This window comes from Terribacillus halophilus, from assembly GCF_900162685.1.
Lineage (GTDB): Bacteria > Bacillota > Bacilli > Bacillales > Amphibacillaceae > Terribacillus > Terribacillus halophilus_A.
On the sequence record NZ_LT727827.1, the window covers coordinates 404695 to 750199 of the forward strand.

A 345505-nucleotide genomic window follows, 5' to 3' on the forward strand; every position below is an offset into this window, starting at 1 on the left:
TATGCCGGAAAGGTTCTTGTGATTGTGAACACGGCAAGTAAATGCGGCTTTGCACCACAGCTTGAACAGCTGCAGGAGTTATATAAGGACTATCAAGACAAAGGACTTGTTATTCTCGGGTTTCCGAGTAATCAATTCATGAATCAAGAACCAGGAAGCAGTGAAGAAATCGCAGAGGTATGTCAGCGCAATTACGGTGTTAGTTTTCCAATGTTTGAAAAGGTAAAAGTGAATGGACCAGACGCCCATCCGCTTTATAAACACCTGACAAATGAGGCTGGCGGTCTATTCTCTAAGAAAGTTAAATGGAATTTCACAAAATTCCTAGTTGATACAGAAGGAAATGTGGTCGAGCGATTCGCGCCGAAAACAAGCCCAATAGATATGAAACATTCTATTGAAAAGCTGCTCCAACAATAATCACAGCAAACGAGATCACAAAAAAGAGAGCGGAACAAAACAAGATTAATTCATCCTAAAAACGAACGATAACTAGATCCGTACTTTTAATGCAGCTCTCTGACGACTGCTGTTTTCCAACTTTAGCTGTTATCACGGATAAGAATGGCTTTTGAAGTAGACACCGACAAGAAAATCGCTATCTTTTTCGAGGAGTCTACGTACTCTGCCTACACGAGTGAAGATTTCCTATAACACAAATCAGCGTAGGAAATACACGGAGACTCCCGCGGGAGGAAGGCTAGGTTAGACCCCGCAGTTCGCTTTTTGCACGAGGAGACTCACCAGCCGCCCGCAGGAAAGCGGAGTGTATTTCCGAAGCGATGCTCTCATCTTCGTTTCCCACGCAAAAATCCAAACAATGCTGCAGTTGATTGCAGCATTGTTTGGATTTTTATATAGCTTAAACAGTTATGTCCCAGCCTCTTCATTCTTCAGGATCCGAGTTAGACGCTTGCTTTGTGCGGTGTTTATGCCGATCATCCTCTAAATCTCTCTCCACTTCATCCACCGGCACATCATCTGTCAGCATATCCTGTTTATTTTCCAGTTGTTTCTCTCGGTTCTCACTCTCAGCTTTGGAATAGCTGTGCTTGTTCTTGTCGCCTTTTGCTCCATTCTTTTCTACCATATTCACCCTCCTCGTATCTTTCCTTCATGTAAGCCCTTTCCCTTTTAAAACGATGTAAAAACCTTCCTTAGCAATGGTAACCGGGTAACGCAACGGGTATACTAAAAGCAGATAGCGTTTTTTACGCCTGGCAACAGGGTAATGCTTTACAAGATTGTCAAATGAGGTGAATCACACAATGAAACCAACTGCTCTAATTACAGGAGCGTCCAGCGGAATTGGCTACCATTTAGCCAAATGGTTCGCCAAGGCAGGCTATGATTTAATTATCGTAGCGAGATCCAAGGATAAACTCCTATCCCTGCAAACAGAATTGCATGATTCGAATGTAACTGTCATTCCTCATGATTTGTCCGTACCAAACAGTGCTTACAAGCTCTATGAAAAAATTCGTGATGAAGGAAAAACAGTCGAAGTGCTTGTTAATAATGCCGGCTTTGGACTTAGCGGCAAGTTCGAGGAAACAAGCTTTGAGACACAGCAAAAACTGCTGCATTTGAACATGGTCTCGTTATCGAATCTCTCACGATTGTTTATCAATGATATTATCCACTCTCCATTCAAGAGTGTGCCGAATGGCATCTTAAACATTTCTAGTATGGCTGCTTTCCTGCCAGGTCCGCACATGGCGGCCTACCATGCGTCAAAGGCATACGTTCAGTGGTATTCAGAAGCATTGGCTGAAGAATTGGCTCCGAGCGGCGTGACAGTTACCGCACTTTGTCCAGGTCCTACGCAGACTGAGTTTTTCAAACGTGCCGGTAATGACAAGATTATGTCTTCTTTCCGCGATGCCCCAGAGGATGTGGCACGCGAAGGATTCCTCGGATTTATTAAGGGTAAACGCGTTGTATTTCCGTCTATGAACATTCAAGCAGCTGTTTTCTTCATGAAGCTGCTTCCTAGCAAAACGCTCGCCAGAATAGCGAAAAATATGTATACGAAATAAGCAAAACAGACACCTGATGAGGGTGTCTGTTTTGCTTATCTGACATAACGACGCCGGTAGCTGTAAAAGTAAGCTGCCAATGGCCACCATGCTGCTGCAAAGATTGGATATACTGCCCAGATTACTGATGGCGAATATGCAATATTTACAAATAGGAAAAACAAACTAAGGGCACCAAATCCAAGTACGGAAAAGAATAAATTAGAGTTCAGTCGCTTTCCGATAAGAGATAGCGGCCACCAGCTCATGACAAAGATGATGAACCCATACCAAGGCGTTTCATGACCGAAATATTCGTGCAGAGCAGCATAATATAAGCAAACAGCAAGACTAATGAACAGAGCTGTTTTCAGACTACCAAGCGATTTACGGAACATTACCAACGTCGGCCATAATGTCAACGCACCAAATGTGTACAAACACCAAAGTACCTCAGGTGTGTCAGTCAAATTCTCATGTACAAGTACAGTTCCAACAAATATTGCCGACAGCCAGGAAACGACTGCTTGCTGCTTTGGCAGCAGAATCTGCAGCGCAAAAAGCACACAGACACCTAAACTATACGTGTACCAAATTTCCTGCGGGGTCGTCTTCAAGTTTATATATACCGTATATCCCCCTAGGCTAACGAGCATAAAGGCAACAAATAACCGCCACGGTTTCATCTGTGCATCACCTTTCTTCTTCTAGCTTTCATCCAAACAAAAGCCATGCTCACAGGCCACCAAAGAATAGCAAATGTCGGGAAGACAAACCATATCTCATGAGGTGTATAATACATATTCACAAAAATAAGCAATCCAATAATCAAAACACTGCCGCATATGGAAAAACCAAGATTAAGCGTACTCATATCCTCTTTCTGCTTTTTCAATTTACCGCCTTTTTGCTTCGGTTCCTGCTGCAGCTGGAATTCCTTTTTGATCTCGGCCAAATTTCCGAAGTCAACAATCGCTTTATTTATTGCGTCTTCTTCCGCTTTCCCATCCAGCATAAAATCAGCTGCTTTTTCTTCCATGGAATCTATTATTTCTTCTTTCAGTGTTGCGACTTGTTCCGTTTCTGGTAAGTCTGCAAATTGCTCTTCTACATACGCTCTGATTTTCTGCATCAGACACCCTCCATAAAAATATCGATTAATTGCTTTGCTTCCTGCCATTCTTTCGCCGCTTCCTGCCAATAAGCCTTTCCAAGCGTAGTAATCGTGTAATACTTCCGCTTGCCGCCGTGTGATTTCTCACCTTGATAAGATTCAATCAATTCCCGGCGCTCCAGCCGCTGAAATACGGCATATAGTGTTGCTTCTTTAATTTGGAATGCATCGTCTGTCCAAGCTGCTATGTCTTTCGATATCTGGTATCCATACTTATCGCCGTCCATCAGCAGACGAAGAATAATGGAGTCCAGATGACCTCGAATTGTATCACTCCGAATATGGCATCCCTACTTTCAAATTACTCTACCTGATAAAGTAATCATAAAACAAATTACTCTGTGTGTCAAAGTAATTTATTGTACTTTTTTTCCAAAATAAAAAAACAGATGATTAACCTGTTTTTTGAAGGATTTTATAAAGTTTATTTCTCGATGTCTTAAGTAAAAAGAAGCAAACAAGTTTCGTTATCAAGTTTCTGTAAATGAAAAAGCTTGGATAGCGGTGTTAAAGCTGCTTTGCATTACTATTTATCTTGTTTCTTTTTATAAAGCCAAATCATTATAAAAAATGCGGCTGATACCTTGAATACAAAGTTAAGCACTATAGTTACGTTATACATTGCATTTATACGATCCAGTCCAATCACTATATGAACCAGTGAATATACGCCGGTAAGTAAAACTGCTATTCTAAGTATGTTGTACCCAAATGTTATCAAATGTTATCACTTTGCTTTATTCACTCTCCTGATTGCTATTAAAATGACCACTACCAGCACAAAAGTAACGATAGTTATCGTGTCTTTTAGTGTCTCATTCTCTGAAAAAAGATTTATCATCGTAGATATAGCTAACAACAACAGGACGAGACGATAACTATTTTCAGCTATTAACTTCACAAAATCCCTTCAAAACTTGTTCTGTTGCAAAGTAATACTTTATCTTTTATTACTGCAATTATACAAAAAAAAGAGCAGAGAATCTCCTCTGCTCTCACTGACTTAAATTTGTTTTAACAAATTAGCCATTTCAATCGCTGAAACTGCTGCTTCTGCACCTTTATTACCCGCTTTTGTGCCAGCACGCTCTATTGCTTGCTCAATCGTGTTGGTCGTTAGGACACCGAAGATAATTGGAATGCCCGCTTTATTTGCTGCGCCTGCTACGCCTTTTGCAACTTCATTGCTGACATAATCAAAGTGAGGCGTCGAGCCTTTAATAACAGTTCCCAACGTGATAACTGCGTCATATTTTCCAGTGCCAGCAAGTTTATCTGCTACTAGCGGAATCTCAAATGCCCCTGGCACCCAGGCTACATCTACTTTTGCTTCGTCTACACCGTGACGTTTCAATGTATCAATAGCACCGCTTAGCAGTTTGCTTGTGATGAATTCATTGAATCTGCCTACAACAATACCAATCTTTAAATCTGATCCTACTACATTTCCTTCGATAACGTTTACCATGTGAATGCTCCTTTATTGTTAGGATAGTGACTATCCTCTATTTATTTTCTGTTATAAAGCCTTTGTCTTATTTCCCTGGCGATATGCAATTAAGTCTTCGATTGTAATTAGCGGCAACCCATGCACAGCTGCAAGGTTTTCTAAATCAGGCATGCGAGCCATGGAGCCATCTTCCTTCATAATCTCGCAAATATAACCCACTTCAGCTGCTCCTGCTAGTTTTGCTAAATCAACTGCAGCCTCTGTATGTCCTGGTCGCTCCAGTACGCCGTTTGATTTCGCAATAAGCGGAAAGATATGTCCTGGTCGCTGGAAATCCGCTGGTTTACTTGCACTATCAGCAAGCTTTGTAATCGTATGGGCGCGTTCATAGGCACTAATACCAGTTGTGGAATCGATATGATCGACACTTACCGTGAATGCCGTCCCGTGTGGATCTGTATTTGTATTTACCATCGGGGGCAAATCCAATTTTTCAGCAATTTCCCGGGAAATAGGCGCACAGATCAGACCTTTTCCGACAGAAGCCATAAAATTAACCGTCTCAGGAGTTGCAAATGCTGCTAAGGCTAGCAAATCTCCCTCATTCTCTCGATCCTCATCATCGGTAACAATGATCAGCTTTCCGCTTTTTAAGTATTCCATTGCATGCTCGATAGTCGTTTTCACGTTGCAACTCTCCTCAATCTAAGAATCCATTCTGTTCCAAAGTCTCTTTCGAAATTCCTGCAGGATCCGCTTTTTTCTGGTGCTCCAGCAGACGCTCCATATATTTGGCAAGCTGATCAAACTCGAGATTCACATAATCGCCAACCTGCTTATCTCCTAAAATCGTCGCTTGCCTTGTCTCGGGAATTAGAGAAATCGTAAATTTGTCTTCTCCTACCTCAAAAACTGTTAATGACACCCCATCTACAGAGATAGACCCTTTTGTCATTAAATATTGGAGACCTTCGCTTACTGAAATGTCGATATAACGTGCATTTGCTTCTTCTCGAATGGATGTAATTGTTCCGTTTGTATCAACGTGACCACTTACGAAATGACCGCCTAGTCTGCCTGCAGGCTGCAGCGCGGGCTCCAAATTCACTGCATCGGAGCTGCGCAAAGCGGACAGCGTGCTGGACCGGAATGTTTCGGGCATCACATCCACTTGAAAGCTATGCGGAGTAAACGTTGTAACGGTGAGGCACACACCGCTAACAGAAATACTGTCTCCTATATGCATATCTTTGGTGAGCTTCTCACTGGCAATCGTAAGCTGCATCGCCTCTTCTTGTTTTTCTACAGCAATTATGCTGCCTACTTCTTGAATAATTCCAGTAAACACGATTCTCCTCCTCGTTCCTGCTCATCCGACTAGGGACAAACCAATCTATTAGACATTACGAATGGGAATATGACCGTCTCGGGGCAATGTGACGGTTTAGTGGGGGTGGTACTGTAAACTATCTCCATAAGTCGGCAGTGAAACACACATCTTTCTTACACCGCTTTACCAAAATAGTTAACATAAAAAGCCCCAGAATAACTGCTTCTGGGGCTTTGGCTTTAAAAGTTATAGCGAAAATAAGCTAGTGTCATATGACAAAGCTCATGTTGGCATGTGGATAGCACGCCGTTTCCTCTTTCCCATCCAGACTATACTGTCGGCTTTGGAATCTCACCAAATCCACCGTTATGATAACGGGTCACGGACTGAAGACAGCTAAGCTGCCTATCACCGCCGGTCGGGAATTTCACCCTGCCCCAAGAGAAAACCTATTCGATTGCTTACAACATTAACATATTTTTTATCGTGTTGTACAGAGAGAAAATTATCTAAAAATTATATTGACTCCAATTGGAATAATAAGTAAACTAAGACAGTAAAATAATGTTGACCGGTAAAATTTTGTTTACAGAGGAGGAGTACCGATGAAACAAGTAATGGCGTTGACCACCTATGAGCAGTTAAAAGCAATCAGTGACCCGCTGCGCGCAGAGATTATTATGAAACTAGTAGAAACATCCTATACTGGCCAGCAGCTTGCTGTCATGCTCGAAATCAGCAGGCCGAAAGTCCACTACCATTTAAAAGAATTAGAGAAAAATAGCTTAATTGAGGTGATACGCACCGAGGAGAAAAATGGCATTATACAGAAATTCTATCGAGCTACAGCCAGAGGCTTTTATCCATCGGAGGATTTGCTTCCTTACGCAGAAGCATTGAGTGAATCTACACGGCAGCTATTTGTACAGATGGCGAATAAAACAAAAACGGCAATTCTAAGTGCCCCGGAATCGACCTTTGCTAAAGCAGCTGGATCTACTGACCCGAAAGATTGGGAAGCAATCGGGAGCATTTGGGAAATCAGCGCTACAGAAGCGGATTTTAAAGCGTTCACACAAGGCTTATTTGATTTAATGCAAGAGCTTCGTCAAAAAAGTGAGGCAGCCGAAAAAGACCCAAATGGGAAGCTCTATTACTTTTCTGCCTTTGGTTTTGAGATGGAGGAACCATCATTTGATCAGATTGATTTAAATGAGGAGGACTAAGAGGTATGCTTGGTATCTTGAAACAGCGAAACTATGGTTTGCTTTTCTCTGGTCGAATTGTCACGAACATCGGTGACAGTATTTATTTTATTGCCGCCATGTGGCTTGTTTATGAACTGAGCGGAAGCGCTTTTTACACCGGGCTGGCCGGATTTCTGACACAAATCCCGAATGTGTTGCAATTTTTAATTGGTCCGCTCGTCGATCGCTGGCCGATACGTGCAACCCTGCTGTGGACCCAGGCGCTCCAAGCTGTCCTTGTACTGCTGATTCCGCTTGCTGCTTGGCTTGATTTTCTATCTGTCACCCTCGTCCTCATCATCATGCCGATTTTAACTTGCATCGATGCCTTTGCTTACCCGACAGAGGTAAAAGCTTTGCCGATGATCTTGAAAAAAGAAGAGCTTCCATCAGGAAATGCGTTATTCTCTTTTGCTTATCAAGGCGTAGATTTAATCTTTAATGCTATTGCCGGCTTAATGACTGCCGTTTTTGGCGCTGCTTTATTATTCATCATTGATTCTTTCACCTTTTGTATCGCTTACCTTCTGTTCAGCTTCCTTAAGATCCCACACCAAAAAGCGCAATCCGAAACCACCGAAAAAGCGCGTACTGTTTTACACACCTACTTTGCAGAATTAAAAGAAGGCATATCTATTTTATTTAGTACAATCATGGCTGCAACGCTGCTGGGGGCTATTCTTTGTAACTTAGCAATAGGTGCAGCATTGGCGGTCATGCCAGCTTTTGCAGACGAGCGGGAAGGAGCGGCTGTTTATGGTTTTTATCTTGCAGCTATGTCCTGTGGCGCATTAATTGGGGCATTACTCGCTTCTTCCTTTAGTAAGCTCCCAATCGGAAAAGCAACAATCGTAACCGTCTTATTAGCCTCTGCAAGCTGGGCTGCTGCCTCTTTCGCTCCATGGACGTGGCTGAGTATTACCCTTTACGGTCTGGCTTGGGTGCCAATCGGCTGTATTAACGTGACTTTTGCAACGATCATACAGACCTTGCTCCCTGTATCGCTAATCGGACGGGTTACGAGTGCCAGCGCAAGCTTCAGCACCATCGCCATGCCAATCGGTTCCTTGGCCGGCGGCTATGCTGCTACCTTCATTCCGGTTGTCTGGGTATTTTGCAGTGCGGGTATAGGCGTAGCGCTGCTTTCGGTGACATGGCTATTACACCCGAAATTACGCAGACTGGGGCCATTAGCATCTCTTTCACCGGAATTACTCGGTTTCAAAGACTATACGGAGAAGGAAACAAGCTGATTAGGGCTTGTTTCTCCGAAGTACCGGACGGAGCGCCACCCAATAAAATGCATATCCTAACATCGCGCCTAATACATTCAGAATCACATCATCGATATCTACCGACCGATAATTATAGCCGACAAAGTAGTTTAATAAACCTTGAGTGGATTCGATGGCTATACTAAAAAGCAAGCCGCAGAAAACTACTACAAAAAAAGACCTCGTTTTCCGAATAAGCAGCGGCAAATAAAAGCCGAGCGGAGCAAACAAAAGAATATTTCCTCCGAGATTTTTAAGAGCTAGTCCATAACCGAAGCCGTCGATTTGCGTTGTATGCCAGATTTGCATGATAGAAGTAAGCGGTGATGTATTCCATCGATAACTCGTTTCAAGCTGCTGGTTCTCTTGGATAAGATTTTGATCGACCGGCAGCGGGAAAAAGGTAAGACAAATGACAGCAATCACATAAATTGCGAACGATGCCATTAATAAATGCTGTTTCTTGGTAATACCAAATGTCTGGTGAAACGGAATGATAGACAATAAATAGACAAACGCCAGAAATATAGCCGGCGCTACGTAATTTAACATAGTAATTATTCTCTCCTGTATCCTAAAAGTCCCTTACGTGGAGTAAGTGGACATATACTCTTTAGTCTACATGATTTTGTGTATATTGTGAATGAATAGATACAGAAAAGAAACCGCCTTTTTCGGGCGGTTTCTCATGTTTCAGCTTATTTCTTCATCACAGAAAGCATTAACGCTTTCTGAGCATGAAGTCTGTTCTCGGCTTCTTGGAAGACTGCTGATTGCGGGCCATCAATAACTTCTGCTGTCACTTCTTCACCTCGGTGCGCCGGAAGGCAATGCAAGAAGATAGCAGAAGAATCAGCAGCTTGCATAAGTGCTTCATTTACTTGGTAACCTCGGAAGGCATTTAATCTAGCCTGTGTCTCCTGTTCCTGCCCCATACTAGTCCATACATCTGTGTAAATAACATCCGCACCAGCAGCTGCTTCTACCGGATTTTCTGTAATGAGCAGGGACTCGGGGTCCGCACTGATTGCTTTGGCTTTCTCTGCAATTTCTGGTATCGGCTGATAACCGGCAGGGGACGCAATACGAATTTGCATGCCTGTCTTTGCCGCAGCAATCATCAGACTGTTGGCCACATTATTGGCATCTCCAATATAAGCAAGCTTGACACCTTCCAGCGTTCCCTTATGTTCCGAAATCGTCTGCAAATCTGCTAGTGCCTGACACGGATGATACAAATCTGTCAGACCATTAATGACTGGAATGGTCGCGTGAGCTGCGAGCTCTTCCACCATTTTATGCGAATTAGCGCGAATCATAATCGCATCCAAATAACCGGAAAGAACCTTTGCAGTATCTGCTACTGGTTCCCCGCGCCCCAATTGAAGATCGTTTGCATTCAAATAAAGCCCCGTTCCGCCAAGCTGGTAGATACCCGTTTCAAAGGAAACGCGGGTACGTGTGGATGACTTTTCGAAGATCATCCCGAGTGTCTTCCCCGCCAGCGGCTGGCTCAGCTCACCTTTTTGATGCTGACTCTTCAGCTCTGCTGCCAGCTCTAGAATAGATAGAATTTCTTCCTTCGTTAAATCTTGAAGAGAGAGAAGACTCTTCCCTGCCAATGTGTTTTTATCCGCTAACTGTTTCATCAAACACGCTCCTTCTTCGCTTGCTCCAAATAGTCCGACATCGACCGACATGCAGCCAAATCATCTTGACTTGCCAGCCAATAGCTTTCCATCGTAGCCAGGCTTGTGATACATGGGGTTTCTGTCTTCCAAGCTGCCTCACGAATACCTTGGAAGCCTTTCCGAGTGCTGCATACTGCTGTTATTTTTTGATCTTCAATCAACGTGATTGCTTCCTCATACGAGACAGCTTCATAAGCCGTACTAACTGGCAGAAATGCTGCTGTCTCCAGTGTTAGTACAACATTTGGCAGCTGCTCTAAAAGACTTTCCAGCTGCGGTATATCCGATGAGTCTAAGTCTAGGAGCACTTGCGTCTCTGCTGTAAGCTTGCGGAGTGTCTTCTCTTTCCAACCGAACGCTTTGTGAAGTGCTTCCGGCACGGTCTCCCCGATTCCAATTGCCTCTCCTGTTGATTGCATATCCGGACCGAGAAGCGGATCGACACCTGCTAATTTTGTCGTAGAGAAAACTGGCAGTTTTACCGCATAGAATGGCTTTTCCTTTTGTAATCCCAGCGGGTAGCCTAGATTTTGCAGGCTCCCTCCCATTTGGATTTTTGTCGCTAAGTCTACTAACGGAATACCTGTCACCTTGCTGGAAATCGGAACTGTACGCGAGGCACGCGGATTCACTTCCAGTACATACAGCAGCTCTCGGTTTTCACTAAATACAAATTGAATGTTCATGATGCCTTTCATATTTAGAGCAGCTGAAATTTTTCTTGCATAGGATACAATCTGTTCCTTTTCTGTTTCATTCAAGCTTGGTGCTGGGAAGACAGCTGTACTATCTCCGCTATGAATGCCTGCCGGCTCAATATGTTCATAGATTCCTGGAATTAGAATGTCCGCACCATCACACACAACATCCACTTCAACTTCCATACCTGGCACGTATTTATCCAAAAGCAGCGGGAATAAGCGTGATGGATGAATTTGCTGCTTTAAATCTTCTAAGTAAGTATTAAGCATATCTTCAGAATACAGAATAACCATCCCTTGCCCGCCGATTACATAGGATGGGCGAATTAAAATCGGATAGCCGATCAAGCGAGCTTCTTTGTGCAAAGAAGTGGTATCCATCACGGTTGTACCAGGGATATGCGGAATGTCCAGGTTATGAAGCAATGCATAAAAAGCTTCCCTGTTTTCTACCCGATCAATAGATGTTGTACTTGTTCCGGCAATCGTAACGCCAGCTTCCTCCAGCTCCGCAGCCAAATTGATGGCAGTCTGCCCGCCAAACTGCACAAGCACTTCATCTGCTTGTTCTTTTTCGATAATATGGAGCACATCTTCTTTCGTAAGCGGCTCAAAATACAAATGATCCGCTGTGTTGAAATCGGTACTGACGGTTTCAGGGTTATTATTAATTACAACTGATCGAATACCTTGTTCGCGTAAAGATAAAGCTGACTGTACGGAACAAAAATCAAATTCCACTCCCTGCCCAATTCGAATTGGACCTGATCCGAGCACAACAACCTTCTTATCCGCTGCTGGCAATGGATCCACCTCATCTTCTTCTGTCCAGCTCGAATAAAAGTATGGTGTTTGGGCAGAAAATTCTGCTGCACACGTATCCACCATCATATAAGATGGCTTGAGCTCTTGTTCCTTGATTAAACCTTCCACAGCTGCTAACGGCTGCTCAAATATCCGCGCTAGCGCAACATTACTGAAACCGAGTATTTTCGCATGTCGGAGAAGTTCTGGATCCGGCTGCCAGCCTCCGCTGCCTAAAGCTTGCTCTACATCGATGATACGTTTCATCTCATGGAGGAAGAATGTGGTGATTTCTGTCCATTCATGTATCGTTTCAATACTTATTTCGCGGCGAAGCGCTTCAGCGAGCAGAAACAATCTGCGATCATCTGCCGCTTTCAGCCCTTGCTCCAACGCTGCATCCGATAAAGCTTCCGCAGACGGCAGACGGAATTCCTCCAAGCCAACTTCTAAAGAACGAATAGCTTTGTGCAAGCCTGCCGGAAGATTACGCGACAATGCCATCACTTCACCGGTCGCTTTCATTTGCGTGCCAAGCAGCCGGTCAGCTTGGGTGAACTTATCAAATGGCCAGCGCGGGATTTTTACTGCAATGTAGTCGATTGCTGGTTCAAAGCTAGCGAATGTATCACCAGTAATGGGGTTGGGCACCTCATGTAAATGATAGCCAAGTGCAAGCTTGGCAGCGATACGGGCAATTGGATATCCTGTTGCTTTAGAAGCCAGTGCACTCGAACGGCTTACACGTGGATTCACTTCGATAATCACATATTCATCACTATCCGGGTTCAGTGCAAACTGAATATTACAGCCGCCAACAACACCTAATTCACGAATTACTTTACAAGATACTGTCCGCAGCATTTGGTACTGCCTATCTGTCAAGGTCTGGGAAGGAGCGACAACAATGCTGTCTCCTGTATGTATCCCAACAGGGTCGATATTTTCCATATTGCAAACAATAATGCACGTATCATTGCTATCCCGCATCACTTCGTACTCAATTTCCTTCCAGCCTTTCACACTCTGCTCGATGAGTACTTGGTTGATCGGGCTTGCTTGAATACCGCTTTTCACATAGCGCAAAAGCTCTGACAAATCATTCGCAATACCGCCGCCTGCTCCGCCTAGCGTATAAGCAGGACGAATAATAATCGGAAAACCTGTCTGTTCAGCGAAAGCCTTTGCTTCGGCTATGGAGGTAATTGGAAGACTTTCAGGTACAGGCTCTTTAATATCCTGCATCATCTGTTTGAACAGCTCCCGGTCTTCACCGCGCTGAATCGCATCTAACGGTGTACCTAATAACGTAACATTGTAGCCTTCCAAAACACCTGCTTGGTCCAGACTGACAGCAAGATTAAGCCCAGTCTGCCCCCCCAATGTAGGCAGCAACCCATCTGGCCGCTCCTTCTCAATGATATTCGTCAGTGACTCACAAGTGAGCGGCTCCAAGTATACTTGATCGGCAAAAGCTTGATCGGTCATAATTGTTGCTGGATTGTTATTAACAAGAATGACCTCGACGCCTTCTTCCTTTAAAGCGAGGCAGGCTTGTGTTCCTGCGTAATCAAATTCTGCCGCTTGCCCAATGACTATTGGACCAGAACCGATTACAAGGACCTTCTTAATTTGTGAATCTTTAGGCATATGTTGTCACTCCTCTGTTCCGAACCGAATTCAGGAATTGCTCAAATACATCGTACGTATCACTTGGTCCGGGATGTGCTTCCGGATGAAATTGGACACTCATAATCGGCTTTGAACAATGCTGCAATCCTTCTACGGATCCGTCATTCACATTGTTATAAAGAATATTCCATAAGGACTCAGAAATAGAAGCTTCATCGACCACATATCCATGATTTTGAGAAGTGATGGATACTTTGCCGCTCGGCAAATGCTGTACGGGATGGTTGCTTCCGCGATGTCCATAAGGAAGGCGCATCGTATTGCCCCCGAATGCGAGTGCCAGCAGCTGATGTCCGAGACAAATACCTAATGTCGGATAATGCTCTGCTATCCGTTTAATTTCATCTGCAAGGTAACCTAAAGATTTCGGATCTCCAGGACCGTTCGAAAGCAAAACACCATCTACGCCTGCATCCTGCAAAGTCTCCAGTTTTACGTCAAAAGGAAACACGGTAACACTGCAATTGTTTTGCAGCAGCATCTCGCGGATGGAACGCTTATACCCATAATCAATAATTGCTACATGCGCTGTCTGTAAACCCTTTGCCGGATAGAACTGCGCCTGTTTCACAGACACACTTTCTACAATTTTGTCTGATACTTTCGCTTGTGCTGGGATATTTCCCGGTGTTTTGGTCATCTTTCCGTACACATCCCCATGCTTGCGGATAATCTTCGTTAGCTTGCGCGTATCCACTTGCGCCAGAATTGGAAAGTTATGCGCATTGGCAATATCCTGCAATGTCTGCGTTGCTTGATAGTGAGATGGTGTCTCACACGGTGTAGAAATAATAAGTCCATGAATAGATGGGTTATGGCTTTCCTTATCTTGGGTATTAAATCCGTAATTTCCGATTAACGGGTATGTCATCGTTACAATCTGACCGGCGTAAGAAGGATCTGTCATTACTTCTTGATAGCCTGTCATCGCTGTGTTAAATACCAATTCTCCATCTGATTCTGTTGGCTTTCCAAGCCAGACACCTTCCAGAACATCTCCAGTGCTTAGCATTAAGTAGCCTTTTGTCTCTTCCATTTATGCTGCTCCTTTCGGAAACGGAGTTATGTTTATTCTTATTAATTAATAATTATGCATCAATAGTCAAAGAAAGAGTGAGCAGGTGCTCACCCTTCGAGTTTGGCAGCCTGCTCTTCTGTCCATCTTTTATTTGTTGCAAGCAAGGCTTCTATATTCTCCACCTGCTGCTGAACCCGTTCCTTTGCAGTTCCTCCAGGTATATTCCTGGCTGCTACAACCGTTTCCGGGGCAAGTGCCTGATAAATATCTTCTTCAATTAAAGCAGAAAATTGCTGCAGCTCTTCTAGTTTCAAATCCAATAAGTATTTTCCTTGTTCAATGCTGTACAGAACCGCCTGCCCGACAACAGCATGTGATTCACGGAACGCCATCCCTTTTTCTACTAGATAATCAGCAAGATCGGTCGCATTGGAAAAATCATTGCGGACAGCTTGGTACATATTATCTTGCTTCACATGCATCGTTTCAATCATAGGAGCGAAAAGTCCAAGCGCACCTTTCAATGTCTCTACTGTATCAAACATGCCTTCTTTGTCTTCCTGCATATCTTTGTTATACGCCAGCGGCAATCCCTTCAACGTTGTGAGCATTCCCATTAAATGACCGAAAACGCGACCTGATTTCCCTCGGACCAGCTCTGCTACATCAGGATTTTTCTTTTGCGGCATCATACTGCTTCCAGTTGAGAAGGCATCATCCAACTCTATGAAATTAAATTCCGCACTGGACCATTGCACCAATTCCTCTGAAAGCCGGGAAAGATGCATACTGATTAGACTGGCAGCGGATAAGAATTCCACTACAAAATCACGATCACTTACACTGTCCAGACTGTTCTCGGTAATGTCGTCAAAGTGCAGCTGCTTTGCTACAAAATGCCGATCAATTGGAAAAGTTGTGCCCGCTAAAGCACCAGCCCCCAATGGCATTTTATTCACACGCTTCCAGCTATCCTGCAATCGTTCCACATCACGCTGCAGCATATATGCGTATGCCATAAGATGGTGACCAAACAGTACCGGCTGCGCACGCTGCAGATGTGTGTATCCAGGCAGGATTGTACCCAAATGCTGTTTCGCTTGTTCTGTCAGCGCTGTTTGCACAGCTCCCAGCAAGCCGATTATATCGACGATTGCTTCTCGCAAATACAAGCGCATATCCAATGCCACTTGATCATTCCGGCTTCGGCCAGTATGCAATTTCCCCCCTACAGGACCGATTTGTTCAATCAGCAGTCGCTCCACATTCATATGAATATCTTCATCTGCTTCGGAAAGTGTCGCTTCTCCTGCTTGGATTTTGTTCAGCACTTGCTTCAAACCATCAGCAATAACACCGGCATCATCTTGTGAGATGATGCCGCATTTGCCAAGCATTGCTACATGCGCCAGACTGCCTTGAATATCATATTTTGCTAGTTTTTGATCAAAGCCGATGGAGGAAGTGTAGGCGTCTACTAATTCATTGGTCGGCTTCGTAAATCTTCCTCCCCATAGCTTCATTGTTTCACAGCTTCTTTTTTATCAATTTTCAACAATGCAGATGCTTCTGGTGCAGCTGTCTGTTGACGAGCTACTTCTGCTTGCACTTTTGTCGGAAGCCCCCATAGCTGAATGAATCCAAGTGCTGCATCATGATCGAACTTATCTTCTGGTTTGTATGTTGCCAAGTCAAAGCTGTATAGAGATTCAGCAGACTCACGGCCGATAACCAACGCATGTCCTTTGTACAGCTTCACTTTCACATTACCGGAAACTGTCTGCTGTGTCTCTTCAATGAACGCCTGCAATGCTTTAGTAAGTGGAGAATACCACAGACCGTCATAAATCGTCTGTGCCAGCTTTTGTTCGACAATTGGTTTGAACTGAGAAATTTCACGTGTCATTGTCAAAGCTTCAAGCTCCTGGTGAGCAGCGATTAATGTTACAGCAGCTGGACATTCGTAGATTTCGCGAGATTTGATACCTACTAATCTATTTTCCACATGATCTATACGGCCGACACCATGTTTTCCGGCGATATTATTTAGTTTTAGAATAAGTTCATCCAATGGATATACTTCTCCATCAATCGCAACCGGTTTTCCTTTTTCAAAGCTAATTGTTACGATTTGAGCTTCATCTGGAGCTTCCTCTGGATCTGCAGTCAATCCGAAAGCATCACTTGGCGGCTGCTCCCATGGATCTTCGAGAATACCGCACTCATTGGAACGACCCCAAAGATTTTGGTCAACACTGTATGGACTTTCTTTTCCTACAGGAACTGGAATATTATGCTGCTGTGCATATTCAATCTCCTCATCACGGCTCATCGCCCATTCACGAACAGGAGCAACAATTTTCAAGTCCGGGTCTAGTGCTGTAAAGCTGACGTCAAAACGCACTTGGTCGTTTCCTTTTCCTGTACAGCCATGTGCTACAGCAACAGCACCTTCTTCTTTCGCAATATCGACAAGTACTTTTGCGATTAATGGACGGCTAAGCGCGGAAACAAGCGGATATTTGCCTTCATAAAGCAAGTTCGCTTTCAATGCTGGAAGTACGTATTCTTCTGCATAAGCAGCTTTCGCATCTACTGTATAAGATTTGACGGCACCAACTTGCAATGCTTTTTCTTGAACGAAATCCAGATCTTTTCCTTCACCGACGTCTAAACCAACTGCGATAACGTCATAATTATATTTATCCTGCAGCCATTTAATTGCTACAGAAGTATCTAAACCACCAGAATATGCGAGTACGATTTTATCTTTTGCCATTTTTATATCTCCCTCTCCGTGCTGTATGCTCGATTTATCTATGTGAATTATTATGCAATAACACTAATATAAATTCAAGCATTATTTTGTTAATTTTCCGACTTCGTATCCTATTACCTTAATCGATAGCAAGTGCCTGCCCACTTTTGTCCATAAAAAAAAGACGAGTCAAAGGACTCGTCTTCGGTTTATACACCGCGTTTATTCCCCCATACAAGTGTATGAAGCTGCGGCAATACACGGACATGATTCAGTTCATTAGATGCTGATACTTGATCGATCAGCCATTCATACTTCGCCAGCAGTGCATCCTTCAATGCAGCATCGTCATAAGTTGTCGTATCATCATTTCCGACTTGTACATAAAAACCCACATCTGGATAACGTTTATGCACATCCGTCGCATAACGTAAATCTGCTTCATCGAAAATGACAACCTTTAAGCTTACATGATAAAGACGCCCTGCTTCTCTTAGATTTTCAATTATTTCATCAAGACGATGAAAGTCTGTTTTCATCAAGGAACTTGGCGGTTTTGGAGAGATAGTAAGATCATCAATCTCCAAGAACCAAGGCTGGTATCTGCTGCCTTGTGTTTCTAAGGCAATGCGAATATCCTTTTGTTTTAAAAACTGGGTGAACTCGCCTAGATTTTTTAACAGCGCTGGGTTTCCGCCAGAAATCGTCACATGACGGAAACGGTCACCGCCGGTTTCCTGCAGCTCATCCCAAATTTGCTCGGCTGTTAACTGCCGAATGTCTTCTTTCGCTGAACCATCCCATGTAAAGGAAGAATCACACCAGCTGCAGCTGTAATCACAGCCAGCTGTGCGGACAAACATGGTCTTTTGTCCGACGACCATTCCTTCTCCTTGTACAGTAGGACCGAATACTTCTAAAACCGGAAACTTACTTGCCATCTTCTATTCCTCGCTTTGGTCGATATATGCAGTAGCTAGTAGGTGTCTCGCGCAAGAAAACTTGCAAGCACTGCGGCTGATGAGGCAGCTGATCCAGCTCGTTTTGAATCAATTCATAGATTTTCCGAGCCATTACTTCTGTTGTCGGAAAATCGTTTTCTTTCAATACATCTGTATGGTCGTTCAAATACGTGTGATCGAATTTTTTATGAATCAGTGCTTTGATGGTAGAGAAATTGAATAAAAAGCCGCTGTCATCCAATTCATCTCCAGCAATTGTGATATTGGCAAAATACGTATGCCCGTGAACCTGCTGGCACTTGCCAGCATCAGGATGCTGAATGCTATGCGCAGCAGCAAAATGCAAATCTTTATTCAATTCATAACGAAAGTCATGCGGTACTTGCGGGTAGATTTGCTGAATCATACTTGTGCCGCCTTTTTCGCTTCGTACTGATCTAATCCGTTTTGACGCAGCTTACATGCAGGGCACTCGCCGCAGCCTGCCGCAATAACACCGTTATAGCAAGTGAGTGTTTTTTCCTTCACATATTCTAATTGACCGAGCTGGTCTGCTAATTCCCACGTTTCGGCTTTATCCAGCCACATAAGCGGTGTATGAATAACGAAATCTTTATCCATTGATAGATTCAGAGATACATTCAACGATTTCACGAAAATATCGCGGCAGTCCGGATAGCCGCTGAAGTCTGTTTCACATACACCTGTTACAAGATGCTTGGCACCAACTTGATGCGCTAGAATTGCAGCGAAAGACAAGAACACGAGATTACGTCCAGGTACGAACGTAGAAGGAAGCTCTCCTTCCTGTTCCTCAATTTCAATATCATCTCTCGTTAATGCATTTGGTGCCAGCTGGTTAAGCAAGGACATGTCCAGTACATGATGTTTGATTCCTTGTTCCTTGGCTATTTGTTCAGCCACTTCGATCTCCAAGCTGTGGCGCTGGTTGTAATTGAACGTAACTGCTTCCACTTCTTCGTATTGCTGCATCGCCCAAAACAGGCATGTTGTGCTGTCTTGACCGCCGCTGAATACGACGATCGCTTTCTCTTTCTTCATTTGTATGCTCCTTTTTCCAGACTTCCCCATTAAAAAAGCCTCTTTCGATTGGAAAGAGGCTGACAATTATCCATAAAAAATAAAAAAGACTATACCCAAGGATATAGTTCCTTAGTTTTTTATAGAGGGTTGTGCTAGAACCTCTCCCAGGATGGCCTGGATTTTTTATTTTATTCTGCTGATTATTGTATCATAGCTGCATTATTTTGCATACACAAATCACACTCGACGGGTACAACGGCAAAAAAAATCCAATCCTATGCTCCAAGGCATAAGATTGGATCTAATTTGATCAAAGCTGCTCAAACGCTGCGTTACTTAACTCGCTGTCGCGTTTATGACGCTCAATAGCAAGCTGGATAAGGCGATCAATTAGGTCTGGGTAAGAGATTCCTGTGATATCCCAGAGTTTTGGATACATACTGATTTTTGTAAAGCCCGGCAGTGTGTTTACTTCGTTTACAACGAATTCGCCTTCTTCTGTCAGGAAGAAGTCAACACGTGCAAGTCCTTCGACATCCAGTGTTTGGAACACTTCGACAGCAAGTTTTCTTGCTTGTTCGGTAACATTCTCGGAAAGCGGAGCTGGTATTGCCAGTTCGGCGCCGGATTCATCGATGTATTTGGATTCATACGAATAGAATTCTGTTTGCGGAAGGATTTCACCTGGCAGAGAAGCCATTGGTTCTTCATTGCCTAATACTGCGACTTCAATCTCACGGCCAACAATCGCTTCCTCCACGAGTACTTTCGTGTCATAGCGGAAAGCTTCTTCCAAACCTTTATAAAACTCCGCTTCGTTTTTCGCTTTGCTCACGCCAACAGAAGAACCTTGATTGGCAGGTTTAATGAAGACTGTGCTGCCTAGTGTTTCGGCTACTTCTTCGTAGCGGATAGATGCTAGCTGACGCTTCTTGAAGGTAAAGCCATTTGCAACGCGTATTCCTGCTTCTTTCAATAGACGCTTCGCAATATCTTTATCCATACAAACGGCCGAACTTAGGACATTTGGACCTACATATGGAAGGTTCGCTATCCGCAGCATCCCTTGCATGCTGCCGTCTTCACCGAGTGTGCCGTGCAGGATACTGAAAATAACATCTACTTGATCTAGCACTGCACCTTGGCTCGGACTGACAAGCTGCTTCTCTTTTAACCCTGGGATAACAGCGATACCTTGATCGGAAGGCTTTAATTCGATGTGCTTTGGATCTTGCGCGTTCAGCAAATAGTCTGCCTTATCATTCAGCTGCCATTTACCTTCTTTATCAATTCCAATTAAAACAACGTCATATTTATCTTTATCGATTGCATCAGCAATATTTTTTGCGGATTGTAAGGATACTTCGTGTTCTGCGGATTTACCGCCAAAGACGATACCTACTTTTGTTTTCCCCATCTGTATCATTCCTTTCTAACGTGAGACCATTGTTTTTATTTTATCACAAACGTGTAAAACTGCCTCTATGTCCAGTATAAAAATCGGTTTCATTGGCATCACTTTCGGTAACTATATACATTAACAACAGAGACAGGTGGAAGGAAATGGGCTATTACGATCATTTTGATGAATCCATTAATTATCGCCAGCACCCTGAGAAATATCGCGTAGGACGCGGCGAGCAAGGTGTTCTGATGGTGGAACCTTACAAGAGTGAGCTCCTTCCCCATTGGCGCTTCAAGACACCGGAAATTGCAGAGGAATCGTGCCACAAGCTTTCCGAGATGTTTGAAGAATACCGAAAGCAAGATGATTTTGTCGGAATGGATATGGCACGTAAATATATCCAAATGGGCTATACGAGAGCCAGACGGTATGCCAATTATAAGAGCGGCATAAAATATAAGGATAAAGAAAAGAAAGAAATAAACGAGCGCCAAATTGATGAAGAGAAAGCTGCTTCCGCACAGATATTCAAACGTAAATGGGATGAAATTAGAGAAGATGAAGATTATCTTTCCCGAAAAAAGGCGCATCAGAAACAATACGGATAGCTATCATCTAAAGATTCTAGTATGCTTTTAAAGACTAACTTTTGGAGGCACAGCTAGAATGAAAGGAATTACACATTTATTAATAGGTGCTGGCGCCGGTTTCGCCAGTGCTACTGCTTTGGATGCCGATGGCGCTGTCACCGTCACGATGACTTGTACGGCAGCAGTTGCCGCCCTGGTACCTGATTTAGACACAGGCGGACTTCTCTCAAACCGCATCACATTCTCACATAAAGCGATTCGCAATATTACTATCTTTATTGGATTATTGCTCATTTTATATAGTATGTGGAATCTTTACGGCCAGGATCGCTATATCGGTTTAGCGATTGGGGCAGGAATTATGGTTCTTTCCCGCGTAATAAATAAGAAGTTCATGCTTCTGATTACCGGCATTGCCGTATGCTTAACCGGGCTGTACGCAGGGCATACTTGGATAGTGATGAGCGGCTGTTATATTGGCGTTGCATCCTTTCTTTCCCACCGGTCTTATACACATTCCTTAATCGGTCTGCTCTACTTCTACATAATGATGACATTTTTCGAACAAGAGACAGCCCTTTTCGGAACACAGCTTGCTGGCACAGCTGGTTATGCAAGCCATTTGCTGGCTGACAGCCGTATATTCCCGGTCAATAAGCGAGGAGTAAAATTACTCCTTCCTATAATAAAAAAAGAATTTTAAAGGAGACGATTGCATGAACCCATTGCACACAGCAGAATTGGCAGAAAAAGTGAAAGCGAAGGAAACCGTCCATCTGCTGGATATTAGACAGGAAGCGGATGTCCAGGATTGGGCAGTCGATGCTGAGAATGTTATCCGCTACGATATTCCTTTCGCTGAGATTAAGGCAAATCCGACGAAAGCGCGGGACCAATTGCCCGAAAATGATCCTGTTTATGTCATGTGCTATAAAGGCAAGTCAGCGCAAACAGCCGTCTCCCTTTTAGAGGCAGAAGGAATGGAGAAGGTGGTGCATGTCGTTGGCGGTATGCAAGCCTGGGGAGAAACAATTAGTCCGCGAAAAATTGGCGACCTTACTTATGGGGGAGCTATATATCAGTTTATGCGCATCGGTAAAGGCTGTCTGTCCTACATGATTATCTCAAACGGCGAAGCAGCTGTTGTTGACCCAGCAAGGTTCACAGATGTTTATACTTCTCTTGCGAACGAACATGGCTGGCAAATCAAACATGTATTAGATACCCACCTGCATGCGGATCACCTGTCTGGCGGCAGGAAATTAGCAGAGGAAACAGGCGCAGCTTATTGGTTCCCTGCTGATGATGGCAAAGACGCAACGTTTTCGTTCTCCCCGCTTAAAGACGGTATAAGAATTCCGTTTGGTCAGCAAGAGGAAGGCATGCGTTGTGTTGCCTCACCTGGTCACACGGAAGGAAGCGTTAGTTTTGTTGTGGATGATACGTACTTGCTGTCTGGTGATATTCTGTTTACGGAATCTATCGGTCGCCCCGACTTAGCAGGCCAAGCAGAACAGTGGGTGCAAGATCTTCACGCTACTCTATACGAAAAGTATCCATTGTTATCGCTGGATTTAATTGTCCTGCCTTCGCATTTTTCCGAGCTGGCGGAAATTGGCCCTGATGCTACTGTCCAAGCAAGAATGGAAGACCTTTACCGGAAAAATCCACGGCTTCAACTGCAGGATGCGAGTGAATTCACCGCTTCTGTTCTCGGCAGTATTCCTGCTCAGCAGCCGAATAGCTATCAGTTGATCAGAGAATCCAATCAAGGAAAAGAAACGATTACGGCCTCTGAAGAAGCAGATGTGGAATCTGGACCGAATCGTTGTGCAGTTAACAGCTAATATATGACAGAAGAGGCCGGGACATAACTTGTTTAAGCTTTATAAAAATCCAAACAATTCTGTAATTAACTGCAGAATTGTTTGGATTTTTTGCATGGGAAACGGAGATGAGAGCATCGCTTCGGAAATACACTCCGCTGATTTTTGCTATGGGAAACCTTCACTAATGTAGGCAGAATATGTAGACTCCTCGAAAAAGATAGCGATTTTCTTGTTGGTGTCTACTTCAAAAGCCATTCTTGTCCGACGATAACAGCTAATGTTGGAGAGGCAGCAGCCGTCAGAGACTGCATTAAAAAGTATGGATCTAGTCATCGTTCGCTTTTAGGATGAATTAATCTTTATACTTTTGTAAAAATGCCAAGCTTTTCAATCCGCTTCGCAGCTTCCAATAACCGCTCTTCTGAATCAAGCAGACCCGCACGTACATAGCCTTCCCCGTACGCACCAAATCCGTTTCCAGGTGCAACGGCCACATGCGCTTCTTCCAGCAAAAGATCAGCAAATGCTTCCGAAGTATACCCCTTTGGAACCGGCAACCACACAAAGAATGTTCCTTTTGGTTCTGGCACCTCCCAGCCAATCGCACGAAGATGGCCAAGGAAAGCATCCTTTCTCGATTCATATGTATGAAGAAGCTCCTCTACACAAGTCTGATCCGATGTCAGTGCATAAGCAGCCGCCTCCTGCATGGCACCAAACAGACTCACATAGACGTGATCTTGAATCAGATTAATACTTTCGATGACAGATGCATTGCCTACCGCAAAGGCGATACGCCAGCCTGCCATGTTATATGTTTTAGACAACGTGTACATTTCAATGCCGACTTCCTTGCTGCCTTCAGATTGCAAAAAGCTTTGCGGCTTCTTCCCATCAAATCCAAGCGCGCCGTATGCAAAGTCATGCAGCACACATATTTGATGTTTCTTTGCCAGCTCTACTGTTTTATCAAAGAATGCCTGATCTGCAGTTGCTGCAGTTGGGTTGTTCGGATAGTTAAGAAACAAAAGCTTTGCCTCCTCCAAATCCTCATCAGCAATTGCAGTATAATCTGGCAGGAAATCATGCGCAGCGGTTAAAGGCATTAGCGATGTGCGCGCTTGTGCCAACTCAATGCCAGACATATAATCCGGATATCCCGGATCTGGAAGCAGCGCCAAATCTCCTGGATTCAGCAAGCATTGGCTAATTTCCACTAAACCCGTCTTCGACCCGAACATAATTGCTACCTCAGTCTCTGGATCCAATTCCACATTATACTCTCGCGCATAAAAATCACAGACAGCTTGTTTAAGAAAATCAAAGCCTCGGAATGGCGAATATTTATGATAAGCCGGATTATCAGAAGCTTCTTTTAGCTTGTCCACAATATGCTGTGGTGTCGGCAAATCAGGATTCCCCTGTCCCAGTTTAATGATATCGTGCCCTTCCTGCTCCAGCAGACTTACTTTATGCACCAAGCCGGCAAAAAATTGTTCTGGCAGTCGTTTTAATGCATCCGAAATTGGAAAATCCATGTTACTCACGCTCCTGTTGTTACGCCTCTATTTCTGACTATTACCAATCTTGACAGTGTTGTGAATAGAGTGCGATAATGAACAAATCATACAGCAATCACACACTCTTATCAAGAGAAGGCGGAGGGACTGGCCCGATGAAGCCCGGCAACCGGTGCAGCAATGCACACGGTGCTAATTCCAACAGCAGCAAGCTGAGGGATAAGGGGAAGAAATGACACGACCTTTCCCTCTTCCATGTCCGCTTGGAAGAGTTTTTTTTGTGTTAAAAATGACCGAGGTGATAACATGACAATTCAAATTAAAGGCGCGCCGAACTATTACGCCTGTGAAGAAAATATATTAGAAAGTCTGCCCGCAAAACTAGCTGAAATGGCTTGGACAAAAGGACTGCTTATCCATGGAGATGCATCGTGGAAATCCGCAGCTCCGTTTCTTGATCCAATCGATTTGCCAGTTGCACGGATTGCCTATAGTGGGCAGTGTACACATGCAGAAGCTGCGCGGCTAGCAGGCGCAGCACATGAGCAAGAAGCTCAATTCATTATTGGTGTTGGCGGCGGAAAAGTTTTGGATACTGCAAAAGCTGCGGCTAATGATGCTAACCTGCCAGTTATCTTAATTCCAACAATCGTCTCCAACTGTTCGCCATGGGCTTCTCTTAGTGTTTTCTATGATGAAGCAGGAAACTTTGTTGAATATACAATCTTCCCCCGCAGTACATTTATGCTGCTTGTTGAACCAAAGCTGCTGCTTACAACGCCTGCTCCCTATCTGATTGCGGGAATTGGCGACACATTAGCGAAGTGGTATGAAGCAGACGCACTTACCGAAAAAATGACTAATCAGCCGCTTGCTGTCCAAATTTCCCGCAGTGCGGCTAAATTATGCCGCGATATTTTAATTGCAGAAGGGGATGCTGCGATTTGCTCGCTGCAAAATCATCGTGCAGACAGCGCCTTTTTACGTGTTGCAGAAACCGTTATTATGGCCGGCGGTATGGTAGGTGGTTTTGGTGATGAATACGGACGTATTGCCGGTGCTCATTCTATTCATAACGGCTTGACACGAGTAGCCGAAACACACGAACAGCTGCACGGCAATAAAGTCGCTTACGGTATTCTTGTCCAGCTGGCTTTGGAAGAGAAATTTGATGAGATTTTAGTGCTGCTTCCTACGTACCGCAGACTCGGATTACCTACTGTCTTAAAAGAGCTCGGTATTAAAGATAATGTAGAAACTGCTATGAAAACTGCTGCTGACGGCGCAGTTGCTCAAGGGGAATCCATTCACTTTATGCACGTCTCCACCTCTGAACAAGTTGTAGAAGCAATGCAGCGCTTGGAGTCTTTCATAGCAGCAAATCAAGGAGTGACACAATGAAGCTAGCGCTTATTCAGCACAATGTGATTTTTGGCGATCCCGATACAAATTATGAGCAAGTAGAAGCGTTGATTAAAGAGGCACAGGAAAATGCTGACGTGATTGTGCTCCCTGAGCTTTGGACAACGGGATATGATCTGACAAGACTTGATGAAATTAGTGATACGCAAGGCGAAACAACGAAGCACTTTATCCGTAATTTGGCGAAGAAATATCAAGTAAACATCGTTGCTGGCAGCATTGCGAAACGAACAGAATCCGGCGTGTTTAATACCATGCTTGTTTACGGGGCAACAGGCGAACTGCTGCATGAATATGATAAGGCACATCTATTTCGTTTAATGGATGAGGAAAAGTTCTTGAATCAAGGGGACAAAACGGCATCGTTCTCTTTAGGAGCGGTACAAGCTGCCGGCGTCATTTGTTATGATATTCGCTTCCCTGAATTCATCCGCACACATATGATTAACGGACAGCAAGTTCTGTTTGTCGTCGCAGAATGGCCAAAGCCGCGGCTGGATCATTGGCGCGCCCTTCTGTTAAGCCGCGCTATTGAAAACCAATGTTATGTTGTTGCTTGCAATCGTGCCGGCAGTGACCCTGCTAATCTGTTTGCCGGTCATAGTATCATCATTGGTCCTTGGGGAGAAATAATCGCAGAAGCTGGCGAGGAAGCGACAATCCTATTTGGGGAAGCCAACTTAGACCAAGTAGATGAAGTACGCAGTCAAATTCCCGTATTCCAAGATAGACGGCCAACGATTTACGACGTGCAAAAATAATATGACAAACTTATGACATGTTCTCCCTAAGAGTGGTAAAGATGGGCAAGCTTGCTTATACTATTAACAAATAGTTTCTGGGAGGGCTTTCATGGAAGCGACTTTAAAATGGTTCCGTACAATTGGATTTTTAGAAGGAACGTCTTTGCTTCTGCTGCTAATCGTAGCAATGCCGTTGAAATACATGATGGACATACCAATCTTCGTAACGTATATCGGCGCCATCCACGGCGGATTATTTGTCTTGTACGTGGCCTGGACTGGCTACACAACATTGAAAGTCGGCTGGGGATTGAAATGGGCCTTCTTCGCCCTTGTTGCATCGGTTATTCCATTTGGTTATTATATTTTCGATATGCGACTGCAGAAAACAGAGTTTGCATAAAAAAAGCGAGCAGGAATGCTCGCTTTTTTCATTAGACAAATGCTGCGATAAAGAACCATACAATCATAATAAGCTGAATGACAATCTTGGCTATTGATCCACCGAGGAAGCCTAGCAACGATCCGATTGACGAATATAGTGCTTCCTTGGGCGTTCTTCTTTGGACTAACTCTGTCACCAAGACAGCAATAAATGGTACGGCAATGATACCAATAGGCGGGAAGATAAAGGAACCGACAATAACACCTATAGCTGCGATTCGTTCTCCCCATTTACTGCCGCCGAATTTCTTCACAAAGTAACTATTCGCAATAATATCCGATATAATCAATATGACCGTCAAGATTACCATTGCAACCCAGAATAAGACAGACAAATCGCCATCACTTAGCATGAATTGGAACACAAGGAAACCAATCCAGAGCATAAGCGGAGATGGGATAACAGGGTAAATAATTCCTGCAAAACTAGCAATGAATGCCAGCCCAATAATAATCCACGCAATTATATCTAATGCCACAAATAGTCCTCCACATCTTACCTTGTTAGTTCGTATTATGACACACCGAATAGGAAAAGAAAATCAAAGCCTCAGCTTTTCAAAGAATGCCGCATTGTGCTGGACACTCGGATGATCTGGATGATAAGAAACAGCTTGGAGATGCGCAGACTTTGCTTGTTCCATCAGTCCCAGCCGAGAGTAGCAGAGTGTCAGCTGTACATAAGGATACCATGTTGTATACGCAGGTACACTAAAGCCTGGCAGTTCTTTTCCTTCATAATCCAAAGCTTGCCGGTACCAATAGGCACCTGCATCATAGTTTTGTTCTTCTGTAAAAAAGTCCCCAATAAAACAGCAAAATTCCGGTCGCGGGCGGTCATATTGAAAGGAACGAAACAGATGCATACGATATGCTTCTTTATCTCCTGTCGCTTTACAGCAATCCGCCAAATACTGACAGGCGCGGATATTATCTTCTACCCAGCCCTGTTTGGAACGAAGAAAATCCATATAATAGGACTTTGCTTGTTCAAGCTTTCCATGGTCCTTCAGCTCATTAGCATAATAAAACATATCTCTTGGTGTCAGTTCTCTGCCAGAGGCAACGTAAGATTCGTAAATACGCAGATTACGGTCTGAGAGTATATGAGACTTTTCACTTTTTCGATGTGTGACGGCTATTTCTGATGCTACAATGTTCCCTCCAAATTCCAAGTACTCATGCACTGCCCCGCGCCAGCGAAAGTTTTTGCTGCGCTTCACGATTCGGTTACGTCTGTATAAAAATAACGGACGCCCTGCTTCATCTAGGGCTGTGTGATAATACATTGATACCACATCCACCTCATCATTTATCCCGCTCCATAAGTCACGAAGTGCTGCTTGATCCTCTGGCAAAAGTACATCATCTGCATCCAGCCACATAATATAATCACTTGATGCTTTGCTGAAGCTGTAGTTCCTCGCTGCGGAGAAATCATTGATCCATTCAAAATCAAAAATTTGGCTTGTAAAGCGGGAAGCGATTTCCTTTGTCTTATCTGTTGAACCTGTATCTACAATAATAATTTCATCTACTAAATCCTGTACACTTTCCAAACATCCGGCAAGAACTTCTTCTTCGTTCTTAACAATCATACAAAGACTGATAGAATGCATACGTCACCTCGACATTTTGTTGATACTCTAACGTATGCACAAGGGACACAGAGTATTGCCTGAAAGAGTTATCGTCGTGTTACTTTCCATACCCACCAAATTAACAGCGGCTGGAAAAGCAAGCGGATATAAAGAATTGCCTGGTTCGTCTCCTCCATACCAGGAGCCGGTATATCATAAACCGCACTATAGATATTTGCCGGGAAGATGGCAATAAAATAAATGATTGTTACAATAGCTGTGAATCGTCTAACCGAAGGTACTAGCAGACCAATAGCTAATACGATTTCTGCAATTCCAGTCAAATAAATTAAGAGATAGCGCAGCGGCACATACGCAGGAAGCATAGCGACAAACCCGTCATCTAATACAAAGTGTGCAATAGCGGCCGCGATAAACATAGCACTAAATAGATACAAACCAATCTTTTTCATTGCCAGCGACACCTTCTTTTTCCTTATGTAATACCCTGATCCACTTCTTAAAAACTCCCCTCTTTCACTTCCCAATCTGAATAGACGATTGTTTCCAGTGGCAGTTCACCGGAGCTTAGCCACTCTACAGCTTGTGTGACTAAAGGAGAACTGTTTGTGGCGGATAACTGTGCGACTGGCAGCCAGACAGCCTCTTTGGCATCTTGCCCGGCAAACTGCTCAGGCACTCGCAAGTCACCCTCCGCCTCTGCGACATACAAAACAGCAGTATGATGCACATGAGTAAAGCTCCTCCACTTCCACGGAAGCATGAAATCAGCTGCTCCAATTTGCTTTGAAATAGCTGCTGACAAGCCCGTTTCTTCTTTTACTTCACGAATAACAGCCTCCAGCAAGCCCTCTCCTTCTTCCAGACTGCCTCCAGGTAAATCATATCGGTTACGATAAGGACCTCCCCCTTTATGAATGACGAGCAATTTGCCTTCTTTATAGATGACAGCATAAACACCAAATGCACGATGATACAACATTTTTAAAACACTCCATTCGATTTTTATTGAATATAACATGCTGATAATATAAAATATTATCGAGGTGATAATATGCAGATAATTCAGACTGGCTTTAAAGCAAATAATGATTATACCATTCATTTCGAATCATCGTTACTCTGGGAAGCGGCTTTAGGTATTGCAGCTATTACGAACACATCACTCTCTGGCACGCTGGAGCATATTGAAAAAATGTGGGATAACCCAGAAAATAGCTTGTCAGATCAGCTTCAACATTCTTTAAAGATTGTACATGAGCGGAATACATGGAAAGCACTGCTCCAATTACTTCACCATTCTAAGGCGCACAGTTTAGCAGATTGGTCAAAAGAAATGAAACAGATGCCCACTATCATATTGCGGGAGCAATGCCTGCCGTATATCGGCAGTTCGTTCGAAGAAATTCGAAAAGAAGCTGCTTCTGGAGATAAGCAAGCCATTGCAAAGCTTCAAGAAGTAACTGCGGATAATCCTTTCTTTCCAGACTATATCGCTTTTATTGCACAAACAGACAGTCAGTTCCTAAAAAAGCATTTGCTCGCTGTCATGACGGGTTGGTTCCAGGAAGTGATCAAACCGCACAATGAAGAATTACAGGATATGCTGACCCGGGATCTGGCAGATAAAAAGCGCAAACTGGAGACAATGGAACAACTAGATTTCATGCGCTGGATAACGAACAGTCCAAGCTTTAAGCCAGATGACTCCTTCCATACCGTTCTATTCATCCCGCATTACTACTACAGGCCGTGGACAATAACCGCTGATTTGCCAGGTACAAAGGTGTTTTATTATCCCATCCACGCAAATAGCATCGATCCAGAAAACAGATATAATCCGGATACGATGCTCGTACGTAAATATAAAGCACTCGGTGATGCCATGCGCCTTCATCTGCTAAAACGATTAGCCGAGGGTGAACAAACACTGCAGCAGCTGGCGGAACAAATACCTGTTGCTAAATCAACACTGCATCATCACTTGAAAATGTTGAAATCTGCAGGACTGATTGATTCCAATAAACAAGTTTACTATGTAAACAAACAACGAATTGCTCCCTTGGATAGTGAACTGCACTACTTTCTGAAGGAGTAGTCCTATGACAGAACAGCGAATTACGTTAACCCATCCATTATCCCGCCTAATGATGAGTACGACCACAGCAAATATGGCCGGGCAAGTGTACAGCATTCTCCTTCCCCTGCTCGTACTAGAAGTGACATCTTCCGCCTTTGCTGTTACGGCCACAATTGCTGCTGAACGAGCATCGATGGTACTCCAGCCCTTAGTAGGACCTATATTAGATAGGTCAAATTGGAAACGCATACTGCTGCTAGCTGATGTTGCTCGTTTTGTTTGTTTTCTAATTCTCAGTGCGTTGGCTGCCTCAGGTCACTTGTCGATCCCGTTGCTATTGGTGCTTTCTTTTATCATTGGATTTGCTGCTATCTTTTATCAAGGAGCCCAATTTACCGCCATTCCATTTATCGTATCTACAAGACAGCTGCATTTTGCTAATAGTCTAGAGAGCGCTCTTTATCAGCTGAGTATTGTTATCGGTCCAAGTATCGGCGGCGTTGTTCTTTTATTCTTCCACATGCAGTTTAGTTTAATTATTATGAGCACCCTTGCTTTCTTTGCTCTTTGGCTGATTTTACTTCTTCCTTACCAGAAAAATTCAGTTCGTGCTAAACCGTTTTCGCTCGCTGTCTACACACAAGAATTAAAGGAAGGCTTCGCTTTCATTTACTACAAAAAAGAAATCTGGTTCACTAATCTCATTCTGTTAATCTCCAATTTCGGTATTCAATTTCTTATTGTCTTGCTCGTCATTTTTATGGACAAGCTCACACATGATCCGCTGCTTATCGGTATCGTCTTATCTTCCGGTGGTATTGGTGCTGTACTTGGCACAGTACTTGGATTTTATGCTGATCGAGTAGGTACATACAGACAAATACTGTTTGCAGCTAAAGTAATTGGCGGCTTATCCATCATCTTCATCAGTCTCACAGACAGCATCTGGCTGGTAGCTCTCCTCAATTTAATTGGGACAGCGTCTGCCGGAGCAATTAACCCAATCATTAAAACAATACGCCAGCAATACACACCACAGCATCTATTAGGCCGTGTCCAAGCATCATCTCGGTTCATCACATTTACGTTATTGCCAGCCGCCTCAATTTGCGGCGGTTTGCTGTCAGAGTGGATAGGTACTGAATCAACTATTATGCTCGGTGGGTGTATTGCCACTACCTCCGTTATATTTGTTTGGAAATTACCTCGTAAACTATAAAAAGAAGGCCCGCATTAAGGCCTTCTTAATCAAGACAGTTTATTGAACAAGCGGGAAACCAAAGCCTGATGCATAATCATCGCCTCTTGCTGCTCCATAACCGCCGAGTATGTCGTTGGATTGTGCACGTGCTTGCAATGTCTGTCGCACTTGCGAGCTGCTTAAGCTTGTGTTTTTAGACCAAATTTTTGCAGCCAATCCGGAAATATGCGGAGTTGCCATTGACGTACCTGTTAGAGACGCATACGTATTTCCAGGGAAGGTTGAAAGAATTGCCGATCCTGGTGCTGATACTTCTACATCCCCTTGCTGGATTCGATAATCGCCATCTGTACGGCTGTATCCTCTGGAGGACGAATCAGCGACGCGGTATGTACCGTTTTGCTGGCGATTTTCCAGGTTGGCTACCCCAACAGCTTCCGGCAATCCGCCTGGATAATTAATTGATCCTTCATAAGGACCGGAGTTACCTGTTGCAGCAACTACTAGTGCTCCTCTGCTGTTCGCATAACGCACAGCGCTTGCTATAAGTGAATCCTGCCCGCCGCCAAGTGACATGGAGATAATGACTCGCTCACCGCGGTTTGCTCCTTCATCAGCAGCTTTTTGAATCGCGTTAGCTATATCATCGGAATAGCCGCGACCATCATCGCCAAGTACTTTGTATGCCCAAAGGTCAGCTTCTGGTGCTACACCGTAAACACCGGAACCATTACCACCGTTAGCCAGTGCACTCCCAGAAACATGTGTGCCATGACCATCACGGTCGACACAACTGCCGTTCACTTGTCCGCTGTAATATTGCGTAAAGTCAATGCATTGCTCCACATTGGCTGCAAGGTCAGGGTGATTAACGGAAGTGCCTGTATCCAAAACGGCTATATTGATATTATTACCGCCAGAAGTGCGGGTGATGGATGGATTGTTATAAATTGCTTGAATACCCCAAGGTGTACGATCGGATACCGCCTGCGCTGAGACGTCTCGTTTCTTCGTCACCTCCTGTTTGGTATACACACTCACTTCGGTGACTTCCAAAGCTTTATCAGCTTTTAGTTCTTTGAGCTCCTTTTCGGATACTTCCGTTGTAAATCCCTGATTGCCAAAGCTGTTTCGGACACCGTGCTCCTGCTTCACTTTATCTGTAGCTTGTGTTGTGAATACACCGTCCTTCTGCTTTACTAGTACTCGTACTTCATTTTGCTTTGCCGTTTGGTCTGGTGCAGCGGAAGCTTGTAACGGCTGAAAAGCGGCTAATCCTAACATGGCCACTGCAGCGACACTTACCAGTTTTCTTTTCATTTGATCACCTCGCTAGTTTTTATAGTCACTGAAAAGTTCGTCCCTCTCTGTCTGTGACTCTCAGAAACTATTACAGTTAATCTAGCATAGGCTTCCATGGAAATGTATTGGGAAATTAGGCAACATAAGCATACAGAAAAAGACATTATTCCCGTGTTTATTTCCTTCTCTCAGCAGAATATTTGCCCGGAAGCGATTTTCTGTGAGTTAAGGTGGAATAATGTCTTTTTATTGATAATTTAGAATCGCAAACTAGTCATAATTGCAGCGTACAAAAGTCCCGAAGCAGCACATGCAGCTGCCAAAGCAAAGCTTACTCTAGCTCTCTTTTTGAAAAAATAAAGAATGCTTACTAAAAATAGTCCTGCTCCAACAAAGCAGACAATTCCCGTTATGCTCATATACCAGGTTGCGACACTTCCAGCTGTCACACGTTGAAAAATGCTGCCGAATATAGGCGCTGCTCCAGCATTGCTTAAAGCTTCTGCTATATCTGCTGGTGCTGGAGATGATCCTAGCAGCGCTGAACAAGCAAACACAATAGCCAAAAGAAACGCCTCTGCCCGGATCCAATTTAGAGGCTGTAAGTGAGGATGCTGCCGCACATGTTTCATTAAAAACATGTTGATAACGGTAAATACCAGCACAGGAATAAATACAATATGCTTAATGAGTAACATCTGTCCATACGTTAGCATTAACACATTGCCGTAATCTTGTATATCCATGGCAAACAACATGACGACGATACCGCTGCCTATCACTGCCGTAACAAGCACTGTAGCAAATGGGGTGAACCATTTTAGGAAACTTTCCCAACTAAAGTGTTCGGATGTATAAAAACACACGTGTGCCAGCACACCTACCCAAAAAACAGCGGCACTTAAGTGTACAAAGTGAGCAAAAGTATCTATTAAACCTGCGTCTGGATGGCTCCCATAAGCACGAAGAAATAGCATGCCAAGAAAGAGAACAAGCGTAACAAATGGCAGTTTATCTACATACAGCAGCAGCCAGACACAAAGAGCCAGTAAAAAGATCCCAAGCCATACATGGCCAGCAGCTGTTTGGAATAATACTGTTAACAATGCTTTTCCATACCCGTCGTGCGCTCCGATTATCGACACCAAGTTAATAACTGGACCGCTAGTAACAAGTGCAGCAGACGCTGCACCAGCTAAGACATCACTTCGCGGTGTCTGAACTGCCGCTTCTTTTCTGCGAACAAGACGAAACACGATATGACCAGCAACAAATGAGAACGCAATGTAAGATAACAATTCCATTAACGGAACAAGAATCATGCTAAAGTAGTCCTTTTATAAAAAAATAATGCCTGCAGCTTCATTATTCACAACTCCAATTTTCTACATATCTCTTCCATCGTATAAAAGAAACGAGCAAGCGTATAGAAGGAATTGTGACTAAAATTGCACACTTCTTTTGTATCGTAAAAAAGACACGTCCCAATCCAACATGTCTTCATCATTCTGTTTATTTACCGCAGCACTGCTTATGTTTTTTCCCGCTTCCACACGGACAAGGTTGATTACGTCCAGTTTTAGTGTATGTTTTCATATCCACCACATTGGAAGGATTTTTGCGCAGCTGTATAGGCACGTAACCTTTCAACGTCCACTTTGGCGAGTTGTTGTTTATAGCAACAAATAAGGCGACAACTTCTTGAATTATTTGTTCTGAGTTAACCTCAAATTCCGTGATAAACATCCGCACCATATTTTGAAGAGGAATATCTTGTTTTGTCATACTCAAATACTCATCCAGCAGGTCGTGAATTTCTTCCTCATTGATGGTGTAATTTTTCTGCATATACGATTTAAATGCACGGAGTGGCTTATTTATTGCTAAATAGTTCTCTTCTCCAGCTTGTACAATCTGTTCCTTTGTATATGGGTAAAAGGCTAAATCAGACCTGCTTTGTATTGTGCGGAGCAACGCTTCTGGATCCTCTACACGCCAATCAGCCAATCCACTTGCAGCAAATTGGATATCGTTATAGTACAGGGCAGCATTGTGAATCACATCTATATAATAAGTGAAATCAAAAGAACCGCCAGTCAGCCTCTCCACATGCGAAATTAAATCTCGTACAGAAAGTGCGCCATAATGATACAGCAGCCCTCGTGTAAGTGTTATATACGAAGAATTCTGCTTTACCTGTTTCACATAGGTCGGCGAATCAATTGTTCTGAATACTTGCATACACTCTTCAGGGATTACAAGGAAAGGTTTGTTATCAATATCTATCGGAAACCAAATTAGCTTGTAAAATAATGCGTCTGCCCTGCCAGCTCCGAATCCCAATGCTGAGAGATAGCCTTGATTATTCATTGCCTGCTTGAACAGCTTGTATTGTCCTTCATCCATTGTTGCAAAGTTTGGTGCTAACTTTTTGGGAAGCAGTTCCGCCAATTTCGGCACCAAGTCACGTTTGTTCAGCTGACTAATTCCTTTTATTTTATAATCTCTTCTAATTTGATCCAGCTCACTCTTCGTATATGAAGCCAGTGCATCTGCTAAAGAGATTGGTTTAAGACTTTTATTCATTTGTTCACTCCATTTATAAGGCATACCCCTATCATAATGCAATTCCTATCATTAAAAAAGAGAGCAGAACAAAACAAGATTAATTCATCCTAAAAGCGAACGATAACTAGATCGGAGGAAGGCTAGGTTAGACCCCGCAATGTGTTTTTTGCACGAGGAGGATCACCAGCCGCCCGCAGGAAAGCGGAGTGTATTCCGAAGCGATGCTCTCATCTTCGTTTCCCACGCAAAAATCCAAACAACGCTGCTGTTGATTGCAGTATTGTTTGGATTTTTATATAGCTTAAACAGTTATGTCCCAGCCTCTTCCAAATCTTCATAGCTTCAGCATATTTACTGTTTCTTGGATATTTGCTGCTTTCGTTAATACGGAGATAAAGGAAATACCATCTGCTCCGGCTTCCCGCACAGCCTCCGCATTTTTGTGATTAATGCCGCCGATGGCTACAATTGGGAAATCGCCAAGCTGTTCTCGTATCCCTCGAAGTCCCGATAAGCCAATTGGACATTTGGCATCGATCTTCGTACGAGTTGCTGCAATCGGTCCAACACCGACATAATCAGCACCATCTTGGATTGCCTTATTGGCTTCTGCTGCATTTGCTGCACTCACTCCAATGATGAAATGTGCTGGACAGCGTTTCTTCACCTGCTGCATCGCTTCATCATCTTGTCCGATATGTACACCGTCTGCTCCGATAGCGATGGCCAGATCCACGTCATCATTCACAATGAAAGGGACACTGTATTCCCAGCATCTCTCCTGAAGTCGTTCGGCCAGCTGCCTTTTCTCCTGGCCGCTCAGTGCCTCTTTACCTTTTTCTCGAAACTGAAACATGGTGATACCCGCTTTCAGCGCCTGTTCCAATATCTCTTGTGGATTTTTATGCGGGCAGTTTTGAATACCCATAATAAAATATAGTGCTAATTTCTCTTTCATTGTCTGCTCCTTTCTCCTCTCCCGCTATTCTTCTACGGCTCCTTGCATCGGACCTCCCAAATTAGGAAAAAGTGTGAAATACGGATACTACAACCCAAACTGCACAAAGTAAATGCAAGCTTTTTATTTTATAAGGAGATGATAAAGTTGAAATGGATAAAAGCTGGGGCAGTTGTTATCGCACTATGCTGCGGCTTGATTGTATGCAATCCCGCTGCATCTTTTGCTGCTGACAAAGCTGTGGCGGATGTGCTGACAGCTGAGCAGAAACAGGAAATAGCTTCATTACAGAAGGAAGCTTTAGAACAGGAAAAAGAGATCATCCAAAAGTACGTGGAATTTGGCGTTTTCTCCGAAAAGAAAGCCGACCAAATCATAAAGCATCTGGATGACCGCTTTGCACAGCTTGAAAAGGATGGCTTCGTTCCAAAGCCTCATCCGCATGGGCGTCCTCTCCAACCGAACAAGTAATGCACTCTAATCAGCAGGAAATTCCTGCTGATTATTTTTATGCCAGCTGTTTCACCTGTTCTAGAATACCCGCTTCATCCTGCAGCAAATACAGCTGATCTAAAAAGGCAACTTGGAAACTTCCGGGAGCTGTTGCTTGTTCGGCTGCTCTTTCAGACGCAATCCCATAGAAAGCAAGCGCCCCGATGCATGCTTCTACTACATTTTCCGCCGCGCCTGCACATGCTGCCACCACTGCGCCCAGCAAACAGCCAGAACCCGTGATTTTCGTTAACATGTGATGACCATTTGCTATGCTGAACGTCCGCTCTCCGTCAGAAAGAATATCTACTTCGCCTGTTGCAATTACAACTGCTTGCAACTCGTCAGCAATTCGCCGCACTAGATCATAGGAGATACCTTCCCTGTTTCCATCTACCCCTTTCACTTGGGCAGATGTTCCGCCCAGGACAGCGATTTCGCCTGCATTCCCTCGAATAACTGTGACATCTACTTCTGCCAAGATACGGCGGGCTGTTTCGGTCCTGTAAGCTGTTGCTCCAACGCCGACAGGATCAAATATAACGGGGATGTTAAGTCTGTTCGCCTCTTTGCCAGCAAGAATCATTGCTTCTGCATCTGCTGCGGCAAGTGTGCCGATATTTAGTAAAAGCGCCTGTGCATGCTGTACCATTTGGGCAGCTTCTTCCTTGGCTGATGCCATCACCGGCGATGCACCGAGTGCTATCAAACCATTCGCCGTAAAGTTGATTACAACATTATTTGTAATACAGTGAATTAATGGATTTATTTCACGGACTTGTTTTATTACATCAGTATATGCCATTATGCAGTTTCTCCTGTACTGGTACGCTTTGCAGCCGGTAACCCCAATGGTTCGTCGGGCCGTTTCCGTTTCCAAGCTGCAGCGAATATTTGATAGCTGCTGTCACATAGTCTTTTCCGACTTGCACGGCTTCCTGCAAAGATTTTCCTTTTGCTAGCTCCGCCGTAATTGCTGCTGAATATGTACAGCCTGTTCCGTGCGTATGCTTTGTTGGAATGCGCTCCGCTTTATAAGAAGTGAAGCTTTCGCCATCATACAGCCAATCCGCTGCTTCATGCCCTTCCATATGGCCGCCTTTTAGAAGAACAGCTTTTGCTCCAAACGCTTGAACAATCCTTTTGGCTGCTTGCTTCATGCCAGCTTCATCCTCTATCGTCATACCAGTTAATTCTTCCGCTTCCGGCACGTTCGGGGTAATGAGAGATGCCAGAGGAACAAGATATGTCTTCAATGCATCTCTTGATTGCTCTCCCATTAGTGCATGCCCGCTTTTGGCATACATAACTGGATCCATCACATAAGCTGTTGCTGATCTTTCCAGCACGCTAGCTATGACACGCATCATTTCTTCAGAGGTAATCATCCCGGTCTTTACTGCATTTGGTTCAATGTCGGAAAAAACCGATTCTAGCTGTTGTTCAATAAATGGTACAGGAATATGGTGAACTGCCTGCACACCTGTCGTATTTTGCGCAACGAGGGAGGTAACGACACTCATGCCGTATACCTCTCGCTCTTGAAATGTTTTTAAATCTGCCTGTATCCCCGCACCGCCTGATGGATCCGTTCCAGCTATCGTTAATGCACTTTTCACTTTAGACATGAATGGCTCCTTTCTTGAGCGGTACCATCCAGTCTTGTTCCGTAGTGGCCATTTCCCAAAAACTATGCTCCAACATACAGCTCTTCAAGAATGCTTTCCGCGCGCGTTCCTTGGCAGCCGAACCGGCCATTTCAGCCCATTTATCCAATCGTTTGCAAAGTTCGGCTGTCACATCTGGCATTCCATCTTCTTTATTTGCATAAAACATGATCCACTCTAAAAATGGATTAGATTGATCTGGCGCCTTTGTTTCAATAATATGAGCTGCCAGTGCCTGATACGTCCATGGACAAGGTAAAAGCGCAGCCATCAATTCTCCCATATCTCCTTGTACAGCGCTGTTCATCATATGCGAAATATAGTGATCGGCTGCAGGAGGCGGTGTCATCTTCTGCAAGTCCTCATATTGCACGCCTGCCACTTTACAAAAGACATTGTGCGGATGAATCTCACTGTGCAAGACAAAGTGAATTTGAGATTGAAAGAACGCCATTTCTTCTCTTGTCTCACATTTGCTGACTGCCAAGCCATAGATTCTTGCAAATGCAGTCAAGTACTCATAATCCGCTTTCACGTAATGAATTAACGCCTCACGCGGCACCTGTCCATTCGCCACCCCTTTAACAAAAGGATGCTGATAAATCGCTTCGAAAATCGGGTTTGCTTCTTCTCTCAACTGTGCAGTAAACATATATTTCTCCTCCTTAATTGGAGAAAGTCCTGTTTCGGGTGATTGGCGCCGGAACTATACAAAAAAGCCGCTCCAGAAGTATGGAGCGACTCGTTTACATTGTAATAGTATGTAAGATACACGAATCCGGCTCCACTTCCCTACGCTGGTTTTAACCAGATCAGGTTCAAAGGGATTAAGATTACTCTTATCTCAGCCTAACGGCACCCCTAGTGGACTTCCTCGAAATTCAGTTGTCTCCTTTACTATCACACGCATGGATGAGATTGTCAACGGATCTATCAGGTAAAATACTCAATTCGTGACTGCGGAAACATTTTATAAATATTACTGCCTATCACGTCTTTGATTTCTTCTTGCTCTTCATTTTGATACACATACTTTCCAATACCATAACGGCCCCACTTGTACTTCCGCTTATTTTCATCCAGCTCAAGCTTCGACATCGGATAGTTCTTCTGAATAACACGTTTCGCCGGCTTCGTAAAACGATGCTGAATCAATTCAAAGGTCAGGTTCTTTTTGGCATGAGCAGGAAGAGCTGCTTCGAGATGCTCCAGCATCTCCGGATATCCTTGCTGCCAGCCTTCATGCAGATAAATTGGCGCTACAATAAAACCTAACGGATATCCAGCTTCGGCTACCTTTACAGCTGCCTCTATTCGATCCTTCAAGCGGGAAGTACCTGGTTCAAAGTACTTGATAACATAATCGTCATTAATACTGAAACGGAATCTTGTTCGGCCTTTGTGATCTGCATCAAGCAAGTGATCGACGTGCGCAAATTTTGTTACAAAGCGCAGCTGGCCATGCTCCGAGCGGCCAAAGTATTCGATTGCATGCTTGAGTGTATGCGTCAGATGATCAATACCAACGATATCTGAGGTACAAGAAGCTTCAAAACGTGTTTCCTCCGGCGCTCTTTCCTTCATATACTGCTCAGCGGCATCAAATATCTCATCTGTGTTTACATACGTGCGAATATACGGTTTAGATCCCATCGTAGTCTGCAGATAACAATAATGACAATGTCCCATACAGCCTGTCGCAAATGGAATTGCATACTCTGCCGATGGTTTGGATGTATCGAATTTCAATGTTTTCCGCACACCAACGACTAATGTTGATTTTGCTGTACGATATTTTTGGAAGTCATTATCCCCGGGCAGGTTACGAACCTGATTATGGGAAGTCGTTTCACGAATTTCCACTCCCATATCTTTGAACTTGTCTCGCAGCTGCACACCTAGCGGATATTCCAACGCTCTCGGTTCAATATAAACAAGCTGCGGTACAAATGGCTTAACCATAATAACCACCTTCGGACAAACCGAAAGCAGACACGTACGCTTCTTCCGCTTCACCAAGATCTTGATAGACCGCCACTTCATCAGTTAGCGGATAGTACGTTTCATAAACAAACAAAGCCAGTTCACCAGGTTTCTCTGGGTTATGAACAACCGCTGCTTCCTGTATATTGGCAACTCCCTGTGCATGGGGATTGCGAATGATCACATATACAACCTCACCTGCTTGAAAAGTATCCATTCCAATTGCCTCCTTTGTACATACTGCAACTAGTTTGTACACATTGGCTGCAAAACATGTAAAAAAATGAACCCTTTTCCAAGAAGTATTCGTCTACTTCATAGAGGAGGGTTCGAAGGTGAAAAGTTTGATAGCTGTTTTTTTATTGCTAATCCTATCTTTTATTAGTTACTACTTGCTAACCAATTAATTTATATACGAAAACGAGCGATAGAAGTTTGCAATTCTTCCGCCAAGAATGCAAGCGAGCTGGAGGAAGCGGCAATCTCCTGCATGGCTGCCAGCTGCTCTTCTGTTGCTGCTGACACACTTTCTGTCGATGCTGCACCTTCTTGTGCTACCCCATTCACTTCAGCAAGTGAACGATCGACAGTTTCAGAACCACCTATTAACCCTTTCAATGCTGCGCCCACTTCTTGGAAATCTTCCACTAGACTAGCTACTGCTGTCTCAATTTGCGTAAAGGAACGACCAGCTTGATCAACAACGCGTGTACCCGCTGTCACTTCATCGGCAGCATGCTGCATGAGGCCAATTGTTTTTGTCGTATCCTGCTGGATATAGCTTACAAGCGAAGCAATCTGAGCCGCTGCTCCGTTCGTCTCTTCTGCAAGTTTCCGCACTTCATCGGCGACTACCGCAAATCCTTTTCCGTGCTCTCCAGCACGAGCCGCCTCAATCGTAGCATTCAGTGCCAGCAGATTAGTTTGTGCGGAAATGTCTGTAATCACTCCTGTAATATCGCTAATCTCCTTAGAGCGCTTATTCAAGCTCTCAATCGATTCTGATAGATTTTGTACATGAGATGTAATCGTATGCATTTGCTGATTTACATCTTTTATTGCACGGCCGCCCTCGACTGACAGCTCGGATGTTTTTTCTACTGCAGTTTCCACATTTTGCGAATTCATGACTATTTTATTCGTATGCTGTTTCATATCACTCATCGTTGCACCAGTTACCGTTAGCAGTTCCAGCTGCTGGCCTGAACCTTCTGCTAGCTCCTGCATCGTCTTGGCAACATGCTCGGACGACGTACTGCTTTGCTCTGCACTCGCGCTTAATTCTTCCGAAGAGGCAGCTACTTGCTGCGATGTGTCATGAACCACGCGAATAATGGAACGCATCCCATCTGCCATCGTATTATATGACGCTGTTAGCTCTCCTATTTCATCCTTGGATTCATACGTACCATTAGAAGTGAAATTACCTTCAGCAGCTTTCCCTAATAAATTCCGCAATTCATTTACAGGTGAAACGATGAGCCGTGCAATGAAAATCCCTGCTGCTATTAATAGCAGCAAAGCAACTGCAATTGTTGCGCCTAGAATAATGGTAGCTAGTTGTACATCTTGCTTAGCCTGCTCATATGTTTGCTTGGCATTTTTTATATTTTGTTCTTGCAGCTGTTGTAATGCCTCATTCACACTTCTCCGATGAGGAATCTGTTCAGAAACGTACAGTTCATAGGCTTCTTCGTTTTTATTCTCTAACGCCAGCCGCAGCACCCGGTTTCTGACACTATTCAAATCACTGCGCTGCTGTTTGTACGTTTCAAACAGTTCTCTGCCTTTTGTTGATAAATCACTATTCTCCAACTTGTCCATTTCTTCGTCTGCGTTGAGGATGGATGTTGTAAGCTTATTATTCAGTTCATCACTTCTAGTTTTATCTGATGCAAGCATGAGTTCTAACATATAAGCATCATTCGCCCTGTTGTACTCACTTATCTTGCCTACTGACAAATTCGGCAGCATCTTGTCTTTATACATTTCTTCTGTTTCTTGTGCCATATCCCGTGTGGAAAGCAAGCCAACTGCACCTACAATCCCTAAAGCCACTGCACCGATTAGAATCAAGATAAGCAGTTTCATCTTGATTTTTACATTTCTAAGAACTTTCATTTTCCGTATCCCCTTTGAGAATAGCTACTATACAGCCGCTACGGACCATATAATGACTATCCATATATCGGCCTGGTTGGTGAAAAATAAAGCTTTTTTAAGAAAATGCAAAGATTTCCATGCATGAAAATAACCTATCACCAAGATAATCGTAATCCTTGGTAATAGGCTGGATTTGAATTATGTATTATCGACTAGGAAACAAGCCGCTTTCAGCTACTGTTTTTGGTCCTGGTTTCCCAATATAATAGCCTTGCGCTAAATCAATACCAATCTGCTTACAAAAAAGAAATTCCTCTACCCTTTCAATCCCTTCTGCCAGCACCTTTGTCCCTAACGCTTTGGCAACGGTAATGACCTGATGCAGAAATGCTTGCTTGTCTGCATTTTGATCACAATAAGAAATATACGCTCGATCTATCTTTACTACATCGGGCTCCAATTCTTTGAACAATTCCAGTGTCGAATAGCCGGCTCCGACATCATCAAGTGCGACTTTCATTCCTTCTTGCTTGTATCGTTTAAAAATACGTTTTAAGCGTGCGACGTCATCAAGTTTCTCTGTCTCAACTACTTCAAAAACAAGATCACGCGGATCTATATGATATCTTTCAACGGTTTGGAAAGTTTGTCTCAAACAGAAGTCGGGGTTATAAATGGTGGACGGAAGAAAGTTGATAAAGCTCTTTATCCCTTTTGCTATTCCTTCTTCTGCTCTTTTCTTTACTGCTGTCTGTCTCGCACGCTGATCCAGCATAGAAGTGAGCCCTGCTTCTGAAGCAAAAGTAAACAGCGCGGCAGGGGATACTTCCCGTTTATTCATTCGCAAAAGATGTTCATAACCGTATATTCTTTCATCCTCTATCGAAATAATGGGCTGTACATAAGAATGGAACGCCTCTTGATGGATAATCTCTGTAAATTGCGGATAAAGAACACGATGAAACAGCTCCTCAACAGATATCATGGGATATTGATGGGTCACTTTCTCAGCAACTGTACATACGGCACCGTTCATGTTATGGTGCCGCAGCGTAAGGAGCATTTGTTCCAGCTGCTGTAACGTAAAGTATTGAAAAATAGAATATGTATCTGTTTGTTTGTGCGGATTTCCAATTGATAAGTTTTTATTTGTATCAGGCAGCTTCAGTAGCAATTCCCCAGCATGGGGGATATGCAGGACCGTCCCGCACATTGCGCACACATAGGATTGCTCCATTATGCTTCACTCTTTTCTGCTGCTATAACCTGTACAGCATATTTACGCATTCTAGGTCCATCAAATTCACAGAAATAAATGCCTTGCCACGTACCGAGGACAAGCTTTCCTTCTGATATGGATACGGTTTGGGCATGCCCCACAGTACTTGTTTTTAGATGTGCTGCTGTATTCCCCTCCATATGCCGATCCTTAGGATGTTCCCAAGGGTACACCTCATCAAGCCGGCACAGAAAATCACGCTTCACATCTGGATCTGCATTCTCATTGACAGTAATACCTGCTGTGGTATGCATAGAAGAGATATGCACGATCCCCTCCTTGATGCCAATAGATTGAATATAACGCTGAATAGAGTCCGTAATGTCGATTATCTCATCGTGATGCTTCGTTTCTAAAGGGAAAATGTTCATAGCTCTACCTCCTAATCTATCTATATACCCAAATTTATTCGACATTCTTCTACAAAATCCTTCTTTAACTAAAAAAAGTGTTTTTTGCTTTTACAGTGGTGTAACCATAAGAAAAAGCAGTCCGCATTTGCAGACTGCTCTTATAAACTGCGCTGTTTATCAAGTATGGAAGCGAACGATGCGGCGAACTCCTGGCAGTTGCGTATATCCTCGTCTTCCGGTGAAAGATCCACCTTGAGACTTTCAGACACAATCTCCGCTCCGCGCTCCTTAAACTTTTCTTTAAATGTGTCAATAGCGGCACCAAAGCTTGTATAAATGGAATCACAAGACCCGAAAAGGGCAACTGGCTTGCCTTCTAGATCGATGTCATCTAATTCATCATAGAAGTCCTCGATTTCATATGGGATATCTCCGTCGCCCCAAGTGTAAGTGCCCATTAAGATGCCATCATAATCTGTCAATTTAAATACATCAACCTCATCTATATCAATCTGGAGCTTCGTTACGTCCGCTCCTTGCTCTTCTAACGTTTGTTCCATAATGTCAGCCATTTCTTCCGTATTGCCTGACATACTGGTGAATGCAATCAGAACACTTGCCACCTTCATTCACTCCCCTTCATCTGCCCTCATTTTAATTGATAACCATTCTCAATGTCAAATGGAGCGCTTAGGAAGCATCAGTTTCCTTTGATAGCTTGGTAAGCAAGTTTGAAGTTCTTCTTCGTATCTTCCCCAAAGACATTAAGATCTCCTTCAAAGATTTGATCAACTGTTAGCTGATAAGCTTCCTCGACTGTACAGCCGCGGGTGTTCAGCAGCAGGCGAAAGTAGGATAAGAAATATTCCTCACTCAGAATCGCTGCGTTTTTCATCATATTCATACTACCTTTCCTTATGAATCCATGCTACTAGCGTAACATAGATTCTGGGGTATAATACAGGATACAGCAGTATATGCGGAAAGAGAAGGTTTGTTCATGAAGATCTATATTGCAATCGGGTGTGGCGGCAGCATTGGGGCACTGCTGCGCTACCTTGCCGGAATAGTTATTCCGCAAACAGCAAATTTCCCCATGAGTACACTAATCATTAATATCCTCGGCTGCTTTCTTATGGGATATGTAACGAACTTAGTTAAGCAGCGTTACTTTGCTCAAAAACAAGCGTTGGCAAAGGGGCTCACCACTGGTATGATCGGTGCTTTCACGACATTCTCGACGGTCAGTCTGGAAGCGGCTCTGCTCATACGAGATAGTATGATAAGTGTCGCACTAATTTACTTGGTAATCAGCTCCGCGGCCGGGTTAGCAGCACTTATGCTTGGCTTGCGGCTAGCACCAGATCCATCACGAGGGAGGCAGTCAGCATGAATATGCTCTTTGTGCTCCTTGGAGGCTGGCTGGGAGCCATATCGCGCTACGAAATCAGCAAGCAAGGACAGCGCATATGGAAGAAAGAATTTCCTCTGCCGACCCTGCTGACAAATGCAGCTGGTTCCTTTTTGCTGGGGCTTGTGTATCAATTAAATTGGGGTGTAGAATGGCAAAACTTCCTCGCTGTCGGATTCCTGGGCTCCTTTACAACTTTCTCCACTTTCCATCTGGAGCTAGTCCAGTTAGGGAGTAAAAGAAAGCTTGCTGCAGCTATCAGTTATGTGCTCGGCAGCTATGTGCTCGGTATAATGCTAGCAATAATCGGCTTCTCCATTTAAAAAGGGACACTGCGCTTGGCAGTGTCCCTTTTCGTGTTTAGTAACTGTCTATTGTGTTGCTGTCTTGCGTGTTGTGCTGATCTATCGGTTTGCGGACGATTGCCAAGATACCTGCAACCAGGTAAAGAATGGACGTTACAAACGATCCAAACAAAGTTAAGATTGCTGACAGTACCGCTGTCACAATAAAAACTACGCCAGCAGCTGTTGATCTGCTGTTACGACGTAATAAAACAATACCAACGATACCTAGAATAGCTGAAATTGTACTAACAACAACGAAATACCACCCTAAACCACCAAAGAAGCTGCTCATAATATCCGCGTCTTCCGTTGTGATTGTAGGGTCATTGTATAATTCCTGCGATATGTCATCTCCAGCTACGCCAATCAATATCCCAGTTAAAATAGCACCTAATGCATTAAGAACAACACCGATGATTCCCAGAACCTTTTCTGCAGTACGTTTAATCATGCTGTTTCTCCTCTCTCTTTTTGTCTATTCGATATGCTGTGCTGGTCTTCTGGCCAATACCATCACACCAGCAATAAGATACAACATTCCGCCGATAAATCCCGCTAATAATGTCGCAATTGATCCTACTAATGATACGATAATCAGCATAATCCCTAATCCTGTTTGCTTGCGATCAGCTTTTAACTTAACCGCTGCAACAATACCGAGAATCGCACAAATTAAGGCTACGGCAATTACAACAATACCAAAAACATTTGCTATATCTGCAATCGCTCCAGAATCAACTGGTTGATTTACGCCACTATCCAGAATTTCCTGGCGTGCAGTTTCCGGGTCATATGCTGCTAAACGAATCCAAGTCGAGATTGCAGTATAAAGGAAGACGACCGCACCAATGATGGCAAGTACTTTCTCCGCTGTACGTCTTAGCATGTTCCTCCTCCTTTCTGCAATTACTTCTTAATATGTTTCTCCTCTATCATTATATTGCTCAACTGGCTTACGCACAATCGCCATGATGCCAGCAATCAAATAAAGTATGCCGCTGATGAAGCCAAAAAAGACAGAAAGAATAGTCCCAAGGACCGCCGTAATGATAAGCAGAATACCTGCACCCTTCGCAGGTTTATTATTTTTCAGCATTGCCAGAGAAACAAAACCAAGGATTGCACAAATAACGAGTACAATGATCAACCATATAGATACTCCGTTCATAAGACCTGACAATGCTTCCGCTTGATCTTGTGATATATCACTCTGGTTTGTAAGCTGATTTGTCGTGGTTTCTTCTGAAGCACCTAATCCCAATGCAGTCCAACCACCAACGATTAAGAATAAAACCGCTCCAATAATAACCAACACTTTTTCCGCTGTTCTTTTTACCATAATAATTCCCCTCTCCTATTGATTAATTACCTGCTACATCACGTTTCGTGAACAATACCCAGCCTATTACAAGGAAGATCAGATAATACACAATAATTGTTACAACCGCGAATGTAAGCGTTAGATCTTCAACTAACTTCATACCCGTTGTGAACTGTGTCAAATCCAGATTTGAGAAAAGTACATATTTAGCAAATGGCTTGTCATAGATAAACAAGACAATGGAACTGCCCGCAAACATAAGGAAAATAGCTGTACCAATTGCTAATGCACCATTTCGCAATGCTGCTGAAATCATAAAGGCAAATGTTGCCCATACAACTAGTTTAACTAGCTGTAACCCATAGTCCTGTGCAATACGTGTCCACACAGACACTTCTACTACTTTTCCGTCCTTCACCTGTAGTACAGAGCCGTCTCCCCCGAGACCGAACAAAAGCATTCCAAATAGCCAGGAGAAGATAAATAATACGATTAATGCGGTTAACGCAAAAAGTAAGACACTTGTGTATTTCGCAAAGAAAATTTTCGTCCTTGTAGCTGGCCGAATTAACAGGAGCTTAATCGTTCCCCATCGGTATTCATTCGCTATGATACCACCAGCTACAATAATCGTAAGTAAGCTCAGCACACTAGTCAGCATGTTGCTGTCATATAGAAAATCCCACGCCGTCATTCCATCTGGCATCAAATCATTTTCTATGCGGTAATTATTTATTAAAATCTGCGTGTCAGCTTGGTCAATCTCAGCAAGAGATTCGTTCTGGTCTTGAAGTTCTTGCTTCCATGTTGCTTCATCGTAATCTGTTGTAAAGTTATCTGCTGTCCGTGTTATTAAGGCAAATCCTAGTACAACAACAACGAGGATACCCAGCATAATCCATGTCGCCAGCTGGCTGTACAGTTTTGTCTGTTCATTCCGCACCAGTTGGAAAAAGTTACTACTCAATGACATTCTCTCCAATCACGTGTAAGAATTTATCTTCTAATGTCTTCCGTTCAACTGCTACAGCATACATCTCGATATCCGCTACAGCTAAAGCCTTAATAATTGGCGGCATCTGATCACGAGAGATTGGGAATAACAGCTGATTGTTATTGTCAACTGCCGCAATGCCAAACTTTTCTTGAAGCAGCTGTTTGGCATTTTCAAGCTGCGCTGCTGAACAATCTATCTTTACCATTTCTTCTGGCACGTCCTTGTCCGTACTATGGACTTCTTGGATAGAAATAAGTTCGCCGTTCTTTAAAATACCGATACGATCACACATTAATTCCATTTCCGAGAGTAAGTGGCTGGAAACGATTACTGCCACATTCTCTTCTTCTGCTAATTTGCGAATATAATGGCGAATTTCACGGATACCGGATGGATCCAATCCATTTGTCGGCTCATCTAGTATTAATATCGATGGTCTATGTAATAATGCCTGTGCAATACCGAGACGCTGTCGCATTCCTAACGAATACCGCTTCACTTTCTGACTGATGCTTTTTTCCAATCCAACAAGCTTCACAACTTCATCAATTCGATCTCTTGTTATGCCTGGAATCATGCGAGAAAAGACAAGCAAATTCTTGTAACCAGACATAAATCCGTATAATTCTGGATTCTCTACAATTGCCCCTACATGCCGGATAGCACCTTTGAAATCTGATTTAATACTTTTTCCCTGGATTCGTACGTCTCCTTCCGAGATACGAATCAGACCTACCATCATGCGGATTGTTGTAGTCTTACCCGCTCCGTTCGGCCCTAGAAATCCAAATACTTCACCCGGCTGAATATCAAAGTCCAGACCTTTTACAATTAATTTCGAACCGATTTGCTTTTTCAAGCCAATCAGCTGCATGGCCGGTTCTGCCATTTTTTCACCCTTCCTGTAACAATTTTGTCACCTTTCCATAATATGTACGGAGCACCTTGGCCGATTGTTTCACTTTTCTATAAAAAAACCATGAATCATATGATTCATGGCGCTGTACGTATTAATTACTATATTTTTTACGTCGATTCCATACATAAAGAGCTGCTCCTGCTGCCAGCAATACAGTACCTACAGCCAAAACATTACCAATTGGAGAAGCGGTATCTGGCAGACGTTTCCCTTCTTGTTTTACCGTTTCTGCAGCAACCTTAACTGGTGTTACCACCGCTTTTTCTTTGACAGGAGCTTCATGTTTGTACGCTGTCTCTACCTGTACTTCGGGCTTTGGTACTTCTATCTCCGGCACATGTTTCACCAAGTCAGAACCGAATAGTTCACCCGTGATAGTAAAGTTAAGCAAATGGTTCCCTTGTATATCGACTAAATATACTAATAGTACTCGATTCTCTAAATTGGTCACTCGCAGTAACTCTTCCATTGTTACGGGTGTTTTTGTATCGCCGTCAACCAAATAAAAAGCTGCTTTCATTTGGAAGATATCCATTAGGTCATCCCATATAGCAATCAGTTCCTGTCCTTGCGCTTCTGTCAATTCCGTGGATGTTTCAAAGTCTCCCAGCGCTTCTGCACGTGTTGCAATATCCTCTAAACCTAAGATAAAAGCTTCCGGATTATTCACCACTACGCCTTCCATATACGTGTATGCTCGGAAAAATTCTTCTTTACTTATGCCGATCAAATCAAGAAACGGACCAGCCATTTCCCAATAATCATCCACGGAGAATTCGCCGTAACCTGTTGCTTCGTATACAAATTCAGCGAGTTCTTCATAGCTTTGAAAGTCATTCAGTGTTCTATTGTTTTCAGCTAATAGCTGATTGAATTCTTCCTGTGACAGTTCGGTTTCCTGCAGAAGGAAATGCAGAGACACGCCATTGACTTCGTTGTAAATCAATTCGTATATGTTATCCATGCTCAAATAGCTGTACAAGTCGAGCCCGTTTACGGCAAACAAATCCGCAAGTTCCTTCTCCGTTAATCCGAATTCTTCCGCTAACAATTGAAGATTTTCGGAGGTTGCGGGATCTCCCAATAACCAGTATAAATCAGAGTATAGTAGAATATCAGCCGCAGTGTATCCCTTATCGGCCAAACCCATTTCTGTCAGCGCTTTCGTTATATCTTCCATTCTATAACCCGACTCATCCAAGAAAGTCTGAAGGTTCTCTTCTGTGACAGGCTCTCCTAACCATTCCCGTAATTCTTGCAATGAACTAGCTTCATATTCTTCGATGGTCCCCCACTCAAAATCTTTTAAGTACCGGTTCAAACCTTTTACATCAGTTCCAAGCTCAACCGCATAGGCTTCCAACTCTTGTTTGTTAATGGCAGCAAACGCTGTCTGCGGTGCCACTGCTTGCAAGCAAAGCAAAACCATGATTATTCCAACCAATAGCTTCTTTGTCACGCACGTTTCCTCCTGGAAATATATTTATTTAATTCCAGATTATTATAATCTCGTAATGACAGCTTGGCTACATTTATTTTCACAGAATCCGAAGTGTTCCTCTAAAAACTGAAAAACCCCTTCGCAAAGGGGTTTTTTCGACAATTATTTCAAGGATATACCCATGCGTTTTGATCGGACTTGCATCCCCATCTTCACATAGAAATCTTCCGCTCGATTATTGAAATTCCATACGTTCAACTCAATTTCGGTAGCGCCTATCTTTTTACCGTGACGTTTGATTTTCTCAAATAAGTGACCGCCAATTCCTTTTCCGCGCATATCGGAACGGACACAAAATTCTTCAATAAAAATATGGGCCTTATGCGAAACTGTTTCGCTCGTAATCCGTATAGTAGCAAAAGCCATTACTTCCTTCGCTTTTTCTACGAGAAAAACTTTCTTGTTATCTAAGTATATATTACTCTCGAACACATGCTGATCCAGCGGTTCCGCCTTCTTGACGAAATACTCCGGCTGATGCTCATAATGTGTGTTATATAATTCCTTGTAAAGAATAGCGATTTGCTCATAATCTGATAACTTGGCTTCGCGTATCTTAAACATAGGCTTCACCTCTGCAGCTTGTAGTCTCGTTAACCAGTTTATCATGTTCGTCCCCCTCCGTCATAAAACTAATTGAAATAAACTGCCTCCAGCAGTGAAAACGCTTCTTATAAGCCATTTCTCCACAAGATAGAGGAATCCCTGCGCCACTTTGACAAGTTCCGGCGTGTATAGGAAAATAGAAGGAATGAAAGGAGGTGTATACAGATGCTGTACGCTTTTTGGAATTTATTCGCTGAAGATTTTACCTCATTGGTTTTCTATATCGGTCTAACGATGACTGTTATCCTGGCACACAAGACTACAACTAGTGTTGCCAGCCATTTTCGCTCCTCAGAAGCGATGCATTGGCAATATGTTTGTCCAATAGATAATCGGTCCTATCATATGCCGGAGCATATTGTGCACTGCAGGCCAATTATTCATTGGCTGATCCGCATAACCATGCGAAAAGATGGTCCAGATGACGATAGTGAAGCGGAGTCCTTGTTGTATGTAAAGAAAAACCATTCGATACAACAAGGAGGAAATCAATTTTGCAACGCACATCTGTATCCACTTTCTTTAAAAAGTACGGTATTATCTTAAGCTCCCTTACCCTAATAATCTTGCTGGCAGGATGCCAAGGAGAAAACGGGGCGCCATCTGATGGCGGCTGGTTCAATCACTATTTTGTAGATCCCTTTTCTTACTTGATTAAATTAATTGCCAGCTATATCAATGATGACTATGGAATCAGCATCATCCTAATCACATTAGCTGTTCGTCTTATCTTGATGCCCTTCATGCTAATGCAGCAGAAAAAAGGATATGAAACGCAGGAAAAGATGAAACTTTTCAAACCTGAATTAGATGAATTACAGGCGAAATATAAAAACAAGACAGACACCGAGTCACGTCAGAAACAACAGCAGGAAATGATGCAATTGTATCGCAAACACGGCATGAGTCCATTCTCTGCCATGGGGTGTCTGCCTCTGCTGATTCAAATGCCGTTTTTATTCGGTTTTTATTCTGCGATTCGCAGCACACCAGAGATTGCAACACATGATTTCCTATGGTTCAATCTCGGTACAGCCGATATTAGTCTTACCGTCATTGCAATGGCAATCTATTGGCTTCAGTACCGCGTTTCCCAGATTGGCGTCGATCCAGCCAGACGACAGCAAACGCGTTTGATTGGTATCATTTCACCACTGATGATTGGGTTTATTTCGTTCAGCTCTCCAGCTGTACTGCCTTTGTACTGGGCAGTTGGCGGTGTATTCGTCATCTGTCAGACATTGCTGGCAAAAAAACTATTCCAAAAGAAAAATTGAGCATAGAAAAAACCACCTCTCCAATCTGGAGAAGTGGTTTTTTTGCTTTTACTTATTGTACAACGTTTACTTTCAAATCTACATCGATGTTGCCGCGAGTTGCTTTGGAATAAGGGCAGAACTGATGTGTTTTTTCTAAAAGATCTTCCGCTTCTTCCTGGGAAACACCTTTCACGTCAACTGTGATAGCAGCAGCAATTTTAAAACCGTCACCATCTTTTAATAGGCTTACATCAACAGAAGTTTCTGTCTCAACGCGTTTACGCTCAGCTCTTGCTACGTGGTTGAAAGCACCGTCGAAACAAGCAGAATATCCTGCTGCGAATAGTTGTTCTGGATTAGAACCTTGCTGATCTTTCCCGCTTCCCGGCTGTACAAGATCAAGATCGATCAAACCGTCATTAGATTTTACATGGCCTTCACGTCCGCCAGTTGCTTTTGCGTGTGATGTGAACAATACGTCACTCATGTTAATTCACTCCTATTTTGTTTATTAGTTTTAAAAAAACTGCATACATTGTTATTACTTCCTTTTTACAGCTATTTTAAACATATTGCAACTGATGTGCTCACGCAGTTACATCTCTTTTGATGAAGCTGAACCAAGTTATAGCTGTAATAATAATGAAGTAGACTAGCATGACCACTATCGAAAAAGTCAATGTCATATCCGCAACTGGCGGTGTATTTCCGGGAGTGTAGGCAATTAAATCCACATTGTTGAAAAGAATATATTTTGACCAGTCATATCTAGAAAGAACCATGCTGATTGTTGGGAAAAACATTGATATAAAGATAGAGAATCCAATTGCAAGTGCTGTGTTGCGGAACACTGTGGATAAAGCAAATGCAATGGTTGCATATATCAGTACTTGGATAAAGTTCAACCCATAATCTCTTATCGTGGATACGAGCATATTACTATTCAACACTTCTCCATTTTCAATGATAATTTCTTTAGCGTCGAAGTTTGTAAAGCCAAAGAATATACCTCCGACTATAAAAGAAAATCCAATAAAGAATAAGAAGAAGATAACCATCGTTACTAGCATGCTCACATACTTAGAAGTCAACACACGGAAGCGTGATGGTGTTTTTGTGAGCAGCAGTTTGATCGTTCCTGTACCAAACTCAGTGGATACCATCCCTCCTGCAATAATGGCAACAAACATAATAAGAAAAGCTGAGCCATAGAACATAACGGTATCCATATAGGCAGGCAATGTATTATCTTGAACTGGCTGAATATCTTGATCAAGCTGATACTGAAGCAATGCTATATCACCTTCTACGTCCGATTGCTCAAGTGTGCCTTCCTCTACATATTGCTGATAATCCTTAATTTGTTGTTCGTTCTCTGCACGCCAGTCACTATTATCATCTGGCGCATAATAAGCTGTAAATGCCGCAATCGTAATAAATAAAACGGCTGCAATGCCTAACATAATCCACGTCGACAAACGACGGAATGTTTTCATATGTTCATTTCGTACCAATCCAATAAACTTAGACAATTTCCTTCCCTCCAGTCAATTCCAAGAATGTATCTTCTAATGTTTTTGTTTCTGCTTGGATACCATAAATATTAATAGCTTCCTTTGTCAGCTTGGCTGCAGCTACTGGTATTTCGTCACGTGTTAGTTCTATCATGACTTTGTCATCTTTGATTTGCGGTTTCTTGCTGCCCATATCACGAAGCACGATAGCTGCTTGTTCCACTGGCTCTACTTGGAAACTGACCATCTGTGTTTGTTCACTAGACAATTCATGAACCTGCTGCACTCCGAGCATCTTACCATGCTGAAGAACACCGATTCGGTCACACATCAATTCCATTTCACTTAACAAGTGGCTCGATACAATGACTGCTAGCCCTTCTTTTTCTGCTAGGTTCCGGATATAATGACGCATCTCGCGGATACCCGCTGGGTCAAGGCCATTTGTCGGTTCATCGAGAATAAGAACATCCGGACTGTGCAGCAAGGCTTGTGCAATACCAAGACGCTGCCGCATGCCTAGTGAATAGGTCTTCACTTTGTCGTGAATTCTATTTTTCAAACCAACTAGCTCAATCACTTCATCAATCCGTTTTTTATCGACATTGTCACTCATTCTTGCAAAATGCACAAGATTCAGATATCCAGATAAATACTTATACATCTCCGGATTCTCAACGATTGCTCCAATATGTTTCATCGCTGCACCATGAGACGTTTTAATGCTATTCCCCTTTATAAGAATCTCCCCATCTGTAATGCCCATTAGCCCGACAATCATTCGGATTGTTGTTGTCTTACCAGCTCCGTTCGGTCCTAAGAAGCCGAACACCTCACCGGGATAAATGGAGAAATTGATATTATCAATAATCTTGCGACCGCGAATGACCTTTGTAACCTGCTTAATTTCAACTGCTGGCTGTTTTTGCATACTTTTTCGCTCCTTTGCTTGTTTTAATAGCTCGAAGGCTTCTTTACTCATAAATCGCACTCATCCATTCCAAAATGCCCTGCTGCTCATCGTAGCGAAGATCTTCGACATTACGATGATCTACAATCTCTCCATCCTTTATAGCGAGAACTTCATCAAGGATCATCTCAACTTCCATAATTTGATGCGTGGAAAGCAAGACAGTTTGCTTCTCTGTATCCACGAATGTAATTAACCCTTTTACGATGGAATCACGCACAAGCGGATCCAGACCTGAAAGCGGTTCATCCATCAGCAGGACAGGCACCTCTCTTGATAAAGTTAAGATGATTTTTAAACGCCCGCGGTTTCCTTTGGAAAGGTGCTTTACCTTTGTGTTTGCATCCAAATTCATATAAGCACGAATCTCTTCTGCTTTGTCTTTGTTGAAATCAGCGAACTGCGAAGCGAAGAAATCAATTGTCTGCTGCACCGTATAAAAAGAGTAATACTCATCCAGCTCTGATAGATAACTGACCTTCGACGCAATGCGGCGCGTCACTTTGCTTCCGTCGATTTCAATCGATCCTTTTGTCGGGGTAACCAGTCCAGCGATAAGCTTCATCGTCGTAGATTTTCCTGCTCCGTTCAATCCGACAAGTCCAATGATTTTACCTTTATCAAGCTTCAAGCAGACATCTCGTAATGCTGTCTTAGTCATGTATCGCTTTGTCACATTTTTAAACTCAATCATTACTTCTGCCTCCTTCAAGATATATCCGCAATCCTGCTTGGATCTCCTCATTCTCGTAACCCATGTCATGCATAACTTGAATGAAATGCTCAATTTGATCATTTTTCAACTTTTCACGAGTAGAAAATAGAATCTCTTCATTCTCCGTTACGAATGTTCCTTGTCCTCTGCGTGATTCCACGATTCCCGATGCCTCCAGTTCGCGGTACGTGCGCTGTACCGTATTCGGATTAACTTTTGATGAAACCGCCATTTCCCGAACGGAAGGCAGCTTGTCACCAGGCTTCAATTCACCGCTGACAATCTGCCTGTTCAGCCGATCTGCCAGCTGCAGATAAATTGGCTGGGATGATTGAAATGTATCGGTCATTCTCTACACCTCTACTTTTTTGTCTAATAACCATGATGTAATGAAAAAGATGACTGTAACGACGACTGCTTCAAATAGATACATACCAGCGTATATCTTGAAATCTTGTTGAAAATTGATCATTGCATTTACGATATTGTTTTCGAAATTCATGCTGGATGCAAAGTTACCCAAGTCAATCATTCCCCACGACGTTATAACTTCGTAAAACTTTGTCAGAGGGAACCATCCAAAATAAATACCATTAAAAACCCAGAATCCAAAGAATACGACTACTCCACTAAGAAAGGCAGGCATATAACGTTCTAGGAGTAAAAAAAGAATATAAGCCAAGGTAATATACACTGCTAGGTCAAGGGAAAATAAGATAGCATGGATGGATAAAATAACGCCAATTTTCAACCACGAAGCAGCAGATAACTCTATAAATACTTCTAATCCTCCGAAATAAGCCGCTAGACTTGTAATTAGCAAGGAAAGGATTAAATATACTGTGCCGGTAAGCAATTTGGCTAGTAGCAGTCCAGATGCATGCATCGGATTATGAAGCCATAAATGCATTCTTTTCTTTTCACTTCCTAAACTGTAGAGCATATAAATCGCTAGAAAGAAAAAGTGACCAGCTCCCCAAACCAATCCGAAGATTCCAATCGGTTGCAAGATATGATCGAACTTATACCCAATCCCTCCTACAACCGCAACGCCGATAATAAAAATGATAAGAGACAGAAGAAAAATTGGTAAACCTAAACGAAATTCCTTCTTTACCAATGGCAACCATGTCTTCATAAATGAAACCCTCCTGATGTACCTCTGTATTAATTAGATAGTACACTAGTACAGAAGTACACGTCAATAGGCAAAGAAAAAAAGCTGGAACAATTTTACTTGTGCCAGCTTTTCCTTTATTTTAGCCTTCAAATCCGATTGTTTCTTTATAAGCCTTGGAATAAGCATCAGCAGCTTTAATGGCATCAACTACTTGATCAGCTGTGATTGCGCCAGGCATGTTATGAATGGATTCGCCTTCTTGCACTGCTTGTTCGGCTACTTTCTGCAGGTCTTCGTCGGAAACATCTTTTAGCTTGATGTCTTCTAGTGTAACTGGAAGTCCCAGTGCTAGATAAAAATCAATGTACGTGTTGATTTCATCTAGTGTACGGTCTTCTAGTGCAAGCTGCACGAGAGTACCAAATGCTACCTTCTCCCCATGTGTCAGGCTGTGAATGTCACCATGCAGGGCTGTGAATCCGTTATGAATCGCATGCGCTCCTGCAAGTCCGCCACTTTCAAAGCCAAGACCGCTGAGCAGTGTGTTTGCTTCAATTACTGCATCTAGAGCAGGTGTTACAATTTTTCGTTTGTTAGATTCGTATGCAAGCAGACCGTACTCAAATAGTACTTCTTCTGCTTTTTCTGCAATTGCTTGACCAGCTAGTGTTGCTTTTCCGCCTGCCATAGTAGTTCCTCTGCCTTCGATAGAAGCACGTGCTTCCACCCAAGTTGCCATTGCATCAGCAATACCGGAAGCTAGGAAGCGAGGCGGGGCTTGTGCAATGATTTTCGTATCTACTAATACCAGGTCTGGATTTTTATCGTAGAATTTGTAGCTTTCAAATGTACCTTCTTCAGAGTAGATAACACTCAAACCGCTTGTCGGCGCATCTGTGGATGCTGTCGTCGGCATGATAACAACACCAACCTGCAGTTCATCGGCAACTGCTTTAGCTGTATCAAGCGTCTTACCGCCGCCAATACCGATCACAACATTGCTTGCCTTCCCTTCGCCTGCGATGCGCTGAATCTCCTCTGTAGATGCTTCACCGCCGAATACGACTTTTGTAGATTTCACGCCTTCATTCTCTAAATTATCGAGAACTGCATTACCTGCTAAATCCCAAACAAAGTCATCCGCTAGCACAAGCGCGTTATCACCGATCTTCTTCACGTACTCGCCTGCTTTTAGCAATACATCTTTACCTTGTACATATCGACTCGGACTGGTAAATACTTTTTCCATCGTTGACCCCTCCATCACTTAAATTTGCTTACCTAATCTTCTACCCTGTTTGCCAACTTAACTAACATTAAAATCGAGGCAAAAGTGCAGCCTTTCTTGCATATATTTCAAATGGAGTAGTAATGAAGAGGAGGCCAACCATTGACACAGCAGCCGAACGAAAAATACCGGCCGGTTCAGCCCGGTACGAATTTTTATTTTCCGCCTCAGCATCAGGACCAGCAGCCTGGTATTGAAGGACTCATGCAGCCCAGACCAATCATTGAGTCAGATAGCTATAAAGGTTCAGGAAAGTTAGAAGGGAGAACAGCGATTATTACCGGAGGAGACAGCGGCATTGGCGCTGCTGCTGCAATAGCTTTCGCTAAAGAAGGCGCCGATGTTGTGATTCCTTATTACTACGAATATGAAAATGAAGATGCCAAACGAACAAAAAAACGAATTGAGCAGCTTGGTCGTCGCTGCACATTGATTGTAGGCGACTTGCGCAGTGAAGAACATTGCCGCGCCGTCGTTGCCCATACGATTAAAACGTACGGAAAGCTAGATATTTTAGTGAACAATCATGGTGTTCAATTTCCGCAACATGCATTGACCGATATCGCCACTGCTCAATGGGACGCCACATTCCATACAAACATCTTTGCTTTCTTCTATCTAACGAAGGCTGCGCTGCCGCATTTGAAGGATGGCAGCACGATTGTCAATACCACATCCGTGACTGCGTATGAAGGTAGACCAGACTTAATTGACTATGTAAGCACCAAAGGAGCAATTGTCGGTTTTACTCGTGCACTATCCCAAAATCTAGCCACAAAAGGAATTCGAGTGAACGGCGTTGCCCCAGGACCTATTTGGACACCACTTATTCCATCCAGTTTTTCAGCAGATCAAGTAGCTACATTCGGGCAAGATGTTCCGATGAAGCGTGCCGGTCAGCCGTATGAGCTCGCTCCTGCCTATGTTTATCTTGCTTCCGAAGACTCTTCTTATGTAACCGGCCAGATTATCCACGTAAATGGCGGAACAATGGTAAGTTCCTAAAAAAAGAACCTGCGCTAAGCTAGCGCAGGTTCTTTCCTGTTCTTAATAAGATGCTTTGTAAATCTCAAGTGAATCTTCTTTATTCAAAGTACGGTAGCCGCCGAACTCTCCATTCGCATAAGCTTTTTCAGCCATAAGCTCTAAGCTGTCATCAGAGATATCGTAATCGCGAAGGGTAGCTGGTGCATCAATGCTATTCCAGAACGCCCGCAATGCATCAATTCCTTCCAGCGCCGCTTCTTTATCAGACTTACCAGCTGAATCGACCCCGAAGACGCGCTCCGCAAGCTGCTTAAAGCGAGGAGCAGATTTTTCATCCAGTACATGCTTCATCCAGTTCGGGAACAAAATTGCCAAACCGCCGCCATGCGGAATATCATGCACAGCAGAAACTGCATGCTCGAGGTTATGTGTTGCCCAGTCGCCACGGTAGCCCATGTTTAATACACCGTTCAATGCCATCGTACCGCTGTAAAGGATTGTCGCACGGTACTCGTAATTTTCCAAGTCCTCAAGCAGCTTCGGACCTGTTTCCATTACTGTCCGCAACAAGGATTCACAGAAACGATCCTGCAGTTCTGTATTGGTTGTTGTATGGAAATAATGCTCCAAAACGTGTGACATCATGTCAACGATACCGTAAATTGTTTGGTCACGCGGCACCGTAAATGTGTTTTGCGGATCCAGTATCGAAAATTTCGGGAATGTATGCGCACTTCCCCAGCCGTATTTCTCGTTTGTTTCCCAGTTTGTAATGACGGAACCAGAATTCATCTCGGAGCCTGTTGCTGCAAGTGTCAGCACAGTACCAAATGGAAGGGCGTCGTCAGCGGACGCTTTCTTCGTTACAATATCCCATACATCTCCGTCATATTTAGCACCCGCCGCAATGGCTTTTGTACAGTCAATCACACTTCCGCCTCCGACTGCCAATAACACATCGATGTTTTCGTTCTTACAGATTTCAACACCTTTTCGTGCTGTTGTAACACGCGGGTTTGGCTCTACGCCAGCTAGTTCAAATACTTCTGCATCAATTTCTGCTAATTCTTTTAACACATTGTCGTACAGACCGCTGCGTTTAATGCTGCCGCCGCCATAAACAAGCAATACTTTCTTGCCATATGCAGGAATTTCTTCTTTTAGTTTATCTAATTGGTCTTTACCAAAAATCAATTTCGTTGGGTTATAAAACGTAAAATTATCCAATCTAATCGCCTCCATGGTTTATTATGCTAAAGGGTCGGTATAGAGTAAAGCAATTCGCTCACACATAAAACTAGGATCCAGTTATGCTCGTTCCAGCGGCAGCGAGCAGCAGCGGAATGACCCGCCGGATTTTATGATTTCCGAGAAGTTCACTTCTACAACTGTGATACCTTCGTTTCGCAGCGCTTCATTTACTCGCTTGTTGGAAGGCAGACTTAACAATTTACCAGGTGCAAAAGAAAGAACATTCGTCCCCATGTAAAACTGGTCTTCCTCCGATATCTCGATGGTTTTGTACAGCTGACGGAAACGTTCCAAATCTTTCTGTTCAAAAGCATCCGGATAAAGTATCGCCAAGTCCTCCCGTACCAGATTAAATACGCAATCTAAGTGCAGAATATCTTCACGAATTTTTACAGGTATAATCTCATATTCCGGAAGCAGTTTTTGCACCTGCTGAACAGCTTTCTGTTCTGTTCGTTTGCTGAGCCCAATCCATACACGCTTTCCGTCTACTACCACATCGCCGCCTTCAATCGTTCCATGGGTAATGTCTTTGTATGTAAGCTCCTGATTCTCAAGCCACTCACGCAATATTTTTGTTTCTCCCTTACGAATCTCATCTTCCATATTCGACGTAAATAACGTATCTCCTATACAAAAACCAATATCACGTGTGTAAACTTGTTCATTAAACGGTTCATGAGCCGGTACAGACATAACATCCACCCCATGATTCCGAAGTGCAGTGACAAAATCTGTATGCTGCGCCATTGCTAGTTCCCGGTCAATGTTATGGTTCAAATAATGCTTTTGCGTTTCGTTAATAACCTTTCTAATTTCCATATATGCTGGCGGACAGACAACAACATGCTTCAGCTGTCCGAATTCTGACTGACACTTTGTTTGCGGTTTTTTCTCTTCCTGCATCTTGGTCATATAATTCCCTCCAGTGGTTGGCTTTTAGATACATATCTCATCTGCACTCTTTACCATTCCCTTTTTTCGGGTTTAATAAGCTGCCAAAAAAGGGATACTACCTGTAGAAAGTGAAGGAGGAGAGCGAAGTGGAACAAGCAGAAGTCAAAAAACATGTGGAACAAATTCTGGATAAACAGAAGATCGGAACACTTGCCACCGTCCAAGATGGCAAACCTTATAGCCGATACATGGCCTTTTTTAATGAAGGATTCACATTATATTGCGCGACAAGCGGAAGCTCCCATAAAGTAGATGATATTGAGAGCAACCATAACGTCCATATCTTATTGGGCTACAATGGCGACGGTGTTGGTGATGAGTTTGTCGAAATCGAAGCCGACGCCAAAGTAAGCGAATCCCCGGAATTGAAACAGCAGCTGTGGAAAGACAGCTTTAAGGCATGGCTAGATGGTCCGGACGATCCTGATTATGTTGTCTTGGAAATCAAACCAGATAAAATCTATCTAAAAAACATTAATAAAAGCGACGTTTATACAGTCGATCTTTAAACAAAAAAGCAGAACTGCTTATGGTTCTGCTTTTTTTACATAAATGGAGATTGCCTGTTGCAAACTGGCCATTGCGTCAGCTTGCAACGTACCTTTTGATCCAAGTCCTTGAACCTGCGATGGTGACAGCCCAACAATCACTGTTTTCGTTCCCATCAGCTGAATCGCTTCAAACAGCTGTCCGAGCTTCTCTTTTCCATTCATCGTTATCTTGCCGACACCATGAAAATCGAAAAATACTTGCTCATATTCCTCTTCATCTATTCTCGATAGAATATTCGCTTCAATTACCTGCAGCTTATCTGCTTGTAAATCACCGAACAAAGGAACCAGACCCGCTTCCTCATAAAGTGGAATGAACGGACCGCTAAGTTTATGGATACGATTGATCGCATCCTCCAGCTCTTCTTTCTTTTCCAGTAATTCAAAGTCTGTCTCTGACAGCCTGGACCGAAGTTTCATTAAATCGCTAGCAAGCTGGTCAATCTCTTTCGTTTTCTCTACACAAATTATATGTGCTTCGTCCGCTTCCCATCGCACAGAGATCTCGAACACAGCCAAAGGATCATGCTTTGTTTTCATATTTAGTTCGAATTGCATCTCAGACAAATGCGGCTGTATATACTGGCTGACTTTCTGCCGGTTCTCTTCATCAACCAAACTGCTAAAATCATCTCCAATTAAGAAGATACTGCTGGCGGCATGTGAATAATCAAGTATCTTCCAATCTGAGCTGATGAAGAAATAAGGCAAAGGTAAGAATTTACCGGACGCCATCTGCCTGTTCCTCCGCCAATTCATTTAGCCACCCTGCCACTTGGTCTAAATCGTAAATTACTTGCGTCTGTCTGCCGCAATAGGGCCTGATATCATGCATTGAAACCACTCGGCCTCCAACCATAATCTTTGGCTTCCAAGGTAATTGCTCAAAAGCAGCAATGTATTCCTTCAGAGCAGGAATACGATATGGAATTGCAGCAGATAAACCGATTACTTTTGGCCGCCACTCCTCTGCACTGCTTAAAGCATGCGCTAAGGGCAGGTTAGGGCCAAGATGCCGAACTTGCCAATGCTGTTCTTCAAACAGAGCTGCTACCATCTTGGAACCAATAACATGCTGCTCCTCTTCCAAACAAAGGAACATCGCTTTATCTTCGGATTGTTTGTTTATCCGTTTAAATGGAAATATATACTGCGCCAGCGCAAAGTCACATACACTTGTTGCTAAGTGCTCGTCCGCTACTGTGATTTCATTACGCAGCCATTTCTCTCCAATATCATACATCGCCGGTGTTATGATTTCCTTGTACACACGGATACTTGGTCTTGGATCATCTGCTAAAAGGCTGTACGCCTGCCGCTCATCACCAGCAAGCAACGCTGCCGCAAAATGCTGCCAAGCTTCTGTCATCACGTATCACCCTCAGTTGTCTTCGTCCTTGTTTTTTTCTGCATGCAATACTTGAATTCCTTCCTCCAAACATGCTTTGAAAAAGGAATACTTCTTCTTTTCCATAGATGCTTCCAAAAGTGGTATCAGCCGCTCATAATTGTCTATAATAATCTTTTCATTCATACCGCGGGCAGAAAGCAGTTCAGAAAGCCACATCGTATAATCTTTAAATAGCTGCGAATCATCCGCCTCATAAGCAGTCTGCAAATAATTTAAGTGATGCTGATTATCCTCGCGCGTTCTTATTTTTCCGTTTTCCCCGTAACGTTCATATAAAGATGGATACGCGTCAAAGATGTCTTCCACGATTTTATCAAGCAATTCTTCTGCTCGGATTGTTGTGTTCATTGCGTCACCACCTCAAACATTTTTACCGTAGGCCGGATAGCCGCCAGTTCTTGATCCGGGTATTTTTTCTCCCGATCGTGAATGCGCTTGAAATCATCCCCGCTAATCCAATCTATATAACTCTGCTTGTCTTCCCAAGTAATCTCCACGGTCAATTCTCCCGGCTTCTTCTGATTGTGAAGCAGCCGGAACTGCTGGAAACCCGGAGCCTGATCCACTAGTTTCGATCTGTTTCGATAAATAGCAATCACTTCCTCTGCTTTTTCAGCAGGAACATCGAAAATCGAATGTACGATATACATGGAACCCCCCTATATTGCTGTATTCCGCGATTAATAATAGGTTATCATAATCGGATTTGCGATTATAGCATTTAAGGTTTGCACCATCAAAAAAAGCCATGATCGGCTGATCATGGCTTTTCTATTAACTTAAGCGATCCATCGCACTTCTTCTTGTAATGAATAACACTAATCCAACAAGTACAGCTGCTGCTGCCACAAAATATGGCGCTCCAATTGAAATATGCTCAGATATTTTCCCAGCAAGCCATGGAGAGATAGAACCACCTGTGAAACGCAGGAAGCTGTATGCCGCTGAAGCAGTAGAACGTTCTACTGGAGATACTTCCATCACAGCTGTTGTCATGACCGTATTGTTAATACCAAGGAGCAGCCCCATCAACGCTATCATTACAATGAGGAACCAAGGTGTATGAGAGCCGATACCCATTAAGGCCAGCGTAACAATAATACCGACCATCACCCAACCGAGTGACTTTTTCGTACCTAGTTTTGATTCAAACGAAGGAGCGATGAAAATTGAACCAATTGCAAGCATTACACCCCAGACAAAGAAGACAAAACCGATTCCAAATTCTCCAAGATTTAAGACAAATGGTGAATAAGTCAACAAAGTGAAGAATCCGAAGTTATAAAATAGAGCTGTCAATCCAATCGTCAAGAGCCCTGGGTGCCGCAGCGCCTGAAATGGCGCCGAAAGCGGGCTTTTTCTTGCTGGTTTCGGTATATCCGTCAATAGAATCCACACTGCCAGCAATCCGATCAGCATTAGTACAGCCACTCCGAAGAAAGGTCCCCGCCAGTGAATCGATCCAAGCAAACCGCCCAACAGCGGACCGACTGACATTCCTAAACCTAAAGCCGCTTCATACAGCATAATGGCAACTGCCGAACCACCGCTTGAAACACTGACTATGACAGCTAGTGCTGTAGATATAAACAAGGCATTTCCCAGCCCCCAACCAGCCCGCAGACCAACAAGCGCATCAATATTGCTCGCCAGCCCGCCTAAAGTGGAGAATAGGATAATAATGACTAAACCAATCAGCAGCGTCATTTTCGGACCAATTCTACTGGACAGCCAGCCTGTAATCAGCATCATGATTCCCGTAACAAGCAAATAACTAGTAAATAATAGCTCTACTTGGCTAGGCGTTGCATCCATTTGTGCTGCAATGGATGGAAGAATCGGGTCAACAAGGCCAATTCCCATAAATGCAACGACGCAAGCAAAAGCAACCGCCCACGCTGCCTTCGGTTGCTGAAAGATTCGTTTTATACTATGTGCATCTTCTTTTAATTCTTGTTCTGCTTTTTCAATTTCGTGCCCATCGGGTATCGTTTCTTTACGAATGTCCGACATACACTCATCTCCTTTCATTTAGTCAGCAAGCATTTTTCTACTCAGCCGGATGAACTCATTTTTCTCTTCTTCCGTCAATTTATCCAGGAAGGAGCCGAATGCTTTATCACGCGCCTCCGAGAAACTCTCATAAAAATCGGAGCCTTTTTGTGTGATAGCCAGCATGACTACTCTGCGGTCTTTCTCGGAATGAATTCGCTCCAAATAACCGTCCTTCATCATGCGATTTCCTAAATTTGTCGCACCGCTAAAGCTGATGCCAACTTCTTCAGCCAAATCTGACATGCGCATCGGACCATTATTTTTTAATAGCCTTAGCAAGACAAGCTGCGGCCCGGAAATCTGAAAATCCCATTCTTTCCGCAACGCTTTATTCACATTGCGTACTAATTCAATAAAATCAACCATATCTCTGCTTTCCATTAACAAACCCCCAAAAATGCTTTGTACTCTAGTATTAGTATACCTCAATATTTCATACATGTGAAATAAATCAATTAAAAAAAGTTCCGGCTGCTTCTAACAGCCGAAACTTCTGCTTACCCTTTTCTTTTCAGTGTTTTATCTGTCTGTTCATTTACAGCTTGGCGAATGTGATATAATTCAGCATACATTGCTGCGGCAAAAGCAGCAATAATGCTAAGCAAGACACTGACAATCATAGCCAGGAAGTCCAAATCAAATCCCAGCATAGCTACCATTCCAATGATAAAACCTATGACCAATCCAATCCCGGTGAATTGGAGTAAATTACCGAATGTTACAGAGTACATCCATTCCACATCCTTCCGTCTGCCTGTTCTCCTAGTAACTCTGTACCCCAAATCCAATCGGACTATTCATCCTGCTGATGCTTTAGTATAATAAGCCAAAAAACACTTGGGGGAATCGACATGCAATATCGTATCGCTACTATTGAAGACCTGCCTGACATCGTCTCCATTTATAATTCCACCATTGCAAGCCGCATGGTTACAGCAGACTTGGAAGAAATAACTGCAGAAAGCAAAGTGGAGTGGTTTCATCATCACAATGAAAAGCGACCGCTTTGGGTGGTAGAAGAGGACAGTCATATACTTGGCTGGATCAGCTTAGAGCCTTTCTATGGCCGAGCTGCTTACGATAAAACAGTAGAAGTCAGCATTTATCTGCATGCAGACACAAGAGGAAAAGGGCTTGGAAAGAATATGCTGCAATTCGTCTTAGATCAAGCAGAAGTTCTTGATTTCAAGACCGTCTTAGGGTTTGTTTTTGGTCATAATCAACCGAGCATTAAGCTTTTCGAAAAATTTGGTTTTACACCATGGGCGAATATGCCAAACATAGCAGAACTAGATGGTGTGGAGCGGGATTTAATCATTTTAGGCAAGCGAATTCGCGCTTAAAAAACTATCCACATGTGGATAAATAACTTATTGCACCATTCGTCAAATTATTCTGTGCATAAGTTGCCTTATGCACAAATTATGTGAACAAACAGAATCTTTCTGTGTACAAGCCTGCCTTTACCCACAAAAAAATGTGCATAGCCTTGTTTCTATGCACATTTTTCATTCTATTCATTTCGTTCTTCGAGCAAATTCGACAAACCGGAATTTATCTGGACGGTGTTTCGACTCTGTAAATTGAAATAATGTTGTGTCTTCTAGATAAACAGCACTGCGTACGACTACGAGCTGTTGATAACCTCCCATGTCCATTACCTCTGTGTCTGTAGCTTCTGCCTCCTCTACGACAACCTCTTTTCTTGCATAGCTGATTGATAAACCGACCTCTTGCTCTAAATAATCATAGATAGAATCACGAGCAATCGCTTCCGTAAGTGCCGGTGCGCACGCAGCCAACAGCAAATCTTTGTCATAGATTACCGCTTCTCCATCTAACTTTCGCAAACGGTGCAGCTCCCAGACGGGTGTGTCTTTTTCGCATTGCAGCACTTCTTGCATATATTCATCCGCTAACTTGTGCTTGAGTGCCAGTACTTGTGTTTCCACTGTCTGAGACATCGAACGGGCTAATTCCTTAAAGCTTGTCAATCCGCTCACCGGCAGCGGCAGCTTATTCTGTTCTAGGACCACAGAGCCCTTTCCTTGCAGTTTTTGAATATAACCGTTCTGCGATAGCAGCTGCAAGGCTTTTCGCACGGTTTCCCTTGATGTTTCAAATCGTTCGGACAGTTCATTTTCAGAAGGCAGCAGCTGCCCCGCCTCCATTTTAGCCGCTTGTATTTCTCTTGCTATTACATCGTAGATTGCTTGAAATTTTCTTTGCATTCGATCAGGCCTTTACGATTTACTATGGTAAATGACCGCCTCATACGGGCGAAGCTGTATCTTACTGTAGTCTGGTGTACTATCTTGATAGTTGGAAAGAAGAATCTCAGCCTCTCCTATTTCTTTTTTTGGATAAGTGAATTCTGCACTTTCACCAAAGAAGTTCGCTACAACAAGAAGTTTTTCACCATTCCATTTCCGTTCATAACTGAAGATACGTTCATCATCCATGCTTAACGGTTCATAGTCTCCATGCGTTATAATAGCATATTCTTTCCGCAAACGAATCAGCTTTTGATAATGGTAGAAAATAGAATTGTCATCTTTCACTTCTTTCTCGGCGTTAATTTCTTTATAGTTCGACGCCACAGACAGCCATGGCTCTCCTTTTGAAAAGCCAGCATTTTGCGCTGCACTCCATTGCATGGGCGTTCTGGCATTATCTCTGGAACGTCTCTGGATAATCTGCATAACCGCACTTTCATCCAAGCCTGAGTCCTTCAATTCTGTGTAGGCATTCTGCGTTTCCACATCATTATAATCTTCTATTGAAGAGAACTTAGGATCTGTCATCCCTATCTCTTCCCCTTGGTAAATATAAGGCGTTCCTTGCATCATATGCATAACGGTTGCAAGCATCTTTGCTGACTCACGGTGATACAGCTCATCATCGCCAAACCGGCTTACGATACGCGGTTGGTCATGGTTGCACCAAAACAACGCATTCCATCCGCCAGCTTGATACATGCCTATTTGCCAATCTGATAGAATCTGTTTCAGTTTGATAAAATCGAGTTTTCCGTCTGTCCATTTCTTTCCCTTTTCATAGTCCACTTTCAAATGCTGAAAGTTGAACGTCATATCCAGTTCATTTGCATCTGGACTCGTATACTGCTGGCAAGCAGCCAGACTCGTCGAAGACATTTCGCCTACTGTGACAAGATTATGAGGAGCAAAGACGGCTTGATTCATCTCTTTCATAAATTCATGGACTCTTGGACCATCCGTATAGTACTCTTTGCCGAACTGACCATCAGGAGCACTTTCATCATGCGGAAAGCTTTGGACTTTTGATACAAGATTGATAACATCCAGGCGGAATCCATCCAGTCCTTTTTCTGCCCAGAAGTTCATCATCTTATATAATTGGTTGCGAACTTCGTTATTTTCCCAGTTCAGATCTGCTTGCGTTTTGTCAAACAGATGTAAATAATACTGATTGGTATGCTCCTCGAGAGCCCAGGCAGTACCGCCGAACTTGGACACCCAATTGTTCGGTGCGTTTCCATCACTGGAGTCTCGCCAAATATAATAATTGCGGTACGGATTATCTTTTGACGTTTTGGCTTGCTGGAACCACTCGTGATTGGTTGATGTGTGATTTATTACAATATCCATCATCAGCTTCATATCCCGATCGTGCAACTCCTGCACCAGACATTCTACATCTTTCATCGTGCCATACGCAGGTTCAATGTCGTAATAATCGCTTATATCGTAACCATTATCACGCTGCGGCGACCGGTAAATTGGTGTCAGCCAAACTATATCAACACCGAGTTCTTTTATATAGTCCAGCTTCTCGATAACACCTTGTAAGTCTCCCATTCCAGAAGCTGTTGTATCATGGAAACTCTTCGGATAAATTTCATAGACTGTACTTCTTTTCCACCATGGTTCTTGCATGATAATCAACTTCCTTTCTTATACATTCTTTTTCTTTTTAGCAAACAAATAGGTTGTAACAAATGGGACGACAATTACAATTATCATTCCGATAGCAAAAGCTCCCCAGCTGCCTGGCAGAATGGAGAAGATTCCCGGCACACCACCGATGCCGACTGAACTCGCTTCTACTCCTCTCCAAGCGATAAAAGTTCCTGCTACGGCAGATGCACCTAAAGCTAGAAAGAATGGATAACGGAAGCGCAGATTCACACCAAATACAGCCGGCTCTGTTACACCTAGCCATGCACTAATCCAAGAAGTAAGTGATAAGCCGCGCAGTTTTTCATCTTTGGTTGCCAGCATAACACCTAATGTAGCTGATCCTTGTGATATATTAGACAACGCTAGAATTGGCCATAAGAATGTTGCACCTGTATTCGCAATCAGCTGCAAATCCAGCGCCAAGAATGTATGATGCAAGCCAGTGACAACAAGCGCTCCATACAACGCACCGTACAGCAATCCACCTACTGGAGCAGCTGTGTCAAACACTGCTACAAAAGCATCTGTAATCGCATTTCCAACGATAAACATAACTGGTCCAATTACGACAAAGCTTACTATACCCGAAAGCAGAAGTGAGACAGGTGCCACCACTAGTAATTGAAAGCTGTCTGCTACTTTACGTCTTAGGAACACTTCAATTTTTGCCAAGACCCATGATGCAAACAGCACGGGCAGCACTTGGCCTTGGTAACCGATACGCTGGATCTCCAACCCGAATAAGTTCCATACTGGCGCATTACCTTCTAACGCTGCACTAGCGTAATCCGTCGGACTTAATAACGATGGGTGAATTAATGCTAAACCGAGCACCATTCCCAGCAGCGGACTGCCTCCAAATTTCTTTACCGCAGACCAGCCAATTAATGCGGGCAGAAAGGCAAAAGCAGTATTCGCAATAACGTAAATCATATCTGCTATGCCAGCCCACTGCGGATACACTTGAATGATTGACCCGTCGAAGAAGATACCCTCGTTATTGAGGATGTTATGAATACCGAGCAAAAGACCTGCTGTCACAATCGCTGGCAATATCGGGATAAATATATCGCCAAGTGTTTTTAATGCTCGCTGCAGCGGATTTCCTTTCCCACTGACACTTTCTTTGACTTCCTCTTTAGTAGATTCCCCTATCCCAGTTACTTGAATGAACTCCTTATACACTTTATCAACTGTACCTTGTCCGATTACGACTTGATATTGGTTATTTGCTGAAAATGAACCCTTTACCACATCAATATTCTGAAGCGTCTCTTTATCGACTTTCTCCTCATCATGCAATGCCAATCGCAAACGTGTGACACAATGGGTTGCCGCTTGTATATTATCTCGTCCACCCAATGCTGCGACGATTTCTTCCGCCTGTTGTCTTATGTCCACCTTTTCCACCTCGCCTTTTCCTTGATGATGTAAGCGAATACAGCTAAAGCATAACTTGTATATACAAGTTATGCAAGCGTTTTCTATTACTATATACCCCAAGAATCTACTCTGGATTATTAATTTTTAAAGTAGTAAAATGGTAAAGTATTTGTAAACGTTTGTAAGTTGAACTATTTCTCAAAATAGCAGATAAAAGTTGAGGGTAATCATGCATACATATAAACCTTACTATCATTTTTCAAGGGAAAACTGGGCAGCTCTTTCCAAAACAGAACGCCTACCCCTGACACAAACAGAACTTGAAGAAATACGCGGTATTAATACGAGGATATCTTTGCCTGAGGTAGAGACTGCTTATATGCCGCTGACCAATCTTATTTCCTATTATTTAGAAGCAGCCGAAACGCTGCATGCTAAAGCGGGTGCTTTTCTAGGTACAAAGGAAAAGAAAGTACCGTTTATCATTGGTATTGCCGGCAGTGTCGCTGTTGGTAAGAGTACAATAGCAAGGCTTCTGCAATTGATGCTCTCCCGTGCTTTACCGCATAAGAAAACGGAACTTGTCACAACCGATGGCTTCCTCTACCCCAATGCTGTATTACAGGAAAAACAGCTGATGCAGCGAAAAGGGTTTCCAGAAAGCTATGATATAAAAGCATTGATAGAATTCATGGGGCAAGTGAAGGCGGGTACGACCAATATTAAAGGTCCGCAGTATTCCCACCTCACGTACGATGTCTTGTCAGAACAAACTGAGCTGGTAACGGACCCGGATATTTTAATAGTAGAAGGGGTAAACGTACTGCAGGTAAAGAAAGAATACCAATTCTTTGTCAGTGATTTCTTCGATTTCTCCATTTATATCGATGCCGACGAAGAGAACATCGAAAAATGGTACAAAGAGCGATTCCTTATGCTTCGAGCAACTGCATTCCAGGATCCAAAATCCTATTTCCGCCACTATGCGGAAGTGCCGGTGGAAGAAGCACTGCAAACAGCGGAAACGATTTGGGAGACAATTAATGCTAAAAACCTGCATGAAAACATCCTGCCAACAAAAGGCCGTTCTGACCTTATTTTAAGAAAAGGAAACAATCACGAAGTCGAAGACGTATATTTACGTAAACTCTGATAGTGAAAGGGGTCTTTCCATCATGCCGGACATTTACCATCAAATATCTAGTCAACGGGAGCATATGTCGAAGTCCCAAAAGAAAATTGCCAATTACATCATTGAACACCCGAATCAATCACCGTTTCTTAATGTAGAAGGATTAGCAAAATCAGCCGGGGTAAGTGATGCCACAATCGTCCGCTTTGCTTCATTTATGGGGTACCGAGGCTTTCCAGAAATGCAGCTGGCGCTTCAAAATGCGATGCAGGAACAACTAAATGCAACCGAACGGTTCAAGAAACCTTCTGACGATACCGAATCAGAAGATCAAGATTTATATGCCATCTTCCTGCGAGATCAAGCGAACATTCAAGAGACAATGGAAGGAATTGATATGCCAGCCTTCCATGCTGCAGCTGACACAGTTATTTATTCGAAACGAATCTTTATTTTGGCAAATCGCAGCGCCGTCAGTGTAGCGGATTTATTGCATTACCATTTATCATTTATTTTTGAAAATGTAGAGATTGTGGAGCCATCTGACCGTGCAATTGACCAAATCTCAACAATAAGGGAAGACGATGTGCTAATTGCTTTAAGCTTTGTCCGCTATTCCAATCACACGCTGCGGCTGTTTCAAATGGCAAAGGATCGCGGAGCGAAAGCAATTGCCTTCACTGATGGCTTGTCGTCTCCTTTGCTTTCCGCAGCTGATTATTCGTTCATGGCTTCCAGCAAATCGCCTTCACTGACGCATTCGCTGACTGCTCCAATCAGTTTGATTCATGCGTTCATCGCTTTAATTGGAAAAGAGAAGGCTGCTGATGTCAAAAAACGCCTCCGTACAATTGAGGAGGCGTGGCGTGACTTTAATGTATTTTCTAACTTTAACAATTCCGGGACATAATGCGCGTATTCCCTTCTAAGCAGAGCAGGCGGTTAAAAAAGCAGCCTAGCTATTTAATTTATTGTACAAAAAAATCCAAACGATGCTGTTAAGTGGAAATCCCAGCATTGTTTGGATTTTTGTATACCTTGAAACACACTTCATTTATTCTCTTCATAAGCTGCTTCGGCAGCGGGCAGATAGCTGTAAACAGCTTCTACATACTGAATGTCTCCATAGCAGGCATCTAGTTCTTCTGATTCTGGACGTATACATCGATATATTTCTGGATTGTCCACCTGATCAAATTGTTCTTGAGAGAATTGAATGGCTAAATCCTCGCTAAACGCACCGCCATTTGCCTCGACAAAATCAATAAAACCAGGCCCAAAATTATAAGCTTGAACTGCAACCTCTGTCTTTCCATCTGCCGCTTCTAAAACATCAACAAAATGGGAGACGCCATAAGCAATAGACTCGCTAGCATCCTCAATACAGCCAATCTCGCCGCATTTGCTTTCGGAAGCTTGCATTGGATCATCTCCTCTGCCTCCCGACTCTTGCATCATAACGGAAAGGACAAGCGGAGCAAGTGATTCCTGCCCTGACTTGGCTAATTCCTCATAAATAATATCCCGATAATTTAGAGCACTCGCTGAAAGGGCTCTTCCTGTCTGTTGCTCCTCCCCATCGTTTTCTATCATGACAGATATGATAAACAACAGGAAGAATAATCCCAAACCAACTATTACTACTGTACGAAACGCCGACAATAGTGTTTGCGGTTTTCTTTTATGCTTCTTTTTCACCTTTTTCACCCGCCATATGACGTTTTCGCAAAAAGACTGCCCAGCCGACTGAGAAAAGCAAACTTCCAATACAAATAACTAGTATTATATTCCAATACGGCGGCCGATAGGTAAACACAATATGATTATCCCCAGTCTGCAGCTTAACACCAAGAAATGCATAATCCGCTTTCTGCAACTCTTGTTCTTCTCCATTCACTGACACTTTCCAGCCTTTTTCATATGGAACCGGTATTTTCAAATAGCTGCCTTCCTGCTCATTTGTATAATCTAATGTGACTTGACTAGAACCAATGGTAAACGGAATATCCTTTGCTTCTATGGCGGAACGTTCAAGCTTATGATAATCTTCATGCTGCAGACGAAAATCTTCCAGATTGTAGCTGCCTTTTGGCAATCGTATACGGATTGTATCTGCTGCTTTTACTCGTATGGTCAATTCATTCACTTTCGTTCGGTAAATAGATTGTCTGGATTTTCTATCTGTTTGAAACTCATTCACAGTTAAATCAAATAATGGTGCAGCTGCATCATTATTCTTTAAATAAAAGCTAAGATAATAATCACCTGTTTGCGGTAAATCTTCGTCAAGACGCAAATCCAAGCCGCCTTCCTCTTCCTCTACTTGAAGCTGACCATTCTGATAATATCCTCCCACTGCTTGGATGGATACCTTGTCCATTAGATTTGGAAGCGACTCGGCTTGCGAGGTAGAGTCCCCATCAGCCAAGATGATACCATCTAGCATGGCTTGTTCTCTTTCAAGCGGGGTATGGTTCGCTAACGTCTCTTCTGTCAACACATCATCCGTCACTTTCGCAAATGGAAGCAAATTATCATTCCGATAGACAACATAACGATTGCTCTCTAAATATGGTGTGAAGCCATATGGTGCGTCTATCGGTTCTTGTTTATCGTACATGATATATTTTCCATTAAGCAAGCTGTACAAGTTGGCTCTGTTACCAAACCCAGAGATGCGACTAACGCTTTCCCGTTTCATATCAATATTCATATCGTAATAATAGAAAAACAGCAGATTCTTATTCAGGATGCTTGAATAGATGCTCACGCCAGGAAAACCTTGCACGAGATTTGTATTGTTTCGATTATCTGTCTTCCACTCCAGCCTAGTAAAACGATCATCTGAGCTCAATACCTCGCGTATCAATCGCTGTTGTTCTTTACTAGCGTATTTATCACTTGTCAAAAATTTCAAAGTAGAAGTCTCTACATTACCAGCGTTCGTAAGCTGCTCCTCTTGATGCGCATTGATTAGCGGTACATAAGTTGCAAACACTACCAGCATACATAGCCCTAATATTACTCGCTTCCGTTTAAATGCATACAATAGAAAAGCCAGCAGGACTAGTATCACACCAGTCCAAACCTGTTTTGCCCAATCATCTCCCCAGTCTAACCTCAAGTCATGACGCAGGTAGACGCTATAGAGCAAAATAACAAGACCAATCGCAAGCAATACATGCCATTTCTTCACTTTGGTTAATAAGGTTATTCCGACGGCAATCGTTCCCGCAATGACAAACATAGATATATACTCAAAACGGTATTGTGGTGCAGAAAAACCATTAAAAATACTTGCAATCCGCGGACTGCCTTGGAAGAAAATGAACAATATGCTTAACAAGGCAAATAAACGAAACAACTTGTTCTTATAAAATTCGACAGTACAAACTAACAAAACAAACAAGACAGGAACAAACAGCGTCCGGCTTGTGAACAAAATATTGTCTTCATTTTCATAGAAAGGAATAACGTCTTCAAAGGCCGGCCGATAATTGTTTAAGAAAGCATATACTGCCGGCACGAATGAAATAGCACCAATCCCAAACCCAAGCATGACTGCAGGCACAAAGAAGAGTAATTGCGTTCTGATTGGCACTTCATTATCGGAAAGTTTAATTAGCCATCTGGCAATCACATAGATTCCGATAAACAAAAAGTTTATGTAAGAAAAATAAAAATTATCAAAAACAGACAATGCCACTGCAGCGATCATCCAATACGGGTTCCGCTCCCGGATGATTTTCTCTGCTCCTAATACAAGCAGCGGCAGCCAAAGAAACGCATTTGCGAAAAATTCCCAGTACACAACATGCCGAAAGTAAATCGCACTCCCCGCATAAAAACAAGCCCCAATGAACGCAGGCACAATTGGAATACGCAAGTAGCGAAACACACCGACTGCAAGCAGTAACGCTGCAGCAAGCCGGATAATGCTTACCGGCAAGATCGCCTTTGCCCATGTAATAACATCCGGGGTGCCAATGACACCGACTAATTCCAATCCTTTAATTGATAACAATGTAAGCAGGTATACGATACTCGTTGAGAAATAATAAGCGAGCTGACTATAAATACCGCCGCCAAGTCCGAATGAAAAGGAGTAAAAGAAATTCCCCTGCGAGTATTGCTCGTACAAGTGCTGCTTGAATGGCAGCATCTGCGCCATTCCATCATTAGGTCCGAGCATAAACCGCCCGTTTATATATTCACTAATAAAGTGCATATGTACAACAATCGAAAAAACAAGTGCTGCCAAGATAAGCAGCACGACTTTGACTCTACGCTTCATGTGTCACATCCTCACGTCTATTCTTCATAATTTTACTTGTGATAACAAACGTGATTGGCACCGTAATAAAGACAGCTGCAATTGGCGCCACCGTTCCGCTCCAGCCTAGAACCTCAATAAATAAAGACACAAGAACAGAAGAGACTGCTATATTGACTGCCTGTGTCAAAGGAAACTGGAAAAACTTGCGCCAAGTCGGGCGTACCCCATAAGTGAAATAACTATTTAAGAAAAACGAGAAAATCATACTCAAGATTACGCCAATCCAATGAGATAGAAGATAAAACACATCTGCGACTTGATAAAACAGCAGATAAATAAGGTAATAACAAATCGTATTAAGCACCCCAACAATTACAAATCGGGTGAATTCAAGCTTCCATATTTTTTTCATAATGTTTCTTTTCCTCAATATTTGTATCTTTTATTAGATAGTGCGGTCTGCGTTTTGTTTCATTGTAGATACGGCCGATGTATTCTCCAATAACGCCTAAGCTCACAAGCTGAACACCTCCGAGGAAGAGAATAGCCGTAATCAGTGTAAAGTACCCAGGTGTGATAACTCCTCGTACCAGCACTTCAACAAACGTGTACAAGATGTAAGCGATAGAAAGGAACAATACAATGAATCCTGCATACAAGCATATACGCAGCGGCTTTGTATTAAACGACACAACACCGTCGATACCATAATTAATTAATTTTCCAAAAGACCACTTTGACTCTCCATTTTGGCGGGATACGTTATCGTAATATACCGTTTTCTGTTCGAATCCGATCCAAGAGAACAGACCTTTCGAGAAACGGTTGCCTTCACTTAAAATCAGCAGTGCATCAATCGCCCTCCTGCTAAGCAAACGAAAGTCACCAACACCATTTTGTATCCGAACATCAATGAACTTGTTCATAACATGATAATACATAGTCGAAAGCACTTTGCGCGGAAAGCTTTCTCCTTTTCTGTTCCGTCGGGCAATTACTTGATCATACCCTTCTTCAAATCCTGCAAGTAATTCGTGCAGAAGTGCTACGGGGTGCTGTAAGTCAGCATCGATAACAACTGCACAATCTCCCTTTGCATGCTGGAAGCCTGCTAATATAGCCGCCTCTTTCCCAAAATTTCTCGTAAATGATAGATAGTGCACATTATAATGCTGTTCCGCCAATTCCTTCAGCTCCAGCAACGTCGTGTCTGAGCTTCCATCATCTACATAAATTACCTCGTAGTCATAAGAAGAATATTGTAATTCTTTCGTAAGTTCTTCATAAAAAAGATCTACATTATCAGCTTCATTATACGAAGGCACAATTACGGATAGTAATTTTGCAGCCATTCTTTTCCCTCCATTAGGTAAAACTTTCTATATATGTATTGTTAAAATTGTGGGCGGCTTGCCATCTTATTATACTTCACTACCCCAATTTCGTCAGTTTACATCCTGCCAGATAGAGGGAATAGCTAATAAAAAGGAAAAAAGGAGCAGACCACATGCAAAAATTAGTAGCAATAGACCTAGATGGAACATTTCTGAATCAAAACTATACAATCTCGTCGCTTCATGCAGATGCTGTCAAAAAGGCCCAGGAAAAAGGTGCACAAATTGTAATTGCAACAGGAAGAGCACAATTCGATGTACAGCGTCTTTTCCAGGATCAGGACTTGTCATCTTGGATTATCGGTGCCAATGGTGCAACTACGTATGATCCAGACGGCAACCTAACACTTCCCCTGCCACTTAAGGCGGTTTATGCAAAAGAGATTGTCCGTTGGCTTTCTGCAGAGAATTACTATTTTGAAATTGTCACAGATCAGGAGATATTCATAACTTCTAATGCGAAACAGCTGCTCGAAGATGAAATGGATATCGTCCAACAGGCAGACAAAAAAGAAATGAAAAGAGCAAAAGAACGGCAGCTAGGTCAAGCCAATATAAAGGAAATTGATGACTATATGCATGTCTTCCAAAAAGAGAAAGACATTTACAAAGTAACAATTGTCAGTTTTGATGAAGAAAGAAGACGTGTGGCAGCAGATACATTAGGTAAAAAAGAATTAAATCTTTACTCTTCTGCGGACTTTAACTTGGAGATTGTGGATGGCAAAGCCTCCAAAGGGAAAGCTCTGAAGAAACTCGCGAAGCAATTAGATATTAAAAAAGATGATATTATTGCAGTTGGAGACAGTATGAATGACTTGCCAATGCTAGAAGTGGCAGGCACAAAGGTTGCAATGGGCAACGCTACAGATGAAGTGAAAGAAGCATGTGACTATACGACGGATACAAATGAAGAAAATGGCGTTGCAACTATGCTTAATCGTGAAATTCTGCAAAAATAGAGGTTAAAAGATACAAAAAAAGTAGAAGGCACCTAAGTATAGAAGGTGGCCTTCTACTTTTTATCTTAACTATCTCTTTTACGGCATCGATTACCTGCCTCTATTTTTTTGATATTCAATTGTACTATATACTTGGGCGCTTGCCGATGGGTCCAAGAATAGTTTTGCACTGTTAACTGCTGTGATTGTTTCGGCAAACCCTGTAGCAATAAGCATATTTTTTTTCGGATAATGTACAGCATCTCCGGCTGCATAAATTCCCGGTATATTTGTCGCCATTTCATGGTCAACAATAACTTTGTGCTTGTCCGTCTCAATTCCCCAGTTAGCAAACGGGGTTTGTTTAAGATTTACATTTTCATAATATAATAAGGCATCCGTTTCCAGCATTGTTTCCATTCCATCTTTCTCAACTAGCAGCGTGTGCAGCTCTTGCTTATTCCCCATGAGCTTCGTTACTTTATGGTTGTATTTGACCGTAATCGACGTCTCCGCTAATGCTTCGATTACTTGCGGCGGCGTATAGAGGAAATAATCGCGCTGGTTGAGCAACGTTACTTCTTTTGCTGTCTTCTCCAGCGCCATCGCCCAGTCAATCCCTGTACGGTTTGCTGCATATACGACAACACGCTGATCCCGGAAGTTTTCAGGAGACTTTAAATAATAATGAAGGTTTTTTTCTTCATATAGTGCTGCTTCTTCAAGCGGAAGTGACTTCATTTGGTACGTTCCCATTCCGCAAGTCAGGATGACTGTCCTTGTCATGTACAACATACCTTCCGTTGTCTCCAATTCAAATATGCCGTCACTTCTCTTTCTAATATGTTCAACAAAATCACCTGTTACGATCTCCGGTTCTGCTCTTCTGCTTTGTTCCAACAGTTGGGCAACCATTTCCTCCCCGGTGGCAGCAGGATAACCACCGACATCAAAAATGTGCTTTTCTGGATAAAATTGAGCTACTTTTCCGCCAAAACCAGCTGTCGCTTCAATTAGTAAGGTTGTCATCTTGCGCATTTTTGTATAAAAAGATGCATATAATCCTGTCGTTCCGCCACCAACAATGATGACATCGTATATAAAATCATTCCGCACTTCTATTTCCTCCTCTTTTACAAAGACGTTAATTTACTATAATTACCCCATATATTGGTTTGCTTTTTCTCCCCTTGGGTATACAATACTCCTAAGACTATAGAACTATCTAACAACTTGGAGGAACTACATGCAAGAAATCACTGGGACTTATAACGTCACCTTTGTCATCGTATCAATTATTATTGCTATTCTTTCATCCTATATCGCTTTGGATATGTGTTCCAGAATAAACCGGACCACCGGATGGCAAAAGTTTTATTGGTTTATATCCAGCTCGATCTTGATGGCACTCGGCATCTGGTCGATGCACTTTCTTTCCATGCTGGCTTATAAATTGCCGACACAAGTTACATACGAGCCGGGAATGGTCACCTTATCCGTAATTTGTGCATTTATAGGCACCTCAATTGCCTTTTACCTCTCCTCTATCAGACTTACCGTTTTACGACTTATGGCGGGGGGTATTTGTATGGGAGCTGCAATAGCAAGTATGCATTATGTTGGCATGATGGCCATGCGTCTGGATGGCTGATGCATCATAGCGGCTTATATTTCTACTTATCTATATTGATTGCTATTATAGCATCTTGTGTCGCCTTGCTGCTTTTCCACTACTTCCAGCACAATAACAGCCAGGCACAGCATCTATATAAATTGGCAAGTGCCATTACAATGGGTATTGCTATTTGTGGTATGCACTACACTGGAATGAAGGCCGCTGTTGTCCATGTGAACAGCCGCTCGATCTTGGCTGAACCCATTTCCACGCCAAATAATGTGAATCTAGCCATCAGTGTAATGATCGTTATTCTGCTCACCCAAGTTTTAGCTTTCGTTTCCACTTCCACAGATCAGAAACTTGCTGAACAAGCAGATCAATTACACTATATCGCAAATCATGACGAATTGACGAAAATACCGAACCGGCGTTATTTCGAACAACAGCTTCGTGACTATTTAGAGAATAGAGCAGACGAGACAGCCGCGCTGTTTTTTATGGATTTAGACCGGTTTAAAGCAGTCAATGACACACTTGGTCATAAGTTCGGTGATAAACTGCTGCAGCTTGTGACATTACGGCTGTCCCGTATGCTGCCGAAACAAAGCGTGATTGCACGGCTTGGCGGAGATGAATTTACCTTGCTATATCCGGGAGCCACAAAGGAAAATGCAACCCAGCTCGCACAAGAAATTATTCAAAGTGTGGACGAAGTCTTTTTTATTGAAGGAAGAAAAGTGAGTGTAAGTACTAGCGTTGGCGTAGCGTTAATTCCTGACAATGGGACGACCAGCAAAGAAGTAATGCGATTTGCTGATATCGCCATGTACTTAGCAAAAGAAAGCGGTCGATCCAATTATAAATTTTTTGCTAATGAAACGTTACAAAACAAACAACCGCTCCTCCTAGAATCAGAGTTGTGCAGTGCTATTGCCAACGGAGAAATTCAAGTGTTTTTCCAGCCTAAAATGGCAAGCACGGGCGATTGTCTCTATGGCATGGAGGCATTATGCCGCTGGATTCATCCTGTTCATGGGATAATTCAACCTTCACAATTTATCCCATTAGCAGAGAAAAACGGCGATATTGTCGCTCTCGACAGAAAAATGATTGAGCTAGTATTCAGCGAAATGAACAAGGAAGCCTTCCGTGACTTGCATGTAGCAGTAAACATTAGTACACAGCAATTTTATAATAATCGTTTCGTCAGTTTTCTCCGTAAACAAATGCAAGACAATCCAAAAGTTGATGTATCCAAGCTAGAGATAGAAATAACAGAAGAAACAGCGATACAAGACGTGGAAGGTGCCGCCCAAACAATCACAGAACTAAAGGAGCTTGGCATTCGCATTGCATTGGATGATTTCGGGAAAGGGTTTAATAGCCTGAATTACTTGAAGCAGCTTCCTGTTGACACACTGAAAATTGATCGTGCATTCATTGCTAACCTGCCGGAAGATTTTCAAGACCAAGCTATCGTCTCTTCTATTGTAACTTTAGCGAAGAAACTAGAACTTGCTATTGTGGCAGAAGGCGTGGAAAGTCAGGAACAATTGAATTGGGTACAAGATTTGAAATGTGATTATGCACAAGGTTATATGTTTAGCAAGCCTTTGCAAGTAAGTGATTTTCTTACATATCTGCAAGCTTTTAATAAGGAACATAAAAAGAAGGTGAGCCCTGTATAACAGGGCTCACCTCCTTTTTTTAATATTCGGCTTTATCTTCCTTTTCCATCCACGCTCTCATCGGATTCGCTGTGTCGCTTTCCTTTAGCTGGGTTGTATTTATTTTCCTCTCTTCGTATGGTTTATCTATTTCTTGATAAATAAAGTCATCATCAAATCCAATTTCTGCAGCGTCTTTTTTTGTGTAAGCAAAGTACAATGCTTTCGGACGTGCCCAATAAATTGCTCCTAAGCACATCGGACAAGGTTCGCAGCTCGAGTAGATCACACAATCCTCTAATTCGAAATGGCCGATATAGCTCGTGGCATTACGTATTGCCTGCATTTCGGCATGCGCTGTCGGGTCATGCAAATTGGTAACCAAGTTGGTCCCTTCTCCAATTATTTCATCACCTCGGACAATAACAGCACCGAATGGGCCACCCTTACCGCTTTGTACATTTTCTGCAGCAATTTTACATGTATAATCTATATAATATTGATGATTCATTCTGTTTCCCCCAATACATACTTTGTTTCATTATAGGATTATTCTCAATATTTCGCCAGTTTGTAAGTATAGAATTAAGAGGGAATAGGAACAATATACTTGTTACTTTTCGTAACCTCGTTTATAATTAGGAAATAACAGATAAAGTAAACAGTGCTTTTACAGAGGTGATGATAGATGAAATCTGCAGATTTATGTCCACGTTTTGAAACAGGAATGGAGCTCCTGAGTAAACGTTGGAATGGCTTTATCATTTTCCGCCTCTTAGAAGGATCACAGCGTTTCTCTGAATTGGAATCTTCCTTGCCAATCAGCGGCCGGCTGCTTTCAGAAAGACTGAAAGAGCTGGAAGCAGCAGGTATTACTACAAGAACAGTATATCCGGACACACCTGTCCGTATTGAATATGAACTGACCGAAAAAGGTCGCGCATTGCGCCCTGTGATCACTTCCATAAGAGAATGGGCGGAGAAATGGGTTAACCCGGAAGAATTAGACTCGATGAATCAATAAATAGCTCGAAAACCTGACCTCTCTGATAGGACAGGTTTTTTTGTTGCTTATTTATTCTGAATAATAAAAATATTAATAACATAGGCTTTACAACCTTCTGTAACGGGTATATAGTTGAAGGATATTAAAGGATAGGAGGTGGTGAGGAAATGCAACGCAAAGCTGCTCTTTTGTTTATCGGTCTATTGCTGTCGGTAATGCTTCAATTAATGCTCGTACATCCATCACATTATTGGAAGACAAACGACATTGAGCCCCAGCATGTTGTTAGTCATAAGGCCGATCTGCCGGATGATGAAAAGCACTGGTTTCCGATGCTAGCACAAACAGCAGTCCTGCTTCTTCTCCCGTTACTGCTTACTGGGAATATAATGCAAGCACGTTCGATGCAGACGAAACAGACGCTCCGGCATTTCCTGCTAGCCGTCTTCTATCAATCGAGTTACCGCTGAATAGGCTCCCTTTGTTGCTTAAAGGTTCTTAGCATTCCAAAGGAGGGGACGAAAATGTTTGTGGCAAGAGCGATCATCGTCGTAGCATTTTCCATTAGTGCACTATCTATCTTTGCTTTTCAAGGTGTCGAATTAGTGCATGCCATTTCTGACCTATTCAGCAATAAAAAAGGTTAATCAAAAAGAGCGTATTCTGAGGGGAGTACGCTCTTTTTCTGTTTAATCGACTAGTTTACCTGGGTTCATGATGCCGTGCGGATCAACAGCTCGTTTAATGGTACGCATTAATTCATATGCTGTGCCGTGTTCCAACTCTTGATACTTCTTCTTACCAACTCCTACACCATGCTCCCCTGTGCACGTTCCTTCATTCGCCAGCGCATAATCTACTACGGATGCATGCAGCTGTTTTGCAGCCGATACTTCCGTCGCGTTATGAAAGTCCACCATAGCAATAATGTGGAAATTCCCATCTCCGACATGTCCGACGATACCAGCCTCTAGACCACTTTCTTCTATAGATTGTCTGGCATGTAAAATTGCGTCGGAAAGTTTGGATATTGGAAGGCAAACATCTGTCACAAGCATCTGCTTCGTTGGTGCAGCTTGTATGTAGTAGTAAGCCAGGTTATGTCGAGCGTCCCATAACCGCTCCTGTGCCGCAGGATCTGTCTCTGCGAGAAAATCTGCTACCTCAAAGGATTTCAGCAGCTGCTCCATCCGGTCCATTTGCTGCCGAAGATGCACTGCCTCTCCATTTAGTTCAAAAAAAATAGTTGGCTGTTCCTTGTACGTTGTATTTGCGAATTGATTTACATGGGCTACGGATGCGGCATCTACGAATTCAATCCTTGCCAAGTCTAACCCTGCTGTACGAAGTCTTACGACAGCTGTTACAGCTTCTTCAAAATCATGAAAGACAGCTCGTGCAGCCACTGTAGCTTCCGGGATTGGGTACACACGAAGAGTCAATTCCGTTACGACCCCCAGTACACCTTCCGATCCAGCAAACAAGCCAGAAAGATGCAATCCAGAAGAAGACTTCAATGCCTTTGATCCAGTATGAATTATCTCTCCACTCGGCAGCACAACTTCCATATCTAAAATATTATCCCGCATTGTACCGTATTTTACTGTGTAAGAGCCGCTGGCATTCGTCCCTGCCATACCTCCAAGCGCAGCTTCAGCTCCTGGATCTACACTGAAGAATAAACCATGCTTCTTCAGTGCATCATTCAATTGAAACTGTGTCAGGCCAGCACCAGCCACTACATACCCATCTGTCTCTTCTATGGTTTTTAATTGATTCATTAATCCTAAATCTAATGAAATACCGCCGTTATAGGGAATAGCATGTCCTTCCAGGCTGGATCCTTTACCAAAAGGCGTGACAGGTATTCCATGTTCATTTGCAAACGAAAGAATAGCACTTACTTCTTTTGTACTTTCCGGAAAGACAACGACGTCGGGATCAGCTGCAGGATGATAAGATGCATCCTGATTATGCTGACTTATGACAGACGCAGCAGTAGATACCCTTCCCGAGTGAATTAATTTGCCTAGTTCTTTCACGATATCCATGAGTAACTCCACCTTCCCTCTTTACTTTATAAGCTTAACATGAGGGTAAAAGTTTAAAAAGCCAAACAGTCAGAATAATTAAACATAAAATAAAAAGTTAGTTAATGTATACTTTACTAAGTAAAAAAAATAATAACAAAGTAAAAATACATTTTACTTCACATCTGTAAAATACCTTCACACCGCGGTTTACAATACTGTTTAAAAGTATGTGAAATAACACACAAACTCAACAAATGCAATAGTCGTTTTAAATACTTTGTTAAAATTGATTAACAATTGTAAAGTGATAGAATTGATTGTGGCAGTTACAAAAGGTAAGTAATCATTCGAAAAGGTGGAATTTTAGATATGAATATATATCGTAATAATGAAGATGGATCGATATCCACTTCTCTAAGAGGCAAGAACTTAATCTCAAATCCTTTTCTAAATAAAGGTGTCGCTTTTACAAAAGAAGAGCGTGCAGAACTTGGTCTTGATGGCGTTCTACCAGCGACTGTTTTAACATTAGACGAGCAGGTTAAGCGTGCTTACGAACAGTACAATGCACAGCCGAATAATCTATTAAAAAACAACACATTAAATCAGCTTTACAACCGTAACGTTGTACTTTACTATCGCCTTCTTACAGATCATTTGAGCGAAATGCTTCCGGTTGTTTATACTCCTACTGTTGGACAAGCTATCCAGGAATACAGCCATGAGTACCAACGTCCAGGCGGTGTTTATCTTGATATCAACAATCCAGACAACATCGAACAAGCATACGACAACACATTGCTTAACACAGATGAAATTGACTTGATTGTTGTAACAGACTCCGAAAGTATCCTTGGAATTGGTGACTGGGGTGTTGGCGGTCTGAATATCGCTATCGGTAAGCTAGCTGTTTATACAGCTGCTGCAGGAATTGACCCTAACCGTGTACTTCCAGTTGTAATTGATGCAGGTACAGATAACGATGAATTACTTAACGACCCACTTTATGTCGGTAATCGTCATAAACGTGTACGCGGTGAACAGTACGATCAGTTTATCGATGCATTCATTAGTAAAACTGTAGAGAAATTCCCTAACGTTCTATTGCACTGGGAAGACTTCGGTAACCGTAATGCACGTAACATCATTGATAAATACGGCGATAAAATCCTTACTTTCAATGACGATATACAAGGTACTGGTGCCATCACACTAGCAGCTGTTATGAGTGCTTCCAAAGTAACTGGAACACCAATCAGCGAACAGCGTGTTGTTGTCTTTGGACCTGGTTCTGCTGGTATCGGTAATGCGGACCAAATCGCAGCAGCTATGGTTCTTGATGGTATCTCTAAAGAAGATGCAGCGAATAACTTCTGGGCAATTGACCAGCGCGGTCTATTGACTGACGATATGGATGGTATTGCTGACTTCCAGAAACCATACCTGCGTTCAGCTGATGAAGTAAAAGATTGGAATAAAGAAGATGGCATCATTGGTCTTGCGGAAGTTATCCGCCAAGTTAAACCAACAATTCTAATTGGTACATCCGGACAAGCTGGTGCGTTCAGTGCGGAAATCATTAAAGAAATGGCAAAACATGTAGAACACCCAGTGATTATGCCAATGTCCAATCCAACACCACTAGCCGAAGCAATTCCAAAAGACTTGCTTGAGTGGACAGACGGTAAAGCATTGATTGCAACAGGAAGTCCATTCGACCCTGTAGATTACAAAGGCACAACTTACTATATCGGACAAGCAAACAATGCATTTGCGTTCCCTGGTCTTGGACTTGGTTCCATTGCTGTAAAAGCAAGCCGTATTACAGATGCTATGTTCGCAGCTGCAGCTAATGCAATTGCAGACATGGTCGTAAGCAACACCCATGGCGGTTCCTTGCTTCCAGCAATCAATGAGCTTCAACCTGTTTCAAGTGCTGTTGCAGAAGCAGTTGCTAAAGCAGCAATTGAAGACGGCGTATCTGATGCAAAACCTGAAGAGATTAAAGACCTTCTAGCTCAATCTGCGTGGAAACCAGAATATACATCCATCAAAGGTTAAGCTTTTATCGTAATTTCCTATGGTGCAGGTGACTCCTTCTAAAAGGAGGCACCTGTATTAATTTTGACAACTTAAGCAATATAACTACTGAGGGAGTGGAAAAATCATGAGTTTTGGTGAAATTTTCATCATTCTAATCCCGATTTTCTTCGTGATCCTACTTGGATTCATTGCCGGAAATCGTGGCATATTTAATAAAGAAACATCTAAAGGTATCAACACACTTGTAACAAAAATTGCATTGCCGGCACACTTATTCGTTGGTATTACAACAACATCCCGTCAAACAATCTTCGATAAAGCTCCGTTTCTTGGAGCATTACTGATAGGTGTTATTGGATTCTTCATCGTTGTACTTCTTGTCACAAAATGGACTTCTAAATATGATTTCGTACAGTCAACGATGTTCTCATTGAACTCAACACAGCCGACATTCGCCTTCATGGGTATCCCGGTTATGGGGAGTATCTTTGGTGCTGATGCCATTGCGATTCCAATCGCGTTAATGGGTATCATCGTAAACGCTGTACTAGATCCAATGTCTACTATCTTTGGTACAGTCGGTACACGTAACAAGAGTTCTGAGTCAAGTGAAAATAAAGAAAGCTTGCTAAAAGTAACAGGAAAGTCCATTCTTCATGGTCTTACTGAGCCACTAGCATGTGTTCCGATTATTGGTTTGATTCTAGTACTTGTCTTTAACTTCCACCTTCCGGAATTAGGAGATAAAGCACTTAGCCAGATCGGTGACGTTGTGTCTGGTGTAGCACTATTCGCAGTTGGTGTTACAATCGGTATTAACAAAATCAAACTTAGTTTCTCTGCATTCTCTATTGCTATACTAAAAGCAGTCGTTCAGCCGCTTGCAATGGTTGGTATTGCATATGCACTTGGTTTGACACACAATGATTTCGTACAAGCAGTATTGCTTGTATCATTCCCAGGTTCTGCAGTTGCTACGATGATTGCAATTCGCTTCAAGAGCTTGGAAACAGAGGTTGCTTCTGCTTTCGTAATCAGCGCAATCCTGTCTATTGTCACCTTGCCATTCTTAATCACAGCAATCATGTAAAAACAAAAGGAGTATCCCTTATCAAGGGATACTCCTTTTTTGTCTATTTGGCAGCAGGAAGGTCATTGGGTTTTGACATTTCGTCTCGCAAGTAATCCATGTATCGTTCCAACGTTGACAGAATCTCCGTACGCTCATCGTCCGACAAATCACCCGCATGCTGCAAGTTCTTCGTAAATGGATTTGCACTCACTTTGTTTCCTTCCTTTCTTTTAGTTAATATCTGTGGGTAACTACTGTATACCCGCTCATGCGGAAAAGAAACTTATGTAATGTTTTTGTAACAGAATATTCTAATAATTATATATATATAATTAGCCGTTGTCTACACAAAAACAACGGCTATTTTTTATTATTTGATTACTTTAACACGCTCTTCCAGCGGTTTGAATTCTTTATCTCCAGCTGGCATTGTCGGTTTACCGAAAGGCATTTGGCCTCGAAGCTTCCAGTTGGATGGGATGTCCCATTCCTTTTGGATTGCTTCATCAACCAATGGGTTATAATGCTGCAAGCTTGCGCCAAGGCCTTCCATTTCCAAAGCAGTCCACACCACAAGCTGGTGCATGCCTGAAGTTTGTTCAGACCAGATTGGGAAGTTATCCGCATAAAGGGCAAATTGTTCCTGCAATCCCTTCACCACTGTCTCATCCTCGAAGAATAGTACTGTTCCATAACCGTTGCGGAAAGAAGCAATTTTTTCTTCCGTCGGTGCGAAGTTGTCTGCCGGAACAATCGCTCGAAGCTGATCCTCTGTAATATCCCAGAAACGATCATGCTTGTCTCCTAGAAGGACAATTACACGTGTGCTTTGCGAATTAAAAGCAGATGGTGTGTACTTCACAGCAAACTCTACAATTTCTTGAATTCGCTCATCAGAAACTGGAGATTCTTTTGCCAAATTATAAATAGATCTTCTATTTTCTAGTGCTTTGAAAAAATCTTGTGTCATGTTTAATCCTCCAAATATAAGTATTAACCTTATGTAGGTTGCCCGAATAATTCAAAGTGATTAGTTACCTTTCATAATCGAGTTACTTTATGTAAATAATGTACCGTATGCAAATGATTTCGTCAAACAAAACGGGCGCTGCAATCGCAGACGCCCATTTTCTTGATCCAACTTGCAAACGAAGCAGACCACTAAACACCCATTTCCTTTTCACAAACGAATGTCTTTAAGTTTAGTGCGCAAACTGTGCATCATACAAACGACGATATGCACCGTCACGATCAAGTAATTCACTATGCTTTCCTTCTTCAGAGATTCCCTGTTTTGTCACCATAATGATTTTATCTGCGTGCTTAATTGTCGCTAGTCGATGGGCGATGACCAATGTCGTTCGTCCTTCAGATAACTCTTCAAGCGCTTCTTGTATTTTAATTTCTGTCTCCGTATCAAGAGCAGATGTTGCTTCATCGAGTATGAGAATTGGCGGATTTTTAAGGAACACACGAGCTATAGAAATACGCTGTTTCTGACCACCAGAAATCATCACGCCGCGCTCCCCAATCACAGTATCCAATCCATCTGGAAGTTCAGTGAGAAAATCCGTCAGCTGCGCTCTTCTTACAGCATCCTCAATTTCTTCATCCGATGCATCTAGCTTCCCATAAGCGATATTTTCTCGAATTGTTCCCCCGAATAAATACACATCTTGCTGCACAATTCCAATTTGACTTCGCAAGGACGATAATGTCATATCTCTAATTGATACGTTATCTATTGTTATATTTCCATCATTGAGCTCATAAAAGCGCGGCAGCAAACTGCATATTGTTGATTTCCCCGCACCGGATGGACCGACGAAAGCAACTGTCTCACCAGCGTTAATAGAGAAGCTGATGTCCTTCAGTATCATACTGTCCTGCTTATAGCCGAAAGAAACATTGTCGTAACGAATATGACCAGCCAGTGAGCCAACTTCCTTCGCGTTCGGACTATCTTTAACATCAGGATCAAGCCGCATGATATCCATATAACGCTGAAATCCAGCTATCCCTTTCGGATAAAGCTCTATGATGGCACCTATTTTCTGAATCGGCTGGAAGAATACATTTGTCAGCAAAATAAAGGCAACCAAATCACCATAAGACATTCTATCTTGAATGATGAACCAAGCACCAGCAACTAGCTGAAACACAGCGATAAATCGCATCAGCATGTAAGTAACAGATAAATTAAGTGCCATAATTTTATAAGACAGTAATTTCGTCAGTCGATAACGTTCGTTGTTGACCTTAAATCTGTCTTCTTCATGCGCCTCATTCGTAAACGCCTGTACAACTCGGATACCGCCGACTGTATTTTCAATTCGAGCACTAAAGTCCGCCGTATCTTCGTTCATCCTTCTTGATGCTTCTGTCATTTTCTTATTGCAATAAAGAACAATCCAGAACAGGATTGGAACGACGAGCATGGTCATGAGCGCCAGCGGCCAATTAATGAAGAACATAATAATCAAGGCGCCGGCAATGGTCATCAGCGCAATGAATATGTCCTCTGGTCCGTGATGGGCCATCTCTCCAATCATGAACAAATCGTTCGTCAGTCGAGAAATCAGGTTGCCCACTTTCGTATTATCGAAGAAACGAAAACTGAGCTTTTGAATATGCTCAAATAATTGCTTTCGCATGTCACGTTCAATATTAATTCCGAGTTTATGTCCCCAATAGGTAACAATATACTGCGTAACTGTACTTAATCCATAGACGATGAACAACAGAATACAAGCTGTTACAATCCAATTCCAATTTTCAGTTGGAAGCAATCGGTCCACCATCATATTGACTCCGATTGGAAAAGCTAATTCTAACAGCGCAACAAATATCGCACTGCCAAAATCAAGCAGAAACAGCCGTTTATACGGTTTATAAAAAGCGAAAAACTCTCTTAACAAGTCAGCAACACTTCTTTCTGAGAATGATTATCACTCTCTATTCTACATATAATAGACAAGTTGCGCACCTTTTATTTCAAAAATATAGACAAAAAGAAAGACCCGGTGCCCACGCACCGGGTCCTGCTCATACGCCTTCTTTTACACGTCGCAGCTCGTCTTGTTCACCAGCAATGAGCTTGTCCAAGAAGTACGCAACACCAAGATCGTCATTTGACTTTGTTACATGTGTAGAAATCTCCATCAGTTCTGTCATCGCGTTTTCCATAGCCACACCATTACCAGCTACTTCAAACATGCTGATATCGTTCGGGCTGTCACCTACAGCATACACATTTTCCTTGCTGATGTTGTATTTATCAGCCAGCATGGACACTGCATATCCTTTACCCGATTTTTTAGGAAGAATCTCAATAATATGTTCACCAGAGGACGTAACCGCAATTCTATTATCCTGAGTGACGGTTTTATAGGCCTTGGCCAGGTTCTCCAAGTCAAAGCTGAAGCAAAGAATTTTAAAGAAAGTACTTTCATCCGTAAAGATATGTTCAATATCCGGTACAAAACGAATTCCCGATTGCTTGAACTGAGACATGGCACCAATCCAAAGCTGCTCCATGCTTTCGTCCGGGTTAGCGGAACTCACTTTATCCAATTCTGCTTTAAGCTTTTCTTCTCCATTATAAGGAGAAAGCAGCTCTGTTTCGGTATAGACTTCGAAATACACATCCTGCTCAATAAGAGAAGCAGCAATCTCTTTTGCCAGCTCCTTTTCAAAGGTAACCTTATTAAGCAATTCATATCCATAGTCATGAACTGTACCACCGTTAGAAGCAATAATCGGTATATCCAGATCGTCACCTACAAGTGATTTCACATCGAAGGTAGCACGACCAGTGCTAATAGCTACCAGCATATCTGCATCAAGTGCACGTTTAATTGCCGCTTTATTTTCTTTGGGGATTTGACTTTCGGTATTTAGTAATGTTCCATCCAGGTCAATTGCAATCATCTTTTTAGACAAGCAAAATCCTCCTAATAATAATAATTTTTTTATGTAGCCAACACTGTCACCATTAAATTATAATGGTTTATTGTAGGACTTTTCAATCACAAGCTGATTGGAATGTTTCAAATTTTACAGTACGAGGAAAAGGCTTACATAACGTAGTACGAAATTTAAATATTTTTAGGAGGTAGGCAACATGCAGAAAAAACAATCCAATAGCTTGTTGTATTTCTTTGGCGCCCTCGGCGGCTTGCTGTATGGATATGATACTGGGGTCATCTCTGGAGCTTTACTGTACATTGATGAAGACCTTGGATTAAACTCCTTCACCGAAGGTCTCATCGTAAGCTCTCTATTAGTTGGCGCAATCATTAGCGCTGCCATTACTGGCCGAGTGACTGATAAAATCGGGCGTAAGAAAACAATTATTGCAGCCGGTATCTTGTTCTTCATCGGTGCATTAGGTGCAGCCGTAGCAGTGAATGTCACTACAATGGTAATTGCTCGAGTTATTCTTGGTCTAGCTGTCGGTGCTTCGACGACAATTGTACCTTTATACTTATCCGAGCTCGCTCCAAAAGAAAAACGCGGCTCACTCGCTTCCTTGAATCAGTTACTAATTACAATCGGTATCTTATCATCTTACTTAGTGAATTATGCATTTTCCGATGCAGGTGCATGGCGCTGGATGCTTGGACTAGCTGTCGTTCCTGCAGTAATCTTGATAATCGGCATGTTCTTCATGCCTGAAAGCCCGCGCTGGCTTCTTACAGCAGGAAAAGAAGACAAGGCTCGGAGCATTTTAAAAAGAGTCCGCGGAGAGAATGCTTCCATAGAAGATGAAATATCCGAAATTCAAAAAGCTGAAAAAGAAGATGAAGGCGGTATCAAGGAATTATTCTCCAGCTGGGTCAGACCAGCATTGATTGCAGGTTTAGGTCTTGCCTTCCTTCAGCAGTTTATAGGAATCAACACGATCATCTATTATGCTCCAAGTACTTTCACAAGTGCTGGATTTGGTAACTCAGCTGCAATACTCGGTACTGTCGGAATTGGTACAGTAAACGTATTAATGACACTTATCGCAATTAAAATAGTCGATAAAGTAAACCGCAAGACACTATTGATGGCAGGTAATATTGGAATGGTAGCAAGTCTAATTGCCCTCTCCACCATCAATTTGCTGGCTCCCGACTCTATCGTTGCAACGTGGGCCATCATTATCTGTTTAGGTTTATTTATCGTTGCCTTCTCGACAACATGGGGTCCTGTCGTTTGGATCATGCTTCCTGAACTATTCCCAACCAAAGTACGCGGAATCGGAACAGGAGCTGCAACCTTTGCTTTGCACGGTGCCAACTTGATCGTATCATTATTATTCCCGATCTTGCTAGAAGCAATTGGTATCAGCTACTTATTCTATATCTTCGCCGTTATCGGTATCCTTGCCTTCCTATTCGTGAAATTCTTTACAACAGAAACACGCGGAAAGAGCTTGGAACAAATCGAAGACGATCTTCGCAAACGCAGCATAGGTTAAATCAAACAGGCTGGGGCATAACTTGTTTAAGCTATATAAAAATCCAAACAATACTGGGGACTGACCCCCGTTTCTGAGACAGGGATCAAAAAACCTTCAAACAGCCGATTGCCGATATTGTATCGGTGATTGGTTGTTTAGTTTCGTTTGGATACGAATATTGTTATAATAATAAATATATTCTTCAACAGTACGTTCTACGATGGCAGTCGAAGTTCGATTTATGCTGTTAAGATAGAATGTTTCAGACTTTAGTATGGAATGAAACGATTCGATAGAGGCATTATCAGCGGGCGTTCCTTTTCGGGACATACTCATGGTAATGCCTTTTGCTTTTACAGCTTCTTGGTACTTATAAGATGTGTACACCGACCCCTGATCACTGTGTAATATGCAGTTCTCAGGCAATGGTGGCAGCTGATCGAGTGTCTCCAACACGAAAGCTGTATCTTGTTTATCTCCAATAGAGGACGCCACTACTTCGCCATTGCACAAATCTATTATACTGGAAAGATACATTAGTTTCTGACCATAAGGCAGGTATGTAATGTCGGTTACGAGCTTCTCAAGAGGACGATCAGACTGAAAGTTCCGATCCAATAAATTTTCTGCGACGGCATATGGCTGTCCAGTTTTCTTACGTTTCTTCACTTTAACCCGGCACTGCCATTGATTCTCCTGCATTACTCGCTGCACGACTTTGTGGTTAATGCATTGCTCCTGTCTCAGTAAGGCAGTAATCTTTCTGTAACCGTACCGATACTTGTGTTCTCGGCACAATATGCCAATTTGCTTTTTAAGTAGTTCTTTCGAATCGTCTTTCTCTTTGTTCTTCCAGCGATAATAAGATGCTCTCGAGATACCTAAATGTACACAAATATCCTGTATTGTCATTGTGTTATGCAGTGATTCTACAAGTTCGACTGCCGTTTCTCTATCAACTTCCTTTCCAATTCCTTGTACTTTTTTAAAACTTCATTTTGTTGCCTTAAAAATCGGTTCTCAGCTTGTAATTCCTCTACTTCTGAAGAATAGGCTGGCCCTTTCCCGTAGGTGTACTGCTTGCCAACTGGCTGTTCAAAACGATGCGTCTCTTCAGATTTATACCATCTGACCCATGTCTTCACTTGCGATCTACTCTTAATATTTAGTTCGTTCAAAATCTCTTTTACAGGTACGCCTGCCAAGCGCATTTCAACTGCCTTCATTTTTATCTCCACTGGATAACTGACTCTAGTTCCCATAGAAAAAACACCTCCAAGTATTATTTCGGATAACAATCGTCCGTTTTCAACCTTGAAGGTGTTTTTTATTTGTCTCAGCGTATGGGGTCAGTCCCCTGCAATTAACAGCAGCATTGTTTGGATTTTTTGGCATTGGAAACGAAGGTGAGAGCATCGCTTCGGAAATACACTCCGCTTTCCTGCGGGCGGCTGGTGAGCCTCCTCGTGCAAAAAGCGCACTGCGGGGTCTAACCTAGCCTTCCTCCCGCGGGAGTCTCCGTGTATTTCCTACGCTGATTTTTTTTATGAGAAACCTTAACTTGTGTAGAAAAAATATGTAGACTCCTCGAAAAAGATAGCTATTTTCTTGTCGGTGTCTACTTCAAAAGCCATTCTTGTCCGACGATAACAGCTAAGGTTGGAGAGGCAGCAGCCGTCAGAGAGCTGCATTAAAAAGTATGGATCTAGTCATCGTTCGCTTTTAGGATGAAGTAATCTTGTTCTGTCCCAGGTTCTTATTAGTTGGAGAGATTTTTCTTTTTAAGAAGTACGTATGCTGCAAGTACGCCGACGATAGTCCAACCCGTTAACCATAACAAGTCTGTTTGGTAGGAAGAGAAGTCCTGTCCTTCAAGCGCGCTAACAGCTGTATCCATCATATAGACACTTGGTGAATAACTGATAATATCACCAACAATCCCGTCTTCAAAATACATTTGAATCATTGGAGCAAAACCGAACAAAAACATAAATGGCACAATGTATACACCAGTTTGAATCAAGTTTTTACTGACTAGGCCAACTACTGTTCCAATACACAAGAATAATACGGTTGATAAAATTAGAACTATTAGCAGTATACCAATATTAGAAATTCTAATATCCATAATTAACCACGAGATAAACAAGGACACAATTGTTATTACTGTTGTAATAACGCTTTTCCCTATTAGTATTTCTGTTGTATTTGCCGGTGACATAAGCAGAGACTGTAGCGTATTTTTCTCTTTCTCCTCCGAAATGAGCATTGACTGAACATACATGGTAACGAAGACCAGAGAGAATAAGGAGACAAAAACAAAACTAAACAATTTCTCGTCACCACTGCTCATTCTGCTGTATAACACAGCCATGAATGCAGGGAGTATCACCATCATTAAAACTTGGACATTTGCTTTTAAATCATGATATTCTTTTACAATTATTGCGGATAAACGTGCTGCATTCATGCTAATTCCCTCCCTGTCACTTCAATAAATATATCTCCTAAAGTTGGCTGATCTGAATGTACAGCAAGAATTTCCTCTGCCTGCATGTACTGATAAAGCTGTTCTGCACCACCGGCATTATTTTTGATGGTTTTATTGCTCCCATCTTTCAGTTCCAGATGAATGGTGTTCTTGGCATATTTACGCTGTAACAGCTTCGGTGCGTCCATCTCGCGTATTTGTCCTTCATGAAGGAAGGCAACCCGATCGCAAAGCTGTGTGGCTTCTTCCATATTATGTGTAGTTAAGAAAATCGTTGTGCCTTCACGGTTTAAGTCTCGCAGCAAGTCGTGCATTTTTAGGACGTTGCCTGGATCCAACGCAGAAGTTGGTTCATCTAAGAACAGCACGTCTGGTTTATGCAGCACGGCGCGGGCGAGCAGAACACGCTGCTTCATGCCTTTAGATAGCTTCTTTACCGGCTTCTTCTTCTCTGCTTCTAGGCCGACTAGCTGCAACACTTCTTCTACTCTGCCAGCAGGTGCATTATACAGCTTTGCATAAAACTCCAGATTATCTTTAATACTCATCCTTTCATACAGTCCGCTGTTGTCTGTCAATATACCTATCCGCCCTAAATCTGATCCATTCATTTTCGATGCGTTTTTTCCAAGTATAGTAACATCACCAGCAGTCGGCAGAAGCTGCCCGGTCAAGATCTTAACAGTTGTAGTCTTTCCGGATCCACTCGGCCCCAGAAAACCGAAAATCTCTCCCTTACCCACATTGAATGTGACTTGCTGAAGTGCTTGCTGCTGTCCAAATACCTTGGATAAGTCCTTCACTTGTAATGCGTAATCCATAGATACTGCTCCTTTCCGTTCGTAACGGTTGATAATCACAGCTTACCGGCTTTTTCTGAAAAACGCTGTAAAATCAGGCTTAACAGCATCTAAAAAAGCTGAATGGAGCAAATAGAGGGCTGAATGCTGCAGATTTCCTGCCCAATGAAGCACGTCACAAGCCGAGCATTCCCTTTAATTCTTCAAAGCGGTTCTTCGATAACGGCACGGTGCTGCGCGTATGGTCATCAAGAATCAAACTGTAGCTGTTTCTTGTCCAGGTGACCACTTCCTTCACCTGCTGCAGGTTTACCAAATACGAACGATGGCAGCGGAAAAATCCAAAAGCCCGCAAACGTTCTTCTAATTCCTGAAGGGTATATGTACATGGGTAGACACCGTCTTGAAGATGAAGCTGCGCAACACCTTCACTGCTTTCAATAAAGTTAATATCAAATGGATTAAAAAGAATGATTTTATCATCAATCTTTGCTGGAATTTTCTCCAGCTTAACTGGCTGAGCCTCTACTTCACTTTCGGGGAGCTCTTCTGTCTCCTCTTCTACAACAATTTGTTTACAAGCTTTATCTGTCAAAGAATAGACGTTTTTCGTAAGTACCAAAGCATTCTCCAAATCTATTGTAGTAAGGAGAATCGTTTTCCCTTTCTTTTTCAGCTCCTCCATTATCCGATGAATGATTAAGCTGGTTTCAAGGTCCACATTTTGTTCTGGTTCTTCCATAATCAATATCGGCTGATCTTGAAGAATTAACCTGCCGATTTGCAGTCGGCGTTCTTGCGAAAAATTCAACTTGCTAATTCTTACATTTTGCACATCACGCAAACCGACTTGTTGAATAACATCTTGGAGATCGACTTTGCTACCGTAAAGATTACGAAAGAAAACCAAATAATCCTTTACACGCATGCGTGTGTAAGATGCATCATCCAGATACAAAAAGCCGATTCGATCATGAACAGATTTTAGTTTTTCGATATTTTCACCGAATAGTAGTACACTACCCGTAGATGGATTTTCTTGCTTGGCGATTATTTGAAGCAGCTGGCTTCCAATCACTTTATTACAGCGGATGACATAGCATTCACCGGCTTCGAGCTCCATATCGATTGGAGGCAGTAAGGTTGTATTGTGGGAAGTTTTGCTGAGATTGTCGAATTTCAATGTAGTTGTCATGGGCGTTGTCGTCCTCCTGTCTTACTTTTATTGTAAAGCTAACTCCATGAATTGGAAATACCGAAAACGGAGATGAAAAACCTTGAAAAAAGATATTGATGATTATTTAAATGAAGGAATATATGGTGTGAAAGAAACGAAAGCAGGAGAAAGAAAAGAGTTCCTTGGCACGTTGCGCGAACGCACGATTTTTGCACTTACAGAAGGAGAAGTTGTGCAGCAGCAAGGCGTGAGGCAGTTAACAGATGCGATGAAGCAATATCCAGATGCATCCCTGCGATTGTCCGGAGAAGTACGTACACGTTTTTTTAAACCGTATAAGAAAGCAGCAGCTGACTATAGCATCCCTTATACATCGGTGACGAACCAAGATGTTGATGCAGATTTAGCACTCGTACTGCATGTTAATCATGCAATTAATAAAGAAGACATCTATCTGCAAGAGGAGAAGACGAACACAGCAGAAGATGCAGAAGAAAAGGAGGAGTCCTTCACTTCTATGCTTAAGAATATATTTAAACGGTAATAAACCTGTTAAGGGCTTGTAAGATTCCTATGCTAACCTGACAGAAAGGAGCAGCAAAACTTGTATACCTTAGACGCAAACAGTCTTCCAACAAAGACGCATTATAAAATACTTTCAGGCAGTATCATTCCAAGACCAGTCGCTTTCGTCACTACCATGTCGGATAATGTCATTAACGCGGCACCGTTCAGCTATTTTTCCATTGTTAGTGCCGAACCGCCATTAGTCAGCATATCCGTCCAGAGAGCTGGAACAAAACAAAAAGACACCGCTCGTCATGCTATTGCTTCCGGTGAGTTAGTTGTTCATATCAGCACCGAGTCCATTGTCGAGGAACTAAACAAAACAGCAGCCACTTTACCAGAAGAGGAAAGCGAACTAGATCTCACTTCTTTAACCTTAGCGCCAAGCACGTATATCTCGGTTCCTGGTATTGCGGAAGCATCAATTCGAATGGAATGCACGTTATATGACCATATCGAAATTAAGAAAGAAGATGGCAATACAACAGCTGACCTCTTACTCGCTAAAGTAATTGGCTACCATCTCTCCCCCGACGTTTATGACAAAGAAACAGGCTATCTCGATGCTCAATCTATTCAGCCAATCAGCCGGTTAGCAGGCAATGATTATAGCAAGCTTGGTGAATTATTTACATTGAAGCGTCCTAAATAAGCAGGAAAGTGGTGTAACCATGCAGAAAACCGTCGTGATTACAGGAGCAAATGCAGGGATGGGCTTTGCTGCAACAGTATCATTAGCCAGAAAAGGCCACACCGTTTGTATGCTCTGCCGCCCCGAAGAACGCGGACGAAAGGCACTCGAACAAGCAAAACAGCAAAGCGGCTCAGCTGACATACACCTTTACGCATGCGACTTGGCTTCGTTTGCGAGTATTCATACATGTGCAGAGACACTTAAATCTGATCATCCTGTTATCGACGTTCTTCTTAACAATGCCGGCATTGTCACAACGAAAAAGCAATATACAGCGGATGGCTTGGAAATGATGATGGGCGTCAATCATCTTGGACATTTTCTGTTAACTAATTTGCTGTTAGAACAAATCAAGTCAGCTCCCCAAGGGCGAATTATTGTTCTTTCATCCGGTGCTTATAAAATCGGTAAAATTAGCTTGGATGAAGTGGGTGAATCAAGATCATTTACACCATGGCAAAACTATGGGCATAGTAAGCTTGCCAATTTATTATTTATCAAAGAACTGTCTCAGCGTCTCCATCATTCAAATGCAACAGTAAATGCTGTTCATCCCGGTGCAGTAAGCACAAGTCTTGGAGTAGATAGACAAACCGGGTTTGGTAAAAGGGTTCATCAGCTGCTTCGGCCTTTCTTCCAATCACCAGCAGAAGGTGCGGATACAGCATTATACTTAGCAGAAAGTCCAGAAGTGAAATATGTGTCAGGCGGTTACTTTTATAAACGAAGAATTCAAGAAGTAAAAGGACAAGCAGATGATGCGGAATTGGCCAAGCAGTTTTGGGCCATCAGTGAACAAAAAGTGGGATTGACCGTTTGACGGTCAATCCCACTCTTTCAATAGGAAGCCATGATATGTTAGTACCTCGACTGCTTCCTCGAGAACATCCTCTTCCTCAGCCGCTAACGTATGAAGGTGAATACCCTCTGTTAGCTCTGACAAATAACCCGCCTTACCTTGAGAAATTCTGCCGATAAACTGTTTCACTTCTCTGCGGTTTGAGACCATAATAGAAGCTGTCATCAATCCATAAACCGGATGCTCCACTCGTACATCCTTCACGGTAACACCTAAGTCGACGAGCAGCTGTAATTCTTCTTCTGTTCTTTCCGGCAGATGCTGACAGACAACAATCTTTTCAACTAACTGGTCTGACTGATGATGCAGCAAATATCCTTCACTAGTCGCAATAATTGGATGCTGCTCCGCTTTTAGCAATGTTACATCCCCAACAATCACCTGTCGGCTGACGTTTGCTTCTTTCGCCAATACACTGCCTTTTAGCGGACCCTCTGCAGCTTGCAGCTTCTCAAGCAGCCAATTCCGCCTTGCTTTTCCTAATAGCTTTTTCTTTTCCTCACCCATTGAAAACCGTCCTTTTAGCCGTTTCTTGTATTATAGCAAATTTAAAAAAGATACAGCCACATTGGCTGTATCTTCAGTCAGCATATACTTCCTGTGCTTTCTTTCCAGGTAGGGTTTTCCAAGCTGTTTGCTGCAGAAATTTAAAATACAGCGGAGCGTACGGATGTCCGACATCAGAGTTCCACGGTTTATTAGCACCGGTGAAATGGACAATAGCAGGTGATTGCCGCGCTTCTTTGTGGCGCTTACGCTCTGCAAGTTCTTTTGGTGTTTTGGTTTTCAGAATAATGAACGATTGTGCATTCCATCGTGGGTGGATTGGCTTCCATTTATCCCAAAGGATGGCATTTAGTGCATCCTGATCATGCAAGTACAGATAATCAGGATCATTGTTTTCATCAATAAACTGCAGCACCTTATCCGGAATAGAATGTTTACGCCAATTCTCCATATCGATAACCATCATACCAGAATTGAAATACTTGCCTTCGTTCGTAATATTCATCTTCTCCAAACGCTGCAGCTGCCCAGCATCCTCTACAGCCGCAAGCATTTTCCCACCCAAGTCCATATCCTGCAGATACGAAACATCGGTCAAAACTAATGTATCACAATCAATGTAGATAATACGTTCGACACTTGGATCTGTTATCACCTCAGGAATAGAAATGCGGTAATAAGCTGTTTTATTGATATATCTGCTTTCCGTGGCGTTTTTATAAGATTCTGTATCTATAGAGAGGAAGCGAATCGGTGTTCCGAATTGCATCGTTGTCTTCATCAGCATTCGTTTATTTGTTTTTGTAATGCCGCCATCGATTACGTATAACATGACGCGTCTATTTTTCTTAACATTCGTAAGCAATGATGTCAGCATCACACCTAAGTGATGCGCGTAATTATCATCCGCACTAGAAACAACATGAATCGTATCTTTGTGATGCAAGACGTTCATCCTCCTTTATAATCGTACGTTCCTTTACCCCGCCTTTCCATACAGAAAACCAATGAAGCAGAAAATGAGAATCATGAACCAATTTCTCTTATTAATTTTCCGACTATTGAGACAATTAATCTAGTTAAAAAGAGCTATCACACAAAATTTGTTGCAATAGCTCTTGCATCTGCTGGTACTTTAAGAAAGCGGCTGATGAAGTTCCCAGCCCAATTTTAATAATTCTACGATATAGTCTGCTACTTCTTCCGGATTGAGGTTATCTGTTGTGACACGTGCATTATGTTCCGCATAGATAGCTTGTCGTTCATCAAATATTTGCTGCACTTCATCAACCGATTTATTGTGCAGCACCGGTCTATTCTCGATCAATAAATCCATGCGTTCCTTCCAACGGTCCCAGCTGAGATCGAGGAACAATACCAGACAGCTCTCGAGACAAACTTCTCGGATGGCTTCCTGTTTGAAAGCTCCGCCGCCAAGAGAAACGATATTGCATTGTTTATTATCACAAATATCAATGACCGTATTCCGTTCGATCTCACGGAAATAGTCTTCCCCATGCTGCGCGAATATTTCTGGAATTGCCATCCCATATCGCTGTTCAATCTCTGCATCAACATCGATAAAGTCTCTGTAAAGTTTCTCGGCGACTAGCTGGCCGATTGTCGTTTTTCCGACACCCATGAATCCGATCAGGACGATATTTTTCGCCCGCACAGGTATATGCTGTCTGCTCATTGTTCGCACGATGTAACTCCTCTCCCCACAAGTCGTATACCTTGTAATATATTCTATTGTATACGATAAATACAAAAATCGTAAGAGAGAAATACCTTTATTGTACCTTAGCATCCTCCAATTCGAGGTTCAGCCATTTCACTTCATCTTCGGTAAGTTCAATTTCTACAGCTGGAAGTGCTTCATGCAGGCGCTTCACATTTTTACAACCTACGATAGCACATGTGGGAAACTGCTGATGCAGTACATAAGCAACAGCTATTTGATTGGCTGTTACACCTTTTTTATTTGCTAGCTCGACAGCTCGATCATAGCGCTCCCAATTGGCATCGTTATAATAAACACGAGCAATTTCCTCATCTGATATATGATTTCTGTTGTAAGTACCCGTAAAAAATCCGCCAGCTTGCGATGCCCAAGAGATGACTGGCATTTGTGTACGCTGATGCCACGCTGAATACGCGCCATCTAATGCAACTGTTTCTGCCCAGCGCACCTCATTTAGCTGTGCCAAGCTTAGGTTCGGACTATTCACAAGCAGCCGGTCGTACCCTTTCGCATCTGCATATGCATTCGCTTCTTCAATACGGTCGGACTGCCAGTTAGAGACACCATACACCCCTATCTTCCCTGCCTTCTGGTGTTCATGCAGCATATCCATTAGCAATTGGACTGGTACATTCCGATCATCTCGATGAAGAAGGTAGATATCAATGAAATCTGTCTGCAAATTCGCAAGGCTGTCATGCAAGTCCTTCGTAATTTCCTCCGGATTCACACGCTTCATTTCTGGATGATGCACACCATCCAGATCAATATGGTAATGACCACCTTTTGAGATTAAAATTACTTGATCGCGCGTCCTACGCTCTGCCAGCCATTGCCCGATCAATTTCTCTGCTTGGTATTGCGCATATTTCGGTCCGGTATCAATTGTATTGCCGCCAGCTTGTAAGAAGCTATCCAGAACAGCGAATACATCATTGCTTTTGTCTTCGAAAAATTTAGTTGTGCCGAGGATCAATTTAGAAAGCGGGTGTTTAACCCCTGGTATTGTTGTATAGTTCATCCTGAAAGCCTCCTTTTATTCTGTGCGTTAGTCAACAGTTTGTATGGCTATTCCCTTAATCCATGAAAAAGCATCCTGTGCTGCTGCAGAAAAGACAGAGTTCTTGAATGAAAGAAGATATTACGAGGTTGTTCTAGTGTGGATTTATATTTACTTTATCATTATGGCCATGCTGACAGCAAATAAAATGAGGCAGACATGACGCCTGCCTCATAGATTATTACCCATTCATAACTTCAGTAAGTACAGGCACAATCTGTTTCTTACGTGAAACAACGCCTTCAAGCGTGGCTGTATTGTTGGATAAAGTTACGTGGAATGCCTTTTCCACTGCTTCTGTTTCTGCGCCAATTGCAATCGCTGTAGAGTCATTTGTTAAAATGTTAGTGATTGCAAAAAGATAAAGTTTTAAGCCTTTATCTGTAATTTTCTGCTTCATTGCAGCTTCAACTTCCGCTTGGCGAACAAGTACATCCTGTTCATCAACAACGTTAACTTGCGCAATTTCAACAGTTGCATTGCCCATTTGGAATTCTTTCGCATCAAGTGTGATTAATTCTTCCGCCGTTTTCTTGCTCACATCAGCGCCTGCTTTAAGCATGTCCAAGCCATATGTATTCACATCGACATCAGCAATTTCAGCAAGCTCTTTTGCTGCTTTTACATCTTCTTCTGTACATGTAGGGGATTTGAAAAGCAAAGAATCAGAAACAATTGCACTTAGCATTGCGCCTGCGATTTCTTTTGGAATAACCACATCATGCTCTTTATAGATTTTCTTAAGAATTGTAGCTGTGCAACCAACTGGTTCCGCACGGTAATAAAGCGGATCAGCTGTTTCAAAGTTCGCAATGCGGTGGTGGTCTACCACTTCAATAACGGATACAGTATCAATATCTGAAACGCTTTGCTGCTTTTCATTATGGTCGACTAAGATTACCTGCTCTGCTTCTCCATTAATTGCATCAATCATACGAGGAGCTTCAAGACCGAATGTTTTTAGTGCGAATGCTGTTTCTTCATTCAATTCGCCAAGGCGGATAGCTTCTGCTTCCATTCCTAGTTTGTTCTTCAAATGTGCGTATGCGATTGCGGATGTTACCGCATCTGTATCTGGGTTTTTATGTCCGAAGACGAGTACTTTTCCCACAGCTATCTCTCCTTTTACATTGTCGGCATGATGCCGGACATGATGTATTCATTTTACATGATTCTAGCTATTTTAAAAAGGGACTCACTTGGAAACATAGCGATTGCCATGCACCCAATAGCGCCACGGAAAGTCCTTTGCCTCCTGCGCATTCGGGATACCAATTCTCGGTCCTGTTTCCACTTGCTCCGGCGTGTAGCCTGATGCAATATATAAAGGAGTGCTCGTAAAATGCCCTCCGTAATGAGCGACTTGTTCAATACCCATCGCCTGACAAAGCTTCCCAGGTCCATTGGTCAATTCCCTCGGCTTCCTGCCAGGTCTGCGCGTCTCCATTAAAGGTATGCCATCCTTTGGTTCCAACGCTCGAATAAGAACAGCTTCAGGAGTTCCAGCAGCCGCACTCACCACATTCAGCAGCACTTGCCTGTGCATGGTGTACGTATAAATATGTCCAGGATCATGAAACATAATCTCTGTCCGTTTCGTTCTTCGGTTATTAAAGCTGTGTGCAGCACGATCAAGCGCACCCCGATAAGCTTCTGTTTCCACAATATAGCCCGACGAGATTCCTTGCGGTGTTTCATGAACCAACAAACAGCCCAACAAACTAGGAGCAAGCTCCAAAGTAGGCTGTTCATAAAATGATTGTTCCAGCGGCTCATAGCTAGTCATTATATATGCTCCTTCTTTAACACAGGTTTTGGTTCTTGTTTTCTCCCTTTTAGCATTACCCAAACCTGAAATAAGAATGGCGCACCAAGTATAACGAGGAAGGAAATAATCGTAAATATCGGAATCGGCTGCATCGCTCCGAAATAATCAAGCAGCATACCGCCAACCAACGGACCTGCTACACCTCCAAAGCCTGTAAAGCCCATAGCACCAAAATACGTTCCTTTCATTGCAGGGTTGGCAATGTCATCAATAAACATATCCGACATCGAGAACAGCAGCACTTCGCCGATTGTAAACAGTATAACGGCACACGCAATCCAGATAATATCATGCAAAAATGCCATACTTAGCATACTGACAGTAATCAGTATGTTTCCGAGCATCAATGATAACACCAGCGAATAACGCTTCGCTACAGCGACAATCGGATATTGCACTATTAGCACCGTCAATGCATTTAACGTAAGCATCATACTGAAAAGCTTTGCTCCATCTTCTATACTTGGTGTAGCAGCAAAAAACTGCGGCAGTGTAGCACTGAAGTGGGAATAGCCGAATACACTTACCGTCACTCCGATTAATAGGAGCATAAACAGCTTATCCTTGCGTGTGACATGAAACGCTTCCCGAACACCAATATGTTGTCCAGCTGCTGTCTCTGCCACTTTGATTCGCAGAAATTGAAAAACAAGTACAAGACCGTATACGAAATAAACGAGTGCAGCGATGAAAAACGGTGCTGTCGAAGCTGCCGAACCAAAGTACAGCCCTAATAGCGGCCCAAACACAACTCCAATATTAATTGCTGTATACCTCATATTGAAAACGAGCAGCCGATGCTTTGGATCTGTCACATCAGAGAGCAACGCTTTCGATGTTGGTTCGAACAAAGAACGGCATAACCCATTCAACGCGTTCATCACAAAAAATACCCATATCGCATCAGCCAGTGCAAATCCTACAAAAACGATACACCAGCCAAAAATGCTAATGCCCATAATTTTCTTTCTGCCAAACCGATCAGAAAAATACCCACCATAAAAACTGGCTAGAATACCGACCAAAGAACTGACTGCAATAATCAAACCGGTAAATCCGGCTGATGCACCTTTCTCCTGGGTCAGATAAATTGCTAAAAAAGGAATACTCATACTAGTAGCCATCCTGCCGAACACGGTACCGATGATAATTGCCCAGCTGTATGGATGGAGTGATCGTAACGCTTGCATGCTGCCTCATCTCCTCATAATCCAGATTATAGCAGATTAGAAGAATGCTGTTAGGCTCATCCCTCTCCAGCAAAGTGAAACATTTTCACAATTAATCCGTATACCTTACTATAGAAGCAACCACACAACTTTTGGAGTTTTAGGTTAAGTGGAAGAGGACTTATTAGCCAGGTTGCAAACGGAGTAATTCGTGTACGTAAAACCAAGCAAAACAAGGGGGACGCTATGTACTACGGTATCGAACCTGATTTTTGGATAAGATTCTTTTTACTGTTAGCCGCTATTCTTTTATTGCTGATCTCTTTTCATGCACTTATGCGAAAATGGTTACGAGTTGAGCGCAGTAAATTATTCTCGTATAACCACGTTAATGCGAAACATAAAAAGATTGATTGGATCCTTCGAATTACTACAATAATTATGATTCTTTTATTTACACCTGTAGTAATGATGACTGGTATCAATAATCTTAATTTTTTTATAAATCCTAGCTCTATTCTAATTATCTTTATTATTGTCTCTGAAATAGTCCGGACAGTCATGGAACGAAAATACGCTAAAAATCCGAACGCTTATAAAGTAACGCTAAGTCAGCTTATCTTTCTCTGTCTATTGTTACTAACACTCTATACAACTAATTTCTGGGGACTGATATAATTAGCCACAGACAAAGCGCTAGGATATGACATATCCTAGCGCTTTGTGCTGATACTAATTATTTGCGAGATTAAATCAAGACTGATCCTTCACCTTTTCTTCTTTCTTCAATAAATCCCGAATTTCGGTCAATAATTCCTGCTCCATTGTCAGTTTCTGAACCACTTCTTCTGACTGCGGTTGTTTGCGTTTCAATCGGTTCATGAATTTGACGACCATAAATAACACAGCAGCGATTAATACAAAGTTAATAACTGTTTGAATAAATACACCATACATCACTACAGCATTACCGACAGTAAACTGCAATCCGCTAAAATCATGCCCGCCAGTGATGATGCCGATAAGTGGCATGATAATATCATTAACTAACGAAGTTGTGATAGCACTGAATGCCGAACCAATTACAACGGCTACAGCCAGATCCACAACATTTCCGCGCAAAGCAAACTCTTTGAATTCTTTAAGCACTGTATACACCTCTCTTTCAGCAAGTATAATTCTTACGCATCTGTTTCCCTTTTTCAAGTATAGACATTTCCACAAAAAAAGAGACCCTATTAGGAGTCTCTTTTGCATTACAGTTCTTTCCACCAATCGTCATGCATAGAAGCTGGCATCTGACGTTTGTGGGTTGTTTTGAAATAACGTTCTTCCAGAAGCTTAGCTGGTTCTTCATCGATGATCTTTCCTTCTAGATAATCATCGATATCGTTATATTTTAACCCTAGCTCAGCTTCATCTGTTTGCCCAGGTTTGTCATCGAGTAAATCTGCAGTCGGTAATTTTTCGTATAGACGCTCTGGTGCACCCAGCTCAATCAGCAGCTGTTTACCTTGACGCTTATTCAAACCGCTGAGCGGCAGGACATCAGCAGCACCATCGCCATATTTCGTATAGAAGCCAGTAATTGCTTCTGCTGCATGATCTGTCCCTATTACCAGCAGGCCTTTTTGACCGCCAATTGCATATTGTGCAATCATGCGCATCCGCGCTTTTACATTTCCTTTATGAAAATCCGCAAGTTCCTCATTCGTTACATCTTTAAAAGCATGAGCAGCTTCTGCCACAGGTGCTTTGATATTATATACATAAGATTCTGCCGGCTTAATAAATTTCAGTGCTACCTGTGCATCTTCCTCATCTGCCTGCTCGCCATGCGGAAGCCGTACAGCTGCGAATGTTACATCCTTGCCTTCTTCTTTTAGCTCTTCGATTGCTAACTGCGCAAGACGCCCAGCCAACGTAGAATCCTGCCCTCCGCTTATACCTAATACGTAACCTTTTGCACCTGTCTTTTGCAAGTAATCCTTTAAAAAGTCGATACGGCTGCGAATCTCCTGCTTTGCATCAATCGTTGGTTTTACTTGCAGTTCTGAAATGATTCTGGTTTGATTCGTCATCATGGGACCTCCTCGAATTTGTAGCAGTAATAATCTTTTTTCCCTCTCAAATTGGAACCTAATCTCTTTATGTATCATGCTCTCACTTTCTAGTATAAACCAATCATGTAGTAAAAGCCGAAAATTAAAACCCGCAGGTCAATACTCCGCGGGTTTCCTGTTCATATATGCTGCCATATCCTCCACCGTCTTCTCCATACGCTGGATATCTATATCAAAATCAAGGTCAGTTGAACGAAAGAACGGATCGTCAAAAGTGAAAAGCTCTGCAATGTAATCTTCATAAGCACGCATCGCGACCATCTCCTTTCCAATTCTTCTTTCGTTTATTCTAGCCCAAATCCCTGCCGAAAAAAACCCATTCAAAGGAACTTATTCATCCATCTCCTGTTTTAGAACACCAATACTTTGGAGATAACTTCCCTTAGGGGAACAAAAGGAGGCAAAACAATGGACTTGTATAATTTCATGAAAAACGGTAATCCTGGCAAAAACCAATCTCGGCAGCCCGGTATCCAGCATAAGATGGACCCGCTGCCGATTGAGGAATTCGATCATTGGAAAGGAAGTGGCAAGCTTCAAGGAAAAGTCGCACTCATTACCGGTGGAGACAGCGGCATCGGACGCGCCGTCGCAATTGCTTATGCCAAAGAAGGTGCCAATGTTGCCATTTCCTATCTCGATGAACATGACGATGCTGCATATGCGAAGCAGCGAATTGAAGAAGTAGGCGGCAAATGCGTCCTTTATCCTGGTGATATTAGTGATGCAGCGTTTTGCGAAAACCTGATCCAGCAAGTTGTAAAAGATTTTAACACCTTGGATATACTCGTAAATAACGCAGCGCGTCAAGAAGTTCAAGATGATCTGACCGCAATCACGCCCGAGCAATTTGAACGGACGTTCCGGACAAACTTCTTCAGCTTCTTTTATTTATCACGTGCTGCACTGCCGCATCTTGGCAAAGGAAACAGCATCATCAATACAGCTTCCATTAATCCTTATATTGGCAACCCGACATTAATAGATTATACGTCAACCAAAGGTGCAATCGTTGCTTTCACACGTTCACTAGCAAAGGGCTTAGCTTCTAAAGGTATACGCGTAAACGGAGTTGCTCCCGGACCAATTTGGACACCACTCATTCCAGCCACAATGCAGGATGAAATGCTGACAAACTTCGGTACACAGACTCCGCTCGGAAGACCAGGTCAGCCTGTTGATCTTGTCGGCAGCTATGTACTGCTTGCTTCTGATGAAGCTGCCTATATGACCGGACAATTCATCCATGTCAACGGCGGAGACTATATGTCTTCTTAAAACACAAGAAACACATAGGGCTAAAAAACAAAAACACGTAAAATTGGGATTCCCCATGATTTTACGTGTTTTTATTACTACTCTTTTTACTTTTTATTCTTCCACATCTGGGTATTGTCGTCTTCATCAAACTCGATAATGACATCCGTTACTCCCTTCTGCTTCATAATTTGTTCTTCGAGCCGGTCTTTAATATCATCTGCAGCAGCCACAGTTAATGACGGGTCAATTTCCAATTTGGCTTCCACATGGAAAGACTCTCCTTCTTTGACAACTGTCATCTCTTGAATATCTCGCACATCGTTGTCTGCAAACAGGATATCTCCTATTTTGTCAGCCATCTCCTCATCTGCTTCTCCGATTACACCCGCTGCATTATCAAGGAAAACGCGCCCGACAACAAGAAACATCATAGCTCCAATTACAATCGAAGCAATTCCTTCTGCTTGATAGAATGGGGTGTACGATGCAATCAAAATAGCGATAATCGCGATTAGCGCTCCGCTTGTAGCAACAAGATCCTCCATAAATACAAGCTTTGTCGCTGGCTTCGCACGTCCAACATTAGCAAAACTTTTTGGAATTACAGCAAAACCCGTTGCACCTGAATCACTCTCATGCGCAATTTCCCGCATAGCCTTCAGCAACACATAACCCTCTAAAATACAACTTACAGCAAGCACAGAAATACTTAGCCATAAACCTTCCGATTCTGACGGATGCCCTAAATGTGTGATTCCCTCTCGTATTGTTTCGTAAGCGAGAATTCCAACAATCAGCACTGCACCAAGCAGTACAAGATTGACCGCTCGGCCAAACCCGCCGGGGAAACGCTCCGTCGGGGCTTTTTTACTTAATGCTGAACCTACATAAACAAAGAACTGGTTCGCTGAATCACCAAAACTATGCATTGTCTCCGCGAACATTGCAACATTACCTGTCAGCAAAAATGCTCCCCCTTTGACGAGCGCTATAATAAAGTTCACTATTGCTGCTAAACCAGCAGACTTGCTGCCTTGACGTAATAAACCCAAATATTCTTTCATGCTGTCTCTTCCTTTTCAGTAAATTTATATGTATTTTTGGTAACAATATTTTTAGGATAGCATACATTACATGCAATACCATTCCCTTCGCTTACACTGTTGGAGGGAAGAAGCCATGTTTTAGTTTCGGTGAAAATGGTTACCATATACATGAATTAAGTAATTTTTTCACTTGCAGCCCAGCCAGCTGACGTGTTAATATCTTGAACAATATACTTTTACAGCGAAAGGAGCCGATCAGCTTGAGAAAAGTAACATTAGAGCAGATATTCACACATCCTATAGCGCAAAAGTACCTCGGCCGATCCGGACAGGCACATGCTATTGCTGTAGCAGAATATGCACTTGCAATAAGTGCGAAAAAGCAAGTTGACCCTGACTTGGCAGTAAAAGCCGCCCTGCTGCACGATATTGGCCATTATGAGTGGTACCGCGATGGCAAGTGGGACTATGATTTGTACAGACTAAATGATATTCATGCTATAAAAGGTGCAGCACGTGCACATAAACTTTTGATACGCCTAGGGGAAGATCCACAGGCAGCCAAAGCAATCTCGCTTGCAGTTTTGCTGCACACAGATTCTTACCTCCCAGAGCAGAACTTAAAACGCGATCCGCTGCAGCAAGTCGTAGCAGAAGCAGATACAGCAGATGAAGAGTCTGGCGGAGCGCACCATTACAAAACTATCTCTGAGCAGGAAGCATTAAAACGCATCCGATCATTGGACAACAGCATTGAGAAGCGCATGATAAGGAAGGTTCAAACAAACTGATCATGACCGCTTCCCCCTTCCTTAATTCTCCTGTCTTTCCTATCAAAAGTATGCCTCAACACGTGCAATCTGCCGTCTCTTCCATTATGCTAGACTAATAGAATATAAGATTATAAAAGGAGATTAGCGAATTTGCACTGGAAAAGGATTATCTTAACAACTTTGTTGATGACAGTAGCAGCGTTGATCCTATTCGGTTTTTTGCATATAGAGCAGCTTCCGCCTAAAAATTCCACTCCTGTCGCCACCAAGGATGCAGATGACATCAACAGCCTTCACCCTACAGTAGAAAAAAATATGCATAAATTAGTAGATAAATCTGCTGATACCGGCATACCCATTATTATTACAGATGACTATCGCTCCAAAAAAGAACAAGACAAGCTGTATGCTCAAGGACGAACAACAGAGGGGCAGATTGTTACCAATGTCCAAGGGGGAGAATCGATGCACAACTATGGATTAGCCATCGACTTTGCTTTGGAACCAGAGCCAGGTAAAGTTATATGGGATATGGAATATGACGGAAATAAAAACGGTGAGTCCGACTGGCTGGAAGTAGTAGCAATCGCAAAAGATCTCGGCTTCCACTGGGGCGGAGACTGGACAGAATTTAAGGATTATCCACATTTGGAAATGCATATATATTAGTACGGATAGCGCCTCGTTGGCGCTTTTTTTATTAGATCTCAAAAAAACGGGCGATTGCGCATTCATACATGCACAATCGCCCGGCTTATTTAAATCCTGCATATAAGTAATTACGATGCAGCAGGATAGTCAGAAAGATCCGCAGCATCTTTCGCTTCTGCAGGTATTTCAATTGGCTCTGTTTCGTTGAAATCTTCAAAAGTATTATCAGAAACCATTTTAAGCTGTCCTGTTTCACCATCAACAGTAATGTTCATGTTCATTTCCAACGTCATACTTTCAGGGAAATAGGTTTCTTTATTAATATTAACAGCATAAGTAAACTTGTCATACTCAATATCACCCATTGCGGACATATCCATTCCGGAAGATCCCATTTGAGATTCCAAGAATTCATTCATTTTATCAGCCGCAATCTTTATATCCATCGTATAAGAATCACCGTTATCCGTAACTTTGATACTCTCTGCTAAGTCCTTTACCTGTTGAATTTGCTCATCTATTGGCTTAGACAATTGCTCATTCAAGTACTGTGAACCCATTTCTGTTCCAATATCCAACTTAATCCAAGATCCGCTTACCGGTTCTTTCATATACATGATGTTATCTTTCACATACATCTCAACAGCTTGATCGGCAGTTGTCATATCAATATGCATCGCCATCGGATCAGTCTCAGCAATTGTTTTACCGTTTGTTTCTGTAAACTGAGAAGCACCATCCGGTCCTGTTAACTCCATCTCTTGTGAAGTCGTCATACTGTAGCTTTTCAAGTCTTTGCTAGCTTTATTAGTTTTCTCTAGGATTTCTTCCGGAGAAGCTGTTTTTTTCTTCTCGCTGCCTGTCTCTTCACTGGATGCACTGTCAGTACCACAGCCGGTTAAAAATAACGCTAAAACTAGCACTAGCCAGCTTAGATGTTTTACTTTTTTCATATTATCCCTCCAAGTAAATTATTTTTTTTACGGACCCAATTACATTATTATTGATTATGTATGTCTCATTACAAATTTTCCAGAAAATAGTCCGCACTCACAATCTGTATTTTACATGAAATAATTACCTTGTTAACCTTTTAAACAAGAATCAGGATATAGTTACTAGGTTTATTTGCAGAAATATGCAGAAAAGAAGCAGAATACCTACAACTGCATACGACATATTAACTAGACTGCAAGCATGTTTTTTAAAAGGAAGAGCAGCCGCTAGCCGTGCAAAAGAAGCGCCAGAAGAGGCGCTTCCCCCTTAAACACAACAACACCTGTAATCTCTTTTGCTTTATAACTCCAGCTGAGAAGGATAAAGCGTCATACCTCCATCTACAAAAAGTGTCGTGCCAGTGACATAGCTTGCTTCCTTTGATGCAAGCCAAGCAGCGGCAGCAGCGATTTCTTCTGGTTTTCCAAAGGTCTGCATCGGTATCTTCTTCATCTGTTTCGTTTCATTTTCTGGTTTCGTATCTTCATTACGATCGGTAGCGATTGTTCCCGGCGCTATTGCATTTACTCTAATTCCTTTAGCTGCATATTCAAGCGCCATCGTTTCAGTCAGTAATTTTATGCCGCCTTTTGAGGCTGCATAATGGCTATCCGAGGGCTTTGGTATTTGCTGATGCACACTAGACATGTTAATGATACTTCCCTGTATATCATTCTCCAACATATATCGCAGCGCAGCTTGACCGCCAAGGAAAGTACCTGTCAGATTTACATCGATGACGCTTCTCCAGGTCTCCTCATCCATTTCATGCACAGGTGCAGGTTTGCTGAATCCAGAGTTATTGACCAAGACATCCATACCGCCGTATTCGTCAACAGCTGCCTTCAGCAGTTTCTGTACATCTTCTTTCTTGGATACATCAGCTTGTATGACAACAGCTTTTCCGCCAGCTTGGCGAATATTTTCAGCTGCTTGTGTTGCTCCGTCTTCATCGCCGTGATAATTAACAACTACATTCATTCCTTCTTGACCGAACCGTTCGGCAACCGCTCGACCAATTCCTTTCGAAGCACCCGTAACAATTGCTGTCTTACCATTCAAATCATCGTACATAAGGACGACTCCTCCCGTCTGTTTTCTTCCCTTTTCCCTCGATATTCCGACGACAAACTTTTCTACAAATTGTGACAAAATAAGACTTTTTTACTTATTCCCCTTTACTTTTTAGTCCTTCTTGCCGATATAAAGGAAAATAATGCACAGAGGAGCTCGTCTATGAATTCAACTATACAAGCAGTAGTCAATATCGCTCCCATTATCAAAGATACACTGGGACCGACGGCAGCGATGGGTGTACTGGATACAGAAAAATTTGTCTTTTATGCCCCTTCCACGATCTTAAATCTACCAATTAAAGTCGGGGAATCCCGTTTAGATGAACATGACATATATCGTCGCGCAATTAAAGGAGAGTCAGTTCTAGACTATATAACTGACAACTATGAATATCTCGGTGCACCAGTAGTTACTTCTATTACACCAATCCGCGATATGGAATCAGGCGAAATAGTAGGCTTACTTTCTTTAACTCGTACCTTGGAACATCAAGAGAAACTCGACAAAGAACTAAGCAAATTAAATGCAGTAATTGATGCTTTGCAAGGAAAAGTTCAGCATGTCGCAGCACAGGCAGAGGAATTGTCGGCCACGAGCAGTGACATCAATGAACAAGCAAACAGCGCAAATCAGAACTCCCATCAAATTGGGGAAGTCGTCCAATTAATCGAACAGATCTCTACACAGACAAACCTGCTTGGTTTAAATGCTGCCATTGAAGCAGCTCGCTCCGGCGAGGCCGGCAAAGGATTCGGTGTCGTAGCAGACGAAATTCGCAAGCTGTCTGATAACACGAAAGAAGCTGTTCAGACAATCGGTAAATCTTTATCCGAAATTCGCTCTAGTATTGAAAATTTATCTCTGAGCATCAACGAAGTATCCTCTTCTTCTGAAGAGCAGTCCGTCATCATGGTTGAATTTATGGACGATATCCAAGCATTGGATGAAAAAAGCAAACAAATAATCGATACAATGAAGCAAGTTACAAATCAGAACTAAGGAGGCAACAAAGATGCATCCCACAATACAAGCAATGGTTCTATTAGCACCTGAAATCAAGAAAAACATCGGGGATAACGCCGTCGTTGCCGTTACGGATAGAGAACATTTCGTTTTCTTCTCCCCATCTAAAGATTTGGATGTCGGAATAAAAGTTGGTGATTCTGCTTTTACAGAGGACAATGACTTATTACGTCAAGCACTTCAAGGTGAAAAAGTGCAAGTACATATCCCTAAAGAACGTTATGGTATTGGTATGCAAAACACTGCTAATCCACTTCGCGATGAAAACGGTGAAATAGTGGGTGTTTTACAGATCACAAAAACATTGAAAGACGAAGAGATGCTCGATCAGCAGCTGGATGAATTGCGTGAGATTGTAAGCAGTTTGCAAGCAAAGGTTCAGCATGTCGCCGCCCAGGCAGAAGAACTATCCGCAACGAGCACAGATATTGATAGCCAAGCTTCCCATGCGAATGAAAATTCCAAAGAAATCAGCAAAGTTGTCCAGCTAATTGAAGATATATCCACGCAGACAAACTTGCTTGGATTGAATGCAGCGATTGAGGCTGCTCGCTCCGGCGATGCCGGCAGAGGCTTCGGTGTTGTAGCAGATGAAATTCGTAAGCTTTCCATCGGAACCAAAGAAGCTGTTGGGACGATTGGTCAGTCGCTTCAGCAGATACAAGCAAACATGGAAAACCTAACATTGAGCATCGGCGAAGTGTCCACTTCCTCTGAAGAACAATCACGTGTGATGGTAGAGTTTATGGAAGATATAAAGAATCTGGATGGCCAAAGCAATGACATCGGAGATTACATCAAGGACATTACTAAATAAAAAATCGCCTCTCTTAGGAGGCGATTTTTTAGATAGATGTTTTTTTATTAGAAGTAGGCGGTGTCGTTTTAGGAGTTGCAGTTGCTGCAGCCGTGGTTTTATTACCTGCTGCCTTTGGCTGATTAGCTTTATCTTCATTCTTAGGTTTCGTCATCGGATTATCTGGTGCACTGTCAGGCTTTGCTTCCATCAATGTGTCTGTAGCTTCTTTTGCTTTATTGCCAGCGCCTTTCAGATCCTCTTTTACTTCCTTTACTGTGCCAAGGGCTGACTTGGAATCTTCTTGCACATCGTTTACGGAAGACATGATTTCATTTTGTGCTTTGTCATATACGTTCTTCACATCGTTTGCAGCGTCTTTTGCAAGTTCTGAAGCATCTTGCACTTTACTCATCACTTGTTCTTTTGCACCTTGTGGATCTTGTTTTGCTTCTTTTACAAAGCTTGAAACTGTATCCTTCGCTACACCGACATTTTGAAATACTTTCTGACGTGTCTGCTTGTTGAGCAACACGATTGCCGCACCTGTTACCGCTCCAGCAACTGCGCCAGTTAATAGTTTAGAACCTGCTTTTGCTTGCTCTTTCGTTTCTTGCTTGTCTACTGTTTGCGCTTGTGCCATTAAAAACACTCCTTAGACTTTTTTGTTTGCTCTGTTGATGTATGTATACCCCTTCATCATCAGGCTAAACAAAAAAATGTCATCATAATGGCAAAGATCTTTTTTGTTTCTGGACGAAATAAACCATTTCTTTGAAACCTATTTCTTTTAGTCGCTGTTTCACTTTATCAAAATCTTCACCTATTCTAGAAGGAATATGCGCATCAGAACCAAAGGAGATATCTACACCATAATGAAGCGCTCGCTCCAGAATACGATCAGAAGGATACCAGCCACCGACAGCTTTTGTCCCGCCAGAAGTATTCACTTCAATTGCAACACCTGCTTCACCAATTACCTTTAAAGCCTGGTCAATTGCATGGTCAGCAGGAATATCGGAGAAAGCTGGGTAGAACCCTTTCATTGCATCAATATGACCCAGCACTTGGAATATGCCGCTTTTAGCTGACTGTTGGATCAGATCGTAATATCTCTCCTTCACAGCAATGTGCTCCTCTTCAGAAAGTGCATCCCAACGACCTTGCTTAAAAATATTCACTTCATCTACGTAATGAACGGACCCAATTACATAATCGAATGGATATTTACGGTAATAGTCTGCATATAGATTGGCATGCTGCGGAAAGAAGTCACTCTCTACTCCAAGTAATACATGAATCTGATTTTTATACTTTTCTTTCAGCTGCAGCACTTCCTGTACATATGCTTCAAAGCCGCTGATTGGCATGGCAATACCAGGATAAAGCTGATCTTCATCACTATAAAAATAGGGGGAGTGATCTGCTATGCCGATATATTGCAGCCCTTTGTCTATTGCCGCCTTAATATAATCCTCAATCTCTCCTTCAGCATGACCACAGCGATAATGGTGTGTATGCAAATCAAACGTCATACTCCGACTCCTTCTGCCACTTGGCTGTTTTCTTCCAGGAAATCTTTAATCAATCGATTGACGATTTCCGGCTGTTCATGATGCACCCAATGTGTTGCATCATCAATGTAGACCAATTCATAATCGGAACAGAACTTGACCGACTCTTGGGCTAATCTTTTTAGAAGAAATTGATCCTTGATGCCCCAAATAATTTTCGTTGGCACATGGACCATAACAGCTTCCTTCTGGCCGTATATGCCGATGTTATTTTTCTCCGTAAGGGCGCGATACCAATTCAGCATACCTGTTAGCGCACCAGGCTTTGCCCATGCCTCTTTATAATCATCTATATCCAGCTGCGAAAACGTGCCCGGCTGACTGAATTTTGTCAGCGCCATGCTGAGACCGTAGTAATCATTCACTGCCAGAGATTTTTCCGGCACATCATTCATTTGGAAAAAGGCCATATAAGAACTCTTGAACCATTGAAGTGGATTTGTTGCCATTACTTTAGGCAAGGCTGCTGGGTGCGGCATATTGATAGCAATAAACGTTTCCACATTTTCCGGACGCGTGACAGCCAAATGCCAGCCTACAGCTCCGCCCCAGTCGTGACCAATAATAATTGCTTTATCCCGCTGAAACACTTTCATAACTGCCAACACATCGTCACGAAGCTCATCCAGCACATAGCTGTCAGTTCCTTCCGGCTTTTCACTCAGATTATAGCCGCGCTGATCTAATGCCAGAACACGGAACCCCTGCTGTGCTAGCGGAACAAGCTGCTCTTTCCACCCGTACCAAAACTCTGGAAATCCATGCAGCAATATCACTAGTTTCCCGTCGTTAGGACCTGCTGCAGCCATGTGCAGATTTATTCCATTTGCTTTCACTGTTATATGCTCGACTCTCATCTGGATCCTCCTCAGCTTTTAATTTCGGGTCAAACCGTTTTGCGCCAAAGCCTGCTGCAGTGAATTATAAAAAATAACGTCTGATATAACACGCTCGCCATCCGACGCCATCGCCATATCAGGACGAACACCAGAAACGGCACAATCTATCCCTAGCATACGCAGGACTTGAACCATTTGTATCAGCTTTTCCCTTGCAGAAGTTGCTGTAAAACTCGCTCCTGACATATCGATAAATAGCGTTTCGACACCGTTCTCTTTGCATGTTTGCGGTATGTCGGCCGTAATAAGCTCTGCCCGCCTCCCACTTATTTCACCAACTAAAGGAAAGACACCGATACCATCCATAATCGGTATAACCGGAGAGCTTGTCTTATTAATTACTTCTCGTTGGCTTTTGATTTTCCTGTCAATCAGCTCATAATAAAATCTTGTAAATTTATTGATAACCTCATCTAACGCACGATGCAGATTCTTAGACCAGTGAATGACCGTTAAAGGTGAGATTTCCTGCTTCTGTTCCTCCGTGAATTTCTCAATAAATTCCCAGATGACTGTGCCAGATTTCCCTACTGCTTGCAGCACTTCATGAATAGGCGTATTTGTTTCGACACGGCTGTTTGCCACTTTCTCGACCCATATTTTGACGTTATGATTATACCGCTCTTCATCCTCTAAGATGGCACTGGCCACTAGATCGATCGTCATTCGGTGCTGTTTTCTAAGTTTCGCACGCATTTCCTCTCCTGCATCTTCGGCATAGATGGAATCTTTGTAGTCACCGAGCAAGTTGACCCACTGATCCGTAATGTTGGGAGCGTTATCCATGATGTATTCGTATAATGCTTCGTTTAGTCCTGGCATGCGATACCCCTTCGTATTCTTAATTTGCTTTCATTATATCGGAAGACGCTGCACTCTTCTAATGAGAGCATATGAAAAAGAGCCTGCTATCGCAGACTCCTTCTTTCTAACTATGTAGTAATACCCGCGCATGAAAGGATACCCCCATGTAACATTTCACGAACGGTTCAGCACATCTACCAACAAAGAGAGGAAACGCTCTGCTTCCACCTCCATGCATACTTGGACATTCGCAGGTAATCCCCATTTTCCTTGGCGATCCCAAACAGTCATGCCATCGCAAAATCTACTGCTGGTCTCTACTGCAACGCTGCACGCTGTTTTCTTCACTAATGTCGAATCAATGAAGACACCAATTGCAAGCGGATCATGCATTGCACATGCCCAAATTCCATTTTGTTCATAAAATGCTTTTCTGTAAGTTGCTGTACTTTGCTTCAAAAAATCATGTAAAGCTGGCTCTGTAATAGTTTCAATATGCTTCTCTGTAAGTAAAGCATGTTTCGTAACGTCCAAACCTACTTGCGTAAGATTAGGTATACCTGCCTCTAAAACGACGCTTGCTGCTTCCGGATCAGCAAACGTATTAAATTCAGCAACAGGCGTGACGTTTCCTATCCCATTGATAGCACCACCCATGTATATGACCTCTTTTACGTGGTCAACAATAGCCGGCTGCTGCTGAATACTCTTCGCAAGATTGGTCAGCGGCCCCGTGCAAACAACGGAGACCTCTCCCGGGCTTTCCATGATTTTTTCAATTATGAAACTAGCTGCATCACCAGGAGTTATTTCCCTTTCTGAAATAACATCCAGCAAAGCCCCGCCGATTCCGTCTGTTCCATGCACTTTATGTTCAAAGTGCGGCTGTCGTTTGAGTGGTGCTGCACTCCCTTTTACCACAGGAATAGAAGAAGGTGCGTTAATTAAATCGAGCACCTTACAAGTGTTCGTTGTAGCAGCTTCCAAGGAAACATTTCCACATCCTGTTGTGATACCGATAAGATCCAGTTCCTCACTTTTGACAGCTAATAAAATGCCTATAGCATCATCAATACCTGTGTCTACGTCTAAGATCAGTTTCTTCTTCATCGAACACCTCAAATCCGAACATTATTTTATAAATAACGGCATTTTCAACTTAATTATAAACAAAAAACCTGCATAAATAAACGTAAAGTTCGTAAAAAAGGCACAAACCCAATTCGATTTGTGCCTTCTTAAGTATATTGAATTTGTTCACGATTTAATTTCGCCTGCTTTACGGCAGCCTTTGCGCGATATAGTCTAGTCTTCACTGTGGCTTTGGAAAGGGACAAAGTAGCAGCAATTTCTCTTTCCCTCATATCCTCCATGTATCGGAGCGCCAGTACTTCCTTGAGCTTTGGTTTCAATTTCTGGATATCCTGCTCAAGTTCTTGTTTCGTTTCTCGGAGCTCCACTTCCTCTATAACAATATGCTCCAGATAATGCTGCTCCAGCTCCCAGCTGGCCAAATCAATACTAACAAATGTACGTTTTCCCTCTTTTCGCAGCATATCAATCGCCGTCCGGGAAGCGATCGTTGCAAGCCACGCCCCAGCTTTCGATTCCTCCTCCAACTTGTCCAGATAACGATAAGCCTTTATAAATGTTTCCTGCGCCGCATCCTCCGCCAGTTGCGAATCACGCAGCACCTTCTGCGCTGCGTGATACACCCGCTGATGGTAGAGCGAATAGATATGCTGAAACATCGATTCTTTTGCATAACATTCGCTAATCACGTTTTATTCCTCCAGTTGATTCTTAATTGATTGCGGCAAATCATCGTATTCTATGGAAAGCTCTTCCTTCATACTGCTTCCTCTATTGAGGTTAACTGTTACAAAATAAGAGTCTTCGTCTTCGCTATAGTAAACCGCATGATCGAGTATATGATTTAAATCTGATTCTTCCTTCACCGTAATTGTTTTATTCCGGTCAAAATTATTTAATTCGATACTGCTAATATCCTCGGGATAAACTTTTATATCATCATAAATTCCAGCTTCCTGCAACACCTGGACTGTATTCTTATAGCTATCATCAAATGACGTATAATAGAAGCCCTCATCTTTATTTGTAAGAAAATCTAACGAATAAGTTTGTAACTCTTCTGGTGCTTCAGAACTGGAAAGTTCTATATCTTTTTTAATGGCTTCATGGAGCTTATTAATAAGCTGTGGATCGGTAACGGCAATGCTGTTTTGCTTGATATTATTAGATTGTACATCGACAGCATAAACGTCCTCTTTTGGCAGATTAAAGACAGCATTATTGGCGTGCTTATATAGGAGTGAATTCTCCACCTCACTTTGCAGTCTCTTTAACTCGGTATTATCTTCTATTGAATAGAAATATGATCTAGCAATTTTTTCTCCATTCTCTAACTCATATACGATAAATGTTGAGCGAGATTCTTCTGACTCCCAGGCATTGTCTTGGGGTGCACTTATAATCTGCTTTTGCAATCTTTGTACAAGCTCTATATCATCTTCGTTAGTGAAATAGAGCGGTTCCATGCCGGGCTCCACCCCTTGACCTTCATAATTGTAAAATTCACCAAAATAAACCTTCTCTACTTCTTCCACAGACGGAATTGAATTCTCGTAGTTATTCTTTACAAGGTAAGTTGCTAAGAAAGCCAAAACGATAAATCCGGCAACCACCAGAAAAGATTTATAGTTTGTATAAACTCTCCATGTCTTATATAAGATTGATTCCACAAGGACAAAACCTGCTAAGGATCCTGCAATATATCCGAATATCGCCCAGCCTAGTGAGGCGGAACCAGTGTGAAAGAATATACCTCCCGTCATCATGAAACAGATTATAACGCCAAAACGAAAAACAGGTCTCATAAAAGGATACACAACTGATTGAGAGGTCTCTTCTAATCTGCGATGAACGTATAACCAATGCGCTGCTATGTATAATAAAACTGCTATAGCCGCATAGATAGTCAAAGTAAGCCAAGAGACTTGAGAATAGACCGTGTTACCAGTTTGACTTGTTAAGAATCTGTCATAAAAATAAGTTATAGGTGAATAGGCTCTAACCATTGACTTAGAATAATAATCTGCCGGAAATCCAACCAGTAATATGCTGAGATTATAAGTTCCTAGAAACATAACCGCAGCGGGCAATAGACTAAATATATAAGTGAACACAAGGTGCAAGCTGAACATCCCTGTGATCATGCTAGTAAATACGGTAATAACAAACATGAACACGTTTAAGAACAGAACAAGGCCTAGCCACGATAATACATCGCTAGCGTTAAAATAATCACCAATTCCTGATACCGCTTGTATAGTAATTAATATAATGGCATTCAAGCCAATCGGTACAAATAACAGCAAAAGTCCTACTATTGTATGGTGGCCTAGCAATGTCTTTCTTTTCACTGGCATACTATGTAGAAAATCAGATGCCTGTTTTTTATGCATATAACGAAATAGAATGACACCAAGAAGTACCGGCACTGTAATGGACAGGATCCATTGAAACTCAGGTACGTAAAGGAACACTTCCCCTTTCTCCATGACGATCTCTCTTGTTTTCTGGTTTGAATATTTAATAATAATATTCAATGGCACTATCAAGAACAACGCCAGAAAATACAGCACACTCAACCAGCCAACCTGCCTCAAATCGTATAAAATAACCTGCTTCTTAATCGAGGATGTTTTCGATGGCATAGCCAGCACCTCCCATTTCGTAGATAAAGATTTCTTCTAAAGATAATGGCAGCATGTCCAGTACGACTGGATTTTGGGCTGCAAACAAAGCTTCTACTTCGTGACGGTCAGCTTTGATAATTACCAGATGGATGCTGCCTCGTTTTTCCTGGTGAAGGATATTGAGCTCGTTCAGGAACTGTGTATCTTGTCCTTTGCGAAGGGCAAATTGCACTTTTTGCACTTCACTCTTCATATCATCCAGATTACGTTCAAGAATCATCTTGCCCTTATGTACAATCCCGATGTCATCACAAAGGTTCTCCATTTCTCGGAGGTTATGCGAAGAAATAAGCACCGACATGTCTCTTTCGGCAACATCATTAATTATTAGGCCTTTAATTCGCTGCCTTACAACGGCATCTAATCCGTCCAGCGGTTCATCCATAATTAAGTAATCTGGTTTGGCTGCCAACGCTAAGCAGAATGCCACTTGCCGCTGCATCCCTTTAGAGAAAGAAGATACTTTTTTATTTTCAAGCTGAAATTGACTAATCAGTTGGTCATACCGCCGCTGATCCCAATTTGTATACATATCGGCATAATACTTCCCCATCTGTTTGACGGTGTATTGCGGTAAGAAATAAAGGATATCGGGCATGAAGATGATGCGCTGTTTAATCTCTACATTCTCAAACACGGCTTTCCCATCGATAAGAACACAGCCTTTGTCTTGTTTAAGTATGCCAGCGAGTATGCGCATAATGGTTGTCTTTCCCGCCCCGTTGGATCCAAGCAGCCCATAAATTGTTCCTGGCCTTACTTGAAAGCCGACCTGATCAAGCACTTGCTTTCGCTCAAATTTCTTACTGATTTCAACTGCTTTTATCATAGGTCGCTTCCTCCCCCGTTTTGCAGTAAGTTCTCAACAACGCTTCGGATTTCATCGGCTGTCATTCCGATAAACAGCGCCTCTGTCAGAAGCTTTTTCAGTTCTTCTTGCATATGCATCACCTTTTGCGGATCCACTTGTACACGAATCGCGTTCACGAAACTCCCCCGTCCTTTTACCGAATAAATCAATTCCTGATTTTCTAATTCACGGTATGCTTTCTGAATTGTATTTGGATTAATGGTCAGCTGCTGGGCAAGCTCCCGCACGGAAGGGAGTTTTTCATCTGTTTCCAGCACTTGATTGATGATCAATTCCTTGAACTTATCAACGATTTGTTCATAAATCGGCTTGCCGCTTCGCAAGTCCAGTTCAAACATGTATTCACCTCATTCGGGCTTCTGTATTAACTGTATTAGTTGTTGTAGTACACTTAATACATCAGAGTATACACTACCCTTTTCCAGTTGAAAAGCACTTTTACAAAAAAATAAAAAGCCAGATCATAAGATCTGACTTTTTCCAAGTAATTAATATGGATCCGAGGAATGGCTTTCTTCTTTTACCTGTTCAACGCCTTCATCCGACGTTGTACTTCCACTAGCAGTATGTCCAGAATGGCTTAATTTCTAAATCAGTCAAAACAGAATAACGCGCCACCTGTTCCATGAGGTAAGACGCCTTTTAATCCATAGAAAAAAGAGAGCGGGACAAAACAAGGTTAATTCATCCTAAAAGCGAACGATAACTAGATCCGTACTTTTTAATGCAGCTCTCTGACGGCTGCTACTTTCCAACTTTAGCTGTTATCGTCGGACAAGAATGGCTTTTGAAGTAGATACCGACAAGAAAATTGCTATCTTTTCGAGGAGTCTACGTACTCTGCCTACACGTTTTTCCTATAACAAAAATCAGCGTAGAAAATACACGGAGACTCCCGCGGGAGGAAAGCGGAATGTATTTCCGAAGCGATGCTCTCATCTTCGTTTCCAACGCAAAAAATCCAAACAATACTGCTTTTAATTGCAGTATTGTTTGGATTTTTATATAGCTTAAACAGTCATGTCCCAGCCTCTTGACACACAGATTAGCCGATGCCGATAATATTAAAACCTGCATCCACATAGATGACTTCACCAGTTACGCCTCGGGAAAGTGCTCCCATCAAACCAGTCGTCATGTCACCAACTTCTTCTGCAGATACATTACGGCGAAGTGGTGCTTTTTCTTCTACTTTGGAAAGAATCTCATTGAAAGATGGCACGCCTTTTGCAGCCAGCGTACGAATTGGTCCTGCAGAAATAGCATTGATACGGATATTATCCGGGCCAAGATCATTTGCTAAATAGCGGACACTTGCTTCCAATGCAGCTTTTGCTACACCCATTACGTTGTAGCCGTCCAGCACGCGATCAGCACCAAGATAGCTCATTGTGACGATTGAACCACCCTCTGCCATAAGTGGGCGCACGGCTTTCGCAACTGCCACAAGCGAATACGCGCTTGTATCTTGCGCAAATGCATAACCATCACGAGATGTATCAATGAAGTCGCCATTTAAATCTTCTTTATGAGCATGCGCTACAGAATGAACAAGTCCGTGAACTGTTGTAAACTTCTCTTTAATTTCGGCAAATGCAGATGTGATTGATTCATCATCATTCACATCACACTGGATAACTGCTGCATTCATTTCATTCTTTTCTAACAGCTTGTTCAGTTTTTTAGCAGAACGTTCTTGGCGGTATGTAAAGATTAGCTTAGCTCCTGCTGCATGCAGTGACTGTGCAACACTCCATGCGATACTGCGGTCATTCGCAACACCCATGATGACGATATGTTTATCTTGTAATTGTAGAAAGTCCTTCATTTTTTATTCTCCTTCTAATATGAACTGACTTGTTCACGTTTTCTATCGCTTATCATAACAGAAAACCGAAATGAAAGGAATGACACTCCTTTTCAGACAAGTCTCTCTTCTATATAATGAGACATGGTAATAAAAACCAGAAAATTGAGGTGACAGCATGTATCCGATACCCCCTAATCAATCCGGGGATCTTTTTGAAGAAAGATTGCAGGAGTTATATCAGCGAGGCTATATCTCTTACGAAACGTACACATTCACCTTAGAAGGATACCGGAAAAAAGTTGCATTTGATGCTTCCAAATCACGGACAACAACGCAGCCTGTACCTCATACTACCACTTCCATTGAACGGAAGTTAGCTGCTACAACACCAGCCTCTTCTGTACATAGACCTCCTATTCAAAAGCAAAAGAAACAAAAGACACCTGAACAAATTCGAGAACGCAATCTGACCATTATACTCGTACTCGGAATTATTATGCTGTTCTTCGGCGGCTTGTACCTTGGCACTTCAAACTGGGGCACCTTCTCTTCCTTAGGAAAAGTGCTGCTGATTAGCTTAATTCCTTTTCTGTTTGCTGGACTGAGTTTTATCAGCTACAAAGTTAAGATTCCGCAGACTGCCTTTGCTTTCTTAATACTTGCCGCATTATTTGTTCCGATTGTTATCTTCTCTGCTTCTTATTATCAGCTGTTTGGCAGCTATTTGTCGTTTGGCGGTGATGGAGCCGCTCTAGTCGGAACCGTCGCAGCATTAGGCTGTACTGCGTTGTACTACGCGGTCGCCGTACGCACGAGTTCCAAAGCATTCATTTGGGTAACTTATGCAGGCTTATCAACCACCTTTATTTCAGCAATGCTTTACGTTACAACAACGTACAGTGCCTTTCTATTCTGTCTGCAGCTAGCGAATTTGCTGTTACTAGTATTTGAACGGCCTATTCGTAAATCTTTTCCTCTTCCATTACTGCAGCAGTATTGGCCTTATTACCTGCAGATGAAGCTTGGTACCGAGGCATTTATTACAATCGTTCTGATGAGTACCGCTGTTATCTATGATTTGACCTTACTAGTAATCGGTATTAGCGCACTCATCCTGGCAGCTAAAAACTACAGCAAGCTATATCATTTTGGGTTTATGGTATTCACTTTGATAAGCGGTGTACTGCTTTTATTGGAGATTGATTCATACTTCAATATGTTCCTCGGACAGTTTCTGGCACTCGGCTTTACCCTTGTGCTCCTATCCTGGCATTTACCAAGATGGCTGAAGATTAGCTACGAAAGCTTGATTCATAGCATTAACGGTTTTCTTTTTATTATTTTCACGTCTTTAACTGGTGTATATTCTTTTGATTGGGCGTATTTACTCGGGGTTGTATTCCTATTTATTCAATATACAGTCTGGACAATATCCCAGCGTCATACCCATTACAGTTATCCGAGCACTGGTTTGTTCATCGTTATCACATACTGGATGCTTCATATGCTGGATGCGCCAATTTGGCTGCGAACAAGTATTTTTGCAACGCTTGCGTTTCTTGGTCTTGTATACTGCTATATCTGGCCACGAAGGTTCAATTATATAAAGCTTTATCAGCGTACTGTCAGTTGGGCAGCCGTCGGGTCCGTTATTCCGCTGCTGCTCGTAAATCACAACTATGGTTATTATGAAGCAAACAGCTACCTGCTTCTATTAACAGCAGCTGCCGGCTTCTTCTGTTATCAAAAAGGGCATAAAGACGTTGTGTTATGCAGCAAGATTATTACACCTGTAAGCTTTATTGCAGCCCTGATTCTAGCTGGTTACCGACTGTACGTAGAAAGCGACTATTACCAGCAGCACTTTGGCATTCCTGGCCATATGACATGCATTGCGCTGGTAACTGTGATAGCAGCTCTTCTATTCCGACGTTATCACCATCAGCCGCTATCTCTATCATTCTTCCTGACCGGCCAGATCTTTCAGAGCTTGGCAACGATACTAGCATTTCTATCATGGGATTTGCCGGCACCGACAATATCCATTGTTTCATTTATTAGTGTTATCGTGCAGTTCGCTTCTTTATATGTATTCCGCAAAAACGCATTGTGGGCATCCGTACTAGTCGCCCTGCTCTTGGCATATGGATCTCTGCAAAACCTGTTCAACATCTCAGAATCAAATACTTTAACAGCTTATGTACTATTCTGGGGTGCAGCACTGCTGACAGTCAGTATCTTAATTGATAAGAAAGCTAAAGTTGGTGCTTTGTATTTCTTTTGGTGCAGTCACATTATCAATCTATTCTCTATCATGTGGGTATTGGGCTTAGAGAGCTTCGACTCCATCCCGCCAGCATGGCTGTTCGTCCCATTCCTGCATCTCGCTGTGTCCGCTTATCATGCAAAGCGCACAATAGAGAAAAACACTTTTGCAGGTGTTAGTATCACTATCTTATTCCTCATCGCTGTCATACACTTAAGCGACTATACAGATTTGTCTCACCTCCTGACATTAGCAGCTGCCATTACGGCGATTTGCATAGCCGCTATTTATAGGTTTCTGCCTGGATGGCAGGCATTCTTGAGGTTAAGTCTTTTAATTGTATACAATGTTATCCTATTGTTTGCAGTGGCTGAGCTTACCGTTTTGTTTTCGTGGGAAATCGTCCTGCTCTCTATCGTTGTCGGCGTCATTGCAATTTATCAACAGCATCATTGGCAGCGAATGTTCATGTCTTATGTCACATTGCTCTTGCTTTTAGCCATCTTGCTCCTTTACGGAACAATTGGAGAGGAAATCCGCACAGCATACTTACTACTTGCTGGCGCTATCGCATTAATTGCAACGAGCTTTACGCAATATCAATCGGTCGTCATTGCAAGTGATGCTAAGTTTGTTTTGGAAAAAGCAGATACGTACCGTATTGGTGCCATCGTTTATACAATAATCGGCAGTCTGACAGGCGTCATGGCTTATCAATCAGGCCTTGCAGAGGTACTGTTCAGTTTAACAGTCCCGGCGATGTTATTTGCTATTAGTGTAAATACAAACCCTGCAGCTGAGCGGCGTTATGTCAGACTTGGATCATTGTTCGCTTGTCTATATCCATATTTGCTGCTATTGCAAAACCTTGCTATCAGTCCGTACCTACTAACGGAGCTTTATATCGTACCAATTGCTTTGCTGGTGCTCATCATCTTACGCGTTTTCTTCTACGACCCAGACGTAACACCGCATATTGAGCTGATTTTACTGGCTATCGGATTTGGTATTCTCGTTCTGGATGGATTAGCAAGTATGACGATTTATGATGCTTTGTCATTAGGAAGCATTTCCTTACTTGCTGCAATCGTCGGTTTTATACGAAAGTATCGAGCATATTTCCTTACAGGAACGATTACAGTTGTCTTCAATTTATTTTTCCAAACACGCCCGTTATGGGGCAGTGCACCGTGGTGGCTATACTTGATTGGTGCAGGCTTCTTGTTAATCGCATCTGCAAGTTATATTGAATATCAAAAACATAAACACGCCCGTACAGCTGAATCCTTGCTTCAAGCAGGTAAGGCAAGATGGAAGCAGTGGCTGGAGAACTATAAGTAAGAAGATTATTATGGAGATCCAGTGCTGCATTTTACTAATTTCACAAGTAAGCATCTAAACACAAAGAAACGTATGTAGAAACAGCTATAGCACCAAGGCTATAGCTGTTTTCAATTTAATAAGATGCAATCGTTATTTTATTCGCTTGCTCTATCTTCACCTGTTCACCTTCTCGGAAATCAATTCTTTCTCCCGCTCCCAGATTCGTGAAGACAACTGGTGTAATTAAAGACGGTACATGTGGTTTGATTTTTAATAAATCAGCTTCAGCCAGCTTTTGTCCGACAGTTATTTGCTCTCCTTCTTTTACGAAAACCTCAAAGCCCGTCCCTCTCAAATTGACTGTTTCCAAACCGATATGGATCAGAATTTCACGGCCATTATTCGCTTGCAGCCCAATTGCATGTTTTGTCGGAAAAACATTGATCACCTTTCCGTTAATCGGAGAAACGACAATTCCATCCATCGGTTCAATAGCAAACCCGTCTCCCATCATTTTTTCAGAGAAAACAATATCTGGTACGTCCTCTAAAGTACGAAGTGTTCCGGACATCGGGATAACAAAGACATGCGCATCTGGGTCATTTTCAAAGGGTCTTTTTATCATTTCCTCTAATGAGTTTCCCACTCCCTGTGTTGGCACAGCTTCTACCAGTGGTCTTGGCATCTTCCCGAGAATAATATCCTGCATCTGCTCTTTTAAGCCTTCTGATTTTGGTCCAAAGATAACTTGTATGTTGTTGCCAACTTCCATTACACCAGCAGCACCGAGTTTTCTCAGCGCTCCTTTGTCGACATTCGTCTTATCGTTTACTGTGACACGAAGGCGTGTAATACACGAATCCATGTGGTTGATATTTTCTTTATCACCCATCGCTTCCAAAACATAATAAGCAAACGTACCGGAATGGGAGCCACTTCTAGTTTTTTCGTTCTCTTCTGCTTTTTCACGGCCTGGTGTCATGAGATTAAATTTGCGGATTGCGAAACGGAATCCGCAATAATAGATTATTGCAAAGACGATACCAACCGGAAGGACAAGCCACCACTCCGTCCGATTTGGTAAAATGCCGTACAGAAAGAAATCAATAAATCCGCCAGAGAAAGTCATTCCAATCTTGACGTTCAGAATGTGCATCGTCATGAAGGAAAGACCTGCAAATACACAATGTACTGCGAACAGCAACGGTGCCACGAACAAGAAGGAGAACTCAAGTGGTTCTGTTATACCTGTCAAGAAACTAGTCAATGCTGCGGAACCCATCAGACCAGCGACTATCTTTTTTCTTGCAGGACTTGCTTCGTGATAGATAGCCAAAGCTGCTGCTGGCAAACCAAACATCATGAAAGGATATTTTCCTGTCATGAATGTACCTGCTGTCAGCTCTGCTCCATCTCTGATTTGTTCCATAAAGATTCGTTGATCGCCGCGAATCACTTCCCCAGCTGTATTTGTATAGCTGAAGAACTCATACCAGAACGGCGAATAGAAAATATGATGCAAGCCGAATGGAATCAATGCGCGCTCTATGACACCGAATATGAAGGCTGTCAGCGTCAAGTTCGAAGATAACAACCCATTCGAAAAGTTATTTAACACATGCTGGATTGGCGGCCAAATAACTAGCATTCCTACACCGAGCAGCAAGGCAGCAAGTGATGTGACAATTGGTACGAATCGCTTTCCAGCAAAGAAACCTAGGTATTGTGGTAATTCAATTTTGTAAAATTTATTAAACATAACGGCTGCCAGTACACCGACAATAATACCTCCGAATACGCCCGTTGCGAGCGTTGGTATGCCCAGCATCATCGTGTACGCTGGGTGATTTCCGCTAAAGAATACTGCACGCTCTACTGCATCAGAAGGGATACTTCCATTGGCAATTAGTACAGCACTCATTGTGGCGTTCATAATCAGATAACCGATAATTGCAGCAATACCCGCTACACCATCTCCATTGGTGAGAGCAATTGCTACACCTACTGCAAACAGTAAGGGCAAATTAGCAAAGACGATATCTCCGGCACTTTGCATAACTGTGGCAATCAGCTGCACCCAGGAACTGTTCAAGAATTCAACAGCCTGTAACAGATCCGGATTCTGCAGCGCATCTCCTAACGCAAGTAAAATACCAGCCGCTGGCAAGATTGCAACAGGAATCATAAGCGCCCGACCTATCTTTTGCAGAATACCAAATGCATTTTTCATCATTAAACCTCCAAGATAACAACAATTTGATGGCGTTTACATAGAAACATTAAAAAAGACATGAGAGATAAAGTAAGTAACACAAAAAGAATCAGATTCTTCTTGTGCATTCTTTTATCCTCATGCCTAATCGAATAAGTTACACGTATAAATACCATGCACATTATATTTTATTGGTCAAACGGTACAAATGCAAAGTGAGATAGACCGCCTCTGCTTCTTGTACTGGACGTCTTAACGTTTGCTGTAATATTTTGACTAGCTTCCAGGCAGTATTATAGCACAATGGATATTCTGTTTTCAATAGATTCAAGATTTTTTCCGGCTCCCGAACTTGCTCTCCCTGCTTTATCCGATCGATTGTAAATCGAATATGCCGAACAAGCCGAATATAATGGATGCTCTCCCGATCTACTGTAATAGCTAGACTGTCTTCAATCACCTTAAACATCATCGCAATCAATCTCGTATATTGGCTTAATTCCCCAACCGGTTGGTTAATACAAGCACTGTGAATATGCAGGGCGATAAAGCCAATTTCCCCTTCCGGCAGTTGGATACCAAGCCGATCATTTAAAAGCGCTACCGCCTCACTCGCTACTTTGTATTCATTCGGGTAAATGAACTTCGTTTCTACGGCGAATGGATTTTTTATATCGAGGCCTTGCTCCAGACGCTTCATCGCAAAAGCCAAATGATCGGTCAAGCCAATGTGGATATGTTCGTTAAGCGGCTGCCCCATTTGTTCAGCAATCATATAAATGACATCGTTCATCACTGCTACCAGCTCTTCATCGATGTGATCCAACATTTGCATGTAGCTCGTTTGCTCTTTCTCATCCTGCAGCACAAACAGCTTCTCGAATTCGCCATCTTCTAATTCGCTCCCGGCCTTTTTGCCAAAGCCGACACCTTTGCCAATCAGCACAACTTCCTTTTCTTCCTGGTTATTGGCAATCAGTACATTATTGTTTAACACCTTTTGCACCGAAAAGGTTCTCCCCATAAGCTATCCCCTTTATTATTTCTATTGCTATTGTAATAGATATTTAGACCTTTGTATAATCTTCTGTATCCGCTTTCTTCCTAGTTCAGAAGAAGTGTATAGCTCTTTTCGCTATACACTTCTTTATACTGGTTCCGGAATAGATCTATGCAATAATAAATCAGCGAAATTCCGTGTGATTGGCAGTGCATCATCCAAGCTGCGGGAAGTTCCATATGCATAAAGGAATGGACTATGCTTCTTTTTCTTTATCGCTACACGGCAGCTGGCTTCTTTGTACTTATCCCTGACATCCATACACGCCAGCAGCTGATCAAAAGTCAAAATTGCAATTTCTCCGCCTAAGAGGTCCTTTTTGCTGCAAATTAACACAAATAACTGCTTTCGCTCTTCCGCCGACCATTGCAGCAGCCGATCGCGTTCTTCCTCAGAAAAGCGGAAGTTCCATGTACTTGTGGCACTCGTCGCATATTTGGAGTATACCTTCATTCGGTTTGCGCCAGTTTCCAATTGATAAACGCGCCTTTCCTTACTTTCTTCGATTAAAGCAGGCACAATCTGCATGGATACGAGTTTTGAAAGGAAGGCACCATAATAATGATCGTATTTGTTTAACATGCTGTTCTTACTCCTGTCTGTGTTATGACAACAGTATAGCATGACTGCAGAACCTTTGGCAGTTGTCTTGTTACAATTGGTAACTCGCTTACGAATGAGCATTTTGTTTGCTACCTTTTTCACAACTGGCTAGAATAAAATCCATACACGAGGAGGAATCGTAACTTATGAATGAAAAATATGCATCACTTTTCGAAGACTTAACACTGCCAAACGGCGTTACATTAAAAAATCGGTTCGTGCTTGCTCCGATGACACATTATGCATCCAACCCTGACGGTACGATTTCCGATCAGGAGCTTTCTTATATTGCACAGCGCTCTAAGGATATTGGAATGGTTATCACTGCTGCATCCAACGTATCCGACAGCGGTAAGGCATTTCCCGGCCAACCATCTGTCGCGCACGATACAGATATTCCTGGATTAAAGAAACAGGCAGACGCAATCAAAGCAGAAGGCGCCAAAGCAATTATCCAGTTGCATCACGGTGGACGTGAAGCCGTAGCTGAACTTGTACCAAATGGTGACATTGTTGCTCCAAGTTCCGTTGAGAAAGAAGGCACAGTAACTCCGCGCGCATTGGAAACAGCCGAAATAGAGCAAATCATCGCAGACTTCGGCGAAGCTACTCGCCGGGCGATTGAGGCTGGCTTTGACGGAGTAGAGATTCATGGAGCAAACGGTTATATCATCCAACAGTTCTTTTCTCCATTTTCCAACCGTCGTGAAGATGAATGGGGCGAACGCCTGCGCTTCCCGTTAGCAGTTATTGACACTGTTAAAAAAGCAGTAGAGAAACACGGATCAAAAGACTTTATTATTGGCTATCGCTTCTCTCCAGAAGAACCAGAAACTCCTGGATTGACAATGAAAGAAACATTTGAGCTAGTGGATGCGCTTGTGGAACAGCCACTGGATTACCTGCATGTATCGCTAATGGACTTTCATTCCAAAGCTCGTCGCGGTGCAGACACAAATGCCAAGCGTATCGACTTGCTGCAAGAGCGCATCAATGGACGTATTCCATTGATTGGTGTTGGCTCTCTATATTCTGCTGAGGATGTTTCAGCAGCGAAGGCAACAGGTGTACCACTTATCGCGTTAGGCCGTGAAATGCTAATTGATCCAGAATTTGCCACGAAGCTTAAAGAAGGCCGTGAAGATGAAATTATTCGCTTAATCGATCCTGCCCGTGAAGATCATCACGGTATTCCTGAACAACTGTGGAAAATCATTCTCCAAATGAAGGGCTGGGTACCGACAAAAGCAGAGTAATAGCTACCTGTATTACTTTATGCTTTAATGGAAGAAAAGCATCGAAGGAGAGAGTTACAATGGCAAAAATATCAGCACTTGTCCTTAAACCAGAAAGAGACTTCCAAGCCAAGTCCGTACCAGCAGATCCGCAAGGCATCCAAAAGTTTATCGGCGGTTCACCAATCATGACAAGATTGACAGACGGCATTGTCGTTGTAAGCAATGAAAATGCGACAGAAGAAGATCCATTGAATTTTACAATTTTCCAACGTCATAATGATCATGTTCATGAATTGGGCAAGCTATATAGTGATGCTGTATTTGCAGCAGAATCCGAAAAAGGTCTTACCAGCCTGGATAAAGATCAAAAACAGCTTGTGAAAAACTGGTTCCAATTTGGCCGTGACAAGTTATTGCTTGATGAATAAAACGAAAAGAGGCTGGGACATAACTGTTTAAGCCATATAAAAATCCAAACAATACTGCAATTAAAAGCAGTATTGTTTGGATTTTTTGCATTGGAAACGAAGATGAGAGCATCGCTTCGGAAATACACTCCGCTTTCCTGCGGGCGGCTGGTGAGCCTCCTCGTGCAAAAAGCGCACTGCGGGGTCTAACCTAGCCTTCCTCCCGCGGGAGTCTCCGTGTATTTCCTACGCTGATTTGTGTTATAGGAAATCTTCACTCGTGTAGGCAGAGTACGTAGACTCCTCGAAAAAGATAGCGATTTTCTTGTCGGTGTCTACTTCAAAAGCCATTCTTGTCCGACGATAATAGCTAAAGTTGGAAAGTAGCAGTCGTCAGAGAGCTGCATTAAAAAGTACGGATCTAGTTATCGTTCGCTTTTAGGATGAATTAATCTTGTTTTGTCCCGCTCTCTTTTCTTATGTCAGCCGACTCTCAACAAAACGTTTGATCCGTTTCATTGCTTCTGTCAGCTGTTTCATCGAGGTTGCATACGAACAGCGAATATAGCCTTCTCCGCTCTCCCCAAATACACTTCCTGGCACGACAGCTACCTTCTCTTCTATCAGTAAAGCCTCGGCAAACTCTTCGGAGGACAAACCAGTTTCCTTGATTGATGGGAAGATATAAAATGCTCCGCCTGGTCTGTTCGTCTTCAAGCCCATTTTTTCAAAGGCAGTCATGACAAAGTTCCGGCGCTGGCGGTAGCTTTTTTTCATCTGTTCTACACTTGCTGAGCCGCTGCGAAGTGCTTCAACTGCACCATATTGCGCCATCGTCGGTGCACACATAATCGTGTACTGATGTATCTTTGTCATTGCTTGTATCAATGCGGCAGGTCCAGCAGCATAGCCCAGACGCCAGCCAGTCATAGCAAATGACTTGGAAAAGCCAGAGATAAGAATGGTACGTTCATGCATTTCTGGTAAACTCGCAAAACTGACGTAGCCATCGTCATAGCTGAGTTCAGCATATATTTCATCTGATAAGACGAGCAAGTCATGTTCTTGAATCAAATCTGCAATCGGCAAAAGCTCTTCCCGGCTCAGCATGGTGCCAGTCGGGTTATTCGGATTACATAAAATGATTGCCTTCGTTTTTTTCGTAATGCTATTCGCCAATTCTTCCGGCTGCAGTTTGAATTCATTAGCTGCTTGCGTGCCGACAGAAACCGGCACCCCACCCGCGAGCGTAACCGCAGACGCATAAGCTACAAAGCAAGGTTCCACAATGATTACTTCATCGCCCGAATTCAAAATTGTCCGCAACGCAATATCAATTGCCTGACTTGCACCGACTGTTACAATCACTTGATCCTCTGCCCGATAAGGAACAGCGTAAGCAGACTGCAGGTATTCTGCAATCAACTCCCGCAATTCAAGCAGTCCAGCATTAGCAGTGTAAGCTGTATAGCCTTGTTCCAATGAATGGTAACTTGCTTCAATCACATTCCATGGTGTAACGAAATCCGGTTCTCCCACACCTAAGGAAATAACATTTTCCATTGTCGAAGCCAAATCGAAGAAGCGGCGGATTCCGGAAGGCTTTAGAGAATCCACATGCTCCGCGATGAAGCGACTTGTATCCGAACTCATGGGCTCACCGGCATTCTGCGGTCGTTATCGTCATCCTCACCGAAAATAATGCCATCATGTTTATACTTTTTCAGAATAAAGTGCGTTGTCGTCGAAATAACCGTGTCCAAAGTGGAAAGCTTCTCCGAAACAAAACGCGCAACTTGTGACATCGTTTTCCCTTCTACTGATACAGACAAATCATAAGCACCTGACATCAAGTAAACAGCTTTTACTTCTGGGAAACGATAAATGCGTTCCGCAACATCATTAAACCCTTTCCCTCTTACAGGGGTTACCTTGACATCAATCATGGCCGTTACGCCTTCATATCCGAGTACGTCCGTCCAATCAATTAGTGTAGAGTAACCGTGTATGATTTGCTGGTCCTCAAATTTCTGAATTGCTCGCTCCACTTCCTTCGGAGAAAGCTCCACCATACGGGCGATTGTATGTACATCCATTCTCCCGTTCTTTTCTAACAACTCTAATATCTCTATTTCTTTCTTTTCCACTTTAGTCACTCCTAACTCTTTCATAATGTGTAAATCCTATTCTATCTGAAATATAGAATAAGAGAAACCGAAAACGGATACACGCGCATGCATTTAGCCGATAATGATTCGCTCCTCCGGATTTCGTACAGCTGTATTCTTGGTTCGAAAAGCCAACGCAAAGGCAATCGTAATCGGACCAACTCTTCCCATGAACATAAGGATGGAAAGCAGCAGCTTACCTGGTTCTGTGAGTTCCGTTGTCAGTCCAAGCGACATGCCTACTGTGCCAAAGGCAGAAAGCACTTCAAAGGCAATGATGTTGAGTTCGTTACCAGTTTCCGTTATGGAAAGCAGGAATACGAACACAGAAACAAGCAAGACTGCGTATGTGGTGATAGAAAAGGCTCGGAATACTAGGTCCAAAGGCAGCCTTCGATTGCTCATATTTACTTCCTGTCTGCCTTTAATCAATGCCCATACCGCTAACAGCAAGATAGCAAAGGTCGTAACCTTAATACCGCCTGCAGTTCCCCCTGTTCCGCCGCCAATAAACATGAGTGCCATGGTCACGAGCTGTGAACCGAGTGTCAAATCTCCTGTATTTAAAGAGTTAAAGCCAGCAGTCCGAGGGACAACACCATGAAAATAAGAAGCAAGCAGCTTATCCTTGAAGGAAAGATTTCCAATCGTAGCTGCATTGCTGTATTCCAAAACAAAGATAGCTGCTGTTCCTGCAATAATCAGAATGGCTGTCATCCATAGGACAACTTTTGTATGCAGTGTAATCCGCTTCTTTGTTTTTAGTTTCTGGAAGAGATCGGCTATTACAATGAATCCAACTCCCCCTAAAATCAGCAGCATCGTGAGCGTTAGATTAACAACGATATCTCCTGTAAATGAAGTCATGCTGCTAAAATCACCCATAATGTCAAAGCCAGCATTATTGAATGCAGATATGGAGTGAAACAGGCCGTAATAGAAAGACTTCGGATAACCAAATTGATCTCCCCAATGCAATCCGAGAATAACTGTTCCTATCAGCTCACAAATCATCGCAAACACAATCACAAAGCGTACCATCCGGACAATGCCTTGATAGGAATCCTGATTCAGCGATTCCTTGACCAGGTAACGTTCTTCAAAGCTTATATTACGTCGGAGCAATAAGGCGATGAAAACAGTCAGTGTCATGAATCCTAGTCCGCCAACCTGAATGAGGCACAACAGAATGATTTGGCCAAATAGTGTAAAGGTCGCCTTGGTGTCCACCACTACCAGCCCTGTCACACTGACAGCAGACGTTGCCTCAAATAATGCATCCACAAAAGACAGATGGTGCCTGTCAGCTGTCGCAAACGGCAGCATCAATAAAAACGTACCTAATCCAATTAGTACGAGGAACCCCAAAGCAAAGAATTGCGGCGGATTCATTCTAATGCGCTGAAACAGCTTCCGGCTTCTTGTTACCATGTTTATACAGATCCCTTTTATCAAGTTTTTTCATCTACTTCTAACTTATACTACAACTTCTTTCAATTTGGTACTGAAAAAAAGATGATTCTTTTTATGGTATACTCGTAGCGAAATGAAGGAAAAGGATGTTCGATATGCACATAGCAGTAATTGGAGCAGGAATAGCAGGATCGGCGACTGCTTACCAGCTTGCGAAAGCAGGCATGCAAGTAACCATCATCGATCGTTTTGATACAGGACAAGCCACAGATGCCGCCGCAGGAATTGTCTGCCCATGGCTGTCACAGCGCCGAAATAAGGATTGGTACCGGTTAGCGAAAGGCGGTGCCAGTTACTATCCGCAACTTATTGAGGAACTGCGTCAGGACGGCGAAGAAGAAACAGGCTACGCCCGCATAGGCGCATTAAGTTTGCATCATGACCCAAAAAAGCTAGATGGAATGCGGGAACGTGCAGAAAAGCGGAAAACAGATGCACCGGAAATCGGCACCATTACACAGCTTGAAGAGACAGCAGCACGCAAGCTGTTCCCGATGCTCGCACCTGGCTACGGTGCTGTACACGTCAGCGGAGCCGCACGGGTTGACGGCAGAGCATTACGGAATAGCTTACACCGAGCAGCTAAAAAACACGGAGCGCGCTTTATTCAAGCTGAAGCAGCATTGTCGTTAAACGATGGAAATATAGCTGTGACAGCAGACAAAGAAGTACTTTTGCCTGATCATGTCATTGTTACAGCAGGCGCTTGGGCAAAGCACCTGTTAGAGCCATTAGGCTATAACCTGCAAGTCAGCTTTCAGAAAGCGCAAATTTGCCACTTACAGCTGACAAATACGCAGACAGCTGAATGGCCAGTCATTATGCCTCCTAATGATCAATACTTGCTCGCGTTTCCAGATGGCAGAATTATTGCTGGTGCGACACATGAAAATGACACTGAGATGGATACACGCATCACAGCAGGCGGTGTTCAAGAAGTATTAAATAAGGCGTTCCAAGTAGCTCCGGGACTGGAACAAGCAGGTTTAGCCGAAACACGTGTCGGCTTCCGCCCATTCACCCCAGGATTTCTGCCGGTATTTGGCCAAATGCCAGGTCACAGCAACCTGCACGTTATTAATGGATTAGGGGCATCCGGTCTTACAATGGGGCCTTATATCGCTTCCCAGCTTGCAAAGCTCGTGCTGGGCGAGGAACCAACTATCGACGTTTCTGCTTATAGCCCAGAAATAGCACTAACATAAACAAGAGCCCATGCATTAACATGGGCTCTTTGTCATAACAAGGAATAACAATTGATCGGAGTCACGTGTAAAATGCCCTACTTCACGAAATCCGGCATTCGCATATAGATGAATAGCTCGTTCATTGAAAGCTGCAACGGTAAGTCTGAGTCGCGTTTGCTGCTTATTCAAGTTAATCCAATTTTGTATGTAGCGGAAGAAGACCTTCCCTCTCCCCTGTCCAGTCAATTCAGGCGCCATCCCAATCCCGATATCTAGGTAGGCTTTGTCACTGTAGTCACCACCAGGAACTTGCGCATCCTCTCCGACACAGAAATAGCCAAGCAGTAATCCATTTTCGTACACTCCGTAATAGTCACCTACCATGAGCATCATAACCGCACCTTCTGTATAGGTAAGGTTGTACAGATCGTAAGGCGGGGAATAACGCCAGTGTAAGACTGTATATGCATCATCAGCAGTCAATGAACTTATCTCGTAACCCATCTGCAAGACTCCTTCCATTTGTTAGTCCTTGTATTATAGCATTTCTCTCCTTTGCAGAAATGGGTATACTAGAACAAAAGAAAGGACGGGAATAATATGGAATTGCGCCAGCTACGCTATCTAGTTGAAATTGTAAAACAAAAGAGACTTACCAAAGCAGCAGAAAACTTGCATATATCCCAGCCAGCACTCAGCAAGACCATCAAAAGTCTGGAAGAAGAATTAGGTATTACATTGTTCAAACGTTCGAACAAATCCAGTACCTTAACTGATGCAGGCAAAGTTGTTTATACGTACAGCCAGCAAGTACTTGCTCAATTAGATGAAATGCAGACGACTCTCCAAGATCTTACCGACCTACAGCAGGGAGCTGTCACGATTGGTATTCCGCCTATTATCGGAAGTCTCTTCTTTCCAAAGGTAATGGCCCGATTCCATCAGACTTACCCAAATGTCACAATCAATATTACCGAATATGGTGCAGCTCGTGTCGTGAAGGCTGTTGATGAAGGAGAATTCGAGCTAGGCGTTGCCGTAATGCCAATAGATGCCAAAGAGTTCAATTATTATCCAATCGTCGAGGAAGACATGAAGCTGATGGTCCATCGAGAACACCCACTGGCGGACCGGAATCTCGTTGAATTAAATGAACTAAAGAATGAGGACTTTATTTTCTATAACGAGGAGTTTGCGCTGCACGACATTATGCGAAAACGTTGTATTGAAGAAGGTTTTGAACCTCATATTCTCTTTAAAAGTGCACAATGGGATTTTATCAGTGAGATGGTAGCGGCTAATTTAGGTGTCAGCGTACTTCCAGAGTCTATTTGCAATCGCACGTATAATGCCGATATACGTATTATTGATTTAACACCTTCTATTCCTTGGAACCTGGCCATTATTACCAAAAAGGAGAAATACATTTCCTATGCAGGCAGAAGATTCATTGAATTCTTTCTGTGATTCGATATAACCAAAAGTTATACATACTATAAGATATATGTATTTTACGAATACGCGAAGCAGCAGTATGATGGAATTATCAATAGAAAAGATAATTTCCGTTAGGAGGAAGATCAATGGTCCGAAAAACAATTACCATCCTTTCTCAGCTAGCGCTCATTCACGTATTTTATTTTGCCGGTGTCGGCTTAGCACATATATTATCACTTCCGGTACCAGGCTCTATTGTAGGTCTGGTCCTGTTATTACTAAGCTTGTTTGCAGGTATCGTCAAGTTGGAGTGGATTGAAAAAGCAGGGGGCTGGCTGTTAGCTGAACTTCTGCTTTTCTTTGTCCCTTCAGCTGTTGGTATTCTGAATTACAAAGAGATTTTGAACTGGCAAGGACTGGAGACACTGCTGCTAATTCTAATCAGCACCTTCATCGTGATGGCCGCTACTGGGTTTACTGCTGAAAGACTGTATCGACGCAAAAGGAAAGGAGAGCATCATTCATGACAACTGCGCTAATCATTTTAATCGGCACGATTGTAACCTACGTTATTTACCGCGCATCGAAGGTTGTTTATAAAAAATGGCCGCTGCCATTTTTTCATCCGCTGCTGCTGTGTCCGTTGATTTTGATTGCTATCATTCAGTTGTCTTCCTTGCAGCCGAGTGATTATGCATTATCATCCAGCCTTTGGACACATATGCTCGGACCTGCTACGGTTGCATTCGCTATACCTATTTACAAGCATGCACCGTTATTACGGAAAAATATTATGATTATCTTGACGAGTATTGCAGCTGGAACACTCGTAGCCATCGTGTCTTCTTTACTGCTCAGTCTTGTCTTACATTTCAACGGCGACTTACTCATCAGTATTTTACCTCGCTCCATTACAACACCTATCGCTATTGAAGTATCAAAAACGATTGGCGGCTTACCGACGCTGACAACAGTATTTGTGATCGTCACTGGTGTAACAGGCGGCATCATTGGTCCTTACGTCATTCGCCTCATGGCACTCAAATCTCCCGTCGCCCGCGGGCTGGCACTCGGCATGGGTGCACATGGTGTAGGTACGAACAAAGCAATGGAATACGGCGAACAGGAAGGAACTTTCTCTACCATCGGTATGATTATGGCTGCTGGTATGACATTGGTGTGGGCTGGACTGCTCATCCCTTCCTTACTGCAAATCACCATATTATAAGAAAAAGCATTTGCCAGATTGGCAAATGCTTTTATTTATGCACGCTTACTGCGCAAGATAAACAAACAGATTGTGATAATCGTAAATGCAGTAAAAGCCAGCAATGGAATCGTGATGAAACCAAGCCAATTGATATAATAACCGGAGCAAGGCACACCACTCGAACAAATACCAGCGTCCTGCAAAGCAGGTACTTTCTGATGCAGATAATGATACCCAGACACAAGGAATCCTAAGATACTAAGCGGCAGTGTATATTGATAGATTCGCAAATCACTTTTATAAAATGCAATACCTAGAATAATAGCCATTGGGTACATCAAAATCCGCTGATACCAGCATAATGTACATGGAACGAATTTCATGACTTCGCTAAAGTAGAGACTGCCCAATGCAGCTACCAGTGCAGCTACCCAAGCAACGAGGAGGCTTTTGTTCATTAATCTGCCCCCTGCGTTTCCTTATTCACCATTTCAATCAAATCATTCATGTCTTCGCCTTCAAATAGTTTTCCGTTAACAAAGATCGTAGGAGTGCCTTCTACTCCGAGATCTGCTGCCGTCTCTTTATCTGAATCAATCGCATCCTCGGTTCCATCCTCCTGATACACATGCAGCACTTCTTCGGCTTCTTCTGTGCTGACGATATTACGGAGCTTGTCCATAAACAGTTCTTCAGAGAACGCAGTGTTTAAGTCTTCTTCGTATAGTGCATCATGAAAGTCCCAGAATACATCATCTCCAAGTACTTGATAAACAGCTTCGGCAAAATGCGCGGCTTCATTTGATTGCTGATTAATAATCGGCATATTCATAAAGTAAAAGCTCGCTTTGCCCGTTTGAATCAATTCTTGATCAATAACCGGGAAGTTATTATCGTGGAAGTTCTGACAGTGAATACATTTATAATCACCGAATTCCACTATTTTGACCGGCGCATTTTCATCGCCGAGGACTGGCTGATTTTCGTAATTAATTTCCTTTGCTTCGTCACTAGATGATCCCGTATAAGAGTTGATCAGAACCAATGCAACAACTAACAAGACAATTGCCAGGACAATCCACACAATAACCTTGGATGTTTTGGATGCGGCCTTCGATGTATTGCCTTCTGGCTTTTTCTTTTTCGACATCTAACTATCGCTCCTTTATTAGCGCAATAATAAATTTCTTGTATAACTATTATCATAACATTAAAAAGTAAAAGTGAACGTGTTGCAATCAATTTGATTACAGGATTTCATTATAGTCAGTACCTATATACTTCACTCGATTGAATTAGTTTGTGAATTGCATTACAATATAATAGTTCTGATCAAGCCCCTTTTTTATGGGGATTATGGATAGAAATGAAGGGATTTAATATGAAAGAATATCAATTGCCACAAGCACCAACACGACTTGCACTTCGTGATGCACTGCGCGTCCGTTCAGCAGCATTTCCTTGGAACAGAGCGATTGGATCTGGCCTTGCTACTTGTTTGCCGATATTAATTGGCTTGCTGCTCGGCGATATTATCCATGGGTTCTCCGCTGCACTTGGCGCTTTCACTTTCCTATATATAGGTGCAGAAACGTATAAACAACGTGCCAAGAAACTGGCTGCGGTTGCTATTTGCCTTACAGTTGCCATGGTTCTTGGAACATTACTTGCACCGTATATGTTCACCTTATCTATTGTTGCCGGGATTATCGGCATCATCGCCTTTTACGTCTTGAACACCTTCCAGCTCGTTATACCAGGGCCTATGTTCTTCGTCCTAATCTTCTGCTTGGCCACAGGATTGCCAGTTGATCCGCAAAGTGCCTGGGAAAGAGGATTTTATGTTTTACTTGGCGGAGCACTTTCCTGGCTGCTTGCAATGGCCAGCTGGCTTTGGGCAAAAAAGAATCATGAAAAACAAGTTATTATAAAATCTTATCGTCAGCTGATGACGATGTTGCAAGCTATTGGAACACCCTCTTTCTATCAGATGCAGCATGTAACTGTTTTGACATTAAAGCAAGCTGACCATATCATCTATGGAAGTAAACGGAAGCCCAGCACACTACGCCTGCATGAGCTTGCGACCGATATCTTTCATACGATGACGCAACTCAAAAACGCTAATTTCACTTCAGAACAGCTGAAACCGATTGAAGCACAGCTCCACGCTGTGATAGACGCAATCGAGGATGCAAAAGGAAATTGGCCAGCACATAACACATCCTGCGAATCATTAAAAACGCTCCAGCTGGAATTAGAGCAGGCCTATACATTTGCTTCGCAACAGGAAGAAGAATCGATGATTTCAGTTAAAAGAGAATCCGCTTGGAGAGTGCTTGTCAGCGGCATCTCGTTTACCAATCTCACTGTCCGGCATGCTTTGTTTTACGGACTGTTTATTATGATTGCATCACTGTTGGCACACAGTCTGGGATTCAATCGGCCGTATTGGGTACCTGTAGCTTGTGCAGCCGTACTTATTGGTGCTAACACAACACTTACGATCCACCGGGCAATTCAGCGGTCGCTTGGTACGATTGTCGGTACCCTAATTGGGGGACTGATTTTGTCATTAGAACCGACAGGCTATTACTTAATTCTTGCTGTTGGTATTTTGCAGCTTTGCGTGGAATTAGCTATCGTACGAAACTATGTGTTCGCCAATATGTTTATCGCACCACTCGTGCTTGTCATCGTCGAAACAATGAACCCCGGCAATGCCATTAGTTATTTTGTTACAGCAAGAGTCGTCGATACCATTTTCGGCAGTGTCATTGCGATTGCAGCTGTCTTACTTTTATGGAGAGGTATTCACTCTCGCTTCTTGCCATTTTTACTGAAAGACACCATACAGCATATGCAAGAACTGCTTCGTGCTATTCATACAGATGGACAAGAACGAAAGCAGATGAAAAAGCTAACAAACAGCTTGATAGGATTGCGTGCTGCTTATGAACGAAGCCTAGGAGATTTCTCTGCTTCTCAGCAGCAAGCAGAGATACTATGGCCAGCTATTATGCATGCTCAGCACGCCGGGTATTTGCTCATGGCTTTCCAGAAACGGAAAGACGAACTATCGGATGGGCAATATGATGCGCTGCAGAACCAGCTTGGAAATTTATTAACTATCCTTAATACCAAACAGCCCGCAGCTCTGCAAGCGTATCATGAACTTGATCTGCAAAAAGAATTGAACCAGCTTCAGACTGTCCTGACACAGCTTTATCCAGCAATGAATAAACCTACACTCGCACCAAGCTGACCTCCTCTTTTCAGAGGAGGTCTTTTTGTGTTACAACCATCCAAAAGAAGGGTATCTTTAAGGCAAGAACCAAGAAGACAGGAGCGTAATATACGATGCAAACACAAAAAAAACGGCCAGTTGTTGCCTTGTCAGGAGCAAGCGGCTATATCGGCAGTCACCTTTTGGAAAAGCTGAAAAGCCGCTTTGATATCATTGCGCTGTCACGCAGCGGCGATAAGCGAGAAGATACAGAGCAAGTCACATGGCGGTCATGCGATCTATTCTCCCAAGTGGATACAGAAAAAGGACTGAAAGGAGCAGACATTGCCGTTTATCTCGTTCATTCTATGAAACCATCTGCAAAGCTAACACAAGCTAGTTTTGAAGATATGGATGTTATTCTTGCAGATAACTTTGCTCAAGCAGCTAAACAGAATGGCATTAAACAAATCGTATACTTAAGTGGGATTATTCCGCCGGAGGAAAAGCTTTCTCGCCACCTGCGCAGCAGACTGGAAGTGGAAAAGATTCTCGGATCTTATGGGGTTCCTGTCACTACAATAAGAGCAGGTCTGATTGTCGGTCCGAAAGGTTCTTCTTTCCCAATTGCTGAAAAGTTAGTGAATCGGCTGCCGGTCATGCTGCTGCCAAGCTGGACAAGAACGAAGACACACCCTATTGCTCTAGCTGATGTACTAACCGCCTTACAGAAAAGTGTCGGGAACCGCGACGTGGCCAATATCGCAATTGACGTTGGCGGGCCGGAAGTGATGACATACAAAGAATTGCTTGAAAATCTCGCACATTTCATCGGCAGAAAATTTCGCAGTGTCAACGTTCCCTTCCCTACTGTAAAACTTTCCCGACTATGGGTTTCACTCGTTAGCGGCATGCCAAAGGAAACGGTTTATCCTTTAATTGAGAGTCTGTCCCACCCAATGGTTGCGAACAAGTCTCACTACGTAGAAGGGATCAGTAATGGCAAAATAACGTTCGAGGAAGCGGCCAAGCAAGCGTTAGAAGGAGAGGAACAAAGCAAAAAATCTTCTAACAAAAAACCTAAACTCCCTTCTCTTCCGCCGCGACAGGATGTCCGATCTGTTCAGCGCATGCCCCTTCCTTCCGGTAAGGATGCTGGCTGGGCTGCAAGACACTATATGCAGTGGGTATCTGAATCACTGCGGCCTTTTGTACGTACAGAGGTGGATGACCAATGGAATTGTAAAATCTACCTTTCATTCATGGATAAACCACTGTTAATCTTGTCTTATGCAAAAGAGAGAAGTACTTCGCATCGTGCGCTGTACTATATAACTGGCGGACTGTTTGCCAACGCTGCAGAAAGCCAGCAAGGACGAATTGAATTTCGTCAAATACCAGGCAAGCAAGAGATCATTGTGGCAATACATGAATACCTTCCGGCTTTGCCTTGGATTGTTTATAAATACACACAAGCACCAATTCATATGATTGTCATGTTCTTATACCGGAGACATCTAGAAAAGATGGTTAACCAAAAGGAACCCGCCCCCTCTGCTCGGACACTAGCTGGACAGCACTAAAAAAACTGGGACAAAACAAGATTAATTCATCCTTAAAGCGAACGATGACTAGATCCATACTTTTTAATGCAGTCCTCTGACGGCTGCTGCCTCTCCAACATTAGCTGTTATCTTCGGACAAGAATGGCTTTTGAAGTAGGCACCGACAAGAAAATCGCTATCTTTTTCGAGGAGTCTACATATTATTTCTAAATTAGTAAATGTTTACAATAACAAAAATCAGCGTAGGAAATCCAAGGAGACTCACCAGCCGCCCGCAGGAAAGCGGAGTATATTTCCGAAGCGATGCTCTCATCTCCGTTTCCCATGCAAAAAATCCAAACAATGCTGCTATTGATTGCAGAATTGTTTGGATTTTATATAGCTTAAACAAGTTATGTCCCAGCCTCTTTGTCATTCTCCGCCGCCATCAAACGAGAAACCATTATTATCGTTATGGAGGACCATATCCAGTACAATCATGATTGCTATATACGTAAGCAGATGCGTTTCGTCTTCCATCTGCAGCTCGTAAGTATCTCCCCAAGAGAGCCACTTTTTGTTCACATGCATCAGCGGACCATTCTCATCAGCTAATGTATACTGACGGGACCAAACATCTCCATCCAGCGTCCAGTTCTGCGGCTGCAAGGAAAAGTTAGCTTTAAAGAAAGTGAAATTCTTCGTTACTTCGGCCACTTGCTCCCCGTTTTCTTCAATAACATATTTAGGCTTCCAAAAGGCGAATTGCTGCTTTATTTCGACCAGCGGTTTATCCTTTAAATCTGTTATTGTCAAGCGATCCTGCATCGAGAAAAGCTTGGATTTCACCCGATAAATCTCCTGCTGTTCTGCATCAAAGACAGAAAAACTATCTTTAAAGCTGAAGACTTTTTGTTTGATATAGTATGTGCCCATGCTGCACCTCCGTTATCATGCTATTCACTTTCTTACGAAGATACAGCAGGTTTTGTTCCATTTTTAAATAAGTTTACACCTACCAAAACAGTTCAACCCGAGAAGAGCGCAGTAAAATTGCCGATACCATTGAACGCTACATACATGCTGAGAGACTTATTATCTTTCAAAACCACCCTATCAAGGAAAGAACCCACACTGCTTTCCTTCAGGATTTAGAGTTAACGGGGTTCGGACACCCGAATTTCCGGAAGCTGTGGATTGATAAATTGGTATAATAAAAGCACCCGACCGGGTGCTTTTATGGCTTTAAAATAACTTTAATACAGCCATCCGTTTTCGTATCAAATTTTTCATAGCCTTCCTTTGCTTGATCCAGCGGAAGGATATGTGTCACAATATCACTCAAATCAATTTTTCGATCCTGCATCAAACCGTGTAGATATGACATTGTATGAATAACTGGTGCTTGTCCGGTTTTAATTGTTACGTTGCGCTGGAATATATCACCGAACGGAAAAGCATTATACCGGCCGCCGTACGCTCCTGTCACTTGGATGGTACCGCCTTTACGAACACATTGGGATGCCATAACAAAGGCGCTGAGTGCTCCGCCTTGGAGCTTTAGCCCAGTGCCGATAAATTCCATTGGCGTCATTTTACCGTCCATGCCGACAGCATCAATCACAACATCTGCGCCGCCTTTGGTAATTTCCTTCAAATATTCGCCCGTATTCTCATGCTGCTCGAAGTTGACAATCTCCACATTATTGGTACGTTTCGCATGCTCCAGCCGATAATCGATATAATCGACTGCAATGACACGTTTGGCACCTTTCATCCAAGCAAACTTCTGCGCCAGCAACCCGACTGGTCCGCAGCCTAATATAATGACAGTGTCTCCCGGCTTCACTCCACCATTATCAACTGACCAGAAAGCAGTAGATCCCGCATCTGCTAATAAAATAAGCTGCTCATCCGCTACCTCTGAGCTTTCTGGTATTTTGAAGGGAACAAAATTCCCATAAGGTACGCGCATGTATTCTGCCTGCCCCCCAGGATATCCGCCTGCATTATCTGAATACCCGAAGTAAGCACCCATTTGGCCATTCGGATTGCTGTTATCACATTGACTTTCTAGATGATGCGCACAGAAGAAGCATTCGCCACAGCTGACGTTGAATGGAATAACAACACGATCCCCTTTTTTCACCTTGGTTACTTCTGGCCCTATTTCCTCCACAATTCCCATTGGTTCATGCCCAATAATATAGTTTTCCGGCAGATTCGGCATCATGCCGTGCAACAAATGCAAATCCGATCCGCAAATAGCAGATGCAGTCAGCTTGATAATGATATCGTCCGGCTTTTTAATGGATGGCGCCTTCACTTCTTTTACACGAATATCCTTTATGCCTTGATACGTGACTGCCTTCATTTATGATTCTCCTTCGATTCGGTATTGGTCGGTGTTGCGAACATACCTAAGCGGTCTGTATCATACGGAAACAAATCCATGCTGACAACATCAATTGCTGTATTAGCAGCTTTGCGGTCAAATGGATACTGCGCTTTCGGGTCAGCAGGAAATAGCCAATTGTGCTGGGCCATCAAGGCAGAAATTGCACCCTGCATTTCGATTGCTTCATCAAGATGGCGCACCAATGTCTGTCTCAATCCAGGATGCACAGCTTCTGTAACCGCAATAGCGTAGTTGTTTACAGCCGACTTTGCGGTGATAAGCATCTCCGTACAGATGGCAGAATCCATTAAATCCGGCATACCTTTGGCGTTTTCCGGATCCAGGTAATCACGCATCAGACTCCCCCCCCTTTACAAGCATTGACTTTGCATACAATTCCTCCAGATCACGGATTTGACGTACAGAAGCTTCCACATCTTTCTCCATTAACTGCTTAATTTTTTGATCAAAGACGACACCTTGCAGGAATTTTGATTTCATAACAGAAGTTGTTTTGAAGTTAAGCAACTCATGTACTTCCATCGTTTCATGCGGTGCTAAATGCTGATTATCCGTCATTTTTCTGCCTCCTTATCTTATTTCAGCTTCTCCTTGAAGGACAAATTTATGTATGTATAAAGCTGCCTATTTCTCACAAAATATCGGAAAAGGAGGCGTTTCTATGCATCAATCCGGTATCCATGAAACAATGGAGGCGATGGAATTATTGAATACAGCTTGTTTATCGCTGACAAAGTCTTCAGGCATGCGATTTATGGCAAAAGACGAGGGTTTAAAGCACTTGTTACAAGTGCAGGCAGATGCTGACAAGCGTCATATTCATATGTTGCAGCGCTTTCTGAATCAGGAGAAACAGCATGGATAAGCTTACAGAAATACTCGGTTCAGCTCGCGAAATTACAGATCAAGTGATTGTGACAGATTTATTAGTCACAGTGAAGACAGCTATTATCAACACTGCGAAGGCAATTAATGAAACAGCTAATGAACAGCTGCGCAGCGATTTAAAGCTGAAGCTACATGCGCATATTGAGCAGCATGAACATGTTTTCAGCTATATGATGGAACATGGCTATTATTACCCGCAAACACCTGAACAGCAGATACATGTATTGAATGAAACTGCCGAGACAGTACTGACATTAAACAAAGATTGATACAAAAAGCACGAGCCTAACTGCTCGTGCTTTCTGCTTATAAGCTGTTCTTTTGCTTTCCTTTCTTTCACCTACGTATAATAATCTGTAGCGCATGTATTTTGCATGAGAATAGGAGGCTATTATGAACGATTTAATCAATCAATTACATCAGCACCGTTCTGTACGAACATTTACAAATAAAAAATTAACGCAAGAACAGCTTGAGGCCATCATGAAAGCAACAATTCAAGCTCCCAACTGGATAAATGGTCAGCAAGTTTCTGTAGTCGTTGTGACAGATGAGGAAAGAAAACGCAAGCTCGCGGAACTTTCCGGCAATCAAAAGCACATTGATGATGCCGCTGCATTTTTAATATTCTGCATGGACTACAGCCGGAACAAACTCGCAGCTGATATGCACGATAAGAAGCTTGAGGTCATGGAGAATATCGAAGCTGTGATGGTTGGCGCTACCGATGTTGGCATCGCACTTGGAACAGCTGTTGCTGCTGCCGAATCGATGGAACTTGGAACCGTGCCAATTGGCGGTGTTCGCAGAAGCCCTGCTGAAATTTCTGAACTGCTTGAGCTGCCGGAACTTGCCTTCCCAGTATCCGGCTTAGCAATCGGTCATCCAGCAGACCCGCTGCCGCCGCAAAACCCGCGCATTCCGCTCGAAGCTTTTTATCATAAAGAAACATACGCAAACAACCAGCACCAAGCTGTTGAAGAAATGGACAAAAAACAGCAAGAAGCCATTAAAGCCCGAACTGGTGAAATGAAAAATCATCCTTGGTCGGAACGCGTTGCTGCCTTCTATGCTGATCGTTACAAAGATTATGGAAAAGTAACCGAAGTTCTGAAACAGAACGGATTCAACTATAAATAAGAAGTTCCAGAGAGGAAGAATACATGATGACCAGAACACCTTTATCGGTTTTGGACTTATCACCCGTACCAGATAGTCAAACACCAAAAGAAGCCTTCGAAAACAGTAAACAACTAATTCAGCATACAGAGAAACTGGGCTACAAACGTTATTGGGTTGCCGAGCACCACAACATGCCGACAATTGCAAGCTCCGCTACTGCCGTATTGATTGGCTTCCTTGCCAGCCATAGCTCCACAATCCGCGTTGGTTCCGGCGGTGTCATGCTGCCAAACCATGCGCCGCTCGTTGTAGCTGAGCAGTTCGGAACGTTGGCAACGATGTATTCAGATCGTATTGACCTTGGACTAGGACGCGCACCTGGCACAGACTTTATGACAAGCCGTGCCTTACGTCGTGATGCACATACTAGTGCAGAAAAATTTCCGGAAGATGTGCAAGAGTTGCTGCAATATCTTGGTGACGAGAACCTGCCAATTAAAGCACACCCTGGTCACGGAACACATGTACCAGTCTATCTATTAGGCTCCAGCACATTTAGCGCGCAGCTTGCTGCCATGCTCGGATTGCCTTTCGCATTCGCAAGTCACTTCGCACCAGGCGAGCTGCATAATGCACTTCGGCTGTATCGTGAACGATTCCAGCCATCGGCATACTTGGACAAACCGTATGCAATGGTAACAGTAAATGCCATTGTCGCAGATACGACTGAAGAAGCAGAATTTCTATCAACAACATTAAAGCAGAAATTCCTCAGCATCATTCGCGGCCGCTCCGGAGCATCTACAGCACCAGTTGAAAGCATGGATCATATATGGAACGAGCAGGAAAAACTTCATGTCACCAACACACTGACTTACTCCTTCGTCGGAGATAAAGAGAAAGTTGCGAATGAACTGGAAGCTTTCCATGCTAAAACACAGTTTGATGAACTTATTGTTACATCAGATATCCATGATCAAGAGAAACGCAGAAAGAGCTATACATTGCTATCTGAGCTTTGGTAAAGCCCGCACAAACGTTACACAAAAACAAGAACCTCACTTAAACGAGGTTCTTGTTTTTTTATATTTAATCGATTGATATCTCATTTAACTTTCAATCACACTAAAAAAAATACAATCTTATCCAAATCAAAAAGGACCGCTAAGTTAGCGATCCTTTCATTTATAGTGTTTAGTAAATTTCTTCAACTGGTGTATCTCCAGCCAACAAGGAAACAATCTTAGCTTCTGCCTTCTCATTGCCGATAGCAGCCTCAATCGCGCGTGCTACGTCTTCACGCGGAATCATTGTTGTCTTGAAACCGGATGAATCAGTTGTTACTTTGCCCGTACCTGCTTCATCTGATAAACCGCCCGGACGAAGAATGGTATAGTTAAGCTTGCTAGCTTGAATGATTTTGTCCGCATAATGTTTCGCAATATAATAAGGCTTCATGTCCTCAGTCCAGTATTCAGGTGCATCAGCATGGATTGCACTAACCATAATAAACTGTTTTGCTCCTATTTTCTCAGCAGCTTCTACGGATTTCGCTGCACCATCCAAGTCAATTGTTAATGTTTTATCCGGACCTGTGCTGCCGCCAGAACCTGCGGTAAATACAACTACATCGGAACCGTTAATCGCGTCTGTGATCGCGTCTAGGTTATCTTCTAAGTTTAGAAGTACCGGTTTTACGCCTTTTTCCTCAAAGTATCCAAATTGCTCTTTCTTGCGTAAGCCTACGGAAACTTCATGTTCATTCTTTTCATTCAATACATTAACTAGATTTTTACCTACCTTACCATTTGCTCCAATAATAAATACCTTACTCATGCAAATCCCTCATTTCCTATTATTTTAAAAAGCTGTCATAATCCGTGCGTTCATTTTGTACACCAATCCATTTGGTTTCTGTGAATTCCTCTAGTGCCCACTTCCCGTTAAAACGACCAAGACCAGATTGCTTCACACCACCAAATGGCGCTTGCGGTTCATCATTAATGCTTTGATCATTCACGTGGATCATACCTGTTTCAATTCGGCGCGCAATCTGTTCACCATGTCCGACTGTGGAGTGGACCGCACCAGAGAGACCGTACGGATGCGCATTTGCCATCTCTACTGCGTCATCTTCTGTTTCGAACGTAATAATTGGGGCAATTGGTCCGAATATTTCTTCTGCTGCGAGCGGAGATTCATTGTCCACTTTATTGACGACTGTAGGCTCTAAGACATTGCCATTCCAATTACCGCCGGTCAAGACGTTTGCTCCGGCATCAATTGCACGCTGCAGCTGCTCTTTTATGCTGTCCACTTGCTGATTGTTTATGATTGGACCTACTTGGGTGTTTTCATCTGCAGGATCACCGTATCGTAGTTCCTTCACTTTATCAACGAACTTGCTCGTGAACTCTTCTGCTACAGAAGATTGGACGAGGATACGGTTCAGAGCGATGCAGACCTGCCCTTGATGATAAAATTTTCCATAAACAGCGGATTCAACTGCTGCGTCAATATTGCTGTCTTCCATTACGATGAGTACATTATTTCCGCCCAGCTCCAGTGCTGTACTCTTCAATTCGCCAGCAGCAAGCGCTGCGATATGCTTCCCTACTCCTGTTGAACCAGTAAAGGAAATCATTCTTGGAATTGGATGTTTTACGAAGGCATCGCCAATTTCGGAACTCTTACCACTCACTAAATTGATTAATCCCCTCGGCGCCCCTGCTTCTTCAAATACAGCTGCGACTAATGATCCTGCTGTTACAGTTGTATCTTTAGATGGTTTAATAACAACACTATTCCCCGTTGCTAGTGCTGCCGCCACAGAGCGCATCGTTAAATGCAGGGGGAAGTTCCAAGGACTAATGACACCGACTACACCCAGCGGCTCTTGATACACTTTGTTGACTTTACCAGGAACGTGGGATAAGAATACCTCCCCTTTCATCCGGTTTGGATAAGAAGCAGCTTCTTTCATAAAATTGGTGGCAGTCGTTAATTCCCCGACAGCCTTCCGGTAAGTACTGCCCGCTTCCTTGATGAGCCATTCAATATACAGCTCTTTCTCTTCTTCCATGATTTTAATTGCCTTCTCAATTAAACCTCGCTTCACTTGCGGCGGCTGCTCTGCCCATTCCTTCTGCGCTCGCGCAGCTGCCTGGTAAGCTTCATCTACATCTTCTTCATTTGCACCTTGAATGGTAAGCAGTGTCTCTCCACTGTAAGGATTCACATTATCGAAAGTCTCTTCACTATTTCCTTTTCGCCATTCACCGTTTATATAAAGTAAATCAAACTCCTGTTTCAGGTTAACGCCTCCTTAGGATTTGTCTCGACTTAGAGACTTTTCCCGTTATGCGCAAGATGAAACAACCAGTCTGTGAAAGGTCTTCTTCTTTTCTCAGCGTTTTCTAATTTTCGCTTCATACTGCTCTCAGAAGCTTTGGATATAGTAGAACCATCACAACAAACAAGGAGATGGATAAAATGAAAAAGAAAAATTTAGCAGCAAGCGGTTTAGCGGTGGTATTAGCAGCAGGATTAGGGCTTGGATTTCATCACGTAAGTGCCGATGACAACGTACCAACCGATACAAAAGTAGATCTGAATCAAGCAATCGATAACGCTAGTAAGAAGCAAGCTGGAACCGTAACAAGCATTGAGCTCGATTCTCATAATGGGAAGGCTTATTATGAGATAGACGTAAATGATGACAATAACGAATACGATCTTCATGTAAATGCCGATGATGGCACTGTAGATTCCAGGAAGGATAACGATGATGACGATGACAATAATCAAGCGCCACAGCCTAAAGTCGACATTAAAACTGCGGCAGAAACAGCTCTAGCTCAAGAGAAAGGTGCTGCACTGACTGAGATCAACCTTGATGAAGATGATGGAAAATTAGAATACGATGTTGAGCTTCGTAACGGCAAAGAAGAAATCGAAGTAACCGTTGATGCCGAAACAGGCGAAGTAACGTATACAGAAAGAGAAACGGATGATGACCAAGATGATGATGGTGATGACGACTAATATTTAAGAGTCTCCTTTTAGGAGGCTCTTTTTATGTTTCAGGATTGGTAAATAGGTTATAGATAAGAAGAACGGTAACCTGAGAGGAGCAATTATTTATGAGTGAGAATATCCAAGGTAAAGTTGTTATTATTACCGGTGCATCCAGCGGAATTGGCGAAGCTACAGCAAAGGAATTGGCAGAGCATGGCGCCAAAGTTGTACTTGCCGCTCGCCGGGAAGAGCGCTTGCAAGAGCTGGCAGATGTTATTAAGAATAGCGGCGGAGAGGCCGTCTACCAAGTAACAGATGTTACCAATCAAGAAGAAGTTGAAAAGTTGGCACAGCTGGCGCTTGATACATATGGTCATATTGATGCTATATTCAACAACGCTGGCTTAATGCCGCTCTCTTTCATGCATAAGAAGAAAATCTCCGAATGGGATACAATGGTGGATGTAAATATCAAAGGTGTATTATATGGTATTGCTGCTGTATTGCCGCATATGCGCGAGCGAAAACAAGGTCATATTATCAATACATCCTCTGTAGCAGGACACAAATCAAGTCCCGGATCAGCTGTCTATTCCGGAACGAAATTTGCAGTCCGAGCAATTACAGAGGGCTTGCGCCAAGAAGAAGCAGCGAATAATATCCGCACAACCATCATCTCACCAGGTGCTATTAAAACAGAACTCCCCGATAGCATTACAGACGATGAAATACGGGAAGGCATGGGCGAGGTGCTTAACGCCGCAGTTACACCAGATAGTATCGCACGAGCTGTCCGTTATGCGTTGAGTGAGCCTGGCGATGTAGCAGTCAATGAACTGCTCATTCGCCCGACACAGCAAAAAGGCTAATTCCAATAAAAACAGCACCTCTCCAGATTATCTGGGTAGGTGCTGTTTTTATTAATTACTTAAATCTTCACCATTAGATGCAATAACTTTCTTGTACCAGTAAAAACTGCTTTTGCGGATTCTAGTGAGAGAACCATTTCCATCATTATCTTTATCCACATAAATATAACCATATCTTTTCTTCATTTCTCCTGTGCTCGCACTGACAAGATCAATTGGTCCCCAGCTCGTATATCCGAGAATATCCACGCCGTCCTCAATTGCTTCGCGCATCTGTTCCAAGTGTTTTTGAAGGTAATTAATCCGATAGCTATCCTCTACCTTTCCTTCTTCATTCACCGTATCTACCGCACCAAGCCCATTCTCAACGACGAATAACGGTTTTTGATAACGGTCATAAAGCTGGTTCGCTGTTATGCGGAAGCCTGTCGGGTCGATTGTCCAGCCCCATTCGGACTTCGGCAAGTACGGATTTTCTACTGATCCGAATACATTTCCAGCTGTTGTATTTCCCAGTACTTCTGGATCAGTGCTTGCTGTGCGGCTGGCATAATAGCTGAAACCTATATAATCTACTGTATGACGAAGAATCTCTTCATCTTCTGGTTCCATTTTTATTTCTATATTATTATCCTTGAAAAAACGTTTCGCATAGCTAGGATAAGTTCCGCGAGATTGCACATCAATAAAGAAGAACGAATCTCTATCACGGTCCATTGCTTCCATATAATCTGCAGGATTGGATGTATACGGATACGTGGCACCGGCTGCCAGCATACAGCCAATCTTGGCTTCCGGAATAATAGCATGACACGCCTTTACAGCTAACGCGCTGGCGACTAACTGGTGGTGAGCTGCTTGGTATTGGATCTGCTTCTTATCATCGCCTTCCCGGAAGACCAGACCAGCCCCAACATATGGAAGATGCAGCAGCATGTTTATTTCATTAAATGTCATCCAGTATTTCACTTTATCTCTATAGCGACTGAAAATTGTTTTGGCGTATGTTTCAAAGAAGGACACAAGCTCTCTATTCCGCCAGCTTCCATATTTCTCGACTAGATAAACTGGCACATCGAAGTGCGCCATCGTCACAACCGGTTCAATATCATGCTTCAGCAATTCATCAAACAGGTCATCGTAAAACTGCAACCCTTCTTCATTCGGCTCCTTTTCATCTCCCTGAGGGAAGATCCGAGCCCAAGCGATGGAAACCCGCAATGCCTTGAATCCCATCTCCGCAAGCAAAGCGATATCCTCTTTGTAGCGATGATAAAAATCAATGGCCTCATGTGAAGGGTACTTCTCCCCTGGTATTGGCTCAAACTGGTCAATACTTCCTCGCATGATGGGAAATCTTCTCTCTCCTATTGGCAGTAAATCCACCGTTGTTAAACCTTTTCCACCTTCAAGGTAAGCGCCCTCCACCTGATTAGCCGCAAAGGCTCCACCCCATAAAAATCCATCTGGAAAAACACTCATAATCGAAATTATCCCCTCTCTTAACTTTGAATTATGCCATATCAAGTGTGAGCAGCGGCTCTCCTAATTTTATCTGTTTTTCTTCTGTTGCCGCGATCATTTTGTAAGCCCTTGCATCTGTAACCAGTACAGGAGTAGCGACATCGTATCCTGCCTGTTGAATCTGTTCTAGATCAAACTCTATTAACAATTGTCCTTTTTCCACTCTGCTTCCTTGCTTCACCAATGCTTCAAAGAACTCGCCATCCAGCTGGACTGTATCCATGCCTATATGAATTAGAATTTCAGCACCATTATCTGTTGTAATCCCAATTGCGTGTTTTGTCGGGAACAGCGCAGATACCTCACCAGATGCCGGCGCATACAGCTTTCCTTCTGTTGGAATAATCGCCACTCCTTTTCCGAGTGCACCAGAAGCAAAAGCTTCATCCTTAATCTCATCTAAAGGGATCACCATACCTTGGAATGGGCTGGCAATTATTTCATTGCCTACAGCAAGTTTTTCTTCTTTTTGTATTGGCGTAGTACTAGGTTCTTGTACTGTATCTGGTTTGTTATTTTCTTTCGTGAAACCAAACAGCATGGTTAGTACAAATGTAACTGTAAATGCCGCAGCTAGTGCAATAAATGAACCCCAGAATCCGAAAGTAAAGCCATCAGGACTTATAAAAGTAGGAATAGCGAAAACTCCTAGTCCTCCTGTCATATACCCTTGTGTATTAGATAATCCGAGCACAGCTCCACCAACCGCCCCACCGATACAACTCATGATAAACGGTCTTTTCAAAGGTAGTGTAATACCATAAATTGCTGGTTCCGTAACACCGAAGATACCAGAAATAAACGCCGGGACACTTAAGGTTTTCAGCTTTTTCTGTTTGATTCGAATCCATACTGCTAAAACAGCACCAATTTGTGCGAAGGAAGCAGCAAATGACAATGCCAGAATCGGATCAGATTTATATACTGCTAGATTGTTTATTGCAATTGGCACCAATCCCCAATGCAGTCCGAAGATAACAAATATCTGCCAAAAACCACCGATAAACAACCCTGCAACAATTGGACTTAACTCATAAATACTAATAGTTGCTTGCCCGATAAGCTGTCCCGCCCAAGTTGCAATTGGACCGATCAAGATAAATGTAAGCGGTACCACGATTAATAATGTTAAAAACGGTACAACAAACGTTTTAATAACATCAGGAATAATCTTGCGGAAACCTTTTTCTGCTTTAGACGCAAAATAGGTTGCCAGGATAATCGGAATAACGGAAGAAGAATAGGTCATCAGAATGACCGGAATTCCTAAGAAAGTAATGTGCACAGGCGATTCGAATAACGTTCCGCTAAATAATGTATAAAGCGGATCACCTGTTGTAAGACCAGACAAGTTCGGATAAACAAGCGCTGCTCCTATTGCCATTCCGATAAACGGACTGCCTCCGAACTTTTTCATAGCTGTATAGCCTAAGAAAATAGGGAAGAAGTAGAACAGAGCATCGCCCACAGCATTAAGAATTTGATAGGTTCCAGATTCTTCTGAAATCCATCCTACAGCTAGAAAAAGCGCATTGAAACCTTTAATCATACCAGTTGCAGCCAATACACCCAGAACCGGAGTGAAAATGCTAGAAATCATATCAATAAATTTATTAAACGCATTCGTATCTGTGTCTTTACTATCAGAGGGTTGCTCATTACCAGAGAATCCGCCAACATGTACTACTGCTTTATATACATCTGGCACATGGTTGCCGATAACAACTTGGTATTGTCCGCCGCTTTTCAACACAGTAACAACATCATCCATGTTTTTGAGTGCTTCGGTATTTGCTTTATCTTCATCTTTTAGCTTAAATCGCAAACGTGTAATGCAATGTACAACACTATTGACATTCTCTCGTCCACCGACATGTTCGATAATCTGTTTTGCCAATTGCTCATACTTCATTTTAATCCCACCTTTATTGGAATTAGGCAAATAAAAAACCTGATCAGTCAGGCGCACAAATGTTGTGCAGCCTAGCTAATCAGGTTATGCCCTATTAAGGTAACATTCCTTCGAAGGATATTCAGCTGATAACTAAAATATAGCACCGCCTCACCTTAATGTCAACGCTTACATTTTCATTTTTTACTTATTGCAGTTGCTTAACAAGACGGTGGATATGAACAGTTAAGTACAATTGTTCCTCTTGTGTTAATCCTGAATCAAATTGATTTTTCAAATAGATGTTCATTTTCTCTGTGCACTCAAATGCATTTTTATACTTTAACCGGACTTGATCATATAAGAAGGATTCTCCCAAATCAGACAACCTTTCATTGCGCAGAAACCGGACAGCAAAAAAGCGCAAATGCGTCAGAAAACGTTCATAGTTCACTGTGTTCTCATCCAAATTTCCTTTTAAATGATATGTAGCAATGTTAAGCAGATTACTGACAATCTCTGTTACTTGTACTGCTTTCAGCATATGTTCACCATTTAGCTGGCTGTTCACCAAGTGTAATGCAATTGAGGCAGCTTCATCTTCGCCAAGCCGGTAACCTGTATCCTCTTCTATAACATCGAGCGCTTTCCAGGCGATTTGATATTCCTGTTTATAATATTTACGGATCTCCCAAGCTAGCGGATTGTTTAGTTTGATTCCTTGCTTTTCTCTGCTAATGGCAAAGCTTAGATGATCGGTTAAAGCAACGTACAGATATTCGTCCAATTCATAAGGAAGGTGACCGCGCGCATACTCAACTATCTTCGCTGCTATATTTAGGTAAATGGGAGAGATATCACGCAGCAGTGTTTCAAGTTTTTCACTGGTGCCTGATTTTTCTAAGACAAATTTCTTCTGAATTTGTGATACTTCTATTGTATCTCCTATCTTTTTCTTAAAAGCTAATCCCTTTCCCATCACGACCAGTTCTTGATTCATTTCGTTCTGCGTCACCACGACACTATTATTCAGGATTTTCTCGATTTTCATCTCTATTCCCCCTTTACCGTTACAAAGATAAAAAACCCAAACTCACACACAGAAACTAACTCCATGTGCAAATTCAGGTTTTGCCCGCCTTGCGGTAACAATCCACATACAATTATTGTAAACGCTTTATCTCAAAAATAACATAGCGCAGATTCTCCGTCAATCCTATATAATGCACCTTAATTCCACTTACTTTAATTTAACTATTGATTAGTTTAATTATATAAATGGAATTACAAGCCAATTAATCGCTTTCTTCCTTCACAGACAGGTATAATCGAAGCTGGTATAGAAATCTAACTAAAGGTATTTACATATAAAGAAGGGATGAAAAACATGAGCAATCTAAGAGAAGACGCACTGAAAATACATCGCGAAAACAAAGGGAAACTGACAATGAAGTCGAAAATCCCTGTCCGTAACGCGACAGATTTGAGTCTTGCATACTCTCCAGGTGTAGCGGAACCATGTAAAGAAATTCATCAGAATAAAGATGATGTTTATGAATATACAATGAAAGGCAATATGGTTGCTGTTGTCAGCGATGGCTCTGCTGTACTTGGCCTCGGAAACATCGGTCCGGAAGCTTCCCTGCCAGTTATGGAAGGGAAATCGGTTCTATTCCAGAGCTTCGCAGGTGTAGACAGCTTCCCAATTGTGCTGGACACAAATGATGTGGACGAAATCGTTCGCACTGTGAAATTAATGGCACCAACATTCGGCGGTGTAAACTTGGAAGATATCTCTGCACCGCGCTGCTTCGAAATTGAAGAACGCTTGAAAGCAGAAACAGACATCCCAGTATTCCATGATGATCAGCACGGAACTGCCATCGTAACAGTTGCTGGTCTATTGAACGCACTGAAATTGGTTGGCAAAAGCTTCGACAATATCAAAGTTGTCGCAAACGGTGCAGGCGCTGCTGGTATTGCCATTATCGAATTGCTGCACAGCCTTGGTGTAAACAACGTCATCATGTGTGATTCCAAAGGGATGATTTACGAAGGTCGCCCAGAAGGCATGAACAAGATGAAAGACCGCGTTGCGAAAATCACAAACCGTGATCGCCAAGAAGGAAGTCTTTCTGATGCAATCAAGGATGCAGATGTGTTCATCGGTGTATCCCTTGCAAACCTGCTTTCTCAAGAAGATGTGCGCACAATGGCGAAAGATCCAATTATCTTTGCAATGGCTAACCCAGATCCAGAAATTTTGCCAAATGATGCGAAAGAAGCCGGTGCCCGGGTTATCGGTACAGGACGTTCTGACTTCCCGAACCAGGTAAACAACGTATTGGCCTTCCCTGGTATTTTCCGTGGTGCACTAGATGTTCGTGCAACTGGCATTAATGAGGAAATGAAAATCGCCGCTGCTAAAGCAATTGCCGAGCTAATCGACGAGAGCGATTTGAACGAAGACTACGTAATCCCAGCTCCATTCGATCCGCGCGTTGCCCCAGCTGTTGCCAAAGCAGTAGCGAAAGCAGCAATGGACACTGGTGTAAACCGTATCACAGTCGATCCAGAAGAAGTGGCGGAGAAAACACGTCAGCTGACACTAATCGACGAAAACTAAACATAAAAAAAGACAGAGCATGTAAGCTCTGCCTGAGGAGGAATCCCTTATGGGGTTCCTCTTTTTTAGTTATCTAAATTCAATACAGTCAATTTCTCTCGAGTCATGGAAAGAATACTGTTAGCAATCCCTTGTGTTCCCATACCTGAACCTTTTACCCCAAGGAATGGGAAGTGATCAGGGCCACGTTCTGTGCGTCCGTTGATTTGAACAGCGCCGACCTCTAATTCATTTGCGATATAAAAAGCTTTATCCACATCACGTGTGAAAATGCTCGCTTGCAAACCATATTGTGATTTGTTGGCAATTTCAATTGCTTCTTCATCAGATCCAACACGAATAACAGGTAATACTGGACCGAATGGCTCAACCCAAGCTACATCCATATCTTCTGTTACATGATCAAGCAATGTCGGGTGAATCAAGTTGCCTTCTCGTTTGTTACCAGCCACTAAAGTTGCACCTTTTGCCAATGCATCGTCGATGAGCGCTTGCACACCATCAGCGGATTTACTATCAATCAATGGTACAACCGTATTGCTTTCTTCCGGTGATCCGACCGCAAGTTCTGCCACTTGCTCTTTCAATTTAGCTACTAGCTCATCTGCTGCATTATCATGCACAAGTACACGCTTAATAGCTGTGCAGCGCTGACCAGAATAAGAATAAGCACCGCTTATAATATTTTTTACGGCTTTATCCAAGTCCGCATCTTCACGGACAATCCCAGGATCCTTACCGCCTAGCTCGAGTACAACTGGTTTCATTCCTGCGATTTTTGCAAGATTCTCTCCCGTTTTCGTGCCGCCCGTAAAGGAAACCATGCTTATATCTTTATGTTCCACAAGGAAGTCACCTATAACGGAACCACGGCCAGTAACGATATTAACAACCCCTGCCGGGAGTCCTGCGCGATCAAGTGCTTCCATCATTTTAATTCCGCTCAAAGCGCCTTGAGTCGCTGGCTTAAAGATAACTGTATTACCGGAAATAAGTGCTGGAGCAAGTTTAGATGCTGATAAGTTCACTGGGTAATTAAACGGTGAAATCGCTAGCACTACACCTAAAGGTACACGATCCACAATACCAACCTTCGAACTGGATCCCCCTGGGAAGCGGTCGCCTTTCATACTTTCCCCATTGGTATGCAGCGCTTCTTGCGCAGTATAACGGATATAATCATATGTCCGCTGCACTTCACTTTTCGCGTCTTTCAGGCTCTTTCCAACTTCTTGCATCATTGTCTGTGCAATTTCATCCTGCATCACAAGCAGCTCATCTGCCCATTTATAAAGCAGATCTGCTCTTTCTTGCAAGCTAACCTTAGCCCAGGATTTTTGCGCTTGCTTAGCAGATTGAATCGCTGCTTCCGCTTCTTCCTGAGATAATGCCTGAACAGTACCGACAACACCATCTTTGTACGGGGACTGTATTTCTACCACGTTTCCTGTGCTGCTTTCTTTCCATTCACCGTTCACATAATAACGTTGTGCTGTTAATGTTGACTCCATTACTTTCTCCTCCTTGTGTTACAGTTAGTTTATTTAATTAAAAAACTTAAAAAAGTTACTGACACCCATTCTACTACTAATATTTTTATAATGAAATCATTTTGCTCAAATTTACTTTTTTATATTTCTCCTTTAAATCAAGGTTTCTGAGTATACAACATATAATATTAGTATGTCATTTTCATTATCCAATTAATTTTTACGGCAACTGTTCTTCGCTAGAATCAGCATAAGAACAATCATTTTTTTAATTTAAAAAAGAGGAGCATCAATTGCTCCTCTTCTCATTTCTTACACAGGTCATCTATATATTCGGTTAGTATTTCAGCTGTATATTCTCCAGAAAATAATTCAGGATTAAGAAACCGATGAATAGCCAGCCCGTCAATTAAAGCATATAACTTTTCGGTTTCCTTCGCTAAATCTTTTTCCTTTTTCAGTTGTCCGCTATCTGACAAAAAAACAAGTGCACGCTGGACTGCCTCCCGTATACCATCTGTCTGTCGGAAAGCTTTGCCGTGCTTGTATTTTAAATGCAGCGTAAAGGCAAACCATACCTGCATTTCCGCCATTGATTCTCGGTCAATAGGCAGCAGTTCCAGCAGCACCTTTGTGACAAGCTGTTTTGGCGGATAATTCTGTTGGACAACCTGCATAATCCGTGCTTCACAACGGGATTTAACAAGCTCCATCGCATAGTCTAGCAGTTCCTCTTGCGTAGAAAAGTAATGACGCAATGCACCGAGTGACAAATTTGCCTCATTCGCAATATTGCGAACCGATGCCGCTTCTATCCCGCCATCCAGAATGACCTGCCAAGTTGCTTTGGCTATATCTTGTTTTCTCGCTTCATGATCAATTTTTTTTGGCATGATCTCACTGTATCAAAAGTCGCATATGAAAGCAATTTATTTAATACACTTGTATCACAAAAGTAATCGTGCTAGCATAATAATACAACTGTACTAAAAAAGGAGAGGAATCGATGAATGCCATTATCGCATTAATCATATTGTGTGAAGTTGGGTTCTGGATCTTTATTGCTGCTGGTTTGCTGTCTCGCTATGTGTTTAAACTGCCTAAACTCGGTATAATTCTGCTTAGCACAACCCCTCTGATTGATTTAATTCTGCTTGTTGCTACAGCGTACGACCTAGCCCGCGGCGCAACCGCAACTACCGCTCACGCAATAGCCGCTATTTACATTGGCATCAGTCTAGCATATGGAAAATCGATGATACGCTGGGCAGATCAGCGTTTTGCTTACTACATTGCAAAACAAGGTGAAAAACCAAAGAAACTCTATGGGAAAGCACACGCCCGCAAAGAAGTGAAGGGTTGGCTGCAGCATCTGCTGGCATACATCATCGGAGTTGTTCTGCTGCTTGCAGTTGTATATTGGATTAATGATCCAAATCGGACAGAAGCACTTACAAATGTACTGCGCATTTGGTCGATTGTACTAGGCATTGATTTTCTCATCAGTTTCTGCTATACCTTGTTCCCCAAAAAAGAGAAGCATACCAGCTCTTAGAGCTGGTATGCTTCTTATTCAAAAGTCTTCTTTCTTTGATCTTCCGTTAGCCAAATTCATAACAAAATAACAAAGGACGAGTATGAGAATGGCTCCGCAATAATATAATGTGTACAGTGCACTCTCATGGTACACAACAATCAGACGAATGAGAGCTGTGATGCCGATGTAAAGAAAATATCGAATCGGAAAATGATAATCTTCTTGAAAATACTTTACAATCATGGCGATGAACTCAAAATAAAGGAAGAATACCAAGATATTGTTCAAGAATGTCAGTCTGGAAGTATTTCCGTCATTGAACAGTGAATTGGTAATAATATCAATCAGTTCTTTTACTAATAGAATAGAAATCGCGATAGCCAGGAGAAGCAAAGCTATATTTAAGATATACTGCAGAACTGTCGCAATCGTTACTTTTGTCCTTTTGTTCTTCACATGGGTCTGTGTCCGCATATCATCACCTCTAAAAGTCCTATACCCTACCTTTTCACCAGGTATGCCGCATGAATATCCTTTGTTCGCGTTACGCCTGCTAGTGCATAAGTCAGCTGCAATTCCGTTCGGAAATCTTCGATCACACGGCTCACACCTGCTTGTCCGCCGACAGTTAGTCCATATACATAAGGCCGGCCAATCAGAACACTATCTGCTCCCAGTGCAATTGCCTTAAACACATCAGCTCCACATCGAATTCCGCCATCTATCAGTACCGGTACCGCGCCATCCACCTGCTCTACAACAGCTGGCAAGGCACGAAGAGATGCAACAGCGCCATCAAGCTGCCTCCCGCCATGGTTGGAGACAACTATCGCATCAAAACCTAAATCAACAGCCTGCTTCGCATCAGCAGGATGCAGAATCCCTTTAACCACAATTGGCAGGCTTGTCTGCTCCCTAAGAAACAGCAGGTCATCCCAAGTCAAATTTGGATGGTGAATGTTTTCCAAAATGGCTTCTCTTATATGTGCTTCTGAAAGGTCAGGGACCATTTCGCGGAAGACCGGATCTTGCACATAGTTTGCGGCACCTTCTAATAATTTCAGTGGTGAGTAACCATTCCGATAATCTCGTTTTCGCCAGCCAAGGAGTCCGGTATCTACAGTTACTACAATGGCCTGATAACCAGCTCTTTCCGCTCGTTTCACCATACTGGCTGTCAAGCTACGGTTATTTGACCAATAAAGCTGAAACCATTTTATACCCTCCGGTGCAGCTGTCGCTATTTCTTCTAAGGAAGCTGTCGTAACTGTACTTGCAGCAAATGGAAGGTGAGCGTCCGCTGCGGCCTTCATACTGCCAATCTCCATCTCTGGATGAAAAATACCTTGATAACCAACGGGCGCCAGCAGAACTGGCATAGATAACGTTTGTCCAAGTAACTCAACAGTTAGATCAACGTCTGATACATCTCGCAAAACACGCGGCAAAATATCATACGCACGGAAAGCTTCGCGATTCTGTCCAAGCGTCATCTCATCACCGGCACCGCTTTGCAGAAATCCAAAAGGACCTGCTGGTAATATTTCTTTCGCTTTCTCTTCCCATTCCTCTGCAAACAATGGGTAGCCATCCGACTGTTCCCCAATTCTAGTAAACACATTTCCCATACTTAGCACCCCCAAGCCTAGCTTAGAATATTAATAGAATAATTCGAACTCGTTAGGAATTCCACTTTTTTCGTGATAAGATAATCTGTGAAAAATAATCAGGCGGAGGCGGCAATCATGGCTAATTATCATAATCTTTCAAATGACGCATTACAAGAAAAATATAATACACTGCAAGATGCCTACGAGAAAATCGCAAGTCAGCAGCTGCAGCTGGACATGACACGCGGCAAACCTTGCACAGAACAACTTGATTTATCTCAACCAATGCTGGATGTCCTGACTTCCTCAAGTACAGTCAAGACAGAAAATGGCTTAGATACCCGAAATTACGGTGTGTTAGACGGCATTCCAGAAGCAAAAGCTTTCTTCGCTTCCATACTCGATGTATCACCAGAACAAGTGATCGTTGGCGGAAACAGCAGCCTAACAATGATGCACGACTCGATCATCCAGTTCCTGCTTCACGGAGTATCAGAGGACGCAACATCATGGGTGAAGCAAGGTAATGTAAAATTCCTCTGCCCAAGTCCTGGCTATGATCGCCATTTCGCCATTTGCGAAGCATTGGGTATTGAGATGATTCCCGTTGCGATGACACCAGAAGGTCCCGATATGGATGAAGTTGAAAAGTTAGCAGCCGCCGATTCACAAATCAAAGGCATCTGGTGCGTACCAAAATACAGTAACCCAGATGGCATCACGTACACAGATCGTGTAGTTGATCGACTTGCAAATATGAAAACCGCTGCGGAGGATTTTCGTATCTTTTGGGATAATGCCTATACGGTTCATCACCTTACCGACGAACCGGATGAACTGAAGGACATCATGACAGCAGCTTCTAAAGCCGGAAATTCTGACCGCGTGCTGCAGTTTGCTTCTACTTCTAAAGTGACTTTCCCTGGTTCTGGTGTTGCTGTTCTAGCTTCCAGTGAAAGAAACATCGCATTTTACAAAAAAAATCTTTCCATCCAATCCATTGGACCGGATAAACTGAATCAGCTGCGTCATGTCGCATTCTTAAAAGATAAAGCTACACTGGCTGATCATATGAAAAAGCATGCGGCTATCATCGCACCAAAATTTCAGACAGTCCTGACTATCCTGGATGAAAAATTGAGCGGTAAAGGCATAGCCGATTGGACGAACCCGAATGGCGGCTATTTCATCAGCTTAAATACGATGGAAGGCTGCGCCAAAGAAGTCGTAGAGCTCGCCAAGAAAGCAGGTGTTACACTGACAAGCGCCGGTGCAACGTACCCATATGGCAAAGACCCTTATGACGCAAACATTCGGATTGCACCAACACTGCCACCGATTGAAGATTTGAAGAAAGCGATTGACGTGCTGTGCCTATGTGTAGAAATGGTAAGCATCAATCATCTATTACAGAAATAAGGCAAAGGCCGCTCACCCGAGCGGCCTTTATAGTTGATATCGATAATAATCCTGCTGACTTTCTTTATGAAAGCCGCTTGCAGTATACAAAGATAAAGCATGCTTGTTTTCGATTTGTACATCCAAGTAAACTGACTGGCCCTGACCAGCTTCCATCCCTACAGCTTGCTGCAAGGCTTTTCTTCCGTATCCTTTTCCTTGAAATTCCGGCAATACTGCAAACCCATAAATTTCGCTTCTTTGCTGGTCACGATGAATACGAATCTTTCCGACTGTTTTACCTTCTGCCTCTATCATGTAAAATTCCTGTTGATAGCCATCACGTTCCAGACGGTCATTATATTCCTTTGCTTCATCTGGTTCAAAATTAAAACAAACGATATCCAGTTGCTTCTTCAATTCGGCATCATCCGGAAGTGATTGTCTCAAACTAACTTCCTCTGCTGATTCAGGAACTGATTCTCCACTCCATCGCATCAAGTATTCCGATTCTTCATATGTACAGGAAACGCTCCTCAGCCACGCCCGGCCTGATTCACTGCTGCCTGGTGTATTTAACAATACAGAGCGAGCTCCGTTGGGCGAAGGCAAACTAGCTTTGAAAAGTTTTGTGAATATACCCTTCCTGCGGTAAGCTGGGTGAATCATGCCGCATACTTCAACCTTGCTGCCGAAGCGATACAGTCCCAGAAAACCGACGAGTTGGTCTGCATCATAGTATAGAAAATCTTCCTGAAACTTGTCATCGCGTGAACTAAGCATATCCCAATTCAATTTCAAATCAATACCCTCATACTGCTCCACTGCTTGCTGTAACTGCTTGATGTCTGTCAGTTGCTGCTCTCTCAACATCCTAACCCCCATTCTGCCTTCCTTTCATTATACAGCAAAGACAAAAAATCCTGCCGCATAGACGGCAGGATGCTTCATTAATTTTCTTGATGTTCTACTTTTACCCTTCTAATAAAGAAGCTGATTACCACTCCGATAATAGCAATGATAATACCAAAGATAAAGGAACTTTGAACACCTTCTGTAAATGCTTGAATCACTGTTTGTGGGTCCTTTGGATTTGCTGCATCTTCCAAGTAGCCATTCTGCCCAGCAGTCATGATGGAAATCGCAACAGCAGTACCGATTGCACCAGCAACCTGCTGTAATGTGTTCATGATTGCTGTTCCATCTGGATACAAGCTAGGAGGCAGCTGATTCAAACCATTTGTCTGTGCTGGCATCATAATCATGGAGATACCAATCATCAATACGATTAGCAATCCGATGATGAAACCAGTAGACGTTTCTAAAGAAATAGTAGAAAATCCGAACATAGCAACTGTAACAAGAATCAAGCCAGGTGTTACTAGGAATCTTGGTCCGAATTTATCAAACAGCCCTCCCATAACAGGTGAGAGCAAACCGTTGATAACACCACCAGGAAGCAAAACAAGGCCCGCAGCTAGCGGCGTCATGGAGAGCGCAGTTTGCAAGTACAATGGCAGTAAAATCATTGAAGAAAGCATAACCATCATACTAACTAGTATTAACACTAAACCTATTACGAACATCGGATAACGGAACGCATTCAAGTTCATCATTGGCTGTTCCATCCGAACCTGACGTACAGAGAAAAGAATCAAGCTCAAGGCACCTACTGAAAGCGCTATGATTACGATTGGGTCTCCCCATCCGCCGCCTTCACCTGCATGACTGAAGCCATATACGACGCCGCCGAAACCGATAGTGGATAGAATGATAGATAAAATATCAATTTTAGGTTTCGTTAATGTTGTCACGTTTTGCATGAAGAAAGCACCGAAAACAAGTGCCACTACAAGCAAAGGCAAGGAGAACCAGAAAATCCAGTGCCATGACATCTTATCGATAATCAGACCAGAAACAGTCGGACCAACTGCAGGTGCAAACATGATAACCAATCCGATTAGTCCCATCGCTTTACCACGACGGTGCGGCGGTATAATGTTTAGAATTGTATTAAACATTAGCGGAAGTAAAAGTGCAGTTCCAATTGCCTGTACAATTCGTGCCACGAGCAGCACGGCAAACGATGGCGCAAGCGCCGCAATAAGTGTTCCAATAATCGAGAAAACTAAAGATGTTAAGAATAACTGTCGAGTTGTAAACCACTGCATAATTAAACCGGAAACCGGTACAAGTACACCTAGCGTTAACAAATAACCTGTCGTCAGCCATTGTGCTGTAGACGGCGTAATGCCGAAGTTTTGTATGATATTCTGAAGCGCGATATTTAGCGCTGTTTCACTGAACAAACCGATGAAACCAGCGATCAAGAATGAAATAATGATTGGCATAGCTCTAATCTCGCTGCTGGCTGTGGCTGTTGCAGTTTTGTTATTATCCATTTGCAATATTCTCTCCTCCAAATTAAGAATTTTGATTTAGTAATGACGGAAGCTGTTTCGCTACACTGTACAGCGGATTTCCAGATGCGTTTGTCACCGCAAGAATCACCGCTCCTTCTATTAAGGCATTTATTGTAACGGCTAAGTCTTTCGCCATTTCTTTTTCATAACCAAAGGCTATTAAACGGTCGGTATATAAAGCCTGCCAATCGGCGTATGCATGCTGACAGCTGTTGCGCAGCACTTCGTTTGTTGCTGCTGTCTCTGATGCAATAAGTCCAATCTGCACACCTTCCATTTGTTGTTTTTTTTCGAAGTCTGCGGCTATATTATGAATATGATACTGAAAAGCTTCCACAGCGGTATCTTTGGCAGCCAAGTCCTTAGCAGCGCCTTCTAAGACCAGTGTTTTCATCAGCTTAATTGCTTCCAAAGCGATTTCTTCCTTGCCATTTGGAAAATGATAATACAACGACCCTTTTGGCGCTCCGCTTTCTTCAATAATCTGATTCAAACCCGTACCATGAAATCCTTGCCGCTGAAACAGCTCTGAAGCGGTTCGTAAGATAAGTTCTTTTGTGGTTTCCTTCTTTTTCACGGATTCATACAACCCTGCACTCCTTAAATTATAACAATCGGTCTAGATAATAATATTTTCTTTTGGTCTGTCTGTCAAGAATGTGCTCCAGATTTTTTATTTATTAACTTTTTGTAAATTATTAAGCAAATAAGTTACGTTGATGTTATAGTACATGTGACTTTTCAAGCGTGTTTACGTTATACCAAAGATTAATATATGGAAAGGAGTATGAAATATGACGAACAATCAAAAAAAATTATCGGCTCTAATGGAAATTTTTCTTGTATCCTTTCGCCTGGGATGCACATCTTTCGGTGGGCCGATAGCGCATCTGGGCTACTTCCAAGAAACGTATGTAAGAAACAAACGCTGGCTGGATGAACGAGCTTATGCTAATTTAGTAGCTCTGAGTCAGTTTCTTCCCGGACCTGCCAGCAGTCAAGTCGGGATTGGCATCGGAATTGTCAGAGGCGGCTTGATTGGCGGGATTATTTCGTTCCTTGGATTCACCTTGCCTTCCGTTCTAGCACTTATTTTATTCGCTATCTTTATCGGTCAAACAAATATAACTGACGCTGGCTGGATTCAAGGGCTCAAGCTTGCAGCAGTAGCGGTAGTTGCTCATGCCGTACTTAGTATGAGTAAAAAATTAACAACCAATTTACAAGCTAAGGCAATAGCTCTCGGTGCCCTGGTGCTCACACTTCTATGGTCACATCAATTGTCACAGCTGCTCACTATCCTACTTGCAGCAGCCGTCGGGTACTTTTTTCTGCACCCGAGTGCGATATCCAAAGAATCTGCTGCCGTAGACATCTCATTAAAGAGAAGAACTGGTATCATCTGTATAAGTTTATTCTTTCTGCTGCTAGCAGGACTTCCACTTCTGCGTGTCTTCCTAGATAATCCGGTACTTGCCATGGCGGATAGCTTTTATCGTGCTGGATCACTCGTCTTCGGCGGCGGACATGTTGTCCTTCCTCTCTTGGAGCGTGAATTCGTTCCAACTGGTTTGATTAGTCAGCAGGATTTCCTTACGGGATACGGTGCCGCTCAGGCAGTTCCTGGTCCGCTCTTTACTTTTGCCGCATATTTGGGGACTGTACTTTACGGGTGGCAAGGCGGTTTATTAGCTACCGCTGCCATTTTTCTGCCTGCCTTTTTGCTGTTGATAGGCGCATTGCCTTTTTGGACAGTTCTTCAGAAAAACCACAGCTTCCGAAAAGCCTTTGCTGGGATTAACGCAGCGGTAGTCGGCATCTTAATCAGTGCATTTTTTATTCCAATTTGGTCATCAACCATTCATTCTCCCATGGACATTGCCCTTGCGGCTGTCTTTTACAGCATGCTCGCGTTTTGGAAGCTGCCCGCGTGGTCTATTGTTATACTAGGTGCCTTAAGCGGATTTATGTTATAAGAAAAAGGACATGCTGCACGAGCATGTCCTTTTAACTTGATAAGCTGCTTCTTTTGCCGAAATAAAATAACAGCAGCGCTAGCAGCAGCATGATGAAGCACCCAATCTGTACAGCTATAGCTACATCTGTCATCGCATTAATGCCCGCGAGGACCGCTGTCATCCCGATGATGAGTACCGACTCAATCGTTTGGTACATACTCATCATTCTGCCCAGCTGCTTCTCCGGAATATGCTCTTGCATATACGTTAGATAACCAGCATTCGCAAATGCTAACGCAGCCGAAAGCAGAAATACGCCAACACTGGCGGACAAAAAGCTGTACGAAAATGAAAACACAATATAACCGACTGCCCCTGCGACTGCTCCATAGCAAAGCAGCTGTATAGCTTGAAAATAGCGTGTTATCATACTTAATAAAATGGAGCCGATGATGAAACCTGCCCCCGCAACACTCACTAGCACCCCATAGGTAGCTTCCGTTAAGCCGACTGCCTCTGAAGCAAAAGCTACTTCCATCGAATCGACAGCCGCCGTCATAATTGTAATGCAGGAAAATAAGAGCAGCAGCAATGTCAGCACAGCAAACTTTTTGCTAAATGCAGTAACCAGTTTCCAGTCCTCTCTCCAAATCGTCAGCCAGTGCTGTCCGCTTTCTTGTTCCACTGGTAGCTTTATCGAAGGCAGTACCAGACAAATTCCAGCAGCCAGCAGCAATAAGAGGATATTGACAAGCAGTGCCATGTCCACCGAGCCGATACCTACCAATATACCAGCCACTGCAGGACCTAACACAAATCCACTTCCATCTGCTATTGCCCGAAATGAATTAAACCACTGCCAGTGCCGTTTTTGTATCAGTCCAGTAATATACGGCAGACTTGCTGGTTCGAATATGGAAGCTGCAGCTGCAACAAGGAAGACAAGCAGATAAATTTGCCCCAGAGAATCAGTCAGCATCATGCTCGCTATTCCCATAACCCTTACAAGATATAATCCTATCATCAGCTTTCGATTGTCCATTCGATCAATGAAGCTTCCTGCCCAACTGTTCATTAAAAGACCAGCAGCAGGCTTGATCATATACAGCATCGCAACCGCTATAGCTGCTTGCTCTGCTTGCTGATACACCTTTAAATTCAATGCAATCAGGTAGATCCATTCCCCGCAAGATGCAAAAGTAATCGCAATCAGCATGCCAATAGCACGTAAACGGTATTTGTTCATCTTCTTCCTCCATTTCGTTCGTTTGAAGTTGAAGCCAATAAAAAATCCCACCCCCAAGATTGAAATCTTAGGGGCGAGATACCGTCGCGGTGCCACCCTAGTTTCCTGACAAGTCACCTAGTCAGGCTCAAAAAGTACACGCATATACTGCGTAGACCTTGTGCTGTAACGGGCACTCCCGTCTTACCATCATTTTAATCCGGTAAACAGCTCCACGGTTTGTTCTGGCTGGTCTCCTTCACCCCTCTCAGCTTTACAGGGCTCTCTGTAGAAGGAGCTTACATACCATACTGCTCCGCTTCATCACTTGTAAATTTTTACTATAATACCACTATTCAAATCATTACACAATATGATGTTTAAACTTTTCATACACGTCATCATTGGCTATAACAAACAAACGATCGATCGGCTCTAAAGAGGCTTCTTTATCAAGCAGGAAATTCATGTTCTCATTGATGCAGAAAAGATTCATTCCTTCTTTTGCTAGGGCGTGCTGTGCGTCTTCGTATGTCTTCCACTCAGCCTTAGGTTTCACTTCATGAATGTTGCTTCCATGCTGTTTACTTAAAAGCTGACGGAACATATTAGAAGTTCCAGGTGTAAGAACAGCTTTCGCCATCAATAATGAGACAGAGTCGTTCGACAAGATAAAATCATCAATCGAAATATGCTCGAATTTAGGAATATGTGACTCATTATTGATTTCAACAACTGTATGTATATTTACATTCTCAGCTTTGGAAATCCCCTCGACTGCAGATGCAATTAATAGTGTCTTGGCATCTGCCAAAAGTGTAGAATCCAATGTCGGGTCAGAAAACACAGCAACACGTGCTGCTTCTAAAAGATTCGCCTGCTTGAGTGTTGCTTCATCCGTGGGGTCCCCTTGGACGAAGGCAATGTGCTCATGCTCAAATGGGTGCTCTCCTCTGTCGTCAATTATTACTATATAGGCGTCGGCTTCATTTGCCATTACTTCTTCTATTGATTTTTTCACCTTTCTAGACCAGCCTATGTATATATAATGACCACTTCTTTTAATCAATAACTTTCCCTCCTTTTGCATTTGCTTAAATGCCGAAGCACCGTCCGCAATCTTGCCAATTAGTACACCAATCACACCAATCCCAAATAAAAACAGAAATATCCCAATTAATCTTCCTGGTACTGTCTCCGGGTAAAAGTCCCCATATCCGACTGTTGTGACAGTTGTCATTGTCCACCAGAACCCATCAAACCAAGACGGAAAATTCTCTCTTTCGATAAAGTGAATACCCACTGTCCCTGTCATGACGACAATAACTGAAGCTATAGCTATCGAGAGAAAATTTATAGATGTAACACGCTTCCACAAGCGAATGAAAATAAGCATCTTAACTCCTCCTTGCCACTATTATAACTGGGTATCCAATGCAGAATAAATACAGAAATAATAATTTTACAGTATTTTTCCACTAGAAAGGAGAAGGTACATGTAAAAAAAAAACACTTCCAGGCGGAAGTGTTTTTTCTTACTCTTATTAGTAAGCTAAGCTGAATAGGCCTTTTACGTGAGTCAAGTAGCGGATATTACTTGCTTCTTTCATCATTGTCGCTGGAAGACCTTTCAATGGTGTTTGGTTAGCACCGATGAATGCTACAGCATCCTTGCGGCCAAGGCTTGCAAGTGTACCGGAGTTGATCGGGCTGAACTCTTCCATTGTTTTTCCTTCAAGAAAAGCGAATAGGTTGTATCCTACTAGCTCACCCATTTGCCAAGCAATCTGAGCTGTTGGCGGCCAAGGACGACCGTCTTCACCGAAGTATACTGCGCTGTCACCGACAACGAATACATCTTGATGGCTCTTAGACTGCAAATGCGTGTTTACAGTTGCACGGCCGCGGTCTGTTTCTAAGCCAGACTCTGCTACCATTGGGAAGGCTTGTACGCCGCCAGTCCAAACAAATGTATTTGTTTCGATCTTCTGACCATCTTTTAATTCTACAACGTTGCCTTCTACGTTCGTTACAGGCAAACCAAGCAAGAATTCAACGCCGCGTTTTTCCAAGCTGGATTGTGCGCGATCAATAAGATGCTGTGGAAGCATTGGAAGAACCTTAGGACCAGCCTCAACAAGCTGCAACTTGATTTCTTTTGGATCTACACCGTGAGGCAAGCAGTAAGAAGGAAGCTTGTCTGCGATTTCGCCAACTAGCTCAACACCAGTCAGACCGCCGCCACCGATTAGAATTGTTGCGTCTGCAGGATTTTTCGATGCTGCATACGCTTTGATTTTATCTTGGATTTGGTTGAATACTTTGTTAGCATCTGCAACGGATTTCAATACAAGACTGTTTTCTTCCAATCCAGGGATACCGAAGTAAGCAGTTCTGCTTCCAAGTCCAACTACCAATGCATCATAAGAAAGTGTATTGCCGCCTTCTAGGACAACTTCTTTCGTGTCAACGTTGAAGCTTTCTACTGTTGCTACTTTAAAATCAACATCCAAACCTTTTAGAAGCTTCGTTACAGGCATTGCTACTGCTTGCTCGGAAATACTGCCCGCTGCAAGACGGTGAAGCTCAGTGATAATTTGGTGTGTCGATGTTTTATTGATAAGTGTCACATTTGCTTCTGCTTTGCTGTAGTACTTACGTACAGTTTGAGCGGCTAAGACTCCGCCATAACCGGCGCCTAAAATAACGATATTCTTTGCCATACTTAATCCTCCGTCCTTACCTTTAAGCTCTTATTTTTGTTTTTCTTTTTCGTTTGCTACTTCCAAATAGCTTTGAACAAAACGGAACATTTTTTGCGCTTGCGGATCCTTCATAAGACGAAGCAAACCGAATACTCCGATTGTTTCATTGCTTGTTTCAGCACGGTCTTTCGCTTCAATTGCAGTTTGGGCAACTGTTTTCACAGAATCTGTTACTGGGTGAAGCACCTCTGTAATAGCACCAACCGTATCAGATTTCAAAACATCATCCGTTGCAACAGCTTGTGCAAAATCGTAAGATGCTGTTAACGCATTCACAAGCTCATTGATTTTTGGCAGCTGATCAATCAAAGAAGTCAATGATTCTTGTACTTCAGGCTTTAGCAATTGGCCAATAAGGTCCTGTTGGCTCTGGCTAACACTTTCGTTTGTTTCAGACATAACGTATTCTCCTTTGCTATGGCAATCCAATATATTTATACGTAAACATTATACTTTGTTGTGAATTTGTTCACAACTGTACGTTCACAAATTGCTCAAAATATCCACTTCCAACTTTACTCCTACTTTTAGAACTTGTCAAAAGATATTTCACTTAGGTTAACGTTTTTTTAATTTCCTATTATATGTTCAAAAAATAAGACAAATTAAAGCCCTTCCACTTCTTTAAAATTTGCAGCTTCCCCTATCTTTAGAAGATAGCAATCAGATTATACACGTTTCCCAAAACTCATTTGCTGATAGCGGCCGCGAATGACACTGTACAACCCGAACAGAATAAAACCGAGAGCAACAATGCCGAGCAGCCACCGGCCGTATGGCTGCTGTGCCAGTTCAGCCAGTGCCCCATCAAGTCCTTTCGCTTTATCAGGATTAGACTGGATGGAAGTAAGGATGAAAAAGAATCCAATCAGTCCAAAAACGACTCCTCTGCTAATCAGTCCGATACGCCCGGATTGACGACCGATACGTTGTTCATGTTTGTTCATTTCATGAACGTTGAATTTGTTCATAAACCTGCCTGTTATTCCGCTGAATAACTCATATATACCATATCCAATAATAATTACTCCAATCCCTGCAATGAGCCACTTTCCTAATGGATAAGAAAGAAGCTGAGCGGAAATGGACTGTTGGCTGTCTCCACTGCTTCCCTGATTGGTAGCTGCATAGCGAAGTGCATTGACGGCAATGCTCGCATATATAATAGCGCTGATACCATAACCTATCCGAACGATTATTCCTTTTGCTCCGTTTTCTTCTTTGTTTGGATCTTTGATTGCTAAAATAACAACCCAGCATACATAGCCAATAAGACCAACCCCAATCAACCATAAGACGATATTTCCGAAAGGCAAAGTCGCTAGTCTTTGCAGCATACCTCCTGTACCTGTTGTCTTACCCCCGATATGCAGTGCTGCCAAAAATGCCAGGATACCGATAAGGGCATAAACAATTCCTTGAGACATATAACCGAATCGCCCGAACCTGCGGACCCACGGCTTTGCTTCTTCCTTTGCTTCACTTGCTTTTTGTTTCGCTTCTTGTTTTTCAGCCATATGCACGCCTTCCTTTCCCGTTTTCAAAGCCTATTCCCATCGTGCTCTGCAAAGAAACACATGTAAATTTACTAGGCAAGCTACCCAAATCCAATTCGTTACATACGATAGAGAAGAAGTAAGAAGGGAGAATAGTGATGTACAACAAAAACGATAAGCAAATTCAGCATCGACAAATTCAATTTCCTGGACTGCCAGGTTTCGGCGGACCTGGCTCTGGCGGGCAAGGCGGCTTTCCATTTGGGCCTCCTTCTGGCTCTGGCGGGCAAGGCGGACAGGGCGGCTTCCCATTCGGACCTCCTTCTGGCTCTGGCGGGCAAGGCGGACAGCAGCAAGGGCAGTCTTCTTTCGGACCACCAGGACCGCCGCCGTCACAGATTCCGCAGCTGCAGTCAGTTAGCAGTAGTGGCGGACCTTCTACATTTGCAGTAGATCCTGGCGGAATTAGATTCTGTCTATATCGATACACTTACATGCAACTCGAAAACGGCCAGCGCTTCTGGTACTACCCAGTATTTGTCGGCCGCACTTCTATCGCTGGTTTCCGCTGGCGATCACAGCAGTTCCGCTGGCAGTATTTTGGCATTGATTTAAATCGCGTCGAAGCATTTAGCTGTTATTGATATCATACAAAAAAGGCCTTCTTTTAGGAGAGAAGGCCTTTTTTGTTTATTCCAATACTCCCATTAGCTCTGGAAGCCACAAACTTATAGCCGGAATATAAGCCACAGCCAGGAAGGCTATTATGACTGGAATATAGAAGAGCAGCAGTGGTTTGGTTACCTGTTCAATCGATACATCCCCAACTTTCGATCCAATGAAGAGTACCGTTCCCACCGGCGGCGTAATGGTACCAATGGCCAGTCCCATGGACATAATCATCCCAAAGTGTACCGGATGCACACCTAGTTCCAAAGCAATTGGCAAGAGTATCGGTGTAAAGATGAGCAATGCTGGCGCAATATCCATAAATGTTCCGACCAGCAGCAGCAAAAGAACCATGATCAAGATTAGGATCATCTTATTATCACTGAGCTGGAGAATCCCTTCGCTGACGAACTGCGGCAGCTTGGAGTAAGATAAGATCCAGGACATAGCAGATGAGGCACCGATAAGCAGTAAGATAACTCCAGAGAAGATGACTGTATCCCGCAGAATTACAGGAATATCTTTCCATGTCAGGCTCCGGTAAATCAGACACAATACTACTGCATAAAGGATAGCGACAGCAGCCCCTTCTGTAGCAGTAAACACACCCAGTGATATCCCGCCAATAACAACTACGATCAGCAGAAGACTAGGGATAGCTTGTAATGTTACTCTCATCGCTTGAGAGAACCGAATGGGATCAGAGACTGCATATCCTCTACGTTTGGCAACTATAAAGGCCATTATCATAATTAAGACTGCCATAAGAATTCCTGGCAGATACCCCGCAATAAACAAAGCTCCGATAGAAGTTCCGCCGCTTAACACAGAATAGATAATTGGCGTCCCACTTGGCGGAATAATTAATCCTGCCGGCGCAGATGCAATATTAACAGCAGCTGAATATGTAGGATCATAGCCTTCTTTTTTCTGTAAGGGAGACATAATTTTCCCCATCGTTGCCGCCGAGGCAATTGCCGAGCCAGATAGGGCGCCGAACAATGTATTCCCGATTACATTTGTGTGAGCTAAAGATCCCGGCATCCGTCCTGCCAGCAGCTTTGCAAAGTTGATTAGCCGCTGTGCAATCCCGCCTGTATTCATGATGCTGCCTGCCAACGTAAAGAAGATCAATGATAGAAGTACAAAGCTGTCTATTCCGGTAACAAACTGCTGTGCTACGACAACCAGTACCTCATCGAAAGGCAGCAGCGTAAGACCGGCTACTAAAGTCGACAACCCAATACTGACAGCAATCGGAACACCAAAGAAGATAAGGAGAAAGAAAAGCCCAAACAACACGATACCTGCAAGCGCAACACTCGTCATGCGGCATGCCTCCTTCTAGCTGCTTCTTTACGTGCCATGAGTCGATTCGTAACAATGTAATACACCGTCAACAGCCCCGATAGCGGCAGCGCTGCATACACATATCCCATTGGCAAACCAAGAACTGGCGAAGTCTGTGTCATCGTCTCCAGCATAAGCTGTGAACCGCCAATGATAAAAACGATTATCATAAACAGCAAAACTGTCACTTCGATTATAATTTCAGCAGCTTTTTTATCTTTTTTATGCTTCCACTTAGACATTAAAAACGTCAGGGCTATATGCTCCTTCATACCAAAAGCATAACTGGCTCCCAGCAATCCGACCCAGATGAAGGAGAAACGTAATACTTCTTCTGTGAACACACTTGGATTTTGCAAGACAAAGCGAGTGAAAACCTGCCAAATAGCACCGGCGACCAAGAAGACAGTCAATGTACAGGTTACAAGCAAGATACTTTTATCTACCCAGTATCGTATTTTTTCCACCTCATTCAGCTCCTATCCATTTTCTGTAAGGCTGTTTACTACTCCAACGCTGCAATGTCATCAAGCACCTTGGCAATCTCCGGATCTTTTCGTCGTTCTTCTATCAGCGGCTGTACAAGTTCTTTAAAGGGGGCTTGGTCCAGTTCATTAAACGTGACACCCATCTCATCCTCCGCCTTTTTGATGCTTTCCTCGATTAACTGATCCCAGCGGGCATTATGGTTTTCGGAGGAAATTGCTGCTGACTCCTCCACAGCCTGCTGCTGATCGGGTGTTAAGCTGTCCCACGTTTTCTCACTCATAATTAGGAAATCTGGAATACGCGTATGTTCATCGTAAGAAAAGAATTTAGCAACCTCACCATGGTTCGCATCCGTAAGGGCAATTGGACTACTCTCGGCACCGTCAATCACACCCTGTTGCAGTCCTGTATATACTTCTGGCGCAGGCAGCGGAGTCGGAGAGGCACCAAGCAGTTCCATCGTGCGAATGGATGTTGTATTTGTCATCGTACGGATCTTTAGTCCATGCAAATCGTCGGGAGTCTGAATTGGTTTGTCAGCTGTATAGAAACTACGTGCTCCAGCATCGTAATAAGCAACACCATGCAAGCCTACCTCTTCCAGCTCTTTATAAAGGTTCTTTACAATCTCTGACTGCATGACCTTTTTGAAGTGTTCTTCATCCTCGAACACGTATGGCAGACTAAAAATAGAAAAATCGGGATAAAAGCTCTCCAGCACACCGCCGTTTACTTTCGCCATATCCACTACACCATTTTGGACAAGTTCCAGCATAACTCTTTCTCCACCAAGACTGCCTTCTGTGTAAATATCAGTCGAAATTACTCCGTCCGTGCGCTCCTCTAGTTCACCTGTGAATTCCTCTAAGCTGGCATAAACCGGACTATTTGGGTTGTGAATATGTCCCATCGTCAGTTTTTTTGTCTCCTGTTCAGCTGCATCTGTTGATGGACCAACAATCATCAGCACAACAATCCCAAGCAGTAAAACAGCAAGAATCAACCACGTCGTTTTTGCTCGCTTCATGCTTCACCCTCCACACTATAGTATAAAGCGCTTACAAAATATCGTATTTGACAGACCCGAATTAGGGGCTGCCTTTTTGCAGTGTTATAACAACTTCAGCCTGTTTGGCAGGTCTGCTCCACGGAATCTGCAATTCATTTGGAAGCTTTCCTTTCACAAAACATGCGTGCAATATTTCCTCTAATTCAGTAACCGTTCTCATATCGCCAATCATCTGCTGTACTTCTGTCGGAAACGGGTGACTCTCCGGCACTGCTCGATGCACAGCTTCAATAACTGCTGCATGACCAATTGCCGTTTCAAAAGTACACGGAATGTCTCTACCATCTCTCAACGCAGCAATACAATAGTCTAATTTATCGAGATGATTTGCTTGCGGATTTCCATAAACTTTCTCTTGCCCATCTTCCGCATAAGCTGTAATAACGCCTTGGTCAAGATTGCAATCATACACAATGTGCCCTTTTTCAAACGTATATAGAAATTGCGGACCTTGTTCTTTTGCTGTTGCATGTGATCCAAGAAAAAGCAATTCGCAATCACCCTCTGTTTCCAAACGGATCGCGCAAGTATCAAATGTTTCAATATCATTTGCTCGGTAAAGCTCAGCTTCCAGACAATTAACTTGCACGGTTCGCTGCAGTTCTTCTCCTAACACAAACAACATATTATGAATAAAATGCGCAGCAGCATTATTCGCTACACTGTCACGAATCAGCTTTCCATTAGCAGTTGCCAGCCTCCCTGACCATGCCGAACGAGCAAAGTAATTTTCATCCCGCGGCCATAATACTAACGTTTTCAGCTGTTTTGGTTTTCCATAGATACCTCGGCGGATGTCTTCCTTCAACTCTAGAATAGGTGCCGTGAACGACCAGTTAAAACCAATAGCTGCCCACTTGCCAGATGCTGCTATTGCCTGCTCCCATCGATCGCGATCCTGCATATCAGCAAATATTGGCTTCTCACAAAGTACATTCGATTCATGCTGGAGTGCACATATCGCCTGCTCTGTGTGCAAATGAATAGGTGTGGCGATGATTGCCAAGTCCGCCTTATTCTGCTGATAGAAAGCTTCGATTGTTTTAAATATCGGAATCTCCTGCTGCTTCACTTGTTCTAAAAGTGTGCTTTTCTCCGGATGAATTTCCACAATACCAGCGAAGACGATATCTTCTCGATTTAATAGTGCTTCTAGATAATGCTCGCCATATCCATTCATCCCAACTAAAACGACTTTTTGCTTCATCGATTCTCCCCTGCCTTCGTCAGACTGATGGCTTTTTCCTGTGCTTGAATCGCCAAAGCCGCCGCCCGAAATGTATGTTCCTGGCTCATCGCCACTTCCGTCCCATACACACAATCACCAATCAACTGGCTGAAATAAGGAATTCCAACCTTCCCCTTTACCGGAAAGTATATTTCATCGTGATCTGTCACGAGATACAGATGCTCTCCCTCAGCAGAACGCGCGACATCTGTATATTTGCGCAGCTCAACAAACCCGTTCGTTCCATGCAGTACCGTACGGCCGTCTCCCCAGACCCGAAGTCCAGCAGGTGTGAACCAGTCAACACGGAAATACTGGCTGATGCCTGAGTCCGTCACTAGGGTCGCATCGCCAAAATCCTGCCACGCTCCGTATTGAGGATGCGCATAGTTCGCTACCTTGCTGTGCAGTACGATTGCTTCTAAAGTTCTGCTGTAATGCAGCAGCTGCTCAATCTGATGACTGCCGATATCACAGAGTATCCCTCCGTTTTTCGATGGATCGAAAAACCATTCAGGCCGCGTGCCTGCCTGCAGTCGATGCGGCCCCGACCCAGTTAACTGGAATAGATCACCAATCAAGTCGTGCTGCACAATCTCATCCGCGAGCAGTGCAGCTTCAACCGCTAAACGCTCACTATAGAATACAGCCCACTTCTTCCCTGTACGGCGTACAGCTTCTTTTGCTGCAAGCAGCTGATCCATTGTCGTAAAAGGAGCTTTCGCCGACAGAAAATGCTTATCATGCTCCAGCACTTGAATACCTAAATCGCATCGTTCAGATGGCACAATACTTGTCGCTACTAAAGCCACTTCACTATGGAGGATATGGGACAACTCCGAAACAACTTCTCCAGTACGAAATTTCTCCACAAATGCCTTCGACTGGTCTATGTTCTTGTCATAAACGTGTACAAGCTGTGCGCCTGCATCCAGCAACCCTTGTGTCATGCTGTAAATATGCGGGTGATCCAGCCCTGCCACCGAAAAAGTGAAAGGTACCGGATCTTTTTTGCCAGAAGCAGCAATGTTTTGGGCTAATTCTTCTAGCTGATGCAGAAGTGCCATTTCACAACTCTCCTTTACACATGCGCCTGGTAACATTGCTTCATTTGATGAAGTACGTCATCACCTGGCTGATCCCAGATTTCCTGATTGATAATTTCCACTTCAATCGGACCATGATAGCCTGCTTCCTCTACCATGCTGCGCATCCCGCGCAAATCAATCACACCGTCCCCCATCATCGCCCGACCTTTAAACATATCCCGCATTGGCACCTTCCAGTCAGAAACATGGAAGCCCAATAACTTTCCTTTTGCACGAGCTATCTGGTGTTCCAGCTCGGGATCCCACCAGATGTGGAAGGCATCCGCTACAACACCAAGATGATCGGATTGCAGACGCTCTGTCAGTGTATTTGCCTGCCCCAATGTATTAATAACAGAGCGATCGGCAGCGTACATCGGATGCAGCGGTTCAATACCAAGCTTCACACCTAGTTCTTCAGCATACGGAAGAATCGCTTCGATTCCTGCCTCGACCCAATGACGAGCCTGTTTGATATTCTTGTCGGGCGCCGGTCCGCATACGAGCACAAGCACATCTGTCCCCAACGCCTTTGCATCCTCAATTGCTCGCTTATTGTCATCAATGCGCTGCTGTCTTTCCCGCTCCGTCGCTGCTGGGAACATACCGCCGCGGCAAAGGCTGGATACTTGCACACCATATTCCGTCAGCAGTTTTCTTGCTTCCTTTACACCGAGCTCCTCTAACTTATGCCGCCAAATAGATATCCAGTGAATATCGTGTCGTGCACATCCTTGAATCGCTTCCGAAAGCGACCAATTTTCTGTCGTAATCTGATTGAGACTGAGCAGCTGCAGATTTGCTTTCGTCATATCCTCACCTGCTGTTCAATCCCAGCAAGCTTTAATACGAGCTGCATGCGCTGGACAGCGAGAGCTGGATCTACAAGTACACCTGCTTGATCCGCCAGCCGGAAGAGTTCGCTCAAGTGGAGAACAGATCGTGCCCCTTCTGCTCCGCCAATCATTCTAAAGTGTGATTGATGGCCATTGAGATAGGCCAAGAATACAACACCTGTTTTGTAAGCATAAGTTGGCGTCTCGAAAATATGTCGGGCAAGAGGTACTGTTTTATCAAAAATCTCTCGATATCCTTCAATATCATCAGCATCAAGCGCACGCAGCGCTTCGGATGCTGCCGGTGCAATTGCATCAAAGATTCCGAGAAGTGCATGGCTATATTGCTCGCCGTCTCCTTGTATCAGCTCCGGATAATTAAAATCATCTCCTGTATACATACGAACAGATGCTGGCAGCTTCGCTCTCATCTCTATTTCCTTGTCTTTATCCAGCAGTGAGATCTTAATACCATCGATTTTTGCTTCATTTTGATGTATCAGTTCCAAACAAGCATCCATCGCATGGCTGATTGTTTCTGTTCCCCAATAGCCCGTAAGCTTTGGATCAAACATCGGTCCAAGCCAGTGGAGGATAACCGGTTGATTTACGCCTTTCAGTACATGTCCGTAAACGTCTTTATAATCGGCTGCAGAACGAGCGCTTGCAGCTAATGCACGGCTTGCCATTAAGATGATTCGGCTGCCGGTCCCTTCAACGAAGACCGTCTGTTCCTCGTACGCTTGCTTAATTTCAGCTAATGTATATTTCTTGTCTGACTCAAGATGATCTGTGCCTGCACCGGAAGCGAGCAGTGCATTCTCCTTTTTCGCTTCTTGTGCACTAGTCGAAATCAGTTCCTTTGCCATTTCCCATGTAAGGCCCATCCCTCGCTGCGCTGTATCCATTGCTTCTGCTACACCGAAGCCAAGCTTCCACAGTGATTTTCGATAGGCAAGCGTAGCATCCCAATCTATCGCTCCGCCAAGTATCGGATGTGCCGACGACTTTGTGTCCGCCACAACATGCGCAGCGGAGTAAGCCGTCCGTGTTCGGAAAGTCCCTTCTGTCGGGTAAGTAGAAGCTGAGTGAATCATTGTATACGGCTCCAAGGAACCTCCTTGCTTTGGTAAAAGAATTGTTGTCATGCCGCTTCCTCCTTTAGATTTCCAGGCTCGGTACAGTGACCCACTTCTTCTCATGCCATGCTTTTAACCCTAAGTCAGACAGCTGGGTACCTTTTGCACCTTCAAGCAAGTCCCAAGGGAATGCGGCATCTTCTTCCACATGTCGCAAGAACTGTTCCCACTGAATTTTGAATCCATTGTCGTATGTGCGGTTTTCCGGCAGTGATTCCCACTGGGAACGGAAATCGATTGTATTCGGAATATCCGGATTCCAAACTGGCTTTGGTGTTGTTACACGATGCTGAACCTTACAATCACGCAAACCAGCGACCGCGCTTCCCAATGTGCCATCCACTTGGAATGTAACAAGATCATCTCGATCAACTCTAGTCGTCCAAGAAGAATTGGCTTGCACGACAACACCGTTCTTCAAAGCGAAAATAGCATATGCAGCATCATCCGCTGTTGCTTTGTAGCGATTACCCGCTTCGTCAACTCGATAAGGAATATGTGTTGCTCCAATGCACGTCATGCTGTCAATCTCACCGAATAGGTGGTCAATCACATAGCGCCAATGCGCAAACATATCGACGATAATACCGCCGCCATCTTCGGCCCGGTAATTCCAGCTTGGACGCTGTGCTTCCTGCCAGTCACCTTCGAACACCCAATAACCAAAGTCCAGCTTCACAGACAATATGTCACCAAAGTAATCACTATCGATTAAATGCTTCAGCTTTAGCAATCCCGGAAGGAAAAGCTTATCTTGCACCACACCGTTCTTTACTCCGGCCTCGCGCGCCAATCTCGCTAATTCTAAAGAACCCTCAAGACTTGTAGCTGTAGGCTTCTCACAATAAATATGTTTACCTGCTTTGATTGCTTGTTGAATACTCTCTTCTCTGCGATTTGTTGTTTGGGAATCAAAGTAGATAACGTTATAGTCATCTGCCAATGCGGCTTCCAGGTCCGTACTATAACGCTCCACATTATTTTCTCTGGCAAGCTTAGAAAGCTTCTCTTCATTTCTACCAACCAAGATTGGATCCGGCATAAGGCGTTCTCCATTTGAAAGCAGCACGCCTCCTTCTGCACGAATAGCTGCGATGGATCGAATTAAATGCTGGTTCGTCCCCATTCTTCCTGTTACACCGTTCATAATAATCCCAATTTTCTTTGCTGCCATTCTAACGCCCTCCCACTATTCTTTTAAGAACAGTATAAATAAAGCGTTTTCATTTATCTTATCAATCTTTTCAGAAATTCTCAATTTCGGAAGTCATCTGTCGTTCGCCTGTAAACATTTGGCGTAACGCCGACATATTTTTTAAACACCCGATAAAAGGTCGATACTGCTTCAAATCCAACTTCAAAGCAGATAGAGACAATCTCTCGATCTGATTCTTGCAGCATTTTCTTTGCCTTTACCAGCCTCACTTCTGTTAGAAATTGATATGGCGTTGTATCATACATTTCTTTGAAAACCTGATTCATATAGCGACTGCTCACTCCTGCTTTCGCTGCCAGCTCTTCCATACTTGTAATCTCAAAATATCGAGTTTCTAAATAGTTCTTCAGCCATTTTGCTCTTCTGGCATTCATATCCTGCGTCATATCCTCCTGCTGCATGATCGTCAGTTGATACAGAACTTGTGCCAACAATAGCTTTAGTCCTATTGCATGAATAGGATGAACTTGCGATTGCTCGAACAGCATCTTCCGCAGCAGCTGCCGAATCTCACTGCTTTCAAACAGGGAGAGATTTAACACGCGCGATACCAAGAAAACTGGTTTCACTAAATAAGCGTTAACATCCTCTGCCAGATGATGGCTATTAAATTCCAGTACAAGCACTGTCATTTTCGAAAGAGCGTGAATAGCATGCTCCGTATGCGGAGAAATGAGCACAATACTGTCCGGCCGCAGCTCTTGGCTGGTATTATGCAGTTCACATCTCCCTTCTCCATCCAAAACATAAAGCAGCTGATGAGAGATATCGTGCTGATGCCGGGCAACCTCATTTTTTTCTTGGTGCTTATTTTCATAAAGTTTAATGGTATGCTTCTCACTCAATGTTTTTATACCTCCATATAAAAAAAGGCCGGGATGCACAGCAGGCATCCCGGCCTTTTTCTTCACTCTTGTTTTCACGCTTCCATGACAGGAAGCTGTTTTTGTTCCAGGATGCGCAGTTCAATCATTAGGATCTGATGGTTATCCATTTCGATAACCTCCCACTCATTTCCTGCTTCATCCACGACAGTTGTCTTATCCTCAACTTCATCACTCTTGACGAAAATCCAGCCGCCGATTGTATCCACATCATTCCGATCGTCAAATTCAAAGTCAAATTGATCTTCAAGATCATCCAGCAGTACACGACCATTGATATGATAAGTAAGACCATCGACTTCCTGGATATCCGGTACTTCATCATCATCAAACTCGTCGTGAATTTCACCAACAATTTCTTCTAAGATGTCTTCCATCGTAAGAATACCTGCTGTACCGCCATACTCATCCACCACAAGCGCTATGTGTACACGTTCTGTCTGCATCTTCAGAAGGGCATTCTGCAGTGAAGTTCCTTCATGAATAGTAGGCAGTTCATGGATGAAGTTAGGCAGGTTCTGCCTTCTGCCGGCAGCAAAATCTGTCAGCATTTCTTTCACATTAACGAATCCGATAATATGGTCTTTATCTCCATCATCTGTCACTAGGTAACGGGTAAATTGATGTTCATCAATCACTTCAATTACTTCTGCAGCAGTCATGGATTTTTCCAATGTAACCACTTGTGTCCGCGGAACCATGATATCTTTCGCTACACGTTCATCAAATGTGAAGATATTTTCCATATAACTAAGTTCTGTTTTGTTAATCTCACCACTTTGATAGCTCTGCGTCATGATAATACGCAGTTCTTCCTCCGAGTGTGCTGTCTCATGAGCTGCCGGCTTCACACCAAACATTCTCAAAAATACACGCGCAGATCCGTTCAGCAAATAAATGAATGGCGCCATCAATTTACCAAACCAATACAACGGCGGTCCTAGGATTAATGTCAGCTGCTCTGTATATTGAATCGCCAGTGTCTTTGGTGCCAGCTCTCCAATTACAACGTGTAAAAATGTAACCGACGCAAAAGCAATTGCGTACGAGAGAATGGTAGACAAAGATTCGGAGAAGCCAAACTCATCGAAAAGCGGATGCAGTATTTTCTCAACTGTTGGTTCACCTAACGCACCTAATACAAGGGCTGTGACCGTAATTCCAAGCTGACAAGCTGATAAATAATAATCCAGGTTATCCACTAGTTTACGAACAATAATCGCCCGTTTGTTACCCTCAGCGACTAGCTGATCGATGCGCGACATACGCACTTTCACGACAGAAAATTCTGCACCTACGAAAAAGGCTGTAAAAATGATGAATAACACAACTAAACTTAAATTTATGACTATTGATGGGTCCAATTAGTTCCCTTCTTAAACGAAGGGATTCACCTCACTTATTTGTTTGATAGTTTACAAGCAGATTAATAAAATAGCTGCGACACCTTGACGAGGAACAGCGCCAGCAAAACTTCTATCCTGTAATGATGTTATCTTCAGCAAAGCCTTCCCAATGCAATCTCCCCCTTCATCTTATGTCTACGCTAAAATCCGAACTTGTCTATCATCGGTTGCGCATTTTTCATTTGCAAAAACAAGCTTGGTCTTCAATTCATATATAGTGGTAGTGGAGCTTGGTTCCAATTCATCCGGTAATCGGAAGGTGAACGGCTTATTCACCTGCTCATTGGATTTCAGCTGCTTTGTCATAAAGATGCTAAGTACATTCTTTATATTCACTATTTTATCGTTTGCGCTGTTTTTTATAACCAAATCGCAATCTAATCTGTTTAAACTCTGGTCTTTCCAGCCGCCATGGAGCTGAAAATGCCCTTCAATCTTTTCACCTGCTTGATAGCTTGCCTGGTCCAGTACGAGCGTAATGGATGGCGCCCGCATCTGCATCATCTCTAAACACTTCTTCAACACGGCTTTGTTCCTCCATTTATTTATACTAAATGAAAAGGACCTCCACATCATGAAGGTCCAGTCCGTAATCAGCCTTCACCAAATTGGCAAAGGTCTGGCAAACAACTTGACGTTGTCAGTTAAACCGGCGACAGCAAGCTATCACGTATTGTCGACTTAACTGGAAGCTACTCCCCTTTGGAGCAATCACAATCGTATTCTACTAATCTGAAATAAAGTCTACACCAGTTCTGTATCTCTGTCAATATACCCCAGATTACATTCGATTTATCGGGTAAGTTGCGGAAGCAAAGTACCGCTCATGCAGAATATTATGGTGATGGCGTTCATGTCCAAGCAGGATATATACAAGCGCCCGAACAGAAGTGACGTAATTATTGGCCATTCCCTGTCTCGTCCAATCTTGATCATTCAGTGATTCTACTAACGCAATAGTGGAAGCACGTACAGCTTTATACTGTGCCAGCAGGCTAGCTACGGTCATACCTGTGAAATTCGCCTGCTGGACATAAGCATCTTCTTGGAAACCTGGCAGCGGCGTTACATCTCCGCGGGCAATTGTCAGCAGCCGATAAGCAAGGATGCGCTCGGTATCGGTCAAATGTCCAACTACTTCCTTAATTGTCCATTTATCTGTTTCGTATGCAAAGGATGCTTGTTGATCCGTTAATCCTTGCAGTAAATTTGTTGTCATGCGCTCTTGTTCTTTAAATAAAGCAACAATATTTCCTTCTGGTACTAGTTTCATGTAATCTTGATAATAAGCAGGGTATTCCGTTTTACTAGGTTTTTCTTGCATAGGATCACCTTTTTCTTCATATAGTTTCTGCTCGTTCTCTTTAGATGACAATAATGCTATTTTCCCTGAAGGTAAAGGATTCATTCCTGATTTATGTGAAAATAGCTAGAAAGCAGGACGTCCAAGGTTTTTTAACGGCGGATGGACTAGCTTTTCACTAATTTTATGCACTGACTTCGTTGTTTGTGCGTATAAATAAATATACTTCCTCCGTACAAGCCCTTGTTTCCCAGCAAAGGAGCGCTGAAAATGACAGATTTCAAACAGGTTGCAGAACAGATTCAAATGACAGGACCTGATTCCATGCCAAATCTGAAAGCATATCCATCCGCCCTTGAACTAATCGGGACCGGACGGAGCGCATTTGCATTTCGAATCTTGGAATCTTCACTTGTAATAAAAGTATTTTTTCCAGCCTTCCAGCATATCGCAGCCGAGGAAGCAGCAATCTACCAAACGTTAGCAGCAAGTCGCTTCTTCCCAGATTTGTACGACGCTGGCCAGAACTATTTAGTCATGGACTATATTCCTGGTCACACATTGTACGATTGCCTGCGTAAAGGTATTCCGATTCGGGATCATCATATAGTTGAAATTGAACATGCCTTGCGCTTTGCTGCCGCACAAGGATTGAATCCTTCGGACATACATCTGCGCAATATTTTAATAACGCCAACCGGCGACGTACGACTGATTGATCCCGCACGATTCCGACAGCAGAAACAATGTACACAGTGGAAGGATTTGCACGTTGCGTATGAAAAATTATATAAGAAAAAAGTGTTTCCAAAGAAAATACCTAGCTTTCTCTTAGAACTGATTGCCTATCTTTACAAGAAACGAAAATCCTTCACATTTCAAGCACCGCCTAACAAAGCCATTCGATAAAGGAGACTGACGATGACCATTACTATCTCACAAGCAGAAGCATACCAAATTGAACGTATTGTCCACAGCGGATTAGATCGTACGCATACAGCAGCGCTAATTGAAGCAAATGACATCACTGCAATTAAAGCGAGCTATCCAGATGCCAATCCAGAATTACTTGAGACAAAAAAGGATAAATTAGCAGCTGCGCTAACAGAAGGCTACAGCATTTCTTTCCCTACATTCAATGGCGTCCGCAACCTGCTCCAATTGCGTTTCGGCAAGGAAGAAGGGAAGGATTACGCCGTAGATGACAAGACCGTTCAGGGTCTGGAAACAGACGATACAACAGCAGCTATCTTACGCACCATGTTTGAGCCCTTATGGAAAGTGGAGACAGTTCTCGGTCAGCTATCTATTACACATGTTAGTAAATTATAAAAAAACTGCCGACGCAGCATTGCGTCGGCAGTTTTTTTTAGAGCTATTCTTATTTTACAGCTTCTTTGAAATCTTTACCTGCTTTGAATGCTGGCGCTTTAGATGCAGGGATTGTGATTTCTTCACCTGTCTGCGGGTTACGTCCAGTACGCGCAGCACGCTCTCTCACTTCGAAAGTTCCGAAGCCGACTAGCTGTACTTTTTCATCGTTAGCAAGTGTTTCAGAGATTGTTTCCAGTAGTGCGTCTACTGCTTTGCTTGCTTCTTTTTTAGATAATTCTGCTTGTTGTGCTACTGCTTCTACTAATTCTGCTTTGTTCATGAAAAACACCTCATTTTATTAATTTATACAAAACCTTCACGATGATGTAAAAGCTGTATGTTCAGTTGTTATCTGGGGAAACAAACTGTTCCCGTATTTCCTTATTATAGCATGTATGCTTGTCAGAGGAACTATTAAACTACATTCTTAACATTGCTGCAACAGCATTTTAACAGGTTTTCCATGTAAAAAACAAGCAACCGATGCTACAGTTATTCCCATTAATTTGAATTGTAACCATATCAAGTGGTTTGATTTAACGATTTTACATGTTCTTTTACTTTTTGGATGTTCTCCATCTTGTTATCCCAGCATTTCTGGCTGAGATCCACTGGATATTCCTCTGGCGATTTTGGACGCTTGTATTCATCCCACAGAAGCGACAAATTAGCTTTCGCATATGTCTGGATATCCTCAATCTTCGGCAGCTCATATATAAGCTTGCCATCCCGGAAAATCGTTTGCTGCAAGTTAACTGCATCATAATCTGTTACGAACTTGCTCACGTACGTATGGACAGGGTGGAACATCTTAAGATGATCCTCCTCCTGCGGATTTTCATCCTCCATGGCAATATAATCTCCCTCGGATTTCTTATTGATCCGATTGATAATTCGGTAGACCTTTTTCAAGCCAGGAGTTGATACTTTTTCCGGATTGCCGCTGATTTTGATTGTATCCTGCATCGCACCATTATCCTCGATGCTCACCATCTTGTACACCGCACCTAATGCTGGCTGATCGTACGCTGTAATCAGCTTTGTGCCAATGCCCCAAATGTCGATTTTTGCACCTTGCGCTTTCAAACTTAGGATTGTTTCCTCATCTAAATCATTGGATGCGGAAATCTTTGTATCGGTAAATCCAGCTTCATCCAACGCTTTTCTTGCTTTCTTGGACAAGTAAGCAAGGTCACCGCTATCAAGTCTGATGGCAGTAAAGTTAATTTTATCGCCCTGTTCTTTTGCAACGCGAATTGCATTCGGAATACCAGAACGAAGGGTATCGTATGTGTCGACAAGGAATGTGCAATTCTTATGTCGCTCCGCATATTTTGTAAAAGCAATATACTCATCACGATATGCTTGTATTAATGAATGTGCAAGTGTACCCGCTACTGGTATACCAAACTTTTTACCAGCACGTACATTTGAGGTTGCCTCAAATCCGCCAATATAGGCAGCTCTTGTTCCCCACACTGCTGCATCCAGTTCATGCGCCCGGCGACTTCCCATTTCAAGGGCAGTCTCATCCCCAAGCAGCTGCTTGATTCGAGATGCTTTTGTTGCAATCAGCGTCTGGTAATTAACGATATTCAAAATTGCCGTTTCAACAAGCTGCGCTTCAGCTAATGGTGCTTCGATGCGCAGGAGCGGTTCATTGCTGAACACCAGCTCACCTTCTACAACTGAATATACTGTCCCAGTGAAGCGTAAATCTTTCAGATAAGCTAGGAAATCGCCCCCGTATCCTAACTCATCTTTGAGATAAAGTAAGTCGCTTTCCGTAAACCGGAATTGCTGCAAGTACTCTATCACACGCTCAAGCCCTGCAAACACTGCAAAGCCATTGCCAAACGGCAGTTTCCGGAACGACACCTCAAAAACCGCCTTTTTTTCGTGCATCCCATCATTCCAATAAGTCTCCGCCATATTAATTTGATACAGATCTGTATGTAAACTCAGTCCATCATCTGGATATTGCGAACTCATGCTTGAAACCTCCACTAATCAGCCCGTGCTTTTGACAGCTGTATTCCCGCATCCGTTTCCAAAGAACAGATAGCTTATTTGTTCCATCTATTGTACCGCAAAAATATAAAAAAACATAAAAAATTGCCGAAAAACACCGTAAGATGCTTTCGGCAGCTTCTATTAATGTATTTGCTGGATACCTGCGATATGAATTGTCATTTGTTTCTTCTCCTTATTTACCAGACAAAGCGTTTGGTCAAAGAGATTCAGATCATGATATCTTCCAGTAAACGTTTGGAGCATGTCGTTCTCATAGTAGGAGATCGTCATATCTCCGTTTTCTTTTAACGCTTTTAAGATCAATCAGCTCATCTCCTTTCTGTATACCTCACACTTGCTACTGTTAGTATACAACATAAAGTAACCGCTTACACTAGACAGTGTGACCAATTTGTGAAGTTTTATACAAAAGGAAATGTATCTTTCACATAGCTATTTTACAGGTAAGAAATCTTTTAAAATACGCACTGTAAATATGTATATTCATTAGCATCCTGTTCGGGAGAAGCAAGAGCTAAACGACATTCATCGCTCAGCTCTTGCTTTCTCTTGCAGCACTAACACGTATTCACCAACTTGGTCCGCTTCATATAAATTCGTAATACTTGTACTGTACTGCTTAATTATCGCATCGAAGCGTATACCATCTTCTGGTACTTCGACGTGAAAATCATTTTTGTACAAAAGCACAGCAACGTCATGATACGCTTCACTTGTCACATGGAACTTAAACCGAATTTTCTGCAGGACGTCCCCATCCTTTGAAGAAACTTCATGGGCATAATCAAACGTATCCAGTTCCATATCGTTTACAACCACTTTTCGGTTCATAAAATCTCTCCTTTTCAGTAAGTGTAGCATCACTTTATGTATGAATACAAAAAGCTAAGCACATCGCTCAGCTTTTTGTGTAGTAATGAATGCTGTCCCGCAGAAATTGGGCAGCGCCTTTTTGAATATGGTTCTCGTAGTAAGCAGTGAAGCGTTCATCCTGCACGTACGTTTCGGCTAGACCAGCATGTGCTTCTTTCGAGTAAGACGGCCAAGTAAAGGCAAGCCATTTCTGATGCAGCTTTGCTGCTTGCAGCGCCTCCGTTCCTGCTGAATCTCCAATCTGCATTGCTTCTTTTATTTTTAGAAACAACTGCTGCTCAATTTTCTGCATCTCCTCGTATTGCACAGCCGTCATATCGCGGTATTTTTGATTAGCTGCGTCTATAACTCCTTCGCCATATGCTTCTCTAATTTCCTCACCATACATCGCTTCATTTTCCGCAAGCTTTTCTTCCTTAAAGCCTGAGAATTTCTCTTGATCTGACATATGTTCATTCCTTTCAATCATTTGGATACTTTTCTCCACGTTACCGAGGAGTAAAATAATTTGCTGCTGTTTTGCTAACAACTGTTTTCGATGTTCTTCCAAAGCTTGTTTCCTGTCAAACTCCGGAGAATAGATAATAGATTGAATTGTGCTAAGATCCACTTTCAACTCACGATAAAAGAGAATTTGCTGCAGCAGATCCACCTCTTTCTCCGTATAAATCCGATACCCGCTTGCATTGATTTCTGCCGGCTTGAGCAATCCAATTTGGTCATAATAACGGAGTGTACGCTTACTTACACCAGCAAGCGAAGCCAGCTTTTGAACGGTGTATGTCATCCTATAACCTCCCTTCGATTTCTACGATAAACGTTGACGCAACGTCAGGCGCAAGACTTTTTTCAAAGAAAAAGACAAACCGATAACAATCAGTTTGTCTTCAATGTACTCCGCCATACCGATACAGAGGGCTGTATGGGACGCAATACTTCTATTAAAGGATAAGGCTGCAAATCGAGCTGTTCAAATTCCTCTTGTTTTGCCCAAAAGAATTGTAAATGCGGCTCTTGGCTCTTGATTTCCTTGTCTTCAAGTGCAACTTCAAACACATGCGTCAATTCAAAATGATCGGTGTCTGCGTGCTGCCAGCTATGCTCAAAATCACCGAGAAAGCTAGTGATGTTTCCCTTCATACCAAGCTCTTCCTGTAATTCTCGCAGTAAAGCCGCCTCTGCTCCCTCTCCTATTTCCACGTGGCCGCCTGGCAGAAAGCTATTCTGCCAGCCTTCTGCCTTGGCAAGTAAGATGCTGTCTCCGTGACGGATAACTGCCCGGGATAGACGATGGAATTCTCTCTTTTTCATAAACTGTTTATCTCCTTAGAAGAAATCGTAGATGTAAGGCACACGTTTCGGGATGCTGTCCTCCAAGTGTCGGATCATCTTTTCAGGTCCCTTCAATAAGCCCGCCTGCCAAAGTACAAGCGGTCGTTTATATCCGAACACAATGGCAGATAGCATATTAATAGACAGCTCAATTCCACTATCCGCAGCTGAAACAACAGCTTTTCCGTCTTGGAACGTATACGTTTCATTATTTTCTCGGATTATTGGATCTTGTACATGCAAAGTAATAGTATTGGGATCCTTTAGCCAATCAAATGCTGCAAAGAAAGCTGGTATATCTACAATTCGTGCCATGAAGTATGGATAATGCTTTACATCGATCTGTGGGTCGGGCAGCATAAAGATTAGCGGATCATGCGGTGAAAGGTCCAGTTTCACTTCCTCAAACATAGAATCATGCTGCGCAATGAAATTCCACAAACCCGCTCTTGCGTCAGCAGTCAGAGCTACGAATTCCGAGATATCCAGTTTATCAGGTGTAGCAATCTCGTAAATGATATATCCCTGTGCTTTTCCTTTTGCATCACGATAAAGAGCAATAAAATCATGTTCCCGATAAACGCGCTGTTTCCACCAGTAATCCTGTCTTTCAAGCATACCGCTGTAAAGAGACGCATAAGCAGCATAAACCTCTTCAACTTCCTGTCCATGCGCTTCCTTTTTCATACGCTCGATGGTCCCCTCAACTGGCGCCAGCCTTACGAGATCCTTTCTCTTCAGTGTATAGATGGTACGATCTGTGAATAATTCATATCCAAAGCGGCGGTAGAAATCTACATAGAACGGATGCAGCATGGAAACAGGCATCCCTTGCGCGCGAATCTGGTAGAGCGTATCCGTTAAAATCTGCTTAATATACCCATTTCGGCGGTATTCCGGATAAGTTGTAACCCCCGCAATTCCGCCCATCGGAACTGTCTGCTCTCCGAGTCTGATCGCAAGCGGCAGCAGCTGCAGCTTAGCAGCAAGTTTTCCGTCTTCCTTAATTCCATAAAGCTGCTGGTGCTGTTCCAGCTGTTCAAGTCGAGCCTTTCTTTTCTCATCGGGGATACGGTACCGAAAAGCATATTCCGACATTTCTACCGCTTCCTCCAGGTCCTGTTTTCCCAAGCGCTCTGTTTTCAAATCAATCCCTCCTCTTTTCCTAAATCCACTTTAGCATACGCTTATGTACGACTGAATTAGCAATAAAATAACTTCAGAATGAACATAGAAGTATCATACACCTATAAAGAAACACCCACATAATCATTCTATATACTGCTCTTTAACTCCTTCAAAATAATACAAAATCAATCACCAAAAAAGACCACCTTTTGTGATCTTCTCTCTGCACTATCCTGTCTTTCTGTTTACACTGCCCTGCTTCTTTCGCTTGGTTAGCAGCAAAATCGAAAACAGCATAATAACGGCACCAATAATTTTCTGCCACGTTATCTCAACCGGAAAGAAAGGAAAAGAAATAGCAGCAAGCAGAATCGGGCTAAAAGCACGAACTGTATTGGCAATCGAGAACCGCAAATATTTTAGTGCTTCATATAAAAACAGCGTTCCCACAAATCCTGTCAATAAGGACGACAAAGCAATCAATCCAATACCTGAGACAGGGTACCCTCCTTCGAACAGCTGGCCTGTACTAATCGCATAAATCGTAACAAATAACAGCGCAATGCAGTTATTTGTAAAAAGAATCGAATTCGAATTTTTATCTGCAACTGTCGCTTTCTTTATGTACACATTTGAAAGAGCAAAACAGAATGTCTGAAACAAAGCGCACATGCTTCCTATTAAACTAGCACCGTATACATTGGCCGTATCAATAAAAAGAAAAATTCCTATCATCGCAAATAGGATAAAGATCGTCTCATTCTTCGATAACCGCTCTTTCAGAAGCAGTAAAGACAGCAGAATAGCAAACACCGTATAAAAACGGCCAATAAAGCCAATCTCTACCGGTGATAACAAACTAGTACTAACATACATAAGAATGACACCGAGTGAGTTGAGCACGCCTAAAACAATCATCGCTTTATCTCTGTAAAACGTCACTTTTTTCCTCTGCATTACCCCAAACAGATAGCTCGCCGCAATGATCACCAATACATTAATGATAGCAGCTTTAGCCGGACTGATTTCAAGCACACCAAACTTAGCCAGTAAAGGCCCAATAGCCATCATGAGAATCGAAATAAAATTAAGGACATGACCTTTTTTCTCCATAGAAGCCTCCCTTGAACCATTAATGACGAAGATTTGAATTATGTAAATAATATTCTTTTTAAGTCCGCTATTAAATAGTTAGTTGATCTTTTTCTAAAGTTAAAAAAGAAGACTGCTCTGTTTGCGTTCGCCCCTCCTCCCTCAACTTTCATGCTGCTTTTTTAACTTAGGAAATCATTTTCAGCTATAGCTGTCAACACAAAAAAAGAGCACCGAATCGGCGCTCTTCTCCTCACATTTTATCTTACATTCATTTCATTTGGATTTGGGCCCTTGCGGCGTCCTGCATCCAATTTGTTGATTGCATCCATATCTTCAGCAGAAAGCTCAAAGTCGAATACTTCGAAGTTTTCTTTGATACGAGATGGTGTAACAGATTTCGGAATAACAATTGTGTCATTCTGAAGATGCCAGCGCAAGACAACTTGTGCAGCTGTTTTGCCAACCTTTTCTGCAATGTTTGTTACAACTTCATCTTTTAGTACGTCGCCGCCTTGATCAAGCGGGCTCCAAGCTTCAACAAAGATATCATGCTTCTTACAGAAATCTTTTAGATCGTTTTGCGCTAAGTATGGGTGGCATTCTACTTGATTCAGCACTGGTTTGATTTCTGTTTCTTTCATAAGTCGTTCAAGATGCTCAATTTCGAAGTTACATACGCCAATTGCTTTCACGCGGCCGTCTTTATACAGTTTCTCCATCGCTTTGAACGTATCCACATATTCATCATATTCTGGTGTTGGCCAGTGGATAAGATAAAGGTCTACATAATCCAAACCAAGGCGCTCAAGGCTTGCTTCAAAAGCAGCAATCGTGTTGTCATACCCTTGATCGGTGTTCCATACTTTTGTTGTGATAAAGAGGTCTTCTCTGTTCACGTTTGCTTCTTTAATTGCTTTGCCGACGCCTTCTTCATTTTTATAGATCATTGCGGTATCGATGCTTGTATAACCGACTTCAAGTGCTTTTGCTACTGCGGCAGTTGCTTCTTCATTTCCTACTTGCCATACACCAAAACCAAGCTGTGGCATTTTCAAGTCATTATTTAAAGTTACGTGGTTCATCTAAAGCACTCCTTTAGTCGTTTTCTTCTTTTAGTATATCGCTCTCAAAATAGGCTGTCATGTGAAATGCCTCTGCACTCACACTACCTCCAACGGTACTTTCGACGTTGGCGGCGGGAATTCCTTGTTTAATTTTTGCATATCTTCCTTCGTTAAGGATATATCTGCTGCTTTAGCATTTTCCATCACATGAGCTGCCTGTCCGGCTTTCGGAATGCTCAGTACTTGCCCCGACTGAATTGTCCAAGCGAGTGCAATCTGAGAAACTGACACATCATATATCCCCGCTAGTTCACGAACCGCATCATTCTGCAGAATTTCTTCCCTGTCACCTTGAGCTAACGGGCAATACGCCATAACAGGAACATCTTCACCTTGCAGCCACGGTATCAAATCATACTCAATGCCGCGTGCGGTAAGATTGTAAAGTACTTGATTCACCGCACAGTTACGCCCGTTCTCTACCTCCCATAATTCTTTCATATCATCTGTATCAAAATTTGAAACACCCCATCGTTTTATCTTCCCTTGTTGCTTCAATTCTTCGAAAGCAGCTACTGTTTCTTGAAGTGGTATACTCCCGCGCCAATGCAGCAAATATAAGTCCAAATAATCCGTGCCTAGTCTATCTAAAGAACGATTGCAAGCCGCCAGCACATCATCAAAACCCGCATTCGTTGGCAATACTTTCGAGATGAGAAATACCTTCTCTCTCCGGTTGGCTATCGCCTCTTGCACAAGTCGTTCTGATCTGCCGTCTCCGTACATTTCGGCTGTATCTATTACCTTGAGGTCCTGGTCAATGCCAGTACGCAATGCTTGAATTTCATCATGCCGCTTGGTATCCGCATCACCCATATACCAGGTACCCTGTCCGATTGCTGGTAATTCTGTGCCGTCGGGTAGTTTAATCATTTTCATCACCGTCTCCTCCTTTATTGATATTTTTCCCTTCCCTCTATCTTAATCAAACGTTTGTTTTATGAGGCTAAACGGCAGCTTACCTGCTTCTATTGGCAGGATAACGCATCTGGTCTTGTTTTTCTGGATCTGAAGGCTACACTGGAAATTACAAGAAGTACGAGAGAATTGAGGTGAGCTATGAAAATCACAATTCAGGAGGACAACAATTGCCAGGAAACAGAAGTTCAGATAACCTGCCGCAGGGCTGATACTGATGTATTAAGGCTCGTTAAACTTTTGTCCGTTACGAATCAAGAAAGGTTAACAGGAGAACAGAATGGCGAACTGCATCTCCTTCAGCCCGAGGATGTTTATTACATCGAATCAGTTGATAATACCGTATTTCTTTATGATGTAAAAGCTGTCTACCGCAGCACCCTCAAGCTTTATCAAGTCGAAGAAGCTAATTTTAGTCCTGACTTTATCCGTGTATCAAAATCCGTCATTGTTAACTTGTCCAAAGTAGAAAAACTCAAACCCGCTCTTGGTCGAAAGTTGATTGCTACGCTCGACAATTCGGAAAAAGTGATAATTTCCCGGCAGTATGTACCTAATCTCAAGCAAAAACTGGGCATAGGAAAGGAGTAAAGATATGAAAACGTTTGTAAATTTCATTCAAGCATGGGGCATCATGTTTATGTTCTCACTTTTTGCAACCAGTATATATATATATTGTTTCATCGGAATGACAGAAATGGATATTGTGCTTGTCCCACAAAACGCACTTATTACATTCATCTTAACGTGGCTGATGGACTTTGTATTTAACCGCAGTAGCATATCCAGCATTTTCGTTCGCTCCTTCTTATTCCTTGTCATCGTACTAGGTGCCTTTACTGCCGCAGCTGTTTTGTTCGGCTGGTTTGATACTGGCAATTGGAAGCTGCTCGGATTATTATTTGCGCTCGTTGCCTTTATTTATATCATTCTATGGTCCATCTACAACCTTATCTATACTTTTGAAGCAAAGCACCTGAATGAAGAATTGAAAAACTATAAAAGGAAGAAGCGTGATCCGAGTGAAAATCATTGAAATAAAACATCTGTCAAAAACCTACGGAAAATCCAAAGCTGTGGATGATTTATCATTTGATGTGGAAAAAGGACACCTCTTCGCTTTTCTCGGTGTGAACGGTGCCGGCAAGTCAACGACCATCCATATGATTGCCACACGCCTGCAGCAAACGGCAGGCACTATCTGCGTTGACGGTTATACAGCAGGAAAAGATGATGCCGACATACGCCGGCGTATTGGACTGGTATTTCAGGATAATGTGTTAGATGATGCGCTGACAGTTGAGGAAAATCTAGACATGTGGGGCCGCTTTTATACGTTATCCAAAACAGAAACAAAAGCAAGTATCACTTGGGTGACCGAAACCTTACAGCTAGAACCTATCTTGAAAAAGCAATTCCGTCACCTGTCTGGCGGCCAAAAACGGCGCGCTGAAATAGCTCGTGCACTTCTTCACCGGCCAGCTATTCTTTTCCTGGATGAACCAACGACTGGACTAGACCCTCAAACAAGAGTAGATGTTTGGAAAACAATCTCATATCTGCAGCAGCAGCTGCAAATGACTGTCTTTCTAACAACACATTATATGGAAGAAGCAGCTCAAGCTGATCAAATCGTCATTATTGATAAAGGCAGAATAATAGCACAAGGAACACCGGCTACACTTAAAAATCAGTATGCTGCCGATATGCTGCGCCTGCTCGTAGACAAACCAGAAACCACTGCTTCCTATTTAACAGAGCAATCTTACAGCTATAATAAAAAACACGATTATTTCCACATCTCCGTTTCGAATAGCCAGCAAGCGTACAACATTCTTAAAAACTTAGAAGAGCATGTACGAGACTTTGAACTTATAAAAGGCAGTCTCGACGATGTGTTTATTCATTTAGTGAAGGAGGATACCCATGCACACAATCTGGCAGCTCACAAAGCGCTCTAATCGACTTTTTTTCCGTGACAAAACTGCTGTTTTCATGTCTTTGCTTTCTATCGGTATCATCATTGTGCTTTACCTGCTGTTCTTAGCGGATGTGACAACAGAGGCGGCACAGGAAGCAGCAACAGGTGCTAGCGGCATGAAAGCATTGATACAAAGCTGGCTTTTGGCTGGAATCATTGTCGTCATTTCCCTAACGGTCACCTTATCAGTACTAGGAACGATGATTGAAGACGCTGCCAGCAATCAGCTGCACGCCTTGCTTATTACCCCTATTACACGAACACAGCTTGTGGTCGGCTATCTGTTATCCGCTTGGTTTATTGCTGTACTCTTTTCGGTCGGTTCCCTGTTCCTTGCTCAAGGATACTTTTGGCTGACGGATAAACCTACCGTAGCTTGGGATGGCTTGCTGACAGCTATTGGTCTGATCATGCTAATTACCTTTAGTTCCGCTGCGTTTCTGTTTGTCCTGCTTGCACCAATTAGATCAAGAAAGTCTTTTTCATCCTTGGGAACCATCGTTGGAACGCTATCCGGATTTCTGCTTGGAATCTACATCCCTATCGGACAGCTGCCTAGTTTTGTACAGGAAATCACGAAATTCTTCCCGCCAACGTATGGCGTTGCTGCACTTCGCGATGTCTTAATGACGCCGTCTATGACTGACACTTTTACCGGTGCACCCGCTGCCGCATTAGACAACTTTAAAGAAACATTCGGCGTGCATATCACCTTATTTGATTCGACTGCTCAACTGCCAGTCATACTGTGTATTCTGTTTCTGACAGGAAGCTTATTTTTAAGCTTAGGCGTTTGGATGCGATCCGCAAGAATGTGACTGCAACACAAAAAGGAATCGATCTTTCTGCGTCCAGCAGACCAATCCGATTCCTTTCTCATTCAAACAAACGCTTGATCACAAGCCATTATCCGACACAATCTAATCCTGTAGATAGCGATACAACGTTGTCTTGCTAATGCCTGTTTCAATTGTTATATCTGCAATTGTATATTTTTTACTGCGGTACATATCAATTGCTTTCTGCACATTTCGGTCTGGTTTACGCGGTCTGCCGCCGCCTTTGTTGCGCGCTTTAGCTTCTGAGAGTCCAGCCTTTGTTCGCTCCCCTACTACATCCCTTCGAAAGACAGCAATCTGCTCCAAGTGCTGAAAGAAATTATCTTCCTGCGTGTTGATTCCATCTTCTAACGACAGAAGGCCCGCTTGTCTTTCCTGGAGGTTTCGACAAATATTTATTAGTTCCTTTGTCGAATTTGCTAAGCTGTATAACTTGCGTACAACGAGCAAATCTCCAGGTCTTATTTGTTCCAAGAGTTCCTCCAGCAAAGGCTGGCCTTGCGCATCTTCTTTCTCTTCAATGATACGAGTACAGCTCGTTATTCTATCTGGCTGCTGCGCCCATTTGTCGTTTACAAATTCACGGATATAACCGATTTCCATCATGCATTCACTCCAAACAAAAGTACCAAAAAGGGTGTTTTGGTTCACAAATTTCCTAAATCATGTTAGAGTAAGCTTATCAAAAATCGGACACGACTTCTATGAGACTTAGAAGTCAGCATATTTAAAACAAAGAGGTGTATACAGATTGACTGAAACAAAATTAAATAAACAATGGTTTGGCAACATTCGCGGAGACTTGCTCTCAGGTATTGTCGTGGCTCTTGCGCTAATCCCTGAAGCCATCGCTTTCTCGATTATCGCAGGAGTCGATCCAATGGTTGGTTTATACGCATCCTTCTCGATGGCTGTCGTCATTGCTATCGTCGGAGGTCGACCTGCCATGATTTCCGCCGCCACTGGAGCAATGGCATTGCTGATGGTGACACTGGTGAAGGACCACGGTCTTGAGTACTTATTTGCCACTACCATCCTGACGGGAATACTACAGCTTTTATTTGGTGTTTTAGGTATTGCCCGATTTATGAAATTCATTCCGCGTTCGGTAATGGTTGGTTTCGTAAACTCGCTCGCAATCTTAATTTTCATGGCACAAGTTCCGCATTTCATCGGAATCAACACGACAACGTATATCGTAGTGGGAGTGACACTCGCTATCATTTATTTATTCCCACTCATCACAAAAGCGGTACCTGCCCCACTAGTGGCCATTCTTGCAGTAACAATCTTGTCTGTGTTCCTGCATCTTGATATCCGCTCTGTTGGAGACTTAGGGCAAATCAAACAAGCACTTCCTAGCTTTTTAGTTCCTAACATTCCATTAAACTGGGAAACATTCCAGATTATCTTCCCTACTGCATTGGCACTATCTATTGTAGGATTGCTGGAATCCTTACTGACAGCAACTATTGTTGATGATATGACCGATACAGACAGCAGCAAAAATAAAGAAGCGCGCGGACAGGGTATTGCTAATATCGTTACAGGCTTTTTCGGCGGTATGGCAGGCTGCGCAATGATTGGTCAGTCCGTTATTAATGTGAAATCTGGAGGGCGCGGACGGCTGTCTACGCTTGTTGCCGGTATCTTCCTCATGTTTTTAATTCTCGTTCTGGGAGACTGGGTAGTGATGATTCCAATGCCAGCGCTAGTTGGGGTAATGGTTATGGTTTCTATCGGCACCTTTGATTGGCACTCCCTTCGTACACTGAAGCGCGTTCCCGTATCCGATTCAGTCGTCATGATTGTTACGGTTATTGCTGTAGTAACGACACACAATCTATCTATTGGCGTATTTATCGGTATCTTGTTAAGTGCTATTTTCTTCGTTGCGAAGATCTCCAAAGTTAAAGTGGAGACACATACTGACACAGAAACAGAGAACATGCGTTATGTTATTACCGGTCAGCTATTCTTCGCTTCCGTTACCGACTTTACCAATAGTTTCACTTATGAAGCTGCCCAAGAGCATGTAATACTTGATTTCACAAACACACATATTTGGGATGACTCCGCAGTAGCAGCGATTGACAAAGTCGTGCTAAAATTTAAGGAGAAGGGCGCTTCCATTACCTTAGCAGGCTTAAACAAAGACAGTGAAGCTCTTATGAACAGATTGACAGCGAGCGATTCAGCCTATGTGAACGTATCAAACCATTAAAAGGCGGTGCATCTATGTATAAGAAAATCGTAGTGGCAATTGATGGTTCCAATCATAGCTTCCTTGCCGCAGAGCATGCGATCGAGTTAGCAAAGCTGCAAACAGGAACACTTGTGGAAGGCATTCATGTCCTTGATTATGAGAAAACGAAATCAGATGTCCTTCACAGCAGTGATCCGATTCAGCTGCAAATGCAGCGAGAAGAGAAGTTCAAGCGTTTTCGTGATGCTTTTGAGAAAGCTGCTGTCTCTTACAAACTAATCATGAAGCACGGTGAGCCTGCTCCAATGATTCTAGAGCACGCACGCGATACGAGTGCAGACCTTATTATCATCGGCAGCCGCGGGTTAAACCCACTTCAGGAAATCGTTATGGGCAGTGTCAGCGGCCGTGTGGCTAAACGCGCAAAATGCCCTATTATGATCGTGAAATAATTAGCAGCAGTAAAGGCTGTCGGCAACTACCGGCAGCCTTTTTATCTACTCAAAAAGGAGAGATACGTTGAATATAAGAAAACTTCTTCCTTCTGAAACGCCTCCCATGGAGCTCCTGTTGGAAGCAGATCCATCCGAAACGAAGGTTAAGGGTTATCTGAGTGAAGGAAGCTGCTTCATTGCGGAAGAAAAACAGGCTATTCTTGGCGTCTATGTTATCCAGCCGATTAAACCTGGTATCGCGGAGATAACGAACATTTCTGTTAAAACTACGAGCCAAGGAAAAGGAATCGGCAAGCAACTTATTCAGCACGCTATTGGTCAAGCCCGCACAGACGGCTATGCCTCACTGGAGGTTGGAACAGGTAATTCCAGTATTGATCAAATTGCTTTCTATCAGAAATGCGGCTTCCGATTAGTAGCCATCGAGCCCAATTTTTTCCTTCGTCATTACGATATGCCTATTTTTGAAAATGGGATACAATGCCGAGATATGGTCCGTTTTCACTATGCACTATGATATCATCTGTCATCAAAGCTCATATATAGACTCATTATTGGTATATATATAAATTAAATTCCATTTTTTCAATATTATTCTCATAACCACCTAGATATTTAGTAGGATAATATTATAATAAGGATGCTGTCTTTATTTATCCTTATATTATTATTCTGATGAGACAGGGAAGGAGAATTTATGAAATATTGTAAAGAATGCGGAAAACAAATGAAGCCTGGTGCACAGTTCTGCACGAGTTGCGGTACAAGCGTGAGCGGAAGTGCTGCTCCACAACGCCAGCAGCAGAACACCTCACCAAAGAAGAAAATGAGCAAAAAGAACAAGATTATACTAGCGAGTGTCGTCGCACTTGTCGTTATTCTGTTTGCTGGTTACAAAACTGGTGAAGCAATGACTTCAAAAGATAAAGTGATTGATAAGTTCGAAACAACATTAGCAGACAAGAATTCGCAAGAACTTGCCAAGATCCTTTCGACAGATGATAAAGAACTTAAAATTAACGAGGATTCTGTTAAAGGTTTGATTACCTATTATGAAAAGAATCCTGAGGAGTTAGATTACCTTATTACCGACATGAGAAATCAAACGGAGGAATCCGTGGACTACTCCACCGGTCCTGTACACCTTTCCAAGGATGGAAAAAAGTTTCTTCTTTATGATAATTATGAGATTAATGTCCAGCCCTATTACATAACTTTATCCACTGATTATAAAGATACGGTATTGAAAGTCGATGAGACTGAAGTAGGCGAAGCTGACTCAGATGATTTCGAAAAAACATTCGGTCCGTTTGTGCCTGGCTCGCATGTGATAACTGCTGATTTAAAGCATGGTATGGTAGAATTAGCAGCCAAAGAGAATCTCGACCTTTATAGTGAAGTTACAAACCAACAAACTCACTTACAGGTAGAGAGTTCTATTAGCAAGGACGCAAGAAAACAGATTATGGAACAGATTCATACAGTTGGCGATCAGATTGCCCATGCAAAAGCAGCTAATAATACGAGTCATTTGAAAGATGCAGGTAAGCCATTTCAAGAAATGGTTCAAGACGATATAGATAACTTAAAAGATTGGGATTATAGTTATGAAGGTGCTTACCTTTCATCAGAGTTTGATTTGGATTCCTTCAATGCCACTAAATTAGATGCCGGGTGGGCTGTGACAGTTGATGTAAACCAAACATTTAATGAAGCAGAAGTTTATGACAACGAGTCAGCTGACTTAGAGGAAATGGATCATCAGTTGAATTATGTAATGCTATATGATGAAAAAGCCAAGAAGTGGAAAACACACGATGCAAGTGAAAGCTATTTCAGCACGATTGGCGACAACACGGAAGTAATCGAGAATAAGAAAGCCACCATTTATAAAACAGGCGGAGCTAAATCGGAAAACCAGGGTTCCGACATGAAGATCCCTGATAATGTAACTACATTGATGGATAGCTACATGCAGGGCTTAATTGAAGCAATCAATAATGATAGCTTCAGTAGTGTTTCACCTTACATGGCAGAGGGCTCTGTCTTATACAAATCCCAGCAAGAAATCGTATCAAATCTTTCATCAAAGAGCATCACCGAGCATCTTGATGATTACGAAATAACTGGCTATGAAGAAAATGGTGATACAGCAACTATCACCACGAATGAAACTATCACTATCTCATATAGTGATGGTTCATCTGAAACCAAGGAATACAATTGGACATATACAGCTGAGAAATCCGGAAGTGACTGGAAGCTTACAAACATCGAATAAATGGAAAAGCACATCAGCGACTAGCCGATGTGCTTTCTTTTACTAGAATGAGAATGGTGAATAAAAGTTCATATAATCTAGGGAATCCACTAACATAGAGAACATAATGCTAAGAACAATACCTGTAACAACATAGACAATTAATACTAAATAAACATTATCAATTCCACGTTGTCTATTTTGTTTGAATCCTGGAATTAGAATTAACGGAGCAATTACCAGTGCAAAGGAGAAACCTCCGAATACCAAGACAACCCCCCACAGTTCCATGCCTAAGAATGTAAACAATGCTCCTATAAACATAATTGCTGTGAAAGGAACCAATAGACTTCCGTATCGTACAAGCACAGCTTTATAAGTCACAGCCGATTGGTCTAATTTCAAGACGCCGAAAGTGATTGCCGCAAAAACAAACAAAAATACCGCAAAGACAATAACCGGTTTTACAACCACTCCACCAAACGGCACTTCCCAATAGTCCTGCTGGTTAGCATGGATATAAATAGTTAACGGAATAATCAATGAGAATAAAACAAATGTAATAATAGCATTCACAAAATTATCTGTTCCGTATTTCATTCCATTGCCATCAGGACGTTTTAATACATCTAAGAAATAAGCAAAATATTGCTTTGAAACCTTTTTAGTCGTTTCTAAGTATTCATTTGCTTTGCCACTAGCATCTTGCTGCCCAGCCGATTCATGTGTTGCTGCTTGCAGATTTCCTGTACCAGTTTGCCCCTGCATTGCTGAACCGCAATTCTCGCAGAATTTACTCCCTTCCGTGTTTTTATGTCCACAAGATGGACAAGTCACCATAAAAATCTACTCCCTTACCTTAAAATCGCACAATTATCTATGTACTTCCTCATTATACAAAAAATAGGTCAAAAGTGTCAGCATTTTGTAAAATAAGTATAAAAAAGACATACATAGTTGATGTATGCCCTGCTTTTTGCACTGAAATTATACTAGTAAACTTCATATATATATCCTCATTTGAATTGATAAGCACATAATATCTAGAGGCATTAGTTCTCCAAAAATATTCCTGAATCTTACTGCACAATATAGTAAAACCTAACCTGAATATTGACATTACAGTTAAAAGTCGTCTGCCAGAACCATCGTGTTAAGCCAAAATATGAAAAAATTCTTCTTTAATCTGCCATCGTAATGGTTCGTGATTAATATATCTTTTAAACTCTTCTAACATGTAGCTCCCCATCCTTCCACATTCTTTTCCCACACTGCCTGCCAAGTGCGGCGTTAATATGACGTTTTCTAAATAATACAATGGAGAATCTGCGTGTGGCGGTTCGGGGGAAGTAACATCTAATACAACAGTTATATCGGTCCTTTCTCGCAATACTTCTACCATCTCTGCTTCTTTTATAATAGCCCCCCTAGAAGTATTGATCATACTCGCAGATGGCCGCATTTGTGAAATAAGTTCTTTTCCAATCATCGCTTTTGTTTCTTCGAGCAGAGGAGGATGCAGAGACACTACATCTGACCGGCTGAAAATTTCCTCCAACGAACATAGCTTGACTCCTAACTTGGCAGCTTCACCTGCCTTTATATATGGATCGTATGCGATGACATGAACGTCAAAGGACTTGAGCAATTCACAAACCATTCTCCCTACCGTACTTAATGAAACGATTCCGACGGTGCTGCCGAAAGCACCTGAAACATCATTCGTTTTCGTGGGATACTGCTTATTTCTTCTAATACTTCTAGTAAAGGTCCAGCCTTTCTTCAGACAAAATAAGATTTGTGATAACGTATATTCCGCTACTGGAACAGCATTTGCTTTCACAGCATTCGTCAGCAGGATGTCACGTTCCCAAGCCGCTTTCGTAACAGTATGCTTTAATGATCCAGCCGCATAAAAGAATGCTTTTAAATTCGGAGCTGCATTAAGCAATGTTTGATCAAGCTTTGGTCCTCCCCAGCCTGAAAAAATCACCTCTGCCTCATGTAAAACGGATAGATCTTGCTGGAGCTGTTGGTTGGTCAGCGGCTGCTTATAAATGTCCGACAGCGTTTCTATTTCTTTCCTCACCGCTTTTGGATAAACAAGTTCAAACGAAGCTTGATTCATAACATATAACCCTTTTACCATCGCTACCACTCTCTCTTTTTAGACTCTCAGAAGGGAGATAAAAACACAATATTTCCTAGCAGAAATCATTTGGGGTTTCATTCTCCGCTAGAAATCGTTTGACTGTCTCGATATTGTATTTAATAGATTCCTTTGCAGGCATAGAAGCACTAAAGTCTTCCATACCAATAAACCCGTCATAACCAACAGCCTTCAGATCTAAGAGAACTTGCTTCCAATTCACAATCCCTTTTTCAATTGACGTCCACTGCACTGACCAATCTGCCGTCCCATCTGTATGCTGCTGTTCCTTTTGCCAGTGTGCATTTTTCACATGCACATGAGCAAGATAGTCTCCTAACAATTCCAGTCCCATTCGATGATGCTCGTATCCTTCATGTACCATGTTGCCAGGATCATACAAGACACCAATGTTCTCTGGATCGAATGAGCATACTAGCCGATGAGCTAAGCTCGCACTAGGAGCAATGGTGCCATGATGTGTTTCGATTAAGCCTTTCACCTTATATTGCTTGCACATTTGTTCTACCTCGTTTAAATAAGCAGTGGCTGTACGAAATAGATCATTATAATGTTGGGACCGATCGTATAAAGGTACACCAATGCGTACTGTGGCAGCACCAAGCTTTTGTGCAACCTGCAAAGCATGTTCGGTAGCTTCTAAATCTCCGGCAGTTAAGTACGGAAGAACGCTTAATATGTTAATACCATTTTGGTTCGCTGCATGCTTTAATTTCTCTATTTTTTGATCTGTTATTGCTGGAGATATGGTACACAAATTATTTCTCCAAAAGCTAGGTGCTTCCTGTCTTAACTCTGCTGGTGTGTCTTTAAATCGCCATTCTACAGCGGAGTAGCCGGTTTCCTTTAAGTAGCCAATAATAGCTTCTGGTGTCATATCTGGTGCCATTACTGAATACAAAGAGAATTTCATGTTTTACACTCCTTCTACTTTAATGCAGATTAGACTGTGTTCTTTCCATCTGTTTGCTTTCGATCTTAATAAACGTACAATGGGCGAACCACATGATAGCAAAACTCAGCATGCTTCCGGTATATAGCGGCAGAATCCCCGGAAATATCGTAACGATATAAAAGTAACTCATAAAACTTAGCAATATAAGCAACGTCATCAAAGGGGAAGAAACACCGATAACAAATGCATGCTTGATGTAATCTGCGTATTTCACATCATAATGAACATAAACAGGAAAAATGTAGATAACAACAACCGTGCAGAGAAGCATGAGTCCTAATAACAGCCAGCTCAACAAATTTCCTATAGCGTTATTAAAAGAGGTGGATATAAAATAATTGATTACTAGTAACGTTCCAACAAATGTTATCGCATAACCTAGCAAATTAATTTTCACGAATTCTTGTTTATAGGTAGACCAAAAATGCTGGAATATATTAAAATCGCTGTTTCCTTGAATCCACTTTCTTTCGACGGCAAACATCGCAATAGTAGCTGGAAAAAAACCTATTATAACGGCACCTAATATTGTGAAAAGCAGCCAAAGAATGTTTAGATATGCGAGCCGAAAAATCCACACACATATGTTGTAAAATCCACTTATCAATGGCTCCAACAATCTTCCCCTCCCTTTGTTGCAGCATCTAATTGTGATGCTGTACTGGTTATGTTAATAACTTGTGGATAAATATAATTGTATGAGAAGGAGGTTATCCCCCTTCTCCGTGCTAACACTTTATCTGCTCTCCAACCATTCTGTACTTTCCTTTTGTGCCTTATCCAAAGCCTCTTGTACATCTCGTTTACCTGTTAAAGCTGCCTCAATCTCGGATGTTAAAATAAACCTTGGCTGTCCAGCTGCCCAATGATAGCGAGGTGTGTACGGTGTGCTCATCGCTTCAAAGACAGGTCCCAGTAAGTCTTCATATTGCTTTACTTCTTCCCACTCTAGTGCTGACTTTACCGAGGGTAATACACCTGTCTCGTAAAAATATTTCTGAGCAAAATCACTTGTAGCAAATTTCAGCCATTCCCACGCCAGTTCCTTATTTTCACTAGATTTCCCAATTGCGATCGGACTCCCCGCAAACATGCCGCCGATACCATCTTCATTCTTAAACTCTTGCGCTATCGCAATCCGATCTTCTAATCCTTGCGTATGTGTTTGCTGCACCAAATTACCAGGTCCAGAGTTCAGCATAATGGCAATATTATTATCCTTGGTCATCCACTTCTCATTACCTTGATTACTTACAATACCTTCGGGTGCGTATTGTTGAATATCGAGCATCCAGTTTAAAGCTTCAACCATTTCAGGTGAGTTAAATTCAAACTTCACATCTTCCCAAGCAAAGCCTTCTCCCCATCTCCCGCCGATACCTTCGGCTGCGTTAAGCAGTGTAAATGCGGAGGACCAATCTCCACGGAACCAGACACCATAGTTCTGCTCACCAGTCACCGGGTTCTTGCCGGTCATTTTCGCTGATTTTTCTTTGATTTCTTCCATTGTTGGATGCTCGGAGAGGTATTCTACTCCCCAATCATCAAATAACTTTTTATCATACGTAATGAAACGAGCATCACCTAAAAAAGGTAAGCCATACATCTCTAGCTCCTTGCTGTCAGGCCCTAATGCTTTCCAGCTGTCTACTTGCTGATCAATAAAAATATCTGTACTAAATTCACTATCTTTATCTACATAAGGCTGCAGCGGTTCTATTACGCCTTGTGCAGCAAAGTCAGCAATACCCGGCAGCTGATAGACATCGGCTTCACCAGAGGTTATCATCGCCTGCGTTTTTTCTGTATAACCGTCCCATGGCATAATAATGAATTTAACAGTCGCGCCGGGGTGCTGTTTTTCAAATTCATCTTTTAACACATCTAATCCTTGAATCTTTTCGCCTGTGATTGGATTAGTAGAATCCTCCATGGAAAAGTCTCCAATCAATTGCACATTAACCGTTTGTCCTGCCCACTCGCCGTCTTTCTTACTGCCGCCAGGGCTGCAGCCAGTTAGAACAGTAACGAGCAGCAACACAAAAGAAGCAGTTAAAAATATGCCTTTTTTAGATATTCTTTTCAACATGTTCCTTCCCCCTATTTCATTCTAAAGTAGCAGTACTTAGATAACTTACTCACCCTTCACCCCGCTGAGCGCGATACTTTGGATAATATATCTTTGCAAAAACAAGTACAGGACAATAATCGGAAGCACACTCACTGTTGCCAGTGCCATTGTTAAGCCTCCCAGACTGGTACCATTCTCCAAGGAGAAGCTAGCTAGATACAACGGTACTGTGTGTAACTCTTGATTACTCAAAACGACTAATGGCCATAAGAAGTCATTCCAACTTCCGATAAAAGATAAAATAACCATCGTCGCAGCAATAGGACCAGCTAACGGAGCATAAACTTGAAAGAATATCTTAAATTCACCGGCTCCATCAATTTGTGCCGCTTCTCTTATCGTGTCAGGCAACTGATCGAAAAACTGTTTACAAAGGAAAATCAGCATCCCATTAATAATGGACGGCAAAATTAACGGCCAGAAAGTATTCAGCAAATCTACGCTATTAAATAGTTTGTATAGTGGAATTAATCGAGGCTCCATTGGAATCATTAATGTACAGAGAACAATCACAAACAATAATCTTTTCCCTTTAAATTTTCCCTTTGAAAATGCGTAACCTGCCAAAAGAGCAGACGATACAGCCAAGATCACCGAGGTAACCGTGACAAAAGCCGAATTAAGATAGGATTGTATGAGTCTTCCATTCTCAAAAACAATACTAAAGTTAAATCCTGATGCATCGTCAGGGAACAGACGCGGCGGAAATGGCATGGCTATATTCGCGCTTCGGTCAAACCCTACACTAATCATCCACACGAATGGCGCCATGAGCAGTATTCCAAAGACGAGCAGAATGAAGAATTTAAGGTAACCCCCTATTTTTTCTGCCTTTTTATAGGACATGGTTTCTCCTCCCTTCTATTAAAGCTTCATTTTTGATACTTTTAAGTTTATTAAGGTAAAGACGAGGATGATAATGAACATAATATACGTAGCTGCTGAAGCAATACCGAATTCAAATCCGGTAAAGCCACGTTCGTAAATAAAAGCTCCCATTGTTTGAATGGATCTCGCAGGACTTCCGCTTGGCCCGCCTAACACATACACTTCATTAAATCGCTGCAATGCGCCAATCCAACCTGTGATTAACAAGAACGCAAATGTTCCTCCCATGTTAGGAATGGTAATAAACAGCCATTGCTGAAAACTGCTGGCACCATCAATTTTGGCTGCTTCATACATCTCTGGTGATATCGCCTGCAAGTTTGCGAGACAAATGATAATGATAAAACCTATCCAATGCCAGACAGCTAACAAAATCACAGCCCACTTGGAACTAGATGGATCAGATAACCACTGTGATGTTGGCAGTCCCACGGCTTCTAGGGCATAGTTGACGATTCCCATTTCAGGATGCAGTACAAATGCGAAGATCATTGCGGCAGCGACGATAGACGTTACATTCGGCAAAAAGTAGATGACTTTGAAAAAGTTTTTTCCTTTTGGAGTGGTATTGATTAACGAAGCAAAGATAAAACCTAGCGGGATAGCAATCGCGATTTGAAAGATTCCTATATAGAACGTGTTCCAAACTGAATTCCAAAATGGCTGCGACGTTAATACCGTTTGAAAGTTTTGCAGACCAATAAACTTCTCAATCGTTCCATTTGATTGATAAAAACTTAACCGAAAGGATTCAAAAATTGGGTACACCAAGAATAATAATATTCCTAGAAAACTTGGTATCAGAAAAAGATACCAAGTGACTTGCACTTTTCTTTTTCTCTGCTTATGTGACCCAACCGGAACTTGCTTATCCGGTTGGGCGATGACCTTCAAGTGGTCCTTTGCCATGTTGCTCTCCTTTCCAAAAGCAGTTATCACAACTATGATAACGCTTTCATAAAAGTGTTCACGCAAGCACTCTAATAGATACTCTCATGTGTTTTGCAGCACTAGAGCTCTGCCGCCAAGCTTCTCAGCGAGGTTGCGCAAAAGCTTCGGATTATTTATAAAGCTTTATCAATCGATATAAACTGTCCAGACCAAGCTTTTTTCGATGTCCATTCTTCTTCTCCTTGCCAGAAGTGGTCAGTTGGCGACAATCCTAGCGGAAGAAAAACCGCAGCACACATATATAGACTTCCAGTTGATATATATCCTTCGCCCAAGTTTGGCTGATGACCGCATAAGCCAATCTTTAGCCAGCCCGCATCATCAAATGTCCCTGGCATCTCAACTATTTTTCGGATAACAGCTGTTAATGCACACCGCACTTGTGCAGGCTGAAGACTAGCATCCAATTTATGCTGCAAAGCCATTTGTGCTAAGCTGTGAAATACGCCAAATCGATAGACAATAGACCGCCCGACTACAGGATACGTACCTTCTGGTGATATACTTCTTTCTAAAATGACGGCATATCTCATCGATCTTTTGTTTATGTCTTCTTTCAGCTTTAACCAATCTGCAGATAGAGGCGCCATATGGTCTGTAATATCTACGAGCATTGGATGAATAACAAAACTATTGTAATAATCAGTATGAAGCTCTATCCCGTCTTTATAGATACCGTCCCCTGCATACCATTGCTCATGCTGCTTTAATGCAAAGTCAATTCGCATTGGATCCCAGTCTTCTACACCCAGTAAATATAAAGCCGTTTCAGTCATCGCTGCGAACAATAGCCAATTGTTGAAAACTGGTTTCCTAGTACGTGTTTGCTTGAATGCTTTTATCACATTTTGTTTTGTATTTAAATCTAATTTTCCTATCAATTCATTCGGGGCACGCATTAATGCTTGTGCAAAATAGGCTGTATCCACAATCGGCTGCAGGCCGTCAGAAAAATTCATATAATCTGGTGAGGAAGGATCTGTTGCTTCTTTAATTCCCGTTCTGATTAATTCTGCGTAATGCTTTCTTAATAATCCTTCTTTTCCATCACGTGGCCCATTCTCAATCCAAGGTGCCATCCCGCTTATCAATCTCGCAAACGCTTCCAAATGACTGTAATTCTTTCTGTCATCTAATCCTTCTACTGGCATGAGCTGCTTTAATTGTTGATTTGCTAAAGAAGTAAGAACAGGATTTGCGATTTTATCCATCGTTTTCAACCAATATTCTCGATCATTTTGTCTTAACATTGATTCACCCCATTAGTTTCATTCAGTTGTCACCACGTAGCTCTGTATCAGATCTTCTTGCGCCTTGCCCAGCTTCGTAAACAAATTATAACGTGGAGTAGAAATGAAAAGTTGCGCTGCAATACTCAAAAATATCGTTGTATGGTTCAGCTGCCTGCTGAAAAGGATAAGTTTTTCAACCTCAAACGTACACACTAAGCCTCTGCATTTCTGAATATTAAATTAATAGTTTAGAAAGATGTATATATAAGAAGCAAAGTCATAATTTTAATAACTAAAACAAAAAAGCACGAAGCTTCCTTACTATACAAGTAAGCAAGTAATAGAAGAGACATGGTGATTATTTATGGAGGGGTAGGCATTGAATAAGTTATTCGAACAAATCGACCTCAAGCCATTTGATTGGGTTTATCGGAGAGTTTCTGTGCGTGATTTTCAAGGCTTTTACCATTGGCATCAAGGGTGTGAGCTATTGTTTGTTTATCGAGGAAAAGGGCGGGTGATTGTAAACCAGCAGACATACGAAATTAAGAAAGGAATGCTTTTCTTTTTTCAACCCTTTCAATTACATCGGGTGTATGTGGAAGTATCACCGGATACGCCTTATGAACGCAGCATTATGCACTTTGATCCACTAACTCTAGGTAAAAATCTGCACTTATTCCCAGGTATTCAAGTCCTGTTTAATCAACTGCAAAATAATGTGAATGACCTTCAAGCATTTAATTTAGATAACTATTTTCAATATATAAGCGAGGTATGTGAGGTATTTAATAATTCGTTACAAACCAGCAGCTGGGAGGAACATAGCCAGCTGCTTCTTCTGCAGCTACTCACATGTATCCGGTTAAACTATAGCGAAGTGCAACAAGATTCTTTTAATAAAAACTTTCGTGCACCTTACTATTCCGAACGAATTATGAAGTGGATGGAGGATCATTATACGGAGCCGTTCGATTTAGGAAGGTTAGCAGATGAACTTCATTTATCAAAAGGTTATGTCTCCAAGATCTTCAAACGCGAAACAGGCAGTAACTTAACAGGATACATTACGATACGGAGAATCAAACAAGCTTGTCAGTTGCTCCAGCTGACCCACAAACCAATCGAATTAATTGGCGAAAGTGTTGGGTTTGGGAGCACCTCCCATTTCATCCAGATGTTTAAAAAGATAATTGGTACTACACCGCTCCAATTTAGACTGTCACAACAAATGCAGCATAAGAAGAAATAAATACTAACTGACACAAAAAGGAACTAACATAATCAGTTCCTTTTTTGTCTTCTTTAGCGCTCCCGTACCCCTCACTTACAGGATATGACCGAAGCACTTGTCACATTGTCAGGCCTCCGCTACTAAACGTTCGGTTTTACCAGCCACCCGATAATAATTTTCCCCCGCGGGCTTCTCTTGAACAACAACTTGTCCCGAAGGCAGGTGCATGTACGGCGCAGCTTCCCTTTTCTCCGTGAATTGGAACTGTCGTTTTACACTGAGTTCCTTGCGTTGATGCACGAGATTGGCTAAATCTTCTACGATGGCACTGGCAGTTGGCAGCGCACCAGCACCTGGCCCTTGCAGTTTCAGTTTTCCGACAAGATTACCCTCGATACAAACAGCATTATCTACTCCATCTACACTGTAAAGCGGGTGCGCAGCTGATAATACAACCGGCTCCACGTATACTGTCACTTCTCCCCCCGTATTTTCGAGCGTCGCGACGTGTTTGATTTTCCACCCTTGTTCTGCAGCTTTGTGAATATCCTGGAAGGAAACGGAACGGATACCCTTGCGCGTCACTTTTTCCCAATCTGGCTGTGCTTCAAATAATAGATCACTTAGGACCATCAATTTATAAAATGCATCCCATCCATCTACATCATTCGCAGGATCAGCTTCTGCAAAGCCTGCTTCTTGCGCTAGCTGTAATGCCTCTTCAAATGGGATATTTTTATCAGACATTTCGCTCAAGATAAAATTTGACGTCCCATTCAAAATGGCCTCCACTTTAACAACATGGTTAATATGCAGCAGTTGTTTTAATGTGCCAATAACTGGTACACCGCCCGCTACCGCAGCTTCATATTCAAGACGCACACCTTTTTCTTTCGCTAACTCCTTTAGATCTGCGCCTTTGGAAGCGATCATTTCCTTATTGGCAGTGATGATATGACAGCCGGAGGATATTGCCTTCTTTAAATAGCTGTACGCAGGCTCGATGCCGACACTGGCTTCGATAATAATATCCAGATCTGTTATTGCAAAGAACTCCTCTACATTATCTGTAAGCAGGGTATCTTTCACTTGCTGTTCATACTTTTGTTTATCCCGTACTAATACGCCTGCCACTTGCACTTCCTTACCGAATACTGTCTGCAGATTCTCCTGATGAGAGCGAATTGTTCTGCCCACCGCACTTCCAACTGTGCCGTATCCTATTAATCCAACCTTTACTGCTGTCATTATTTTGCCTCCTCAGTTGATTTTCTATATAAAAAAAAGCCTCCCTGAGAGGACAGGGAGACGAAGGATCCGTACTGTGTCTTCTCATCTACAGGAATTAGCACCTTTACAAGTCATATAAACTTGCAGGTTGCCGGGCATCGTCGGGCCAGTCCCTCCGCCGCTCTTGATAAGAAATTTGTATTTGTTTGTTATGGAGAATATTAACATTGCATATATGACAAGTCAACAGAAAATTCCAATATATTACCCGACAAGACTGTCATAAAGAGAGCGTGCTCGATTGATATCGTCTACGCCGTGAATAATTGCCCGTCCGTCAGCAAACAGCACAATTCGATGCCCTCTGTGATGAAATGCGAGTAAATATTCATTTGCTGTTACGTGTTCCACTGCAGAAACCCATTGTTCAGATAAAGCTGTCAAATCAAGTGATTTCTTCGATCCCGGTCGGATGTGAACAGCTTCTCTGCCACAGAGCACATCAAGTTTCGTATGCGAGCCGCCATTTAAGTACGGACGCTCAGCATCGGTACTGCAGCTTAGGCAGTTTGGATCTTGAAGACGTTGCACGTTCACTGTTGTATAATCTCCCGTCCATATATCAAATGCGCGCAGCTCAGGTGCTACTTCCTGACGGCATAAAATCCTTAATGCCTGGGTCACTTGCATTGCTGCCACCCATTGCACAATTGGGCTGATAATACCGGCTGTATCACATGTTTCACTTTGCTGCGGAAGCTGTTCGAGAAGGCAATGCAAACATGGTGCATCTTTTGAAAAAACCGGATAAGTTACCCCATAGCCGCCAACGCAAGCGCCATAAATATATGGTATACCATGCTTAGTAGCAGCATCGTTAACGATTAAACGTGTTTCAAAATTATCTGTCGCATCTAAGATCACATGAGCTCCCTCTACCAGCCCTTCAATATTATGATGATCGATATTTTCAATCACTGCATGCAGCTTTACGTGCTGATTGATTGCTTGCAATCGCTCCGCTGCTGCTAGCGCTTTTGGCAAATAAGCAGCAGCATCTTCTTCGGTGTACAGCTGCTGACGCTGCAGATTGTGCAGCTCCACATAATCCCGATCGATAAGTACGAGCTCCCCGATTCCCGCGCGCACAAGCATCTCTGCAGAGGCAGATCCTAAAGCACCCATTCCGATTAAGACAATTTTACTATCTTCTACCTGCATCTGGCCTTCTTTACCGATAAACAGCTCCTGTTTACGATAACGATCCTGCATTAAGTAAACAACCCTTCACCCGGACTGCTGGCTTCCGCGTAATTTTTCTCTGGAATTCTTCCTGCTTCAAATCCTAATCTGCCAGCTTCAATCGCTAGTTTCATAGCATGCGCCATCCGTACAGGATCGGCAGCTCCAGAGACCGCTGTATTTAACAGCACACCGTCAGCTCCAAGCTCCATCGCATATGCTGCATCCTTCGGTGAACCAATGCCAGCATCAACAATGACGGGTACATTGCTTTGTTCAATAATGACGCGTAAGTTGAAAGGATTTATGATTCCTTTTCCTGAACCGATAGGTGATGCTCCCGGCATGATAGCGTGCACGCCCAAGTCTACGAGACGCTTGGCTAATACAACATCATCTGACGTGTAAGGCAAGACAATGAATCCTTCTTCTAACAGCATTTCTGTTGCACGTAATGTTTCAACTGGGTCTGGAAGCAATGTCTTATTACAGCCAATCACTTCTACTTTCACCATGTCGCATAAACCAGAAGCTTTAGCTAGCTTGGCAATACGGACAGCCTCTTCTGCTGTCTTTGCACCCGCTGTATTTGGCAGCAATGTATACCGATTCAAATCCAGCTGTTCAAGGAGATTCGGCTGCGATGCCTCAAAAATATCCATCCTTCGTACTGCGAATGTAAGTATTTCTGCATCCGATATATTTACTGCTTCCTTTTGCTCTTCAAAAGACGGGTACTTGCCTGTTCCCAATAGCAAGCGGGATGTAAATGACTTATCTGCAATTTGTAACATGTTTCAACCTCCTCCTACGAAATGGATTAATTCTACTTGATCGCCATCTTTTATCGGCTGGTCTGTATAAGCGGCTTTATGGATAACCTCTTTGTTCAACTCCACAATCACAATTCTGTTTTCTAAGGAAAGTGATGCTAACAGCTGTGCAATCGTCTTAACCTCGCCAGATAATTCCTGCTGCCTGCCATTTAATTGAATTGTCACATCAATACCTCCTCATTGGAATAAGGTCGGTCCACTCGAAATGCTTCCTTCCATCCTTCCGAAACATCATTGCCGCATAGCAAGTCAGCAATCATTTTTCCAGTTGCAGGTGCAAGCAGGATACCATTGCGCTGATGTCCAGCAGCAATAAACAACCCTTTCATTTCCGGGTGTTCCCCAATCAGCGGCTTCCCATCGAATGTCTGTGGTCGCAGCCCGGCCCAGCTTCTTTGAAATGGCATCGCATCAATTCCCGGCAGCATCTGTCTCGCTTTTTCCATAACTGTCTGGATACCGCCAAGTGTCGGCTCCGTGGTCCAATCGTTCTCAACTTTTGTCGCTCCGATGATTAATTCATTGTTGTTCCGAGGAACAATGTAATGTTGATTATGGAATAAGCTGCATGTGAGCGGCGCCTGTGTATTGGTAACAGCAATGCACTCTCCCTTTACGGGAAAGATTGGTGACCCCAAGCCTGTTTGCTGCAAGATAGCATTACTCCAAACTCCACTGGCAATAACCACGTGCTCTGCCTGCCATTTCCCTTTGGAGGTCCGTAACTGATAGTGCCCGGCTTCCTTTACTATTTGCTCAACGCGGGTATATGTATGAATTCCGGCGCCAAGTACTTGTGCTGCAGAACGAAATCCACTGCAGGCGATTGCAGGCGTAACGTGCACATCTTCTTCCATATGAACGGCACCTAGAACGGATGCTGCTAATCCAGGCGTTTTATCTGCCAAAGATGCGCGCTCCAGCCACGTTACCCCTTCTAATGCACACATTTCTATCAGACTCGCTCTTTCTTCTTCCGTATAAACAAGCTTTAACAATCCGCCTGTACGGCGCTCTATATTTATCCCTGTTAAGGAGTGAATCGCTGCTTCTGCTTCTTCGTATAACTTTTGACTTATGCGAGCAAATGGATAAAGAGCAGTACCGAATTCCTTGTACTCTGAATGGGCGCCAAGCATACCAGCAGCTGCCTGGGTGGAACCTGACCCAACTTCGCCTGCTTCAAGCACATCAACCTGATAACCTGCTTTCGCCAAATAATAAGCGACTGCACTGCCGATGATGCCTCCTCCAACGACTGCTACTTCAGATTGCTTCAAGACGCAAACACTCCTCTTTTAGTTTCTTTACAGCTTCTACTGGTTCTTTTGCAGAAAAAATACCACTCATAACTGCAGCTCCATCTATTTCAAGCGCTTTCAATTCTGCTAGCCGTTCCACCGTAATTCCTCCAATCCCAAACAACGGAATGTCGATGTGCCGCCGAATCTCCGCTAGCTTGGATAAGGGCTGCGGGGCCTTGCCTTTTTTACTAGCTGTTGGAAAACAATGTCCGTATAAGCTATATGCTGCTCCTGCCGTCTCCGCCTGAACAGCTTCTTCGAGTGAATGAACTGGGGTGCCAAACTGGAAATTAGGGTACTGTTTTTTTAACTCTTTTAGTGGAAGCCCATGTCCTGGTACATGGGCCTGTTGCAAACCAAGCAGCAACGTCACATCTACCCGATCATTGATCCATAACTTGTAGCTCGGCAGTCCTTCTTTTACTAACTCCTTGCAAAGCTGATAAAGCATGCCTGCAGGTTTGTTTTTCTCCCGAATCTGCACATAATCGACATACGGGTGTACCTTTACCAAAATACGAAGCAAGTCAGCTGTATCGTGTGCCCCATCCGTTACTGCCATCAGTTTGATTATGATCACTCCTTGTTTTGGAACAGGCCGGAAGCACAAAAAACCACTTTCCCGAAGGAAAGTGGTGTATAATCTGCGAATAAATACATACAAAAAAAGCATGTAAACTCGAGCGTCTACACTTTCCTACGCAGGTCCGAACCTGTTCAGGTTTTGAGGGTTTAAAGAGTCACCACTCTTATTCTCAGCCCTTATGAAGGGATCCCCTAGTGTGAATTTTATGAATTTACCCACATTGTATCATAAATAGCATACGATGCAAGATGTTTAGCCAAAGAGAAGAGACCAGCTAGTCTTGCTAATGGTCGTCTTTCACTTAATATTTATAAGACTGTCCGCCATCGATTGGAATAACAGTCGCATTAATGAAATCTGCCTGATCAGAAAGAAGGAAGGCAACTAGATAACCTACTTCTTCCGGCTTTCCGAAGCGTTTCATCGGGTTAACACTGACGAATTCTTTGCCTGCTTCTTCCCAGTTATCTCCGCCAAGCTGACGCAAGGAACCTTCAACCATTGGTGTCATAATCGCCCCTGGCGCAATTGCTTTGATGCTGACACCGAACTGACCGTATTCAATACCGGAGTTACGCGTCAAACCAACAACACCATGCTTGCTCGCCGCGTAACCAGACTGATTGCCGACACCGCGAATTCCGCCAACAGAAGCAGTGTTAACAACAGAGCCATAGCCTTGTTCCTTCATTACTTTTAGGACATGTTGCATACCATAGAAGACACCATTCAAATTGATGTTTACTACACGATCGAACTCTTCTGCACCGTATTCTTCTGTTAAATTCTGTTTTCCTTCTACACCTGCATTATTAAAGAAGCTATCGATCTTGCCAAATTGCTCTACTGTTTGTTTCACGTAAGCCTCAACTTCTGACTCATTCGCACAGTTCGCCTCAATCGTGATGACTTCTGCCTCAGGCGCTGCTGCCAAAATAGCTTGCTTCGTCTCTTCCATACCTTCTTTACTCAAATCAACAAGTGCAAGCTTAGCTCCTTCTTTCGCAACCTGCACTGCTGCCGCACGGCCTAATCCAGAGCCGCCACCTGTTATTAAAACAATCTTCTCTTCAAAGCGCTTCATAAAAAATCTCTCCTTTTACGTTTTTTATATTGCAGTAAATCCGCCATCAATCGGCACAACCACACCATTGATATAAGGTGCATTACCTGTCAGTAAGAATGTCACAAGCTCAGCCACTTCCTCTGGCTGGCCAAGACGCTTCTGCGGAATGGGTTCTGTTGCATTTACAAATGCATCAGGATTTTTCTCCTTATATGCACGTACCATTGGCGTCTCAGTCGTACCTGGTGCAATTGCGTTCACTACAATACCTTGTGCCGCATACTCCGCAGCCAATGTCTTTGTAATGCCTACCATCGCATGCTTCGTCGCCGAATATGTACCAACAGTTGCCTGGCCAACTACACCTGCTGTGGAAGATGTATTAACAATGCGTCCTCCGCCATTGGCAAGCATCACTTCCAACACATATTTGAGACCGTAAAGCGCACCATTAAGGTTGATACCAAGCACCATATCAATCTGTTCAATCGTATTTTCTACAAATTTGACGCCAGGACCAGAAATTCCCGCATTATTGTAAAACATATCGATAGTTCCAAATTCCTCGATCGTTTTATCTACATAAGATTTCACTTCTTCAGCTTTGCTGACGTCTGCCTTTACGAAAATCGCATTTGCACCTATTTCTTCAACAAGATGGGCCGTCTTCTGCCCAGCTTTCTCAGATATATCAACTACAACGATGGAAACGCCTTCTTTAGCAAGTCGTAATGCCACAGCTTGTCCAAGTCCGCTGCCGCCACCCGTAATGACAGCTACTTTTCTTTCACCCACTGGCAAGCCCCTCCTACGCAATAAGTATTAGGTTAATTTACCCATCTCCCTCTTAAAGATTACACCTATTCTGAAAAAGAGGTCAAGTTATATGGTCTTATTATTCAGTACTATTTGATTGTAATATTTTATACATAGATTAAAATGATGTTGTTCATGAACAGCTATTAAGTGAATGCTTTGAATTAGGTCGGGGTAGCGGATGTGGCCGGCAGTCTCATCGTCGATACTGTCAATCATCCTTTCAAAACGCAGCGTTTCATGATTGATGAAGGTTTTGTTTTAGCTGATGGAACTGCAGCTTATTGTGTATATCTTTAGGTGACTGTGAAGTGGGGTGAGCTCTCATCGGTTTACCGTGTTTGTTCCGATAAGCTTAATAAATATCAACTATCTCTGTTTTATAAGGCGTGCCTTTCCGTGTTCTGCTGAAAGTTTCGTGACAGGGATATACGCCAGATTAAGCTGTCGAAACCGCTTAAGCAGTAGATACAGATGGTAATACGTCTCACCAATCCACCATTTATCAGGTAAAGGCCGTACCCAAGCTTGATTTTGTTCGGCAAGGATATGACCTTCGAATGCTTCTCCCTGCCAGTAAATGCTTGCGAAGTTTTTTTCATATAACTGCTTAACATAAGCTTGCCTCCTGCGTTTAGCATTCCTTATAAATCAGGTGCTCTAGTACTGTTGGCAGATGCAACAGTTTTTCTTGCAAAAAAGCTGGTTTCACAGTTAATTCCTTCACTTTTTCAAAAGGAATCCATTCATATTGGAAGTCTGCCTCTTCTGACGAAATGACTTCGGAAGTGCCCGTAAGCTTATCTTCTACATCTTGAATCAAATATATAAAGCTGAATTCATGAAAATGACGAAACCGGTAAGTGAAGAAATTTTCTACCATCCAAAGCAGCCGTTCTGCCTTAACTGTAATGCCCAATTCTTCTTTAAATTCTCGCTCAACTGCCTGTGCGGAATCCTCACCCAGCTGGATGCGTCCGCCAATCAGCGTCCAGAATGGGTCCTTCTTATTTTTATGCAGCAGTATATGGTTAGCTTTCACAATAATGCCTGCTGTCCGGCAGTTTAACGTTTGTTCTCCTAACGCTATCGTTAGATCCTGCATGTATGTTTACCCCCAATTCGCTTCAATTGCCTGCACGATGTAATATGGTCCTGCGTCATGGTTGGATGCCACAACTACTTTTTGCCCCGTCTCTGGATTATAAGCGCTGTGAAAACTCACTCCTGGGTCAAATCCAACTACATAATATTTCTTGATTTTAGCAGCATCTCTTTTCATCCAAACACCATATCCATAAGAACTCTCTTTATCTACTTCAATATGAGGGTACAGCAATTGCTCTGTAACCTCGGCAGACAGCAGCTTATGCTGGAATAATGCGTCCCAGAAACGCGCCATATCAGACACACTCACGTACACGCCGCCATCTGCTCCGCCTCTTACAGGCAACGCATAAATGTTAGAACGATAACCATCGTCCTCTTTTATATAACCAGTCGCTGTGTTTCCTGGCAATTTATTAAAAGAAAAATAACCGGCCTCTGTCATACCAGCTGGGTTAAAGATGTGTTTTTGGACAAACGCTGTAAAAGACTCGCCTGACAGCTCTTCCACTACTAAACCCAAAACAATAAAAGCCCCATTGTTGTAATAGAATTGTTTACCAGGCAGGAATTTCATTGGCTTCTCTTGAAATAAAGGCAAAAAATCCGAACCTGACCTTACACGGTACATAGGTAGCTGCTGCCACAATGCCTCAAAATCGTCCATCTCTTCCTCATCAAAATAATCCGGCATGCCAGAGGTGTGTGTTAGCAGGTGATGGATTGTAATATCCGGATGAAAATTAGGAAACTCGACTGCTGCCAAACACTCTTTTATTTTCTTGTTAAATGTCAGTTTTCTTTGCTCCACTAACTTGGCAATCGCTACGGCCGTGAAGATCTTTGCTCCTGAAGCAATACCAAAGCGTGTATGCTTATCAAACAACAGCTTTTCTTGCTTATTTCGATATCCTCTTTGGAAGAATCCCTGCTCTTGTCCGCCTTCTACATAAGCAGTACCAGAGAAATCTACTTTCTCTGCCATCTCTTGCAGCCAGTGCATCTCTTTCATCTGTCTCATCCTCTCCTACTCGAGTACATGTTACCATAATTGGTAATATGTACTGGGTATAAAAATAATGAATGGGGATGAGTTTAGGCGTATTGCTGTCATAACCGATACACGCGGTCTTCCAGCTCTACAAGCTGTACTAGCAGCTATTAAGAAGACAGATGCCAAGACCCGGCAGTTCATCGCTGATTGGATAGAACTTGTATAAAAATCAATGAAAAAAGGCATACGCTCGTATGCCCTTCCTGCTCCTTTAACCAAATCTGCGCTTTTCTGTTATATCCAATTGCTTGATTTCATTGTCATGTACAGTGATCAAAACGGTTCCATACTCTAACTCTTTTACCTTCTCTATAATCTCTTTCCATTTATCCTCATTATCTTGTTTACTCAAATTTATCATCCTTCCAGATTGATTATTTTAAGATAGGACGTTTGTAAGCAGGTTCTGGCAGATTAAGATGCGATCGTAACGTGCTGCCTGTATAATCCTTCCGATAAATTCCTCGATCTTGAAGCACTGGAATCACGGATTCAACGAAATCATTCAAGCTATTCGGAAAGGCGGGCAGCATTAGGTTAAAGCCGTCCGCTCCCTCTTCTTGAAACCACATCTCCAAATCATCAGCAATCTCTTCAGGTGTTCCAAATACGAGACGATGGCCTCTGGATCCTGCCACATATTGATAGAGTTCCCGGATGGTCAGCTGTTTCTCCTCTGCCAACTTTATTAATAATGCTCGCCTGCTCTTATTTCCATTTGTTTCTGGAATATTCTCGGGAAGCGGGCCATCCACGTCATAAGGACCTATATCAAAGCCGCCGAGATATTCGGACAATAAATTCTTACCGATCTCTGGTGTAATCAACTGCTGCAGCTGCTCATACTTTTCTACTGCCTCTGCATGCGTCTTACCAACATAGACGGATACACCCGGCATAATTTTAATATGTTCCGGATTCCTCCCGTGAACTTTAGCCCGGTTTTTCACTCTCTGATAAAAAGCTTTTGCATCAGATAAGTTATCTTGAGCGGTAAAGATAACATCAGCTGATTGAGCTGCCAGATCCACTCCTGCATCTGAAGAGCCTGCCTGGATAATGACTGGTTTTCCTTGCGGTGACCTTGAGATATTTAAAGGACCTTCCACAGAAAAATAATCCCCCTCATGCTGAATACGGTGAAGTTTCTCTTTCTCGAAATAAACACCCGACTCTTTGTTACGTATTAGCGCATCAGGTTCCCAGCTGTCCCATAATCCTTCCACAACTTCCAGGAATTCTTTCGCTCGTATGTAACGATCTTGGTGGGCAAGATGTTCATTTTTATTAAAGTTTTTAGCTTCACTTTCATAATACGAGGTAACAACATTCCAGCCGGCTCTCCCCCCGCTCAAATGATCTAAAGATAAAAATTTTCTTGCCACGTGAAATGGCTCATTATACGTAGTGGTGACTGTAGATGCGAGGCCAATTTTATGTGTAACCACAGCCAGCGCACTCAATAAAGATATCGGTTCAAATCGGCTCAGTTCTGCTGGATGAGACAGCTCGTGAAAGGAAAGTCCATCACTAAGAAACAACATATCCAGCTTCCCCATCTCCGCATGTTTAGCGATCTCTGCGAAATATTCAAACGACGTCACTTGTTCCGAAATCACATCTGGATGCCGCCATGATGCAATATGGTGCCCGCTTCCCATCAGGAAAAGGCCTAGATGTAGCTGCTTTTCTTCCATCGTTATTCCTCCTTACGGGATTGGGGCGGAGCTGGATGGCTAGGTGCGACATTCTTACCAGCAATGTCTCTTTCTCCTGCAACAAGCTCTTGTTCAAGAAGGTCAAGAAACGTATCAAATGACAGCGGCGACTCTAAATTGTAGAACAAAAACTTCTCTTGCTGCGCTTTCTCATAAGAAAGCTCACAGAAGGTTTGAGGAGGAGCTGCAAATGCTTCTGCACCATGCTCTCTTGCTAGAGCCAGCGCCGCTCCTCTCCGTCCCTCTTTCAGTTTTGGTGCAGGGTTCTCTAAGTTTGAGATTTCCTTCGTCTCTGAATTAAATATGCGGAGCGTCTCTCCTTCCACGATTGGAACTATATAATCCGCTTGATTAATGGCTGCTGCTACCTTCATGATTATCTCCTCCTCTTTTTGCCTTACATAGTGACTGATCAAGATCAGCGAGAATGTCATCGATATCCTCCAGCCCAATGGATAAACGAATCTGGTCAGGATAAACACCTGCTTGCAGCTGTTGTTCAGCTGTCATACGAGCATGTGTCGTGCTTGCTGGGTGAATGGCCAACGTCTTGGAATCTCCTACATTAGCTAAATGAGAAATGAGTGATAGCGAATCAATAAAACGTTCGGCTGATTCTCTGCCACCTTTTATGCCAAACGTGAAAATAGAACTAACACCTCTCGGCAAGTAGGTCTTCGCTAGCTCATACTGCGGATCACCTGGTGTACCTGGATAGTTCACCCATTCCACATCAGGATGCAGGCGCAAATAAACTGCTGTCTTTTTTGCATTCTCCACATGCTGTTTCATACGAAATGATAATGTCTCTAAGCCTTGAATGAACAGCCAGCTGTTGAAAGGAGAAAGACTTGTTCCTAGGTCATGCCCTAGTTCGAACCGTGCTTTGGTGATAAAAGCACGCTTTCCCGCCAGTTTGTTGAAGGAGGTGTTACCGATACTTGGCTTATCTCGATTAAAATCCGGAAAGCGCTCATTCTCCCAATTGAATGTCCCAGCATCTACAATAGCTCCGCCAATTGAGGTACCGTGCCCTCCGATGAACTTTGTAGTAGAAAACACAACAATATCTGCTCCGAAGTCAATTGGTTTTTGTAAATATGGCGTGGTGAATGTATTGTCTACAACCAATGGAACCCGATGTCTTTTTGCAATTGCAGACAAGCTATGAAGATCTGCAATCTCAGCATTCGGATTACCGATTGATTCCGTGAAAATTGCCTTTGTTTTCTCATTAATTGCTTGCTCTACTTCATCTGAATCATGGCCATTAACGAATCTTACCGTCACGCCAAATCCTTTGAAAGTTTCTGCAAACAGATTGTATGTTCCGCCATAAAGTGCATTTGTCGTAATAATCTCATCACCTGATTTTGCTAATGTCAGCAGGGCAACCGAGATTGCTGCCTGCCCAGAAGAAACAGCAAAACCGCCAATGCCACCTTCCAATTCTGTTAAACGCTCCTCCAGTACTGCATTCGTCGGGTTTCCATTACGAGAGTAGATGTAACCTGGCTCTTGCATTTGGAATAATGCAGCTGCTTTCTCTGTCGATTCAAACACATAGGAACTTGTTTGATAGAGAGGTACAGCTCTTGCCCCATTTAACGGGTCCGGCTGCTGGCCAGCATGGAGGGCAACTGTATCAAAGCTCTTCTTTTTACTGGTGATATATTTCTCTGTCATGTTCCCACCCTTTCGAATATGCGGCGAACTGCTCAAGATTGCTAGTAAGCCCGCCCTTGCCAAATTTAATTCCTTCTCTTTTACCAGCTTGCTTTAAAAATTGAAGTATCGCTCTTCTTCTTTCTGTCAAATTAAGAATGCCATATTCATAAAACCAGGCATCAATTGTGTTATAGATGCCGCGATTTATCCCATAGTAATAGGAGCACCAATCGATAAATTGAAGATCAGGCCAGTGCAGGTATGACTTCTCTATAGCCGCCATTATGTTACGCCTCTCTTTCTTCATCACTTCCCCCTAAAATTCATTTAACCTATAAAAATAGTCGGATTTAAACCATAAGCCAGCCGCTATTTGTACAAAAACAAAACGACTCCCCACAGAAGATAAGTAGGGAGTCGCTTTCCTGCTTATCTTCCGGGTTTACCCCGATGGATTTGGCACAGTATTCTTCACAGAACCCGCTGCCGAAGTTTCACAGGGCCATATCCCTCCACTTCTCTTGATAAGTCACTATTCAATTGGATAAAAAAACGCCTTTATTCCCTATCTGTATGCAGGAATAAAAGCCTCTGGTGGTCCAGTCAGCATATATACAACTTATGGTAATTAGGATAAACGCAATTCTTACTTACGTCAATATAAATTTCGCAAGATTTTAAATATTTAACAATCACGCTTCGCTCTTCTTACAAGAGCAGTCCTAATACTTGCCCTTCAGAAAACCACCTGCAAACATAGAGAAAAGCGGACAAATCGCTTGCCCGCTTTTTTATCATCTATTAATTTTGTACAGCTTTTCGAACCGTGCTTCGCAAGGACCATACGCCGAAAGCAAGGGAGATAATAACCAACAGGCTGCCGACATGAGCTGTTGTCTGCATGGAATGCGTAGCTCCATTCACAATGCCGCCTACTAATGATCCAAGTGAAATACCAATTTGCAATGCCGAGTTGTTGAAACTCTGATGAATACCTGCTGATTCGGAATCTGTTTCAACAATATAGTTCTGTAGTGGCGGTGCTAAACTCCAGCTTAGTGCAGCCCAGATTACCATTACTACAATAAATAATGGGAAAGATACCGTAGAAAACGGAAGCGCGAATAAAATCACGGCAAATGATGCGACAACTAAAATGATGCTGACTTTGGAACCAAAGCGGTCTGCCAAACTGCCGCCAAAAGCTCCTCCGCCAACTGCTGCGATACCAAAGATAAAGTAGCAAATACTAATCCATTGCGTATGCAGTCCTAGCTCAGATTCAAGGAAAGGTGTGAAATACGCATAGATCGTATAATGACCTGCCAGCATAAATAGCATCGTCAAATGTGCTGTTAGCATCTTTTTATTACGCAGAGCTTTCAGCTGCGACTTCAAGGATTGTACTTGTTCCACTTCAATACGCTCAAGCGTGAAAGCAATCAGAACCATAGACAATAAGGCCATTAAGCCAATAAATAGGAACAGCATACGCCAGCCAAAAGCATCACTGACAATAATTCCAATTGGCACGCCAAGCACGAGCGATGAACTGATACCCATATAAATAAGTCCAATTGCTTTCGCACGATGCTTGGGCTGAACAATCTTCGCTGCAATCGTTAAAGAAAGCACAATAATCAATGCTGTACTCATCGCTGTAAGGACACGCGCAATCATGACAAACAAGAACGACGGGCTCATGTAGGTAATGACATTGCCAAAAACAAATATACCTAGTGTCAGCAGCAGAAGCTTCTTTCGCTCAATATTTGCTGTCAGTGTATAAAGAATTGGACCTGAAAGTGCATACACCAAAGCAAATACAGTAATCAACTGACCAGCTTGTCCAATTGATACGTGTAAATCATTTGCGATGGTTGGCAAAATCCCTCCAACAATTAGTTCAACTAACCCTACAGATATAACGGAAATAGCTAATATAAAGACTCTGAAATTCAATAGATCAATACCTTTCTATTCAGAATATGAAGACGAACATGTTATTCGTTCTGCAATAGATTGCATTTTTCCGCACAAAAAACTCCCTAATTACAGATAAAAAATCTGTAATCAGGGAGTTATGGCTCCTGGTAGAAACCCTCAAACCAAATTATTGAGGTTATACAGTGCAAAACGAACATATTCCATTTTCTTAAGAAATTATAGCAAGATACAGACATAACTGCAAGATGAAGCAAGCAGATAAGAATACATCACCCGCCTTTTCCATAAAGTGCATAAGTTTTATGTTTGCTTTATCGGAAAACCTCGATATACAATAGACTTATGGATACTATCGGTCTATTCAAAGCTTTGTCTAATGAGAAACGGCTGCAAATACTGCATTGGCTGAAAGAACCGGAGAAGCATTTTCCGAAACAGCAGGCGCACCTGCCGAAGGAGGTTCATTACAAGGGCGGTGTCTGTGTCGGAGACATTCAAGAAAAGGTCCAAGCTTCTCAATCTACGGTCTCCCAATACCTTGCTATGATGCAGCGTGCTGGATTATTGGAATCTATTCGTTATAACCAATGGACGTATTACCGCAGAAATGAAGAAACAATTCAGAAGCTAGCTGCTTATTTAAATAAAGAATTGTAGTATCTTCCAAGAGATCCTTTAGGGATTTCTTTTCTTTCAACTTTGAATATTGCTTTATTCCGATATACAAATATACAACAAATTGGAGTGACACGATGGCTTTAACTAAAAAACAGACATTCTTAGCATTCACTTTAACTTTACTGACGTTCGTTATGGGTACAAGCGAATTCGTCATCGTTGGCTTACTGACAGAAGTAGCGGCCGACTTAAACGTAACTGTGGCATCTGCAGGAACACTTGTATCGGGATTTGCTATTGCCTATGCAATTGGCACGCCTCTTTTAACTAGCTGGGTTAGTCGATTTCCGAAATACCCATTGATGCTGACACTTATTGTCGTCTTTATATTAGGTAATGTCACTAGTGCATTAACATCTTCCTTCGGCGTATTACTAGCAGCACGTATTGTCACAGCAGCAGCGAGTGGTGTCCTCACCGCATTAGCAATGACAGTAGCGAGTGATACAATGCCCGCAGCGAAGCGTTCTTCTGTCATTGCGCTTATCTTTGCCGGATTCACAATTTCCAATGTCTTAGGTGTGCCGCTCGGAACATTCATCGGGCAATTAGGTTCTTGGCATCTGACATTCTGGACGACTGCATTGCTCGGAGTAATTGCCTTCCTTATCAGTTTGTTCATCTTACCAAAGACCGCAGCGAGCGAGAAAAGTTCCATATGGAAGCAGCTTGTACTATTCAAGAATCCAAAAATTCTAGTCGGTTTCTTCATCCCGACGTTCAGTATTGCGGGAACATATACAATCTACACGTATATTACGCCCATCATCGAGGATGAATTAGGCATTGCCTCCAGCTCTGTCGGTCTCGTCTTGCTGGCATACGGCCTCTTTTCCATCGGCAGTAACTTTTTAGCTGGTAAAATTGCCGGCAGAAACGGTATCGGAGATCTGCGTTATGCGTTCATCATCCAAGCAATCATCATTGGATCCCTATATGTGTCAATGAACATGACAATCGCTGGGTTGATCAGCATCATGCTCATGGCCATCATGATTTACGTTATGAATGCCACCATTCAAATCTATCTTATGGACAAAGCGGCAGCCTATTCTTCTGCAGCCAGAGATTTTGCTTCCTCGCTGACTCCTGTTTCAGTCAATATCGGTATTACACTTGGTTCCGCGTTAGGCGGGTTGGTCGTTGCCTACGGGACCCTTCCAAACCTTGCAATCGTAGGTGGGATATGTGCCCTTGTCGCCTCTTTACTATCATTTATCAGTTATCGAATAGAGAACGAATAACGAAAAAAGACAGGTCGAATCAATATCAACCTGTCTTTTTCGTATGCAAGAAATCAGATTTCGTTATAGCGTACATTTTCACATCTCGCTGTTTTCCTTTTAAAGAAAGCAGTTTGCGTAATGTCCCTTCAAATAGCATACTGGACTTCTGCATAACTTTTTCCGAGCCTTCATTTTCCACTATGCATTTCGCCTGGATTCGTTCTAGCTCCATCCTTTCTAAACCAAAGCGAATGACTTCCTTCACCGCTTCCGTCATATATCCACTGCCCCAATATGGGCGAGCCATCACATAACCTATTTCTCCGACATGATCTTTCTGGTTCCAAGACACATAATTAATAGTACCAATTAGACGCTTGTGCTCCTTATGTTCAATTCCCCAAAAGACAGCCTGTTGATTTTCATATAAACTCAGGATAATATGCAGAAACTGCTGCGTATCGTCAATCGATTGATGCGTATTCCAAGACACAAACTCTGAAACAGCAGGATCAGATCCATAAGCAAATATCGCATCCACATCAGCAAGTGTTACTTTACGCAGGTGCAGACGCTCGGTTTCTAGAGCTGGCAGGTCCTCTAATATATGTTCCGTTGGCATGGTAATTTGTTCCCCCCTAATCCGAAATAAAATAAGTCTTTTATTTCACCATGCCACGATATGGATAAACTTTCAATAATTCTCCCCAATACAAACAAAAAACTTCCTGCGCACAGATGCTTACTGTACACAGGAAGTTACCTTCAGAATATGCTCAATTTTAAATCGCCCGATACCTATTCTTTCCATCCTTTTTCGCTTGGTACAAGGCTTCATCTGCTCGCAGCAGCAATTCGCGTTCTTTTGTACCATTGGCTGGATAGATTGCTAAACCGATACTAGAGGTTGCCTTAAAGCTGTCTCTCCCTATACACCATTCATCTTGGATAGAGGCAAGGATACATTTTGCCATGCGTATGGCATCTTGCTCCTGCTTGATTTCCGGCAGTAAGATAGTAAATTTATCTCCGCCTTGTCTGGAAAACACATCACAAGACCGCACACACCCTTTCACTCGGCGTGTAAATTCCACCAACAGCTTATCACCGATTTCGTGGCCAAATGTATCGTTAATAGATTTGAAGTTATCCAAATCCAGATACATCAGCGCCATTTTATTGCCGTTCCGCTTCGCTTCTTCCAGCGCTTGCTCCAGTTTCTCTTTAAACAGACGACGATTCGGCAGCCCTGTCAATGTATCATGATAAGCCATATGCGTTAGCTTCTCCTCATAAACCAAACGCTCCGTTATGTCTCTGGAGACAACAAGAAAGTGTTCAAAAATCCCATTTTCGTCAAAGATCGGATTAGCCATTGCCTCCAGCCAAATCCAATCGTCACTTATATTCCTAAATCGAAACTGAAACACCCCTCCTTGTTTTGTTTGCACCATCTTTTCCAGCTGCTGTCGTACTTTCTTCCGATCATCTTCATGCATGAATACACTTGCATGCTGCCCTTCATATGCTTCAGAGGGAAAACCCAGTACTGTCACATGGGATGGCGAGGCATATTTGAAATTGCCGTCCCAGTCTATCAGGCAAACCAAGTCTGTCATATTCTCCGCAATTAAACGATACCTAGCTTCACTCTGCCGCAGTGCCTCTTCAGCCTTGTTACTCCGAGAAAGCTCTTTCTGTACTTCATCTGTATCCGTTATATCAACAGAGCATCCGATTACCTCAACAACCTTTCCATTCTTTGAAATCGGCCGTAAAGAAGTAATATATTGAATTCCGTCTACATCCGATTCATACGAAACATTTCTTTCCCCATTCCATGCGCGCTGATAGTAAGACAGCTTCCTGGCTGCTTCTTCAGCCGGGAGAAAGTCCTGCAACTCTCTTCCAACGAGCTGCTCCGGCGTAAACTTCATCCGGTAAAGCAGTTCACCTTCACTAAACGTATGAACAAATCGTCCATGGTCATTTACGTACTTAAAAATCATCCCATGCTGCTTTCGCATAGCTTCCTGTAACTCCAGATTAGTTCTCTCCATTCCCCACTGAAACCACATCTGCCTGCATGACTCTTCTGAAAGACCCTCGGTTGAGATAATCCGTTCAAAAGCTGACATGTTTTCAGTAAATCTTGCTGTTGAAACAGGTTTGCTGAAGAGATATCCTTGTCCTTCATCACACAAGTTTTGCTGCAGAAAGATCAGATGATCCTTGGATTCCACTCCTTCTGCAATCACTTCCAGTTTCAGTTGATGCGCCATTGCAATAATTGTTTTTACAATCGTAGCGTCTTTGGCATCAATGGTACAATTCCTCACAAACGACCGGTCTATTTTAATAGTATCTATCGGAAACTCTTTCAAATGATAAAGTGAACTATAGCCAGTACCAAAGTCATCAAGACTGATGCTGACACCAATCTGTTTCAACTTACGCAGCATAGGCAGGACAAACTCCACATCCATCGTCATAGACTCCGTAATTTCGAGTTCTAAATATTCCGGTGCGAGCTCTGTTTCTTTTAAAATATTCTCTACTTTTTCTGCTATATCACCTTGATACAGCTGACTAGCGGATAAGTTGACCGCCATAATCAACGGTTCAAGCCCCATTTCCTGCCACAGCTTATTCTGTTTGCATGCTGAACGAAGCACCCATTCCCCGATCGGCCGAATCAATCCTGTTTCTTCAGCAAACGGGATGAATTCCAACGGCGAAATTGTTCCTATAATAGGATGCTCCCAACGCAGCAACGCCTCTGCACCGATGACTTTTCCCGACCGCAGCTGAAGCTTTGGCTGATACAGAAGATAAAACTCATCATTCTCAAGGGCTTGAAGCAGCGCCGCTTCTCTATCTGAATCGTTCATATTCGTTAAATCCACTATCGCGACACCTCATTCTGCTAAGTCTTTTTCTAATGATGCTGGTTTGCATTGCGATATGTTTTTGCTAAGTGATACGGCCGATAGTGCGGCTATATTTCTAATGATTATACAATCTAATCCGACAATATACGATACTTTCTGCAATAACAAATAAAGGAATGAATAGAAATCCTACTGTATTTATACCCGATATTATGATGTGAAATTCTATATATGGAAAAACCGCCAGCATCCTATGCTGACGGTTTCTGCTTAGGTGTTTTTCACAATTGCCGAATCAGCTTCTGACAATAATCCAGGTACACATTACTTACTAATGTATGCTTTGGCGCAAATATGGCACTCAAGTAAATAAGGATTTGCGAGTTATCCAGAGAAGGATTCAACATCGAATGTTCGACATTAGGGATCGTTCTTACTGTTACTTGAGATTCCGGTAACATTTCTCTATATGTCCTCGCTGTTTCACTGGAATCTACATTCTGATCTTCTTCCGCTAATACTACATGAACAGGGGATTTGATTTTCTTAATATCGTTTGTCGCATCTGCCATGATATTCTTTTGCACAAATGTGTATCTCTCTTCAGAAAGACTTCTGTCTTCTGTTTCCTGCACATATTCCTGATAGGAAACCCCTGTGCGAATCAGTTCGGATTTCCTTCTATCATTATTTAGCACACTTGTGATTTCTTCGGACGATTTCCCTTCGCTCTTTAATTTTTCAGCAGTATAATACTCCCCTTGCCGAATCCAATTGATTGCAGGAGCAATTAATATAGAAGCAGTTATGTCTTGATGATTTTGCTGTACTTTCGGAATTACCCACCCAGCTTGACTTGATCCCCAAAGGATGATTTTTTCACTATTAATGGTTTCTTGATTTTTAACCCATTCCAAAACGTTTTCTACCTCTTCGGCCCGATCGTCCATCGATTGATTTAACCAATTTCCGTGCGAACCATCAACACCTGGCTTCGCCCATGAAACAGACGCAAAGCCTTCTTTTGCAAAGCGTTCCATTAATGGTTTGTACCCTCCATCTTGCGTCGCATTTTGTGGGCCATCTCCATGTACAAAGATTACGACACCCTCACCCTTCTCTTTTGGAAGAGCCACAAAACCATTTAAATCTTCGTTTTCTGTTTGGATAGTAACTTCTCTCTCTTGCATCATATAATCATTCTCAAACAGCATTATCCTCAGGAGCAGCAATACAAAAAATGTTATACCGATAAGTAACTTATATCCCTTTTTCACGGCCCACTTCACCTCTCCACTCCATAAAATACCACTCTTTTATTCCATGAAAGCGCCCTCCAGTTTTACTTTTACCTTTTCTGCTAACAAGAAAGTCTTGTTTCTCATAAAGTCTTCTAGCAGCATTATTATGCGCTGAAACAAATAATGTAAGGTGTTGAGACGAATCCATCTGACTTTTAACAGTTTGAATAAGTTGGGCGCCAATCCCCTTGCCCCGACTAGATGCGGCTACTACTAGAAAATCGATATGCAGCTCGTTGTTTTTACATCGATGATCAAGAAAGAAAAGGAATGCGATCGTTTTAAGAAATGCCGTTAAACGTAACTGTTTCAATAATTGCTTCGTTAATTCAGTTCCTATCCACCTTCTTGGTTTGATAAATAGTAAGCCTTGAATAATTTCATCGCGTTTGATAACCAAGTTACTGGAATGAAAGTTCACAATATGCTCTGCCAAGCACAGAAATGCGGTTTCTTGTTCGTGTATCGGCAATTTTAAGTGATGAAACTTGCCACTAAACCCCTCCATTAATAAGCATGCTATTTCGTCTATATGATTACTTCCAGCAGTCATCATTTTGCCTTCACCTCTAGACTGTACACCAAGGATTGCTTATAGAAAGTTGATAGATATGCTTCTTCATGGATAAATAATCTTTCTTCGAATAAAATATCCATCTGAACAAGTTCATTGTAAAAAAGCTGTATTTCTCTTTCTAACTCCTCTTCTTGTGCCACATAAATCTTCTTACTATAGTAAACTCCCTCATTCAATATCTGATCAGCTTCTGATGAATTAGTTTCATACATTACTTTAATGTTACTGCCGTTCTCCATTACTGCATAAGAAATTTCATCAAATATATGTGAAATATATTCCTTGCACTGAGCTAATTTCTTTAGATTCAAATTGTAGTATTCATCAAGATATTCAGCAGAAATGTATGTATAATAGCGAGTTTCTTTGGTCTCTGCTAGCAGTCTATGCGATTCACTTTGTCGAAGCTCCATAATGTTCTGAACCTTCCTTTTCAGTGCACTCAGTCGCATTATTTCATCTTCAACTCTTGCAAGTACCGCAGGAAATGTTTCTGTATGATCTAATCCGTTCTCTAGACTATTCTTTATTTCTTTTAAGGAAAAACCCAAATCTTTTAGCAGCAGAATATGTGCCATAGAATATACTTCAGCTTCTCCATACATGTGATATCCGTTTCCGTCGATATATGCCGGCTTGATCAATTGCTGTACTTCATAATGTCTTATTGTGTATTTCTTTAGATGGAATAACTTTGCTAATTCGCCGCTTGTTAAAGATTGCATTGATTTCCCCTCCCCTTATAGCTATAGCATAAACCGTGTGGTCACCACACAGTCAATACGTTTTAAAATATAATGATGGAACCTCCTTTCAATCTCGCAAAATGTTTTTATATTTCTTTTCTTTCGTGCAGGACATAAAGAAACCGCCAGCATCTCATGCTGACGGTTTCTCTTTATGATTCATAATTATGCTGCTCTTCAATCTGTCCATTATCATCATGGATAATCGCCATCGTGCCGGCATCTTGTGCCCGTTTCTTCGCTTCTTCTACCACATCAGATTTTGAGCTGGCTGTATACTCGTGATCCTCACTGCCTTCACGCTTAATTCCCCAGCCCTCATCAGCATTTGGCACAACATGGTATCTCGCTTCATCTGAATTAGCTCTGTCCTCGAAGTATTGATCACTTTTTTCTGTCATGTGAAACGCCTCCTTTTGGTTACTTTGGGTTATACAGTTCTTTACCCGCAGAACTTATATAGAAACATTAGAGAAGCTTCTTGCACTCATGCTAGTCATCATTTCCCTTCTATCCTTTTGTTATTGCAGAACTTGCGATTATTCTATAACCTTATAGCTAGACTTCCGCCCTTATATCAGTGAAAAATGAAGAAGGGAATGAACATAGCCGTTGAAAAAGCTGACACCCGAACAAAGCAAAGAATTACTGCGTATTCTGAAAGATCGTTTTGAAAAGAACATGCACCGCCATGAAGAAATTGACTGGTCAAACGTGCAAGCAAAGCTGGAGGCGGCCCCAGAAAAGCTTTGGTCGCTGCATCAAATGGAAACAACAGATGGCGAACCCGATGTTGTCGCTTATAATCAGGAGCAGAACGAATACATGTTTTGTGACTGTTCAACCGAGAGCCCTAAAGGACGAAGAAGTGTTTGCTATGACCAAGAAGCATTGGAATCTCGGAAGAAACACAAACCTGAAAACAGCGCTATCAACATGGCAGCTTCTATGGGCATCGAGTTGTTAACAGAAGCACAATACCGAGCGCTTCAGAAACTAGAAAACTTTGATAAAAAGACATCCAGCTGGATTCAGACACCCGCTGACATCAGAGAACTCGGCGGAGCGTTATTCTGTGACTATCGCTTTGGTCATGTGTTTGTCTATCATAATGGTGCAGATTCATATTATGGTGCGCGAGGATTTCGAGGTGCACTGTTTGTCTAAGATATGTAAAAAGGGTTAGAGGCTATATCCCTCTAACCCTTTATGATTTTCCGTACTGTTTCGGCACCCTACCACCAGCCACCGCTTTTCACCCTAATACTTTCTCTTAATAAGAAAAACGAGTGCTCTACACCTTCTAGCATCAGGATGTTCTTGTCTAACCTTAGCATTAATGCCTTACTCGCCTCTCCATCCGTACAATCCTTTAAGGCATCTCTAAGGTACATATGTTCTTCTGATAGCGATTCTATATGATTAGAGTGCTTCAAGTATTCTTTATATTGCTTTGCATCTTCTTCTAAGCTGTCCTTTATACTCCTCTCTAATTCTTTCTTTTGTCTTTGTCTTTCTAGGTATTCATCAAAATCATCCAACATATCTTGGATTATACTCACTGTTTTACCAGCCCCTCCTCCAAATTAAAACTGCAGCCACCCTGCCAGCAATTGATCCACTCTCTCAAAATCCTCACTCATCTTGTTCATGTTGTGCGCAATCTCACCTGTGTCTGAATGCACATCTTTTAACAAGTGCATTAGTTCATCATAATATTCCATACCAAAAAGCATCGGTATTCCATCTACCGTCTCAACAGCAAGCTCACGAAATATCTCATCCACATCAGCACTCGTCAGCTTATCAAAACGCCCGACCCCTACCTGGCTTCTAAACTTTGCTCTTGATGCCTCTGCTGTTGCCATACAATCTTCTAAGAATTGCATAATATCTTTCTTAGTTTTTGCGATACGCTCTTCGTTTACTTCTACTTTTCTAGCATAGGCTTTCATCAATCCTGTTTGAATAACAATGGGAAAATTGGAGACACCGCTATTTTTTAAAAAGAGCGGCGAATCAGGTATAGCAGCTCGGAGTTTCTCATCATACAGTAAATCCGCTTTATAATACCCGTCCTCATTATAAAGACTTGCATCCGTGTAGTTCTTAATCCCATGAGACCCTAGCATGTCGGCCAATTGATCACCTGTACTATCCTTCCCCTCGGGATCTTCCATATAATAAAGCGATCCAATTGTCCGATCATGAAACATGGACACTGCATCAGTCGGGTACGCATATGTAATAATATTATCTTTGTACGCACCATTCTTTACATCCTGCTGCTGTTCTTCATTCAACAATCCATAAGCATCTGCCGCAGCGAATGTCACCGCATTCGAATCATACGTAACCGCACAATATTGAGCAAGTCCACCGCCAAGAGAATGACCAGTAAATGTGATGTTCCTAGCTCCGTACTTGTCTACGTATTTCTTCACAGCAGCTTTTGCTTCTGTAAATTGATTCTTATTCGTAAATGTAATCTCACCGTTATCATTCAGCTTTGCATTCCCCGTCTGTAGTGCCGCATCCTGAGAAGGTGTTGCCAAATAGTCTGTCGTGCCATATTCACTCTTACTATAGTTTGCATCACCACCAACCACACCAAAAGCATCCTCATAGACATCCTTCAGAAAACCAGAATAATCAGCTTCTCTATCTTTATATATGAGTGTATCTCCTTTTTCCGTCACTCTGTCCCCGAGTTCTGCTTCAATCGCATTTTTCGTAGACTCACTCAGTCCTTTTAGTTCCGTTTCATTTGTGGTAAATTTAGGGGGTTCCGTACCGTTGAAGCTGATGACGACTTCTTTGGTTTTGGGGTTTTCTAGGACATAACCGTATAAGCCTGTTTCTTTATCTTCTAATATATCAAGGGACTTCCAAGTGATATATTCATCTAATATTTGTACCTCAAATTCCGTTTCACCATCTACATAAGCTCCTCTTGAAAGGATGCTTGCTTCAATGTCTTTTAAATTGTGTTCCATGGAGGTTAACTCCTTTTACTGTTATACTTATACAAAGAGGTGCTATTATGAAAAAAGTACACTTATTTATATTTTTATCAATTATTTCCATTATACTATTAGGAGGCTGTAATGTGAATAAATATGGTGAAAGTTACGATGAAGAAACAGTTGTTCAGGCAAAAGAAACTGCAGAGAGCTATATAAAAAGTAATTTTAAAGATGTTCAATCTGTTGAATTAAAAGAACCATATCAATCACCAATGGGAAGCTTATCAATTGAAGGTACAGTAAACGGAAAAGCGGACTTTACTATAGATTTTAATAACGATTTTACGGTCGCTATGGTAGGAAAGAAAGAAGGCTTTCCAGAAAGAAAAGATGAGTGCATTGAGAGGGTTTGCGACTACTGATAGTTAGTATATACAGGCCGCGATTGCTAAGCAAAATTGCATTGAAGTTAAATACAATAATAATGCTACTGCCGTTAGAATACTTGCTTCACCAAGGGCAGCTTATCAATTGATGGGACAGTAAATAATAAGTACGGTTTCACAATAGATTTAAATAAAGATTTTACAGTGAGCATGATTGGTACAAAAAAGGTTTCCCGGCAATGAAAGATGAATGCAAAGAAATGGACTACAAATACTAATTAGTCTGTTACAGAGTTCGTTAGCAGCCTTTTTTGCTTCTTATGATCCTACTTTAGAAAAACACTTATCTAACAACTCTCCAATAAGCAAGGTGAGCTCATGAATAGATTAAAATCACTAAATATTAGTATCTTTATCACCACTACTTTATTTCTAGGAGGTTGTGGTGTGAAGGATAACCTTGATAATAAGACTGCTAGCCAGATAAAAGAGAATGCTACAAGCTATATAGAAAATAATTATAAATCAATTGAAGCAATTGATTTAAATGAACCCTACCGGGGGCAAATGGGAAGTCTGAAAGTAGATGGATCAGTGAATGAAGTTGGTTTTTCAATTAGTCTTAATGACGATCTATCATTTAAAGGTATAAGTACTGAAGAAGGGTTTCCAGAGCGGAAAGATGAATGTAAAGATACAAGTTGTGATTACTAGGAAGAAAATATTCTTTTTTAGGTGGAGTAATACTACAGACAACTATTTAAGCGAGGTATAATGTTGCATAAAATCTTAATTACTATATTTCTCATCCTGTTGATTCTGATTAGTGCTGGATGTTCAGAGCAGTATGATGAAGAGACCATTATGAAAGCTGAAGATGTAACAAAGAGTTATATTGAGAGTAATTATGCAGAAGTAGAATCTATAGAACTAGAAGAAACTTACCAATCTCCTATGGGAAGCTTAACAGTTGATGGAACTGTTAATGGTGCTGGATTTTCAGCTAGTTTGAATAAAGATTTTTCGATAGCAGCTATAAGCTCTGAAGAAGGTTTCCCAGAATCAAAAGAAGGTTGTAAGGAAAGAACTTGTGATTATTAAAAAGAGGTGTTTATGTGAGAAAACATATATCCGTTTTTATTGTTACTTTTTTCCTTTATCCTATTAGTAGGTTGTGGAGTGAAAAATAATTACGATCAAGAAACTGTCACTGAAGTCAGAGAAACTGCAAGAAGTTACATCGAAAACAACTTTAAAGATGTAGAAACTATAGAGTTACAGGAACCTCGAAAATCTCAAATGGGTAGTTTAAAGATAGATGGAACTGTTAATGGGAGCGCCGACTTTACTGTTAGCTTTAATAGTGACTTTACAGTTGCTTCAATTAGCCTTGGAGAAGGTTTTCCTGACAGATTTGAAGAGTGTAAAGAGAAGAGTTGTGATTATTAGAAACAGGACGTTTCCCTCCTTATAGAACCTTTCACTTATAAGCTTAGCAATGAAATGTTCCACCTTATTTATAAAAGGATGATGACCTCATCTCATCGAGACACCTTTACCAAATAATTCTTACTCTTTCACGATAAAATACATATAAAAGGCTAACATTCGTTCATAGTGTTAGCCTTTTTGAGTCTATTCTTTTATGCTCTCCTGCTGCTGGTTGATGTATCCGTTTTTCCCTGCTCCCATACCGACAAGCCACAGCGAGACTGCTACAGTTAGTAATAATAGTAAAGGTACTTTCCAACCAGAAGTAACGTCATGTAATAGCCCGACTAAAGTAGGTCCAACCGCAGCTAACAAATAACCAACAAATTGTGCCATGCCTGATAGTTCTGCTGCTTCTTGCGCTGACTGGGTGCGTAATACAAAGAACATTGTGGCTAAACTGAACACGCCTCCTCCAGCTATTCCGAATAGCAAGACACTGATTACACTGACCCATGTAATACCCGTTAACAATCCTGAGAAGCTAATCACAAAGCATACAGCTATTAAACTTACAATTCCCCTTTGGCCTGTTAAACGACCCGCTAAAATTGGAAGCAAGAACGAAGTTGGTAAACTGCAAACCTGCATAAGTGCAAGCAGCCAGCCAGAAGTTGCGTCGCTAAATCCTTGATCCCGTAATATAGTCGGCAGCCAGGTAAGCATGATATAAAACAGAAGTGATTGTAACCCCATAAAGCACGTTACCATCCAAGCAAGCCGTGATGACCATAGCGCCTTCCCTCTCTTAGGAATGGTAATGGCTGATTTGTCACGCAAACGCAGTCGTGGTATCCAAGCAACTAAAGCTGCCAGTGTCAACACTACCCACACAGCGAGTGCGCCATGCCAACCAAGGCCCAGACCTTCAGACAATGGAATACTAACTCCAGAAGCAACAGCAGCCATTCCATTCATAGTCATCGCGTAAGCTCCTGTCATCATACCAACATTTCTAGGGAACTCTCGTTTAATGAGACCCGGCAGCAGGACATTACCCATAGCAATTCCAATTCCCGCTAATGCTGTTCCAACGAAAAGCAGCCATAACGGAGAGAAAGAACGTAAAATAAGTCCAGCAGCAATAATAAATAAACCCGCAAATAGTGTTCTCTCCATACCAATACGCTTAGCAATTCTTGGCGCAACCAATGCAAAAACGGCAAACGCGAGTAAAGGCAAGGTAGTCAGCATACCTGTAGAAGCATTGCCAATGCCAGTATCTAAACGAATGCTATCAATTAACGGACTTAAACCCGTTATCGGTGCACGCAAATTAGCACTCACAAGCAGTACACCTAAAACTAGCATAGCAATTCCAACACGTGCTGATTCACGTTTTATTTGTTTGGATTGTTCCATATTACCTCTCCTTACTACTCATTTAGCTTTATAAGCAGAACCAATTATCCTACCCAAAAAAGAAACACCTTAACGGAAAGGCATTTTGGCAATGTAATATATATACTAAGTTAATCAGCCTGTCTATTTTCTCAACAATAAATAGAATATCTGAATAGGACCCAGCTAATGCAACCTCAATCCTAGGATCTATAAGAAAACTAACCTAATAATAACACACAAAGATATGGTAAAATTATACCAACACACCTCCCCTAATAAAGGAAAGTGGCTTAATGGACTTTTCACTAAAAAACCTAGCTGACATCATACTGCTTTATATGGAGAATTTGATTCCCACCAAGAAAAGCAAGTTGTATAAAAAGAACCTAAAGATTCTTAAACAACAGGATTGGTTTAATGAATTAAGGAATGGATATAACCCTGTATTCTTAATGAATATTTCTATTCGCGAGAAAATTATTGAGTATGACGAAAAACTAAATCAACAAGAGTACAAGTCTGAATTAAAAGAAGTACTAAGGAAGGAGCTTGGTTGATAGAAAAGTTTGCAAATCGAGCTACACTCTATTTAATTATAAAATTGGTCAATCCTTCTATCAATTGACCCATCATATGCTAATGCTTACAATCCTAATAAGGGCAGCTATTCCTGCCCTTAATACCCCGGTATTCATTCAGAACCACATTGCAGCAGATGCTTTCCCTGAACTTAATAAATCAAATGGAGGAACCCAAATGAAGAGGGACTACGGTCTTAGCTTATGGACTTTCGGAGACAACATATCCTTTGAAGCGAAGTGTAAGATAGCAGCGGATATCGGCGTCGATGGTGTAGAAATACAAGGCGACATGACCCAGGATCCGATTCGTCTTAGAAAGATACTGCAAGATCATAAACTGAAGGCATTATCCGTCACACCAATTGATGCTGATATCTCCAGCAATGATACGGCAAAGCGTTCCGAAGCTGTTCAATACTTTTTGGACATGTTGGATTGGGCTAAGGCGCTTGGTTCTGAACGCATTTGTCTGCATGGGAAAGTAGGAAAAACACAAGTGAGCGACGATTACCAACTAGACTGGGATCGGTTAGTCGATAGCGCTAAAAAAATCATGGAGAAAGCAGAGCAGCTAGATATCGAGGTGGTTTTTGAAGTCCTTAACCGTTATGAAAGCTACCAAGTCACTACAGCAAAGGAAGCTGTGAAACTAGTTGAAACTGTTTCTAGTCCGAATCTCTTCCTTTTACTAGATGCCTATCATATGAATATTGAAGAACAAAATCCAGTACAAGCACTAAGATCAACGGCTGATAAATTGCGCGTGTACCATATAGCGGATTCTAACAGACAAGCTATCGGGGACGGGCACGCAAACTTGCAGGAGCAAGTAAACACCCTCTGCGAAATTGGCTACCAAGGACCCATTGTTATGGAAATGACTGCGTCAGATTCTAATCATGAAGAACAAGATTACTTAGACAGCGTAACCTCCTATTATAAACGCTCCCTCCGAACGTTAAAGACATGGGAAAGTGATTTTTAAGGATACATAAGAGAACCCGACACAAGACGGTCGGGTTCTTTTTCACTTTATTATTTAACTAGAGATTCAATTTCCGCATTGTCTAGTGCCTCTCGATAAAATACTACCTCATCCATCTGTCCGCCAAAGAATGGATCCGCACTATAACGGCTTTTGCCTAAATAATTTGTATCCCCCAAGATATCGGATGGATTCGCTGTGATATTCTCATTCGTTCCAGCTAGCTCTCCATTCACATACAATTTCCCTGTATTACCTTCAAGCGTCACCGCAAGATGCACCCATTCGTTCACTGGCAGGGTTGTATCAGCGGCTACATTCTGATCAGCTCCGTCATTAATCGTGAATCGCAACTTACCACTTCCGTCAGATGGGGTGAGAAACATATTTTGCCCATTGCTGGCACCGATATCAAAGATCCGCTGCCAAGCTGCCCCGCCTTGCCAATTCACCAAAGCAGCGAAAGTGAAATCTTCTGCATCCGCTGCAAGCGGCGACAATTCTACATAGCTGTCTTTGCCATCCAATGCCAGCTTACCATCCGCTGTTTGAACTGCATTGCCTTTTAACAGAGCAGCAAGATTATTTCCGGAAGCATCTGTCGCTTCTCTACTGCCTGGATGGTCAAAATTATACTGCGAAATTTCCGGTTCAGATGCTTGCTGCTTCACTGTCACTTGGAAGGATTTCATCGCTTTCTTTTTACCTGCTTGAATTTTCGCTGTTAGTGTTGCTTTGCCATCGCCGCTTCCTGCTTCTGGTCGGTGTATCGTGCCGTCTTCCTCGATTACATCCGAATTGGAAGAAGTCCAAGTAATTCTCGACTCATGCGTGCCTTCCGTTGGCAACTCCACGCTTTGATACAGATTGGTGCTGTTTGGTATCTCCAGGTCTTCTTTCACTGCTGCCACGATTTCCTTATCTTTCATGTCTTCCATTCGATTGCCCCATACTGCGACCCCTTTATCCGATAAAGCGGTGAATGTTGTGTCATATTGCTGTGCGGCTTCGTCCCATTGTTTCAGGAAAAATCCGCTATACTTCTCTCCTTCAATCGTTAGCGTAATCTCGTTATTCTTGCCGCGCTTCCACTTTCCTTCTATAGCACCTTCAACTTTTCCGTTCTTCTTTAATGTAATCTGCTCCGATGTTTTCACATCAGCAGAAATATCTTTACCATGATTCACATACTGATAATCCCCAGCCATATCCTTCAGCTTGATTTTTGCTTCCGTCTCGTTCGTATTACGGGATGGAGCCACAACAGGCCAGCCATCTTTATTCATATGCATCTGGTGCACCCGCACTTCATGCTCTTCCCCGCGGTCAGGGAAGCGAGAATGGAAAATCAGATAATGATTTTTTGTATCTTCATCATAGAAAGCTGTATTGTGACCCGGCGAAACATAACCAATCCCCGGCTCCTCACCTGGATCACCAACTTTTTTCTCAAACAGATTATTCCCAAGCAACTTCACGCCATAGGGTTCAATCGACTTATCATCAAACAGCGGCAAGGTCGGGTCCGCCTTTACATCAGTCATGTCATTTCCTTCTGCATCATAAAACGGCCCATCCGGAGACTCAGATCGCACTGCACGGATATTATAGCCACCAAACGAATCCAATCCGCCGAAAGAAAGGAACATATAATAATAGTCTGTTTCCGGACTGTACATCATTGCTGGTCCTTCAATACGACTATGATTACCACCCATCAGCTTCTTTCCATATCCCTGTCCCGGAAGCGGCTTCCCGGTTTTCTCATCCATTTCCATAATAAAAATACCACCAGAATAAGAACCATATACCATCCATAACTTGCCGTCTTTATCATAAAACACATCTGGGTCGACCACATTCGGGTGCTTCGTACCATCATAGATTGTACCATCCTCACTCGGCTCATCCCACATACCCGATTTCAAGATAATACCTGTATCCTCATAAGGCCCCTCAATGTTATCCGCCACCGCAACACCCATCGCTGACCGCGGTGAATCGCCCTTACATGCATTGTAGTACATATAAAACTTTCCATCTGCCAGCTGAATCACATCTGCCGCCCAAAGCGTATCCGTCTGCGCCCAATCAAGCGTTTCCTTCAATTCTTCCGTCACATTAGGAATTAATTTATTGCCATCACGCACACCTGAGTCAACCATCTTCCATTTCATAAGATCATTTGTTTTTGCTGCAGCTAAATGAGAGCCGAAAACATAGTATTGGTCGTCTACTTCAATGACAGATGGATCATGAACAGAAGCATTCTCAAAGACTGGTGTCTCTACATGTCCACCTTTTCCTTTCGCAAAAGTATCAGCACCTGGCAAAGTTGGGATGAGCATAACTGCAGATAGCATCGAAACAACAAGCAAACGATTTTTAGTTTTCATATCTTTCCTCCCCATCTATGATAACGCTTACACATTACTGATATAAGATTAGGAAGAATAGATAAAGTTGTCAATAAGTATAAAATCCTTATTTATTAATTAAATTATTTATAAGTTTATTGTTCTGTAGAGCTCCACATTCACAAATATAGCAATATGTACGTACAAGTTTTAATTAGCTTTTACTTATCAAATAAGCACCTACAGTTTCTTTTCATCTGCATATTCTCCCCTAATAAGGGTCCTGTTACTATATCCACAATTCCGGTAGGCGAGCTAACACCTTCTTTCTTATGGATGTACGTTCTATCTAATAGTTTTTTCTTTTAACTTGGTACAGTCTTACTACATATCTAATTAGCAAAAACAACATACCAGGGGGAGCCAAAAACATACTCAAGGCAAATATAAAAAAACCGTACATTGCAAACTGAAATTGTTCTATCCCCCTTTGCAGCACCCAATTTTGTGTTTTCTTTATTCTACGAGCGAGTCTGAAACCCAAAAGCACATCATAAAAGAACTTCGCAAAAGGAAATAACACATACGAGATTATAATAACAGGAAACAGTTCAAAATCATCCGTAAAATAAAATATTAGCGAAGTGGCGACGCACCCTAACAGCCCAATCAAATAAGCTTTCCTTACATATTTTCTATCAAACGGCATGTTAATCGATTTGGGTTCCCTTCGTTCTGAACGCCGTAATCTTGTTCCATGTACTTTCATAAAACTTTCCCCTTTATTATACAGATTCCTATCAGGCAGTATATATATCTTCTGATTAACATTCTAGCTATCATCTTACATTCAAGATTAATATATAAATTATCTAATCATTAAGGGAAATAGTATAGCAAAAAGAGGCTGAATCACTTATCCAGCCCCATCGTAACTAATTACTCCTTCGCTCTACCAGATTAATACCCACTCCCATAGCTACTATGCCGATGAGCAGCATATACAACAGCGACATCAGTACATCTTGCAGACCAGTACCATAGAACACAACTGACATGATCGCTTCCATCGCATGTGCCAGCGGGAATAGATCCGCAATAAACAGCAGCACAGGATTGGTAATCGTTCCTGGCATCATATAAACACCGCTGACGAGAGGAATCACCGGAATGACGGACGGATAGATAGCATAAAACTGCTCCGGCGTCCTGACAAATCCGGTAATCAGCATGGCAATACTGATCATGCCGAATGTAAAGCAGGCAGCGATGAGGATAATCAGCCACAAATTATCTCCCACATCGTATTGTAAGACATACTTAAATACGATTAGTACGACTACAATTTGAAACATCGTAATCAGAAAGCTATATAACAAATAACCACTATACATATTTGTTTTCTTCAAGGGGGATAAAATCATTCGATCCCAAATACCTGCGACTTTATCTTGCGTCACGTTGTTAACCTTGAATCCAAGAAGGAACATCGAGATCAAGAACGTGAAGGCAAACAGCAATTGCGTACGGATGTTGTACGCCGTAATCTGTTCACTATCCAATCCTTGCGCTACCAGCTGAAACGGCGGATCATCAAGATAACTCTCTATTTCCTCTCGCACATCTCCTCCCTCTTGTGACTCCACTGCACGGATTTGTGCTTCTTGTAGAAACACCTTCTTCACATGCTGTTCGACAGAGGAAACGCTCGGCATATTTTTGGAAACCAGCAGTCGATAATCATCTTCCATGAGCTTTACTGCCACATCGCTATTGCCTTTCTTTATGTCTTCACGTGCTTTGTCTGGTTCTACAACTTCAAATGTAAAGGTGTCATTTGTATTTAATAAACCTCCCCACTTCTTTTCAATTTCGGCGGCATTGGCTTCTTCACTGAAAATAACAACGGTTGTTACAGATTGAAGGCCGCCGCCAAATAAAAGCGTTGCAGCAATACTTCCTACAATCAATAATAATACCAACAGCGGTTTTCGTTTGTCCTTTGCGAATTGCGCCCATAATACATCCTTCATTGCGCTTTCCCCCTTTTCGGAAACAAAGCTAAGCCAATGAACGTGAACAGGAAGAAGAAACCAATCATGTATAAGCTGGTCTGGACAATAGTGGATGGATCTTCAAATTGAATCCACTCTGTCAGGATGGCAAGGAACAGTCCGTTCGGTGTCCATGTTCCAATTTGCTGCAGCCAATCAGGCAGCATATAGATAGGAAAAAACCCTCCTCCTAATGTACCAAACAGCAAAGTAGCCAACATAAAAATCCCATTTGCCGCATCCACACTAGTCATCCGCAACAAAACCGCCGTATAAATAGCTGCTAAGCCCGACAGCACGAACGCGAGCAAAACAACCATCAACAAAATACCAACCCAAAAGACGAACGAGCGATCCGGGAATACGCCCATCAGAAAATGAGATACAAGCAATACAAATAGAATCTGCAATACAATCAGACAGACAGCCGCAGCCATCTTGCCAATCAAAAATCGTATTGGATGGCTATTTGCTAATAAGATGCGGTTGAATATGTGGTCCCTGATTTCCACTCCTGTTTTCATAGCTACTGTCGCTACGACAAACAAGGCAAATAGCGCTCCCAATGCTATCGTAAAATACTGGGTCATATTGAAATCGTATGCAGTACCTATATCCTCCAAACCGCCTTTAGGAAGAGCTGCCTCTATTCCTGTACCATCCGTTACTTCCTGTATGGCAAATTGATAATTTAATTGTTCAATAAATCCTTGTATGAACTGTTGCAGTGCACTGCTAGTTGTTGTTTCTTCTTCTATCTTATAAATTAAAGATGAAGTTGGAGGTTCGCCTGTAATGTTCGCGTATAAACTATCTGCGGTGTACCCTTGCGGAATAATCAGCATACTATCAAGGTCGCCCTCATTTACTTTCTCGGCCGCCGCTTTTTCCTCCAGATGGTGAACCGTCACCCATTCCTTTACATCATCACTCTCCAAATAATCCAAAAGCAATTGAACAGGCTTTATCTCCTCTGCAGCCTCCGCAACCATCTTTGCCTCCTGCTCCTCAAAGGCTGCATCACGAACCAATCTTTCCTTCAGCTGCCCCAATACTTCTGACTCGTTATCTTGATTCACGACGGCTAACTGTAAATCCATCGTTACTTCGTCATCACTATCAAACAACCCAGCAAAAGCGAAATTTAGCACGACAACCAAAACAATCGGAAGCAACAGCACCGTAAGCAGCTCTTTCCAGTCTCGTAAAAAAATCAGCAAATCCTTTTTGATAAAGCTTCGCATCCTGACACCCCCCTTAATCTCGCAGTGTGCGACCCGTTAAGTGAAGAAAGACATCTTCCAAACTAGGCGTTTCTGTCTGGAAATTAAGCAATTGGATGTGATGCTTTTCGGTAAGATGAACTAATTTACTGATCAAGCTGCTGCCCTTCGCAGCGATAATCTTCAGCTGTAATTCCGTAACTTCAATCTTATGAACTCCTTCAATTGTTTTCACCTGCTCGACAAAGGCTTCATCCAGCTTATTTACCTCCACCTTTATCTTATCCTCGGTCGACAAGATGCGCAGTAATTCCTCTTTTGTACCTGCCGCAATAACCTTGCCGTGGTCCATAATATATAATCGATCGCAAAGCTGCTCCACTTCTTCCATGTAATGACTCGTATAAAGAATTGTCGTTCCATCTTGCTGATTCAGCGTGCGCACAGCTTCCAGAATATGATTTCTCGATTGTGGATCAATGCCAACTGTCGGTTCATCCAATATTAAAATCTGCGGGCGATGCAAGAGTGCGGCTGCAATGTTCAGTCTGCGTTTCATCCCGCCGGAATAGGTCCTCACCAAATCCTTTTTGCGATCATCCAGCCCGACAAACTCTAAAGCCTGCTGAATAGCTTTCGCCAGTTCTTTGCCTCTCAACTTATAAATCGATCCAAAAAATTTCAAGTTCTCATAGGCGGACAGCTCCTGATACAATGCCAATTCCTGCGGCACAACTCCTGAAACACTTCTGATTTCACCCGGTTTATCAATCGCGTTCACACCATTCATCGTAATTCTGCCGCTCGTCGGCTTAATCAACGTGGAAATCATGGAGATTGTTGTAGATTTTCCGGCTCCGTTTGGGCCAAGTAATCCGACTGATTCTCCATCTGCCAAATACAAGTTAAGATCCTGCACGACTTTTTTGCCTTTAAAGGACTTGCTTAAGTTGATTGTTTCAAGCATGTCTTTGCCCCCTATAATGTTGTTACTTGCATCATAAATAAAAAAGACCACAGCCACTACTGACTATGGTCATTCTGCAATTGGTCACTTGTTACTTTCGTCACTTTTTATACAAGGCGGTGGCGAATTGCATAAATGGCTAGCTGTGTCCGATCCCTTAACTCCAATTTATCCAGCACGTGACTCGTCTGATTTTTAACAGTACCAACAGATAAACCTAAGCGCTCGGCCACTTCCTTATTATTCAGTCCTTCACCGATGCACTTCAATATTGCTCTTTCTCTAGGGGTCAACGTCGCGTCAATTTGCCGCTCTTCCTGGTTTTGCAGTAAAATCGGCATCACCTTCGAAGCAACTTGATCTTCTAAAGATAAACCGCCGCTTAATGCGCTTTTAATGGAGCGAATAAGAGATGCAGTATCTCCATTTTTCAGCATATAACCGCTGACTCCCAGCTTTAAGGCATTCAACACATACTCGTTATCGTCAAACGTTGTCAGCATAAGGATCTTTATAGGAGGAAAGCGTGCGCGGAGAATTTTCGCTGCTTCAATGCCATCCATTACAGGCATCCGAATGTCCAAAATGGCCACATCGAAAAGCTGCTTCTCGCATAAACTGACCGCTTCTTTCCCATTATCCGCTTCCCCTGTTACGCTAATTTCTTCGTCCGTTTCGATCATCATCTTTAAGCCCTGACGAACCATCACTTGATCTTCAGCCAGCAAAACTCTAATCATCATAACCGCTCCAGTCTGCTAATCTTATCGTGCCACGCACCAAAAAACGCTGTGCCCCAAAATCAATCTCCAGTGAACCGCCCACTTTCTCTAAGCGCTCTCGCATCGATTTCAACCCATAACCTTCTTGAAAATAGCGATTATGCGGCGCTGAATTGATTACCTCAAACCGAAAGATACTCCCACCAGGTGACTCAAAAATCACTTGCGCCTCTCTTGTAGAACTATGCTTCATAATATTCGTCAATGCCTCCTGCACAGCACGATAAATCGCAAAAGACTGCTCACCAGTCAAAGGAGCCGCAAACGCCCCATGCTTCACCGAAAACTGGATCTTCATAAAACTCTCCATCTCTAATTTTCGAATCAACCGAATCACACCCTGCAGTCCGCTCCCTTCCCTTTGCTTAAAGGACCGCACCGCCTGCCGTGTCTCCTCCAAGCTTTGTTCCGCCAGCTCCTTCAGCTTCTCGACTGTCTCCTTATCCTTCTCAGCCGCCGTTAATCGAAACGCCTCAAACTGAAACAGCAAAGCCGTCAGCTTATGCCCAACCGAATCATGAATCTCATGCCCAATCAGCATCCGCTCATCTTGTCTCGCCTGCTGCTCCTCGACAAGAAGCTGTCTTTTCATACGCCTGTATTCTTCGAGTAAGGCTTCGTTGCTTAATCGAGCCTCTTTTCCTCGGTTATGTATGACTTGGTGGTAAAGTAAGGCAGCTATTAGTAAGAGATAATATACAGCACACCAGACTATTTGTGAGGCGGTGAGAGAGGATGTAATTAGGATTACTGCAGCACTTATAAGCTGCACAGCAATAACTATTAAACTTTTAGTTCGAGAAAGGTAAAAGACTGCTTCTGCCATTATTAAGGATTGGATGAGGATTGCATATGGAATGGGCTCATATATAGGGTAGAAAATAAGAATTGTCAACAAGGCTTGTACACTAAATAGTAGAATTTGTATTCGTGGTTTTTCTCTAAGAAGCGGTGCTAAGAATAATAAGATAAGGAAAACACTAGTAACTATTAGGTGCCTTGGCTCGAAGTCTTGGACATTTACTCCAAGAGCAAATGTCCAAATAGTACAATGAATTGTAAGCCAGATAAAGTATACCTTCTTCATGTATTTGGACTCCCCTCGAAATTAACAGCACATGCGTAAATACGTACTATCTAGATAGGATTAGAGTTGGTCTTTTATAAGTTAATTACAGTTATATCCCTGCCAAAAAGTCGGTACCCAACCCCGAATCTCATCAATCCCTTGTATCCCAAGGCTTACAGCCACTTATATCGCCTTTTCCCTTTCCCCATTATGTTATTAAGTTCTTCCCTAAAACCTCTGATTCTCCTCCCTATTTTCCGTTATGGGTTGTATCGAGTTTTCGGATTATGTTACTAAGTTGGTATCGATAATGGAATGAAGAGATAGGAGAAAAGATTGAAATATAACGTATTTGGGATCGCATAGAAACAAGAAAATAAAAGAGGAAATAAGGCTGGAATACATCGGATTAAACCACGAGAAGCCCACCATTGAACTATTTTGAGTTTATAAGGGGCTAACTCATAGAAGTTCTGCAGCTACAGAATTAAGCGAAATATAGCAGATTTGGGATGGTGTTATATTTCATGCTTTTACTCAATTTCTTATTGATTTCACCAAAACAAAAAAGCGTACAAACTGTATGGTTGAGCCACTTTTTATTCCTTTGAATTTCTCTGAAGGAATGGTTCCTGGTACAAATTCGAGTTAAATATAACACTTTTGGGACATGATGGAGAGAAAAAATAAGGAAAAGAAGAGATAATCCTACAGATTCCTAAGGACAAAAGAAACCGAAATACTACTGGAATCGCATAAGAAAGGGCTTTAAAGCTTACAATAAAAAAAGACCGGATCGATTACTGATCCAGCCTTCGAAATGATATTGGATTTGAGAAAAGCACCTTACGTACTTACTCCCACTCTTCCCTCAACTATCGGTACCGACTATATAACAGCAGATACCGACTTTTTAGCGTGGGGAAGAAGAATTTAGCAGGGAGATATTAGGTATATCCCTTTTAAATAAAGTCGGCAAGGAAAAACAGAAAGAAACCTTTATTCTAGCGCTTTGTTAAAAGAAGAAAATTTAAACAAAGTCAGCAAGTGATTTTTCTGAGCATTTAAACAAAGTTGGCAAGTGATTTCATTTGATATGAATAAGATTCTTATTGCCCTATCCATTTAAAGCACTCAGTTATCTATCTATTCTGTTTTAAATTTTATATTCCTTGTTGAGAATAAAAATAAATAAAAGCGCAACGAGAATATACATTTCACGTAGCGCTTTAGGACAATCACACCAGAGAAACCCCCATATGCTTAGTGTATGGAGGGTTTCTGTAGGGGGAACAGGACTTCTAATTATAGGAAGTCCTGTAATGAACTAATGTCTTATTAAACTAATGCTCTCTTCAAGTGAAAAGTGAGACAATATCAAAGCGGTAAATGAATTTCCCTTGTTGGGTTATATACATTTAGCCACTTTTCTGTTTCCGCCTCTATCCACTTTCCAAAATGACTCAAGAATTTTAATGTTTCTTCTGAACTTGATAAGGGGTTAATTGAGTACCAAAGGGCTACTCTCATCTCTTGCTCTTTTTCAGGATAATGCTTGGAAAATAGTTCGAAAGCTGGGAATAGGTCCCTTGTGTACGACTGCTCTTTATCAATAACAAGTACGCCACCAGCCCTTACAATAATTCTCATTACCCACGAGCACCATTCTTTAATGTCTTCTATGTCGTTATTACCCGACAAACCTTGCTTAGCTGTATCCATAAGAGATGTTAAGTGAATGAGGTGTTCGTTCGCCAAGGATATGTCAGGTTTATAATCAGGGAGTTTATTTATTAGGTTTTCACCAAAGACACAAATTCCGTATGTTTTTAGAAGAAAGGGAATCATCGAGCAATATTTGGACTCCTCAAACTCACTTAAAGGAGAGAATACTAATTCCACACCCTTGATAAAATGAAATTTTCGGTCAATAAATTGTTGAGTCTCCTCAACCCAATCAAGGTCAATATCTTGAGGATTAGAATAGGTTACTACGATTACGTCAACGTCTGATATACCCTCAATATCTAATCCTCTTGGCACAGACCCTCTTATATAAATGCTGTGAATTTCCTTTGATAAAGCGGAAAGACAACTTTCATTTATTAGTTGGATTACCTCTCGAAATTTATTATTTATCTTTTCGGGATCAGACTGGTTTACTATATATCCTTTATCGTCTAAAGCACACAAAGAACCTACTTCTCTAATTTTAGTCATACTTAAAAGTCCCCATTTCAATGAATTTATTCAATATAATAGGCTCATAAATAAAGATAACTTAATTTGCTAGTCATCCTTATTCTCCTATTTTTTTAGGGACTACGTAGTTTGTAGGGGGCTTATACGCTTCCCTTAAATTAATTGAACCCCAATTACAGTTATCTTCATTTTCATAAACAACGTCTCCTTTAAGAATCTATATAGTCTAAAAAAGCAGTATTATTTACACCTTGAACTTAAGATAGCTTAAGTGTATCATAAGTTTCCACACTTGGAATTAAATTTCCTTTTATTATATATTTCATTGCCACTTCGTTTTTCTGATGATGAATTGCTCTCCAATATTTGAAAATACGCAGCATAATTGTCCAAATACTTGGTCGCCACATCGTTAAAACGCTGTATTCACCCCTTCAATCTTGGTAGTTGTTGACGTTCTGGATGTGATACAAACCTTTGGTACGTATTTTGCCGTCAGATTTGAATTGATAAGTATCTATACCGTTTTCAGCAGCATAGGTATTAAAGGCACGCCAAGCATCGGTACATAACACATTCTCACTCGAAATCTTATGTCCAATGGAAAAGGTCACCTTGTCACGGTCTCTTGCAACCAGCACACATATCCGTTCGTTGCTTATGCCGCGTGTATTGGCGAACCCGCCACGTTTGCGAGGCTTTCTATCCTTAATCTTTCTTTGTCCTTTCTGAGAGTAGAGAAAATAGGCCTCGTCCATTTCAACGATACCTTGGAAGATTGAGATTTCTACTATTGTATATAAGATAGTAGTAACAGTAGCGGCGTTTCTAAAAAATGAAAGCATTGTGCTATTAAGTCCAGCACAATGCTAAATATGTTCATATATTATACATTTTCACTTGCTATAAATTTCTTTATATTGTCTAAAATAAATTCCTTGGTTTGTTCAATCTCTAATTCATCTTTTAAATACATTGAGTTTTCTCCAATGTTAAACTGAACCTTTCTCAATTCATAATTGATAAAAACATCTAGTTTTATAATTTCAGCATTAAAATAGAATTCAATTTCAATAGAACCAGAAGTATTTAAGGTCCTATAACCGATGACCTTCTGATCTTTCTTAACGAACATTTCTTCTAAATCTTCATCTACTTCATATTCGAATCCTTCTTTATCAACAAATTCCTCTTTAAGGTACTTGTATAGCGACCTGTACGTCTTTACTTCAAATAATGGTTTCATAATGTGAGTGAAGTATAATACCATCTGGTCATCTACCGAATCTAAATAGGAGATAATCGCACCTATCTGTTCTATTTCGAATTTATTTTTTGTGCTTGATGGATAATGATCTACTATTTCTTTAACTATCTCATAATCCAAATTCGCTTTATCCAATTCTTCCTCTACTTCATTTAAGCTATTATACGAATATCCTAGGCTTTTAGAGCGAGTCATATACCTATAGTTACTATAGAAAGCTTTAGTAAAATCATTTCTATATTCTCCTAATTCACCTTCAAACAACCTATAATATGTTAGAAGTCCAATGGAATAGATCTTATAATAATAAAAATCATTTACAGTAATGGCTCTGGACAACAAGCTTCTTAAAAGCGACGATGAATAGAGCGGATTAACTAAGAACAGTTCTTTGATCTCAGCATCTTTTTCTATAAGTTCTAAAATACCCAATAAATGATTATCTTCCGTACCCAGAATATCAGTAACCATTACGTTTATTTGTTGTTGCTCCCGTTGAGACGGATCCATTGCAGATAATATCTTAAAGAATGCTGTGTCAGCTTGCACTCTTGCACCGGAATCCACGTTAAACTGACTATATATGTGCTTTAGTACTTGCTCTGTCATTCCTGACTGCACGACTTCGTCTACTAGATGCTTAAATACTGGTGCGGTTAGCTTAGTATCTTTTAATAACCTATCTCCAACTTCGGTCCAGCGTTCTATCAGTGTCTCACCTTCAATCACTTTATACTCAGATAATACATTTAATGTAGTAAGGAATTGATCTAGTTCTATCTCGTCGATTATTTGTACGGAATAATTTGTCCTGTAAAAAGTTTTATCTATTTCGTTTACTTTATCTCTATTTATCCAGTAAACTTTCTTTTTCTCATCTAATTTAGCTTTTTTAGTTTCATCTATAATCTCTTTTAAAAGACTTCTAATGTTAGGATCAGATAGACTGTATCCAATAAAAACAATATTGTTTTCCATAAAAGTAGAATATAACTTGTTAAATAGATACGTATTACTCATATTGAATTCTTGATAATCTTTTTCAGTTATAACTATCTGGGTATTCTCATCAGTTATGCAGCCGTGGATTTTATATAACTTGACGTTTTCTCTAGGATTATATCTAGTACTATTATTAATACTCTTAAGATTTCTATGTATTACAGAAACTGAATCCAAACAATGTTCTAAATTAGTATCATAGTTTGTGGTAATTATTTCACTTATATAAGGTTTTAACTGTTGAAATAACTTCTTGTAAGATTGGTACTTTTCACCTGATATTTGGCGCTTATGTTCATACGTCCTTATCTTATTCACTATTTCTGCTCGAATATTTGTATTTGCATATTCTTCGAGCAATATGTCCACATAACCAGCTAATCTCAGGAAATCTACACCTATAAGATTATTTAGCATCATATCATTGATCTTGGCATAATCCTCGTGTTCTGCTTCAGTAAGCATATAGAATAGATTTGATTCTTTAATTTTATCCATAAGTTGGTGATCTGAGATAATCTGTTTTAGTAACTCTCCCCACCCCGGATACCCTAAATCTCTTGAAAATCCTGCTCCTACAAAAAATACAGTCTTATTTGCTACTAAGTCTGAGGCTATATTACCTATGATACCTACTTGATTTTCTGTCGCCATATACGATTCTCCAATTCCAATCATTTTTAAAATAGTAAATATAAGTTATGTTTATTACATATAATAGTAATATACTATACTTTTGTACTAATCATATAGGGAATTTAAACATAAGGGCTTTCCATCTGGACTTTTGTTAAAGAATAACTACTAAAAACAAGTAACTCATTGGAAAAGTGCTTATACAATGATGTATATAAGTTAATAGATAAGTCAGATGTATTACTGAACAGCATTCTCACTTGATACTCTGCTTTAGCACTAATCTCATCGTAGAATGTGTTTGGCTTATTTGAGACACAGCTTGTATAATCCTTATGAGAAATAAATGATACAAGTAGATTACTCTTAGTAATTAGTCCCCATTCCATCAACTCAAGCTGGTTATCAAAATCGCAAAGATATTTTTTACTCTTAAAGAACTTAATAGAAGAGATAGCCTTATTAGGTGTATTATTCAATTCACCATTTAGCTGAAACTCCGAGGAATAGAGATCCGTAAAATATCTATATTTAGAGTACCAATTACAATTAAGTGCCAGTCCTCCAAATGGTGTATTTGATGTTATTTCTCTCAGGTTTTCGAACCAATCCACAAAATATACACTCGTTCTTTTGAGTAATTTATCGTTGCTAATCTCACTTACCTTTATCCAAGGGATAAAAGAGGAGCTCGGAAAGTCTCCTCTATATTCCCGCACAATTGCATCCCTTTTATTTCTATCCATTTACCAGACCTCGATTCAGTGTTTATTAGCATTGTTAACTGAATTCAAGAGGTCTATACCAGCCCTACGCAAATCAATCTATTAAAGTATTTTCAAGTAAATTATATACAAATTCCCTTATCCTCCAGCTGGCTTTCTCCTTAGAAACCGCAGCTTTACTATATATTAAGTGTTCAGTAATCTTGATTCTTTCAGCAATAATATCTTGATATGCCTTTTCTATCTTTCTTAATTTATAGTTCTCTACAGGTTCTTCTACTTCAGCAATATACGCCATTGTTTTGGGTATTTTATGAGGTAGCTTATCTATAAGATGAGGCTTTGATGTCCTTGAAGCTATCCTCGTCTTATTCATCCACACTAGTTCTTGAGCAGTTTTCCAAGAATCTATAATCTCTCTGACTTCACGTAAAAGTTTTAAATCTACCGGCGACCAATCATATGACCTATTGTTTCCTTTCCTCGAAGATTTAGGTTTGTGTACTTCTAGCCAGTCTTTATCATATTTAAATAGCCAAGTATACAAGGCAGAATGTTCAATACGTATCTGGTTGGTTGTAAAAGAAGGATTCAATTCTAGAATACTCAGCCATTGATCACGTTTTGTCTCTCTTTTTTCTTCGAAATGAGCTTTATCATTTTCAGCAAAAGAGTACCGTTCGTTCATCTTTGCCGTTTCTATATCTTCTCCCCTCCATCCAAATGTCACATTGTTTTTTATGGCGTACTTTTTGACAGTAAGGGGATCTACACCCAACTCATCAGCAATTGACGTAAGGGTTCTATTTTCCTTGGCTTTCTTTATTAACTCTCTCTCCCAGACTGCTCCAAAACTTATCACCTTTCCTTTAAATATATCGCCTGAATGTAAGTGAGTTGGTGCAGTTCTAGTGTAGATAAAGCCGCACTCACACTCAAATCGTCCGAGAGTTCTCTTGGCAGTAGAATTATAAGAAATACTAACTTGATCTATAACCATCTCTTTATATTTATGGACAGGGTTCAAACAAGGCCAGGGACCATTTCCAAATGGTTCGTACTTATTTGTACTTTTTAAGAATTCCTGTATATTTTCACTTAAAAAGTTTATTACAAGTAAGTGCCTCATAGGGTGAAAGCTCTTTCTGTTCTTTTGGAATATCATTCTGAACCAGTTAGTTTCTTTATCTTCAACAACAGATTGATTAAGCTCTAACAGTTTTTCTGAATAAACTTTCTTAAATGCTCTTAGCAGTAAATCAGAGTTTACTCTGCCATTAACATTTGCCAACTCTTTATATTTTAAAAAAACTAAATATCTATCTCTGTAAAAGTTAAGATTAGGAATGCTTATTGGATTACATAGTATCCAATAGGCCTGTTCCGCTAAGCCTATCTGTTGTTCAATGATTTCTGGATCTATCTTTTGGGTGGTAGCTCTCTCAAGGAATGCATTGTCAGGCATTACGTACTGGTGCTGGTTATATTCATATAGCAGTTTATCATCAACTATTAATTCGCAATGATGATCGGGACAGATATGAATACTAGGTAATTGGTGTTTCCTATGCCAATAGTATTCTCCGAATTTTGAATAATCTTCATACATACACCTTTCACAATGGCGGAGTCTTTGCTCATTTGATATTGAACTAGCCGAAATTCCTAATGCATTATGAATTGCACCTCCTCTGCTTTTTATCATCTTACTTCTAACGCTGTTTATAGTATCCTCTGAGTTAAAAGATTGATAAAACGGCAATAGCGTGTGATTGTCTATAAGTTCATCCAATGATAGATGGTGTTCTCCAACCCTTGTTGCTAAGTAACCAAGATTAGCAGGCAAGTCTAATACTGATCGTTGTGTTGTTTTCCCGAAAAGGTCTTTAATCGTATGCTTAAATCTTAGGTTTCCTGTATGCCTATGGTACCTTCCAATAAGACTATACAAAAGTTCATCGGGATACGGAGTAGGAAAATATCTCATTGATTTGCCCCGATGAAAGTAGAATATGGATCTTGTATGTTCCCATTCTTTTTTAACAGGCTGTACATTGATTTCTTTTCCTTGTCCTTTGAAAAGTAGACTTTTCTTAAATCACCTTCTGAGTAGACTATTTTCATACGTCTATTTTTTGGTTCTTTCCTAACCTTTTCAAACCCTTACAAGTCCGAGGTAGCCTCTCTTACCAACACAGCAAACTCGACATCTTGCCCTTTGTACTTCTCTAAGACCTTTTCGGCACTTCTTAAAACTTTGGTTTCTTTCTCTCCGTATTCATTTAGCAGCTTAATTAATTTAATCAATAATTCATTTGAATTAGATTTTTCGATCTTTTCCTTCTGGCGACTTTTCTTCTCCAACAATCCAACAATTTCTTCACTTTCTCTGAATGTTTTGAACCTTTCGTCTATGTCGATTGGCTTAATGTCGTCATACAACTCCAATTGTGACAAGTCATTAGTTTTTAACGCATCAAGCATTGGCTGAACCAACTGAAGATTTTCTTTTGCAACTCTCCTAATTAATTTAACTGAGAGTTTTTCCTCCCTATTACCAATAGCCTTTAACTGTGCCAACATATACAATTTCAAAGCAATATCTAAGATCCCCTGACTCTCTTCATACAGTACATCACTAAACTCAGTATCTAAATCAATTGAAACCCGAGTCCATTGATATTTCTCAATACCTCTAATAAAGATATCCCACATCTTATCTTTCTCCATCTTTCCCCAAATGAGATCACCTTGGCCAGATGCTCTTCTAGCTTGTCTAAAATCTCTCTTTAGAATTTTCGCGGCTTTGTTGGTGCCTATAAGAATCACTGGAACACCAATTGTGTTTACTAGCGTAACAAAGAAATTAAGCATACTATCCGGTCCATTTTTCCCCGATAACATAAGATGCTGTATCTCATCCACCACTAGGACTCCAATGTTATGCAGTCTCGCAAGATGACTCATCAGTTGTATCTTAGTAGCAATGTTATGCCGCGTTCCATATCTTATAAAATATTCAGTATCCCCGAGTAGTTCATCCAACTTTTTGAAAAATGAATCACATAATGAACCGAGAGAACCACTATAAGGGCAATCTAGTTTCAGATACGGGATCTGAACAAAATTTACATTCATACCATCATAGAATGTATGTTTTATTATTTTTGGATACAACGACAATACCCTCTCAATTCCGGTTGTTTTTCCTATTCCAGATAAGCCTACAATAGCAAACCCAGAAGTTGTCTTAGAGAAATTAAATTCATTTGGATTTAGTGTTTCTCTATCACGAATCGCTTCATAGCTTTTATTTAAGAACTGTTTAGATTCTCTATTTAATGGATTCCTAGTCACGTAACCCTGTCTCATTACAATTGAAATTAGGCTCTCTAATTCAAAATGCGTTTTAAATGGCTGAAAAAAATGAAAGAGTCTTTGTAACAAATGCACTCTCAACTCGCTGCTTAATTCCCTTTCAGAGGAATGATACGGTGGATAGACTGCTAAAAGATCTAAAACTTCCTCCATAGAATATATTGGAGGAAGAGCCTCAATAAGTGGGTTCCCCTCAAACTCCTTAATATCTTGTTTCAAATAAGTTGCACCACTTCTCTCAATGACACTTTTCGCTATTTCCATTATTTCAAACCTTCTTTCTGTTTTCCCATTAATAGATTATAAATATGATCTTGCCCTTGATCTTGCTCTTTCTCCTCAATTAAATAATCCGGTTCGAGCACTGTTTCATCATCATTAAGTGAAGGGGCATCTACAGTAAATGCTTCTGCGTTACGATTCAATCTCTTTTCTTCCGCCCTATTACTTCTAATCCCATCTTTTCTTCTCTTCTTAGAGCCTTTGGCTTTCCTATTTTTTTCTTCCTCCATTAACTCCTGGATAAAAGCATCCGTACTAGCTTCTGATTCCAGCTCTGCCTTTTTATTCTCTTCTCTTAACCTACTATTCTTATTTCGCAAGAATTCATATTCGTCCCAAGAATAATCCTCATATTGAGCATTTTTGCTAAGTAAAGTGCACACTTCATAGGTTCCGTCTTCATTAATTATATAGATGTACTTCACCGTTCTAGGATCAAAGGCTACCTCCACAGCCCAGCTTCCTTTGATTGACGCATCGGAGAGCCAACTCTCTTTTTGTGCACGTTCACACGTATAAAATAACTTTCTCTTAAAATGAATACCTTCAGAAGTAACTCTCGCAGTGAGCCTTGGCATTAAGAACACTTTTACAAGGTTTTCATTTTGACTTCTTAAAGCACCCCCTGTTCTCGAAACTCCATACCTCCATAAGTCATTCGGGATTAGTGGAATATCCTTTTGAATTATATCGATCTCAGGTTCATAGTTATTCAGCCAATGTCGCTTGTTATAGTGAAGAATAGTTTTGATAATAACTTTTCTAAACTCTGCCAAGTTTAAACTCGCTTCCAATGCATAATCTTTTTCACCTCGCACTCCATAATCTTTGTCTATGGTTCCTGAGATGAACGGTTTTACATAACCCTGAATCGTTCCAAACTGACGTTCAATTATGCCTTTCCAATCAGGTCTGAATGGTGGAGTATTTTGGATTTTAACATCAAATCTATCAATAATACCTTTGACTTTCTCACTTATCATCTCACCCCTATCAGCTGTTATATAATGCGGGAGATGCTTAGCTGGCCACTCTTCTGGTCTTATAGTTATCCCGTGTTTTTCACAATAGTTCACTTTATCTTCAGTAGCATTTTGAATAGCCATCATAGCCCCTATCCAAGAAGGCCCCTCAAGACCAACATAAACACCCGCAATCATCCTTGTGTAGACATCAATAACGGCATAGATAACTGGTCTACCAATAATTACCTCCGCATCATACTCAGATAACAAATAAACATCGGCTATCGTCGCATCAATTTGATAACTCTGAACAGGCCCCAATTTATCTTCATCAGAACGATTAGGGGTTGGACGATCTTCCCTATCGTATTTTCTTTGAGTCTTTTTGTTTATAGTTCTTTCCGTCGGCGTATAAGTTTTGTTATACCAGTAATAAAATTGCTTAAATGAAGGTGTCTGATCCTCAAATATATACTGTAAATTTCCGTCGTCATCATAATAGGTATCTTTTGTGAAATAAGTCCGGAGAACCAAGTTATAAGCCTTGGAAAGCGATACATCTTTTTTATACAAATAGTGCCGCTTTATAATTGTCCTGAATTTTTCCTTTAGCTCTTCAGTTACAATGATACAATTCTTTGCTGACACAACATTTGGTCTACCTGTTCTTGTGGTATAAGATCTCTCCTTCCCTCTTGCACCGGAGTTCATATAATCGGGTAACAGAGCATTCTTGACTGTACCTCCTTGCCAAAAAAGACGCAGATACTTGTAATAATATTTATCGTCCTCGTTTGATTCTACATCTTTATTTTTGTGCTCTTTGATTAATGAATAGCGTAAATCACTTTCATATATGTTCGGTTCTTTAATTACTAAGTCTTTTATCTTCTCCCATCGTTTATCTCTTAACTTCTGAGATCTTTCTGTAGGATTTTTTATAAGTACTTTGCGAAGAAATGGGTCTTCATCTATAAAACTCAGCTGATTGGATACTAGTAGCTGTTCTAACCTTTCAGTGTCCCTTAATATAGGCAATGCATTTTTATGATTGATATCAATCGAGTATAATTTTTTAACCTTATGATCAACGAACAATATACGTTCGTAGACAGTCTTATCCCCGATACTTATTTCAAATATTTGGTTCACTTCAAAAATCAACATATTATCTCCACCTAATTAGATTATTCTTTCAAACATATCCACGCGGCATATACCTTTGGCTAAAGAATGTCTGAGCAATGTAATAGCGGTACCTTCTGGTAGGTTATAACCTTTATCAAATTCAGTTAATATTTCAGGGTTACTTCTCCCCATTGAATTCTGTTTAAGAATTTCTTTATTTAGTGCTTGAGCGAGAATATTTGCTTTTTTATCATCCAGGATTGTCTGCTGCCTAAAATGGCTATGAATCCAGGCCATATTCTGAGAAAAAGTCTTACTAATATCAAGTTCTGTTAGGATAAGCCAATCAACACCTTTACTATCCCAATAGGATCTTTCTATTTCGAGTTTTTCAATATTTCTCTTCTTCTCCAGTTCTACAGATGGCTTTACTGTAATCGCCTTATACTTATACTGATCTTCCTCTTCCACAGTTATTAAGAAGTCTGTTGTCATAACAGTATATATATCGGTTCTGGGGTATTTTGGATGAGAAATCCCTAATTCTTCAGCAATGTTGATAGTTTCTGGTCGTGGTAAAGGATACTGCTCTCTTATATCTATCACTTCATTGGACCACTCAAGAATGTAAAAAACATCAGTCTCAATATTTGATAACAAGTGATGCACCCTTTTAGTCTTCCAACCTTTTATTCGCGTAGAAAGACCTTTGGAGGGCACCTCAGAAACTTTAAGCCAGGGTTTATACTCGGCTTGTGTTCCAGATCCTCTGCCTTCCTTCAGTAATTTCTCGATTCTTTCTTCCATCCAATTAATTCGCGGCATATTAATCTCTCCTTTTTTCGACATATTACATCAATATTGAGCACTTATGAACAACCTGCAAAAGCGATATATTTTTTAGCCTTTTTATGAATATCACAAAAAAAATATCTATTTTTAAAAACTTTGTCGTTAAAGCATAATTAGTTACATTTAATTACGATAACGGACGTAATCTAGTAAAAATATGTCCATTAAATTACGTTAATAAACGTAATGGTAAAAATAAAAAAACAAAGCTCCTAAACGAAGCTTTGTTATTCTAAAATTCATCGACTTACTAACTATTACTCAATATTCTACTATACATATTATTTATATTTATACCGGAATGGTATAATATGGACATAAAATCAAAACGAAGGTGTGGTCTTTATTATTAATGGTTGGAAGAGATTTGATGGCTGTTTTAGAGAAGAGAATTGACTTAGTAGAACTACTTTCACTGAAAAAAGGCTGCATCCCCAAAAGGCAATATCTATCTCAGGTAGAGGATATCCTCATTGTTTAAGGATGTTTACATCAGTAGCTGACAATCACCTTTCAACCAATTTGCATTTCTTTACCACAAACACAAATAAAGTTCAAAACCCCGGTACCACGGGTTTTGAGCTTATTATTCTATCAGTTTTTAATAGGCGCTTGGGGTGAAGTTGAGAACAAATCACTCACTTCAATATATGCAATTAGTTAACAACAGACTAGTCTACCTAAAATATTAAAATAGTATTAATAAACGATGCCTAAATATATAAAGAAAAACGAGGGGTTAACTGAAATGGAATGGAGTACACTTCTAACATTCGCCGCGGGAGCTATAACACCGTTAGTAGCAAATTGGGTAAATGCAAAATTAAAGTTTCACTATGAATATAAAGGTAAGATAGTTGATCAATACAAGAAAGAAATTCGAACTTACTATCTTGTAAGGCCTAGTTTAGCCGCTGCGGAAGATTCCTTGGAATATATAACCGAAAATAATTTTTATATTGAGATTAATGAAATCGAAAATAAATTCTTAGAAGAGGCAGTGAATAAATTAAAAGAAATATCTAATAATGATATTCCGCTTTCTGTTTTTGATTCTTATTATGATTGTTTAGGTAGTCTTCAATACCTAGTTACTAATGGAAACGATGTACACAACGAGATATATAGTCAGCACCTCAGAGATGCTATGAAAGAAGTACACAACGAAACCCAGCGTAAGTTGGCTTTTTTAATAGAAAGTTATGACAGTTATATCAACAAAGCAAAAAAAGAGTTGATATAAAACATTTTGAGATTGGCCCTCAAATAATACACTTATATTATAGTTGAACAATCGTATACGAAAAGTATATTCAGTTAGGCAAGTGAGAGGTAGTTCGATTAAATGCTTTTCTAATATTGTTATTTATTAATCATTCTACCTTTTTAGTATAAACCTGTTATGTATAGTATTTTACCCTCCTGAAGAAAGATGAAAATACGAAGAAACACTCCGCAGCGTCGCAAAAAGAAAAGGTGATTCACGTTAAAAACTATAAAAGTAACTTTATATTACTCCGACTCACTGTGTATGCTCTCCCAACTACCTGCCGTATGGTAAAATATTCTTATAAAGTCTTGTTTTATTGGTAGACTTGCATACGGAATTCAAATGATAATCCATTATAAGGAAATGTATCAGAACAAAGGGATAATCTCCTTTTTTAACTTATTATTAAGATGGTGATTAAGATTAATATAGAATCTTGTAACTTAGAGTATTTTTATATGTTAACTCCAATAAAGGAACGGAATGAAGAATTAGGGTTTAAAGATTTCAGAAGATTTCTAGATGTACTCGCTAAAGATAAGGTTAGAATATCCTCTGAAAATGATAATAGTGAATTATATTTTACTGAATGGTTTAATGAAGAAATAGAGGAGCGGCTTAAAGTCTTTCGAAAACTTAATTCAGAAGAGAAAGAAATACCTGAGTTTCTAGCGAGGTCTCTTGAATTAGGAAGCCTCAGAGTTGTTCCCGAGGATAATAAGATTAGTATTTACGATGAAAGTATCGACTATCTAGAAGAGTCACAAAGAAATGGCTTAGGAAAATTGGCAGGATTGCTTAATCAAGAAGAACTATATACAGGGCACTACAGTAAGGATAATAAGAACAGATATCTACTTTCTCCTCCACAATTAATAATCTATGATGAATTAGTTATTCCAATAATCATACTAACTTTGTTTAAAAGCGGACATATCCTAGTTCACTTTTCATTTGAGTTAAAAAAAGTATCAGCAAATAAAATAAGCAGTAACGCCTGGAATTTGAGTATTGATAATTATGAACTACCTACTGAAATTAGAGAGAACGTAAGGGTAGGTGAAGTTAAATCAATGCAAGCAATTGCAAACATATATATTGAATATTTTGAGGCTATCTTTAAGACTGAATGGTCTGTTAGTTATATGCAACATTTATGTTTATCAGAGTATAGTTATCAACCAGATGTTTTTAAAAATAAAGAGTCCAAGAACTTTAATGAAGCAATTTATAGAATACTATTTGCTCCCATATTTAAACATCAGTTAAAAAGTGAGGAGAAGTATGAAGATCTTTTAAGGAATCAACTCTATGACTTTTCAAAATACTATAATCTCTATGCAGGTTATAATCGAATTGTCTCTTGTTTTAGTAAACACTATAAAGATGCAACAAAAGAACAGTTACAGTTTAATGGATACTCAGAGGAAGAATTAAAGGAATTGCAATTATCCAATGAAAATATTTATAATACTGCTACTCAAGCCACAATAACAGCGATTGAAAATATTCTCATAAAGAAATCAAATATAGAACAAGTAAGTTCCTCAAATGCAAATAAGTTAAATATAAATATGCCATTTAACCAATTAATTGATATTGAAGTTTTAGATACTAAGCTATATCTAGGAGAGTTCTATAAGAACTTCTATACTTACGAATCAGTTATTCGATTTAGTGAATTCTTAGAAGAAAAATGCGGAAACTATTTGAGGTTTAATGAAGCTAAAATATACAAAGAAAAAATCGAATCAATCATAAAAATCAAAAAAGAAAAGCTGGTATATAACGCTACTTTATTAGGTTCCTTATTAACAATCTTTTTAACCTTATTGTTTTCCTATTCAGCCCTCGAAAGTATAACTAAAGGTTTCGGTGTAAAGAAATTGTAAACGCTAGAATAAAGTTGACACTTTTTGCTCGATAGGAATTTACACTTTTGCTCAATCAACCTACTACTTTAGTAAAATAGATTTGACGTTATTTTACTGGAGGTTAGTATTTTGGAGGAGAAGTTAGTGTTATATATTAAGATTAAGGAATTACATAAGAGAAAGTTTAAAGTAGCACAAATCTCTAAGGAGCTTAAGATCTCAAGACCGACTGTCTATAAGTATTTAGAAATGACATTCGATGAGGCAAAGGCCTATACTGAACAGCCCTCGAGAAAGATGAAAAAATTAGATCACTATAAGGACTGGATACTGGCCTGGCTAGAAGAGTATCCCCACCTAAGCAGTGCTCAGATCCATGATTGGCTTTTAGAAAGATACCCCGACCTAGTGGTCGGCGGAAGTACTGTAAGAACATATGTAAGGGATATTCGAGAAGTCTATCAGATTGAGAAAAAGATGATTGTTCGTCAATACGAAGCAGTTCCTGAGCAGCCAATGGGTAAACAACTCCAGGTAGATTGGGGAGAAACAAAACAGAAAAACGTGAACAATAAGGAAATCAAACTATACTTTATTGCCTTTGTACTCGCTAACTCACGACACAAATATATGGAATGGCAAGCACGTCCATTCACTACAAGAGATGCGATTCGTTGTCACGAAAACGCATTCCAGTTCTATGGGGGACGAACAGAAGAAATTGTCTATGATCAGGATCACTTAATCTCAGTAAGTGAAAATGCAGGTCAACTACTTTTAACAGCTGAGTTTCAAAGCTATGTAAACGAGCGTAAATTCAAAGTTCACCTGTGCCGAAGAGCGGATCCAGAATCTAAAGGTATGATTGAAAATGTAGTGAAATACATAAAAGGCAACTTCGCTGATAGTCGTGTGTTTAGAGATATAGAAGATTGGAATAAACGGGCAAGGCAGTGGCTCGAGCGTACTGGAAACCACCAGGTTCACCAGACAATGAAAAAAAGACCAGCAGAAGTGTTTCTCCTCGAAAAGCAACACTTACAGCCAGTCTCTTCGTTACTTTCATATGAAAGTACCAATAACCAAAGTATAACAAGAAGTGTCAGCAAGGACAACACGATCCGGTACAAGTCAAACCGTTACTCTGTCCCACTGGGGACTTATCAAAATATGAGTGAGAATCTTGTGTGGATTGAAATCAGGGAAGATGATCAGGCCCTGATCATCCGTAAAGAAGCAAATGGTGAAGTGATTGGCGAGCATATGATCAGTTCTGAAAAGGGAAAGCTGATTCAAAACCGTCACCATACTCGTGATCGCTCCAAAGGTGTGGAAGAGCTTAAACAACGCCTCATTTCCCACTTTGGAGATCAGGTTCGCGCAGCTGCATATTTAGATGAGATTAGCCAAAGATACCCTAGGTATCGGAGAGATCAATTTACAATTATTCATAAGGTGATCCAACAATACCCAGCTTTAATTGATACTGTTTTAACCAAGTGCACGACAGAAAAGCTCTACAATGCGAATGACTTTCGCGATATCGCTCATCACCTTGATGCTTTACGAGATGAGCCGATTGAAGAAGTACAATCTTATTACACGAGTCCGCCAAAACATTCTCATATCAAAGCCTCTACCCGTTCTCTAAATGCCTATACTAGCATTTTAGGAGGTAGAGCATGATGAATAAGACAGTACATGAACTACAAAATCAATTCCGGCAGCTACGCTTAGCAGAAACGGCGGAGGAGCTACCACAGCTTCTTCGCGAAGCTGAAAAAGCATCGTGGACTTACTTGGAATTTTTAGAGTCTATCACTCGCTTTGAATTAGCCAAGCGTGAAGCGAAAAGTCTGGAGAAAAGAATGAAATGGGCACGCTTCCCTTTCGTGAAGTCATTAGACGAGTTTGAGCTGAAAGGCCAAAACATTCTGACGGCTCGCCAGCTCTCTCAACTGCGAGAATTAAGCTGGCTGGAGCAACAGTACAATCTCATTCTTTTAGGTCCTCCCGGCATCGGAAAAACGTATATCGCAATTGGTCTTGGATTGGAGGCTGTTTACAGAGGGTTCAATGTTAATTTCGCTACAATGGGAGAACTTGTGCAGCTTCTAAAATCAGAAGAATACCTGAACAAATCTAAAGTTCAGCTTAAGAGAATTAGAAATGCCGACCTAGTGATCATTGATGATTTAATGTATATGGCCATGGATCAAAGAGAAGCAAACCTATTCTTTCATTTGATTAATCATCTGTACGAACGAAGTTCGATTATCCTGACGTCAAATAAAAGTCCAGATGAATGGGGCAATTTAATCGGAGACCAAGGTATCACCACAGCGATTTTAGACCGTTTACTTCATCGAGTGGAAGTGATTCATGGAGGCGAGGAAGAGGAAAGCTATCGGATGAAAAATCGGAAGAGCATCTTTTCAGCAGAAGTGTAAAAAGGAAACGAGCAAAAAGTGTAAAATTCAACTTGACGTCTACAGAAATATTTAAATGATATTTACGTATATTTTAATATCATATTTTATATAATATTATTTCTAATATTTAAAGGTCAATTTAGAGACCTTTTTTATGCGATAAATAAACTTTTAAATAGACTATCTATTCTCTTAAAAAGTCTTGGACCTCCTATGCGAAAGATATTCTTAAAGTTTAAATCCTTTGTTTCAAAGATACCCATTAAGTGGTGAGTTATTATAAAACTAAAAAACAGATTCTGAAAAATGATATGAAAATGAATTATTGGTTTCTATAATAGATAATAGCAAAAAATTATTAAGGCGGAAATAGATTCCGCCTTTTGTTATATCAACTATTACACTGTTAACCATTTAATTTAGTTACTTTATTAATTTTTCGATGGTATATCATTAACTTTCCTTTTTCCTATTAATCCAACTTAGAAACTCCAATAGAGTTTCTAACTCTTTTTTAGTTTTGTCCTTTTCATTAGATAAACTAATAGAAAGTACTTGAGTAATTATCTTATTTAATATTAACAAGTGATCCCGATTCAATTCATTGTGGTTGATACCCTCGCTGTAAATTAACTGAGCAAGATTTGCCACATTAGTATTTTTGAACCTAGGTTCTCCATATAAAAGAGAATTAATAGCACCATTTGCATAAAGTTCATCTAGTGCATATAAATAAGAATTTAGATAATCATAAGAAAAATCGTGTCCTTCACCGTTAATTATTTTCCAAACTCTATTCTCAAACTCTCCTCTTCTTGGAGAAGGATTCTTTAGTTCATTCGACATATATTTAAGAGCTTTGTCTATAAAATTATATCCCTGCCAAAAAGTCGGTACCCAACCCCAAATCTCCCCAATCCCTTGTCTCCCAAGGCTTCCGCCCTCTTATCTCCCACTTTCTCTTCCATCCATTATGTTATTAAGTACTTCCCCAAAACACCTGATTTTCCTCCCTTTTTTCCGTTCTGGGTTGTATCGAATTTTCGGACAATGTTATTAAGTTGGTATCGATAATGGAATGAGGAGATAGGAGAAAAGATTGAAATATAACGTTTTTGGGATCGCATAGAAACAAGAAAAACAAAAGAGGAAATAAGGCTCGAATATAGGATTAAACCACAGAGAAGCCCACCATTGAGCTATTTCGAGCTTATAAGGGGCTAACTCATAGAAATTCTGCAGCTACACAATTAAGCGAAATATAACAGATTTGGGATGATGTTATATTCCATGCTTTCACTCAATTTCTTATTGGTTTCACCAAAACAAAAAGGGGTATAAACCGCTTGGTTGAGCCATTTCTTATTTCTATGATCTTCTCTGAAAGGAATGATCCCTGGTACAAATTTGAGTTAAATGTAACAATTTTGGGACATGATGGAGAGAAAAAATAAGGAAAAGAAGAGATAATCCTACGGATTCCTAAGGACAACAAAAGCAAAAAGAAACCCGGAAAGCTACTGAAATCGTATAAGAAAGGCATAATACACAGAAATATAACGGATTTGGGATGAGACAGACGGAAGGAAGAAAAAAAGACTGGACCCATATTGGATCCAGCCTGGATTTTGATTGTTTTTATTGAATATGGATTGAGTACATAACGTCTGCCTGCTCTTTTTTCTTCTCTCTTCCTTCCGCTTCGGATACCAACTATTTAACAGCAGATACCGACTTTTTAGCGTGGGGAAGAAGAATTTAGCAGGGAGATATATTAGAAAAAGGAATACGGAGATAAGATGACTAATTGTACCCTAAGGCTTATTGAATTCACAAGTTTCTTACATTCATTGTAATTCTAGACCATCTTTTAACAATTTCCCTAGGTTTATTGATATTATTTCCTCCTCAGCTGATTCTTTAAACATAAGCAAGATTTCAAACTTACATATGACTTGTTCTTTTAGAGGTTCTATTAAGCGAGAATCTTTTAAAAGCTCCTTGAGTCTATCTCTGGTAATATTTATCGCCAAGAAAACACCTTTTTGATATTCATATTTGTTTATAAACTGATCAATCTTCAATATATCCTTTTTCATATCTTTAATGGTAAGACGGGGGTTAGCTTTGACTTCGATAATTAAACCATTATTCATCTGATTAGGTTCATGTACTAAGAAGTCCGGATAATAAACTTTATCAATGCTTTTCACTTCGCAATATGCTTCAATTTCACTACCTATCGGTCCTTTGCGGGGTTCACCCTGTAAGATCCACTCTTCCGTTAGCTCATTTTGTTTTTGTTCCAAGATTTTGCGGAATTGATGATAAAGCTCATAACAGAAGACTCGCTCTTGATGCCTACTCAAATATGGTATTAACTCATTCCTGTTATCCTGAGATTTTATTTTATTGTCATGATAATTAAGCATAGATTCAATCCACGCCTTATTTCCATAATACACGCATTCAACATTTTTAATTGCTTTCCGAAGAAAATCTATATATTTACGAATATCCAAGTATCATCACTCCTTTATCATATAATTTCAAAGTTATTAATAATACAGATTAAGAAATCTTTTTTTAAAGTAAACCGCCCATCAAAACAGTAAGCAGAGCTTCAAAAATAATGCAGAAAATTATCATTTACACAGTTTCACTTTGAGTAATAATTTCATTAGTAACTGCACTGCAAAACACCTCATTCCAGTAATTAATAGTAAGAAGGACTTTATGACCTTTTCATTCAACTTGATTTACTCTGTAAACCTTTAAAGGTTATAAATTTCTTTCTAAAAGGCTTGTCAGTGTCTACCAAGAAAAACTCAAGGTTTTTCCATCCCATGCACTAATAGAAATATATATTACCTCTTCTCTGAAATCCTCTTGAGCGACGATTTACTTTCAATCCTCTTAAACCTTCCACTTAATATATATCGGATAATCCATACCATACTTATTTATTTGTACTGCTCATATAAGTGATGGATATAACTCATATCCTCATTGAAAGCCTCTTTAGTTGCCCGATTATGTTGAGTTTCCGTAGGCTGACTGTGACCCGCCATCCAACGGCACGCTTTGTCAAATAGTTCATTAACTGGGGTTAATTCCTCTACAAACTCACTTTTAATTGAATTGACCTTTGTAAACATAATATTTGGTTCATATCGGCGTATAACCGATTTAAAGAAGCCTTCTTCCACGATTAATTCACACCAAGTTCTAATATCTGCATAAGCCTTCTTTAGTGCTTCCTCTAAGGTATCGCCAAAACATACTTTAGAATTAATGGTTTGTTCCTGTACCTTTAATTTGCTCATTATTTCCTTCAAGTTTTCTAACCTTCCATTAAAAGTCTCTGAAACATATCCTTTATTCAGCTTGTCAATTTCATCTACCTTAAAGAACTTATTGTTTTCATCATTTTTCTTCTTTGGACTGGCATTGTACAGATAATAATAAAACATAATATTGTGTGTAAAAACTACAACCTGTCTATCTGATGATAGCTCACAAATTAAGTTTGCAATAATTTCTGATCGTTTATAATCCAATGATGTTACAGGATCATCAAATAGAACTGTATTAAAATCTTTGCGCATAGTTAAATCAGTTGCGAATTCTGCCATCGCTACAGCTTTCTGTTCACCTTCACTCATAATTTGAGATACCTTGTACTCCTCTGAGCTAACAAACTTTTTTCTTAAAGTATTCCCTTTTTTAGGAACAATCCTTAGATTAACATCTGTCACTTTGAGTTCATTAGCAAAACGTTCAAATGTTTCAAAATACTCATCTTGAACAATTTCTTGAAAGGCAGCAGACTGTTTTTGGGTTAAAGCATGAGTGGAAAACTTGCCTTTCGCTTTACTGTATTCATTAATATCCTTATCAATATCAAACCATCTTACAAAAGACTCCAGTGATGAATGAAGTTTTTCATTCTTTTTCAGTGTTTCTCTTGCAGCCTTACGCAAAGCTATAATTTCACCTGCTTCTGCACTTGATTTTTTTAAGTTTCCTATCCTTACGTCCAATACATCTATTTCCTGATCAATTTCTTCAATAACATCCGTTAAATCCAGTATTATCTCTTTAGGAATACTATGTTTAGAGTTGAGAAGGGAGTTAAATAATTCTCTATTGCGGTTTACAAGTTGAATAGCCGATTTAATTTTCCCTAAAAACTTTTCACTTTCAAACAAGGCGACCTCTTCTTCAGATAAATTAATCCTTATATTATCTGTATCTTGTTTATTAATTTCCTTTTCAAGTGAACCCAATAACCCATCGTTGCTTTTAGTAATATGTTTAAAATTATTTTCAATTATATTCACACTTGTAGAATGAAGGGACTGGCTACAGAAAATACATGCCTCGCCTTCATGAACATGATCCTGACTAATGGATTCATAATACTTCTTGCCCTTCTTCACGAACTCAAACCATTCATTGTTTACAACTTCAAGAAAAGACACGTTTTGCCGGAAAGTTTCATTGTACTCTTGCTCTTCTTGTATCTTTTTCTCGTAATCTTTAATTAACTCATTAACCTTTTCTATATTATCTCTACTTAGTACAGTTGCAAACTTCTTCAGGGAAGTTTTAATTGATTTAAGTTTTTTCTGTTGAGCAGTTAGTATAGTAATTTTATCTTCGGGATTAACAGAATCTAACTCTTTAATTTGAGTCTCAATCTCTTCCAAAACCTCATCATATGAATCACTACGTGGATAGTTGATATTAAGATACTCTTGTAAACCATCTGAATCTTTAACTTCTTCTTTAATTCTAACGATCTCTTCTCGTATGTAGTCAAAAGAAGAATCACAGAATATCCTTTCTTGCTTCTCTTTTTCTGCCCCGATAGTAGCTGAAATTTCTTTGCGTAGAGAATCTAGCAACTCAGAAACCATCTGGAACTTCTCAAATCCCTTTGGTAGTATGCTAAATGTAAGATCACTATTAATTAATGGAGAAACAGACTCACTATCAAAAACATTTATCTTACATAATTCAGCATGTGCTTTGTTTAAATCTACAAGATCATCTTTTGATTTTTCATCCAATAGATACTTAATTTCAACTGTTTGAGGTATATTGTCTTCTGCCGAATCTTCTTGGTAAACATTTGGTAGTATGGCAAGGTCTTTGTCTGAAGTAAAATAGTGATCAGCTAACTTACGAAACATACGAACATATGATGACTTCCCTGAACCATTTTCGCCATAAAATACATTGAGATTTTTTCCTAAAGAAAATTTAGCATCACCCGATATAGCATTAACATTTTTGGGAGACTTTATTTCACTTATAATTAGTTTCTTTCTTTCCAAAATCTCACTACTCGTACTAGCTTCGCCATCATGATCAACTGCTTCTTTTGTTTTCATTAGGTGCAACACTTCGACCAACAGTTGCGAGGGATTAATTTCACTATTCCTTTTTACTTCATTAACAACGTGAACCTTCCAGGCTTCTTTACCTGCCCATTCAGTTAAAAAATCAACTGCTATCTTCACTGTTCTCCTCCTCATTTGTCTAATTTCTTTAACCACTTATGTAAAAATTTGTTGTATAAAGATCATCTTATCACACAAAACACTTAACAATAATCTATAAAAGAAAAAGCTCCTTAATATTCTAATCAAGGGGCTTTTTCTATGTTATAAGATAATTAAAATATATGAACCTTCTTTATCTGATCTAACTCTTTAAGAAATTTCTTTTTTATACTTGCCCTTCTCAATACCTTCCACGACTTTACTACTTCACCCGCTTTACTCATGTCTTGGATAACATGCTCTACCCTACGTAGACGAAATTCTTGTTCAGATTCCCAAACCTCATTAATAAATGCTTTAGTTTTAGGCATCTTATCCAAATGTTGCTCTAATAACGCTCTTTTACCTATTGCATCCGCAATGCCTTTAACTGATATCCTCTTTGGTTTTTCATTCCGGTTTCTAGGTTCCCATGTTGCCTTCTTAACCCTATCTAATATTTCCTGATCTCGTTTATCCCAATCTACTCGATTATTTATGCTATTTGCTCTTCGTAATTTAGGTGAATTATTATCCAACCATTCTTTATCATTCCTATATAAATAAGCATATGTTGATGGTTTTTTGTATCTCAATTCTGTCTTTGATAAATTTGGATATTCTTGTTGCAATTGCAACCATTTATGGCGATTATGCTGCACTGAATCAGCATTATTCATTTTATTAGGTGATTTCTCAATTTTAGTTCTACCTACTTCAATATTTGCATATTTAATAACCGTATTAGCATCAACGTGTAATCTACGAGCTATTTCCCGATAACTTAATTTCTCTTCAAGCAATACACTAAGCTCCTTTTTCCAAAGGAAACCAAAATTCATTATCTTTGTATATCTAAAACGATCTACTTCATTCTGCTGCTGACCTTTTCTGGTATAAATAAAACCACAGTGTTTACAAGAAAACTTACCAATAGGCTGTTTCGTTCTATCACAGCTTCTAATCGAGACTTCCTGTATAACATCTTTCTTGTAACTCGGACATACTACGTTTAAGCAGGGCCACTTGGGTTTTCCAAATGGCTCAACCACTAATAAAGTTTCTTGGAAAACATCATTAACAGATAAACCAAGAAAGTTAAGCATTAAAAAATGGTAATAGGGATGAAATGATTTCCGGTGTTTTCTTGTTATTGATGTTAACCATAATTCTGTTGATTTCACTCCAACATTGATGTTTTGAAGAAATTCATCTAAATATTTTTCCAGAAAAGCACTGAGTAATCTCCTTTGATAAACACGACCATTTAACGTAGCATACCCTGCTTCAATCAAATGTTTACGGTAGAAGTTCGTTAAATAGGAAAACGATTTACACCTAAATTCCCACCTTAACAACGACTCTGCTTGTGAAATAAAATGTTTATATTGCTTCAATACATTGTTATCCACCAAACTTACTTTCGTAAGATCGCAGTTGTTTGAAGTAGGTAATATAAAACTATGCTTATTTGAATTAATGATAGCAACATCGCTATCTTCCAACCAAATACCATGTTTCAAACATACCAATTTCCCTGGAAGCTGATGCACACGATGCCAATATAGCTCGCCAAATTTATGAAGATCTTCTCTAAAACAGGCTGAGCAATATTTGAAATGTTTGTTCTGTGGTATTGAACTCGCCATAATGCCTGCTTGCATATAAATCCCTTTTCCATCATCACTTAACATAGAATCGTAAATGGATTGAGCCTTTTCTTTTGGTAGGAACACTGTATAGAATGGATACATTGTATGTTTCTTTATAAGTACCTGTTCATTCAATGTCGTATTTTTAGGTAAGTGCTTTACAAGAGCGCCAATTCCTGATGGCAACATTACCGAAGCACTTATGGTTCTCTTTCCAAATAAATCTTCCAATGTATGTTTCCAGAAGACATTTCCAGATCGAATGTGATACCGAGCCACAATACTATATAAAAGTTCATCAGGATACGGGGTGGGGAATTGTATGATCATAAAACATCACGCTCAGGGTAATCTTGATTAATTATTCCTGCGTCTAGTAATGCTTGATAAGCAGTTACTTGCTGCTCTTTCCCATTTTTTATAATGACCCTTAGGTCGTTACTTATTACTCTATCCGTACCTATTTCATTATTGTTTAATAGAAGAAAAGTATCTTTTACTACTTGTGATACATCCCCAATTTGATTGTTCTCTGAAACAACTTTTTCAACTGCCTTAATTGCAACATCCTTATTAAAACCTAGCATCCCTAATCGGATAACTGCATCATCAATCAATCTCTCCTGCTCACCTTTCCGCTTCACTCCTTCTTTGAGCGACTCCATTACCTGTTTTTGATCAAGATTAATTCGTTCTTGTTCAATAAGGTCTTCCATATCCGGCAGCATCAAATCGTCATATTTTGCTAGTTTGCTATAGTCTTTGCTTTTCAAAGTATTTAACATCGGTTGAACCATTTTTAATTCTTCTTGAGCAACTTGTTTAATTAATGCAGTTGTAATTTTCTCTCCACCACTGGTAATGGCTCGTAGCTGCACCATCATAGTGAGCTTAATTGCGATATCAGCAATTCCTTGAGATTCATTATACAGAATTGAAGAAATTTCTTCTGTAAAAGGTACTTCCACTTTTGTCCACTGATATTTCCACATCCCCTGAACAAAAAGATCCCAAATTGCATCTTTTTCAAATCTCTCCCACATGATGTTCCCCATATTAGTGCTTCTTCTTGCTTGTCTGAACTGTGACTGTAAGACATCCTTTGCCTTTGGAGTTCCAACCATGACGAGAGGGATATTTATCGTATTGATTAACGCTGTAAAAAAGTTTAATATCTGTGCTGAGCTAGAGGATTTAATACCTTTTAAATGTTGTAACTCATCCAAGAATAGCATGCCAAGATTTATACTTTTAGCAATCTGAGCCATAATGGGCATTAGCTGACTTGTTGACAAATGGCTGTTTACGTATCTATTAAAATAGTTGGAGCCTAGTAGTAGATCTACTTGATACATAAAATCGTAAATAATGGTTTTTACAGAACCATCAAAAGGGGTTTCAATTTTTAAATAGGTTACTTGGTAATGATTCAATGCCTGCCCTTTATACGACACATGAGAAATGACCTGTGGTATGGTTTGCAAAATCCGCTGTAATGTACGTGTTTTTCCAACACCAGACACCCCTAAAATACTCAGTGTTTGTCCTGTCTGGATAATAGAATGATCAAAGGATTTATTCTTTATATTATTCCAGTTATCCACAAAAGTTTGTGCATAGTTAGCATTTATCGGATTACGATAGGTATATCCTGTCCTAATCAACCTAGATAAAGCTGACTCAATTCTAAGATGGATCGGTATAGCTTGAAAATAATGTAGCAACCTAGAAATAAGATGTACCCTCTGATGATCATTCAAATATCTTTCTTCTTTGTTATATGGAGGATATATACTTAGACGGTCAATGACTTCCTCCTGAGTATAGATTGGAGGCAAAGCCTCTATAAGAGGATTTCCTTGGTATTCCAATATGTCTTGTTCCTTATAATCTGCAACTTGGGCCTGGGTTCCATTATGTAATTCAATTATCCTCGTCATAAAGCACTTCCTTCTGTTTTTCACGGAAAATATCCATCACTTTCATCGTTCCAGCATTATCATTTACTTTGTTCAATTGCTTTCCATTATTATTTTGCTTTTCCCTTTTCAATATTTCTCTCTCGTTTTCTCGATTTTCTCTAATATTTCTTATATCTTTAGGTACCTCATTATTTGAAATTTGTTTGCTAGTCTCTTTTTTTGCTTTTCTAACAATCTCCTCTATCTCCTGAGCTAGCTGAACTTCTCCATTCAAACTGCTTTCCTCATAATCGGCCTCTTGTTGTTTTCTTTCTGTTTTCAAACTCTCAACTTCCTCCATCTTTGCACCACGATACATTGCATATTGTTCTATTAGTGTACAGACCTCATAGTTATGTCTATCTATTCGAATGTAAATATTCGAGACATCTTGAGGATCAAAATGCACGCCCATATCCCAACTACCTTGTATACGAGCCTTAGAAAACCACCGTTCTTGCAATGCCATCGAACAAGTATAGAATAGACTTCCAAATTTAATTCCTTTCGGAGTAATTTTTGCACTACCTTTAGGTAAAACACTGCTTCTAATCGCATTTAAAGGTAGCGTCCTTAATAAGCCTGTTCCTTGATGTAACCCCCACTTAAATATTTCAATTGGTATCGGTGGTATTTTTTCTTCTATCATACTTTGTGTTAAGGGGTAGCCTGCTATATAATTATGATTGTTATAATAAAGCACCGTTCGAACTAATATTTGAACGTATTCGTTTAGGTTTAACACTGCCTTTTTTCTATAATCTTTCCCCCCACGCTTCATAAAATCTTTTTGAACCGCTCCAGGAAGGAAGGGAGAAATGTGTCCTTGAAGAATATCAAAATATTTTTCACATACAGCTTTAAGTTCGGGTCTGTATGGCCCTAAATTTTGGATTTTAATATTTAAGTCCTCTGTGATTTGTGTTAACTCATTGGAAATTAATTCACTACCCCGATCCGCCACAATAGTATGTGGAAGATAATGAATGGGCCAATCATTTTCATCAATATCCATATCGAGTGTCCGCTTACAAAATTCCTTTTTATCTTCAAAAGCATTTGCCAGAGCCAATCTCAATGATTCCTTCGACATATTTTGAATTCCTGCATATACAGAGACAATACACCTGGAAAATATGTCTACAGTTAAATATATTACTGGGCGGCCAATCACTTTATTTCTATCAATGCTAGAAACTAAATATATATCACCTATAGTTGCATCAATGGCATATGTACCTATCCCCATAGAGTCTTCTGTAGCCGAACCAGTTATGGCACGATAGTTTTGCAAAAATTCTCTTCTTCCCTCTCTCTTATGAATGGCATCTTCCGGTTTAAACCACTTCCTATACCAATAATAAAATTGGTCATATGAAATAATTGGTCTACCTATATCCAATACTTTATAGCCAGTTTTTTCATCCTTCTTAGAGAAATACTCTTTCACCATCTGCTGATAAGCGTGTTTTAATGAAGGCTTTGAACGTATAAAGTAGTATTTTTCCAGGCTAATTCTAATGATTTTCTTCCACTCATCAGTGATTGCTGCTCTCTGAATAGTCGAGGAATAGACAAATGGTCTTCCTGCTTTTTTAGTGTATTGACGTTCCTTCTCCTTTTGTTTCCCGCAATTATTAAAATCAGGTAAGAGTGCATTCTTTACCATTCCTCTAGCCCAATATCGTTTTAAATATTGTCGAACCGTCTTTGTACTTAGAGAAGAACTTTTACTAGCCGCATTAATTAACTCTGATCTCTGTTTCGGGATAAAAATATCAGGAATTAGATAGATTTGGTTTATTACTGTCCATGCTTTTGCACGTTTTTCAATTTCTATCTCAGATAATTCATCATCATTCACACTGATAGCCCATGGATCAGTTGCAACCTTTGTAATCTCCCCTGTGTTTAAGGATGTTTCTATGTTGTGTATTTCCTTACTGTAAGGAAATGACGGTTCGTTAACATTAACAAGGAAACAAAGTTGATACTCCTTATCTATCCAGACTACCCTTTGAATGAATTTTGGATTTCCAGTGCTTTGTAACAAATCGTTAACTACCAACTGCATAACTTTTATCTCCATCATTTTTACCATTTAATTGAACATGATAATCATCTATTTTATTAGTCAAATTGATTTTCTTTCTTAAATCCATCCTTACTTCTTTATGGGCAACCAAATGTTTAAATAAAATTAGACCTAACCCTTCATCCAGAATATATTCTTTTTCCAATCGAGAAAAAATGCTTTGAAAAGAATCCGCCTTACTCGACAAATACTGAAGCATATCACTTTTTAAGTGGGGCAAATTCAAAGTAAGCGATGGATAATCTTGAATATCATAAGAGTTCAATATCCACCCAATATTCCGTGCCAGCTGTTTATCAATCTCTTTTTCTGTTACAACTCCAAAATCGATCTCCTTCTTTTTAAAATACCTTCTTTGCAGTTCCAATCTCTGTAAGACTGCATTTTTCTCTAGCTCCTGTGATTGCTTAATTATCCTTGCTTCATCATAATACTCACCATTTTCCGTCTTCCTTGTAACCAAGAAAGAAACCGTGAAGATATGTGGTACCTGCGTCTTATTATCAAATAGTTTCTTTGTAAGCTCCTCGTCTACATGAATATTCATGTCGTGAAAATCTAATAAAGGGTATTGCTCCCTGATATCAATAACATTTTCGTCAAACTCCAATAAATAGAAATAATATAACTGCAAATCGCTTAATAAGTGATGCACCCGTTGTGTCGTATGCCCAAGTGTACGAGTAGATCTTCCTTTAGATGCAATGTCTTGAACTTGCAGCCATGGCTTATAGTCTTTTTTTATCCCTTGTCCTCGTTTCTCTTTCAGTAATCTACTGATAGTTGTTTCATTCCATTCTCTAATCAATTGTTATCCTCACCTTTCAAACAAGGGGAAATAAAAAACCACAATTCCTTTAGTCAGTGCCTGTAGTCAAAAAACCTTGTTTTTTTTACAGTATGACTAAGAAATTGTGGTAATTTCTTTATTATTCAATTTGAGATTGTCCATATTCTGGCTCCCTACTAGCTTTTTTACTTTACGATAAAAAGATGTTCTGCTAATATTCAACTTTTTGTATGTGGCAACTGCTGTTTGTTTACCTTCTTTCCAGCGTTTATACTCCTGCAAGAAATTATCATCTATTTGAATTGCTGGTCTTCCAAATGCCACACCTTTTTCTTTGGCAATTGTAATACCTTCTAGCTGGCGTTGCCTTATACTATCTCGTTCGAGTTCATATAAAGCTCCAAATATAGTACAAATGAATTTCCCTTGGGGTGTAGAAGTATCAATATTTTCCTTTAGACTAACAACCTCGATTCCTCTTTCAGTTAAATCATTTACTATCTCGAGAAAATCTTTTGTGTTACGAGCTAATCGTGAAATAGATTCAATAATTAAAATATCACCTTCACGGATAAAACTTAGCATTTCTTGTAACTGTGGACGATTCCTATCACTACCACTTAACTTATCAAGAAAAATTTTTTCTACATTTTGTTCCTCTAAAGCTTTTATCTGCCTTGATTCATTTTGTGTTTTATGGGAAATTCTGCAATATCCTATTTTTATTGTAATCCCCTCCTATAGAATGTACGTTTTATATTTCTATTATAAAGGGTCCCAAAAGGTCTGTGAAGGTCTTGAAACATTCCAAAAGTAGGAACGCAAAGTTTTGGAACACTATTTTTCACATTCCCAAAAAGTATACTTTTGTGCTACTGATTTTTGGCTTCTTTACATCAACGATGAACTGTTGTTTATTTATATTTTATGAACAAGCAGTCTTCGATGCATTTATGCTATCATCTAATCAAATATTTAAATTTGTATAGGAGGGTGAGATGAAATGGACTTAAATATATTAATATCCACGATCGTAACAGCTACTTCAGCACTTGTAGCCATAATTGGTGGATTCTTAGTGAGTAGAGTTATTACTTTGGCTGGTGAAAAAAATGCAATAGTTCGCAGACTACATGAGCTAGACAACGATATGACTGCAAAAGAAAGGATATTAAGCGAGATAGAGATTGAATTACTAGAAGAGGATGTAGATGACTTTATATATGAACATTGCGAGGAATTAATTATAGAAAGAAAGCCTATTGAAGAGATTTTTGAAGGAGATAGTTCAATTAGTCTTTCTTTAGAGAAAGTAAGACCGTACATAGATGAGTTATTATCCATAGGCGATTATATAATAAAATTAATAGATGAATCTAAGACTTTTCCAGAAGAATTTGATGACTTCTTAAAAGAGAATAATATAAAGATTGATAGAAGAAGAGATTGGCATAAGTTAGTTTATCAAACAATTTGGGCTGAGATACCTAAGACATCTGACAATCCATTTGGGATAAACTTCCCTCCCCCCAGTATAAATGCAGAACTTCTTTTTAGAAGCAACCCGGTTAACCAGCAAATATACAGAGACAAAATCAAGCAGTTAAATAATTTAGAGAATGAATTGACCATTCTGAAGTTACGAAGAGAAGAGCAAACGAAAATTTTAAATGATTACGGAAAACCAACTGGATTATGGGGAGGTCTTTGGGTTCTTATATATGCTTGCATAGTTGGCATAGCTTATCCAAGCACTCTCCTACCATATCCTCAAAACACGTACAATGATGGTATAACTAAGTGGTTCTTAATATCTTTATTTATTAGTCAGTTACTTGCTTTATTCTTATATTTGGGAATATCTATGTCTAAATTAACTAAACAAGAAACATACAAATAACTCTAAGTTATGTTGAAAGATAGAAATTTTCACAAACACAAGAATGCGGGCTCACTTAATTTCACTGCTAAATAATCAAACCAAAACTATATACATAACTTTTTGAAGCCCTATTGGATATCATTTCAATGATATTGCTCGTTTCACTCTTTTGTGGAACGAGCAATTGCGTAGTTAAGCTAGTCTCCTTCGCAAAGAATAATCAGCAAGAACTCCTATATACTCTATCAAAAGGCTTAACTTACTTTCTCACCACTAATTCTTTTCATGTTCGTTGAAAGTACATTTCTTATAGATATCCTAACTTCATCTATCTCTTTCAAAGACTTCCCAGGGATAATACCTTTACTTACCGAGGTTTCCAACGCACTTTCCAACCCTCTTAGTGCTTTCAAAGAATCATTAAAGAAACGAAATTTCTTTTTAATATGTAATTGATGTGCTTCGGCAACGTTAGCCATACATGAAGTAGCGTGCTTTCTCATTTTGCTTACAAGGTCCTTTTCCTTCCAAAACTCTTTTCTTCTTGTAACTTCATATATTCTTTCTACCAACAGCAAAGCATTCTTATATGCTCCAAAGTTTTTCACATTAGGAGTATATGGGTTTGGCAGATTTAATCCTTTACCCTCTTTTTCTTTAATATTGGATAAGGTCTTCGTTAGAATACGTACCACTTGATTAACCATGTTATCTAATTCCTCGAATTGGGTCTGGGTGATATACTTTTGGCCCAATGAGACCTGGATCCATGCAGAAGTTTCTTTTGCAGATCCTATTGCTATACTGTATTGGTTAAACTTTTCTCGTATATAGATTTGCTCCCCTATTTGTATTCTTCTTTTAATCGACTCTGCACTCCTCATAATTTGATTAACAATATGGTCAACCTCAAATGAAGGAAATTTCCTGCATAATTCTATGATTCGCTCTTCTAATTCCTTTGCCTTCTTGTAGCCAATAAATTGTTTTACATCTCTTACTTCAAGGGAATGCTGAGGGTTTTGTAGAGGGTTGGTTCTTTTTGTGGATTTTAATGGAGTACTTGCACGTTCATCAATTGAAGGAGGGATGTGGAATACGTCCTGGAGATTATCGTAAATTTGAACAGCTCTATATTTATGTAGGTAGTAGTTAATCACAATCTCTTCGGTCTCTGTTAAATCTTTTAAATCTTTAAGAACCCAAATTAATCCTTTCTCAGCTAGGTTTCTCAATTTTTCACCAATGTCAATGATACTGTAGTTAGATAATTCTCTTTCATTTCGATACCAGTTTTGTATTTGTACTACTGTTTTATTCAATTTCTTTCGACTCCTTTTTTCTAATAAGTATTGATTTTTTCCTTCTTTATAAGTCTATTCTACTACCTCGCTTCTCGAATAAATAGTTTAATAGGTTTGACCATGTTCTAGTATCACTTATGAAACTTATGAAAATATCACACTTGCTCGAACCAAATAATATGATTTCTTCTTATATTTATGATTAAGGTACATAGTATAAATTGTTAAATCTATTAAATAAAAGGAAGTGGTTTAGATGAAAGAAACTATAATGATTGCCATCGATTGTGGCAAATATCAGACCAAATCAATTGCCCGCTACAAAGGAAGTACCTTCAAGACCAATTTTCGTACTAAATTAATGTCAGTTTCTCGATTAGGGATGGAAATTCAACCCAAGTCCTACTTAGTGAAGTATAACGGGGGTGAATATTTAATAGGCGATATGGTGAGTGAACAGTTCGCAGACTTTTCTCTAAACAAAGCCTCCCTCATCCACCAGATCTCCATTTACACTGCAATTTCACATATGCTGCAGAAAGCAAACGCACCTTCTAATGTTGAGATTAGATTGGCTGTAAATGTTCCTATTCCTACGTACAAGGATTCTGTTCAAAAGGAAAATTTCAAGCAGATGGTAGAAAACCAAGGACGAACTGTACACTTGGTGGTTAATGAAAAAGCCTACTCATTCGGATTATCAAACGTAACCCTAGCATTTGAATGTATGGGTGAGATTTACGCCAAACCAGAAGCGTACAAAAACAAGAACACAATTGTAATTGATTTAGGCGGACTAAATACAACTCTTTGTCAATTCAGTGGGATACAACCGCTCATTAATACCATGATAGTCAGCGATTTAGGTGTTAATAGTGCCCTAAAGGGAAAGATAGGAAAGGTTATTAATGAACGTTATGGCCTTTCAGTTTCTTCCGATGATTTAGAACAAGTTCTTCGAAACGGATATTTTGCAAGTAGGGGAGAGATATTCGAAGACAGCAAAATATTTATTGAGGAACTAAAATATGAACATTTACAGCAGATTATTCAATTTGCAAAGAGCCGAGGGTATACTTTCAATATGTCTGATATCCACTTTGTAGGTGGTGGAGCAATTATTCTTAGAAGGTATATCAAACAGGAATTTCCTCATGCAGTCATTACTGATAACGCTCAGTTTAGCAATTGCCTGTCTTTCCTCAAAATCCTCGAGGTCAAATATGCCTAATGCCAGGTATACCATTAGCATCCTCTCTAAAGACTCTGATTTAATCCATTATATTGAGAACAAAAGAAGGTCAATTGGATTAAGTGCATACATCCGGGAATTGATTCGTAAAGACATGGAAAATCAAGATACCTCAGATTTAGAGCAAATATATGAATATGTAGCAAAGAGAATGAAAGAAGATGGATTTCATATAGATGATACAAGTGCTCACAAAGCAGCCGAATTTATTGATGAGCAAGTTAAGGATGTTGTCATGGACCTCTTCTAAGGAATCTTATACAAACTAAAAAGGACCCGTATGGTCCTTTTTGTTGTACTGATTTATGTGCGTTCATTTAAGCCATCGTATACTTCTTCAAACATATCATCCATAACAAACGATCTAAATTCACCGTTTTCTAACATCTTCATAAAGAACTTTTCATTTTGCGACATTCTTGATATTACAAAGTCCAAAAAGGCTTTATCGTAGGCAAATTTAAAATTCTCTCGTGTATTATTCTGTGCCTTTTGAGCTAAATCCTCATCATTTATCATATCTTCTTTTATTTGATCTCTGGATAGCTTATCTGTTTCTGAAAACTCCGTTCCAAATCTTTCATTAAGTCTGTTAATAATAGAAGAAAGCCTTTCGTTTTCCTCTTCACCAGTTTGTCCTTTACCGTGACTTGGAGGTTTTAGTGTAGATTCTCCGTTGGGATGAAGTGATATATTACCTTCAAATACTTTATCGTTCCGGTAGTATTGCAGTGCAATATCATCTGCTAGATACACACCATCAGAAACGTTTTTAGGCAGTTTTCTTAATAGATAATTTAGATATACATATAACTTATGTAAGTCGATATCTGCAAATGGCCCTATCTGCAAGATAAAAGCATACGTTCGAACAAATTTAGTAGTAGCTCCCTTAAAGTCTTCTTGCTGCTCTTTTGATAATTCTTTATTATAACGATTCACAGCTTTATCTAGGATAGAATTCAACTTCTCCTGTGTCTTAGTTGTCTTCCTATTCTCACTAAATTCTAATTTACAAACCTCTTCGATTTCTTCCTTTGTGTACAACTGACAAGCATCTAATTCTCTTTCTAAATCATATAACAAGTTAGGATCTGTTGTACTTTCTAAACCCGTAACTTCGTAATATGGTTGAAAAGCCTTCTGTATATCTTCTGCCTCATTCACAAAATCAAGCACAAAGGTATCATTTTTACCCTTACAAGTTCTGTTTAGCCTAGAAAGCGTCTGTACCGCCTTTATCCCATCTAGTGGCTTATCAACATACATGGAGTGAAGTAACGGTTCATCAAAACCTGTTTGGTATTTCTCAGCAACCAATAGAACTTGATAGTTATCGGTATGAAACTTGTCTGGTAATTCTTTTTCTCCAAAACCGTTCATCTCAGGTTCTGTAAATGGCACTCCCTTGTCCTCAACTGTTCCTGAAAATGCTACTAAAGTGCTTAAATCACCATAGCCTTTTGCTTTGATATACTTATCAAATGCTTGCTTATATCTAACAGCATGCAGACGACTACCTGTAACTACCATGGCCTTAGCACGACCACCAATCTTATGCCTAGTTACTTGTCGAAAGTGTTCCACAATAATTTCAGTTTTCTGAGCAATGTTATGTGGATGTAAAGATACATACTTAGCAATTTGCTTCGTGGCTTTCTTACTAGAAACCTCTGGATCATCTTCAATACTTTTGGCTACTTTATAGAAGGTTTTATACGTTGTATAATTCTTTAATACATCTAAAATGAAACCTTCTTCAATTGCTTGTCGCATAGAGTAAACATGGAAAGCATGTGGCATTCCATCCTCATCATAAGTTCCAAACCGTTCAATAGTTTTCGGTTTTGGTGTAGCAGTAAAAGCAAAGAAAGAGATATTATCTTGTTTTCCACTTTTTGCGATGGTTTCTGCAATCTTCTCATCTACATCTTCCATGTTTTCTTCGGCTAATCTATCAGCCTCAAAAGCATCCTCTAACGATTTATCCGATAAGATGTTAGTCATTGCTGTCGAAGCCTTGCCACCTTGGGAAGAGTGAGCTTCATCTATTACTATTCCATACTTACCAGCAGAAAACTCTCCTAACTTTTCTATAATGAATGGGAACTTTTGAAGGGTGGTAATGATTACTCTCGTGCCATTGGCTATAGCTCTTGCTAATTGAGCGGAGTCTTTATCTATCTTCTCTACCATACCTGCTTTATGCTCCAATTGGTAAACAGCGTCTTGCAGTTGCTTATCTAATACCCGTCTGTCTGTAATAACGATAACGCTGGTAAACATTGCGTTATCTATTTCATCATGGAGTTTAGCAAGACGATGAGCTAACCAAGAAATACTATTGGTCTTACCACTACCCGCACTATGTTGTATCAAGTAGTTTTGGCCAGCTCCTTTCTCTTTCACATCTAGCTCTATCTTTCTTACTGCATCCAACTGATGGTATCGAGGGAAGATAACCGTTTCTCTTTTATCTATAATTTCTCCAGTAGAATCTAATATGTCTTCTTGGTTTACATAGACGAACCGAAAGAGAATATCTAGTAAGCTATCTTTTTGAAGGATATCATTCCATAGATATGACGTACGGTAATCATTATAAACAACAGGGTTTCCCTTGCCTCCATCATTCCCTCTATTGAAAGGCAAGAAGAACGTTTTCTCCCTATTCAGTTGTGTCGTCATATAAACCTCATCCGTATCCACAGCAAAGTAAACAATGGCTCGTTTCTTGAACTGGAATAGCAACTCTCTAGGATCCCGATCTTTTCTAAACTGATTCTTGGAATCTTCTACCGTTTGATTAGTTAGTTGATTCTTTAACTCCATAACAACTATGGGTAAGCCATTAAGAGAGAGCATCATATCAATGCTATTATTATTTTTACTACTGTAGAATACTTGTCTACTAACCGTAAAGGTATTTTTTCCATACAGATCAATTAACATTTGATTCATGTCACTAACAGGCTTATTGTATGCTAGCTTTAAGGTTACTCCATAATCTTTTACTCCATGACGCAAACAATCAATCATTCCACGTTTATCCAGTTCTTTGTGTACACGGTCTAAGATCTTCTTTTTGTATTGGTCTTTATAGGCTTTTCGTAAGCGTTCTAGTGACTTCGGTTGTGAATTCTCCAGAAACTCGAAAAAAGTCTCCACATCAATTGCGTACCTTCTAAAATCATCTAAGGCTTGACCAGAAAGGCTTCTTTGAATATAACCTGAATTAATTAGATTAGTTTCTATATTACATTCGAAACCTTTTTCAGAAGTGTCTACAGCCACATTTCATCCCCCCACTCATTTATGATGATACTTGATTGTATTCACGGACATCTATTTTTCCAGTGACAGCTTCATAGATGAGAGATTGGCGGTATTCCTTTAAATTGTTAATTTGTTGTTTAATTTCTATGATTATTTCAGAGATTTTAGTGGTTTTACTCTCTAACAACTCAACAATTTGTTTTTGTTCATTCAAGTGAGGTACCGCCCAAAACTCATTTTCAATATCAGTTCCTACAATACTTGGTAATGCTGTTTTTGTTACATGTAAATTCCACGGAAAGACATTAAACATATAATAAAACCATTTAGGCAACATCCCTTGATAAAACTTTGTAAAATACATTGTATCAACAGTCCAAAATTCCCCTTCGACATAAATGGGCTTGCCTATTGTTCCTTTTCGGCCAAATAAAACTGATTGTCCATTGTATAGAAAATTGTCAGTTTTTTTAAAAACCCCTCCTGATCCAAAAACATTTACTCCTCCTGGATCGTCAACGCCTACCTCACTTTGTATCTCTCTTCCGTTCATGACCTTCAAACATCTTTTTAACTTTATTAAATCCCAATGCTCAGGTATCTCCCCAATCCAATCCACACCAGAATCCTTCATTTTTACATCAGGATTTAACCCTTTTGTTACCGCTTCGCTAATAATTGCTTGCCGTTTTTCCTCAAGTAATGTGATGAGCTTTTCTTTGTCGGTTATGAGTAAGTCTATCTCAGTGGTTTTATTATCCAATAGTTTAACTATTTCCTGTTGTTCACGTAGATCTGGTACGGCCCAAAACTCATTCTCTATATCAGTACCTACAATACTAGGCAATGCAGTTTTTGTCGTATATAAGTCCCAAGGGAACACATTAAACATATAATAAAACCACTTCGGCTGCATTCCTTTATGAAATTTCGTGTAATACATTGTATCCACTGTCCAAAACTTTCCGTCGACGTATAATGGTTTTCCAATAGTTCCTTTTCGACCGAACAAAACTGATTGTCCATTATATAAAAATTGATTAGTTTTTTTAAAAACCCCTCCGGAACCGAAAACATTTATTCCTTCTGAATCGTTAATATCTATTTCATTTCGTATTTCTTTTCCATTCATTATCTTAAAACTTCTTTTTAATTTTATTAAATTCCAATGCTCCGGTATCTGCCCTATCCATTCAACCCCACTATCTTTATACGATGGGTATTTCTTTATTATTTCCATTATCCCATCACCTTCTTCAACTTCTCCAAAATACTCTCTTCCAACTCTTTTATCTCTTCTTTTATCTCTTCTGAACTTCTCAATTTCGTATATTCATAAAAGTGACGTGTAAACGGAATTTCATAACCTACTTTTGTCTTAGATTCATCAACCCAAGCATCTGGAACATGTGGCTTTACTTCTCTTTCAAAGTAATCATGAATAGATTCTTTCAATGGTACAATCTCCGTATCACGTAAGTCCGCATCTGGTTCAGGGGTTCCTTTACTATCTACGCAAATATCAGCTGTATCGTCTTTCTCAGACAACGCAGCTAGAATAGCTTTAAATAAAGGGGCACCAACCTTGATATCGTTTTCTTTAAACTTCTTCTTCAGCTTCTTCGTGAACTCTTCTCTATTTTTATATGTCTCATCCGATTTCATTGCTAGCAAAGCATTCACTATGGCTCTTTGCTGTTGTTTACCTAACTCTATAGCCTCTAAACCAGCCTCGCCTTTTTTCTTAGACTTTGCTAAGTTTGCAAAAGCAGTCTGATTATTTAATTCTTCTACTCTTTCTTCGTTAATCTTGAAGTTTAATCGCAACGGTCTTTCTACTGTAATCTTTTGATAACCAAAGTCTTCATTATCAAAAATCTTTACCTGCTTACCTTCTTTAAAATCTCCATACAATCTAATTATTTCAGCAATGTGCTCCTCCGATAGTTCCTTTCGTTTGCTACCTAAACTCTTTCTCATCTTTTGATAGAACTCTACGGCATTTACAAGTTGAATTTTCCCTTTACGAAATGGACTCTTGTTATTAGTTAGTATCCATACATAAGTTGAAATCCCAGTATTGTAGAAAAGGTCCGTTGGCATAGCAACAATTCCTTCAACCAGATCGTTCTCGATTAAATATCTACGTATTTCAGACTCTCCACTTCCCGCATCACCAGTAAATAAAGGAGACCCATTCATGATAATGGCAAGACGGGATCCCTTTGGATTATCTTCTGTTACGGGTTTCATCTTGGATACAAGATGTTGTAAGAAAAGAAGTTGTCCATCATTTATACGAGGCAGACCTGCTCCGAATCTTCCATTATAACCCTTTTCCTCATATTCAGCCTTCACCGCTTTTTCTGCTGGCTTCCATTCCACTCCATATGGTGGATTAGTTATTAGATAGTCAAAGGTCATTTCAGAGAAGGCATCATTTGATAAGGTGTTCCCAAATCGAATATTTTTGGCTTCCTCGCCCTTAATCAAAACATCAGCCTTACTAATCGCATAGGATTCCTCGTTGAATTCTTGTGCAAAAAATTCTAATTCGGCTGTTGGGTTTAATTCCTTTAAATATTCTTGTGCAACTGAGCCCATACCACCTGTACCTGCACATGAATCGTATAATGTTTGTGTTATCCCTTGTTTCGTTAAGATATCTTCATCATCTAAGAATAATAGATTTACCATCAAACGCACGACCTCACGAGGAGTGTAATGATCACCAGCCTCTGCATGCTCACTGAAACGACGAATTAACTCTTCAAATATGTATCCCATTTCTACATTAGATACAATACTTGGATGTAAGTCTATTTCGCCAAAACGTTTCACAACCAGATAAAGTAAATCATTGCGTTCCATCTTATCTATTTGCTTATCAAAGTCGAAATACTCAATGATGTCTCTTGCTGTCTTAGAAAATCCATTTATATAATCACGCAAGTTATCAGCTATGTTATCTGCATCACTTAGTAATTTTGAAAAATCATAGTTACTTACATTACTAAATCTTTGCTTTGCCACTCGGTTTAGTATTTCATCCCTAGACTCTTCTGGCATGTTTTTAAATTGCTCATATTTGTCTAGTACATCTTCTTTAGTGCTATCCAGCACGCTGTCAAAACGTCTTAATACAGCCATCGGTAAAACTACTTTCCCGTAATCTTCTGGCTTATATGGGCCTCTAAGCAGCTCTGCTATAGACCAAATAAAAGAAACTTTTTCTTGAAAATTTATCATTTGTATACTCCTCGATGTTAATTGCTTCTTAATGAATCCAATACTTTTATACTACCAAATTTTTGAACAAATAATAAGATAGTAAGCGCAATTTACTTATTTAGGAAAGCATAGTTTAATTATAAGTGTCGTTCGTATTGTTTAAAGACTTCTTGTTCATTGAATGTATAGAATTGCTTTAACTTTTCTATATCTGCTTGTAGCATGCAGTCTTTTCGTTCTGCATAAGTACTCCCATATAAGAGGAGAAAAATGTCCACTTTAGATAATTACTTCAACACTATTAACAGAATTACCGCAAATCTATCCACATCACAACAAAAATAGAAGGCTCATTAAACTAAGCCTTCCTTTTCCATCTCTCTCATTCTTCTTTGCAATGTCTTGGGTTTAATACTTAGTATATTGCTGATTTCTTTTTTCTTGATTCCTTCATCCCATAAAGCCTTTATTTCCAGCTTCTCTGCTTCAATTAATGACCTTTTGCTTATAATCGGATTTCCATAAGCTTCTTCTCGATACCGCCTAGACTTATTCACTCTATTTCTCCGCTTTTTCTCTGTACTGCTGATTATAGTCTTTAAATTCAACTTCTCTTCCAGCTCTGGAGTAATGCTAAGCCTCTCCAATATGTTTTTACTCTTGTAAGCATACTGTTTTCTTTCAACATTTCGGGTGTCTTGCTCAATGAGGGGTTCTTTTAAGGGGGATTTAAAGCGGTTGTTAAGATCAAACATCATATCTTTTGCTTCTTCAGACGTGTATCCGGCCATTATAGCTTGCGAGCGAACCGTGAAGCAGAGAAACCTCCTTCCATCTAGGTCGCCATTGAAATAGTCTACAATGCGAAAGAAATCATTTAACCTTTTTATATTTAAGGTATAGGTACCGGGAAGATATCTGATTTTACTTTTTCCTTTCCGTTTAGCCTTCCAATCATAATACCAGTCTGGGAGAGGGTCTAACCACTCCTCTTTTATAGTTTCAATTTCATAACTATATCCAAACATCTCTAACTGAATTTTACTCCCGTCTTTGCTATTGATGCTGCCAGGTATTCTTCCATGGGATGTAATAGGTTGACCTTCTGCTCCATATTGAGACAACCTTTTGGCAAATGTAGCAGATATTCTTGTAGCTACGTTTTTGGAAGAGCTTGAACCCTTTTTCATGTAAAGGTCTTTTATCTTGTATAACAATCGTAGTTGATGTCCATATTCAATTGCGGAAGGGTGGGGAATAGTGTTACCAACTTCTTTTTCGAGGATAAGTTGGGACACTTGCTCAGGAGTTTTTTCTCTGTATCGAGGAATCTTTCGGTAATCCACGTCCACCTGTATTAACGGGATAGAAAACACGCTTTCTTCAGTCGCATTTTTCATTGTTTTAAAGGTTGATAAAGAATACATGAGATCATTGTTTCTTCTAAACCGATGGGAGTGTAGGATAGAGGTTAATTTGACTTTATCTTTTAAAGATTCAGCAGGTTGGAAGTAAGTATCTCCAGTCTCCTTATTCAGCAAATGAACGAAGACACTTGCATCAGTATCAAAAACAGATGAAAAGAATTCAGCCACCTCTGTTAGTCTTTTGTTTCGGGGTTCATATTTAATAGCCTTATCTTTATTGTTCTTTTTCTTCTTAACTCTTGCATCTGATAAATTTAACTTTTGATAAGCATATTCTCGTTGTTGCCAATAACCGAATTTAATTAGGTTACTATCTAAATCTTTTTTTGAGATACTTTTCAATGGTTGTAATAAGTCGTCGATGCTCCTGGGCTCGTAAACGCAGTATACTTTCTTCGTTGTAACATCAAACCTCGGACTCATATTAGGGAACTTCATTAACTTTTCTTTATTTCTTTTAGAGTAATCCGCTATAGCCAGATCAGATTCTGACAATTGGTGTTCATATGACTTTTCCGCTAAGCACATAACATATAAATCCTCTCTTGTTTTTTCATATCATACTCTGAAGAAACAAGCCGTATATATTTTTTTACGTCTTAGCAGGTTCTAGTAATACTTTTTTATAAAGATTGATGGTGTACGAACGTTCTTGTAAAACAACTAATATCCATATTACTTCGCTATCATAAATTTACTCCCGTTTTGTCATTAGTCAAAACGACTAATACTTACACCATCCAAAAACGACAATATTTAAAACTTCTGCCACAAACACCGTCCAAAACAGCAACTTTTTTGTCTATTGTCAAAACGCAGTTTAGTTGTACCGTTCTAAACTGCAGTTTACAAGAAATAAGTCAATCTCAAGAATGCCAATCTTTTTTTGATTTACAGCACCTACAGCTATTACATCATCATAAGCAGTTGGATAGCTATATTCGTTTGTCTCAATGGAGCCATCACCATTGTTACCTGTTCTGGGACATTAAGATTGACCGCTCTGGTAATAGCCTTTTCGAGTTCATATAAGTGGCTCGGAAAACTTAACGACATAGAGATAATGTCTACCTTTTCTCTTTTCTCTATTTGGTCCACCCAAATCTAAAACATAATTAAAATCTTCAATTAGGCTAGATACAGTACCATTAGGATTTTCATTATTGATTTTGAGGAACCCACCCAATTTCTCGGAATCGCATCTTCGGAGACTTTAGATTGACTGCAGCACTTGTGGACCCTGTCATTCATCATGCCCATATCCTAAATTTCACGGGTGACAGTTTTGAATTGCTCATACTCTATCGAGGAAAAACTAAAACTTTGGCTATGTATAATTATGTTGCAATCTTATGTACTTTTATCTTGCAAAATACAGCTCTCTCCTATGTATCCTGTATGGGGTTTAACTTACATGTAATTATTCCATTGGAAATCATAAATTTACTCCCGTTTTGTCATTAGTCAAAACGACTAATACTTATATCATCCAAAAACGGCAATATTCAAAACTTCTGCCACAAACATTGTCCAAAACAGCAACTTTTTTGTCTATTGTCAAAACGCTGTTTAGTTCTACCGTTCTAAACTGCAGTTTACAATTAATTCTGGTCCTGCAACAGCGCATTTCAGAGAAAACAAAATCTCAATCCATTAATCCATGTTAACAAGGACAGTTTCTCCTACTCTCACCAAAAAAATCATATGTTCGATGTAAATTCCCTTAGATTCAATTCGTTCCTCTTGAGTGAGAGTACTAAACCAATTTAATCATCTAGGTTTACTGATCTATTTAATACTATCTCGTCAAATCCTACTTCATTTCATATCACCAAATATATATTCACTAAACAATTCTCCACTAATTGTGTTATGTAAGTCTGCTCCCACCTTCAAATACTAATTAATTTGTTATCAACGTCGCATATGCTCATAAATCACATCTAGGATAAATGAAGCCAGGACTTACTTTTGAACTTTTTGGTTAAAAAGTGCCTCATTTAATCAAACTCTGCTATTGGTATGAGTATTCTTGAATATATTTAACTCAATTGATACCTATCTTAAATCATTTCACTCAAGGGCATCGTTCCTACTATATAAGACTACTAGTTTTATTATATATATTTGTATAGGGTTATGATTCGGGAATCCTGATTTAGTATTGATATTCTTAATTCATCTAACCTCCACTAATTTTCTGTGATACGTAAATTGGTTGAGACAGCTATAGACCAGCTTCTTTGAGTTGCTGCGAAATTATTCTCGATTAAATCCCTTCCTCCTCATAGTTGCATCCTATAGGGTTTTGGCTTCAATCATATTGAAATTCAAGATATTAAAGACCTTGAACGCAACCTTCGCTTATATATTTCCATCACCTTTGTTACTCGTAGCTACGCTTGTAATAACAGGATTTTGATCCGTTTTTGTTATAATGGTGGTATATATCCTAATGTATTATCTATTTATCCTCCAGCAATTTTGTCCTCAAACCAATTCAGATATAAGATAATTTAAATGAAAGTGTGGAAAGAAACGTAACTGAGTTTTGAGGCAATAGGAGCACGATTAAAGCATGTAAATGCTCAACAATTTAAATAGGACGACCATTAAATGTATATTTAAGGTGGTGGTGTATATGATTAATAAAGTAAATACAAAAAGAAAAAGCCTTAACTTACCACTTGCAAAAACATGCGAATCCAACGGTGTAAAAAGACTAAGAAAAGAAAATGCCTTATTGCTGAAAAGGATTCGAGAGCTTCAGTCTGGTCCATTTGGAATACACTCATGGTTTAAAAAATAGCTCACTCATTACTTTAAATGTAATGGAGTTGTTAGGATACAAAGAAGAGCAATCCAATTGGGATTGCTCTTCGCTAACCTTCATCTTTATTACTATAAGGCTATGTGGCTTTCGTAACTCATGTCGCCTACTTATTCCTCTTTACCAACAGATAAATTCCCACTCCAAAGGTTGCGATTCCAGGAATTATATAAAAGACAGATAACCCATAAAAACCAGTTATAGCCGTAACAATTAATAAAAGACTTGCAATCAATGGACGTTTCTTCATTAACGAAGCTCCAATAATAGCACCAATGCCACTAACCATGCCTACCATTCCATCGTTTCCAAAACCATAAGAATCATCAACAACTGCAAACAACTGCGCCAATAAAGATATTAAAAATCCTAAAACACCGCCAGTTATAGCTACTATTTTATATTAATTTATCTCCTTTTGTTTTCTAAGAAAAAAGAAAACCTAGCAAGAAAAATATATCAAAACTTAAAAGTGACCAAGAAACTCCTCTTTAAAGCCCACAAGCGATAGAGAATTAAAAGGCTCATCATCATTACTCATTCTTTGACACTTTCTAGTAAATAACTAAATTCTAATTCACATATGAGCAATACCAAAACCTAATGTAAACACAATAAATATTGATAATATTGCGCCATAAAAACTGAGCAAGATTATTCTTGGTCGTCCTTCACTAAATATGGCTGATAAAATCGCAAGTGATGCACCAAACATTAAAAATAACATTCCTATAATTCCTGGCAATTTATAGACCACTGCAAGTTGAAATAAAGTAATAGTTAATATGAGCATAGCGACAGAGACAATCCATAAATATCCTCTCAATGTGAATCCTCCCTATAATTCCTTTTCTTTCCATTATATTACCGTATGCTTTAAATTTATTGGGATTACCTTGTTAAACAATTAAAAGCACTCATATTGTGATCAATAGAAAATCCAAGGTTTCCAAGTAAGATAGTGCATTGAGGGATATTTCGCATTCGTTAAAACACCATTATTTAACGTATAAGTAAATCTTTTTGTTGGTGTTTGATAAGAAGACCAATCCGTTTTACTGATTAAATGCACCTACCGCTATTACATCTTCATAAGCAGCGGGATAACTATTTTCGTTTGTTTCTAATAATCCACTCCCCACAACTATAACTTTCAAATCAAGGATATGCTCTTCATGTATAATACCTAAAAAATATTTTGTTATATACTTGTATAGGGTTATGATTCGGGAATCCTGATTCAAATAAATAGAAAAGGCTGCGCACTTTGCGTCACAGCCTTTTTGGTGCAATTAATCTGTAATTTTTTTCAATGCTTCTTTATTCCGAATAACAGCCTTTAAATATTTTTCTGCCTCTTGTTCCATGCCAAAACCATTTAGTAAGATGTTCAGTTTTGTAGTCAATTCACATCCTCTATACCCTTTTACTAAGCGAAATATATAACTAGGGGACAGATTTGTTCTTTCCGATATTTCATGCAAACTATAACCTCGTTTTTTCTTTAAAATTTCAACTAATTCTCCAAATCGTTCATCAATCATCTGGACTATATCAACCTCTGCGTGTCCCATTCTTTCCCTCCTAAGAATTGCAATTATGCAATACCTGTCTTTTAATACCTCTTATACTAAGCAATACAAATAAAATAATTACTCATTGAGAGGTTTAATTAATAGGAGAGGGCGTACTTTTTAAAAACAGGATTCCCGAATCATAACCCTATATAAATTATTTACTAAATTTTGCTACCAGCTTCTAATAAAAGCTCCCCATGAGTTTGATAATACACATAGACTAAAGAGCTAGAACAGCCTGCTACAATTTGCTATTATTATTTTACTAATCGCCGCATATATTAAGGAAACCTTTGCTTTTACATTAACTTTCCCCAGCAATATATACCCTCTGCCATCAGGTATACTACCTCTGTTCCGAAACGATTTGTAACAAGAATTCTTCAAAATGCTCATCGTCAAGATAATATAAATCAATAAATGAGAACGGCTGCTTATCTCCTTTTGCTAAGATCTCTACTCCTTCTCTTTTTCCAAAACTGTTATTTCTTGAGGAATACTCATGCTCCAACCAATCCAGCAATTGAAAGAAGCGCATTGTAGGATGATGTTGCCAAACCTCATGAATCAGATCTAATACCTTACTTTCCATATCTTCACCCCCTCTTCTTCCCTTAGTAATAACCACTCTTTTTTGCCGTATCCTTTCGCCAAATGACAGCTCATTTGCTAATTAAGTATCAGAGCATTGTTTCTATTTTAGCTATCAGTAGTCTCGGATAAAATTTAATATTTTGATCAAATACTCTACATTTTTAACGACCGTCAATTTTGTATACATTTTTGCACATGGTTGCTGTTCCCAAGGGGATAGTAAGCGATATCATGTATACATTAAGCGTAATTTTCATACAGAAAACATAGTAAAAAACGAAGAGAATGTATACATTTCTACTTCTATCTTGCTAAATAACATCTCCTTATGGCTTTATATCCATTTCAACCCATTATATAATATCTGTAAGAGGTGATTGACAATGAAAAGATACAAAAAAGCAGCTGTAATTATCCCAGTTGATCACCGCATAAAACAAGGTACGGATAGGCATAAACAACGCACAGATGTCCAAATCCCAAAGATCACTCCCTCTCTCTCCACGATTAAACTTCGTAAAGATAACGAAAGGCTAATTCAGTATTGCGAGATACTAGAAGACGGCCCCTTTAAGATCAAAAAGTTTTTTAAAAGCCTCCTTAGCCAATTTAAATAGAAAATTAATCCAAGTGGTTTATGCTAATGCTCTCTTCGACTACCTAATCCAACTGATTAACCTATACACACGACTTTTTAACTTCTTATTTAGAAAGATAAGCAATATCATAAAATTAAATCAAGGAGAGACAAAATGCCCATTGGAAAAGAAATAAGACAAAATATAATTAAAAGCGCCAAGAAGTCTAAAGCTCGACACGAAAAGTTCAAAGAAAGCCTTAATAGCTTCTATCTTAATAACAAAGAAGAAGAATATCAAAAACTACAAGAAGAGTTCAAGAAATTATTAAAGGGCTCCGAAGAAGATCTTGCTGATAAATATCCTTCCCCTTAATATAATATATAGTTTTTAACTTTTTGGTTTAAAAGTCCATCAATCCCATAAACAAAAGAAATGCTCATGGATTTTATTCAGAAACAGATGCAGTAAAAACTCGGTTTAAGTATCCCTTCAACATATGTGTCAAACTGGAAATTAAAAGACTTCCATTAAACGATTGCATTTGGCATAAGTAGAAAAGCCTCAATAGCAATGTGGATGAGTTCGATATATTATTATTGGAATTAGAAAAAGGAACTAGTACTCATAGCCAGTTCCTCCTTCTTCATTCCATATTGTGGTCTTCATAAGTAACCGATATCTGCTGCTCTTTCATTTCTGCTACTTGCTCATTAAATGTAGTTACAGCTTTGTTTATTTTCCTGGTAACATCTTCACATAGTCCTTCATCATGATTCATCCGATTTGCCGTTTCTTTCTTCATCGCATCAATGATTTTACCTTTTTGATCTTCACTAATGATTATCTTATTAACATAGGAGTAGAACCGTTCATCATTTTCTCTAATCCCATCAATCGGAGCCTTTAGAGCCTTTTTCTTGTCGGAGTAATCCTTGTTAGGAATTAGCTGTTCGGTAACTCGGAATGTACGTTGCTGTCCCATTTAGAACCTCCTGGAAAAATCGAATAGCCTGGATACATTGTCCTCTTCGTCAAATAAACCCTCGATGGCTTTTCGGTACTTTTCGATATATAGCTTGCCGCTCTCAACCGATTTCTTCAGCGCATGGATTTCCTCATCAAAATCCCTATTCTCTAATAGGTAAAAGACTTCATGTACTTTAATGGACTTCATTTCTTTATTAAATGTTGGTAAATGTCCATGTTTGGCTAATAAGTCACGGTAACTACTTGGACTTGATTCCATACGATCGATCTCGTCCTGTACTTTCCGCTTTTCATCCTTATAACTATCATCCAATTCCTCTTTTACCGCCTGTTCGAAATTCCGTATCTTGGTTTCTTTTTCTTCTAGGATGGGGAGGGTCTCTCGATACATGCGGAGTGCTGCGGAGATGTTTACTTTGATAGGGTCGCCATTGGTTGCTGTGTAGACCATATCTGTTCCGAAATAACTCTTTTTTCCGTCGGACATTGCAGCAAGTAGTTCTGGTATACTATGGCTATGTGCTATATTATTGAGGCTATCAAAAAAACCGCTTTCCTTCATTCGTTCTAGTGATGAAGCCAGAGACGATTTCATCCATAACAGACTTCCACCGAATGAGACAGTAGAAATATCTTGCATAAATTGAAACCCAGATAATTTAGCATTCGTATTTAATCCATCCTCAATTGTTGAGAGGTGTGACTCTATCAGTTCCAGTTCTTCAATCATCGTATCTTTTTCTTTAACTGAAATATAACCAGCTTCTTGTAAACGCCCAAAAATTATGTCTTTATTATCCAAAACGACCCTTACCTTACCAAGTATAGGCGGAACACTCTCATTTAGAGCTTTAACCGTTTCATCAAATTCTCCTTGGTTAAACGTATACCAACTCAAGAAACTCCCTAAGCCGTTTACATCCTTCAGATAGTCCATATTCACTCCAAAGAGCTGATTAGCAACTGCTTTTGTACCGCCTGCATTATCAGCTTGGGCATAAGCTATAGCTAAATCTTGAACATCCTTTATAACATTCTGTGGGATGTCCTTGGCTAATTCTCCAATGCCTGGAACATTAGGGTTAGTATCAATGACTTCAACTTGTCCAAATTCCACTATTCCAGGAACGGAAGGGGTTAAACCGTTTAAAGGGTCATCTGATGATATAGTTTGATGGATGTTACCAGATTTGTCTTTGAAATAGTCTTTCGTAAAGCTCTCAAACTCTTCGACTGGTACCAATTTTCGAAGATCTTCTTTACTTCTAATGTTAAATTCATTTAAAACTGCTTTCCTGAAATTACGATTCATACTATAAATTTGATAAGCATTAACTTGGGCGCCGTTTATTCCATAGACTTCATCAAATGAGTCATAACCCAAATAGGCTTGGGCATTGTTGTGATGCCCCAAAGAATGGCCCCACGATATAATTTTTGTTTTATTATCCACGACAAGTTTCTTTTTCGCTTCTTTTACAAATTCGTTTGTTGCCCTTGGTTGATCAATAGATTCACCACCAAGAGGTCCTTTTGCGTTAAAACCCCAATCCGGACCATTGGTAGTACCTTGGGAAATAATATACAATTCTTCCCTTTTTCCTTCATTAAGATAGATAGCCGTTCCGTCATAACCAGTAGGGCCAATTAGGTCATTATCAGTATCAGATGAATGGATTATTTTAATTTCTGCATTTAAGAGTGTACCTGTTTCCTCTAAGTAAACCTGCCGTATTGTTGACTCCAAGTTCTTAGTAGACATATTTTTATATTCTTCATTGGTTAATCGCATCGCAATTGACTTATAATCAAGTATGTTATCAGCCATTGAAGTCACTTACCTTTATTGTCTTTAAATTTTATAGATTTCATAACTGCCGTTACTTTCTTTCTTTCATCTTCTTTCAGAGAATTACACTGTTGCGCTTCTATGTCATTCCTGCAAATTATTTCTGTAAAAACCTGTATTTCCTGCTTATCATCATTCCATATTAAAGCTGCCAATGATAGAGAAGAATCGTCAGATTCCACTTCTGCAACTTCCATATACTGTCCTTCATTATCTGTATCTACCGATTTAAAATCTAACTCTATACCAGCACTCTTATTCATAACGTCTTTACTAGATTCAACATCGGACATGGAACTCAGGTAATGAATTGTGTACTCATCCATAACCTCTGCATTATTGTCATCGTAATAAAAGATAAGAGATTCTGAATTTGCCTCATTGCCTACTATGCTTGTTTCATCTACTACCATTTCTTCAGGAAAATCAAAAGTGAACGAATTTGAACCGGAAATGAATGGGTAATAACCCTCTCTAACTGGTTCGGTAGATTCCAGGTAATCTCTTGTAATTTCATCCTGGAATGCAGGTACATCCGGTAAGTCATTCGGATCCATGTCAGAAGGGGAGAGCGACTCTTTTCCATTTCTCATATTACATCCTCCTAAAATCAGTATTGTAAGTATCAGAATGATTACTAATTTATATTTCACGCAGCGTTACCCCCATAAGGTTTGGATTGTTGCTGTAGTCCATAAAAATTATACAAAACACATCCAATCATTCCCAGTGTTTGTATGGGACTTTTCCAAAAACGGTTCTTTAGTCTTGGGGATATGTGCCAGTATGATGTTCCTGACAATAATGCTATTATCCTTTTTCGTCCTCGTTTAATGGAATAATATTGCCATTATGGTACTCCTTTACCAACTTGTCATCCTTTTCGTATACGATATAAGTATTATTCTTTTTTGCCTGTTCCATGGCCACTTCTCCGGTTCGTTTTATGTACTCATCCATCCACGCATACTTCCTCTTTGGTTGACTGTTTTTATTATCCTATCGGTTCTTATTAACGTTATTGCCATTTCTGATAACTTATCTTGATATCTTCAGAGACGCTCAGAGGCTTCTCATGCAACTTTTACATTGCTCTTCCCCCTCCTTGATAGCCCAATAGGCTTTCTACTACCATTGTGAGCTGCTTTATAGAAAGGGTTATACCTCTTTTCATCTGAAATTAGAAAGCTGACAATCGGATCTATGTCCAGATTAGAATGAGAGAATAATTCCATCTTTTTATTTATTCTCTTAGCAATATCATTAATATTTGGAAACTTCTCGAGTAGCATGCCCTCTTCATACAATAAGTCGTAGCTACCCGCCACTTGATAAGGCTGTGAGCTTAGCTGAGTTGCTGGGTGTGGTGTTGGAAGACATATACACAACAAAGGAAGGCAATAAGTAGCTATCGCCTTCCTTTGTTTGTTTTTCTTCCGTGTATGTTTTTAGGTTTAGGAGTTCGAATAGTAGAAGGATCCCGACCATTTTTTATTAATTTATGTCTTAAAATTCGTTCTATCTCCTCAACGTGGGAGTAATCATCTTCACTGAGATAAATAAATCTATAACAACTTTTAATTTGGAAGAAGTTTATTTGCTTTACTTCAATTTCCCCTATATCAATCTTCCTATTTCTGACTCTCTTAAACCATGAAGTTGCAAACCCTTTTTGTACTAAGCACAAAGAATACTTTGGACTAAGCGGGAAATGGATCTCATCACTTAACGTAGCCATATTTTGAAATCGCTTATCTCCGTTAAACCTAGCCTGTATCTGATCTAAAGATTGTTTTTGAGCAAAAGGATGATCTGAAGTACATAAAGGAAGACTTGATGTATTCTTAAATACCACCCAATAAAAGTTTTTAAGGAGATTTTCCTTCACAAACTTTTGTAATGGGTGCCCCGCAATCAACATAGTATGTGCTACTAATGGTGATAGTCCGATTTGAAAAGGCTCATATAGATTTATCCCCGTCCCCAATCTATAGCTTTCCTCTCTAAATCGTTTAGTGCGCAGATACTGATATGCCAAGAAGTTAGCAATAACTTCTTTATCTTTATAACTAAGTTTAAAAAAATGATGTTTTTCTACCCTTTCCATGAAATGAGGGTAAAATGAAGAGAATTCATCTTCATAGAATTGATTAATCTGGGTTTCAACTGTTTGTACCCTTCCTGGTAACAAATCATAAAAGTACCTTTCACTTGCAGCTGCTTTTGGATTCAGAGGGAAAGAACTAAGAAATATTTTATCATATGCATGCAATTGACCTGATTGGTCGACAAATTTCTCAAGATAAAACCTAGGTACATAGTGCTGTAACTTAACGATCTGCCCCATGAAACTTCACCTTCTTTTCTAATTTCACAATTCGATATATTCACCCAATATTCCTTCTAGAATTTTAGAAATTATATCACACCTTTTATTCTTTGGATGCGATTATAGAGGTAAAAGGAGGAGATATTATGTTAAGACCAATCAGAATTGAATTGTATGGAGAGTATGTTGGCAAGAATGGATATTTCGCAGGAAGCTTTACTAGCTTTTGTGGATAGTGAAGATGATGATCATAAAGTAATGCCTGAGCTGACAACGCAGCATCCGAAGCTTGCACAGTTCACGCAGGATGAAATTGAGTCATTTGAATTTATTTATCAAAAGGATATGGCAGCAGTACATGGAATTGAAAAAAAACCTCCAATTAATAGACTAAACTAGTCAAATGGGACATAAAAAACACCCTTCAAGTGATACACTAAGAATAAGTGTACATTTGGAGGGTATTTTTATGGAGAAAAATAGATATTCGGCAGAAACGAAATAGGCAGTGGTAAAAGATAAATTAAGTGGTCAGTATACCAACCAACAATTAATGGAGAAGCATGGGATTAAAAATGTCTCGCAGATTAAGACGTGGATGAAATGGTATCGGGATAATCAGATGCATCGATTTGATCAGCCGATTGGAAAGCAATACAGCTACGGCTACGGACCGGAATATGCTTCTAAAGAGGAAAGAACGAACAGACAAATCGAGCACTTAAAAGTAGAAAATGAAATTCTAAAAAAGTACTTGGAGATAGAAAAGGAGTTGAAAAAGAGATGGAAATCGCAGGGGGAGTCTGTCATCATCGCCCCGAACCTTCTGAATCGGGACTTCACGGCTATGCACCCTAATACAAAATGGGGCACAGATATAACATATATCCAATACGGACCAAGAACGTTGTATCTCTCTACCATCATGGACTTATACAACAATGAAATCGTCGCATACAGTTTGGATAATCATCAACAGATATCACTTGTCCTGAATACATTGAGAAAAGCCGTAGTGAGCCGAAATAATCCAGAAGGCTTTATTGTACATTCCGATCAGGGAAGTGTGTACACGTCTTATGGTTATCAACAAGAGTTAGCAGAACGAAGACTAACCAGCAGCATGTCAAGGAGAGGAAATTGTTGGGATAATACGGTAATTGAATCGTTCCATTCGAGTTTAAAGTCTGAGGAGTTTATGTACACAAGATTCAATTCCACAACAGAGAAAGAAGTTATCGAACGGATTCACCGATACATGAAGTATTATAATGAAGAGCGTATCCAAAAAAAAATTAGGCTGCCATGCACCAAAGGAATATGGTAGCATGGCAGCCTAATAAGGGTGTTTTGTTTGTGCCTCACATCGCTAGGTCAGTCTAAGGACTTTTAAATTAGAAAGCTTTTGTTGCCACATAAACTCGCCAACTCTGCATTTAGAGTCAAAGTCTGTGGAATTACAAGGAGAAACCACTATGTTACCTTGTAATTCTCAAATTGATTTATCTGTTTTTTAGTGTGATAATCAGTGACCCTATTGAGACAATAATTGCTAAAACAGAAATCACAATAGTCCATGCTGCCATAGCTATTACTCCTTTCATATACTTTCATTTAATTACCTGCCTCTATAGTTTCTCCTATCACCCCCTTTATTTCCATCTTCTACTTTGCTTCTTGTATCTCTCTTTTGACACCCATTGACTATTGTCAAAATAAAAAATGCCCGCATCCTATTGTTAGAATGCGAGCTAATGTGGTGCTATTATTTTGGTTCTTGTCTTTATTCTCTTCTGCATTTATTCTCTATCCTTCCTTTGATATTTTCACCCATTTGAACGATCTTTCATTTAAGCTTACACGAGCTTCATACAAACAATAAAGTGCCCAGCAAGTGCCCTATTTATTTCTATCCTTGCCTTATTAAATCTATTTAATTCTTCTTCAAACGTACTCCGCTTCCTGGCCTGTTCAGGAGTAATTCTAAAGTAACTCTTTGGAATTCTCCAACCCCACTTCCTAACGCAACAGCATCCGGATACTTCCCTTTCTTACACCAATTTCGAATAGTTTGATCTTTAACACCCATAATCTCAGCTGCTTCAAGAGTATTATAGCTAGAGACATGCTTCAGCTTTTCTTTATTCTCTTTTACCAATATAAAATAAATGAAATTTGTTAAAATATCTTTTTATTACGATTCGAGAAATTGTTCTAGTTCTTTCCGACTCAAGTTTTTTGGTTCTACACCTTTTTGTTTACAATAATTTGACAGATCCCTAACTTTCACTCTTGGCTTTTGTAAATCTGTTGGAATAGTATAGATACCATCAGGAAATGCATCATCAAATTCCTTAATATCCTTAATCAGTTTCTTGTCTATTTTCATTTCCTCCTATCTTTTACACTATAATGAAATTCACTTAATATCTCTGCTGCTTTGAGTGTGTTATAGCTAGGCATCGTACTCTAAATACGTTTCATGTTTTTTTCATATGAACGCTCCTCCTACTATGCCATTGGATATTACACTCATATCCTTCTATTACCAATCACTAACAGTACATAAATTTCTCTTGAACAGTTTTATTACAATTAGTGCGCTTCCCCCCATGTTACTCTCAACTATACAGCACCGACTAATTTACAATAAACATTGTCTTTTTAGCAGAGCGAACGGGAAAGCGGTAGGCAGATAATAATTGAATTCTTAATTATTCGTCGTCAAAAATACATCGTAGCTTCTTCCTACATCTTCTACTTTGTGAGCATCGGATCAATATTCAAATTGTATGCCTAATTTATCTGCTTGATACACAATCCAATCCGAAGGATAAGGTTCGTTACAATATGCTTTATAAAGACCTGCAACGTTATAGTCTATTTTCTTATTTTTGCTTTTAATTAATCGTAATGAAGATAAAATCTCATTTTCTACAGCTTGCGTCAATTTTGTTTCTTCATTTTTTAAGAAATAATGTTGAAATTTTTGACACAATGATATATGTCCAATTTTTCGAGGTGTATACCTTCCGTAATCTGTAGAAATCCCTTCTTTTAGTACTCTATAATACTCTAATTGTACTTTTTCAAAACTTTTGTAGAAATCTAGCAAACCTTCTTTGAAATCTTCAGGATTTAAATCTACGCAACGCCAGCCTCTATTTCCCTTCAAAAAATGGATAGATAGTATAGATTCATCTAAATATTCACCATATTCATTTAGAATATCCCTAGTCCATGAAATATGATTCGGTAAAAAATCTAATTCAAGCCCAACTTTTATATCTATTTGATCTTTATATTTCTCTTTAAGTCTGTGCATTTCTTTAAAATATTTATCTAAATCCTGTTCTTCCATTGCTAACAAGTTTATTATAGCATCGTCATAAGGCAGTGATTGCTTAAATGAATCTGGAAGTGGTGAATGTTCAGTTAAGGAATAACTATCAAAGTTAAGTGTTCTATAGCTCTTTTAATAAAATCCTCAGCATTTTCACCAGAGCCGTGAGGACAAAATTGAGTATGTGTATGACCGTCTTTTTTCAATTTGGTTTCTCCTTTCATTCCAAGATCATCTTCATTTCTATTAAAGATCAATCTTTTGCAATACATAGAAGATTTTACCACAGATGTTTTTTACACTATAGGCATTAATTATAATTTATTAATCCCGATTTCTTTCTCTAAACCTCACTCTTTCCTCTACTATATATCCCTGCCAAAAAGTCGGTACCCAACCCCAAATCTCCCCAATCCCTTGTCTCCCAAGGCTTCCGCCCTCTTATCTCCCACTTTCTCTTCCATCCATTATGTTATTAAGTACTTCCCCAAAACACCTGATTTTCCTCCCTTTTTTCCGTTCTGGGTTGTATCGAATTTTCGGACAATGTTATTAAGTTGGTATCGATAATGGAATGAGGAGATAGGAGAAAAGATTGAAATATAACGTTTTTGGGATCGCATAGAAACAAGAAAAACAAAAGAGGAAATAAGGCTCGAATATAGGATTAAACCACAGAGAAGCCCACCATTGAGCTATTTCGAGCTTATAAGGGGCTAACTCATAGAAATTCTGCAGCTACACAATTAAGCGAAATATAACAGATTTGGGATGATGTTATATTCCATGCTTTCACTCAATTTCTTATTGGTTTCACCAAAACAAAAAGGGGTATAAACCGCTTGGTTGAGCCATTTCTTATTTCTATGATCTTCTCTGAAAGGAATGATCCCTGGTACAAATTTGAGTTAAATGTAACAATTTTGGGACATGATGGAGAGAAAAAATAAGGAAAAGAAGAGATAATCCTACGGATTCCTAAGGACAACAAAAGCAAAAAGAAACCCGGAAAGCTACTGAAATCGTATAAGAAAGGCATAATACACAGAAATATAACGGATTTGGGATGAGACAGACGGAAGGAAGAAAAAAAGACTGGACCCATATTGGATCCAGCCTGGATTTTGATTGTTTTTATTGAATATGGATTGAGTACATAACGTCTGCCTGCTCTTTTTTCTTCTCTCTTCCTTCCGCTTCGGATACCAACTATTTAACAGCAGATACCGACTTTTTAGCGTGGGGAAGAAGAATTTAGCAGGGAGATAAAAATCAGGTAGTTTTCCATCATCAAAAACAAATTTAAAAGAAGCAATTAAATTGTCAGTATACAATTGTATCCCTCCTAAACAAAAACCCAATGTAATGACTACATTGGGTTTATTTGCTATTCGCTTGCCGACTTTGTTCTACACTTGCCGTCTTTATTTAATACTTGCCAACTTTGTTTTACACTTGCTGACTTTGTTTAAATTCGATAAGGTAAAGTCTTTCACTTTCTTTCTTATTCCACCGTAACACTCTTAGCCAAGTTCCTCGGCTTATCAACATCCGCACCACGCTGAACTGCTGCGTAATAAGCAAGCAATTGCAATGGTACGACACTTACTAATGGTGACAATAGCTCATTTACAGCTGGGATAACGAAGGCGTCTTCGTCATGCTCGAGGCCTTTCATGCTGATGAGCAGGGTGTTGGCACCGCGTGCGTTTACTTCTTGTACGTTACCACGGATAGAGTGGTTAACAGAGCTTTGTGTTGCTAGCGCGATGACTGGTGTGCCTTCTTCGATCAAGGCGATTGTTCCGTGTTTTAGTTCTCCTCCAGCGAAGCCTTCTGCTTGGATGTAGGAGATTTCTTTTAGTTTTAGTGATCCTTCGACGCAGACGAAGTAATCGACACCGCGGCCGATGAAGAAAGCGTTACGGGATTCACTTAGATAATGTTGTGCTAGTGTTTCGAATGTTTCTTTTTGATCTGTCAGTACTTCCATTGCGTTCGCTACAATTGCAAGCTCTTGAAGCGGGTTGAAATCAAGTTTGATTTCTTTGCCGTTTGCTGTGTCTACAGCAAGTAATAGCATAACAGCCATTTGAGCTGTATATGCTTTAGTAGAGGCTACCGCGATTTCCGGGCCTGCATAAAGCGGCAATGTGAAGTCTGCTTCACGAGAAAGGGTGGATCCTGGCACGTTTGTGATTGTTAGTGCTGGGTGTCCAAGTTCTTTGACCTGTACCAATACAGCTCTGCTGTCGGCAGTTTCACCGGATTGAGATAGGAAGATGAATAATGGCTTCTCTGATAGAAGCGGCATATTATAAGAGAATTCACTTGCGATATGCACTTCAACTGGAATCTTAGCCAAGTTTTCGATAAATTGTTTACCAACTAGACCAGCATTGTAGCTCGTTCCAGCTGCAACAATGTAGATACGGTCTGCATCTAACATTGCGTTACGGATAGCAGGGTCCATTTTGATTTCTTCTGCTTCATTCTGGTAGTGCTGAATGATTTTACGGATAACAAACGGCTGCTCATCCGTTTCTTTTAGCATGAAGTGATCGTATGTGCCTTTTTCTGTATCAGCAGCATCGATTTCCGTTTTGAACGTTTCGCGCTCTACTTTTGTGCCATCAAGCAGCTGGATTTCCACGCTGTCACGGCGCACGATAACGATCTCTTTATCACGGATTTCTTTGTACGTATCTGTTTCGCGAAGTGTTGCCATCGCATCACTCGCTACGACGTTAAAGCCTTCACCAATACCAACTAGCAATGGGCTCTTGTTTTTCGCTACATAGATTGTCTCGTTATCTTCTGCATCAATCATTGCAAGTGCATAAGAACCAGTTAGCAAGCTAACAGCTTTACGGAATGCTTTAGCTGTATCCTGCAATTCGTCATGCATTTTTTCGATAAGCTGTACTACGATTTCTGTATCTGTATCACTTTTCAATGTTACGTCAGAAAGGTATTCTTTACGGATTTCCACATAGTTCTCGATTACACCGTTATGCACGATAGTGAATCTGCCAGAAGCGCTTTGGTGCGGGTGCGCGTTATCTACGTTCGGTGCACCGTGTGTCGCCCAGCGTGTATGACCTATTCCCATAGTGGATGAAACGTTGTGATCTACTTTTTCACGCAATGCAGCAATACGGCCTTTCACTTTGAAAAGGTTCACGCCTTGCTCGTTCTCAATTGCGATACCAGCTGAATCATATCCGCGATACTCCAGCTTCTCTAGTCCGTTAAGCAATACTTCCTTTGTATCATTCTGTCCAATATATCCTACAATTCCACACATGTCGTTGTTGTCCTCCTCAAGACTAGAAGGGGCAAACGAACGGCCTGCGCTCTAAAAGCTCGGGGCGTTGTTTGCCCCTTTCTCGTATATCTATTATTTTTCACATCTTGTTCGGTCCTTATCCAGAAAGTCGCCTCTCTGCTTTCGGCTCTTGAACATAACGACTGAGATGTGTGCAATCGGGAGGCATCCGCCGAATAACTCGATAAACCTCCACCTCGTCAACTTACCCCACCGCTCGGGATAAGTCCTGGCGCTTTAATTGTGTTGATAACCTCTATCCTCTCTTTCCTGCTAGAATGACTAACTTCTCCATTTTACATGAAGTAATTCCAGTTGGTCAATTCTTTCTTGTTACATAAAATAACATATGCGCAAAGGGTATGTTGCGTTCCTTTGCGCATACGTTATTTTTACTTCGTTCCTAATACTTGTTCAATCACAGTAACGACTCGATCTGCGTAACGCTCGCAGTCTTCTTTTGTCGGTGCTTCGACCATCACACGCACAAGTGATTCTGTTCCAGACGGCCGTACAAGCACACGGCCTTGATCGCCAAGCTCCTGTTCCACTTCAGCAATAGCGTCCAGAATCTGCTGGTTCACAAGTGCTTCCTGTTTATCTGTTACCGGGACGTTTTTAAGAATCTGCGGGAAGATCTCTACTTCGCCGGCAAGTTCAGATAGCTTCTTGCCAGTCTCCTTCATTACATTAACAAGCTGCAACGCTGCAAGCATGCCGTCACCAGTTGTCATGTAATCTAAGAAGATGATATGTCCAGACTGCTCACCGCCGAGATTATAGTTGCCGCGGCGCATCTCTTCCATCACATACCTGTCACCAACAGCCGTTTTGTTACTCTTGATGCCGTGCTGATCCAACGCACGGTAGAAACCAATGTTACTCATTACAGTGGAAACAACCGTGTTGTGACGCAAGCGTCCGTTGTCATTCAGGTATTTGGCACAGATGTACATAATCTTGTCCCCATCGACAATTTGACCTTTCTCATCAACAGCAATCAATCGGTCACCATCGCCATCAAATGCAAGTCCGATATCCGCCTCTTTTTCCAGAAGAAAATCACGTAATGTTTCTGGATGAGTTGAACCAACATTTTTGTTGATATTCAGTCCATCAGGGGATGTACCGATTGTGGAAATATCTGCTTCCAGATCTGCAAACAAGTGTGTAGCAATGGAAGAAGTTGCTCCATGAGCACAGTCGATTGCGATATGAAGTCCTTCAAAATCATTATCTACTGTCTGTTTCAAATACTGGATATATTTCTGACCGCCTTCAAAGTAATCATTGATTTGGCCAAGGTCCGCTCCAGATGGGCGAGGCAGTTCATCTGTCTCTGCATCGATTAGCTGCTCGATTTCATTCTCTTGTTCATCAGAAAGCTTGTAACCATCCGGACCAAAGAATTTGATTCCATTATCCTGAACTGGGTTATGAGAAGCAGAAATCATAATACCTGCAGCTGCCCCCATGTTCTTCGTTAAGTAGGCAACACCTGGTGTGGAGATGACACCAACTCGCATCACTTCCGCACCAATTGATAATAGACCGGCAACTAGAGCGCCTTCTAACATTTCACCAGAGATACGTGTATCTCGCCCGATCATTACTTTCGGTCGATCTGCAGACGTTTTTGTTAGCACATAGCCGCCATATCTTCCTAGTTTGAAAGCAAGCTCAGGGGTAAGCTCCTCGTTCGCAATCCCCCTGACACCATCTGTCCCAAAATATTTTCCCATTTGTTACCTCTCCTTCACATGGCTCACAGTCACTGTGTTTGTGTCTGTGCTTGTGTATCTGTATTTGATTCTTCTTCTGTATTCGTTTCTTCCTCGGTAGTTGTTTCTCCAGCAGTTGTTTCAGCAGCCTGCACGGTGATTGTCGCCTCATCTTGGCTTAACGAGAGCTCTGTATTATCTGGACCTGCCACATCAATTGGCACGGTCTGCTCGCCCTCTTCCAAGTCGGCTGCATCAATCGTAGCCGTAATATCTTCAGCTGAAAGTCCTTCAATGACTTCTCTTGCACCACTTATCGTCACATCGATCTGCTCATTCTGCGGATCATCGATTGAAGCTTCCAAGTCTTCCGGCAAGTTCTCGATTGTTACGGGCACATCATCGATTGTCGTCTCGCTTGTCTCTTCCAATTCGATTGCAACGGATACCTGCTCGTCACTCACAGCGCGCACGTCTTCCGGCAAGGTAAGCGTTGCATCTACTGTTTGGTTTTCTTTGATAGCAGACAAGTCTATTGCCTCTGTACTAATAGAATCAATACCATCTAATGCATCCTGCGATCCGTAGATGGTTACTTCATTCTTCTCCGGTGTCAAAGAAGCGACCGAGATATCTTCCGGCACCTTCCCTTTTGTTTTCACTTCTACTGGGACGGTCTTGCTTGGGTTACTCACCTGTACCGATACTTCTACTGTTTCAGGTTCTACATTCACACTTAGCTCGTTTCCTTGCGCATCATACACTTTAACAGGCGCTTGCTTGCTTGTGATATCACCATCAATACCTGTCAGATCTACATAAGCCCGTACACTGCTAATTTGATCAATGATCTCCTGTGTACTTACGATTGAAACCGTCTGAGGTTCCACTGTAGAGCTATCTACTTGATAACCTGCTGCCATCTGGTCTTCATTGGTATAGCCTACGTTCACATTAAATTGCTGTGAAGCTTTTTCTTCAATTGTTACTTCAACCGATGCTGGCTGCATATACACTTGCAGGTTGTCCGATACATTCTCGTACTGTATTTTCACCTCATGTGTTCCGGTATTCAACTCTGTCAGATCCACGTAAGCTTGATAGTTTTTCTGCTGTATAGCAGCGCGTACATCACTTGCCGGACCAACAAGCTGCATCGAGATATCCTCCGGCACACCGCTCACAACATATCTTGAATCATCAATACGAATGCCAACTGGCGCACTAACCGTATTTGTTTCATCAGAACTTGTAACCGGAACAGACCCTGCCCGATTGTTTACATCGGCTTCCGCACTCACGTAGGCATAGAGAAGGACAGCAAACACGAGTGATACAACACGTAATGTCCATGGACTTTTTAGCCATTTATCCATTCTTACCCCTCCATCTTCTAGCCTTGGAACCGGAAGCAGGAACACCAATCTCTTTCGTTAAAATCTCCTTTAGTCCGTCCGATGTGATGTCACGGAATAATTCGCCGTTCTTCGTACAAGAAATTGCTCCGGTCTCCTCGGAAACGATGATTGTCAATGCGTCCGTCACCTCACTGATACCCATCGCTGCACGGTGGCGCGTCCCAAGCTCTTTGGAAATAAACGGACTCTCTGACAGCGGCAAGTAACACGCAGCTGCTGCAATCTGGTTTTCTTTCAATATAACAGCTCCGTCATGCAGAGGTGTATTCGGAACAAAGATATTCGTCAGTAATTCGAATGTCAGATGTCCATTCACTGGTATACCAGTTTCTATATAGTCCCCCATGCCCGTTTCACGTTCCAGTGTGATAAGTGCACCAATTCGCCGCTTTCCCATGTAGTTACACGATTTAACAATTGCCTCGATCTTCCTATTCGTTTCTTCTTCCTCAGAGCGTACATTACGGGAGAAGAAGCTGCCTCGGCCAAGCTGTTCCAGCGCACGCCTTATCTCCGGCTGGAAGAGGACGACGATGGCAACAAACCCCCACGTAATCGCCTGCGAACTCAAAAAGGCGAGCATCGGGAAGTCGAGTATCTGCTCACTACTCAGGAAAGCAATAATAACGACGATGAAAATCCCCTTTAATAGCTGGATCGCTTTCGTTCCCCGTATGAGCATCAAGACTTTGTAAAAGATGAACCATACTGCTGCAATGTCCACGATAATCCGCAGTATGGATATGATGGAAAGTTCACTTAATCCCCCAAACATGGATACACGTCCTTTTATATATGAATAGCTCAAATTTCTTCGTTCATTATAGCACAGTTCCTCGGCCACAGTCGCTTCCGAACGGGATGGCTGTTTCCCCTTTACTGTACCCTGTTATCTTACCGTAATACAGGCCTGTACCGCCAATAATTAGGGTAAAAAAAGAGCGCTTCTTAAAAGCAGCTCTGGAAATGTGTATTAAAATGTAAAAACTTGTTTCATGTGAAACCATAACCAGCCAAACATTCGGTCTATCTCTTGGTATTCGCCTGTTATATTATCTGCCGCTGCCATATTTGCTTTCGCACCGGCTCCTTCTACAAGGTCTCCATTGAGAATGGTGACATCTCCGTCAACTTCTCCTCTAATATCCAAATCGCCATTTTCCACGACAAGGTCCCCCTCGACCGTCACGCCTTCTGGAACAATAACGAGATCATTTTCTACAATTAATCCTTCTTGTTTCGAAACGCTAACACTAGCATCATTGTTCCAAGCAGAAAATACGCTTGTGAACATGAACAGGAAGAATACCGCTGCTGCAGTGATGACGGGATGTGTGCGGAACCATCTCATATATCCGACACGTTTCTTTTCTTTCGGTAACTTCGCCATAACACTGGCTGTGAATCCAGCTGGCGCACTTAACTCATAGGCAGCTCCGCTGAGCAGACTCTCTGTTTGTTTGAGTTCCTGATAATGCTGTTGGCATTCTGGACATTCGTGCAGATGCTCCCGAAGAAGCTGTGCTTCTTCTTCCGATGCATCGCCATCCAAATATTGATGCATAAGCTTGAGGCTTTCTTCACAATTCATGCATTCCCCCCCTTTACACGTGGCGTAATTTTTTCCTTAGTAGCTCTCTGCCACGATGGATTCGGGTCTTCACTGTTCCGAGTGGAAGGTCCAGGATTTCGCCGATTTCCGCTAATGACAAGTCATCTAGAAATCGCAGCACTATAACACCACGATATTTGGGCGGCAGGGATAGAATTTCTTTATGAATATTACTTTGCAATTCCATGTTCTCGACTTCCTCCTCAGGAAGAGCCTGATCAGCTGCAAGCTGCGAGTACATATCCAATCCTTCCGTTCCCTTTACCTCTGCATCTAGATGATAATCCGGCTTTTTCTTCCGCAAGCGGTCAATACTTAGATTTGTCGCAATCCGGTAAAGCCATGTGGAGAATTTCCGGTTCTCATCAAAAGAATGAATATTGGTGTAAGCACGGATAAATGCCTCCTGGGCGATATCCTGCGCTTCGTAAGTGTCTCCTATCATTCGGAATACAATATGGTATACCTTGTTCTGATAAAAGGAAACTATCTCCTCAAAAGCGGCTTGATCACCCTTCTTGACGTTCTTTATATGATGTTTTATGATGTTCTCCATGAAAATCCTCCCGCCAAACTGCGGCTTCTTAATAACGAATGAAGTTCTGAAAAGGTTTCACTTTCACAAAAAATATCTTAAAACCCTTAAATGATGCCCGCAACAGTTTTTATCTTTTTTCGATTTTTTATCAATTTAATGTTTTAATTAAAATAAGAAGGGTATTCTCTACTTAACGAGAAATAGTATATCAGATTATGGAGGTAAAAATGATTACTGCAGACAATATTTTGGAAAAAATTGAACAAACCCGCAACCGTATGCTTGACCTCTCCCGCCGTCTTCCGCTTACATCCGACGCTGTCATTACTGCAAGTGTTCAGCTGGATCATCTGCTAAATGAATACGAAAAACAAAGAAGACACGTTTAGTGAATAACAGCCTGCTATGCAGAGACAAGCTGTTATTTTTTTTGCACAAAAAAAGCACGTACAAGGTACGCACTTTTTAACGGTGATCTTCCGCCCACACGCCGCGTTTAATGAAGTAGGCCTTTATATCGTCATGGAAACCTACACTCACTTCTAACGAAAACGCCTCTCCGCCAGCCCGCTTATAACATTCACTGAACCAAGCAATCATCACTTGTTCATCCGCTTTTTCCACAGCATCTTCCTGCAGTTCACGAAAAGCTTCAAAGCTGTCGCTTGCATGATCAGGAAGCTGAAAGTAAGGGATTTCCTCGGCCACTTCTTCACTGCCGCCAGCATATTTATCTCCCATTTCTTCGTAATACCGCTCCTCGCCATCACCATCAAGCGCATAATACATAATTGTCAGTTCAAATGCCATTGGCTCTTTGAATAATCGAAAGGCAATCTTCTCTACTTCCGGAAGAAACGGCAGCTGAAATATCTGTTTCAATTCGGCTATCACGTCTTCTGAATGTTTTTCTAATGAAACACTTACCGCTTCGGTATAATCTTGTATGGAAAACAAAGCGCCAACCTCCTTCGTGCTCTCGCTCTACTTTACCATACAGGATAGAAATAACGCATCAAGCAAGCGTCTTGCCTTTCGTCTCTTCTCCAAGAAACAAAACAGCTGCAGCTGCAACCAAAACCGTCACACAAAACAGAAGAAAAACAGCACTTACTGACCAACCAAGCGTTCCCCGATAGCCGATTAACAAAGGTCCGAGGATACCGCCAATTCTCCCGGCTGTTGCCGCAATACCCGAACCCGTCGCCCGCACAGCTGTTGGATACTGCTCTGGCGTATACGCGTAAAGAATACCGTATGCACCAAGATTAAAGAAGGAGAGCAGCATACCCGATGTCAGAAGCATAGCAGCCGATTCCGCATTACCAAACAACACCGCACTTATCGCTGTACCGATTAAAAAGATAATTAGAATTGGCTTGCGCCCAACTTTTTCGATAAGCCATGCTGCCGAGAAATAACCTGGGAGCTGCGCAAGCGTCATTATCATCACGTACTCAAAGCTTCGCACCATATCAAATCCCTTTTCCACCATCACACTAGGCAGCCATAAGAACATGCCATAATAACTCAGCATAATACAGAACCAAACGATCCATAGCATTGCGCTTCTTTTTGCAAATCCTTTTGCCAGCAGCTGCCGAATTCCAGCCATAACAGATTTCTTCTCTTTTAACTTCGTATAAGAAGGAGAATCAGGGAGATTTTTGCGAAGCAGCACGGCAAAGAGTGCCGGAATTGCTGTCAACAGGAGCGCAACCCGCCAGCCGAAAGCCGGAATAACGAAATAAGAAATGATTGCTGCTGCCAGCCAGCCGACTGCCCAGAAACTTTCCAGCAAAACGACCATGCGCCCACGCCTTTCCGGCGCTACCGACTCTGATACAAGCGTAGAAGCTACCGGCAGCTCCCCGCCAAGCCCCGCGCCAATAAAGAAGCGAAGTACAATAAAAATCAGATAAGATGCAGCCAAAGCAGACAAGCCGCTGCAAATGGAGAAGATTAAGATTGTAATCATAAATACCGTCCGGCGGCCAATTTTATCTGCCATAATACCGAATACAAATGCTCCAACAGCCATACCGATACTATTTACACTGCCAATCCAGCCTGCTTGTTGCGAAGATAGACCCCAATCTAATGTCAATGCAGTGATAATAAAAGATAAAATTCCAACATCCATTGCATCGAATAACCAGCCCGTACCGACAATACCAAGCAGCTTGCGCTCGGACATCGGCTTCCCTGTCTTGTGACGCCCCTCTACTCTATGTTCCATTCCAGCACCTCTATACTCTAGTATTTAACACCTTAAGTTTACATGTGTCTTGACACCTTGTAAATCGTTTACAGAGGTATTTTGCCGAATATTTTGCGAAACATGAAAAAAAGCTGCATCATTCAGCAGCTTTTCCAGCAGATAAATTGTGATGAGGCGCTGCGGCCCGATACCATTGCCCGCAGAGAAGCACAATCAAGATAAGATCAACAAGATCACCGCCATAATACATCAGTACTGCCCCTTCTTTTGCCGCATCAGCTTCTACACCAGTTGGCGGATTTGCATAAAGGTACTTAGACAATATACCATGTCCTGCTAGTGCACCAACGAACACGAAGGCGCGGAAAAAATAGCTTTTTCGATAAGGTACCGGATCTGTATACAGCATAGCCATCGTAAACAAGTATCCAGCTGCAAATACATGCACGTGAACCAAGAACGATACCCAGTTCACTTGGTGCATATATTCGTACAAAGAAGTGGTGTACAGAACCCACAGACCTCCAACATTTAATACTGCCGCAGTGACAGGATGAATAAGAACACGAGCATACATACTGCGAAATAGGTGAGAAACAGTTTGTCCGTGTTTCTGCGGTAGCGCACGCAGAAGCAGCGTAATAGGACGCGATAGCGCGATAAGCAGCGGTGCAAGCATACCAAGCAGCAAATGACCTATCATGTGGAAAACAAAGCTATGATGCGCATGCATCGCTACCGGCCCAGCAAGAGCCTGGACTCCAACTACAACGCCGCTTCCAAACAAGAGAAGCCGATGAATTGGCCAAGCCTCAAATTTTCTCGCCGAAAATTTCATTCCCAGCAAATAGCCAAGTATCGCTAAGAAAGCAATGATTAAAGCCAGTTTATCATTGTACATGCTTTTTCCTCCTGGATAACCAGACAAGCAATATACCAATAACCATTAACACTGCTCCTATACCATTCCAAACGAAGTCATAATACAAAAGATTATCTACGTCATAACGTATCTGGTGAAGCCGCATTATCTTATGCTGAATGACACCATCATACACTTGAAAAACACCACTTCCTAAGCAGACCATCCCCAACCACAGCATCGGTACCATCTGTTTACGTCTGCGTAAATCGGCCAGCAAGAATAAGCCGCCGACTGTCGCAAACCAGCTGAACGCATGAAAAATGCCATCTGAAATCAACCCCAAACTAGTAGTAGACAGGTCATAAAAATGATGCCAATGCAGCAGCTGATGAAAAACTGCTTCATCAACAAATGCTGCTAAACCAAAGCCAAATAGTACGCCGGAAAAACTATTCCTTCGATTATATGTAAGTTTCTCTTCCATCTTCATCCCTCCTGTTATACATCTCCCCCTGCTATTTTTCCCCAGAGATGCTGGGATAAACAAAAAAAGCACAGGAGTATGTCTCCTGTGCAAAATAAAAAAGCCGCCCTATTGGACGACTTATATGGATGGAGCCTAGCGGGATCGAACCGCTGACCTCCTGCGTGCAAAGCAGGCGCTCTCCCAGCTGAGCTAAGGCCCCAAGTGGAGCGGAAGACGGGATTTGAACCCGCGACCCCCACCTTGGCAAGGTGGTGTTCTACCACTGAACTACTTCCGCCCTGCAGAAGTATTATGATGCGGGTGGAGGGACTTGAACCCCCACGCCGAAGCACTAGATCCTAAGTCTAGCGTGTCTGCCAATTCCACCACACCCGCGTAATAGAAGCAGTTACAAGAACTGATCTATAAAGTGAGCCATGAAGGACTCGAACCTTCGACCCTCTGATTAAAAGTCAGATGCTCTACCAACTGAGCTAATGGCTCAAAAACATTCTATTGTATAAGAAATCAAATGGCTGGGCTAGCTGGATTCGAACCAACGATCACGAGACCAAAACCCGTTGCCTTACCGCTTGGCTATAGCCCAATATAGATGGTGGAGGGAGTAGGACTCGAACCTACGAACCCGATGGGAGCGGATTTACAGTCCGCCGCGTTTGGCCAACTTCGCTATCCCTCCAAACTATCTGGTGCCGGCCAGAGGACTTGAACCCCCAACCTACTGATTACAAGTCAGTTGCTCTACCAATTGAGCTAGACCGGCATTTATTAATTTATTTGGTTTGTTTCAACCGCCACGAATGATATCTTATCATCTATTGTTTAGCTTGTCAACATCTTTTTCAATGTTTTTTTATCAAGCAAGTGGTGGAGGATGACGGGCTCGAACCGCCGACCCTCTGCTTGTAAGGCAGATGCTCTCCCAGCTGAGCTAATCCTCCAACTTGATGACCCGTACGGGATTCGAACCCGTGTTACCGCCGTGAAAGGGCGGTGTCTTAACCGCTTGACCAACGGGCCAGATTGTCTGTTTTTCATCGTTGCGTTTTTCGTAACTCGAAACTGACAAGAGTTATTATATACAGGGATGCAACCATTTGTAAACCTATTTTATAGATTTCTTTTTTTTCAGATAACTTATCTTCTCTCTTGCTTCCCCATATAGCCATCCAAACCCCGTCATATCAACGTTTTCGGCATCTATAACATTCTCTTATATCCCTGCATATTTTACCTCAAAAACAGGAATATAGAAAAAAAGATATAATTTCTTTTGTAAGACAGAAAATTTATTTGCTAGCCAGTTGCTATAAAAAAATGAAAAAGGAGTATACAAAATGACACAAACTTTCGATGTAACAAATCCAGCTACCGGAGAATTAATTGAGAAAGTGCAAATTGATTCAGATAAGACAATCGATGATAAAATCGAAAAAATTCATCGAGCTTTTCCTGACTGGTCCAAGACTTCTGCCACACATCGCAGCAAGCTGCTTCGTGCCTGGCATGACTTGATGATCGAAAATAAAGAGGAGCTTGCTGCCTTAATGACTGCTGAAAACGGCAAGCCATTGAAAGAAGCAGAAGGTGAAGTAGTATACGCTGCCGGCTATATCGAATGGTTCGCCGAAGAAGCTAAACGTGTGTACGGCCGCACTATCCCTGCTTCTACTACTGATAAGCGTATGCTCGTCACACGCGAGGCTGTCGGTCCCGTCGCAGCGATTACACCTTGGAACTTTCCTGCGGCAATGATTACAAGAAAAGCTGCACCCGCATTAGCCGCGGGCTGTACATTCATTATCAAGCCAGCTCCCGACACACCGCTAACAGCTATCCGCCTTGTAGAATTGGCGCATGAAGCAGGCATTCCAGAAGATGTTATCCAATATACAAATGCCGACGGTGAAAAAGTTGGTAAGATCTTCACCGAACATCCGCATATCCGTAAAATTTCTTTTACTGGTTCTACACCTGTTGGGAAGCTGCTTATGAAACAAAGTGCTGATAGCGTGAAACATGTATCCATGGAACTTGGCGGACACGCACCGCTTATTGTCGATGAACATGCAGATATTGACCGCGCTGTAAAACATGCCCTGTCTTCGAAATTCCGCAACGCCGGTCAAACATGTGTGTGTGCGAATCGGCTGCTCGTTCATGAATCAGTCAAAGAAGCGTTCACGACTGCATTCACGAAAGCTGCAGCTGATTTAAAAGTTGGCCAAGGCACAGAGGAAAATGTCGCAATTGGGCCAGTTATCAATAAAAAAGGCTTTGATAAAATCGCAGCGCAAATCGATGATGCAAAATCCAAAGGCGCGAAAGTACTTACTGGCGGTACCTTTGATGCTGATACCGATAAAGGCTACTTCTTCGTCCATCCAACTGTTCTGGACCAAGTAACAGATGACATGGCTATCATGCACGAAGAAACATTCGGGCCCGTCGCACCAATCACCACTTACTCTGACATTGACGAAGCAATCCGTCTGGCTAATGACACACCATTCGGCTTGGCAGCTTATTTCTTCACCGAAAACTATCGCCGCGGTCTGTATATCGCAGAGAACTTAAAATACGGAATTATCGGCTGGAATGACGGTGGTCCTTCCGCTGTGCAAGCTCCATTTGGCGGCATGAAGGAAAGCGGTGTCGGCCGCGAAGGCGGGATTGAGGGCATTGAGCCTTATTTAGAAACAAAATATATTTCCATTGGCATATAAGAAGAAGGACCCGTCGTGATGACGGGTCCTTCTTTATACTCCTGCCTTCAGCAAAATACCGCTTCCCATAGTAACCCTACTGCTTCATCCATTTCTGTTGTTCGCATGTTGGCAAATCCGAGAATAAGTGTCGGTTTCCGGGTTGGGTCTGACTGATTGTAAAAACGGCTAATCCCATATAACAGCAACCCCCTCTTTTCTGCCTGCCTCTTTATCTGTTCTTCTGTTCTTTCTATTTCGAAAGATACCAAAAAGTGCAACCCTGATTTCTCACCTTTGACAGATATACAATCCCCGAATTTCTCCAGCAGCTTATCGATTAGCATGGCACGCCGTATACGATATAATTTTGTCGATTTCTTGATGTGCTTTTGATATTCGCCAGTTTCAATAAAAGCCTGCAGTGTGAGTTGCGTCATTGTACTGCAAGAAGACATTAAGAAATGCAATGATTTTCTGTACATCTCCAGAAGCGGTATAGGTAATACCATGTAACTCATCCTCAGCCCCGGTAAGAGAGACTTCGAGAAAGAGCCCATGTAAATAACCCGAGAGGCTCCGTCCATTCCTTGTAGTGATGGAATGGAGTCTGCGTCATATTTATACTCGCTATCATAATCATCCTCCACGATATATCGGTCCGATGCCGAATTTGCCCAATTGAGCAGTTGAATACGACGGGAAATCGGCATAATCGCTCCTGTCGGAAATTGGTGGGATGGTGTAGTGAAAAGCACATTAGCCTTACTTTCTTGCAAGGCGTCAATTCGAATACCTTTCCGGTCTATCTCTAATGAGGTGATACTTCTATCCTCACTTTTTAACAACTGATACATGCGTTGATAACCTGGCTCCTCTAAACCATATGTCGTGTCTTTCGGCAGCAACTTGGTTAATTGGCGAGTTAGGAGCTGCGTACCAGAGCCAAGCACAATTTGTTCGGGATAACAGCGCACGCCTCGTGACTGCGATAGAAAATGGGCGATTGTCTGCCGCACACTATATACGCCTTGAGGATCAATGTACTCCTCCAACAGCTCCTTGTTCTTTTTCAGTGCCAGTTCCTCACAGGACAGCCACTTTTCCAGTGGAAACATATGAATGTCCGCACTCATATGAGAGAAACACTTCTTTAAGCCCTCTGTTTTATGTACTTCCAGCAAATGAGGAGGAATCTCCGAATCTTGCTTTTCTGGCTTGACGTAAAATGAATCGAGCTCCTCCACAAAAAAACCTAATCTTTCACGTGTATAAAGATAGCCTTCCGCAACAAGCTGCTGATAAGCAGCGTTAACAGAGTTCAAACTGATCCTCAGTGTCGTCGCAAGTTCTCTTTTAGAAGGAAGTCTATCATGCGGCTTGTACTGCCGTTCTAGAATAGCTTGTTTTATCTGCTGATAGATTTGCTGATATAAGTAACCTTGACTCCGCCCTCTGTCTAATTGCAGCATCTAGCAACGCATCCTCCCTCTGGTACCATAAAAAAAAATATTTTGGTACTTTTCATTATACAGAAAAAGTTTGAAAATAAAAAAAATACCAAAAAAGGATGTGGGAGAATGGCAACTTTAACAAACGAAACATTGCTGCTTCAGCAGAAACGAGACAAATATGTCGCTCGAGGTGTCAGCAATAGTAATAGATCCATCGCAGTCAAAGGAGAAGGAGCCACCCTATTTGATCAAGACGGGAAGCGATTTATTGATTTCGCCGGTGCAATTGGCACAATGAACGTTGGGCACAGTCATCCTAAAATAGTCGAAGCAATTAAGAAACAAGCTGAGACTTTTACTCACCCTGGATTTAACGTCATGATGTATGCTTCCTATATTGAACTTGCAGAGAAGCTTTGCGCCATAACTCCTGGTACATTCCCTAAAAAAGCAATCTTTCTTAACTCTGGTGCAGAAGCTGTAGAAAATGCCGTGAAGATTGCACGTAAATATACCGGCAGACAAGCGGTCGTGACCTTTAATCGTGGATTCCACGGACGTACAAATTTAGCAATGAGTATGACAAGTAAAGTAAAGCCTTATAAATTCGGATATGGTCCATTCGCTCCAGAAGTATATCAAGCACCATATCCATACAGCTACCAACGGCCAGATAGTATGACAGAAGATGCATATGAAGCATTTATGATTGAGCAATTCCAAGACTTCTTCGTATCTCAAGTTGCACCTGAAACCGTTGCTTGTGTGGTGATGGAACCGGTGCAAGGGGAAGGCGGATTTATTGTTCCTTCCAAAGGATTTGTCCAGTCTGTAGTATCTTTCTGTAAAGAACATGGAATTGTTTTTGTAGCTGATGAAATCCAAACTGGCTTCGGCAGAACTGGGAAACATTTTGCTATTGAGCATTTTGATGTTGTGCCAGACATAATCACCGTCTCAAAATCCCTTGGAGCAGGTGTACCTATCAGCGGCGTAATAGGTCATTCAGAGATGATGGATGCATCAAATCCAGGTGAATTAGGAGGTACATATGCCGGAAGCCCGCTCGGCTGTGCCGCAGCGCTAGCTGTATTGGACATTATTGAATCTGAGAACCTGAATGAAAGAGCGGAGCATATCGGTGGAAAGATTGAGCAAACCGCCAAACGCTGGAAAGAACGTTTCGACTTTATCGGAGATATAAGAAGACTTGGCGCGATGGCCGCTATCGAATTTGTAAAGGATAGTCATAGTAAAAAACCAGATAAAGACATAGCTTCAAAAGTTTCCGCTTATGCCAATGAACACGGCCTGCTTCTCTTAACCGCAGGTGTCAAAGGAAATGTAATTCGCTTTCTCAGTCCGCTTGTTATTACAGATGAACAACTTGATGAAGGCCTTAAAGTTATTGAAGAAGCATTGGAATCCATGTAAAGGAGACTGTCTATGTCCAAACAGCAATTAAAGAAGACGATGTCAAAAACAGATGTCATTTTTCTCGCAGTAGGAGCTATGCTCGGATGGGGTTGGGTTGTTTTATCTGGAGATTGGATTATCAACGCCGGCTTTCTCGGCAGTATTATTGCCTTTGTAATTGGAGGATTACTTATTTGCCTCATCGGTTTGACGTATGCCGAACTCTCTTCTGCTATGCCAGAAACAGGTGGCGGCTTAGTTTTCGTTAATCGCGCTTATGGAAGAAAACTAGGTTTCGTTGCAGCTTGGTCCGTTCTTGCTGGTTATGTAACAGTTATTACGTTTGAAGCTGTGGCGTTACCGACCGTCATTGATTACGTTGTGCCAGTAAATCACGTCGGTCACCTTTGGACATTAAATGAATGGCCTGTCTATACTACCTGGGTATTGATTGGTTCAGGCGGCGCTCTTTTACTGACCCTCCTTAATTACATCGGCGCTAAGCCCGCAGCAATCTTCCAGTCGGTCTTTACCATACTCATGATTGCAACAGCGATTCTATTGTTGTTTGGTGCATCGATTAATGGCAACACAGCCAATTTACAGCCATTCTTCACGGATGGTACAGCTGGTGTAATTACTGTACTTGTCATGGTGCCATTCTTATTTGTTGGCTTCGATGTTGTTCCACAGGTTGCCGAGGAAATAGATGCACCCGCCAAGACTATTTCACGCATCTTAATGATTTCTATCGTTTGTGCTGTGTTATTTTATCTATTGATTGTATATGGTGTGTCAGCAGCTCTTCCTCAAGCAGAATTAGAAAATTCCAGTTTGGCAACAGCTGATGCCATGGCAGTACTATTTGGCAGCCAAGTATTTGGCACCATTCTGGTAATTGGCGGTGTAGCTGGTATCATTACCAGCTGGAACGCCTTCATTATCGGTGCCAGCCGTATTCTATATGCAATGGCAGATCGAAAGATGATTCCAGTCTGGTTTATGTACATTCACCCAAAGTACGGTACTCCTACGAATGCCATTCTATTTCTTGGTGCTCTGGCATTTTTCGCGCCATTACTCGGCCGCCCTGCCCTTGTCTGGATCGTTAATGCTGGAGGAGTTGGTATGATCGTGGGTTATGTGCTCGTGGCACTCGCCTTCCTTCGTTTACGAAAAATGGAGCCAGACCTGGAAAGGCCGTATAAAATCAAATACTGGCGCACAATCGGATTTGGGGCTGTCGTTATGAGCTTTTTATTCCTTAGTTTTTACCTACCTGGAATGCCAGCTGCCCTGGTGTGGCCTTACGAATGGATAATGCTAATCGGCTGGACAATTATCGGCCTTGTTCTTTATGCAATAACAAATCGTAAACAAGAAGCTTCATCACCGGAAAGGAGTATCGGCAATGACAAACACGCTTAAAGTATATAACCCAGGCACCGGCGATTTTATAGACGATGTCGAAACAGACTCACTGTCAGCGATTGAAGAGAAAATTATTGCTTCTCACACCGCGTTTCTGCAATGGTCGAAAACGAGTGCTGCGGAAAGAAGTTCCTTATTACGTAAATGGTATGATTTAATTTTAGCAAACAAGTCCGAACTTGCCGCCTTAATGACTGCTGAAAACGGCAAGCCATTGAAAGAAGCAGAAGGTGAAGTAGTATACGCTGCCGGCTATATCGAATGGTTCGCCGAAGAAGCTAAACGTGTGTACGGCCGCACTATCCCTGCTTCTACTACTGATAAGCGTATGCTCGTCACACGCGAGGCTGTCGGTCCCGTCGCAGCGATTACACCTTGGAACTTTCCTGCGGCAATGATTACAAGAAAAGCTGCACCCGCATTAGCCGCGGGCTGTACATTCTTAATAAAACCAGCACCTGATACACCCCTGACGGCTATACGTTTGGTGGAACTGGCTTATGAAGCTGGTATACCAAAAGATGTTATGCAATATGTTAATGGGAATGGTGAAGAGATTGGGAAGCTATTTACGAAGCACCCTCTTATTCGCAAGATTTCCTTTACCGGTTCAACGCCTGTTGGAAAACAGCTAATGAAACAAAGCGCTAATTCTATCAAGCATGTTTCTATGGAACTCGGCGGACATGCACCATTAATAGTTGATGAATATGCTGATATAGAGCACGCAGTCAAACAGTCTGTTGCATCCAAGTTCCGAAATGCTGGGCAAACTTGTGTATGTGCCAACAGACTCTTGGTACATACTTCCGTTAAAGAAGAATTTGTCCGTCAATTCACTAATGCAGTCTCCGAATTGAGAGTCGGTGTAGGAACCGAGGAAGTGGATATTGGACCAATCATCAATAAAAAAGGTTTCGATAAAATTGTTTCCCAAGTCGAAGATGCTCAGAAAAAAGGTGCTGTCGTCTGTACAGGGGGAACATATCTTTCAGACGAGAAAAAGGGGTTTTATTTTGTTAATCCAACTGTTCTGGACCAAGTAACGGATGACATGACTATCATGCACGAAGAAACATTCGGACCCGTTGCACCAATCACAACTTACTCTGACATTGACGAAGCAATCCGTCTGGCTAATGACACACCATTTGGCTTGGCTGCTTATTTCTTTACCGAAAACTATCGCCGCGGTCTGTATATCGCTGAGAACTTAAAATACGGGATTATCGGCTGGAATGACGGCGGTCCTTCCGCTGTGCAAGCTCCATTTGGCGGCATGAAGGAAAGCGGTGTCGGCCGCGAAGGCGGGATAGAAGGCATTGAGCCTTATCTAGAAACAAAATATATTTCAATCGGCATATAAGAAGGGCTTGGCCCAAAATGCTCTCATCTCCAATGCAAAAAGATCCAAACAATACTGCAATTAACAGCAGCATTGTTTGGATCTTTGTATATCTTAAACAGTTATGCCTCAGCCTCTTCTTTGTTATTCTACAAATACCTTCCCTGACGCTGTTGCTTCCGTCTCGTTACCAAATGCATCTGTTGCTTTCACAACAATGTCTGCTCCATCCAGTTTCGCAGAAGAAGTTGCTGTCCAGTAGCCTACATAATGGCCATCTTCTGTCTCACGCATCGGTAATTCCGTTGCTTGTGCTGTTGTTCGGAAATTCGTTAGCGGCGCCTTCAAATAGAAGGTCGCATCTTCCAGTCCAGGCTCTGACTCGAAGGAAATGACAACGGTCTCCCCAGGCTGCAAGCTGGTATCTTGAGCTGGCTGCACATTTTTCAGCACTGGCGCTGTGTAATCTGCCTCAAGATTAATCACCTGTTTCGTTTTGTTGCCTGCTTGGTCTGTTGCAACTACTTTTATTTCATTTGTACCTTCCTCCAACAGAATACGCTTGGAGAATGTACCGTCTTCTTTCACTTCTGCTTTCGCACCATTAATTTTCACCTTATCCAAGTAATCATCTGCCACTGTACCAGTAACGGTGACAGTCTCCTTGTTCGTTTTGCTAGCATCCTCAGGTGCTGTAATGTTCAGCTCAGGTGCTGTTTGATCACGAATAATCGTAACGGCTTCTGACGGTGCAGTGCTCCCGTTCTCTAGCTTCGTCACAGCTGTTAGGCTGTTCTCCCCTTCCGTCAGCTCTACTTCGGCTGCAAATGTCCCTTGCTCTGTTGCCTCAACCGACGCAACAACCTCTCCGTTATTGCTGACTTCTATGGATCCCCTTGGTGAAGCAGTTCCTTCCACCGTCACTTTGTCTTCTTTCGTAACTGTATCTGGTGCAGGAGATGTAATTACTGGCGCTTCTGCCTCATAGTCAACAAGCGCACGAATCATATAGTTGCCTTCTGCTTCAGGTACAGGACTCCACTCTCCGCCAACGTATTGCAAGCTACGATTAGAGAATTCCCCATTTTCATCTAATGCCAACGCTGGAGTATTTGGATTGGCATCTGTTTGTACGTAAAGGATATAGAAATCAGAATTGACTACTACGCCTTCTCCGGACAGATCCACCTGCGTCCATTCTCCGTTACGCAGTGCTTCGCCAGCTATTGGTCCGGCTAGCTTCTTACCTGGCGCGCCGTTTTCTCCGGAATCATCATATATCTCGACTGCAAAATCGGTGCCGCCTGGTGTTGGGAAACTTTCATCCCAGAATCGGAACAAGCCGCCCGTCACAAGCGCAGAAGATTGTCCTTCTGCCAGCGTAAATTTCACTGCCCAGCCATTACCTGCATCATAATAAGCTTTTGCATTCTCAGCTGTGCCATCGTCATAGCCAATTTCACCAGCGAAGCCGATAAATGGCTCTAGTTCAACGTTCTTCTCCGCTGTCTCATCCGCTGTCACCGTTACTTCCAGCTCTGTCCCTTTAAAGGATGCGGCTGTAATTTTAAGTGTGTATGTTCCTTCATAAGCAGAGAGCGTATATACGCCGTTTTCATCCGTTTCAATTGGCTGTACGGCAGCATCTTCTACAACATAAACTTTTGCTCCTTCAACGGCTTCCCCAGTCTGTGCATTCGTGACTTTACCTGTTACCGTCCCCTCTGCAATTGGGTCTAACGTGAAGTTCTGTGTAACAGCTGTCCCCTCAGAAACAGTGACAGGAGCTGAGCTGGAATGGAAGCCATATGCGGAAGCTTCCAATGTGACGTCCCCTGCCGCCTGTAATAAACGATAGCTGCCGTCTGCTGGATCTGTTTGTACGCTTCGTCCTGTTTCCTGTACCGTTACCGTCGCATCAACTGGCAACGCTGTAGGGCTTATTTCTGAATTATCTGCCTGCCCATCTGGCAGCGTTGGGCCTTGTACATTTCGGATTGGTGTTGGAGCGAGTTTTTTCGCCTTCACCTTTTTCTTACCCTTCGCACTTTCTGCTATTTGCTTAGCATCCTCTTTTACCTTCTTCGTGCCTTTCATTATAGATGCGGATGCATTGGAAGTGTCCGAGATGGCTACATCATCGATATACCAGCCTTGCTTGCTGACACTACCATCCGACTCTATATGGAAACCAACGTAAACTGTCTGTCCAGCATAATCACTCAAATTCACTTGATCTGCTGACCAATCACCATTCGCGCCATTATATGAACCTACCTGCTCCCAGTTTTCCTTGTCTGTCGATACAACAACATGCCCGTAATCATAGTTCGTCTCTAAATCAAACCATGATTGGAACTGCAAGTATGTTTCTCCCTCTTCTGGTACTGCCACCGGCGGAGCAAGCAAAGTGGCATCGCTATTGTTTAAATAAGCACCTGTACCATAAACCTTCTCACCTGAAGCTGCTGCTTCAGGTCCGGCAGCTGGAGCTCCCCATTCCCAGGAATTCTGATCGCCAAATGATGTCCAGCCAGCCGGCTCTTCTTCAAAATCCTGCGTATACCCTACAGTTAATGGTGTAAGCAGCTCCACGTTATATACATCCGTCTCAGACGTGTTACCACCGAAGTCTGTCGCAACAAATTTATAAACTAACGCAGAACCTGTTGTCGCTTCCGCTGGCAGTACTGCTTGATATGTTCCGCTTGCTGCATTTCCATCCACAAGCGACGCCTCAACTGTTTGCCATTCTCCTCCATCTTTCTTGTATTGAAGTGTCACCGTATCAGCACTCACATTATCCGTTACGGTTGCAGTGAGCGGCGTTGCTACACCTTGATACACTTCTGCAATTGCTTCATGGTTTATAACTGCCGCTTCTTGGTCCTCCCCATCTTGATAAACACTTCCGTTAATCTCACCAACACCGGAAGCGATGGAGGACACAGCCAAATAAGCATTCACAATTCCATGACCGAAGCCTTCATTGATTTCATCTGGATAGTCACTGCTTGTTTGTCTTTCCGCTGTGTCATACAAAATTGTCTCAATCTCATCTACAGTGAGCGAGCTATCGGCCTGCAAAAGTAACGCAATCACACCACTCACATGCGGAGCTGCCATTGATGTTCCGCTAAATGCAGCACTATAATCACTGCCGCTGACAGCGGAGTAAATGTTCACCCCTGGCGCTGCAATATCTGGCTTGATTTCCCCTTCATATGGAGAAGGTCCGCGGGAAGAGAAGCTAGCTAATCCATCTTCGCTATCCGTAGCCGCTACAGAGATGGACTCTGGATAGTTGGAAGGTGCAGATACTGTCGCGTCTCCATCGCCGTCATTCCCTGCAGAAAACACAGGTACGATACCCGCATTCCGCCATGACTGTACAACATCCCGGTACCACTCATCCAGGCCTGGACCGCCGCCCCAAGAGTTATTGATAATGTCAGGCGCCATTTCCGGGTGCGGCGTACCTGCTTCATCCTTAGGAGCCAGCATCCATTCAGCTGCATCCAAGAGAATAGCATCTGTTGTCTGACCTTGGCCAGTATCTGGATGGAACGCTTTTACCGCGATCCACTTCGCACCTGGCGCTACACCGATATCAGCAGAGTCATCTGCTGCTGCACCAACTGCTGTACCGATTGTATGTGTACCATGATCCAGGTCATCATACGGGACAGCCTCTCCATCAACCGCATCATACCAGTTAAATTCATGCGTCACATTATCCGGATCAGCAGGATTATAACCGCGATATTTTTCTAATAACGCTGGGTGGTCATATTGAACACCGGTATCCAAACCGCCAATCACAATACCGGAACCATCCAGTCCTGTTTCTTGCCAAACTGCAGGTGCTCCAATTCTTTCTACACCCCACGCTTCCACTTCTTCAGCTAAAGCAGCAACCTTCTTTTCTTCAGCCTTCGTTGGTTCAAGGATTTTACGCTCTCTGTTCGGCAGAATTTTTTCCACTTCCTCCGAAGCAGCCAAATCCTCCATAACACCTTTTGTGCTCGTGACCTTCAATGCATTCACGATGTAATAAGCATCGAACGTTTTTACAACTCCCTTATCCTTCGCTTGCTTCAAATAATCCAGCAAGTTCGCTTGAGAAGCATCTGCTGTAGCACGCAAATTACTTACAACAGCAGAATTCTGAATCCGCTTCGTCTCTTCTGCTGAAAGACTAGCAGACTGCTTTTGCGCCTTCTCAACTGCTATTTCAGCAGCTTTCTTCGTATTCGCCTGATCCTTCAGCTTCACCAAATATGTCACTTGGTCATCCGCTTTGAACTGCGATGTAACATCTTTGTCCACTTTCGCAGCTACACCTTCACTCGCTTTCACAGAAGTTCGCTCAGAAGACTGTGCTCGTGAAGCTGTAGGAGAAAACAAAGACAAAAGGAAAATTCCGACCGCCAAGATACTGAGCCACTTTGTCATACGTTTCTGCATGTTCTCACTCGCTCCTTTTTTAATTGATAGCTTCCTGCCAGAAACAATTGCACCTCCGTTCGCCAAAATGACAGATTGTGTAAAATCGCTCAGATGTTATAGACTAGCTTACGAGAATATGTCGGTTTCGGGAAGAGAAGGCGGGAAAAAGGGGAGCATATACATAGAAGAACAGAAATCCTGCGTGATAATAGTAATAATTTTCAGTTAATTAAGAGTGAGAGTTTCTGAAAAGTTAGGAAAAGCAACTATAGTCACCGGAAGATGGTCCTTGAACATGGATGAACAGACTGTAAAGTAACGAAGATTACCTTCCTCAACTTGTGCATAGTTAATGATTATTTCTCAACAGAATTGTGCTTCTGCATGATAGGCTGTTTAATCTTGGGAATGTTTTCTTTAATTAGGAAGCTAACGAAACTGTTGCGATACTTTCTCTAGAAGAAGGCTTATAGTCGGCATATTCCCTAAATATCATCCATTGAATTTAAAGAAACAGGATATAAGACCTATAAACAAAAAAAGCTTAGAATGCCTATATGGCTCTAAGCTTTTTCCTGTTTAACCTAAATCGACATTATGATAAACCTGCTGCACATCCTCAAGATCTTCAAGCGCATCGATTAGCTTCTCAAACTGCTCCTGCGTTTCCGCATCAAGTGTCACGTCGTTTTGTGCCAGCATGGAAAGCTCTGCAACCGTGAACTCTTCGATGCCAGCTCCCTTAAGTGCTTCCTGTACTGCATGGAATTGATCTGGCTCTGCATACACGATGACTGCCTCATCTTCTTCAAGGATATCACGCGCATCAACGTCTGCTTCCATTAGAATTTCTAATACCTCATCTGAGGATTTACCTTCAATTCCGATAACAGCTGTTGCATCAAACATGTAAGCAACGGAGCCGCTGACGCCCATGTTACCACCGTTCTTACCAAATGCAGCACGAACCTCTGGCGCTGTACGGTTTACGTTGTTTGTCAGTGCATCGACAATAATCATAGAGCCATTCGGACCGAAACCTTCGTAACGCATATCGTCGTAATTTTCTTCGCCGCCGCCTTTGGCTTTCTCGATTGCACGCTCGATAATTGCTTTTGGCACGTTATACGTTTTTGCACGCTCTAATACAAATTTCAGCGCTTGGTTCGCCTCCGGATCTGGTTCGCCTTGTTTGGCTGCAACGTAGATCTCCCGGCCGAATTTCGCATAAATTCTGCTCGTATTGGCATCCTTTGAAGCTTTCTTCTCTTTGATATTGTTCCATTTACGTCCCATTGATGAACACTCTCTTTCAATCTATTTTAAAACTGTTTGTGAAATGATAATTGCTGTTACCATTATAACGCAAAACGCAGTGTACTAAAACTAGGGTTACTCGACAAGAGTGGTTAACATCGTCGTATTCCGGTTATGTAATAAAGTGAACCAATACAGGAAATATAGAAAGGCGGCTGGCCATGACACCAGATCATTTAATCATCTTTCTAGCAATAGGCTACATTTTCTTTTCTCTGGATAAGAAACAGCAGAAGCTGCCTGTTCCGCTGCTTTTAGTTATAACAGGGGTTATTCTATCCTTCATACCTTATTTCTCAGAGGTGACAATCAGCCGGGAACTAATCTACAAAGGCTTCCTGCCAGCACTATTATTTATCTCGGCTTATCGTTATTCGTTCAAATCTATAAAGAGATTCGGACCATTTTTCGGCCTTTTAAGCACACTGGGATTGTTTATCACAGTCTTACTGCTCGGCTTGGCTGTCTGGAGCATAGGCTCATTGTTTATTACGATTTCCTTAATCGGCGCATTAGTAATTGCCTCTATTCTTACACCAACGGATCCCGTTTCCGTAGAATCAGTCTTAGAGGAATCAGATATCAATAAGAAATACACAGCCAATTTAGAGGGCGAATCTATGATTAACGATGGTACAAGTGTTGTCATCTTCACGATTGTCTCTACTATGTATACAGCAGGAAAGTCCTTCTCCTTTTTGCATCTGATGAAGGAATTTCTAACAGTATCCTTAGGCGGTATCTTAATCGGCCTTGTATTAGGCTGGCTTTTATCAAAGAATATTCATATCCTGAAGAATCACACCTATCAGGTAATGGTAAGTATTATCGTTGCTTACGGAAGCTTTTATTTGGCGGAGATCTTCGGTTTTTCCGGGGTATTGGCCACAGTGACAAGTGGTATCATGTTCTCTTATGAATTGCAGAAGACGGATGATGAGGAACAAAGCCGCCGTATTCAGGGTGGCTTCTGGAATATTATTGAGCCAACCATCTTATCTTTAGTTTTCATCGTACTTGGTATTGTGTCCATGCAATATATCCAATGGAAGCATTTCGGCTTATTCCTGCTAATCTTCTTACTATCTATAGCAGTAAGATTCGTTGTATTAGTATTAATTGCTTTACCAAAGCAGAAATGGCGTAAGCTTGTTTTTTGGAGAGGTGCGACCATCCTAACATTTGCTGGTGTAAGAGGAACCATGAGCATTGTACTTTTATTAACACTGCAAACGAAACTATCTGCCGATCATTATATATTGTCACTCTCATTCGGTGCCGTACTTCTATCGCTCGTCCTGCAGACCATTATTATCTATCCGCTTTCTCTGATTCTCAAAAAGTCGGGATCCTCATAAGGATTCCGACTTCTTGCTGAACTGCTTGTATGCTGTTTCAAAAGCTTGATAGCTATCAGAGCCAAGTTTGTTTGTATCTTGGTCAAACAACCGAGAAAAAACAATCTGGTAGGCGTCTGCTCTACTGCATTGCCTGGAGTTCATTACTAGTTCTAAATAAGAAAAAAATATTCCGGACTCAGTTTACCGCCTTTATTTAGGATCATATGAACGTCTCCTCTCTTCATTTACTTGTGTCTCGTCTTTCATTTATTACCACAATACTACGTCAACATCTTTCCTATACTTTAATATATAATGGTTGCTTTATATAACAATTTGCTTATATACTGACAGAGAAAGGAGGTCTTGCATATGGCAACTACACAATCCTTAAGTACTGGAACTCTAACGGAAACCTTAAAGATTCTTCATGATCCAACACGACTGTTGTTATTAAAGCTGCTGACGGAGAAGGAATACTGTGTCTGTGAGCTTGTTGAGATGTTTGACATTAGCCAGCCAGCTGTGAGCCAGCATTTGCGCAAGTACCGGCAAGCTGGTCTTGTTATAGAAGAAAAGCGCGGACAATGGCGCTACTATCAATTCGATCCTTCTTGTCCGCAAAGTGCTCTCGTAAAAAGTGTCTTGGCACAGCTGGACGCGCAAGATGAACAACTTGTACAGCTTCGGCACAAAGCAGAAGCAATTACTTGCAGTTAGGAGCAATACACAAATGATCACCACTATTTTAGCCTGCCTTATTTTTTTCGTTACTCTAGTACTCATTATCTGGCAGCCGAAAAATCTCAATATCGGCTATAGCGCCTGTGCTGGTGCCGTTCTTGCTTTGCTAATCGGTGTCGTTGACCTTAGCGACGTATGGGAAGTAACAACAATCGTCTGGAATGCAACTCTAGCCTTCGTAGCAATTATACTTATCTCGCTTATCCTGGACGCGATTGGCTTTTTTGAATGGGCTGCCTTACATATGGCTGCAGCAGCCAAAGGAAATGGCACTAAGATGTTTGTTTATGTCTGTCTGCTCGGTGCTGTTGTTGCTGCTTTCTTCGCCAATGACGGAGCGGCATTAATTTTAACACCAATTGTCTTGGCAATGGTTCGGGCGCTGCGGCTTGATGAAGCGCTTGTCTTTCCATTCATTATAGCGAGCGGATTTATTGCAGATACTACATCCTTACCGCTTGTTGTAAGTAATCTGGTGAACATCGTATCCGCTGACTTTTTTGATATTACTTTTCTGGAGTATGCATCACGTATGATCGTACCGAATTTCATTTCGCTTGGTGCGAGTATCCTTGTGCTTTATTTATTTTTCCGGAAACGTATACCAGCTGTCTATGATGTAACGACAGTGAAAGAACCTGGATCAGCAATTAAGGATAAGAAATTGTTCAAACTATCTTGGTATGTGTTAGCACTGTTGCTGATTGGTTATCTCGTCTGTGAGTTCATCCATATTCCAGTATCCGTTGTAGCGGGAGTTATTGCTATTGTCTTTTTGCTTATTGCACGCCGCAGTCCAGCAGTGCAAACAAAGACAGTAGTCAAAGGGGCACCATGGAATATCGTTTTCTTTTCGATTGGTATGTATGTTGTCGTGTATGGCTTACGTAATGCAGGTCTGACAGACTTACTAGCTGATATCATTCAATATGTTGCTGACGAAGGTCTGTTTATCGGAACTCTCGGCATGGGCTTTATTGCAGCTATTCTTTCGTCTGTCATGAACAATATGCCAACCGTTATGATTGACGCTATCGCTATTTCACAGACAAATGCAACTGGTGTACTGAAAGAAGCTCTTATATACGCCAACGTAATTGGATCCGATTTAGGACCGAAGATCACACCAATTGGCTCCTTGGCTACATTGCTTTGGCTGCATGTACTTACACAGAAGGGTGTCAAAATCTCATGGGGCACCTATTTCAAGACAGGTGTGATTTTAACTATCCCTACCATGTTCTTAACTCTAACAGGATTATATATCTGGTTACGCATTATCCACTAAAGGAGAGATATGATGAAAATACGCATTATTGGCTCTGTGGCTGCCGGCACTTCTGTCGCAGCAAAAGCACGCCGTAACAATGAAGAGGCAGACATCCGTATCTATGACAGAGATTATGACATCTCCTACAGCGTCTGCGGCATTCCTTATTTTATTGGCGAGGAAGTTGAGGAGTTAGAAACACTCAATCCACGTGACGCTTCTTTCTTTAAGAAACGCTACAATGTTTCTATCCAGACAAGACATGAAGTAGTTTCTATTGATCATAACAGCAAGAAGTTGACGATTAAGAATTTAAATACTGGGGAGACATTGACAGACACATATGATGTACTTGTTTTTGCTACTGGTGCAACACCGCTCACCCCAGCTATAGAAGGAACAGAGCTAGAGCACGTCTTCCATGTGCGAACTATCCAGCATGCAGGCGCCATTGATAAGTTTATTGAATCCAGAAAGCCAAAAACAGCTACTATTATAGGCGCTGGTTATATTGGATTGGAAATGGCTGAACAACTCACTCATCTTGGTGTAAAAGTAAACCTGATCCAGCGCAGCAATCAAGTGATGAAGCACTTGGATAAAGATATAGCTGATCAAATTGCTGACACACTGCAAACGCATGGTGTAAAGCTGCTGCTTGAGCAAGAAGCAGCTCGTATTACACAATCGGAAGTTGTTACTTCTACAGGAGAAACAATTGCATCTGATATTGTCTTCCTGGCTGTTGGCGTAAAGCCAAATACAGCCTTAGCCGAATCAATTGGTGTGGAGATTGGTGAAACAGGCGCAATAGCAGTAAACGAGAAAATGCAGACGAACTTGCCGGATGTGTATGCAGTGGGTGACGCAGCCGAGAGCTTCTCTGTTCTAACAGGAAAGCCTATCTATCGTCCCCTAGGCTCCACAGCCAATAAAATGGGCCGCATTGCAGGTGATGTCATCACTGGCGGAACATCTGCCCACCGCGGCATACTAGGCACTGGTATAGTCCGTGTATTTGAGCTAGCTATTGCGCAAACAGGTATGAACGAAAAAGAAGCTCTACGTTATGGCTACGATATTGAAACACTACACAATATTAAACCTGCGCGCGCTCCTTACTTAGGTGGTAAAGAACTGACCATTAAAGCAATTGCCGATCGAGCTACTGGGCGCCTGCTCGGTGTTCAAGCAATCGGAGAAGAAGGTGTAGATAAACGTATCGATGTATTTGTTACCGCCATGACTTTTGGTGCAAAAGCAGAAGATCTGTTTCACCTGGATCTAGCCTATGCACCGCCATTCAGCACAACAAAAGATCCCGTCATGTACACCGGCATGGCACTGGATAACGCCATCAGAAAGCAAAACAAACTACTAACACCAAAGCAGCTGCAGGAAAGGCTCAAAGAAGGTGAACAGTTCCAAGTCATTGATACCCGAGCAAAAACGCAATACGATACATCACATGTAACTAGTGCCATCAATATCCCGCTAGCAGAGCTTCGGGAAAAGGCAAAAGAACTCGACCCATCAAAACCAACCCTTTGCTACTGCAACAGCGGCGTAACGGGTAACGCAGCACAGAACGTTCTGCGCAATATGGGATTTGAAGAAGTATATAATCTATCTGGTGGCAATAAGAACTATCAGAAATACCGACAGTAAGGAAAAGCCGTATACACGTTGTATGCGGCTTTTTTAGTTTATATCAAGTATGTAGATTGAATTGGGAGACACATAAACAGCACATGCATATACCACAATTTCCGAAATCACATTCCCATTAGGAGGTATCTCATGATAGTAATCTTTGTTGTTATCCTTACCCTTTTTAGTTTGCTCACCATTGCATCTGTCATTGCCCTTACACTTACCCGTAAGCAAAGTCACTATTCTCCTAAAGAACATCACACCAACTCCACTGAACGTGCTAAGAATGATGTGAAGAACTATATCGATTCGAATGAATTTACTAATAATGATTTATAAGTACACCAGATATATAGTTTACTTTTAATATTAATTCAAAGGCCAAGTGAAGATAGTTGGCCTTTTTAGATTGATAAGGAAGAGTATAAATAAAAGTTAACTACGAGAAAAACAGATAAATACAAAACGATTTACAGTATCCAAATCCACACAAAAAAACCTAGAGTCTTAAGACTCTAGGTTTTCGTGATAAGCTTCCTAGCGGACTTGAACCGCTGACCCCCACCTTACCATGGTGGTGCTCTACCGACTGAGCTAAGGAAGCGAATGGCTCCACAGGCAGGATTCGAACCTGCGACCGATCGGTTAACAGCCGATAGCTCTACCACTGAGCTACTGTGGAACAATATAAATATGTATACAAAAAAATTGCCTGGCAGCGTCCTACTCTCACGGGGCGAACCCAACTACCATCGGCGCTGAAGAGCTTAACTACTGTGTTCGGCA

The 345505-nt window shown here is 41.5% G+C and carries 335 protein-coding genes, 11 tRNA genes, 6 pseudogenes, 8 riboswitches and 1 other annotated feature (1 of these 361 cut by a window edge); of the genes and pseudogenes, 103 read left to right on the forward strand and 249 right to left on the reverse strand.

Going from position 1 to position 345505, the window contains the following annotated elements:
• Positions 1-420: the 3' portion of a glutathione peroxidase gene (locus B1K52_RS03035; protein WP_077305242.1), read on the forward strand. The gene continues 60 nt to the left of window position 1, outside the view; the window shows 420 of its 480 coding nt (coding positions 61-480); the start codon falls outside the window, past its left edge; its stop codon occupies positions 418-420.
• Between the two features lie 466 nt (positions 421-886).
• Here the strand turns inward: B1K52_RS03035 and B1K52_RS03040 are convergent, their stop codons facing one another.
• Complete coding sequence (locus B1K52_RS03040) at positions 887-1090, reverse strand: hypothetical protein (RefSeq protein WP_077305243.1); 204 nt, start codon at positions 1088-1090, stop codon at positions 887-889.
• A gap of 178 nt (positions 1091-1268) precedes the next feature.
• On the opposite strand from B1K52_RS03040, the gene B1K52_RS03045 reads away from it, so the two are divergent.
• Entirely contained in the window at positions 1269-2039 is a 771-nt protein-coding gene (locus B1K52_RS03045) for an SDR family NAD(P)-dependent oxidoreductase (protein ID WP_077305244.1), read from the forward strand.
• A 35-nt stretch (positions 2040-2074) separates the two neighbouring features.
• Here the strand turns inward: B1K52_RS03045 and B1K52_RS03050 are convergent, their stop codons facing one another.
• The 6 genes and pseudogenes from B1K52_RS03050 to ribE form a co-directional block, all read right to left on the reverse strand.
• The gene (locus tag B1K52_RS03050; RefSeq protein ID WP_077305245.1) at positions 2075-2704 is read right to left on the reverse strand and encodes a hypothetical protein; all 630 of its coding nucleotides are present in this window, start codon (positions 2702-2704) and stop codon (positions 2075-2077) included.
• Positions 2701-3150 (reverse strand): permease prefix domain 1-containing protein, encoded by a 450-nt coding sequence (locus B1K52_RS03055; RefSeq protein WP_077305246.1) that lies wholly within the window; start codon positions 3148-3150, stop codon positions 2701-2703. Before B1K52_RS03055 ends, B1K52_RS03050 begins: the two co-directional genes overlap by 4 nt.
• Positions 3150-3473, reverse strand: a complete 324-nt coding sequence (locus tag B1K52_RS03060; protein WP_256855841.1) for a PadR family transcriptional regulator — start codon at positions 3471-3473, stop codon at positions 3150-3152. Before B1K52_RS03060 ends, B1K52_RS03055 begins: the two co-directional genes overlap by 1 nt.
• 722 nt (positions 3474-4195) lie before the next feature.
• Positions 4196-4660 (reverse strand): 6,7-dimethyl-8-ribityllumazine synthase, encoded by a 465-nt coding sequence (gene ribH, locus B1K52_RS03070; RefSeq protein ID WP_077305249.1) that lies wholly within the window; start codon positions 4658-4660, stop codon positions 4196-4198.
• Positions 4661-4735: 75 nt separating this feature from the next.
• Positions 4736-5329 (reverse strand): annotated as a pseudogene (ribB, locus tag B1K52_RS03075) (3,4-dihydroxy-2-butanone-4-phosphate synthase); the annotation flags it as partial.
• 13 nt (positions 5330-5342) lie between these two features.
• Positions 5343-5990 (reverse strand): riboflavin synthase, encoded by a 648-nt coding sequence (gene ribE, locus B1K52_RS03080; protein ID WP_077305251.1) that lies wholly within the window; start codon positions 5988-5990, stop codon positions 5343-5345.
• Between the two features lie 290 nt (positions 5991-6280).
• Positions 6281-6421, reverse strand: a riboswitch (FMN riboswitch).
• A 156-nt stretch (positions 6422-6577) separates the two neighbouring features.
• On the opposite strand from ribE, the gene B1K52_RS03085 reads away from it, so the two are divergent.
• Both B1K52_RS03085 and B1K52_RS03090 read left to right on the forward strand, forming a co-directional pair.
• Positions 6578-7198 carry an ArsR/SmtB family transcription factor gene (locus B1K52_RS03085; protein ID WP_077305252.1) on the forward strand — a complete coding sequence of 207 codons (621 nt, stop codon included), beginning with the start codon at positions 6578-6580 and terminating at the stop codon, positions 7196-7198.
• A gap of 5 nt (positions 7199-7203) precedes the next feature.
• On the forward strand, positions 7204-8472 hold the full coding sequence (locus tag B1K52_RS03090) for an MFS transporter (RefSeq protein WP_077305253.1): 1269 nt from the start codon (positions 7204-7206) through the stop codon (positions 8470-8472).
• Here B1K52_RS03090 and B1K52_RS03095 read toward each other — a convergent pair whose 3' ends face one another.
• The 10 genes from B1K52_RS03095 to ddlA form a co-directional block, all read right to left on the reverse strand.
• A complete protein-coding gene (locus tag B1K52_RS03095; protein ID WP_077305254.1) occupies positions 8473-9045 on the reverse strand; it encodes a VanZ family protein in 573 nt (190 codons plus the stop codon).
• Positions 9046-9191: 146 nt separating this feature from the next.
• Positions 9192-10142: an ornithine carbamoyltransferase gene (gene argF / locus B1K52_RS03100; RefSeq protein ID WP_077305255.1), complete on the reverse strand. Its 951-nt coding sequence runs from the start codon at positions 10140-10142 to the stop codon at positions 9192-9194.
• Complete coding sequence (gene carB, locus B1K52_RS03105) at positions 10142-13339, reverse strand: carbamoyl-phosphate synthase (glutamine-hydrolyzing) large subunit (protein ID WP_077305256.1); 3198 nt, start codon at positions 13337-13339, stop codon at positions 10142-10144. The genes argF and carB overlap by 1 nt, the downstream gene beginning before the upstream one ends.
• Complete coding sequence (locus B1K52_RS03110; RefSeq protein ID WP_077305257.1) at positions 13332-14417, reverse strand: carbamoyl phosphate synthase small subunit; 1086 nt, start codon at positions 14415-14417, stop codon at positions 13332-13334. Before B1K52_RS03110 ends, carB begins: the two co-directional genes overlap by 8 nt.
• An 89-nt stretch (positions 14418-14506) precedes the next feature.
• Positions 14507-15922 carry an argininosuccinate lyase gene (argH, locus tag B1K52_RS03115; protein WP_077305258.1) on the reverse strand — a complete coding sequence of 472 codons (1416 nt, stop codon included), beginning with the start codon at positions 15920-15922 and terminating at the stop codon, positions 14507-14509.
• Entirely contained in the window at positions 15919-17178 is a 1260-nt protein-coding gene (locus B1K52_RS03120) for an argininosuccinate synthase (protein WP_077305259.1), read from the reverse strand. Before B1K52_RS03120 ends, argH begins: the two co-directional genes overlap by 4 nt.
• 188 nt (positions 17179-17366) lie before the next feature.
• Positions 17367-18098: a 7-carboxy-7-deazaguanine synthase QueE gene (gene queE, locus B1K52_RS03125; RefSeq protein WP_077305260.1), complete on the reverse strand. Its 732-nt coding sequence runs from the start codon at positions 18096-18098 to the stop codon at positions 17367-17369.
• Complete coding sequence (gene queD / locus B1K52_RS03130; protein WP_077305261.1) at positions 18088-18525, reverse strand: 6-carboxytetrahydropterin synthase QueD; 438 nt, start codon at positions 18523-18525, stop codon at positions 18088-18090. The genes queE and queD overlap by 11 nt, the downstream gene beginning before the upstream one ends.
• Positions 18522-19181, reverse strand: coding sequence for a 7-cyano-7-deazaguanine synthase QueC (queC, locus tag B1K52_RS03135; RefSeq protein ID WP_077305262.1), 660 nt, complete (start codon positions 19179-19181; stop codon positions 18522-18524). Before queC ends, queD begins: the two co-directional genes overlap by 4 nt.
• A gap of 105 nt (positions 19182-19286) precedes the next feature.
• Positions 19287-19331: riboswitch (PreQ1 riboswitch) on the reverse strand.
• Positions 19332-19473: 142 nt separating this feature from the next.
• On the reverse strand, positions 19474-20580 hold the full coding sequence (gene ddlA / locus B1K52_RS03140) for a D-alanine--D-alanine ligase (RefSeq protein ID WP_077305263.1): 1107 nt from the start codon (positions 20578-20580) through the stop codon (positions 19474-19476).
• A 146-nt stretch (positions 20581-20726) separates the two neighbouring features.
• On the opposite strand from ddlA, the gene B1K52_RS03145 reads away from it, so the two are divergent.
• From B1K52_RS03145 to B1K52_RS03155, 3 genes are read left to right on the forward strand one after another with little or no spacing between them, the layout of a single operon-like run.
• Positions 20727-21176 (forward strand): DUF4385 domain-containing protein, encoded by a 450-nt coding sequence (locus B1K52_RS03145; RefSeq protein ID WP_077305264.1) that lies wholly within the window; start codon positions 20727-20729, stop codon positions 21174-21176.
• Positions 21177-21234: 58 nt separating this feature from the next.
• A complete protein-coding gene (locus tag B1K52_RS03150) occupies positions 21235-21861 on the forward strand; it encodes a metal-dependent hydrolase (protein WP_077305265.1) in 627 nt (208 codons plus the stop codon).
• A gap of 13 nt (positions 21862-21874) precedes the next feature.
• Positions 21875-23005, forward strand: a complete 1131-nt coding sequence (locus tag B1K52_RS03155; RefSeq protein ID WP_077305266.1) for an MBL fold metallo-hydrolase — start codon at positions 21875-21877, stop codon at positions 23003-23005.
• Between the two features lie 341 nt (positions 23006-23346).
• Here the strand turns inward: B1K52_RS03155 and B1K52_RS03160 are convergent, their stop codons facing one another.
• Positions 23347-24525 carry a pyridoxal phosphate-dependent aminotransferase gene (locus B1K52_RS03160; RefSeq protein WP_077305267.1) on the reverse strand — a complete coding sequence of 393 codons (1179 nt, stop codon included), beginning with the start codon at positions 24523-24525 and terminating at the stop codon, positions 23347-23349.
• Positions 24526-24629: 104 nt separating this feature from the next.
• Positions 24630-24733, forward strand: a riboswitch (SAM riboswitch).
• A gap of 80 nt (positions 24734-24813) precedes the next feature.
• Between B1K52_RS03160 and B1K52_RS03165 the strand changes: the two genes are divergently transcribed.
• The 3 genes from B1K52_RS03165 (at position 24814) to B1K52_RS03175 (ending at position 27075) form a co-directional block, all read left to right on the forward strand.
• The gene (locus B1K52_RS03165) at positions 24814-25908 is read left to right on the forward strand and encodes an iron-containing alcohol dehydrogenase family protein (RefSeq protein WP_077305873.1); all 1095 of its coding nucleotides are present in this window, start codon (positions 24814-24816) and stop codon (positions 25906-25908) included.
• Positions 25905-26690, forward strand: a complete 786-nt coding sequence (locus B1K52_RS03170; protein ID WP_077305268.1) for a carbon-nitrogen family hydrolase — start codon at positions 25905-25907, stop codon at positions 26688-26690. Before B1K52_RS03165 ends, B1K52_RS03170 begins: the two co-directional genes overlap by 4 nt.
• A 91-nt stretch (positions 26691-26781) precedes the next feature.
• Positions 26782-27075, forward strand: coding sequence for a DUF3817 domain-containing protein (locus tag B1K52_RS03175; protein WP_077305269.1), 294 nt, complete (start codon positions 26782-26784; stop codon positions 27073-27075).
• Between the two features lie 31 nt (positions 27076-27106).
• Here the strand turns inward: B1K52_RS03175 and B1K52_RS03180 are convergent, their stop codons facing one another.
• The 4 genes from B1K52_RS03180 to B1K52_RS03195 all read right to left on the reverse strand — a co-directional run bounded on the left by B1K52_RS03180 (position 27107) and on the right by B1K52_RS03195 (position 29699).
• Positions 27107-27595 carry a DUF456 domain-containing protein gene (locus B1K52_RS03180; RefSeq protein WP_256855826.1) on the reverse strand — a complete coding sequence of 163 codons (489 nt, stop codon included), beginning with the start codon at positions 27593-27595 and terminating at the stop codon, positions 27107-27109.
• A 63-nt stretch (positions 27596-27658) separates the two neighbouring features.
• Complete coding sequence (locus B1K52_RS03185) at positions 27659-28735, reverse strand: tetratricopeptide repeat-containing glycosyltransferase family 2 protein (RefSeq protein WP_077305271.1); 1077 nt, start codon at positions 28733-28735, stop codon at positions 27659-27661.
• Positions 28736-28803: 68 nt separating this feature from the next.
• Complete coding sequence (locus B1K52_RS03190; protein WP_077305272.1) at positions 28804-29169, reverse strand: DoxX family protein; 366 nt, start codon at positions 29167-29169, stop codon at positions 28804-28806.
• Between the two features lie 47 nt (positions 29170-29216).
• Positions 29217-29699 carry an NUDIX hydrolase gene (locus tag B1K52_RS03195; protein WP_077305273.1) on the reverse strand — a complete coding sequence of 161 codons (483 nt, stop codon included), beginning with the start codon at positions 29697-29699 and terminating at the stop codon, positions 29217-29219.
• 72 nt (positions 29700-29771) lie between these two features.
• On the opposite strand from B1K52_RS03195, the gene B1K52_RS03200 reads away from it, so the two are divergent.
• Positions 29772-30815: an ArsR/SmtB family transcription factor gene (locus B1K52_RS03200; RefSeq protein ID WP_077305274.1), complete on the forward strand. Its 1044-nt coding sequence runs from the start codon at positions 29772-29774 to the stop codon at positions 30813-30815.
• A 4-nt stretch (positions 30816-30819) separates the two neighbouring features.
• On the forward strand, positions 30820-32016 hold the full coding sequence (locus B1K52_RS03205; protein WP_077305276.1) for an MFS transporter: 1197 nt from the start codon (positions 30820-30822) through the stop codon (positions 32014-32016).
• 39 nt (positions 32017-32055) lie between these two features.
• Here the strand turns inward: B1K52_RS03205 and B1K52_RS03210 are convergent, their stop codons facing one another.
• From B1K52_RS03210 to thiE, 4 genes are all read right to left on the reverse strand, one after another.
• Positions 32056-33318 (reverse strand): S8 family peptidase, encoded by a 1263-nt coding sequence (locus B1K52_RS03210; protein WP_077305278.1) that lies wholly within the window; start codon positions 33316-33318, stop codon positions 32056-32058.
• A gap of 239 nt (positions 33319-33557) precedes the next feature.
• The gene (locus B1K52_RS03215) at positions 33558-34622 is read right to left on the reverse strand and encodes a copper resistance D family protein (protein WP_077305280.1); all 1065 of its coding nucleotides are present in this window, start codon (positions 34620-34622) and stop codon (positions 33558-33560) included.
• A 190-nt stretch (positions 34623-34812) separates the two neighbouring features.
• A complete protein-coding gene (locus tag B1K52_RS03220) occupies positions 34813-35886 on the reverse strand; it encodes an SEC-C metal-binding domain-containing protein (RefSeq protein ID WP_179106444.1) in 1074 nt (357 codons plus the stop codon).
• Positions 35887-36202: 316 nt separating this feature from the next.
• Positions 36203-36826, reverse strand: a complete 624-nt coding sequence (gene thiE / locus B1K52_RS03230; RefSeq protein ID WP_077305286.1) for a thiamine phosphate synthase — start codon at positions 36824-36826, stop codon at positions 36203-36205.
• A 147-nt stretch (positions 36827-36973) separates the two neighbouring features.
• Between thiE and B1K52_RS03235 the strand changes: the two genes are divergently transcribed.
• Entirely contained in the window at positions 36974-37297 is a 324-nt protein-coding gene (locus tag B1K52_RS03235; protein ID WP_179106445.1) for a YckD family protein, read from the forward strand.
• Between the two features lie 37 nt (positions 37298-37334).
• On the opposite strand, the gene thiM is transcribed toward B1K52_RS03235, so the two are convergent.
• The 10 genes from thiM to B1K52_RS03285 form a co-directional block, all read right to left on the reverse strand.
• Positions 37335-38126 (reverse strand): hydroxyethylthiazole kinase, encoded by a 792-nt coding sequence (gene thiM / locus B1K52_RS03240; RefSeq protein WP_373022194.1) that lies wholly within the window; start codon positions 38124-38126, stop codon positions 37335-37337.
• Positions 38110-38946 carry a bifunctional hydroxymethylpyrimidine kinase/phosphomethylpyrimidine kinase gene (gene thiD / locus B1K52_RS03245; RefSeq protein WP_077305292.1) on the reverse strand — a complete coding sequence of 279 codons (837 nt, stop codon included), beginning with the start codon at positions 38944-38946 and terminating at the stop codon, positions 38110-38112. The genes thiM and thiD overlap by 17 nt, the downstream gene beginning before the upstream one ends.
• The gene (gene tenA / locus B1K52_RS03250; protein ID WP_077305294.1) at positions 38939-39637 is read right to left on the reverse strand and encodes a thiaminase II; all 699 of its coding nucleotides are present in this window, start codon (positions 39635-39637) and stop codon (positions 38939-38941) included. Before tenA ends, thiD begins: the two co-directional genes overlap by 8 nt.
• A gap of 120 nt (positions 39638-39757) precedes the next feature.
• A riboswitch (TPP riboswitch) is annotated at positions 39758-39858 on the reverse strand.
• Between the two features lie 60 nt (positions 39859-39918).
• Positions 39919-40947, reverse strand: a complete 1029-nt coding sequence (gene splB / locus B1K52_RS03255; RefSeq protein ID WP_077305296.1) for a spore photoproduct lyase — start codon at positions 40945-40947, stop codon at positions 39919-39921.
• On the reverse strand, positions 40940-41185 hold the full coding sequence (locus B1K52_RS03260) for a transcriptional regulator SplA domain-containing protein (protein ID WP_077305298.1): 246 nt from the start codon (positions 41183-41185) through the stop codon (positions 40940-40942). The genes splB and B1K52_RS03260 overlap by 8 nt, the downstream gene beginning before the upstream one ends.
• A 191-nt stretch (positions 41186-41376) precedes the next feature.
• Positions 41377-43089, reverse strand: a complete 1713-nt coding sequence (locus B1K52_RS03265) for a methyl-accepting chemotaxis protein (protein ID WP_077305300.1) — start codon at positions 43087-43089, stop codon at positions 41377-41379.
• A 187-nt stretch (positions 43090-43276) separates the two neighbouring features.
• Entirely contained in the window at positions 43277-44308 is a 1032-nt protein-coding gene (locus B1K52_RS03270) for an EAL domain-containing protein (RefSeq protein ID WP_077305302.1), read from the reverse strand.
• Positions 44308-44721 carry a secondary thiamine-phosphate synthase enzyme YjbQ gene (locus tag B1K52_RS03275; protein ID WP_077305304.1) on the reverse strand — a complete coding sequence of 138 codons (414 nt, stop codon included), beginning with the start codon at positions 44719-44721 and terminating at the stop codon, positions 44308-44310. Before B1K52_RS03275 ends, B1K52_RS03270 begins: the two co-directional genes overlap by 1 nt.
• 140 nt (positions 44722-44861) lie before the next feature.
• The gene (locus tag B1K52_RS03280; RefSeq protein WP_077305875.1) at positions 44862-45326 is read right to left on the reverse strand and encodes a flavodoxin; all 465 of its coding nucleotides are present in this window, start codon (positions 45324-45326) and stop codon (positions 44862-44864) included.
• A 77-nt stretch (positions 45327-45403) separates the two neighbouring features.
• On the reverse strand, positions 45404-45607 hold the full coding sequence (locus tag B1K52_RS03285; RefSeq protein WP_077305306.1) for a hypothetical protein: 204 nt from the start codon (positions 45605-45607) through the stop codon (positions 45404-45406).
• A 96-nt stretch (positions 45608-45703) separates the two neighbouring features.
• Between B1K52_RS03285 and crcB (B1K52_RS03290) the strand changes: the two genes are divergently transcribed.
• Entirely contained in the window at positions 45704-46096 is a 393-nt protein-coding gene (crcB, locus tag B1K52_RS03290; RefSeq protein ID WP_077305308.1) for a fluoride efflux transporter CrcB, read from the forward strand.
• On the forward strand, positions 46093-46437 hold the full coding sequence (gene crcB / locus B1K52_RS03295; RefSeq protein ID WP_077305310.1) for a fluoride efflux transporter CrcB: 345 nt from the start codon (positions 46093-46095) through the stop codon (positions 46435-46437). Before crcB (B1K52_RS03290) ends, crcB (B1K52_RS03295) begins: the two co-directional genes overlap by 4 nt.
• Positions 46438-46474: 37 nt before the next feature.
• Here the strand turns inward: crcB (B1K52_RS03295) and B1K52_RS03300 are convergent, their stop codons facing one another.
• The 7 genes from B1K52_RS03300 to B1K52_RS03330 form a co-directional block, all read right to left on the reverse strand.
• A complete protein-coding gene (locus B1K52_RS03300; protein ID WP_077305312.1) occupies positions 46475-46912 on the reverse strand; it encodes a DUF4064 domain-containing protein in 438 nt (145 codons plus the stop codon).
• A gap of 24 nt (positions 46913-46936) precedes the next feature.
• On the reverse strand, positions 46937-47347 hold the full coding sequence (locus tag B1K52_RS03305; protein WP_077305314.1) for a DUF4064 domain-containing protein: 411 nt from the start codon (positions 47345-47347) through the stop codon (positions 46937-46939).
• Between the two features lie 27 nt (positions 47348-47374).
• Entirely contained in the window at positions 47375-47800 is a 426-nt protein-coding gene (locus B1K52_RS03310; RefSeq protein ID WP_077305316.1) for a DUF4064 domain-containing protein, read from the reverse strand.
• Between the two features lie 22 nt (positions 47801-47822).
• Complete coding sequence (locus B1K52_RS03315; protein WP_256855827.1) at positions 47823-48749, reverse strand: ABC transporter permease; 927 nt, start codon at positions 48747-48749, stop codon at positions 47823-47825.
• Positions 48742-49668 (reverse strand): ABC transporter ATP-binding protein, encoded by a 927-nt coding sequence (locus B1K52_RS03320; protein WP_077305320.1) that lies wholly within the window; start codon positions 49666-49668, stop codon positions 48742-48744. The genes B1K52_RS03315 and B1K52_RS03320 overlap by 8 nt, the downstream gene beginning before the upstream one ends.
• 121 nt (positions 49669-49789) lie before the next feature.
• Positions 49790-51157: a processed acidic surface protein gene (locus B1K52_RS03325; RefSeq protein ID WP_077305322.1), complete on the reverse strand. Its 1368-nt coding sequence runs from the start codon at positions 51155-51157 to the stop codon at positions 49790-49792.
• Between the two features lie 144 nt (positions 51158-51301).
• On the reverse strand, positions 51302-51808 hold the full coding sequence (locus B1K52_RS03330) for a GNAT family N-acetyltransferase (RefSeq protein ID WP_077305324.1): 507 nt from the start codon (positions 51806-51808) through the stop codon (positions 51302-51304).
• 162 nt (positions 51809-51970) lie between these two features.
• Between B1K52_RS03330 and B1K52_RS03335 the strand changes: the two genes are divergently transcribed.
• Positions 51971-52351, forward strand: a complete 381-nt coding sequence (locus B1K52_RS03335; protein WP_077305326.1) for a hypothetical protein — start codon at positions 51971-51973, stop codon at positions 52349-52351.
• Complete coding sequence (gene yidC, locus B1K52_RS03340; protein WP_077305328.1) at positions 52300-53082, forward strand: membrane protein insertase YidC; 783 nt, start codon at positions 52300-52302, stop codon at positions 53080-53082. Before B1K52_RS03335 ends, yidC begins: the two co-directional genes overlap by 52 nt.
• A gap of 52 nt (positions 53083-53134) precedes the next feature.
• On the opposite strand, the gene B1K52_RS03345 is transcribed toward yidC, so the two are convergent.
• The 7 genes from B1K52_RS03345 to B1K52_RS03375 form a co-directional block, all read right to left on the reverse strand.
• Positions 53135-53551, reverse strand: a complete 417-nt coding sequence (locus B1K52_RS03345) for an organic hydroperoxide resistance protein (RefSeq protein WP_077305331.1) — start codon at positions 53549-53551, stop codon at positions 53135-53137.
• Between the two features lie 100 nt (positions 53552-53651).
• Positions 53652-54596 carry an ABC transporter permease gene (locus B1K52_RS03350; protein WP_077305333.1) on the reverse strand — a complete coding sequence of 315 codons (945 nt, stop codon included), beginning with the start codon at positions 54594-54596 and terminating at the stop codon, positions 53652-53654.
• Positions 54589-55509, reverse strand: coding sequence for an ABC transporter ATP-binding protein (locus B1K52_RS03355; protein WP_077305877.1), 921 nt, complete (start codon positions 55507-55509; stop codon positions 54589-54591). The genes B1K52_RS03350 and B1K52_RS03355 overlap by 8 nt, the downstream gene beginning before the upstream one ends.
• A 43-nt stretch (positions 55510-55552) precedes the next feature.
• Complete coding sequence (locus tag B1K52_RS03360; RefSeq protein WP_077305336.1) at positions 55553-56242, reverse strand: ABC transporter ATP-binding protein; 690 nt, start codon at positions 56240-56242, stop codon at positions 55553-55555.
• Positions 56235-56612, reverse strand: a complete 378-nt coding sequence (locus tag B1K52_RS03365; protein WP_077305338.1) for a GntR family transcriptional regulator — start codon at positions 56610-56612, stop codon at positions 56235-56237. Before B1K52_RS03365 ends, B1K52_RS03360 begins: the two co-directional genes overlap by 8 nt.
• 3 nt (positions 56613-56615) lie before the next feature.
• A complete protein-coding gene (locus tag B1K52_RS03370) occupies positions 56616-57401 on the reverse strand; it encodes a hypothetical protein (RefSeq protein WP_077305340.1) in 786 nt (261 codons plus the stop codon).
• Between the two features lie 121 nt (positions 57402-57522).
• Complete coding sequence (locus B1K52_RS03375) at positions 57523-58632, reverse strand: glycerol dehydrogenase (RefSeq protein ID WP_143588822.1); 1110 nt, start codon at positions 58630-58632, stop codon at positions 57523-57525.
• 141 nt (positions 58633-58773) lie between these two features.
• On the opposite strand from B1K52_RS03375, the gene B1K52_RS03380 reads away from it, so the two are divergent.
• Positions 58774-59676 (forward strand): SDR family oxidoreductase, encoded by a 903-nt coding sequence (locus tag B1K52_RS03380; RefSeq protein WP_077305344.1) that lies wholly within the window; start codon positions 58774-58776, stop codon positions 59674-59676.
• Positions 59677-59718: 42 nt separating this feature from the next.
• Here B1K52_RS03380 and B1K52_RS03385 read toward each other — a convergent pair whose 3' ends face one another.
• Positions 59719-60885 (reverse strand): iron-containing alcohol dehydrogenase, encoded by a 1167-nt coding sequence (locus B1K52_RS03385; protein WP_077305346.1) that lies wholly within the window; start codon positions 60883-60885, stop codon positions 59719-59721.
• An 81-nt stretch (positions 60886-60966) separates the two neighbouring features.
• Positions 60967-61824 (reverse strand): dimethylarginine dimethylaminohydrolase family protein, encoded by an 858-nt coding sequence (locus B1K52_RS03390; protein WP_077305348.1) that lies wholly within the window; start codon positions 61822-61824, stop codon positions 60967-60969.
• A gap of 128 nt (positions 61825-61952) precedes the next feature.
• Between B1K52_RS03390 and B1K52_RS03395 the strand changes: the two genes are divergently transcribed.
• On the forward strand, positions 61953-62375 hold the full coding sequence (locus tag B1K52_RS03395; protein WP_077305350.1) for a pyridoxamine 5'-phosphate oxidase family protein: 423 nt from the start codon (positions 61953-61955) through the stop codon (positions 62373-62375).
• A gap of 18 nt (positions 62376-62393) precedes the next feature.
• Here B1K52_RS03395 and B1K52_RS03400 read toward each other — a convergent pair whose 3' ends face one another.
• The 7 genes from B1K52_RS03400 to B1K52_RS03430 form a co-directional block, all read right to left on the reverse strand.
• Positions 62394-63152 (reverse strand): STAS domain-containing protein, encoded by a 759-nt coding sequence (locus B1K52_RS03400; protein ID WP_077305352.1) that lies wholly within the window; start codon positions 63150-63152, stop codon positions 62394-62396.
• Complete coding sequence (locus tag B1K52_RS03405) at positions 63139-63786, reverse strand: cobalamin B12-binding domain-containing protein (RefSeq protein WP_077305354.1); 648 nt, start codon at positions 63784-63786, stop codon at positions 63139-63141. The genes B1K52_RS03400 and B1K52_RS03405 overlap by 14 nt, the downstream gene beginning before the upstream one ends.
• Before the next feature lie 12 nt (positions 63787-63798).
• Entirely contained in the window at positions 63799-64176 is a 378-nt protein-coding gene (locus B1K52_RS03410; protein WP_179106446.1) for a hypothetical protein, read from the reverse strand.
• Complete coding sequence (locus tag B1K52_RS03415) at positions 64173-64478, reverse strand: antibiotic biosynthesis monooxygenase family protein (RefSeq protein ID WP_077305356.1); 306 nt, start codon at positions 64476-64478, stop codon at positions 64173-64175. The genes B1K52_RS03410 and B1K52_RS03415 overlap by 4 nt, the downstream gene beginning before the upstream one ends.
• Before the next feature lie 124 nt (positions 64479-64602).
• On the reverse strand, positions 64603-65841 hold the full coding sequence (locus B1K52_RS03420; protein WP_077305358.1) for an MFS transporter: 1239 nt from the start codon (positions 65839-65841) through the stop codon (positions 64603-64605).
• A gap of 18 nt (positions 65842-65859) precedes the next feature.
• The gene (locus tag B1K52_RS03425; RefSeq protein ID WP_179106447.1) at positions 65860-66264 is read right to left on the reverse strand and encodes a MarR family winged helix-turn-helix transcriptional regulator; all 405 of its coding nucleotides are present in this window, start codon (positions 66262-66264) and stop codon (positions 65860-65862) included.
• A gap of 116 nt (positions 66265-66380) precedes the next feature.
• Positions 66381-66614 carry a hypothetical protein gene (locus B1K52_RS03430; RefSeq protein ID WP_077305362.1) on the reverse strand — a complete coding sequence of 78 codons (234 nt, stop codon included), beginning with the start codon at positions 66612-66614 and terminating at the stop codon, positions 66381-66383.
• A 120-nt stretch (positions 66615-66734) separates the two neighbouring features.
• Between B1K52_RS03430 and B1K52_RS03435 the strand changes: the two genes are divergently transcribed.
• Complete coding sequence (locus B1K52_RS03435; RefSeq protein ID WP_077305364.1) at positions 66735-67226, forward strand: GNAT family N-acetyltransferase; 492 nt, start codon at positions 66735-66737, stop codon at positions 67224-67226.
• A gap of 174 nt (positions 67227-67400) precedes the next feature.
• Here the strand turns inward: B1K52_RS03435 and treR are convergent, their stop codons facing one another.
• Genes treR through treP form a run of 3 tightly spaced genes read right to left on the reverse strand, consistent with a single transcriptional unit; the run spans position 67401 to position 71219 of the window.
• Positions 67401-68114, reverse strand: a complete 714-nt coding sequence (gene treR / locus B1K52_RS03440) for a trehalose operon repressor (protein WP_077305366.1) — start codon at positions 68112-68114, stop codon at positions 67401-67403.
• Between the two features lie 12 nt (positions 68115-68126).
• The gene (treC, locus tag B1K52_RS03445) at positions 68127-69800 is read right to left on the reverse strand and encodes an alpha,alpha-phosphotrehalase (protein ID WP_077305368.1); all 1674 of its coding nucleotides are present in this window, start codon (positions 69798-69800) and stop codon (positions 68127-68129) included.
• 18 nt (positions 69801-69818) lie between these two features.
• Positions 69819-71219, reverse strand: coding sequence for a PTS system trehalose-specific EIIBC component (gene treP / locus B1K52_RS03450; protein WP_077305879.1), 1401 nt, complete (start codon positions 71217-71219; stop codon positions 69819-69821).
• Positions 71220-71436: 217 nt separating this feature from the next.
• Between treP and coaA the strand changes: the two genes are divergently transcribed.
• Positions 71437-72360 carry a type I pantothenate kinase gene (gene coaA, locus B1K52_RS03455; protein WP_077305370.1) on the forward strand — a complete coding sequence of 308 codons (924 nt, stop codon included), beginning with the start codon at positions 71437-71439 and terminating at the stop codon, positions 72358-72360.
• Positions 72361-72382: 22 nt separating this feature from the next.
• The gene (locus B1K52_RS03460; RefSeq protein ID WP_077305372.1) at positions 72383-73249 is read left to right on the forward strand and encodes a MurR/RpiR family transcriptional regulator; all 867 of its coding nucleotides are present in this window, start codon (positions 72383-72385) and stop codon (positions 73247-73249) included.
• A gap of 140 nt (positions 73250-73389) precedes the next feature.
• Here the strand turns inward: B1K52_RS03460 and B1K52_RS03465 are convergent, their stop codons facing one another.
• From B1K52_RS03465 to B1K52_RS03480, 4 genes are read right to left on the reverse strand one after another with little or no spacing between them, the layout of a single operon-like run.
• Entirely contained in the window at positions 73390-74037 is a 648-nt protein-coding gene (locus B1K52_RS03465; protein ID WP_077305374.1) for a lysozyme family protein, read from the reverse strand.
• Positions 74021-76633 (reverse strand): YfhO family protein, encoded by a 2613-nt coding sequence (locus B1K52_RS03470; RefSeq protein WP_077305376.1) that lies wholly within the window; start codon positions 76631-76633, stop codon positions 74021-74023. The genes B1K52_RS03465 and B1K52_RS03470 overlap by 17 nt, the downstream gene beginning before the upstream one ends.
• Entirely contained in the window at positions 76623-77027 is a 405-nt protein-coding gene (locus B1K52_RS03475; protein ID WP_077305378.1) for a GtrA family protein, read from the reverse strand. Before B1K52_RS03475 ends, B1K52_RS03470 begins: the two co-directional genes overlap by 11 nt.
• On the reverse strand, positions 77005-77967 hold the full coding sequence (locus B1K52_RS03480) for a glycosyltransferase family 2 protein (RefSeq protein ID WP_077305380.1): 963 nt from the start codon (positions 77965-77967) through the stop codon (positions 77005-77007). The genes B1K52_RS03475 and B1K52_RS03480 overlap by 23 nt, the downstream gene beginning before the upstream one ends.
• Before the next feature lie 155 nt (positions 77968-78122).
• Between B1K52_RS03480 and B1K52_RS03485 the strand changes: the two genes are divergently transcribed.
• On the forward strand, positions 78123-78971 hold the full coding sequence (locus tag B1K52_RS03485; protein WP_077305382.1) for a Cof-type HAD-IIB family hydrolase: 849 nt from the start codon (positions 78123-78125) through the stop codon (positions 78969-78971).
• A 90-nt stretch (positions 78972-79061) separates the two neighbouring features.
• Here B1K52_RS03485 and B1K52_RS03490 read toward each other — a convergent pair whose 3' ends face one another.
• A complete protein-coding gene (locus B1K52_RS03490) occupies positions 79062-80066 on the reverse strand; it encodes an NAD(P)/FAD-dependent oxidoreductase (RefSeq protein WP_179106448.1) in 1005 nt (334 codons plus the stop codon).
• Positions 80067-80196: 130 nt separating this feature from the next.
• On the opposite strand from B1K52_RS03490, the gene B1K52_RS03495 reads away from it, so the two are divergent.
• Positions 80197-80601: an MHYT domain-containing protein gene (locus tag B1K52_RS03495; protein WP_077305385.1), complete on the forward strand. Its 405-nt coding sequence runs from the start codon at positions 80197-80199 to the stop codon at positions 80599-80601.
• A complete protein-coding gene (locus B1K52_RS03500) occupies positions 80601-82256 on the forward strand; it encodes a bifunctional diguanylate cyclase/phosphodiesterase (RefSeq protein ID WP_077305387.1) in 1656 nt (551 codons plus the stop codon). Before B1K52_RS03495 ends, B1K52_RS03500 begins: the two co-directional genes overlap by 1 nt.
• Positions 82257-82275: 19 nt before the next feature.
• On the opposite strand, the gene B1K52_RS03505 is transcribed toward B1K52_RS03500, so the two are convergent.
• A complete protein-coding gene (locus B1K52_RS03505; RefSeq protein WP_077305389.1) occupies positions 82276-82746 on the reverse strand; it encodes a nucleoside deaminase in 471 nt (156 codons plus the stop codon).
• A gap of 177 nt (positions 82747-82923) precedes the next feature.
• Between B1K52_RS03505 and B1K52_RS03510 the strand changes: the two genes are divergently transcribed.
• From B1K52_RS03510 to B1K52_RS18180, 3 genes are all read left to right on the forward strand, one after another.
• The gene (locus B1K52_RS03510) at positions 82924-83259 is read left to right on the forward strand and encodes a winged helix-turn-helix transcriptional regulator (RefSeq protein WP_077305391.1); all 336 of its coding nucleotides are present in this window, start codon (positions 82924-82926) and stop codon (positions 83257-83259) included.
• Between the two features lie 149 nt (positions 83260-83408).
• Entirely contained in the window at positions 83409-83711 is a 303-nt protein-coding gene (locus tag B1K52_RS03515; RefSeq protein ID WP_077305393.1) for a hypothetical protein, read from the forward strand.
• A gap of 54 nt (positions 83712-83765) precedes the next feature.
• Positions 83766-83888, forward strand: coding sequence for a hypothetical protein (locus B1K52_RS18180; protein ID WP_256855828.1), 123 nt, complete (start codon positions 83766-83768; stop codon positions 83886-83888).
• A 42-nt stretch (positions 83889-83930) separates the two neighbouring features.
• Here B1K52_RS18180 and B1K52_RS03520 read toward each other — a convergent pair whose 3' ends face one another.
• The gene (locus B1K52_RS03520) at positions 83931-85292 is read right to left on the reverse strand and encodes an FAD-binding oxidoreductase (protein ID WP_077305394.1); all 1362 of its coding nucleotides are present in this window, start codon (positions 85290-85292) and stop codon (positions 83931-83933) included.
• Positions 85293-85643: 351 nt separating this feature from the next.
• On the opposite strand from B1K52_RS03520, the gene B1K52_RS03525 reads away from it, so the two are divergent.
• A complete protein-coding gene (locus B1K52_RS03525) occupies positions 85644-87335 on the forward strand; it encodes an NAD-dependent malic enzyme (protein ID WP_077305395.1) in 1692 nt (563 codons plus the stop codon).
• 106 nt (positions 87336-87441) lie between these two features.
• The gene (locus tag B1K52_RS03530) at positions 87442-88407 is read left to right on the forward strand and encodes an AEC family transporter (protein ID WP_077305397.1); all 966 of its coding nucleotides are present in this window, start codon (positions 87442-87444) and stop codon (positions 88405-88407) included.
• A 43-nt stretch (positions 88408-88450) separates the two neighbouring features.
• On the opposite strand, the gene B1K52_RS17835 is transcribed toward B1K52_RS03530, so the two are convergent.
• The 4 genes from B1K52_RS17835 to B1K52_RS03545 all read right to left on the reverse strand — a co-directional run bounded on the left by B1K52_RS17835 (position 88451) and on the right by B1K52_RS03545 (position 92319).
• Positions 88451-88600 (reverse strand): hypothetical protein, encoded by a 150-nt coding sequence (locus tag B1K52_RS17835; protein WP_179106449.1) that lies wholly within the window; start codon positions 88598-88600, stop codon positions 88451-88453.
• Between the two features lie 159 nt (positions 88601-88759).
• Positions 88760-89359, reverse strand: a complete 600-nt coding sequence (locus B1K52_RS03535; RefSeq protein ID WP_077305399.1) for a nitroreductase family protein — start codon at positions 89357-89359, stop codon at positions 88760-88762.
• Between the two features lie 232 nt (positions 89360-89591).
• Positions 89592-91307 (reverse strand): ABC transporter ATP-binding protein, encoded by a 1716-nt coding sequence (locus tag B1K52_RS03540; RefSeq protein ID WP_077305401.1) that lies wholly within the window; start codon positions 91305-91307, stop codon positions 89592-89594.
• A 127-nt stretch (positions 91308-91434) separates the two neighbouring features.
• Positions 91435-92319 carry a Cof-type HAD-IIB family hydrolase gene (locus B1K52_RS03545; RefSeq protein ID WP_077305881.1) on the reverse strand — a complete coding sequence of 295 codons (885 nt, stop codon included), beginning with the start codon at positions 92317-92319 and terminating at the stop codon, positions 91435-91437.
• A 193-nt stretch (positions 92320-92512) separates the two neighbouring features.
• On the opposite strand from B1K52_RS03545, the gene B1K52_RS03550 reads away from it, so the two are divergent.
• A complete protein-coding gene (locus B1K52_RS03550) occupies positions 92513-93856 on the forward strand; it encodes a sugar porter family MFS transporter (RefSeq protein ID WP_077305403.1) in 1344 nt (447 codons plus the stop codon).
• Positions 93857-93952: 96 nt separating this feature from the next.
• Here the strand turns inward: B1K52_RS03550 and B1K52_RS03555 are convergent.
• From B1K52_RS03555 to B1K52_RS03575, 4 genes are all read right to left on the reverse strand, one after another.
• Positions 93953-95100, reverse strand: a protein-coding gene (locus tag B1K52_RS03555) for an IS3 family transposase (RefSeq protein ID WP_143588795.1) whose coding sequence is annotated in 2 segments (ribosomal slippage) — positions 93953-94827 and positions 94827-95100 — 1149 coding nt in all. Because the reading frame shifts where the segments join, the coding sequence is not laid out codon by codon here.
• Between the two features lie 497 nt (positions 95101-95597).
• A complete protein-coding gene (locus B1K52_RS03565) occupies positions 95598-96308 on the reverse strand; it encodes an ABC transporter permease (RefSeq protein ID WP_077305405.1) in 711 nt (236 codons plus the stop codon).
• Complete coding sequence (locus B1K52_RS03570; RefSeq protein WP_077305407.1) at positions 96305-97150, reverse strand: ABC transporter ATP-binding protein; 846 nt, start codon at positions 97148-97150, stop codon at positions 96305-96307. The genes B1K52_RS03565 and B1K52_RS03570 overlap by 4 nt, the downstream gene beginning before the upstream one ends.
• A 154-nt stretch (positions 97151-97304) precedes the next feature.
• On the reverse strand, positions 97305-98324 hold the full coding sequence (locus tag B1K52_RS03575; RefSeq protein WP_143588824.1) for a LytTR family transcriptional regulator DNA-binding domain-containing protein: 1020 nt from the start codon (positions 98322-98324) through the stop codon (positions 97305-97307).
• Positions 98325-98406: 82 nt separating this feature from the next.
• Here B1K52_RS03575 and B1K52_RS03580 point away from each other — a divergent pair, with 82 nt between their 5' ends.
• From B1K52_RS03580 to B1K52_RS03590, 3 genes are read left to right on the forward strand one after another with little or no spacing between them, the layout of a single operon-like run.
• A complete protein-coding gene (locus B1K52_RS03580; RefSeq protein WP_077305409.1) occupies positions 98407-98850 on the forward strand; it encodes a YueI family protein in 444 nt (147 codons plus the stop codon).
• 60 nt (positions 98851-98910) lie between these two features.
• A complete protein-coding gene (locus B1K52_RS03585) occupies positions 98911-99525 on the forward strand; it encodes a flavin reductase family protein (protein WP_077305410.1) in 615 nt (204 codons plus the stop codon).
• Between the two features lie 19 nt (positions 99526-99544).
• Positions 99545-100387 (forward strand): SDR family oxidoreductase, encoded by an 843-nt coding sequence (locus B1K52_RS03590; RefSeq protein WP_077305412.1) that lies wholly within the window; start codon positions 99545-99547, stop codon positions 100385-100387.
• A 3-nt stretch (positions 100388-100390) separates the two neighbouring features.
• Here B1K52_RS03590 and B1K52_RS03595 read toward each other — a convergent pair whose 3' ends face one another.
• The 7 genes from B1K52_RS03595 to B1K52_RS03625 all read right to left on the reverse strand — a co-directional run bounded on the left by B1K52_RS03595 (position 100391) and on the right by B1K52_RS03625 (position 106755).
• A complete protein-coding gene (locus B1K52_RS03595; RefSeq protein WP_077305414.1) occupies positions 100391-100933 on the reverse strand; it encodes a transcription repressor NadR in 543 nt (180 codons plus the stop codon).
• 73 nt (positions 100934-101006) lie between these two features.
• Complete coding sequence (locus tag B1K52_RS03600) at positions 101007-101879, reverse strand: glycosyltransferase family 8 protein (RefSeq protein ID WP_179106450.1); 873 nt, start codon at positions 101877-101879, stop codon at positions 101007-101009.
• A 189-nt stretch (positions 101880-102068) separates the two neighbouring features.
• Positions 102069-102629 carry a shikimate kinase gene (locus tag B1K52_RS03605; protein WP_077305885.1) on the reverse strand — a complete coding sequence of 187 codons (561 nt, stop codon included), beginning with the start codon at positions 102627-102629 and terminating at the stop codon, positions 102069-102071.
• Positions 102630-102726: 97 nt separating this feature from the next.
• Positions 102727-103698 (reverse strand): aldo/keto reductase, encoded by a 972-nt coding sequence (locus B1K52_RS03610; RefSeq protein WP_077305418.1) that lies wholly within the window; start codon positions 103696-103698, stop codon positions 102727-102729.
• 220 nt (positions 103699-103918) lie between these two features.
• Entirely contained in the window at positions 103919-104848 is a 930-nt protein-coding gene (locus B1K52_RS03615; protein WP_077305420.1) for a manganese-dependent inorganic pyrophosphatase, read from the reverse strand.
• An 84-nt stretch (positions 104849-104932) separates the two neighbouring features.
• On the reverse strand, positions 104933-105526 hold the full coding sequence (locus B1K52_RS03620) for a DNA-3-methyladenine glycosylase (RefSeq protein ID WP_373022198.1): 594 nt from the start codon (positions 105524-105526) through the stop codon (positions 104933-104935).
• Positions 105523-106755 carry an MDR family MFS transporter gene (locus B1K52_RS03625; RefSeq protein WP_077305424.1) on the reverse strand — a complete coding sequence of 411 codons (1233 nt, stop codon included), beginning with the start codon at positions 106753-106755 and terminating at the stop codon, positions 105523-105525. Before B1K52_RS03625 ends, B1K52_RS03620 begins: the two co-directional genes overlap by 4 nt.
• Before the next feature lie 315 nt (positions 106756-107070).
• Here B1K52_RS03625 and B1K52_RS03630 point away from each other — a divergent pair, with 315 nt between their 5' ends.
• A complete protein-coding gene (locus B1K52_RS03630; RefSeq protein WP_373022200.1) occupies positions 107071-107412 on the forward strand; it encodes a DUF4181 domain-containing protein in 342 nt (113 codons plus the stop codon).
• Positions 107413-107487: 75 nt separating this feature from the next.
• Here B1K52_RS03630 and mscL read toward each other — a convergent pair whose 3' ends face one another.
• From mscL to B1K52_RS17840, 3 genes are all read right to left on the reverse strand, one after another.
• Complete coding sequence (mscL, locus tag B1K52_RS03635; RefSeq protein WP_077305428.1) at positions 107488-107883, reverse strand: large conductance mechanosensitive channel protein MscL; 396 nt, start codon at positions 107881-107883, stop codon at positions 107488-107490.
• Between the two features lie 107 nt (positions 107884-107990).
• Positions 107991-108815, reverse strand: a complete 825-nt coding sequence (gene nadE / locus B1K52_RS03640) for an NAD(+) synthase (protein WP_077305430.1) — start codon at positions 108813-108815, stop codon at positions 107991-107993.
• 138 nt (positions 108816-108953) lie between these two features.
• A complete protein-coding gene (locus B1K52_RS17840) occupies positions 108954-109109 on the reverse strand; it encodes a hypothetical protein (protein WP_179106451.1) in 156 nt (51 codons plus the stop codon).
• A 156-nt stretch (positions 109110-109265) separates the two neighbouring features.
• Here B1K52_RS17840 and B1K52_RS03645 point away from each other — a divergent pair, with 156 nt between their 5' ends.
• Positions 109266-110135 carry an SDR family oxidoreductase gene (locus B1K52_RS03645; RefSeq protein WP_077305432.1) on the forward strand — a complete coding sequence of 290 codons (870 nt, stop codon included), beginning with the start codon at positions 109266-109268 and terminating at the stop codon, positions 110133-110135.
• A gap of 86 nt (positions 110136-110221) precedes the next feature.
• Here B1K52_RS03645 and B1K52_RS03650 read toward each other — a convergent pair whose 3' ends face one another.
• The gene (locus B1K52_RS03650) at positions 110222-111181 is read right to left on the reverse strand and encodes a cation diffusion facilitator family transporter (RefSeq protein WP_077305433.1); all 960 of its coding nucleotides are present in this window, start codon (positions 111179-111181) and stop codon (positions 110222-110224) included.
• A 242-nt stretch (positions 111182-111423) separates the two neighbouring features.
• Here B1K52_RS03650 and B1K52_RS03655 point away from each other — a divergent pair, with 242 nt between their 5' ends.
• Together B1K52_RS03655 and B1K52_RS03660 are read left to right on the forward strand one after the other, a co-directional pair.
• Positions 111424-111954, forward strand: a complete 531-nt coding sequence (locus B1K52_RS03655) for an HD domain-containing protein (protein ID WP_077305434.1) — start codon at positions 111424-111426, stop codon at positions 111952-111954.
• 132 nt (positions 111955-112086) lie between these two features.
• Positions 112087-112605, forward strand: a complete 519-nt coding sequence (locus B1K52_RS03660; RefSeq protein ID WP_306278108.1) for a M15 family metallopeptidase — start codon at positions 112087-112089, stop codon at positions 112603-112605.
• A gap of 110 nt (positions 112606-112715) precedes the next feature.
• On the opposite strand, the gene B1K52_RS03665 is transcribed toward B1K52_RS03660, so the two are convergent.
• Positions 112716-113540 (reverse strand): DUF6612 family protein, encoded by an 825-nt coding sequence (locus B1K52_RS03665; protein WP_077305436.1) that lies wholly within the window; start codon positions 113538-113540, stop codon positions 112716-112718.
• A gap of 343 nt (positions 113541-113883) precedes the next feature.
• Entirely contained in the window at positions 113884-114657 is a 774-nt protein-coding gene (locus tag B1K52_RS03670; RefSeq protein ID WP_077305438.1) for a glucose 1-dehydrogenase, read from the reverse strand.
• A gap of 669 nt (positions 114658-115326) precedes the next feature.
• Between B1K52_RS03670 and B1K52_RS18455 the strand changes: the two are divergent.
• Positions 115327-115659, forward strand: a pseudogene (locus tag B1K52_RS18455) (methyl-accepting chemotaxis protein); the annotation flags it as partial.
• Positions 115660-115672: 13 nt separating this feature from the next.
• Positions 115673-116500 carry a methyl-accepting chemotaxis protein gene (locus tag B1K52_RS03680; RefSeq protein WP_077305442.1) on the forward strand — a complete coding sequence of 276 codons (828 nt, stop codon included), beginning with the start codon at positions 115673-115675 and terminating at the stop codon, positions 116498-116500.
• 28 nt (positions 116501-116528) lie between these two features.
• On the opposite strand, the gene B1K52_RS03685 is transcribed toward B1K52_RS03680, so the two are convergent.
• The 10 genes from B1K52_RS03685 to fabI form a co-directional block, all read right to left on the reverse strand.
• Entirely contained in the window at positions 116529-117122 is a 594-nt protein-coding gene (locus B1K52_RS03685; RefSeq protein WP_077305444.1) for a hypothetical protein, read from the reverse strand.
• 82 nt (positions 117123-117204) lie between these two features.
• Complete coding sequence (locus B1K52_RS03690) at positions 117205-118014, reverse strand: histidinol-phosphatase (RefSeq protein WP_077305446.1); 810 nt, start codon at positions 118012-118014, stop codon at positions 117205-117207.
• On the reverse strand, positions 118011-118910 hold the full coding sequence (locus tag B1K52_RS03695) for an alpha/beta fold hydrolase (RefSeq protein WP_077305448.1): 900 nt from the start codon (positions 118908-118910) through the stop codon (positions 118011-118013). Before B1K52_RS03695 ends, B1K52_RS03690 begins: the two co-directional genes overlap by 4 nt.
• An 18-nt stretch (positions 118911-118928) precedes the next feature.
• Positions 118929-119774, reverse strand: a complete 846-nt coding sequence (locus B1K52_RS03700; protein WP_077305450.1) for an STAS domain-containing protein — start codon at positions 119772-119774, stop codon at positions 118929-118931.
• Positions 119775-119930: 156 nt separating this feature from the next.
• Positions 119931-120866 carry a nucleoside hydrolase gene (locus tag B1K52_RS03705; RefSeq protein WP_077305451.1) on the reverse strand — a complete coding sequence of 312 codons (936 nt, stop codon included), beginning with the start codon at positions 120864-120866 and terminating at the stop codon, positions 119931-119933.
• A 128-nt stretch (positions 120867-120994) separates the two neighbouring features.
• On the reverse strand, positions 120995-121537 hold the full coding sequence (locus tag B1K52_RS03710; RefSeq protein WP_077305452.1) for an RNA polymerase sigma factor: 543 nt from the start codon (positions 121535-121537) through the stop codon (positions 120995-120997).
• A 3-nt stretch (positions 121538-121540) separates the two neighbouring features.
• Positions 121541-123493, reverse strand: a complete 1953-nt coding sequence (locus tag B1K52_RS03715; protein WP_077305454.1) for an MFS transporter — start codon at positions 123491-123493, stop codon at positions 121541-121543.
• Complete coding sequence (locus B1K52_RS03720; RefSeq protein ID WP_077305456.1) at positions 123468-124364, reverse strand: ABC transporter ATP-binding protein; 897 nt, start codon at positions 124362-124364, stop codon at positions 123468-123470. Before B1K52_RS03720 ends, B1K52_RS03715 begins: the two co-directional genes overlap by 26 nt.
• Positions 124361-124744 (reverse strand): GntR family transcriptional regulator, encoded by a 384-nt coding sequence (locus B1K52_RS03725; RefSeq protein WP_077305458.1) that lies wholly within the window; start codon positions 124742-124744, stop codon positions 124361-124363. Before B1K52_RS03725 ends, B1K52_RS03720 begins: the two co-directional genes overlap by 4 nt.
• Before the next feature lie 707 nt (positions 124745-125451).
• The gene (gene fabI / locus B1K52_RS03730; RefSeq protein WP_077305460.1) at positions 125452-126234 is read right to left on the reverse strand and encodes an enoyl-ACP reductase FabI; all 783 of its coding nucleotides are present in this window, start codon (positions 126232-126234) and stop codon (positions 125452-125454) included.
• A 157-nt stretch (positions 126235-126391) separates the two neighbouring features.
• On the opposite strand from fabI, the gene B1K52_RS03735 reads away from it, so the two are divergent.
• The gene (locus tag B1K52_RS03735; protein ID WP_077305462.1) at positions 126392-129823 is read left to right on the forward strand and encodes a hypothetical protein; all 3432 of its coding nucleotides are present in this window, start codon (positions 126392-126394) and stop codon (positions 129821-129823) included.
• 115 nt (positions 129824-129938) lie between these two features.
• Here B1K52_RS03735 and ptsG read toward each other — a convergent pair whose 3' ends face one another.
• The 3 genes from ptsG to B1K52_RS03750 form a co-directional block, all read right to left on the reverse strand.
• A complete protein-coding gene (ptsG, locus tag B1K52_RS03740; RefSeq protein ID WP_077305464.1) occupies positions 129939-132038 on the reverse strand; it encodes a glucose-specific PTS transporter subunit IIBC in 2100 nt (699 codons plus the stop codon).
• A gap of 160 nt (positions 132039-132198) precedes the next feature.
• Positions 132199-133041 (reverse strand): glucose PTS transporter transcription antiterminator GlcT, encoded by an 843-nt coding sequence (gene glcT, locus B1K52_RS03745; protein WP_077305465.1) that lies wholly within the window; start codon positions 133039-133041, stop codon positions 132199-132201.
• 123 nt (positions 133042-133164) lie between these two features.
• On the reverse strand, positions 133165-133659 hold the full coding sequence (locus B1K52_RS03750; protein WP_077305466.1) for a hypothetical protein: 495 nt from the start codon (positions 133657-133659) through the stop codon (positions 133165-133167).
• Between the two features lie 167 nt (positions 133660-133826).
• Between B1K52_RS03750 and B1K52_RS03755 the strand changes: the two genes are divergently transcribed.
• Positions 133827-134936, forward strand: a complete 1110-nt coding sequence (locus tag B1K52_RS03755; RefSeq protein ID WP_077305468.1) for an NADH-dependent flavin oxidoreductase — start codon at positions 133827-133829, stop codon at positions 134934-134936.
• A 59-nt stretch (positions 134937-134995) separates the two neighbouring features.
• Positions 134996-135346 (forward strand): DUF3846 domain-containing protein, encoded by a 351-nt coding sequence (locus B1K52_RS03760; RefSeq protein WP_077305470.1) that lies wholly within the window; start codon positions 134996-134998, stop codon positions 135344-135346.
• A gap of 456 nt (positions 135347-135802) precedes the next feature.
• Here the strand turns inward: B1K52_RS03760 and B1K52_RS03765 are convergent, their stop codons facing one another.
• From B1K52_RS03765 to B1K52_RS03775, 3 genes are all read right to left on the reverse strand, one after another.
• A complete protein-coding gene (locus B1K52_RS03765; protein ID WP_077305472.1) occupies positions 135803-136978 on the reverse strand; it encodes an aminotransferase in 1176 nt (391 codons plus the stop codon).
• On the reverse strand, positions 136975-137496 hold the full coding sequence (locus tag B1K52_RS03770; RefSeq protein ID WP_077305474.1) for an Lrp/AsnC family transcriptional regulator: 522 nt from the start codon (positions 137494-137496) through the stop codon (positions 136975-136977). Before B1K52_RS03770 ends, B1K52_RS03765 begins: the two co-directional genes overlap by 4 nt.
• A gap of 69 nt (positions 137497-137565) precedes the next feature.
• Positions 137566-138924, reverse strand: a complete 1359-nt coding sequence (locus B1K52_RS03775; RefSeq protein ID WP_077305476.1) for a TrkH family potassium uptake protein — start codon at positions 138922-138924, stop codon at positions 137566-137568.
• Positions 138925-139061: 137 nt separating this feature from the next.
• On the opposite strand from B1K52_RS03775, the gene B1K52_RS03780 reads away from it, so the two are divergent.
• On the forward strand, positions 139062-140171 hold the full coding sequence (locus B1K52_RS03780; protein WP_256855829.1) for an NAD(P)/FAD-dependent oxidoreductase: 1110 nt from the start codon (positions 139062-139064) through the stop codon (positions 140169-140171).
• A gap of 15 nt (positions 140172-140186) precedes the next feature.
• Here B1K52_RS03780 and B1K52_RS03785 read toward each other — a convergent pair whose 3' ends face one another.
• Positions 140187-140657, reverse strand: coding sequence for a GNAT family N-acetyltransferase (locus B1K52_RS03785; protein WP_083731684.1), 471 nt, complete (start codon positions 140655-140657; stop codon positions 140187-140189).
• Positions 140658-140753: 96 nt separating this feature from the next.
• On the opposite strand from B1K52_RS03785, the gene B1K52_RS03790 reads away from it, so the two are divergent.
• From B1K52_RS03790 to B1K52_RS03800, 3 genes are all read left to right on the forward strand, one after another.
• Positions 140754-141620, forward strand: a complete 867-nt coding sequence (locus tag B1K52_RS03790) for a LysR family transcriptional regulator (protein ID WP_077305482.1) — start codon at positions 140754-140756, stop codon at positions 141618-141620.
• A 116-nt stretch (positions 141621-141736) separates the two neighbouring features.
• Positions 141737-142117: a CidA/LrgA family protein gene (locus B1K52_RS03795; RefSeq protein ID WP_077305484.1), complete on the forward strand. Its 381-nt coding sequence runs from the start codon at positions 141737-141739 to the stop codon at positions 142115-142117.
• Complete coding sequence (locus B1K52_RS03800; protein ID WP_077305486.1) at positions 142114-142818, forward strand: LrgB family protein; 705 nt, start codon at positions 142114-142116, stop codon at positions 142816-142818. The genes B1K52_RS03795 and B1K52_RS03800 overlap by 4 nt, the downstream gene beginning before the upstream one ends.
• A 35-nt stretch (positions 142819-142853) precedes the next feature.
• Here the strand turns inward: B1K52_RS03800 and B1K52_RS03805 are convergent, their stop codons facing one another.
• A complete protein-coding gene (locus B1K52_RS03805; RefSeq protein WP_077305488.1) occupies positions 142854-143258 on the reverse strand; it encodes a disulfide oxidoreductase in 405 nt (134 codons plus the stop codon).
• A complete protein-coding gene (locus B1K52_RS03810; RefSeq protein ID WP_077305490.1) occupies positions 143258-143950 on the reverse strand; it encodes a DsbA family protein in 693 nt (230 codons plus the stop codon). The genes B1K52_RS03805 and B1K52_RS03810 overlap by 1 nt, the downstream gene beginning before the upstream one ends.
• A 231-nt stretch (positions 143951-144181) precedes the next feature.
• On the opposite strand from B1K52_RS03810, the gene B1K52_RS03815 reads away from it, so the two are divergent.
• Together B1K52_RS03815 and B1K52_RS03820 are read left to right on the forward strand one after the other, a co-directional pair.
• Positions 144182-146065, forward strand: a complete 1884-nt coding sequence (locus B1K52_RS03815) for an FUSC family protein (protein ID WP_179106452.1) — start codon at positions 144182-144184, stop codon at positions 146063-146065.
• Between the two features lie 95 nt (positions 146066-146160).
• The gene (locus tag B1K52_RS03820) at positions 146161-147609 is read left to right on the forward strand and encodes an NAD(P)H-binding protein (RefSeq protein WP_077305494.1); all 1449 of its coding nucleotides are present in this window, start codon (positions 146161-146163) and stop codon (positions 147607-147609) included.
• A 393-nt stretch (positions 147610-148002) separates the two neighbouring features.
• Here B1K52_RS03820 and B1K52_RS03830 read toward each other — a convergent pair whose 3' ends face one another.
• From B1K52_RS03830 to B1K52_RS03845, 4 genes are all read right to left on the reverse strand, one after another.
• A complete protein-coding gene (locus B1K52_RS03830; protein WP_077305497.1) occupies positions 148003-148506 on the reverse strand; it encodes an LURP-one-related/scramblase family protein in 504 nt (167 codons plus the stop codon).
• Between the two features lie 301 nt (positions 148507-148807).
• Entirely contained in the window at positions 148808-149944 is a 1137-nt protein-coding gene (locus B1K52_RS03835; protein ID WP_077305498.1) for a zinc-dependent alcohol dehydrogenase, read from the reverse strand.
• Positions 149941-150324: a spore coat protein gene (locus tag B1K52_RS03840; RefSeq protein WP_077305499.1), complete on the reverse strand. Its 384-nt coding sequence runs from the start codon at positions 150322-150324 to the stop codon at positions 149941-149943. The genes B1K52_RS03835 and B1K52_RS03840 overlap by 4 nt, the downstream gene beginning before the upstream one ends.
• Positions 150317-150547 carry a spore coat protein gene (locus B1K52_RS03845; protein WP_077305501.1) on the reverse strand — a complete coding sequence of 77 codons (231 nt, stop codon included), beginning with the start codon at positions 150545-150547 and terminating at the stop codon, positions 150317-150319. Before B1K52_RS03845 ends, B1K52_RS03840 begins: the two co-directional genes overlap by 8 nt.
• Positions 150548-150650: 103 nt before the next feature.
• Between B1K52_RS03845 and B1K52_RS03850 the strand changes: the two genes are divergently transcribed.
• From B1K52_RS03850 to B1K52_RS03865, 4 genes are all read left to right on the forward strand, one after another.
• A complete protein-coding gene (locus B1K52_RS03850; RefSeq protein ID WP_077305503.1) occupies positions 150651-150854 on the forward strand; it encodes a hypothetical protein in 204 nt (67 codons plus the stop codon).
• Positions 150847-151146: a spore coat protein gene (locus B1K52_RS03855; protein ID WP_077305506.1), complete on the forward strand. Its 300-nt coding sequence runs from the start codon at positions 150847-150849 to the stop codon at positions 151144-151146. Before B1K52_RS03850 ends, B1K52_RS03855 begins: the two co-directional genes overlap by 8 nt.
• Positions 151147-151270: 124 nt before the next feature.
• Positions 151271-152017: an NADPH-dependent oxidoreductase gene (locus B1K52_RS03860; protein ID WP_077305508.1), complete on the forward strand. Its 747-nt coding sequence runs from the start codon at positions 151271-151273 to the stop codon at positions 152015-152017.
• A gap of 23 nt (positions 152018-152040) precedes the next feature.
• Entirely contained in the window at positions 152041-153024 is a 984-nt protein-coding gene (locus B1K52_RS03865; protein ID WP_077305511.1) for an LLM class flavin-dependent oxidoreductase, read from the forward strand.
• Positions 153025-153193: 169 nt separating this feature from the next.
• Here the strand turns inward: B1K52_RS03865 and B1K52_RS03870 are convergent, their stop codons facing one another.
• Together B1K52_RS03870 and B1K52_RS03875 are read right to left on the reverse strand one after the other, a co-directional pair.
• The gene (locus B1K52_RS03870) at positions 153194-153835 is read right to left on the reverse strand and encodes an SDR family oxidoreductase (protein ID WP_077305513.1); all 642 of its coding nucleotides are present in this window, start codon (positions 153833-153835) and stop codon (positions 153194-153196) included.
• A gap of 19 nt (positions 153836-153854) precedes the next feature.
• Positions 153855-155312 carry an aldehyde dehydrogenase family protein gene (locus tag B1K52_RS03875; RefSeq protein WP_077305515.1) on the reverse strand — a complete coding sequence of 486 codons (1458 nt, stop codon included), beginning with the start codon at positions 155310-155312 and terminating at the stop codon, positions 153855-153857.
• 179 nt (positions 155313-155491) lie between these two features.
• On the opposite strand from B1K52_RS03875, the gene B1K52_RS03880 reads away from it, so the two are divergent.
• Complete coding sequence (locus tag B1K52_RS03880; protein WP_179106453.1) at positions 155492-156043, forward strand: PepSY domain-containing protein; 552 nt, start codon at positions 155492-155494, stop codon at positions 156041-156043.
• A 98-nt stretch (positions 156044-156141) separates the two neighbouring features.
• Positions 156142-156885 carry an SDR family oxidoreductase gene (locus B1K52_RS03885; RefSeq protein WP_077305519.1) on the forward strand — a complete coding sequence of 248 codons (744 nt, stop codon included), beginning with the start codon at positions 156142-156144 and terminating at the stop codon, positions 156883-156885.
• Positions 156886-156936: 51 nt separating this feature from the next.
• Here B1K52_RS03885 and ascB read toward each other — a convergent pair whose 3' ends face one another.
• From ascB to licT, 3 genes are all read right to left on the reverse strand, one after another.
• The gene (gene ascB / locus B1K52_RS03890) at positions 156937-158367 is read right to left on the reverse strand and encodes a 6-phospho-beta-glucosidase (RefSeq protein ID WP_077305521.1); all 1431 of its coding nucleotides are present in this window, start codon (positions 158365-158367) and stop codon (positions 156937-156939) included.
• A gap of 31 nt (positions 158368-158398) precedes the next feature.
• Entirely contained in the window at positions 158399-160321 is a 1923-nt protein-coding gene (locus tag B1K52_RS03895) for a beta-glucoside-specific PTS transporter subunit IIABC (protein WP_077305523.1), read from the reverse strand.
• A gap of 187 nt (positions 160322-160508) precedes the next feature.
• The gene (gene licT / locus B1K52_RS03900) at positions 160509-161351 is read right to left on the reverse strand and encodes a BglG family transcription antiterminator LicT (RefSeq protein WP_077305525.1); all 843 of its coding nucleotides are present in this window, start codon (positions 161349-161351) and stop codon (positions 160509-160511) included.
• A 336-nt stretch (positions 161352-161687) separates the two neighbouring features.
• On the opposite strand from licT, the gene B1K52_RS03905 reads away from it, so the two are divergent.
• The gene (locus tag B1K52_RS03905) at positions 161688-162926 is read left to right on the forward strand and encodes an NADP-dependent malic enzyme (RefSeq protein ID WP_077305527.1); all 1239 of its coding nucleotides are present in this window, start codon (positions 161688-161690) and stop codon (positions 162924-162926) included.
• 65 nt (positions 162927-162991) lie between these two features.
• Here the strand turns inward: B1K52_RS03905 and B1K52_RS03910 are convergent, their stop codons facing one another.
• On the reverse strand, positions 162992-164437 hold the full coding sequence (locus B1K52_RS03910) for an NADP-dependent glyceraldehyde-3-phosphate dehydrogenase (protein ID WP_077305528.1): 1446 nt from the start codon (positions 164435-164437) through the stop codon (positions 162992-162994).
• Between the two features lie 284 nt (positions 164438-164721).
• On the reverse strand, positions 164722-165309 hold the full coding sequence (locus B1K52_RS03915) for a TetR/AcrR family transcriptional regulator (RefSeq protein WP_077305529.1): 588 nt from the start codon (positions 165307-165309) through the stop codon (positions 164722-164724).
• Positions 165310-165422: 113 nt separating this feature from the next.
• Between B1K52_RS03915 and B1K52_RS03920 the strand changes: the two genes are divergently transcribed.
• Complete coding sequence (locus B1K52_RS03920; RefSeq protein ID WP_077305530.1) at positions 165423-165971, forward strand: hypothetical protein; 549 nt, start codon at positions 165423-165425, stop codon at positions 165969-165971.
• Positions 165972-165989: 18 nt separating this feature from the next.
• On the opposite strand, the gene psiE is transcribed toward B1K52_RS03920, so the two are convergent.
• The gene (psiE, locus tag B1K52_RS03925) at positions 165990-166427 is read right to left on the reverse strand and encodes a phosphate-starvation-inducible protein PsiE (RefSeq protein WP_077305532.1); all 438 of its coding nucleotides are present in this window, start codon (positions 166425-166427) and stop codon (positions 165990-165992) included.
• A 26-nt stretch (positions 166428-166453) separates the two neighbouring features.
• Positions 166454-167581, reverse strand: coding sequence for an alpha-hydroxy acid oxidase (locus B1K52_RS03930; protein WP_077305534.1), 1128 nt, complete (start codon positions 167579-167581; stop codon positions 166454-166456).
• 117 nt (positions 167582-167698) lie between these two features.
• Between B1K52_RS03930 and B1K52_RS03935 the strand changes: the two genes are divergently transcribed.
• Positions 167699-168982, forward strand: a complete 1284-nt coding sequence (locus B1K52_RS03935) for an aspartate aminotransferase type Ic (protein ID WP_077305536.1) — start codon at positions 167699-167701, stop codon at positions 168980-168982.
• 27 nt (positions 168983-169009) lie between these two features.
• On the opposite strand, the gene B1K52_RS03940 is transcribed toward B1K52_RS03935, so the two are convergent.
• The 3 genes from B1K52_RS03940 to B1K52_RS03950 all read right to left on the reverse strand — a co-directional run bounded on the left by B1K52_RS03940 (position 169010) and on the right by B1K52_RS03950 (position 171973).
• Positions 169010-169831 carry a GNAT family N-acetyltransferase gene (locus B1K52_RS03940; RefSeq protein ID WP_179106454.1) on the reverse strand — a complete coding sequence of 274 codons (822 nt, stop codon included), beginning with the start codon at positions 169829-169831 and terminating at the stop codon, positions 169010-169012.
• An 80-nt stretch (positions 169832-169911) separates the two neighbouring features.
• Positions 169912-171363 carry a DHA2 family efflux MFS transporter permease subunit gene (locus B1K52_RS03945; protein WP_077305539.1) on the reverse strand — a complete coding sequence of 484 codons (1452 nt, stop codon included), beginning with the start codon at positions 171361-171363 and terminating at the stop codon, positions 169912-169914.
• A gap of 22 nt (positions 171364-171385) precedes the next feature.
• Complete coding sequence (locus tag B1K52_RS03950) at positions 171386-171973, reverse strand: TetR/AcrR family transcriptional regulator (RefSeq protein WP_256855830.1); 588 nt, start codon at positions 171971-171973, stop codon at positions 171386-171388.
• 205 nt (positions 171974-172178) lie between these two features.
• Between B1K52_RS03950 and chrA the strand changes: the two genes are divergently transcribed.
• Positions 172179-173360 (forward strand): chromate efflux transporter, encoded by a 1182-nt coding sequence (chrA, locus tag B1K52_RS03955; protein WP_077305541.1) that lies wholly within the window; start codon positions 172179-172181, stop codon positions 173358-173360.
• A 31-nt stretch (positions 173361-173391) separates the two neighbouring features.
• Here chrA and B1K52_RS03960 read toward each other — a convergent pair whose 3' ends face one another.
• From B1K52_RS03960 to B1K52_RS03980, 5 genes are all read right to left on the reverse strand, one after another.
• Complete coding sequence (locus B1K52_RS03960; RefSeq protein ID WP_077305543.1) at positions 173392-174588, reverse strand: MFS transporter; 1197 nt, start codon at positions 174586-174588, stop codon at positions 173392-173394.
• Between the two features lie 66 nt (positions 174589-174654).
• Positions 174655-174901: a binding site (T-box leader), on the reverse strand.
• Between the two features lie 30 nt (positions 174902-174931).
• Positions 174932-175963: an ion channel gene (locus B1K52_RS03965; RefSeq protein WP_077305545.1), complete on the reverse strand. Its 1032-nt coding sequence runs from the start codon at positions 175961-175963 to the stop codon at positions 174932-174934.
• 148 nt (positions 175964-176111) lie between these two features.
• The gene (locus B1K52_RS03970) at positions 176112-177290 is read right to left on the reverse strand and encodes an NAD(P)/FAD-dependent oxidoreductase (RefSeq protein ID WP_077305547.1); all 1179 of its coding nucleotides are present in this window, start codon (positions 177288-177290) and stop codon (positions 176112-176114) included.
• A gap of 30 nt (positions 177291-177320) precedes the next feature.
• Positions 177321-177731 carry a helical membrane plugin domain-containing protein gene (locus B1K52_RS03975; RefSeq protein WP_077305549.1) on the reverse strand — a complete coding sequence of 137 codons (411 nt, stop codon included), beginning with the start codon at positions 177729-177731 and terminating at the stop codon, positions 177321-177323.
• Between the two features lie 269 nt (positions 177732-178000).
• Positions 178001-178849 (reverse strand): DUF1206 domain-containing protein, encoded by an 849-nt coding sequence (locus B1K52_RS03980; protein ID WP_179106455.1) that lies wholly within the window; start codon positions 178847-178849, stop codon positions 178001-178003.
• Positions 178850-178986: 137 nt separating this feature from the next.
• On the opposite strand from B1K52_RS03980, the gene B1K52_RS03985 reads away from it, so the two are divergent.
• Entirely contained in the window at positions 178987-179472 is a 486-nt protein-coding gene (locus B1K52_RS03985; protein WP_077305551.1) for a hypothetical protein, read from the forward strand.
• 46 nt (positions 179473-179518) lie between these two features.
• On the opposite strand, the gene B1K52_RS03990 is transcribed toward B1K52_RS03985, so the two are convergent.
• The 12 genes from B1K52_RS03990 to B1K52_RS04045 form a co-directional block, all read right to left on the reverse strand.
• Positions 179519-180826, reverse strand: coding sequence for a TRAP transporter large permease (locus B1K52_RS03990; protein WP_077305553.1), 1308 nt, complete (start codon positions 180824-180826; stop codon positions 179519-179521).
• Positions 180823-181314, reverse strand: a complete 492-nt coding sequence (locus B1K52_RS03995) for a TRAP transporter small permease (protein WP_179106456.1) — start codon at positions 181312-181314, stop codon at positions 180823-180825. Before B1K52_RS03995 ends, B1K52_RS03990 begins: the two co-directional genes overlap by 4 nt.
• Before the next feature lie 38 nt (positions 181315-181352).
• Positions 181353-182363 carry a TRAP transporter substrate-binding protein gene (locus B1K52_RS04000; RefSeq protein WP_077305557.1) on the reverse strand — a complete coding sequence of 337 codons (1011 nt, stop codon included), beginning with the start codon at positions 182361-182363 and terminating at the stop codon, positions 181353-181355.
• A 61-nt stretch (positions 182364-182424) separates the two neighbouring features.
• On the reverse strand, positions 182425-183612 hold the full coding sequence (locus tag B1K52_RS04005; RefSeq protein WP_077305559.1) for a Gfo/Idh/MocA family protein: 1188 nt from the start codon (positions 183610-183612) through the stop codon (positions 182425-182427).
• Positions 183609-184700 carry a Gfo/Idh/MocA family protein gene (locus tag B1K52_RS04010; RefSeq protein WP_077305561.1) on the reverse strand — a complete coding sequence of 364 codons (1092 nt, stop codon included), beginning with the start codon at positions 184698-184700 and terminating at the stop codon, positions 183609-183611. Before B1K52_RS04010 ends, B1K52_RS04005 begins: the two co-directional genes overlap by 4 nt.
• A gap of 14 nt (positions 184701-184714) precedes the next feature.
• The gene (locus B1K52_RS04015) at positions 184715-185533 is read right to left on the reverse strand and encodes a sugar phosphate isomerase/epimerase family protein (protein ID WP_077305563.1); all 819 of its coding nucleotides are present in this window, start codon (positions 185531-185533) and stop codon (positions 184715-184717) included.
• A complete protein-coding gene (locus B1K52_RS04020) occupies positions 185530-186705 on the reverse strand; it encodes a dihydrodipicolinate synthase family protein (RefSeq protein ID WP_077305565.1) in 1176 nt (391 codons plus the stop codon). The genes B1K52_RS04015 and B1K52_RS04020 overlap by 4 nt, the downstream gene beginning before the upstream one ends.
• A 13-nt stretch (positions 186706-186718) precedes the next feature.
• Complete coding sequence (locus B1K52_RS04025; RefSeq protein WP_077305566.1) at positions 186719-187870, reverse strand: Gfo/Idh/MocA family protein; 1152 nt, start codon at positions 187868-187870, stop codon at positions 186719-186721.
• 80 nt (positions 187871-187950) lie between these two features.
• Entirely contained in the window at positions 187951-188757 is an 807-nt protein-coding gene (locus tag B1K52_RS04030; protein WP_256855831.1) for a helix-turn-helix domain-containing protein, read from the reverse strand.
• A gap of 74 nt (positions 188758-188831) precedes the next feature.
• Positions 188832-190160 carry a hemolysin family protein gene (locus B1K52_RS04035; RefSeq protein WP_077305568.1) on the reverse strand — a complete coding sequence of 443 codons (1329 nt, stop codon included), beginning with the start codon at positions 190158-190160 and terminating at the stop codon, positions 188832-188834.
• Positions 190161-190337: 177 nt separating this feature from the next.
• Positions 190338-190727 carry a sporulation protein gene (locus B1K52_RS04040; RefSeq protein WP_179106457.1) on the reverse strand — a complete coding sequence of 130 codons (390 nt, stop codon included), beginning with the start codon at positions 190725-190727 and terminating at the stop codon, positions 190338-190340.
• 256 nt (positions 190728-190983) lie between these two features.
• Positions 190984-191577: a DinB family protein gene (locus tag B1K52_RS04045; RefSeq protein ID WP_256855832.1), complete on the reverse strand. Its 594-nt coding sequence runs from the start codon at positions 191575-191577 to the stop codon at positions 190984-190986.
• A 198-nt stretch (positions 191578-191775) separates the two neighbouring features.
• On the opposite strand from B1K52_RS04045, the gene B1K52_RS04050 reads away from it, so the two are divergent.
• On the forward strand, positions 191776-192414 hold the full coding sequence (locus tag B1K52_RS04050; RefSeq protein WP_077305571.1) for a serine/threonine protein kinase: 639 nt from the start codon (positions 191776-191778) through the stop codon (positions 192412-192414).
• A gap of 12 nt (positions 192415-192426) precedes the next feature.
• Positions 192427-192837: a hypothetical protein gene (locus tag B1K52_RS04055; RefSeq protein WP_077305574.1), complete on the forward strand. Its 411-nt coding sequence runs from the start codon at positions 192427-192429 to the stop codon at positions 192835-192837.
• 49 nt (positions 192838-192886) lie between these two features.
• Here the strand turns inward: B1K52_RS04055 and B1K52_RS04060 are convergent, their stop codons facing one another.
• The 10 genes from B1K52_RS04060 to B1K52_RS04105 form a co-directional block, all read right to left on the reverse strand.
• Complete coding sequence (locus B1K52_RS04060) at positions 192887-193159, reverse strand: HU family DNA-binding protein (protein ID WP_077305575.1); 273 nt, start codon at positions 193157-193159, stop codon at positions 192887-192889.
• Positions 193160-193401: 242 nt separating this feature from the next.
• Positions 193402-194871 carry a nicotinate phosphoribosyltransferase gene (locus B1K52_RS04065; RefSeq protein ID WP_077305577.1) on the reverse strand — a complete coding sequence of 490 codons (1470 nt, stop codon included), beginning with the start codon at positions 194869-194871 and terminating at the stop codon, positions 193402-193404.
• Positions 194872-195033: 162 nt separating this feature from the next.
• Entirely contained in the window at positions 195034-195216 is a 183-nt protein-coding gene (locus B1K52_RS04070) for a YolD-like family protein (protein ID WP_077305579.1), read from the reverse strand.
• 222 nt (positions 195217-195438) lie between these two features.
• The gene (locus tag B1K52_RS04075; RefSeq protein ID WP_077305582.1) at positions 195439-195744 is read right to left on the reverse strand and encodes a DUF3219 family protein; all 306 of its coding nucleotides are present in this window, start codon (positions 195742-195744) and stop codon (positions 195439-195441) included.
• A gap of 67 nt (positions 195745-195811) precedes the next feature.
• Positions 195812-196573 carry a MerR family transcriptional regulator gene (locus B1K52_RS04080; protein ID WP_077305583.1) on the reverse strand — a complete coding sequence of 254 codons (762 nt, stop codon included), beginning with the start codon at positions 196571-196573 and terminating at the stop codon, positions 195812-195814.
• An 89-nt stretch (positions 196574-196662) separates the two neighbouring features.
• Positions 196663-197097 carry an NUDIX domain-containing protein gene (locus B1K52_RS04085; protein ID WP_077305585.1) on the reverse strand — a complete coding sequence of 145 codons (435 nt, stop codon included), beginning with the start codon at positions 197095-197097 and terminating at the stop codon, positions 196663-196665.
• A 15-nt stretch (positions 197098-197112) separates the two neighbouring features.
• On the reverse strand, positions 197113-198264 hold the full coding sequence (locus B1K52_RS04090) for a GNAT family N-acetyltransferase (protein ID WP_077305587.1): 1152 nt from the start codon (positions 198262-198264) through the stop codon (positions 197113-197115).
• 210 nt (positions 198265-198474) lie between these two features.
• Complete coding sequence (locus B1K52_RS04095) at positions 198475-199359, reverse strand: DMT family transporter (protein ID WP_143588825.1); 885 nt, start codon at positions 199357-199359, stop codon at positions 198475-198477.
• Between the two features lie 239 nt (positions 199360-199598).
• Positions 199599-200423 carry an aldo/keto reductase gene (locus tag B1K52_RS04100; protein WP_077305591.1) on the reverse strand — a complete coding sequence of 275 codons (825 nt, stop codon included), beginning with the start codon at positions 200421-200423 and terminating at the stop codon, positions 199599-199601.
• 78 nt (positions 200424-200501) lie between these two features.
• Positions 200502-201344: an aldo/keto reductase gene (locus B1K52_RS04105; protein WP_077305593.1), complete on the reverse strand. Its 843-nt coding sequence runs from the start codon at positions 201342-201344 to the stop codon at positions 200502-200504.
• Positions 201345-201524: 180 nt separating this feature from the next.
• On the opposite strand from B1K52_RS04105, the gene B1K52_RS04110 reads away from it, so the two are divergent.
• Genes B1K52_RS04110 through B1K52_RS04125 form a run of 4 tightly spaced genes read left to right on the forward strand, consistent with a single transcriptional unit; the run spans position 201525 to position 204182 of the window.
• Positions 201525-201974, forward strand: a complete 450-nt coding sequence (locus tag B1K52_RS04110) for a LytTR family DNA-binding domain-containing protein (RefSeq protein ID WP_077305595.1) — start codon at positions 201525-201527, stop codon at positions 201972-201974.
• A gap of 4 nt (positions 201975-201978) precedes the next feature.
• Positions 201979-202419: a DUF3021 family protein gene (locus B1K52_RS04115; RefSeq protein WP_077305598.1), complete on the forward strand. Its 441-nt coding sequence runs from the start codon at positions 201979-201981 to the stop codon at positions 202417-202419.
• Complete coding sequence (locus B1K52_RS04120) at positions 202397-203344, forward strand: ABC transporter ATP-binding protein (protein WP_218668036.1); 948 nt, start codon at positions 202397-202399, stop codon at positions 203342-203344. The genes B1K52_RS04115 and B1K52_RS04120 overlap by 23 nt, the downstream gene beginning before the upstream one ends.
• Complete coding sequence (locus B1K52_RS04125) at positions 203310-204182, forward strand: ABC transporter permease (protein WP_077305602.1); 873 nt, start codon at positions 203310-203312, stop codon at positions 204180-204182. Before B1K52_RS04120 ends, B1K52_RS04125 begins: the two co-directional genes overlap by 35 nt.
• 102 nt (positions 204183-204284) lie before the next feature.
• Here B1K52_RS04125 and B1K52_RS04130 read toward each other — a convergent pair whose 3' ends face one another.
• Positions 204285-204809: a recombinase family protein gene (locus tag B1K52_RS04130; protein ID WP_077305604.1), complete on the reverse strand. Its 525-nt coding sequence runs from the start codon at positions 204807-204809 to the stop codon at positions 204285-204287.
• 145 nt (positions 204810-204954) lie between these two features.
• Between B1K52_RS04130 and B1K52_RS04135 the strand changes: the two genes are divergently transcribed.
• The 4 genes from B1K52_RS04135 (at position 204955) to B1K52_RS04150 (ending at position 209145) form a co-directional block, all read left to right on the forward strand.
• Positions 204955-206427, forward strand: a complete 1473-nt coding sequence (locus tag B1K52_RS04135; protein WP_077305605.1) for a SulP family inorganic anion transporter — start codon at positions 204955-204957, stop codon at positions 206425-206427.
• 14 nt (positions 206428-206441) lie between these two features.
• Positions 206442-206861 (forward strand): universal stress protein, encoded by a 420-nt coding sequence (locus tag B1K52_RS04140; RefSeq protein WP_077305606.1) that lies wholly within the window; start codon positions 206442-206444, stop codon positions 206859-206861.
• 67 nt (positions 206862-206928) lie between these two features.
• Positions 206929-207381: a GNAT family N-acetyltransferase gene (locus B1K52_RS04145; RefSeq protein WP_077305607.1), complete on the forward strand. Its 453-nt coding sequence runs from the start codon at positions 206929-206931 to the stop codon at positions 207379-207381.
• Positions 207382-207561: 180 nt separating this feature from the next.
• Positions 207562-209145 carry a zinc ribbon domain-containing protein gene (locus B1K52_RS04150; protein ID WP_077305609.1) on the forward strand — a complete coding sequence of 528 codons (1584 nt, stop codon included), beginning with the start codon at positions 207562-207564 and terminating at the stop codon, positions 209143-209145.
• Positions 209146-209187: 42 nt separating this feature from the next.
• On the opposite strand, the gene B1K52_RS04155 is transcribed toward B1K52_RS04150, so the two are convergent.
• From B1K52_RS04155 to B1K52_RS04190, 8 genes are all read right to left on the reverse strand, one after another.
• On the reverse strand, positions 209188-209964 hold the full coding sequence (locus B1K52_RS04155) for a zinc ribbon domain-containing protein (protein ID WP_077305611.1): 777 nt from the start codon (positions 209962-209964) through the stop codon (positions 209188-209190).
• Positions 209965-210277: 313 nt separating this feature from the next.
• The gene (locus B1K52_RS04160) at positions 210278-211273 is read right to left on the reverse strand and encodes a hydroxyacid dehydrogenase (protein WP_077305613.1); all 996 of its coding nucleotides are present in this window, start codon (positions 211271-211273) and stop codon (positions 210278-210280) included.
• A gap of 55 nt (positions 211274-211328) precedes the next feature.
• Entirely contained in the window at positions 211329-212207 is an 879-nt protein-coding gene (locus tag B1K52_RS04165) for a sugar phosphate isomerase/epimerase family protein (RefSeq protein ID WP_077305615.1), read from the reverse strand.
• A gap of 19 nt (positions 212208-212226) precedes the next feature.
• On the reverse strand, positions 212227-212865 hold the full coding sequence (locus B1K52_RS04170) for a YesL family protein (protein ID WP_179106458.1): 639 nt from the start codon (positions 212863-212865) through the stop codon (positions 212227-212229).
• 120 nt (positions 212866-212985) lie between these two features.
• Positions 212986-214338: an ABC transporter substrate-binding protein gene (locus tag B1K52_RS04175; protein ID WP_077305619.1), complete on the reverse strand. Its 1353-nt coding sequence runs from the start codon at positions 214336-214338 to the stop codon at positions 212986-212988.
• Between the two features lie 45 nt (positions 214339-214383).
• Positions 214384-215226, reverse strand: a complete 843-nt coding sequence (locus tag B1K52_RS04180; protein WP_077305621.1) for a carbohydrate ABC transporter permease — start codon at positions 215224-215226, stop codon at positions 214384-214386.
• Between the two features lie 18 nt (positions 215227-215244).
• Positions 215245-216177, reverse strand: a complete 933-nt coding sequence (locus B1K52_RS04185; RefSeq protein ID WP_077305622.1) for a carbohydrate ABC transporter permease — start codon at positions 216175-216177, stop codon at positions 215245-215247.
• A gap of 155 nt (positions 216178-216332) precedes the next feature.
• A complete protein-coding gene (locus tag B1K52_RS04190; protein ID WP_077305624.1) occupies positions 216333-217469 on the reverse strand; it encodes a DUF2264 domain-containing protein in 1137 nt (378 codons plus the stop codon).
• Between the two features lie 361 nt (positions 217470-217830).
• On the opposite strand from B1K52_RS04190, the gene B1K52_RS04195 reads away from it, so the two are divergent.
• Entirely contained in the window at positions 217831-218703 is an 873-nt protein-coding gene (locus B1K52_RS04195; protein WP_077305626.1) for an AraC family transcriptional regulator, read from the forward strand.
• A 108-nt stretch (positions 218704-218811) separates the two neighbouring features.
• Here the strand turns inward: B1K52_RS04195 and B1K52_RS04200 are convergent, their stop codons facing one another.
• From B1K52_RS04200 to B1K52_RS04250, 11 genes are all read right to left on the reverse strand, one after another.
• Complete coding sequence (locus B1K52_RS04200; RefSeq protein WP_077305627.1) at positions 218812-219933, reverse strand: homoserine dehydrogenase; 1122 nt, start codon at positions 219931-219933, stop codon at positions 218812-218814.
• An 81-nt stretch (positions 219934-220014) separates the two neighbouring features.
• Positions 220015-220109: riboswitch (SAM riboswitch) on the reverse strand.
• A gap of 70 nt (positions 220110-220179) precedes the next feature.
• Entirely contained in the window at positions 220180-221187 is a 1008-nt protein-coding gene (locus B1K52_RS04205) for a ThiF family adenylyltransferase (RefSeq protein ID WP_077305629.1), read from the reverse strand.
• Positions 221187-221951 carry a thiazole synthase gene (locus tag B1K52_RS04210; protein ID WP_077305631.1) on the reverse strand — a complete coding sequence of 255 codons (765 nt, stop codon included), beginning with the start codon at positions 221949-221951 and terminating at the stop codon, positions 221187-221189. The genes B1K52_RS04205 and B1K52_RS04210 overlap by 1 nt, the downstream gene beginning before the upstream one ends.
• 3 nt (positions 221952-221954) lie before the next feature.
• Positions 221955-222158, reverse strand: a complete 204-nt coding sequence (thiS, locus tag B1K52_RS04215; protein ID WP_077305633.1) for a sulfur carrier protein ThiS — start codon at positions 222156-222158, stop codon at positions 221955-221957.
• Positions 222155-223273 (reverse strand): glycine oxidase ThiO, encoded by a 1119-nt coding sequence (thiO, locus tag B1K52_RS04220; RefSeq protein WP_077305635.1) that lies wholly within the window; start codon positions 223271-223273, stop codon positions 222155-222157. The genes thiS and thiO overlap by 4 nt, the downstream gene beginning before the upstream one ends.
• On the reverse strand, positions 223260-223907 hold the full coding sequence (locus B1K52_RS04225) for a thiamine phosphate synthase (protein WP_179106459.1): 648 nt from the start codon (positions 223905-223907) through the stop codon (positions 223260-223262). The genes thiO and B1K52_RS04225 overlap by 14 nt, the downstream gene beginning before the upstream one ends.
• A 67-nt stretch (positions 223908-223974) precedes the next feature.
• Positions 223975-224086: riboswitch (TPP riboswitch) on the reverse strand.
• 98 nt (positions 224087-224184) lie between these two features.
• Entirely contained in the window at positions 224185-224967 is a 783-nt protein-coding gene (locus tag B1K52_RS04230) for an SDR family oxidoreductase (protein ID WP_077305637.1), read from the reverse strand.
• 24 nt (positions 224968-224991) lie between these two features.
• Entirely contained in the window at positions 224992-225744 is a 753-nt protein-coding gene (locus B1K52_RS04235; protein WP_077305639.1) for an SDR family NAD(P)-dependent oxidoreductase, read from the reverse strand.
• Positions 225745-226145: 401 nt separating this feature from the next.
• Positions 226146-226382, reverse strand: a complete 237-nt coding sequence (locus B1K52_RS17655; protein WP_143588827.1) for a hypothetical protein — start codon at positions 226380-226382, stop codon at positions 226146-226148.
• Between the two features lie 17 nt (positions 226383-226399).
• Positions 226400-226870, reverse strand: a complete 471-nt coding sequence (locus B1K52_RS04245) for an NUDIX hydrolase (RefSeq protein WP_077305641.1) — start codon at positions 226868-226870, stop codon at positions 226400-226402.
• Between the two features lie 6 nt (positions 226871-226876).
• Positions 226877-227884 carry a serine hydrolase domain-containing protein gene (locus B1K52_RS04250; protein WP_143588828.1) on the reverse strand — a complete coding sequence of 336 codons (1008 nt, stop codon included), beginning with the start codon at positions 227882-227884 and terminating at the stop codon, positions 226877-226879.
• A 67-nt stretch (positions 227885-227951) separates the two neighbouring features.
• Here B1K52_RS04250 and B1K52_RS17845 point away from each other — a divergent pair, with 67 nt between their 5' ends.
• On the forward strand, positions 227952-228092 hold the full coding sequence (locus B1K52_RS17845) for a hypothetical protein (protein ID WP_179106460.1): 141 nt from the start codon (positions 227952-227954) through the stop codon (positions 228090-228092).
• A gap of 45 nt (positions 228093-228137) precedes the next feature.
• On the opposite strand, the gene B1K52_RS04255 is transcribed toward B1K52_RS17845, so the two are convergent.
• The 6 genes from B1K52_RS04255 to B1K52_RS04280 all read right to left on the reverse strand — a co-directional run bounded on the left by B1K52_RS04255 (position 228138) and on the right by B1K52_RS04280 (position 233274).
• Positions 228138-228278, reverse strand: coding sequence for a YezD family protein (locus B1K52_RS04255; protein WP_256855833.1), 141 nt, complete (start codon positions 228276-228278; stop codon positions 228138-228140).
• A gap of 22 nt (positions 228279-228300) precedes the next feature.
• Positions 228301-229623: an LLM class flavin-dependent oxidoreductase gene (locus B1K52_RS04260; protein WP_077305647.1), complete on the reverse strand. Its 1323-nt coding sequence runs from the start codon at positions 229621-229623 to the stop codon at positions 228301-228303.
• A 2-nt stretch (positions 229624-229625) separates the two neighbouring features.
• Positions 229626-230018 carry a NifB/NifX family molybdenum-iron cluster-binding protein gene (locus tag B1K52_RS04265; RefSeq protein WP_077305649.1) on the reverse strand — a complete coding sequence of 131 codons (393 nt, stop codon included), beginning with the start codon at positions 230016-230018 and terminating at the stop codon, positions 229626-229628.
• Complete coding sequence (locus B1K52_RS04270) at positions 229996-231330, reverse strand: O-acetylhomoserine aminocarboxypropyltransferase/cysteine synthase family protein (RefSeq protein WP_077305651.1); 1335 nt, start codon at positions 231328-231330, stop codon at positions 229996-229998. Before B1K52_RS04270 ends, B1K52_RS04265 begins: the two co-directional genes overlap by 23 nt.
• On the reverse strand, positions 231305-231619 hold the full coding sequence (locus tag B1K52_RS04275) for a hypothetical protein (protein ID WP_179106461.1): 315 nt from the start codon (positions 231617-231619) through the stop codon (positions 231305-231307). The genes B1K52_RS04270 and B1K52_RS04275 overlap by 26 nt, the downstream gene beginning before the upstream one ends.
• 119 nt (positions 231620-231738) lie before the next feature.
• Positions 231739-231843: riboswitch (SAM riboswitch) on the reverse strand.
• A 270-nt stretch (positions 231844-232113) separates the two neighbouring features.
• Positions 232114-233274 (reverse strand): MFS transporter, encoded by a 1161-nt coding sequence (locus tag B1K52_RS04280; RefSeq protein WP_077305654.1) that lies wholly within the window; start codon positions 233272-233274, stop codon positions 232114-232116.
• An 88-nt stretch (positions 233275-233362) separates the two neighbouring features.
• Positions 233363-233462, reverse strand: a riboswitch (purine riboswitch).
• Between the two features lie 139 nt (positions 233463-233601).
• On the opposite strand from B1K52_RS04280, the gene B1K52_RS04285 reads away from it, so the two are divergent.
• Both B1K52_RS04285 and B1K52_RS04290 read left to right on the forward strand, forming a co-directional pair.
• On the forward strand, positions 233602-233916 hold the full coding sequence (locus tag B1K52_RS04285) for an ArsR/SmtB family transcription factor (RefSeq protein ID WP_077305656.1): 315 nt from the start codon (positions 233602-233604) through the stop codon (positions 233914-233916).
• A gap of 95 nt (positions 233917-234011) precedes the next feature.
• Positions 234012-235181: an MFS transporter gene (locus tag B1K52_RS04290; RefSeq protein WP_077305658.1), complete on the forward strand. Its 1170-nt coding sequence runs from the start codon at positions 234012-234014 to the stop codon at positions 235179-235181.
• Positions 235182-235206: 25 nt separating this feature from the next.
• Here B1K52_RS04290 and B1K52_RS04295 read toward each other — a convergent pair whose 3' ends face one another.
• The 6 genes from B1K52_RS04295 to B1K52_RS04320 all read right to left on the reverse strand — a co-directional run bounded on the left by B1K52_RS04295 (position 235207) and on the right by B1K52_RS04320 (position 241079).
• A complete protein-coding gene (locus B1K52_RS04295) occupies positions 235207-235785 on the reverse strand; it encodes a GNAT family N-acetyltransferase (protein ID WP_077305659.1) in 579 nt (192 codons plus the stop codon).
• A 160-nt stretch (positions 235786-235945) separates the two neighbouring features.
• Positions 235946-238069, reverse strand: a complete 2124-nt coding sequence (locus B1K52_RS04300) for an EAL domain-containing protein (protein ID WP_077305661.1) — start codon at positions 238067-238069, stop codon at positions 235946-235948.
• 266 nt (positions 238070-238335) lie between these two features.
• Entirely contained in the window at positions 238336-239331 is a 996-nt protein-coding gene (locus B1K52_RS04305) for an alpha/beta hydrolase (protein WP_077305663.1), read from the reverse strand.
• Positions 239315-239911, reverse strand: coding sequence for a GNAT family N-acetyltransferase (locus tag B1K52_RS04310; protein ID WP_077305665.1), 597 nt, complete (start codon positions 239909-239911; stop codon positions 239315-239317). Before B1K52_RS04310 ends, B1K52_RS04305 begins: the two co-directional genes overlap by 17 nt.
• A complete protein-coding gene (locus B1K52_RS04315) occupies positions 239908-240657 on the reverse strand; it encodes a helix-turn-helix domain-containing protein (protein ID WP_077305666.1) in 750 nt (249 codons plus the stop codon). Before B1K52_RS04315 ends, B1K52_RS04310 begins: the two co-directional genes overlap by 4 nt.
• 173 nt (positions 240658-240830) lie before the next feature.
• Complete coding sequence (locus tag B1K52_RS04320; RefSeq protein ID WP_077305668.1) at positions 240831-241079, reverse strand: DUF2188 domain-containing protein; 249 nt, start codon at positions 241077-241079, stop codon at positions 240831-240833.
• 211 nt (positions 241080-241290) lie between these two features.
• Between B1K52_RS04320 and B1K52_RS04325 the strand changes: the two genes are divergently transcribed.
• Positions 241291-241845 carry a DUF4256 domain-containing protein gene (locus tag B1K52_RS04325; RefSeq protein ID WP_256855834.1) on the forward strand — a complete coding sequence of 185 codons (555 nt, stop codon included), beginning with the start codon at positions 241291-241293 and terminating at the stop codon, positions 241843-241845.
• 68 nt (positions 241846-241913) lie between these two features.
• Here B1K52_RS04325 and B1K52_RS04330 read toward each other — a convergent pair whose 3' ends face one another.
• Positions 241914-242240 (reverse strand): hypothetical protein, encoded by a 327-nt coding sequence (locus B1K52_RS04330; protein ID WP_143588829.1) that lies wholly within the window; start codon positions 242238-242240, stop codon positions 241914-241916.
• A gap of 24 nt (positions 242241-242264) precedes the next feature.
• On the reverse strand, positions 242265-243674 hold the full coding sequence (locus B1K52_RS04335) for a Tle-like phospholipase domain-containing protein (RefSeq protein ID WP_077305672.1): 1410 nt from the start codon (positions 243672-243674) through the stop codon (positions 242265-242267).
• Between the two features lie 47 nt (positions 243675-243721).
• On the opposite strand from B1K52_RS04335, the gene B1K52_RS04340 reads away from it, so the two are divergent.
• The 4 genes from B1K52_RS04340 to B1K52_RS04355 all read left to right on the forward strand — a co-directional run bounded on the left by B1K52_RS04340 (position 243722) and on the right by B1K52_RS04355 (position 245479).
• A complete protein-coding gene (locus B1K52_RS04340) occupies positions 243722-244066 on the forward strand; it encodes a DUF1433 domain-containing protein (RefSeq protein ID WP_077305673.1) in 345 nt (114 codons plus the stop codon).
• A 411-nt stretch (positions 244067-244477) separates the two neighbouring features.
• Positions 244478-244744 carry a DUF1433 domain-containing protein gene (locus B1K52_RS04345; RefSeq protein ID WP_077305674.1) on the forward strand — a complete coding sequence of 89 codons (267 nt, stop codon included), beginning with the start codon at positions 244478-244480 and terminating at the stop codon, positions 244742-244744.
• A 63-nt stretch (positions 244745-244807) separates the two neighbouring features.
• Positions 244808-245131 carry a hypothetical protein gene (locus B1K52_RS04350; RefSeq protein ID WP_179106462.1) on the forward strand — a complete coding sequence of 108 codons (324 nt, stop codon included), beginning with the start codon at positions 244808-244810 and terminating at the stop codon, positions 245129-245131.
• A gap of 78 nt (positions 245132-245209) precedes the next feature.
• Positions 245210-245479 carry a hypothetical protein gene (locus B1K52_RS04355; RefSeq protein ID WP_143588831.1) on the forward strand — a complete coding sequence of 90 codons (270 nt, stop codon included), beginning with the start codon at positions 245210-245212 and terminating at the stop codon, positions 245477-245479.
• Between the two features lie 186 nt (positions 245480-245665).
• Here B1K52_RS04355 and B1K52_RS04360 read toward each other — a convergent pair whose 3' ends face one another.
• The gene (locus B1K52_RS04360; RefSeq protein ID WP_077305679.1) at positions 245666-246883 is read right to left on the reverse strand and encodes a CynX/NimT family MFS transporter; all 1218 of its coding nucleotides are present in this window, start codon (positions 246881-246883) and stop codon (positions 245666-245668) included.
• A gap of 275 nt (positions 246884-247158) precedes the next feature.
• On the opposite strand from B1K52_RS04360, the gene B1K52_RS04365 reads away from it, so the two are divergent.
• Entirely contained in the window at positions 247159-247422 is a 264-nt protein-coding gene (locus tag B1K52_RS04365; protein WP_077305681.1) for a hypothetical protein, read from the forward strand.
• A gap of 199 nt (positions 247423-247621) precedes the next feature.
• Positions 247622-248431 (forward strand): sugar phosphate isomerase/epimerase family protein, encoded by an 810-nt coding sequence (locus tag B1K52_RS04370; RefSeq protein ID WP_077305682.1) that lies wholly within the window; start codon positions 247622-247624, stop codon positions 248429-248431.
• 50 nt (positions 248432-248481) lie between these two features.
• Here B1K52_RS04370 and B1K52_RS04375 read toward each other — a convergent pair whose 3' ends face one another.
• The 14 genes and pseudogenes from B1K52_RS04375 to B1K52_RS04445 form a co-directional block, all read right to left on the reverse strand.
• Positions 248482-250827 (reverse strand): arabinan endo-1,5-alpha-L-arabinosidase AbnB, encoded by a 2346-nt coding sequence (locus tag B1K52_RS04375; RefSeq protein WP_077305684.1) that lies wholly within the window; start codon positions 250825-250827, stop codon positions 248482-248484.
• 896 nt (positions 250828-251723) lie between these two features.
• On the reverse strand, positions 251724-252821 hold the full coding sequence (locus B1K52_RS04385; RefSeq protein ID WP_077305688.1) for an ABC transporter permease: 1098 nt from the start codon (positions 252819-252821) through the stop codon (positions 251724-251726).
• Positions 252818-254086, reverse strand: a complete 1269-nt coding sequence (locus tag B1K52_RS04390; protein WP_077305689.1) for an ABC transporter permease — start codon at positions 254084-254086, stop codon at positions 252818-252820. The genes B1K52_RS04385 and B1K52_RS04390 overlap by 4 nt, the downstream gene beginning before the upstream one ends.
• Positions 254087-254099: 13 nt before the next feature.
• Entirely contained in the window at positions 254100-255032 is a 933-nt protein-coding gene (locus tag B1K52_RS04395) for an ABC transporter ATP-binding protein (RefSeq protein ID WP_077305691.1), read from the reverse strand.
• Positions 255033-255139: 107 nt separating this feature from the next.
• On the reverse strand, positions 255140-255772 hold the full coding sequence (locus B1K52_RS04400; RefSeq protein WP_077305693.1) for a response regulator: 633 nt from the start codon (positions 255770-255772) through the stop codon (positions 255140-255142).
• Positions 255765-256406: a sensor histidine kinase gene (locus B1K52_RS18190; RefSeq protein WP_256855835.1), complete on the reverse strand. Its 642-nt coding sequence runs from the start codon at positions 256404-256406 to the stop codon at positions 255765-255767. Before B1K52_RS18190 ends, B1K52_RS04400 begins: the two co-directional genes overlap by 8 nt.
• 1854 nt (positions 256407-258260) lie before the next feature.
• Positions 258261-259103, reverse strand: a complete 843-nt coding sequence (locus B1K52_RS04410) for a nucleotidyltransferase domain-containing protein (protein ID WP_077305697.1) — start codon at positions 259101-259103, stop codon at positions 258261-258263.
• A gap of 239 nt (positions 259104-259342) precedes the next feature.
• Positions 259343-259876, reverse strand: a pseudogene (locus tag B1K52_RS04415) (IS1595 family transposase); the annotation flags it as partial.
• Positions 259877-259971: 95 nt separating this feature from the next.
• Positions 259972-262008, reverse strand: coding sequence for an SIR2 family protein (locus B1K52_RS04420; protein ID WP_179106463.1), 2037 nt, complete (start codon positions 262006-262008; stop codon positions 259972-259974).
• A 104-nt stretch (positions 262009-262112) separates the two neighbouring features.
• Complete coding sequence (locus B1K52_RS04425; RefSeq protein WP_077305699.1) at positions 262113-262736, reverse strand: hypothetical protein; 624 nt, start codon at positions 262734-262736, stop codon at positions 262113-262115.
• Between the two features lie 73 nt (positions 262737-262809).
• The gene (locus tag B1K52_RS04430; RefSeq protein WP_077305701.1) at positions 262810-264702 is read right to left on the reverse strand and encodes a TnsD family Tn7-like transposition protein; all 1893 of its coding nucleotides are present in this window, start codon (positions 264700-264702) and stop codon (positions 262810-262812) included.
• 176 nt (positions 264703-264878) lie between these two features.
• Positions 264879-266357 (reverse strand): ATP-binding protein, encoded by a 1479-nt coding sequence (locus B1K52_RS04435; protein ID WP_077305703.1) that lies wholly within the window; start codon positions 266355-266357, stop codon positions 264879-264881.
• On the reverse strand, positions 266357-268507 hold the full coding sequence (locus tag B1K52_RS04440) for a Mu transposase C-terminal domain-containing protein (protein ID WP_077305705.1): 2151 nt from the start codon (positions 268505-268507) through the stop codon (positions 266357-266359). The genes B1K52_RS04435 and B1K52_RS04440 overlap by 1 nt, the downstream gene beginning before the upstream one ends.
• Before the next feature lie 15 nt (positions 268508-268522).
• A complete protein-coding gene (locus tag B1K52_RS04445; protein WP_179106464.1) occupies positions 268523-269293 on the reverse strand; it encodes a TnsA endonuclease N-terminal domain-containing protein in 771 nt (256 codons plus the stop codon).
• Between the two features lie 775 nt (positions 269294-270068).
• On the opposite strand from B1K52_RS04445, the gene B1K52_RS04450 reads away from it, so the two are divergent.
• The 4 genes from B1K52_RS04450 to istB all read left to right on the forward strand — a co-directional run bounded on the left by B1K52_RS04450 (position 270069) and on the right by istB (position 274914).
• Positions 270069-270563 (forward strand): hypothetical protein, encoded by a 495-nt coding sequence (locus B1K52_RS04450; RefSeq protein WP_077305709.1) that lies wholly within the window; start codon positions 270069-270071, stop codon positions 270561-270563.
• Between the two features lie 485 nt (positions 270564-271048).
• Positions 271049-272482, forward strand: coding sequence for a hypothetical protein (locus B1K52_RS04455; protein WP_077305711.1), 1434 nt, complete (start codon positions 271049-271051; stop codon positions 272480-272482).
• Between the two features lie 126 nt (positions 272483-272608).
• Entirely contained in the window at positions 272609-274150 is a 1542-nt protein-coding gene (gene istA / locus B1K52_RS04460) for an IS21 family transposase (RefSeq protein WP_143588798.1), read from the forward strand.
• Positions 274150-274914 carry an IS21-like element IS643 family helper ATPase IstB gene (gene istB / locus B1K52_RS04465; RefSeq protein ID WP_077303950.1) on the forward strand — a complete coding sequence of 255 codons (765 nt, stop codon included), beginning with the start codon at positions 274150-274152 and terminating at the stop codon, positions 274912-274914. The genes istA and istB overlap by 1 nt, the downstream gene beginning before the upstream one ends.
• 435 nt (positions 274915-275349) lie before the next feature.
• On the opposite strand, the gene B1K52_RS04470 is transcribed toward istB, so the two are convergent.
• The 8 genes from B1K52_RS04470 to B1K52_RS04505 all read right to left on the reverse strand — a co-directional run bounded on the left by B1K52_RS04470 (position 275350) and on the right by B1K52_RS04505 (position 287675).
• On the reverse strand, positions 275350-275742 hold the full coding sequence (locus B1K52_RS04470; RefSeq protein WP_077305713.1) for a hypothetical protein: 393 nt from the start codon (positions 275740-275742) through the stop codon (positions 275350-275352).
• Between the two features lie 1001 nt (positions 275743-276743).
• Positions 276744-277418 carry a hypothetical protein gene (locus tag B1K52_RS04475; protein ID WP_077305714.1) on the reverse strand — a complete coding sequence of 225 codons (675 nt, stop codon included), beginning with the start codon at positions 277416-277418 and terminating at the stop codon, positions 276744-276746.
• Between the two features lie 441 nt (positions 277419-277859).
• Entirely contained in the window at positions 277860-280424 is a 2565-nt protein-coding gene (locus B1K52_RS04480) for an AAA family ATPase (RefSeq protein ID WP_179106465.1), read from the reverse strand.
• Between the two features lie 155 nt (positions 280425-280579).
• The gene (locus B1K52_RS04485) at positions 280580-282427 is read right to left on the reverse strand and encodes a TnsD family Tn7-like transposition protein (protein WP_077305716.1); all 1848 of its coding nucleotides are present in this window, start codon (positions 282425-282427) and stop codon (positions 280580-280582) included.
• On the reverse strand, positions 282424-284037 hold the full coding sequence (locus B1K52_RS04490; protein ID WP_077305718.1) for an ATP-binding protein: 1614 nt from the start codon (positions 284035-284037) through the stop codon (positions 282424-282426). Before B1K52_RS04490 ends, B1K52_RS04485 begins: the two co-directional genes overlap by 4 nt.
• On the reverse strand, positions 284021-286132 hold the full coding sequence (locus tag B1K52_RS04495; RefSeq protein WP_077305720.1) for an integrase catalytic domain-containing protein: 2112 nt from the start codon (positions 286130-286132) through the stop codon (positions 284021-284023). Before B1K52_RS04495 ends, B1K52_RS04490 begins: the two co-directional genes overlap by 17 nt.
• Positions 286116-286961, reverse strand: a complete 846-nt coding sequence (locus B1K52_RS04500; protein WP_077305722.1) for a TnsA endonuclease C-terminal domain-containing protein — start codon at positions 286959-286961, stop codon at positions 286116-286118. Before B1K52_RS04500 ends, B1K52_RS04495 begins: the two co-directional genes overlap by 17 nt.
• A 96-nt stretch (positions 286962-287057) precedes the next feature.
• Positions 287058-287675, reverse strand: coding sequence for a recombinase family protein (locus tag B1K52_RS04505; RefSeq protein ID WP_306278109.1), 618 nt, complete (start codon positions 287673-287675; stop codon positions 287058-287060).
• A 271-nt stretch (positions 287676-287946) separates the two neighbouring features.
• Here B1K52_RS04505 and B1K52_RS04510 point away from each other — a divergent pair, with 271 nt between their 5' ends.
• The gene (locus B1K52_RS04510; protein WP_077305726.1) at positions 287947-288843 is read left to right on the forward strand and encodes a hypothetical protein; all 897 of its coding nucleotides are present in this window, start codon (positions 287947-287949) and stop codon (positions 288841-288843) included.
• 236 nt (positions 288844-289079) lie between these two features.
• On the opposite strand, the gene B1K52_RS04515 is transcribed toward B1K52_RS04510, so the two are convergent.
• Positions 289080-290147: a four helix bundle protein gene (locus tag B1K52_RS04515; RefSeq protein WP_077305728.1), complete on the reverse strand. Its 1068-nt coding sequence runs from the start codon at positions 290145-290147 to the stop codon at positions 289080-289082.
• 238 nt (positions 290148-290385) lie between these two features.
• Here B1K52_RS04515 and B1K52_RS04520 point away from each other — a divergent pair, with 238 nt between their 5' ends.
• Entirely contained in the window at positions 290386-291360 is a 975-nt protein-coding gene (locus B1K52_RS04520) for a ParM/StbA family protein (RefSeq protein ID WP_077305730.1), read from the forward strand.
• Positions 291353-291631 (forward strand): hypothetical protein, encoded by a 279-nt coding sequence (locus B1K52_RS04525; RefSeq protein WP_077305732.1) that lies wholly within the window; start codon positions 291353-291355, stop codon positions 291629-291631. The genes B1K52_RS04520 and B1K52_RS04525 overlap by 8 nt, the downstream gene beginning before the upstream one ends.
• Positions 291632-291684: 53 nt before the next feature.
• Here the strand turns inward: B1K52_RS04525 and B1K52_RS04530 are convergent, their stop codons facing one another.
• The 4 genes from B1K52_RS04530 to B1K52_RS04545 all read right to left on the reverse strand — a co-directional run bounded on the left by B1K52_RS04530 (position 291685) and on the right by B1K52_RS04545 (position 299843).
• Positions 291685-294675, reverse strand: a complete 2991-nt coding sequence (locus B1K52_RS04530) for a type I restriction endonuclease subunit R (RefSeq protein WP_077305734.1) — start codon at positions 294673-294675, stop codon at positions 291685-291687.
• Between the two features lie 19 nt (positions 294676-294694).
• Complete coding sequence (locus B1K52_RS04535) at positions 294695-295897, reverse strand: restriction endonuclease subunit S (protein WP_077305736.1); 1203 nt, start codon at positions 295895-295897, stop codon at positions 294695-294697.
• Positions 295897-297906 (reverse strand): type I restriction-modification system subunit M, encoded by a 2010-nt coding sequence (locus B1K52_RS04540; RefSeq protein WP_077305738.1) that lies wholly within the window; start codon positions 297904-297906, stop codon positions 295897-295899. The genes B1K52_RS04535 and B1K52_RS04540 overlap by 1 nt, the downstream gene beginning before the upstream one ends.
• A 335-nt stretch (positions 297907-298241) precedes the next feature.
• Positions 298242-299843, reverse strand: coding sequence for a winged helix-turn-helix domain-containing protein (locus tag B1K52_RS04545; RefSeq protein ID WP_077305740.1), 1602 nt, complete (start codon positions 299841-299843; stop codon positions 298242-298244).
• A gap of 666 nt (positions 299844-300509) precedes the next feature.
• Between B1K52_RS04545 and B1K52_RS18195 the strand changes: the two are divergent.
• Positions 300510-300608 (forward strand): annotated as a pseudogene (locus B1K52_RS18195) (ATP-binding protein); the annotation flags it as partial.
• A 1348-nt stretch (positions 300609-301956) separates the two neighbouring features.
• The gene (locus B1K52_RS17850; RefSeq protein WP_179106466.1) at positions 301957-302124 is read left to right on the forward strand and encodes a hypothetical protein; all 168 of its coding nucleotides are present in this window, start codon (positions 301957-301959) and stop codon (positions 302122-302124) included.
• 127 nt (positions 302125-302251) lie between these two features.
• Here B1K52_RS17850 and B1K52_RS04555 read toward each other — a convergent pair whose 3' ends face one another.
• From B1K52_RS04555 to B1K52_RS04575, 4 genes are all read right to left on the reverse strand, one after another.
• Complete coding sequence (locus B1K52_RS04555) at positions 302252-302497, reverse strand: hypothetical protein (RefSeq protein ID WP_077305742.1); 246 nt, start codon at positions 302495-302497, stop codon at positions 302252-302254.
• Positions 302498-302722: 225 nt separating this feature from the next.
• Entirely contained in the window at positions 302723-302971 is a 249-nt protein-coding gene (locus tag B1K52_RS04560; protein ID WP_077305744.1) for a hypothetical protein, read from the reverse strand.
• A 466-nt stretch (positions 302972-303437) separates the two neighbouring features.
• A complete protein-coding gene (locus B1K52_RS04570) occupies positions 303438-303719 on the reverse strand; it encodes a helix-turn-helix domain-containing protein (protein ID WP_077305748.1) in 282 nt (93 codons plus the stop codon).
• Between the two features lie 349 nt (positions 303720-304068).
• The gene (locus B1K52_RS04575) at positions 304069-304314 is read right to left on the reverse strand and encodes a hypothetical protein (RefSeq protein WP_077305750.1); all 246 of its coding nucleotides are present in this window, start codon (positions 304312-304314) and stop codon (positions 304069-304071) included.
• Between the two features lie 754 nt (positions 304315-305068).
• Between B1K52_RS04575 and B1K52_RS04585 the strand changes: the two genes are divergently transcribed.
• Positions 305069-305269: a hypothetical protein gene (locus tag B1K52_RS04585; RefSeq protein ID WP_077305754.1), complete on the forward strand. Its 201-nt coding sequence runs from the start codon at positions 305069-305071 to the stop codon at positions 305267-305269.
• A 271-nt stretch (positions 305270-305540) separates the two neighbouring features.
• Here B1K52_RS04585 and B1K52_RS04590 read toward each other — a convergent pair whose 3' ends face one another.
• From B1K52_RS04590 to B1K52_RS04610, 5 genes are all read right to left on the reverse strand, one after another.
• Entirely contained in the window at positions 305541-305879 is a 339-nt protein-coding gene (locus tag B1K52_RS04590; RefSeq protein WP_077305756.1) for a hypothetical protein, read from the reverse strand.
• Positions 305880-307712 carry a DUF6792 domain-containing protein gene (locus tag B1K52_RS04595; RefSeq protein WP_077305758.1) on the reverse strand — a complete coding sequence of 611 codons (1833 nt, stop codon included), beginning with the start codon at positions 307710-307712 and terminating at the stop codon, positions 305880-305882.
• 5 nt (positions 307713-307717) lie between these two features.
• Complete coding sequence (locus B1K52_RS04600) at positions 307718-308326, reverse strand: hypothetical protein (protein ID WP_077305760.1); 609 nt, start codon at positions 308324-308326, stop codon at positions 307718-307720.
• Positions 308327-308543: 217 nt separating this feature from the next.
• Positions 308544-308693, reverse strand: a complete 150-nt coding sequence (locus tag B1K52_RS17855) for a hypothetical protein (RefSeq protein ID WP_179106467.1) — start codon at positions 308691-308693, stop codon at positions 308544-308546.
• 448 nt (positions 308694-309141) lie between these two features.
• Positions 309142-310080 carry a DUF4238 domain-containing protein gene (locus tag B1K52_RS04610; RefSeq protein ID WP_077305764.1) on the reverse strand — a complete coding sequence of 313 codons (939 nt, stop codon included), beginning with the start codon at positions 310078-310080 and terminating at the stop codon, positions 309142-309144.
• A gap of 168 nt (positions 310081-310248) precedes the next feature.
• Between B1K52_RS04610 and B1K52_RS04615 the strand changes: the two genes are divergently transcribed.
• Together B1K52_RS04615 and B1K52_RS04620 are read left to right on the forward strand one after the other, a co-directional pair.
• Positions 310249-310461 (forward strand): hypothetical protein, encoded by a 213-nt coding sequence (locus tag B1K52_RS04615; protein ID WP_179106468.1) that lies wholly within the window; start codon positions 310249-310251, stop codon positions 310459-310461.
• Between the two features lie 109 nt (positions 310462-310570).
• A pseudogene (locus B1K52_RS04620) lies at positions 310571-311402 on the forward strand (IS3 family transposase).
• An 854-nt stretch (positions 311403-312256) separates the two neighbouring features.
• On the opposite strand, the gene B1K52_RS04625 reads toward B1K52_RS04620, so the two are convergent.
• The 8 genes and pseudogenes from B1K52_RS04625 to sigW form a co-directional block, all read right to left on the reverse strand.
• The gene (locus B1K52_RS04625; protein WP_077305768.1) at positions 312257-312451 is read right to left on the reverse strand and encodes a hypothetical protein; all 195 of its coding nucleotides are present in this window, start codon (positions 312449-312451) and stop codon (positions 312257-312259) included.
• 387 nt (positions 312452-312838) lie between these two features.
• Positions 312839-313465, reverse strand: a pseudogene (gene hisJ / locus B1K52_RS04630) (histidinol-phosphatase HisJ); the annotation flags it as partial.
• A 1444-nt stretch (positions 313466-314909) separates the two neighbouring features.
• A complete protein-coding gene (glmS, locus tag B1K52_RS04640; RefSeq protein ID WP_077305775.1) occupies positions 314910-316712 on the reverse strand; it encodes a glutamine--fructose-6-phosphate transaminase (isomerizing) in 1803 nt (600 codons plus the stop codon).
• A 413-nt stretch (positions 316713-317125) separates the two neighbouring features.
• Positions 317126-318475, reverse strand: a complete 1350-nt coding sequence (glmM, locus tag B1K52_RS04645; RefSeq protein ID WP_077305777.1) for a phosphoglucosamine mutase — start codon at positions 318473-318475, stop codon at positions 317126-317128.
• Positions 318476-318504: 29 nt separating this feature from the next.
• Positions 318505-319830, reverse strand: coding sequence for a CdaR family protein (locus tag B1K52_RS04650; RefSeq protein ID WP_077305779.1), 1326 nt, complete (start codon positions 319828-319830; stop codon positions 318505-318507).
• Positions 319823-320647 (reverse strand): diadenylate cyclase CdaA, encoded by an 825-nt coding sequence (gene cdaA, locus B1K52_RS04655; RefSeq protein ID WP_077305781.1) that lies wholly within the window; start codon positions 320645-320647, stop codon positions 319823-319825. Before cdaA ends, B1K52_RS04650 begins: the two co-directional genes overlap by 8 nt.
• 198 nt (positions 320648-320845) lie before the next feature.
• Positions 320846-321463, reverse strand: coding sequence for a zf-HC2 domain-containing protein (locus B1K52_RS04660; protein WP_077305783.1), 618 nt, complete (start codon positions 321461-321463; stop codon positions 320846-320848).
• A gap of 13 nt (positions 321464-321476) precedes the next feature.
• Positions 321477-322040 (reverse strand): RNA polymerase sigma factor SigW, encoded by a 564-nt coding sequence (sigW, locus tag B1K52_RS04665; RefSeq protein ID WP_077305785.1) that lies wholly within the window; start codon positions 322038-322040, stop codon positions 321477-321479.
• A gap of 209 nt (positions 322041-322249) precedes the next feature.
• Here sigW and B1K52_RS04670 point away from each other — a divergent pair, with 209 nt between their 5' ends.
• The gene (locus tag B1K52_RS04670) at positions 322250-322411 is read left to right on the forward strand and encodes an aspartyl-phosphate phosphatase Spo0E family protein (protein ID WP_143588832.1); all 162 of its coding nucleotides are present in this window, start codon (positions 322250-322252) and stop codon (positions 322409-322411) included.
• A 76-nt stretch (positions 322412-322487) separates the two neighbouring features.
• On the opposite strand, the gene B1K52_RS04675 is transcribed toward B1K52_RS04670, so the two are convergent.
• The 13 genes from B1K52_RS04675 to B1K52_RS04735 all read right to left on the reverse strand — a co-directional run bounded on the left by B1K52_RS04675 (position 322488) and on the right by B1K52_RS04735 (position 326615).
• Entirely contained in the window at positions 322488-322979 is a 492-nt protein-coding gene (locus B1K52_RS04675; RefSeq protein ID WP_077305789.1) for a hypothetical protein, read from the reverse strand.
• Between the two features lie 58 nt (positions 322980-323037).
• A complete protein-coding gene (locus B1K52_RS04680) occupies positions 323038-324261 on the reverse strand; it encodes an MFS transporter (protein WP_077305791.1) in 1224 nt (407 codons plus the stop codon).
• A 118-nt stretch (positions 324262-324379) separates the two neighbouring features.
• Complete coding sequence (locus tag B1K52_RS04685; RefSeq protein WP_077305793.1) at positions 324380-325144, reverse strand: cytochrome c oxidase assembly protein; 765 nt, start codon at positions 325142-325144, stop codon at positions 324380-324382.
• Complete coding sequence (locus B1K52_RS04690; protein ID WP_373022186.1) at positions 325134-325592, reverse strand: DUF2243 domain-containing protein; 459 nt, start codon at positions 325590-325592, stop codon at positions 325134-325136. Before B1K52_RS04690 ends, B1K52_RS04685 begins: the two co-directional genes overlap by 11 nt.
• Positions 325593-325721: 129 nt before the next feature.
• Positions 325722-325794 (reverse strand) — tRNA-Ala (locus B1K52_RS04695).
• Positions 325795-325797: 3 nt separating this feature from the next.
• Positions 325798-325872 (reverse strand) — tRNA-Gly (locus B1K52_RS04700).
• Between the two features lie 18 nt (positions 325873-325890).
• A tRNA-Leu gene (locus tag B1K52_RS04705) sits at positions 325891-325970 on the reverse strand.
• A gap of 35 nt (positions 325971-326005) precedes the next feature.
• Positions 326006-326078, reverse strand: a tRNA-Lys gene (locus tag B1K52_RS04710).
• Positions 326079-326107: 29 nt separating this feature from the next.
• Positions 326108-326181, reverse strand: a tRNA-Gln gene (locus tag B1K52_RS04715).
• A 7-nt stretch (positions 326182-326188) separates the two neighbouring features.
• A tRNA-Tyr gene (locus B1K52_RS04720) sits at positions 326189-326274 on the reverse strand.
• A gap of 8 nt (positions 326275-326282) precedes the next feature.
• Positions 326283-326358, reverse strand: a tRNA-Thr gene (locus tag B1K52_RS04725).
• Positions 326359-326460: 102 nt separating this feature from the next.
• Positions 326461-326536 (reverse strand) — tRNA-Val (locus B1K52_RS04730).
• A gap of 7 nt (positions 326537-326543) precedes the next feature.
• Positions 326544-326615: transfer RNA gene (locus B1K52_RS04735), tRNA-Glu, on the reverse strand.
• Positions 326616-326932: 317 nt separating this feature from the next.
• Here B1K52_RS04735 and B1K52_RS04740 point away from each other — a divergent pair.
• Positions 326933-328321: an NAD-dependent succinate-semialdehyde dehydrogenase gene (locus B1K52_RS04740; RefSeq protein ID WP_077305797.1), complete on the forward strand. Its 1389-nt coding sequence runs from the start codon at positions 326933-326935 to the stop codon at positions 328319-328321.
• A gap of 47 nt (positions 328322-328368) precedes the next feature.
• Here B1K52_RS04740 and gabR read toward each other — a convergent pair whose 3' ends face one another.
• Positions 328369-329772, reverse strand: a complete 1404-nt coding sequence (gabR, locus tag B1K52_RS04745) for a MocR-like transcriptional regulator GabR (protein WP_077305799.1) — start codon at positions 329770-329772, stop codon at positions 328369-328371.
• Positions 329773-329880: 108 nt separating this feature from the next.
• On the opposite strand from gabR, the gene gabT reads away from it, so the two are divergent.
• Genes gabT through B1K52_RS04760 form a run of 3 tightly spaced genes read left to right on the forward strand, consistent with a single transcriptional unit; the run spans position 329881 to position 333967 of the window.
• A complete protein-coding gene (gene gabT, locus B1K52_RS04750) occupies positions 329881-331188 on the forward strand; it encodes a 4-aminobutyrate--2-oxoglutarate transaminase (protein WP_077305801.1) in 1308 nt (435 codons plus the stop codon).
• Between the two features lie 12 nt (positions 331189-331200).
• Complete coding sequence (locus B1K52_RS04755; protein ID WP_077305803.1) at positions 331201-332598, forward strand: APC family permease; 1398 nt, start codon at positions 331201-331203, stop codon at positions 332596-332598.
• The gene (locus B1K52_RS04760) at positions 332582-333967 is read left to right on the forward strand and encodes an NAD-dependent succinate-semialdehyde dehydrogenase (protein ID WP_077305805.1); all 1386 of its coding nucleotides are present in this window, start codon (positions 332582-332584) and stop codon (positions 333965-333967) included. The genes B1K52_RS04755 and B1K52_RS04760 overlap by 17 nt, the downstream gene beginning before the upstream one ends.
• A 123-nt stretch (positions 333968-334090) precedes the next feature.
• Here the strand turns inward: B1K52_RS04760 and B1K52_RS04765 are convergent, their stop codons facing one another.
• Both B1K52_RS04765 and B1K52_RS04770 read right to left on the reverse strand, forming a co-directional pair.
• Positions 334091-338413, reverse strand: a complete 4323-nt coding sequence (locus B1K52_RS04765) for a S8 family serine peptidase (RefSeq protein ID WP_077305807.1) — start codon at positions 338411-338413, stop codon at positions 334091-334093.
• A gap of 561 nt (positions 338414-338974) precedes the next feature.
• Positions 338975-339691: a YebC/PmpR family DNA-binding transcriptional regulator gene (locus tag B1K52_RS04770; RefSeq protein ID WP_077305809.1), complete on the reverse strand. Its 717-nt coding sequence runs from the start codon at positions 339689-339691 to the stop codon at positions 338975-338977.
• A 182-nt stretch (positions 339692-339873) separates the two neighbouring features.
• On the opposite strand from B1K52_RS04770, the gene B1K52_RS04775 reads away from it, so the two are divergent.
• The 5 genes from B1K52_RS04775 (at position 339874) to B1K52_RS04795 (ending at position 345058) form a co-directional block, all read left to right on the forward strand.
• Positions 339874-341070 (forward strand): cation:proton antiporter, encoded by a 1197-nt coding sequence (locus B1K52_RS04775; protein ID WP_077305811.1) that lies wholly within the window; start codon positions 339874-339876, stop codon positions 341068-341070.
• A 354-nt stretch (positions 341071-341424) separates the two neighbouring features.
• Entirely contained in the window at positions 341425-341772 is a 348-nt protein-coding gene (locus B1K52_RS04780; RefSeq protein WP_077305813.1) for an ArsR/SmtB family transcription factor, read from the forward strand.
• A 13-nt stretch (positions 341773-341785) separates the two neighbouring features.
• Positions 341786-343084: an arsenic transporter gene (locus tag B1K52_RS04785; RefSeq protein WP_077305815.1), complete on the forward strand. Its 1299-nt coding sequence runs from the start codon at positions 341786-341788 to the stop codon at positions 343082-343084.
• A 12-nt stretch (positions 343085-343096) separates the two neighbouring features.
• Complete coding sequence (locus tag B1K52_RS04790) at positions 343097-344734, forward strand: FAD-dependent oxidoreductase (protein WP_077305817.1); 1638 nt, start codon at positions 343097-343099, stop codon at positions 344732-344734.
• A gap of 132 nt (positions 344735-344866) precedes the next feature.
• Positions 344867-345058 (forward strand): hypothetical protein, encoded by a 192-nt coding sequence (locus B1K52_RS04795; RefSeq protein ID WP_077305818.1) that lies wholly within the window; start codon positions 344867-344869, stop codon positions 345056-345058.
• A gap of 192 nt (positions 345059-345250) precedes the next feature.
• Here the strand turns inward: B1K52_RS04795 and B1K52_RS04800 are convergent.
• Together B1K52_RS04800 and B1K52_RS04805 are read right to left on the reverse strand one after the other, a co-directional pair.
• Positions 345251-345323: transfer RNA gene (locus B1K52_RS04800), tRNA-Thr, on the reverse strand.
• A gap of 3 nt (positions 345324-345326) precedes the next feature.
• Positions 345327-345401: transfer RNA gene (locus B1K52_RS04805), tRNA-Asn, on the reverse strand.
• Positions 345402-345505: the final 104 nt, after the last annotated feature.

What these genes read in the sequence shown, in the direction of transcription:
- B1K52_RS03040 (WP_077305243.1), bottom strand. Translation starts at nt 1,090, where the DNA reads ATGGTAGAAAAGAATGGAGCAAAAGGCGACAAGAACAAGCACAGCTAT.
- B1K52_RS03045 (WP_077305244.1), top strand. Translation starts at nt 1,269, where the DNA reads ATGAAACCAACTGCTCTAATTACAGGAGCGTCCAGCGGAATTGGCTAC.
- B1K52_RS03050 (WP_077305245.1), bottom strand. Translation starts at nt 2,704, where the DNA reads ATGAAACCGTGGCGGTTATTTGTTGCCTTTATGCTCGTTAGCCTAGGG.
- B1K52_RS03055 (WP_077305246.1), bottom strand. Translation starts at nt 3,150, where the DNA reads ATGCAGAAAATCAGAGCGTATGTAGAAGAGCAATTTGCAGACTTACCA.
- ribH (WP_077305249.1), bottom strand. Translation starts at nt 4,660, where the DNA reads ATGGTAAACGTTATCGAAGGAAATGTAGTAGGATCAGATTTAAAGATT.
- B1K52_RS03085 (WP_077305252.1), top strand. Translation starts at nt 6,578, where the DNA reads ATGAAACAAGTAATGGCGTTGACCACCTATGAGCAGTTAAAAGCAATC.
- B1K52_RS03090 (WP_077305253.1), top strand. Translation starts at nt 7,204, where the DNA reads ATGCTTGGTATCTTGAAACAGCGAAACTATGGTTTGCTTTTCTCTGGT.
- B1K52_RS03095 (WP_077305254.1), bottom strand. Translation starts at nt 9,045, where the DNA reads ATGTTAAATTACGTAGCGCCGGCTATATTTCTGGCGTTTGTCTATTTA.
- argF (WP_077305255.1), bottom strand. Translation starts at nt 10,142, where the DNA reads ATGAAACAGTTAGCGGATAAAAACACATTGGCAGGGAAGAGTCTTCTC.
- carB (WP_077305256.1), bottom strand. Translation starts at nt 13,339, where the DNA reads ATGCCTAAAGATTCACAAATTAAGAAGGTCCTTGTAATCGGTTCTGGT.
- B1K52_RS03110 (WP_077305257.1), bottom strand. Translation starts at nt 14,417, where the DNA reads ATGGAAGAGACAAAAGGCTACTTAATGCTAAGCACTGGAGATGTTCTG.
- argH (WP_077305258.1), bottom strand. Translation starts at nt 15,922, where the DNA reads ATGAAGCTATGGGGAGGAAGATTTACGAAGCCGACCAATGAATTAGTA.
- B1K52_RS03120 (WP_077305259.1), bottom strand. Translation starts at nt 17,178, where the DNA reads ATGGCAAAAGATAAAATCGTACTCGCATATTCTGGTGGTTTAGATACT.
- queE (WP_077305260.1), bottom strand. Translation starts at nt 18,098, where the DNA reads ATGGCAAGTAAGTTTCCGGTTTTAGAAGTATTCGGTCCTACTGTACAA.
- queD (WP_077305261.1), bottom strand. Translation starts at nt 18,525, where the DNA reads ATGATTCAGCAAATCTACCCGCAAGTACCGCATGACTTTCGTTATGAA.
- queC (WP_077305262.1), bottom strand. Translation starts at nt 19,181, where the DNA reads ATGAAGAAAGAGAAAGCGATCGTCGTATTCAGCGGCGGTCAAGACAGC.
- ddlA (WP_077305263.1), bottom strand. Translation starts at nt 20,580, where the DNA reads ATGGGGAAAACAAAAGTAGGTATCGTCTTTGGCGGTAAATCCGCAGAA.
- B1K52_RS03145 (WP_077305264.1), top strand. Translation starts at nt 20,727, where the DNA reads ATGGGCTATTACGATCATTTTGATGAATCCATTAATTATCGCCAGCAC.
- B1K52_RS03150 (WP_077305265.1), top strand. Translation starts at nt 21,235, where the DNA reads ATGAAAGGAATTACACATTTATTAATAGGTGCTGGCGCCGGTTTCGCC.
- B1K52_RS03155 (WP_077305266.1), top strand. Translation starts at nt 21,875, where the DNA reads ATGAACCCATTGCACACAGCAGAATTGGCAGAAAAAGTGAAAGCGAAG.
- B1K52_RS03160 (WP_077305267.1), bottom strand. Translation starts at nt 24,525, where the DNA reads ATGGATTTTCCAATTTCGGATGCATTAAAACGACTGCCAGAACAATTT.
- B1K52_RS03165 (WP_077305873.1), top strand. Translation starts at nt 24,814, where the DNA reads ATGACAATTCAAATTAAAGGCGCGCCGAACTATTACGCCTGTGAAGAA.
- B1K52_RS03170 (WP_077305268.1), top strand. Translation starts at nt 25,905, where the DNA reads ATGAAGCTAGCGCTTATTCAGCACAATGTGATTTTTGGCGATCCCGAT.
- B1K52_RS03175 (WP_077305269.1), top strand. Translation starts at nt 26,782, where the DNA reads ATGGAAGCGACTTTAAAATGGTTCCGTACAATTGGATTTTTAGAAGGA.
- B1K52_RS03185 (WP_077305271.1), bottom strand. Translation starts at nt 28,735, where the DNA reads ATGCATTCTATCAGTCTTTGTATGATTGTTAAGAACGAAGAAGAAGTT.
- B1K52_RS03190 (WP_077305272.1), bottom strand. Translation starts at nt 29,169, where the DNA reads ATGAAAAAGATTGGTTTGTATCTATTTAGTGCTATGTTTATCGCGGCC.
- B1K52_RS03195 (WP_077305273.1), bottom strand. Translation starts at nt 29,699, where the DNA reads ATGTTGTATCATCGTGCATTTGGTGTTTATGCTGTCATCTATAAAGAA.
- B1K52_RS03200 (WP_077305274.1), top strand. Translation starts at nt 29,772, where the DNA reads ATGCAGATAATTCAGACTGGCTTTAAAGCAAATAATGATTATACCATT.
- B1K52_RS03205 (WP_077305276.1), top strand. Translation starts at nt 30,820, where the DNA reads ATGACAGAACAGCGAATTACGTTAACCCATCCATTATCCCGCCTAATG.
- B1K52_RS03210 (WP_077305278.1), bottom strand. Translation starts at nt 33,318, where the DNA reads ATGAAAAGAAAACTGGTAAGTGTCGCTGCAGTGGCCATGTTAGGATTA.
- B1K52_RS03215 (WP_077305280.1), bottom strand. Translation starts at nt 34,622, where the DNA reads ATGATTCTTGTTCCGTTAATGGAATTGTTATCTTACATTGCGTTCTCA.
- B1K52_RS03220 (WP_179106444.1), bottom strand. Translation starts at nt 35,886, where the DNA reads ATGAATAAAAGTCTTAAACCAATCTCTTTAGCAGATGCACTGGCTTCA.
- thiE (WP_077305286.1), bottom strand. Translation starts at nt 36,826, where the DNA reads ATGAAAGAGAAATTAGCACTATATTTTATTATGGGTATTCAAAACTGC.
- thiD (WP_077305292.1), bottom strand. Translation starts at nt 38,946, where the DNA reads ATGTCTAAAGTGAAAAGTGCATTAACGATAGCTGGAACGGATCCATCA.
- tenA (WP_077305294.1), bottom strand. Translation starts at nt 39,637, where the DNA reads ATGTTTACTGCACAGTTGAGAGAAGAAGCAAACCCGATTTTCGAAGCG.
- splB (WP_077305296.1), bottom strand. Translation starts at nt 40,947, where the DNA reads ATGGTTAAGCCATTTGTACCGCAGCTTGTTTATATTGAACCGAGAGCG.
- B1K52_RS03260 (WP_077305298.1), bottom strand. Translation starts at nt 41,185, where the DNA reads ATGGATACTTTTCAAGCAGGTGAGGTTGTATATGTGATCATTCGCAAT.
- B1K52_RS03265 (WP_077305300.1), bottom strand. Translation starts at nt 43,089, where the DNA reads ATGAAAGTTCTTAGAAATGTAAAAATCAAGATGAAACTGCTTATCTTG.
- B1K52_RS03270 (WP_077305302.1), bottom strand. Translation starts at nt 44,308, where the DNA reads ATGGAGCAATCCTATGTGTGCGCAATGTGCGGGACGGTCCTGCATATC.
- B1K52_RS03275 (WP_077305304.1), bottom strand. Translation starts at nt 44,721, where the DNA reads ATGAACATTTTCCCTTTAGAAACGAAGCATCACGATGAGATAATCGAC.
- B1K52_RS03285 (WP_077305306.1), bottom strand. Translation starts at nt 45,607, where the DNA reads ATGAATATGATGAAAAACGCAGCGATTCTGAGTGAGGAATATTTCTTA.
- crcB (WP_077305308.1), top strand. Translation starts at nt 45,704, where the DNA reads ATGAAGATCTATATTGCAATCGGGTGTGGCGGCAGCATTGGGGCACTG.
- crcB (WP_077305310.1), top strand. Translation starts at nt 46,093, where the DNA reads ATGAATATGCTCTTTGTGCTCCTTGGAGGCTGGCTGGGAGCCATATCG.
- B1K52_RS03300 (WP_077305312.1), bottom strand. Translation starts at nt 46,912, where the DNA reads ATGATTAAACGTACTGCAGAAAAGGTTCTGGGAATCATCGGTGTTGTT.
- B1K52_RS03305 (WP_077305314.1), bottom strand. Translation starts at nt 47,347, where the DNA reads ATGCTAAGACGTACAGCGGAGAAAGTACTTGCCATCATTGGTGCGGTC.
- B1K52_RS03310 (WP_077305316.1), bottom strand. Translation starts at nt 47,800, where the DNA reads ATGGTAAAAAGAACAGCGGAAAAAGTGTTGGTTATTATTGGAGCGGTT.
- B1K52_RS03320 (WP_077305320.1), bottom strand. Translation starts at nt 49,668, where the DNA reads ATGGCAGAACCGGCCATGCAGCTGATTGGCTTGAAAAAGCAAATCGGT.
- B1K52_RS03330 (WP_077305324.1), bottom strand. Translation starts at nt 51,808, where the DNA reads ATGATAAACTGGTTAACGAGACTACAAGCTGCAGAGGTGAAGCCTATG.
- B1K52_RS03335 (WP_077305326.1), top strand. Translation starts at nt 51,971, where the DNA reads ATGCTGTACGCTTTTTGGAATTTATTCGCTGAAGATTTTACCTCATTG.
- B1K52_RS03345 (WP_077305331.1), bottom strand. Translation starts at nt 53,551, where the DNA reads ATGAGTGACGTATTGTTCACATCACACGCAAAAGCAACTGGCGGACGT.
- B1K52_RS03355 (WP_077305877.1), bottom strand. Translation starts at nt 55,509, where the DNA reads ATGCAAAAACAGCCAGCAGTTGAAATTAAGCAGGTTACAAAGGTCATT.
- B1K52_RS03360 (WP_077305336.1), bottom strand. Translation starts at nt 56,242, where the DNA reads ATGATTGAGTTTAAAAATGTGACAAAGCGATACATGACTAAGACAGCA.
- B1K52_RS03365 (WP_077305338.1), bottom strand. Translation starts at nt 56,612, where the DNA reads ATGACCGATACATTTCAATCATCCCAGCCAATTTATCTGCAGCTGGCA.
- B1K52_RS03370 (WP_077305340.1), bottom strand. Translation starts at nt 57,401, where the DNA reads ATGAAGACATGGTTGCCATTGGTAAAGAAGGAATTTCGTTTAGGTTTA.
- B1K52_RS03375 (WP_143588822.1), bottom strand. Translation starts at nt 58,632, where the DNA reads ATGGAAAAAGTATTTACCAGTCCGAGTCGATATGTACAAGGTAAAGAT.
- B1K52_RS03390 (WP_077305348.1), bottom strand. Translation starts at nt 61,824, where the DNA reads ATGACCAAGATGCAGGAAGAGAAAAAACCGCAAACAAAGTGTCAGTCA.
- B1K52_RS03400 (WP_077305352.1), bottom strand. Translation starts at nt 63,152, where the DNA reads ATGGCGTCCGGTAAATTCTTACCTTTGCCTTATTTCTTCATCAGCTCA.
- B1K52_RS03405 (WP_077305354.1), bottom strand. Translation starts at nt 63,786, where the DNA reads ATGACAGAAGCTTGGCAGCATTTTGCGGCAGCGTTGCTTGCTGGTGAT.
- B1K52_RS03410 (WP_179106446.1), bottom strand. Translation starts at nt 64,176, where the DNA reads ATGAACACAACAATCCGAGCAGAAGAATTGCTTGATAAAATCGTGGAA.
- B1K52_RS03415 (WP_077305356.1), bottom strand. Translation starts at nt 64,478, where the DNA reads ATGTATATCGTACATTCGATTTTCGATGTTCCTGCTGAAAAAGCAGAG.
- B1K52_RS03420 (WP_077305358.1), bottom strand. Translation starts at nt 65,841, where the DNA reads ATGTCGGACATTCGTAAAGAAACGATACCCGATGGGCACGAAATTGAA.
- B1K52_RS03425 (WP_179106447.1), bottom strand. Translation starts at nt 66,264, where the DNA reads ATGGAAAGCAGAGATATGGTTGATTTTATTGAATTAGTACGCAATGTG.
- B1K52_RS03430 (WP_077305362.1), bottom strand. Translation starts at nt 66,614, where the DNA reads ATGTACTCTGTAACATTCGGTAATTTACTCCAATTCACCGGGATTGGA.
- B1K52_RS03435 (WP_077305364.1), top strand. Translation starts at nt 66,735, where the DNA reads ATGCAATATCGTATCGCTACTATTGAAGACCTGCCTGACATCGTCTCC.
- treR (WP_077305366.1), bottom strand. Translation starts at nt 68,114, where the DNA reads ATGCAAAGAAAATTTCAAGCAATCTACGATGTAATAGCAAGAGAAATA.
- treC (WP_077305368.1), bottom strand. Translation starts at nt 69,800, where the DNA reads ATGCAAGAACCATGGTGGAAAAGAAGTACAGTCTATGAAATTTATCCG.
- coaA (WP_077305370.1), top strand. Translation starts at nt 71,437, where the DNA reads ATGCATACATATAAACCTTACTATCATTTTTCAAGGGAAAACTGGGCA.
- B1K52_RS03460 (WP_077305372.1), top strand. Translation starts at nt 72,383, where the DNA reads ATGCCGGACATTTACCATCAAATATCTAGTCAACGGGAGCATATGTCG.
- B1K52_RS03470 (WP_077305376.1), bottom strand. Translation starts at nt 76,633, where the DNA reads ATGAAGCGTAGAGTCAAAGTCGTGCTGCTTATCTTGGCAGCACTTGTT.
- B1K52_RS03475 (WP_077305378.1), bottom strand. Translation starts at nt 77,027, where the DNA reads ATGAAAAAAATATGGAAGCTTGAATTCACCCGATTTGTAATTGTTGGG.
- B1K52_RS03480 (WP_077305380.1), bottom strand. Translation starts at nt 77,967, where the DNA reads ATGGCTGCAAAATTACTATCCGTAATTGTGCCTTCGTATAATGAAGCT.
- B1K52_RS03485 (WP_077305382.1), top strand. Translation starts at nt 78,123, where the DNA reads ATGCAAAAATTAGTAGCAATAGACCTAGATGGAACATTTCTGAATCAA.
- B1K52_RS03495 (WP_077305385.1), top strand. Translation starts at nt 80,197, where the DNA reads ATGCAAGAAATCACTGGGACTTATAACGTCACCTTTGTCATCGTATCA.
- B1K52_RS03500 (WP_077305387.1), top strand. Translation starts at nt 80,601, where the DNA reads ATGCATCATAGCGGCTTATATTTCTACTTATCTATATTGATTGCTATT.
- B1K52_RS03505 (WP_077305389.1), bottom strand. Translation starts at nt 82,746, where the DNA reads ATGAATCATCAATATTATATAGATTATACATGTAAAATTGCTGCAGAA.
- B1K52_RS03510 (WP_077305391.1), top strand. Translation starts at nt 82,924, where the DNA reads ATGAAATCTGCAGATTTATGTCCACGTTTTGAAACAGGAATGGAGCTC.
- B1K52_RS03515 (WP_077305393.1), top strand. Translation starts at nt 83,409, where the DNA reads ATGCAACGCAAAGCTGCTCTTTTGTTTATCGGTCTATTGCTGTCGGTA.
- B1K52_RS18180 (WP_256855828.1), top strand. Translation starts at nt 83,766, where the DNA reads ATGTTTGTGGCAAGAGCGATCATCGTCGTAGCATTTTCCATTAGTGCA.
- B1K52_RS03520 (WP_077305394.1), bottom strand. Translation starts at nt 85,292, where the DNA reads ATGGATATCGTGAAAGAACTAGGCAAATTAATTCACTCGGGAAGGGTA.
- B1K52_RS03525 (WP_077305395.1), top strand. Translation starts at nt 85,644, where the DNA reads ATGAATATATATCGTAATAATGAAGATGGATCGATATCCACTTCTCTA.
- B1K52_RS03530 (WP_077305397.1), top strand. Translation starts at nt 87,442, where the DNA reads ATGAGTTTTGGTGAAATTTTCATCATTCTAATCCCGATTTTCTTCGTG.
- B1K52_RS03535 (WP_077305399.1), bottom strand. Translation starts at nt 89,359, where the DNA reads ATGACACAAGATTTTTTCAAAGCACTAGAAAATAGAAGATCTATTTAT.
- B1K52_RS03545 (WP_077305881.1), bottom strand. Translation starts at nt 92,319, where the DNA reads ATGATTGCAATTGACCTGGATGGAACATTACTAAATACCGAAAGTCAA.
- B1K52_RS03550 (WP_077305403.1), top strand. Translation starts at nt 92,513, where the DNA reads ATGCAGAAAAAACAATCCAATAGCTTGTTGTATTTCTTTGGCGCCCTC.
- B1K52_RS03565 (WP_077305405.1), bottom strand. Translation starts at nt 96,308, where the DNA reads ATGAATGCAGCACGTTTATCCGCAATAATTGTAAAAGAATATCATGAT.
- B1K52_RS03570 (WP_077305407.1), bottom strand. Translation starts at nt 97,150, where the DNA reads ATGGATTACGCATTACAAGTGAAGGACTTATCCAAGGTATTTGGACAG.
- B1K52_RS03575 (WP_143588824.1), bottom strand. Translation starts at nt 98,324, where the DNA reads ATGACAACTACATTGAAATTCGACAATCTCAGCAAAACTTCCCACAAT.
- B1K52_RS03590 (WP_077305412.1), top strand. Translation starts at nt 99,545, where the DNA reads ATGCAGAAAACCGTCGTGATTACAGGAGCAAATGCAGGGATGGGCTTT.
- B1K52_RS03595 (WP_077305414.1), bottom strand. Translation starts at nt 100,933, where the DNA reads ATGGGTGAGGAAAAGAAAAAGCTATTAGGAAAAGCAAGGCGGAATTGG.
- B1K52_RS03605 (WP_077305885.1), bottom strand. Translation starts at nt 102,629, where the DNA reads ATGAGCAGACAGCATATACCTGTGCGGGCGAAAAATATCGTCCTGATC.
- B1K52_RS03610 (WP_077305418.1), bottom strand. Translation starts at nt 103,698, where the DNA reads ATGAACTATACAACAATACCAGGGGTTAAACACCCGCTTTCTAAATTG.
- B1K52_RS03625 (WP_077305424.1), bottom strand. Translation starts at nt 106,755, where the DNA reads ATGCAAGCGTTACGATCACTCCATCCATACAGCTGGGCAATTATCATC.
- B1K52_RS03630 (WP_373022200.1), top strand. Translation starts at nt 107,071, where the DNA reads ATGCGAAAATGGTTACGAGTTGAGCGCAGTAAATTATTCTCGTATAAC.
- nadE (WP_077305430.1), bottom strand. Translation starts at nt 108,815, where the DNA reads ATGACGAATCAAACCAGAATCATTTCAGAACTGCAAGTAAAACCAACG.
- B1K52_RS17840 (WP_179106451.1), bottom strand. Translation starts at nt 109,109, where the DNA reads ATGCGTGCTTATGAAGATTACATTGCAGAGCTTTTCACTTTTGACGAT.
- B1K52_RS03645 (WP_077305432.1), top strand. Translation starts at nt 109,266, where the DNA reads ATGGACTTGTATAATTTCATGAAAAACGGTAATCCTGGCAAAAACCAA.
- B1K52_RS03650 (WP_077305433.1), bottom strand. Translation starts at nt 111,181, where the DNA reads ATGAAAGAATATTTGGGTTTATTACGTCAAGGCAGCAAGTCTGCTGGT.
- B1K52_RS03665 (WP_077305436.1), bottom strand. Translation starts at nt 113,540, where the DNA reads ATGAAAAAAGTAAAACATCTAAGCTGGCTAGTGCTAGTTTTAGCGTTA.
- B1K52_RS03670 (WP_077305438.1), bottom strand. Translation starts at nt 114,657, where the DNA reads ATGTACGATGATTTGAATGGTAAGACAGCAATTGTTACGGGTGCTTCG.
- B1K52_RS03680 (WP_077305442.1), top strand. Translation starts at nt 115,673, where the DNA reads ATGCATCCCACAATACAAGCAATGGTTCTATTAGCACCTGAAATCAAG.
- B1K52_RS03685 (WP_077305444.1), bottom strand. Translation starts at nt 117,122, where the DNA reads ATGGCACAAGCGCAAACAGTAGACAAGCAAGAAACGAAAGAGCAAGCA.
- B1K52_RS03690 (WP_077305446.1), bottom strand. Translation starts at nt 118,014, where the DNA reads ATGACGTTTGATTTGCATACACACCATTATCGCTGTGGTCATGCTGAA.
- B1K52_RS03695 (WP_077305448.1), bottom strand. Translation starts at nt 118,910, where the DNA reads ATGAGAGTCGAGCATATAACAGTGAAAGCAAATGGAATAAATCTGCAC.
- B1K52_RS03700 (WP_077305450.1), bottom strand. Translation starts at nt 119,774, where the DNA reads ATGCCAGGACTAAACGAAGCATTATACGAATACATCATGGATAACGCT.
- B1K52_RS03705 (WP_077305451.1), bottom strand. Translation starts at nt 120,866, where the DNA reads ATGAAGAAGAAACTGATCTTAGACGTAGACACAGGTATTGATGATGCT.
- B1K52_RS03715 (WP_077305454.1), bottom strand. Translation starts at nt 123,493, where the DNA reads ATGCCATCGAAAACATCCTCGATTAAGAAGCAGGTTATTTTATACGAT.
- B1K52_RS03720 (WP_077305456.1), bottom strand. Translation starts at nt 124,364, where the DNA reads ATGATAAAAGCAGTTGAAATCAGTAAGAAATTTGAGCGAAAGCAAGTG.
- B1K52_RS03725 (WP_077305458.1), bottom strand. Translation starts at nt 124,744, where the DNA reads ATGTTTGAACTGGACTTGCGAAGCGGCAAGCCGATTTATGAACAAATC.
- fabI (WP_077305460.1), bottom strand. Translation starts at nt 126,234, where the DNA reads ATGAAGGACTTTCTACAATTACAAGATAAACATATCGTCATCATGGGT.
- B1K52_RS03735 (WP_077305462.1), top strand. Translation starts at nt 126,392, where the DNA reads ATGTATCCGATACCCCCTAATCAATCCGGGGATCTTTTTGAAGAAAGA.
- ptsG (WP_077305464.1), bottom strand. Translation starts at nt 132,038, where the DNA reads ATGATGAAAAATGCATTTGGTATTCTGCAAAAGATAGGTCGGGCGCTT.
- glcT (WP_077305465.1), bottom strand. Translation starts at nt 133,041, where the DNA reads ATGGGGAGAACCTTTTCGGTGCAAAAGGTGTTAAACAATAATGTACTG.
- B1K52_RS03750 (WP_077305466.1), bottom strand. Translation starts at nt 133,659, where the DNA reads ATGTTAAACAAATACGATCATTATTATGGTGCCTTCCTTTCAAAACTC.
- B1K52_RS03755 (WP_077305468.1), top strand. Translation starts at nt 133,827, where the DNA reads ATGAATGAAAAATATGCATCACTTTTCGAAGACTTAACACTGCCAAAC.
- B1K52_RS03760 (WP_077305470.1), top strand. Translation starts at nt 134,996, where the DNA reads ATGGCAAAAATATCAGCACTTGTCCTTAAACCAGAAAGAGACTTCCAA.
- B1K52_RS03765 (WP_077305472.1), bottom strand. Translation starts at nt 136,978, where the DNA reads ATGAGTTCGGATACAAGTCGCTTCATCGCGGAGCATGTGGATTCTCTA.
- B1K52_RS03770 (WP_077305474.1), bottom strand. Translation starts at nt 137,496, where the DNA reads ATGAAAGAGTTAGGAGTGACTAAAGTGGAAAAGAAAGAAATAGAGATA.
- B1K52_RS03775 (WP_077305476.1), bottom strand. Translation starts at nt 138,924, where the DNA reads ATGGTAACAAGAAGCCGGAAGCTGTTTCAGCGCATTAGAATGAATCCG.
- B1K52_RS03780 (WP_256855829.1), top strand. Translation starts at nt 139,062, where the DNA reads ATGCACATAGCAGTAATTGGAGCAGGAATAGCAGGATCGGCGACTGCT.
- B1K52_RS03785 (WP_083731684.1), bottom strand. Translation starts at nt 140,657, where the DNA reads ATGGGTTACGAGATAAGTTCATTGACTGCTGATGATGCATATACAGTC.
- B1K52_RS03790 (WP_077305482.1), top strand. Translation starts at nt 140,754, where the DNA reads ATGGAATTGCGCCAGCTACGCTATCTAGTTGAAATTGTAAAACAAAAG.
- B1K52_RS03795 (WP_077305484.1), top strand. Translation starts at nt 141,737, where the DNA reads ATGGTCCGAAAAACAATTACCATCCTTTCTCAGCTAGCGCTCATTCAC.
- B1K52_RS03800 (WP_077305486.1), top strand. Translation starts at nt 142,114, where the DNA reads ATGACAACTGCGCTAATCATTTTAATCGGCACGATTGTAACCTACGTT.
- B1K52_RS03805 (WP_077305488.1), bottom strand. Translation starts at nt 143,258, where the DNA reads ATGAACAAAAGCCTCCTCGTTGCTTGGGTAGCTGCACTGGTAGCTGCA.
- B1K52_RS03810 (WP_077305490.1), bottom strand. Translation starts at nt 143,950, where the DNA reads ATGTCGAAAAAGAAAAAGCCAGAAGGCAATACATCGAAGGCCGCATCC.
- B1K52_RS03815 (WP_179106452.1), top strand. Translation starts at nt 144,182, where the DNA reads ATGAAAGAATATCAATTGCCACAAGCACCAACACGACTTGCACTTCGT.
- B1K52_RS03820 (WP_077305494.1), top strand. Translation starts at nt 146,161, where the DNA reads ATGCAAACACAAAAAAAACGGCCAGTTGTTGCCTTGTCAGGAGCAAGC.
- B1K52_RS03830 (WP_077305497.1), bottom strand. Translation starts at nt 148,506, where the DNA reads ATGGGCACATACTATATCAAACAAAAAGTCTTCAGCTTTAAAGATAGT.
- B1K52_RS03835 (WP_077305498.1), bottom strand. Translation starts at nt 149,944, where the DNA reads ATGAAGGCAGTCACGTATCAAGGCATAAAGGATATTCGTGTAAAAGAA.
- B1K52_RS03840 (WP_077305499.1), bottom strand. Translation starts at nt 150,324, where the DNA reads ATGCGTGATTACCTGGATCCGGAAAACGCCAAAGGTATGCCGGATTTA.
- B1K52_RS03845 (WP_077305501.1), bottom strand. Translation starts at nt 150,547, where the DNA reads ATGACGGATAATCAGCATTTAGCACCGCATGAAACGATGGAAGTACAT.
- B1K52_RS03850 (WP_077305503.1), top strand. Translation starts at nt 150,651, where the DNA reads ATGCATCAATCCGGTATCCATGAAACAATGGAGGCGATGGAATTATTG.
- B1K52_RS03855 (WP_077305506.1), top strand. Translation starts at nt 150,847, where the DNA reads ATGGATAAGCTTACAGAAATACTCGGTTCAGCTCGCGAAATTACAGAT.
- B1K52_RS03860 (WP_077305508.1), top strand. Translation starts at nt 151,271, where the DNA reads ATGAACGATTTAATCAATCAATTACATCAGCACCGTTCTGTACGAACA.
- B1K52_RS03865 (WP_077305511.1), top strand. Translation starts at nt 152,041, where the DNA reads ATGATGACCAGAACACCTTTATCGGTTTTGGACTTATCACCCGTACCA.
- B1K52_RS03870 (WP_077305513.1), bottom strand. Translation starts at nt 153,835, where the DNA reads ATGAGTAAGGTATTTATTATTGGAGCAAATGGTAAGGTAGGTAAAAAT.
- B1K52_RS03880 (WP_179106453.1), top strand. Translation starts at nt 155,492, where the DNA reads ATGAAAAAGAAAAATTTAGCAGCAAGCGGTTTAGCGGTGGTATTAGCA.
- B1K52_RS03885 (WP_077305519.1), top strand. Translation starts at nt 156,142, where the DNA reads ATGAGTGAGAATATCCAAGGTAAAGTTGTTATTATTACCGGTGCATCC.
- ascB (WP_077305521.1), bottom strand. Translation starts at nt 158,367, where the DNA reads ATGAGTGTTTTTCCAGATGGATTTTTATGGGGTGGAGCCTTTGCGGCT.
- B1K52_RS03895 (WP_077305523.1), bottom strand. Translation starts at nt 160,321, where the DNA reads ATGAAGTATGAGCAATTGGCAAAACAGATTATCGAACATGTCGGTGGA.
- licT (WP_077305525.1), bottom strand. Translation starts at nt 161,351, where the DNA reads ATGAAAATCGAGAAAATCCTGAATAATAGTGTCGTGGTGACGCAGAAC.
- B1K52_RS03905 (WP_077305527.1), top strand. Translation starts at nt 161,688, where the DNA reads ATGAGCAATCTAAGAGAAGACGCACTGAAAATACATCGCGAAAACAAA.
- B1K52_RS03910 (WP_077305528.1), bottom strand. Translation starts at nt 164,437, where the DNA reads ATGGAGTCAACATTAACAGCACAACGTTATTATGTGAACGGTGAATGG.
- B1K52_RS03915 (WP_077305529.1), bottom strand. Translation starts at nt 165,309, where the DNA reads ATGCCAAAAAAAATTGATCATGAAGCGAGAAAACAAGATATAGCCAAA.
- B1K52_RS03920 (WP_077305530.1), top strand. Translation starts at nt 165,423, where the DNA reads ATGAATGCCATTATCGCATTAATCATATTGTGTGAAGTTGGGTTCTGG.
- psiE (WP_077305532.1), bottom strand. Translation starts at nt 166,427, where the DNA reads ATGCGGACACAGACCCATGTGAAGAACAAAAGGACAAAAGTAACGATT.
- B1K52_RS03930 (WP_077305534.1), bottom strand. Translation starts at nt 167,581, where the DNA reads ATGGGAAATGTGTTTACTAGAATTGGGGAACAGTCGGATGGCTACCCA.
- B1K52_RS03935 (WP_077305536.1), top strand. Translation starts at nt 167,699, where the DNA reads ATGGCTAATTATCATAATCTTTCAAATGACGCATTACAAGAAAAATAT.
- B1K52_RS03945 (WP_077305539.1), bottom strand. Translation starts at nt 171,363, where the DNA reads ATGGATAATAACAAAACTGCAACAGCCACAGCCAGCAGCGAGATTAGA.
- chrA (WP_077305541.1), top strand. Translation starts at nt 172,179, where the DNA reads ATGACGAACAATCAAAAAAAATTATCGGCTCTAATGGAAATTTTTCTT.
- B1K52_RS03960 (WP_077305543.1), bottom strand. Translation starts at nt 174,588, where the DNA reads ATGAACAAATACCGTTTACGTGCTATTGGCATGCTGATTGCGATTACT.
- B1K52_RS03965 (WP_077305545.1), bottom strand. Translation starts at nt 175,963, where the DNA reads ATGCTTATTTTCATTCGCTTGTGGAAGCGTGTTACATCTATAAATTTT.
- B1K52_RS03970 (WP_077305547.1), bottom strand. Translation starts at nt 177,290, where the DNA reads ATGGCAAAGAATATCGTTATTTTAGGCGCCGGTTATGGCGGAGTCTTA.
- B1K52_RS03975 (WP_077305549.1), bottom strand. Translation starts at nt 177,731, where the DNA reads ATGTCTGAAACAAACGAAAGTGTTAGCCAGAGCCAACAGGACCTTATT.
- B1K52_RS03980 (WP_179106455.1), bottom strand. Translation starts at nt 178,849, where the DNA reads ATGGCTGAAAAACAAGAAGCGAAACAAAAAGCAAGTGAAGCAAAGGAA.
- B1K52_RS03985 (WP_077305551.1), top strand. Translation starts at nt 178,987, where the DNA reads ATGTACAACAAAAACGATAAGCAAATTCAGCATCGACAAATTCAATTT.
- B1K52_RS03990 (WP_077305553.1), bottom strand. Translation starts at nt 180,826, where the DNA reads ATGACGAGTGTTGCGCTTGCAGGTATCGTGTTGTTTGGGCTTTTCTTT.
- B1K52_RS04000 (WP_077305557.1), bottom strand. Translation starts at nt 182,363, where the DNA reads ATGAAGCGAGCAAAAACGACGTGGTTGATTCTTGCTGTTTTACTGCTT.
- B1K52_RS04005 (WP_077305559.1), bottom strand. Translation starts at nt 183,612, where the DNA reads ATGAAGCAAAAAGTCGTTTTAGTTGGGATGAATGGATATGGCGAGCAT.
- B1K52_RS04010 (WP_077305561.1), bottom strand. Translation starts at nt 184,700, where the DNA reads ATGGCACTTCTGCATCAGCTAGAAGAATTAGCCCAAAACATTGCTGCT.
- B1K52_RS04015 (WP_077305563.1), bottom strand. Translation starts at nt 185,533, where the DNA reads ATGACGAAAGCAAATCTGCAGCTGCTCAGTCTCAATCAGATTACGACA.
- B1K52_RS04020 (WP_077305565.1), bottom strand. Translation starts at nt 186,705, where the DNA reads ATGACAACAATTCTTTTACCAAAGCAAGGAGGTTCCTTGGAGCCGTAT.
- B1K52_RS04025 (WP_077305566.1), bottom strand. Translation starts at nt 187,870, where the DNA reads ATGGCAGCAAAGAAAATTGGGATTATTATGAACGGTGTAACAGGAAGA.
- B1K52_RS04050 (WP_077305571.1), top strand. Translation starts at nt 191,776, where the DNA reads ATGACAGATTTCAAACAGGTTGCAGAACAGATTCAAATGACAGGACCT.
- B1K52_RS04055 (WP_077305574.1), top strand. Translation starts at nt 192,427, where the DNA reads ATGACCATTACTATCTCACAAGCAGAAGCATACCAAATTGAACGTATT.
- B1K52_RS04060 (WP_077305575.1), bottom strand. Translation starts at nt 193,159, where the DNA reads ATGAACAAAGCAGAATTAGTAGAAGCAGTAGCACAACAAGCAGAATTA.
- B1K52_RS04065 (WP_077305577.1), bottom strand. Translation starts at nt 194,871, where the DNA reads ATGAGTTCGCAATATCCAGATGATGGACTGAGTTTACATACAGATCTG.
- B1K52_RS04075 (WP_077305582.1), bottom strand. Translation starts at nt 195,744, where the DNA reads ATGAACCGAAAAGTGGTTGTAAACGATATGGAACTGGATACGTTTGAT.
- B1K52_RS04080 (WP_077305583.1), bottom strand. Translation starts at nt 196,573, where the DNA reads ATGACATACACCGTTCAAAAGCTGGCTTCGCTTGCTGGTGTAAGTAAG.
- B1K52_RS04085 (WP_077305585.1), bottom strand. Translation starts at nt 197,097, where the DNA reads ATGAAAAAGAGAGAATTCCATCGTCTATCCCGGGCAGTTATCCGTCAC.
- B1K52_RS04095 (WP_143588825.1), bottom strand. Translation starts at nt 199,359, where the DNA reads ATGGAGAAAAAAGGTCATGTCCTTAATTTTATTTCGATTCTCATGATG.
- B1K52_RS04100 (WP_077305591.1), bottom strand. Translation starts at nt 200,423, where the DNA reads ATGAACCACGTAACTTTAAATAATGACTTGAAAATGCCACAGCTTGGT.
- B1K52_RS04105 (WP_077305593.1), bottom strand. Translation starts at nt 201,344, where the DNA reads ATGAAAATGATTAAACTACCCGACGGCACAGAATTACCAGCAATCGGA.
- B1K52_RS04110 (WP_077305595.1), top strand. Translation starts at nt 201,525, where the DNA reads ATGAAAATCACAATTCAGGAGGACAACAATTGCCAGGAAACAGAAGTT.
- B1K52_RS04115 (WP_077305598.1), top strand. Translation starts at nt 201,979, where the DNA reads ATGAAAACGTTTGTAAATTTCATTCAAGCATGGGGCATCATGTTTATG.
- B1K52_RS04125 (WP_077305602.1), top strand. Translation starts at nt 203,310, where the DNA reads ATGCACACAATCTGGCAGCTCACAAAGCGCTCTAATCGACTTTTTTTC.
- B1K52_RS04130 (WP_077305604.1), bottom strand. Translation starts at nt 204,809, where the DNA reads ATGATGGAAATCGGTTATATCCGTGAATTTGTAAACGACAAATGGGCG.
- B1K52_RS04140 (WP_077305606.1), top strand. Translation starts at nt 206,442, where the DNA reads ATGTATAAGAAAATCGTAGTGGCAATTGATGGTTCCAATCATAGCTTC.
- B1K52_RS04150 (WP_077305609.1), top strand. Translation starts at nt 207,562, where the DNA reads ATGAAATATTGTAAAGAATGCGGAAAACAAATGAAGCCTGGTGCACAG.
- B1K52_RS04155 (WP_077305611.1), bottom strand. Translation starts at nt 209,964, where the DNA reads ATGGTGACTTGTCCATCTTGTGGACATAAAAACACGGAAGGGAGTAAA.
- B1K52_RS04160 (WP_077305613.1), bottom strand. Translation starts at nt 211,273, where the DNA reads ATGGTAAAAGGGTTATATGTTATGAATCAAGCTTCGTTTGAACTTGTT.
- B1K52_RS04165 (WP_077305615.1), bottom strand. Translation starts at nt 212,207, where the DNA reads ATGAAATTCTCTTTGTATTCAGTAATGGCACCAGATATGACACCAGAA.
- B1K52_RS04175 (WP_077305619.1), bottom strand. Translation starts at nt 214,338, where the DNA reads ATGTTGAAAAGAATATCTAAAAAAGGCATATTTTTAACTGCTTCTTTT.
- B1K52_RS04180 (WP_077305621.1), bottom strand. Translation starts at nt 215,226, where the DNA reads ATGTCCTATAAAAAGGCAGAAAAAATAGGGGGTTACCTTAAATTCTTC.
- B1K52_RS04185 (WP_077305622.1), bottom strand. Translation starts at nt 216,177, where the DNA reads ATGGCAAAGGACCACTTGAAGGTCATCGCCCAACCGGATAAGCAAGTT.
- B1K52_RS04190 (WP_077305624.1), bottom strand. Translation starts at nt 217,469, where the DNA reads ATGTTAAGACAAAATGATCGAGAATATTGGTTGAAAACGATGGATAAA.
- B1K52_RS04200 (WP_077305627.1), bottom strand. Translation starts at nt 219,933, where the DNA reads ATGACAGCAGTAAAGGTTGGATTAATAGGATACGGCACAGTTGGAAGT.
- B1K52_RS04205 (WP_077305629.1), bottom strand. Translation starts at nt 221,187, where the DNA reads ATGCAGGATCGTTATCGTAAACAGGAGCTGTTTATCGGTAAAGAAGGC.
- B1K52_RS04210 (WP_077305631.1), bottom strand. Translation starts at nt 221,951, where the DNA reads ATGTTACAAATTGCAGATAAGTCATTTACATCCCGCTTGCTATTGGGA.
- B1K52_RS04230 (WP_077305637.1), bottom strand. Translation starts at nt 224,967, where the DNA reads ATGAAGCGCTTTGAAGAGAAGATTGTTTTAATAACAGGTGGCGGCTCT.
- B1K52_RS17655 (WP_143588827.1), bottom strand. Translation starts at nt 226,382, where the DNA reads ATGTTAAGCAGTTATATGAAAAAAACTTCGCAAGCATTTACTGGCAGG.
- B1K52_RS04245 (WP_077305641.1), bottom strand. Translation starts at nt 226,870, where the DNA reads ATGCAGGATCTAACGATAGCGTTAGGAGAACAAACGTTAAACTGCCGG.
- B1K52_RS04250 (WP_143588828.1), bottom strand. Translation starts at nt 227,884, where the DNA reads ATGAAAGAGATGCACTGGCTGCAAGAGATGGCAGAGAAAGTAGATTTC.
- B1K52_RS17845 (WP_179106460.1), top strand. Translation starts at nt 227,952, where the DNA reads ATGAATGGGGATGAGTTTAGGCGTATTGCTGTCATAACCGATACACGC.
- B1K52_RS04260 (WP_077305647.1), bottom strand. Translation starts at nt 229,623, where the DNA reads ATGGAAGAAAAGCAGCTACATCTAGGCCTTTTCCTGATGGGAAGCGGG.
- B1K52_RS04265 (WP_077305649.1), bottom strand. Translation starts at nt 230,018, where the DNA reads ATGAAGGTAGCAGCAGCCATTAATCAAGCGGATTATATAGTTCCAATC.
- B1K52_RS04270 (WP_077305651.1), bottom strand. Translation starts at nt 231,330, where the DNA reads ATGACAGAGAAATATATCACCAGTAAAAAGAAGAGCTTTGATACAGTT.
- B1K52_RS04275 (WP_179106461.1), bottom strand. Translation starts at nt 231,619, where the DNA reads ATGAAGAAAGAGAGGCGTAACATAATGGCGGCTATAGAGAAGTCATAC.
- B1K52_RS04285 (WP_077305656.1), top strand. Translation starts at nt 233,602, where the DNA reads ATGGATACTATCGGTCTATTCAAAGCTTTGTCTAATGAGAAACGGCTG.
- B1K52_RS04290 (WP_077305658.1), top strand. Translation starts at nt 234,012, where the DNA reads ATGGCTTTAACTAAAAAACAGACATTCTTAGCATTCACTTTAACTTTA.
- B1K52_RS04295 (WP_077305659.1), bottom strand. Translation starts at nt 235,785, where the DNA reads ATGCCAACGGAACATATATTAGAGGACCTGCCAGCTCTAGAAACCGAG.
- B1K52_RS04310 (WP_077305665.1), bottom strand. Translation starts at nt 239,911, where the DNA reads ATGATGACTGCTGGAAGTAATCATATAGACGAAATAGCATGCTTATTA.
- B1K52_RS04315 (WP_077305666.1), bottom strand. Translation starts at nt 240,657, where the DNA reads ATGCAATCTTTAACAAGCGGCGAATTAGCAAAGTTATTCCATCTAAAG.
- B1K52_RS04320 (WP_077305668.1), bottom strand. Translation starts at nt 241,079, where the DNA reads ATGACAGAAAAAAGTGATCAATACTTCGAGGACAGAGCTAATTCAGAT.
- B1K52_RS04335 (WP_077305672.1), bottom strand. Translation starts at nt 243,674, where the DNA reads ATGGAACACAATTTAAAAGACATTGAAGCAAGCATCCTTTCAAGAGGA.
- B1K52_RS04340 (WP_077305673.1), top strand. Translation starts at nt 243,722, where the DNA reads ATGAAAAAAGTACACTTATTTATATTTTTATCAATTATTTCCATTATA.
- B1K52_RS04360 (WP_077305679.1), bottom strand. Translation starts at nt 246,883, where the DNA reads ATGGAACAATCCAAACAAATAAAACGTGAATCAGCACGTGTTGGAATT.
- B1K52_RS04365 (WP_077305681.1), top strand. Translation starts at nt 247,159, where the DNA reads ATGGACTTTTCACTAAAAAACCTAGCTGACATCATACTGCTTTATATG.
- B1K52_RS04370 (WP_077305682.1), top strand. Translation starts at nt 247,622, where the DNA reads ATGAAGAGGGACTACGGTCTTAGCTTATGGACTTTCGGAGACAACATA.
- B1K52_RS04375 (WP_077305684.1), bottom strand. Translation starts at nt 250,827, where the DNA reads ATGAAAACTAAAAATCGTTTGCTTGTTGTTTCGATGCTATCTGCAGTT.
- B1K52_RS04385 (WP_077305688.1), bottom strand. Translation starts at nt 252,821, where the DNA reads ATGAAGGATGTATTATGGGCGCAATTCGCAAAGGACAAACGAAAACCG.
- B1K52_RS04390 (WP_077305689.1), bottom strand. Translation starts at nt 254,086, where the DNA reads ATGCGAAGCTTTATCAAAAAGGATTTGCTGATTTTTTTACGAGACTGG.
- B1K52_RS04395 (WP_077305691.1), bottom strand. Translation starts at nt 255,032, where the DNA reads ATGCTTGAAACAATCAACTTAAGCAAGTCCTTTAAAGGCAAAAAAGTC.
- B1K52_RS04400 (WP_077305693.1), bottom strand. Translation starts at nt 255,772, where the DNA reads ATGATTAGAGTTTTGCTGGCTGAAGATCAAGTGATGGTTCGTCAGGGC.
- B1K52_RS18190 (WP_256855835.1), bottom strand. Translation starts at nt 256,406, where the DNA reads ATGAAAAGACAGCTTCTTGTCGAGGAGCAGCAGGCGAGACAAGATGAG.
- B1K52_RS04410 (WP_077305697.1), bottom strand. Translation starts at nt 259,103, where the DNA reads ATGACTAAAATTAGAGAAGTAGGTTCTTTGTGTGCTTTAGACGATAAA.
- B1K52_RS04420 (WP_179106463.1), bottom strand. Translation starts at nt 262,008, where the DNA reads ATGGCGACAGAAAATCAAGTAGGTATCATAGGTAATATAGCCTCAGAC.
- B1K52_RS04425 (WP_077305699.1), bottom strand. Translation starts at nt 262,736, where the DNA reads ATGGATAGAAATAAAAGGGATGCAATTGTGCGGGAATATAGAGGAGAC.
- B1K52_RS04430 (WP_077305701.1), bottom strand. Translation starts at nt 264,702, where the DNA reads ATGAGATATTTTCCTACTCCGTATCCCGATGAACTTTTGTATAGTCTT.
- B1K52_RS04435 (WP_077305703.1), bottom strand. Translation starts at nt 266,357, where the DNA reads ATGGAAATAGCGAAAAGTGTCATTGAGAGAAGTGGTGCAACTTATTTG.
- B1K52_RS04440 (WP_077305705.1), bottom strand. Translation starts at nt 268,507, where the DNA reads ATGTTGATTTTTGAAGTGAACCAAATATTTGAAATAAGTATCGGGGAT.
- B1K52_RS04445 (WP_179106464.1), bottom strand. Translation starts at nt 269,293, where the DNA reads ATGCCGCGAATTAATTGGATGGAAGAAAGAATCGAGAAATTACTGAAG.
- B1K52_RS04450 (WP_077305709.1), top strand. Translation starts at nt 270,069, where the DNA reads ATGGAATGGAGTACACTTCTAACATTCGCCGCGGGAGCTATAACACCG.
- B1K52_RS04455 (WP_077305711.1), top strand. Translation starts at nt 271,049, where the DNA reads ATGTTAACTCCAATAAAGGAACGGAATGAAGAATTAGGGTTTAAAGAT.
- istB (WP_077303950.1), top strand. Translation starts at nt 274,150, where the DNA reads ATGAATAAGACAGTACATGAACTACAAAATCAATTCCGGCAGCTACGC.
- B1K52_RS04470 (WP_077305713.1), bottom strand. Translation starts at nt 275,742, where the DNA reads ATGTCGAATGAACTAAAGAATCCTTCTCCAAGAAGAGGAGAGTTTGAG.
- B1K52_RS04485 (WP_077305716.1), bottom strand. Translation starts at nt 282,427, where the DNA reads ATGATCATACAATTCCCCACCCCGTATCCTGATGAACTTTTATATAGT.
- B1K52_RS04490 (WP_077305718.1), bottom strand. Translation starts at nt 284,037, where the DNA reads ATGACGAGGATAATTGAATTACATAATGGAACCCAGGCCCAAGTTGCA.
- B1K52_RS04495 (WP_077305720.1), bottom strand. Translation starts at nt 286,132, where the DNA reads ATGCAGTTGGTAGTTAACGATTTGTTACAAAGCACTGGAAATCCAAAA.
- B1K52_RS04510 (WP_077305726.1), top strand. Translation starts at nt 287,947, where the DNA reads ATGGACTTAAATATATTAATATCCACGATCGTAACAGCTACTTCAGCA.
- B1K52_RS04520 (WP_077305730.1), top strand. Translation starts at nt 290,386, where the DNA reads ATGAAAGAAACTATAATGATTGCCATCGATTGTGGCAAATATCAGACC.
- B1K52_RS04525 (WP_077305732.1), top strand. Translation starts at nt 291,353, where the DNA reads ATGCCTAATGCCAGGTATACCATTAGCATCCTCTCTAAAGACTCTGAT.
- B1K52_RS04535 (WP_077305736.1), bottom strand. Translation starts at nt 295,897, where the DNA reads ATGGAAATAATAAAGAAATACCCATCGTATAAAGATAGTGGGGTTGAA.
- B1K52_RS04540 (WP_077305738.1), bottom strand. Translation starts at nt 297,906, where the DNA reads ATGATAAATTTTCAAGAAAAAGTTTCTTTTATTTGGTCTATAGCAGAG.
- B1K52_RS04545 (WP_077305740.1), bottom strand. Translation starts at nt 299,843, where the DNA reads ATGTGCTTAGCGGAAAAGTCATATGAACACCAATTGTCAGAATCTGAT.
- B1K52_RS17850 (WP_179106466.1), top strand. Translation starts at nt 301,957, where the DNA reads ATGATTAATAAAGTAAATACAAAAAGAAAAAGCCTTAACTTACCACTT.
- B1K52_RS04570 (WP_077305748.1), bottom strand. Translation starts at nt 303,719, where the DNA reads ATGGGACACGCAGAGGTTGATATAGTCCAGATGATTGATGAACGATTT.
- B1K52_RS04575 (WP_077305750.1), bottom strand. Translation starts at nt 304,314, where the DNA reads ATGGAAAGTAAGGTATTAGATCTGATTCATGAGGTTTGGCAACATCAT.
- B1K52_RS04585 (WP_077305754.1), top strand. Translation starts at nt 305,069, where the DNA reads ATGCCCATTGGAAAAGAAATAAGACAAAATATAATTAAAAGCGCCAAG.
- B1K52_RS04590 (WP_077305756.1), bottom strand. Translation starts at nt 305,879, where the DNA reads ATGGGACAGCAACGTACATTCCGAGTTACCGAACAGCTAATTCCTAAC.
- B1K52_RS04595 (WP_077305758.1), bottom strand. Translation starts at nt 307,712, where the DNA reads ATGGCTGATAACATACTTGATTATAAGTCAATTGCGATGCGATTAACC.
- B1K52_RS04600 (WP_077305760.1), bottom strand. Translation starts at nt 308,326, where the DNA reads ATGAGAAATGGAAAAGAGTCGCTCTCCCCTTCTGACATGGATCCGAAT.
- B1K52_RS17855 (WP_179106467.1), bottom strand. Translation starts at nt 308,693, where the DNA reads ATGGATGAGTACATAAAACGAACCGGAGAAGTGGCCATGGAACAGGCA.
- B1K52_RS04610 (WP_077305764.1), bottom strand. Translation starts at nt 310,080, where the DNA reads ATGGGGCAGATCGTTAAGTTACAGCACTATGTACCTAGGTTTTATCTT.
- B1K52_RS04625 (WP_077305768.1), bottom strand. Translation starts at nt 312,451, where the DNA reads ATGAAAATAGACAAGAAACTGATTAAGGATATTAAGGAATTTGATGAT.
- glmS (WP_077305775.1), bottom strand. Translation starts at nt 316,712, where the DNA reads ATGTGTGGAATTGTAGGATATATTGGACAGAATGATACAAAGGAAGTA.
- glmM (WP_077305777.1), bottom strand. Translation starts at nt 318,475, where the DNA reads ATGGGAAAATATTTTGGGACAGATGGTGTCAGGGGGATTGCGAACGAG.
- B1K52_RS04650 (WP_077305779.1), bottom strand. Translation starts at nt 319,830, where the DNA reads ATGGATAAATGGCTAAAAAGTCCATGGACATTACGTGTTGTATCACTC.
- cdaA (WP_077305781.1), bottom strand. Translation starts at nt 320,647, where the DNA reads ATGTTTGGGGGATTAAGTGAACTTTCCATCATATCCATACTGCGGATT.
- B1K52_RS04660 (WP_077305783.1), bottom strand. Translation starts at nt 321,463, where the DNA reads ATGAATTGTGAAGAAAGCCTCAAGCTTATGCATCAATATTTGGATGGC.
- sigW (WP_077305785.1), bottom strand. Translation starts at nt 322,040, where the DNA reads ATGGAGAACATCATAAAACATCATATAAAGAACGTCAAGAAGGGTGAT.
- B1K52_RS04670 (WP_143588832.1), top strand. Translation starts at nt 322,250, where the DNA reads ATGATTACTGCAGACAATATTTTGGAAAAAATTGAACAAACCCGCAAC.
- B1K52_RS04680 (WP_077305791.1), bottom strand. Translation starts at nt 324,261, where the DNA reads ATGGAACATAGAGTAGAGGGGCGTCACAAGACAGGGAAGCCGATGTCC.
- B1K52_RS04685 (WP_077305793.1), bottom strand. Translation starts at nt 325,144, where the DNA reads ATGTACAATGATAAACTGGCTTTAATCATTGCTTTCTTAGCGATACTT.
- B1K52_RS04690 (WP_373022186.1), bottom strand. Translation starts at nt 325,592, where the DNA reads ATGGAAGAGAAACTTACATATAATCGAAGGAATAGTTTTTCCGGCGTA.
- B1K52_RS04740 (WP_077305797.1), top strand. Translation starts at nt 326,933, where the DNA reads ATGACACAAACTTTCGATGTAACAAATCCAGCTACCGGAGAATTAATT.
- gabR (WP_077305799.1), bottom strand. Translation starts at nt 329,772, where the DNA reads ATGCTGCAATTAGACAGAGGGCGGAGTCAAGGTTACTTATATCAGCAA.
- gabT (WP_077305801.1), top strand. Translation starts at nt 329,881, where the DNA reads ATGGCAACTTTAACAAACGAAACATTGCTGCTTCAGCAGAAACGAGAC.
- B1K52_RS04755 (WP_077305803.1), top strand. Translation starts at nt 331,201, where the DNA reads ATGTCCAAACAGCAATTAAAGAAGACGATGTCAAAAACAGATGTCATT.
- B1K52_RS04760 (WP_077305805.1), top strand. Translation starts at nt 332,582, where the DNA reads ATGACAAACACGCTTAAAGTATATAACCCAGGCACCGGCGATTTTATA.
- B1K52_RS04765 (WP_077305807.1), bottom strand. Translation starts at nt 338,413, where the DNA reads ATGCAGAAACGTATGACAAAGTGGCTCAGTATCTTGGCGGTCGGAATT.
- B1K52_RS04770 (WP_077305809.1), bottom strand. Translation starts at nt 339,691, where the DNA reads ATGGGACGTAAATGGAACAATATCAAAGAGAAGAAAGCTTCAAAGGAT.
- B1K52_RS04775 (WP_077305811.1), top strand. Translation starts at nt 339,874, where the DNA reads ATGACACCAGATCATTTAATCATCTTTCTAGCAATAGGCTACATTTTC.
- B1K52_RS04780 (WP_077305813.1), top strand. Translation starts at nt 341,425, where the DNA reads ATGGCAACTACACAATCCTTAAGTACTGGAACTCTAACGGAAACCTTA.
- B1K52_RS04785 (WP_077305815.1), top strand. Translation starts at nt 341,786, where the DNA reads ATGATCACCACTATTTTAGCCTGCCTTATTTTTTTCGTTACTCTAGTA.
- B1K52_RS04790 (WP_077305817.1), top strand. Translation starts at nt 343,097, where the DNA reads ATGAAAATACGCATTATTGGCTCTGTGGCTGCCGGCACTTCTGTCGCA.
- B1K52_RS04795 (WP_077305818.1), top strand. Translation starts at nt 344,867, where the DNA reads ATGATAGTAATCTTTGTTGTTATCCTTACCCTTTTTAGTTTGCTCACC.